Here is a 461,373-nt window from a genome sequence, read left to right as displayed (position 1 = left end):
TTGTTGTACTCACTGGTGTACTGATTGTATTGGTTGTTGGTGCAGTTGTCTGTACTGGCGTTGGTGTCGGTGTTGTTACTACCGGCGTTGGTGTAGTCTGCACTGGTACTGGCGTTGGTGTCGGTGTTGTTACTACCGGCGTTGGTGTAGTCTGCACTGGTACTGGTGTCGGCGTTGTTGCCACTGGCTCCGGTGTCGGTGTTGTTACTACCGGCGTTGGTGTTGGTGTAGTCTGTACTGGTGCTGGTGTCGGCGTTGTTGCTACTGGCTCTGGTGTTGGTGTTGTTACTACCGGCGTTGGTGTTGGTGTAGTCTGCGCTGGCACTGGTGTTGGCGTCTGTCCTGTAACATTACCTACTGTGGTTAATACGGGCTTAACCATCGTTGCAGGCGGCGCATATATACCTGTTTTAATGATAGAAGGATCTGCTTTAGGTTTGGCACCTTGGTCTGCTACAGGATTCAATTGTCCGTAGACCGCTTCTACATATTTATCATATGCATTTTTGCTAATTTCCATTTTCATCTGATGCACTTTAGAAGTCAGCGTCATTTTATCTTCAGTGGAATCCACTTTGAATCCTTTGTTAAACAAATTCTTCATCGTTTCGTCCATATTTTCTTTAGTCAGTGCCATTCCATTTTGAGCACCTAATTGGTAAAAGCTATTATTGGATAGAGCTTCATGAACTTGTTTGTGTATTTCTTGTTTACGCTCTTGTTGGTTATCAAAAAGTTCATCCAATTCTTTATCTTTTGTTTCTTTTTGGTGTAATTCTTTTTTGTATTCTTTGTTACTTTCTATCTTTTGCTCTGCTGGCGTTTTATCCGGACGATTGTTATCTGTTGTTGTAGCAGAATTAGTAGTAACAGGACTTTTCACAGTGCTAGCTGTAGCTCTAGTTGTAGAATCATTAGAGGACGAGGAGTAGTATGAATTCTGGCTAGCCGTCGAAGAGTAACTCGCATTAGATGTAATATTCATAAGGCAGTCTCCTTCACATATTGATATTTATGAACCAGCGAGCGGCGAGTATTTTCTTTCCATTCCAAAAACATAATAGTAATATTTATCCAAATTAGTATAGTAATAATTTACTGTTTAACGACTTAGTTAGCAAGGGTAATTTGAACTATAATTTTTAAAAAATTCCATAATTTGTAATCGAATTTTGTCGAATATTAATCGTTCTACAAAAAAAGATCTTATTCGACATGACTATTCGAATAAGATCTTTTACATTATTTTATTTCACTAATCCACCAGGCAAAATAGCTCCAATGGTATTTCCATTGTTAGTGGACGATGAAGGACCTGATGATGTTGTATGACTTCCAGACGATCCGTTTGCGGAAGTACTAGAATGACTATTATTAGAGCTGTTGGTGGTTCCCGTTGTAGAACTATTGTTGTTATTGGTTACAGGTGTTGGATCTGAGGAAGAAACAGGATCTGGTGTAACTGTGCTGTTGGTAGTAGTTGATGAAGTGGATTGAGAAGTTGAGTGTTCGGTCTGTGTTGTCGGTGAAGGAGATGAATGACTTGGTTCGGATGGTGTTGATGTAGCTTTAGTTTCGGCTACCGAGTTCTCTGGATAGACAGGAGCTGGCGAATCTTCGATATCGGTATACGCTTCTGCTATTTCTTTGCCGTATACTGTTTTGACATATTGATTATACGATTCTTTGCTAATCTCGAGTTTGAGTTGATGGAGTTGAGAGCTAATCGTTAATTTTTGCTCATCGGTTTCTATTTGAAAACCTTTAGCGACAAGATGTTTGACCGTATCTTCATAATTGTCTTTATTCAATGCTAGCTGATTATCAATGCCGATCTGTGCAATCCCCTGATTGGCTAACATCTCATAAGCCATTTTGTTGATTTCTTCTTGTTTCTTTTGTTGCTTTTCAAAAAATTGATCAGCTTCCTGTTTTTTTAATTCTTTTTGCTGATCTTCTTTTTTGTATTGCTTGGTTTCTTCTAATTGCTGTTCTTGGAGACTTTTTTCGCTGGTTGGTAAGGCTGTAGTTTTGACATCATGATCTGTTTTGGGTAACGATCCAGAGGGCTTGTTAACCGAGTCTTGGCTAGCTGATGCATTGTATCCGGGATTGCTAGCTCCCGCATAGCCTGTAGATGAAGAAATATTCATAATTCGTACTCCTTTTTTTAAAATAATTCCTTTTTTCCATCAAGTTAGTTAGCATTATTAATAGTTCAAATTTACTATTAATTACACTTTTCGACAAGGGTATTAAGACCCAAACGCAAAAAGATACCTTCCTTTTGGAAAGTATCTTTTTGGATTCTATTTATGTTGTAAAATAATCATTCTGCGTTTTGCCTAGCCAATGCTCGATACGAAGCAATACTTGTTGCATTTCCAGTGGCTTACTCATGTAATCTGAAGCTCCGGCTTGAATTGCTTTTTCACGATCTTCTTTCATTGCTTTGGCAGTGAGTACAATAATCGGCACCTGCGCATATCCATACAGATTACGAATCGTACGCATCGTCTCATACCCATCTAATTGTGGCATCATAATATCCATCAGAATGAGATCTATATCCTGTGTCATATGCAAAATTTCCAGAGCATCTCGACCATTTTGGGAAATCAGGATATTAACACTATGACGCTCTAACAGACTTGTTAAAGCATACACATTCCGAATATCATCATCAACGATTAGAATTTTCTTACCATCTAGACCTTCATATTGTTCTGTATTGAGATCAGTTGGAGTCAGGTTAATCGTATTTTCATTATCGTGCAAAGCTAAGCGGTCTGTTTCAGCATACGATGCAGCTAGACGTGCTGACTGAATCGGTAGATTGAGATCCGAATCAGTATCCATAACATTCAGCGACTCTTTTTCAAAAAAGACGGTGTGACTGACCGGCTCTGCTACTGTAAACAATTCACTCTCATCATTAGGATCCGACTCCAAACAAGGAATATAGAACGTAAAGGTACTACCTTCACCCACCTGACTTTCCAATGTAATCTCTCCGCCTAACAAATGAGCCAATTGTGAGGAAATCGACAATCCTAATCCTGTACCACCGTATTTGCGAGCGGTAGCTCCATCAGCTTGTCTAAAGGCTTCAAAGATTAATCGGCTATTTTCAGGTGAAATGCCTATACCTGTATCACGAACAACAAAAGCAATCATTGGTTGATCCGATTGATATTCCTGCGTCTGTACACGATCTAACTTCTCAATCGTTAACGTGACACCGCCCACTTCAGTAAATTTGAAAGCATTGGATAATAAGTTACGAAGCACTTGCTGTAGACGCATATCATCGGAGTAGATCAGATCAGGCACATTATCTTTCACATCAATATCGAAGTAAAGATCACGCAATGCTGCACCTTCTTTGAAATAACGCTCCATTTGTTCAGGAATCGCTTGAGTGCTGACTGGATCGATCTCAATATGCATTTTACCGGCTTCCACTTTGGATAGATCAAGAATATCGTTGATCAGATTAAGCAAGTCTTTACCTGAATGATGAATAATCGAAGCATATTCTTGCTCTTTCTCTGTTAACGTATTCGCGCTATTTTCAGACAGAATTTGTGAAAGAATTAGCATACTATTAAGCGGTGTGCGTAATTCATGAGACATATTTGCCAGAAATTCTGATTTGTACCGTGAGCTCACTTGTAGCTGTTGTGCATATTTATCCAGTTCAATCGCTGTACTTTCCGCAGCCATTTTACCTTGTTCCAAACGTTCATTTAGCATTTGCAATTCTTCGGTCTGCATATGCAGTTCATCCGCTTGGGTCTGAAGTTCTTCGGATTGGACTTGTAATTCTTCCGATTGAACTTGTAGTTCATAGTTCATATTCTGAGAATCATGATACATCTGCTCAATCTTTTTACGAATCAATAATGAATTCATCGTTACTGCAAAAATATTGAGTAAATGTTCAAATAAATCGGATTGTTCGATCGTCATTGGCTCGATAAAAGCAATTTCAACAACCGCTAGTACTTTACCTTCAAACATAATCGGAGCGGCTACTAAAGCTTTGGCTTCGGTACTACCCAGACCTGAATTAATCTGAACATAACCTTTAGGAAGCGGACTATACGTTAACATTCTTTTCTCAACAATACATTGCCCTGCTAATCCTTCGCCTTCTGTAATATAAGCTGCGCCTAATTCAATATCTGTATGATGTGCGGCAAATGAAGCTGTTTTGACCCAGCCTTCTTCTTCATTTTCGCTATCATAATAGACCACTCCATATGAAGCATCGAACCATTTATTCATTTTGGTTAGTAATGCAGAAGATAGCGACTCTATACGATCAGATTCTTGAAAACGAGTTGATGCAATCGCAATCTGGTCTTTGATCCAATTCTCATGCTGGACATGATCCAATAATTGATTGGTCGCTGTGCCCAGTTCTGCAATCTCATCCCGGGTACGAATAGTGATCCGTTTGTTCAGATCGCCACCTTCACCAATATCATGAATCGTATCGGTGACATCGCGTAATGTTCGTACAATCTGGCGAGCAATCACCCATGCTGTTATCAACGATACAATCGCAACTACAATCCACAAGGTCACCATCGCTACAAATAAACGTTGATTGCTAGCAGCAATACTTTCAATACGTGCATCTGTGAGTGCTTTTTCAGTTGTCCGAAAAGCTTCTAACTCACTACGTAATCGATCAATCTGTTGCTTACCCGGATCGACTTTGAAAAATTGCGTAATTCCAGCTTCATCGTTATTACGTCTCATCTGTAGAACAGGATCGCCGGCATCTTCAATCCATTTCTCTATACCTGACTTGATCGTTGTCAAATTGCTACGTTGCAATTCGTTATCTTCCACTAGAGTGACTAACTTGTTATAATCAGATTCCCATTGCAGAACCCCATTATTGTAGGGATCCAGATAACTATCATCACCAGTCAAAGCAAAGCCGCGCTGTCCTGTCTCCATATCAAGCACATGCTTTTCGATCAGATTGGTTAAGTTATGAACTTCCAGATCATGATCATTTATATATCTATTTTCCTGTTCTAATTGATTCACACGTCCAGACATCATCAATAACACAACGCCTACGCATAAAATAATCACAACATACCCAGAAATAATTTTGGTGCGAATACTCCAATTTGCACGCTTGGGCAACCGTAAAACCTCCAATACCTACTTCATATTCCGCAATCTAATCGGTTCTCGCCTCATTATTTTACTGCAAACTTTAATGAAAAGGAATCTATTTCTTGCATATGCAATTATTTTTTATTATCGGCTTTCTAAATTAGATCAATGAACGCAAATTCATCTTTGACCGATATTCTTGAGGGGTGATTCCTTCGAGCTCTCGGAATACTTTGGAGAAGTGTCGACTGCTCTCGAATCCGACCTGTTGACTGATTTCGTTTAATCGACAAGAGCTCTCGATCAGTAACAATTTTGCTTTGGCAATACGTACTTTTTTCAAATAAACGACAAAGCTTTCTCCGGTGTATGCTTTGAATGCTTCACTAAAATAAGAATAATTCAGCGACACATGATTGCTTACAATCGCCATATTTAGTGGACGATCATAATGCGCATGAATAAATTGGACAGCTTCTTTGAGATGTTGAGGTTGAGTATGGATTAAGCGTAATTGCCGGATATAATCATCCAGACAGATCAATACATTTTCCAGATCGTGAAAATAATCCTGAAAGTAACGATAATGATTCAGATTGCCTACACGCCGATAAAGACGCAATACTTCTACTGAAGCTTCTCCATAGTGTCTGAAAATCTCATCTAAGACTTGCTCATTGATCTGCTGAGCCACTTGTTCAATATAAGCTAAAGGAAGATAGATAAGTTCATGAATCCGAAAAATCTGATACAGTCGTTGCTCAATCTCTGGATCACGATCACTCCCCAGCGTATTACCTAACAAACGGATCTCTTCTTCAGGAACACTCCATGTCGAAAAAGTCTGCTGAATCAATGAATAACGGATCAAATAAACACCGGGATGAAGAAATCCATAATTAAGTGCCTGACAGGCTTGATCATAATAATGAGGAATATGTTGCAATAGACTGCCTTGTTTACTTACACCGATCAATAATCCTTCCACTTCCCGTTGTGCAGCAAGTTCAGCCAATTGTTCTAACGCATGTACTTCAGTGGTTGGAATCATCCAGACTAAGCGATCTTCACGATCATATAACTGGGCAACATACTGAATGGATGAACTGGAGCACAATCGACTGACCAGTACACCTAGCTCCTCTCGAGAAATAGAGGTACCTTCTTTATTTTTATACTGAAATACACATACAAGATAATGCTCTGGTAATACAAGACCTTCTGCTACTTCAGAAAGAAGAGTTAGATCATTTTCAGAGGTGTACAACAGACGTTGTAATCGTTCTTGCTCTTTTTGCAAATGATACTGTTCCACTTCAGCCAGACGAAGAGACACTAGATCACGCTTCTCTAACTCTTCTTCCAGTCGGTGCAACGCATCAAATAAGTCTTCACGCCGAATCGGCTTCAGTAAATATTCGCTAACCTGATACCGAATAGCGGCTTTGGCATACTCAAAATCATCATATCCACTCAGTACAATAACATACGGTTGAGTCGCTACAATCGATCTATCCAGACCACGCATTTGTTCCAAAAATTGCACACCATCCATGACAGGCATCCGAATATCAGTAATCACAATATCAATAGACATCTGCATCACTTTATCCAATGCTTCTTGACCCTGACGGGCATGAATACACTCATAGTGGTTAGGGAACTCCCGTTCAATCATCACTTGTAGTCCTTGTCTAATATTCCGTTCGTCATCTACGATTAATAGCTGTATCATATTATGATTCTCCTCCTGTCAGCAGTACTTTGGGAAATCGTAAAGTGACTCTTGTCCCTTCCCCTATCGTACTTGTAATCTGTAATCCATAATCTTCTCCATAAAATAAAGCCAGTCGTCTCTGAACATTGCGTAGACCAATTCCGCCTTTGCGTAATTGCTGTTCTTTGGGCGCATTGGTTGGATAACTGTTGCTAATATGATGATGGTCCGGTTCGTCTGGAACATAGATCCATTGTTGCAACGCTTCTAATTGTGGAGCATCCATGCCACTACCATTATCTTGAACAATCACTGTAATGACTCGATCAGGTGTGGCAGCAACTTCGATCAATAAGCAACGTTCCATATCCTCTTCTTCATTCCATGCATGTTTGAATGCATTTTCGACTAATGGTTGTAACGACATTTTTAAGATTTCCAGTTCTAATAAGACTTCTGGAATATTTAATTCCAATCGTACCGGTTCTTCAAATCGTATATTCATCACTTCGATATAATTGCGAATATGCCGTACTTCTTCACTCAACTTCACATATTCACCTGACCATTTGAAGTTATAGCGCATCATACCGCCAAGAGAGGTTAACGCATCTGAGATTTGGCGTTGATCTTCAATTTCAGCTAACATTTTGATATTTTCAAGCGTATTGTACAAAAAATGAGCATCAATCTGACTGTACAATGTGCGTAACTCTGCTTCTTTCATTAAGGCTTGCTTACTGACAGCTTGCGCGATCAATTCATTGATTGTGAGAGTCATTCGATTGAAATGGTAGGCTAATTCGCCAATCTCTCCACCGCCATCTACTTCCACTCCATGATGCAATTCGCCACGACGTACCTTTTTCATCGCTGCTGTTAATAAACGTAGATTTTTGAGAATAAAGGTGTTGGCTAGATACGTAATCAGAGATACCAGTAAAATAAATCCGATATTAAGGAGGACAATTCCGTTACGTGCACGTCTTGTGTCTTGCAATACTTTTTCTAACGATACAATATGCACCAACTGAGCCCCCAACCGATCAATGCTAGTTGATGTGGCTAAATAAGCGGTTCCTTGATACGTATACCGTATCGAAGATAATTCCTGATCTTCTATAGCTGCCGCATCGGCTTGATAAGAACGAGTCTCATTCTGCTCTGTATGATTAGCTGTTAACCATTGTTGTAAAGGAAAGGTATATTGCTGATCTTTACTCGAAGGAGGAATATACCCGCCACCTGCATCCAGTAATAACATTTGCGATTCATCTTCTTGTAATGCACCAAATGTACGTGGAGCAAAATTAGCTAACAACATATCAATCTGTACAATACCCGCATGATGCCCTTTCGGGACTTGAATTTCTCGTAAAAGAGAGACCTTAGGTGGGTCCAGTTCAGGCACCATAAAGCGAGTCGAACGGGGTAACAAATTCTGGCGTTGTACATACCAACCTTCTCGATCTCCGAGTGTTCGAGCCAGCTTATACCACGGCTCATCCCAGACCCTTTTCTCTTTAAAAAAGATCGGCCACATTTCATACGTATGATCATTATCGCTATACAATCGCAGATGCAAAATAGACGGATTATTGATCCCAATCTGTGCTAGATTAGCATACGAACTGTTATTAAATTCGATCAATTCAGCGGTAGGTGTATCATGATTACTTGCCAGATATTGAATCACTTCCTGATCGGATAACGCTAATTGTGCTGCCCGTTCCATCGTCTCAATCTGTGTAAGCAATACTTGCTTTTCATTTTGCAATGCATCTATACTTTTGAGCCGTGTATCTTGAATATAGGTCTCATTCACTTGATTATAGAAATAAAGGGATACCGCTGTAGTCGGTAATAAAATGACAATAATATATGTGCCGATTAATCGACTCTGCAAAGAAAGATTATTGATCCAGCGCAAAAAAGGCTGTAGCATCTGACGAAACGTAAGCTATTCCTCCCTATCCCTTGAGCTCCAAAAATATGTCTCTTTATCAAAAAATGTAAGCGGTTAAACTATGTATTCTATTGTACCCGAATTGACTGGAAAATTGTGTAGAAAAAGGGACTTTCACAGAAGATGCTCTGCTCAAGTCCCTTGGTTTATAATTCTATTCGCTGTTCATGTTGGAAATATAAGTTACTGCGCTTCTAGTTTAGCTTTATTTTTCTCATATTCGGTTTGTTGATACGCTTGAACTTTCGCTAATCCATCTGCTTCACGTTTGCTTAGATACTCATTAAACAACTGGTCAAATTCACTGTCTGAAGAAGCCAATAGTAATTTAGGTAATGTTTTACCCCACAGTTGCGAGATTTTGGTATTGATAATTCCTTCAGGTGAATTACCGGTTGGATTCAATTGATCGAACTCAGAGGAACTGACCGTTTTGCCTTTTGTCCAGTCTTCCATTTGTTTGAATGGAGCTACACTTTCCGGTTTCCATTGATCTGTAATATTCGTATTCATTTGCATCCAGTATTTATGAGAAGCACCATACTTGGTATCAAATTCTGAACGATCGGTATTTAGTGATTTCAGCACTTCAGGCTTAAATTGATCTTTGCCATCGACTGTATCGTATGTGACTCCTTTTTCACCTAAATACAAATCTTTCTGTCCTTCTTCACTGATCATGTATTCAAGGAAACGGATAGCACGTGCTTTATCTTTTACATTTTTGGAGATTAGGGTTACTGTCCATCCTGAAATAACAGGCCCTGATAAAATTGGTTGATCTAATTTGGAATCAGAAGGTCCATCGACTGCAATATAGACTGAATTTGGATCTTTGGCATATAACGCATTTTGTTGTGTATTGAAATCACTACGTTGATACAGCATTGCAAAGTAACGCCCTTGCGCAATTTTTTCTTCCATTTGAGAACGTTTGTCGATAAAGATATCTTTGGATAGTAATCCATCTTGATTCGCTTGACGGAATGTTTTGAGCCAGCGTAAATATTCAGGATCGGTGGTACGATCATACAACTTGCCGTCTTTTTCCATAGGGATGGCTAAGAAATTCTGCAAATATCCTTCTAACGAGTAATTTCCATTTTCGGTAAACTCATGTAAGCCTAGTGGAATCAGTGGCTGTCCATTCACTTCTGGGAACTTTTCTTTTGCCATATTGAGCGCTTTCAAAAAGCCTTCTGGTGTACGCATATCTGGCTTGCCAAGTGCTTCATACATATCTTTACGTACGACAAACACTTGATTTGATAGATAGTTTTTGCCGTATTTCGCAAAATCCGCCGGAGAAGAAGACGCATTCGGATAACCATACACATTACCATCTGGCTGTGTATACCATGCTAATTTGGCTGGATCGGTTACTTTGTAGAAGTATGGATCATACTGGTCTGCTAACTCATTGAGTGGCAATACCAATTTACCTTCGATCATTTTTTTAACAGCATCTTCACCCCAACCCAATGTAATAAAGTCAGGCAATTTACCAGAAGCAATCATTGTATTCAGCTTTTCATTTTCATTACCCGCAGGCACAATAAATTTCAAGCTTACTCCTGTTTTCTTGGTTACATATTGGCTGGTAGGATCGGTTCCCCAGTCACTTCCTGTGTACCAGGAGAAGTTCATATACCAATCAAATGTTATTGGTGATGTATCCACTTTCCAGCCCGGTTCGTTGGCTGAAGCGGCTTTGACCGGTGTATTGCTTTGTTCCGATGCACTTTTACTTCCGCCACCAAAGTAAGAACAAGCTGTAGTGAACATCATCATGCTTGCTAGGGTTAACATTAGTGCCGGTTTGTACCATTTGCGATGATTTGTATTTTCTTTCATCCGAGATATACCCCTTTTCTTTTTTTAGAATGTACTATTTATGCTTCATACAGTGAATACAAAATATGGGATTGCAGATGGAGTTGTTTACTTGGTATACAAGTGAACTCAACCTTTGATCGAGCCAATCATCATCCCTTTAACAAAATATTTTTGTAAAAATGGATAAACGAATACGATTGGCATCGTTGTTACTACCATGGTCGCCAGCTTAATCGACTGTGAAGTGACTGAACGCGTAATCCCTCCCGGTACAGCCGCTAGCATCTGATTCGAACTGGATTCGGCTACCACACGATACAGATACGTCTGAATAGGTTGCAGATTAGTATCATTCATATAGATCATCCCTGTGAAATAGTCATTCCATTGGAATACTCCATGAAACAAAGCGATCGTTGCAATAACAGGCATGGATACAGGTAACACGACCCGTAAAAAGATCGACCAATCGTTCGCACCATCGATCCGTGCAGCTTCTTCCAATCCTTCTGGTATTTCACGGAAAAAGGTCATAAAGATAATAAGATCGAAAAAGCTAAACATCGCTGGAATAATATAGACGAGAAAATTATCTAACAACTGTAGATCTTTCATTAACAAAAAGGTAGGAATCAATCCACCGCTAAAAAATAAAGTAATGGTTCCGATCCAGATATAAATTTTGCCTCCAATCAATCCTTTTCGAGACAAAGCGTATGCCACCATTGCTGTGAAAAACACATGAATTGCTGTACCGATCAATGTTTTGGCGACGGTAATCCACATCGCTTGCATAATACCGGGACTTTGGAATACAGCTTTGAAACTTTCAAGACTAAAGATCCGTGGCCACCAGTAAATCCCACCACGCATGGCATCGGTTCCTTCATTCAATGCATTCACTAACACATACCAGATCGGATACAACGTGACAAAACAAATCAACACCATCAACACTGTATTCAATGTATCAAAAACCGCTTCACCACGCGTTTTACGATCTGCTTTTAGACTAATCATCATCATTCTCCTTCATCATTAGAGTGAGGGGTCTTTCAGGCGCACTTTCTTTTAAACCATTTTTGAGATTAGTGATTAGAGATTAAATACAAGAATTTAAAGGCAATAGATCAAATTCGTTAGATCAAGAAATTATTCTTCTTGCAAAAGCTTAGGTTAGGGGATTAGCAACTTAAAAACTCATAGCTAAATTATTGCAGCAGTGAAGGCAGTTAAACTAACTAATCTTTCCTGCCGCCCCCCACTCAGGGTAGCTTTAGCGGCGAGAATAGGGTGTTCTGAAAGAGTGAAACGATCGCCTTTAAGAATGAATATTTACTGCTAAAGCAGGGATCAAAATATTCATTCTTAACAGCGACGACAAGAACACCCTATTCTCAAAGCGCCTAACGCTCACCCCACCACCCTTTTAAAAGAGTGAAGTGTTGTTTAGTTTCTTGGTCACCTGATTGGCAATTACAAGTAGAATCAAGGCGATAATGGATTTGATAAGACCGATCGCTGTTGAGTAGGAGAAGCGTCCAGATAGTAGACCAGTTTGATAGACATAGATATCGATAACGTTACTGGCGCTTTCGTTGAGCGAGTTACGTAAGACGAGAATTTGGTCAAAGTTAGAATTCAGTACGCCACTGACGGCTAGTATGAATAGAATAGCAATCGTCGCTTGGATACCTGGCAAAGTGATGTACCACATTTTCTGGAAGCGTCCTGCGCCATCAATTGTAGCAGCTTCATACATTTCTGGAGATACACCTGCCATAGCTGCTAGGTAGATAATTGCTGACCAGCCCAGTTCTTTCCAAATATCTGAAGTGATCACGATTGTCCAGAAGTATTGCGGTTCAGCTAAGTAAGAGATCGGTTCTTGGATCAGATGAAGTGCCATTAGTACATTATTGATAATACCGACATCCGCTAACCATGTAGTCAAAATACCGCCAAGAATAACCCATGATAGAAAATGCGGTAGATACGAAATGGTTTGAACTGCTTTTTTGAAACGTACTGAACGTAATTCATTGAGAAACAGAGCAAATATAATAGGCAGTGGGAAACCGATAAATAGCTTGATTAAGCTGATTCCGAGTGTATTTCGAATCACATCGGGTAGATTTTCATCATCCATAAATGCTTTGAAATGTTCCCATCCGACCCACGGTGCATCGGCAATACTTTCAACAATATTAAATTCTTTAAATGCAATAATGATGCCATACATAGGAATATAGTTAAAAATCAACATCCATACCACACCAAGTAATGCCATCACCTGCAAGTGTCGCTGTGTATACAATCGGCGAAACCAGCGTTTGGTCGGTGAAGTGGTAATTTTATCTTTAGTTTTTCGAGTGGCTTTGGATTCTCTTTTGAGATCTGTGTCCATACATAAATCCTCCTTTGCGTTCTCTGTCGATGTCTGTATTGCTGTTGCGTCTTATCCTCCATTTGGTGAACAGCCTGTATCATTCTTTTTGCTTTTATGTAAGCGATTACATTTATTAAATTAATTATATCCTGCTGATGTCAGATCGGTAATGCTTCATTTTTCGTATTAGGTGTCTCATTTTTCGGGTGAACATCAATAAAAACCGCCAGAACGTATTTTCCTGACGGTTTTTAGCATTATTATAGTATGAAAAATTCATTTTTTCTAAAGTAATCATTGTATTCAGATCTTATATTATCGAAAACATTTTCTTATACAGATGATGTACCTTTGTTTTTGTTGTAAATATCGAAAGCAACTGCAAGTAGTAATACTAGACCTTTGATGCCTTGTTGCCAGTCGATACCCAGTCCTACAAGAGACATACCGTTATTCAGTACTCCCATAACTAGACCACCGATAATTGCTCCGAATACTGTTCCGATACCACCTGAAGCGGAAGCACCACCGATAAAACAAGCTGCAATAGCATCTAGCTCAAAGTTTGTTCCTGCTCTTGGTGTTGCTGCATTGAGGCGTGCTGCGAAGATCAAGCCAGATACAGCAGCCAATACGCCCATATTCACAAATACCCAGAATGTTACTTTTTTCGTTTTGACACCGGATAATCCAGCTGCTTTTTCATTACCACCGATTGCATATACATGACGACCCATAACCGTTTTGTTCATCACGAAGGAGTAGATAATAATAAGCAAGAATAACAATACAAGAATCGTTGGAATCCCTGCATAGCTTGCAAGTACAATCGTAAATGCGTTAATTACAGCGACCACTAGAACCATTTTGGTGAAAAAGAGGGCTTGTGATCCTGTATCAAAGTTATATCGACGCTGTGCTGCACGGTTACGTAGTTCTGTAATAATATACAGAATAGATAATGCAATCCCGGCAAGAACAGCTACAATATTAGTTGCCATATTAGAAAAGTCAGGGATAAAGCCTGAACTGATCTTCTGGAAACCATTCGGGAATGGCGAGATCGATTGACCTTCCAATACGATCATCGTTAATCCACGGAATAATAACATCCCTGCGAGGGTCACAATAAAGGCGGGTATTCGGACATAAGCCACCCAGAATCCTTGCCATGCTCCAATCAATCCACCGATTACGATAGATAGAATAACAGCTACGATTGGATTCATCTGCCATTGCACCATAAAGATTGCAGATACAGCACCCACAAATGCTGCGATCGATCCAACAGACAAGTCAATATGACCTGTAATAATAACAAGTACCATCCCGATCGCGAGTACCAGTATGTAACTATTTTGCAAAATCAGGTTAGTAATATTAATTGGTTTAAGTAGCAAACCTCCTGTTAAAACTTCAAACAACAGCATGATAAATAGTAATGCGATAATCATGCCGTACTGACGAATATTTCCTTTAAACATTTTGCCAAGTGTCGATTCTTTTTTTCCCTCTGGCTTGGTTAATGTAGACATACGTTATGCTAACCCCTTTCGTTTGTTAAATAGATTGAATGTAACGTTTTAGTGCAGAGCCATACGATTAAGAAGAACTGCGTGTCATATACGTCATTAGTTTTTCCTGAGTGGCTTCTTCACGGCTCACTTCACCGGTAATCCGTCCTGCATTCATCACATAAATGCGATCACAGATGCCTAAAATCTCTGGCAATTCGGATGAAATCACCAATACTGTTTTGCCTTCATCTGCAAGGCGATTAATGATCGTATAGATTTCGTATTTGGCACCTACATCAATACCACGTGTCGGTTCATCTAGGATCAAGATATCTGGACCAGAAAAAATCCATTTCCCCAGTACCACTTTCTGCTGATTCCCACCGCTAAGATTGCCTGTTTTCTGCAAAATATTTGGTGTTTTAATTTTCATTTGTCCACGCATATCTTCAGCAACCATGACTTCTTCTTGCTCATTGACCACTGTATTTTTGGTGATTTTACCAAGCCCTGTTAATGAAATATTGCGCTTGATATCGTCCATTAGGATTAGACCGTAGTTTTTGCGATCTTCGGTTACATAAGCAAATCCATTATCGATTGCTTGTGTGACGGTATTGTTGGTAATAGGTTTACCATTTTTGATCAATGTACCAGTGATTTTTTTGCCATACGATTTGCCGAAAATACTCATCACAAGCTCTGTACGACCTGAACCCATCAATCCAGCAATCCCTACTATCTCACCACGGCGTAGATTAAAGTTAGCGTTATGAATCATCTGACGGTCGGCATGTTGCTCATGGAATACGTTCCAATCTTTCACTTCAAGCACGACTTCACCGATCTTCGATTCATGGTGTGGATAACGATTGGTTAGATCACGTCCTACCATTCCACTAATGATCCGATCTTCAGTAATCTCGTCTTTGTGCATATCGAGTGTCTCAATCGTCTGTCCATCTCGCAAAATAGTTACGGAGTCAGCCACTTTAGAGATTTCGTTGAGCTTATGAGAGATCAGAATACAGGAGATGCCTTGACGTTTAAATTCAAGCATTAATTGCAGCAAGTTTTCACTATCGTTCTCGTTAAGAGCTGCTGTCGGTTCGTCCAAAATTAGCAATTTCACTTCTTTGGATAAGGCTTTGGCGATCTCAACCAATTGCTGTTTACCGACTCCAATATTAGTGATTAATGTATTCGGTGATTCGTTTAAGCCTACTTTGGTCAGCAATTCTTGGGTGCGTTGAAGTGTCTCATTCCAGTCGATAATGCCGCCTTTTTTACGCTCATTACCGAGAAAGATATTTTCAGCAATCGACAGATAAGGAATTAAGGCGAGTTCTTGATGAATAATAACGATCCCTAGTTCTTCACTTTGCTTGATATCGCGAAATTCACAGGTTTTGCCTTGAAAAATAATATCGCCTTCGTAGGTTCCATATCCGTACACGCCACTGAGTACTTTCATTAGCGTTGATTTACCAGCGCCATTTTCACCACACAGCGCATGGATTTCACCTTGTTTGACTTGTAGGTTTACATTTTCCAATGCTTTTACGCCGGGGAATGTTTTGGTGATATTTTTCATTTCTAAAATGATGTTGTTGGACATGGTGGTGCTCCTTTCATTAGATGGTGGGAGTGGAAAATACACTCTTGAGTTGGTGATGGTTTGCGTGTGCTGGGAGACGCTACGGGAGGGGAATCTTCTTGCAGTCGCGGTAAGGATAAATCCTTACAAGGCGACTTTCAGAATGATTCCTCTCCCTTCGCTCCGTTGGCACGTACGCTTTCCTTTTAAAGATTTAGAGATTTAGAGATTAAGAATTAGAGATTAAGGGCATGTTTTGTCCACTTTTGAGGTGAGTGGTGGCAGTTTTTTTAAGGACAACCATTGGTTTGTTTTAGAGATTGTTATGAATTGCCTTTCACTTCTGCTTCTGTATAGTATCCACTGTCGATGATGATTTTTTGGACGTTAGATTTGTCGACGGAGACTGGGTCTAGTAGGTAAGCTGGAACGACCATGATGTTATTGTTATATGATTTGATGTCGTTGACTTCGGCTTTTTTACCTTGCAAGATACTGTCTACCATGTCGGCTGTTTTTTCAGCAAGTTGGCGTGTATCTTTGAAAATAGTTTGCGTTTGTTCGCCAGCTACGATTGATTTGATCGATGCTAATTCGCCATCTTGTCCGGTGATAACAGGTAACGGTTTCTCTGCTGATCCGTAACCTACACCTTTTAATGATGAAATGATTCCGATACTGATACCATCGTACGGAGACAGAACAGCATCTAGATTGGCATCAGCGTAATAAGCACTGACCAAGTTATCCATACGAGATTGGGCTAAAGCGCCATCCCAGCGTAGTGTGGAAATCTGTGCCATCGTTTTCTGATTGCTTCGAACGACTAATTTGCCTGAATCGATATACGGTTGCAAAACAGACATCGCTCCGTTAAAGAAGAAGTAGGCATTGTTATCATCCGGTGAACCACCGAATAGCTCGATATTGAAAGGGCCTTTGCCTTTTTTCAGTCCCAATTTGTCTTCAATGTACGATGCTTGTAGCACCCCGACTTTGAAATTATCGAAAGTCGCGTAGTAACTTAAGTATCCTGTGTTCATAATCAGTCGATCATAAGCGATGACTTGAATGCCTTGTGCATGCGCTTTGCTGATTACATCGGTCAGTGTATTGCCATCTACCGAAGCGATAACAATCACATCAACTTGTTTGGTGATCATATTTTCAATCTGGGAAATTTGGTTTTCGACCACGTCTTCTGCATATTGCAGATCGGTTTTGTATCCTTTGGATTGGAACAGCTTCACCATATTGCTACCATCTGCTACCCAGCGTGCAGACGATTTGGTAGGCATGGAGATGCCGATATACCCTTTTTCTTTACTTCCTGCACTGCTCTCTGCAAGATTACAGGCAGATAAGGTAAACATCATGAGGATGATCAAGGTTAATAACGATCCTCTTTTCATCAGTTATTCTCCTTTCGAGTAGGTGTTCAATGAACGTCTTTTATTTTTGGTAACGCTTTCTTTTATGTATAATAGCATGGTAAAGATTGGGAGTCTTTTTGATAAACCGACCTTTTTTATAAAAATCGGACATAGTTTGGTGAGGAAGGTGAAATGAGGTGCTTCGCTACGGGGAGAGAATCTTCTTGCAGTCGCGGTAAGGATAAATCCTTACAAGGCGACTTTCAGAATGATTCTCTTCCCTCCGCTTGATGCACCTGCATTTCATTGGGTGGAGTGAGCAGGGAAAGATTAGATATTAAACAATGAATATAACCCGTGGTGCTAGTTGAAAAATAAAAATAGCCTTTGCCCAGAAAAACCATGCTCGGTACAAAGTCAATTTGTCGCTATTTCGAAAAAATTTCAGCAGGAATGGCAAGCTTTTGCTCCTTTTCTTAAACGAAAAAACCATCATCTGCTTCAGCAAAACGATGTCCATATCCTGACGCTTCATCTGCTAGGAAAAGGGCTAGGATTCACCTCCGAACGTGCCTGGCATCGCTTTATTCAAGGGAATTTAGTTCCTATCGTCGAAAGTTCTCGGTACCATCGGCGATGTTGAGATCTTCGCTTCGCGCTCAAGTGGTTACGCAAGCGACTCTCTTCACCGGAGTTCGGCAGCACATACTCGATCATCGACAGTCTTACGCTTCCCTTGTGCCACCCCCCGTTCGTTAAAAAAGGGCGCGATGCTTTCGAGGGCTAGCTGACGTTGGCTATTGCGCTTCCAAAAAGAGTCATTACTATGGATTCAAGCTACACGTGCAAATCGATTCATTCGGTTTCGTCCAAAGTTACGTCTTATCGGCCGCTTCGGTTCACGATGTACAGATGGTAGAAGAATTGCTTCGCGAGGAGCCTTCTGCCTTTGTTCTTGGAGATGAAGGGTACCTCAGTCAATCTTTACACGTTCGTTTGGAAAAGAACTTCGGTACCCTTCTTTGTGTGCCAATGCGTTCGAACAGCAAAAAAGAACGGTGGACGCCAGCCTTTACACGCCAGATGCGACGAAAACTCAAGCAAATCGAAACGTTATTTTCCATCTTAGTGACTCGTTTTGCTCTTTCTTCGATCCGTTCGAAGAGTCCATTCGGATTCGAAACGAATTTAGATGGGATTTTGCTAGCCTACACGCTTTGGAAAACAGGAGCAATTCAAGATTAATTTTAACTAGCACCACGGGTGAATATAATTTTTTGTATAATAGTTTGTTGTTTTAAATCTATGTACTTAACAAAAAAGAGATTGTCTAGTGACAATCCCTTACTTAATCCATTATTATTTTAAATTTAATGTTTGATAAGTTCTTTATTTGTATCTTTCTCTTCAGCATATATCGCCTGAAGATTTACTATTTCTAACACATGAAATACTTTATTTAATACCTCACTCGTTATATTACTATCTCCTGATTCAATCATTGATATTCGGGCTTGAGTGGTCTGAGCAAGCTTTGCTAATTTCGATTGTGAATAGCCCAGTTGTAATCGTCGGGATAGTACCAAGTGACCAATAGTTACAGAAAAACTATCTAAATAATCTTTCACTTCTGGAATCTCTCTAGCACTATTCTTCAACTCTGCAAAACTCTGTCCTAATTTTTTACGAGGACTCATTAGTTCCAACCTCCTCTAGATGAATATATTTATGAGGATTCTCTAAGAAATTGGAGTACAATAATTCCGACTGCTGTACTATTTCTTCAAATTCTTGAGAATATGTAGATTTCTTTATGATAGATTTTGTAAAAATAAGAATTTGAGTATTAGAATAATAATATTCAAAAAATATGGCTCTAAATGCTCCTAACCCTTTCCAATTCACTCTAAATTCTAATAATGGAACATGATTTCTTAATTCTTTAACGAGTTGTATAGTATAAGGTCTGCCATCTTCTCTCATATCCACAAAGTATTTTTGTGCAGCAATAGGTATTCCATGCTTCTCTAAAAATTCTAGTCCATTCATAATAAATTTAAACATTTGCATTTGATCTACGCTTTGTGAAGCCTCTTGTCTAACCTTATTAATGAGTTCATATACTTCTTGTTGTCCTGTTTCAGGATTCTCAATAAATTCAATTATAGTTTTCATTATATCGTATACGATATAAATTGTAAATTAAAATTAACCATTTATATACTCTCCTTTATCATTTTTAAATAAATAGTATCGTAAATAAGTATAAACTATACACGTTAAAATGCCACTATTTAAAAGCAAAAAAAAGACTGACCTGATAATATCAGCGCCAGCCTATCTTACTTCTTTATTTACACTTCTCCTCTTACTTTCTCGATCAACTCCAAATACTGGCGATCACCAAGTCCATAGCGTTGGAATAACTTCAGCATGGTTTGCATCACTTCTTCTTTGCTTTCTTTGGGATGGCTTGCAATGTAGCGGGTGAGCTCATTATCAGCTTGGTGCAAGTCCAGATACAAAGAAACTCCTTGGTACATCACAGGCATTAACGGACTGTCTGGCATCTTTTTCTCTAATATGACTTCACGATACAATGACGTATATCCGCCTAATGTAATTTCAGTTTGTTGTACATCATAAGTCTGCTCTTGTACAGCATTGAAATAGACGATGCCATCGTACCCGGATTGCTCCAGATAAGACAGTATGGTGAGTAGATTAATCTGGCAGAACATGTCTTCGCCAAACCAGAGAACGATACAGCGATATGAATGAGTAAATAGATGCTCCAAAGGTTCAATAACCACTTTCTCATAACCTGTTACTGAACTATGATGTCCCTCGGCACGTACTTGATTGAACGATGGGCTGAAAATATCTCCTGTTGCCGCGTGTACACACATCGCTTCATTAAAAGGAACATAATCGCTTTGCCCCATTAATTCCTGTGTACGGAATTGCTCATACATTACCTGTCCATTTAATACATTTAGAATGTCTTGATCGGCAAAAGCAGTTAATTGATTTTGTAATTCGGTAATGACTAATTTTTGGGAAATGTCTAACATGGTGATATCCTCTCCTTGTTCGATATTGAGTTTGAAATACGATTGCCACGGCTTCGGGTGCTTGCGAAAAACCATAGGCGTTACGCCAAATACCTCTTTGAATGCTCTAGCAAATGCTTCTTGAGAAGAATAACCATGCTCGATCGCAATATCGAGTATCCGTTCATGTGTCTCAGCAAGCAAGATCGATGCTAAAAATAATCGGCGAAGGGTACGATAGCTTTTGATACTTACTCCGGTATGATGCCGAAATTTGAATGAACAATAATATGGAGAATAGCCCATCTTTTCGCTTAATCGAAGCAATGAAAAATCTTCAAACAGATGGGCTTCAATCCAATCGATCATCTCTTGAATCCAATCGTTCATGATCACTTCTCCTTTCTGATTTTATTATGTAAGAAAACTTGCATCGCTTTTTGATGCTGGTTGTGTTTTCAATCTACTAGCTAATGATCCTTCGTTATACAAATAAAAAAGCCTACAGCATGATGATACTGTAGGCTATATCGAAGTGAACTATATAACGCTAAAACAAATCCATACTCAAATACCGCTCTCCATTATCCGGTGCGATACATAATACTTTTTTGCCTGCACCGAGACGCTTAGCTTCCTGCAATGCAGTCCATACAGTTGCCGCAGATGAAGGCCCCACGAGAATCCCTTCATATCTCGCAAGATCACGCATCGTCTGAATCGCATTCTCATCAGATACCTGTACAATCTCATCGTAAATAGAGGTATTCAAAATCGCTGGCACAAATCCCGGGCTGGTGCCGACTAGCTTATGCGGTCCTGGCTGTCCACCAGACAATACAGGCGATCCTTGAGGTTCGACGACCAGAATACGCACATCTGGTAAATGCTCTCTTAAGGTCTCACCTGTGCCTGTAATCGTTCCACCTGTCCCTGCGGAAGCAACAAAGGTATCCAGTGTATATTCCATTTGCTCTAAGATTTCGATAGCGGTTGTCTGCCGATGGGCATCTGCATTGGCTGGATTATCGAATTGTCTGGGCATATAACTGTTGGGAATTTCAGTCAGCAGTTGTTCAGCTTTACGAATCGCACCCGGCATTTTTTCAACAGCCGGTGTCAGAATCACTTCTGCTCCATAAGCTTGCAAAATCTGAATGCGCTCACGTGACATATTATCAGGCATAATCATTATCGCTTTATACCCTTTTGCCGCTGCATTCATCGCTAGTCCAATCCCTGTGTTCCCGCTGGTCGGTTCAATAATCGTACTACCTGGATGAAGAAGCCCCTCTTGTTCAGCACGTACAATCAGATTAAGTGCCGCACGATCTTTTACACTGCCACTCGGATTAAAATATTCTAACTTTACATACACTGCCGCATGATCAGCATCTGTCAGCTGATGCAAACGTACCACTGGCGTATCGCCGACTAATTCCGATATATTTTGAACGACTTTTATACTCATGAGGAATAATCTCCTTTAGCAATCTATTGAAAAAGCTAACTTTGTTTTGCTTGCTCTTCTAATGTTGCATAATACTGTACTTTGTCCACAATCTTAGCTAGATGGTGTTGCTGTTGTCTAATCTGAGATTGTACATATTGATAATGATGTTCCAACAGTTCCTTCCTTAAGGATACCGTAGTCTCTCCTTCACTGCGTAAATCTGCAAATTTTTTCATTTCTCGTATAGGCATACCCGTTTCCTTAAGTCTCATCAAGAAATCCAACCATAATATATCTGTTTCTGTATATTGACGATACCCTTTAGCATCTCTATAAATATCTTGTACTAAGCCGATTTTTTCATAATAACGTAGCGTATGTGCAGATAATCCTGTAATCTCAGTGATCTGCTGAATCGAATATAATGTGTCCATACCTCTAATTATACTATGATTGGCACCTTTTCTTGTACTTTTATAGCTAATTGATACGTCGAATAAAAAAAAGATTTGCCTTAGAGCGCGCTCTAACGTGTAATGTTGCACTTGTACTTCATATCGAATCATAAAGGAGCAATCTATATGTCTAATGAACGCTTTACTCAAGGGTGGAACAAATTGTTGGAAGTGGATGGTGAAGCAGGGCAACGAGTGATCGATTCTTTGGCTTCTATTGCACCTGATCTTGGCAACTATATTATAGAGTTTGCTTTTGGTGATATTTATTCCCGTCCTACCCTTACATTGCAACAACGCGAACTGATTACAATCTCTTCACTGATCACTCAAGGAAATTGTGAATCCCAATTAAATGTTCACCTGCATGGCAGTCTTAATGTAGGGATTACACCTGTTGAAATTATAGAAACGATGATTCATTGCTCGCCTTATATCGGTTTTCCCCGAGTATTAAATGCGATTGCTGTGGCTAAAGATGTATTCGCACAACGAGGAATAGAGATAACTCAAGCTTAAGTAGCTACGATATTCGGTCTATCTTCCGTTGTCTCTTCACTATACTTAGATGATCTTTTCGTATAATCGCTTTACAATAACTTAAAAAACCCTCACCTTGAGATTATTGATCAGGTGGGGGTTTTTTAGGTTGTAGAAATATATTTTATAACTGTATTTCATATCGTATTCATACGAAGCTATTTTGAATACTTAATTCAAAGGTTCTTTTTTCGCTTTTTCGCGATCAATTCCTTTTTCTTTCAAGGCTGGTTTTAATTCATCTTTTTCTAGCTTCCATAAAGGGACACCTGTCCGATAAGCCGCTCTAGCATTCAAATGACCTGCCACAGGAGCAGTGATAAATACGAACACAATCCCTAACAACACACGAGCACTTATATAATGATCGTATATCCAGAAAAATAGAAACGCACTCGAAAGTACACATAGTACGCCTAACGTTGCACTTTTGGTAGCCGCATGAGAGCGCAAGTACACATCAGGGAAGCGAATAATACCAAATGCACTCAGTACACTCAATATAGCACCGATCAGAACAAGAACCGATACTACAGGCTCACCGATCCACTGAATCATCTCGATCATCTCTATCTTCGTCTTCATGTTCGATAACCACTCCCCTTTCAATATACTTGGCAAATGCAACAGTTCCCAAAAACGCTAAAATTCCGACTAACAGCATCACTTCAAGATAGGCTTGTGTATCCATCATCATCGACAATACTGCAATAATGGCGATCAAGTTCACTCCGATGGTATCCAGTGCTGTAATTCGGTCAGCCATCGAAGGCCCTTTAAGAACTCGATACATACAACCCGCAATAGCAATAGATAACAGAATCAGTGCGATCAATAATGAGACTTGTAACATTACCGAGTCACCTCCTTGATCGCTTTTTCAAATGTTCCACGAATATGAGCAGATAACTCATCGGCATCTTGAATATCCATCGCATGAATATAGACCAGATGCTGATCACGTGAAATTTCAATCAAAATCGTTCCCGGCGTTAACGTCACCAGTGTCGACAATAAAGTCAGTTCCCAATCCGAAGTCAGTTCAGTCTGATATGTCAGAATACCTGGTTTGAATTTGAGACGTGGACTGATAATATGCTTGAGTACGACTACACTCGATACGATCAATTCTTTGATAAAAAGGACTAACAATTTGATAACCGCCCATATTTTCTGCCCATAAAATTCTCTGGGAAAAAAGCGGCGCATCACGTAGATTAACAATAACCCGATCAGATAGCCAATCACGAAGTTTAAAGTATCCCAAGTCGTATGCAAGGACATCCAGATCAAAGCTATCAACAGATTAAGTATAATTTGAAAAGCCATAGCTTCACCTACTCCTTCAATACGGCTTGGATATACAGTGTTGGATGAACCAATACATCGGCTGCTTGTGCAACAAACGTCTGAATCCACCCTGCTCCAAGTCCTATCAGAATAACAAACGCAAACAATACAGAAGATGCAGCCATCAAGCGACGAGGACGGAAAGGCGACCATTCATGGTACACTTCTCGCTTCACTTCAGGGCTATCTTGAAATACAGCACGATCATCAATTAATGGACGATCTTTGCCCCAAAAGGCTAGCATAAAGATTCGCATCACTGAATAAAGCATTAACAAACTTGCGATAAGACTGATAATCGTCATCGTATACCAACCGCGCTCCATACCGCCTTGCACGATCAATAATTTTCCGATAAATCCGCTCAGTGGAGGTACACCTGCTAATGCTAGACCGGTGATAAAGAACATCCAACCTGTAAATGGATATCGCTTAATTAAGCCGCTCATGTCTTTCAAATTCGTTGTCCCTAGTGCTCCAATCATAATCCCTGCCAATAAGAACAATAAAGCTTTGACGATCATATCATGTAGCATATAAAAGACAGCGCCTTCGATCCCAGCTACATTCGCAGTCGCTAATCCAAAAGCGATCAAGCCTACACCTGCGACAACATTATAAACAAGAATCTTATTCACATCCCGATAAGCGACCGCACCAATCACACCCAGTACCATCGAGGCGATCCCCATCCAACCAATCAATGTATATAAAAACCCGGTATCATGGTAAAAGATCAATGTAAATGTACGAATAATCGCATATAATCCGACCTTAGTTAATAAGCCTGCAAAAATCGCTGTAATGACTGAAGGTGGAGCAGCATACGAACCCGGTAACCAGAAGAATAAGAATAATCCTGCTTTGAGCCCGAACACAATTAGAAATAGAAACGCAATCACGCCGATAATCCCATCTTGCCCTGCTTCAGCTACACGCTGGGATAAATGAGCCATATTCAGTGTACCGACAGCGGCATACAGATAAGCCATCGAAGCGACAAATAAGGAAGAAGATACAATATTGATTAGAATATATTTTAACGTCACTTGTAGTTGACGCTTCGTTCCACCCAATACAATCAGAGCATAAGAAGATACCAACATCACTTCAAAACAAACAAATAAGTTAAACAAATCGCCTGTTAAAAATGAACCGTAGACTCCTACTAATAAAAATTGGAAAAACGGATAAAAGTGATGCTTTTCACGTTCTTCTCCGATACTGGCAAAGGCGTAAAATAAACATACTGCTCCTAATATCGAAGTGGTTAGCACCAGCAAAGCAGCGAACATATCAGCTACAAATACAATGCCATAAGGCGCTGCCCAACCACCCATTGCTAGAGTCTGAATACCTTCCATCCGCACGGTAATCACAATCCATACTGCCACACCTACATTGACAATTACAGCAATTCCACCTAGCCAGCGTTGGATCGGTACATGACGCATCCCGAATATCTGAAGTACAGCGGCAATCAAAGGAATCAATAGTGGCATAATTAATAAATTATTCGTCACTTTCCATCTTCACCTCCTCCATATCATCGGTCTTCAGCTTAAGATACGAACGATAAGCGAGGACAAAGAAAAACGCTGTGACACCAAAATTAATCACGATTGATGTCAAAATCAAAGCTTGTGGCAGTGGATCAACATAAGAACCTGATTCTTCGCCTAATAACGGTGGCGCACCTGACTTGAGTCTTGACATCGTTAGCAACAATAAATGCACACCATGTGTCAAAATGGAAGTTCCCAAAATAATGCGTAGTAGACTTCTCGACAAGATCAGGTATACCGCGACTGCGAATAATATCCCAACAGCAATGGACATCCATACTTCCATATCAGCGATCCTCCCCAATCTGTAAAATAATTGTCATTGTCACACCAAGCACCGTTAAGAACACACCTAGATCAAATAGTGTTGCTGTCGCTAATTCGGTTTTTCCCAAGAAAGGTAATTCGAAATAACCAAACGTCTGACTGAGAAAAGGAGCATCAAAGAAAAATGAGCCTATTCCAGTGGCATACGCAATACTTAAGCCTACAGCTGTCACTGTCCGATAATCGACAGGTAATATCCGTCTAACCGTCTCTGCATTAAAAGCCAAAGCAAGTAAAATCAATGCTGAAGCGGTCATCAATCCACCGACAAATCCGCCACCTGGATTGTTATGACCTGCAAAGAATAGATACAGTGCAAACGTCAAAATAATAAATACGATTACTTTAGTGCTTGTTTCCAAAATGACATCGTTACTTTTGAATTGCGTCATATTTCGTTGAACGGTTGATGTCTCACGGCGAGTACGACCTACATCGACACGATGCGTCTGTACATCTTTATTACGTAGATAATGAATACGTGCGCCTGCATCATTTCCTTTGACTTGCAGTTGAATCAAAGAGTAAATTCCGAGTGAAGCAATCGCCAATACGGTAATTTCTAACATCGTATCGAATCCACGGAAGTCGACCAGAATAACGTTAACGATATTATCGCCACCGCCTAGATCATGACTACCTTCCACAAAGAATGTAGCAATCGAAGCAAAGGTACTACTACCACTTGCCGCTAAAGCAACAAAGGTCATTACAACACCTACGCCTACAGCTACAATAATATTTATGATCCGATAACGATTCGATACAATTTCACGCCGCAATTCAGGCATATGATAAAAGCACAGTAAAAATAAAGAGACGGAGACCGTTTCGACAATCATTTGGGTCAACGCTAGATCCGGTGCGCGGAAAAGAACAAAAAACAAGGTCACCAGATATCCAACAGCACCGGTCATAATAATAGCGGTTAATCGTTTACCTGCAAATGGAACAGCTACAGCAGTTGCTACCAAACCGATCAACAGTATAATTTCATAAATACTGATCGGTGCAGCTCCTTGCGTTAGTAGAGACAATCCATCTGCTCGAATAAATACAGTTCCTATCAATACAATCATAAAAACAAAAATGTAGACGAGATAACTATGAACGGAACCGTTCATATATTTTTCAGTGAGCGCATTGGAACCTTTTTCGCCCCATTTTAAAGTACCGTCATATAGATTATTCCATGTTAAAGCTTGCGGATATTTGCTATATATCCCTTTCCAGCGTTTTAACAACAGATACATAATCGTTCCCAGTGCAATAATACCAATCGTCATTAAAAAGGCAGGTGTAATGCCATGCCAGAAGGAGATATGTACTTCAAAATGTTCTCCTGATGCGACCAGACTTGGTAATACTGCACGCATTGTTGGTTCGATAATGCTATACGACAACACATTCGGAAACAGTCCTAACCCTACAACACATAATCCTAAGACAATCGGTGAAATCAACATACCGATCGGTGCTTCATGAGGTGTACCGCCTAATTTATCCGGTTGAAGCGGTCCTCTGAATGTCTTGAACACCAGAATCATACTGTATACAAATGTAAATACACTACCGACAAAAGCCAGAATAGGGAACAAAATGCCCCATGTTTCTAAGCGGAACATTTCCATATGGCTTAGTTCTACCATCGCTTCTAGAAATAATTCTTTACTCAAAAATCCATTGAACGGTGGTATACCAGCCATAGCAAAAGCACTCACTCCTGCTACAGTAAAGGTAATCGGCATCACATTCATCAATCCACCCAGACGACGCAGATCGCGTGTACCTGTTTCATGATCGACAATACCGGCTACCATAAATAGAGCGCCTTTGAAGGTGGCATGATTAATCAGATGGAAAATAGCCGCCATTGTGGCAGTCGTATATAACAAAGACTCATTGCCGTATCCATAATAAACAGCCGCTGAACCTGCTCCAAAAAGGGACATAATAAGTCCCAATTGCGAAATTGTCGAATACGCAAGCAACGCTTTGAGATCAGTCTGCTTGACAGCCAGTATGGATCCGTAACACATCGTGACTATACCTACCGTCGATACAATCCAGAACCATTCAGCTTGTCCTGCAAAAATAGGACTAAAGCGTGCCACTAGATAAATTCCTGCTTTTACCATCGTAGCGGAATGTAGATAAGCACTTACTGGAGTCGGTGCTTCCATCGCATCCGGTAACCAGATATGGAAAGGAAATTGTGCAGATTTGGTAAATGCACCAAGCAGAATCAACAACATCGCTGGCAAAAATAAAGATTGCCCTTGAATATCGCCTAATACAGCAATCGTCTCACGAATACTAAATGTACCTGTCATGGAATGTAGCAAAATGAAACCAGCTAACATCGCAAATCCACCAAGTACCGTGATGAGCATCGACTTGAGCGCTCCATAACGCGAACGATCTCGTTCATACCAGAAAGCAATCAGTAAGAATGAAGAGATACTGGTCAATTCCCAGAAGGTATACAATACGATCATATTGTCTGAAAGAACGATCCCGAGCATTGCGCCCATAAAGATCATCAGATATAAATAAAATCGATGAATCGCTTCTTTGGCAGGATCGAGATAGAAGATAGAATACAGAACAACTAAAGCTCCAATCCCTGTAATCAACAGTGCAAATAATAGACTTAATCCATCCAAATACACCGTAAAATTAATTCCTAATGAAGGAACCCAAGGTAGGCTGACTGATTGACTGGTATCTGACTGAATCACTGGTAAATAACGCAAAAAATTTGCAAAGAGTAAGGTTGGGATGGCTAAAACGATCCAACCTGTATGTACACGTGGCAATCCTTTACGGATCAGAGGCACGAAGATTGCAAATAAAAACGGAATGATAATAGCAGCATGCAATACATACACTCTTGTTGACACCCCCAATTTCTTTATCTATTTCTTTTATATTACCCAAAAACAATACCTTCTGCCCTTAAATTCATCATTTTAGGCTAAATTAGCTCAAAATAACCAAAAAAACAGCAAAAAGGAGCCTTGGTGACAGGCTCCTCCGTTTTTGTTGCGCTATAGTATGGATTGCTAATCCAATAAGATATGTTTATGAGAACATAGGGAAAATATACTTCACTAAGAACCATAACACAATTGCCAAAATAATAATATATGCAGCATATTTAATAAATGTCGACGCGACCATACTTGAATCCGATTTACGTTCTACACGTACCTCTTTTTTATCCACATCTACATTACGATTTTCGTCCATTGTCCGTGATCTCCTTTGAGCGCCCTGTACGGTACGCATTATCATCTTGTGAGCATTATTACACGGATATGTGATCGGTGAATCGCTATTTACTTGCACTCTTTAAAATTTTAGGCAACCGAATAGACGACCTCTAATAAAGGACTACTCATACTGAGCTAATATGTTTTGGACATATTGCTGATACGAAGTTCGTAATAGAGATGGAGAAAGAATTTCAATATGTTGACCAAACCCTAAAAAATACTCGACCAAAAAAGAAATCTCACTTTCGCCAAACGTTCCAACGATATAATGCTCTGTTGGTTCTAAATCATTTTCAGGATGAACCTGTTGCAAAGACATATTAGAATAGCTTTTTTTGTGGAAGTGTTCGATACCGCTCGCATTCACTTTAACTTTAAAATTGAGCGGACGTTGGACGTTAAACTGCTCTGTCGCTAGGGTGTGAATCTGTTCTGCTGTCCAATCGATAGCTTGCTTCTCGGTGATATGTAGCTTTTGAATATAATCACATCTAAAATTCCGAAAAGCATGTTTATTCAGATCCCAGCTCAAACAATACCAGTGCCCATCCCATATGGATAACCGTAGCGGTTGAATAACACGAATATCTTGCTGATACCGATGATAATCCACTTCAATCACCTGTCTGGCAATAATCGAAGCAAATAATTCTACAATCAACGGTACTTCTTGTTGCTGATCTACACCTACCCACTGAATCCATTGTTCGGCTTCGGTCATCTGCTCTTTTTGCTTGTCAGGTAAAGTCGCTAATAATTTGCTTTTGATTTCTTGGTAATCATATTGAAAAGGCGTTTTGACTAATCCTTTCAATAGTTGTAGCGAAAAGAAAATCGAATGTAATTCGTTAGTATTAAAATAAATCGGTGGTAATAGGGAATTGGATAATACGCGGTAACCGCCATGACTTCCTTTCTCCGAATACAATGGCACACCTAACTCTTCTAAAGAAGCAATATCCCGTAACGCTGTACTTCTTGATATCTCAAATGTTTCGATAAGATCGCTAAGATTAAATTGCTTTTTAGCATTAATATAGATCATTTGCTGGATCAAACGTTCATTTTTATTCATAAATGACTCCTTTCATTTTTAATGGTGTCATGTTTTGACACTATTCTACCATACACTAAAGATATTCAAATAAAGGAGTGAAACCTATGTCTCAATTAAAAGTAAGTACGTTTTTATCTCTACATGGCAAAGCCAAAGAAGCTATCTCTTTTTACCAAAATCATCTTCAAGCACAAGTTGTATTCTGCATTACCAATCAAGAAATTACAGAAAGGCTAGACCCTACGTATACGTATCCAGCAAGCGAGAACGATTGGATCGCTCATTCTGTATTAAATATTGGAGACAGTCAGTTGATGATCGCAGATGAATTAATGAGTGATGCCAAGCAATTAGTCTTAGGTACCAACTTTTCATTATGTATTACTTCTGCTTCCCAAGAAGAGATCAGTACATTGTACAATCGACTTATTGAGCATCCGCAGACTCGTATTATTGTTCCACTTGCGCCGAACTTATTTTCCACAGCGTATGCTATTGTCGAAGATCCGTATGGAGTGGTTATTCAACTGGTGAAAGAAAAATAAAAACTTTACCATTATCCGAAAACTAGAAAAAGCCAAAAGACCTTCAACGCATATACAGAAGGTCTTTTGGCTTACTATGATTGAGTAGCTCTTTCATTGATTCTCTACTTTTTCACGTCGATACTGATTAGGCGATACGCCGATCATTTTTTTAAAAGCGGTACTGAAATAATGTTGTGAATCATAACCTACTTGGAGCGCAATATCTAAAATAGAGTGATCGGTTTCTTTGAGTAAATGGACTGCTTTTTGTATGCGAACTTGTACCAGTACATGGATAAAAGAATGACCTAGTTCACGCTTCATCAGACGGCTTAGATATGTGGGAGATACTTGCAATACTTCTGCTAACTTTTCCAAGGTTAACTCGGGATTATGATAATGAGATTGAATATAGTCTCTTGCGCGTCTCACCAATGGAGATAAACGAGATTGACCATCCAATTGTAATTTGGCATGTCGGTAAGCATGTGTCATCACTTGACTGTAATCTACAGATGGTTCTGAATAGACAGAAAGATCGGTTAGCCTATCTTCGATATGAATCTCTTGCTCTATTTTAGCTACAGGTTGTAGATGTACCTGAACATGTAGACCGATATAGTCTTTCACCGCAGTCATCATCTCATCGGCTTGTTGCTCATACTGATGGATCGATGGGGAATCATCATGTTCTTGCTCCATATTCCATGTACAGATCACCAGTAATCCTGATGATTCTCTACAAATGACAAGCGGAGCAGGCTGTAACAGTTCAGCAGCAATATTGCCAATCGCAAACAGCATTAATTGTTTATCTTGTTCTTTGAGCATCGGTCTTCCTTCGGCATGACCAGACCAGCGAATTAATGTCAATGTGTCTGGTAATCTTACGGGTAAATGCAAAAAGGATAACTGTTGCTTGATCTCATCATGATGAAGTCTGCCACTTAACCAATCCAGACAAAACTGTTCTTGCAACAATGACGTATTTTTCTGTATTTGATCGGTCGCTAATTTCAAATATTGTTCTTGATGTAAAGAGCCGTTCATTTCTGTGCGTATATGGTGAAGCACATCATACAGATGAAGAGGATCCACAGGCTTGAGAATATAATCTTTGACCCCTAACCGAATCGCTTCTTGCGCATACTTGAATTCATCATGTCCGGTAATAATCACAAATCGGCAATGTGGTCGTTCAGTACGTAATCGCTTCATCAGCGAAATCCCATCTAAAAAAGGCATGTTCATATCCACAAGCAAAATATCAATATGCTGTTCCATCGCCATTTCTAATGCTTCTTCTCCATCTTCTGCTTCTGCGGTAACGATCATCCCCAGACTGTTCCAATCGACGCAATCTCGAATCCCTTCACGAATAATCGGCTCATCATCAGCGATCAATACGTTATATACCGCACTCATTTATGCTCGTCTCCTTTACTTTCTATTTTGCTTTGCAAAAATCACTTTTTATTGGACTTGGTCGCGCTTATGATGCCAAGCGCTGACTGTAAGATATTTTGCTTTGCAAAAATCATTTTTTTATTAGACTTTGTCGCGCTTATGATGCCAAGCGCTGACTGTAAGATATTTTGCTTTGCAAAAATCACTTTTTATTGGACTTGGTCGCGCTTATGATGCCAAGCGCTGACTGTAAGATATTTTGCTTTGCAAAAATCATTTTTTCATTGGACTTGGTCGCGCTTTTGGTGCCAAGCGCTGGGCATATTCCATAACAGTGGTTGGGTGACTTGGATGGTTGTGCCGCCTTCTGGGCGTGGACAGATTTGGACACCGTAGCTTGTTCCATAGGCGAGGTGGATACGGGCTTGAATATTTAATAGTCCGTAGCTACCTGTCGGTTCTGGGCCTTGTTGTCCGATCCATGCGAGCGGTTCAGCCAGTTGGTGCTGTATCTGAATCAATCGTTCTTCACTAAATCCTGCACCATCATCGCTGATTGTATAGACTAATTTATCTTCTTGTTGTTCAGCAGAAATATGAATTTTTCCAGGGCCACGTCTGGCTTTGATGCCGTGGTAGATTGCATTTTCTACAATTGGTTGTAGCAATAATTTCATCACATATACGTTATGAACAGATTCTTGTATATCGATATCATATTGCAGTCGATCACGATAACGAGTTTTCTGAATTTGGAGATAGCTGACGATGTGCTGTTCTTCTTCTGCAAGGGTGATCATATCACTACCACGACTTAGTCCAATACGGAAAAGTTTGGATAGTGCATCGACCATACTTGATACATCATCTGCACCTTTCTTTTGCGCCATCCAATGGATAGTGTCTAATGTATTGTATAGAAAATGTGGACGAATATGAGCTTGTAGACTACGTAATTCAGCTTCTCGTTTTTGTTGCTCTTTTTGCTGATTGAGTGAGATAAGATTACGAATCTCATTCATCATCCGGTTGAAGCTACGACCCAGCATTCCAACTTCATCTCGCCGATTACTGATATAACGAGACGTCATATCGCCTGATTCCGCTTTTTGCATTAACGAAGACAGGCGATAGATCGGTCTAGAAATTGAGCTCGCTAATCCATAGGAAGCAGTAAGCCCTGTAAAGCACACACAAAATAGAAAAATAACGATATAAAAGCGAATCGTGCGCGCTTCGGCAACGGATTCACTAAATTGAAAAACGCCTACTGTTTTCCAACCGGTATATGATGATGTCCGATAAATAAATTGCAATTGCTGTCCTTGTATTTCTTCTGTAAATACATTCTCAGACTGGCGCAAGGAAGCAGCCAACTTCGCAGGAATACTTTGCATAAAAGTATCTGATGGTGCATAGATAACATGTCCACTCGGATCGGTTACCATCAGATACCCTGTTTTGCCCAGAGTGACATCTTTGGCAGCTTGAGCAATGACTCTTAATTTGAGATCAATCAAAATAACCCCTTTCACTTTACCTGTTGTGGGGTCATTGATTGAACGTACGACTGTGACTACTTCATCCTCACCATAATTAGCATGACTGGTAATATTACGACCGGATGGATGCCCTATAATGGTGAAAATCCCTTTTTGCTTGATCGCTTGTTGATACCATTCTTCTTGCGTCAGACTTCGATTATATCTAGCGTACAGTTCATTACTAATATAATCGCCTTTGGTATTTACAATTAAGATCCCTGCAATCTCAGAATAAACAGTAGTAAATCCTTGCAAAAACTGCCGAATCTGATAGGTCGATGTATCGGAAGCATCATTTTTGTTTAACGATTGACCAGCTAGAAATTGATCGACATTACGGTCAAAGCTAATCAGATAAGTGATACTTTGCATATTTTCCATATAAGTATCTAAGGTTTGGTTGACTTTGTTAATTAATTGCATCGTATTGGCAGTTACCTGACGCTCAATAATTTGATTGGATGTCCAGTTCACCATGATACCTAGTAAAATAGCAGGCAAAATACCTACCATCAGAAACAAAACGATTAATTGATGGCGCAAAGGTAAATTTTCAGGATGCCAGTACCGCCAATCTTTTTGTAACCATCGACGTATCCATTTATTTCGCATAATAATCAGCCACATTTTCTTGAGTAACCACAGAGATTCCGGTATCTACACGAACAGGTACAGGGGATACAATTCCACTTAGTGAGCGAGCAGGAACCGTTAATCCATGATGCAAATGAAATAAATATTGTAGCGACCAGTACCCCATATTCCATGTTCCTTGCGCAATCGTGGCATTGATTGTACCTGACTTGATCATATCTAATGTTTCTTTATTGGTATCAAAGCTAATAATGACAGGCTTACTTGAACCTGTACGTCCAGACTGTTCTACCGCTCGTCCTACCCCATAACTTCCGGTCGCTTCGGTAATAAATATACCTTTGAGATCAGGATATTGACGTAGCAATTGGGTCGTAATCTGTTCTGCTTTGACGGCATCTCCTTCATGATTTTCTACTGCAATAATCTTCATCTGAGGATAGCGATTTTTTATTTCTTGTTCAAATCCTTGTGTACGCTCTTTATGATTTTGTTGATTGGTTAACGTAATAATTGCTATTTTACCTTGATGCTTCGTTAATTTTGCCATTTGATCAGCGGCTGTCGTGCCTGCATTGGTATTGTCTGTCGCCAGAAAAGAGTACGCTTTACTGCCCGAAGCTTCTGCATCGAACATCACGACAGGAATACCTGCATCTACCGCTTTATTAACTGACTTTACAAGAGCTGGTGAATCGATAGCTGAGATAGCAATTCCTGCGGGCTTTTTGGCGATAATCTGATCCAACACAAGTGCTTGCTCACGAGCATCATATTGAGTCGCTCCACGGTATTCAACCGATACATTTAGCGCTTCAGCGGCATCCTCAAATCCTTTGAGTCCACTTTTCCAGTATTCCATGCCTGATTGGAAAGTAACCATGACATAATTTTCGTCAATATTTCCCTTTAATCCCTGCTCTGTCCAAGCCGCAGATTTCTCGTCTAATCGATATTGCATAATATAAATAATCAGAGCGCCGATCAAAATCATATAGATCAACAGCATTTTACGCATAATTCGATATTCCCTCCAGATCCATTCCCTGAACAATCTTCATATGATCTAATATAACTCAAATCAATTATTAAGAAAACGCTTTAATTAGAAGTGCTTGCAACGATTAACTTTGTGTTCTCCCTATCATTCTTTATTTAAAAAAAGAGGCCACTCTTTCGCAATCATAACGAAAAAGTGACCTCTTCTATCTATATTCATTCTGTACTCTTTATTGCTGATTGATCTTTCTTACACTTGATGGTCAAATACAATACGCTCTGACGGATGTTCAGGCAAAATCGCAGCGATTAACTTTTGCACAGCCGGATGATTCGATTGCATCATGGATTGGTGCATATCATCTTGATAGACCAGTTCACCTTGATCGATTACCATCACACGATCACAGATTGTCATCGCTGCTCGAATATCATGAGTCACAAATAAGTAAGATAATTGATGCGTTTTTTTCAATTCAGCTAATAAAGATAAAATCTGCATTTGATTGACCATATCTAGACTGCTCACCGACTCGTCTAACACAATTAACTTGGGATTCAGTGCAATGGCTCGAGCAATATTGATTCTTTGCAACTGCCCTCCACTAAACTGATGAGGACGCTTGTTGCCATCTTCAGCGCGAAGTCCAACCTGTTCCAGCAGTTGCGTCACCCGTTGCTTATGTTGCACAGATGTCAGCTTTTCGTAATTATCTAGCGGTTCACCAATAATCTGTGCAGCTGTCATCAATGGGTTCACCGCAGAATAACAGTCTTGAAAAACAACCTGTAAGTCCCGTCGTATGCGGTGACGTGTGGGTGTATTCACACGATATAGATCCTGACCTTCAAATAAAATCTGTCCTTGTGTCGGCTTTTCCAGACCCAGTATAATGTTGCCCAGTGTACTTTTACCTGCTCCACTCATCCCAAGCAGACCCAGACAACAGCCTTTTTCTAAAGTAAAAGAGATGTTATTTAATACGGGAGTAGGTGGTGTTCGGCGCAACCAATGACTACGATTCGCATACTGATGGCTGATATTGGCTACTTCTAACAAGTCATCCCCTCCTTTATCGTCTACAATTCAATAGGTGTTGAAGAAGACAAACGATCTATAATCGCTGTTGGACGTGACCGAAGCAACATCTGTGTGTACTCATGTTGAGGTTGGTCAAAGATCTGAGTCACTTCTCCTTGCTCTACAATCTGTCCTTTGTACATCACAACCACTTCATCAGCCAATTGAGAAATAACACCAAGATCATGAGATACCAGTACTATTGAAGTTCCACATTCATAACGAAGTCGATCCAGTTCACGCAGAACTTGCAACTGATTCACAACATCAAGCGCTGTAGTCGGTTCATCCGCAATAAGCAATGACGGTTTGAGACACATTGAGATAGCGATCATCACTCGTTGCAACATTCCTCCACTTAGCTGAAATGGATACTTTTTCAACAACTTATACGGATCAGGAAGATTCATACTGGCTAACGCTTCGATAGCTTGCTGTATCGCCTGTTGCTTGGATATGCGAGTGTGAGTACGTAATGTTTCTACAAATTGCGATCCAATCGTATAGACAGGGGTAAAAGCATTCATAGGATTTTGCATAATAGATCCTATTTCTTTACCACGTATCGTTCGCATTTCTTTATCTGACAGAGTTCCCAGATCACGTCCATTGAGCCGAACCGTACCTGAACATTCCATCTGGCGTGGTTGAAGTAAGCGTAAAATAGCATGACAAGTTAACGATTTACCACTACCACTTTCACCAACAATCCCAAGAATACGTCCTTTTTGAAGTTTAAAGTGAAGCGGCTCCAGTAAAGGGATAAGACCTGCATTTGACTTCAGTTGTACTTGTAAATGTTCCACTTCTAATACATGATCTGCCCCAGCTGTCATATGTGCCTCCTTCTGTATACCGTTATGCACGATTAACGTCTTTTGACCCCATATTTTTCTGACAAAGCTTCACCGAGAATATTAAAAGTCACCACGACTGCAAGAATAAACATACCGGGATAGATCATTAATTCAGGATGACTACGAATATAGCTGGTTCCTTCATGAATCATAGCGCCCCATTCTGCATGAGGAGGTTGTATACCCAGCCCTAGAAAAGAAAGAGCAGAGATATCCATAATCGCCCAGCCCATTTCCAATGTACCGATTACAATAATAGGTCGCTGTATATTAGGAATAATGTGTTTGTAAATGATTTTCCATGAAGAAGATCCACTAATACGTGCCGCTGTTATAAAGTTTTGTTGCTTCAAACTAACGACCATATTTCGGCAAACCCTTGCATAATATACCCACTGTACTAACATCAGTGCCAGCAATACTTGCATCAGTCCGGGGCCGAAGATTCCGACCACTCCGAGCACAAGTACCAGATTGGGAAAAGCCATAATCCCTTCACACAGACGCATCAATATACTGTCGATCCAACCACCCATATAACCAGCCAATGCGCCTATAATAAGGCCAATGCCTAAAGAAGATATGAAGATCACTGTTGCAAATCCAAGAGAGATACGTGCACCGTACAACAGTCTGGATAAGGTATCTCGTCCTAAATGATCGGTACCTAGCAGATGTTCTGCTGAAGGATCTTTGAGCTTTTGCAATAAATTTACTTTTATCGGATCATGAGGAGCAATCCATGGCGCTAACAATGCAGATCCAAAAAAAATAATAATCAGTATAGAGCAGATCATAATTGCTTTTTGCCCTAAAAATATAGCTTTCCATCTTTTAATCAACGTTTCGCCCGTCCTTTCAATGAAATTCGCGGGTCCATATACAATTGCACTAGATCAACCAACAAATTGCATAGAATAAACAAACAAGCGGCAAAAAAGATATAACATTGAATAACCGGAATATCCCGATTAAAGATCGCTTCTACAAAGTAACGACCGAATCCAGGCCATGAAAATACCTGCTCTACAATAATGGTTCCAGTTAACAACTTGCCTAAATTGATGCCCATTCCGCTAATCAGAGGCATGATTGCCATTTTGAGAACATGTTTTAACATAATGACTTGTTCTCGCAATCCTCTCATCCGTGCGTATTGTACATATGTTTCTTGAAGCTGATCGAGCATACTCGCACGTAACAACCTTGTGTATACTGCGATTAGCACCATAGATAATGTCATTGTTGGCAATACTAGATTTCTCCAATCGCCACGTCCCTCTACAGGTAACCAGTCTAACTTTACCGCGAAGAAGAAGATCAATAGATAACCCAGCCAGAATTGCGGAATCGACGCACCGAGATAAGCAATAATACGACTTAACATATCGATCCAACTGTTCTTGTAGACAGCGGCTAATACTCCTAGTGGAATACTGACTAATGCTGAAAATAACATACTCCAAAAGGCTAATTCAGCAGTAGCAGGAAGCTTGGAGACCACTTCATTCCAGACAGGCTGATTGGTTAGATATGATTTGCCAAAATCAAGGGTAGCGATATTCCCTAAGGTATGGACATATTGCACAAGTAACGGACGATCCAGTCCAAATTCATGCCTTTTCTGCTGTAACAATTCATCTGTCGGATAGATATGAGCGGCTGTCAAATAAGCTTCGGCTGGATCAATAGGCGAAATATGAATTAAAGCAAATGTAATCAGTGTAGCGATAAAAACGATCGGTACAATAGCGACGATTCGTCTACCGATATAACCAATCATTGGGCATTCAATGTAATCCCGGAGAATGGATTCTCATCACGGTTAGCCGGGAATACGAATTGGGCAATATTTTTATGATAAACTGCTGTTTTCTTAATATACGAAATAGGTACGATCGCTGATTGTTCTTGTAATGTTGTCAAAATCGAACGATACAATTCTTGACGCTTGGTCTCATCTGTTGAAGATAATGTGGCACGAATCTGCTGATCCAATTCTTTTTTATTCGGTATAGCACTAAGCGTCTCCGAAATACCAAACCCGGGACTTGCTACCACATTAATAAATGAATGAGGATCATAAGGTGCACCATAGTTATACCAGAAATACAAATCAAAATCATTCGCTTTTAAGCGCTTGATCTGTACCGTCAGTTCTAGACCGGAAAGATTGACTTTAGCGCCTAATGCTCCCCATTCCGCTTGAATCGTTTCTGCCATTGCTTTTTGAATAGGGTCTGTTTTGTCATAAATCAATTCAAATTCTAGGGGTTCCCCATTTTTCTCACGTACGGTTCCACCTGCTGGCAATTTCCAACCAGCTTCATCCAGTAAAGCTTGAGATGATGCTACATTATATGTGACCGGTTTGAGTTCAATATTGGTATACGGATAGTTTTTGGACAATATCGAATCCGCAGGTTCTTCTAGACCAGAAGTGATGCCTTCGACCATATCTTTTTTATTGAATCCTTGATTAAGCGCTGTACGTACTCTGATATCTGCTAATTTGGGATTAGATGAATTTAACAATAGACTACGTGTACCTACAGGTTCAGATAACTGAGTGGTATACTCTTGATTTTCACGAAGTTGATTGAATGCATCCAGACTGATTACACCTTCACCATAGATCAGATCAAGATCACCTTTTTCAAAAGCAGCGACCCGTGTCTCCGCATCAGGAATGATTTTGATAGTAACTTGTTGGACGTCAGGAAGCGTTCCCCAGTAATTCGGATTCTGCTTAAACACAGCATATTCATCTTGCTTATATTCTGAAAGTAACCACGGTCCTGTTCCAACAGGTTCTTTGATGCCTTCAGCAGTATCACCGTTATCAGGGAATCCAGCTGCACCTAAGAAACGGAATGGACGTACAACCGATAAATCTTGCAGTACAGGATAATAAGGTTCAGTTAATGTTAAGCGGAACGTATGGTCATCCACCACTTCTGTCTGGTCAATCACACCTACAATTCCTAACCAGCTATGTGTATCTTTATGCTTTAAGACTGCATCAAAGTTTTTCTTTACGATGTCAGCATTAAACGGAGTCCCGTCTGAGAACTTCACATTTGGACGCAAATGAAATGTATAGACTTTACCGTCTTTGGAAATATCCCACGACTTCGCTAATGCCGGTGTTAGCTTCCCATTGGATTGATAGCTGACCAACGGCTCATACAGCATGGATTGGGCGAATAATTGAGAAGGATTATATGTATGCGGATTCATTGTTCCGATATCACGAGGCCATGACATGGTGATTGATTTGGGAACCGCTTTGTTATCCGTTGCAGTTGTACTGTTCTGATTGCTACTGCATCCAGCTACGACCAGAAGAATAGCAACCAATACGATCATGATCGGTGTAACTGATTTTTTAGAATAAAATGACTTCAATAATAAAACCCCTTTTCTCTCTTATCTATCAAACATGATAATGATTATCATATTCATTTAATAAGAATAGGGATGGTTAAATGTTTTGTCAATCTAATTGTTAGCGTATGTACAACGATTGACAATTTAACCCTAAATAATACCAAAAAAACCTGCACTCGTTATACGAGATACAGGTTTTCTTCATACTATATTGACATATTCTACGAATAATCATTCATCATTTATGCACGTTTTGCTAATTGTACGGTTGCTTGAATCGCCGCTTCAATTTCACGTTGAACAGCATTTGCAACTGTATCTGTATTAGGATCATATTCTTCAGCTAGATCGGCATCGGCATAACCATCTAGAGCTACAATCGCTCCTGCACGAATACCACGTAGTGAGGCGATAATGTATAGTGCTGAAATTTCCATTTCAACAGCTAAAGCGCCTGCTTGTTTATACTTTTTATGTGGAAATTCTTCGACTCCGTTGAAAAAGACATCCAGTGTAACTGTAATTCCCTTTTGTACAATGCCCTCACTTTGACGTGCCGCTTGATATAGAGCTTCGGTAACTTCACTATCTGCTACAGCCGGGAACGCTTCAGGAACGAGCTGACGAGTTAAGCCGTCTGTACGGACTGCCGCTGTACTGACAATCAAGCTACCTGCTGGATGATCCGCAGAATATGAACCTGCTGTCCCTACACGAATAATGGTTTTGACACCCGCACGAATCAATTCTTCAAAACAAACCGCTGCCCCAGGAGAACCTACACCATGACTTACAACAGCAAGTTCGATCCCATCACGTGTACCGACAAAACTACGATATTCACGACTAAATGCTAATTCCCGTGTATTGTCTAACAATGAAGCGATATGAGCAGCACGCTTAGGATCACCACAGACAATGGCGTATTCAGGTACATCTTCACTATTGATTTGCAAAATAGGCATTAACATTGAATTAATCAAACTCCTTTTTTGTCCATTCATCTTCCGGTATCGGCAAAGCTTCACCAGAGAAACGTTGTTCGGCAAACGGATCAGCTTCATTATGAAAACCATTTTGCTCCCAGAATCCGGGGCGGTCTTCTTTCATAAATTCAAGTCCTGTTATCCATTTGGCGCTTTTCCAAAAATACAAATGCGGCACCACTAGACGTACAGGATATCCATGCTTGGGTGTCAGTGGCTTATGATCATAATGATACGCTAGCAATACATGTTCAGACAATAGGTCAGCCAGTGGAACATTGGTCTCGTAATCGTTACCGCCATGTACCATGACATATTTTGCTTCTGGCTTGACTTGCAATACCTCTAACAGATCACGAAAACGCACCCCTTCCCACAGCGTATCAAATTTCGACCAACGGGTCACACAATGAATATCGCTCGTCATCTGTGACTTGGGCAAAGCTTGCAAATCAGCATACGACAATATCTGTTCTTGCTCCACTTCGCCAAATATTTTCAACTGCCATGTGTCTGTATCCACATTCGGTACGTCACCTTCATGAAGAATCGGAAACGTTTCTGTTAAAAACTGTCCGGGTGGCAAGCGATCGGCTTGTTCTGCTAATAGATTTTTGGAAAAAGGAACTTTAGCATTTTTGATCCGTTCTGCTTTATTTTTCAAACCATTCTCTCCTTTTCAATTCAAATTAACGCGAGCTTCCGTTGGCTCGTTGAGCATCTTTGAGATAACTACGATCTTTGAAAAAGAACATCGCGACCAGTGTCACAATATACGGTAACATTTGTGTAAATTGAGCAGGTAAAGCAAAACCTTGTAGACGAATACTAAATGCATCCATAAAGCCAAACAGTAGACTTGATGCAACTACACCAATTGGATTGGATTGACCTAACATCGTCGCCACCAACGCAATAAATCCACGTCCTGCGGTCATGCCTTCTGTAAACATAGTTACCTGTCCGAGCGATAATTGTGCTCCAGCTAGACCGCATAATACACCTGACATTAATACGGCTCCATATTGAATACGACGCACAGGAATACCCAGACTTTGAGCAGCAACAGGATTTTCACCTGCGGCACGTAAGCGGAATCCACTAACCGTTTTGAATAGATAAATTTGCATAAGAATAGCGGCAAAAAAAGCTAAATATACAAGTGGTGAATGACCGGATATAATGCCACCTAATACCGGAATGTCTTTGATCACCGGAATATCCCATTTCGGCAAGCCCATCATATTTTTATCGTAATAAGCGCCTTTCACATCGAAGATCGCTCGTAGACAGAATGTTGTTAATCCTGCGGCTAAAAAGTTCATTGAGATCCCGACTACAATTACATTTGCCCTCAGATTAATACTGATATAAGCAAAGATCAGCGAGAATAACATGACACATAAAATCGCAAAAATAATAGCCAACCACACATTGCCAAGCAAATGATTACCCAGTATTGCAGAAAAGGCTCCAACCAGTACCAGACCTTCCAAACCTACATTAAACAGTCCAACCCGAGCACAGATGGCTCCACCCAGAGCAGCGAGAAGAATTGGCGTCACAATACGCAACATGGAATTAAATAGAGACACATCGAATAACTGATCCATTATTTCTTCTCCTTTCTGCGTTTGAGGAACGCATAGCCAAACCGAGCCGATACAAATAGCGTCAATACCGCTTGAATAACGCTAGCTACTTCTAAAGGTACATTGGTATTACGTTCTACACCCATCGCACCTGTCTGTAATGCCGCCAGTAAGATACCTGCTACCGCTGTTCCTAACGGATTAGAAGAAGCTAACAGTGTCGCCATAATTCCGCTCCATCCATAATCTGCGGAAGCAAGTGCACCATCTAGATAGCGATGCTGGGTACCGAGTACTTCGCCTGCGCCTGCTAGTCCAGCCAGTGCTCCACTGGTTAACATCGCTACGACCATCATCCGCCCTCTTTTCACTCCACCATAAGCTGCAAAAAAAGGATTGTTTCCAAGCATCCGAATCTCATAACCGGATACACTTTTTTGTATAAAGATGTACAATGCTATTGCTGCTACTATCGCTAGAATAAAGCCAGCATGTAGACTCATACCGGAAAATAATTTGGGTAACCAGACACTTTTGTCGATCATAGGTGTCTGTGCCATCGCTGCTGACCCACTTTGATCTTTCAAAGGAAAAGCGACCATATAGCCAGCAAATAATGAAGCGATATAGTTCAATAACAAGGTAGAGATCAACAAGTTAATACCGAATTTGGCATCCATATAACCTGCAAATAGTGACCATAATCCACCGATTGCCATCCCTACAACGAGAGATACCACCAATACCATCCAACCCGGTCCGGGTAGATATAGAGCGGTAATCGCTGCGGCGAGTCCACCCAGTACCATCTGTCCGGTAGAACCCATATTGAAAAATCCCGCTCGAAAAGCAAGCGCAACACCCAATCCTGTTAAAATAATCGGTGTTGCCCGGGTTAATGTATTGGTTAAAAAGTAAAAACTTCCGAACGCACCATTCCACATTTCAGCATAAGTATCAATTACGGAATCGCCTAGTAAGACTATGGCTATCGCTCCTGCAAGCAAACCGATAATCACAGCGATAATCGGTTGTAGAAGCGCAAATAGATTTCGTTTGAGTCTGGTCATAGTTGGCGCTTCCCTCCTGCCATTAATAGACTGATCTGCTCTTCGGTGGCTTCTGCGGCAGATAATTCTCCTGCAATCGCACCTTCATACATCACCAGCACACGATCAGATAATTTAAGAATCTCGGTTAACTCGGAAGAGACTAACAAAATACCATCGCCTGCTTTGCACTTAGCAAGCAGTTCACCATGGATCGTTTCCATTGCGCCTACATCAACCCCTCGTGTAGGTTCCGCTGCAATCAAAAATGGTTTATTTTGGGCAAATTCACGGGCGGCAATTAACTTCTGTAGATTACCACCGGATAGAAATTGAGCTTGAGTATCCAGTGATCCTGTTTTGATTGCAAAACGTTCTACCCATCCACTAACTACTTTACGAAGTTTGTGACTCTGAATAAGACCGCCTTTTTTGTAATGATGTTGATGCCCCATTAAGCCATTATCTAGTACAGTTGCTTCACGCGAAGCTCCCCACATATACCGATCTTCTGGAATATGAGCCATGCCTTGCTCTCTGATCGCCCGCACTGAATCTCCGGTGACATCTTTCCCATTAAGCTCTACAATTCCGCTATCTGGCTGAACAAGCCCTGATATAACCTGCAACAATTCAGATTGTCCGTTACCTGAAATGCCTGCAATCCCTACAATTTCACCCTGACGTACAGTTAGCGTGACATTATCTAGTAAGGGCTTAGCGCCTTTGGCTCCAGCAAGTGTTACATTTTGCACATGCATGACAGACGCACCCGGTTCATTCGCTACTCTACTCATTGGAATCAGATCACGTCCAACCATAAGACGAGAAATCTGCTCTTCATCGGTTGTATTGGATTCCATATGTCCGGTGATCACACCATCACGTAGCACTGTAATCCGGTCTGCCGCTTCCATGACTTCATGTAGTTTGTGAGTAATTAGAATAAAGCTTTTCCCTTGCGCAGCCAGACGTTTAATCGACTGCAATAATTCTTTCACTTCACTAGGCGTTAGCACACCTGTAGGTTCATCCAGAATAATCACATCTGCGCCTTGATATAATACTTTCAAAATTTCAGTTCGTTGTTGCACGCCAAGAGGACAATCTCCTGCTTTGCGCCACGGATCAACAGGCATGCCATACATTTGTCCGAGTTCATTCACTTTATCTGCCGCCGCTTTGCGGTCGAATAATCCACTACGCTTCGGTTCTCCACCGATCACGATATTTTCAGCCAGTGTAAAACTTGGAAATAACATAAAATGCTGATGTACCATGCCAATCCCTTGCCGAATCGCTTCAGATGGATCATGAAAATGAACTTCTTTACCATTGATCATAATGCTACCAGAAGTCGGTTCTTCCATACCGTATAACATACGCATTAAGGTGGTTTTACCTGCACCATTTTCACCCACGAGGGCATGAATTTCACCTTTACGGACATCGAAATTGATATTGTGATTAGCGGTAAAATCGCCGTATTTTTTAGTTATATTTTTCATTTCTAATAACAACGTCATCGGTGTAAACCTCCATTCCAGATTACAAAGTACCTCAGATAACAACAAAACCGGCTGCTCGGTATAGCAGCCGGTTAGATCAACTTGCCGTGCTTATCATATCTACTATTTTTGTGCTAACGGATCTTTAACAACGATCTTACCTGCGATAATATCATCACTGATTTTTTTAACTTTAGTGATCACATCTTCACCGATAAAAGGACTCAGCTTCGATGTACTGTCTGTTGTGACAAAAGTAAGACCTACACCTTTTTCTTTCAATCCATAAGCAGTAGAACCAAATTTAAAGTTACCATCGACAAAGTCTTTTACAGTTTCGTAAGCGACTGCATCTGTTCCTTTTAATTGAGACAATACCACATGGTCTGGATCTTCAACCGTACGGTCAGTATCTTGACCGGATGTGTATAAGTTTTTCTCTTTTGCGGCTTCAAATACACCTAGATCACTTGTTGCTGATGCACCAGCTACAAAGTCAGCGCCTTGACCGTATTGTACTAATGCTAATTCTTTGGCTTTGGCTGGATCGTTAAAGCTACCTACATAACCGATTAAGAATTTGGCTTTCGGATTTACAGAAGCCAATCCTTCTTTGAAACCTTCACTATATTTTTTAAGCAATGGAACATCTTGCGCTGCTACCATACCTACTACATTTGTTTTTGTTGCTAGTCCTGCTGCTGCTCCTAATAGATAAGAAGCTTCATATTCACGGAATCCTACGCTACGTACGTTAGGAAGATCTACACTTGTATCAATGATAGCAAATGATTTGTCAGGATTTTCTTCAGCTACTTGTTTCAACACATCTTCTGCTTGGAAAGTCGCTGTAATGATCAGATCATAATCTTCTGCTACAGTTGCACGCATATTTTGTTCAAAAGCAGTAGGGTCAGAAGATTGGATGGTTTTAGTCTCTACACCAAACTCTTTTCCTGCTTTTTGGAAACCTTCATCCATTTGAACAAAAAACTGGTTAACCCCTATTTCTTCAGGAAGAACAAGAGCAATTTTCATCTTTTTACCTGTGCCTTCAGCACTGCTACCGTTGGACGCTGATTGTTCGGAATTAGACCCACCAGAACTACATGCTGCTAATAATGCGAACACCATAACCATAGTAATTACGAACATTAAACGCTTCTTCATTCTTTTTTATTCCCCATTCCATCCAAATTTAACGTATGTTTTCACTAATCCTAAGAAATTTGTCGCCTTTTGTCAAACCTTTTTTAGGTAATATGCGGAATAAACAATCATTTTATAACAAACTAATCTCTTATTCCGCCAAATCCGTTCTCAAACTTTTATATTACTTTAATATGGTTAAGACTGTTACACAAGGGTTTTCACTGATTTTTGACTTAAAATCAAATATAAAAAAAGCCCTGAACAATGATGTTCAAGACTTTACGTATCTATAAAATAATTTTTCGTATGTTTTTAAACGATTACTGTTTACACAGACTCATGATCCTGCTTCGGGTAGCCAGCTATCTTCTCCTGCTAAAATACGTGCTACTGTATATTCTTCTACTTCGGTTCGATCTAATAGCGAACTCCAAGATACTCTTTGCTCTCTAGAAGCTCCTGCACCTTGATTACCATATTCTTTATAGATGACAGAAGATTCGGCTTCAGTCTTATTCCAGTTATGCCAACCTTCAGGATGAATATGCCCACCTATATCACATCGTACAAATGCTACTTTGGCATAATTGCGCCACGGTCTTCCTAAATAAAAGCTATGTGCTGGTGCATCGCTTGTTAACTGACAATCGATAAATACATATCCATACTTTACATCTTCCGGCGTAGAAGCCGCTGTTAACCATCCATGAATAGATGACTGCTCTGTAGCTTCTGGATTAGCAGAGACTTGAGACAGAAGCGCTCGCTTTCTAGCAAAAATCTCACACTGCTCAAACACAGCTGTTGCTGATCCAAAAATAAAATCGACATTTCCTTCTATATAACAGTGCTTATAATATTGACGTTGCTTACGGCGAGGCGCTCCTTCACGAGGTCCTCCGAAGGTACCACGATCTATCGGTTGAGGCGGTAACGGCCCGGTGAACAACGTATCTTGCTGTCCAATAAATCGACAATGACGAAAAACAGCTCTATCACTATCCACATACACCGCTAATGCTTGCCCTACTTGTTCCCCTGCACCAGCAGTATTGATAAAAGTTACATGTTCTGCACTAAAATCATCACTACCTACAAATACGGTATACGAATAAAAGGTATGATACAACGATCCATCAGGAAACGTTTTGCGTGCATAATCATTATACGTAATAACAGTAGGTTGATCAGAATCCCCAATCAATCGAACATAAGGCTTTTCAATATGAAGTTTCTCATTATAGACACCTGCTTGAATATAAATAGTCGTCGGATATTCTCGATCAGGTGGTATCGCATCAATAGCACTCTGGATGCTAGTATAATCACCACTTCCATCTGACGATACTGTTATTTCCAATAATGAAGCTGGAATATACTGCACAGTGTACCCTCCTCACTTAAGTGGCTTGGTATAAAGCAACCGATTGACGATGATATAATTGCGGTTGGATTACTACAGGATATTGCACCTGTTCTCCCCGAATTAAAGCAACAATCAATTCAGCAGCTTGAATAGCGAGTTCATCTAATGGCGGTCCAATCGTAGTCAAAGCCACTTCTGCATATTGCATATCCGGCAGATCATCATAACCGATTAACGAAATATCGGAAGGCACTTTGTACCCTGCTTCCAATAAAGCTCGTAAAGCTCCACGTGTCACCATATTATTCAATCCGATAAAAGCAGTCGGTGCATGTGCAGTCCATTCATAATTGCGGATAGCAAAATAACCATCTTCCCATGAAGAATATGCAGGTAAAATATAATCTTCATTCCATTCCAATCCTGTGCGCTGTAGAGCTTCACGATATCCCTCTAGCTTGATCGGTTGAGAATTGCCGATAAATCCAATCTGTGTATGACCGTTGTTTTTGAGATGCTCTACTGCTTTGTAAATGCCTTCTTTACGATCAATTTTGATGTATGGAGAATTAGGTGAATCATCTGTTCCTAGTACAAAACAAGGAATCTGAATATTAGCAAATCGTTGCCAGAATGCGGCTCGATCAGTCATTTCATAATCCCAAAAAATACATCCATCTACTCGTAAATGATCTAAAACGTCCATGCCTTCATCGGCAACTACCAGAATCATCTGATATCCTAACTTTTTCAATTCGGCATGTAGATTACCCGATATATTAGCAAACAGTGGATTATTCAGTTCGTCCAGTACAAATCCGATAATATTACTTCTGCCTGAAGATAGCTGTTGTGCCATAATATTTTTGCGATAATGATGTTTTTCAGCTACAGCCAGTACTTTCTCACGTGTAGCTGGTTTGATTCGTGGATCATGATTTAATGCTTTGGACACCGTGCTATAGCTAACGCCCGCTAGCTTCGCAATGTCTTTGATCGTAATCATATAACACCTTCTTTTTCTTAAACGATGGGTGACTATTCTATTATATAGGGTTGAGGAACCATTTTCTAAGTCGATAGCGCACAATAAGCATGGGTTACTTTTTCTGAGCAGCTAGATAACGATCGTATTGAGCTTGTTTGTTAGCAATCACTTGATCGATATTCATACTTTTGAGCGTATTGATATAATCATCGAATTGATCCAATCCTAGACTACCACTCACAAATTTGAAATTCATTTCTTCAACATAAGTCGTGATATCAGGCATCGACATGCTATCTGTACTTGCTTCTTCCGGTAAAGCATAGACAAACGGGAACGGAGGATGAATATACGATTCTAACTTTTTATCTAATGCTGAATGCCATGCAGGCACTAACGCATCTGCGGATTCAGCCGATTGAATATTAGGTAAATTGACAGGACCTATGCCTAGCTTCTGAATATAGTCATTGTCTTGTCCTTTGGTTGTAAATTGTTTTTTACCATCTTTTTCTGTATACGTATCGTCTTTGATTCCCCAAGTATAATACGTTTGTGCTTCTTCACTAACTGCATAATCTAGAAATTTAAATGCTAACGCAGGATTTTTACTATCTCTTGAAATACCGAAAATACCACTTACCGGTGTGCGTCCGACATAAAATTGATCTCCGTTGGGTCCTTTAAGCGGAAGAATACCTTTGAAGATCGGCTCTTTCGGATTGTAATCTTTGAATAATGGGCTATAGACCATCGACATATACCAGCTAAAATTAAACGTAGCTCCTGTTACATTCTGCGAAATTCTTGAAGTCACCTGATCGCTGGTTGTACTTGCATAATCGACCCCTAACAATCCTTCTTTGTATAGACTATTAAGGTAGGTTAAGTATTGCTTGTAAGCAGGTTCATTATAACTAAAATGCACTTTTCCTTGATCATCCGCATAAAATTGGTTCGACAAATCTAATCCAAATACAGGGCCAAATGCCATTTCTAAAAACTTAGGTTCCATCGACATTGGAATTTCATCTGCTTTGCCATTTCCATTCGGATCTTTTGCTTTAAATTGGCGCAACATCTCGGTAAATTCATCCAGTGTAGTCGGTTCTTGTAACCCTAATGTTTGGAGCCATCGTTCATTCACCATAAACACAGGCATATAGTTTTTAGTAAGCGTCTGCTGCGGAACATAATACATTTTCCCGCTTGGTGTAGTTAGACTTGCTTTGACATCTGGTGATTGTTCATAGATTTTTTTCAAATTCACACCATATTTTTCGTACAATTCATCAATCGGAATCACAATACCACTATTGATATATTTCATCAATTGATCTTGATCAGGCATATAAATAATATCAGGTAAGTCTACACCTGCGGCAAGTCTTGGATTTACTGCATCAGCATAGTTTTGAGGCGGAATAAGATCCCAATTGGCTTTGATACCAGCATTATCAGTAATTTTTTGTACGATTTGGGCATGAGCTAGATCGACATTGGTTGTCCACGCATTGGTGGCAAGTATCGATAACTCTGCATCCTTTATCGCTGTAACAGGTCCTTTCCCTGTATATGTAAAGTTCGGTTCTGCTTCCATTGGGGCACTGGTCTGTGCTCCATTCCCTGCGCTATTACAACCTGCTATCCCTGCTGCTAATACAGTCACCAGTACTAATTTGCCTACTTTTTTAGCCTTCATCCTTCTTGCCCCCTTTATGATCATCCACCTGTAGTGCATTCCACTTCATAACACATTGCTCATCTATTTATCCTTTGACTGCACCCAATGTAATCCCTTTAACAAAATAACGTTGAATAAATGGATAGATCGTTACAATAGGTAAAATACTGACCACGATAGACACATAACGTACTTGCAATGTCGATACTGCTAATGCACTAGTAGACATAGATCCGCCCATTTTCTGCATCACTTCAGGTGAAGCCATAATTAATACTCTGCGCAAAAACATCTGTAACGGTTGTAAATCCTGTTTGCCCAGATATAACAGAGCCGAGAAAAAGTTGTTCCAGTGATAGACTGCATAATATAGCGTCAATACTGCCAGTGTAGGCTTAATGATCGGAATCGCTAATTTGAATAACATCGTAATATCGTTCGCTCCATCAATGTTAGCGCTCTCAAATATTTCATTCGGTATACCTTCAAAAGCAGATCGACAAATCATGACATTGAATGTGATCACCAGTACAGGTAGCACCATTGCCCAGCGTGTATTATAGAGCCCTAATGAAGTAATCAACATATAGACTGGGATCAATCCACCGGAAAAGTACATTGTAAAAGCGATAAAGAAGTTCAATTTGCGGCGTAAAAAGAATCGAGGTCTGGATAAAGGAAAAGCCGCCAAACAGGTAAACAAAATATTCAGCACCGTCCCTACAACCGTATACCAGAGCGTATTATAAAACGACACCCATAACTCTTGGTACTGCAATACCATTTTGTAGCCCGATAACGTGAACCCTACTGGAAACAAAATCACTTTCTGTTGATCTATCGCTTCGACCGAACTAAATGAAATACTCAACACATACAAGAACGGATACAAAGTCACAATAATTGCGACAATCGTCATCAAGTAAATCAACCCGTAAAAGGTGCGATCACTTAATGATTTTCTAGTCGTAAAGGTGTTGCTGTTGATATTCACATACGGACGATGTGGACTGTCGAGCATAGACTTTTTCATGGGCGTCTCCTTTTGTCTATCTGGTGGCTAACCTGTATCAAAATCTACCAGAGAGACATATTGGTCATACGTCTTGTGATCCGGTTCACTGTGAATACAAGTACAAAAGTAATAATTGAATTAAACAAACCTACCGCTGTGGCAAATCCATAATTCTGTCCTTCTATTCCCATTCGATACACATAGGTGGATAATACATCTGCCGTCTCATACGTTGCACCGTTGTACAATAAATATACTTTTTCAAAACCTACACTCATAATGCCACCCAGAGATAACAGCAACAAAATAACAATCGTAGGCTTAATACTAGGTAACGTCAGATGCCACAATTCTTGAAATTTACTAACGCCATCAATCTTACCCGAATCATACATTTCAGGATCAATACTCATAATCGCAGCGATATAGATAATGGAACTGAATCCAAAACTTTGCCAGATTTCAGAACTGGTGAAAATCGTTCGAAACCAACCTGCTTCCATCATAAAATTAACTTTTTCCATACCGAATCTTGCTAACAATGTATTCACAATTCCATCAGCTGGGGATAAAAAATTAATTAACATACCTGCAACGACAACTGTGGATATAAAATGAGGTAAATACGTAATCGTTTGTGCGAATCGTTTGAAGACTTGATTTTTGATCTCGACGATACATACAGCGAACAAAATAGGAATACCAAAGCCAAACAGTAGAGGTAAAAAAGCGAGTAAAAAGGTATTGCGTAACAACCGCCAGAAGTAGATCGAATGTACAAATTGAGCAAACCACTGTAGCCCTACCCAATCTCCACCGAAAATGCCATGTCCTGGGGTAAAGTTTTTGAAAGCAATCAGTACACCGGGCATAGGAATATACATAAAGATCACATAGTACACAAAAACAGGTGCAAACATAATCAATAAGTACTTATCACGCTTGATAAATTTCATCAGTGAGATTGATTTTTTACCCACTATATACCACTCCCTTTCACTACTTCAACCATCATACTTTCTGATATTCAACTTAATTACAACGTTGTAATTTTAGTATAAAAGATAAGAGTATAAACAAAATATAAACGGATTATCAATTTATCATGTATAAATATAATGACTCTCTTTTATCTTGTATATCTCTTTCACCTTTTAATTACAACGTTGTAATTTTAGCCTTTATGAATACGCTTACATTCTTTTTTGTTTATTCTAGCAGACTCTTTGTTTTTTGACAATCATTCTCTTTGAAATACATATTTATTATTTAGGACCTGCATTCGCTTGAACGATATTTGGTACATTAGCTGCTGGATCTAGTGAATAACTATACGGGAATGAAGTGCCACCCGGGAAGGCTGCTCCAGTAGCTGATGTGCCTGTGACTGCATTATACACATTATTGCGTTCATAAAATTTATAAGCATCTCCGTTGCTATCTAGACCGATCTGATTACTGTTATTCGTTTTGTAGAAATAGTTATTTTCCGAAAAAATATTACCGCCACTACCGATCTGTGCTGCATTGTATTGTTGCTGTGAATAACCTTGTGCATTGTTGCCCGATGGTGTTGTACTGTTATCAAAATAGTTATCATACATATGCACATATCCACGTAACAACGGGCGTCCTTTCATATTCGGCCCGAACCAGTTATGATGCATAGTCACATGTAATTTGCCACCACCGTAAGTATAGGAATCATTTTTGTTCGAACCGATAATCAGTGCTAAACGTTCAGAAGCCAGATCTTGATTGCTTCCTACCCAGTTCCAGATCGGATTCGGATTCATATTCAACCAGCTGTCTGTAAAATAAAAGTGACTGTTCGACAAGGTAGCGTAATCTGAACCCTGTGAGATCACAAATAGATCATCACTGATATTATACATAGTGACATGATCGACTAAAATATTACTCGTGCGACGGAAAGAGACGCCCAAATAGTTAGTACCAATCCCGCCAGGCTGTGTATCTGCTCCGCTCAAATTTTGTAAATCTTTGATATTCCCATAAAACGTAATATTTTTGATGACTACATTTTCAATATTGGTTCCTGCCGGAAGATTTTCCCCACTAAATTTCAACTGAATATTTTGCAATACTGCACCACCACCGCTTGCGCCTTCAATCGTGGTATTATTCCAATTGGTTGTAGCAAACGTCAGTGTTAATGGTTTGGCTCCACCATAAATATTGCCTTTAATCACAATATGATGTTTACCTGCGTTAAACGCATTTTTCAATTCAGCAAGTGTAGTTACTGTAACAGCGGCTTCGTTCGATCCTGTTGTTGTTGCATAACCACCAGTCGATGCTGCATGTGTATAACTCATTGTGAATCCTGGAAATAACAATGTGGATAACATGATGACACTGAGTACGGACATCGTCATACCTGCGAAAGATTTTTTACTTCTTTTGGTCATTGTATACCCTCCTGAATGATGTATAGTGTTGCAGTTATACCCTGTCTGCTGAAATTTGTTCTATACCATTTCGCTACTTATCGGCTCCTTTCTATCGCTGATCCCATATTACTCTTTTGCGATGTATCCAATTATATATTTCTATGTATGTTTATTCCATATACGATTAACGATGTATTTTATGGTTCTATTTTCATATTCGATCTAATAAGAAATAGATTATTTAATCCAATAATTACATATAAGAATAGCGAAAATAATATTCTATCTTTATTTTTTAGTAAACGGTCAAATAAACCCGATGAAATTACAAAAAGAAAACGAGTTATCCACAATCTTAAAAACGTGTTTTATAGAGTTCAAATTAAACTTTTACCCGCTTGTGGATATGAAAAACGAATCCTAAATATCTTTATCTGTCTGATCGTCAACAGTTACCAACGCACAAAAAAAGGATCAGAAAAGTATAGTTACATACTTTTCCAATCCTCTGGATCACACTATATTTACGGATGCTAGATTTACCTGTTCAACGCTATTAGAAATGAAAGCCGACCCGACCTTCACTGTTTTGAAGCCAGACACCTTTACGACTCTTATCTAGCTCTCCACGTAGCCCTTGAATCAATTCTTTCATATCCAATTGACCATCTTCATGCCAGTGTAATGCTGCTGAGATATATAATTCGCCCAGTTGAGCAAAGGTAAATCCTTCGGTTAATTTGGCTGTTTCCTGTACAATCTCTTCTCCTGCAAATTCATGCAGACGTTTGCGATAGAAAAATTCAGAACGCAATTTCTCATCAGGTAGCACAATCTCATAAGCACGATCAAATCGTCCTGCACGATTCATCAAACCTGGATCGATTTTTTCAGGATAATTGGTTGTTCCGATTAGAAATACACCTTCTTTGGAAGTAGCTCCATCCAGTGTATTTAAGAAGAACGACCGTGCGTCTTTGGGCATCGAGTCGATATCTTCGATCACCAGTACCATCGGTGTCATCCGAACAGCGGCATCGAACACTTCTTCGATCGATTCACTGCTTGTATACTCGGTAATCTGCCAGTATGCTACAGGTCCCGGCACGCTACCAGCGATTGATTTCACAAGGGTTGTTTTACCATTACCCGGATGCCCGTATAGTAAAATACCACGTTTATACGGAATATCATATGTTTTGTAAAAGGAACGATCTTCTGCAAAAAAGCGATCCAGCGAACGATAAATATCTTGTTTGATCTCTGGAGCCATAATCACATCATCACGAGAAACCGCACGACTCACCGGCTCCATTTGGCGATTAATGCCATGACGTGTGTCTGTAAACACTGTCACACGGCGCAAACTTTGTTCACGTTGACGCACACGGACATCACCTAGAAATTTCAATAATGATTCATCACTTGTGGCGAAAACAAGATCTTCACTACTCACGCCATGTGGACGAAATACAGGCATACGTGCTAATGCTACGCCTGCTTGCGCATACGCAAATACATTATTCATCACAGATGGATGTACACAATAATCTGGCTCTGTACGATCTCCATCATAAACAAAAGTACGTTCTTCCAAACGATCGTAAATACGAATCACATGTTCTACATCAGTACTGCTATGACGTAAATCTTCATCAAGCAACTCCCAATATTCGGTATTCGGATCACTGCTTGAATATAATTTATAAGTCACTCCATAACGCGATGTTAACGATTCTTCGATGCCTTTAATAACCCGTGCATAATCTGCATATTCGGTAGGTAATTTTTGTTCATCGGTTGTATAAATTACAATCGCTTCAGGAGTGTTTTCACTTTCAATCGGTTCTACATTTGTATGACTTGTCTGAAAAAGTGAATCCATTCATTTGGCCCCCTTGATTGCCGCAAGCGGCTTACATTTTGCCACGACAGAAGCAAGTCCTGCTCCTGTGACACTTTCAATAATTTGATCGACATCTTTATAGGCTTGTGGTGATTCATCTAATATTGATTCCAGTGAACGCTGATTGACGACGATCTCATCCGCTGTTCCTACTTTGAGTGAACTAGCAAATTGATCGACAGTCACTAATTTTTTGGTGGCTGAGCGAGAGCGGGCTCGTCCTGCTCCATGACAGATCGAATAATAGTTGTCATATCCACCGGGTTGACCCACCATAATATACGATGAGGTTCCCATCGAGCCGGGAATCAATGCTGGATGCCCTGTTGCTAGATATGGCTTCGGATTGCCAGCATGACCAGCTGGCAGTGCACGAGTGGCACCTTTACGATGGATAAATACAGCTCCTTCATCCCGTTCTTCTGCCCAAGCGTAATTGTGCATCAGATCATACAATGTACGCATCTCACATCCATTACCAAATACATCACGGAATGCTTCACGGATACTGTAAGCGATCAGATGACGATTCACTGTCGCATAATTAAGCGCAGAATACATCATATTGACGTAATACTGACCTTCTGGATGAGCTAACGGTAGAAAAGCCAGTCTAGGATCAGCAGTCCCTAGTCCCAAGCGTTGCATCTGCGACAGCATCACTTGATTGCTTTCCTGACTGATACTTCCTCCCCATGAACGAGAGCCTGAATGAATCATGACAACGATTTGTCCATCACTCATGCCCCATGCTTCAGCAATATGGCGATGTTCTTCATCAATCTCAAGCGCTTGAATCTCTGCAAAGTGATTGCCACCACCAAGTGTACCCAGTTGACGATGCGCTCTACCCCATGTTTGATCACGCACACCATTTAACACTTCTTCATTAAAAGAAAAACGACTTTCTTCTACATGCGTCAGTGATGTGGATTTTTTCGGTGTATAACTGTCAGGTATATATTTGTTAGGTAGACCTTGTAACCCTTTACGTACCACATGTTCCAATCTCAAATCTGCAAAATGTCCACGCTGTTGTGATTCCATCGGCAGATACTTTTCGATGGTTTTGACTAATTTACGACGCAACTTCACGTCTTGTAGATCATCACGATGCAGGTTGGTCAAATGCACACGCATCCCGCAGCCTATATCGCTTCCTACAATCGAAGGCGATACATAACCAGCACTTGCATCCCAGACCGCGGTTGTGCCAATACAGGTGCCGATGCCTACATGAACATCAGGTGTATACCCCATATACTGAATACCCGGGATTTGTAAATTGTTATTGGCCATATTAAATACTTTATAGTCCAATCCTGCAAATAATTCTGGATTGGCGTAAACATGTACACTTCCCGCAGGAAGCTTCACTTCATGAATATAAGAAGATGATATTGGAGTACTCATAATCGGTAAAACCTCTTTCAAGTCAGCCCCTCTAGTTCTAAAGGGGCTTCTTTATTATTGTAAACGAGTCTGCTTACAAAAGCGAAACTTCGTTTGGATAGGCATATTGCAATGCTTCGCGGAACAACTGATCCAGTAGATCATCTTGTAATTGTTCCGAAGTGGACATATGCACGACCTGTTGTTCTAAAATATCGATCATATCGGTTAAAAAATACTGGATCGACGGAATTTGCTGCTCTAGATTAAGCTCTTCGCCTGCTTTTTTGCGAGTCAATAACTGATCGATATCACTACGTAATTGCCCCGGTGGCAACATCTCTTCAATCAACTCATCAAAGCTTACAGGTGGCATTGTTCCTTTTTGATCTATCCATAAGCAAGCTAAGATCGGACGCAATACATAAAAGTATTTTTTGATCTTAACAGTATCCCCTTGCAAATACCCACGGAAGTTCCCTTTTGCCATGTGCAGGTAATGATACATGCAAGAACGAGGAGAAAAATGAGTCGGCGAAACGTTTCGAATTCGCTCAGCAAGTGAACCATTTTCAGCATATTGAATAGGAGAATGCAACCATTCCATCAATGGTGGATTGGATTTGCGGAACAGATTCAGTGCTTTGCGCAAGTCCCAACCGTTGATATCTAACTGCTCACTGATTGGATATTCGATAACATCTCGCCTGTTGAAAATCGACAAATACCATTCTGGAGGATGCACATAAATAAAGCGCACATCATAATCGCTATCTTGAGAAGGGAACCCCCATGCACGGCTACCGGATTCACAAGCATATAAAATACGAACTTGTTGTTCTTGTTCAATACGTTTTAATTCAGTCTGAATGATAGAAGTCATGGCTTGAGTTACGGACATGATCGATCACTCCTTTCATATGAAGGGGATGGGTGAAAATTCACTTACAATTGGCGGTTGGTGATGAAGACCGCTAGATGGTACTTTTCCGCTTGTGTAGAAACGATTGAGTTAGAGCGTTATTTATTTTCTCCTTTTGGGGGAGATAGCCGCTTTTAAGAATAGTTGATTATTTGTTAGTATTTCTTGGTTATGATTGGGTTGATGATAGAATTTAGTAATAGTCTAAATTTGGTATTGGTTCTATGCGTTGAAAAAGTTCAGTTTATTTTGAGATGTTGGATATTTTTATTGTTTATGAATAAGACAGTTGGGTTACCTGTTATGGATGATAGCTGAATGGTGTCATATCTTAACTTTATGTTTTAGATGTTATTTAAATCCTTTTTATAAACTTTATGGATGTTTATGACACAAAAAAACCGCGACCTCTGTAACGGTCTGCGGCTGGTGGTTTATAGGCAAATAGGTGTAACGGCACTATTTGCGATCGAATAAACCCTGCATATTTAATTAGATGCCTATTGAGATTAGGGGCACTGATTGAATAAGGAAATAGGTAGCTAGTTAGCATTGAATATACACAATATGCGTATAAGTAACTGGTTCAATATAGACTACGCTTAATGATTTCCGTATTGCAGTTTATGTCGTCCGTAAGAGATTGATGAACATGAAGCAAGAGTATGAAGTTTTCAAGCAGCGATTAATATGACGTTCATCCTGTGTTAACCCTAGATCATAATGCTGACCCGGTTGATAGGTATTCTGCATATTCATATCTTTACGTAAGATCATGTTCCTCAACCTCCTTCCTGTTTATAATATAGCCATCATACTCGGTATATTTTGAAATTGTCAATTCCATATTTGGAAAATAGGTCTATAGACATAACCTTTTTGGAATAGATGAAAGTTCTATTTTCGGGTAATTGTCCATATTGATCATAGTGAAAAATGATAGTTTGTATGTAATTTACAATAAAAACATATATTGATGATTGATAAGTAGATGAGCAATATAATTCATCTTCTATTAACAAATGTCTGATATAATGCTTTATTAGTGTAAAGAATTGTTAGGGATAATTGGGGTGAATACATGTCTAAAGAACGGATCAATGAGTGGGCATTGCTACGTGGTTTTGCCTTTTTGGCGGTGGTGATGCAACATTCGATTGGTGAATATATTTATCGAAGTGGCATTATCCAAGCCGATTCAATCATGCTAGGTATGCTTTATCATTTTACACGGTTTGGTACGTTAACGTTTGTATTTTTAGCAGGTGCGATTTTGTTTTATCAATATGGAGATGGACGACCTTACCGTTCGGTGATCTTTCGGCGCATTGGTGATATCTATATTCCATTTGTTGTATGGACAATTATTTACTGGATTGTAATGCAATGGATATTCAAAGTTCCATTGTTACGAGCAGACAGTGTACAAGATATTGTAGGGCAGTTATTTGCTCCGACCAATGGATATCATCTGTGGTTTGTTATTATGATTTTTCAATTTTATCTGTTATTTCCGTTGTTCCGCTGGCTAGGTAAGCAATTTGGAACTCATGTACTCGCTCATCGTTCGTCAAAACAGCAACAACAGCGTATTATCATAATGTTAGTGGTGATCGGAATTGTGTACGGATGGATCATGTGGTTATGCTATTATGCTATGCCTACATGGACAGTTGAAGGCATTTGGAAAATTGCTTTAGAACATCGTACCAGTGAATTTATATTTTACTTTTTTTATTTTGTACTTGGTGGGATCTGTGGTTCAGCGATTCAGCGCTGGAGAGCTGTTATGCTCAAAATATTGCCATGGACAGCTCTTGCTTTTGGAATCATGTATATCTGGTTAGGCTACGATCTGTTACGTTTTGATCCTGTAGCTATCAATCTTAATGTTTCTACGTATCTTAAACCAACTACTTTTATAGCTGTAGTCAGTCATATGTTGTTGATGTATGGATTAGCGTTAATACTGGTGGAACGAAAAGGCGTGATCGTACGCTTTTTACAGTGGTGTGGTCGTTACTCGTTCGGAGGTTATTTATCTCATGCACTGATTCTGATGGGCGTGTCTTATTTTACACGTCAGATGACAATGCCCGGGCTGAATCTAATCATGACGATACTGACTTTTATGGTTGTCGCTCCTACAGCGATAGCGTTAACGAGCTTTCTGTCACGCTTACCGGGAGGGCAATGGTTAACCGGATCAGCTGGCAAAAAAAGCAAACCGGCTATCCCTTCTCATGCCACCAGACCTTCATCCACATTACCTCAAGACTCCTAAAAAAACTAAAACCGCTATGCTCTCTATACTCAGAGAACATAGCGGTTTTTTTAGTTATACCATGGTAGTGATACGACACAATGCCATCACTATTTCATGCCGAAAACGGTGTTCAACTTCATCATTTCAAGCACAGGATAAGTCCCTATTAAAGGGGCAAACGAACAGAGAATTCTGTCCATTCTTCATCACTTTCAACCCGAATAATACCACGATGTTTGGCTAAAATTTTCTGCACAATCGCTAGACCTAACCCTGAATTTTTGCGGTTAAGCGGCTTCGTACTGAACCCTGCTTCAAAAATTTGCTGTTTTAATTTTTCGGGAATCGGATTGCCATTATTTCCGACTGTAAATGTTAGTTGTTCTCCACGAACACGTCCGGTCACTTTAACCATTTTCTCAGGACGGTCTGTTTCACTTACAGCATCAAAAGCATTATCGATCAAATTACTCACAATTTTGACCAGTTCGGTGGACTTCACTGTTCCAAATTGTACCGATTTGAGATTACTGATATCATATTCGAACTTAATACGGCGATCATAGGCTTGTGTCGTCTTCGCTTGAATCAATGCCGATAATGCCGGCAGATTAATATTGATAATCTGATTCATGGCGATTGATTCGCCGACCAATTCAGCTGTATACGTAGATAGATCATCATACTTTTTCATTTTGACCAATAATTGAATCGTATTCACATGATTATTGAAATCATGACGTTGTTCTTTGATCGAGTTAAATAGCGCATCTATATTTTCCAAATAGACGTTTTGTACACTTTGCGCCGCTGCTTCTGTACGACGATTCAGAATCGTAATCAATCCTAATACCAAAGCAATAATCGCAACCGAACAAGCAGAAATAGTCAGGGTTAACCTGATTAATTGCTCATTCAGTGTCTGTTGTACTTCAGTCAGATCAGACACTACTGTGATAATCGCCGGGTACGTCAGCTCCACAGGAATAAAGGTTTTGAGCACCGGAACATTATCAAATTCGTCGGTAATCGATATCGTATTTCCTGATTTATTAACTTGCTTAATATTTGTTTTGTCAGTTGCACTCTTATACGAATAATCGTTATATAATGTCTCATTGTCTGAATACCAGATGACACCGCGCGAATTGAATTGATTGGCTTGATCGAGAAAGATAGGTGGATTAAAAATAGCGATCCCCAATGTCTGTCGACTGCGCTCTCCATTCAATATTTCACGAATAATCGCTTCTACACCTGTATTTTCCTGATATTGCCGGACCGATTTGTCATTGGTATAGACGTTAATAACATAATTAGTAGATCCATCATAATAATAGCCCCACTTCTCACCCGCCGAGTTCGCGCTATCTACTTTGGAGATCATCGGTGCTCCCCAATAATCAGGAAGCTTCTGCCCGATCTCAACCGTAGGTATTTTGCCAGCCAGCAATTCTTGAACCGCTTTGAGCCAATCGGCTCGCCATTCTTCTTTGACAGCTAGTTCACTAGGATCAGAAGATCGTACAGGTACAATATTATTACCAGAAGGAGCTAAAAGCGTAATTCGATCCACACCCACTTGTTTACTCACTTCAGCCAATTGCTTATTGGTAATATTGTTCATGTCTGTCCCAATTTTAGATTGTGCAGCCTGCGCTGCCATTCTCAAGTTCTCCCCGATCAAATCCTCTACAAAAGCTTCGCCACTTTGAGATAACTTGATAGACGATCTAATTTGATCTGTGATTGCACGCATATTTTGTTCCTGAACCGAAATTAATGCTTTTCGCGTTGTTACGTAATAGGTAGTATTCACAATAATCAAGACAACTGTCATAACAGCCAAAATATATACAGTCACCGGAAAAGGTTTGGGTAACAGGCTCTTACGTTGTTTCATTTTAGCAAATTAACCCCCATCTATATCAGCACTTACTCCATGCCTTTTAGCCATATTAAAATCTCAAATGTCCGAATATCGACAAATTTCGATTCTTTTTTTAGTATCATACCATGAACAGCATAGGACTACACCTAATTTTCACAAAACTATACTATTAATTTATGGAAAAGATACCTTTATTTATTGTAACTGAGTGAACTAAATAAATCCATAAATAAAGGTCCTGTAAGCACTATTAATGCTATTCAGGACCTTTGTGGATAGAACCCAATCTATATTTTATGGTTAAGACTGATCTTTTTGCTGTTTGCGTTCAGCCCACCATTCCATATACTGATTTTCAAGCATATGGTATTCCTGTTGTTCGTACTGCTGACGCTCAGATAAAGAGATGACACTATCTTCATCATCGTAAATACGCCATAAATCTGAAAATAAATAGTCTTGGATCGCAACACATTGTCCTTGTTGTCTACCATTGACCCAAATGATACCTTTTGTTGTACGCCTAATGATACGTACTTCGTCTATTGTACTTGCTTTTTGCCCCAAACGAATCATAGCTATCATTTGTCCAAACGTATACCATTGCATAGATAGATCGTCCTAGCGTTGAATTAATTTGAAATCATCATAATGGAATCCTGGTGCTACCACGCAAGATACAAATACAGGATCATTACCTAGTGGACGTGCCATTTGCCATTCTCCTGCTGGAATTAACACTTGTGGTGTCTGCCCGGCTTCAATATCCATACCCAGAATCATTTTCTTGCCTTCTACGGGTTGATCGCCTTTTCCACCTAATGTTAATTCAAGCGGACTACCGGAGTGAATCAACCACAATTCGTCTGAATGCACAACATGCCAATCCGAGATTTCATCGCCATGCAGGATAAAATAGATCGATGTTGCTGAGAAACGTGGCCCTGAATATTGTTCAGGCAAAATATCTTTTGGAATTTCAAAAGAAGCTTTCCACATTTCTTTGTACCAACCGCCTTCACGGTGTTCGTTCATATCGAGTAATTTCACTAATGGAGATAAAGGTAATTTCGTTCCCATGTGCAATAACCTTCTTTCATCAAAGTTTGGAGTGTGGTGTTAATCGGCAATACTAATCAGAGGTTGCGTTGTAATCGTTACATTGCCTGTAATAGCGCGTGAGATCATACACGATTGCTCTGCTTTATGTGCCAGTACAGTCGCTTTCTCTACCTGATCGGCTGACTCTGCGTGGAGTACAATTTCCGGGCGATGAATAATCTGTTCATACGTAAAGATATTATTGGTTACATCTACAATACCTTCAGATTTCATCGTTAACTGTGCAACCGTAATACTCGAACGTTCAAGCATCGCTGCAAGTGTAATAATATAACAGGTTGCTGCTGCACCCAAAAGCATCTCATCCGGATTGGTTCCTGTACCCGGTCCACCCATAGGTTGGGGGATAGAAATCGCAGTTTTGAGATTGCCTGACTCAATCGTACCTTCACTGTTCCGTCCGCCATACCAATTCGCATCCAGTACAAATTGATGTTTCATTATGCGTTCATCTCCTTGCTTTGCTTACACACTTGATCTTGAACATTTTACCATATTCTATCGTATGTATCATTTCCAAAATAAAAACGTTCTTTCAATAAGCGTATTTGCATATTGAAGAACGTTCTATAGATATTATAAAATAGAGCGTCTGCTGCTTGATCATTCAAAAGTCTTTTTTGTAAAAGCGACGCATTCCCCAGAAGAATAAAATAATCGTATAAATACCAGCATAAAAAATAAATGTAGCAGACGGTGCTTGTCCAATTCCCATACCCCCACGCATCTGCTGATCAATATTAAACATCCCTGCTAATTGATCTACATTTAACATTACAGCTAACATTTTGCGTTGGATGGCGTCTGCTGGCATCACCAATGAAATCATTCCTGTAATATTGTACAGAGAACGAGCCATTTCGGGCTTCATATCAGCTCCAGCAGATAATTTTTCCACCATACCCCCTAACCAACCTGCTCCATATAACATCGTCATAAATACACCATTTCCAAGTGCTGAAAATAATGTAGCGCCCAGTAAAGTCACAGTAACTAGTAGAGGTACGGTAAGCGCAAATAATAAAAACGATTGTATATGTAAAACAAGACTTTGCGGTACAGTCGCATAGGTGTTTGCAACAGCAACGATAGCAATATACAAAACTAAAGCATACACGATGCCAAATAAAGTGTATCCGAGCCAGCGTCCCAGATACCATTTCCAACGCTGAATTGGACGGGTTAACATCGATTGCATCATGCTAATCTCGGCTTCCCCAGATATCGAAGAAAAAGAACTAAAAATAATTAAAAAAGCTAAAATAAAACTTCCAAAAAAGAAACCTAACGTCAAAATAGAAGCTCCATTTATAAACTGCATCACTAACTGTTGACTTGGATCTATACCCGATGATTCCCCGAGAATTCGGGCAATAAATGAAAAAACAATAATAAATAACACAGTCATAATCAGTGTCATCATTACCACTTTTTTGCGCATTAATTCTTTCCAGGTCATAGCAATCACTGTTGTCATTATTGCTCCCCCCTGTGACTTAGACCGGATACAGCATCCATAAACCACTCTTCTAATCGTTCTTTCACTGGTTCTACATTGTATAAGGTCATCCCTTGATTTACGATCAATGTATTCAACCAACCAATCTGTTCTTCATTATCTATCGTTGCTTCTAACCAAACAGTCTCTTGTCCTACAGGCAATACCGAAGTAGCCGATGTTATAGATGGATTCATATATCGCTTTATCGCAATACCGCTCGTCTCGCTTAACCACGGTAGAATCTCCGGTGTGAATCCGCCAACTTTAAAACGCCATTTGGTCTGTGTGTATAACACCTGACTGACTTGTCCATGACGCAAAATCTGTCCATTATTCAGTAAGGCGATGCGTTCACATAGACTTTCTACTTCTTCTAATAAATGTGAATTTAAAAAGATCGTTTTACCTTCATTTTTTAAATTTTTAAGCAGTTCACGTACCTCTGAGCGACCTATCGGATCTAATGCAGAAGAAGGTTCATCGAGAAATAAAATAGGTGGATCATTGACTAATGCGCAAGCCATACCTAGGCGTTGTTGCATCCCTTTAGAGTAATGTTTGACTCTGTCTATTCCACGCTTACCGATACCGACTTGATCTAACAATTGCTTAATCCGTGGCTTAATCGTACTCTGATCCATACCACACAGACGACTATGCAATCGAACCACTTCTTCACCGGTTAACCATTCTTGGTAACGATACAGCTCAGGCAAATAACCGACATGTTGCTTAGCGGCTAAAGAACCAATCGGTTCTCCAAATAATGTAGCTCTTCCTGAAGTCGGTGCTGTTAATCCAACTAGCATTTTGACCAACGTACTTTTGCCTGCACCATTGGGACCGAGGAAGCCAAAGGCTTCCCCTTTTCCCACACTAATCGTTACATTGCGACAACCTCGACCATTATCATATTCTTTGGTTAATTGCTGAATATCGATCGCTACTGTATTCATGATTGGATCAACTTCTCAATTTCTTTTGTAAATGTTTCTTTGGTGTTAGATTTGTCTGCACTATTCAATTCAAACGTAAATAATTCTCCATTGTGAATCCATGTTGCACCATAAGCTGCTGTTGTATCATCGTGATAATTGTATGTTGTAACTAAAACAGGTACTCCTGCTATGGTTACACGTTCATTTGTGCCATCTGATACTACAGGTAATGGCAATGAACCATCAATAATTTTATCACTTTGCAATCCATCTTTAAGGGATTGCGGTAAGAAAGGTAAATTAGCAATAGCTTTAAACACTTCCTCTGTTGAAACAGAAGCATCAAATTGTACAGTTGGAACTTTAGTTTGAGTTAACATTGCAAATCGATCTTCTGTAGTCATAGTGTATTCAATAGTCTCTGGAAAATGCATTGTAATCGGAGTATTGTTCAACGATTGAGGTAACAAATCTGTACCTCCTAGACTTTGGATCGCTTTGTTAATCTCATCAACATTCATATTTAATGTCTCTGTTCTTGAGCTTCGTACGTAAGCCGTGCTTTCATCATTTTTAGAAGCTTCTTTGATTAATGTGTAATTTAATAGCGTAGCTGCTTTTGAAGGATTAAAGTCTCCCTCTACTTTGCCATATGTTGAAGTGAATGTTCCAAAACGATTTTCACTTTCTCCTAAGTCACCTTTGCTTCTGTATTGATCAAACATATCAGACAATTGCTGGTCATCTACAGTCGTTAATGTCTGTACACGGAATTGATCTAACAGTGCAGCCATTGCATTATTTCCAAATGGAGTGGATATGACTGCTCCAGCAATCACACAAGCAGCAACACCTGTAGTCCATCTTTTGCGAGCAGAACTCATTTTACGGCGACGCTTAACTGTTGGTTCTGTTGACGAAATATGAGATTGTTCTTCATTCGGTTTTTTCATAGTATTTACACTCCTTTGAGATTGTTGTGGTTGTGATGGATCATCTATTTGAAATAATTGCGGTTCATTTGCCCATTGTTGCCATTTCGGATGTGGTGTCTCCGTGACAAGGCGACGTTGTAGTTTTTTCCAGGCTTCATCCGTCGCATGAGATGAATCTGTGGGTTCTGTAGGCTGAATGACACTCGGTTCATGCGGAAATTTGCTCACGTCTATTCCTCCTTTTGTGATTGATTTACGTAGACCGTAACATCTTTTTACGTAATTTATTGGTCGCTCGATGTAGTAGTGTACCGACAAGCAGTGGTTTGAGTTGAAGCTCTTCCGCAATCTCTGCGTAACTGTAACCTGAGTATTTCATCAGTAAAGCTTGTCGATCTCGTAGCGGTAATTGTTCTAACCATTCTTGTACTTCCGCTTGTTCCATTTGTTGAATGACCACATCTTCACCAGAAGGTGGAGAATGTTGAAGATCATAGTATTGTTCTTGTTTATTTTGCAGTCGGCGTTCTCTAGCCTTTTTATCCATATAATCATAAGCAATCCGTGTTAATACGCGGTGTAACCATGCCCCTATCGCTTGAGGGTCATCGGGTGGATTGCGATATAAACGTAGAAAGACTTCTTGTGCCAGATCGTCTGCTATCGCTTCATCCCGTAGTAAAGCATAAAGCTTGCGTTTGACGATCGGATAATGTTCATAAAATATCTGTTGAAATTGTTCCGGTTCCGGAATGTCCATGTTTTGCATGCTCCTTTCCGCTGCAGCTATAAGAAAGACGAGCTGTGTTTGATTTTTGTATCTATTCTGTATTTATTTATTTTTTGAAATGATTGAATCCGTCTATTTACGTAGTCTATTGGCATGATTTTCGACAATATCATACATAAATAAAAAAGGAATTTGTTAGTCAACATGTACAAAGTTCGATATAATAGCAAATAATCATCCAATATATTCAAATCATGTCGTATACTACCTATAATGAAAAGTATTTGGGATCTAAACGAATTTGAGGAGCGGACGCTAATGCTTTGGTTACAACCATTTGAACTTCAATTAGATGCTGTTTTTGAGGAAGCGAAGCAAAAAGTAGCCCATTTTCCAAAGCCATTAAATGAATTAGGATTAACCTATTTAGCCAAATTCGATATTCGTCAAAAACATAGCACCAAAAATTATGTCTGCTATTTGTTACCTTTCTGGATTGCAGACACTCTTCAAGCCCATCCAGCTTCAAATCTACATTCTACGACTGTACCTGTCTCCAGATCTGTATCTTCCCTTCAATCATTGCCTGAATTATCTCATCGTATGGGCGTAGCCAATATATTTTGTATGCTTCATTTTTTTATTCAAGATGATCTGATGGATACGCCCAATCTACCTGCTGATCAATTACATGATCTTATCCCGCTCAGTCAATTATTTTGGAATGAGTTTGTTAGTATCTGTGGCGAAAATCTAGGGGATCATTCTTTATTCTGGTCATATTACAAGCAATTTTTAGCACAATGGGCAAGCGCTGTCTACAATGAAGCAGAGTCAGATTATTTGTTCCAACAACCTGAAATGATTGCTGGTAAAGTCAGTCCGCTCAAAATTTCGCTTATTGCTATGTTGCTTCAGTCGGATCGTATGGATATGTTACCTGATCTATTACATCAACTGGATCAAGCACTTATCGTTCTGCAAATGAATGATGATCTTACGGATTGGGAAGAAGATATGGTCGAACGCAATTATAATTGTCTACTTGCTTTTATTCGTCATGAGGCTGTTGAACAGAAGCAAGCTTTATTTACAGATAAAGTGACTCCTACTCAAGTGCAGCAAGCGATCTATGATCAAGATGTGCTTCAGCGGTATGCTCAGTATGCTGAATCTTCTTTTACCGAGGAGCCTTCATCCTTTGGTTCAGAGTCTTTAATCGCCTTTCGCAACTATTTAATTACACAACTATACCAAGCAGCATCTTCGGTGAATGACGCTCGAAATACCCTTTTACAGGGTAGCCTACTTTACTATATCCAAAAAGACCTGACATCTTCATAGATTTTTATAATTAGACATGATACACTTATTAGGTAATTATAACCATTTGAGGGAGGAAGATTAATATGTCCAGCCAAGCTATTTTTCAAGCACAGGTTATTCAAAAGGCATGGGAAGACCCTAGTTTTATGGAGATGTTAAAAACCGATCCAAAAACAGCATTAAAAGATGTATTAGGTATTTCTTTCCCGGATCATGTGCAACTGAAAACGGTTGAAGAAAAAAGCGATGAGTTCTATTTGGTCATTCCTCCGAAGCCTTCATCTATGATGGCTGATGCTAAAGTGAAAGTTGATGCTGGTTGGTAATATTCCTCTTTGATACTTGTATGTTCTTTTATACTTAAAACACATAGGCTATTTCACACAAAAAAAACTGTTAAACTCTTCTAACAGCGAACCCCTTAATCTTGCGGGTTCGCTGCTGGAAGATGAATAACAGCCTCTGTTCCTATATTCTTTTGACTTTTAAACTCTAACACTCCCCCGAGCGCTTCTATAATCCGGAAAGTCACCATAAGCCCCAAGCCTGTTCCTTTGGTTTTATTCGAAAAGTAAGGTTCTCCTAATCGTTTTAACTCTTCTTCTGTCATTCCACTTCCGTTATCTTGAATATGAATTTCAATTTCTTGATCTTGCTGTTCTGCCCAGATATGAATTTTGCCTTCTTCCGGTAAAGCTTCAATACTGTTTTTGACGATATTAATCAACGCTTGCTTAAACTTGGACGAGTTCCCTCGAATCTCAATATCTTCCGGTATATTGATACTGATCGTTCCGCCTGCTAATGTAGCCAGTGGTCGCATAATCCCTTCGATATGTTGGAATTCTTGCGATAAATTCAGTGTGTTTATTTTATCAAATTCAGGCTTCGCAAAGGTAAGAAAATCTGTAATAATCGCTGATGCCCGATCCAGTTCTTCTAAAGCGATTTTTAAATGTTCACGGCCTTTATCATCGGTATTCATCTGTAGCAATTGCAAAAATCCTCGTGTGACTTGTAATGGATTACGTACCTCATGGGCGACAGAAGCAGCCAGTTCGCTAATAATATCCATTTTCTCTGAGCGTTGTAATTCGTTATTGAATAGTTCTAATCGGCTAGAGTAAAGCACCATTTGTTGATGATTTTGTGCAAATCGTCTTGCCATTACAGAGATCAACGATATCACAAAAATCATAACTCCCCATTTCCACAGGGTCACACTATAGGCGCCTCCTTGAATATAAAACCATGTTAATTCTCCACCGCTAATCAAAGCAAAAATAGAAAATCCAGAAGCAAACAAAATCGCATCTTTATTTTTACGGAAAGCATAAGTGATTGCGACTACCATCAAAATTAACAATTGCACAATCAGTAAAATGCCTAATATTTTGACAGAAACAAAGTAATAAATAGAGAAATAGCGTTCACTGGTCAAAATATTAAAAACCATTGCCATCACACAGATAAAAGAATACGCATATTGTATCTTTTTCATTTTGGTAATGATCCCTTTGTATCCACTACCAAAAACACATTCAAAGAAATAAAGTAATGCAGGTAATAATATAAATAAGCTTAAATCCAGTAAAACCGAATACAATTTATAATACGTTGGATAAAAAGTAAACAAAAATGGCGAGTAAGTTACCACTAATATGCCCAAAGAAAGAATGATGGCTGCTAGACTAAGCCACATGCGTAATTGATCACGGCGCAAGAATACAGAACAGATCACCATGACCAACGATATAAAGATACAAGCACTGCCCAGTACCACATCAATCAGATCCGAACTAACATACTGGATTAACATATCCTGATAATCGCCGACCATAATACCTTGCTTGAGACTAATCTGCTCACGAGCGGACTCAACCCAGATATACAGCATCTTATAAGAATCTTGCTTCATCAGTGGAAGCAACAATTGATTTTGTTCATACGCATAACTTCGCTTAGATTCAAAAATCTTATCTTTATCCAAATAGACGATAATATGTTTACCATTTAATTCAGGAATCAATACACCAGCTGTGTTCCATGTAAGTTCAGGCAATGGTATACGAATCCATGCTGAGGAACTATTAACCGGTTTGCCATCTTTCATAATTTCGGAAGAGATCCATGAGCTATCTTGTTCACTTTCCCATGGTTTGGATGTGAGTGTATTTTGAGATTGCCATTTGATTTGCCAGTAATTAATAGACTGACCTGTTCGTTTTTCACTTTGAGTTGAAAATAAAGATAACGCCAGTACGACTACTATAACTGCGATTAAAACCCCTATTAAGGCTTTGGACAGAATCTTCATTTCAGCACCTCATTATAAATAAACTATCGAATACGTATTTCTTGGAAAATATACCCACCTCTATGTATTATACTTGCTCTCTCACTTCAGAGATACCATTAATTTCATAACCAGAAAAGGTCTACAAAACATGGCAAAAAGCCTGTTATATCGACTGTTTTTTCATTTGTTTAAGCTTTATTTGATGAAGTGGTGATTACGCTTTCGGAAACATGAACTATACTAGATACCTTATCAATAAATAACAAAAAAAGACAATACTATTCATAAAAATAAGCAGTTATCGTTTGGTTATAGGCAGACTAGGGTAAGCACTACTCATATACGGACGTATTGGAGGGAATTAATAATGACAGACAAAGAACATTACGACGACGTATTTTGGAAAACACGCAACACTCTTTTAAATGATGAAGATTCACAAACTAACATCGATGATGAATTACCTGAAGATGCTAAAAAAGCAGTGATTTTACCTGAAAAGATGGATACACCTCTTTTTGGAGAACTTGCTGATGAAGAAGATGCAGGCCCACATCCTAGCGCTGACCCCGAAGATCCTGAATCTGATGCTGCTCATCTTAACCATGAGCCCAAAGATAAAGAATAATGTGATATTTTATATGAATTAAAATATCACTTATTAAAAGAAACCTGTTCTCACGTAAATAGTGAAAACAGGTTTCTTTTTGTATTTTAAAATAGCAATATCGCCGGGATGATCATTATTTGCGACCATAATCGGCTTTGATTTCGCCCCAACTTTTCGTTTCCCATTTTAGAATTTTATTTTCATACTTGTGTGTCCGTAGCCATTGTTCAGCACGATCGACTAGATCCCAGATTTCAGCTGTAGAAGTATCACGAACCAATGTTGAAACTGCTTTTTTCTGTTTCACCCATTTTAGAGCGTTGGCAGAATCACTATAGATCGTTCGGTTACTTCCTTGACGGTGAAGATACGCCAGCGCATGCACAATTGCCAGAAATTCACCTAAATTATTAGTTCCTTTGGCGATTGGGCCGCAACTAAAGATCACTTTGCCTGTCTGTGTATCGACCCCTTGATACTCTACAGGCCCTGGATTGCCACGTGTGCCTACATCTACTGAGATGCTGTCATACTCTATTTGATCTTTGGAAATCGTAGAGGAAGACGAAGTGCGTTTGCTATAGCTATTCCCGCTACTGGAAGAACTGGAAGAAGAACTACTTTTTCCTTGTCCCCAATGCTTTTTCCATCCTTCTGCATATACTTTTTCAGCTTCAGCTAACGTTTCATACGATTTATATTTTGCATCTTTGTATCCATTGGTATGTTGCTGACAATCTGCCCAAGAGCTGTATATCCCCGGACGGTGCCCTTCCCAGACTACATAATATTTTGACTTTGCCATACAGACCTCCGTATTTGTATTACATGTTTAATTTGAATGAGATGACTTTTCAAGAACAGGAATCTCCCAACTGCGCCGTTTGACGAAAATCGCACAGACCAACAACATCAGTCCATTGATTACAAATACCCAGCGAATATCGATCCAATGTCCAAGTAGACCACCGATAATGGGCCCTGCCATCGTTGCGATCTGGGAAGCGGATTGATTTAAGCCAAAAGCTCTACCGCGAAAATCAGACGGTGTGACTTTGACAATCATAGCGTTGATCGAAGGTAAGACTGCCGCATAAAATAAACCATATGCAAATCGCAATATACCAAATCCCCAAATATTCGTAAAGAAAAATTGCAGAAGATTACCAATCCCACTTCCTAATAAACCAATAAATAAAATTTTGCCATATCCTATTTTACCACCTATTTTACCCCAGCGTGGAGCCATAATTAATGTGGCTACACCTACCGCAGAGAAGACAATTCCTGAACTTAAAGAAGCATTATTGCTGGATACGCCTATACTTTGCACATAGATAGTAATCAACGGTTCCAAAATCATAATCGAGAAGGTGCTAATCCCTGCAAGAGTGAGCAAAGCGACAAATATCGGATTACCAGCGGCTTGCTTGAGATCATCACGTACATGAGAACGTTTAGCAGAACGATTAAAGTTATGTTCTTTCGCCCAGAATGTAGCGATAAGAGCTGCAATCAATACAATACCTGCTGAAAATAAAAATGTATTTCGATTACCAAAATAGTAACTGACGACTCCACCGATCAGTGGACCTATGATCGTTCCTGTCGCTCCTGATGTTGCCATCACACCAAGCGCATAACCGGTTTTGTTCTCTGGTGTATTTGTTCCAACAAGAGCGATCGATGCAGGAACGAATCCAGCAAGCAATCCTTGAAAAATACGTACCACTAGAAATAAATACGGATCGGTCACAAAATAATTAATCAAATATAAAGCCGCTAGACTAAAGCCTGAACGAATCAACATCGGTTTCCGTCCATATTTATCCGATAATGATCCCCAAAACGGTGAAATCAAAGCACTGGCTAAAAAGGTAATGCCGAATGCGACCCCTGACCATATTTCCAAATTGCTTGTCACGCCCAAATCTGCTTTTAGAAAAATAGGTAAAAATGGGATCGAGATCGAATACGCTGTACTACAAAAAAATACACCTAACCACAGTACAACTAAATTTCGTTTCCATGAAAAGTCTTCGATAGCTACCACGTATGTCTGCACGCCCTTTCCAGTAGACAAGTCAAATATCTTACATTCTACTCTTGTTTAACCCAATATCCAAATTCATGATCTACAAATAAACAAAGTGATACCAATTTATAAGAGAGCGATTGCAATATTATAAATTCGGGTAAAGTACATGTAAGCCAAATCCATGATTAACGAAATCAAAATAGATGTACTTATAACCTAAGGGAGATGAATGATAATGAACAAACCATTTGACGATAATAGAGATGCTGCGGCACAAGAATATAACAGATACCGGACAACAGAACCAGTCACTTCCGATATAGAGGATGAATTACGTACGATTCCTGAAAATGATCTTGATATTATCAATCCTACTGCACGTGATGAAGAAGGTATTCAACCAATCACAGGTGAAGATGTAGCTGTACGTGAAGCAAATGCAGAACTTGAAAATGAACATGATGTGACTCCGTACAGTATTGATCTAGATGTGGCAGAGACACCGATTGATACAGGTAATGATCTAAATAGTGATCCATTGACCGATTTGGAAGATGTAACACTGGATGATGAATTCCCTGATATTCCAGATGCAGATGTATTAGATGGTGAGACGCCTGTCGATCCAGCCGCTGTACCTTTAGAAGATCAAGATGCGCATGGAACCGATATATTAAACGGATCAACAGGTGAAGACGAACCCGATCGTTTTAGACGTTAATAAGGAGGAATAGATATGAGTACTCATGATAAAGATCAGGACAAAGAAAAGAAAAACTTGGTCACTGAACGCGATAATGATGATGAATTTGGATTGTTCAAAGAAGACTCTTTTCCCGATTCTGCTCCTGATGAGATTCAAAAAAGAGTGATCGATAATGAACTTCCTCACGATAACGAGTTACCACGTCATGAGAAAGATAAAGACAAACCTGAAATCGAATAGAATGTGATTAAATAAAAAGAACCTTTTCCTTATTCATCTTTAGGAAAGGTTCTTTTTATTTTATATTAAATGTTATTCTATTCTCTACATATTCTACTTACGTCTTTTCAATAACGATAATACAAGTACTATCCGGTAAAGGAACCGATTCGCCCCATTCATCCATCATTTTGACTTTATCTTGCAAAGCTTCGGTATATCCTGCTTGTAAAAAAGATTCTGCATGAACTATATTTGCCGATGTTCCTAAAGTCTGTTCGATAAATGCACGATATTCAGATGGTGTTAAGTAGCCGAATTGTTCCTGTACTTCATGTACATATGCTTCTTCTCCCCATGTGTACGTATATAGAAATTCCATTGCATCGTTCACAGGCATCAATACTTCTTGTTCTCCGATCACTTCAAACTGAATCGAACGCCCGGCAAAATCTTGAGCATATCGTTGTAATGTCGGTAGACCATCTTCTTGTAAAAATTGAATACGTCGCTTCTGCCCTGTCGGTTCTGTCATAATGCCATCTCGAATAATAATCCGTCCACCTGTGGATAACACATCATACGCACTGGATAGTGCTGCTGCTACGGTTTCCAGATTGAACTTTTTGCCCTGAAATGGAATATACGAATATAACTCATGTAGAATCGACGAAAATAATACACTATCTACACTTCCAGGTTCGACGATATCTCGTAATGCTAGCGCATCGCCCTTTTTCACTTCCCACGAACGACCTTCTAACTGCTTTTTACGCTGTAACGCTTCGATCACATTTTCAGAAATATCTATTCCGATTGCTCGCTTATCCGACCATTCTTCTTCGATCAAGTCTAGCATCACACCGCCACCCGGGCCGATATCAATAATCGTCTGACCGACAATATACTGAAGTAAGATTCGTTTGTAATCGACGGTCTGATTCATCATTTCCAGATAACTTTCTTCATTATGAAAACGATCATACGCATCCCGCCGTAATCCAAATAGATCGAATAATAACAATACTGCTTTTTCATATAATGGAGATTTCTCTGCTTCGATACAGAATTCGATTAACTTCTCTGCCGCTGGTGAAAAAACAAAGTTAAAAAAGACAGTATCCGCAATATGAGGTTCTTGTACACATTCATACTCCAAATGCGGACTATCTTGTACCCATTTACCGGAAGACAACTGATCCCATGACCAATCACCAAGTACTTTTTCGATGATTCGCTTTTTGTAGACATTCACTTTTTTGATCCCTTTATAATCGTAATACATCGTATTCATCAGTCGTTCAAAACTAATATGTCGTACCCCTTCAGGAATCATTCGACTGATCCATGTGAATATTTTGGCAAACTCTTCAAATGAAAAGTCTTGCAACGCTGCTTCTACATACCAGAATGTCTGATCGTGAAGACGTTCAAAAGAGGATACTACCGGAAAATCAGTATTCAACTGATGTAGACTTTCGGCGGTATTTTCCCCTTTGTTGATACTGGCAGTACGCAAACGCAGGATACGATCTTCTGTTGTCCATCCTACCGGTTGCTCGTGATACACGATCGGTTGAATTAAAGAAAGCACATCATCTTGTACCTTTTGCCATAACTCTGGAGATACAGCTTCTATAATACAGCGATTCAGAATAAGCAATGTGCTTTTCATTTCTTCAGGAGACAAGATGCCATGACTGACTTGATCGGTAAGCGGAAGATTTTCTGCAAAAGGCACTTCTCCACGCAGACATTGACCTACCAGCCCATGCGTACGAATCAATGTAGCTACCAGTTGTGTACGTTCTTGCTCTGGATCGGCTGAAGCATGTAGATACAGTTCTGCTGAGCCCTCATTATGTACAAATAAATTAATCCCTTGTTCTTGCCAGCGTATCCGCTCACGTACTGTTCCACCTTTGGCTGTTTCCGACCAGATCAGTACTTCTTCGATCAGTTCTTTTTGCCAGAACGATACTCGTAATTGATCTAATATACGTAAAGTACGCTCTACATAATCAAGCACCGGATTCGCATGGCTTAATTCTTGTAAAGTCGTTACACGTTCCAGATTCACAATACGTTCTTCTGCGGATACCAAATATGTTAACCAGAGCTGTGGCTGTTCTACCGTCGGATATCCAAGTTCTCGGTAATGTTCTATTGCGGTTAATGAATGTAGCATCGGTTCACATCCTTATTTTCTCCAGAGTATAGGGTTTAGGGTTATTGTTAGTTTACCCGTTTTGACATCTATTGATCATAAAAAAAGCGTTGAACATGATGTTCAGCGCTCTTTATTTTATTTGCCCATAGGTGATTCGACGAATTCTTTACCTACCGAATATCGTTTATCTTTGTTAATAATATCTCCCAACCAACGGCTTAACTTCACACCACTCTCTTCTGCGGTATAGAAAACACGTGATGGGGATAACGTATGCGGAGTACTTCGCCTTTTGGTACCCACTCCATAGTCGGTTACAAAGTAATAATAATTTTCTAATTCTTGATCCAATTGACCCGCTGAATCGAGCATACCTTGAGACCAACTTTGAGTCATCGTGTCGTCCCCACTCACCAGTCCAATCGTCTGTTGATTCAGCACTGCTTCATAAGAAGGTAATACTTTATCATATAACGTATTCGATTGTAGCAAAATCGTATTGGCTGGCAATTTCTGTGCATTATAACGAAAAGCAGCAGCGATAATATCTTCTTCGATCGGATAACCGAAATGTTGTTCGAACTTGGATTGCCAGACCTCATCCATAATATGATGCCACTGATGAGAGGATAAATACGAACCGTCTGCATAATGATAAATCTGAGCATTAGGATACTGTTCAGCAATATGAGGTGCCCAGAAGGCTGATCCAAAACCGCCTGCACTGGCTCCTGCGATAAATAATTTGTCCGGCTCTGTCATATGATCGAATAACCAATCTAATCCTTTTAACGTATTCGGTCTGCCACTGTAATGAGCAGTAAAATGAATTTTACCTTTTCCTTTGTACTTCACTTTATTGTTGCCAATATGGAAGTCTCCTGTGGCATAAGGAATATAGACAATCGTCCAATCGTAAAAAGGATTATCTTCACGATGATTATCGAGCATACCGCCTAATAAGTCAGTTTTGTAAAAAGGAATATTGGCAAAATAATAACCTAATTCTCGATTATGCAACAATGTACGTAACCCAAATGGCTTGGAGGCTGTATTGCGATCCCAGCTAATCCCTCCACCTGAAAAATACACAACCACATTATTGCTTCTTCCTCGCTTGGTCAGCAAATAGTACGGTGATCCATCGCCTGCAACCACAATACCGCTTAGATCCACACGATTCCATTTGTATAATGGAGACTCTTCAAAGCTTACTACACGGGTAGGACGCTTAATTACAAATAAAATGACAACAACGACAACCGCTACAATAATCAACCATTCAATGGTGGTCAAAACCATGTTAATTCCTCTTTTCCCGCTTACTCTTCCTGTACGATAAACACTTTGGTTTTGCGCGGTGTACGATTCGCCTTTTTACCTTTGAGTAGCCATAGATCTGGTGTATCACTTACATCTTTCACTTCTAATTGAAAAGAAGTATTCGGTAACGTTCGATTAAAACGCAAAAATAAGCGATTACCATCTACAGCTGATTGACTGACTTTCAACTCATAAGATTTACCCAATCCTGTGGCTGGATATAACGTTACTGTACCGATCGAATGAGGATCAATGCGCTTATTGTAAATGATCATCACTTCATCAGGCGCTATACGTAGACCTGATGAAGGTAAAGGAGGCTCTGCATACATATACCCACCAATATGGTATTCATAAGCGGTCCAGTTCTGATATCCAAGTGAATATGCATGATGTTCCATCTCATCAATCCAGCGTCGTCCTTTGATCATACTGGATTTGGAACCGATATCGGCTTGAATCCCGAGTGGTAATTTGGGATGTAAAGCTCTTATAGGTGCAGCGATACTTTCATAATCTCGTATATAATTAGACGGTAGACCTCGCTTCATCCAATCTGGCCAGTGGGTCTGTAACATATGCATATCTGGCTTCACTAGATCGATCATCGCTAGTGCATCCAACCCTTGCCATTCACGTAGTTTCTTTGTTGCTTCTGCATCACGTACAGCTAGTGACCATGTAGCGACTTTGATATCCGGGCGCACATCTCTTGCTCCATGCTCACCATTAATAATTTCATGGATTAATCCATTGACTGCTTCTACACGCATCTCTACCCAGCGTTCGTAAATATAAGGAATCTTTGTATAATAATTGGCTGCTGAAGAATGGGTAAAGTTCGGCATGTCCATACCATATCTATCTTTAAAAGCCTGCTGTGCAAGCGGTCCTACATCTCCATAGACTCCACGCTCAATCCCATTCCATTCTGGAAAATAAGGTTCGGCAATCTCAATGCCATCAAAAGGAACATTTTCGACTAAATAAGCAATCACTTCTTTTTTCCATTGAATATAGTCGGTTGAAAAATGAGAAAAACGCTCAAATCCATCATTGATCGGCTTGATCAATTCCATACGCCAGGATGACCATGCTTCAGGAGCAAGTTCAACACTGAATGTACCGTTGCCTAGCACCAATGCCCAGACAGCGATTTCTCGCCGTTGCAAAGCTTCTACTAATAACACATCAACCTGCTGTTCATTAACAACAAAATAATGAACCGTTCGGTATCCGGCAAGTGCCAATTCATCTGCAATACTGTCTGGTGAACGGTTCGCATAATACGGAAATAACGGATCAATCTGTATACTTGCACCATGCATTGCCCATGGACGATTACGCTGTAGAGGTGTATTCATCGTCTTGCTCCTCCTGCTCGGTATACCGGTGGTTTTCGTTTACGCCAGAACAACTGAAGAGATCGGTGTGCACACCACAATGAAAAGCCGGTAAAGATCACACCCCATACCACAGCTGGAATCCCAAATTGTTGGGCTAATCCTGCTGCATCTCCTGCTCCCGAAGGGCTGGTAATACTAAGCCAAAGAATCGTAATCGAAGATAATACGGATTCTTCTAAGGTCAAAAATAAAATCACTAAATAATACCCATTACGTAACCATTCCGGTGCAATCATCATCACACCACTTACAATCACAAATCCGATTAACCAGTATAGACCGAACCCCTGATGCACATACAAGATCAGCATAATGAGTCCAATCATACCCGTTAGCAATATGCCTGCTTTTTGCTTGCGTTTGTGATACAGGTAAAATAAAACAATCACAAAAATCGAAGAACCCATATATCCTGCTAATCCGATCGGAAGTCCACTCCAGGTTGAACTTATGGTAGTATAAGTCACTCCACTATGGTCTGCATTGAGTTCTATACCACTTACTTGACCGGATGTAATCAACGTAATCATGGCATGCCCGAATTCATGAATCATCGTATTCAAATTACGAAATAACGAGGAAAATGGAATCAACCGCGTCAAAACAGCAGATGCGATTAACAGCAAAATCGTATTTAACCATTTATTCAAAAGGTCACACCCTTACTATATTAAGTTGCTATCTTAAATATATCGCTTTACGATCTTTAAATCCATCTTCAACCTTTACTCCTTATGGTATAATTTGTGAATCAAATCATTCCTAAAGGAGGCTCTATCACTGTGGAACATAATGATAAAGTGGAACAACTGGAACAGCGTATACGCAGGCTTGAGCATGAAGTTGCTGAATTGAAGCAATTTGAAATGCAGCGCAGACAGGCTTCAGCACCTCGTCCACCTGTTCCTCCCCAGCGAACAGCTCCACCATCTGGTTCACCTTTCACTCCGCCTCCGCCAGAACCTCACTGGCAAGGCGCTCATGTGAATGCACCACCACCTAATGCAAATTATGGCGTGAGACCACCACAGCCACCACAACAGGGGCAGTATGCAGGTGCACAACGTCCACCTGCACAAGCACAGCAACCGCCTTATACGCCTCCTGTTCCTAAGCCACCCAAAGACTGGGAACATCTGATTGCGCGTGTATGGTTACCACGTGTGTTTATCGTTGTCCTTATTCTCGGGATTGTGTGGGGATTTATTGCTGTTGTCAAAGCAGGCTATTTGTCTGAACCGATTCGTTGCATTTTAGGCGTACTTGTAGCGGCTGTGCTGTACTGGTTAGGAGAACGTGAGGTCAGCAAAGAACGACCCGCACTTGGCAAAGTCTTATTAGGCGGCTCAATCGCTATTCTGATTTTGTCTATTGTCGCATCATATCTATTATATGCTCTGCTTCCGTTTATTTTTGCGTTTTTACTTTATATAGGCGCACTCGTTTTTGCTGTCTATATTGCTCTTAGTCAACGATCACAATCGATTGTTGGGATTACATTGGTTGCAGGTTATCTTGCACCCGTCTTAATTGCACCTACTCATCCGAATCTATGGATATTGGCTGGATTTGAAACGATTTTCTCAGCGGTCATGTTAGTCGTAGCTATGAAATATTCATTCCGGGTCAGTTATATCCTGGCATTTGCATTACTACATATTACGCTTGGATTAAGTATGATCTGGTATGGCTTCTCTGTGCAAAATGTAGTAGCCGTTTTGGTTCAGCATGCTGTGATTTTAGCGATTTCTGTACTCTGGAAACAACGCAATACTAGCATGCAACTCGGTGTTCTATTTACCAGCTTCGCCTTTGTCGGTGGTTGGCTTACAATTTACTATCTGGATGGCAGTGAGACAGGCGCTCGCTGGATGATTGCTATTCTATCGCTCATGTACAGCATCTTGTATGCTTCAGGTATTCAAAAGCGTACTCCTGTCGGAATCGCTTATCCTGCAATGGCAATCTTTGGCTGGTTCTTATTATTAAATATGATTCCCAATTTCCCGGCTCGTATGGCTGTGATTTTGGTAGAAGGTACACTTGCGTTCTTACTCGCTCTTCGATTCCGTAACAAATTGCAATTGGTGCTGGCTTGCATTGTATATGCTTATGCCTTTTTGGCAACGTTCCTTGTTCCGATTGAACGATTCTGGTCTGCACATACATTCAACTGGTTAATTTTACTGATTACGATTGCTGTGATCTATCGTATTATCGGCAAATTTGTACGTTCAGATGATAAGAACTATGGTTCACTGTATCGCAAACGTTATATCTTGATGTGGGCAGAAGCGATATTAGGATTGGTCTATATCAGCCAACTGGTACAGGTCGCTTCAATGTCGCAAAATGCAGATGTTCGTCATCTTAGCCTTTCCAGTGCATGGATTATCTATGCGATTCTGATTATCGTGATCGGGATGGTTGTTCAGAAATCCAAACTGCGGATTATCGGAATACTGTTTATCTTTTTCACATTACTCAAAATTATTTTTATCGATCTTCCTGATATTTCGATTGGTGTACGTGCGATTCTGTTTATTATATTAGGTGTGGTTGGACTCGGATTATCGCGTCTATTCTACAAACGTCGGGATACGAATGGACAACCTCCATTACAACAGCAAGAAATATCGAATCCTGCCGAGCATCACGGTACAGATCAACAACATACTGAAGGCAACAAGGATGATCATCTGCTAAACGATCCAAAACCTAAAAACAATGATGATCTTTCATAAATGAAAAGATCCAAAATGAATGCCTAGAGAAAGAAGTGGAGAGATTGATTTTTACGATTTTGTACAGTGTGGTTCTACCGATTTTTGTTCTGATTGCGGTCGGGTCCATATTACAGCGTGTTTTTCAGTTGGATCTGTATACACTCGCCAAAATCAACTTTTACTGTATTACACCTGCGGCTGTTTTTATGAGTCTGTATCATTCCGATATGTCTGCTCAATTACTTGGAAGTGTTATCTTTTTTTACGCACTGTATGTGTTGATTCTGTATCTTTTGGGATCAGCAACATCCAAAATCATGGGATATACAAAAGGCAAAAAAGCCGCTTTTAACAACAGTATTATGCTCGATAATTCGGGCAACTATGGATTGCCTATTAATGATCTAGTGTTCAAAGGTGATCCACTGGCTGCTTCGATGCAGGCTTTGATTATGTCTTTGCAAAGTCTACTCACATTTACGTATGGTGTAATTTCAATTCAAGGTTCCAAGTTAAATGGTAATTACCGAACGGTCATTATCGGATTTCTGAAAATGCCTGTGCCGTATGCGTTGTTACTGGGTCTACTTATGCATGCTTTTGCTATTCCTTTGCCTGTGATTCTGTCTCAACCGTTAACCTATGCACAACAATCCATGGTAGCAATCGCCTTGATCACTCTTGGCGCACAGATAGTGAAGTACCCATTACGTCTCTATCGTAAAGATATTTATCTGAGTATGACATTACGCTTATTCGCAGGACCGGCTATCGGGCTTCTCCTGATCTATGTACTGGATATTCATGGCATACCTGCACAAGCGCTTTTGATTGCTTCTGCGATGCCTACAGGGGTGAATACATCGATCCTGGCGGAAGAGTATCGGAATGAACCTGACTTTGCTGCTCAAACAGTATTAGTATCGACTTTAGTCAATGTATTTACGATTACAGCAGTTATCGCTTTGTCTCATCATTTATAAGATAAAGAGGATGATCAGACATCAAGATTCAATGGATGACTCTGATACAAACTTGTATGTTGTTCTGTAGACGTTTTATACTAATGATTGCTGATTAAAAAGGATTCAAAATTACAATTGATAACCCCAAAGGAGATGAATCGTCAGATGTTGCGTCAATCACGTAAAAATGTAGCCTTTTTGCTTATCTTCACAGCGCTATTTTTGATTATTGCAGGCTGTGGTAATAACGGGACAAGCAGTTCTACTACTGGACAAACAGGCACTTCAGGTACAACAACGGAAAGTAGCTCCACAAGTACTTCAACCGATCAAGCCGATTCCACTACAGAATCGACAGGTACAGATAGCTCAGCTACAACAGGTACAACAGAAGAAGCTTCTGCAACTGATAATTCAGCAGATTTCAAACAAGCCAATGATCCAATCGTTACGATTGAAATGGACAATGGTAAAAAAGTTGAAATCGAACTGTTCCCTAAAGCAGCTCCAAATACAGTGAACAACTTTATCTCTTTGGTCAAATCAGGATTCTATGATGGTTTGACGTTCCACCGTGTTATTCCTGAATTTATGATTCAAGGTGGAGATCCTGATGGTGCAGGTACAGGTGGACCAGGATATAGTATTGCTGGTGAATTCAAATCCAACAATGTACAAAATGATCTAAAACATACACGTGGTATTCTTTCGATGGCACGTGCTGGCGACCCTAACTCGGGCGGTTCTCAATTCTTTATTATGGTTGCTGATTCTCCTCAATTGGATGGCGAATATGCTGCATTTGGTAAAGTGATCAGCGGTATGGATGCCGTAGATGAAGTGGTAAATCTACCAAGAGACGGACAAGATAAACCGAATACTCCTGCTGTAATGAAAAAAGTAACAGTAGATACAAAAGGCGTAACTTATCCGGAACCTGAAAAAGTAAAATAAGAGTACCTAAAAGCCATTATCTGATCCAAAGATAATGGCTTTTTTTATTGATTCACTTTTTTAGCTATTCATAAGTAACTTTTAGATTCCGATATCTATTGTGTGCAATCTTTTTTAGATTGTATAATACTTTACTATCTAATTTCATATTTAATCAGGCAAATTTACTGAAAAGTAAAGACGCAAAGCCAAAGGGTCTAACACATGAATTGTAGGACATGTCATGACAGCCGGTTACCGAGGAATACCTGATGCGGTATGAATCGAAGGAGTCCGATGGATCATGCACACTAAGATATTGTTCTACTCTAAAATAGGACTAATCAGTCTGACAATGTTTATTTGGCTAGGAGTTTGTGATATGAAATCGATTCATGCACAATCGATTCAAAAAGCAACATGGCTATGGAATACAGCACTTATTGTTGATTCAACAGCAGATATTTTACAGTTTGCTTCTTCACAACAGATCACTAAGATCTACCTGCAAATCAATAGAGATCTGGATATATCGCAATATCAACGTTTTATTACAGCTGCTTCTGCACAGCATATTACCGTTGAAGCTCTGGATGGTGCACCCTCTTGGGCATTAGATCAAGATCGCCACCAATTGCAAGATACTTTGCAATGGATCGTCTCTTATCAACATGCTTCTTCATCTACAGAGCAATTTAGTGGGATTCATATCGATATCGAACCTTATTTGCTTCCAAATTGGGCGAAAGAACAAGCGACTATTATTGCGCAATGGCAACGTAGTGTACAGATGATTACAGCAACTGCTCAATCGCTTCATCTATCATCCAGTGCAGATATTCCTTTCTGGTTGTATACCCTTCGTACCCCTGATGATCGTTCGACATTAAGTCAGTGGATGATTGAACACTATGATTCGCTAACCGTTATGGCTTATCGAGATTCGGGAACTGCTATCTATGATGTGGCGCAAGCTCAATTAAGTGAAGCTGATACAGCAGGTAAAGATATGTATATTGGCGTAGAAACGAATCGTTCTTCCGAAGGAGAGCATGTCAGCTTTTATGGAAAAGGAGCAACAACGCTCACAACAGCACTAGGTGAAGTATCTGCTCAAGCTTCTACTCATTCTTCTTTTGCAGGGGTAGCTGTGCATGATTATGTAGGCTGGAGTCAAATCGTACAGCATTAAATAAAGACAATTTCATTCGTATATCTCCTTGCTCATGCTTGATATCTACAAAGCAACTTAGAGATTTAGCCAAATTGCTGATATAATTGGATCAATACCTATTGTCAGCAAAGGGGCGAAATAAAGATGGAATCTTCACGAAATATCACCTGGCAGTCTTCTAATATTACACGTAAAGAAAGAGAACAGCGGTATGGACAACGTAGTGTCGTGATCTGGTTAACAGGGCTTTCCGGTTCAGGGAAATCGACAATCGCTTTTGCGCTAGAAAAAGAATTATTTGCACATGAGCGTGCTTGTTATGTACTGGATGGCGATAATATTCGTCATGGACTCAATCGTGATCTAGGATTTTCTGAACAAGATCGCAAAGAAAATCTACGTCGCATTGGTGAAGTCGCCAAGTTATTTATGGATGCAGGCACTATTGTCATTGCTGCTTTTATTTCTCCTCATGCGCAAGACCGTCAGATGGTTCGTGATTTATTTGAGGAAGGCGATTTTATCGAAGTCTATATCGACTGCTCGTTATCGGCTTGCGAAGAACGTGATCCCAAAGGATTATACAAAAAAGCTCGTGCAGGTGAGATTCCGAACTTTACTGGGGTGAGTGCTCCTTATGAAGCTCCGCAACAACCTGAATTGACGATAGACACTGAACATGAGTCTGTTGAACAGTGTGTTGCCAAAGTTATTGCTGAACTTGAGCGCCGAGCAGATCAGACTCTATAAAAGAAAAACGGCTGTGCAGTCACTTTGTATTCACTGTTCCAATCATGGAATGATGAATATTAAGCGTTCTGTACAGCCGTTTGTTTTGCTAATAATTGATGGAATGTCCCTTTGGTTTCACGAGACAATGCACCGAATTCACCTTGTTGTACAATCTGTCCTTGATCTAGCACAACGACTTGATCGGCATCACGAATCGTAGATAGACGGTGAGCAATCACAATCAACGTCATTTTTCCTTTAAGCTTTTCAATCGCTGCTTGAATTTTCGCTTCATTCTCACTATCGAGTGAGCTGGTCGCTTCATCCAAGATCAGTACTTCAGGTTGACGTAGAATCGCGCGTGCCAACACAATCCGTTGACGTTCTCCTCCAGATAGACGTACTCCTCGATCACCAATGATCGTATCTAATCCTTCAGGCAATTTACGTACAAAATCTTCACAAGCTGCAAAAGATAAGGCTTCCCACAACTGTTCTTCTTTTGCACGTGGATCAACCAGTAATAGATTCTCACGAATACTGCTATGGAATAAGAACGGTTCTTGTGAAACGTATCCTATCGAATTGCGCCATGTCTGTAGGCGTTCACCTGTTAAAGTTACACCATCTACAGTAACTTTGCCTTCTTGTGGTTCCATTAGTCCCATCAGTAGATCAATCAATGTACTTTTTCCTGCTCCTGAACGTCCAACAATCGCTGTCATTTTGCCTATCGGAATAAACAAATTGATGTTATGAAGCGCATTGCCTTGATCTTCTTGATACCGGAAAGATACATCTTCACAGCTAAGCCCTTTGGTCATTTGAACTCGTTCGACTTGACCGGGTGCAATCGCTTTGTATGATTCTTCAGCTTGATCACATTCTTGTTGTAATGCTGTCACCGCATGAAAAGCAGGTACCAGTGCTCCAATATACTCTAGCGAAGATTGAATGCCTCCGAACCTTGGCCATAGACGAGCAAAGATCAAAATAATCAATACTGAACGTTCTGGTTGTAATTTAAACACTTGCGCAGATAGCACAACAAATAAAATAATAAACACAACCGAAATAATTTTATAAATAAATTGAGTTCCTGAATTAAGGCGTACCAATTGAATCGCATTCTGCTCTAACTTGCCGCACATGCTTCGAAACCATTCAAAATGCGAAGCTTCTAACATATTGCTTTTGATATCTTTGATCCCACTTAAATGCTCTTGCATTCCCGAAAAGTACTCTTGAGATAAAAAAGTCGTACGATCGCCCATTCGTTTGGCACGTCGTACAAATTTACGAGAATACAGCGTCAGTAGTACGCCACCGACGATTACCAGTAACGTCATTTGTACCGACAGAAACATAGCAAAAGCAATCTGAATCACCATAAAAATCAGCGAAGTCGATAATTGCATCACTAGATTGGTTCCTTGACTGACACGTGCTAATTCAGAAGTCAGTACATGACTTAGATCCGATTTGCGTTTACGTAAAAAGAATGTCCAGTTCGCACGCAGTATCGAACGGTAGGTACGGATTCTCAAGTTGTTGACGAATCCCTGCTGAATTTCGGTTCCCATGACTGCCTGTCTACGCTGGATTAATCCTTGTACAATCATCAGAACACTATACATGCCGAGTACTACAAATAAAGTCATACTGGCTGGAATACGTTGTAACGGTTCAAACAACCATGCCATCGGCATCGATCCCTGTGTACCGAATAATCCGACCAGACTCAATAAAGGCACTAGCAAGTAAATGCTTAACCCATCCAGACAACTGATCATGAGCATAAGAAATACATAGATATAGAGACGCTTACCTGCAAAGTCATGCAGTTGTCTCATATAAGCACGAATCGCATTCACTGACCCACCTCCCGTTCTAGAGCAGACCGCCTTTGAATACGACGGTGTAATAATAAGAAAGGATGAAGTGGGTAATACAGAAAACGCAACGATTTGGGTAAAGGAAGCGTCTGTGTATCCCATGTATCCGGCACCATTTTACGAGCTAAGAAAATAGCTTTCTGTCCCGGCGTACGCAAAGAGAATAGGTAATTACGATAAATTTGTGCGAGTATTTCACTTTCCGGTTCAGGGCACAGACTGACTTTTTCACGGATAAAAATAAGCACTCGACGTGCCAAATCTTGCGGACGATCGGTACTCATCAATGAAGCCATTTCCCGAGAAACCGGTGTATTAAGCATAGCAGCAGACAAGATTAACGCCTGACCGACTAAATGTGTGCATTTATAACGACGCAGTAAAGCTGTTAGTTTGTCCCAGTCCAGTTCCATACGTGCCAGGCGATCAATATCCGCTAACCAGCGTAATCGAAACCATGCATGACGGGCACCATGTGCCGTAAGGTAAAACATCAAATCTTCATTGCTCAGCATATGAACATCTGTACCTGCAAATTCTAATGTTTGACGACGATTCCATAATTCATAAAAGCTTGGTTCTGCTCCAGCATCTCCATTTAAACGCCAGTGTAGTTCAACTTCTGTACCTGTATCTGCATGAGTGAAAGACTCATGATTTTGACGCCATTTCCAATCGCTAACGATCCGTGATACTTCTTGTGTTTTGGTATATCCTAATTGCTCTAATACTTCTTCCGCTTGTTCAATATGATCTGGATGCACTAAAATATCCAAATCTTTCGATGTACGGCGAGATAGACTACCATACAGCGCTTCAGCAAGTGCAGGGCCTTTTAATTGCAAAGCGTAAATCCCTTTGTTATCAAGAGCTTCACTTACTTGTTTCATTTTACCGCTTAATTGCAACATCATCAGTGCATTACGACTATAATCTACACTCAATTGTTGTACCATACCTTTGGGTAGACCGGATAATGGATGATGACTGAGTCGTTCGTGGATCGTTGGATATACCCGGTGATGCCTTGTCAGTGAGTAAAAGCTTTGCCAGTTGATCTGACGACCCGAAGATTCAATCATAGCTTGAGCTTCTGCATCTGTTTCTACGTCTATCAATTCAAGCAATAACTTTAATTCCACAGGAAAATCCTGTACATCTAAATCCCAATCTATATTCATACCGAACTCCTTTGGATATAAACTGATCTGGATTGAATCATTCAGTCTATAGCGTTCATTCAGTGATTTTCAGATCATTTTGCAGTTGGTGATTATACACCCTTTTGTAAAGCACAAAATATATTCATATCCCGTTGATGCTTGCTAGTTTTTAGCAAATTTCCCCACGACCGTATATTGTTCAATTTCTTCAGCACCTGTGACATAAAAAGCACCACTTCGTACCCATGCATGCGCAGCAACTTTACCTGCTGGGTTACGACGCATTCCTAAATACAACGTACTCGGCACTTTGCGTCTGGCTAACATTTTCATAGCCGCCATTCCCATCACCATACATTCCGTTTCCCAGAATACATGTCCGCTTACACGATGTAATGCTCTTGAGACTTGTACCCCTTGCCACTTCTGATCTCTGCTTAGGTCATTGTATGAAGTCTCTTCCATGTAAGTACCTAATGTTGGAGACACTTTAGCAAAAGGTAACATTTTCAAGAACCTTGCCCATGCTAAATATACACATGCTTCAAGCATTAATTTACGCATCGGCATCGGGGTATTACGGAATTTGGCGACCTTACTCCACACGAAGTCCGTCCTTTTCAGCGACTACTTCGATTAATCCTTCTTTAAACATTTGCCCAGCAAATTCACTCACTTGCTCCAGACAGACATCATAAGTTACATCATATTCAGCAACCAGTGTGTTGACGATATTTTCTAATGAAACCGGAGAAGAACTAAGCTCCCAGATCCGTCCACCGACCATCCCTAAATTATAATATTTGCCAGACTCTACATTCATCATGACCGTTTCGCCATTCATATCACTAGCAATATATTGCTCATTTTGTACAACAACCTGATCGGATCCGATTAAGCTTTTGTTCATCATTATTCTCTCCTTTATTGTTCTTTTCAGTTGAAATGTTCTGTAGAGTAGATCGTATCCCCCTGCATTTCTTCTTGATAAATTTTACGCATAATCTGATTCATTAATTCTGGCGCTGTAAAACCCGTGGTCGGGCGCAGGATTTGTAAAGCAAATAACTCTCCCGCTAGAGCAGCTGCACTTGAAAAATGCCATTGCTTCAATCCCAGTCTTGGAATCAAGGCTCCACGGTACGTGTGCAACATCATCGCATGTAATCTTTCCAAACGATTCATTTCACGCATCGCTACATATTCACTGTCCATTTTGACTAATTCAAATACACCTGCTAATGGAACAGTCTTATTATGAAAATGCTTGGTCACTGGAATCGCAAATTTGCTAACTTCATCATGAAGGGGCTTAAATTGATCTTCTGACATTCCAAACAAATCCAAGCTTTCCTTCCATAACTTTTGCTGTGGATAAGCAGGATGGACAACAGGCTCTCCATTTTCATAACTGACAGCAATAACATCATCACTTAACAATTGAAATCCAGATTGCACAAATGTAGACGCAAGTGTAGATTTACCTGCACCTGATTCTCCGACAAACGCATATGCTTTATTATTAATTACGACTGCACTGCCATGTAATGGTAAAATTCCTCGTTGTAACAACAATACACCCATACAAGTACCCAACACATACAGACGAATCTTGTCCATATCAGCATCAGGGAACGGATGAATACCGATCCGCTTGCCATCTTGAATACAAAACAAAGCTGTATTTGGAATTTCAAACATAAAGCCAATCGATTGCATCGTAAAATTATTTTCGCGTGTATTCACAACAGATCGCCATTCAGATAAATCCTGAATTTCGATGTTCACATCAGCCTCTTGAGTATCCTGGCGTTGTAACAATTCCGGTAGCAAAATTTCACTATCAAAATGTAATCCAAACGCTTGATAGATTGTTTTATTGATCGTCTTATTTACGGTAAAAATGGTCATTACCTCCCATAGAGCCTATGACTCTGCTTTCTCCGAATGATGTACAAAGAATTTATATATGAAAACAGAAAGCCCCTATACTAACTCGTATAAGGACTTTCTGAACTACTGCTTGCTGGTCTATCCCTTCGGTAGCTTCAATTACTCAGCTAGGGTTATATAGATCAGCGTCTTGTTCAGATACCCAGTCAATTTGCTTGTAACCAATACCTGCCATTGTTTCATTAACATCCAAAACTTCTAATGTTGGAGTCTGCCATTGCATTTTTTGTTCTTTCATTATAGTAGCCTCCTTATATTAGAATGATCGATCATTATGTTAAATGCTCAGCTAGGGTTGTACAAATCAGCATCTTGTTCAGATACCCAGTCAATTTGCTTGTAACCGATACCTGCCATTGTTTCATTGACATCTAAAACTTCCAATACTGGAGCTTGCCATTTCATTTTCTCTTGGTTCATTAATATAACCTCCTTTTGATCGTGGAATTGCAGTTAAAAAATGCCTCAGCTAGGATTGTACAAATCAGCGTCTTGTTCAGATACCCAGTCAATTTGTCTCCAACCAATACCTGCCATTGTTTCGTTAACATCTAAAACTTCCAATGTTGGAGCCTGCCATTGCATTTTTTCTTTGTTCATGTTTTCACCTCCTCTATAAAATAATAGTCGTTGCTATGCTAAGTTGCGGATGAATCGCCCAACAATAAGGCTTCTCATCAGCATACGGGTAGCCGGATGGGCTGCTGCATTGGCTTGTGGATGTTCGCCTACTTTTTCTAAAGCTTTCATAATCGTAGTCGTATTCATCCATGCTGCCACTTTAGGGTCTTTACACAAATCTCGAAGCTCTCCTGTAAAGGAAGACCACTGAGGTTGCATGCGTTGTACCCAATCAGCGGGTTGCATGCCTCTGACTTTCTGATTCAGTCTTACTTTATCAGGCAAATCACCAGCCGTAGCACGTCTAATTAATGCGCGATCCATACCCTCTTGTACATATTGTCCAACAGGAATCGAAAGGCAGAATCGAACCACACGAGCATCGCTTGTAGGATCACGTTCCCAGACACCATAGTGTTCAGAAATTTTGGAGGTCATCGCTCCATTTTTATTTGCAATCGCTAGATTTTTAAATTTTTCTAATCGAATATCAAACGCATTCTGAACTTCACGACCAACTAACCATTCTTCTTGTTGCTGTACACGTTCCACCATACCAGTCTGACGCGCTAGTTCTGAATTGATCCAGACTAATGGATTCGGTCGATCTTTAGAAGCAGCAGTCTGATTCCATTTCGGAAAAGCTTTACTATGAATAATTGGCAAAAGACGAGAACGTCCTACACCTGTTTTGTGACCATACAATTTCAGTTCACGATACAATTTAGTCCATTGAAATTTTTTGAGTAGCACTGCGTAGTAATCCAATGCAGGTCCCCACGAAATGGTAAAGTTCCCTCTAGCTCCTGTCAGTAGAACGCCTGCTCCTTGTTGTTGCGCTTGTTCAAATATCCCTCTAATCCAAAATGAATTTTCAAAATATTTGTACGGCATCTCCAAAAAGTCTAGCCATGAGTCTACTTCTGTTAAAGGATTCCGATCGGCAAAATCAAGATAGTTACCTTGAACATTACCGATGTACTTTAACGTCTCCTCAATATACGGACGTTCATCAGGCACTAGAGTCGAAGAAGTCCAATCATCGAAACCGGCAATAGGCACATAACTGTAAGTCTGTAATGACTTTCCTTGCTCTGCCAGAATCTTAGCTGCATAGCTCACCACAGCACCGGAATCTAATCCTCCACTTAACGTTGAGGCAACTCCTAGACGAGTACGAACTTTCGATTTGACAGCTTGGGTGAACACATCACGAAAAGCTTCTTCATATTCTCCGTTTGAACGAAGATGAAGTGGTTCCTCCGGTAATAACGTACCATATTGGAATATATGACTATGCTGCTCTGTGAGGATAATAGCGTGTGCAGGAGGCAACTGTAGAATGTCTTCATATACGGTACCTTTAATATCCAAAGATTCTGTCATACCAGCCATTGTCAGAAATTCGGCCATCCAGGGAGTACTCATTTTTTTCTGAATATCACCTGTCTGAAATAAAGGCTCCATCAATGTCGAAAATGCAAATTGAGAAGAGGTGTAATAATAATATAGAGTTCGATTGCCTGACCAGTCTCGCGCACCATAGAGCTGATGCTTTTTGGTATCCCAGATCATAAAAGCAAAATCGCCAACCAAATGTTGAGGAGTATGTTCCTCCCATTTCTGATATGCTCTCAAAATTAGCAATACATCGGACAATGTACTACCTTCTGCGCGGCTGATCCCCAACGCTTCGAATAGTTCTTCTCGATTATCAATAATGGCGTCTGCGGTGATCACAAGGCCACTGATAGGATCATGATAAGGAACAGTCTGATTCACCGATTCTTCTGTAATCCACCGATCATGACAACCTAGGAAGATATCTTCATCTTGCCAAACCGCTGAAGCATCTGAAGGATACATTCGCAGATTATTCATTAATTGTTGCCCTTGTAGAGCTAACGCTTCTGAACTCTGACGTTGAAAATTCCAAACACCTACAATCGTACTCATTTTTCGACGCCTTTACGAACAAGATAAGCGTTAAATACACGACCTAATGAACGATTAAATGGAATTAACGATTTGATTCTATTCATTTTTTGCTTCATATCTTTGACTTCTTTACGAAGACGTTCACTTTCCTGATGAAGACGATCGCGTTCTGCATAATGCTGTTCCATTCTTTTTTCTAAAGATCGCAACGTCATTCGCATTCTTAGCAATTCATCTGCTTCAGCTTTATCTTTGTATTCTTGAGACAGCGCATTCGCAACTTCTGGTGAAGTTTCAGGTAGAACAGCCGATTGCATCTTGTACTCTGGCTCCCAGCGACAGCCGGTAGCCTCGGCGAACTGCTTCGTTTTGGCTTCAATCCACTTCATGTCTGGCTCCTCCTCAAACACGACGCCTGTAAGACGCTGTGCTTCTTCAAGCTCTGCTTCGTACCCTAACTCACGAAATAGTCTTGCACCTAGGATACGGCAGTAAGCTTCCACTTCCCGACGGTCTAGCATGGTACGCCAGTTACCGATAGACTTCATATGTGGTGTACGGTGTTCACTGAGATATGGATCACCTACACCCATGCTATAGAACAGTTCCGACTTGGCAGAATCCATATAATCGCCGTATTTTTCGATTCCTTCTTCGTACGAAATATCTAGAAAGCGACATACGTTCTGCATCTGTTCTTCTGGGTGCGCAGCCATTTCTTCATACTTCAACCAGAAAGCATTTTCGTTCTTTTGAGCAAAATATTGTTGATAACGGAATAATCCGACGGTGATATCGACCATCTTCATATTCAACGACGGGTCACTCAGCTGATCTGCCAAATTAAAATTGGGTGCAGAACGCTGATTTACTTTTTTATAAGAAGCCGCTACATCCAACGGGTTACGGAACAATCCGATCCGCTTGGACTGCGGGAATAAACGATCCAAAAATTCAAGAATATAATAGTAGCGTGGAGATTTATCTACGACCATATCTGCTTCACTTGTAGATAATAGTCCGTTATACACATTGGCTCCAAAGCTACGACATGCCTCATCATACACACTTTCAGGTAGAACGCCGTCAAAGAATTGATTTAGAATAGCTGTTCCACCGTATGCTCGCTTCTCTGGTTTCTTCAAATCATATAGACTCATAAGAAACCACATTTCTTGTGCAGCATAGATACGCGTGTGATTTTGTAGCATCACTGTTGCGAGTGAGCTACCACTGCGTGGCACACAGAGAAGAAAGATGAGTTTGTTACCATTTCTTTCAATCATCCGGTTTCCCCTGCCTTCCAAAACCTCTTTCATACATGTACCCAAAAGTTATTCGTTTTGAATAACAATAATCAGCTAAGTACATTATATATTTAAAAAGAAGAATTTACATGATAAATTTTCCAATTTTGAAAAAAAGTTTAGATAATTAGCTAATATCAAATAATGTTGATACGATAAGGTTTTAAGTGATTCTTAATTTATATATTTCACATTTTGACTATTAGATAATGGAAAAACCTTGTCAGAACGCGAAAAAATCTGCATTCACACTTTTGCGAGGAATGCAGATTTTTTCATTTTTTTCTTTAATTAAATTTGCAAAAAAAGTAAAAAATAAAATATTACATTTTGGTTACAAAACCTATTTTTCTGTCATTATTTAGTATATTTATCCCATTAAAGGAACATTTGTTCCCTATTTTGAATCATTTAAATTTTATTTATCTCTATTTATTTTCTGCAATATGCGACTTAACGCTACAATGCTATCAGCACGTGTTAGATTTTCTTTTGGCTGAAATTGTTGGGACGGATTCCCTTTTAAAATACCTTCATTACTTATCCGTTGTATTGCAGAACGTGACCATGAAGAAGCTTGATCTCTATCTTTAAAAGCAATGACTGGATTTGAAGACGGCTCCGCTGGACTCTGACTGATAAATGATAAGGTTCTCTCCAAAATAACAGCTAGTTCTTCACGTGTCACTGCTGATTGTGGACGGAACGTACCTTTAGCATCACCCAACATCAATCCTGCTTTAACAGCTGTATTTACAGAATCAGAATACCAAGCTGTAGACTTCACATCAGTAAAGGGAGTTTGCGAAGTAGAAGTATTCATTTGGGCTAAACCCAGTGTTCTAGTTAATAATGTCGCCAGTTCAGCACGTGTAACCATACGTGCAGGTTCGAACTGATTATGCCCTGTGCCTGTGACAATCATCCGATCAACAAATGATTGAATATCGGCTTGTGCCCAGTGACCGGATATATCTTTTAATAAAGACTCACTTCGATTGAGAATCAGATACGTACTATTGCTACGGCTATAGATCGTTACTTCTCCATTAGCAATTGTAAATGGAACAGGGGTATATGAAATGTTTCCATTCACAGCTGATTCGGCGCGCACAACAGCGAGACGATTAGCGGCATTCACATTGGAACTGATGATCGAACGTTTGATATATTGATCAAATGATTGTATGGAACGTTTATTATTCTGCCCATCTAAAATATATCCTTCAAAATCAACAGCTGTACGTACATCATAACCAGCTTGTTTTGCTTGATTGACCGCCGGATTAGCATTAGATAGATCTAGAATAAACTTCTCATTTGGAGCTAATGTCTGTTGCTCAATCATCGAGACAGGTAATTCATACGTACCGATCGGTGTAGATAGGATAATCTGATCGATTGTCGTTTGAGTGGTTAACGATTGTTGTACAGCAGCTTCCCACTGCAATTGATACGTAGTAGCTGCCTGATCTCCTTTGAGCGAAAGACGTAATGTATTGGCTCCATCGGTACGATTTAGCATATCATTGAGCATCGTCGCTGTTAATGTTGTAGAAACTACCACTGTATTATTAGTGTTTGTATTCACTGTAGTAGGCATGGTCCAGCTGGCTATGGCTCGATTAGTAGATAGCCCTTCATATTCAGGTGCAGTCAGGATTGTCGGTAAAGTAGGATTATCAGTAGAAGGATTAGTTGTTCCTGATCCTCCGCTATTATTTCCACTGCTGTTATCGGATCCTGGTCTTGTTTTATCATCTTTGTCTGAATCTTTTTTGCCAAAATCAATTCTAGCTAATAATGGATCATGATCACTTACCCGTCCATCGGCTTCCATAAAATCAGAATTGATATGCACAATGTCTAATTGAGCACGGTTAGCGATCTTTGAAGTCATTAGAATATGATCCAGTGTCTGCGAATTGCCTTCATATACATAGGAGTAACGTTCATTAGCAGGTAATGTATCTACAAGGTTGGTTAACTCTTTTCCTTTTAACACATCAAGTGTATTGGAAAATTGAAAATCATTAAAATCCCCTAACAATACAATATTAGCTTGACTGTTTTGAGCCAGTGTCTGCTTTACAAATTGATTTAATAGACTTGCTTGCTTGGCACGTTGAATTTCACTACTACGTACAGGTGGCTGAATACTACCATATAATGCCTGATCTCCACCTTTAGAGTTGAAATGATTCGCAATAACAATGACTTGTTCTCCATTAAATACAAATTGAGCGGCTAATGATTTGCGTGAACTGGCAAAAGCTTCATCGCTCGGCGCAATCCGTACTGGATTATAGTTTAGTCCATTAGCTGTATAAGTGGCAGCTGTTACTGAATTACCTGCACCATTTGAAGCCAGAGGTAAGCTTACTCGTTCTGGATTATACAAAAATCCTACTCGAATATTCCCACCGGGTGCACCACCGTCTTGCTGATCTTGTGGAGATATACTGGCATATTGATAGGTCGGTCCACCTGCAAGTTGAATATCTTTGATCAATGCACCAAAGCTCTGACTTGCATCTGTTGTGCCATCATTGGTCTCTCCATTATTATCTTGAACTTCCATCAATCCCAGAATATCAGGATTACGAAGATGGTTGACAACATCATCTGCAATTCGTGCTGTTTTTTCTTGATCTTTAGGATTATTCCAAAAGTTCTCTACATTAAAAGAAGCGATCGTTAACTGTTTACTTCCACTTTGAAGAGTAGACACTTCACGTTGCAATCCATTATCGATCACAGGTGGTAATGCTCCTTCAGGTAATACTTTAAAATTGCTATAACTATAACTCATAATTCCGTTTAGGGCTCCAGCAAATTGATCACCTGTACTCACCGTTTGCGTAGGCTTCGCACTAATGAGCAATCGTTTGGCATTCCATTGATTGTTATCGATCACAAGTCCGCCTGCTGGCGTCACGAGCGGAGAAGATTTCAAATCTACAGTGACAGGAATCTCATACGTATATGGCCCTATAATAGATGCATCATTTAACTGAATCCGCATCCCTTCTAGACTCTCATAAAAATCAATACTATATTGCGTCGGATCATATGCTGTTAATCCGTTGCTAGCAGCAATTTGATTCGGAATACTTCGTCCTTGTTGACCTAGAATGATCGGAGCAGGTAACGGTTGATTAGAAGCTTGCAGACGAATAGCGGATGCAACAATTTCTGTTGTGGTAAGATCAGCTGCATCTGCGTAGCCTAATTCTTGATACTCTTTAATACTTCCATCTACACTCACTTTATCGCCTACTTTTAGCCCATGAGCGGAACGATAGACTAATATGCCTTCAGAAGTGCCTTCATTTGTATCAACGTGATCATCCAATTCTTGCAGATAAAAGCTTGTTTTGCCTTTGACCATGGTTACGATACCTTCAACCTGCTGTACCTCTTTGCCTTCATAAGGAGATCGCTGAGCAGCACCTTGAATATCATGAATACGTAATTGCAACGGAGGTTGAATAACCGGAGGTGTCCCTCCTTCAATATCTGCTGTAGAACGTGGTATCAATTCAAATGTATTATTGTAGCGAGACATCACGCCTGTAATACGGGTATAGACTTCACCTACTTCTAACCATGGATTAGCTGTATAGATAATAAATGTACCTGTAGCATCTTTTACCGTATAATTACTACCACTTTTGCTAACAATCGTCACATTAGGCACACTGATTAATTGAGCTTCATATGTATTTCCTGTTACAAAATCAGTACTCGCCACTGTTTGCGGAGCAGGTAACTGAATCGATGCATTCGTCATATTCACTGCGCTAGCAGACGCTTCGATTTGCAATAACGCTTTATAAGCCGTTAATTTACCACGAACTTCGATTTCTTGTCCTTCCGTACCCGGTAAATTCTGTCCACGTATCACAAGACCTGCTGTTCCATCTTGAAGATAGAGATTACTATACCCGCTACCCGTTTCTTCTCGATACGTAATCACTCCACGAGTAGATACAGTATCTCCTAAAGATTGAGTCCGCACCTCGTTAATCGGCATCACTGTATATACATTTTGACTCACAGTCTGACGAAGAACATTTGTAGATACTACATTGGGATGCATTTGTTGTTGAACTACAGTATCTGATACCTGTTCACTTTGATCGGCTGCTGATGCGACATTATGACCACCAACAGATATTCCAGACCACAATGATGTGACCAATACACTTGTAGATATCCCTATACTTATTTTCTTTTTCCACTGCAACATACACTATATTCCCCATTTCATTTGTTAAAATTCTATGTACTACACTAAATTATCATAAAAGGATAAAGAATAATTCATTTAAATGTAAAATCAATATATTTATAGCGTGCACTTCCTTATTTTTATTTGTCGGATCATTTGTAACCTTCTGGAATTTATAGTATATTTATTCATAAAGTAAACGATATCTATTATTAAAATTATATTTTATAGGTATCAAGGATACTTGAAGGAGGAATACAAATGAATGTGCCACGGACAACACGCAAATGGAGCACAGCCAGTCTGTTGATTGTACTCGGTCTATTAGTATTTGCTTTACCAGCTTCAGCAGCATGGAACGATACCTATAAAGGATATGCCACTTACACAGGATCAGGATATTCAGGTGGAGCTGTTTTACTTGACCCTATTCCTTCCACTGCCTACATTACGGCCCTTAATCCTACTCAAATGAATTATGGTGGGGTCAAAGCTGCATTAGCCGGTGCTTACTTAGAAGTGCAAGGACCACTCGGTAAAACAACCGTCTATGTGACTGATCTTTACCCTGAAGGACCTAGCGGAGCTTTAGATTTATCACACAATGCCTTTGCAGCAATCGGAGATATGTCTAAAGGCAAAATCGATATTCAATGGAAAGTAGTTAAAGCGCCAATTACAGGTAACTTTAGCTATCGGATCAAAGAAGGAAGTAGCCAGTGGTGGGCGGCTATTCAAGTTCGCAATCACAAATACCCTGTCATGAAATTTGAATATGAAAAAGCAGGTCAATGGATCAGCTTACCCAAAACAGATTACAACCATTTTGTCGGTGAGCAAATGGGGAATCAACCTCTAAACGTACGTATAACCGATATCCGTGGCAAAGTTGTAACTGATACCTTACAAGCATTGCCTAGCGAAGCGACATCTAGCCCTTATATCGTAGCGGGTAAAGCTCAATTTCCTGATTGATCTTTGGCAAAAAAATAAGCGCAGGAATGACCGCCTGTAAAGGAGATCATCACTGCGCTTAATAATAATTGAACCAAATTTAAGGTAATAATGTTCCGCGTGCACTTACATATAAAGTATACCATTCATCCCGTGTCATCAGGCTTGCTTGACGTTCTGCATCTGCACAAGCTTTGATGCGTTCTGGATTAGATGTACCAATAATCGGTTGAATCATAGCTGGATGATACATTAACCATCCTAATACTATCGCTTCTGCTGTCGTTTCTTTGTCTGCTGCCATTTGTTGTACCAATTGAGCTGTTTGTTGAATATGTTTAGGCTCATCTTTGATATCACGGCCAGAGAATTTACCTTGTGCTAATGGACTCCAAGCTTGCAATTGAATATCTTCTGTCCGGCAGTATTCCATTAATCCTTCAGCAAAGTTCACTTCTGTACCTGCTTGTTGATTCACATGAACCACATGATCCACAAAATGAAGATGATTTAGACTCATTTCCAATTGATTGATCGCGAAGGAATCAGGAATCGCTTGTTGCAAAAATTTGATCTGAGAAGCGCTCATGTTGGATACACCAAAATAACGTACTTTACCTGAAGATTTTAATTTGGCAAAAGCTTCTGCCACTTCTTCTGGTTCAACCAATGGATCAGGACGATGTAACAACAATACATCTAGATAATCAATGCCCAAGCGCTCCAAATTACCATCGACGGAATGAAGAATATGCTCTTTCGAAAAGTTAAATCGACCCGGTAGATCGCCTTCACCCAATTGAATACCACATTTAGATTGAATGACGATTTGTTCACGCAGATCAGGTCTAGCTTGCAGTACACGTCCAAAAACTTGCTCTGCTTTCCCTTTAGTATAGATATCAGCGTGATCGAACATCGTAATTCCGATCGATAAAGCCGCTTCAACTGCTGCTTCCGCTTCTTTCACATGTTGCTCTGTAAAAGGTTCTGCATCCCAGCCTCCACCAAACGGCATACACCCTAAGGCAAGACGGCTATTTGAAATTCCACGTTTAGCAAGTGGCATTACTTTAGTCATTTTTATGTTCCTCCTATCAAATGATAGCGCTTTTAACACATCTATACTCTCATACTTGTGATGCTAAATACAATAGCAATCTCTTCTGATCGTCCCTATGATATGCAAAGATATGCAAAAAAGAAGAGATTCTAAAAGCGAATCCCTTCTTTTGCTTACCATCTATGCTATTGTTATTTAATTTATTGGAATAATTCAAATTCACTTATAGCTACTGTAGAAGGTCCTGAATTACGATCAAAAATCACTTTGTACGTCTTGTAAGCTTTGGTATTGTCTATTTCGTAGACTTTTTTCTGACCGACTTCCCAGCGATAAGAAGATTTAACATCATGCAAGACTTCTTCCCACTGTTCACCATCGTTACTACCTACCAGTGTCCAAAACACAGGAGCAGTCGATTTGTTTGCCAGTGTTAATGAATACCCTTTAACAACTTGAGGAGCATCAAACGTATATTGAAGTGTTGCATCTATAAAGTTATCGTTGTCTGATTCCCAGTAACTATCTGATCCTGTATTATGATCAAATGCTTTCCATGCTGTATCTTCATTCACTGAAGCATATGCTCCACCTTCGACAGATACCATAGAGTTAGCGGCAGGTACCAGATTCGCATTATCTCCAAATTCGTATAATTCTAATTCGCTAACGGCTACAGATGATCCACCGTTGTTGGAAGAAATAAATAGAGCGTATGCTGTATAAGCTGTATCATTAGAAATCGTATACGACTTGGTCTGACCTGGTTGCCACTGAGTCTGATTCGACTGTTCGTCTAGCACAAGCCAGTTCTTACCGATCTTACCTGCTAACTGCCATTTTTTTGGTGCTTCAGATGTATCGTACGTATCTGCTTGCACTGTATATTGAGTGATTACTTTTTTAGTGTTAAATTGATAAATCAACTGAGAGGATGAACCAGCAGGAGCTTTCCATGTGCTTTCTGGAGTAGAATTATCGTCAAATGCTTTCCATGCTTCATGACCAACTTCTTCAGCACTTGCACTTGCTGTACCATTTGTTCCAGTATTTGAACTTAATACAGGTACTACATCATTGCTGTAATTTAGCGCATGTGCCGTTCCGCCTTGATATACAGTCCCCATCAATAATGCACCAAGTAATACCGCACCCGTTTTTTTCAATTTAAGCAATCCCATTGTTCAATCTCCCCTTTAAAATATTAGTCTTACGTGGGATAGCTAGACGTAGAAATGATCTATTCAGAATACTGGTAGTACACAGTTCTGCGGGCTGTGCATAGAGTACAATTATTGTTTAGAATCTACTTCTTTGTTTCCCCCAAAAAACGATCCGTTGGACATCTAATTAAGTTACATATTCATAAGTGGTTAATAACCGTTTTTCCAAACTTTGACACATTTATCATAAAAAAAGTTTTTATAGTTAAATTTTACTAGGTAATAAGTAATTAAAAAATAGTGTTATTGAATACAAATTTGTCTGTACTCCTCCTTTCTTACCCCATTTAGAATACAACTAATAAATAAGACATAGTACTTGTGGCGTCTATTATTATATTATGTAGTTTGTATATTACTACCAAATAACCACTATTTACTAATTAACTTATTAAGATGTTGACGCTTTATTCTATAGTCAGTGCGAACACTTTTGCAATACTTTTTTTGGAAAAAATAGGGATTTGATTCTTTTGACTCATATAAGAAGACCAAAAAAGGATATTCTACATAAGTAGAATATCCTTCTTCTGATAACTATTTATTGAGCAACTATTATTTACGTTCGACAACAACATAAGAAGATTCAGAAGTAACTTTAGCTCCCAAAATCTCAGCGACAGAACGTACTGGTACATAAGTAACGCCTTTAATTTTGACCACTTTATGTGTCATTGTTTTTGTAGTTCCATCAGTTACAGCTTTGTTGGAATTCAAGTGAAGTGTAGTCACAGCGCCAGTAATATCATCAGTCAGTGTGATTGTTTTGGTTGTCGGGTTCCATGTGAACTTAGCATCAAATTCTTCAGCTAACTGTTTAACTGACATTAGTAACACACGATCTTTAGTCACTACATCGTATGAAGAATAAGATGAATCTTTATCGATATAGATCGATTTGTTAGCAATCCCTGCGACATCATGTAATAACAAATAGACAGGTGAAGTCGTATCGAAGCTGCGCAATAACGCACCTGGTGTAAAATCTTTGGAAGTGACATCTAGAACACCATTAGGTGTTGCAATCGGATCAGCGACAATATTTCCATCTACATTCCAGTTCTCATTTTCGGTATGCAGATTAAACATACTGTAAGGCACATACTCTGAACTAGGCAAAGCGACTGTTAAGTCTACAATTTGCTTACGTGTATGCATATCTTTATCAAAATAAAGATCTAATGTAAGACGTGTATTTGTACCGAAAATCGTTTTGAATTCAGGCTCAGCAGAGACTTCTTTCAAATATTTATCATATTCAGACAATACATCTTTCAAAAACGATTGAACCTCAGCATACGATTCATTAACAAATTCAGCTTTTGTCTGATCCAAAGTGAAGTAAGATACAGAATCTTTTTCTTCATCACTCATTTGTGATTCTGCATACGTGATAAAGTCATACAACGTAGCTAACAGATCACGCCAGCCCGCTTCATCCGTAGAGATACTTGTTAAGAAAGGCTTAACCAATCCGATAAATTCTTCACCGGTAAGTTCAATATGCAAATGAGTCAAATCTACAAACTCTCCATACACTTCTTGAGTCACAGAATCAACAGTGACATTGGATGGGTTAGGAGCATGTTTGAAAAATAAGCTAGCTGATTTGGTAATCAACTCTTTCGCTTGATCTTCAATTTGTTTCATTGTTAGACTAGCAGGTAAAAAAGCCATTTGTTCTTCTGTAGTTAGAGGTATGTATAATGGCTTTTGCGCACCAGACAACGCAATCGTGACTCCTTTCGTATCCATAAACATTTGGAAAGGTAATGTCATTCCGCTGTAAGCGATACCACCTTCAACCGAAACATTTCCGTTTTCTTGAAGTTTGGCATGATTGATGTTCAATTGCATTCCGTTCAAAACGGTTGCTATTTTGCGCTCTTCTGCCGACGCTGTTGAAACAGGTGTTAATTGAACTGCAAGCGATTGTTTGGTTTCGATCGATTTTACATTAAGATCACCAACCATGGCACTATTGATGTCTAGATTACCTACAGCCTGACAACCTGACAACAGGACAAGGAGCAGTACTAGCGGCATGATAACCCATTTTCTATTTTTCATAATGTTCCCCTTTCGATAATATATTTCTTTTTCATTATCCCAGTTAAAGTTATATTTGTAAAACCTCAATATCGTCATCAAATGATGCTATTGTATACTAAGTAGGACGAATAAATATGGTTTTGGAGGATAAAAAAGTGATTAAAAATGAAAAAATTAAAGCAATTGAAGTGCAATTAACAGGAATCAATGGAGAAGACCTGGGGATTGTACCTACAGCTGAAGCTTTGCAAATGGCTAAACAACTAAAAGTTGATCTTGTCTGTACTTCTCTTTATAGTAGCCCACCTCCTTGTCAATTGATCTCAGCAGGTGCCGCTAAACAAAATAAACAACAATCCAAAAAAAGTGATAAACCCGTTAAAATCAAAGAAATTCGCTTAACTGCTAATATCGAAGATCACGATTATGAAACGAAAAAGAATCAGGCTGAACGTATCCTACAATCGCATAATGCTGTATTACTGGTTGTCAAAACACAAGGTAGTAAAGAATCGGCTAAAGCTAAAACGATTATTGAAGAATTATTGCGTGATCTTCAATCATCAGGTAAAGCCAAAACAGGGATTCAGGTCAGTGGTAAGCAATCTATGGTACAAATTGATCCTTTAAACGAATAAACAGATTTAAGAAATAACAAAAAAGCGTATTCCCCTGATGTATAGAAGGATTACGCTTTTTTATTAGCTTGAGTGTGCCTATTTTTATTCTTGATGATCTTTCTCAAACTGTAAAGAAGATTGAGAACGAGCAGCAAATGAATCTACACGATGATGAATATGCTGACTCCATTGAGATAAGACTCTTTGTAGATCCGCAGTGATAACCGGCTTACTGATAAAATCATTCATTCCTGCTGTCAGGCAACGTTCCCGATCTTCTTTTCTTGCAAAAGCAGTAACTCCAATAATGATCGGCATGTCTTGAGCTGTATAATAATTATGAATGTGCTGAGTCGCTTCTATTCCGTTCATATTCGGCATCTGCACATCCATAAAAATAAGATCATAATGGGATTCTGTGGCTTGCTGTACCGCTTGTTGTCCATCAGTTACCAGATCAGCTTCATAACCATATTTACTTAGCATGGCAAGTAATACTCTCTGATTCGCCACATAATCTTCTGCTACTAGAATACGCATAGGATAATATTCGGAAGTGACCTGTACATCTTCTAATAATCGAATCGGGTTAGAGTGTGATTCTATATCTAAAGGCAAAACAGCAAGATCGTTCAATTCAGCAGATACTTCTAATTTCAATACAAAGTAGAATGTAGCGCCCCTATTCTCGTCACTGGTTACATCGATACTTCCACCCATTAACTCAACTAGCTTTTTACAAATAGATAATCCTAAGCCTGTTCCTCCGTACTTCCGATTTAACACAGGATGCAATTGGGAGAACGGTTGAAATAACTGGGATTGCTGATGAATGGGAATCCCGATTCCTGTATCTTTAACTGAGAATTCTAACCATAACTCTTCACAAATTGCAGACTGTCCTTCTTCACGTTCTAATGGACGAACATGTACAGTAACTGAACCTGCCTCTGTAAATTTAATCGCATTTCCAACCAGATTCACAAGCACTTGTCGGATACGACCTGCATCTCCTACCATCCAGTGTGGTATCGACTCATCCATCTCAAATACCAAATCCAACTGCTTATCTTGTGCTTTAAATGTAAATAATTCTTGTACATTATCCAAAATCGATCGTAAATTAAAGGGCTCTGTATTCAGTGTCATTTTCCCAGCTTCAACTTTACTGAAATCCAGAATTTCGTTTAACAAATGCAATAATGTCTCGCTACTGTTGCAGACAATATCCAGATACCCTTGCTGTTGTTCATCCAATTCTGTATCTGCAAGCAGTCCACTCATACCTATGATGCCATTCATCGGTGTACGTAATTCATGACTCATCACAGACAAAAACTCAGACTTCGCTCGATCTGCGCGTTCTGCTGATTCTTTGGCTCGAATAATTTCTTTTTCCCCTGTAATATCGCGGAATACAATTACTGCACCCCGTTGTTCTCCATGATCTATAACAGGCGTCACCTGATAAGCAGCCAGAAAGCTAGACCCATCTTTTTTCCAAAAGACTGTTTCTTCTTCTTGATTGGGTTTACCTTGGCGGATTGCTTGAATAATAGAAGATTCTTCACCTAACACATCATCATCTTGAATACCCCAGTTACGAATTTGATTCGTACGTGTAGAATCGGATAAATGATCTTCAATATCCAGCCCTAGCATCATCGCACCAGCGTGGTTAATAAACATTCCTTCGCCTTCACTATTGATACTAAAAATACCTTCCGATACTGCATTTAAAATAAGAGAATGCTCATTACTTAAGCGTTCAATCTGATGAATATATTGCTTTAATTCTGTAATTTCAGTCACAATTCCGTATAATCCGATAACTTCCCCATGAGCTACAATCGGTACATTGGTAATGTTGGCAGGAAATAGTGAACCATCTTGACGATATACATTTAATTCATACGTCTGCGGGATTCCTTGTCTTGCTAATTTAGCATGATGGATGACACGCTCAATACTACTTTCTTCAAATAAAGACAATATCGGTTGCCCGATTAAGTGATACCGAGAATACCCTGTAATTTCTTCCAGACTACTATTTACCGAGATAAAATGCCCTTTGAGATCAACTGCACATACACCGGAAGGATTATTTTCAAATAAAGAACGGTAGCGATGTTCATTATCTTGAAGAACCATTTCTAAATGTTTGCGTTCGGTAATATCTCTGGAGACTGCTGTATATCCATAGGCATCTCCCTCTGGGCTGTACACATACCGGCTTGTCGTTTCTAACCAGACATAATGTCCTTTTTTGTGACGGCAACGAAAAACAACCGTTTCTTTTTCATTTTTTTGCTCTCGTACACCTTTAAGAAAATGAACAAATAACGGTAAATCTTCTTTGTGAATATGACTATACCCCGGGCCTCCGATCAATTCTTCTGCTTCATAGCCAAGAATCAATCGACATGCAGGAGAGACATATAGAAAAGTCGAGTGTTCATCATCAGCATGACGGGAGATCATATCTAATGAATGCTCGGTAATGATACGGTATTTCTGTTCGCTTTCACGCAATTGCTCGCTAATCAGGTAATGTTCGGTAATATCTTGAGCCAGTCCTATCAACTGCAATGGTTGCTGAGTCTCTTTATCAAGCGTCGCTTCCCAGTATCCATGAATCACTTTCTGTACATTGCCGGGTAACCGAATCCGGTAACGCATTTCTTCGCTTGTTTTTTGATGAATAGCCTTTTCTATACAATACTTCACCTGCTCCACATCTTTGGGATGTACAACTGCCAGATACGAATCAAGATTATCTTCAACCGCTTTTATACTTTTGGCATAGATTCGGCGAATATCTTTCGAAAAGTGAATCGTATTTCCTTGTAGATCCCAATTCCATGCACCCAGTAAAGCCATCCGATGCGCATGAGCAATAATATCTTCTTCCGACTTTTGCTTGGTGACATCTTGAGCGATAGCCAGTACTTTCTCTACTTCACCCTGATCATTTCGCATTAATTGTGTAAAAATTTCTAACCACATATAATGACCATCTTTATGTTTGACACGTCTTATAAATGTTCTGTCATCTGCATACATACTTCCAGGTTGGTACATTTCTTGTGCGTCTTCTTCATGGTAGTATTCCATTCTCATTCGAGAAACCATTTCAGACGGTTCATATCCCAAAATCTTTTTGACTGAAGGCGAGACATATTGAATATTGCCATCGGCTCCACTCACAGAAACAATACTGGAAGAATTACGTACAATCATCGAATATAAATCTTCGGCTTCCCGATCTTGCACGACTGTAATGTACATCATCATGTATTGTAACTGCTGTTCCTGATCTGAGAATACATAAGAAACATGTATAGATAACCACACAGGGACATGGTCAGCGTTCATCCAACGACGTTCTACTTTTTCTATGGTGGTGCTATGTTTTACTTGATCTGTTAGCCATTCATCAGCTACATTCCATATTGTTAAAAGATTCCGTAATTCGGACTCTTCGTATTTTAATATTCGGCATAATGCAGGATTGGCTTGTACGCATTGCCCTTGCGCAGAAAATATCGCAATACCTTCGGGGGTATTGGCATACATATGGGCTAGTACAGATTCTTCTGGGGTAGAAGCATTAAACACAAACCCATCCTCCTTTAATCATCACTATTCATACCGCCCTAAATTCGCAAATTTCACGAAAATTGCAGTCTTTACACTTTCGCTGTGAAGGCATCGGTGTAAAAAAGGATTCTGGCTTGGGACGATTGTAATAATCATCATCCAAACAAGACTTCATTTCTTCAATATATCGACCAATACTTTGTTCCACTTTAATAATATCTTCCGAAGTAATCCGATATTCTTTATATTCGCCTGTTACCAGATATTCAACACGAATCTGGATTTTCTCCAGTGGCATATTGTACTTTTCTTTTACATACGAAGCATACAGATACAATTGATCTGAGAAATCGTCTTCACGTCCTGTTTTCCAATCGACAATTACTACGGTACCATCCGGTTTGCGATACAATAAATCCATTTTCACATAGACTTTAGTATCGAATAATATCATCGTATCCCATTTTTCAATTTCTAAAATCTTCATATCCGACCGTGTGACTTCTTTCCAGGTTAACGTATCGTATAAATGCCGAATACATTCTTCTTGCCGCTGCTTAATCGTAGCTATTCGGCTATTCAATGTATCGTCACCGTAATATATTTCGGAAAGCATGGTATGGTATTTAGGATTATTCAACCAAGCTTCTACATCTTGAGATTGAATATATGCTTCATTCAATAATTTACGCATTTGCTCTAACAAAAATGCTTGTCTTGGAGCCGTTTGTGATTCTTCCCATTGGCGAAGTGCCGATTCACACATCCGATGGGCCAGATCACCAAATAATAGATAGAAGTTGCGTAATTGTTTTAAACGATAAGCATGGACTTGTTCTTCTGAGCCCAGCTTTTCACTCCAACCATTATGAGCAGCATAGTAGTGAAAATAATATTTGCGTAAACATTCATCGAACATATTTGCTCGAGATTGAGAATAAGACCATTGCGGGTATTTTGCCATGCCAGACAGCCTTTCTATGACTTTGAACTATAGATTGTCATCATAGTTTAAATTATAACAAATATTGAGCTAATAACGAGGCTATTCTAGTTATTTTATCAGAAGAATTATAGAGTTTTTCTAATGACAAAAAAATCGGTAGCACCTATAGGCACTACCGATTTGTGTAAGATATACATAGATCCTATCAAGGAAGGATATCGACTAATTTGGAGAGCACAGCTGCCATTTCTTCGCGGGTCACTTCCTGATTCGGACGGAATGTCTGATCTGGATAACCACTCATGAGCCCAAGTGTATTCACTTTTTGCACACCTTGTGTTGCCCATGCAGATACTTTTTTAGCATCTTTATAATCTACTGGCGATAAAGTAGTTGTCGTAGATTCTGGTAACATTCGACCAATCATTGTAGCTAATTGCTCGCGCGTAATCGAACGTGTTCCGTTAAATCCGTTGTTATCGCCAATCATGATTCCTTGTGCAGATACTGCTTGTACATAAGGTTCTGCCCATGCTGGCATTGCAGAATTATCCGTAGTTACCGAAGCCACAGATACTGTAGGAATATCCAAGCGTAGCACTTTGGCAAGCATAACTGCCATTTCATAGCGATTCACAGCTTGTTGTGGGTTATAGCTACCTGCTGCATCTCCTTGTACAATATCCAGACTCATTAATTTCAAAATATCTTTATTCGCCCAACTGTTGATTGTATCTTGAGGTTGCGCCATATTCGAGTTCGCAATCACTGAAGTCCATGCTCCTTGCGGAACAGAGGCTTTCAGATTATTATTCTCACGTGTTGTCGGCACAGCAATCCATTTATCCCAGTTATTATCATAGTAATAAACAAGTGCATTGGTAGACGGACTATTCGCTTGTAAGCTCACTGTGTCTGCTACAGCTTGTAGAGGTGCTACGATAACCAGTACATTTGGACTCGATGTAATCACAGGTGCAGTATTTCCAGACGATGGATTAGTCGTACTTGGAACAGATGACGTTCCATTATTAGACGAATTACTTGTTGTCCCTTGTGGTTGTGCTCCTCCACTAGCACCTGTTGCGGTCGGCATAGGTGTTGATGATACTGGATTTGTAGGCGCAAAGCTAACCGGTGTACTTGGTTGATTATTACCTGTTTTTTTATCTGAGTCGGATTTCTTAGAAGTCGATTTTTCTACTTCTAGTGAATATAATTTTTTTGTTCCAGAAGAAGGTGACCAAATATTTAGTTTCATCCCAGATGTGATGATACTTTCCTCATTTGAAACGGTTCCTGAAGTTGTTAGGACCTGTGCCTCTGCATTGAAGGTATACCTCAGATTAGCTAAGAACTTACCTACTGTCAGGTTATTTGGCAAATTACGAATTGTGGATCCTGCGATCGATCCATAGCCGCTAGAAATTAAGTCTGCTGATATCGGAGAATGAAACATAAAGCTCCAAATATTCTTATCATCTAGACCTTCAAATGCATTTCCTGCTACATCGACAAAAGTACCTTTATTGATTTGTACATAATATTTTGTATATTCATCTAAATGTTGAGCAAAATTAAAATTAAATGCATTTCCACTATGCGAATAAAAATCATTAGCTTTAGATCCCGAAAGAACGGGTATTTTTTCGATTAATTGATCATCATTACTTCGGTACAATGAAATACTGCCATTGCCTAATTTTATAGGTTCATTAAACTGTACACTTAATAAAGGATTAATCTGGTCAACTTCAACTCTAGGATCTATTTGTATCATATAAGGCGCTTCATGATCTGCAATACTGAAATTCCAATCTGAATTTCCATAAATCCCTGCATATGGATGTCCTACTTCATCGACAAACATACCTGAATCGACATTAATATAATACACTTCACCACTCTGTGCATCTGCCAAATTAAATTCAAACCCTGTACCGCTATAGACCGAGTACCCAGAAATATTAAAGCCAGATAACTGACCATCAACTGAAGACAGTCTACCCACTTCCTCATTATCGGAAGCTCTATAAATATGAATTTGTCCATATTTCAAACGAACCCGCTCGTTAAATTCTAATCGAAGAGATGGATTGACTAACTCATTGGTTCCATTCTGATAATCTGTAATAGTTTTAGCTGTCGGTGCTGTTAAGTCTGGCGTTTTGAATGTCCACCAATTGTCACTGACCAACCCTGAAAATCTATTTCCGGAACGATCGACTACGGTTCCTTCTTCAATGTTTACATAGTACTCGGTATTTTCTTCTAATGCTTCTGGTATTTCAAAACTCATCGCTAGGCCACTCAAAAAATGTTCTTCTGTTGAAGTGAATCCAGATAAAACTTGAATTTTTTCAACGAGTTGATGGTCATCACTACGGTAGATAGAGATGCTTCCATTTCCAAATTGCACACGCTCATTAAAATCAAGCAATAATCTAGGCTGTAATGTATTCATAAGTTCACCCGTTTGAGGTATTATTCGTGTTAAATATGGAGGTCGATCATCTTCTCCTGCAATACTGAAATTCCATTCGGTGTCATTATGAATACCACTATACGGTTGACCTATCATATCTACAAATACACCGGAATCGATCATGACGAAATAGGATTCGCTTTCTTCGCCATCTACAAATGCTATATCGATGGCACCACCACTCATTGTAGCTGTCGCTCCATACCCAGAAAGCATATATCCGCTCGTTTGGGAGAGATTAGCCATGGTTGTACCATCCCATTGTCTATGAATCGTGATGTGTCCCGGCTTCAATTGAACCGATTTACTAAAGTGCATCATGAGATGAGTGGTTGGACCCTCTTGATATTCGTAATGCTTCACTTCTAAGGGATGAATATTTGGTGTTGTAAAGTTCCATGTTTCTTTTGGATGATATATGGCATAGCCTGATGAATGATTCCACGACAAATCATAAATAGACTGTGGATCCACTTTAACATAATAGTTCGTATTCTCTTCTAAGTTAGAGGGTAACGGTAATTCAACAAGCGCCCCACTAATCCTTAGCTGTGCATTGGAAGTCACACCTGAATTCACTTGAAACTCTTCAACTAATTGATCATCATTACTTCGATAAATACCAATAGTTCCTTGACCAAATTGAACTGGTTCATTAAATTGCATACTTATATTTGGCGTTAACGTATCGATCTGCGCTTGTGGGGAGTAGTTGACTAGGTAAGGCGATTGCCAGTCCCTTTCTGCAATACTAAAGTTCCATTGGGATGTACCATGAATCCCTTCATATGGATGTCCTGCTTCATCGACAAACAGACCTGAATCAACATTGATATAATAAGAGTCGCTATTATATGCCCCTAATAGCATAAATTCAAAACCTGTTCCGCTATGAACCGAGTATCCGGAAATATTAAAACCAGATAACTGACCATCAACGGAGGATAACCGACCTACTTCCTCATTATCAGAAGCTCTGTACACATGAATTTGTCCGTATTTCAATCGAACCCGTTCACTAAATTGCAAACCTAAACGTAGATTAGATGCCTCTGTATTATTGTCTCGGTAATCTGTAATAGTTTTAGCTGTCGGTGCTGTTAAGTCTGGCGTTTTGAATGTCCACCAATTGTCACTGACCAATCCTGAAAATCTATTTCCGGAACGATCGACTACGGTTCCTTCTTCGATGTTTACATAGTACTCAGTATTTTCTTTTAATGCTTCTGGTATTTCAAAACTCATCGCTAGGCCACTCAAAAAATGTTCTTCTGTTGAAGTGAATCCAGATAAAACTTGAATTTTTTCAACGAGTTGATGGTCATCACTACGGTAGATAGAGATACTTCCATTCCCAAATTGCACACGCTCATTAAAGTCCAAGTGTAATCTAGGCTGTAATGTATTCATAAGTTCACCCGTTTGAGGTATTACTTGTGTTAAATATGGAGGTCGATCATCTTCTCCTGCAATACTGAAATTCCATTCGGTGTCATTATGAATACCACTATACGGTTGACCTATCATATCTACAAATACACCAGAATCGATCATGACGAAATAGGATTCGCTTTCTTCGCCATCTACAAATGCAATATTGATAGAAATACCACTCATTGTGGCTGTCGCTCCATACCCAGAAAGCATATACCCGCTCGTTTGGGAAAGATCCGCAATAGTTGTCCCATCCCATTGTCTATGAATCGTGATGTGTCCCGGCTTCAATTGAACCAATTCACTAAAGTGCATCACGATATGTGTTGTAGGGCCATCTTGGTATTCATAATGATTCGCTTCTAAAGGATGGATATCCGGTGTTGTAAAGTTCCATGTTTCTTTTGGATGATATATGGCATAGCCTGATGAATGATTCCACGACAAATCATAAATAGACTGTGGATCCATTTTGACATAATAGTTCGTATTCTCTTCTAAGTTAGAGGGTAACGGTAATTCAACAAGCGCCCCACTAATTCTTAGCTGTGCATTGGAAGTCACACCTGAATTCACTTGAAATTCTTCAACTAATTGATCATCATTACTTCGATAAATACCAATAGTTCCTTGACCAAATTGAACTGGTTCATTAAATTGCATACTTATATTTGGCGTTAACGTATCGATCTGCGCTTGTGGAGAGTAATTAACTAGGTAAGGCGATTGCCAGTCCCTTTCTGCAATACTAAAGTTCCATTGGGATGTACCATGAATCCCTTCATATGGATTCCCCACTTCATCGACAAACAGACCTGAATCAACATTGATATAATAAGAGTCGCTATTATATGCCCCTAATAGCATAAATTCAAAACCTGTTCCGCTATGAACCGAGTATCCTGAAATATTAAAACCAGATAACTGACCATCAACGGAGGATAACCGACCTACTTCCTCATTATCAGAAGCTCTGTACACATGAATTTGTCCGTATTTTAATCGAACCCGCTCATTAAATTGCAAACCTAAACGTAGATTAGATGCCTCTGTATTATTGTCTCGGTAATCTGTAATAGTTTTGGCTGTGGGTGCTGTAAAGTCTGGTGTACGTATCATCCATTCATATGGATTGATGACTCCTGAAAAATCATTACCATTTGTGTCTTCAAAAGTGCCTGGCGTTACTTTGATATAATAGTCTGTACTATCCGCCAGTTCTTGCTGGGTTGTAACCCGAATAGTATGCTCATTCACAAAAGAATAAGTAGCACCTTCCATATAACTTCCAGAAATCAAGATACTTTCAACCAATTGATCATCATTTGTACGATAAACTTGAATCGATCCTTGACCTAATTTGATATTTTTTGAAAACTCCATTTGAAGTACAGGTTCTAATGTCATTAATCCTGAGTAGCGAGGAGTATAATCAATCAGAGAAATACCAGAGTAACTATTAGCTTGAATCGATTGAAGCGAAAAATTCGAAGAATCTGACGCTCCATATACATCATGATTAACAGAAGCATTAGGATCTGATTCTGCATTGGATTCGGTGGTAGATTCTATCGCTGCACTTGCTTGAGCAATCATAGGTGAATACATATTTGTCATCTGAATAAGTGTAAGACTGATACCTATAACTTTTGTTGATTTTTCCCATTTTGTTTTCTGAACTTTTCTTTTTAATCTTCCCATGTTCTTGCTCCCCTTTTGTATACTAAGTAAATAACTTTTCTATATATTTAATGATCTATGTGGATATATGTTGGATATTGTTTCATTTTCATCTTTCTTGTTTTGATAAGTTTGATTTTTTGGTAATACTTCCTGATACTGTGGCATAAGCTGAGCATATTTCTGCTTAACCTGTTCAAAAAATGCTCCATAATGATTTAAAATGGCTTCTGCTTTAAGAATTAGTTGTTGTTCCTTACGCATATTTTCTACCTGCTGATATAAGATTTCATAAGAAACACGGCACATTGGAATCACAAATATTTTGGAGAATAGATTGTTATGCCACTGATTAAAAGCATGATCAAATTTGGAGAAACTTTCTATCAACAATTGGTGTTGATTGGAACGAATATATTGATTCATTTCTAGAAAAATACGCTGAATCTCAAATAAAGCATGATTCATATTTTGATGTTCTTGTTCCAATTGTTGAATAGCTGCCGGAATATGATCTTGATTGTATACAGGTTCTGGTGCTCTAAATGCATTTACATCTATCGAATAAGGTACTAATTGTTGAATGACTTCTTTTAATTCTCTAAAAGGAGCACCTGCAATTGCTGCCCCTCCTTTAGTGGTATTAATAACATCTTGTTTTTTGAACATACGAATATAGATAGACATTTCATCTCTCATCGACTTGAATGAAGGATTCGTGGCTACTGTTCCTCCGTATACATCTGGGATATGTTCAGAATGTTTAGGATCTATCGTTTTTTGAGGATTAATATAATCAATTCCACCTGCGTACTGATAACCATTACGATAAGCGAAGTTTTGTCCTACCAAAATAATAGGTCCACATTGCAATAAACAAAGTAATTGTAATGTAACGACTGCTATAGAAGAGGCATCTCGAATAACCGGATACCCTGTACGTTGAGACGGAAATAAATAAGAGCCTACAGTATCCTGAGTCGTAATCATGTGTAACTTTGTGCCATGATAATGAGTTAGAATATCTCCACCGATACACGATCCAAAAATAATAGGAATTTCAGCAATTTGTTGATCTATTACTTTAGAAAAAACCTTACCATTCTCAGGATGAGGATCATAACTACAAGCCGCATCTGGATACAGACCATGACTGATTAAAGTCGATAGTGCAGACCCTGCTGTAAAGATATAGGCAGATTGATCTTGCTTAATTTGTTTGAGATATGGAATCTCTTCTTCTAACGAAGGACCTGCGGATACAAGAACAACAGGTTTATTTTCAAAACTTTTTTTCTTTTGAAAAATGTTAGGGGTCTGACATATTTCTTTAAAATTATTCAAACTATTTTGTATCCAAAACTGACTAAACTTATGACTGACAATTCGATTACCTTTTTTATGTTTAAGTACCTGTTCAAATTCTTGCTTAAAGCGTGAAATTTCTTGCTCAAACAAATATTCATAACTAGGTAATATACATAAAGAGATTGTTCCCGGTGTTTTATCAATAAATTGGCGTAAAAAATAGCTCGAACTATTCGCTGAGGTTTCTATAGCTAAGTCTCGCCATTTGGGTGTATCGAGTGATTCAAAGCTTCTGTTTGTACAAAAGTAGTGCACTATTTCAAGTTTGGGTTCATAGACGGAATAAGGTACATTAGGAAATTGTTGTTGAAAATAATCAATATGATGTCCCAAACCAATACCGTAAAAAAGCATATGATCTATTTTTTCATTTTTTAATGAATCCAATAGGATTTTGATTTCATGGATTGGATGCTGTTGATGCAAGTAACTCTGTTTGTCTCCATATTTAATATGTACATTAGATAATTGATCTTGTTCTTGAGCAACTGGAGTCAGTGTTACCAAAGAATTTTCTTTTGGAGCCATACTGATCACTTTTTCAGTATGAGGAAATTTAGCTTTCAAAAATGACAGACCGGATAAAGAAGTCATTGTGCCCTCTTTTCTAAACATAATGTGTGTATACATTCAAACTGTATGCTTTGTTCGATAGATATCAGCTAAAAACATCCTTATTTCTCTGAAAAATAGAAAAAGTCGCCAATATTAGAGCTCTCCCCCTAATATCGGCAACTTACGACATTTTTTGAATATTATTCACTCATTTGGATAAACAATAATTTTGAGGCTGGCATTTTTGTGATGGATCGCTCGTTCCATAGCTTCTTGAGTTTGAGATAGTGGATATTTGTCTGTAATTATGATGTTGGCATCCACTTTACCTGAAGAGAGAAATTCAATTCCCATCGGGTATGTATTGGCATAACGGAACACACCATAAATATCGATCTCATTATCCGCAATCGCAGGCACATTAATAGGAATCTGATCTTGTGGAGGCAGTCCAACAATCACTAATTTCCCACCACGGCGAATAGATGATAACGCACTTTGTAATGCTTTGGGATTTCCTGCTGTTTCCCATGCGACATCGACGCCTCTGCCACCCGTTAACTCTCTGATCTTGGCAACAGCATCTTCTTCTCTGACATTAATCACTTCAGTCGCACCCATTTTGCGAGCAGCTTCTAGTCGTACTGGTTCTAGATCAGTGACGATAATACGTGTACCTCCAAAACATTTGGCAGCAGCCACAGCCATTAATCCAACAGGTCCCATTCCCATAATCGCTATTGTAGAACCGGGCTGTAGATGACAACGTCTAGCGGCATGAATTCCTACTGAAAAAGGTTCATTCATAGCGGCTTCTTCAAAAGAAAGATGGTCTGGAATAGGAAAAACAAAATCCTGACGCATCACAATATATTGAACAAATGCTCCATCAACAGGTGGTGTCGCCAAAAATTGTACCTCTGGACACAAATTATAACGTCCTTCTTTGCAATATTCACAATGCCCACACGTTACTCCCGGTTCGATAGCGACTCGATCTCCGACGTTAAAACGTGATACTTTTTCACCTGTACTCACTACTATTCCTGCACATTCATGTCCCAAAATAATAGGCTTTTCAACCACGTAAGGACCTATACGTCCATGCTCATAATAATGTACATCTGATCCGCATACGCCTACAGCAATCACTTGAATTAATACTTCATCTGGCTGAGGTATAGGAACCGGAATTTCTTCGATAATGATGTGACCTGGCTCTGTCATAACAGCTGCTTTCATCGTTTTGGGAATCTCAACATGTTTCGACATAAAATTTTTTCCTCCCTCTAGCAATCTGCAAAATTTCATGATATGATAGCGCTTACTTACAGATATAGTTTAACATTTAATAGCTGGAAGTTAAAATGATTGGCTATCCATCTCTTCGCTAATTTCAGGGAATGATTGACGAAAATGCAGGGATTCGTCAATATATGGTAAAGAGCGATTGTACTTTTTGATACAAATACTCTTACTTTTTTTCCAGTTGAGGGAGTTGGCGATATGACTGTCAAAATCAAAGATGTTGCAAAAAGAGCCGGCGTATCCGTCACCAGTGTATCCAGAGTATTGAACGGTGAGAAATATGTTAGCGAAGATGTACTGGCACGAGTAAATGAAGCAATTGAAGAACTCAAATATTCCCCTAGCCATATTGCTCGTAGTCTCAAAAAACAAAAAACAAATACGATTGGTGTTATCGTTCCCGATCTTACCTCCAACTTCTACTCGACCATTTTGAGTAGTATTGAAGAAAATGCAAGTAAATATGGTTATAACTTGATCGTCTGCAATATTGCAGAGAACCTGAGTAAAGAACTCAAGTACCTGTATATTTTTCAGGAAATGAGAGTAGAAGGCATTATTATTATGCATGAAAAAACAAATGATGATATTGTATCGTTTGTGCAAAATGCAACGATGCCGATTTTATTTTCCAGTGTGAAATCTCCTGATCCTACATTTATGTCTGTATTGATCGATGATTATCAGGCGGCTTTTGATGCTACAGAGTACTTAATTGATGCAGGTCACACAGCTATTTCTTATCTGGGTGGTGATCTACAGGATATTACTTCAGGGCAGAGTCGATACAATGGATTTCGTGACGCTTTGATCAAACATGAGATCGCTATCAATCCTGATTATATTAAGTTTGGTGATTATAAGCTTCCTAGCGGACAAGCATTGATGAAAGAACTACTTGCACTTCCAAATCGCCCCACAGTTGTGTTTGCAGCAAGTGATGATATGGCTGTAGGTGCTTTGAACTGTGCACTGGATCAAGGATTACATGTTCCTGATGATATTTCGATTATCGGATTTGATGGTAGTACAATCACTAATATTGTTCGTCCGGCAATCACGTCGATGCAACAACCCATTTATGAAATGGGACAGATTTCATTAGAAAGTCTACACAAATTAATTACACGTCCCAAAACACAACAAAAAACAGATATCGTTTTACAGCATGAACTGGTTGTAAGAGATAGTTGTAAAAAAATAAAATAAATTAAATTCATTTCAAATTTGTACTTGTTATTTGTAAAAGATACGTAATATAATGTCTCATATCAGAACGATTTCAACATAAATCTTCTTCTAAGACACTTCATAAGTTAGTTAACCTCACATTATTTATCAATTTAACAGCTTTATCTTCCTTTTCTCAGTCCCAAGTCATTCATTGTATATGTAAAGTTAGGTTCACAATGTGGTATCGATTCCAGATAACAGATATCACATTTCTTAACTTTCTGGAATCGATACCATATTATAGAAATTGTTGTTTGCTTCACTTGTTTCTCATTATAGTTGTTCTTATAAAATGGCTTAGATATCCGTATGGTATCGATTCCATAAAAGGAGGAATTCAGTTGAAAACAATTATTGTCGATGAAATAACCGTTTCACCCTTGATTATAGGCACAGGTGATTTATCGAAAATGAATGGTACATGGATTTTGGATGAATTTGTAGCTGCTGGCGGTACTACTATTGATATGGCATACCAATACACCAATAGCGAAGTCATTATTGGACAATGGATGAAAGAGAACAACAATCGTGATCAATTGGTGTTACTTAGCAAATGTGTTCATCCTCTCAAGGGTGAGACCACTGCCAGAGTCAATCCCGAATCGATCACCCATGATCTACTGATTAGTCTTGAGCGGTTGGGTACCGATTATATTGATCTGTATGCGCTACATCGAGATGATGAATCGGTTGCTGTCGAACCCATTATCGATATCCTTAACGAACATTTATCTCAAGGTCGGATTCGTACATTTGGTGCTTCGAACTGGAGTTATCAACGAATTCAACAAGCGAATGATTATGCAGAACGGCAAGGGTTAAAAGGATTCACATTCAACAGCCCTAACCTTTCTCTTGCTATTGCTTTAGAAGCACGTTGGCCGGGTTGCGTATCGGCGGATGAAAATACCACTTTATGGCATGATAACAACCAGTTACCACTACTCTCTTGGTCAGCACAAGCAGGTGGATTTTTCTCCGGTGCTTTTTCTCCAGAAGATCGATCTAATGAAGAAATGGTACGCGTGTATTACAGCGAACCGAATTGGGAACGCTATCGTCGCGCTGTGATCTTAGCAGATGAGAAAAAAGTTACCCCTACGCAAATTGCGCTTTATTTTGTTCTTCATCGTCCATTTCCAACTGCCGCCATTATCGGCCCTCGTACTTCGGATGAATTGGCTCAATCTTTTGCAGTGTTGTCGTTGGATATCAACGAATCTGATCTACAATGGCTTAATTTGGAAAGGGATGAACGATCATGATCCAACATAAATTAGCTGCTCAATTGTTTACAGTACGCAATGAACTCAAACAGGACTTTATTTACACGCTCAAAGAACTTCGCAAAATGGGTTGGACAGCCGTCCAGATTGATGGGCTACATGGTAATGATCCTGCCGAGATCGCCGCTGTTATGCAACAAATAGGTCTTCGCACTGCTGGGATGCATGTGGGTTTAGAACGAATGAAAAATGATTTGGATCAAGTCATCATTGAAGCTGATCTTTTTGGTACACCGGATATGATCTGTCACTCTCTACCTGATGAGCACAAAAATGAAGAAGGCTATCTCTATGTGAGACGCGAGCTACGCAAAGTATCTGCTATTGTATCGCCAAAAGGTTATCGAGTGGGATTTCATAATCATGATTGGGAATTTCATACGATGATGGAAGGTCAATATGCACTGCAATATTTACTTGAATATGATGAAGCGACACCTGTCTATGCAGAGATTGATACGTATTGGGTGAAAAAAGCTGATCTTGATCCGCTCACTATTATTCGTCAATATGCTCACCGTATGCCGATCTTACATTTTAAAGATATGACAAACGATGAACAGCGCTATTTCGCTGAAATAGGTAGCGGTACCATCGATTTTGCTCCTCTTTTACAATGGGGCGAACAGAATGGGGTCGAGTGGTACGCTGTTGAACAGGATTATTGCCCAGGTTCACCGATGGATAGTCTGGAATCCAGTCTGAATTATTTAAATACATTAATCAAAACGCTCTAATCTACCCGTATCATTTCGCTATACATGTGTATTCGCCAGTATGAAAGGAGTAGTGCCATGCAAGCCGAACTGGATTCCGTTCCGAAAAAATCAACGAAGAGCAAAAAAGCATCTTCGGCAGGACTATGGAAAACGATTGTTGTTAACCGCTACTTGTACCTGATGTTGCTACCGTGTCTTATCTTTTTTGTTATCTTCTCCTACCTTCCTATGGCAGGACTGGTGATGGCATTTAAAGAATTTCGATTCAATGCAGGAATGTTCGGTGGTCCGTGGGTAGGGCTTCGCTACTTCAAATTATTCTTCTCTTACCCGGATGCCACACAGCTAATTCTCAATACGTTTATTGTTGGATTCCTCAAAATTATTGTGTATTTCCCTTTCCCGATCTTACTTGCTTTAATGCTAAATGAAGTTCGCTCCAAACGTTTCAAATCGATCACCCAAACGATCTCCTATCTCCCTTACTTCCTCTCCTGGGTGGTTGTTGCCGCATTTACCAATAAAATTCTAGCTCCTGATGATGGCATTTTCAATCAATTTATGGCTGCTCTCGGTGGCGACGGTAGTATTTTCTACATGATGGATGGTCATTATTTCTATCTCATTATGTTTCTGACGTATCTTTGGAAAAATATCGGTTGGGGTTCTATTATCTATCTAGCTTCGATGGCTGGAATCGATCCTACCCTTTATGAAGCCGCTGAAATGGATGGCGCAAGCAAATGGCGTAAAATCTGGCATATTACACTCCCTTCTATTCGTCCTACCATTGCCATCCTGTTTATTTTGGATATTGGTAGTCTGTTAACTACAGGATATGAGCAAAACTATTTGCTTCGTACTGCGGGTAACTCGGATTATTCCGATATTCTAGACACCTATGTATTACGTGTAGGTATGATGCAAGGACAATATGGATATGGTGCAGCAGTTGGTCTTTTACAAGGTCTTGTCGGCTTAATCCTCGTTGTGGTAACCAACTATCTAGTCAAACGCTTTAGTAAAAATGAAGCCAGTCTCTGGTAGTCCTAACTCAATCGGTAACTCCCCTGTAATTCAATAAACCATTTGGAGTGATTTCATTGAAAACGATCAAACGCCAAACTTCACTTACACTTTGTCTCTTATTGTTCATGGTTGTGTTGTTGTCTGCTTGTTCTTCAGACAGTAGTGGTAGTGAAGCGACTAGCCAAGTAGCTGCGGATGGTCGCAAAAGCGGTGAAGGTGGATTTATCGCCAATCGTGATTTGACCGGACGTATTTTTCTTGAAGGTGATGGTGCACAATTACCTGATGATCAAGTGGGGAACCCGATAGCCCTCAAAATCAAAGAAAAAACAGGCATGACGATCAACTGGCAATCCAGCGGTGCAGCAGATGGACTCCAAGAATTAACAGTAGCACTAGCGACTGGAGATTTACCTGATGTGATTGAAGCTTATCTCGATCATGGTGGTCGCCCTGAAATGAATGTACTTCTCAAAGGTGCTCGTGAAGGTCTATTCACAGACTTAAGCCCTTACCTCAAAAATACCAAAGTGCTCAAAAACTATCTCGACCCAGATTTCTTACCTCGTGATACTAAAGAAAACGTGATGTTCCGCCCAGAGTTTGGTGGTAAAGTGTACTTTATTCATATGAATATTCCTGCCAAAAATACAACCGATGCTGACCGTATTCACTACCGTGGTGGATTATGGCTTCGCGCAGATATTGCGAAAGCATTAAATGTTGATCCTTCTACCATCAAAACACAAGATGATCTATACAATCTAGCAATCAAAATCAAAGCTGGAAACTTTAAAGATAATAATGGTAAACCAATCACTGTGATTGGCCCACGTAAATGGGGCGGTCAAGTCACCAGTACGCTGTTCAAAAACTTCGATTTCGGTAACGGTACACAATTTGATGTTGATAATGGACAAGTTAAACATGTAGCTGAGACCGATTACGCACTAAAAAGTATTGAATTTGTACAAAAATTGCTTAGAGAAGGTCTACTCGACAAAGAAGCTTTCAATATGGATGGTGTTCGTGCAGAAGAAGCTTACAATAATGGTTCTTACGCCATCTCTTCCTATATGAATATCGCTCCTGATTCATTAACGATGTTTGAAAAAACAAAATATTTACCAATGGATCAAATGGAAAATTACAAAGGCGAAACTGCTATTTATGAAAAAGAAAAATCAGGTAGCCAAGTGGTCGCTATCCCTTCCACTACCAAAAATCCAGAACAAATTATTCAATACATGGACTACCTAGCCAGTAAAGAAGGTAAAACGCTATGGAACTATGGTGTTGAAGGCGAAGATTACAAGGTCAATGACAAAGGGCAATATATCTATACAGACAAAGTACTTGATGTCATGAAAAATAATCCAGGTGAAGAACGCAATACGATCCCTTATTTCTGGGGAAGTCTACTTGGCAAAACCGATGTGAACAATAATAAAGATTTCGGTGAATTGATCCGTAGTGCGAATTCCCAACCGGATCGTTACAAACTGTATTTTGAATTGATGAATTATGGTAATCCGAAATACAAATACTGGGATGGTTATACCGCAGCTTCTTATTTAGCAGAAGTTCCTGATATTGAAGCATCACTCAAACCGGTACTGGATTCGTACAAAGATGTGCTTGTACAAGCCTTTTTCGCTAAAGATATGACTGAAGCTACAAAACTACTTGATGATTATCGTCAACAGCTCAAAGATGCTGGAGTCGAACAATACGAGAAATATTTACAAGAGAAATACAATGCCGATCCTTCTTCTGTCGTGTTCTATATTGATGCCTTTTTCTAAAAACAAGTCGTAAGTATCCTCAATGATCTGATCATGTTGTACCACTGAACTGCTCAGGGGATGTGATGTTCAAGCATCCCCTATCAAATTAAAACTGCGGAGGTTATGCAGATGGATAAAGCAGTAGGCAACGCACCGCTCAATGAGCGCATCGCTATTGTGATCAACTATATGTTATTGGTGGTATTGTGTCTGGTTATTCTGATGCCACTTGTTAATATTCTGGCGCTTTCTTTAAATGACGGTAAAGATGCTTCGCTCGGTGGTATTGCATTCTGGCCTCGTGTCTTCTCTGTCTCTAACTATATTGAAGTCTTCAAAAATCCAGCGGTATTGCAAGGTATGGAAGTCACTTTATTTCGTACGATTATAGGAACTTTTCTAAGTGTATTGCTTACATCGATGGCGGCTTTTGCACTTAAAAATAAAAACCTACCCGGTGTCGGTATAGCTAGTATTTTTATCGTCTTCACTATGTTGTTTAATGGCGGTATTATTCCTTACTTTATGGTTTTGAAAATGTTCAACTTGAACAATACCATCTGGGTATACATTATCCCTACCCTGTATAGCGCATGGAATCTAATACTGGTTCGTACCTTTTTCCAATCGATTGATCAAAGTATGGAAGAATCTGCGAAGATCGATGGTGCTCATGATTTTCAAGTGTTATTCCGTATCTATATTCCGCTTAGTATGCCGGTCTTATCCGTGATCTGTCTTTTTAATGGGGTTATGCACTGGAATGATTGGTTCTCTGGCGCATTCTATGTCACAGATGAGAAATTAAGACCTTTGCAGACGATATTACAACAAATGTTAACTGCTGCTGAGGCGATGCGTAAAAACTTATCCATGAATGCGATGATGAGCGCCGGTAACTCGGTCACTACCGAATCGATGAAGATGGCGATGGTGATGATCTCTGTTGTGCCGATTGCTACCGTTTATCCGTTTATTCAGAAGTATTTTGTCCAAGGGATTATGGTCGGATCGGTCAAAGGATAATTCCAATATCTCAACCGATGGGCGATTACCATTACCCTACAGAAATAGAGTACACAAATCGGGATGCGCTACGTCCTTAAATAAATGAGGGATTATCATTGAACGAAAAACAATACGATGTTGTCTCTATCGGTGATGCTAATATTGATCTGATTGTGGCAGGCAGTGATCAGATGCCACTTCCAGGTCAAGAAGTTTTCGTCAAAAATATGCTGATTCATATTGGCGGTGGTGCTGCTCTATTCTCGATGGCACTCGCTAAAATGGGACTCAAAGTCGCTTTTAATGGCGTTTTGGGAAGTGATTATTATGGTCGTTTTATTTTGGATGAGTTCAGTGAATTGAATATTGATACCTCTTATATTCGTCAAAGTGAACATAATAACACTGGAATTTCGATTGCGATTAACCCTGAACAAGATCGTTCTTTTATCACCTATATGGGTTCTAATGCTGAAGTTCGGATGGAAGACTTGAATGAAAACAGTATGCGATACGGTCGACATGTGCATTTAACCGGTTATCAAGGTAGTCGTAATCATGATGCGTATATTCAAATGATCAAAAAGATCAAATCTTTTGGCGCTACAATTTCTTTTGATGTGGGTTGGGACGATAGCGGTGAATGGTACAGCGGTATTTTTGAAATTATGAGTGAAGTTGATATTTTCTTTCTCAATGAACTGGAAGCATTACATTACACAGGTTGTAGCGAAATTCGTGAGTCGATTAACAAAATGTCGCAACACGCTGAACATTTGGTTGTTAAAATGGGCTCACGTGGTGCCGTTTCTGTACAGAATCATCAAATGGTCTACCGCTCTGCGTACACGATTACAGCAGTCGATACAACAGGTGCTGGAGATAGTTTTAATGCGGGGTACATGTATGGTGTATTAACCGGACACGATACAGGAGAATGTCTGCAATATGGCAATGCGTGCGGAGCCCTTTCAGTATCGGCTTATGGTGGCAATACAGGGATACCGGATCAAGCAGGAGTCGAAGATTTTATCGCCAAACAAGCTGGACATATTGCAGACGATTGGGAAGTTATTGTCTGATTAAGGGAGGCACACTATGTTTTTCACAGAAGATAAATTAAAAAAACGTCTTGAGCAACTTGAACCACTCCGTTATCGGGAGGCTTTTGAGGTATCCGAATACATCGCAATCGAAGATATCACAGGTGAAAATGGGATGCGCCCCCCAACAGCAACACTAGATCATCCGAATACAGTGATGCGTACAGGCGATTTTTGGAAAGGTAGAGACCGTTATCTATGGCTCTCTGCCTCTGTTAACGTTCCTGTGGCATGGTGTAACCATACTGTAGTTGGACTGTTCGACTTTGGTATCACCGAAGGCGGTAACAATGGTGGATTTGAATCATTAGCGTACTGGAACAATCAGCCTTATCAGGGTGTAGATAGCAATCATATCGAGATGATTCTTCCCGTGGGATACTCTGGTGAAGCCCGGCTTGATTTCCGCTTATGGTCAGGGCTTGAAGGTGGTGGCATTCCTCGTGAAATGAATCATCAGCTCAAACGCTCACAGATCGCATGGTTGGATCGACAAGTGGATACCTTTTTTTATACTGCTAAAGCCATCTTACAAGCGATCACGATTCTACCAGAAACGGTGTATGAACGTTCTGCTTTGATCACATGTCTGGATCAATCGTTCCAGCTGATCAATTGGTCGAAGCCCGGCTCAGACCTTTTCTATGAATCAGTCTACGCTGCTGCTAAGCAGTTAGATCAACAATTAGATACGATGAAGCAGACTCATCCTGTCACTGTGACCGCTCTTGGACATACACATATTGATGTCGCTTGGTTATGGCGCTTGAAGCATACCCGTGAAAAAGCAGCACGCTCCTTCTCCACTGTACTGCGCTTAATGGAACATGATCCTGATTATATTTTTCTTCAGACACAACCTCAATTGTACGACTATATTAAGCAAGATTATCCTGATATTTATGAAAAGATTAAAGCACGTATTGCCGAAGGTCGCTGGGAAGCTGGCGGTGGCATGTGGGTAGAAGCCGATTGTAATTTAACTTCTGGCGAATCGCTTGTACGACAATTTTTATTCGGAACGCGCTTTTTCGAACAAGAATTTGGTGTATCTAGTAGTTATTTGTGGTTACCCGACGTATTCGGTTACAGCTGGGCATTGCCACAAATTTTAAAAAAATCAGGTTTTGATACATTTATGACGACCAAAATCAGTTGGAATCAAGTCAATCGGATGCCGCATGATACGTTCCAATGGCGTGGTATTGATGGTTCAGAAGTACTGACTCATTTTATTACGACACCAGATGATTGGGAAGGCGGTAATTCTTTCTTTTATACGTATAATGGGTTGATTGAAGCTCAGACTGTTCAAGGCATCTGGAATAGTTATCAGAACAAGGAAGTCAATCAGAACTTACTCTTATCCTACGGATATGGAGATGGCGGCGGTGGCGTAAATCGTGAAATGTTAGAACTTCGTCGTCAATTGGATCGTATACCGGGTGTTCCTCATGTAACCACTGGACGGGCTGACGATTATTTCGAACAGTTGCATCAGTCGTTCGATCAGACGGATCGTTATGTGCATACATGGGATGGGGAATTGTATCTGGAATATCACCGTGGTACGTATACCAGTCAGGCATATAACAAAAAAATGAATCGTAAATTAGAGTTATTTTATCGGGAAACCGAATGGCTACAGACGATGAGTAGCATCCTTCAGTCCGACTGGTCAAACTACAATCAGCAAGAATTAAATGAAGGCTGGAAAATCATTTTGCGTAATCAATTCCATGATATTATTCCAGGCTCTTCGATTGCAGAAGTCTATGAAGATAGCACCAAAGAATATGCCCAAGCTCAGCAGATCGGTGAGCAAGCATGGACATCTGCTTCAACAGTATTAACAACAACAGATGATCACACCATCACTGTATTCAATAGTTCTTCATGGGCAGTCTCGTCTACGGTTCAGATTCCATTTGCATTATGTGGAGCCGATGCGTACACATGGACAGACGATCAGCAACATCCTTTACAAGTGCAACGTGCAAGCGATCACTGGATTGTTCACACACCTCTCCTTCCATCAATGGGAGTACGTACGATTCACTATCAGCCTGTTGTTGATTCCGACGATACGACAACAGTAGATTCTGTACCTTTCTTATATGAAGAAGGCAAATTAGTGACTCCTTATTATGAACTGCAATGGAATGAACAAGGACAACTGATTCAAATTATAGATTTGGAAAATTTACGTCAAGTACTTGCTCCAGAAGCTCGAGGCAATGTATTACAACTGTTTGAAGACAAACCGATGAACTTTGATTCATGGGATATCGATATTTTTTATCAAGAAAAGATGGAAGAAATCAATCATCTCATCTCTGTACGTTTACTGGAAACAGGAACGCTTCAGACCATAGTAGAATTTGTCTGGCAGTATGATGAGACTGTGATCACACAGCAATTAATCGTGTATGCTCATAGTCGCCGAATCGACTTCAAAACACATGTCGATTGGAAAGAACGTCAAAAATTACTCAAAGTCGCTTTCCCTGTGCAGATTCGTTCTACAGAAGCTACCTATGATATCCAGTTCGGTAATGTGAAGCGTCCTACTCACTGGAATACAAGCTGGGATTGGGCACGATTTGAAAGTGTAGGTCATCAATGGGCTGATTTGTCTGAGCGTAATTATGGTGTGAGTCTGCTGAACGATTGCAAATATGGATATGATATTAAAGACAATGTGATGCGTCTGTCGCTTCTCAAATCTGCGATCTACCCTGATCCGCAAGCAGATTACGGGCAACACGAGTTTACGTATTCACTTTACCCTCATGCTGGAGATTGGTTAGATGGGCATACCGTTCAAGAAGCATGGTTATTAAATCAACCTTTTCAGATCGCTTCAGGTACAGCGCGTGTCTTAAGTACACAGCCTTCTTCATTCTCTATGTTCACTCTGTCTGCTTCACATGTCATGATTGATGCAGTCAAAAAAGCAGAAGATCACGATCTGGTTGTACTTCGTGTTCATGAATATGGTGGTATCCGTTCAGCACTTCAGATCACTAGTGATCTAAAAATCACTAGCTGGCAAGAATGTAATCTGATGGAACAACCGATTGGTGAACAACATCATTCTCCATTGTCGATAGACATTGCACCTTATGAAATTCGTACATTCCTAATCTCTCTTCAAGAGGTGTAACCTATGACTTCTCAACCTTTGCAACTCACGACAGCTATGCATGATTATATTCAGCACGTTGAACAACAATTGGAACATTTCCCTGAACTTCAGGGGATGTTCCGGAATTGTTATGCCAATACGTATGAGACAACATTACAGGTATTAGAAGATGGTAGTACATTTGTGATTACAGGAGATATTCCAGCCATGTGGTTACGAGATTCTACTGCTCAAGTTCGTCATTACTTACCTGTGGCATCTAGTGATCCTGAAGTAGCTGATATCATTGCAGGTGTGATTCGTCGCCAGATTTTCTATATCGGTATTGATCCATATGGAAATGCTTTTAACTGTGAAGATAATGATAATCGCTACGATATCGATCTTACTGAATTGAATGCATGGGTATGGGAACGTAAGTATGAGATTGATTCGCTCTGTTACCCGATTCAACTGAGTTATTTATTTTGGAAAATGACAGGTCGTACTGACTTGTTTGATGAATCTTTTCGCATCGTGATGCATCGTATTATAGATCTCTGGCGTTGTGAACAATACCATGATGACCATTCTCCTTATACATTTATGCGTGAAGATTGTCCTCCTTCCGATACACTTCGTAATCAGGGAAAAGGTATGCCTACGTCGTATACAGGTATGACATGGTCAGGATTTCGCCCTAGTGATGATGCTTGTACATTTGGTTATCTGATTCCATCCAATATGTTTGCTTCTGTCGTGCTTGGTTATATGGCAGAAATAGCGATCGAGCTTTACAATGATGAGCGTCTCGCTTCTAAAGCACTGCGTTTACAAGAAGAAATCAATTTTGGTATCGAAAATTATGGAACAGTGATCCATCCTCAATATGGCAAAATCTATGCGTATGAAACAGATGGTCAAGGCAATCACAATCTAATGGACGATGCGAATGTGCCCAGTCTTTTATCAATTCCTTATTTGGGTTATCGCCCTGTCGATGATATCGTATATCAAAATACACGTGCATTTGTATTAAGCGAACACAATCCCTATTATTTCAGCGGTACAGCAGCCAGTGGAATCGGTAGCCCGCATACGCCGACCGATTATATCTGGCATATCGCATTGTGTATGCAAGGATTAACTTCTACCGATCCTGGCGAAATAGAATCTATCCTTCATGTGCTGTCTACTACCCATGCCAGTACAGGATTTATGCATGAAGGATTTCATAAAGACGACCCTACTCTATTTACTCGTCCATGGTTTGCATGGGCAAATAGTTTATTCGCTGAATTTGTTAGTCAGTACGCACTTCAATCCAGTAAGGAGCCATCTTCCCTATGAATACGATCATTCCTAGCTATTGGAAAGACCTGAATGTATTGCAAGTGAATCGTGAGCCTGCCCGAGCGTATTATATTCCATATGCAGATATGCCAAGCGCACGTACACGTCAACGTGGTAAATCTCCTTTTTATCAGTCGCTAAATGGAGGCTGGCAATTCCGTTATTATGATGCTGTACGTGATGTAGAACCTGCTTTTTTTATGCCTGAATATGATGTACAGACATGGGACTCTTTGCTTGTTCCTTCTTGCTGGCAGACAAATGGCTATGACCAACAACATTATACGAATCTAAGTTATCCATTTCCATGTGATCCGCCATTTATTCCTGATCAGAATCCAGCTGGCGCTTATGTCAAAGAAATACGATTACAGCATGGTTGGCAAGATCGAGAATCGTATCTTGTATTTGAAGGTGTTCAATCTTGTCTATATCTATGGGTAAATGGACAGTTTGTCGGTTACAGTCAGGGCAGTCGTGTCCCTGCTGAATTCTGTGTAAGCCCTTATTTGCAAGAAGGGATCAATCGTATCGCTGTGTTGGTTCTCAAATGGTGTGAAGGTTCTTATCTGGAAGATCAGGATATGTGGCGTTATAACGGTATCTTCCGTGATGTGTATCTACTTACTCGTGATCGTCAGCATATTCGAGATGTATTTATCCAGCAGTCTTTGGATTATGACCATGATCACTACCATCAAGCTAGACTGAATATCCAACTGGACTGCTCCACATCATCACAAGAGAACGAACATCTGGAAGTTCAAGCGATTCTATTATCACCTGACGGTACCGAACTGTTAACAACAACCGCTTTATTGGATCAAAGGGGATCTTTGGACATGGAGATTACCCATCCAATTCTTTGGAATGCAGAATCTCCTGCGCTATACAGCTTATATCTCAAAGCAGGCAGAGAAGTATTACGATTTGCAGTAGGTCTGCGTCAGATCGAAGTGACACCTGAAGGTGTATTTCAGATTAATAAAAAGCCTATTAAGCTTAAAGGTGTTAATCGTCATGATTCTCATCCAGAACTTGGACAGACGATTCCTGTACAACATATGCTGACTGATCTGCAATTAATGAAGCAACATAATATCAATACGATTCGTACTTCTCATTATCCGAATGATCCTAAATTTATGGAATATTGTGATGAATACGGATTTTATGTGATTGATGAAGTGGATCTGGAGTGTCATGGTATCGGTATACCTGAAGATTTTGCAGAAGGTGCTTTTCATCAACTATCTGTCAATCCAGACTGGCAAGAAGCTTTTGTTGAACGTGCTGTTCGCTTGGTGGAACGAGACAAAAATTTTGCATCAGTGATTATGTGGTCGATGGGAAATGAATCGGGTTACGATATCAATCATATTGCGATGGCACGATGGACAAGAGAACGTGATCCTTCTCGCCTTGTTCATTATGAAGGTGCGGCTCCTAGTTATAAAGGGCATGAAGATGTAAGTGTCTTAGATGTGGAAAGTCGTATGTATTCTTCTCCTGTGGATATTATTGCTTACGCGAATGATGATACTACTACCAAACCTTTATTTTTATGCGAATACAGTCATGCTATGGGTAACGGCCCGGGTGATCTCAAGTCATACTGGGACGCGATCTATGCTTATCCCAAATTAATGGGTGGTTGCGTGTGGGAATGGGTTGATCACGGAATAGCTCAAGTTAGTGCAACAGGTCAATCTTATTATGCGTATGGTGGAGATTTTGGAGATCAACCGAATGATAGCAATTTCTGTATCGATGGTCTAGTTTCACCAGATCGTAAGCCACATGCCGGGTTATTAGAATTGAAAGAAATCATGGCTCCTGTACGAATCGAAGCTTTAATTACAGTCGAAGGAAGAACAGATACTGCAATAGGGAATCAATTTAGCATTACTAATCTATACGATTTCACCGATGTATCTCACTTGATATTACACTGGAAAATCGAAGATGAAGGTCTACTTATCGAGCAAGGTACATTGTCGATGCCTACTATTGCTCCACAAGATTCAGCTACAATTACTTTGCCGAATTTAGCTTTGGAACATCATCATCCGCTTCGTTATCTTACCTTCTCTATACGGACGGCTACAGAAACAGTATGGGCTCCAATTGGTTATGAGATTGCTTTTACTCAATTCTATATTCCTGCTGATGCTATAGCGATAGACGAAATTTTAACAGAGCGTTACTCTTTAGATTCACTTCGATATCCACTACAGACTACTGAACATCAGGGGCGCTTAGTGATCGAAGGATTGGATTTCCGCTATGTCTATGATCTGGAACGTGGACAATTTACAGAATGGAGCAAATCGGGGGTTCCTTTACTTCAACAACCTACCGAATTTACAATCTGGAGAGCACCAATCGATAACGATATGCATATCAAAGAACAATGGTTAGATATTGGATATGATCATATATCGACCAAAGTATACAACAGCCACTGGTCATGTGCAGAAGAACAATCGGTGATCATTACGACTTCTTTCTCGCTTGCTCCGTATAGTAAATATCCTGTGCTGCGTGGTCAAGCATGGTGGACGATTCAGAGTGATGGAAAGATCGAATTGAAAGTAAAAGTGACTGTGTTAGATACCAGCCCATTTTTACCGAGATTTGGTCTAACGTTTGCAATGCCAGCAGGTACCGAATATATAGATTATTTTGGACGTGGACCGCATGAAAGTTATATTGATAAGCATCATAGTACACGTTTTGGTAAATATGAGAAAACGGTCGATGCCCTTTTTTACAATTATATTATGCCTCAAGAAAATGGATCTCGCTTTGAAACGCATTGGATGAGTGCTACACAAGCGATGGGTGCAGGGCTTCATTTCAAAGGTTCCCAACCGTTTTCATTTAATGCCTCTCATTACACTACAGCCAACTTGATGCATGCAACACACACGTATGAACTGGTGCGTCGCCCGGAAACGTTTATCCATCTGGATTACAAAATGAGCGGTGTTGGCTCGAATTCGTGTGGCCCTCAACTTGCTGAAAAGTATCAATTATATGAAAAAGAATTTGTTTTTGATATGGAGATTATGCCTTTTTTCAAAGAAGATTAGTTAGAGGGAGTTACAGCGCTACGTTCATCCTGTTGTTCTTGTCGTCGCTTGTTGTGGATGAATCCCTTGATTAACCGCTATGCGGTAGGGATTCATCCACAAAGGCGATCGCTTCGCTCTTTCAGAACAACAGGATGCCCTTCGCTACTGCAAGGGTGGTTATGGGGCAGGAAAGATGAACAACCTAGAGATAAACTCCTTGAATAGATTAAATCTTTTAGGCTGGTTAAACCCGTTGAACCTAACGATTTTGTGTATGGAAAAGGATTAAATCTTGTCTCTGTTGGTGGTACGCAGAGGGGTAAGATTTAATCCTTTTTGTATGGATAATGAAATTTGTGAGTCTTTAATTTCTATAGATGAGCTGATGCTATGGGGTGGGCTAAGGCTTCAGGTGTACGCAGTTTACCATCGCCTTTTTCCCATAACCAGAGAATTGACGTGACACCGCGTGGATAATATTTGCTACCGCTAGCAATGCCCGATATAATCTGGTCACTCCAGCACCAGTAAGAATATTCAGGGTGAGTCAGCCATTCGACATGAGCAGCATCGGCTGTTTGCCCTTGTTCATCCCAAGTTAGTCCCATAATTTCACGTGCGATAAATTGAGATAGATAGATTTTGCTTAACCATGAGTTGTTGCTTGTGGATGATAATTTCCAAGCTCCATTCTCAAATAAACAGATTCCTTTAACCAGTACTGTATTCAAATGTGTATGCAGAGCATTCAAGTAATCAGCGAATCGTCCATCACGTTCCAGTGCTTCAGAACAACCGGTAAAGTAAGGAAATACCAAGCCTTCGATCGCAGGAATAATCTGTGAATCATTGCCTTCGCCAATAACGGCCGGAATATATCCTTGATCATTCAACTGTGCAGTTACTGTAGCGGCGCAGCGATCTGCTTGTGCTCCTGCTTGTGCTGCGTATTCGGTCTGTCCTTCTTGGGAAAATAATTTCTCTAGTGCCAAATAGACAGCCCAGCATTTACCTGCTAGATAAATATTGTTACGAGATTGACCCAGAGACACATCCAGACTATCGTAGGTGGTAATCTCAGCCCCACCTTCTGTACGATGACTATCCAGTCCCATGAGACCGTTACGCTGTTCTGCTTCAGGATGATCACGATTGAGCATACTTTGTAGTCCATCTTGCAATATATTCATATATTTGTCTTTAAATTCATGGTCTTGTGTCTGCTCGATATAGGTTAATGCACAGCAGAGCCAGTTTACCAATTCTTCATGACTCATATATGAAAAGCAATCATCAATTCCTGCTCGCTCATAAGCCGAATATTGTGGACGGGAAAAATGATTGGCGATGCCCACATCATGTGTAAATGATAACCCACCTGGATATCTAGTCTGATCTTTAGGAAAACGAACTTCATCATAATAACTATACCGATTTACAAACAGTTCCAGTTCATTACGCACTGTCCACGGATTCATAATCAATTCGTAATACAATTGATCTGCTGTAAGATCGAGTGTATTCATCATTCGATATTCTCCTTCATTCACGATCCAAAGCGGTTGCTGATCCTCAGTCTGTAACAACTGCGTACTGCCGTAATAACTATGAATCGACTGTGCCACCATAAAATGCTGATCTTGATTCAATGCTTGATGATTACCAATCCAAGTATTCGCATCTTCACATGCTTGAGTTAAGGCATCCCAATGAGCTAACGCATATGTACCGACTTCTTCGATACGTTTGAAATAACGAGTGTAATAGTAAGACGTATCTATCCCTGTGGTGACAATGCCTTCTTTATAAAAGCAGATCGCAAAACGGAATGTACGTGTTTGTCCTGCGGGAACATCCATCAGTAACGCACCTACAATGCCCAAGCCAAAATACAAATTATTTGCATACTTTTCTTGTAATATTTTTTCGAGAGCAAATCCAAGTGCAGGTGTAACATCAGGGTCATCACATAAGATGGCTGTCTGTCTGCCTTGTCCAACGCCTGCGTAAGCATTGGATTGCATTTGCTCTACTGATTCATCTGCTTCTTTGATAATCCGCATCGAACGATAAGGATCGCTACCTTCATAACCGAAAAAGGCACGTCTACTCACTTTACCTGCTGTATTATCAATCGTCATTTCGGCAAATACAGCAGGCACAATCGCTGATTTGAGTTCTTCTTCATTAGCCTGTGCAGGATCAGGAACAGAGCGAACAGAAGAATAGATTTTGAATGTCAGATCACCTGCTGTCCATGTATCTGTAGCTACATCTAATGTACGCTCAATCTCATCATCCTGATAATAGACTATTTCTGTAGAAGTCTGGTCGGTCGGTTTCTCCTTTTCTACATCGTAACGAGAGCTTTCATCATTCAATGAAGTAAAAAAAGGAAGCGCTTCATACCGCTTGCCATCTCTCGATTGTAAGCCGATATAGATATTCTCATCTGCTGGTTTGCCCAGTTCTAACCCGAGTCCTCCTTTAGCTCCTTTGAATCCTAAGGTAAAGCTAGCAAATGCGCCAATTGGAGAATGTTGTACATTATAAAATGAATTTTTTTTCATTTCTTGTAACCCCTTTCATTTTGATAGGTATCCGTGTATGCTATCAGTAATTACCTTAATAGTTCAGATTTATCCTATCAAAGTATATTCTGTAAGACCATTTCCAAATCGCTCATCTATTTACCCAAATCAAGCATTATAGTGAGATTGGAGGTTGTCCATGTCTACTTCCTTTATTCCACCCGAATGGGGACAAAGTCTAGCTGAGACCATTTTTCCAGATGTGCAGACAACAATGAATTTGTTCGGTATTCATTTGCGTACAGTCAGTACAGATTGGCAATATCCGATTCACGATCATCCACAGTATGAGATTAATTATGTATTACAAGGGCAACAACTCATGACGGTTGGCTCGCAAAGTTATGTTCAGCAAGAAGGCGATCTGATGATCCTTTCACCCGGTACTTCTCATTCCAGTCGTACGATTGATGGACAGTCTTTTACGTATTTTTGTATCCATTTTGATATTGATGATCGATTGTTTTTATCATTATTGGAACGGCTGAATCAAGTGATTTTTAGACAATCCAGTGCAGTGGCTCAAGCGTTACGCCCTCATTTGCTCAAAATTGCCCAGCCGATCGATCATACCGATGAACATATTATTACCCGTCGAATGCGTCTGCAAGCTTCGGTATTTGAATTGTTTGGCGTGCTCTGGGAAGCGATATCCAATGAAGCTGCTGGTCTAGCGCCTGCAAGTTATGCCCATGTCGAAATGGCACATCAGATTGCTGCTCGATTGCAAGGCATCGCCAATCGCAATATTGTGCAACTGGAAGCCACGTCTGATTCCCATTATGGGATTGACGATATTGCAGCCGAACTAGGGATCAGCCCTTCTCATTGCAATCGAATTTTCCATCAAGTATTTGCGATTTCTCCGCGCAGTTACTTATCTAATCTAGTCCTTCACAAATCCAAATTATTATTGTCCGATCAACGCATGTCGATACAAGATATTGCTTCGATTCTAGGTTATCGTGATATTGCTCATTTTAGCAGGCAATTTAAGCGCTGGTCTGGCATATCGCCCAGTCATTATCGCAAAAATCAAATGGTGATGCCTTCCGAATGTAAAGCCTAATATCGAACTTGCTCTCCTACTGGCGGGCAAGTTCGTTGTTGTGTAATGAATATTCTTCCTTTATTGTTATAGTTATACTTATTTATGATTTGGGATGATGGAGGTGTTATGGTTGTGAAAATGGTATTCCGATGGTTTGGAGAACATAATGATACGGTCACATTAGAACAGATTCGGCAGATTCCCGGAGTTGAAGGGATCGTCTGGGCACTGCATGATGTACCTGTCGGCGAAGTATGGTCGCAAGAGCGAATCCATGAGATCCAAGCTACTGCTGATCGTTATGGTCTACATACGCACGTTGTTGAGAGCGTCAACATTCATGAAGATATTAAGCTAGGCTTACCTTCTCGTGATCAGTATATTGCCAATTATAAGCAGACGATTATCCATCTAGCAGAAATTGGTGTTCAAGTGATTTGTTATAATTTCATGCCTATTTTCGATTGGTTACGTACCGATCTGCACCGCCCTGCGTCAGACGGCTCTACTTCTCTTTTTTATGAAAAAAGCAAAATCGAGCATATTGATCCATTGGAATTAGTAGCTCAGATCAATGCCAATTCTGCATTAACAATGCCCGGCTGGGAGCCTGAACGGTTAGCTCATTTAACTGAATTATTCAAAGCTTATGAAGGATTCACTGAAGATCATTTATGGAGCAACTTGCAGTACTTTTTAGATGAAATTATTCCGGTTGCTGAAGCAAATGGTATCCAAATGGCGATCCATCCCGATGATCCACCTTGGTCGATTTTTGGTCTACCTCGTATTATTCGTAGCCAAGATAATATCAGACGCTTTTTGAATATGTATAACAGTCCAGCACATGGGATCACTTTGTGCAGTGGCTCATTAGGAGCGAATCCAGACAACGATATTGTCGCTATGGTACATGAATTTGCCGATCGGATTCCTTTTACTCATTTGCGTAATGTGAAAGTCGAAGAAAATGGCGATTTCGCTGAAACGTCTCATCGTACACAAGATGGAACTGTCAATCTAACTGGCATTGTACAAGCGTATCACGAAGAAGGATTCACTGGATATTGTCGACCGGATCATGGCAGACATATCTGGAATGAAGAATGTCGCCCGGGTTACGGGTTGTATGACCGTGCTTTGGGTATTATGTATCTATGGGGATTATGGGATTCATTTCAATATAAACGTACTTGAATATCCTCACACTCCAAAAAGCACTATTGTGAAAGGAAGGGATAACTTTGAGCCAATCTTTTACAGGAAAAGATGATCATCAACATCAGCATACAACCGAATTAGAAGCAGATCCATTATTAGTAGCAGATGTCCCTCCTACCGCACCCAAAGCCCCTTCAACAGGGAATGCACTGGTAGACAAAACATTACGTGAAGTGATCCGTTCTGCTGAAAAAACAGCGGGCGAACCACCTACCGAAACCGAAGAAAATGCACTTCCACTTCACTCTCATCTACGAGGTAAAGTCGTTGTAATTACAGGTGGAGCAGGTGTATTGTGCCGCTCGATGGCTTATGAATTAGGACGACAAGGTTGTAAAATCGCGATCTTAAATCGTACATTAGCCAAAGGTGAAATGGTGGCTGCCGAGATTCGTGATGCAGGTGGTGAAGCGATTGCTGTAGGCTGTGATGTGACCAAAGAAGATAGCGTGATTCTAGCCGAAGCTACGGTGATGGCTGAATTTGGTGCTTGCGATATTCTGATTAATGGTGCTGGTGGTAATCATCCCGATGCCAATACAACAGAAGAAGCTTTTCGTGAAGAACATCTGAATGATGTCTCCAAGCAGACTTTTTATGATATTGGACTCAATGGGTTCCGTGATGTATTCGACCTGAATATGATTGGTACATTGATTCCTACACAAATTTTTTCACGGAATATGATCCACCGTGAAGGTGCCACAGTCATCAATATTTCATCCATGAGTGCCTATTCTCCAATGACCAAAGTACCTGCTTATAGTGCTGCCAAAGCGGCAATCAATAACTTTACACAATGGTTAGCTGTTCATTTTGCCGATGCAGGCATTCGAATTAATGCGATCGCACCTGGATTTTTCTTAACCGATCAGAATGCCAAAATGCTCAAACACGAAGATGGTTCGTACAATGAACGTTCTGAGAAAATTATCGCTCATACCCCGATGCGTCGATTCGGCGAACCCAATGATCTACTAGGAACACTGTTATGGCTTGCTGATTCGCAGGCTTCTGGATTTGTGACCGGAATAACAGTTCCTGTAGATGGTGGATTTATGGCGTATTCAGGCGTTTAGTATTTAATTCTACTATTATTTAATGCATCCTATATATGTTCATCATATACAATCACTCAAAAAGCCTGTTCTTTATCCCTGTATGACCATGGGAAAAGAACAGGCTTTGATCATGTGCGTTAACATTTCACAAATCAGCACTTTGTATCATCTACTACTTTGAAGCCGCCAACTTTTTATCTTGTACATAACCTTCATAATCTTCGCGGAAAATAGCCCGACTGACAAAGCCCATAACAATAGCAGCAAGCGTTAACAAGCCTGCAAGTAAATACATATTACTCATCCCAAATGTATCGGCAAACCAGCTTAACAATAACATCGCTATCGCAAAAGTCAGATTACTAAGTACACTCCATGCAGACATCACATTCGGCGTTTCGGTAGGAGTTAGATTCTGCTGAATCAGTGTTCGGCGAATCACGCCTGCAATCTGTACAGGTAAGCCGGATAATCCAATCAAGATCAAGGCTATCCACGGCACTACATTGTATGCAAAAAATAAGGTAATAATTACATACGCGAGCAAGCTAATTAACATGACTGGAAAAGCATTTTTTTGTAGTTTTTTTACACGGGCGACTACAAATATTCCGCCTGCAATCGAACCTACAAAAAAGGAAGCATTCATAAATCCCCACCAGCGTGCATCTTGATGTAACACCTGTACCACAAAAGCCAGTACAAATGCACCGATCCAAGCTGCTCCGCCCAGTGTATCTATATTATCAATAATCGCTAACATTCGAATACGCCGATTGCGTCCCAGTACTTTCCAACCTTCCGATAATTGCTCCCAACGTGAAGCTGACTGTTGTGCTGGCGACTCAGAGACCACTTCTGTGGCAAGCGTATCCTCATCTGTAATAGCAACTACCGCAGGTTCTTTACGTGGAGAAGCATAAGGATCTCGGATAAAAGCAGTAAAGATCATCGCTAACAAATAACAAACAGCTGCAATCCACATCGTTGGAATCGCACCAATAATCGCCACGATAAGACCACTCAAAGCCCAACCTGCACATTTGATAATCTGATCGCTAATCGACATGAATCCATTTGCTTTCATTAATCCTTCATCATAAGCTAATCGTGGAATCAAAGCATTGCGCGCCGGATCTGTCCAACCATCTAGAAAAGACATACCGAACACAATAAGAAAAATAATCACATAAGCAGGAGTAGCTGTACTATTTAAATAAAAAATTAAACTTGCAAATAATACGAACTGCCCGAATTGCGATCCTATTAATATAGAAGTCAGACGATATTTCGATAACACCAATGGAGCAATCAACCCACTAACAATTTTGGATAACATGCGAAATAAAGGAATTAGTATGGTGGTCACAAGCGAACCTGTAGCGGTAAAAACCAGTGTAATCAGACTCAGTAAATAAACAATATCTGCGATATTAGAGACCGTCTGTGTCCCCCATAACATATAAAATGATTTTCTTATCAACAACTTCGCTTCCTTTCATATCATATTGTATGTATATTCAATTTTCATTATAAATAATGTATAAAATAAATTTAACTAATTGTAAAAATGTCCATTATTTAGTATATGATTTTCTTTTTTAATTTGTCAATTTTAAGTATCACAACCATGTGTTATATTATGCTACATTCATAAACGACTTACAAGAACATATTAGACTATTTTATACTTATTTTCTATATAAAAATAACGTAATTAAGTAATATAAAGAAATAAAAAAGACTTTTACTGCTCTGATGGCAGTAAAAGTCCTTTTTGGTATATCTTAATGATGGTTAAGCTAGGAATCAATCTTTATACGGATCAAATTCATTCGCACCTGCCATACAGACACCGATCGGTCGAAGTACATGCAGAATATCTAATGTCTCATGATGAGCATCCAGTACAGTTTGCAATTGACGGTAAGCAAACGGACTTTCATCTGTATCAGCTCCACGCAATTCGACGCCAAAATCATCGACAGCGGCTTTCATCTGTTCACGGCTAATTTGTCCACCTGAACGTGTACGTGTTTTCCAGTTCATTTTCCCTGCGGCTTGTGTACGACTCATGACTCGTCCAGCTCCATGAACTGTACTATAGAAGGAATCTTTATTTTCAAGACTATCTTTACCACGCACAATCACCGAGATATCCGCCATACTTCCACCGATAAATCCTAATTGACCTGGCGCTGAAGGCGTAGCACCTTTACGAATCACAATCGTTTCTTGATCGTTATGCACTTCTTTCCATGCAAAATTATGATGATTATGCACTTCAAAATCAGCTTCTGCACCCAACATATTCAGCACTTCTTGAATCACATAATCACGACCTGCATACGCATAACGCCCGGCAAGCTTCATCGTGCGGTAATACATATCTCCTAATTCATCATTCATATTCAGCAGTACAGGTGGTTGATCCATATGTTCACCTGGTGCTTTGGCTAGAAACTCTCGTCCTGCCGCTAAATTAAGAAATCCACTAGCCGTTTTGTGACCGAATCCACGACTTCCAAAATGATTCCCAATCCATAATTTTCCCGTTACCGGTTCAACAAATAGATCGACATAATGATTACCACTGCCTACCGTACCTAATTGATTACGAGCTAATTCTTTTAATAGATTATGGGTTTTAAGATCACCTGCTGTTTTGTACACATCCCAATTGGGATCATCGAACAGTTCATGATCGACTTTGTTCTTATTATTACGTCCGACTCCGAAAGAAATCGTGTTTGCGATGTGATCCATAATGTTGCTAATATTCGGTAAGACATCTGCCGCCATGAGATTGGTACGGACAGCTTTATTGCCACAGGCGATATCATAACCTACACCCGATGGAGAGATTTGCCCATCATAAGCAACGACTCCACCAATCGGTTGACTGTATCCTTTATGATGATCCGCCATTAATAATGCTTGAACAACTTGACCCGTTTGCGCACAAGTTACTGCCTGACTCAGTGCACCTGCATCGGGTTCACCCCACACTCGTACACCCTCTATCACTTGAAAAGCCATTGTATTCACTCTCCTTAACTACTTCATTTGAGATAATTTCAATCTATAATTTATGCCTACAAAAATCATCTATAATCGTGGATCAACCGCATCCGATTCTAACGATAATGCAGCTAATACACATTCATGGATCTGCTCCAGACGATCACGCCTTACAAAACGTTCTACCGATTCTATACTTAGCGCAAATTCCATCAAAGCATGACGTTCTTTTTTACGCGTTTTACGTTGTTTGAGACGACTTAAGTTATTCGGGTGCAAATAATCGATGCCATAGATCATATGCAGATATTTCTGTCCTCGCACTTTGATCGCTGGTTGAATTAGTTGTTTGCGATGATGCATTATCATCTTCTCTGGCTTGATCACAATACCTTCATGTCCGTCTTCTGTTAATTCTTGCCACCATTGTATAACGTCTTGTTCACTATTCTCATCGGTGATCATTTTATACTCTGTCGCCATAAACCAGTTACTATATTGAGCTAATTCTTCAGCATGCTTCATGTGCCACTCATGTGTCTGATCCATAAAAGCTCCTGTACTATGTGCCAAAATATGAAAAGGAGCGATCCGTATCCCTTCCATGCCGTCGGTATCCCAACAATACTGCTGGAATGTTTCTCGGAAAATAGTGGCATTTTGCTGTTTGACCGTCCATTCAGAAATCCAGTCACTCACTGTAGCACCAGTACTTTGAGCTTTGCGTAATTGATTAACGATATAATCTCGATCCATTGTAGCCGCTTCAGAGACATGTCCATATTGAGAAGCAATCAACTCACGAGCTTTCAGATTCCATGGCACAATCTCTGTATCCATAAGAACGAAATCGGTCTGATACTTTTCAAAATAACCGGCTTCTTGTAGTTGCTGTTGCAAAGTTAATAACACTTCACGTTCTAACTCCATCTGGAAAAATGCTCTGCCTGTCCGTGTATAAATCGTTCCATGCAGAGGTCTACCTATATAAGGAATAGCCGCTTGTTCATCACGGAATAGTAATACAATCGCACGACTGCCCATATGCTTTTTCTCAGCGATCATCGTACTCACTTCTTGCGCACGATAATAAGCGATCGCTTCGGCTGGATGTTCCAGATAATTCTCTGCGACTGCCGCCAATGGAGGTGGTGTCATCGTTGGTGGAATATAGATTAATTCTTCTAACGGAATCGTATAATGTGAAATTGTATCTAAAGCTGTTTTGACAAATTCACTGCGTACTTTTACTTCTCCATAAACCTTAGTCTGAACCGTATATCCGTCAATTAGACGTGATAACGAAGGCGGAGCAAATCGTCCTTCTTCCCAGCGAACTAGCGGGCTGTTCGGATCTTGTGCATAATCAGCATACGCTTTGACACTCATAAAAGTCTGCTCAGGATAACGATATCCTGTCAGCATGCCACCAAATACAGCACCTTGATCAATATTGATCGTCTGATTGACGGTTGTAGGCTGTGGACGAGGATCATGTCCCCATACAATCCATTCCCCTGATGTATGATCGGCAAACCAGTCTTTACGAATCGGTTTGCCAGCTTCATCTGTTCCATCAATATCACCATAACGGCAATAATCATCAATACGTTTGGAATCTTTACCGATGAAATCATCTCGAATCCCGGCATGAGCAACGACTAATCGTTGGACTCCATGTTGTGTAAAGACTAGATGCGAAGGTGTGGATAACAACATGTCTTTCAATTGTTCTTTTAATATCTTTGTATCTTCTATACCATGAATCGCTTCATATTGTTGGAATGCTTCAATAATCTGCTCATCTCCATGACTCATTGTTACCTGTCTACCTTCCAAATAACGAGCGATTTTCCAACCATGATTACTATCGACCATCCATGCCAACTTTTCGGTCAATTGATTATGCCAAAATATCATTGTCTCTAGCGACTTCGGTCCACGGCTCATAATATCGCCAACAGATACTAACTTGCGTCCTTCCGGATGACGATATAATCCTGCTGAATCGGCAATATATCCTAAGCGCTCGATCAATTCGATCATTTCATCATAACAACCATGAATATCGCCTATGATATCAATCCCTGTTGTCAGTTCGATCAGCATATGGTTAGCAGACCGTTTCCATTGTAAATCTGCATATTTATGCTCTTTGATAATATATACAGAGCTGAATCCTTCACTTCGCAATCCTTTGATACTTTTTCGGAATTGATGAGCTTGTTGCTTGACCCGTTGTCGTCCTCGTGGATGTTCACGATGTTGATCCCGTTCTATCAATGTCTGTTCAGAAATATCCAGTGCAATCAGTATCACAGGTACATGATATCGCTTGCCCAGTGTAATATAGACTGCTCGATCTTCAGGTTGTAAATGTGTAGCATCAACAATCGTTAATTTATTTAAGCGACAGCGCGCGATTAATAGATCTTGCATCACTTTAAAAGCTTGATCAGAAATGCGTTTATACTGCTGATACATCACTTCTCCTTCTTCACGAGAAGGTCGCCGCCAATCAATATAATCTGTATCGCCAACCATTTGCCTAAATTGATCAGAGGACAGACTTTCATGCTCTCCAATATATTGTTGTTGCTTGAGTTGCTCAATTAATGTACTTTTTCCACTGTTGGATGCACCCATTAAGAGCACAATCCCAGCATGAGGAATCGTAATCGTGCCGGAAGATGAATCACTACGTTCTTCTGTCATTTGCCTGTTCATAGGTGCTGTCCTCCTATTCTATGAAATACAACCATTTGGGTAGGTTGTCCATACTGTTCATGTTTTTCCCCAATACCTGAAAGGGTAAATGTATACGGTCTATCTTGAATCCACTGTGTGCAATATTGCTCCAATTCTGCTCGTGTCCATTCAAATCGGTGATCGGTATGACGAATCTCATCTTTGCCCATCTGATAGACTTCATTATATTCCCGATTCGGTGTCGTCATAATTAAGGTCTGTGGACGGTAATCTGTGAATAACGTGTGGATGACTTGTGGCAATCGGACTTCATTGATATGCTCGATCACTTCACATAAAATGATCACATCTTGATCGACCCAACGTTCATCACGATAAAATAAAGACCCTGTAGTTACCACCGGAATAACATAATCAGTACGTCCTTCTAATTTGGCAAATCGGTCAATCGCTCGTAATTGAGACTGCATCGAAGGCTCTACTGCCCAAATCTGCTCTACCCCTTCGATCTCTCCAAGACGAACAGATAACTTCCCTTCACCTGCGCCAAAATCAACAATTTGCTTATGCTGTGGCAATTGGCTAACTTGTTCGACGATTGCCCGATAACGTAATTCATTCAATCGAATCACAGGAGGTTCTGTCTGATTTGAATCGTATTGTTTGTCCTGATCTTCAGATAGTTCTGACTTCATTTCACTTGCTTCTGCTTGATGTGTGGATAATTCCGTTGATACATTGGTTATATCTTCATTTTTTGCTACTTTTTGCTCATATTCTTTAATTAACGGAGCAAATCGTAGACTGCGTTTGATAATGAGATCATGCTGTGGATGTGTGGATAACCAGCCTTCACCGTAACGTTGCAATCGCTCAATCTCATCGTCACTAATATAATAATGTTTATAATTATCAAGAACTGGAATCAAAATATATAATTGGCGTAGCATGTGCTGTAATGTCTGTTGCCCGCTAATCTGGATATGACGTACAGTACTTCGATTTTTGAGATCAAATGAATAATCGATCTCACCACGCTCCATCTGCACTTCATAACCAAGCGGTTGAAATAACGATTCAATCATAGAATCAGGCAAATCGGAAGCGACTGGACCCATACTCATGTGTAAAGTAAAAGGATGTTCCACCCAATCTATATAATCCGCTTTGGGCTTACCGTTAAGTGCTGTACCTAATGCTGGACGTATATAACTACAAAATAAGCTACTCACTACCAATTCACGATCGTTAATATATTGAGTAATATCATAATGATCGGGACTTCCTTTGACCAAATCAATCGGATCAGGGGTCACAAATAACAACACTTCGGTTTCTTCCGGCTGGAAAGACGTATACACCAGTCGTATTCTTGCACCTTTTTCGGTACGATCATAAAGATTGTTTGGATTTTTGGCTAATAAATGCGAGATCATACTTGCATGTGTTCCAGTAGCTTTGATTGTTAAATACATATGTATTCCCTCCTTCAAATTCAGCTTTGTGGTTGTCTGGCTACGATTTCTACATAAAAAAAGACCGCAGACTTATTCGTCTACGGTCTCGACAGTGCTATTTACACTGGAATCATTATACGGTAAGACACAACTTGATCCATCTGCCATGTATGAGCTGGCAAAAGGTACAAGCGGTAATCTATAAGCATATGTATTCAGCAAGAAAACAAATCTTGCGAGGTCCGATCAGAATGATAAGTCGTTATAATACGTATCCAATGATGCTGACTCTGATAACGTGGTTCGTCTGTATATAGATTCAATAGCGTCAAATTGGGATTATAACTCATCTTCTCGCGACCTCCTTTTCATGTATGGGTATTACCTATTTTTGTGGTGTATAGAATACATTCAGGTCTTCCTGCCTGAATTGTGAACATCATATAACGTTTTTCCAGACAATGTCAACATGATCTTTATTACGTTATCCTACAGCGTAAATAATAAAAACCAAAATATAAAATACAACAGCTACGCCAAAACTTCGAATCGCCCACTGAATTCTTTTCCTTTTGCGCTCCATATATGCTTGTATTTCAGCATCATCATTACGCCTTCTAACACCAATTTCTCCAAATCCTCGACTGCTTAATATAACAGACAATACCATAAACAATGTGCCAATCCATGCCAGTGTGTTAATTAACAAAATATCTCGTCCTTTTCGCAATTACGCTTTATTTGGTATACATTATTTCAATTCCCTGTTTAACATACGTAGATACTATTCACTTGGTAACCATTTTTTTAAAGTTGTGTTCGAATCGCTCGTTGTGCCAGTTGAGTGATCGTTACATCATCCATCGGCGGGTTATGCAGTCCAAAGCGTACATCGCGATATAATCGTTGCAATGGATGACTCATCGCTAGACTATGAGCGCCGACAATACGCATTGCTTGATCGGTTACAGAGATAGCGGCTTGAATCGCTACTGTTTTGACTGCTGCAAGATCAGGGCTAATCCAATTCTGGTAATCCGAAAATGATTCTTTTCCAGTTGATGCTGAATGCTCTTGTTCTCTATCCCAACGATTCGCTACAGCATACATAAAGTGACGTGCTGTGGTGAGTTCAAGCTCTAACTGCCCTAATTTCTGCTGGATATGAGGTAAATGAATAATCGGCTCGTTGACACTATTCGGTTGATATGTTGATGCAAAATCGAGCGCATGTTGTCTTGCCGCTATCGCTATTCCTAGATAACTGGCTGGAATATTCATCATATATGCACTTAATTCCCATTTACGCGGTTGATTGGGATTCACATTTGGACGTATACCCACACAAGCTTTAGCAGGTAATATAACGTTTTCTAATACTAGATTGTGACTAGCCGTTCCTCGCATTCCTACCATATCCCAGACAGGATCTATCGACACACCTTCTACAGTACGTGGAATCAGAAAATCAGCTACATTACCATCTGGTTCAAGCGTGGCTGAGATCAAAAAATAATCAAGCATCGGTGACATCGTTGTAAACGATTTTCTGCCATTCAATACATAATTCTCTCCTGAACGAGTCGCTTGGGTCTGGGGCTTACCTCCACGTGAAGGACTGCCTGTTGCCGCTTCCGAATCCGCTCGATTGATTAAAGCACCACGCTCAACCACATCACGGCATAAATCAGCAAAAACCTCTTCATCCCAAGCCCGACTTTGTGATAGATTAAACATCGAAATATGGTGCCAACCTATCGCAATCGCTGTCGGTGCATCCACTTGTGCGATTCGCTCCTGACATAACAAAAAGTCAGTCAGTGAAATGCTTTTCCCACCATACTCTGTAGGAACCGAAAATGTATGATACCCTGCATCTTTGAGCGCTTGGATCAATTCTGTATTTAACTGATTATGTTCATCCGCTTCTACTGCTCCATCTGCATACTGATCTGCTATATCTCCGATCCATTGAACCAATGCCTGTTGCTCCGCAGTCACAGCAAAATAATTCTGTATATTCATCATCCTATGCACCTCATGTTCAGATTGTATTATTCCACATTTGCAAATGATGCACGTATTTCAGTAGGTGAACCGTTGCGATATTTTTTAAACGTACGACTGAAATAAGAAATATCGTTATATCCTGAAGCCATCGCGATCTCGGCTACCGTCATACTGCTATTGAGCAATAAATATTCGGCTCGATTAATACGTACACGATTGATATATTCAGTCACTGTACGATTCGTTAATTCGTGAAAAAGACGGCTAAAATGAAAACGACTTAACCCTGCCATTTGAGCCAATAGTTCTACAGGAATCTCCTCTGCATAATGCTGTTCGATATGTTGCAAAATCGGCGTAAATCGTTCTAAATTCTTAATTCGGCTATGATGATTTTGCCAGTTCGAATCTTCAATTACATATTGACGTACAAGCATCGTAAGCAAGCGATACATATTAGATTTGATCGATAACTCATACCCCAAATGACGTGTTTTGAATTCATGTATAATCTCGGTCATACACTGATCAAGTGCAGGATCTTCTGTAATATAACTTTGAAAAAGTAAACGATTCTGCGTCATCGGTGTAATAAATTTGGTCTCGACCGCATCTTGAGAAAGACTTTGTAATGAAGACAGATCCGCAATAAGCGCATAATAAACCAGATGATTACATAGACTTATTCCATGATGCAGATCGTTACTATTCAGCACAATCATATCTCCTGCATGTACATGAATCGGTACCGAATTACATTCTATAATCGCTTCGCCTTCTTCAAAATAAAGAAACTCCATATGAGGATGCCAGTGATGCGGGAAAAGAATCTGCCCGTACTCTGAAGAATGGCAAAAATTCATTTTGATTGGAAAATAAGGATCAGGCATATTCATCGGTTCTTGCAAATCTACAGGCCAGTTCATTTCCCTACTCCTTTACCAGCAAAATGCACATTCACCTTGCTTTTCTTTCTTTATTGTATCATTTCAAATCGCACAATAGTACAAACAAACCGCACACCGCTTCATGACCACTGTGACGATCCATTATATAATTTCAACAAAGCAATATTTTTTACCAGAGAAATACATATTTCATACTATTTCAACCTAAAGGAGACTATCTATGACAGCCAAAATTGGAATCGGTGTAATCGGTGTAGGCAGTATCTCAGAATTTCATTTAAAGCCTTATCATAAGCATCCAGATGTACAGATTATCGGTGTCTGTGATCTCAATGCAGAACGTGCAGAGACAGTCGCTAGACAATATGAAGGCGCTACCGCTTATACAAACTATCAGGATCTGCTGGATAACCCGGCTATAGATGCTGTCAGTATCTGTACATGGAATAACAGTCATGCCGAAATTAGTATCGCTGCTCTACAAGCAGGCAAACATGTACTGGTCGAAAAGCCTCTTTGTCGTACGGTCGAAGAAGCAGAACAAGTACAAGCTGCGGTAAAGGCGTCAGGCAAATTACTACAAGTCGGATTTGTGCGTCGCTATGATGCTAATGCACAGATGTTGAACCAATTTAGTCAACAAGGAGACTTCGGCACTATTTATTATGCCAAAGCTTCTTATATTCGTCGTCTTGGCAATCCAGGCGGTTGGTTTAGTGATATTGAACGTTCCGGTGGAGGCCCTTTGATCGATATTGGTGTACATGCCATCGATCTCTGCTGGTATCTCATGGGGCGACCTGAACCGTTATCGGTGAGTGGGAATACGTATTACGAACTCGGTAATCGAGCCAATGTAGAACATCTATCCCGTTATCAAGCTGCGGATTACGATGCTACTCAGAACAATGTTGAAGATATGGCAAATGCAATGATCCGCTTTACCAATGGCGCTTCATTAATAGTAGATGTAAGCTTCAGCCTGCATGCCAAGCAAAATGAAGGCATGATCAAATTGTATGGCACTAAAGGTGGTTTTGAAGTCGATCCTGCGGTTCATATCACCACTGAAAAATACAATACAGTTCTCAATATAGAACCTCAGACCGATCATAAAGATTTTCAATTTGAACAAGCTTTTGATAATGAAATCAAGCATTTTATCGACTGTATTCAGACAGGTAAGCAACCACTAAGCCCTGTTGAAGATGGTGTACAGATGATGCGGATGCTTACAGCTATCTACGAATCTGCCAAGCTTGGCAAGGAGGTACGATTATGAAACTTGGACTGAGCACCTATAGTCTACACGGGCAATTAAGTTCGGGCGCAATGAATGTAGTGGATGTGATCGATTTTGCCGCAGATCATGGAGCTGTTCATGTGGAGATTGTACCTCTAAGCTATAATTTGACCGAACAGCCTGAACTGATCGAACACATTGTTCAGCGAGCCAAAGAGCGAGATATCGAAATTTCTAATTATGCTATTGGAGCTAACTTTCTAACCGATAGCGATGAAGCCTATGAGAAAGAAATACAGCGTGTGATGGATGAAGTCAATATCGCCCATCAATTAGGAGTCAAATTAATGCGTCATGATGTAGCTTCATCCACAGACGTATCGATTCAACACTTCAATCAACAATTAGATCGTCTCGCTTCAGCTTGTCGACGTATCGCAGATCATGCACAGCAGTATGGCATCACGACCAGTGTAGAAAATCATGGTTTTTTTATTCAACAAGCTGATCGTGTACAAGCACTTATCCAAGCTGTTGATCGTCCCAATTATAAAACAACACTCGATATCGGCAACTTTTTATGTGCCGATGAAAATCCAATCGCAGCTGTTCCTCAAAATTTGCCATATGCTTCGATGGTGCATGTGAAGGATTTCTATATTCGTCCTGCTTATCGTCATCCAGGTGAAGGTTGGTTTACCAGTACAGCCGGACAATATCTACGTGGAGCGATCATTGGTCAGGGTGATATTGATATGTGGGAAGTACTGCGGATTGTAAAGCATTCTGGATATGATGGATATGTTTCTGTGGAATTTGAAGGATTAGAAAATGACTTGCTTGGTGCTCGAATCGGACTTGAGAATGTACAAAGAATATGGGACGAGGTGTAATGGCATGGTCACAACATTAGGCAAGATTGGTGTTATCTCTGATAGCTTTGGTCTAGGACTCAAAGCCGATTTGCAAAAAGCAAAAGAAGTCGGCGCAGACGGTGTACAGATTTGGGCAACACAAGGTGAAATGGACCCTGATCACTTAGATGCACAAGCTCGTGTTGAACTCAAACAATATTTGGCTGAACTTGGACTGGAAGTGTCTGCTTTATGTGCAGATTATGGAGGTCACGGATTCCGTAATGAAGCAGATAATGTCTGGAAAATCGAAAAATCCAAAAAAGTCATGACGCTGGCACTTGAGCTAGGCAGTCCGATCGTAACCACTCATATCGGTATTGTGCCTGAAGATGAGAACGATCCTATGTATAAAGTGATGCAATCGGCGTGTAATGAACTGGCTGCTTTTGCTTCTGCTTTAGGCGGTTATTTTGCGATAGAGACTGGCCCTGAACCTGCATCACGTCTCAAATCTTTTCTCGATTCTTTAGAAAGTAAAGGCGTTGCAGTCAACTACGATCCAGCAAATATGGTGATGGTTACCGGTGATGATCCGGTGCAAGGTGTATATACATTACGTGACTATATCGTGCATACTCATGTCAAAGATGGCGTTCGTACACGTGAGGTCAATCCGCATGATGTGTATGGTGACCTGAGTCATGAACAGATCGCTGCGATGAATGATGGAAGTATTGGATTTAGCGAGGTTCCACTGGGTAAAGGAAGTGTTGATTTCCAAGCGTATTTTGCCGCCTTACAAGATATCGGGTATACCGGTTATCTGACGATCGAACGTGAAGTCGGTGACCAACCGGAGCAAGATATTCGGCAAGCCGTTTCGTTTATTCAACAATACAAATCAACTCAATAATTAAGCTTGATTAGGATAAATATGAAAGCCTTTAAATGATCGATTAATGATCTTTTGAAGGCTTTTTTCACCTTTTAGACGTTTAGATCAATTGTTGCAAATTCAGACTCACTTGTACCACTTTATGCTGTGGTTCATGATTGCCTTTGATCTGTGCATGCACTAACTCTACAGCTAATCTCGCTATCGTTCGTTCATCTTGCTTCAAGTACCCGATACCCGGCAATTCTGGATTATCAAAAGAAATCAATTCTACATCCTCTGTCTTTCCCAGTTCTACCAGTGAAGCATATGTTAATTTGGCTGCTTCTGCACTTAAAGCCAGTACAGCAGTCACCTGTGAATGGTGATTCATGAAATGGGTAATATATTCTTTTCCCTGCTCATTACGCAAAATATCCAACGGAATATGACACCATAGATTTTTGTCGATTGAGATATGATGATCGATATATGCTTTTTCAAAACCCGATGTACGATCTTCAATGACGGTATTCGTTCGATCCGGTGAAATTAACGCGATATGACGATGCTTTTTGCTCAATAAATAGACAATCGCTTCATAAGCCGCACTCAAATTATCTGAAGTGATTCGGAACGTCTCAATATTGCGTAAATAGCGATCCATAAACACAAATGGAAATTTATCCAGTGATAATCGCAATAACGACTCATTGTATTTCTCATCCTCTGTTGGAAATACTATCATCCCTTGCACTCCGATCGACAACAGCCGAACAATAGCTTCTGTCTCATTGCTCGACGATTCACGTGTAATATGAAGGATCAATTGATAACCCAATTGCCCTGCATAATATTCTGTATAATCAATCATTTTCTGGATGACACTGGTCTTCATTGTAGGAATAATCAGACCAATCAATGGTAAATGGGCAGTAGGTATACTGGATGATCCCCGTTGATGATGCCCGGAAAGATATTCTGATGGCGTATGATTACTCTCCTCTTGCTCATTCCAACATACAAATGTACCCTTTCCTTGAATACGGGTCACCCATCCTTCTTCAGCTAATCCAATCAACGCATTTTTCACTGTAATCTTACTCACTTGATATTCATCCATAATCTCTTGCTCGGAAGGCACACGATCTTTGTATCGTAATTCCCCTGAAATAATCTTATCTTTGATCTGCTGTTTGATCTGCTTATACAGTGGCATTTTCTTCATGTCTATTCTCACCTCCGTCATCAAATGTTTACATTTTTTATAGCATAGCACTTTTATTGTAAACGTATACATTTTTATTTGGAGCTGATTATAGCACATAAATATACTTTTTATATAAAACATATTTTTATTAAATTTATAACCAATTGAGTATATAAATTCTAAAATTTGAGCCGTATACTACAGGAATAAAGCGTTTACATTTTAAATTTGGAGGTCAATTATGAAAAAATCAGGTATCTTACTTTCTTCTTTGCTACTGGTGACGACCCTTTTATCTGCTTGTGGTAACTCTACTGATTCTTCTTCTGCTTCAGGTGGAAGCGGAGCCAATGACAAAGTAACGTTAACAGTTACCCACTATATGGTGGAGAAGCCCAAAGTCGATACATTTAAAAAATTAACCGACCGCTTTACGGAGTTGAATCCCAATATTACGTTCGATGTGCAAGTCATGCCTGTGGATAAATACAATGACAATATCAAAATGAAAGTGGCTGCAAGCGATGTACCTGATATCATTTTTGGTCGTCCGCAAGGTATGGTCGATATTACCAAAGCAGGTGCTTTTCTAGACCTGACCAATGAACCTTTTATTCAAAAAGTAAATAAAGATTATCTCCCCAACGTTTCCTACGATGGCAAAGTATACGGATTACCTACTGACCTAATGACCAACGCTGTCATCTACAACAAAGATTTATTCAAAAAAGCAGGCGTAGAAGTTCCTAAAACATACTCTGAATTAGTGAAAGTAGCACAAACGTTACAATCCAAAGATATCACTCCTTTTGCCGCTTCATGGAAAGATGGCGCTTCATATATGAGCTTTATGTGGCCTGATATGTGGGGTAATTTGCTTAAAGACAATCCTGATTATGCAGGCAAAATGATGGCAGGCGAGACTACTTTTGCAGCGATTCCAGGTTACAAAGATTTCTTGACTCGTGTGAATACACTTAGTTCTTTTGCTAACAAAGATGCTGCTGATATTGATTACGATCGTTCGCTTCAGTATTTTGCTCAAGGTAAAGCAGCAATGGATATTATGGGTAGCTTTGCTATTGGAACGATTCGTAGCTATAACCCTGAAGGCAATTTCGGTGTCTTTATGTATCCAGCAACAGATACGCCTGAGAACAATGTCATGACTTACTCTACAGATGATACATGGATGATCGGTGCTCAATCCAAAAATCTAGATGCCGCTAAAAAATTCTTAGAGTTTATGGCATCTGATGAAGGTGCTCAAATCTGGGCAGATGGCGTACAGACACTAAGCGCAATCTCAGCAGATATCAAACCAGCCAAACAAGATCCAATCTCTGAAGAATTTCAAACGATCTTCAAAACCGGCAAAGTTGTTAACAATCAGGTTAAACCTCTCTGGTACGGACAATATGATGATACATGGCAAAAAGATTTAACATTCTTCCTTGTCTCTGATCCTGCAACACGTAGCGTCGATGAATTGCTACAAAAATTAGATGCTGATTTCGCTCGAATCAACAAAATGAATTAATCGTAAGTATCCTATTCTAACTAATCTGGTGGTGATCTCGTGACCCGTAAGTACAAAGACGAACTGCTCAAGTTCACCTTTATCGTTCCTGCTTTACTTTTCTTTTGCCTTGTTGTTGTGTTCCCTTTCTTTCGTGGAGTCAATATTGCTTTTACTAACTGGAACGGGATTGATATGTCTTACGATTATGTAGGTTTGCACAATCTCAAATTATTATTTACCGATACAGAACTATTGAATCCGATTAAAAACACACTGTTTTTTGCGATTTTTACGACCGTATTTATCAATGTGATCGGACTTGGTCTGGCAGTTGCGCTAAATACTAAGTTCCCGGGCGTTAATTTGCTCAAAAGCTTTATATTTATGCCGATGGTGATCAGTCTGGTGCTAGCTGCTATTATCTGGCGTTATATTTACAGCGATATTTTCCCAACGATTTTCCATACCGATGGAGGATTATTGGGAAATCCGACTACTGTTATGTTAGGCATTTCGATTATTAGTGTCTGGAAAGAAGTCGGTCTGGCGATGGTCATCTATTACGCAGGACTACAGACCATTCCCAAAGATATGTACGAATCAGCGCATATTGATGGAGCTGGCAGTTGGATTCAATTTTCCAAAATTACAGTTCCTTTGTTAATGCCTGCTTTCACGTATTGTATTCCGCTCTGGATCGGTACAGGATTACGGCAATTTGATTATCCGATGGTCGCTACGAAAGGCGGCCCGGGTACATCATCCGAAACACTGGCTATGTATGTGTATAATTATGAGTTTCCTTATTTCAAAGCCGGTTACGGGCAGATGGCAGCCCTTATGTTATTCTTCTTTATTTTGATTGTGACTGTGTTTGTCACTAACTATTTCCGGAGAAGAGAGGTGGAATATTGAATACTTCGGTTCCGATTGCACGAGTCAAAGAAACGTCAAAACGTCGCTTTCCCAAGTTAATCCGAATTATTATGTTGTATATTATCGCGATTTTGTTTTTATTTCCTTTTTATATCGCTATCGTGTATTCGATTAAGACACCCATCGAAACAGCTCAAAGTCCACTGGCTTTTCCAACACATATTGCATGGTCCAATTACAGTGATGCGATCGCCGCTTCTAACTTCTTTCTTGCTTTACGCAACAGTGTGCTGACGACTATTGGCACCGTATTATTAACGATCACCGTCTGTTCGATGGCGGCTTATATGATCGCACGTAACAACAATCGCTTTTATAACTTTTTCTACTATCTGTTTATGTCTAGTATTATGTTGCCTTTTCAAGTATTAATGTTTCCTCTGTACAAAACGTGGACAGAACTGCATTTATTGAACACGATTCCCGGTCTAATTATTGCATTAACCGGTGTACAGATAGGCTATTTCGCTTTCTTGTATGTAGGTTTTATTAAGACAGTTCCACGCGAATTAGAAGAATCAGCAATGTTAGATGGCGCATCCAGATATCGGACATTTTTCAGTATTATTTTCCCGCTACTGAAGCCGATTAATTCAACGATTCTGGTATTAAGCGCGCTTGGAGCTTGGAATGATTTTGTCGTCTCGATGATTATTGTGCAGAAAAAAGAAGCTTCCACCTTACCATTAGTTCAGTTCCAATTTTTCGGAGAATACACATCAGAGATTAATATGGCATTTGCAGCCATTATTTTATCTATGATCCCGATTATGGTGTTCTATCTTTTCGCACAGAAATACATTATCGGTGGCGTCACCGCCGGTGCAGTCAAAGGATAATCAGTGCATATCAGTCCCAACACACTATAGATTATATAAAGGAGTCTTGAGATGGATACTCAATCTTCACCTACTTCTTCATCCACAACCACTTACCGCAATCCGATTATTGAACAACGTGCCGATCCGTGGGTGTATCGACATACCGATGATTATTATTATTTTACCGGCTCTGTGCCTTCTTTTGATTATATAGAGCTTCGGCGGGCTACCCGTATTCAAGATCTTGCCGATGCAGAACCTGTTATCGCATGGCGTAAGCCAGATACAGGGCCGATGAGTCATTTAATCTGGGCTCCTGAAATTCATTATATTCATCAGAAATGGTATATCTATTTTGCCGCAGCCGCTACAGACGAGATTGTCGATGGGCTTTTCCAGCATCGTATGTTTGTACTGGAAAATGATCATCCTAATCCGCTGGAAGGTACTTGGGTAGAAAAAGGACAAATCATTACACCTTGGGATACATTTGCTCTAGATGCGACTACATTTATACATCAAGATCAGCAATATCTATTATGGGCGCAAAAAGAACCTGAAATCGATGGTAACTCTAATCTCTATCTATCTGTAATGGATAATCCTTGGACGTTAAAAGGTACGCCGACCAGACTCAGTATTCCCGAACTATCATGGGAATGTATCGGATTCAAAGTCAATGAAGGCCCTGCTTTTTTACGCAAACAAGATCAATTATTTATCAGTTATTCTGCCAGCGCTACTGATCATCATTATTGTATGGGACTACTTACTGCTGATATTCATAGCGATATTCTAAATGCAGCATCATGGATCAAAAGTGATCAACCCGTTTTTGGTACAGCCGAAGCCCATTCTCAGTATGGCCCCGGACATAATTGCTTCACAGTATCAGAAGATGGACAACAGGATGTCATGATCTATCATGCTCGTAATTACAAAGAAATTTCAGGTAATCCATTATACGATCCGAACCGTCATATGCGTGCTCAGATCATTCATTGGAATGCAGACCATACCCCGAATTTTGGTGTACCTGTAGCCGATCACATCTCTACAGATCAAACAGCATCTGTAGATCACGCTAAAGAAAGCTAAATAAATATCATTCTTGTATTCTAAGTAAAACCAGTCTCCTCTATATTACTGAGAGTATGCAGTGATATAGAGGTTTTTGGTGATTTATTGGCACGCCTTGAATCTTCGATAGTAGTATCTCTGATCTAAAATGCTCCGAATACATAAGGATACAAAAGAAACAAAGCAATTCCCCAGATCATCAATGCTGAACATTTATTCAACAAAGGCAACCACTTCCCTGATTGATCCAGTCGACCTACCCAATGCCCACTAACTGCTAAACCTACAAACCATACCCATGACACGATAATACATGTGATTGTAAAAACAAATTTGTCGCTTCCTTCATAAGGTAGCGAGCTAATACCAATCACACCAATGGTATCTAATAACGCATGTGGATTAAGCAAAGACACTGATAAAGCAAAAACAATCTGTTTGCGGATGGATAAGGCATTCCGATTCCCTTGTTCAGCCTGAATACTACTCCTCCATGTGATATACCCCATATATAGAAGAAACACGATTCCACCGATCATTAATACATGCTTAATCCACGGCAGACCAAGCACTAATAAGGAGACTCCACCTACAGCCAGACTGATCAGCAATGTGTCACATATCCCTGCTGTAATCACCGCTGGTAAAGCACGCCAGAATCGACGTTGCACCATTCCTTGTTGAAAAATAAAAATATTTTGTACACCTAAAGGTAAAATAAGCCCCAATGCTAATAACAAAGCATGCATGATAATCCCAACCATATTTAATCTCCTTTCGCTTGCCAATTGAAGTTTACCAATGAGTAAGAAATATTTTATTATATTAACCCTGTTATTATCTCACTTACTTATTTACTGTGCCTACTATCAATGATACTATTAGCAGTAACTTCAATTTTTAATGATATCTATGGAAAAAAGCAAACCATTCGAAAGAATGGGACGCAAAGTGTGGAGTCTAACGGGTATAGATCACTATACTTCTATGATTGTCCTACCGCCCCGAACATATATCGGGGCTTTTTCTGCGTTTTATTATATACAACTAGAGATACGGAGTGATGATAATGAAAAAGTGGTCTTATGTATTCATTTTGCTAGGGATTATAATACTTGCTTATCCACAAGTGAATGAATGGTATTCGGATTGGCAACAAAGTCGCTTATTAGATGAAGCTGAAAATGAAGCTATGGCACAATCGACTGCTCAACCTACTAATTTACAAAGTGGATATGCCAAAGTCAATCACCTGCTCAATGAAGAAAGCGAATCTTCAACTACCGCTCCTCCACCGGTACAAGGAGAGATCCTCGGTATTATTACTATTGATAAGATTGATGTGAAATTACCGATAGTAGAAGGAGCAACTCGTGAGAATATGCGTAGTGCAGCTGTACACATTTCCGAAACCGATCAATTAGGTGAAAAAGGAAACTTCGCCATTGCAGCTCATCGTGCTCACAAATATGGACGATTATTTAACCGTTTAAATGAAATAAAAGTAGGCGATATTATAAAAATTGAGTCTAGGGGTACACTTTTCGAATATAAAACCGATAATATAAGTATAGTGGAACCTACTGACGTATCAGTATTAGAAAGTAATCCGAATCGTGAAGAAATCACGCTGGTCACTTGTGATCCTCTAGTCAATCCGACTCATAGACTTATTATCCATGCCGAGCGCATATCGACAAATATTTCTAGTTGATTTTTCTTGATTTAATGATATTATAGTAAATGTGAACCACAAGTAACTTTTAAGGTTTAGGATTTTTTAACACTAACCATAAAAGCTTCAGCACGATAATGGCAAACCTGTCGAAAGACTGGGACGCAAAGCTAAAGGGCCTTACCTCTTAGAGGTTGGCAGCCAGCCACCGAATGAAGAAGCTTTTTCTTATACTCTCAATATCCTTTTTATGTAATATATGCAAATTTAAACTAAAATTCAAACGATAACGGCAAACCTGTCGAAAGACTGGGACGCAAAGCTAAAGGGCCTTGTATACATGGCAGCCAGCTACCGAAAGGAATAATTCTTATGAAAAAACTTTTGCTAACTTGCTTGACAGCATTCACTCTTATCTCTTTCGCTCCGACGCATACTTATGCATCCACAACAACTACTACTGACTCTTGGTTAGACACTTCAACAGTAAGCGAAGGCTTTATCGCCGTTCACTATAATGCACCTTCTCACACTCGTACTAAATTAATGATCAGCAAAAACGATGTAAACTACACTTACGATCTTAATGCTTCTCAATCCGATTCTTCTTTCCCTTTACAACTAGGTAATGGAACATACAATGTAACGATCCTTGAGAACACATCAGGTAACAGCTACAAAAAAATCCAAGGTGATTCTCTTGAAATGAACCTTGACGACTCAAATGCTGTCTATCTTGCTTCCACTCAAAATGTAGACTGGAAAAATGCTCCTGCTTTAATCAGCAAAGCACAACAATTGACTAAAAACGCTACAACAGACGAGCAAAAAGCTCAAGCCATCTACAACTACATTACAACTAACGTAAAATATGATTATAAATTTGCTAGTGCATTACCTGCTGTATATGTACCTGATGCAGCAAACACATTAGTATCTAACACAGGCATCTGCTATGATTATGCTTCTCTAAATGCAGCAATGCTTCGTAGCGTAGGTGTTCCTACTAAATTGGTTATGGGTAACTCTACTAACGTTAAAGAATATCATGCTTGGAACGAAGTTTTCTTGAATGGTCAATGGGTAACAGTAGATACAACCATCGATGCAACACTTAAACAAAACGGTAAAACAACTACTTTGACTAAACCTGCTTCTCAATACAAAGCAGTTAAAACGTACTAATCTTACAAATACAATATTCATTCTAAATGAATATTCATACAGTATAAAAAAGAGGAACTGATCTCAACAATGATCAGTTCCTCTTTTTTTCTTGTGTTATTTACAGGTTTGTTTGCATTTATTTAACGATTATTGATGGATGAAAATTTATCCATTATGAGCTTTGAGGCGGTTCTTTTTTACTGAGTTCTCCACCCATCGCTTTAAGAAACTGTAATCCCATTGATAAAGAGGATCGAACATCAGGATCACGCATCATTCCGAGTAATCCTAGCATCCCTGGTGGATGATCATCTGAATGACTGTTCTTTTTGCCCACTTTAGAAGGTTTATCAGTCTCATAGATTTTTTGCGAAGGATCAGCTTGTAGGTCTCCAAGGTGATCTAATCCAGCCCCTAAAGCTTTGATCAGCTTCTCTAGTTCTTTTGGATCAAGCTTTCCTAATACTTGAACCAGTGTAAATGCATTTTTGATCAGTGGCGGTAAATTCATACCTTCAATCATATCGATACCTATAGCTCCAATAGGGACTCTATTTTTGAGTGCAGCATCTGCAATATCCAATACACCTGCTCGATCGAGTTCTTTGACAATCTCTAACATTTTCAAGATTGATTCTGTATTTTCAGTTAATGCTTTGATCAGTAGACCTAGTGATTGGGCTTGAATTTCGGCTTCTGTTGGAATATGACGTTCGATCTGCTTAATAGGTCTCGCCATGGGACTCACGCTCCTTCTGGATCGTTGTAGCAATCGGTTCGTAGTCTGATCGATTCCACTTATCTTCCACGCGTACACTAATCTGTGGACGCCGTGTAGCGAAGCGTGGATTCACCTGTGGTAAAGGCGACACCTGATGTTCCACTTGATCTGTCAGCACTTCCATCATCACATTAATTTCTTTATAACTTGGTGTATGGGTGACTTTATCTGTATAGCTACTGGTTAAGCGGTTGATCGCTTCCTCTTCATTCGAAGTGTTCATAGGCAAATACAATTCTTTCCCTTTGACACGATCTGTAACCAGTACTGACAATTTCACTTTACCAAATGGAGAAATTAAGCGAACTTTACTGCCATCTTGTATGCCTCTTTCGGCAGCTAGTTCTGGTGACACTTCAAGCCAAGTTCCGGATACTTTATGGCGAATTCCTTCTGATTTGTACGTCATATTGCCTTCATGGAAATGTTCTAATAGTCGTCCATTATTTAAATGAAGATCATACATCGCTTCCGGCTCATACGGCTGTGTCCATTCTACCGGATACAATTTTGCTTTGCCATTAGGAAAATGAAAAGACTCTTCATACAATAAATGTGTGCTTGTTCCATTAGGATGTACAGGCCACAATTGACTATTCCAACCTTCCAATAGATCATAATGAACACCTGCAAATAAAGGTGCTAGACTTGCGGCTTCTGCCATAATTTCACTTGGATGAGTGTAGTTCCAATTTGCACCCAGAGCATTCGCTACATCTTGAATAATACGCCAGTCTGGCTTGGAATCACCCAAAGGTGCGAGCACTTCATAAAATCGCTGAATACGGCGTTCTGTATTGGTAAATGTCCCGTCTTTTTCAAGACTTGGAGAAGCAGGCAAGATCACATCTGCATATTGAGCTGTATTGGAGAAGAAAATATCTTGGACTACGAAAAAGTCTAATTTGCCTAACATATCCGCTACAAAGTTGGAATTAGAATCGACCAATGCCATATCTTCGCCAAATAGATACATCGCTTTCAGTTTACCTTCTTCAATTGCATCAACCATCTGATGATTATCGTATCCAGGTTCTGATGGAAGTTCTACTCCCCACGCTTGCTCATAACGATGACGAACATCATCATCCGATACTTTTTCATACCCGGGGAAGAAATTCGGCATTGTTCCAAAATCACAAGCTCCCTGCACATTGTTATGACCACGCAAAGGATAAGCGCCTGTACCCGCACGACCAAAATTCCCTGTCGTCAACAATAGATTACATAGAGCAGTTGACGTATCGGTTCCGCCGCGATGTTGAGTCACACCCATCGCCCACAACACACATACTGATTTGGCTTGATGAATCATTTCAGCAGTTGCAATCAATTCAGCTTGAGAGATGCCAGATACTTGTTCTGCGTACTCTAGCGTATATTGATCTAGCGATTGACGGAACTCTTCATATCCATCTACACGTGCTGTTAAGAATCCATGGTCTTCCCAACCTTGATCAATAATATATTTGGTCACTGCCGATACCCAGACCAGATCAGAACCCGGACTTGGATGCAAATGAATATCCGCACGTTCAGCCATTTCATTTTTACGTAGATCAGATACGATTAATTTCTGCCCGTGAAGTTTATGTGCTCGTTTCACTCGTGTGGCTAATACAGGATGCGATTCCGCAGGATTAGCACCGACAATCATCACTAGATCGGCTTGCTGAATATCTTCGATTGTACCGCTATCTCCACCCATACCGACAGTACGCATCAATCCCGAAGTCGCTGGAGACTGACAATAACGTGAACAGTTATCTACATTGTTCGTTCCCATAATCGAACGAACGAATTTTTGAAAAATATAATTTTCTTCATTAGAACATTTGGATGAAGCGATATAACCGATCGAATCTGCACCATATTCTTCACGAATACTGCCTAATTTGCCAGCGATTAGGTTCAATGCTTCTTCCCAGCTTGATTCTACAAATCGATCACCTTTACGAATCAAAGGCTTGGTTAGACGTTCTTCGCTATTGACGAAATCCCAACCCCATTTGCCTTTGATACATGTCGAAATACCGTTCACTGGAGCATCTATAGACGGTTCGATTTTGAGAATATCACGTCCTTTGGTCCACACTTCAAAGCTACACCCAACTCCGCAATACGTACAGACCGTTTTGGTGCGTTGAATTCGAGAGTGACGCATAGAAGCTTCGATCTCAGACACTTTGAAAATCTCTCGGTAGCCCGGTTCGATTTCTTTGGTTAATTCAATCATTGGCTCCATTACTTGATTATCGATGCCTGTTAGGAATCCCGCTTCACCGACCATCGTGGTCTCCATCAACGCATTACAAGGACATACAGTGACACAATGACCACAAGATACGCAAGACGATTGATCGACAGGAACATCATCATCCCAGATCACACGGGGTTGATCACGACTCCAATCGATGGTTAACGTTTCATTGACCTGAAGATCCTGACAAGCTTCTACACAACGTCCACATAAGATACATTGATCAGGATCATATCTATAAAAAGGATTAGTATTATCGATTTGGTAAGGTTTCGGTTGGAAAGGATAATCTTGATGTTCAATTCCTAATTTTTCAGTAGTATTATGAACAACACAATTGCCGTTATTGTTATCACAGACCGTACAATACAATTCATGATTTTTAAGAATACGAGACATCGATTCTTGCTGAGCTGCTTTGACCAGTGAAGATTCAGTAGAAATTTGCATACCTGAACTGACTACAGTACTACAACCACGAACCAACTCTCCATTCACTTCGACCATACATGTATCACATGTTTCGATAGCACCTAGTTGTTCGTTATAACAAATTTGCGGAATGTAAAATTCATCTTGTCCTTTGGCGGCTTGTACAATAGTTATGCCCGGCTCTGTAACGACCGATTGTCCGTTAACTTCAATCACGATATGTTCTGTATGGTCTGTCTTCATCATGTTGTTCACCTCTACCTCAAAATTAATAACTCATTCTCTTATCCTTCTGATTCCACCGACTGCTTACTTTTACTTATTGTTGCTTGAGTGATATATCACAGAATCATGTATTATAAAATTGATGAATCATATTTACCCAATCCGTTTTTAAAGTAAGCATCTTTTTCCTTTATATGGTTATCTATTATTTCCGTTTAGACATAATTAATATTTATGTAATGACATATAGATATAAACGTTAAATGTATCCATTTGAGCTGACTTTACATTATGGTTTAATGAGAGTAACGTTAGGATGTAGCTTGTAATGATATGCTTGTAAACAAGTAAGGAGACTCAATGTATGAATACTTCGATTCATTCTCATTCGTCTTCTCGACGAATATTGATTATGACAGCCGTTGAAGCTGAACGTGAAGCGATTCTTCGAGGATTGCCAGCGCTTAGTGAAGATCGCTTTAGTGTACAATTAGCTGGTGTAGGTCCTGCTTCTGCAGCAGCACGAACAACAGCGATTCTAGCAAAAGAATCGTTTGATATGGTGATCAGTGCAGGTATTGGCGGTGGATTCGCAGGATATGCTGATATTGGATCTATTGTTCTTGCGAGCCAGATGATCGCAGCAGACTTGGGTTCAGAGACACCGGAGCATGGATTTATTTCTGTAGATGAATTGGGATTCGGCTCTTCAATGATCCAAGCCGATACCGTCTATAATGGAAGTCTTGCTTCAGCTATTCAACAGATTGGACTTGCTGTGCATATTGGCCCTGTTGTTACGGTATCTACAACTACAGGCTCAGCTGAATCAACAGCTATGCTTGCAGGACGTATTCCTGGTGCTTCAGCAGAAGGTATGGAAGGATACGGTGTTGCTTTGGCTGCTCATTATTTCCACTTACCTGTACTCGAAATTCGGGCGATCTCTAATCGGGTCGGGCCACGTGATCGAAGCAGTTGGCGTATTCCTGATGCTTTGCAAGCTTTAACCAAAGCAAGCTCCATATTACCGGAGGTGCTATAAAATGAAAATTGCTTTTTCCCCATGTCCTAATGACACATTTGTTTTTCATGCTTGGGTACACGGTCTTGTGCCAAATGCTCCTGAGCTTGAAGTGACTTATGCTGATATTGATATTACAAATAACTGGGCAGCTACAGGCGAAGGCCCGGAAGTCTTAAAAGTATCTTATGCCGCTTTACCGTGGTTGTTGGAAGAGTACGCATTAATCCCTTGTGGTGGCGCGCTTGGTCGTGGTTGTGGTCCATTGGTGCTTACCGCTGATCCTACCGATACCGATCCTGCTAGTCTATCTGGTAAAAGAGTAGCTGTTCCAAGTGAACGGTCTACGGCTTATATGCTTTTCCGTCTATGGGCAGCTCAAAATGTTCCCGGTGGTGTAGGCGAAATTGTGGTGATGCCATTTGATGAGATTATGCCTGCGGTAAGAGACGGCAAGATTGATGCTGGTCTGGTTATTCATGAAGCACGCTTTACGTATCCTAATTACGGGCTTACTCTTATGGAAGATATGGGTAGCTGGTGGGAAGAAGATACGGGATTGCCCATTCCTTTGGGGGCTATTATTGCTAAACGTTCATTAGATGCTAATCAGATTGCCGATTGGGTACGTTCTTCTGTCGAATATGCGTGGGAACATCCTGAAACTTCACGTCAATATGTACTGGAGCATGCTCAAGAAATGGACCCGAGTGTTGCTGATTCTCATATTAATCTATATGTAAATGAATTTACCCGTAATCTAGGTGAAGATGGTTATGGAGCGATCGAAGCTTTATTAGGACGTGCTGCCAAGGAAGGGCTTGTACCTGAATTCGATCTTTCATTGTTACGTAAATAAAGAATAATGATTGGTTTTCAACATAGGGATATTAAAAAAGCACAAACTCACTAAGATTTCATAGTGAATTTGTGCTTTTTGGTATGGATATATTAGTCTTTTTGATTTTTTTATAGATATTGCAGATATTTGTGAGCAAAATGTTTGCCAATTCGATTGCTTATCTGGTACACTGGCATTATCACTATAAGATTTATAGTGATAACACAAATAGCCCCTTTTCACAGAAGGAGCTGCTTATTTCTAATTCCTAATTATATACAATAGGAGGTGAATCACCATGGTACAAAACGTACTTTGCGAAGTAAATTCTTGCACACATTGGGCTCAAGAAAACAAATGTACTGCTGAATCTATTTTCATTATCAATCACGCTCATCAAAAAGCGACTGAATCTCAAGAAACAGATTGTCAAACGTTTGATAAAAAAGATTCTGTAAACTAATTTAAAATGTTTTACAACTGAGAAGGGACTTTGCCGAGTTCCTTCTTTCTTTTTATATTCTACCAACAATGATTATTATTATCAAGTAGATTTCAAAAAAAATTATATAAAAGCTCATTTTACCTGTCATTACACTGATCGCATTTCTCATTCTCAATACAATCAGCATAATGTCATGGTACAGTACTACTCCATCAATCATTTATTATATTTTGAATCTGGCTACAGATGTTAATAATTCATCAATCCCTTGTTTGGATAGATTCATACTTTCGATCACTTCATGCGTCTGTTCTACGATCGTCTCCGTTTTCTCTGCAATCGTCGAAGTTCCTTCTGCACTTTCATTTGAAGCTACTGCAATCTCATGAATCGATTTCACTTGATTCTCAATCGAAGATAACAATTCTTCAGATGTGGAACTCAGGTCTGTAGCTATATCATCGATCCCTTTTGCACTCTCTGCATATTGATCTGCTGAAGATAGCATCATATCGTAATCTTGCTTAATCTCATTAACAAATAATTGTAATAGATCATTGGAATTTGTTGATAGATTACTTACCGATTCGATCACTGTACGAGTAATTTGATCGATCTGGTCTGCTGCTTGTTTGGAATCTGCAGCAAGCTTACTGATTTCACTAGCTACGACAGCAAATCCTTTACCTGCTTCTCCTGCTCTTGCTGCTTCAATACTTGCATTTAAAGACAACAAATTAGTCTGAGCGGCAATCGTAATAATGGTAGATACCAGTCCGTTGATTTTGGATACCGATTGCGATTCAACCAATGCTTTTTGTAAACGTTCTTTAACATGAGTATAGATTTTCAAGCTCTTATGATAAGAAATTCGGAACTCTTGACTTAATTCTTGGGCGCGACGAGTCAGTTCATCTGCAGATGTAGCACTGTCTTGCGCTTTTGTAGCAACAGACTGTACGGCATGTTCTAATTCACGAGAAGTTACATTCATTTGTTCTGTAGAAGAAGCCGTCTCTTCTGTACTTGCAGACAGTTGTTCTGTTGTTGCAGAAATATCTTGAACACTATCTTCTAAATGAGACATATGATGATGAACCGTCTGAATATGATTTTGCAAATGAGAACTTTGAGCGATTACTTGTTCAAACACTTCTCTAAACTGCTTACGTGCTCCACCCATCGCAGCTATAATAAGCGCAAATTCATCTTTTTCTGTTAAATATTTTTCGTAACCTTTGCTATATTTCAGATCAAGTGCTGCTGTTTTATTAATAATTTCTAATGTAACTTGAGTACGGCGGCTCACATTGCGAGCGAATAATATACAGATCAATAAGGAAATCAGTAAGATGACAATCGTTGCGATAATCAACGTTTGGGCTAATTGATCTTGTAACTGTTGGCTTTCTAGTAAGACAGCTTGATTATAATCGTCTAGAATTTCTTCGGCCTGATTGATATCATCGCGTGCGGCGTCAAATCGGGCTGTGCTATCTGCAAGGTTGGCTACTGTATTGGTATTGATATCAAATCCTTGTTGCCATGCAGCGAAATTAGTATCAAAATCAGCAATCAATTCAAAAACGGTTTTATTCGAATCAGCGTGTTGATATTGAGCAAATTCGGCTTGATGTGCAGTGAAAATAGCTTCAGCTTTGTGCACACGGTCATAGGCTTGTTGTGCATTTTCAGTGTAATCAGCTTTGGCTGCTTCTAAAATGGCAGGATCATTCGAACTGGTCAATGTCATCTGAGCGACTAACGCTTGATAATAATCACGATCTGCATTTAATAACCAATAATTTGTCATATACGATTGATCATAAATTTTAGTCGTTAATGTTTGAGCAATAGACCTGGTATGGCTCAATGAGAAGATAGCGATTCCGATCAAAGCGATCATTACGAGTGCCATAGGCAAAAACATTTTCAGACGTAGATTCCAGTTGTTAATATTAAAGATGGTTTTCATAAAATGGTCTCCCTGCTACATTGTATTATTCGAATAAAGGGAATATAGAAAGGCTACTATTACCTATTATTTACATAATATTTATATCGGATTTGAACACTCTTTGTAATAGTATAAAAATCGACTTTGTGTATCATTTCTACAATCTGATATGGTACAAAAAAAGACTGCTGACGCATAAACGTCAACAGCCTTTGGAAATGGGTATTATGAATCTATGATTAGACTTTCTACAAATGATATCAATCTTATTTATTGTACATAATAAATATCAGGCACTGGAGGTTGCTTCATATCTACACCCAGATGAAATCCTGGATGTGGTGGTTGATTGTAACCAGCATTTTGCCAAGCGACAGATAGACGATAGACAGGATCATGCATCAGTGTACGTAAGCGATAATCGGTCATATCTGTTGTGGTATAAATACGTAATTCATTATTATCGCTTGAACGTAATACCACTTCTTCACGCCAGTCTCCATATAGATCTGCTTGTAGATTCGGTGTAGCTTTGGTTCCATTATTCGAACTACTTCCTGTAGCCGTTAACAAGTTAGTCGTCGTATTGTTCATATAATCCCATTTATCAATACGATTATCATCTAACAACTCGCGCAATAGATCACCATCCCACCAGATTCCAAAGTTCGTAGACGAAGGGATGTTTTTGCTAATGACTTCACCTGTAATACTGTATAATCCCGTAATTGGAACATGTTGAGCATTCGTAATCGTAGCTGCCCATACTTCTTCTCCGGGGAAACGTGGATCGATATCCGCAGACATTCCACGTCCTGTATCTAGCCCTGTGTATACGCCCCACAAGACTTGTCCTGTATTCGCATCATGTACTTCCATACCATAGGGAGAATCTTTATGTTCATGTACGCCGAATACTTCTAGTCCTGCTCGGTTCGGATTCAGATCGCCTAGATGTTGAGCATCTCCATGTCCCAGTCCTGTGGTATAACGTGGGGTGCCATTATCATCAATAGAAATAGAACCGAAATTAATCTCATCTTTGCCGTCTCCATCGACATCTGCTACATTGAGAGCATGATTACCTTGCGCAGTGTAGGTCGTCTGATTACCTACATTGGTATCGTACGTCCAACGCTTGGTGATTTTGCCATCACGGAAATCATAAGCGACAAGTACAGTACGTGTATAATATCCTCTGGTCATAACAAAGCTAGGACGTTGTCCGTCTAAATAAGCGACTCCTGCTAAAAAGCGATCGACTCGATTCCCGTAATTATCGCCCCATGAAGCAACTGTTCCGCGAGGTGGATCATAATTAATAGTGTCTAAGGCGGCTCCTGTTGTTCCTTTAAATACTGTCAAAAATTCAGGCCCTGTCAGCACATATCCAGCACTATTGCGATAGTCTGCTTTGGCATCCCCGATCACTTTACCTTGACCATCAATCGTACCATCTGCTGTACGCAAAGCCACTTCAGACTTCCCATCTCCATCTAGATCATAGACGACAAATGGAGAATAATGAGCGCCTGCACGGATATTAGGTCCCATATTAATGCGCCATAAGCGAGTGCCATTTAATTTGTATGCATCCAGATACACAATCCCTGTATATCCAGATTGAGAATTATCTTTGGCATTGGAAGGCGACCATAACAGCACAATTTCATACTCTCCATCCCCATCCAGATCACCTACACTCGCATCATTTGCACTATAGGTGTAAGCTACTCCGTCTTTGGTTACACCATCAGCAGGCTTTTGCAAAGGAACCGATTTGTATTGCTGTTGCCATACGGATACAGGTGTCGATACCGATGTTTCTTTACCATTCTGCACAGTAAATAAGGTATAAACAGAAGTCACTGTTCCTTTAGCATCTAATACATTGGTAGCTCCTGTTATCGGCTGACTGTTCACCAGTACACCGTCGCGATATAGATTAAATGCGATATTATTGGCATCCAATCCAAGCATTCTCCAACCTACATAAATACCATTTTTGCTTTTGACGGCTACCAGTCCACGATTTAATTTTTCCATTGCACGTTGACCGGAAGCAACCGCTGTATTTTCAGTGACTGTTAAATGTTCTACATGTTCAGACAAAGGAAGCTGTATATCTGCTATCCCTTGGGCTACCAGTCTTGCGATCTGGATCGCTCCATATTCCTGAAAATGAGTATTGTCTACAACTCCATCAGGAAAATTGGGATATACACCTGCTGGTACATGCAAAAATACTTTTTTAGATTCTTCTGCACCAATCGAATTGTAATAAGCTACACTACGAGCGCTGAGATCAATAAGCTTGGTGTTAGTCTGAGTGGCGACTTCTTTCATCGCTGTCACATAATTGGGGAAACTGATATTGAATTGCCCTGTAGTCGTATTAAAATCACGTCTACCGACCGGAGTCACTAGAATAGGAGTGGCTCCATGTGCACGAGCCCCATCGATATACTGCTTGAGGTATACTTTATAATCAGGTACAGGTGTGTATCGTTCGGGCTTCGTATCGGCATCATTATGACCAAATTGAATCATCAGATAATCACCTGGTTGAATCTGATTTAAGATCGTATCTAATCGGCCTTGTTCGATAAAAGAACGTGAACTGCGTCCACCAATCGCTTGATTGCTGATCTTTACCTTTTCATCCAAGTAACGGTCTATCATTTGCCCCCATCCTGCTTGTGGTTGTTTGGATGTTGCATAGGTCTGTACAGTTGAATCTCCTGCCAGATATACGGTGGGATTCGAGACCACCACAGACTCCTGTTCATACGTGTTATTGATGACACTTTGTACTTGTTCTACTTGCTCTGTCGTACTTGGAAAAGAAGTATGATTCTGCTCTGCTTGATCCTCTGCTGCTATTGATCTGTTCAAAGGTAATAACGTACACACCATAACCATAATAAGCACAAGCGATACCCATCGACGATACTCAAGCGAACGATTCAAACGTACCCCTTCTTTCTCCTTCAAATTTATAAAGCGCTTACATTATTATCGTACATGGAATATTTAGGTGTGAATATTCAATATACAGTGGTGTTTGTGTAATATTCCGACCTCCTCTAGAGTTGATTTCGATATGTTTATGTAAGGTAATACAAAAAGGACAGAGTCTAATGACTCTATCCTTTGAATGCATATATTTTATGTCTATATGGTACTCTTCTGCTTAGACTCGCTTGCGACGGAATCCTAATACAATACCTATCGCTAGCACCAAAATGCCTATACTAATCGCTGTGTATTTAGCTTGAGTCGCTGTATCGATTGTCGGCGTCATCGGTTCTCCGAAACCTCCACCTCCCGGGCCTCCACCCATACCCCCAGCTCCATCTGGAGGAGCCATCATTCCACCATTACCTCTACCTTGATCTGTTAGAGCACCTTCAGGACGTTGACCACGATCTCCGCCACCTCTACCCATGCCACCGCCCATTCCACCATTTCCAGAACCATCGCCTGACGAAGCAATTGTTCCATCGAGTTGGCCTTGTATATTGGTAACATTGGTCTGATTCCAAGCGATCAATGAGGTTACACCTGCTTGATATTCTTCATACGTGTAGAAAGCAGTAGGATCACTTTGAACATCCACTGCGATCATATCATTGAGTGCATTGACTTTAGCTGTGAAAAGATCATTGGCTAAAAATTGAGTAAGCACCTTTTGGATCATGGCATGATATTTTTCCTTATATTCATCAACTGCTAATAATTTGGCAACTAACGGACGCTCTGCTAATGCTCCAGATGTAGGCTCATCGATCATCAAAGAAGTAGAACTAATAGTGTTTTTTACATTTGCATTTGCATTTGCTGTTTTTGGAGTTGTATTATTTCCAGTTGCGTTATTAGTATTACCAGTTGCATTGTTGGTATTACCATTGGTTTGATCTGTTGCTGTTTGTGGATCTTTCGCATGGGCTGTATTGGACGGGGTCTGGTTGGTTGTTGTCTCTGTTGTGTTGGTATCTGTATTCTCACCACCACGCCCGCCGAAGCCACCGCCACCCATGCCCCTTCCCATACCACCCATTCCGCCAAATGCCATGTTGTAATCCCATGGAATCATTGAAAATATACCATCATGTTCATACAGATAATAATTCTGCTTATTCCCACCAATGTAGCTGTCTGTATTGTTAGTGACCACATTTAACGTTAGATATTCTAGAATACTATCAACATCAAGATAATCGGTGTATGGTGTGGTGCTATCATGATTGAGCTTATCCAGCATATTGATTAATGCATCTCTATCCTGAGTTTCTGACTTCACTTCAAGACCTGTATACGAGTCTGCATCATCATCAATCCATTGTAGATCACTACCACTACCGGTCATCAGCCCTTTATACAATGTACCTGTCGTATCTTCATAATGACTCTCTATAAATGAATCATCCACTTGCTCTACAGCAAGATACAACCCTTTGTATTTACCATTAACATAGATACGGACAAATGAATGTTTAGGTGTAGGCAACCCTAGCATTTCAGACATTTCATAGGTCAAAAATTCACGCATATACGAAGCATCGCTGTAGTTATTATTGAGATTAATTTTGTCCAAGCCATATAGATTCTGTCCAGAAATGTATTCGTCAAAGCTTAACTTGAAGCTATACCGATCCGAGTCATCCATCTGTACTACACTACGCAAAGACAGATTACCTTTGGTACGAATCCCGATATTTGTAATGGTTTTGCCATTATAATCTACACTGGCTGAATGATATTTTTCATCAGACGCATGGTCTATCATATCTTGAAAATCTGAATCAGAAATCGTTATTTTGACATCCACTACTTTATCTTCTACAAATACATTTGCATCCTGTGCACTTTGTTCTGTCACTGTTCCTGCATGAGCTTCTTGCGTGGATACCCACGGTATAGCAACAAGACATAGTATACCTGCGAAGATTGCTTTTAATATCCAATTCACTTCATCACCACCAATTTTGAAATAAAAAACCTTTGCATATATCGGTATATGGACTTGTGCAAAGGCTCTCTATGCGCTTTAATTTCGATAAACTTCAGCCATATATATTGGTTTCTATTATGAAACGTAATCACCGTTATAGCTGATGAGAACTGCATTTTTCACACCTGCGATTTTAGAGATTTCATTTACAAATGTAGGTTCATTGTTTTTGATACGTACTTCAAGTGTTAATTCGATATTGTCTGCTGTGATTGTTTTTTGTCTGACTGTATGACGTTTGACCAACGCATTAAGCTTGCTGTTCACCTGTTTCTCAGCATCATCCCCTTGAGCATTAACCACCAATAGATATGGCGTTTCAAAAGAAGATCCTTTGATAAATAAAAACATGACTAGACCTACAATTACAGAACCTGTAATCGCTAATGTATAAAAGCCTGCACCAGTTACAATCCCTGCCGCTGCTGCCCAGAATAAGAAAATCAAATCAGTCGGGTCTTTGATCGGTGTTCTAAAACGAACAATACTGAGTGCACCCACCATCCCTAGAGACAAGATTAAGTTCGAGTTAATCGCAATAATGACCATAGAAGTTACCAGAGTCATGCCGATCAGTGAAATATTGAAGCTTTTGGAATACAAGACACCACTGAATACACGTTTGTACAAGAAATAGATAAACAATCCAACGAGAAAAGCGATTCCCATACTCAGCAAAATATGTGTAATACTAATATCCGATGTGAAGCTTTCTAGTACTGAATTTTTGACGATATCTGAAAAGTTCGTTGTTGCGTCTGTCGTGGTTGCCATGTGTTATTGATCCTCCCAAGAATTTTCTTTACCGAGTTTACGGCAGATAACGTATTTTGAATTGGATTGACGAACGAGCCCTTCGAGTTGTAGCGCAGTCTTAATATAATCTGGCAAATACTCATCATATTTCACTTCAAGCACAAAAAATTTATGATCAATTGCATCGACCATCGTTAGATGAGGATCAAATATATCGTGGTTGTTCAGACCTGTTTTCATATATTTATCAAATGTAATCCGTACATTACCTAGCTTGGACGTGTAGGCTTCACGAACATAATCTACAATCACCTGCGGACGTAGTAAAACATTGTTAGCCGCATGATAAATCTCATACAATAACGGTTGATGAGGTAAGTTCAACACTTCATAATTGCCTTTTAAGATTTCATCATACATTTCACGCGTGATCGATTCTTTGACTTTGGCAATAACATCATTCATTTTTATTTTCTTCTCAAAATGAATGATGCTGTCTTCGCCATTGTAAATACGAATCCGGTATTTCACTCGATCTCGTACACCGCCTAATTTCTCATGTAGAGCGGTATTATTGATATCATCGAAATACAGACTACGAATCAGATACTCTCCTGCTTCATTGGCGTTGGTATCCTGTGTCATCAATGGACGTAGCCGTTGCCGAATCGTAAAATATTGATGATAATTCACATAATGCTTCAGCTCATGCCGGTATTTCAAATCCAGATTTGGATAATACATCGGTTTATCCCCTTTCTACTTAATCTGCTATCTATCGGGTTCATGTTTTACACTCCGCTAACATCCCGTTTACATTTTTGATTATATCTACGTATTTTGAACTTTATATGAACAGATCTTTAAAAAGAGATAAATTGATTAGCGTGACAAGTAAATGGAATAAAAAAAGCATCTACCTGATCGTAAATAGCAATCTTTCTGCTAAAAGCGATCAAGTAGATGCTTGGGATACATCTATTATTCAGGTAATACTTTACTTAGTTCAGATGTGACTTGTGAATTAGCTAAAGGACGATAGGTGATTGTACCATCTTTAAATTTGAGTTTTAAATAATAAGAAGTATTATTATAATCAAATACATTTTCACTAGCATCAAGCAATTTCCCCATCATTTTTTTATCATTTGCAACAAATTCTTTATCTGTCCTATACGAGTCTGTAAATAAACTCTGCTCACTTGTTGTATCTTTCTCAGTTTTTGTCCGATGATCTCTAACAACAATTATAGCATTTAAGTCTTCTGGTTTTGTAATAATCTGATCCCAGTATCCTTTCTTTTTAAGCCAATTAGCTAAAGGTTTGTAAGAAGAATTCCAATCATAGTATTGAGAAGTTTTATAACTGATTAGATCAGATTCAATAGAAAAATAAAGACTACTATAGGGTAAACTTGCATCTGGATTACCAATTGCCAATTTTTCTTTTTTTATTAATTGAATTAATTCTTTAATATCTTTTTTATCTGAAACTTGAATTTTATGCTCTTCTCGATCTCGGTTTACAATTTCAATCGGTTTACTTACATGATCTAAAGATGGAAGATTGTAAACTGCAACCTTATAAGATGGCGATTCTTGTATTTTTGTTAGATAATATTGATATTCAGGAGCATTAGAAGGTACTTGATAAGAACGTGTCATTAAGCTTCCGTCTTTTAGCTTATATCCAATGTCTACTGACTTATAATCTAATGTATATTGCTTCAGTTTATCAACTTTAGGACGTATTTGTTCAATTTGCATATGAAGATTACGAACAAGCTGAATATAATCAGGATCTGAAGAAAGAACTCCTGGACGTATGACTCTTGGAAACGTTACATATCCTTCATTTTCAAACAAATAATAAGAAAGATTACCCCCTTCATAGACTCCAGCAATCTCTTCTGCATTTGGTATCTCAGCTTCATAATGTACATAATTTGAAACTGGTATATATAACATTAAGGCAACAATAATACCATGACTTAAAAACCCTTTAACAAATTTTATATGGTATATATTCCAGCTTTTACGAATAAGCATTTCTGCTATAACGTAAGAGACAATAGCCCCTACAATATAAGCAATAGGTGTCCAATCATTCAGAAACGATACAGATAAAGCACCTGTAAACAAAGCACCACAAAACATAACTCCCACCCGAAATAACGGATTAAAATATGTGAATGTGACAGCATGAGTTGTCTTTTCAGTAGCACGTATTTTATAAAATAGATAACTTAATACGATCAATATAATAGCTATCAAAAGATATAAACATGTTTCTAATGTTGTAATTATTTTGGCAGATGCATTCATAATATTGAAAAGTGGAGACCAATCTTCATTCAAGTTCTGTTGATTCCGAGACGAATATCCAAATAAATAAATATCTAAATGTTTATTCCACACTTTAGGAATAGCTACAGTGAGTGTTAATAAAATAGCAACAACTATACCCTGTAATATCGTTTGTCCGATACAAATGCCTACAAATACAGTAAGGCTAAATAACAAAAGGCTAAGCACATTTGTAGCTATCGTCCATTCTAAAACTTGCATGGTTGTAAAATCAATATACTCAAACTGTCTGCTTAATATTGCTGCTATTATAGCTATGATCCATAGTGGAATCGTTAATGCTATAACTCCTACCGCAAAATGAGTTGTTAATAAATGAACTCTTTTTAAAGGAAGGCTATGAAAAAAATCGACTGAAGCTTTATTTTGCATATATCTTGTTAGCAATAGACCCATAAGGATGGATATAATAAGCATTGTCACATTGGGCCAACCAGCGCCTATTTCAGCAAAGTAACTAACAACAAAATGAAAACGTTGATTCTTATACGAATCATTCAGCATATTTAAAGAGATGAGTACAGATAACAAAAGAACTAACAAATATAATATACTAAGCCATGCGCTTTGCCTAAATGCTTGTATCCATAACCCTCGATTAAAGAAGAATCGGTTGAACATCATAACCGGCGTCCCCCATTTCATAAATAAAGATTTCTTCGAGCGTCATGGGTAAAATATCAAATACATAGGGTGTATAGACGCTAAATACTTCTTTGATTCGCTCAATCTCACCTTTGATAATATAAATACCTACACTGCCTCGTTCTTCCTTATACACTACATCCAGTAGACTAGAAATAGCATGTTCATGGCGTTCATCACGGAAAGCGACTTGTATTTTATGTGTATCGGCTTTGAGATCGTCCAGTTCTTTTTCAACTAACAATTTGCCTTTGTGCATGATGCCTACATGATCACATAGATCTTCGATTTCACGTAAGTTATGCGAAGAAATGATAACCGTCATTTCACGTTCAGCAGTCTCTTGAAAAAGAAGGTTTTTGACCTGTCGTCTCATCACTGGATCTAATCCATCAATCGGCTCATCCAAAATCAATACATCCGGTTTGCAACTCAATGCTAACCACATCGAAGCCTGTCGTTGCATCCCTTTGGAGAGGCGGTGTAATTTACGTTTCATATCAATACTTGCGAATGCTGGAGCTAACTGTTGAAATCGTTCTTCACTCCATTGCGGATAGACCGCACGATAAAAGGAAGCCATTTGCTTGACAGACGTTTGTGGAAAAAAGTACGGTTGATCGGCTAAAAAGATCATCCGATTTTTCACTTCTGGTTGCTCATACACCCCTTGCCCTTCTAAAGTAATCTCTCCCTGATCCGCACGGTAAATGCCTGCTATCGTTTTGAGCAATGTTGTTTTGCCTGCTCCGTTAGAGCCTAGTAATCCGAAAATAGAACCTTTATGTACGTGTAATGATAGATTGTCGACTGCTTTCTCACCATCAAAGTATTTGGTAAGTCCTTTGACTTCAATCATGATGATGCCCCCTTTCTTGTTCTTGTATCGCTTGTTCATACAACTTCTGCAAATCTTCTTTGGTAAATCCTAGATAGATCGCTTCAGCAAACAATTTGAGCAAGCGTTCACGCATATCTACCTGTTGTGCTTGAGTCGGTTGCTGTTGTTCAGGCGAGACAAAGCTTCCTTTACCCGGCTGAGAATAAATATAGCCTTCTCGTTCTAATTCTCGATATGCTTTCTGAATCGTATTCGGATTGACGGTTAATTGAGTAGAAAGTGAACGCACCGAAGGCAACTGTTCTTCCGGCTTCAATATGCCATACATAATCATTTCTTTAATTTTGTCCATCAACTGCTCATAGATTGGCTTGCGACTACGTACATCTAATTCGAACATAAAGAGCCTCCTTTCTGTATTAACTGTATTACTATTATTAGTACAGTTAATACAGATTGTCAATTGTTTTTTATGGTGGATATTGGTAAAAACATAAAAGAAGCTGTTACTCCCCAAGTCTATCAAAGGAATAACAGCTTCTTTTGTATTTCAATACACTATATATTTTGTAGCATATAGACCATCTCAAATTCGTATCGTTAAACAATCATAAAGACTAAACCATCCTGCTGAGTAAAAGCTTTTTCAAAAAGTTCAAATACGGATTCCAGATGAGGAAGTAAGTAACCATCGACCAATTCTTCATAGGTCTCATCGCTTTGCATTGGAAAAGCAAGCATAATCATTGCTCGTTCATCCAATTGCTCGATGTCCATCTCGGGAATGTTTTTCCACTTTTCAAAATCGATGCGTTTCGTGAGATTGTCAGTCTGCTTCAATTCAGGAATCTGTTCGGCAATCTCAGCTACTTTCTCAGCAGATAAATAAAAAGAACCGTATTCAGTCGCCTGACTGTCTACCTTATACTGCTCCCCTACTGGAACTAACGGAATATCTGGAAACATATCTACAATCAGACTCCACGTCTTATCAATATCTAACGCTGGCTCTTCTACACGCCCAGCCAAGATGTCTTCCAAATTACCATGTTCTTGATAATACACACCCGTAATACCCATATCCAACATCTCCTTTAACAAGCATTACCCGATTATAAGACTTACGATTGCAAAAACGCTTGATACCGATCCAATTGATCGGCTAATTCTTCAAATAAAATAAAACGAGCCACCCGATATACTTCTTTCCCTTCCATCATTAACAACAATACCGGCGAAGTAAAAATCATATACTCTCCTGCTAATTCAGGCACATCTTCCATATACACAAATGCACCTGCAATATGCTCATATCCTTCTAACAACGTAGTTACTTTCGGCTGAACGGCTTCACAAACACTGCAATTCTGCGTTTTGAGCATTAATAACGTTAATGGATGCTGACGAACAAAATCATCTACCTGCTCTTTCTCAAAAAGCCTTTCCATTTCTACTCCTTCTTTCCCACACTATTTATAGTATATATTTCTATCCTTCTACTCACTTCCACCATTATACCTAACCTCTACTGCATTACGGATGACACTTAAACAAAATTAGATCGTTATTGCAGAGTCTATAACTCCTTATATGTACTCAACGCATACCATTCCCAACCGAAAAAAGGCTGTTTTTCTGCTAAACTCCACAGAAAAACAACCTTTACTTCACCCTTTTGAACACATATATAATTTATCTTTATCTCTCTAACTATCTCTATTCTCTCTCTATTATCCCTTACATACTATATTTCCTTCACAATCCCAACCTACTACCACACTATATCTAATCTTTTAAAATCCTTGTTTTGTCACTCCCCCGCCTGAGCGAAGGGAAAGAAATCAATTCGAAAGGAGCGAAGCATTCGCCTTGTAAGACTCGGATTTTGACTGCAACGCAGTCGTTCAAAAAAATCCGATCTTACCAGCGACCGACAGAATGATTTCTTTCCCATAGCGGTCTCTCACAAAACCATTTTAAAAATCAAATTTAAAATCATCATCAGTCAAACGCTCAACGTTCATCGCACGCACATAACCATTACCTTTTTTCGAGAAAAAGTCATGTTGTTTCGTATGTGTACTGATACCGTTGAATACGATTGGATTCACTTCTTCTTCTGCAAATACAGGATCAAATCCCAAGTTCATAAATGCTTTATTTGCATTGTAACGAAGGAAGACTTTAACATCTTCAGTCAGACCGATTGGATCATAAATCTCTTCGGTATACTTCTCTTCATTTGCATGAAGGTATGTCAGTAGACCTTCTAAGATTTCATACACGTCTTTTTGCTCATCTTCTTCCAGATCATTGTAGATTTCTTGTGCAAGTACCCCTACATACACACCGTGAATACTTTCATCACGTAAAATCAAATCAATAATCTCACCGCTACACGTCATTTTACCTTGTCCTGCTAAATAAAGCGGATAGAAGAACCCACTGTAGAACAAATAACTTTCTAGCAATACAGAAGCCGCCATCGCTAAAAATAGCTCTTTTGGCGAATTAATATTCAAGTAGTACTGACGGATCGTTTCTGCTTTGGTTTGTAGACGTGGATTATCTTCAACCCATTGGAAAATCTTATCGATTTCTTCAGTGGAAGATAGTGTTGTGAAGATACTGCTGTATGATTTCGCATGAATCTGCTCCATCATCGCCATAAAGCCAAGTACCGCTTTACGTTGCATGCCTTCGACGTGCTCCAATACTTTAGGCATCCCTACGCCACCTTGAATCGTATCAAGTAACGTCAATCCTCCAAGCACTTTCATATAGGTGTCACGTTCAATATCGCTTAATTGAATCCATGACATTTTATCATCAGACAACGGAATCTCATCATCCGTCCAGAATTGCATAATATTTTGGTTCCAGAACATCATTGTGAAATCATCATCAGGACGGTTCCAGTTGACAGCTTTGATAGGTCCACTCATAAATCAAAATTCCTCCTTGGTAAACGTTTAAGGCATACAAAAAAGCCTAAAAAAACAGGCTTTCTTGTACAGTCCATTACAGTTATATTGCTATAGCATTAGATTAAAAAAAGATTACACCGAACAAGTAATACATTCTTCTACGCTAAGCAATTTAGTACGTGTATAGTAAAGTGATTTTAGACCTTTTTGAGCCGCATACAGGTAATAACGAGCCAATTGACGAGTCGTTACATCGCTACCTACATGAAGAACTGTTGAAATTCCTTGATCGACATGATTTTGAATTTCAGCAATCAGATCCAATACTTTAAATTGATTCATTTGGTAAGCTGATTTGTAGTAGAAATAGTTATCCTGTTGCATATATGGCATAGGATAGTAAGTCGTTGAGTTCGCATACGTACGTGTCTCAATTTGTTCTACAATCGGCATTACACTGGATGTTGCATTTTGGATATATGAAATACTTGCTGTTGGCGCGATTGCCAAACGGTAAGCATGATAAAGACCGTGTTTCATCACATCAGCTTTCAGGTTTTGCCAGTCTGCTGGTGTTGGGATATACATATCACCGAACAAGTCACTTGCACGCGTCGTTGCTGGGCGATAATCGATTTCTAAATAACGATCAAAGTACGTTCCTTTTGCATATTCGGATTTCTCAAAATCAGCAAAAGTCGTTTGACGCTCACGAGCAATCTCCATACTTTTCTCTAATGAATAGAAGTTCATCATCATAAAGAATGTACGTACAAAGTCTCTTGCTTCATCGCTCTCATACGCAATTTTGTTCTTCGCAAGATATCCATGCAAGTTCATTACGCCTAGACCGACTGAATGCATTTCACGGTTTGCTTTAGCTACACCTGGTGCATTTGCGATATCTGTCATATCACTTACAGAAGTTAGACCCATAATACCTTCATGAACCGATTCACGAATTTTGCCAAGTTCCATCACGTTAACCATATTCAGTGAACCCAAGTTACAGCTAATATCACGACGAATGATATCGTCTTGACCATAATCAGTAATCTCAGAAGTTTCTTGCAATTGGAAAATTTCAGTACACAAGTTAGACATACGAATAGAACCGATATCTTTTAGTGCATGACCGTTATTCGCATTACTTTTGTTCATAATGTACGGATAGCCAGATTCCAACTGTACACTTGCGATTTTGGTTAACATATCACGAGCGCTCATAATAGCTTTCTTTTTGATACGATCATCTGCAAGCAATGTATCGTACATTTCATCGATATCTAGATCATCCAGATATTTACCATAGGCTTTGTATACACTGTAAGGAGCGAATACATGCAATAGTTCGTTATCTGCTGCTAATTTGTAGAAGCGATTCGGTACAACAAGACCGATTGACAATGTTTTGAGACGTGTACGCTCATCGGCATTGATTTTTTTGCTATCCAAGAATTCCATAACGTCCCAGCCAAAAATATTGTAATATGCTGCGCCAGAACCTTTACGTTGACCCATCTGATCTGCATAGGAGAAAGCATCTTCCATCAGTTTCAATACAGGCATAATTCCTTTAGCCGCACCTTCAACACCTTTGATCGGTTCACCACGTCCACGAAGTTTGGACAAGTTAACCGCTACACCGCCACCGATTTTGGATAATTGCATACAAGTGTTCAATACATGGTTGATCGAGTTCAGTGAATCATCCATTTCAAGTAAGAAACAAGATACCATCTCACCACGACGACTTTTACCTGCATTCAGGAATGTAGGTGTTGCTGGTTGTAGACGTTGTTCCATCATCGACTTAGCAAGCGTCTTGGCATTCACTGCATCTCCGCGTCCCAAATGAAGAGCTACAACTGCAACACGATCTGCATAATGCTCTAAGTATTGACTACGGTCATTTGTTTTTACTGCGTAATCCGTATAGAACTTGGATGCCGCCATGTAAGATGGAAATTGGAAATCATAGCTATGTGTAATCGCATAGACTTCTTCCACATCTTGCGAAGTATAATTTTTGTACATATCTTCATAGTAGTCGTTATCAATCATATAACGTACTTTGGTTGCTGTATCCGGGAAGTTGATACTTTTACGAGCTACCTCTTCCATATATTCTACAACTGCTTCTTTATCTTTATCCAAACGGAAAAATCCACTCTCATCCCGTTGCATCAGTAAGTTGTTCAATTCAATATGCCGCAATTTTATCTACCTCCTGTTGAAATCGTTGTGCGTCTCCTGTTGTACCTGCTAATTCGAACTTGTACACCACCGGTACATTATAACGTTCAGAGATCAGATCAGCACTGCGAGCGAATTTGTCACCCCAATTACGATTGCCACTTGCTGCAACTCCAATCAAGCGATTGTGATTTCTCTCCAAAAAGTGAACTACCTTATCGGGAATCTGACCAAATCCAGTTGTGTACGTAACCAGTACAAAAGGTTCATTCAACGTCAGCGCCTCATCAATCTGTACAGCTTGTACAGCAGGTAATTTCAATTTGTTGATAAATCGTTTCACATTGCCTGTTTTGGAATCATAAGCAATTAGCATGGTGTGACATCTCCTTCTCGGTTCAATATGTAGTACCCTTCGTCCGTTCAATCACTATATAAATACAGATAACAATGCTCTAATATCATCTCTGTGTTATCTGCTCTAGTGCGTATAATTAGCTATAACCTATATATTCTCTGCTCAAACATCGCAACCGCAATATATAGAAGACTTTATCAAAGATATACGCTATATATAGTGTTGTCAATAGGAACTGAAGGTCTACACCGCCGTCCAAACATGCCTTAAAAACGGTCTAATTTTTCAAAAATCCAAGTACAACGGGGACTTATTCGAACACGTATTTTACATACATCTCGATAATCATTTATAAAAAAATAATTTTCTTGACATACTAGATATAGTGCATTCTGTTTTTCTTTTTCCCGAACATTTCCAGATTATGCAATGAACATAAATTCACTTTAAAATGAACATAAATTCCGGTCTATTTAGACGCTCAAGTATAAAACTTTAGCTGTTCTTGAACAAAAAAGCAAATAAAAGTTTCTTTAAATTAAGAAAGTTTGGCATAGAAATACACATGAGGATTACACATGGTTTTTGTCTTGTATTTATTACCATATATTGAAATAATTAAAAGCGTAATTGCAATCGCATACAATTTGAATAGGAGGATATACGTATGAAGAAAATGGTTTACTTCTTGCTTTTATCTGTACTTGTTCTGACAAGCAATCTCTTCTCTCCTGCATCATCATCTGTATCTGCGGCTGATTATACCCAAGGAGCCACCACTTCAGGCACAACAGCAACAATCTGGTTCTCTTCGAGTGTAAATACATCATGGGTAGATATCCATTACTCGGTGAACTCGGGTAATTTGCAAAATCTGCGTATGACGTATGATAGTGGATCTAAGCGGTATATTCAAAATGTATCCAATGTAGCAACCGGTCAAGTGATCAAATATTCATTTACGTACAATAATGGAACTTCTGCTTATGATACCCCTAGCTTTAGCTATACCGTCACATCCGGTTCAACTACACCCACTAATCCCGGAACAGGTTCTGATTCAATCTACAGTATACCTGCGGCTTCTATTCCTACAGCTACAGGCAATGGCGTACTATCGTTCAAAGTACTTAATGGTACCAAAGGTGCGTATGCAAATAATCAGATTTACTGGGGCATTCTCGGAATCAATCCTGCCACTAAACAATGGAGTTATCTCGATAATAGCGGTCAGCTCAAGCCTATCTCTACCGCACTCAACAATGCTACAGGGCATCTCACCAAAAATGGAGTCAATTACGCCAATATCTACAGTACGCTGGATCAGATCAATTGGGTGAATATGCCGAAGATCGATTCCGGTCGAATGTTCATCTGTGTAGGTTCACCTTGTTATATCAAAACATATGATGATGGATTTGCAGGCCCGGACATCAATAACCCTGCTGACCCTAACCGTAATATCTATTTTGATTTTGTAGAATTCACTGTCGATGGTACTGGATATCATGGAAATACGACACGTGTAGATGGTTTTGGTTTTCCTTTACAGCATCGCCTTGTGAATCGTGCAGGTAACTACGATCAGACGGTAGGCGAATTGGAATCAGAAACACGTTCAGGTCTATTTAGTAAGTATCGCAGTGAAGTACCTTCAGCGTTCCAATCTCTTGCCGACGTACAAGCGCCTTACCGGATCGTAGCACCCATTCATGGAGCATTCGGGGTAAATGGTACACAAGCGAATTATTTTGCTGGATACAGCAATTACAGCACGCAGGAGATCTTGTTATGTAATGGTAGACTTGCAGAGGATTCAGGTACATGTTCAGCAATCAATCGTCATGTCTATGACAATCAAGCGAACTGGAGTAATCCTGCTCAATATTACAAAGCTGCACCTGCTAATTACTATGCGAAGTTCTGGCATGATCATAGTATCAATCGCTTAGCGTACGGATTCGCTTATGATGATTACAATCAGCAAGCTTCGTATCTCGAAGTCGGTGATCCTAAAGGATTGATTATTCGGGTCGGCTGGTAAAACGATATACGATAATCATATACAAAAAAGCCTGCTTCTACGGTCAAAGTCATTTTGACAGTGTAGAAGCAGGCTTTTTTCTGTTCAATCATGATGCCTTGTATATGTTACAAAAATGTATTCTTTAATTTAAGTAGTTATTCAAACAGATCGATCCATGTTGACGTACATTGATAATATACGTAGATGTATTCAATGTTTTTTGAATAAGTGCTGTGTATTCGCTGACTAATTCTTTAGGTAAAATCGTCAAAATAACACCTGCAAATCCGCCACCATGTACACGACAAGCACCTGCTTGTTTTTGCTTCAAGAAGATCTCAGTAATCGCCAAAGCAATCGAGATACTTTGCTCACGGGTATGGGAATCTTGATATACGTTTTGGAGCCATTTCCATGATGAATTACCAGAACCAGTTATTAACTCTAGGAAATGATCCCATTCGTTGGCTTGTAGCGCTTTGACTTGCTCATCGACACGATCATTTTCTTCTAAGAAATGAAGTGCACGTAATACTGCACGATCTCCTGTCTGTTCGCGAAGACGTGCCAAATTGCTATACACTTCTTCCAGACTAATCTGACGACACACTTCATGACCTAATGCTTCCGCAACCGCCTTCATTTCTTCCGGTACAGCCGCATAATCAGCAGTTAGATCGGCATGGTTGCCTCCTGTGTTTACGATAACCATTTCATATCCTTGTGCATCAAAATCATAAGGAACGTGTTGAATCGCAGGTTCTTTGGGATTAATGAAATCGATTGCAATTAATCCACCGTGTGCGCAAGCCATTTGATCCAATAGTCCAGAAGGTTTATTCCAGAATTTATTTTCAGCATATTGTCCAATTCGAGCCATATTGACGATATCGACTTTGCTGTCATTGTAGAACGTATTTAAGATGCTTGTGATCAACATTTCGAACGAAGCAGAAGAGCTCAATCCAGAAGCTGCCAGTACATTTGTAGAGACATAAGCATTGAATCCGCCTACATGTAGTCCCCATTTCACAAAGCCCGCAACGATACCACGGATCAACGCGAGTGTACCGCCTTCGCCTTCAACAGGTTCTAATTCAGACGTATGGATTTTGTATACATCACTATAGCCTTCAGACACAATCGTAATATAAGGTTCATCTACAGGTACTGCTGCACTGATTGTATCTAGGTTGATACTGGTTGCAAGCACTTTACCGTAGTTATGGTCGGTATGATTACCACCAATTTCACTTCGACCTGGAGAACTGAATAATTGAATATTACCATCTCCAAATTGTTGGTGATAACTATTCATGAGTTGTTGGTAACGATCCAATTGGTGCTGTACTTGTTCTTGTCCGTACATATCTACAAGTAATTGTTGCATCTTGTCTGTATTGTATTGTTGCAAGTTTTCTGTAACCGTTCTCAATTGCATGTTAAATATCCCCTTTAATATTAAAAATAGTTTCTCCCATGTTGCTTATATCTGTTCCTATATTGATTGTACTGAAATTTTGCGGAATTGTCAGGGTATTGTTGCAATGATTCTGCACTTTTTGGAATAGAATCGTTTTTGATTTCCATTTATATAATCATCTTAACTTAATTTGTTAAATAATTAACTTGAATACGCAGCTGTCTTTCTAAAGCTAAGCCGTCATCATAACCGAATTCTTCTAATTTTAATCCATAGATTTGTCCATTTTGTACAGCAGGGAGTTGGCTCCAAATAGGATGTTGTTGCATCATCGATTCCATACCTTCCAACCAGTATGCCGGAGCAACAATAAACATATGATCTGCTGCGTACTGTGGCAAAAGATGTTCTGCAATCAATTTAAACCCTCCTGCTTCCAATATATCGTGACGAATAGGACAAGGCGGATTTAATTTGAGGGCTCGATACAAGTTATAACCCGCTCGTGTCGTTTCTCCCCAGATCGCAATCTGATGATCACCACACATCTCATACAAACCCACAGTCTGCTGAGTGACCTGTTCCAGTTCTAATTGTTGTCTAGCGACTTCGATCTGATATTGATACTGTATGACCCACTCTTCTGCTTGATGCTGACGATTAAGAATTTGCCCTATATACAACAATTCATCAATAGGACTGCGTACACCCCGTTCGATGATAAATAGCGGCGCAATCGATTTTAATTGTTCAAATAATTTGGGATGATCTAAGATACAATCAGCAATAATAATCAGATCCGGTTGCACATCGTCAACTGTACATTCAGGTAACTGTAGTTGCCATTCTGTTGGTAATTGATGAGCTCCTTTATCCAGATTCCATATCGGAACCGAAGATAATTCTTCTTCTAATAACTTAGAATGTTGATTAATCTCAAACACACTTGCTAATGGAGTAATGCCTAATGCTAATAATGTACCTGCAAATGGAAAAGCAGCAATACGTTGTGTTCCTTTGCGTGCTCGAAAAGCTCCGGGAGTCATGCCGGTAAATGAACGGAATTTTTTACTTAAATAAATACCATCACTATATCCTATTTCTTCTGCAATATGATGTAAGGTATTGTCTGTGCATAACAAATGTTCTTTCGCTTTATTAATCCGCCAGATCGCAAGATAATCGGAAAAGGTATACCCTATTTCTTTTTTAAACACTTCGGAAAAGTAATGTGGATGCAGATTGGTCTGCGCTGCCACACTTTCACGTGTTAACATCTGCTCTGAAGCATAACGAATATAACTGGCGATCTGATGCATAGAACGGGTTACATATTTATCATTAGACCCATCCGATGAACAATCGATCCGTTGCAATAATTTGTGCAATAAGACATGAATCTGCTCTGTGTCTTGATCGACGTATAATAACATTTGTTGAATTAGCTCAAACGAATAGGCGGTATTACGACTCACGATCGTTCCATGCTTAGGCAAGCTTTGATAACATAACTGGTAGCTCATCTGATTCATGCAATCTTGTACTAGATTATAACGCTCACAAGTGATGATATGTAGACATCCTTCTTCACCATAAGAGAGCTGTAGCTCTGTGTCCGGGTGTACAAATAATAGCTCCCCTGCTTGCAAATACCATGCTTCAGGTTGATCCTGTATTTCTATAGTTGCATTAGACTGAGGTCTAACGGTTACGGTTCCTTTTTCTAAAGCCAAAATTAGAAGATGCTCTGAGCGTAAAGGAGTCATACAAGCAGCACGGTTATTCATAACAGAATGCGTAGGAGTAAGATGAAAAGAGTAGATCGATTTGCATAGATCTAATATCGGATGCATGGCTGGCTGAATCATGAACGAATGATCACGCTGGCTACTCTGGTAAATATCCATACTGCAAACCTCCTCTGTAAATGATACCTTTTATCATTTATCTGTTAGCATTATATAATGTGAGAGAACTGTTTGTATAATGTAGTCATCATATCTATGCTAAAAAGCCTGCTACTTTTTAGGGATTATCTAAATTCTAATCCATAAAAGCAACAGGCAGTTAACAATTATTTAACTATTTGGACTTTACTTTCTTTTTCCAGCGGTATAAAAGTTCGGTAAAGGTACGGTCGACCAGTCAATATCAGAACCAAAATAAAAATCAGTATATGTCGGTTGATTATACGTTGTATTCTGACGAGCCACTCCTGTACGATACTGTGTATTATGCAATAATGTATACAATTTGTGGTTGGTGACTTCTGTACTCAGATAGATACGAATCGCTGAACTATCGGTTGTACGTACCAACATTTCTTCACGCCAATCGCCAAAAATATCCGCTACCAGTGAAGGTGTGCCTTTTGTATCATTATTGGTTAGCGTGCCTGTTGCTGTAAGCACTGTTCCTTTGCGCCAATCTTGAATGGTAGGTGTCACTTCACGAGCACCATCAATAATCTGAGTGGTTAGATCGGCGCCCCATTTAATATTCATATTGGTTCCGGGGATCTTGGTTCCGATCTGCTGACCATCGGCTGTACGCATATCTATTGACCATGCTTCAAGACCCGGGCGAGAAGGATCAATATCGCCAATCATGCCACGTCCTGTATCTTTACCACTATAGGCTCCAAAAATCACTTTGCCTGTTTGGGCATCACGCATACTATATCCATAAGGCGCATATGTTCCACCTTCATGCACCATATAGATTTCCATCCCCGAACGGTTCGGATCAATATCAGTGACATGCATCGCATCTCCATGTCCAAGCCTTGCTATCACTCCCGGTGTTGCGCTGTTAGCAGGCATTATATCCATTGAACTATAAAGTAAGCTACCATCATCATCTACTGTAGCAGAGCCGTATACAATCTCATCTTTGCCATCTCCATCTACATCTGCCATCGTCAATGAATGAGCACCTTGTGTAGTCAGTGTACCCAATTCAGGATCGGTTCCATTAACACCATGAGGGCCATCGTTAAATGGATTGCTCATCGGCGTCCATCCACTATCTGCATTCCACACTTTTTGCAAATGACGTCCATCCCAATTGTAGGATACAAGCACAGAGCGTGTATAATATCCACGTGCAAATACAGCCGAAGGTGTTTTACCATTGAGATAAGCTACACCTGCTAGAAAGCGATCTACACGGTTGCCCGGTTCGATTCGTGACATCGCATAATCGCCCCACATCAATCCATCATCATGTCGATCGGGTTCATAAGCTATCGTTTCAAGTTCTTTCCCTGATTCGCCTTCAAAAACAGACAAGTATTCTGGTCCGTCTAAAATAAATCCTTCAAACGTCCGCAGATCATTCCGTGCACTACGTGAAGGAGCATACACATCCATAAAGTAGTCGGTCAACGCTTCTGCATCAACCCGAGATAATGGATAATTGTATTTAGGCACAATCCCAAAACATTCTTCAAGCGTCTGTGGCCAGTGACCGTCCTTCACTTCTTCTTGATCACGCCATCCCATAAACATATCCACCACATGATCATAGTAGCCACTACTGCTTAAGCGATAATCATCGGTATTCGCATACCCTGCTTTTTTATCGGCTTTGGGTAATGTAATGTATTTCTCAGAAGAGACTTTACCGCGTGAATTATAACGAATAATCTTAGTGCCTGGCGCTGTTTTGAACATCATTTCGGCTTTGCCATCTCCGTCAAAGTCATACACCATAAATTGTGTATAATGTGCGCCCGAACGAATATTCACACCTAGATCAATACGATACAACAGTCGACCATCTAATTGATAAGCATCGATATACGTATTGCCTGTGTATCCTTTCTGCGAGACATCTTTGGCATTGGATGGGCTCCATTTCACAAAATATTCGTAAGCTCCATCTCCATCGACATCTCCTACGCTCATATCATTCGCAGTATACGTATAGGCTTCACCCGCAGGCGTCACCCCATCAGCTGGTTTTTGCAAAGGCAGATCATAATAGGTGTCGTTCCAGACTGTTGCAGGAGCACTTAATTTCTTTTTGTCAGGCTTACGTAGATCTTTAAGATCATAATGAGTGCTATACGTAGTTAGATTGGATTCTTCTATGTCGGTCGTCTGTGTAGATGATTCGTTATAAGCAGATTCTGTCACTGTCGCTACTGAATGATCGGTACGAGGCTTTTTCGGTTTGATTGGGGCTACCGTGTATTTAGCAGTTGTTGTTCCCTGACGATCCAGATAATTCGTGCTATCTGTCACCACTGTTAGAAATGTACCATTGCGATACAAAGCAAAATCAGTACCTGTTAGCCCTGTCTCTGAATAACCGTTGGCTTCGTCTCCAAGTAAGCGCCAGCTTAGAAAAATACCTTCTGCTGTTTTGGCTGCCACCAATCCTCGATCCAGATATTCCAATTGAACACCTTTATTGCCTTTACTTTTAGAAGATGCAATAGACATATCTGTAGAATCAGCTGCGAATAATCCACTTGTTGGTAATATCAGTACGATGCCTAAAGCGGCGGCTACGATTTTAGTTGTTAACGAATATTGCTTGTCTTTCATACCCCTTCACCATCCTTATCATTTTGGTAACGCTTACAAATGTGAATAAGTGAATATTACTATGCAGGTTATACCCTGCTGAACCGTACGCTACACTCCTCCTTTTCTATAACATTCGCCCCATGATCTTGTTCTATTATTTATTACAGGTAGCTCTTTTATTATAAATTTGTGATGTTCTCAAAGGTGTACACAAATCAGAGACATCTGTTTAAATAACAGTGCCGTTGTGTACGTTTATTTTTTGTATAATCGGTTCTGTTGGTATGTTTTATTGTACTGATCAGCTATATATCTTCTTTAATGTTATATTAACTTACATATAATTTATAAATGTGCATAAATTAAAGTCTTTAAATTATATTTCTGCACAAATACATATAATATCTATCGTCAAAATAGAGATACAAGCGATATTATTACGTTAATTCATTGATTTGTTAACGTGGTATGTCAAACTATATTCAAAAGGGGCGAATAGTATGGATAATAAACCAAGTGGTGGTAAAATTTTATCTTTAGGATTACAGCATGTACTGGCTATGTACGCAGGCGCTATCTTGGTACCTTTGTTAGTTGGACGAGCATTGAATCTGACAGCAGAACAATTGTCTTATCTGGTCGCTATTGATCTATTAACATGCGGGATAGCTACCCTGTTACAAGCGTGGAAAAACAAATATCTAGGTATCGGACTGCCTGTGATGTTAGGAAGTTCTTTTGTAGCGATCACACCTATGATCGGGATCGGCAATCAGTATGGACTTAATGCGATCTATGGTGCGATTATTGCTGCTGGATTATTCGTCTTTTTATTCGCTGGCTTTTTCGGCAAAATTATTCGCTTATTCCCTCCGGTTGTGACTGGAACGGTTGTAACTGTGATTGGTCTTTCCTTAATTCCCACAGGTATTCGCAATATGGCGGGTGGAGCTAATAGCCCTGAATTCGGTAGCCTCACCAACTTTCTTCTTTCATTCGGCGTACTATTACTCATTTTAATCATCAATCGCTTTTTCACCGGATTTATGCGTTCGTTATCGGTATTGATAGGCATTGTTGCAGGTACCGTTGTTGCTTTTATGATGGGCAAAGTCAATTTTGCCAGTGTAGGCGAAGCTTCTTGGTTTCATTTACCACAATTCTTCATGTTCGGCACTCCAGAATTCAAGCTTGCGCCGATCTTGACGATGATTATTGTATGTATGGTCATCGTTGTTGAATCCACAGGTGTTTTTCTAGCTTTAGGTAAAGTATGTGATCAGAAATTAACTCCGCAAGATATGACGCGTGGTTATCGTACCGAAGGACTAGCGATTGTACTGGGAGGAATGTTCAATGCTTTTCCATACAACACTTTCGCTCAAAATGTAGGGCTTGTAGAATTATCCCGTGTCAAAACACGTAATGTGATCGTTGCTGCGGCAAGTATTCTTATTGTGCTTGGCTTGGTTCCCAAAATTGCTGCACTGGCTACTGTTATTCCTGCTGCTGTTCTAGGTGGAGCTACAGTCGTATTATTCGGAATGGTTGTCGCTTCAGGTATTCGAATGCTAACCGAAGTGAACTTCAAAGATCAACGCAATCTGCTAGTCGTCGCTTGCTCGATCTCGCTCGGAATTGGAGCTACTGTCGTACCGGAGTTGTTCGCAGGGCTTCCTTCAGCACTACGTATTATTGTAAGTGATGGTACGATCACAGGTAGTCTATCCGCTATCCTATTGAATCTATTTTTCCATTTACCTATCCGATTCAAGCGTCCTTCTACTCTGCCTGCCAAAGTCGAAACGATTGAGCAACATTAATACCGTATGACTATCTATAAAAGAATGTGATATGCACTATAAAAAAGCTACTTTTTATGGGTTAAATCTATCCTAAAAAAGTAGCTTCTTTTTGCTTATTTTGCTAGTCATTCTCCTGAAAGGCAAGACATGGATCTAGTTTCACGGTTATAATAGAGTCATACTGTATATACCAAAAATAGATGAACACGATAGGAGCTGCTCATGTCTAATCAAAGTATTATCTTTTTCGATATTGATGGAACATTATTAGATTTTGATAAAAAGTTACCCGAAAGCACTAAAAAAGCGATATTCGATCTCAAAGCACGGGGTCACGAAGTTGCGATTGCTACAGGTCGTGCGCCTTTTATGTTTGACGATATTCGTGAGGAACTTGAGATTGATACGTATGTCAGTTATAACGGTCAATATGTAGTGTTACGTGGAGAAGTGATCTATACCAATCCGCTGGATAAAGACGCTTTACTTCAATTGACGCAGACGGCATTAGAACAGAATAATCCACTCGTCTACATGGATGCTGATGATATGAGAGCAAGTGTACCGGAAGAAGATGAAATGATCACAACCAGTATTCATACGCTCAAAGTCAATAAGTTCCCAACATATGATCCTTTATATCATCAAGGTAGAGAAATGTATCAATGTCTGCTGTTCTGTATTGGTGATGCTGAGAAGAAATATGAGCAAGAATTCAAATCATTTGATTTTATCCGCTGGCATCCGATGTCTGTCGATGTTCTACCCAAAGGTGGTTCCAAAGCACATGGTATCGCCAAAATCACCGAAAAGTTAGGCTTTCCTGAAGAAAGACAATATGCGTTCGGTGATGGACTTAACGATGTGGAAATGCTCAAACAAATCTATAACAGTGTAGCGATGGGTAATGCTGAACCTGAAGCCAAAGCGGTGGCTCGCCATATTACCAAATCTGTAGACGAAAATGGAATTTTACATGGACTACAAATGGTCGGGTTGTTAGACTAATCATTTAACTTTTATAGCAACTATCTTCATTTATTCCCCTTTTTCTCCGATATTTGAAAAGGATGTAATTTTACATCTTTGTCAGATCTATAGAGAAAAAGGGGATTTTTCACAATGAAAAAAGGATTGTTATGTCTGTTGAGCTGGATTATGGTATTTGTCGTCATTATGCCTAGCCATACCACTCATGCTGTCAATGTAAAAGGAAGTACATATCAAAGCGTATTTTTATTTGTAAATGGTACATTTCAGATCACCCAGCAATACACCCAGTTCGTGAACAACAACAAACTGTATATTCCGATTAAGATCATGGATCGGATTCCAGGTATCACAATTCAATATGGGAGTCCGCTTACGATTACTGGTAATAAAGGTAGTATTACGGTCAATGAATCCAATTCATTTGCTTATGCAGGTGTAACTTATGTGATGTACAAATCGTTGTTAGCGATTACCGATTTGGATGGAAAATATGCGTCTAGTGCTCAATCCTTATTTATTTGGAGTGATGATGAAGGCAAGCGTGCATCCAGTGAGATTTTGACCAACATTAGTCAGCTTCCTGCGAAGTACGGTTATTTTATCGGTCAAAAAATATATCCATTCTATTATCCGGGAGCCTACTGGATCACCAATATACGCTATGCTTCTTCCAGCTTGTCTCTAACGATTCAAAATAAATCAGGCGATACGTATGAGTTCAATAGTCCAGTATCTGATTTGGACTTTCTGTTAGATAGCGAACTGACATCATTTAACCAGAACTGGCACGGCAAATTTGTCTGGTTCGACAATCGTGCATATAATGGAAGCGGTCTTAACCATTTGGAGAAGTTAACATTTATCGCTGTGCGAGTAAATGATCAAAATGATGCTTTTGTTACGTTGCAAAAATCCAATGGTAAGCAAGTCCAGATCAAACTCAATCGGCAATATGATACAGGTATGATGCTAAGTGATATCTTATGGGCCAAAAATCCACGCACTGTGTACAATTGGAGCAATAGTGTCTGGACAGCTATTAGTAAAAATAAATTATTAAGCAATATGACCCGCGAACAGGTTACATTATCTTGGGGCGAACCTTCTGATAAAAATACGTATCAATCATCTTCTTTAACGTATGAGCAATGGATCTATTCTGGAGCCTATCTGTATTTCTGGAACGGTCGCCTCAGTTCAGCACAAAGTCGTTAAGTCAAAATATATGAAACCAGCTACTTCTTCCACAAGAATGAGCTGGTTTTTTGTTTGAATGAAATAAGCACTTTTATTGATGTTTATTTTAAGTTTAGTTGAAGTTTAAGAATGGACATTGTATGATAAAGATAGAGGTGAAAATTATGAGTACATTAACAGAACGAGAAATTGCTTTGGCAGAAGCCATTATAATTCCATCTTTAATTGCCCAACAATTGGATCAACAAGATCAGGTTCAATTATCTACTTTTCTCAAAGTATTACTTAAATATATCGAAAAGACGTCTCCTGTATCTGCTGAACACCTTGTGCAACAAATTCATTTAAAAGATGATTTAACTGTGCAACAATTACAACAATATTTTCAATTAATTCTTGTTCATCAAATCAATATAGCGACTGACCCTACGATTTCGAACAAAAAATATACTACTGGAGATATTGCACGCTTTTTTGGAGTCAGTGTAGCTACAATCAATAATTGGATCCATAAAGGTCGAATTGTAGGTGTAGAAAAAGGGGAACGTTTCAAACAAGCACGTATTCCAGAAGATGCTATTTATCTGTCCACTACTGGAGAAAATATCACGATTAAAGAAGCTTCTGAGTTATACCAAACTGAAGTAGAACGAACATCTCTTCGTCCTACAACAGCTATTGAAGAAATGAAAGAACTGATTGATGCGATTTATCATTATGAACAAAAGTACAAGGGTACTTATGAAGAAGTGACAGTTACATCTACTATAATGACATCACAACAACAACGCGATTTTACAGAATGGCAACAATTGTTGCGAACATTACAGGATTTTAAACGATGACTGTACGTTATCCTTCTAATATTACACTTATAGAAAAAGAATTTCGTCACATCATTACAGATCTGCGTGATGGAGACGGTTCGGGGCTTATGAGTAGCTTATCTTTTCAACGATATACTATTGTTTTTATAGATGGTGGTAAGCTTAGAATAACAGAACGAATCAGTAAAGGTATTATTGACTATTCCTATTATGATTGGGAACAATCAGAAGGTAGAATTATTAAATTTCATTCTGAACCGCATCCTGATGACCCCAAATATCAGACGTTGACTGAGCCCCATCATATTCATCCACCTGATGAAGCAAAATTGCATAATCTAACACGTTATTCTAACTTTTATCATCAAGAACTTCCTGCTATTCTCGAACTTATTTTTATTCATATGATGAGTAAAGAAACATTGTAATTCTATCGAAGTATGTACATACAACAAAAAGGAGAGCTATCTATAGGATAGCCCTCCTTTTTTAATCTCAGTATAATAATAATGAATTCTTCATTATGGAGTTGTGCCCCATACTAACGTACCTTTATTGTAAATACTTGCTTTGTTCCAATCGGTTAGCGTAGTCTGATTGGCTCCATAAGAGTAATCGTTAGCTTCATTATAATTACTCCAATCGGCTGGATGAATACGAGCTTGGATATCTCCGCTTTGTCCTCCAGCTGGAATAGAACCCGCTCCACTCCCAAAACTGAACTCGACATAGCGATTAGCTGTCGTTTTGGATGCTGTCGGTGTACCAAATGCACCGCTAATATGAGTTCCGCCTACACTCGCCCAGTCGATAAAAAATTGTTGCTTTTGCTGACTTTCGTCACTGTAATAGTAACGAATTTTGAGATCACTTAGATCTACAGCTGTACTGCCATTGTTTTTAATATTGAAAATAGGTCGAATGGCATTATCGGTCGGATTACTATCACCATTACGATATTGCAATACCAGTTTGCTTTTAGTATCTGTTGGTGTCGTTGTACCTGTATCTCCACTGCCTGTAGTCGGAGGCGTTGGGGTATCTGTATTTGGTTCTGTTGTACTCGTAGTTGTGGTTGCTCCTAGACGAATCTCATCACGTACAAATTTGCCTGAAGTCGTCAGATTATTCGCTGTCCATCCACCGCTAGAATTGGCTCCGGCTACAAGTGCTGCTGAAGCTTCATTTTTATCTGCGAGTGACCAGTTTGCCCAACTAATCTTACGATTGGCTAAGAAATTAGTCCATACTTTCGATTCGCTTAAGAAAGGTCCACCATTCCCTGAAGCGTCGCTAGTTCCCCACTCGGTGATAAACACAGGAGCTTTTTTGCTAAGTGCATAATCGATCCGATCTCGTAAAAATTGTCCGTGGGTCCCTGCATAAAAATGGACTGCATACATCGTATTTTTATCAGGTAACTGGTTGTCTGCCGCATCGTGTACATCCTGACTCCATGTACCTGTACCTACAATAATAATATTATCTGGATCTTTGGCACGAATGACCTGTGTGACTTCTTGCGCATATGGACGAATCTGCCCATTCCATGTCACTCCACCGTTTGGTTCATTAGCTAACTCATAGATCACGTTCGGTGAATCTTTGTATAGACCTGCCATTTCACTGAAAAAGGCTTTGGATTGCGTTTTGTAAATATTCGGATCGTTATCTGAAAGAATATGCCAATCGATAATCACATAGACACCAAGATCCTGCGCTGCTGCAACCGCTTCTTTCACTTTATTTTTAAGTGATGGATTTGAAATGTATCCATTTTCTGCGGTATACATCGCTACACGAAATACTGTAATTCCCCAGTCATCTCGTAACCATTTCATCGTATCTTTATTCACATAGTTGCCGAACCATTGAATACCGTGAGAACTCATTCCTTTTAATTGTACAGGCACGCCATTTTTATCGACCAATTGTCCGTTAGCAATTGATAATTGACCATACTTCTGCACTGGCGTTGTCGCTGCACTTGCTTGTGGTACCCAGACGGAAGTGGTTAGCGATAACGTCAATACAGCAGTTAATACCGAAGCGCTCCACTTCTTAAACATCGTCTTTTTCATTAATTATCAGCTCACCTTCTTAATTAATGTAAAATTATGTTATTTTTAGATATTCACCTATTATAGAGTAACTTTAGTCATAAACATAGTTTTTTGTGTAAAAGAGACTAATTAATACCATAATATAGGTGATAGTATGTATTACCTTATGCAGATGATCTGAATCTGTTTTAACGCCATTTTCCTTATTGTTATACTGTTGCTTTTTAAGTATTTCAAAACAATACAAAAAGCCAACTCACTTCAGAAAAATGCTCTGAACATAAGTTGGCTAAAAGCTGTTAAAGAATGATTTGTTATTTGATAGATCCTTCTGCATGTGCAAATTCATTCTGTTCGACCTGCATATTGGATTCTTTGGCATATAGTACATAAGTGATCAGACTCAATAATGCGACAATTGCCATCATCCATTGCACATACGAAGGAGAGACTGTATCTAGCATACGCCCTGCCACAACAGAGAACAATCCTCCGCCAATCGCACAACCTGCCATGACGATACTGGTATTACGGGCTATATTTTTGGGCATTAACTTTTTCATATAGACCAGTGTAACCACATAAAGACCGGATAACATTAACCCTAACAATACGATCAATATATAGCTCAGTACAGGATTGCGATTAAGAGCAAATAAAGACAGTAACACAATCATACTGCTCCAATGAATAAATAAGTAACGACGGTAGCCGATCCGTTCTGCTTCATAACCGGCAAACATTCGTCCTACAATCATCGCCGCCCAGAACACTGTGACACTGATCGGTGCTGTTCCTGCATCTGCCATACCTGTTTCTAACATCAAAGATGGCAAATAATTGACCAGCCCAATATCAGTCGCTCCATATAAGAAAAAGAGAAATACAAACGATGGTAATAACAGACTTCCACCTACCCACAATCGTTTAAGTCGAGCAGAAGGATGATTTGTTGCCGCTGCTGCAACTACAGCACCGACAGGCCCTGAAGAAGCGGCTGTTGCTGGAACGACATGAGGAAGATCGGTTAGATGACGTGGTAAAAATAACGACTCCACCCCTTCAAAACGACTGAATCGCACAAACAAAGATAAAAAGATACAATATACTGCTATACCTAATAAGGCATAATTCCATAATCCAGAACGAACTAACATTCCGATCGCTAATGGAAATAATAATGAACCTACACCAAAAGCAATTTCCAAACGACTCATGGCAATCGCCGCATTAGACTGTAACCCTTCCAAAATAACTGCGGCAATCACCGATTCAATAATGCCTCCAAGGAATCCTGCTATCGCAATACCTACAATTAAGATCGACCATGGAGGTAAGAAAGCAATCAAAATATAACAAGCTGCTACACCGATTGCTCCTATATGTAACATCGTTTTTTTCGATATCCGATTGGCTAACCATGGCTGAATCAACATCCCAATAATCGATGCTCCAAATTCAATAAATATCAATGCCCCTGCATCGGTATAATCCCGATCATAGAGCGGCAATAATACGGTGACAATCGCTGCCACGGTGACTTTGATTGCACCCATTAATAAATAAAATAAACTTCCCATCCAAATCAAACGTTTCAAAACTGCCTTCCCTCCTTCATCAGTCTGCTCCTACTCCATCAAGCGCACTGCTAACTGCAAGAATTATACTTCTTCTATAGTGCAGATGCATTCAATTTTCATCATTTTTTAAATTTTCATGAAAAATGTTGTTATACGCTATTCTGCTTACATATATAGACAATACAAAAGTCACCTGCACACTCTCATTCGGAGAGTATGCAAATGACTTTGATCTATTGTCCAAGTTAAAGAACGGTTCACTCTTCTTCTACGCTCACATCTAACACATGCTTCGCTAGATCCACATACGTGTTGTCTAGTTTCACTTTCACTTTGCCTAATCTGCGCTTTTCACGCCACTTGGTTAGATCAGCTTCAGAGTCTAATCGCAATTCAGCTAATTCTTCGGCACGATCGAACATGTATTTACTGGTGTACAGCAATGTATAAATACCTTGCCCTGCCAATGCAATAGGTTCTGTTCGTTCTTGCCAATCGGTAACTGTGAATTTTACATATAATAAATGAGCTTTCTGCGGTTCGGCAGGAATTTCGGTAATATTGGATCGCTTGACGATATCCCATCTGTCTACTTTGCCATAATAGCTTATACCCGTTCTACCTAAGGCTTCAAACTTTCGTCTGGATTCACACATCGCTACATACTCAATCTGTGTAATAACCTGTGTATCTACAAAGTTAGCTAACGGAACATGATAAAAGTGATGAGCAAGAGCCACCTGTATCTGCTCCGGTCCTCGCACCGATCCAATCAGCATATTTTTGTCGACTAATTTGTTTTGGTAATAGGCTTGAGTTCCCCGTGGTGAAGGAGAACGTTCATAGGCTTTTTCAGGGCTATCTTGAATTAGCTCATCTAAGAATTGTTCGACCAGACTTGTCGCATTAGGCAAAAAAGGAAAAGCTCCTACATTCAGCTTACGTATACTGCGGTAAAAGTGATGTTCACGGAATTGTTCTTCATCACCATAGGGAAATAATACATACGCTCCAAACATGCTACGCTCGTACTTCTCTGCTGTAGACGCATGGACAATCGCATCACGGTAACGGTGCATTGTATTAATATCTTCTTCTTGCGGTCCCGGCTTGAGATAAGCAGAAGCATACGGCGATCCTTCTACCGCGGCATTTAACTTGTATTTGGCATCAAAAATAAAACTGTATTCTTTCTTCTGCCCTGCATCTACCTTCATTAAAGACAGCACATTATCCGGTCGCTGTGGCAATGTAGGAGTGACCTCTTTGCTCGGTAGACTGTTGTAATAGAGCACAAACGTTTCATTATTACGTGGATTCAGATATTCCATACGAGATTGCTGTCCTCTGCCTAACGTCACAAATAATCCGCTATGGTTGAGCCTTATCAGATTTTGCTTAATCAATGGATATTTACGGCTAAGCAATTCATTTAACTTCAAAAAACACCAGTATTCATAGATTTCTGCAATATCTTTCATGGATAGACGCAATAGATCGCTTTGGATCGACAAACCTTTTAGTAGTAAAAGGTAATACCGATACATTTCCCGATACCCCGGTGCCATCTGGAGAACCAGACTGCTACTCATTTGTCGCATCGGTGAGATCGCTTGTAACCATTCTAGAGATAACAACTGTTCTAATCGGGAGATCATCTGGTCTACACGCTGTACAAATACCGGATCATACGCTCGACTACGGAAATTCTGCGGTTTTGTTAGCTGGTTATACTGATCTCGCAACTGTTGTAACTTGCTTGAAATGCGCTCTAACATCCAACGCAAAAACCGATTTTCTGCGGTATCATAAGAGATGTGCTTGACCGTATCCAGTAAATGAGTCGGCTGGTAACGCTCGGCTCCAATGGGTAACCATCCATGTACAGTATCTTGCTCTACATACTGCGGATGTCTGGCTAAATAAGCATTGTTGCGATTACTGCCCCGCTTGATCCTTGCTGCTGGTCTACGTTCTAGCGATTGATCCAGCTTATGATGAGGTTGTCGATTGATTCGCTCCATCGCCGTCTCCATCTGGTGAAATAGATGGGTAATCAATGCAAAAAACTCACTCAAACTCTGGTGCTCGGTCTCTCGAATACGCACAGATTGGTATGTTCGTTTGAGAAAATCGAACGACAGATTATAGACTTGCTCATTCACTTCACGAAGTAACTGGATATAATCTTGCTTATAATCCAGCTTCGAAGGAAAAATTTCCAGTTCGATCGACAACAATCGCTGTCCTCCACTGCGTAATTCCAATTCAGTAAAACCGACTTCATTTTTAAAATTCAATAGACCCGACAATACCTGTTCCCCTTTAGACGTGACAGCTTCACGAAGAGCTAAGCTATCATGGTGAAAAGTTATAGGTAAATGCATATCATTATCTGACTTAATCAACAAAAATTCATAGTTCTGTTGCTCATAAAAACAAGGAAAAGACGGTGTTGTCCCGTCCCATAGTATCAGTTTATTTTCAGTTGGTGAGAACACAGAGATTCTTTCAATAACCACATCAGGTGAAAGAGAACGACAGATCAGATGCGCATCGACCCATTCTCCTTCTTGGCGGTGCAATTGTAACGTTTCGACCACCGGATGATACGGCTTGCCTTTGATATAAATCGTTCCAATATTACATGTAACTTCTAATAGATCAGTACTATGATTAAGAAATCCAGTAGGATGTGAATCCATCTTCATCTAACCTCACAATCATATCTACCAGCTTATGTGCTGTCTGTGGATAGTTTGCTTGTGGTGGCGTATTCCCGCGATCCCACTGTCTCCAGAACGCATCATCATCTTCCATCGGTGAAGGAATACGGACACTGTCTTGTAAGCAAAAGCTTAATAATTTCACCAGCACACGTCGTACACCAGATTGGCTTCCTTGAATACGTGGCAAAATCTTCTGCATCACCTGTAGATCAAACGCTTCTTCTTCACGCATCAATTCAAAACGTTCATTATAGATCACATAAAAGCACACTGCATCCCGTATCCGAAAACCCACATGAGCATGAATATCTTCCAGTATTTCATTGACCGTCACCAGTCGCTCTGTAGTACGCGTAATCAGCTCTGCATAATGGTCATAAGCGTCAATCAACTGCAAATAATCGGCTCGTAAAAAAGACTGTTCTACCGGTACTGCTTCTACGATCTGTTGACTTTCTTCTCGTAACTTGGGTAACTGCATCAGATCAATAGTGTTAAATTCAAGCGTATTCGCCCGATCCAGTACTTTTTTGCTAAATGGATACGTTGTCTCATCCATATTTACGGTTCCGATCAGGTAGACATTTTCCGGTATTCCCAGATTTCCATATCGTTCTAAATCGCTTTCCAATTCTAACGTAGCTGCTGGAATCACCGGATCAGTCACAATATGTCGACCCTGCCACGATTGAGTCTCCAATAGACTTAAGATATCACTGAAATAATGTTCCACTCGCGCCAAATTCATCTCATCCAGACAGATAAAATACGGCTTATGGCGATTCTCCGGTTGAGACGCTTCTGCAATCACTAACGTAAGTGGCCCTGGCTTAAATGTGCCAGATAGATCTTTGTACCCGATCAGATCGGTCGGATCGCTCCAATCTGGACGTACAGGAATTAAGCGAAATTGTCCATTGAGCGCTGTAGCGCCGACCGCTTCAGCGAACAGACGAATAAGACGCGTTTTCCCTGTGCCAGAGATACCTGCGAGAATAACGAACGGGCGTGTTTTGAGAGACAGGTAGAAGTTGTCGATCAGGTGAGATGGAAAGTAGAATCCACGTTGGGTGATGTAGTCGCGGATATTCCCAAGTGTCTCCTGTACATCCCGATCTCGAATATGAGCGGATACTTCTTCTTCGCTTTCTTCATCTTGCACAATTGTAGTCCAGACCGTATTCGGTGTGATCGCCTGACTCTCAATATAGAACATATAACTATCCATCGCATCCCATAGATCGGTAATCAACTGCTCATTATCCGGCATATGTTCCCGTTCATAATGGAAATAAGCAATCGTCGACGTCTGGTAATCATCCCCCAGTCGTCCATCATTCAGTTCAATATCATCCGATCGGTTCATCCGATTCTCTGGTAACTGTGCACGTATTTCTTTGGTACGCTCTTGTAGATAGGTTGTACTGTCTGCTCTTCCCAAGTGGCTACGTGCTTCGCCCAATCCTTGATTGAGTGTCAGATACACATGCTGCATATCTGCTGAAAATAAATACGCCACATACACCCCACGCTGAATCGTATCTGTAATCTGCGGATACATTACTGCTAGCCAAGGAATCGTCGCCCAATTCCCCCGCCCTACCGATCCTTGTACTTTAAAGTGGTTATGGATAAATGGTAATGACTTCAGGTGTTCCGGTACCGTCTTGCGTACATATTCAGCAAGCGGATGCCCGGTAAGCGGTTGAGATTTGGCTTGAGTGTAAGATGACATGATGTTCAGCAAGTCTTCTCGCAGAGAAAAGTTCGATTGAGGTGGTGCATAATAAGAATCTAATTCATCTTGTGCATACTGGTACAATTCATCCAAAACAGACTGATCCCAACGATCATAATATTCTTGCTTGAAGCCTAAGGTGTAACTACCATTAGGATGATCCAGGATCGATGAGAGTGCTTCGATAGGCGAATCAATGACATACTGAACTCGCTTTAATGGTAAATCTGCCCAGCGAAAAGCCATACGAGAAGGCGGTGCATCTACAGGTAGATTATTAGCTTCACGCTCTTGAAAATAGGACAAAAAGCGTTCTTTAATTCTGGTTAAAGATACTTCTCTTAATTGGGTCACACGCATTTCTTCTAAAAGAACAAGAATGAGCACCATTTTATATGATTTTTGCTTGTGTATAAAAATGTCTTGGAGTTCTTGTGGCAAGGTCATGGTTATTCTCCTGTGAGTTGGATTTACTTTATTAGTCTCCTTACTATATTAAACTAAAATTTATTAAAGTACGGCATATATATTAATTGAACAAACTTATCTATTACAAAATAAACGTGCACGTAAAAAACGTACACGTTCAAATAGAAAATTTAAAGTTATTTTGTAGAAGACAATTCAGACAAAGATATCAATAATCCTTTGTGAAGATTTCTCCAGTTAAAAAGATGGATTTCATTTTCTGAATTGTATTCTCTTATACCAATTTTATTCCATGCTATTAATAACCCTTTTAATTTGTATCCTTTTTGGCTTACTCCTTCGAAATCTTTAATATAAGCCAATAATTTGTATGTTCCATCTACAAGATATTTAGGGTTACTTGATCTTTTGACCTCTATTATTAAAAATTTTTTAATGGTTCCATTATCAAACTCTAAAATAATATCGGGTCTACGTAATCTTTCACTCAATCCATAACCTTTAATAATTTCACCATAAATACTGCATTTAGACATTTCTATAGGAAGCTTTTGAAAATATAACTTCAGAGTCATATTCTCTTTTTTTAATATACTTACTGCTTTTGATTTTCCACCAATCAAACCTATTTCTTTTTCGTTCCAGCCAATCTCAACAGCAGTTTGAATTACTTTAAATAATACTGCTATTTCATAAAGTGTATCTTTATTAAGAGGTTCAAGGATATTACTGTTTAATTCTTCTTTAAGAAAATAAATAGGATGCTCTTTAGAAAACAATAATCGTTCTGCTAATATCCCTAATTCTTTATAGTGTAAAATTCTAGATTTTTTAGATAAACATATAGCTTCTGTAGATATTTTTTTTGTTTGAATAATTTGTTTGATATAAGAATTCTTTAAAAGTCTATTAATTTTCGTAGTAATGATACTAACTTTTTTTATCCATTTATCATTCACTTCTACTTCTGAATACCATGTTAAATAAAAATATTCTTCAGATGAAAATATATTTGATTTTTCATAAATATAATTCAGAATATAGAGAAAAAGTTGATTTTCAGGTAAATCAAAAGATTGTCTTTTTTTTGTATATACATAAATATTCTTATCGTATCCATTCATTGCTCTTTCGCTAATTGTCTTTTGCCAATGAATTTTCCCTCTAACCTGTCCTCTATCTATAACTTGATTATAATTAGAATTCTTTAATAGGCGATTAATAATTTCAGGTGCAACTCTATTAACAAAATTCTCTACATCTTTCGAAAGTAAAAATCGAATATCTGCAAGCATATCTAATTCTTTTCTATTAAGACCTGTTAAATTGAGAAAAGTATCTTCTGCTTCACTCTCTTTTGCATTTGGTTGAATAAAACGCCATAATAAACGACTCGAATACTCAATCATTTGTTTATGGATATTAATATTCCAGCAATCTTTCACTTCATTCATACTGATCGCCTAGTTCTATAGCTACTTGATCGTCTAATAAATCATCAGTAAATTTAATTTTGAGAAGATCACTCTCATTAATACCAAAAAATTCACATAAAAATTCTTTGAATGAATCTCTATCCTCACTAGTAAATAATGAACCAAAATCTTTAAATATTTTCTTTATTTCCTGTAAAGAAATACCTTCAAACTGTGGAATTAAAAGTGAACAAATACCTTCCATAACAGAATCATAACCTGCAATCTCAAGATATTGAATAAGATCTAAAAGAATTGCTGCACCCAATTTTTTGGGAGAAAAATTAATTATAGCTTTGAGAATATTTGCTTTTTGATCCTCTCCTACTGTTTTTTCATTTATTATTTTGTAAAGCTCTTCAATTGTAGGAGCGGGAATATATATAAAAGCAAAGCGACGCATAAATGCATATGACAACATAAAAAGACTATTTTTATCATATGTATTCATGGTAGCAATAATTCTCCAATTATCTCCAATAAAATAAGTAGCCAAAGCAGAATCATAATAACTTTCTTTAGAAGTTCCATAACATATACTAATATTCTTATATCCGTTATCAGTTTCAGTTTTATAATTAAGTATTACATCCTTACCTGATAATACGGTAAAAAGTTGGCCTAATGCTTTATCTAATTCTGAACGATTTATTTCATCAATAATAAGCCATTTATTTTCTCGTATACTTTTCAGAAAAATGCCTTCTTGAAACACTAAAATTCCTTGTTCATCAGGCATATATCCCCCCAATGTATCAAACGTACTCCAATCTGCTATAGCAGTTGTCATTATGTAGCCACTTATATATAAATTTGCTACAGCCTCTTTACAAGCTCTCTCAGCTAGAGTAGTTTTACCTGTACCTGGAGGTCCAATCATAATAGTATGTTTTTTCGAATTTATAAAATTTCTCATACTAATGACGGGCTTTTGAGACATTGAGAAATCATACAAAATATTCGTTAAATCAGGTTCATACAAATCTTTAAAATTGATCTCTTTTGGTAATTCCTCTATAACATCCTCATCAAGTTCTTCTTTTATATCCTCTCCGTAATCAACTTGAATAGGGACTAACTTTGTAATGTAACCTTTTACCCGCTCCATTAATTCTTCACTAATTATTCTTGATAATTCTTCTTCTATACTTGGATTAATTTCTAACATTGCACGTATAAGTGAAATTGCTTTATGTTCTGGAACTTTTGTGAGAGCTTGATTAGGTTCCCATTTCGTAATAGGTCCGATTCCTATAATATCGTAAGTATTTTTATAAGGTACTAAATCTTCTCTTTTGATAGGATTATCTAAAACAATTTTCATGTCTATTTTAATTTTATAATTATTCTTATAATAATTTTCATCATATGGTTCACTTGAAATAACTCCGATACCAATCAATCCTGTATCCCATTTAGGTTTATCTCCACCAAGTACTATAAAGATTAATTGATTAGTTCTCAAATCAGCTTTGTGCGTATTTAAACCTAATAACTCTATTGAACTTTCTTTCTCTTTAATTTTTTCTACTTGTTCAGATATTTTAGTCTTAATAGTAAAAAATGGCTTACCTTCTAATTCGATTTCTTCTAAAATTAAATTAATCAATTTCTGGTGATCATCAATTAGCATATTTTTATATGTTAAATAAATCTCATTAAGAAATTTATTAGCTTTAGCTAAGGGTCTTTGATAATATCCTTTCCTATCATTAGTATCAAAATTAGCATCAAAATGATCTTTCTGCTGTCTCAAAGAATTAAATTTAATATTATATCGATCTGATAGTCTTCTCAAAGCAGGAAAAACTTTTCCTTTATAACGTTCATCGCTACTTTTTAGACGAGCATAATACATACAAACAATAGCAATTTTTTCTTTTGAACTCATTTCTTTAATATCAATCATAAGTATCATTCTCCATTTCTAGTTTTCTTTAATCTCAGAATGATTTTCAATTAAAGATTTAAAGCTATCCCAATTCTGTCTCAACCATTTTATTGGATAGCCATAATTGTATTCGCAATCTAAAGGAAAACCTATATAAGACATTGAAGAGCTTGTTTCATTCAATTTAGATTTTAAAACTTTTTCAAACTCTTTTGGATCAAGTTTTTCTTTTTGAGGTTTCAAACTATTTATCAGAGAACCTTTGTATAGTTTTTCTCCTTTTCTAAAACCGATCCAAGGCAATTGTGTATCTTTATGAATGATGTCTTTATTATAAGCATATCCTAGAATATCTACATGCCACTCTTTATCTCGATAGTCGTATAATTTTTTTTCAAAATCTTTACCACTTGCGAAGTTAGTAATTTTACAAACAACATAAATTTTTGCCCAAAACTTATGCTTTTCAATTAATAACCATTGAGAATTAGAGGCTATTCCTTTAATATCTGTTTTAAAATTAAAACTATATTTTTCGCCTTTTATATAAACTGTTTCAAGATCATTTCCATCATCGTGATTGTGATGGCCATCATAAATTTTTAAATCCACTTCAAAATCAAGATTAAGATTATTCTTCATAAAGTTTTTGAAACCAAATTCTACAATTTTTCCTCTTACATGATCTGCTATATAATCTTCCTTTTTTCTTAATATTTTTGAACCAAATTGTTTTGTACTAGCCGCCTGATTATGGTACATTTTCTCAGCAAAATCATAACACTTATGAACATCGTTTATAGACACTTTAGATGTAATATTCATATTAAAATCCTTTCATATTTGAAATACATGTATTTTCACCATAAGTAGTATTTATATAGTTTATTGCTATTGTTAGAACTAGCATCTAAAATTAAATAAGAACAAATATTCTGATAAAAAATTATTATTGCTGCTTTTTTTCAGACAATAAGTTATAATTTTCTTTAGGAGGTGGCTACATGATTTTTAAAAAAGGTGAATTTTTCAATGGCCCAGGTGGTATTGCACAAGGGGCTAAGATGGCAAAAGTCATCGATAAGGATGGCGTAGAATATAAAGTCGAGCATGAATGGGCTAACGATATTGATGAATCAGCATGCCAAACATTCATACAAAATATATGTCCAGATCGTCCAGAATCAGTAATTCATCAAGATGTTAAAGAACTAGATATTGAAAAACTAACACCCGTCGATGCATTTACTTTTGGTTTTCCTTGCAACGATTATAGTATTGTAGGTGAAAAAAAAGGGCTCAATGGTGATTATGGACCTTTATATACTTATGGAATTAAGGTGTTAAGAAGGTTTCAGCCTAAGTGGTTTATTGCTGAAAATGTATCTGGTTTACAAAGTGCAAATGAAGGACAAGCTTTTAATGTTATTTTGCGCGATCTTAAAGATTCTGGATATAAGATCACTCCTCATTTATATAGATTCCAAGACTATGGTGTACCTCAAACCAGACACAGAATAATAATAGTTGGAATTAGAAATGATATAAATAAAGAATTCCGTGTACCTGCTCCTACTCATGGAATAGGTAAACTGCCTTATAAAACTGCATTAGAAGCTTTAACAATACCGCCTATTCCTATAGATGCTCTTAATGTGGAACCTACAAGGCATACATCTAAAGTGATTGAATTTTTAAATCATATTCCTGCTGGAAAAAATGCATGGTATGAAGGTATACCTTTGGAACTAAGGTTAAATGTAAAAGGTGCAAAAATGAGTCAGATCTATAGAAGACTTCATCCAGAACAACCTTCTTATACTGTAACTGGTAGTGGTGGCGGTGGAACACATATGTATCATTGGAGTGAACCGAGAGCACTAACTAACCGTGAACGTGCAAGATTACAAACTTTTCCAGATGACTATGAATTTAAAGGTGGTAAAGAAAAAGTAAGACAACAAATTGGAATGGCTGTTCCTCCTGAAGGCGCAAAAGTTATTATCGAAGCTATATTAAAAACATTCGCCGGTATTGAATATGAAAGTATTGATTCTAAATGGAATGATGGACATTTCGTTCTTGAACCAGAACTTGATTTTAGTACTGTATAACAAAAGGTAGAGTGCTCATAAGCGCTCTGCCTTTTTCATTTTTCTATAGCTGATAAGAATTTTCCAATTGTAGTATAACCAGTATTATTAATAGCTTTTAGAAATAATTCTACTCGTTCTTTTTCAGAAAGATTATTATCAATACAATAATCTAAAAATCCCAGAAGAACATTTGCACTAAGCATAAATCCTTCAATAGATCGATCTGCTATTACTCTTTTTGTTAATTGAGTAATCTTTTCAAGATTTTTTTCTCCTGATAAATTTGAAGCAGTTACATAACCAAAAAAACTAATCTTTCTTCCATCATATTCATCATAATTTGGTAGATATTCAGATGCCATATGTGAAACTAAATTTGCAGAAAGATTAAATTTAGTACGATAATTTTTAGCATCTACAATACCCATAATATTATCTCCATACTTTAGTAGAATCTCGATTTCAGTTTTTACATTAGCCATAGATTTAGGACGCATTTCCACCTCAAAGCCGATAGACTTAAATATTTCACCAGTTTTATCTTCAAAAGTTAAATTGTTTAATTCATTTAAATATTCTTCAACAAAATCAACATTTAATGTTTTATGTTCTACTTTTATGAATTCATCTGCAAGTTGTGTGGCTTCTTTCAATGAGAATTCATTCTCAAAAATTTCTATTAATTCTTCGTGACTTAATGCATCAATATTAGGATATGAAGAAAGTAAACTATTAGCTTTTTTATAACTTTTAATTTTATTAGTTGCTGGACGAATTTTTTCATAATTATTGACTTTATAACTTTCAATATCTAAACCGTTATTTTCTGCCATACGTTGAAGAGAAATAAGATATCGAGAATTAAAAGGAAAGCGATAATCATACTCATTTATTTTGCTAGTAACTTCATCAGACTTCTTCGGTTCAATACGAATGGCTTCTCCACGAATATATTCCACTAAACCTGTGTACTCACTAATAAGCATGAATGTGTGTGCTACATCTCCGTGTGCACTAGCAAAATCTCGTGCTCCTTTATCTGAGCGTTCTCGATGATCAAATTGGGTAGCTACTTCTTGTTTCATATTTTTCTTTACTACTGAATCAGCATTTCTAAAATCAAAAATCTTATTTGTGATTTCAACTATTTGATTATCTTTTTGAGCAGTCAAAGCGAAAAAAGTAATTTCTTCTTTGGTAAGATAATAATCTAGCTTTTCTTGATTTGTTAATTTAATAAGAAATCTGGCTGGACGAATTTTAAAACTAGACTCAAATTGTGGACGAAAACCGGATTCTAGAAAGTAAGCATTAGGAATTTGGAGAGTTAAGATCTGCTTCGTTACATTTTCTCTAATCTTTTTACCTTCTATTAACTTCTTTCCAACTTTCGTCAACTTTAAAAATCCCTGATCATCTGTATATATATACGAGAATGTTTTCAACATGGCAGCCCATGTTCTTCCGCCTGATCCATCATTACTTACATTCTCACGTTTGACACCGTGTCTATATAGAGAACGCTCATACTCAAGATGTGCTTCTCTATTAGCAGACCATTTAATATTAAAACTATTTGTTGCATCAGATAAAGCTAATAATGCTTCTCTATGAAATTTAGGATCTCTTTCAGGACGAGTAATAAACCAAATTTTACGTTCAGCCATTTTCATCCTCCTTATGATTTATTATTTTAATAATGCGATCGTAAGCATCAATTTCTTCTTTTGAAACAATGCTATCGAATCCTTGAATTGTATCAAAATAAAATTTTAAATTATTTAAAGATTCAGCTAGTTCCTTATCATGTTGAAGTAAATGATCTAGATCGTCTGAGTTTAAATCATTCAAAATCGAACTAATATCAAGTACATCATTACCAAGGATGTCTTCTAAATTGAATGGCTTCAACTGATTTTTAGTGTTACCTGATAATTTATTCATTGCAGATAACATTTTTAAGAATGAGGAAATTCGCATATCTTCTAAATCATTAAATGTACGATTAAACCAGTTATTATTTCTACCAGAATTCATACTAATTTCATGATGACTGATCTTATTATCATGAAGAATTTTATCTATGTTTCTTGTAAACCTATAAATTAAAATTTTTTTCATCAATGACTCTAATAATTCTTTATCGCCTTTAAATAAATCAGACATTCTAATCACCTTCTCGCAACTTATTCCTTACTTTATGATAACTATTTTTCTGGTCTCTCTAATATACTCATGAGTGTACATTTTCCTACACAATATTTTATTTTAATATTTAAAATTAAAAGCCTCTTTTCAGTTTTTACTGATAAGAGGCTTTTGGTTAATTTAATATATCTAATTTCTTTTTGATTATTTTCTCAAGATCGCTCTGTTCTAATGCATCTAATATGGTTACTCCACCTAATTGATTTAAATATTTCATTAAACTTCTAAACTGTTCTCTATTTATAGAATTATCATATATTTTTTTTTCTTCAAGTAAGACCGATAGAACTGCTTTAGTTACATTTTTATTTTTAGAAAATGTTCTTTCTAAAAGATTTTGTGCAATATCTGCCTTTGACAGCAAAAATCTAGTCAACTCAAAATGATCTTCACGAGTTTCATCATATGATACATATCCATACCACCATAAACGAGCTATTCCGTTACGAACTAAAGCTCTACTTTTATTACTCATAAAGAAGTAACGTTGTTTAATAGAATCTTCTGGTTTTTCATTACTTAAATAAGATTCTATAGGCCATCTTTTACGCATATAATTCCAAAATATCTCATGAGTTAAATAAACCCATAACCTTTCATCAATCGCTTGAATAATAGTAAGATGTTTTAATGCATCATATACTTTTATTGTATTCTCAATGTCAAAATGTAAAGTATCGCTTTGGGGCAAGTGCAAATCAATATCTCGGATATTGATTTTTGAATTAAAGCTCCAATTAGGTTCTCCTATGAAATTATCAATCCAAGGTGTATTAGATTTATACCTATTTAAATTACTTACAATATTTATTCTCATTTTTTCAAGTGTATTGTCATTTACATACTTTAAGTTCAAATTTATACCTCCTCCACAATAATTTTTAAAAAATTTAATGCTTCTTCTATGGGATTACCAATTAATTCTTGTGCTACTAGTATGCTAGAATTATTTTCTAAATCGCCCATTCTCATATCAATATTAATTTTCAAAAGATGTTTATTAATTACGTGGTACCATCTTAAATCCTCAAAATCAATGCTATCGTTACTTTTTATAGTTTCAAAAGTTTGTACTAATGCAGGAATTATAAATAATGAAGCTATTAATTTATTTGAATTATGATCCAATGAAATTAAGCTATAGTTTTTATAATTACTTTGTGAAAGTTTTATAATTATTTTTTCTCCTGAGGAATCAATATCGAAATGTGGAGCATCATCATTATAATCTGGTTGTACTGAAAATATAGAAGGTATTTTTTGTAAAGAATCTATATCTTTCTCTGCATGAAAAATTCTGTCCCGATCAATTGCAAGTATATCTCCTGCATTAACAGAAAAAACAGTTCCACTGTAATCCTCATGAAATTCTTCTAAAAAATAATTTTTCATATTTTCTGAAGCTAATACAAATGAGCAAATTTCTACTTTTCCTTCCAATTTTTCAGAAGGTATTTCAAAATTAAATTTAGGATCGTATGAACTAAATAATTTTCTAAATCTAGTAGAAGAACAATCAATTAAAAAAGCATATTTAGCTTTTTTTTCATTAATAATATTTGTAATACCTTTGCAATCTGTATCACAAATTGCTTCGAATGAATAATTTTCTAATGATTCGGAAGAATTAAGATTAGTGGAAAAATAACTATTAATAATATCATCTGAATAATAAGATAATACTGGATAAGGATATTGACGCTGACTAATTAACATACATTATTACCTCCAACGCATAACGATCAGTTTCTTTTAAACTTATCTCCAACTCGGTTTTACTACCTCTCATAAAAGGCACTGTAAGTATTCTCTTATGGTCATTACTCAAAGTTAACTCCTGCTTTGAATCAAATAAGATGGCTGATTTGATTTCGACTATCTCTCCATCCAATTCTCCTTTAATTCTAAAAGATAAATCTATTAGTCCCTTTCGATCAGCTCGAAGTGATACTTTATACAAACCTTGATTAGAGTCGACACAAAAAACTCTTTTTTGCGTAAGTTTGAGATTCTTACTTAATATATTTTCACTAGATTTATTTTTTGCGTTATTATTAACTTCACTATCATCAATAATAATATCTTTTGAATGACCATCATTATTAGACTTTCTTGCTCCAGGATCACTATCTTTTTTTTCTTTTCCATTAGCTTTATTGGAAGGCACAAGGGCATTCTCATAATGAGATTGATTTCCTTGATTATCAAGCCTTCCTTTATTTTCTTTTGCATTTTCTTTTTCGCTTTCCTCAAATGTTGGATTTTTTATTTTAAGAGGATTACTAATAATTTTTATTTCTTTTGGAATTGATTTTTCTCCATATTCACTATTAGATTGATTTAAAGTTCCATTCTCGTGGTCATCAGGAAGATATTCATTTAAACCTTCTACGTCTAACATTTCAGGAATACTATCTAAAGTAATTGATTTAATATTCTCGGACATCCATTTATATAGCTTTTTTATTATACTTTTTGCATATTTTGGATCTTCATGCCTTTCTGGTTCCCAGGCATCATGAGCAGGTGGTTCAATGAGTCTAAGAAATTCATTAATTTGATCGCCTTTAACAATTAATACACCCGCGAATTTAGAAACTGTTCTGAATGCACCCTTATCATATATTTTCATACCAGTACTTCTCATCATAGCTACTTTTTTTGGCATATCATTCCCTATCAAAACATGAAATTCTATTTCACCTAGATTTTCAAAGTTTTTTTCATAAAAACGTTTTACATTAGAAAGAGTATATGATTCGTAATATTTATATGAGAGGCATTCTTTATCATTTTTAGTATACTTCTCAAGGTACTCAGAAATTGTTTGATCATTAATTTCGTTTTCTCCTATTTTTGCTACTAACTTTTTATCTAAAATTGCAATAAAAAAATTTTCTAACACTGATTTTATTATCTTTGACTCCCAATCTTTGTCCATATCAAAACCGCTTACAAATACATCAGTACCTATTTCATCTCTTTTGAAGAATTCGTGAATTTGATTTGGATCTAATATAGGAGAATTTTTTCCACTTTCTCCATAATATCCTGTACCTTGAGTCTCAATTTCATCTAAACTTTCATGTGTAACTAACTTAGAAACTCCTTGAAAAGCTTGTATTCCTTTAATATCTTTGGTCCCATAGAATACTGTTCTTAAACTAGAACATGCAAAAGGAGCATTTTTTCCAATCCCAAAAGAACCTCCTGACCCTGCATCTTTGTTTGAAGAACCAACAGATTTAATAAGATTTTGCCATTCACCAATTCGATCTTGGCCTGCATTTTGTAATCCTGTAGTATTGTAGTCACTAATCTTTAAAATAAACAATTTGTCTCCATTAATTTTTTTTAAAGCTTCATTAAAAAAGTTAATTGTTTTTGTATCATTTTCCCAAAATTTTTTACATGCATTAAGTATATCAATATAATTGTTTTTATCTGGAAAATCAGAAGTATTAATAGTTTCTAGAGTAAAATGAACTTCTACTGGTTTATCAATTTGATGATTTTTAGCATCACAAGAATTTTGAATAATTTCTCTAGCTAATGAATTGAGTGGTGAGCTTTTAAAAGTTTCTATTCCAGCATCGTTTAATCCTGCTCTTTGACCATGATTGTTAGAAGGAAAGTTCCAATTGATCATATAATCCCCTTTTTCTTTTAGATTAAATATGTACATCCTAATTTATTATTTAATTGTATATAAAAGGATAAATTACATATATATTTATTAATCGGATAAAATACTAAATAATTTAGGATTATTTTTTGGTTCTTAATATTTCTTTTTAATTAAGTAACTTAAATTATTTCAAAAAGGTAGAATAATTATTTAGTTGATAGAGTACTTAAAAGATTGATTATTTACGTTTTGAATTTATTGTAAATTTATATACATGATATATTTTCAATCAGATCTAGATCGTCGTTAAAATTAATAGCGAATTTTATTTTTTGTATCATTGTTATGCTGGATTTCTATTTTTCTATAGGCATTGAGACAGGTGTCTAAATATTGAGATTGTTTTAAAACTTTGAGATCGGCCAGCCCGTATTTATTAACTAGTCGATGAAGCTTAACACGTTCTTTTTCGACTTTGATCATGAGACTATATTTTTGCATCCTTCTCACAACCTTCCTAAAATTTCATCCTTTTCTTTATTTTAGTATTAGATAATAAAAAATCTATTTTAGAATTTAAGGTAATTTAATAATATCAATAAAAAAGGACACCCTATCTTAGAATAGGATGTCCTTTTTTTATTTTTTAAGAGCCTTGCGGATGACAAATTGCTGATCTTTTCAAGGTAGCTGTGTAGTGAAAGTTCTGATACATTGGTGTTCCAGCTACTTCTACACCAGTACGCTGTGTTCCAGAATAAAATATTTTTGCTGTATATTTATCTGGACGAGATATTGTCACAGGATCTGGAATCCATTGAGTCATTGGTACAAACCCATTTAATTTTGAATATGCGCTAACATTTGTGATAGTGCATAGTTCTACTTTTACATCAGCATATCCAACGATAGAAAAAACTTTACCATCATAAATCATAATATCCCAATTTTCCAAAGCAGTAGGTGTTACTTTATCACTTATTTCTTCGCTTACTTCTTTACCACTTTGGTCTAATGAATAAAATACATATGCAGCATATTCATCAACAGAATTTATTTTCAAAAGAGATTGTGAAGTTATTTCTTTTTGCGGTGCTTTAGTTAAGCTACCTTCAATACCTGCTGCTTTTTGTACTTCTTCATACGTTTTATATTTCCCAGCATATTTTGTTAAATATGACGGATCGACGATATCTGCAACACTTAATGATTGAGCAGGACTTTTAATATCTTTGCTTTCGCTTGCTGAAGTTACCGAAATACAAGAAAAGAAAAAGACTAGTGTAAGTACTCCATAAATGAGTTTCTGCATAATTTTTCCTCCTGGCATCTTTGTGATATGGTATATATAGATCAAACAAAGGAGTGATTATTGTGGAATGGGGTACAATTTTGCCATTTGTATTGTTCGCATTCGGTATTGTATTATTTGGTCTTTTCCTTTATGGATTCATTACCTTTATAAGATATTTAAAAAGAAAACAGTAATTGAACTGGGAATGGCATATTTATAATTGTCATTCCTATTAATAAGTCTAGTCATTAATACACTCCAATGTATTCTCCTCAATAAAAGTTCAACTTCCCTCCTTCTCTTTAAGCAAAATTAATAGCCCCGCCTTACGTCCCCTTATTTTAGTATAAGTTAACAAAAATACCATTTTTAGATTCAAGGTGAATTTTTTACATATGCTAATTCAAAATAAAAAGCAGATAACCTTAAATGGTTATCTGCTTTTTGACTTAATTTCCGTATCCGTGTGATAAAGTTTGTATAATACTCATATTATCTAATAAAAATAACAGACTAATAAATAAAGATGTTGAAGTCCAGACCATAAGTCTCTGCTTCATTTTTGCACTCCTTTCTACAGATGTTATTAAATTGCTGAATTTGTTTACTGGAAGCAAATGCACGAAAAACTTCGAATAAACCCATTGACTTGCTAATACTTTCTTTACTTTGAATTTGTACTGCATCTTGCATACTATCTAACAATTTAGCTATTCCCCTAGAATATTCCTTCTTTCTAAAACAATAAATTGCATATTTCTGATTTAAATTAGAATAATCTAATATCTGAAATTCTTTTTTATAATGCCCTGTCATTCCTACATGTGTAGTTTTATCTTCTAAGTAATCACTAAAAGAACTTAATGTATTGTCTATATAATATTTGTACTTATTAGCTGACTCCAATAAAGCTGTTATTCCTTTAATAATCTCACTCTCATTCTCTCTTAGAAGCTTAACATACTCAGAAAGCACATCTTTATTTCCAGTTTTCACATCAATAGACAATAAATTTGCTTTAGCAAAAAAACTAAATTTTTTAACTTCTTTTTTCCCATCGTCGTCTAGATCGTCTAACCAACTTAAATCACTATACCCTGTTATCCATTTTCTCGATTCTTCATAATTCTCAGTAAGTTCATAGTAAGTTGCTTTAAGAAGATAGCTTTGTCCATAATAGTAGACAAATGGTCTTTCTGTTATAAAGCTTTCAACTTTCCAACTTTTATTTTCATAAATAGCATGAGATAGACTATATAATTCGTCTGCGTACTTTTCAACTTCTTCCAATTCTTCTCGTACTGCAAAAAAATGCGTTAGCATTAGTAGTCCATTTAAAGCCAAATGTTCCGGGATTCGGTGGCGATAAGGTATAAATTGCATAGCTGATTTGACGCCTAATTTATTATCAGAACGGTTCATTTGAAAAAGTCGATAATAGCTAATACCTAAGCGTTCCGATTGGTTAGATTTCTCCGTTTGAACAACACATTTATACATAACAGCTGCTGCTTCGTAATAGACTAATTGATACATTTCTTCACCAACATCAAAAATAAATCCGATCTGCTTGAGATCATCGGCTAATCGGTTAACTATGTCTTCTACACAATCTGTTCTTCCAATAGCTGCGCAACGTAATAAAAATGGCCTTAATCTACGTCCATGTGCCCCTTCACGAAAGCAATCCTCAATATAAATATGATAATAATATCCTTCAGGTAATTTCATATATTCAGTAAGTGTATCTAGCATTTTAATAGACAAAACTTTGGGTGGATTACCATTAATGACTCCACTTAAGATGCCACGGTTAATATCTGTTGCTATTGAAAGCTCAGTTATATTCATACTTTCTTCTATCAGGAATTGCTTTAGTTCGTGCTGGATAGTCTTAGCTTTTTCCACTAAAAGCCCTCCATCTATGTATAGTGAAAACATCCTTCTACTGTAAACTTTTAGATTATTGAAATTATATTCTTGATTCCTTGTATAGTCAATTTTGAATTAGTGTATTTTTGGTATCCCTATTGCCATATATAGTTAAACAGTAAAATTAAACTTAAATTATCATTTAATTGATCTTTCAGTATGTATAAATTATAAATTTGTGGAAACTTTAAAGGATTTAAAAGAACATATTATTTTCTTCACTTTATATAAAAAAATAGTATAAAATGGAATAAAAGATAAATGGATGATCTATAGAGGAGGGTATTTATGGCTTGGGGAGCGATTTTGCCGTTTGTGTTATGGATAGTCATGCTTGGGTTATTTGGACTGTTCTTATACGGGTTTATCGTGTTTATTTCTTATTTGAAACGGAAACAGTAAAGCTATACAAAAGGATATCTATGTACTTATTCTTTTAGCACAACATAATAGCAACTTTAAAAGCTTGCTTCTTGTCTCCTTCACCAGACAATCGAAGTAGGCTTTTTCATTTTAAAACTTTGCACTGTTGTATAAAAAGCGAGGACGATCACACCGACAATAAAAATAGCAAAACTATAGATTAATATGTCCATAGCAATACATTTCACATCCTTACTTACGGTATTTTTTCAGTTCTACAGATTAGATACTTATAGAAGATATACTGACACCTACTATATTGTGATTATTTTTTCCAATTGTATTTCATAAAACGTTCTTCTGGCTTAGTATATTTGGACATATGCTCTCAAAGACCGAAAGAGATGTTTGAGTAATATTCATTGTTTTTAGATACGGCTACTTGTATTTCAAATTTTAGACACTTTTGAATGAATAGATTGGGCTAATTTCACTTAAACAGCACTTTCATCCAGTACGATACACATGATAAAATAGATAGAATGAAAATGAGTACGCAAATGTGTTGCTTCTATAGAAGAAACCTAATTTCGTTATCCTCATTTTGTTGTATTCATCACATGCTTGTACTATACTTTAACTCCCCAGCGATCCAATTTTTTCTATTCGATCGATGTACGATAGTTCGTATTTTCTGGATGATACTAATCGTAAATATAGACATACCTTGTAATTCTATAACTTATTATTAAGTAACTTATTAATCAATATTAAGGTGAGATGATAAATGACAATTGAATTACTTGATCGCTTACGCAAAGATACGGCTGTATACCATGAACAAATAGAAGGTAATTTCTATGCCAAAGGTATTATGGCGAAATCGCTCACTTTGGATGAGTATCGCACTTATCTTGCGAAGTTCTATGGCTTTTTAAAACCTTTAGAACAACAAGCTGTCCAGCATATGGGTAAGCTTGGGTCTAATTCTGGTTTTGATATGAACGTACGTGCCAAATCTCCTTTGTTGGAGCAAGATTTGATTCACTTAGGTATGACTGTAGAAGAGATACACCAATTGCCTTTGTGCACAGACTTACCGGATATTTCAACGCCTGCACGAATGTATGGAGCTTTTTATGTGATCGAAGGGTCTACACTGGGTGGACAGATTATTACGAAGCAGTTAATGAAGTTCTTGCCTGTTGATCCTGAAGGTGGTCTGCATTACTTTAATGCGTATGGTGCAGAGACTCGTGCCCAATGGTCGGCTTTTCGTGATCTATTGTTGCAGACAGGCGTCACCGAAGAAGATAAAGAAAACATTATATCTACCGCTAAAGAAACTTTCCGATTACTTGATCTATGGTTAAGTACCCATCCTAACTAGCAAAAGAATAACATCATGATCTACAGGAGGCTAACCAATCCATGGCTGGTACAAATAATAATGAATATGATTTATTAAATCGTACACTTCTTACCGAAGGTAAATTTACAACTCAGGAACCGATCGATCTGACCAATTGTGATAAAGAACCGATTCATATTCCCGGGCAAATTCAACCTCATGGTGTCTTACTAGCCATCACCAAAGATGATGAGCATACCATTGTACAAGCTAGTCGCAATACGATGACTTTATTCGGTGTAGAAGCAGAAGAGTTATTAGGTCAACCTCTCGCTACACTGATCGGTGAAGAACAACTTATCGCTCTACTCCAATATGATCTCAGTACACAATCTACTTCTGATCTACAATATACACGTTTGAATATTAATGTTCAGGATACAATTACTGAATTTTTTGTGATTTTGCATGAAAGTGAAGGGCTGCTTATTTTAGAGTTCGAATTAGATACGATTGACGAACATACGGTAGCGAATGATTTTGAATGGATTCGTACCTTTTTTGGACGGGTCAAGCAGACTAAGAGTCGTAATGAAGCCAGTCAGGTTGCCGCAGAGCAAATTAAACAAATGCTTGGATATGACCGTGTGATGATCTATGAATTCGATGAGAACTGGAATGGTAAAGTCATTGCTGAAGCAAAAGAAGCGGAGTTAGAACCTTTTCTAGGACACAACTATCCGGCTTCTGATATTCCCAAACAAGCTCGTCAGTTATATCTACGCAATTGGTTACGTACCATTGTAGATGTCCATTATACGCCAGTAGAGATTATCCCTACAGTGCAACCGATAACGGGTAAGCCGCTCAACTTAAGTCTGTCTATTTTGCGTAGTGTCTCTCCTTTGCATATTGAATATCTGCATAATATGGGCGTTGGCGCAACGGTAACGATCTCGCTTATTCATGATAATCAGCTATGGGGATTAATTACCTGTCACCATTATTCACCTAAATATATTCCTCACCGTGTTCGTAACCTGTGTAATTTTCTAGGTTCGTTCTTCTCTAGCGAATTGTATCAACGACAACAGATTGATGATTATGAATCTGAAATAGCAATGCGCCGTCAGGCTGCTCGAATTGCAGATGTATTTATACGTAATACCAGCTTTGTACGTGTGATTGAGCAATTACAAGAAGAGGAAAAAACATTGCTTGATCTGATGAGTGCTTCTGGCGCAGCCATTAGCTATCAGGATAAATTATTGTTATATGGACAGACCCCTACTGCTGGACAAGTCCGCGAACTTGCCGGTTGGTTAGGTGGCAAAGCCAAAAATTACGTCTATGCTAATTCGCGTCTTAGTCTAGATTATGAACCTGCCAAAGCCTATAAAGAAAAAGCATCTGGAGCGCTCTATCTTGCTCTTTCTCCAGGGCAACAAAATTATATTATCTGGTTCCGCCCTGAAGTGCTTCAAATTGTAGAATGGGCAGGAGATCCAGTCAAAGCTGTGATTCAAGATAATGATGGTATGCGCCTTTCTCCACGTAAATCTTTTGAGAAATGGAGACAAGTGGTTCAGTCGACTTCATTCCCGTGGAAAACAAAAGAAATCAACATCTTGCCTGAACTCAAAACGATTGTTCATCGGCAAACAGAGAATCAATTGCAACAAGTAGAAGAATTAGCACTGCAAAATGCACGTATTTTACGTCAAAATGAGCAACGCTATTTGCAATTAATGGAACTGTCTCCTGTTGCTTTTCTGACGATTACCAATGGGCAAATTATCTATTCGAACAGTGAAGCTGTCGAGTTATTCGGAGCTAAAAGTACACAAGGTCTGATTGGCAAAGATTTCGCTCAATATATCAGTAAATCATCTCAAACAGATATGCAAAAAAGTTTGGAAGAATTGCAGGAAAATGTAGTACAGCTTATCTCAACCAATGGATTCTTTACCGATGTCGATCAGAATGTAATGCAACTGGAAGTAACATTAACTTCGATCACGTATGGTGGTCAACCTTCCGTCATGATGATTGCACGGTTGATGGCTTCCAATGTTGAGCAGACAGAAGCCTATACTACACTATCTGATCAACTGCATAGCTATCTCGCAACCGATCCATTAACGGATATCCCTAATCGACCTGCTTTTGAAAAAGCCTTAGAATTAAACTGGGCAAATGCAATAACCGAGCAAAAACCTCTTGCTTTACTATTGGTAGATCTGGACAGTCTACGTGCTTACAATGCGGTACATGGACTCAATGGTGGCGATCTATGCTTACAATGGGTAGCTGATGTACTCACGATGATTGGAAGTATCCATGAAGCGACGATTGCTCGATTTAGCGGTGGTGCATTTACAGTAATGTTAGTTGGAGCAGATCAAGAACAGGCAGGAAGTCTAGCTGAAGAAATCAGTCAAAGTGTGCTTGCTCTACAGATTCCACGTGACTCATCCAATTCAGGTGAATTTATGACCGTAACGATTGGTGGCGTATCTATGATTCCGAACGCTTCCCTACAACCTACAGACTTGATTGATCAAGTCGAAAGATCGTTAATGAAAGCCAAAAACAAAGGTAAAAATCAGATTTTCTGCTGTGAAGCTCAATATTAATTATTATATATAGACAAACCCCTTTATCTCTTTCCTTATTTATAAGATCGTAGATAAAGGGTTTTTTAGTCTTGCTTCATATCATTGTATCTTTTCTCATTTTCAGTCCATGAATAGATGCCTGCGATGATTCCCACGGTGACTATAATAATAACGATTGCGATCAACGTTGTTGGCGTAAATAAAGTGAGCCATTCACTCCATGTCGATCCATAACTAAATAATTGAAAGATTGCAATAATCGCCAATAATACCAATGCTGTGCGTATACTTTGCCAGATCATATTAAAAGCAAAGCCTCGTTTTCTTGCTTCATGCCATTTCTGATAAAACTTCTTCTCATACCGTTTGTATGTCACTTCTCTGTATATTGCGATACCGATAAGGATCATCAATCCGATATAGTACCAGATCGGATAATCAATCTTAGTGATGAGTGGAATCAACAATAATACCAGACTTGTGACTATCGTTCCTATAAGTTGTACCGCTCGTTCCCGGTTCATATGTATACTCCTTTCGTCTGCTCATTCTGTTCTGCTACCTTTTACATCTACTCCTATCTATTGTAGCATTACTACATTTGCCATCTCCACTCTATATGTTATTACCTACTTATTGATTATGTTTACAGTATCATATTGATCATAAAATTTCTTGTATCCTATGTTTGCAGACGTTATATTACAAAAAAAAAGCGTTTCGACTTTTGCTAAAACGTGTATTAATACAGGTTGAAAGGCTTGTCCAAACAACATACATAGAACAGATTAGGGGGCTATATCGAAGTGGCTGAACAACCAAAAAAAGAAAGTTTCATGTCTTTAGTCAAAAAAGGAAACAAATCTTCGGCTGTAGCGATGACAGGTAATGCGGTACTAGCAATTTGTAAAGGCGGAGCCTTTCTAGTCAGTGGTAGTGGAGCCATGTTCGCTTCTGCGATGCATTCACTAGCAGATGCGGTTAATCAAGGATTTGTTTTTGTCGGCAGTGTATTATCTGAGAAAAAGCCAACCCCTCGTTTCCCTACAGGGTTCGGGCGAGTGATTAATATTTTCTGTATGATTGCTGTTATTGTCGTTACGATTATGGCGTATGAGACGATTCATGAAGGTATTCACTTGTTGCAACATCCAGTCGCTCATTCTGGCGGTGTATGGATAAATATTGCAGTCCTTGTGCTTAATATTTTGATCGACGGAGCCATTCTAATCAAAGCGATGAAAGAGATTTTGAAAGAAGCACGTGCTCCTGAAGCCAAAGGCTTTGCACTGATGCCTGCGGCTTTCAAAAATGTAGGACGTGCGGCTCCACCTACACGCCTTGTATTTTATGAAGATATTGTAGCTGTACTTGGTGCTCTGTTTGCTTTGATTTCTGTCGTTGTGATTGCTTTGACTAACTTTGCACTTCTCGATGGTATCGTCACTACATTAATCGGGCTACTCATGATCGCTGTCGCTTTCCGTGTCGGTTATGACAATATGATCGGACTGATCGGTGTTGCGGCTCCGCAAGATATCGAAGACAAAGTATCACAAACGATTCTTGCTGATGAACAAGTTGCTGATATTCAAATGATGCGTATTATTCAAGAAGGACGCTACTATCATGTAGAAGGTCTGATTGAACTACACAAAGGATTAACTCTTGCTGATGCAGATGATATCAAGTTCCGTATTCAGCAGAACTTGATGACCAACCCTGATATTGCTGACGCTTCGATTTCAATTATTGAAGACGATGGTATTCATAGTTGGGACAAAAAACAAGCAGATGTATTGAAATAATCCATGTGCTATCGAGCCTCTAGTCCACTGGTTATCTTACAGTGAACTAGAGGCTTTTTGTATTGTGAGCAAAATGCTTTTGGATCAACTCTATAAACATCTGAGCAGCAACACTCATATAGCGATCGGTACGATGCAATAATTCGATACTGCGTACAGGAGCATCATTCACAATCGGGATCGCTATTAATTGATCATCCGGTAGATCTTCGAGCAAAGCATGAGGGTGAATACTGAACCCGATACCTGCTTTGACCAGTTGTAACTGTGAAGCGGCTGATCCGTTGTCCATCAATGTCTGTACTTTCCAACCTTTCGATTGAAAGCAATCATCTATTAATTTACGTCCAACAAAACCAACAGGATACAAGATCAACGGTAACTGTAACAATTCTTCTAATTCAATCTCCACACGTTGAGTTAATGCATGACCTGAAGGAACAAATAAACTATAGGTTTCGGTACTCAACGGAACCTGCACCATACGTCGATCCAGTACACCAGACAATCCTATTCCAATATCCACTTTATCTTCAATAACCATGTCATGAATTTCAATCGTAGGAACAATTTCTAAGCGCACATTAGGAAATAACTGATGAAAAGCAATCCAGATCGCTCCCATCCGATAATCCAGATCCGAAGGCAAAACAGCGATTCGTAGTGTTCCCCGTTGATTGACCTGTAACTCAGCAATCGACATTTTGGCATTTTGTAGATCACGTAACATTTGTGTGCTGTATTGTTGAAGTAATTTGCCAGCTTCAGTAATTCTTATTTTTTTGCCGATACGATCAAATAAAGGCGTGCTCAGTTCATCTTCTAACACTTTAATCTGCTGACTGAGTGTGGGTTGAGAAATCCCTAATCGGTCTGCCGCTTTGGTAAAATGTAACTCTTCGCATACCGTTATAAAATACTGCAATTGACGTAATTCCATCTTCGTCCTCCTCTTATCCTACTCTTTGCTAATAATAGTCTTGTACTATCATAATAATAGAAACAATAGTATGGTACAATTGTTATTCTTTTCTTATACTATACATAATTCATCAAATGATCTATAGAAAAGGAGCCTTAATATGCGTATACGATATTTAACGATGCTTTTACTATTAGCGGCACTGAACTTACGTCCTGCTATTACGTCGATTTCTCCTGTATTGGAAAATATACGGGCTGACCTTCATATTCAAGGTGTGACTGCTAGTCTATTGGTAACACTGCCGGTATTATGTATGGGACTGTTTGCTCCACTAGCGTTATCATGGAGTCAACGTTGGGGATTAGAAAAAGTAATTACGTTCTCTCTTCTATTAATCGGTGGTGCAACTTTACTACGTGTATTCGCTGATTCGACACTCATCTTAATGAGCAGTGCTTTACTTGCAGGCATAGGAATCGGATTGATTGGCCCGTTGTTATCTGGATTCATCAAGCAGTATTTTCCCAAGCCAGCGGCGATGGTCAGTGTATATTCCGTTGCTCTCGTGATCGGAGCGGCATTAGCAGCAGGTCTAGCTGTGCCTTTGCAACAAGGTTTAGGATCATGGCAGTATTCGTTAGCGTTCTGGGCGTTATTGGCACTGGTTGCCGGATTTAGCTGGTTACGATTGGCTCGATCTCCTCAGACTGTAACCACGACAACTGCGGTCTCTTTACCTTTACGTCAGAAAAAAGCATGGCTATTAACCGTCTTTTTCGGATTGATGGCAGCGATCTTCTATTCGTTAACCACATGGTTATCGCCTATGATGGCACATGCAGGATACAGTAAAATTGAAGCCGGTTATATGATGACTTTATTTACACTGATCCAGATTCCGATAAGTTTCTTAATCCCGATCGGGGTGAGCAAGTTCGGCAAACGGGCATGGTGGCTTGTTGGATGTAGTGTTATGGAAATGATCGGGCTACTGACGTTGCGTTTACCTGTATCTCCATGGTTAGCGATTGCGATTCTAGGTATAGGTGCAGGTGGATTATTCCCATTAGCTCTAATGCTACCGATTCAAGAAGCGAACAATGCAGGTGAAGCCAACGCATGGTCAGCGATGACACAAAGTGGCGGTTATACATTAGGAGCGATTGGTCCATTGATTGTTGGGTTATTATTCGATTATTCTGGAAACTTTGTCACTGCGCAATGGGGACTGGGTGTTATGATCGTGCTAATGGTCATTGTACAATGTTGGATTGGGAATGGCGCCAAAGCTGTCACTCAGCAGAAACCTCTCATCCCTGCGACTGAACAAAGTTCTTAACCCATCTTTATCCTTGCTATACTGCGGTTGTCAACCAGTAGCTTTATGTTAGGAACAGCATGCTTTACTTTATATCAGAACTATTTGCACGTTTTATAATGAACTTATTTCTTATGGATCTACACATAAAGGCTTCCTGCTCATCAGTTATATGATGATACAAGGAAGCCTTTTAGGTATGATTTGAATGTAACAATTATCGTGTAGATTACTGCTGTACAGAAAGTGGCTGAAGATTTATCCTCTATAGAAACTTCCTACAATCTTCAAGTGCTTGGAGCGCATAATGCGAAAAGGATAAATATAACCGTGATTACCTAACTTTAATGGACGTGGCCAGACATTGATACCGGATGTGAAAAGATACGCTTGATAAATAAATTTGGAACAGTAGCTCCGTTCGATCTGATCGAGATTCGTATTCAGGCGATACGCTTGCACTTGCTGATAATGCTCTTGCGCCCATAATGCGGCTGCTTGTCCTGCTTCTGCTGATTGAGGACGAAACACAATAAATCGATCTTGATCATAAAATCGCTTTACATACCATTCGACTGAATCTGAAAATACCGGTCCATACGGATGCACATGATACACTTTACCATCTTCGCCCAGTATGCCCATATGCCCGGCATAGTAAGTGGATTCAGAACTCGGTGTATACAAAATATCGCCTGCTTGTAGTGGCAATTGTCTAATTTGGGAAACAGGTAGATCGGCTTGTTGTTGACGGGTAGCTGTCCATTTGCGCGGTTGTTCTACGATCACACGATGGATCGCTCCTACAACCGCCAGATATACTTGTGCCCACTGGATTTTTTGGAACCACGATTTGGAAGCTGTATTTATTTTGTTAAGCTGTAATTTAGCATGTAAATTAATCAAAAGATTCCCACCTTTATCTCAAAGTTGCAGTCATCACTATCTATTGTATATACGTATGATTTGGCATTTGGTATCACATGAATCTATTTTGCAAATTCTTCAATCTACTATATGCTTGAAAGACCACGAAAGTAAAATTTGACCACCAAAGGATGTTAATAATGAATATTATCGATTTACATTGTGATGTGTTATATAAATTTGGAGAAGCTAAAGGGAAATTGAATTTTGCCGATTCGCCTGAGCTGGATACCAATCTAGAACGCCTTCTAACAGGTAAAGTGAAAGTACAGGGATTCGCTGTATTTGTAGAACCTGATCTGAAAGACCCTGAGAAATTCCAATCATGCCTCGATCAGATTCATTATTTCTATACCGAAGTGTTGGAAAAAAATCCACAGATGGTACATATTACGAAGTGGTCACAGATTGAGCAGTTGCAAGCACATCAGATCGGTGCTTTTCTTACGTTGGAAGGTGTCGATCCTATCGGTAATGATCTGCACAAAATGAATATTTTGTATCGACTGGGTATTCTATCGGTAGGGTTAACATGGAATTACGCCAATCTAGCGGCGGATGGTGCGTTAGAAGAACGAGGAGCGGGATTAACTGCTTTCGGAAGAGAGCTAATCTATTTTAATAATAAATATAAGATTCTCTCAGATGTCAGTCATCTCTGTGAACGTGCTTTCTGGGATGTGATCGAGATTGCCGATTACCCAATCGCTAGTCACTCGAATGCCAGTCAGATTTTCCAAAATCCACGTAATCTTAAAAACGATCAAGCTCAAGCTTTATTTGCTAAAAATGCAATGGTTCATGTAGTGTATTGTCCTTACTTTGTCAGCGACCATGAAACGGTAACGATCCCTGAACTGATCAAGCATATCGACCACTTCTGCTCATTAGGCGGAGAAAAGTTGATCGGACTGGGTTCGGACTTTGACGGGATTATGTATCATATTCAAGGATTAGAGCATGCCGGGCAAAGCCAGAATCTAATTAACGAGCTGTTGAAGCATTATAGTGAAGAGCAAGTACACGGATTTGCTTATCAAAATTTTATGAATTATGTATTGAGATAAAGAACCAATAAATACTTTATATACTAAAAAAACTCACCAGATTGCTATGATCGCAATGGTGAGTTTTTTGTCTATCTATTTAATTACTATATTAGATCATGTCATTCAAAAAGTACTCGTGTGGATATTCAATACGTTATTAATCTTCAAAAGAATACTTTAATCCCCATTGTCCACGGACTTGATCCAGTAGACGCATAATGTCTAATGATTCTTCCAGTGAAATGACTTCACTTTCCAGTTCTCCTGCTTGAATCAGGCGACCGACTTCTTCGGCTTCAAACGCATATCCTTCACTTGGACGATCGTCTTCGAATTTCTCGACTTCTTGATCGCTCACATGTAGAGAAGCTTCGCGGCTGAATAAGAATTGTGGAATATGAATATAACCTTCAGTTCCATGGATATAGGCTTCATTCGGTAAATCTACACGAATCGCACCATTGAGTGTTGCTGAGCGTCCGCCTTCATAAGCAAGCAAGATCGAGAACTGCTCATCGACTCCTGTCTCACCGATACTTGCTGTACTGTACACCTTCTCAGGCTTCGCGCCAAAGATCATCGAAGCGAAAGATACAGGATAGATCCCTGCATCTAGCAATGCGCCTCCACCTAATTCTGGATTTAACAGGCGGTGTTCAGGGTCCCAACCCATACGGAAACCAAATTCCGCTTTGACCAAGCGAACTTCACCGATCTTGCCATCGCGAATCCATTCACGCACACGACGAATCGGTGGTAAAAAGCGTGTCCACATGGCCTCCATCAAGAATAATTTTTTCTCACGAGCGACAGCGATCATCGCTTCCAGTTCAGCCGCATTCATGGTAAATGGTTTTTCGCATAATACATGTTTCCCTGCATTCAAAGCATCAATAACATTAATCTTATGTAAAGGATGCGGAGTCCCTACATAGATCACATCTACGTCAGGATCTTGCAATAATTTGTCATAACTATCATAAGCTTTGGGAATATTATATTTACCTGCAAATTCGTCAGCGCTTTCTTGATTACGTGAACCCACAGCATAAGCGATACCATTGGATGTGTGTCCCAGATCAGCGACAAATTTGTTAGAAATCATTCCTGTACCAATAATTCCCCACTTCAACTTACCTTCGTTCGATATAGACATGCGTTTATTCCTCCTATCAGTTGATGTTGCATAGTGCAGTATTTCGTTATTCTAATACTTCCCCAATAATGGGTTAGATTAAGCGTACAAGTTCATATTTGCGAAGTATAGCAGTATTCTGATCTTTTATAACAGATATTTGTTGTCACATAGATCATTCACCTATCAAAACTTAGAAAGTACATACCCATAGCATGGATAAAAGAAAAGGTGAAAAGACAGCAACAGCCTGCTTTTTCACCTTTGAAGGGTATATGATCTATTTCCGCAATAGAATAAGGATGAGATTTATTCTTATATAGATAGTCAATGTTGCTATTTTTTTACCTATTCTTGCTGAACCTTTTCTCGATCTTTACCTTTATCAGACTCGCCTGCATTTTTGTTAGCTGCATCCCGATCTTCTTGCATCTCAGCTACACTTTTCACTTTTAGACGGGCAGCTCCTGCATACTCCTGAGTCGGAATAAGGTTGCCCGAAGCAAGACGTTCTTTAGCAGCGACAATCGCATCTGTATATTGAGGTAACCATTCTTCGCCAGCAACTAGCATTTCATCGACCATTTGCCAGATTTCTTTGGGATTACAGACAGCCCCGACCAACGGGTCCATCATAAAGGCTTGACGAAGAAGGAAATCATCGCCCGTGATCGCCGCTTCTACAGCTAAACGTTGCACCGAAATACTCACATTACATACAGCAGCAGGACCGAGCGGTAGATCACCTACATGTGGCATTGAGATCCCGTTACGGTCGACATAACCCGGTGCTTCAATAATCGCATCATTCGGTAGATTAGAGATTACCCCATTATTCACCACATTAAAATGCCCCCGATAGACACGTCCTGTCTCCAACCCTTCGATAATGTAGGAACCGTGCTCTTCCCCACGCTTTTCAGGTACAAATCGCATAGGCTCGTCTTTCATCCAATTCGGAAAATCTGTTTCAAACCAATTGCGTCCTTCTGTACATACCCGTAGATATCCACCGGTCTCACCATTGATCCAGTTGTTAAGATCGATCCATTCGCCGATTTCTTGTGGACGCTTGCGATACCATGGCACATATTCACTCAGATGACCATTCGACTCTGTACTGTAATAACCGAAGCGGCGCATCATATCGATCCGTACTTTTTCAGTACGACTGTATTCTTCGTGATTTTCAAAAGCGTCTAATAAACCTGCTGTTAAGTCTTTGCCTTCATGAGACGCTTGGATATACCATGTCTGATGATTGATACCTGCGCACACGATATCGACATCTTTCTTTTCCAGACCATAGACTTCTGCAATCTGGTGATGTCCATGCTGTACACCATGACATAGACCGATCGTATTCACGCCACCGTAGACATTGCAAGCCCATGTCATCATCGCCATTGGATTCGAATAATTGAGCAATAATACATCTGGAGAAGATACTTCACGAATATCTTTGCAAATGTTTAACATTTCAGCAATTCCACGTTGTCCATACATAATGCCACCTGCACATAACGTGTCGCCTACACATTGATCGACTCCGTATTTCAAAGGAATATCGACATCGGTTGCAAAAGCTTCGAGTCCACCTACACGAATCGTACACAATACATACTTGGCATCTTGCAAGGCAGCTCGTCGATCAGTTGTGGCTTGAATCTGAATCGACAGTCCATTTTCTGTAATATCCCGCTGACATAACTGAGTCACCATATCGAGATTATGTTGACTGATATCGGTAAACGCAATCTCTATATGACGGAACTCTGGCACTGTGAGCAGATCACGCAACAATCCACGGGTAAATCCTATACTTCCTGCTCCAACAAAAGCTACTTTAAAAGACATATTATATCCTCCATTCTAAAATACGCTCTATTCGCGTCTGGTGATCAAAAGATTTTATATGCTTTTATTGTAGCGTGGTTAGACAAGGAAGCGTTACCAAGATCGTGACTACTTTGATGATTAGTTGTCTAATATCCTAACCTAAGCGCTTGGCAGTTAAAGCGCGATCTTACTCTTCTACATACTGTCGGTCATAACGAAACACATTTCCACGATATTCCGCAGGGGTCTGTCCAGTATGCTTTTTAAATAACAAATGGAAGTATTGCCGACTACTCACACCGATATAATCAGCAATCTCTTGAATCGGAATATCCGTCTGCCCTAGAAGCATCACTGCCTTTTCCATGCGTAAACGGGTTAAATAATCGGTCGGTGTGGTGTTCATATGTTTTTTGAAAATCCGATGGAGGTAGCCGGGATGTACATTGACGGCTGATGCGATATGTTCCACCCGAATCGGACGATCATAATTCTGATGAATATACTGAATACTACGCTTCACATACCATTCGGTCTGAGAAGTACTATGAATCTGGGTATCTTGCCAGAGTCTTGCGATCCGCACCAATAACTGAATAAATAGCAAATCAGCCATCGTACCTGTGCGGTGCTGTTGATCCAGCTCTAACACCAATGATTTCAGTACATAATAGACTTCTTCAGGATCAGAAAGCACAAAATAATGCTGCGGTTGAGATAACAGCTCAGCTAATGCTTCTTCTTCGCTTGCCATTTGAAATAATGAAGGAAGTTGCAACGACGATGGAGCAAAGCCAAATTCAACATTCAGCATACGGCAAGGCGATGATCCTTCAACAATCAAGCAATGAGGGACATTCGCATCGATCATAATAAACTGACCTTTTTTCAACTGCACTTGAACAGGAGCAGACCCATTAGATGCTTGAGCATCTTGCTGAATCTGTAGTTCGATCAGACAATGTCCAGAGATCATATACATAATCTCAGTCGATGGATGTTGGTGGTAAGCCATACTATAATCCTGCCATTGCTTATAATAATAGGCATAAAATTCAGGACGATACTGCTCTGCCATCAACTGTTGACCGAACAAACTTCCTGTTCCTTGTGCAGAAGAGCCTGCATCACGATAAGATTGAATCGGCTGAACTACAGCACTTGCAAAAGCTCGTTCTGACTTGTGCTCCATCGGTTGCATCATTTTCTTCCCTCCTACCCTAAGCAGAGATATCTTAACGGAATTCTGGTGGTGTACGGCGTGCTACACCGGTACGTATAGCTGCTTCTACAACACCTCGACGAACATACTCGACTACTTTTTCATTAAATACACCCGGAATAATGTAGAGTTCATTCAGCTCGTCTTCTTTAACTACTGAAGCGATAGCTTTAGCCGCCGCTACTTTCATTTCTTCATTAATGACTCGTGCACGACAATCCAGTGCCCCACGGAAAATACCCGGGAAACATAATACATTATTGATCTGGTTCGGATAATCACTTCGTCCTGTCGCTAGCACACGAACATGAGGTTCAGCCAGTTCAGGTTCAATCTCAGGATTCGGATTCGCCATCGCAAATACAATCCGATCTTCTGCCATCGTTTTAATATGTTCAACTGTTAGTAGACCCGGGCGAGATACACCGATAAATACATCTGCTCCTTGAATAACTTCAGTCAGTCCTCCACGTTCTTGATGAGGATTCGTATGTTCTGCGATCCAGTTCCACATATCATGTGGATATTCTTCGCCTTTGACCAAAGCGCCACATTGATCGACTGCAATCACATTATGTGCTCCTGCTGATAGTAGCATTTTGATACAAGCTGATCCTGCTGCGCCTACACCTAGTAGTACGATTTTGGCACTTTCAAGCGGTTTGTCGACGATCCGTAGAGCATTTAATAGCCCTGCAAGCACCACCACAGCTGTACCATGTTGATCATCATGGAAAACAGGAATATCCAGTTCTTCTGTTAAACGGCGTTCGATTTCAAAACAACGAGGTGAAGCAATATCTTCCAAGTTGATTCCTCCAAATGAAGGAGCCATCCATTTAATCGCATTAATAATTTCTTCGGTATCTTTGGTATCCAAGCAGATCGGAAAAGCATCGACTCCGCCTAACTGTTTGAACAACATCGCTTTACCTTCCATCACAGGCATTGCCGCTTCTGGCCCAATATCGCCAAGACCCAATACAGCTGTACCATCAGATACCACTGCAATCATATTCCGTTTGATCGTTAGTGAGAATGCTTTTTGCTTATCTTCATGGATTGCCATACATACTTTGGCAACACCCGGTGTATAGACATGGGATAAATCTTCACGGTTTTTAACAGGGAATTTCGGTTGTACTTCTATCTTACCGCCTAGATGGGCAAGGAATGTACGGTCAGAGACGTTAACTACTTTGACCCCGCTCAGTTCTCCAACCGATTTGAGAATACTTTCTCTTACTGTCTCGGGTAGATTCACTGTTAAATCTCGAGTTGTACTTTCAGGGCTAGCATGAATAACGTCAATCGCAACAACGTCTCCACCGGCATCACTAATCGCAGCAGCCACTTCACCAAATGTAACTTGTTTTTTATCCATTTCCAGACGAATGATCATACTTGTTCCGAGCGCCATAAGGATACCTCCTAATAATGTGGGTAAGATGATTTTTCACTATTCATTCTTTTTTAGATAACGCTTACATTATAAAGTTCGGACTTATTATAGCATAGTTTACAGGTAAAAAACTTCCAGTTTCTATAGCCCCTTATTCAGCTATGAGAAGTGCGTATATACTCCAAAAATCGTTTGGTAGCCGGTGATGCTTTTTTCAGTGAATGCACAGCTAATCCTAATGAACGATAGCTTGGATATTCCAGTTCGAGCATTTTGACGTTATGATCTCTTCCTTGTAATACAAGCTCTGGTAAAATGCTGATCCCTAGACTATTTTCGACCATCGCGATAATCGCATAATCATCTCCGACTGAAAATTTGATATCTGGTGTAATCGCAAATCGTGACAACAATCGTCTCACATCATAATCTGATCCTTCGCGTGGCATAATAAATGATTCAGTGGCAATACGTTCTAACGGAAAGCGATCCAGATGACTGAGCGGATGATCCAGCGGCACTATCGCTAACATCCGATCTTTTTTCAAAGGAATCACTTCGAATGAAGCTTGGCTAGGAATCGTAATAAATCCACAATCGATCTGTCCATTCGAGATCCAATCTTCAATCTCCTGATAATCGCCTTCGACTAATTTGAAATGGATATTCGGGTATTCTTGCTGAAAATACTTAATCATTGCAGGTAGCCAGTGTACCGATACACTTGTAAATGTACCGATTCGGATCGTTCCTGATTCCAATCCATTAATCGATGTTATCGTCTGCTTCAACTGTTCGTTCCAGTTCATAATCTCTGTGATGGGCTGAACTACCTGTTCTCCATTTACTGTTAATCGTACACCTGAACGATCTCGTAATAATAAAGGAAAGCCAAATTCAGTCTCCAAACTATGTATAATATGGCTTACTCCTGATTGAGTAAATCCCAGTGCTTCAGCCGCTTTGGTTAGACTGCCTAGCTCCACGACTTTTAACAGCACTTCGAATTTGTGAATACTCATGCGTGCGCCTTCTTCCCTTATGATCCGCTCTCTCGATGATCTCAAATAGCCATTAGTTTTACTCATGTGATTCATGACAAACATTCAGTGTACTTGAGAATATAATATTACTATACTGAATTTGGAACATTTTGTTAATACGTTATTTTAAAGGTGGGACATCGTGAAGCAGTCTAGAGCAGACTTGTTAATTTTAATGGTGACGTTATGCTGGGGATCCTCGTATTTATTTATGAAAATGGGGCTAGGGTCGCTATCTGAATATAATCTGATTGCGCTTCGCTTCGGGTTGGCATTTATATTAACAGGTATTTTATTTTTTAATCATTTACGCCGGATCGATTGGACAACACTTGGTTATAGTGCACTGATCGGACTTGCGTTATTCGCTGTGTTTGTGTTTATTATGTTCGGACTCAAAACAACCACCACTTCAAATGCTGGATTTCTTGTCAGCCTAACCGTTATTTTTGTACCGCTTATTCATTTTGTCGTATTTAAAAAGAAACTGCGTATGACTCAAACACTAGGGGTATTGTTAGCTATCGTAGGTATCGGGCTTCTGACATTAAGTGGCCCGCTGGGTATTCACTCTGGTGATCTGTTGTGCATTTTGGCATCAATCTGTTATGCCGTGTATATTTTACTCACCAGTGCAGCAGCCAAAATCGTTCGTAGTACACTGAATCTAGGGATATGTCAGCTTGGATTTGCTGGATTGTATGGATTGATCTTCTCCTTCATATTCGAGTCGCCCCATCTTCCGTATACCCTTAATGGTTGGATCGCTGTGTTGGCTTTGAGTGTGGTATGTAGTGCTTTTGGATTTATTATTCAGCCTGTTGCGCAGAAGTATACTACACCGACACGTACAGGATTGATCTTCTGTATGGAGCCTGTATTCGCCGCTTTGTTCGCGTTTCTATTTGAGCATGAAGTTCTATCGCTTCAAGGTTATATCGGTGCAGGGATAGTTCTACTGGGTGTCGTCGTATCTGAATGGAAATGGAAACCGCGCTGGACTCGCAATCAGCAACATCAAAAAGTTCAACCGCTAGATATCCAACAAAAAGAACCTGCACACCTCCCATAAAGGGTTGTATCAGGTTCTTTTTTTATGCTATTTTATTGTATTTCATTTAAAAAGCAGGTACAGCGATATCTGCATATTTATCTTGTAAAAATTGCTTCACTTCAGGGCCTGCCATCCGTGCTTTTAACTTCTGGATCGCTTCTGAATCTTTGTTATCTTCACGAGCGACTAGATTAATCGCAAATGTAGAATCTTCTTTTTCTGTAACCAGTGCATCTTTGACAGGTGTCAGATTCAATGGTTTCGCATACGCAGGCGTCATTGCGACAAGATCAGCTTCATCATACATACGTGCTAACATCAATAGATCGACTTCTTTAAATTCGAAGTTTTTGGGATTGGATGTAATATCGGCTTGAATCGCATTCATACCTACACCGTCTTTCAGTGTAATCATTCCTGCTTGTGCAAACATTTGTAAGGAACGACCGATATTGGAAGGATCATTTGCAATTGCAATCGTTGCTCCTTCAGGTAAAGCATTGATATCTTTATACTTTTTAGAGTAAGCACCATAGATAGCATTGTAGATCGGTTGAATAGCAACTAGATTTGCACCTTTACTTTCATTGTATTGCTTCATATAAGGGGCATGTTGGAAAAAATTCGCGTCTACTTCTTTATTTGCTAATGCATCATTGGGCTGAATATTATCAGATAATACGATCACATCTAGATTAATACCATCTTTTTTGAGTAAAGGTTTAACCACATCCAAAATTTCAGTCATTGGTGGAATCAATGTAGCAATTTTGAGTGTAGTTTCTGTAGATGCACCTTCTGTTGCTATAGCTGGATCATTAGATGTTGTTGTCGTTGTGTCTTGCTTCTGACCACATGCTGCTAATAAAAGCATCATAGCGAACATCAAGATCATAATAGATTTGCGAGTTGTTAAAATATTGTTCATTGTTAAAGTTAGCCTCCATTAAAATATAATATTTCAAACCATTATCTAGCGTTTATCAAGCACTCTAGCGACCGTACTACCGATCAATTGTACCGCTTGTACCAAAATAATCATCAAAATGATCATATACACCATTACATCGGTCTCAAATCGCTGATAACCGTATCGAATTGCAAAATCGCCAATTCCACCACCACCTACGATGCCAACAACGGTTGAATATGAAATAAAGCTAATCGTTGATGTGGTTAATCCAAGTACCAATCCAGATCGAGCTTCGACATATAAAAATTTGAAAATAATCTGCCATTTGGATGCTCCCATCGCTTGCGCAGATTCAACCACACCCCGGGGCACATCCAATAATGATTGTTCGACTAACCGTGAATAATAAGCAATTGCGATAATCGATAACGGTACCGAAGCCGCTTCGGTTCCTATCGCTGTGCCAACCACCAGACGTGTAAATGGAATCAGAAATACAACCAGTAACAAAAATGGAAAAGAGCGAATCACATTAACCAGTGTATTGAGCACAGCTGCCACATACGTATTCTCGTATAACTGACCTTTTTTGCATAAATAAAGCATGGTTCCAAGAGGCAATCCCACTATAATAGCTGCTAATAGTGAAATACCGACCATCGAGAACGTTTCACCTATGGCTGACCAAATCTGCGATTGATACAGATCAAGCATTTCGCTAAACGTACGATCTTGATCCATTATTCACCCTCCTTATAGCCAAGCAATTGCTCGCGATAAGACAAGGTATATGCAGGCGATGCTGTAAATCCATCTTGCGCTCGTGAAAAGCTTTCGGTGATCTTTCCTTGTTCCATCACAGATACGGTATCGCATAGACTACGCACCACATCCATCTCATGCGTGACAATCACAATGGTAACTCCTAATTGTTGATTAATCTGACGCAATACATCTAGAATACCGGCAGTGGTCTTAGGATCAAGCGCAGAGGTAGGTTCATCACATAATAACACTTGAGGATGGTTAGCGATTGCTCTAGCAATACCGACACGCTGTTTCTGTCCACCGCTGAGCTGTGCTGGATAATCATTGCCTTTATCCAGTAAGCCTACGAGCTCAAGACATTCTAGCACTCGTTGTTGCCGCTCAGACTTGGGTACTCCAGCCAATTCAAGCGGGATTTCAATATTTTTGCGAACTGTGCGATTATGAACCAGATTAAATTGCTGAAACACCATTCCAATCTGTTGTCTGGCTAAGCGAAGTTGATGATCTGATAATCCGGTTAAACGCTTACCATTTACAATGACTACACCTTGATCGGGACGTTCTAGAATATTCATCATCCGTAGTAATGTAGATTTACCTGCTCCACTACTGCCAATAATGCCATGAATCATACCCCGCTCAATATGCAGACTGACATCTTGCACAGCTGCATTCGTATTCCCCATCTTGCCAAAATATTTGCTCACGCTTTCCAGCGAAATCATTCCAGTTCCCTCCTCATCTCATAGCCGGTCTGATGAGAAACTTTTTATTTAATGTGTAATACAAATCTAGTGAAGCTGTTATACTCTATACTTCTGCTATATTATAAGGAATGTTATATGCTGTGTCACTACTTTTATTTATATCATCACTAAATATTCATTTGTTATGCTGTTCTGCTTTATTTAGACAAAAAAACATCTTCTCTATACGCAGAGAAGATGTTGATATATCGATTCATCTGATTGTATCACTTAAGCTATCTTTTATGAGTTTGGATGTTATTGTTGCTGTTCTTGTTTTTGCAAAAACTCACGTGTTTTGCGTAGATACTTCGGTGCATCCATCGGATCATCAATCATCATTTCGATCAAGCATAGCTTTTGATTTTGCTGTTGTTCAGCTTCTTGAATCGCTTGATCTAATTCTTGATTAGTATGCACTTGCATTGTATACGCATCTCCACCGAAGGCTTCGATTAATTTGGTATACTGCCATCTCGGAATATCGTTATACACTTGCTTATCAATATCTACTTTTACATTCAGATACTTTTCAATCGTATAACCTTTATTATTAAGAACGAAAATAATCGGTTTGCATCCTTGTTCTAACATAGAGCTGATCTCTTGCACAGTTAATTGTAAAGATCCATCTCCTGTAAATAACAGCACACGACGATCAGGAGCCGCTATACATGCACCAAAAGCAGCCGGTGTGGCATATCCGATACTTTGCCAGCCCGCTTGCCCGATATATGTTGCACCTTCAGGCAATTGAAGCTGAGAAATACCATATGTGAATGTACCCGTCTCTGCAATCACAATATCATTTGCTGCTAATAATTGTTGAAAACGTGGATAGTAATTGCCTGCGTGTAAAGGTTGGTCTTTTTCAGCAGATAATAGCTTCTCCGTATCATATGGGAATTCAGTTACTACAATCTCTGCCTGACTTCTCCAATCCAATTGAGCTAGCGCTTCTAACATGTCTTTGGCAAGAATATTAGGATAAACAGATTCACCAATTTTGACATGATCCGGTTGGATATTAATCACTTTTTGAAAATCTAATTCAGCTGTAAAATTGGCTGTATTCAGGTCAGACCAGATCAAGCCTGCCGCAATCACAAAGTCTGCATTTTCGACTGTATGACGTACTTCCTCACTACCAAAAGTCCCTCCGTACATTCCGATATAATGCGGATGACGTTCATCAAATCCACTTTTACCCATCATCATCGAAGCCGCTGGAATATTCAGATTCTCAGCCACTTGTTGAACAGGCATTTGTAGATCGTAACGAAGAACAGGATTATCTGATAAAAGAGCCCCGTTATTCGAGGATTGAATTAACTGATCTGCATGCTTCACTGCCGCTTGCAACGAATTGGAATGAGTAGATACTTGTAACGACGGTTCAATATGAGTCGTAATCGATTCTAATACCTGATCCAGAGCAAGCACTAGATAAACAGGCTTTTTAGTTGTCTTGGCAATATGAATCGCCTGTGGAATCTCTATCATTGCATTTTCTGGCGTTACGACTGCACTATAAGCTGTAATAGGCTCATACGCTTGACGGAACACATCATAATTTCCATCGAGTAAGCTATGATGCATCAACTGATGATCTTGCTGTGCTTGAGACTTGGGAGCACCTACAATATGAATAATCGGTACACTTTCACTATAAGCGCCTGCAATCGCATTACATGCGCTCATTTCTCCAACACCAAATGTCGTGATTAAAGCAGATAGCCCTTTGATTCGGGCATAACTATCTGCCGCATATCCAGCATTCAGCTCATTGCGTCCGGTTATAAATTCAATACCTTCGTATTCTTCTAACGTATCTAATAAAGTGAAATTATAATCACCAGGTATCCCAAAAACTTCAGTCAGTCCTTCACGCTTGAGACAATCGAGTAGATATTGACCTAACGTAATATTTGTTACAGACATTATTTTTTCCTCCTGTGTATTGCTAATGGTTAAGCTTTGTTATCGTTGTATTCTTGCCATAGTCCCTGTCTTGCTTTAAAGACATTACCCTATTTCAGAAGAATTATTGCCATTTTTTGATATTTTCTTTAACTGATCTTTAGTTTCGTAAGTATAATCAACACAAAAAAAGCGGTCTTCTAATAGATAGAGACCACTTTTTGTTGGATTATTTTGTTGAAAATCAGATTAGAGTTGTACCCATACTACGTCTGCTTCTAGTTTGGTTGGAAACACAGTCACCTGTCCTTCATCCGGTGCTTGCACAAGACCTGTTCGCAAATCAATCTGCCAATCGTATAGCGGATCATATAAGATATGCCCGGATACAATCCCTTCTGCAATAGGGCCACCTTTAGGATGAGGGCTTTTATTTTCTAATGCAAAGACTTCTTCATTGGAGGTACGGAAAATAGCCAATTCTATCTCTTTCAATTGCACCACACGTCCAATCTGTGGCAAAAATTGATCGATGGATCCGATCGGATAAAATGTTTGAGTATCATTCATTATGCTTTTTCTCCTTTAGACTTCCATTTTATGAAAAAGAGCTTCACGAGTTGGTGTATCGTTAATCACTTTTTGCCAAGGATCTTCGACTTGTGCCAGTGCAAGATCGACCCGTTCAATCAATTGTTGACGATTTTCTACATTGGTCACTACTGCTTCATAAATAGTTGGTAGCCCGATACGTTCTACCCATTCCGATGTTCTTTCCAAGTATTTACCTGTTTCGCGGTAGTATTGAATAATCGCTCCACAAAGATCAATCAGTTCTTGATCGGTTTTCACTTTGCATAACGAATCGGCTAGACGGGCTTTGATCCCTCCGTTGCCTCCGATAAAGATTTCCCAGCCGCCATCGTTACCAACGATTCCGATATCTTTAGTACACGATTCTGCACAGTTACGAGGACAACCGTTGACTGCCATTTTGAATTTGGCAGGGAAATCTAAGCGTTCAAAGCGACGTTCCAGATCAGCACCCATCCCCATCGAATCCTGTGTACCAAAACGGCAATATTGAGCACCTACACATGTTTTGACTGTTCGTAACGATTTGGCATACGCATAACCGGAAGGCATATCTAATTCTTCCCAGACTTTTGGCAAATCTTCTTTCACTACACCGATCAAGTCGATCCGTTGTCCACCCGTCATTTTTACTGCTTGTACATTATATTTGACGGATACATCAGCGATCCGTTTTAATTCTTCCGGTGTAGTTACCCCACCATACATCCGTGGAACAACAGTATACGTACCGTCTTTTTGAATATTAGCATTCATTCGTTCATTGACAAATCGGGATGATTTCTCATCTTGGTATTGTGCTGGATCAAGCATACCTAGATAATAGTTGATCGCTGGACGGCATTTCGAACAACCTTCAGGTTGCTTCCACTCTAGTACGTTCATTACTTCTTTAATGGTTTTAAGTCCTTTTTCTTTGATTCCAGCAACTACTTCATCACGACTAAGTGGTGTACAGCTACACATGCCCTGACTGGCTCCAATCGTGGCTCCGTCACCCAGTACATATTGCAAAATTTGTTCAACAACAGGCTTACATCCACCACATGAACGGCTTGCTCCGGTACATGCTTTGATCTCATCGACTGTTGTTAATCCTTTTTCTTGAATAGCACTGACAATATCAAGCTTGGTGACACCGTTACAACCACAAACAATCTCACTATCTGCCATCGTATCGACAGACGATTTCTTTTTGCTATGATCGCATCCGCCTGTACCCATCAATTCGGCATATAATTCATCGGTCATCGGTGCACCATCACGAATCAACTTTTGCAATGGAGCGGCATCCGTAATATCTCCAAAAAGAACAGCACCGACAATCGTTTGATCTTCTAAAATGATTTTTTTATACGTGCGTTTCCAATCATCACGCGCTGTAATCACTGATTGGTGTTCATTTTCAATAAATACGCCTGCTGAAAATACATCTACACCGGAAATTTTGAGTTTGGTCGAGACCACTGAACCTTCATACGGCTGAGTATCAATCTCGCATATATGTTTCGCCAAAATCATTCCTTGTTCAAACAGTGGAGCAACCAATCCATAACAACTTTCTCTATGTTGTACACATTCACCTACAGCGTAGATGTTATCTACAGAAGTCTGCAAATAGTCATTCACAATAATGCCTCGACCGGTCTCGATGTTGCTTTCTTTGGCGACTGCAATATTAGGCTTAATTCCTGCCGCCATAACGACGAATTGAGCAGGCAATGTCGTACCGTCTTTGAATACCAATTGCTCTACTCGTTCTCCACCTAGTAGTTCAACTGTCTGTGCACCCATCAAGAATTTGATACCTTGACGTTCTAATTCTTTACGTAACATCGATGCGGCTACAGAATCCAATTGACGCTCCATCAGATCATCCATTAAGTGGACGACTGTGACATCCATTCCTAGACTCACTAATCCTTTAGCGGCTTCTAGTCCTAACAATCCTCCACCAATAACAGCGGCTTGTGGATAATGGGCAGCAGCATCGATCATTTGATGGCAATCGGCGATATCACGGAAACCAACAACTCCTTGTTTGTCATGACCCGGTATCGGTAAAATAAACGATTGCGATCCTGTGGCGATAATCACTTTGTCGTATGGAACCATCATTCCATTATCCGTATGAATTATTTGTTGCCCGGCATCAATACGTGTCACGGTTGTACCTGTATGCAGTGTGATTTGATTTTGCTCATACCATTCATGACTATTCAAAATAATATCGTCTATTGTCTGCGTACCTTCCAAAACATAAGACAACATAATCCGGTTATAGTTCGGATGTGGCTCACTGCCAAATACCGTAATATCGTATTGTCCACCTAATTTAATAATTTGTTCTAACGTTGCGACCCCCGCCATACCATTACCTATTAGAACCAGTCGTTCTCTTGTTGCTGTCATATCAAAATCCCCCTTTTTTGATGTGAATCTATATGCGATTTGTTCCATGAGTATGTTATATATAAAACAATCTTTAATATCTAAAATTTATTGGTTTATATTCAGTATATCCATCTTACTTTCTATATGTAGTGATCTAAATCACAAGCTTTTCGAAATATAAAGACACAAAATAACCCTTTTTATCAAATTGGTCATTAGAATGTATCCATTTTGCAAGGGAAACCGTCTATTCGACACGATAGATGGGCTTATAGTGCCGTGTGCAAAAAAAGAAGCTATGACAAAATACAAATTAGCTTAGAAGATTAATCATAAAAGCAATGGAGGGTTATAATGACCAAAACATTTAAATACAGGCTTGAACAACAAACAGCCTATGAACATAGTGGTGGCCAAATGCGTGAGGTGTCTGTCGCAGACTTTCCTGTATCCACAGCGATGACCGGTGTATCGTTACGACTGGCTCCGGGAACATTAAGAGAATTACACTGGCATACCAATGCTTCTGAATGGGGTTATGTCGTTAGTGGAAGTTGTCGCACAACGATTCTACATCCTGATGGAACAACGTACATAGATAACTTTAATAGTGGAGATGTATGGTATTTTCCCAAAGGCTACGGTCATTCGATTCAAGGCATGGGACCGGATGAATGCCATATTATTCAGATTATGAATAACGGTTCGTTTACCGAAAAACATACCTTTAGTATTACCGACTTTATCGCCCAGACTCCGATCGAATTAGTCGCTCAGAATCTAGGTATTTCGATTGAAGATGCACAACGTTTGCCGAAAAAAGAATCTTATTTTGCTTACGGGCAGATACCGGATGATTCTACTTTGGGTGCTACAGCACGCAGTGCTACAGGGCTTACCAGTATGCATCGCTATCCACTGATGGCTCAAGATCCCAAGCGTGTTCCCGGCGGAGGCACAGAACGGGTTGCTTCTGCGCGCCTATTCCCGATTTCTACCAATATGACAGGAGCGATTATTGAGATTCAGCCGGGTGCACTACGAGAAATGCACTGGCATCCAAATACAGACGAATGGCAATATTATATAAGTGGTACAGCACGTATGGCTGTTTTTTTGGGTCAAGGAGAATTGATTGAAGATCAGTTTGAAGCTGGAGATGTGGGTTATGTTCCAGAAGGAGCAGGGCATTACATTTATAACAATGGAACTGAAGTGTGTCGTATCTTAGTAGGCTTTAACCACGGGCAACATGAGACGATTGATCTGACCAAATGGATCTCCAGTACACCAAACGATGTTCTAGCGACTAATCTAGAAATCAACCGTGAACAAGTGAGTCAATTGCCTCAACGTCACTGGTTTATCGCTCCTGCTGCTTTGCAGTAAACCGTTTAATATCGCATTTTATACCTACATCTACATCTACATCTACATCTACATCTACATCTACACATGATGCTATTTGAGAATGTGGATACTTATACAGTTTGTAGAAATAAGATTATTGATACTATTTATTGATATATACTGAACCTGAATATCATGCTAATGATAATTTTAGTTTGTCCCAAAGAGTGACTGCACTTATCCTATTTCTATAAAAAAGATCATGCAAATACACCATTATCTACATTAAGATATCCAAGTACGTACGGTACCTGGCGTAGAGTGTATCGCATGATCTTTTTTTATATGGATTTGTATATGGAAAGGAACATGATTGTTCGTTATTGATAAAATTATCGCTCTCTAGTATTACTCTATTAAAATAAGAAGGCAGTGACTCCTATTGTTCTAGCAAAAAATCACAGGTATGTTCATCGACAACTTGAATATGATTTTGCCGAAAAAGAGCGGCTGTTAAGCCAGAGCCAATGATCTTATTTCCGCTAAATGTACCATCATAGACCATCTGACTTCCGCAAGAAGGGCTGTTGGCTTTTAGTACTGCTACTGTAATCTTTGCTTGTTGCGCTTGTTCCAAAGCGACCAAAGCTCCTGCTTTGAATGATTCGGTGACATCTTCACCCGATACAGTCATCACTTTGGCTGTTCCAGACCAGACATCTTCGGCTGTTCCGCCTACAATTTCTGCCGGTTCGCGTGGTGTAGTCAGACCTCCTAACACTTCCGGGCAAAAAGCGATCGCTTTACCTTGCTGAATCAGTTGATCTAAAGGTTGCACTAAATTGCTTCTACCATCATACCTACAGGCTATTCCTGTCAGGCAGGCACTGATGCCAATCATGCTCCACTCCTCCTTTTTACCTACTTTTTTCCAAATCGATCAAATCTCTTCAAAAGGATCGTGATTAGGATGGGTTCCATCGATCATTTCAGTCGAAGATTCTGCAAACGATTCTTCTAATTGCTGATCGAGTTGCTGTTCATCAGCAATACTTTGAATATCTTCCGAGCTAATACTGATATAGATATAACCATCTGCTTGTTGCTTTTTCAACGCTTTTTCTTTAAAAAATCGAGGGCTTCCTTCGCCTCCGTCTTCATCATAAACTAGTAAAATACCGTCTGTTTTGCGAAATAACAAATCATCCCGAGCTGTAAATTGCCAGATTCCTTGATAGGGCTGCTTACTAACTAGACCGTAATAGTCGACACCTTTACAAATCTCTTCATAATATGTCTTTTTATCTTCACTCCATTTTTCTTCAGGATTCGCAAAAGCAGAAAGAATGGATAGTCGTAACTGAGGATATTGTTCTTTCAGCGCAATCACCACTTCACAAGCCCAGAGATCAACGCCATACTGCCCGGGCGTAATCACCCACTCTAATCCTTCTTCGATCAGTGGTATTAATTTGCTTCGTAGTGCCTGCTGAATAAAGGGAATCCCTTCATGCTTTTGCCCAAAAATATTCAATTCATGTGCACGATAACCGGTCACCAATAAATTCTTCATGCCTTGCTGTCCTCCGCTTCTGTTCATGCTCTTATTCCATCATAACATGAAGCGAAATAAAGCAAAAATCGATCGGTATGGAATACGAAGAATAGTCAATTTTGATACATGATAAAAAAATAAACCTACTCAGTATCAACACTGAATAGGTTTACTTCATAAGATTCGATTATTTTCTGTATACCATTATCTTTTATTGCATGTGGTCACACTGATATTACAAAGTGCTTAGGTTCCCATTTTCTTACGTTGATTATTTACTTTTTTGGTCATCTGGCTTTTCATCTTTTTACCGCCGCCATCAAATCCATTATTAGAGCCTTTACCTTGTTGGTTTGCTTGCTTTTTCATTGCTAGCAAACGTTTAGCCGCTTCAGCCTGGCTGACTTTTTGTGCTTGCTTGGATTCTTCTGTTACTTCATTGTGTTCTTGTTCTGTACTCATTGTGTTCACCTCAATTTCATCATAGCATAAGGGATGGTTCAACTCCACGAATACTTTATCTTCTTAAGCTATTTATACCTTTAAAGGATTGCCATATACGTTCCATATGAAGCAACTGATATTCATCATCAAATACCAATTGATACACATCTGGATTAGACAAAGCTTGCCAGTGTTCAAATTGAATCTGATCATTATAATATTTGAGTAAAAGCGATATTAAATTGCCATGCGAGACCACTGCAATCTGCTTGGCATCTGTACGTATAGCTTTATCAAGCACAGCGATCCCTCGATCCATCGCTTGCCGACTCGATTCTCCACCGGCATAACATAGATCCAAATCGTCAAATGTTAACTTTAACTTCTCCAACCAATCGGGTAGATTGTCCTGAGATAAGACTCGTTCTTGCAAATTGATATCGGTATGAATTGATAATGATTTTTTAACAGCAAGCGGTTCGATCGTGCGATAAGCCCTTTCATAAGGACTAGATACAATATAATCGATCGGAATATCATTGAAACAATCAGCTAACTGGAGTGACTGTTTTTGCCCGAGTGTAGTTAAGCGTGCATCAGGTGCTTGTCCTTCTGCCTGACAATGACGAATAAGAAAAATATGCTTCATCGGTCACGTCTCCTTGATCTTGCTTCATCTGTGCGATCCAAGGCTGATACATACATATATCAAGATTAATCGATAGCGATACCCAAACGCTTCACCAGATCAGTCAAATCTTGCCCTTTCAAAGCACCTTCTACTAATGCCGGTAATAGAGCTGGTGTACAAGCAAAGCTAGGGGTTCCATCACGAGTGAACTTTTGAGCTAATTGCTTATCATAAAAAGGCTTACCTTCATCGGACAAAGCGAGCAAACATAGTGTTTTGACACCTGCTTCTTTCAATTCACGCATCCGACGAATTAGACGGGCTTGACTACCACCTTCATAAAGATCAGAGATCAGAATAAACAGCGTTTTTTTCGGTTCTTCTATAAATTGTTCACAATAAGCGACTGACTTATCAATATTGGTTCCCCCACCTAGCTGTATCCCGAATAACATATCAACCGGATCGTTGTTACATTGTTCTGTCAGATCGACAACACTGGTATCAAAAGCCACCACTCTTGTATCCAGTGCAGGCATACTCGCAAAAATAGAAGCAGTCACCGACGCCCAAATAATCGAATCTGCCATCGAGCCACTCTGATCAATATCAATAATGACTTTCCATTCGTGACTACGACGTGCACGATCGAAATAATAGAATTTCTCAGGAATGATCTGACGGCGTTCTTGATTATAATGTTTGAGATTACGCTGAATCGTGCGTTTCCAGTCAATTCCACTTAACGAAGGCAATGGTGAATGTTGACGACGATTAAGTGCTCCTGTTACAGCACGACGTATATCTTGTTCTAATCGTTTGACCAGATCATCGACAACAGACTGGATCAGTAAGCGCGCGGTTTCTTTTGTTTTTTCAGGAATTTTACCTTTTAACGCCATTAATGTACCCACCAGCGTAATATCCGGCTTTACTTGAGATAATACTTCAGGTTCAAATAAAAGCTGTTTCCATCCTTTACGTTCCATCGCATCATTCTGGATAATAGATACCACATCTTCCGGAAAAAAAGTACGCACATCTCCCAACCAGCGTGTTAATGTTGGCGAAGAAGGACCTTTACCTGCTCCTTTTCCACCTTTATTACCGCCTCCGGAATTACCTCCCTGACCTGATGTATCATCATAAATAGCTGCCAATGCTTGATCCATAATCTTTTCTTCTTCTGTAAGTGTAATTCCTTCGATTGCACTTGAAGTCTGACGCTCCAATTGTTGCTCGGCATCAGCTCCTAGAATCAACCGCCAACGGGACAATCTTTGATGTTCATTATCAGTAGGATTCATCATCAAAAGTCTTCGAAATCAAAATCATTCAGGTCATCAATCATTTTGGCTTCTTCCTCCTTCAATTCTTCCGTCAGAATTTCAGCAGCTTGTTCGGTATTCACACCCCATAATTCGCCTAACAGTTCAGCAATCATATTTTTCTCAGATGGCGAAAAGGTACTAAATGCACGTCTTAAAAATACAAGAGCACGTACAAAATCATCATCTTCTAATGATTCAATATATTGATGAAGTTGCTCCCATAAGCTTGTACGTGACAATAACATATAGCGATTACGACTGGATAGTCCTTCGAACCAACCTGCTCCCAGATCAGCAGGTACACCTGGCGATAATCGTCTCGATACCTCTGCCGCTAGTTGTGTTGCCGACACCTGATTACGCTCAATCAATAACGAACAAGCGAACCCGGATAATTTGGCATTCAAATCGTCTCGTTCCATCACTTCAGTAAGTTGCTCTATCCATAATTGGTAATCCAGTTGCTCGATGTGATCCAGTCCTATCGTATGCAGTTCGCTAATCGACTTCATCATTTCATGGGCTACTTCATCATTACACTGACAGCTAGTCACCAGAAATAAAGAAGCACGCGTGAATAACTGCTCTAATAATGGAATCAAAGGCGTCGTATCTACGCGGCGAAGATCACCATACTGAATAATTTTGGATAAGCTTCTGGCGGCTAATGTAATCTGGATAACATCTTGATTATCGACAGCCAGTCGTTGTAGCGTCTGGCGACCATTTTCCAACTGCGTAACCATGCCACTTTCACAAGCGATTAAGATCAGGTCAGATGCTTCTGCAACCGTCAAACAATGATCTAGCTTTTGCTGTAATACATAAGCGGCGGCAATTTCTACCGTTTCACCTAGCAACGTCGATTCTACCACTTGAATTTCCACTTCAGGCGACCACTGAATAATCCAACGTTCTGCCCATGTGGCTTGATCTTGCTGAGTCTGTTGTTGTTGGACAAAATGGATATTTAATAGACGTAAGCGATGAAATAAAAAAGAGCGATTAAGATCCAAAAAAGCCGACTCTTTCGATTGCACACGCCGATTTTCACGTAAATCTAGCATCAGATCTTGGGCGACTGTGGTTTTGTATTTAGTTAATTTCAATTGTTGTAATAAGCGATTGAGATCATCTTGAATCGGAGTCTGACTGACCCCCTCAGCAAGCTGTCCAATCGTTGTTCCTACGTTGATCTGAGCTAACGATTCAGCGATCACAGATAGATCACCATGTCCGAGTAAAGTCTGTGCCGCATCTTGTAGATCACGCAACACAGGAATACTTCCTCCATGTAGAGCAGATAAAGATTGTGCCATCCGTACCGCTTCGATCACTTCTGCTGTAGAACGATGGGTACCTGCTTTACGCAATAATCGAGCTACAGAAGATAAATAAAGATGAGGCAATTCATCTAAAGCCTCACGGTTCATCTGTTGCCACATCATTTCATAATAATGAGGAGCATGATTCCCTGCACCATAGCCAGACATCGACGACAATTTATAGTAAGAATAAGGCATCAATGTTAGCTTGGTTGAAGATGAAGGCAGACTTTGTAATTCTTCATCTGTCATGATATCTGATACATGACTAAGTGCGGCGGCATGATAAGCTCCACAGACTACGAGAATGTCTTCTGGTTGATAACCACTTTCAATCGTTTGCTTAATCTGTCGACGCATATACGATTCTCGAATCGCATTATAAGCATGCTCGCTAGCGGAAGAATGTTGTTCTTCTGCTTCTGTTAATTCACGCATCTGCTCTGAAAACTGTAAAATAGCTTGTCGATACGCATGTTCATTTAAATTATGTTCATAATTGCGTTCCCAATACATATCATAGTCATCTTCACCAGACAATTGCGCAATCCGATCATACAGCGATTCATGCACAGTTTCATGTAAGACTTCTGCTTGAGGCGTGAATTGTTCGGGATCAGGTGTAGGCGATGATTCTGCTCGTTGCTGTTGTTCACGCTTACGCATATCTTGTAAAGCAATCATGACCGATGAAGGTAAATCGATAAATACAGATTGAGCTTTATGATCGGCTGCCCATTTCATCGCCTGATATTCAGGAGAGTATGACGCTAGCGGCCATAATGCAGTACGTACAGGCAATTCTTCGGTAAAAGCTAGAATCGCAATTGGCGGCTTCGTCTGGCGCTGTGTAATATGCCTAATCTCTGAACTGGCATCAGAAGGACCTTCGATCAAAATGATTTTGGGCTTGATTCGATTCAGATCATCAAGTAGATGCTTTGAGCCACCAGGGGAAAGGTGACGCACTCCGAAAATATGCACACCGATACCAAGCTCAAGCTGGCTACTCACTCGTTCATCTCCTTACATGCTTGATACAGACCACGCCACTGTTCTCCCCGCTTTTTCATGACATTATCCAAGTACTCTTTCCAGACAATACGATCTTTATCATCGTCTTTGACAATAGCCCCTTGTAAGCCTGCGGCAAGATCTTCATCGGTTAATTCTCCGTTACCAAAGCTTGCGGCTAACGCCATACTATTCGTTAATAAAGAGATCGCTTCTGCGGTCGAAATAACACCTGCCGGAGATTTTAATTTATCTTTGCGATCCAATGTCATTCCGCTACGTAATTCACGGAATATCGTCACTACTTTGAGCAATGCTTCATCTGCCGGTACAGCAGCTTGCAGATCATAGGCAAAAGCAATTTCACCTACTCGTTTGCGTACGATATCCATTTCATTCTCCAGACTCGATGGAGCTGGTAACACAATAATATTAAACCGTCGCTTGAGTGCCGCAGACATTTCATTAACTCCACGGTCACGTGTATTAGCGGTAGCAATAATTGAGAATCCTTTACGAGCATTCATTTCTTTACCTAATTCCGGTACAGCAATCGTTTTTTCGGACAAAATCGAAATTAACGCATCTTGCACTTCCGAAGCACAGCGTGATATCTCTTCAAAGCGAGCGATACCGCCAAGTTCCATCGCACGCATAATTGGGCTTTGTACCAATGCTTCTGGTGTAGGACCATTAGCCAGTAACATCGCGTAATTCCATGAATAGCGAACATGTTCTTCACTCGTTCCTGCTGTTCCCTGTACAACCAGATTAGAATGCCCATAGATAGCTGCCGCCAAATTTTCAGATAACCAAGACTTCGCTGTTCCGGGTTCACCAATTAATAAAAGGGCACGATCAGTAACCAGTGTTGCAATTGCCATTTCTACCAAGCGGCGATTACCAATATATTTAGGTGTAATCGGGACTTTGCCTGCTTGACCACCTGTAATAAACGTCAATACCGATTGCGGTGACATTTGCCAGCCCGCAGGAATTTTGCCACTATCATGTTGACGTAAAGCTTCTAACTCGTGCGCATACAATAATTCTGCCGACTGTCTCATCGTATCTTGTAAAGATTCAGGTATACTCATTATTTCATCCCTTTCAGTGTGTTGATTACGAACTCTAATTGTTCTGCTGCATATCCTCTGAATTTGGGAATAGTAGCTTCCCGATTTTCCGGTAATAAGGCTTCTAAGCGCTCTATATCTTCAACAGGGAATTCTAAAAGAGAATGAATAATATAAGGTTCAAACATATATGAATTTGAATTACGACGATCATCAATCGCTTGCCACATCAGTTCACGTTTATCTTCTTTGGATATGCCTAGGCGTTCTTCAAGAGCACGTAAAATCAGAGTAGCTGTGCGATTGCGGAATTCTGGATTATCCTTCAATTTTTGTCGTAAAAATTCGTCTACCCCTTTAACACCCGAACGAGCCAGACCGGCTACCAGTTCTACATCATCTTGTTTCATTGCAAATTCCAACCAGCGCTTGTCCCATTTTTGTTCAATTTCTGCTAATGGTAAAATCTTTTGCGTATACGCATGCTGTTCTTCATGACCTAATGAGAAACTTTCATACCCATTTTCGATTAGCATTGGTCGCATCGTAGCGATCACTTTGCCAAGACGTGCTTTGGCATCTTTATTGATTTTGGCTTTCATTTGAGACACGACTCCACCTACATACTGATCATAGACTTGTTGTGGAGACAAAATCTGGATCGATAAACGGAAAGCTGATGGAACAAAATTGGCATCTTTTTCAGATACTTCATATAACAATTCCAAGTCTTCTAAACTTCCTCTGTATTCAATATAACTAGCCGCATCCCATAATAGATTACGCCAATCTGTAATCTGATTCGAAGCACTTAGATTGTACAAATAAGTATAATGTTTTAGCAGATTCTGATAACTTTGATGAACGGTTTGATTGGGGCTATGTGTCCACATTTTGCCGAATAATAATAAGCGTTCAGCTAATTTTTCGAGTGCTTTGTGATCTATAGATTCTTGTTGTTCCGATTGGATCGCTTGTTCGACATCTTTGGCAAAAGCAACCGCCAACTGATCTTCTAAGGCTTGTGATACCTCTTGATAACGAACAGCATCAACAATATATTCCAAATCTTTACCATTTGAAGCTTCTAATAGGCAAGCAATCGCTTGATTCGAAGAACTACCCGCCAGCGCATAATAAGCAGATGCACGTACATTTTTCTTTTTCTCTTTGGTCCATTGGATCAATTCAGGTATATACTCTTCATGCCCTACTAGAAAACGAATCGCGGTCGCGCGTATATCATCTGAAGCAGACCGAGCCAGTTCACTATATACATCAAGTAGATCCAATTGATGTTCTTCCGCAATTGTATGAATCGCTGTGAGCTTACGTACTTCTTTCTTATCTCCTTGTGGATCAAAAATGTCTCTTAAATAAGGAAGAATAGCTAGTCCATATGCCGGTACAATCTTACGCGTCATAAGTTCTGCAATTTCAGCATAAGGATCATACAATCCTTGAATAGCCAGTGGCATTAACCGGGCATCTTGGAAAATGCCTTCTTTGAACGCTTGCTCAATCACTTCATGCCGCCCACCACCTGTAGTCGATAAAGCTTGTACGACAGGCGCTAATTTGCGATAAGAATACGATGTGATAGGCAGACTTGTATGCTCCTGTTGCTCCATTCCTAAAGGCTTAAGATTACCTGTTACCGTCGCATTTCCCTGTGTATGCAGTACAGAAGATAACAATAACGTGAGATTCTGTAGACGTTCCGAACTCGTGCTATCCTGTTTCTCATCAAGTAAGGTCTGAATACTATCTCCAAGACGCTTGAAAATCGGTGCTTTCTCCCCTAACTGCTCAAATCGAGGTAACAATTTGCGTAGCCGTATATCTTCTACTGCTAATTCACTCCCTGCAATATAAAGCCGTCTTGTTTCTTGATACAATTCTTGTAATAACGCTGTACTCATACGTATACCCTCCTAACCATCTATAGGTGCTTCTACACTTTTGCTACATGGGATGATTAACTTTGCAGTTGTTGAATCATATATTTCAGTTGCTCTACTGCTTGTTTGCCATATTTAGAGATCATTTTCCCAGTAAATACAAGCTCAGTCTTTGGATAAAAGGTCTGTACGATCTCTTCAACGGTAGAGTGTGCAATCTGTTGTAATCGCTCCCTATCATGAATCGTACAGCATTCTAATAGAGAACAAGAAAGATACGGAGACAATACTTCACAATCCCGACTACGCTCATCTTCTAACATCATAAGCATCAATTCTTTTTTCTGCTCTGCTTCAATACCGATTCGATCTAATCCCTGTAATAACCATCCACACGTTTGTTCACTCACATTGGGATGTTCTTTGCATTTTTGTATCAAAAACTTCTCTAATCTAGGTTCATGAGCATTGGCAAATGTAGCCGCTAGAGGAATACTGTTATACCGAATACTCCAGTCTAACCAGCGTTTATCCCAACAGGATTGAACTTCATGTACAGGTAAGCAATAGGATGTTTTGATTTTGTATTGAGAAAAAATAAGCGGTTGTGTCGACAGTATCGCATATTCATATTTAGAAGTGATAACCATTCTTTCTATCGTAGCGATTAATTTTTGCCGAATCGGCTTCTGATCAATAAGCTTGGATTGATCGCCTGTTTTCTCTATATACTGCTTGTACAATTGCTCGGATGTAAGTAGATGATAAGCCGCTACAAATGTATGTGGAATAACATAGTCCAGATATTTACCCTGATCTATTTGCAATAAAATATCCAGTGCACGCTTAGTAGGAAATTGACTGAAATAATGAGTCACATCATATAAAATGCGACAACCTTTTATTTTGCTAAAATAATCTGGTTGTTCTAATACTTGAATATAAGCTTCTTCTACTACAGGATGTGCATGAGTATCCAATATTGTCATTCGATCTCTAAGCGGTTGCAGTATTTCGATAGGCAGTTGATTATTTTGCAGTTCGATTGCTTGAGTAATATATATCTTCAAATCTTGCGCTAATCGATCTTGCATCGCTAATGGTAATGCCGTACATTGGTTAAGCGCTTCATAGACAAGTACAGCATCTTTACCTGATAAATCTGTATATAGCTTATTTATTACATCTGTATCTTCACTATATGCAAGTGCTATATAAGCAGATTGGCGTATTCCTTTTCGTTTATGTGTCGTCCAAGTCAATAGATCGTTTACATATTGTGGTTGTCCTTGTAAGCACTGAATCGCTATTTGACGTACCTCATCAGAACCAGATTGAGCCAGATCATAATACTGCTCTAGCTCTTGTTGTTCACTTTGCTGATAAATGAATTGCAATTTGTACGCTTCACTTTGTCCACCATAACGATCCAAGCTTGACCATAAATAAGGGACTATAGTAGCTCCGTAAAAAGGAATTAATTTCTCTACTGCCAAGTCAATAATAGCCGAATACGAATCATGTAATGCTCCAATAGCTAACGGTAATAACCGAATATCTTGAAAAAATCCAGCTTCATAAGCTTTTTCAATCACTTCATAGCGTCCGCCGCCTTTGGAGGTCAACGCTTTCTGTACTGGTGCTAGTAGAGTATATGACAAAAAAGGAAAATACGTTTGTTGAGAGCTATGAACTGTCGCTCCATGTATAGGCTCGATAGATACAGTAATCTTGCTTTGTCCTTGCGTACGAAGAGCCGATACCAATAACAATGTCAAAGATTGTAAATGCTTTGATACTTCTTCAGTATGCCTAGGGTCTAGAAGTAAAGATAATTGATCTGCTAATCTTTGCCATACCACTGACTGTTGTCTACGTTCAGTTAATGTATGCAGGATATGTTGCAAACGTGGAGCCGAAGTTGCTAGTGTACTTCCTGCTATATAGAGATATTTAACTTCCCGATACAATTCCTCTAGTAATGATGTACTCAATATAACCTCCTCCTAGCCATCTACTGGTTCATCAATACAACAAACGCATGATTCCATTGCCATTAATAATCGAAAGCGGTTGAGCAATTAATTGCCCTGTATCCATCTGATGTTCGAATACCAACAGTACTGTTACATCTTGCAGCGTTTCCTGTGGCAAATAAGGAAGTAAGCCTGTACTTGTTCCAATAGGCAGTGAGATATCTGTTAGTCCAATCGATTGACCTTCGCTATCCTTCATCACCAGTTGACCATCTTCACTCTGATAAAATTGACTGACTTGAAGTAAAAGTGCTGGATAAGGATCAGCTAATGGATTCTTTAATTGATTTTTGACCAATTTGATCCCTTCTGCAAAAGAAGTATAGGCTTGGGAATGAATAGATTGCACATCTTGTTCCGTCACAGCCCGCGTCGCTAGACTTTCCCAACGTACACGCGGATTAAGATCACCCGGATATACATACATTGGCTTCGGACAAGCAATTTCGGTAAACGTATCCTCTTCACGGATATGCTTGGCTGCTTTGTACGGACGATATTGTAATGTACGGCGAATATGGTGAGTACCTAGCTCTAACCAGTATCCCAAATCTATAAATTCCATTCTTCCCGGATCGTCATAACTGGTAAATGCCAACTGAATTAATTCTGCGCCTTCTGTCATGCGCTGATGTTGCTCTAATTCACTTAACTGCCATGCATGCCCTAACCATTCTTCAATCGTCGATTCAGCATCCAAAGCCAGTTCTGGATCTTCAAGCTTGGCCTGTAAATGTGCCCTTCCTTTACGAATCAACGCATGAATTAGCGTTAACTGTTCTACTGCATATGTATAGTTCGCTTCAGGATTATTTTTAGGAGATAACAATCCTGCCAGACGACGCAATTCCACTTGCGCTCCGGTGAGGTAATAATTGCCCATTTGTTTGACATGTTCTTGAATACGCTTGATCACTGTTGCATCGACTGTGCTTAGACCATTACGGATTAAAGACAATGTGAGCTTTTCCAAAATATCAAGTCCCTCTAACTGAGCTTGGACTTTCTTTTTCAGCGCATTTTTGTTGACTGTTTTCTTTTTTGGTACTGCTTTGAGCGTAGGATCAGCTTCTATAGCAGCCGCTTTTTCTTCACGCTTTTCAATTTTGTTTCGTTTGTCTGCGATATCTTCTGGAATGGTAGCTGTTGTAAATGTCTGTCCTGCTACATACGCATACATTAATGCCAATGCATGTTTGCAAGGGAACTGACGACTCGGGCAACTGCATCTCGACGTAGGTTCTTTGTCTGGTTGTATAAAATCTACCGAACATGCATAATTGCTTTTCCCACTACCTGCACACTCACCAAATAATAAGGTGCCATCTTCTGTTTGATGAAGTTGTACTAATTTATTTTTTTGAATTAATCCTTTAGCATTTTTGATTGCTGCTGCATTAGGTGCAAGTCCGTCTACATATCCTTCTGTCAGTTGAATTGCCATATAAATCCTCCTTTAATAGTCAAAACATAAGATGTATACGTCTCTATATTGTATCTAGTATATCCTGTTAGCAGAATTGTATACTTTATTATAGAACATTTGTTCTTATTTTTAAAGAGGAATAATTATTCAGGACTATCTTCATAAATATGATGCTGTAACAGTACGTCTAGTAGTTGTTCACTTGCCTCTTTATCATGATCTTCGTAACATAAGACTACTTCATAACCGTAAGCATAATTAAAGCGAGCATAGCCTTGAATCGAACGCCAGAATAACAGACAACTGTAAGGTGTCTCAATCTTCAAATCAGCGGGCAGTTGTAAATCAATCTGATGAGCGATCTGTGTTAACTGCTCTGCACTTGAACTGATTGACAGTAAATCGTTGCCTTCAGTCGGCGGATGAAATGTTAATGAACGATACCGTTGATCCTGATTCCATGATTCATAATACCGATTCTCCTGCATAATTTGAAAAGAATCGCCGTAAGATATCTTCAACCATTGATCCATCATTTCAATCCAAGAAGCATCAGTATCTAAAAGGCGCACCTCAATCCGTTCAGAATGTCTAGGTATCCATAATAGATCCTTGACTTGAGGATGAAGAGCAAGAAAGTCACCGTCGATCGTTGTAGCAATCACTACACATTCAGCCAACTGTTGATTATGGATAGGACTATCTTTATCATATTCCCATAACTCATATTCTACAAATTCTGTTAACTGTTGATGGTCTGGAAGTTGTACATTCAGTACTCCACAATAAGTACCCACTCCATATTGCTCTAGAAATTCACAATAAGCTTCTGGCAGTTGTATATGATGAGTATGTTGAAACTGAACCAGTGTCTCGTGATCTACATGCTGTATATGTTCATTCACCAGATACATAAAGTCACCTGCTTTCTGAAGTTCTTATAGGTTTATTGTACAGATAAATAACATGAGAATAAACATTTCCAGATTTAAGAATGCTTATTTTTGAAAATAAATATAGTATGCATTAGTTCCACATCCCCAATGTACTTATAAAATTAGATGGACATAGCGAATGACCTTTCTACAATACTCTTTTACGTTATATCAAAAAAGTCCCTCTAACCATTCAGAGGGACTTTACAAGATTTACTTATAAATTAGCATGTAATAAACTCAAAATACTACGCAAGTCAGACACAGGAACTTGTCCGGGAGCAGACGATTTTTGAATGGCACCGAATGTGATCGCTGATCCGAATAGTTCGCCTGTTAAACGGCTAATCATACCTTTGCCTGCCATCGACATCGTAATCATTGGTCGATCGGCATGCTGTTCTTTCATCGTATTGGTCGCATCGAGTAAAGTAATCACATCGCTACTGCTTTGAGGCATAACAGCGATTTTAGTGATATCTGCACCTAATTGTTGAGCACGCGATAAGCGGGAGATCAGTTCTTCTTTGGGTGGTGTTTGCTGAAAATCATGATTGGAAATAATCACAAACGTATTATGTTCGTGGGCTGTTGTTATCAATTGCTGAATAGCTGTTTCTTCATTAAAAAGTTCGACATCTATAAGATCGACTTCGCCTGTCGCAGCGATTGCTTGATTTAATTCGACATAGTAGTTGCTACTCAGCTCGCATTGTCCGCCTTCTTTGGCACTACGGAATGTGAAAATAAGCGGAGTCGATGGAAGAATATCACGGATACGTTCCAACGTATATGTCACCTGATCCAATTGCTCTACCTGTTCAAAAAAATCAACACGCCATTCGACCATATCAATATCTGCTAATTTGAGTGTATGCGCTTCTTCTATGATCTGCTCGGTTGTATGCCCTGTTAAAGATACACAAATTTTAGGCTTTCCTTCGCCTATTGTAAGGTGCTTCACTCGTACCGGTTTGAATGTATTTGTATTAGACATCTGATTCGAACTCCTTTGCGATACAAAATAGATTATCGTGTCTGTAACTACATTATATTATAGCCCAATTTAGAGCATGCTGACACAGAACGCCATTGAGATTCAACAGCAACCGATTAGACTTTGTTTATCAGACGAATATGAGTTTCTGGATCACAAATCACAAACAACTTGGCTTCTGCTGGCATAGGCTCAGACAATTTGCGATTAATGGTCATATCGTTACGATCACTGATTAATGTTGCACCTTCTACTAATAATGCTTGAAAAGCTTCTCCATACGTACGCCAGCCTGGTTCTGTAGGTACATGATAGATATCTTCTCCATATTGACGATTGAGCAGTTGAGCCAACACATCGTTATTGCCTTCATTTAATGCCGAGCGTACAGCCAAGCGTGAAATAGCATCATGAGACAATACGAATTCATTCACATGCACATGGTGGAAATTTTTAATATGGTTTTCTAACATGATTTCGACGGTGGTATGTACGTGAGAAGCTAACCGTTCCACACTGGAAGCGACCAGTAGTGATTTGCCATCGACTAACGAAGCATCATCAATACGTGAATCTGCAAAAATAATAGCAGAACGTGCTGTACTGATTTCTGCTTGTAGTAATGTTTCGTCTTTGGTCGGATCACCATTTACATAATGAACTTGTGGATGATCGTATGGATGCTTTTCCAGTTGATCAATAATAACAACATCAATTTCTGGATGACTGGCAAATAGTTCATCTATCGCATAATGTGCTTTTTTGCTCCAATTGATAATAATAATGTGATCTTGTCCTACGTATTTCAATTTACCTGCTCCTCTTCTCCGATTATATTCTCCCATCGAATCTACAATTTTACTAATAATTAAGCTCAGTAGACCAATGCCGAAAACATACAAAAATACTGTAAAGATTTTACCAGCTATACTTTTCATAAAATAATCGCCATACCCTACAGTTGCCATCGTAGTCAGTACCCAGTACAACGCGTTAAACCAGTGGGTAAACGTATCTGGTTCGATCATATAGGCTATCGTAGCTGACAATAATACAAATAATACCGTTGTTGTCGCTAATACTGATTTGCGCATTCTGACCATTTTGCGAGAAAGTCGAAGAAACATATGCATAATCCTTGGGTGTACTCCTTTATTCTATTGACATCAATTGGCTGAAAATAACTTGAATGTTAAATAATTCGACAACTGCGTGTATTTTGCCTTTTTTGTGGATGCATCCGTTATACTACATAGAGAAGATGTTGTGCTTATATTGCCAAGCGCTGATCGTAAGATATTTTGCTCAAGCAAAAATCACTTTTTATTGAACTGGGTCGCGCTTATAATACCAAGCGCTGGAAAGGATTTATATTTTTATGGATATTTCGCAGTGGTTATCTTATTTGACGGAAGAGAATTTGAAAAGTTGGATGGGTGAATATCGTTCACTGGGTCCGCTTGCTAGTATGTTATTGCCTTTTCTCAAATCCTTTATTCCTCCTTTGCCTACGATTGTGATTTTGGGGGTAAATGCGGCGGTGTATGGATTGTGGGTTGGATTTTTGTATTCATGGATTGGGATTACGGCAGGTTCGCTGACTGCTTTTTGGTTGGTACGTAAGTTGTCTGAACATCGATATTTATCACGCTTGGTACGTAATCCTAAAGTAGTCAGTACACGGCGTTGGATTCGGAATAATGGATTTAATTATATTTTTTTGTTGAGTCTTTTTCCTGTAGGTCCGTTTACGTTATTAAATGTAGCGGCTGGACTGAGCGGGATTCGATTTCGTTCGTTTCTGATTGCGATTATTTTCGGTAGAGGGATTATGGTATTTGCGGTTTCCTTTATTGGTGCAGACTTGTCTCGTTATCGTGAAAATCCGTGGAATCTGTTGTTAGTGTTACTGTTTGTGATTATTTGCTTTGTATGTAGCCGTAGTATTGAGGCTTGGTTTAGTCGCCGCGATTCACTTACTGAACAACCATAGTTGTTTTCTATTGTAAAAAATAACATAAAAGATACGTAGAATCGAGAATTTAAAGGCTTGATTGGGTAATGAAAGATATAGAATGATTTGAACGAAAGGAACGTGGCTATGGATATTGCACAATTTATGTCTTACCTCCAAGAAGGTGATATTGATCATCTGATGGATCAATACCGTGCTATCGGTCCGTGGCTTAGTATATTGCTTGCTTTTCTCCTATCTTTTATCCCGCCTTTGCCTACGATGGTTGTGATCGGACTGAATGTAGCGGCTTTTGGGTTATGGTCAGGTATATTGTACTCATGGATCGGTGTGATGAGTGGCGCTATCCTTGTATTCTGGTTAGTGCGTAAACTTTCACATTACAAATATATCGATCGTTTTTCTCATAACAAAGGTGTGCAAAAAAGTATACGTTGGATGAAAAAAAATGGGTTTATGTATATTTTTATGTTTAGTCTATTGCCGGTTGGTCTGTTTACGTTGCTTCATGTAGCGGCTGGACTAAGCGGAATCAAATTCCGTTCTTTTGCGATTGCCGCAGGGCTAGGACGAGGAATAATGATTTTTATCGTCTCGTTTATCGGAGCCGATTGGGCAAGTTATTTCCAACAGCCGTGGAAATTGTTTATTGTCGCCGCATTTGTTATTGTTGGATTTATTTTTATCCGCAAAGTGGAAGCTTGGTTTAGCAAACGGGAAGAATCAGAAGTATTGGATATCGAGCCTGAACCTCAAGCTTGTAAATCATCTTAAATCCAAAAAAAGCGTCTAATCTCAACCTATCGTTGGGAATAGACGCCTTTTTAATTACAATTATGTCGTTCATATCTAATCTATATTCCTGTAGACGATCTATTGGATTTATTTATAGATCAAAACTATCTGAAACCTATAATTTTAACTCGTATACCATTCTATATCCCTTCCATTTACCAAGCTGCTATCGTACCATCTGTTCTCCACTCTGTGCCACCGATCAATACACCTGTCTCGGGATCTCGTAAAATAATCTGTCCCCGACCAAATCCACCGACACTGTTAGCACGTACGATATGATGCCCTTTGCGGATCAGACTTTGAGCCAAATGTTCAGGAAAGTTCGGTTCAATCTCTATTGTTTTGCCTTCTACCCATTGCCAGCGTGGTGCATCCAGTGCCGCTTGTGGATGCAGATGGAAATCGATCATATTCATGACGACTTGTACATGGCCTTGAGGTTGCATAAATCCACCCATCACGCCAAAAGGACCGATAGGCTGACCGTTTTTGGTCAAAAAGCCCGGAATAATCGTATGATACGTCTTTTTCCCGGGTTCTAAGCGGTTATCATGCGTGGGATCAAGAGAAAAAGAATGTCCCCGATTTTGCAGTCCAATTCCTGTCCCCGGAATCACGATTCCTGAGCCAAAGCCCATATAGTTACTTTGGATATAGGACACCATATTGCCTTCTTGATCTGCGGTGGCTAGATATACCGTTCCACTGGTTGTAGGTTTTCCGGCTTCTGGTTGTAACGCCTGTTCACTGATCAATGCACGTCGTTCATCAGCGTAATGATCGGATAATAAATCCTCTAATTTCATCGTCATTTTATCATGTTGTGTAATATATTTGAGTCCATCGCTAAATGCTAACTTCATCGCTTCCATCTGCTTATGATGCGTATCTACCGTATCCCGACCTGCAAATTCATATCCTTTGAGTACATTAAGAGCGATCAATGCAATCAATCCTTGACCAGACGGCGGAATTTCCCACACATCATAGCCTTTATACTGGACTCCAATCGGATCGACCCATTCAGGATGGTATGCCGCAAGGTCTTCTTTACGTAAAAATCCGCCGTGCTGACGTGAGAATGTATCGATCTGGTCTGCTATTTCGCCACGATAAAAGGATTCTGCGCCTGTCTCGGCAATACTACATAATGTCTTGGCATGATCTGGGGAACGCCACATTTCACCGATACGCGGTGCTCTTCCTTGCGGAGCAAACGTTGCAAACCAGTGCTGGTACTGATCTGCCGTTAATATTTTAGCGAACCGTTCATACGCTAGATTCCAGTAATACCCTAACGTTGGCGATATCGGAAATCCTTGTTCTGCATAATCAATTGCTGGTTGAAGCACTTCAGTTAAAGGTAATTTCCCAAATTTCTGTGAGAGTTCTTGCCATGCGGAGGGCGCTCCCGGTACTGTTACTGGAATCCAGCCGTGGGTCGGAATCTTATCATGCCCTGCTTGCTGAACCGCTTCAATAGAGATACTTTGAGGTGCAGGTCCATTAGCATTCAGTCCGTGGAGCTTACCTTGTGTCCAGATGATAGCAAAAGCATCGCCTCCGATGCCATTAGACGTTGGTTCAACAACAGTCAAACAAGCAGCTGTCGCAATGGCAGCATCAATCGCGTTGCCCCCTTTTTTCAAAATATCCAATCCCGCTTGCGCTGCTAACGGTTGCGAAGTAGCGACCATACCATTGTGAGCATAGACCGGTTGTCGTTCTGAAGCATAAGGATGAGATAACGGATCAAAAGGAATCATAAGTACCTCCATAGGATGAATGATCAAAATAGTTATGTATTACTATAGTCTATTTGGAGTCATAATTACATTAGACCATATGCTAAATATCTCTACAAAAGGATAAATCGTATTTATTATTTATAAATAGGTATAATAGAAGAGTCGCTTAGATTACAAAATGATAATGGAGGTAAAAAATGAAAGGTAAAATGAACTATCGCTTAATACATAATAGTATGTTGTGGGTGACTATGGTTTTATTTATAGCAACATCAAGTGCCTTATTTAATCCAGATCATGCTTTGGCAGCAGATTCCAGTATTCGAACAACATTGAACGATTATACTATTCTTCGGCAAGATACCAATCAGATTGCTTATATTGCGTCTATTATGTCAGATCAAGGATTACAAGAAACGATGGTCAAAACATATGATCGCAAACAGAATCTTTCTAAAGTCTTATATACTGTCAAAAACGATAACAGAGATTCTCCTGATCTTTCTAATGTGCAATTCTCACCCGATGGTTCAGCCGTTACTTTCTTAGCCTCTTCAATGATCTGGCACAAAGGTAAAGGGCAACCTGATTTTGTTAGTAAAATTCAATCATTTGATCTCAACACAGGAAAGTTAAATACCCTTCTTACAAAGAAAGAAGAGATTCACAGTTTCGCATTTGCACCTGATGGTCGATCAATATTTATTACTATGGGGATCCAGTCCAAGCCTGCTCCTAAACAATGGTTTAATTTCAATAGTACTATTTTTGAGTATAATCTTGCTTCTAAGCAAACAATGCAACGAACTACAGTAAAAACACATGGTGGAAGTATGAGATTTTTAAAGATCAGTCGAAATGGGAAATTTATATATACTACGATGACAGATCCGCGCAAAGTTAAAGTTGAAAAAGGATCTTTAGATGTTCCGCAACAGATTTATCGTTTTCCTTTAAATAATGTACATTCCGATGGCGTTCAAATCAGTCCTACTCATCCAGAAGATATTAATAACTTCAGTTGGAATGATGATGAGACCATACTTTATTATTCAACAGTTACCAAACATATGGAGAGTACTGGCGATCTAGAGTTCGAAATTTTCGCTTATTATCCTAAAACCAAAACAAAAAAACAAATGACTTCTTTAGGTACAGATACTGAGAATCCAATAGCGATTGGAAAGCAATTATTTTTCACAGTAGATACTGCTGGTGATGTAATCTATCCTAATCCTCAGTTAACGGTTATGAATATCAACACAGGAAAAACTAAAAGTATTATCTTACCTGGATTAACTACAATGGAACAAACCAATCAACAAGTTAAACAAGAGATTGCAGAAGAACAAAAAAGACGCTTAAACTTATTTTAATCATAAGCCCAAATAAAAAAGCTACTACAAACAAGCATTCTTGTTTATAGTAGCTTTTTTTGTATGATAATTCCCTATAGGATATTTAAGGCGATGTATAATACGCAGTAAATGAAACATTCGCTGTCAAAATCGCACCTGATTTGCCGGGTGTATAGGGTTGTTGGAAACTAAAAGAATCGACAGTCATCAATCGAGGAAGCTTTTGTAATTGATTCATCCATTCCCGAATTTCCGTATATCCACCTTCTAATTCAGCATTCATCCGAATCTGTCCTACATTTACGCCTAGATTTTCAGCTGCAATCTCACCGCTAGTATTGCTATCAATATTAACGAATTCGACATCCGTGATACGAGCATAACTGTTCTGACTGACTTGTTGCAGCTGCAATAACAACTTTTCACTTGCTACTGCTGAAGGGATAGCCGCTTGGATCGCTTGCTGTGCATCGGTCGGCTGACCGCTTTTCAACTGGGCAATTTTCGTCTGAATCAGATTATACTCCTGTTGCATTTGGGTTAATTGATTATCATATTGTTGAGATTTTTGAGATAAGGGGTGAAGTACCCACATGTAAAAAGCCAATAAAATCACAAATAATAAAATAATACCTAGCAAGATCACATTACGATATTTATTGAGCTGTTCCATTTGGTACCCCCCCTCCCTCTGCTGGTGTAACGACAGAAGACGTTGCATACGTATCACCTGTTACACTTTGTGCTTGAAGATCAATCGTGTAGATCACTAGATATAAGGAAGGCTGTCCTTTGGTCGGTTTTACGGCTGAATCCACCGAGCTATCCCGAGTCGCTTTGTTCACAGTAGCTGATTCGACAAAAGGCATACTTCTTAACTGCACCAGATAATTAGCCGCATCACTAAAATTACGCATACTTGTCGTCAATAATAGATTCGAACTGCGATTGTAAGAGATATCTCGAATCATTCCGCTTTTCGGTAATTTTTGAGTCAGTGAATCGAGTATACTCACCACGTCTAACCGATAATTCATCACCGCATCAATCACAGTCTGGTTAGCCGTTGCTGAAGGACCACTACCATTCCATTTGGACAATTCTAGCTGTGCTAATGTATTCCGGTCGCTCCATTGCTGTATCGCACGCTCTTGTTCTGTCACTGTTCCACGCTCACTGATCATATAGAAAATAGCTCCACACATAGCAAGTACCCATAGAGCACTTAAGCCTACAGTCAAATAAGAAAATTGATTTTTTTCTCGCTTTTCTTGTGGTAACAGATTAATCGGTCGTGCATCTTCCCGGCGAAGAGCCGCACCGACAGCGACACGATAACTATTCAAATCAGGATCGGCTTGAAAAGCATGTTGAGTCGTTTCAAGTTCGACAGCTTCGACTTGGATATCAGGTAGAGATTGACTTAATTCATGGGCTAACAATTCTCGTTCTTCAGGCAATCCTGTTACAAAAATCTCTTCGATCTTAATCGAACCATCATGTAAGCTATATTGATAAAAGTTCAACATCCGTGAGATTTCAGGAATAATATCTTCAACCTGCTGACGAGTTAATGAAGTATTCAGATCATCGAGCACTGAACTCTCGTCGAGCACTCTAGTCGATTCTATACTGCGCATAAAGACAGGCTGTCCACTACGGAACATATAGATATCTAATAAATGATCGGTTAAATGAATTAGCATCGTATTAGCAAATGATCGTCCATGTTCAGTAATCACTGTTCTTGCTAGTGCGGTTGCAGATAGCTCTACAGCAACGACTTTGATACCTGCTTCTCCCAACAGACTGATATAATCTTTAATCAACTGACTAGGTGCAGCAAATACAAGCAAGTGTGTATGTTCTTCATCAATAGACGTTACAATATAATCGTATACAGGATTTTCAAAAGGTAAGTGTAGCCCTGTCTCTACTTCCAATTCCACCAATTGACTGACTTGCTTGGCATTGGTACTTGGAATACTCATCGCGCGAACGAGAATACGAGAAGGTGGAATCGATAGTGTGACCGATTGCCCTTTTAACCCTTCATCTGTCACCCATTTGCGTAGTAGCTGATTCATCTTTTCGGTATCTACGATTTGATTCTCAACAATAACGCCTGAAGGAATCGGTAAAAACTTTTTACTTTCCAGTTCCCACTGCTTTTTCTTTTTTAAAGAAACATAGCGAATCTCTGTCTGTTCCAGCGATAAGCCGATGTGAGGTAAATTTCGTTGAAACATAGGGGCTAACCTCCTCCTAACCAATAAGCGAAAGATATGCGTCTATTATCTGTGCTCCATACATAAAAGCAATTAAAGTGCCTGCTGCTAAAAAAGGCCCAAATGGAATCGGTTGTTGCTTTTGCACTTTACCGAGTAGTCTTAATCCCATTCCTACTAGTGTTCCAAGTAAACAGGCTATAAAAAGAGCAAGCAGAATATTTGAGAATCCGATCACCCATCCGTACAAAGCAAAAAGCTTTACATCGCCCATACCCATCCCACCACGACTGATAAAGGCAATGAGCAACAAAATACCCCCACCTGCAATCGCTCCACTCAGATGTGAAACGATACTAATCGTGCCAGGTAACCATACGACCATGATTAGAAAAATAGGAGCAAAAAAGAGTAACACTTTATTCGGAATCTTCATCACTTGTAGATCTGATAAAGTAATAATCACTGACAAGCTCACCAATAACCAACCGATTAGTGTATCGCCAGTCCATCCAAAATGAAGAAATACCCATAGAAATAGTAGACCTGTGATCGCTTCTCCGATTGGATATTGAATCGATATTCGTGTGTTACAATGCCGGCACCGCCCTTTTGTACTGATATAACTAAGCACAGGAATCATATCCAGCGCAGATAAACGGTGCTGACAATGTGAGCAGCTGGATGGTGGGTGAACAATCGACTGTCCTTCAGGTACACGCCATGCAACCACATGGAAAAAGGAACCCAATACCATACCCAGTACAACAATATAGATATTTATCCATAACATCATATCCATTGTGATGTAATCTACTTTCTTATTCATGATTTCAAAAAGACCGGAAACATGGTTCCGATCTTTTGTAGGTTTTTGATTCGTTTATGATTGAATGATTAGCTTTTAGCTATTGTTGTTTAGTTAGCTGCCGGAGTTGCGGGAGTTGCACTCAGAACTTGAGCCGCTGTGTATGCTCCATTTGTTGATCCCTGACCTACAGGTGCAAGAGTAACACTCACCAGCTCACCTTTTTCTGTAAATACTACAGTTGCAGCTGTTAATGTTTGTTTCGAACTTGGTAAGCTAGTATCAGCATTCAAATATCCAGTACTTGTCATGTTAGCCAATGTTACTGTTCTGTTTGCAACAGTAGTGAAATCGCCATTTTTCTCACCAATTACATACAGACGAGCTGAATTGTATACTTGCGAAGCTGTAGCTAAATCACCATTTGCTTTGGATTTATTAATAACATTACCGATCATTGGAATAGCGATAACAGCGATGATAGCCATAATAACGATAACAGCTAGCAACTCAATCAATGTAAACCCTTTTTCCTCTTTACCCATACGTTTCATCACTTTGCTCATCATTTTGAATTCCTCCAGTTAATTAAATGTAGTGTTGTTCTTGATGTGAATACTTACAGATTGTTATACAGACTGAACATCGGTAGCATAATAGCTGCCACAATAATCCCGACAATAGCAGATAAAAAAGTAATCAATAACGGTTCAAGCAATGATTTGAGTCGATCCACTGTATTGTCTACATCCATCTCGTAGAAATCAGCTACTTTACTCAGCATCTGATCCAGTGCACCTGTTTCTTCACCAATAGCAATCATTTGAGTCACCATCGGTGGGAATACCCATGCTTTTTTAAGTGGTTCTGATAATGGATTTCCTTTACGCAATGACTCTCCTGCCTGACGCAAATACCCTTCGATCACTTTATTGCCAGCTACTTCTTCTACAATAGTGAGCGCTTGTAGAATAGGTACTGAACTCGCATATAATGAGGAAAACGTACGAGCAAATTGAGCAATAGAGCCTTTTTGATTTAACTTTCCGAAAATAGGGACTTTGAGCTTGGCATAATCAATCCAATAGGCTCCCCGTTCCGAACGTTGAAGAATAATATATGAAATGATAAGAAGCAGAAGCACCAATACCCAGATATACCACTGCTTTTGTAAACTATTACTGAGTGACAATACAATCACTGTAATTGCAGGTAACTTTGCATTCATCGAAGCAAACATATTTACAAATTGCGGAATAATGGCTGCCAGTAGATATACGGTTACTGCTACTGCTAGAAGACCCACAGTGACAGGATACGTCAATGCTGATTTGATCTTTTCGCGTGTACCATGACGTTTTTCAAAATAAACAGCGAGACGATCTAACGTTCCTTCCAGATCGCCCGATTCTTCACCCGCTCGTAACATGCTGATAAATAGCGGTGGAAAGACTTTCCGATGTTCTTGCATCGATTGTGACAAAGCAATTCCGCGCATCAGACTGGCATATACATCTTGTAACGTTTTGCGTAATACTTTACTTTCCGTCTGGTCGGCAAGGATTCGAGTGGCATCCAGAATCGTAACTCCTGCACGAATCAACGTCGAGAACTGCCTACAGAAAATAATGAAATGAATCGTTTTGACCGGACTACCAATATAGATTTCTTTGGAAAAAAGGGTCATCCGTCGTTCATTCAATGAAAATACAGTTAATCCACGCTTACGCAATTCTTCCATAGCGGCTGTTTTGTCCGTTGCATTTAACGTACCTTTGAGCTGTTTGCCACTATTGGTTCGTACCTGATATTCAAATTGAGCCATTAAGCATTCACCTCAGCAAGATATGGCTTCCCTACCGCTGGCAAAATCTGTCCACGTTGCAACAGATCTCGGATATTCATATCCAGTGTATGCATGCCTAACATTCGTCCCGTCTGCATCAGACTTTTGATTTGATGTGTTTTTTCAGTACGAATCAGATTGGCGATTGCTGGCGTCTGCATCAGAATCTCAGTTGCACATACTCGACCTTGCCCATCAGCTAATGGTAATAACCGCTGTGAAATGATAGCTGTGAGTACCGAAGCTAATTGGATGCGTATCTGTCCTTGTTGATGAGCAGGAAACACATCAATAATCCGATCTACTGTCTGTGGTGCATCACTGGTATGCAAGGTTGCGAATACGAGGTGCCCTGTTTCCGCTGCGGTTACAGCGGCAGAGATCGTATCCAAATCTCGCATTTCCCCTACCAGTAATACATCAGGATCTTGCCGTAATGCTGCCCGAATTCCATTGGCAAAGCTTGCTGTATCATGTCCAACTTCCCTTTGATTCACTAATGAATATCCATGTTCATGTATATATTCAATTGGATCTTCTAACGTCACAATATGCTTGCGTTGATGGGTATTGATATATCCAATCATTGCCGCCAGTGTAGAAGATTTACCGCTACCTGTAGGTCCTGTGACAAGCACCAACCCTTGAGGCTTTTCAGTTAATCCTTTGAGCATCGGCGGTAATCCCAAAGACTCTAATGTAGGAATACGATCAGAAATCGATCTTGCTGCGATACTGATATGACCTTTTTGGCGAAAAACATTGATCCGATAACGCGATCCATTTTCAAGCATATACGCAAAATCCAATTCGCCTGCTTGCTGAAAAGTAGCCCATTGATCTTCCCGTAATAGCATTTGCGCCATTTCTTCTGTATCACTCGCTGTAAGAAGTTCCCCTTTACCTGTATGGAGCATCCCGTGAATCCGCATAATAGGTGCTGATCCGGTCGATACATGCAAATCAGAAGCTTCTGCATCTCGCATGTTACCAAGTAATTCCTTGATACCCAGACCGATATGAGCCATTCCTGTCTTTCCCCCTTTAACATTCAGATCATGTTCATTATTTCTAGAGTGATAGATAGCTGTTATTAATAAGCAACGGTTTCACGCATCACTTCTTGAATAGTAGTTACACCTTCTGTGACTTTATGCAATCCATCTACCATCAGTGTGACCATATCCTGCGCTTGGGCAGCTTCTCTAATCGCTTCGATCGCTGCACCTTCGGTAATAATTCGGCGTAAATTTTGATCGATCTTAAGCACTTCCTGAATCGCTACACGTCCACGATAACCGGTTTTATTACAGTTACCGCAACCTTTCCCCCGATGGAGTACTTGTACATCTAAGCCATGAGTCTGAAGTACAATCTGCTCTTGATCAGTCGGTGTATAAGATTCTTTACAATCCGAGCAAATGCGACGCACTAAGCGCTGAGCGACAATCCCGATCAATGAAGAAGCAATCAGATAAGGCTCGATGCCCATATCTCGCAAACGCATAACAGTACTGACCGCATCGTTGGTATGAATCGTCGATAACACGAGATGACCTGTTAATGAAGCACGGACAGCAATTTCTGCGGTCTCATCATCACGTATTTCACCTACCATCACGATATTAGGATCTTGTCTCAAAATCGAACGCAATCCGGCAGCAAATGTTAACCCTATCGAAGGATTCACCTGAACTTGATTGACACCTTCTAATTGATATTCCACCGGATCTTCAATCGTAATCACATTGGAACTTTCGGTATTCAATAGATTAAGTGCTGAATATAATGTTGTTGTTTTACCGCTACCTGTAGGGCCTGTGATTAACAAAATGCCGTAAGGCTGTTCAATCATTTCACGAAACCAGACTGCATTTTTACGATCAAATCCAAGTTGTTCTACCGGCTTCACTCCTGTACTTAAATCCAAAAGTCGAAGCACGATTTTCTCGCCATGCATGGTTGGTAATGAAGATACCCTAATATCGACCATTTTGAGATCAAACTGTAGCTTTATTCGTCCATCTTGTGGTAAACGACGTTCAGCAATATTTAATTTCGCCATAATTTTAAGACGAGCCGTGATAAATCCTTGCATTTGCTTGGGTATATGACGTTCTGTCCGTAGCACACCGTCAATACGATAACGAATCACCACATCATTTTCACCGGGATCGACATGAATATCAGAAGCTTTCAAATGAACCGCTTGCTGTATCATCTGATTGACCAGTCGAACAATAGGTGAAGCTTCATCGGTAATCTCGGTTTCTTCGATCTCATCTTGCGTAGGCAATTCGCCCATCATTAGACTCATCGAATCGCGCAGTCCATAGTAATGAGCAATCGCGCGCTGTAATTCATCCCGACTAGAGATCGCTGGCTCAATACGGAAGCCAGTGGTCATCCGCAAATCTTCGATCGCAAAGTAATCCAGTGGATCAACCATCGCTACCGTTAATTTACTGCCATCTTTCATAAAAGGAAGCACTTGATATCGCTTCGCCATACTTTCAGGAATGATCTGCGTAATCGCTGGATCAATCTGATATTTAAAAAGACTCACATGAGGAATACCTAATTGAAGTTCTAACACTTCAATCAACTGCTGCTCCGTGATGAATCCTTGAGCTATTAATACATCACCAAGCTTGCGTTTGGATTTATTTTGTTCGGTCAAAGCTTGTTGCAATTGTTCTTGCGAAATTAGACCACTTTCAAATAGAAGATCGCCTAATTTCTTTTTCAACATTTTCATTCATTTCAACTCCATAGCCATTATGATGACGTACTTATGGATCCATATATGCTTACTTATTCAATAGATAGAATGACAACTAATAAATTGAGTGAAATGACTTTTTGAAATACCCTTTGCAACCGATATATATATCATCTACTCCATTTTTATCGGATAGCTTTACAATATTTGTTATATAACGAACTAGAAATATTAAGGAGAACTGATACATGAATATCAGAAAGCGCTGGATCCCTCTTGTTATCGTACTTTTATGCCTAATAATCATACCGATTACCCATATGATGGTGGGTGCTGCTTCCGCATATCCAGTACGTATTTTAGAAATTAGTGATGATGGAACGTCGTCACTAAAAAGCCAGCTTGCAAATGTGTCTAATTTCACTGTACGTTCGATTCGAATGAAAGAATTTGTAGCCCAACGTGAAGAATTAGACGGCAAATATGATGCCATCTACATTGGCAAAGGAACGTATAGCACTACAGGCGTTCAAGGAAATAATCACAATACCACTCCCGTCATGAACGATATTACACATCTCAAAGCGGATGATATTGTGAATAGTTATATCAATAAAGGATTACCGGTTATTTTGCACAATTCGATTCTGAGTCAGACGGCTAACACGTCCAAAGTTCAGGCAGATCAGCGTATTTTGTATGATACATTTGCTAAATACAATCAGACCGCATCCAAAGTGAATAATGTATTTTTTGTCGATGATAGTGGATTAACTGCACTTGTAACACAGATGAAAAATTCAAGTTCTACGATTAGTGCCTTACTGATGCAGCGTCCTCAGTTCACAGTGACTTCAGCACCTATTGATTATTCTGTGAACAAGACCAATGCTTACAAACAAGGGGATACGATCAATTTTGCTTTTAATGTAGATCGTATTACGGATTTTAGTAGTGGAGGGGTAGAAGCGAATCTGTATCTGGGAATCGATAAAGTGATTACGATGGATAGAGATCAACTGGTAGCGACGACTTCGCTCACTCAATCCAATGGAACTCTACAATATAAGCTTCCCAAAGCGTATTCAGGTCTACTGTATTGGAAATTAGAAATTGTAGATCGTCAAAGTAGCGGACAACTCAAAAACTACACCACAGGGATTATTCGATATCAAGATGAAAAAACCGTCGTGCGTGTCCTTCAAGTATTACCTTCTGATGGAAATGCTAGTAGTCTGTTAAACACTGCTAATATGACACAAAGTTATCTCAATAGTGATAATTATAATTTGAATATTACTGTCAAATCGTTCAGTGAATTTAATACGCCTGCTGTCTATGGCACGTTAAATGGAACGTACGATATGCTTGTGTTTGGTTTTCGGGATGAATACAATCAGTTCGCTCCGTTAACCGATGCTTCTGCGACAGCGGTTCAGAAATTTATTGCGTCTGGTCAAGGGGTTATGTTTACCCATGATACGATTTATGACAAAAGTAATACTAACTCTAGCCGATGGCTAAGCTACTTCCAGCCAACTTCGGGTCAGATTGCACCCAAAACGAATATTGGTCTGAATGCAGTCTCTGCTTCTTCAAGTACAGCTGTAGTCAATGATGGCTTATTAACACAATATCCATTTGACCTCAGTCAAGCGCCTACAAATACCGGCGGTTATGTAGGTCAAATCAATCTTACGCATGACCAGTACTATACGCTGAATTTGGAAGATCCCGATGTCGTCTCCTGGTACAACATTATTGGTAGTAGTCGGGATGCCGCTGATAGCTGGAATCATTACTATACGTATTCCAAAGGAAATGTAACGTATTCAGGTACAGGTCATACCAATAATAAATTCCCTCAATGGGAGCAGAAATTATTTGTAAATACGTTATATCGAGCATTTATCGGATCGAATCATGCTCCGTATATCACAATCAATGCCCCAACCGATCAGAGCACTAAGCCTTCTTATCTGAAAGACCTTGTTCTAAGCTATATGCCGAATGACTTGGATCTTAAAGATCGTAACGTATATACTAGCGTCAAATTCAAATCAAATGGCGTGTATCTGCCTGATCTTGAAATTTCAGAAAAAACAGTCTTATCCGGTCAAAATGTAACCGAAACATTTACCAATCCTTTACCACAAGGCGGTAATCTTCAAATTGAAATTACAGTCCGTGATAAGCAAGGGGCTGTATCTAAGCAGATCACAACATTAAATATTCAACAAACGCGTGCCAATTTGTTAACCGATCGCAAAATTGTATCCGGTGTACAAAATGGAGAAATTCAGCGTAATGCACCACTTACAATGTTGTATTCAGTGACTCCGCAACCGATTGCTATTCAAACCGTCAATTCACAAGAACAAGGGTTTAGTAAGCTTCTTATTTCCAATATTCAATATACCGAGAAGTTGCCACCCAACTTAGAAATTGTTGGTAATTTACCTGAAGGCATGACCAAAGAAGGTACATTAGTTACAGGCTATACATTGAAAAAGACGTTAACTGATATTCCGTACACTCTAACGACCAAAAATAATGTTCAATCGTATACACCGGATAATCCAAATGCACTTACCTTCTCGGTAGCCGTAACGCCCGTCAGTAAGGGTACGTATAATTTGGTTAATGCCAAGCTAGATTACGCAGATATTCATAATGCTTTTGAAACTATAAGCGATCTTGGAACACCCGGAGATTACAATATCTTTATGCTAGGCGATATCAATATGAATGCTTCTGGATTTTCAACAGAAGGTCGTGTTGCAGGAGCTGGAACAGTGACGCTAGCCGGTGGATTCAATATCGGAACCAAGCTTACTTCTGCCGCAACAGGAACAGGCGTATTGGTAGCAGGTAAAAATCTGAATTTGAGTCTTGCAGGCGGGACGGTCAATTACGGGAATGCTGTTTATGGAGGAATTGCATTTAGTCCTTTCTATATCAAAACGGTAAAAGGCACTCCGATCGACTTCGATGCCGCAGGTGCACAGTTACTCAAAAAGACAGACCGATTAGCAACGGTTCCTGCTACAGGAACAACCAAAGTGGAAACGTCGGGTACGATCACATTAACAGGTACAGACCCTACCACTAATGTATTTAATGTGTCAGGTGCAGACGTCAGCAAAACCAATTCATTTAATATCAATGTACCCGCAGGCTCAACGGTACTGGTTAATATTGATGGAACAGTTGTAAATATGAGCGGTGGATTAACCGTAAGTAGTGGTGTTGATCCTAAGAAAGTATTGTTCAACTTTAGCGGAGCCACTGCGCTTAATCTAGGCAGTATCAATATTCCGGGTACAGTACTTGCTCCACGAGCAGCGGCTACCTTCGGCGGAGATATTCGAGGAACATTGATCGGAGGATCATTAACAGGGACAGGGCATAGCGCTTCACTTTATCCATTTGAAGGCGATATTCAAGTTGCTACGCCTGTACCTACCGAACGGGTCAATATTGTATTCCCAGATATTATCTTCTCATCTGTAGTGCGAATTACCAGTCTGCAATTGCCTAACGATACCTTATGGGTGGGCGATCAGAAAACATTAATTCCGATTGTTTTACCAGCAGATGCGAATAACAAAGTACTGCAATGGAAATCAGACAATCCGGCTGTTCTAACCGTAACACCTACAGGTGAAAATGGAACAATCACTGCTGTTGCACCGGGTACAGCTCGTATTACGATTACATCAACAGATGGTAGCAATATTTCTACAACAGCCACCGTTGTGGTGACGAATCCAGGGGTATCTATTGTGGGAGCAGATCAACTTAAAGTGGGCGACAGTACTACATTACAAGCGATTCTAGTACCCGCTAACCCTAAAGCAACTGTCACATGGACATTTAAAAATCCAGCAGACAAAGACAAAGCGACACTGACTCCAACCACTCTCGATCCATGGAAAGTTGTTGTTCGTGGCTATGATTCAGGAACAGTAACACTGGTAGCTACAGTGACGACCAATGGGGCGCCAAGTCGTACCTATACAGACGAACATCCGATTGTGATCACTAGACCGGTAGAGAAAATTACTATTCAAGGTCCAGATACAGTCGCTGTAGGTTCAACGATTAATCTGCAAGCGATCATTTCTCCTGCGAATGCAGATGTACCGAAGTATAGCTGGTCATTTGAGAGTCCAACCAACTCTACAATAGCTGGAATCACTTCCGGTACAGGCGATACCGCTACAATTACAGGAAAGCAAAAAGGAATAGTCACTGTAGTCGTAAATGCAGGTGGGATTGAAGTGAAAAAACAAGTACAGGTGGTTCAACCTGTGCAAGGACTATCGATTATCGGAGCCAACAAAGTCAATATTAGCGAAAGTATTAAATTACAAGCGATCTTAACACCAGCGGATGCGGATATACCTGATTTCAAATGGTCTTTCGCTGATCCTGCTCAAAGCAGTTATGCTACGATTATAGGCACAGGCAATACAGCAGTCGTCACCGGTATCCAAAAAGGAACAGTGACCGTAGTCGTTAGCGGAGGCGGTAAGCAAGCACAATTGGATGTGCAGGTTGTGCCTGTACTCACTGGGTTACGATTACCAAGTGAGATCCAGATTTGGGAAGGCGATTCGATGAATCTTAACTCGGTATTGTTCTTCACTCCTGCGAATGTCGACTTAACCGCTGCTCTACAAAATGCGCTTCAATGGAGCACGACTAACACAGGCAATATCACTTTAACCAAAGATGGTATTGTGAAAGGAATACGGAAAGGAACAGCTGAAGCCACTGTGATCTATACCGATCAAAATTCGATTCGGGCAACAGTTACGATTAAAGTACTCGCCAAAAATACAAACGGTGATCGCTATTAATTCATTTCCACAGTTGATCATTCAATAACCATAAACAATACCAAAAAAGGCACTTACGATCTGAACAAAGATCATAAGTGCCTTTTTATTGTGCAACTGTACGCTTGAGATTCGCTATACAGCCACTCTATTCCTTATTTAAGTTCTAACTTACCTACACGTACATTCACTTGTTGAATCCGTGGTAATCCTGCCTGTTGATCTGCATATACTCCTTCATTATAGGTTACCCGGAAACGACTTCCTACATTGGAAGAAGGATTGACTTCGATATCGCTTGCGCCTCCGACAGCATCCCCGACCACTGCATTAACAGTCAGATCGCCTTTAGCAAAAAAGCCTCCATCTAACCAGAATACCGATCCGACCCCATACAAATCTGCCGCAGCTTCGGTGTAAAAGAATCCTTTAATCGTTGTCGGTGTACTACTGAATGCTTCGATACGATTGAGTAAAATACCACCTTTGGACATTAAGACAACCTCTTTGCCATTTAACCCTTTGATTGTAGCGTCTTGAAGAACAGTTGTATAATCGGCTGGATTGCTTGGTTTCTTCATGACATAAATAGTTGCGTCCAAATCAGCTTCTCCCTGAATATTCACATTACCTGCGGTAAGCATATTGGCACGAATCTGAATCGAATTTTTCTGGTAATTATCAATCGTCAAATTCCCATTGAGCAAAAACCATTTTCCTGCTTTTTGTGCATAATTCAATTGATTAAAAGTAACGCCATCCAGTTCAAGATCACCGTTAAATAAAACAGATTGGTCTAGAGTAGCAAGTGTGACTTTAAGTTTAGCCATCTGTTCTTCATACGACTGCATAGCGGCAACCGCGGCATTGTATTGATCCCACTCGGTAGATGGAGCACCTATTGCAGGACGAACTGGAGTAGCTGGCTTGGTGGGTAATGTTAATTGCTTGATGCCATACCGTTTGGCAACATCGGTCATCAGTTGAGCTGGATTCTGTCCGGTATTGATGTACATCGTCTGGATATCATTTCGATTGACCGAGACCGCTTCAGCAATTTTGTCGATAAAGGTCTGATCCAGATTGACCTGTACGAATTTCTTTTTGTTTTTGATATTAACTTGTTCTAATGAAATGCCTAACACTCGTCCTAGACTATCATTAGCCAGTGTAGGGTCCATATTAATCGGCGTATACTGGTTACTGACTTTCTCCTCTTGAATCGCTTCTAACGATTGTACATAAGCATCTCCATTAAGATGTGGGTATTGAGTCGCTTTGGTATGACTGGCTGCTTTGTACGTATAGCGAGCCGTATGACTGGTCATCAGACCATCACCTGCGTAGATATTGCCTATAATATTGGGTGCTCCATTTAGAATCAGATTATGTTCTGAACCCAGTGCATAACTTAGAAATTCGGGAAACGTATCAATATTTACTTCTTGTACCAGCGTGCGAACTACACCATTTACATTGGCTTGCGCCGTTAAAGTAAGTGCATACCGGGTTAACTGGGCAGTTGTACCTTTCTCTGGTCCTTTATAAACAATAGACATCAGCTTAGACTGCGATTGCCCTGCTCCTGAGACTTGCAGATCGGTACTGGTCTTTACACCTGCATTGATCTGATTCTGAATCTGTTGCGTAATACTCAGAATATCTGTATTTAGACTAATCGGATCAATATTTTGCTTCTGATCCAATTGAGCCGTAATATAAGCTACCGTTTCATCCAATGACTTCTGCGCTAGATGTAGACTTTGTACATCATTTTCCCGTGTTTCGGTGCGCTTGGCTCCACCTACGGTTGCACTTAATACTGCCAGACCCAATACAGTCAAGATCAGAACGACAAACATCACCATGACCAATGCCGATCCTTGCTCTTGCTTATATGGAACAGATCTACCGTTAGTATAGGTATGACCTAGCCACAGCCGAATCTTGTGCGTCCACTTTCGAAATACAGACATGGATAACCTCCTTTTTCAACCTCTAGCCTTATCCTATGAGTATGGATTATCAAAATCCAAAATTACTTTCAAGCACTAGACTTTTACTCTGACCTTGTACTGTCTGAGCCAAAGCTAATTTGATCTGAATAATGCCGCTATTATAGACTGTTCGACCATCGGACTGAATCTGGATAAACGAACTATCTCCTAACTGAGACTGCACCGCTCTAACCTGATCTTTGGGAAGTACAATTGATGTTACTGTAGAAGAGCTACTAATACTCTGCAAATCACCGATATAGAGTGACCCTGCTTGCATATAAATATTCAAAGCTTCTATCGTACCTGTTCCACTCGTTATAGCAGGGTCACGTTCCAGACGGATGCCTATATTTTTGCCATTTACAGTTAACTGACGAACTCGATCCGGTGAAAAAGTGTATAGCTCTGTAATAATCGAAGACATCAAAATATCGCCTTCATCACGCAAAGAATTTTCAACTTTGATCTGGTTGTAACTACGCATTCCAAAATGAGCCACTCCATAGACCATCGTCATGACCATAGCTACCAACAGCAGTGTGGGAATCATTTCGACTAATGTAAATCCGTCCTGACGACGTAATCGATCAACGAATTTTCTCATCTGTGATATATCCCTCCACAATCGTTCCGACCTGACCTGCTTTTTCCTCAGGTCCATGTACACTGATCTGGATAGGAAGCAGATATGTTGATTCTTGGGCTTTGGCTGTACCTGTTGTACTGCTAGAAGTCGCTGTTGGAAGTAAGTTCTTCTGATATTGAATAGCGACTCGATATTGCACTCCATTAACAATCGGATTCAATACCGCAGCTAACACTTGAGGTTGTTCCACCAGCGTAGCGTATAGACTGCAATTACTGATCGACTCACACTTTCGGCTATCGACAGTAGAATTGGATTGAAAATACATTTTCCATGTATCAAAATCTTGCTTTTCAGTATAAACTAATGCGTTACGCGCCAGATTCACCATCACTGTTTTATTCGCATTCGTTTTGGCATAAGATAAAGAATCGCTAAAGTAAGACATCAATACTAATGAAACAATCGCCAGAATAACGATTGACGCCATCACTTCGATCAAGGTAAAGCCCTCTTCATATTTGCGATACTTTTTCATCGGTAGGCTCCTTTTTCTCTAGCTGTCATCATAGATGTAGCATCCGTTCATTAGAGATATGCTCTTATCTACTTCTTCGACCAATAACGCTCTTAACTTTATACATCCTTTTTCAATTTCAAATATAGACTCTTCCAGAAACGATAAAATGCCTGATGAATCGTCAAACCTTCCTAATTTTGTATACATCTATCTAGCCGAAATAAAGACAAAGAAAAAAAGCACCTTATAGGTGCTTTATAGATCATGGTTATTTAAATAGCATAATATCTGTACTTAATAGGCTCTTTCTAGTAAAGCATCACACTGCTGAATAATCTCTTGTTGCGACGATTTACCAGACATTTCATTAATCAGCAACTCTTCAGATAACCGTTGCACTTCTCGTGCTCTTGGATATCTTCGGTCATAATAAGCCGATAACGCTTCAGATAACGAGTGATGTTGATCTATTTCCTCAGCTAACACGATCGCATCTTCGATAGCCATAGCTGCACCTTGTGCCAGATTAGGAGCACTTGCATGAGCCGCATCTCCGCCGATCACAACACGTTGGCTATACCATTTTTCTTTTAGCACAACCTGACGAATCATATTAAATAAGATAGGGCTATCCGGTTGGAAACAGTTGTTCAGGAAATCTTTTTTCCATTGAAACGGTTCTAACATATTGCGTACCGTATCATAACGTTGTTCTTTCGGATCACGATAATCTTCGTCAACAGGCTTCAAAATAAACATATATCCATCGGTTGCAGTTAACGGAAAAATACCTACTTTGTTGTCTTCATTTAATAGCATATAACTTGTTGTCGTTAATGTACCGGCAGGAAACTCAATCGGTACACGCCATGAACCCATCCCTAGATAAGACGACTGAACCTCGCGTTGAAGCATCATATTGCGCACTTTCGAACGAATCCCGTCAAAGCCTACAAGCAGATCCGCTTCTAAGATCGTATCATCTTCAAAATAAACGGTGACCCCGTGTTCATTTTCTTCATATGTTTTCAGCTTTTTATTCCACTGCATCGTCACACCCAGTGACAAAGCTTTAGTGAGCAAAATATCATTTAGACTGGAGCGCCAGATTGAGTTACGACCCGGTAAATCTTCATTCAAAAACTTCTGATTAACCTCTAACAGTACACGTCCTTCTTTGTTCAGAATATGCATACTATCTAACTGTACCCCTTGCTCCAGACACTCTTCGTAGACACCCAAATCTTTTAATACTTTAAACGTGTTCTGAGGTTGTGTAATGCCTGTACCGGCAGGTGCATCATGAGCGCTACCTTCGCATAAAGTCACTTGAAGCCCTATTTTCCGCAAAGAAATCGCAGCCGATAATCCTCCGATTCCTGCTCCGATAATAATTACATTTTCTATAGTGTTCGACATAATGCAGCTCCTTCTGTGTAATAAAACAACTCGATGATTGAACAGCATTTTCAACTGCATCTAGAAGAATAGTTAAAAATAAGCTATATCTCATATTTTACATGTAAAATTTTTAATATGTAAGATTGCTATTTTTGCAAAAGTGTGGACAAAGAAGGATATTATTTCCTATTTTTAAAAGAAGAGCCTATACACAATTGGTTCTATTCTATTAAAGTTTATGTGCTTATCCTCTACCTTCAATATATGAAATTGATCAAAAAGGTAATATATCCAGCATTGAGTTCGTCTAACTAGAGGAGGTGTTCATCATGAATGCAAAAAATCAAAGTTTAACTATAGCTTCTGTATTATTGCTTACCCTCACTATGACAGCCTGTCAAAAGCAAACAACGGTTCCAGCTACAGATTCGCAAACCAAGCCAGCAGTATCTACGACCACAGAGGATCAACAGGTGGATAAAGATCAGGTAGCAGACAGTACAGAATCTTCAGAAGACGAAGCAACAGCTTCAATAGTAGAACGTGAATCTACGAAGTCTTTCGATATGGGAATGGGCGATAAACGAACAGCTACGCTTAACAAGAGCAATGATTATTCATTATATGTGTTTGATGGATACACATTAGATCCTGCAAACCATCGCCTTCAATTGACGAATAATCCTAAATACTATGCCGACATCGAAAAATTATCTTCTGATTTCAACCTAGACGAGTTACGCACAAAAGGAATAAAAGAATTGGCAGCGTATGGCGAAGCAAAAGAATATAAAGGCGACCAATTAGCTGAAGGTCCAATGGTACAGGCAAGTTTACTGTTACAAGTTTCGAATGAAAAAGGATTGTATGATTATATTGTCTGGGAAGATGAACAGAGTAAAGATGCTTATATTTTCCGTGTACAGTCTCCAGAAGGCAAAGAATCTGAGACTTTCTTAACACCAGCCCTCACATCGTTATCAAGTATTGCGTCTACCGAACATCAGAATTAATACTATAAAAAAAGCCATCGATCCTTATCTAGGAGTCGATGGCTTTTACTATATTAAGATAGTTGCTCAGAAGCTATTAATTCCAAGATCAACGTTTCTCGTTCAATTGAAAAGCCCATAGAAGGCTCTTGATTCATCATGACTTGTCGGTTATGAACAATAGCTTCATTCAGATTAATCCATAATGCAGACATTCCGTTCGTAATCTCATATTCTTCTAGCTGAGTGTCTCCCAGTTGCTCATCAATCGTACATATATAATAGTAAGATAACATACGAATCAAATCATATTCCGGTTTATAATAAGGACGGAACTCTTCAATATAGCCTAATTCTCGTACAATTTTAACATTGGTCGCTCCGGTTTCTTCTGCAAGTTCTCTGCATAGTCCCGTATACAAATCTTCATGCAGTTCAACCCCACCACCTGGAAAACTATAATCATTGTATCTTTGGGTATATAGCAGTAGAATCTTATCTCCTCGCATAATAATAGCCCGAGCAGCTTTACGTTCAAAACAATGTCCTTCAAGCGAAGTCAGATCATAATGAACCAATCTGTGAATCAACTCCATAAGTTGATATTCCTTTCTACGGCTTTGTTATATTTTTGAATACTCCGTTATTACTTAACGATCAGGACAGGGCAATGTGCTCGTTTCACCACTTTATGACTTACACTTCCCAGAACCAATTCTTGAAGCGTATTTAATCCACGACTGCCTATAACAATCAACTCTATCTGATGTTGCTCTGCATATTCAACAATCGTTGAACCAGGATCACCATTTGTAATCGTGAGACGATAAGAAATGTGTGCATTTTCAAATGGCTCTTGAATAGGCAAAAGTCTTTGTTTTCGCTTAAATTCAATATCTTCATGATTTTGAGAATGTAGTACTTCTTCTTTTACTTTAGATGGATCGACTACAAATAAAATTTGAACTGTAACATCAGACATAGAAGAAACTAATTTAACTACTTCGTTAGCCGCACGAATCGCATTATCTGAACCATCTGCTGCAAGTAAAATATGTTTATACATCGAAATCGCTCCTTTGTATTAGTGTACTTTTGATTTTGCATTTTCATCGTGATAGACACCTACTTTATTAATAATCTTTTCACTAGAAGTATTTAATCCTTTTACCACTACATGATTGCCGAGAGAACGGAGTCGAATAACCACTTTATCGACAGCACCTACACCCGAATCGTCCCATACATGAGCATCTGAAAAATCGAGAGTGATTTTAAAATCGCTAATTGTATAGTCAAAAGAATCGACAAAACTCTCAACAGAAGCAAAAAACAGCTGTCCTTCTACGCGATATACTATCGTCTGTTGTACATACTGAGAAACCACTTTAATGGTAGAGATTTTGGCTACAAATAAAATAGCACTTAACAAGATACCTGCCAATACACCAAGAGCCAGATTATGAGTAGCCACCACCACGATCACCGTCACTACCATCACAAGCGCATCACTTTTCGGTGCTTTACGCAGATAGCTAAATGAACTCCAATCAAATGTTCCAATCGCAACCATGATCATGATTCCCGCTAATACAGGCATGGGAATCTGAATCACTAATCCGCCTAGAACCAAAATCAAAAACATCAAGAAAACACCTGCTATCAATGTAGATAATCGGCTACGTCCTCCTGAATTGACGTTAATAATCGACTGCCCGATCATTGCACAGCCTGCCATCCCCCCAAAAAATCCAGTAACAATATTAGCTATACCTTGTCCACGTGCTTCTTTATTTTTGTTACTGCCAGTCCCTGTCATATCGTCTACAATCGATGCCGTCAAAAGTGACTCTACCAGACCCACTACTGCCAAAGAAATCGAGTACGGTAAAATAATCATCAATGTTTCTAGATTCAAAGGAATGTTAGGAAGAAGAAATGAAGGCAAAGATTGAGTAATCGTACCTAAATCCCCAACAGTTCCAATATGAATATTCCCCCAGATTGCTATGGCCGTTAACATGACAATTGCGATAAGGGGTGCTGGAATAGCTTTGAAAAAAAGAGGTAATACATACACAATTAATAACGTAATACCAACAAACAAATACGTTGTAGTAGAAATCCTCCAAAAATGCGGAATTTGAGCCATAAAAATAAGAATAGCTAAAGCATTCACAAAACCAATCATAACCGCTCTAGGGATAAACTTCATCAGCCTAGCTACTTTAAATACACCAAATAATATTTGAATAACACCCGTTAATACTGTAGCTGCAAGCAAATATTGTACCCCATGCTCACGCACTAGCGGAACAATCAGTAATGCCATTGCGCCTGTCGCTGCTGAGATCATACCGGGACGTCCACCAATAAAAGCAATAATAACCGCAATACAAAACGAAGCATATAAGCCTACCATTGGATCAACACCAGCAATAATCGAGAACGCTATCGCTTCTGGAATCAGAGCAAGCGCCACTACAATACCTGCCAATACATCTCCTTTCACATTAGAAAACCATTGTTCTTTGATCGTATTCATAAACGTCTATTCCTCTCCTATTCTTTGTATAATGACTTTTAACTCTCATAAAAGTCAGGATCCGTTATCTCACCCATCGATCTTAGCACAACAAGAACCAAAATGGAACCATTTTGGTTCTTTACTATGGTATAATTTAAGAAAGTCTTATTAGAGTAAGGAGCTTGTCGCATGTTAATCGGTTATCTACGACCTTATCAGGATGATCTTCATTGTCATCACCAGTTAGAACAATTACAGCAATACCCTTGTGACCAATATGTCACGGAAGAACATGCTTCCGCCAAAAAAAGAATAGCTTTGGAGCAAGTTATTCAAGCACTTCAGCCAGAAGATACTCTAGTAGTCACTAAGATTTTTGCTTTAGCTGACTCGACACGGCATCTTGCAGAACTACTTGATCAGATCACTAAACAACAGGCTTACTTGGTTTCTATACAAGAAGAGATTGATACACATACTGTAGAAGGCAAAGCTTTTTACAACAATGTCCATGCGCTACTACATTTTCAAAGTGATATTGTCAGTGAACATACGAAGAGAGGAATGTATGAAGCCAAAGAACGGGGAGTGAAAGTCGGACGACCTCGTAAGTTAGATGATAATGTGAGACGAGCGATTCAGATGTACGAAAGTCAGCAATATACTTTAGCTCAGATTCGGGATGAAACGGGCATTAGCAAATCGACATTATATCGGTATTTAGAAAATTAAATACTGTATTCATGTACCATCTAAATGTAACTGACATGATGTATAGGAGGCATTTCTATTATGATTCAATCTATCGTTCATATTGCATTAGTCGTCAAGGATTATGATGAAGCTATCGCATTTTATACGAATAAGCTTCATTTCAATGTAGTCGAAGATATTTATCAACCTGAACAAGATAAACGTTGGGTCGTCATTTCTCCGCCAGGTTCAGTAGGAACCACGATTCTTCTCGCAAGAGCATCCAAGTCTGAACAGGAACCGTTTATCGGGAATCAAACAGGGAATCGAGTATTCCTTTTTCTAAATACAGATGATTTTTGGAGAGACTATCATGATATGGTAGCCAATGGAATTGAGTTTGTTAGAGAACCTAAAGAGCAAGACTACGGCATGGTCGCTGTTTTCAAAGATTTATACGGCAACTTATGGGACTTATTAGAATTAAATAAAGATCATCCTATTGCAAAGCGTATCTCTTAAACAACAGATTTTTATGAAGCTGAAATGGGTTCAAATCGCATATTTGGCATCAAAAAAAGACTCTCGTTATGAGAGTCTTTCGTCTTTGCTAGGTGAGTTACCTCTATGTCTACTACGCTTGTTCCACTTGACTCAAATTCTTACTACGAGACAACTGAATTGCTTTACCTACTTCATGCAAAATAAAATCAACCGAAGCTGGATCATGAACATCGTATTGATCAATATTCAGACGTAACACCGGACATCCTGTAAATTCGTTAATCCACGTCGAATACCGCCCATGCATCTGCTCCCAGTAGGAACGCTCTGTCTCAATCTCCATCTGGCGACCACGTAGCTCAATTCGGCTCAAGATCGATGGCAGACTGCCTTCCAAGTAGACCAATACATCTGGATGCGGGAAATAAGGCGTCATGACCATCGCTTCGAATAAGCTTGTGTACGTCTCATAATCCGTAACAGACATGGTTCCTTTATCTGCATGCATTTTGGCAAAAATACCGGTATCTTCATAGATCGAACGATCTTGAACATAACCGCCACCTGCTTCAAAAATAGCTTTCTGCTCTTTAAATCGCTCTGCTAAAAAGTAGATCTGAAGATGAAAGCTCCACCGTTCGAAATCATGATAAAACTTTTCCAAATATGGATTGTGATCCACTTTTTCTAAAGATGTTTTGAAATTCAAGCGTTCTGCTAACACAGATGTTAATGTTGATTTACCTACACCTACAGTACCAGCGACAGTAATAAGTGCATTATCAGGTATGTTGTATTCGTTCATGTATAAGCTCCTTTAGATCAGAAGCAATCTGTGCGAAATGCTCCTTATTTTCCACAAAATCAATCAAATTACCATCAATCGTAATGATCTGAGTCGATGGTTCATTAATCGCAATCGAAGCCATCGCTTCTTCATAATCAAGAATCAATTGTTCCAAATACGCTGTATCCATCGATTGTTCAAAAGTACGTTCCCGCTTTTTGATGCGATATAATAACGTTTCTAGATCAGCACGGATATACAAAATAATATCAGGCTTAGGTAGATCATCGGTTAACAAATGGTAGATTTGACGGTATTTATCCCGTTGGACACCTTTCAGTGTACGTTCTGAAAAAATCAAATTCTTATAGATATGATAATCGGAAATAACAGGCTTATGATTGGCTATATATTGTAGTCCGGTATCTTCCAATTGCTTATAACGATTACAGAGAAAAAACATCTCTAGCTGAAAGCTCCATTCGTCGATATTCTCATAAAACTTACCGAGAAAAGGGTTTTCTTCTACAATTTCTTTGATAATCGAGATATTCATTTCCTGAGCTAACATCGTTGCAAGTGTTGTTTTACCAGCACCAATAGCGCCTTCTACAGCAATAAACGGGGTTTGTTTCATAGATGTGGATGTCCTTCCTGTTACAATAATCTTCAAACAGACTTATGTATTGTATCACAAGAAGAACGATTGTAGCTGTCTATGTTAAGAAGTTTTTTGCTCAATATAGGCTTCTAATAATTTGGCGAATCGTCCGATATGAATCGGCTTGGTAATATATTGTTCAAATCCAGCAGCTTTCCCTTTGCGAATATCTTCTTCCAGTACAAAAGCACTGATCGCCCATACGGGTATCGTCGATGTTCGAGAATCTGCTTTCAATTGAGTCAGACCTTCATATCCGTTCATGCCTAGAAAATGAATATCAGATAATATTAAAAAAGGTTGTGTTTGTATCGCCAATCCAATACCTTCTTGAATCGTAGATGCTTCTAACAACTCAACAGATGGCAATTTCTTTTTAATCAAATGACGCATCAGTAACATATTAACTCCATCATCTTCAATATATAGAATCTGGATTTTGGTAGGTTGCATGTAATCCTTCCTTTCTAAAAAAGAAAAAGCCGAAAAAGAGGTTGTTTCACCTCTTTTTCGGCTTAATTCCAGCGCATATATAATGTCTGTATCATTACCGTATATTTATATCGTTCAGTATTCTTTATTCTTCAAAAACATATACAACCATACTCTGATCACGTTCAAAGTTCCAATCCGCATACAGGTCGACTAATTTCTTTTGTAAAATACATTCCAGATCGACGTGTTGTTCTAACAACCGCTTTTCTAGTTTACGTTTGGTTGACTTCAATATATTTTCATAACCGAGATCAATTAATTCTTTTTCAAGTAATATGGTTATACCCTTTCGAAAGATAATTAACAATCTAGGATGAACCCACCAGGAGTCGATAAAAGCAGGTGTTTTCTGAACTTCAGCAGTTACTTTCATCACTTGATCATGGATTTCATTTTTCCCTTGATAATCTTCTGTCTCCATCCAGCTAGAACCGAACAAGCCAGCGATCACGCCGGAAGAATTGTGCAAACCCCAATCATAATACATATCTGTCACTTTCAGATCTAAATGGTCATTTAAAAACACTTTAAGCTCAGGTAACATAGATTTCATAATCAGTTCTCGTGTATAACGAAAAGCTTGTTCTTCCTCTTGGCTCAATAAAAATTCCTCTACCGGACTCAAAAAGTTCCGTAAATGAATCAAAATGCAGCGATCGGACAGAACAATATGTACTGATTCTGGTCCTTTACCAAAGCGTTTTCTTAGCATTTTACTAACAAAACTGGTTGCTTGGCTTACCAATTCATTGTATTGCATACCTTTGCCTCCATACGAATATACTCCATTTTGCTCTATCATTCACATGGAGTGTAAAGATCACAATACAATAAACTCAAATGTGCATATTCAATATAATGATATTCAAAAAGGAATTAAGATTCCCTTGCTAAAGTATTATAGCATTTTACGATGTTAACCACTAGCCCATTTCGTTATTCTTCAAACGTATACATAATCATACTATGATCGTTCTCAAAACTCCAATCCACATAAAGATCAGCTATTTTTTTGTTGAAAATAGGTTCGATCTGAATTTCCTGCTCTAATAACATTTTCTCGATTTTCCCTTTAGTCATCCGTAACATATTTTCATAACCCAGACCAATCAGTTCTTTTTCCAAAAGAATAGTGGTTCCTTTACGAAGAATAAACAATGTTTTGGAGTTGATCCACCAGGAGTCCATCCATGTCGGAGGTTTTTGCAATTCAGTCGTGGCTCTTATAATCTCACGATGTAATTCTTCTTTACCTTCATAGTCTTCTTGAGTAGCATTGAAATCATAATCCAGCAATCCTACAATCACTCCCGAAGCGTTATATATCCCCCAGTCATAGTACAGATCAACGACTTTTAATTCTAACTCTTCGGTCATAAAATTTCTAAGTTCAGGCAACATCGATTTCATAATCAATTCACGCGTATAACGAAAAGCTTGTTCTTCTTCCTGACTTAGCAAAAACTTTTCAACTGGACTTAAAAAGTTTTTGAGATGTAAAATGATACATTGTTCACATAAATACACAGATACCGCTTCAGGCCCCTTACCGAAACGATTTCTTAATAATTTTGTAGTATAACTTGTGGTTTGATTAATTAATTTTTTCCGATTCAATGATTACACTCCCAATATAATATCCCAGTTCCATTCCTAGATTTGGGTATGTTACATCATTTAGTATCTGTACAACGGCTATACAGATACTTGTACATCTGTTTAAAGTAAAAGATTTGGCTTGGCAAACATCATTCTTAGTTTACTAATTCGTATTTATAGTTCCAACCGTTACCGTATTTTTAATTAATTTCACTATTTTTTGTACATCATATGGCTTCGTAATATACTTTTCAAATCCTGCATTCAGCCCATTTTTGATATCCGATTCAAAAACACTTGCGCTAACTGCCCAGATCGGAGTAGGTTCTTGAACCATCCATGACTTAATTTCTTTCAAAGCTGTAAATCTATCTTGATCGGGTAATCCTATATCTAATAAAATTAACGATAATTTACGCTCTTTAGCAATCTCGATACCTTGTCTAGCCGTCGTGGCTTCAATTAATTTGAGCGAAGGTAACTTTTTCAAAAAGATATGACGCATCAAGGCTAGATTAATTTCATCATCCTCAATATAAAGAACCTCATTTTGTACTTGGTTCATATTCATCGATATGCCTCCTTTAAATAAAAATAGACCGAAGAAAAGGTAGTTTCACCTGTTCTTCGGCCTAATTTCAGCGCATAATCATGTCTGAATCATTACCGATCATATATTCTTTATCGTTATATTATTTAAACGTATACACAAACGTACTATGATCTAGATCAAAATCCCAATCAATATAAATATCCGCCAATTTTTTGTCAAACAATTGACCTAAGTTCGTATTTTTTTTAAGCAATCCTTTTTCTAACTTTCGTTTAGCGACTCTCAATTGCTGTTCATATCCCAATTTAAACAGTTCTTTCTCTAGAAGTATGGTTATACCCTTTCGAAAGATAACTAAAATTTTGGAGTTGACCCACCATGAATCAATATAAGAGCTTCTTTTTTGAACGATGGAAGTGACATCAAGTATCTGATCATGTGCTTCTTGTTTGCCATTATAATCTATAGGTTCTTCAAAATGAGCCGTATCCAAGCCAACAATAATTCCCGAAGCGTTATGAATACCCCAATCATAATATAACTCATCTACCGTTAGATTTAAATCCTCATTCAAAAAATTCTTTAATTCAGGCAACATTGATTTCATGATCAATTCACGAGTGTAACGGAAAGCTTGTTCTTCTTCTTGATTTAACAAAAATTTTTCGACAGGGCTAATAAAATTGTTGAGATGAAAAATAACGCATTTGCCTGTTACATAGACTGATATAGATTCTGGACCTTTTCCGAAGCGGCTTCTTAATAACTTGGTCGTATAGCTAGTTGCTAAACTAACCAGTTGCTGATCATTCACTAGACACGCTCCTACCTGATCCTATATCTATTCAGTTTCATTAATAAATATAGGTACTACCTTTATTTACAAACAACTTATTTTACAATTATAACCAACTTCTCTATCAAAAATATATTTATTAGAATAATTAGTTCTTTTGTACGCATAATATGAATAGTATGATCCACAACTTTTGCTCATCACTGTCTATGGTCTTATAAAGAATAGTTTAAATTGTAGGCATTACATTACCGCCAGTGACAGGAATATAAGCACCTGTAATATAACTGGCTAGATCAGAAGCAAGAAAAACTACAACATTGGCGATCTCTTGATCGGTTCCTCTGCGTTGCAAAGGTACCTGACGAATGTACGCACTATCTTGCCTTTCAGAAGGGTCTATGCCAAGATCACGCTCGCTTAATGTCCAACCAGGAGCGACTTGATTGACTGTAATCTGATGCTCGCCTATTTCTTTGGCAAGAATGCGATAAATCCCGTCCATACCACGTTTTCCAGCTACATATGCTGATTGCGTCGGTCCATTTTGCATCGCACATTCCGTATTAATCCCGATCATTCTACCGTATCGTTGCTCTATCATATGAGGAACGAATACTTTAGCTAGATGGACGGCTTGTAACACCGTTGTCTGGAATTGATCTATATAATCCTGCATATTTTGTTCTAAAATAGATGTCCATTCATACTGCGAAACAGCATTACCTACAACAATATCAGGCATAACGAAATTTGTCGATAATGTATGCTTCATTTGAACTACATCATCCATGTTCCCTATATCTGCTTGGACAATAAAAACAGAACGTCCTAGCTGCTGCAATTCTTGTTGTAACAACGAAGCTTGTTCTTGATTACGAAAATAATGAAGAATCAGATTAGCACCACTTTGAGCCAATGTACGTGCCATAACACGACCTAACTGACCTGTTGCTCCTGTGACTAATGCTGTTTTACCACTCAAATCGATCGCAATCATAACGTGCCTCCCTATACTTCTACTTTTAGCTTAATAGGTCTTAGCGTTGTGGCATAATTCATTATTTATACAGATGTTAGAAATTATAGTATAAAAATAGGATCAAGTCCAAAACCTATAGAAATGATGCTTAAACGATATAGTACGGAATTACTTTATTTGGTAAAATGATTAAGATTATCGTATTTTGCTTGGCAAAAATCATTTTTTTATTTTATGTTGCCAAACGCTTAGGTAAGATATTTTGCTTTGCAAAAATCATTTTTTTATTTGATTCGGTCGCGTTTATAGGGCCAAACGCTTAGGAGGAATGAAGTTGAATAGGATAGTTAAATTGGGGTTGTGTCATGCTTTGTTGATGGGTAGTCTTGTTATGCCTATATTGCCGTTTACCTCTTCGGTAGCTCAAGCTGCTACAAGTGGTGGGGTGAGCATTATGTTGGATGGGTATGCTTTACCTTTTCCTGTTCAGCCTGTCGCTATTAAAGGGACAACGATGGTTCCATTCCGTGCGATATCAGAAGCGCTAGGGATTAACATACAGTGGAATCAAGCTTCCAAAACGATTACAGCTACCAAAAAAGAAGCTTCTACTACTAAAAAAGTCGTTTTAACGATGGGCAGTACACAAGCTACAGTCGATGGCAGAACTGTTTCTTTAGCGTTAGCACCACAGACGATTAGTAACAATACAATGATTCCACTCAGCTTCTTCAGTCAGCAATTCGGAGCAGGTGTGCAATGGAACCAAGCTACGAAGACTGTCTCGATTACGTCTCCTCAAGAAGATCTGTATACGATGGGATTCTACGCATTATCTTCATATGATGAGCGTGCGATGATTCCTGATTTTGATACGATGGCATTTGGTTGGAGTCGTATTGATCTGAATGGGAAATTCACGATTGCTGATACAGGCAAAGAATATCGCTGGCCTCAATCCGCAGGTGCTGATACACCAGAGTCCATTATTCAGAATACCGCAACACAAGGCACTTCACCTTATCTGATGGTCTATGCTGTTGACGGACATGGCGAATTGACCAAGAATCTGGAAGATCTTACACTACAGCAACAAACGATCAAAGGTATTGTCGATACCGCTACACAAAAAGGATTTAAAGGAATTGTACTCGATTTCGAAGGCTTAGGATTAACCGGAGATAAGCTTCAAGCGCAGAAAGACTATAATGCATTTATCAAAAACATAGCTACTCAAGCTCATCAAAAAAATCTTAAATTAACCGTTGTGCTTCACCCACTTAATAGCTCTTATCAAGGATATGATTATCGCACTTTAGGTACGTTAGCAGATGATATTATTATTATGGCATATGCTTATGATAATGAAAAAAGCCCTGAACCCCTTGCCAAAGTCGATGAAGCCATCACATTAGCATTAAAACAGATCAATAAAAATAAGCTGATTCTAGGTATTTCTTTAGGTAGCGAAAATGCTGATTCGGTCAATTCCAAAATCGGTCTAGCCAAACGTTATGATCTCAAAGGCATCTCGATTTGGCGATTAGGTATTGTAGGTCAAGCTGCATGGAATACTATGCATGAATCTATCGAGTTTAATTGAGCTTAATATCTATTATTCAAAAAGCTTTTTCCTTATATTTAGGAGAAAGTTTTTTTATTTAAATGATTATAATACATCCATTCATTCTCACGTTGTTATATGTTATATTGATACCCGTACTTATTTTCAGATCAAATAAAAGGAGATGTTACAGTGAAAAGTATAGCTATATTTTGCGGATCAAATGATGGAGCATTATCCGCTTATCGAGAACATGCTATCGCTTTAGGACATGAGCTAGCTAATCGTGGCATTACACTGATCTATGGTGGGGCTAGTGTAGGATTGATGGGTGCAGTAGCTGATGCTGTTTTAGAAAAAGGAGGTAACGTGATCGGAATATTACCTCATTTTCTCCAGACTCGTGAAATCGCCCATAAACATCTGACTGAATTGATCGTTGTCGATTCTATGCATGAACGCAAAGCCAAAATGGCAGAAATGTCGGATGGATTTATCGTGTTACCCGGTGGTCCTGGTACGATGGAAGAATACTTCGAGATTTTTACATGGGCGCAATTAGGATTGCATGAGAAACCTTGTGGACTGATGAATATAGAGCATTATTATGATCCATTAGTTGCCCTTTTCAATCAGATGGCGAATCAACGATTTATGCAACAAAAGTATCGAGAAATGGTAATCGTCGATACCACTCCTGAAGGCATACTGGATCAATTTGCTCATTATAAGCATCCATCGGTCAAAACGTATCTGACTGAAGATCGTACATAAATAATGATGTATCTATAAAAATAAAGAAGCAGCATCGTCCCTATTCGGAATGATCTGCTTCTTTGTTAGATACCCTTATTGTTTTCTCCATCTCGCAATACTCCAGATGAGCAGTGACAACAGCATAAAGACTCCGCCGGATAGACTCACAGCACTCCAACCGCCGATTTTCCACATATAACTACTTACGGACGAGCCGATTGCTCCACCGAGAAATGTACTCACCATCAACACCGTATTCAGACGGCTACGTGCACTATCATTTAAAGCATAGATCCGAGCTTGGTTAGAAACTTGTGCTCCTTGCACGCCTAGATCCAGTAGGACGATTCCGATCATAAGACCAATTAAGCTACCACCCCACCAGCCGAAAAAGGCAAAGGAAATCAGCGTGATCGTTATCATACACCCTATAATCCATTTGGGTTGTATACGATCTGCGATACGTCCCACTACAGGAGCACCTAATGCACCGACCACGCCCACCAGTCCGAATAAGCCTGCAATCTGACTACTATAATGATAAGGCTCCCCTTCAAGGTAAAAGCTAAGCGATGTCCAGAACACACTAAATGAAGCAAAATTCAGCGCACCAATCAGTGCACCCTCACGTAGCACAGCATACTGGCGAATCAATCCACCCATGGATACGACCAGTTCGCGATATGTCGATTTCATCAATGGCTCTACATGAGGTAATTTACGTCGTAAAACGAGAAACAGGATGAACATTAAGATTGCTGCTATACCATACATCCAGCGCCATCCCCATGTGCCACCGATTAATCCTGAGATTGTTCGAGCTAGCAAGATGCCGAATAATAATCCACTCATCACGGTTCCGATTACTTTACCCCGCTGTTCTGGTGTAGCCAGTTGAGCTGAGAAAGGAACTAGAATCTGTGGAACAACAGTAGTCAGCCCTATCGCAAAGCTAGCAATATACATCCACACAATATGAGTAGAAACTGCCGCCGCTAACAGCGAGATCGTAACCAAAATCAACAAGGTTGAAATAAGCTTACGTCGTTCTCGAATATCACCTAAAGGTACAAATAGCAACATCCCTAACGCATATCCAATCTGTGTAAACGTAGAGATATATCCTGCTCGATCCCGACTAATACCGAATGAAGTCGCCATATCTGCAAGCAGTGGCTGATTATAGTATAAGTTAGCCACTGCTAACCCTGACGCAATCGCCATAATCCATAATAAACTTTGGCGGAGCACAAATGGTTGTGATTGTTCTGTATTCATAAGCGACCCCTTTATATTCATTTTCGCTTTATGATTATACCTTATAATTCAATTAATGATATTCAAAATTTGGTATATCCTTTTACAGTCCAAACAAAAAACTATATTCTACATAGCGCCATCTCAAACGCTATCTGAATATAGTTTTAATGATTCTATAATTTTGAATATGAAAATAATCGAGAATCAGGCTAGCACCTGAGCCACACTCACTTTGTCTCCTGCACGATCTGCTGACAACATCTCTGACTCAACCAATTGTAATGAATGAAGTGTACTTTCAGGTGTTGCTTGTGACATCGGTTGCCCCTCTATGAGACATTCTATAAAATAACGAAGTTGACGATAATATCCTCGATCTGATGATAATTCAGCAGTATAACCTGCACTATTATTCGGATTAACTTGCACCATATCGTTGATAAAGACAAGATTACCTTGTTCAAAATTGACCCGATAGCTCATCTCAAATCCATAATCCCCTTGTAGTGTCCAATCGACTTGGGCGTTAACGACTTTGCCATCTGCATAGATATAATTAGTCGATACCACATCATACCCACTACCCGGAACAACATTTCGTGCTATTGAAGAGACATGTTCGGGCAAGCCAAAAACCCACTGAATTATATCGACATCATGAATATGCATATCTAGCATCGCTCCACCACTACGCTCTTTCTCGACAAACCATCCTTTAGGTGTTGCTCCGCCACGGAAAAATGTAGCACTGATCACTTGCCCTAACAATTGCTCGGTCACCACTTTTTGTAAATATTCATAAGCAGGCCAGAAGCGCAGACATTGCCCGATCATCAACTGCTTCTGATGAGCATGAGCCGCATCTACCATTTGTTGACCAGCAGACGTATGAATCGCCATCGGCTTTTCACAGAATACATGGTATCCACGGGCAAGAAGATCGCAAGCAATCGGAGCATGCAGGTCTGTTGGTAAAGTCAGATCAATCACATCCAATGACTCATCAGCCAGCATTTTCTCCAGATCATCATATAAATGGTAAGCCGATAGATCCATTTCTGCGTGATCTGTATCTGTTGCTATATTACCTGTCACGTTCTCATACTTTAATTCTTCAATACGTATATCGCAAATGGCTACAAGCTGTACATCTACACCTTCTGCTGCGAGCCGAACATAATTTTCAAAATGCATATGTCCCATCATTCCAAAACCAACCAATCCTACTTTCACCATAATTGATTCCTCCTTTATGCTAAAATTGCATCCATTGAATAAGACGTATTGTAAATGATTTGATTCGAATGGTATTTGTAGGCAGGGATCATTTCAGCAGTCACGTAGTTGGTATAGCCTATTTTACGCAGAGCGGCAACAACAGCAGGATAATTAACATCACCGGCTAACAAATCAACAAACCCTGCAAGTCCACCCACTTCACGTCGATAGTCTTTGAAATGTACCTTTTTGATATATTGTCCTAGAATCGCTATCCAGTGTTCAGGATAACCTGAATAGACTACATTGCCGACATCGAAATAAGAGCCAACATAATTAGAATGAATCTCATCTAAAAAATTTTTCATTTCAAGCGGTGAAAGCAAAAACTTATTCCATACATTTTCAATACCGATCTGTACACCGACAGCTTGCGCTTCTTTGGACAATGTACTGATTGCTTCAAGTGCTCGTTCGTAGGCGATATCATAAGCAACAACAGCATAATCCGGGATAAAGTCTACTCCCACACCTCCGGGAATCACTAGAATCGTATCTACTTCTAGTGCAGCGGCTACTTCCAATTGCTTACGACAAATATCGATAGCTTGCTGACGAGTCGCTGGATCATCGCTAGTCATCGCATATTCCCAATATAGCCCTGTCGCTAATCCACTAATTTCTAAGCCTTCACTTGCCACTGTTTCACGAATCGCTGACAATTGTGAATCGGTAACATCTAGCCCTAGTTCTCCTTCAGCATTAAGTGACAATTCGATCCCTGCAAAGCCTGCATCTTTTGCGATATGTGCGCATTCTGCAATACTTAATTGATCCGAGAACGACCAGATATTAATTCCTTTTTTCACAATACCGCCTCCGATATATAGTTGTTAATTACGAAGTAGAAAGGCTATAGATTTATTGATATATCAAGTGATTAACGTTATTCTATCAACAATAAGAGCAAATAGATTTAGAAGAAGGAGAGGTTTTTGTGGACAATTCCGGTTTTTCGCATCCGACGTTTTATCGTAAACAGCGCCTTGCTCCAATAGAACAATGGTCACCGAATATTCATTATGCCCAGCATCAGAAGTTACCTACAGGAATATTAGATCAGCGCATCATTTATGATTTTGAACTGTTATATGTACGTAAAGGGGAAGCAGTTACTCATTTTGAAGATGATAGTATTGTGATCCCAGCAGGGCATTTGTTATTGATTCCAGCAGGTGTTGCTCATCGTAACGAAGTCAGGTCTACGCCGAATGCCCATTTTATCGGTATTCATTTTGACTTTTTTCATGAGCTTCAGATTATACGAGATGAAGATTTAATCGTGAATGAACATAAGATTATCGATACCAAATTTGCAACTGAAGCGATAGCTGAAGGATTCGAGCCTCTTTCCAGTCAGCGTCTATATCTGCCTTCTCCCTTATGTGTGCAATTGATCGAACAATTGGTTCAAGAATTTACGATGCGTCCACCGGGTTATCTACTGATCTGCAAAGCCTTATTACTACATATTCTCGGTCTACTTCTTCGATCTCAGAAATCGTATAATCATATGAATCCACCTGTGCAAGGAGATCGAATCTTAGATATCATGAATCAGATCGAACTTTATCCTGCGGATCATTGGAGTAATGCTAGACTTGCCCATGAACTTAATATGAATGAGGATCATATGATCAAAGTATTTAAAAAAGTGGCGGGTATGCCTCCTGGAGAGTATGTACAGATGTTACGTCATCGTGAAGCAAGGCGATTATTGCGAGAAACCAACGGGTCTATCGAAGAAATAGGACGACAAGTCGGTTATCACGATATTCATTATTTCAGCCGTATTTTTCGTAAAAGCGAAGGGATTCCTCCGCGGGCTTATCGTAATTTGTCACGGATATTGTAATGTCCTCTCGGATATTAATGCACTTTATAATTAAGACAACTATGATGAGCATACACATATCCAAATCAAGCAAAAAAACGGCTACCTTGTAAGATAGCCGTTCTCAGGTAAAGATTATATAGGATTCACACACTAATTTTATTAAACAGATACTTACAACTTAATAACCAATCTTAATGCTTTCATTCTCAACAGCTACGCCCTGCGATAACGTTAACGACAGACGTTGTTCTTCTGAGAAGCCAATCGTTTCCCCATGCTCTAAAGTCACATCGTAACTAATAATGTAATCGACAATCATCATCGTAAATTCAAAGACATCACTTAGTGGATGCTCGGAATGAATGATTTCGATTTCGTATTTTCCGAAATTTTGCAGACCTCTTGTATATGCAGAGCGACCTTGCTCATCTTGATATAATCCGATAAAGACCCATAATTGTACAGGTAATTCTTCGTCTTTCAACATTTGAGCACTTTCGACATAGCTCTCCGCAGACACGACCATTGGTTGCATATAGAACGCTAGAGCATCTTTCATCTGCATCAGACTGCTTACGATTTGTGTAAAGAGTAAATGCCCTGCAATCGGATTCGGTGCACCGGATACACTTACGATCACATGAGAACGATGAGTCGCTACCACTTGCTCTGCTTCTGGCCATAGCAGATTATACTGACAGCATTCTTCTACTTCACGGTTAGGAATCGGTGCTGGCATATGAGCAACCACCACTTGCATCCCTTCCACTTCAAAAACGATATTTTCTTCATTCGGCTGATTTTCAATCACGATTTCTGCATCTTTATGTAAATAACTTATAAAGGATTCCCAATCACAAGTCTCACTGCTGAGTAAGGCAAATCCAAGCAACATCGGTGTCTGCCACGAATCCGCTTGATCTGGCAATGCGGTCGGCATTGGAACGATATTATTATATTCTGAAGATGATGTTGTTTCTTCTTTATTTTTACGAAATTTATCAAAAATACCCATAGTGTGATACTCCTTCGCAGATCGTATAGTGGTTCGATTTCACAAAATATAAACCTGTGCATATTGTAGCAGGAATACGATTAATATTCACTTGTGTTCCTTTATTTGATATAGATGCACTCATAATGATATAAAAAAAGAAGAGCAATCTGCTCTTCTTTTAGCGTACGAATGAAAGTCTAATGATTGTGCTACAATTACTCAGCATTCTCAAAAGCAGCTTCAACTTGTGGAATAATATCATCCCAGCTCGCATCAGGTAATTTACTTATCGTTACAAAATCACGCATCCCAAAAATATTATCAACACCGTCGATACTGATCAATGCGCTTGCTAGTGGATGATCTGTGCTATCACCTGCTTTAAGCGAAGTGCTAGCTGGACCTTCAAAGATATGTTGATTGGCATTGATTTTGACCGCGTTCGGGTTAGGTGTGTTCTGGATACTCATTTCGATAGCCATAGGGTAATTCCTCCTGATAGTTGGATTAGGGAGTAGATGTTGGTACTAAACAGATCATCTTACTTGGTATCGTAAGATTCCCATTTTGCTTTTAACCAGTTGTCGAACTCTTCGCCTTTTTCGCCTTCATACGTGTTGTAGATATCTGCACGCATTTTTTGCAATTTCACTTTGAAATCTTCAAAGCTATGATCTTTAGGCAAGCTCTTTTTGATACGAATTAATGTTTTAGTTAATCCTTTGAACAATTCAGGCTTCGCTTTAGATGGTTGTTGTACATCTTGTCCTAGACCTCGCAATTGCTTATACGCTGCATCTTGCACAGCATATACTGGATCATTGTTCATCATATGCGTAAGCAGATCAATAATCGGCTGATGGTTGTATTGTCCTAATTCATTGACAGCGTTCAGACGCTCCTGCCAATCGGATTTGCGGTGAGCCGCTTTTTTTAATTCTTCATAATTTTCTGGTAATTCAAATGACGTACTTTCGAAATGTGATTCTTCTGTCAAAACATTCAATCCCCTTCTATTTTCAAATCCCGTTACTCTTTATTATAATTCAGCTTCTATCTCGATTGAAAGACATTTCGCTGAAAATAACAGTTAATCTGTACTTTTAGTGGTCGGTGTAGACTTGGAATTGCCTTTTTTATCTTTGTCTGCTCTTGTTGCATAAGGTTTAGGTGCACTTTTGGTTTTTTTAGCGCTAGCTTGCCAGCGATTCCAACCTTTTTTGCCCGTTCCGCGACCTGTTCCACCTTTGCTTTTTGCGTTAGCCAAAATATCACTCCGTTAGATGTAATACATAAATCTGCCTGTGCATACAGACATCCCTATGCTTCTTTAGTCTATTGTAACAAACCCTGCCACATATCACCAACTGGAAAAACAATAGTTACTTATGTTAAATTGGATATTGATATGTTAAGGTCGATATTACAGGCTACGGATAGGAGATATAAAGTAATGCGAAAAATAGGTTTGTTGATTTATTTAATTCCTTTAGTCGTGATCAGCATTATTGCGTGGAATGATTATGCAGGTGGAATAGAAGAAGCACGAAACAATCCGGCTGCTGTACATAACGTCTTTTATTTGGATAAAGGTCAAAAATTAATCAGTATTGCGGATGGCGAACAAGGTCTGCAAGGGATGATCTATAATACCAGCAATCATCAACTGGAAAATGATATTCCTCTTGCCTCCAATATATTCAAAGACATCGCTGCCGCTTATCAGAATAAGCAATTGATTGTTGCAACAAAAGATAATAATGATAGGTTATCTGTCCATGCGATCGATGCAACAGGCAATAGTAAAGAACTCAGCAATCATTCGATTATCATCAATGATTATTTGAGAAATAGTACATATATGTGGCGCAACCGTCTTGTCCTGGTCAATGATGGTTGGACAAAGCAGAGTAAAGCAGGGCTCTCAGAAATACAGAATGGACAACTACACTCGATAGACCTAAGTGACAGTTCTGTCTTACCTGCTAGACCGACGAATATAGATAATACTCATAATAACTTTGAAAGCGATGTAGCGATTCCGATGCTGGTGGCTACGCTGAAAGATGGGCGTTCTGCTTATATCAGTGGCATTTTGGATAAGCAACATCGCCCTGCTGTATATGTTCCTCAGGCTGATTTAGTTGGCTATGAAGCAGAAGAACAAGCTGAGCAACAATTTGTACAACATTTCCAAGCAGACCCTACCCGTTTGTTACAAGTAGAAAGCGATTATCCGAAGCAAGTACGGTTTTACAATCAAACAACAGATCAAGTAGGCGCATTACTTCCTACTCCCCAATCTGTCTATCAAGCTCAGATATTGTTGCTTAATGATGAGGAAGCACTGGTAACCGGTTCGACAACCAAAGATGAAGCAGATGGCAAATTAATCGGTTATATCTATAATGAAAAAACCAAACAATTTACAGATATCTCTCCACTGCTTACGAACAAAACATACGATCAGATTACGAATGATAATTTCACCTTTTATAAAGAAAATACAACTACACCACTGTACTATTCAGAGACCGATAATTCCGCAGGTTGGTTCAATCCACAAGATGGTTCTATCTCTCAGATCACCAACGCTGAAGTGGAGCAATGGCAAGCAAGTGATCCTGCTAAGCAAAAGTCATGGCAAGGATTTCTGGCGTATATTTTAGAAGGCGGGCCGATTGTATTCAATTTAATTATCTGGTTGATTATCCCTTTTCTTTTGTTAGTCATTCCGTTCGTAATTCACTTCATTTTGCGTAGACGCAAAACCAAACAGCTCCAAAAAGGAGTAGTGACTCAAGCGACTATTATAGCTCGTGCTGAAACGGGAACGTTTATTAATGAACAGCCTCAAGTGCGATTTACAGTACAATTTGAAGATGAAGGTGTATTGCGCAAAGTGAATATCAAAAAGGTCGTTTCTTATTTACAGATGCCTTCGATCGGTGACTCAGCTATGATCAGCTATGATCGTCGTAAGCAGACCGCTATTTTTTTAACAACCGAAGATGTTCCGGCGCAACCTCAACCTCACATATTGTACAATGCCGTCCTGCAAAAAATAGATACGTATGAGCAAGTCAATCGTGGACAAGCCTTACTGTTACATTTTGAGTTAGATGGTCAGACTTACTCTGTTCCGGTAGTACAACCAAATGGATTCCAATACCGTCTATGGGACAAAGCCAATCTGATCCAAATTGCAGGTATGACACGTCTACTCAGTTATGGCGTATTGACTGACCTCAACAAAAAAGACGAACTCACTTTACAAGGTGAAATTATATCGATTCAACCTTTTGCTGTACAAATTCATCAGCGTCAATTGATGCTCATGGAAGTACTGGTATCCCAAAACAATCAACGCATTCAGAAAGTGAGCAGTCAATTTGTACCGTCACAATTAGCATTGTCTGTCGGTAATCAGCTTCCTGTCACTGTAAAACAACATGAATTCCAGCGTGACCTCCGCCTGATGCAAGGCAAGCAAGGGAGCGCCAAAGTCATCGCTGTTGAATTTAACGGTACTACCGGAGAGCGTCCACTTGCACGTATTACTGTTCAGCGTGGTGATGCAGAGTATGTATTGGAACAATCGATCGAGCCTGTATACGGTGTCGAAGTAGGCGATGAATTATGGATTGCTTATGATGAACAGACACGCGAAGCGATGATTGTAAAGTATGCTTCGATGTAGATCAAATGTAGCTAGAGTTGAGGTAAATAGAGCATACACAACAAAAAACCTTCTCATCTGCATCGGCAGAGTGGGAAGGTTTTTTGTTTTTATATAATTTTAACTAAACGTAGCAAAATAAGCTCTGGACAAAAGCAATAATAAGAACATTATAATACTCCCTGCAATATAACCGGATAGTCCAGAAGCGCCTTCTTTTTTGAGAAAGATTCCGCCTACACTCATTATCAACAACCCAAGTGAAGGAATCCCTATAATAAAAGCTAAAATAACTCCATCGAAATACAGTCGACTTTGAAAATAGTCCGTGTGTATGGTAATCATAGCCACAAAACATACTATATTTATAATAGCAACGACTGCCCATATTCCTTTAAACCATTTCATCATAGTATACTCTGTTCATTGAAATAGGCTTTAGATAAAAACAACATAGCCACCATCACTAGACTACCTATCACATACCCGACTACTCCTTTAGCACCTTCTTTTTTCAGAAACAATCCACCTACTGTCGTTCCTAACAAAAGTATGGCAGGACTTGCGATGATCAATGCTAATAGAATTCCACTAATAGGAAAACCATGTGCGAAATAATGACTAACTTGAATAAACATAAATACAACAGATGCTACATGAAATAGCCCTACTGCTCCCCACAACCACTTAAACCACAGCATCATAGTGTATTTCTCCATTCTTTATTTACAAATTCATTCCATTTTAAAATATGTAAATCACTCATAATTGATTTCTTTCTCTTGTGCTATTAAGGTCGAAGTGGCTTGAGCTGTATCTATTAAAAAAGTATCTTTCGGAATGCTGAACACATCATTTATCGTCATAATATATCGATGAGGTTGATCTGTTGATTCCATATTGACCCATCCCTCATCACTCGATTGAATGCTATAAGCCGCACCAAGATCAATAGCAAGATCGATTTTGGATTCTTTACCTGTATGTATATGTTTGAGATACAATCTCACTTTTTCATTACTCTGGAATGTATTGACCAATTCTAATCGGTACTGATATTGCTGATCCGATGTTGTGACCAGTTCATGCGTTTCGATTCGTTCCGTTAGCCACCCAGCAGGTTCAATAGCTTTAAATTGACTTACACTCAAAGCTAATAAAACCACTGTGCACGAAATAAATACCGTATTACTAACCAGACCTTTGGAAAGAGTATTACTCACCAAAAAAATGATCGTAAACAATAATGTCATTATCGAAATAGTGCCATACATGACGACCACTACAGTCCCTATCAAATCCAGACCTCTTTGAAAATTAGCTGTTGCGGTGAGCACCAACCAAATGTATGAAGCAATATTACCTAATATCGCTATGATTACAATTCTTTTCAACCAATCGTTTATACCCATTTCACTGGATGGTATATCTCGCTCATCTTTCTGAAATAAATAGCGTATCTTCATTTGAAAGGTTCCACCTTCTCGATACCGACTTGCTTCACAATCTCGTTAATTCGCTTCATATATTCTGTACTTTCTTGCTCTACTTTCTCATCTGTATAAGGAGGTTGAGCGCCTAATTCTTTGATTTTGAAAAGCTTCATCACATACAATATCCGTTGCTCACATTCCATAGAGGTATCATTTTTCTTGATAGCTGCATCTATCGTTTGGGTACTTAGCGTTTCTCCTTTGACGAACCGGGCTTGCACATTATGCTTAACTTTTACTACCGCTTCTTCGCCAGTATTGAGCGCATCTTCTATCAATTGCATCGATTGATCATACAAACCTTGCTGTTCTTTTTCACGAGCGATACGGGCTTGAAGAACCAATGCATGCTCTACCCATGTCCAGTAATCATAATTTTCTTCAAAAGGAATCTGTGATAGCTCCCCCAGCAACTCTTTGATCTGTAGCTTCTGACCGCTTTGAGTGATATATAAGAGATAACTTAATTTCACCAATGCCGCCAGATACGCTTTTTGGGTCTTTTTATATTTGGCTGGAATCTGCTCTATGTATGAATGTAGTTCTGCTTTCTTTTCGATACGGGTAAATACTTCTTTTAATTGCATCGTAATCTCCTCCATCTGAAATATCACTTTATTATATTCTAGTTGCTTCCACTTCTTCATGATCTTAACATAAAGCCACAACCTTTTCTCGAAACAATGTGAGAAGGTTGTGGCTCTATTGGTTGTTATATTTGCTAATTACCGTTGTATGATATAAAGATAGTATACCTGATCTAGTCGAAAATTATACTTTGCAGAAAGCGATCAATTGTTGTAATTCTTCTGCTAACTGTGATAGATGACGAGCAGATGAAGCTACATCTTCCATTGTAGATAACTGTTCTTCACTAGCCGCATTCATTTCATCAATACCCGCAGAACCTTGCTGTGATAGTGCACTTAAATGTTCCATCGCTTCGGCAACTTTTTGAGTTTCTTGAGTGGCATTATTGATTAATGTATTTGTTGAATTAGTTTGTTGGACAGTTGTATTAATAGATTGCTGAATCGCTTCAAATGCAACTGTGACCCGTTGTCCTCCATCAATACTAGCTTGAACACTGTGTACAGAACCTTTTGCTTTATCGACAGCACTTTGACTTTCTTGTTGTACATCTTTGATCAAGCTAGTAATTGTAGTGGAAGAGCTCGCTGAACTTTCAGCCAGTTTACGGATTTCATCAGCAACTACGGCAAATCCTCGTCCAGCATCACCTGCACGCGCGGCTTCAATAGAAGCGTTAAGTGCTAATAGATTGGTTTGTTGAGCGATCTGCTGAATAGCGGAAGAAGCAAATCCAATCTGCTCTGATTTCGCATTTAGATTCGTAAGCACATTTAATGTAGAATGAATATCGCTTGATAATTGTTCAATACGATTTGTAATATCTCGTACTTCATCAATTCCTTTTTCAGCAGTTTGTTGCATGTTTTCGGTCATTTCGCCCACTTGTTGGCTCGTATGAGAGATTTGATCCATCTGACGTGCCATTCCATTTACCGAATCTGTCACTTGAATAACTGTTTGGGTCTGGGAGGTAAAGCCAGTTGCTAATTCGCCAGAAGACGTAGCAATATGAGAAGAAGCCTGTGCTGTTTGCTCTGCACTAGCGGTTAACTCTTCCGAAGATGCAGACAGCGTCATTGCACTTTCATCTACACTTTTAATAATTTTACGCATACTTGCTATAAGCGTATTAAAAGCGGTAGCCACCTGACCGATTTCATCTTTTGCCTGATAATCTGCTGCTGCTGTAAGATCCCCTTGAGCCGCTTGATTCATCAATTGTTGAACTTTACGTAATGGACGAGAAATAAGTAATGCAATCCATAAGCCGACCAACAAAGATACGAGCAATCCAATAATAATAAAAGTAACCATAACTATAGTAGACCGACTATACGTATTATCAGCCGTAACTTTACTTTGATTGGCTTCATTTACCATACTGGTACGCAAAGTATCTAAATATTTATTCAAAGTAATACGTGTATTTTCTAAATCAGTGTAATTTGACTGAGCAGTCGTAAGATCGCCTGCACCTACCGCATCTAAAATATTCTGCCGAGCGTCTGAAAATGCTATATTTGTTTCTGTAAGATTGGCTAAATTTTGCTGATTTTCAGGACTAAGAGTCGTTTGTTTAAGCAATGCGTATTGTTTGCCTGTATCCGAAGCTGTTGTAGCCACTTCTTTTATCAATGTTTCTCTTTCCGTCATATCTGTTGTACGCGTAAGTATTAATAGGCGTTTGGCATTGTTACTATAATTAATAATAATCTGATCCATAGCCATCACAGGTTTCATATTTTTCTCGTACATATCTGTTGCAATGTTAGACATTTGTTTTGTTGAAGTCGTACCGTTAAAGCCTAAAGCAAGCAATAATAGTAGATTAATAATAATTAAAATTACAATTTTGGTACGAACACTTAGATTCTTCATATTCAATAAACCCCTCTGAAAGTTTTTTAGTTTTTATTAGTAATGCCTGATTGTGTATTACTTCATATCACCAACCTCTATCTATGATGTTTATCTAATTAGAATTTTGAAGTATATCGTTATTCAAACTAATGACTTAGCAGCTTAAATTTTGATCAATTAAGACTTTAGCAATACATTAGCTTCAAATTTAACTATATTTATATGTCGGTAGTACTAATTTAAATATGTATAGCAAATCCACCATTTGTTGTAAAAAATATTATTTTGTCGTTTATTGACGAATAAAAGCACAAAAAAACTCCTTATGATTAAGGAGTTTTTTTGTGCTTTTATTTTTTATAGATTAACTATTGAATTTAAACCATCACTTTACAAATATCGTTCGTAAATTCTACTGGATCTTGTACCGGTAGACCTTCGATCAACAATGCTTGATTGTATAGTAAGTTCGTATACAAGTTCAACTTGTCTTTATCGTTTTCAAGCGCATTTTTAAGTGATTGGAATACATCATGGTTTACGTTGATTTCCAATACTTTATCAGCTTTCACACCGCCACCATCTGGCATTGCTTGAAGAATTTTTTCCATTTCAATCGATAGCTCGCCTTCTGTAGATAAGCAGACAGGGTGCGATCTTAGACGTTTGGATGCTTTGACATTGGATACTTTACCTGCCAAAGTCGCTTTCATCGCTTCAAATAGATCTTTATTTTCGTTTTCTTCTGCTTCTGTGGTTTGATCTTTCTCATCTGGTTCGATTCCAAGATCGCCACTAGATACAGATTTGAATGCTTTATCTTTGTACGTGTTGATCATTTTAATAGCAAATTCATCAATATCATCTGTAAAGTATAGAATTTCATACCCTTTATCAGATACCATTTCAGTTTGCGGTAATTTCTCAATACGTTCAATCGATTCACCTGCTGCATAGTAGATGAACTTCTGATCTTCTGGCATTCTGGATACATATTCGTCCAGTGTTACTAATTTCTTCTCATGGGAAGACGCAAACAACAGAATATCTTGCAAATCTTCTTTGTGCATACCATATTCGTTATAGACGCCGAATTTCAATTGTCTGCCGAACGATTGGTAGAACTTCTCATAGTTCTCACGCTCTTCTTTGAGCATCGATTGCAATTGACCTTTGATTTTGTTTTTGATATTTTTAGCGATTAATTTCAATTGACGATCATGTTGTAGCATTTCGCGTGAAATGTTAAGAGATAAGTCTTCCGAATCGACCATCCCTTTCACGAAGCTAAAGTAATCAGGCAATAGATCGCTACATTTATCCATAATCAATACGCCATTAGAGTATAGTTCTAAGCCTTTTTCATACTCTTTGGTGTAATAATCAAACGGTGTATTTTCTGGAATAAATAGAATCGCATTATAGACAACAGCTCCATCTGCGCTGATATGAACATGCTTCAGTGGTTTGTCAAAACCATAACGTTTTTCATTATAAAAGTTCTCGTAATCTGCGTCGGTTAGCTCGCTTTTGTTTTTGCGCCAGATCGGAATCATACTGTTAACCGTCTGTTCTTCTGTGTATTCTACATATTCTGGTTCAGCATTTTCGTCCGTGCTTTCTGTTTCTACAGGACGACTGCCGCTGATATCCATTTTGATCGGGTAACGGATAAAGTCAGAATATTTCTTAATGATCGCTTTTAGACGATATTCTTCCAAATATTCATCGTATTGATCATCTTCTGTATTTTCTTTGATTTTGAGCGTAATCACGGTTCCTACAGTATCTTTCTCTGTTGGTGTGATTGAATAGCCTTCTGTTCCTTCAGAATGCCACAGGAACGCTTGATCACTACCTAACGCTTTACTCGTTACAGTTACTTCATCTGCCACCATAAACGCCGCATAGAAGCCTACACCGAATTGACCAATAATATTGTGACCATCTTTTGCTTCATTTTCCTTTTTGAAAGCAAGCGATCCACTTTTGGCGATAATTCCTAGATTGTTCTCAAGGTCTTCTTCGGTCATACCAATGCCTGTATCAGCAATGGTTAACGTTCTAGACGCTTTATCCGCAGATACTTTGATATAATAATCTTCTTTGTGGAATGTCAAAGAATCATCGGTTAATGCTTTATAGTAAATTTTATCAATCGCATCACTTGCGTTAGAGATTAATTCGCGCAAAAAGATCTCCTTTTGCGTGTAAATAGAGTTAATCATCATTTCTAATAATCGTTTGGATTCCGCTTTAAATTGCTTGGTAGTCATGAAAAGTAAGTCTCCCTTCGATTCTGCTTTTTTTAGCACTCTGACAATACGAGTGCTAATCGCTACCTTTTATATACCATATACTGATTTTGAATGTCAATTCTTATCACTTAATTTGTTTCTTATATCTGGCAGTAGTATGATAACAACATACATAAGATGTTCTTACTATACACATATGAAGATAAGGAGCGAAATTATATATGTCTTCCTTTTCCAATTTGCTTGATTTGAAACCTTTATCTGGATTCGACTGGTCTTGTTTCAATGGGAATATTGCAACCGCTATCTCTTATTTTGGTAACGATTACTTACACGCTTTTCAGCAGTCATGGACGTTTTCACGATTCGATCAACATGATCTTCCTTATCATTCGCTAGGTCAAGAAACCTATACGTATGAAGATATTTTAAAATATGCCAATGTAGATTCTATGCTTCATCGTAATATTGCTTTACCAGATGCGCTCCACAAAATTCATCAAGAACTTGAAGCAGGTCGACCTGTATTGGTTAAATGTGATGCTTTCTCTTGCCCATGGTTTCCTGATAATTATCATACTCTGCATAACACACACTTTTTTATTATTGTTGATTATGATCCACAGACAGATGTATTCTCTTGCACAGATGTCTCTTATATGACTCATAACTATAAGCAAAGTGTAGCTGATTTTAGTCAGGGATTTCTTAATGAAGTGATGACATTCTCACCTACTACTCGTACTGCTCATACTGAAGAGATAGATATAGATATAGATTCATTATTACTGAATATTGCCAAAACCAATCTTGGACTCCAACCTCAAAGCTATTCTATTTTTAATTCGATGCGTATATTTGCCGATCGATTTGAAGAATGTTATCAGTTAGCGGTGACAGAAATGAACCAATTCGATCTAGGTGCTGCTAATAAGTTACATCTTGAGTTATTGTATATTATTCAAGCTCGTATGCAGTTTTTGAGATGGTTAGAACATTATGCGGATACTGAAAATGCAAATATACAACGTATACGAGCCGCTTTTGAACAATCTATCAAAAGTTGGTCGATTGTCCGTATGATGTATCTCAAATTATATGAACCCAAATCCAATAAAGAACATATCTTTAGTACATTGCCTGAAAAGATTAAAGCGATTGCCGCAATGGAAGAAGATATCGCTTATACTATTTTGCATATGGAACAGATGCGAGTACTCAACCTCAAGCTATCCCCAGCTCATACTTCTATCGGGTAGCAGGTCTGTCTCTCCCGTCAAAAAACACAAAAAAAGAACTGCCCTTTGCGGAGCAGTTCTTTTTTGACATATTATCGTTTATCGTAAATCTTCCCAATCGCTGAGTGCTTCTTCAATCACTCGTTTGCGTAAAGGTTTACTGATATAGGCGTTCATTTTAGATTCTGAAAGTAAATCTACATTCAGAAGATCAGTAGAACAAGCAATAATATAAGGCTGTTTCTCATTTTCTGAAATAGCGGATCGAATCTGTTGAACAGCTTCAATCCCACCCAATTCTGGCATACGCAAATCCATAAATATCATATCGTATGAATGTTGCGCAGCCAGTTGTACAGCTTCTTTACCATGCCTTGCACCTTTGACTTTATGCCCTAATTTCCTCAACATTTCCATTAACACATAACGGTTAATATCATTGTCATCAGCAATCAAGATCTCAAGGTTTTTTGTTGTCATATATTCGGAAGAATAGACCACCTCTCTAATAAACCTGGTGATACATCTATCCGATCGTTAACCTGCTTTTTGATGTTGTTTTTTGTTCTTCACTTTAAGTGAAGTATCAATATCTTTGAAGCCGATAAATTTCTTCGTATCTTCATTCCAAATACGGAAACGTAACGACTGCAAGCTAGTCAATAATGTAATTGTCTGTACATCTTGCAATACAGGACTTGTATTATGCGCGGACTCCAAGAAGTAATTGGGTACACGTGAGCTTAAATGATGAATATGGTGGAAACCGATGTTACCGGTAATCCAGTGCAATACTCTAGGAAGTTTGTAGAAAGAGCTACCATGCATAGCCGCTTTAACATAATTCCAGTTTTCTTCTTCTTCAAAGTAACTTTCTTCAAACTGATGCTGTACATAGAACAACCAGATACCGCCTACACCAGACATAAAGAAGATTGGACCTTGAATCATTAGAAATGCTTGCCAACCGATTCCCCAGCACAGCAAACCGATAATTACAACAAGCGCTACGTTAACCATATAGGTATTCATACGCTCTTTTTTCGGAGCGCCTTTACGGTTAAAACGGTAGATCAATAAAAATGTATAAATAGGACCGATCGTAAACATAATCATTGGATTACGATACATACGGTACACCCAACGACGTAATGGAGATAATGCTAAATATTCGTTCACAGTTAATGTCCAGATATCGCCTGTTCCGCGTTTATCTAAATTACCATTAGTTGCGTGATGCATAGAGTGGCTATAGCGCCATTGATCATAAGAACATAAAGTCATAATACCTGTAATATTACCTACAATAGTATTTGCTTTACGGTTTTTGAAAAAGGAACGATGACAGCAATCATGAAAAATAATAAAGGTGCGAACTAAGAATCCGCCAGCAAGTACCATAATAGGGATAGTCAACCAGTAGGATACTGATAAACTAAGGTATGCAAGATACCATAGACCGAAAAATGGAACAAGTGTATTAATCAGTTGCCATACACTGTATTTCGTGTTTGATTTCTCATAGGGAGCTAAACTTTTACGCCAATTGTCTTGATCTTTCGTCACACGCGCAGTGGACATATTTGGGTGCTTCCTCTCTTGGGATCGATTCGTAACCTACTTCACAATGATTCCACAGTAGTCACTCATGGAACCCCCGAGAAAGATTAAGTTATCACATAGGGCTTTTTGAACATTTTCGAAAAATTAGTACCTGCCTATATACTCTATTGTATTACGTTACATAGGTGCTTGTAAACCAAGCTAGCTCTTTTCACAGGATATCCATACAATATGTCTAAAAACCAAACTTTTACATATTCACATATATACATAACAAAAAAAGATTATTTAAAGAACAGCATTTTCTGCTGATTCTCTGAATAATCTTTTGGTCGATTGCTTCTTACACACGAAGCTATTTTGTGTACCATTACCCGGGAAATATAGAATTCATTATACGATCTGTCCATTACTTCTATACTACTTATACAAGTATTAGGAAGCTCAATAACTTACTCCTGTTTCTTTATTCATTTTATTACAAGTCTTTGTGCATATTGATTATGACAAATTAACTTTAGAGCTAACTAATCCTTACATCTTCAAAATAAATATAGTTCTTTTGTAGGGATAAATCGCCCAGCTAAAGTTATAAAGAGCCATAAAAAGGATAGAACAAACAAAAAGACCTCATAAAAATCAGGTCTTTTTTGTTTTGTTATTCCATTTTTACGTAATTTCAATTTTGAATCTATCTTCTGTTTCTAAAGTAGCATTTACAAAATAGAATAAAAATGATTTTAATTTTACTCATTTTATTCTTTAAAATGCTATGTCATTCTTCGCTTTCCTTATTTAATTTGAAATGAAGAACTTTACATATTATTGACTTGACTATTCAAATTTGAGACTCTATAGTTATTTATTGTAATTAAATACATAATTTTTACATTTTTATCTAAGTCATTTTTTCTGCTATTTGTTCTCTTTTTGAAGCGGTTCAATATGCAAATATTCGAACTCCACATGACAGCCATCTCCTTGTGGGCTACATGCATATACACCACATTGAAAAGGCGTTTGATCATTTTGATCATCAAACAAATGAGCGATCCGTATTTGATTCCATTTCAGTTCTGAAGCATCATCTTGTTCTTGTTCGGCATATTCAATTGTGTAATCACCCGCTTCACGGCGAATACGAAATAAAAGTTCGGTCTCGCCTGCAACAAAGTTTTGGGTAGACCAATCTGAATATCCATTGTTGGTAACAACGGCACCTAACTTGGCATGACCATCTGTTTCAAATTCTACAGAAGTCTTAAGCCAGCAATGTTCTGAAAAACGAATCATCAATCCAGCTTGATCATATTGGTGAACTGGATATGTACGCACTTTCGTTGTCATAATCATGTCACCTGTCATCTCGGCAAATAGAAAATGTCCGTTGTCTACTCGAAATCCATAATGTGTTTTTTGCCAGAAATCAGTTTTCGCTAATGGTTTGAAAGTAAGGACTTGTTTCTCTGAAGAGACTTCCCATTCTTCAGGTGGACAGTGCCATTGCAGTCGTTCATCCATAGCCTTACCTTGAAAATTTTCTAATAGTTGACTCATTCCCTATCACTCCTTATTCGATGAATACATAGATGGCAGTTTCTGTACAAGATCTGCCTTCATTCATTATGTTGATCATAGATGGAAATTTCAAGTGTATTTGATTATTTATGGAAGGGTGATGATGTTGAAAAGGATTTTTGGATTAAGTTGTGGCTTTTACTTTCTAATCGGAATTACCAGTGTTTTGTTAGGCGCTCTGCTGCCCGTCATTTTACCTCACTACGGTAAAGATTACAGCGATGGAGGCACATTGTTATTTTTACAATTCATGGGCTTTCTTGTGGGGGTAGTTGTTTCTCCTTCTTTATCTGCATGGGTCGGACGCAAACATATGTTACTGATTGCATTAGGGGCCATTACGATTGCTTATGCAATGATGGGTACTTTGCCAGTATGGGGTTGGATGGTCACGATGACGATTTTTGTAGGCTTTGGTTCAGGTATTATCGAATCTTCGATTGGAGCCTTTACGATCGAATTCGCTGAAGCGCAAAAAGCAGTCGCGATGACCAAGCTAGATGTTTATTTTGGAGTAGGTTCATTATTAATTCCTGCTTTAGCAAGTCTGTATATTTTCTTAAATGTATGGCAGTTGTCTTTCTACACTGTTGCATTAGCTACTCTTCTCTTACTGTTATTCTGGATCACCATGCCAGCAGATAGTTCTGCGCAACTTCGGCGTATTCAAGAACATGATGCCGATCATACCGGAGCTGTCGTGAAACGAAAATATAGCGGTAAACAATTACAATTTCTCAGTATTTTCATCTTATTCTTTTTTGTATACATGGGTCTTGAATTAGGAGTGATGAATTTTCTACCTTCTATTCTGATCGAAAGTATTTCGATTAGTGATTCAGCTGCTTCGCTTAGTGTCACTTTTTTCTGGGCAGCCATGACGATTGGTCGGTTATTCGTAGGTCGTATAGCAGAATCGATTCGTTATGTTCCTTTCTTGATTGGTAGTTCGCTTGGCATGATGCTGATGATTATTGGACTTGCTTTGGTTTCTCATCCTGTAGCGATGTATATTTTGATTTTTGCTATCGGCTTATTTATGTCAGGACTATTCTCTATCGCTTTAGTATTCGCTAATTCTCTTATTCCAGGAATGACCGAACGTACAACCAGTATTCTGATTGCTGCTGGTGGAATCGGTGGATCGGTCTTGCAGTATGTGATCGGTTGGAGTATGGCGAACTGGTCTGTCGGACCTACGTTATGGGTATTTGCTGGATTCTCATTAGTGCTGTTAATTAGTATTGCTTTTACTTCTCAATGGAGTACTTCACAAGCCAAATTAACATCAAGAGTGCAATCCTAGATCCATACTCTGTAAGGGAGGTGAGGAACAGCGATCCAAGAAACGATTGTAGTTGAGTGGTATCAATGACAGAGCATTTTAGCAGATCAAGTCTATTTGAACTTAAAATCAGGAGGCAAATCATGCAAACTTTAACTGAGAATCGGTTTCGTTATGGTAGAGGTATTAAATTAATTGACGATACAGGTACAGAATATATAGATGGTGTATCCGGTACATTTAATCTTTCTCTTGGATACAATCACCCGTATGTAGTGCAAAAAGTACAAGAGCAAGTTGGCAATCTGACGCATATGTCGTCTACGTTTACAGAACCTTATGTCGATGAAGTGTTATCTCATTTGTTAGAATATGCACCGAATGGGATTGATACAGGCTGGATGCGTGACATCACGGGTTCCACTGCAAACGAATGCGCAACTAAAATTGCTCAAAAATATACTGGTGATACCGATATTGTCAGCCTTTTCTACTCTCATCATGGACAGACACAATTTGCCACAGGTATTTCGGGTAATGCTTTCCGTCGTAAAGGATTTCCGAATTCCTCTGTTCCCAATTCTCTGCATGTCCCTGCACCTTATTGCTATCGTTGCCCGTTCGATGCCAAGCCGTCCAATTGTGGAATGAAATGTGTAGAAGCGCTAGCCGATCAGATTGAGTATGGCGGTTCTGGTTCTACAGCTTGTATGATTATCGAACCGATTCTAGGTAACGGTGGTAATATTATGCCTCCACCTGAGTATTTCAAAGGTATTCGTCAGTTGTGTGATGAGCAAAATATCATCTTGATCGCAGATGAAGTACAGACAGGTATTGGTCGTACTGGTTATATGTTTGCAAGTACATTATTCGATATTAAACCTGATATTATTACGCTGGCTAAAGGGCTTGGTGGTATCGGTGTCCCTGTTGCTGCGGTATTGATGCAGTCTCGTCTAAATGTCCTTGAAAAACATGAGCATTCCTTTACTTCAGGTAGTAATCTGATCTCTGTTACAGCAGCTAAATCAACATTGGAAGTTGTGTCTGAACCTGGATTCATGGAAGATGTACAACGCAAAGGAAAATTACTGGGCGATTTGCTTTTAAATTTGGAAGAGAAATATAACTGTATTGGTGAAGCTCGTGGCGTAGGTCTAATGTGGGGTCTAGAAATCGTAGATGAATATAATGCTCCAGATACCAACAAAATGAATGCGATTATCAATTTTGCTTTTGCTGATCAACAATTAATTCTACGTGGTTCTCGTTATGGATTCGGTAATGTCGTTAAAGTTCGTCCTTCTCTTACTGTAACAGATGAAGAGATTGTAGAGATTATCCGTCGGCTTGACCTCGTTTTGTCGTCTTTGGATTAAAGCGCTTTTACTTAATTACGTTAAAATTATGTATATACGTTGTTATCTGAATTGAAAAGAATACGCTTAGCTTTAATATGAGGAGGAATATTATGTTATCACTTGTCTACAAATCAGCTTGGGACGTTGCTCTGGAAGAAAGACCACAACCACAAATTACGCAGGAAAATCAAGTGCTGGTACGCATTCATGCAACAGGCGTATGCGGAACTGACCTTGGTATCGTAAGTGGCAAATACCATGCCAAATCGTCTATCATTTTGGGACATGAATCAGCTGGAGAAGTCGTACAAGTCGGTGATCGGGTGACGACGCTACAAGTTGGGGATCGCGTTGTGATTGACCCTACCTACTATTGCGGTCAGTGTAATATGTGTCGTACAGGAAGACAGAACCATTGTTTACATAAAAGCACCACGGAGACAGGAGTCAGTAGTGATGGTACATTTACCGATTACTATGTAACCGAAGATCGGTTCCTTTACAAATTAGCAGATCATGTTAGTTATGCAGAAGCGACGCTAACTGAACCTTTAAGTTGTATGCTGACAGGTATTAATCAGATTCAATTACTTCCTAACTTCCGCACAATTATTTTGGGAGCGGGTCCGATCGGGATGTTATACAGTTATGCTTTGGCTTCCAAAGGGGTATCCGGTAGTATTGTCGATATCTCACAGGATCGCTTGCATATTGCAGGTGCGATAGCGCCGGAACGTTGGGATACTCATAACTCTTTTGAAAGTGCATTAACGCATATTTCTCCATCCGATCATCAAGTGGATCTGATTGTGGATACAACAGGAGCTGTAGGGACAACTGTCCTTTCTAATCTAGCACATGGTGGATATCTGATGCTTGTAGGTCTGCGTGATGGAGTTAGCTCTTTCAACCCTAAAGAAGTTGTTGACCGTAGTCTCAAAATTATCGGTTCGATCGATTCTTTAGGTACATTTGCGACTGCTCATTATATGATCGAACGCAATCTGATTCCAGCAAGTAAGCTGATTACGCACACTTTTGCACTGCAAGATTATGAAGAAGCATTCCAGACGCTAGGTTGTAATATCAGCAGTGGTACATTGACACCATCTTCAAATGCTATTAAAGTCGTTTTACAATCTACTTAATTGGATCTGAAGAATGGAGGTCAATTCAATATGACATCAGAACATCTTAATCATCCTTCATCCCCATTGTGGCAAGACCCGCCGATTCAAGCGTTCATTTTTGATATGGATGGTGTGTTGATCGACAGTGAACCTATTTATTTTGAAATTGAAAAAAGTTCTTTTCAGCATCTAGGGGCTACCGTTGAAGAAACAGAACATCATACGTATGTAGGGGTGACGCTAGAATCGATGTTCCAGCAGGTACTGGATAAGCATCAGCTGGATCATGTCCTAGCTGAAGTGCTAGCATTTCATAAAGAAAATGTAATGAAGGTCATGCAAGGTCATGAAGAGCTACAAGCTTTTGATCATGTAGAACAATGGATTCAATGGTTGTCTAACTCGGGAATCAAGCTGGCAGTCGCTTCCTCTTCTCCACGTTCTTTAATCGAATTGATTTTGGAACGTACGGGATTACGTCCTTTCTTCACCGTGATGGTCAGTGGTGAAGAAGTAGCTCATGGTAAGCCTGCACCCGATATTTTCTTACATGCGGCAGAGCTATTACAGGTCGATCCGCAACATTGTGTAGTGATCGAAGATTCTCGCAATGGTGTTCAAGCAGCGAAAGATGCAGGTATGCGCTGTATCGGTCATCAGAATCCAGGTTCAGGCAATCAAGATTTGAGCAAAGCAGATATCATTATTCATAGTTATGCGGAGTTATTGGAATTACGTGATTCTCTGCATATCGGTGTACGTTCATAAGAAGAATCGACATCTTAGATGATCAAAAAGCCTTATTCCTTCTATTAGGAGTAAGGCTTTTTTGTATATCTCAGAATGATAAGCCCCGAGTATAATTTTTTCTATTTTATAAATCAAAATCTTGAGCTTCAGGACTTAGAAAATGAATATGATGCATATACGTACGAACCTTCTGATCTTGAACAGTATCATATTCAAAGTTCATTTGCTTGGCGACATCACAAGCCGTTTGCCGAAATAAATCCATCATTACATCTAATGCTTGCCAGATCTTCTCTTCATCCGCAGTAGGATAAGTCGCTAATAACTGTGTCCATACAGATGGTTCAAGAAAAGATTGTAGATACTTATGGTTTTTCCCGATGCTCACTTTGAATGCTGTATCGATCCCTACTTGCCATGTTAACATTTGCAATACCATCGGACGAATATAAAGATGGAGATGATCCAATACGTATATCATTTCCTGTCTCCATAACCCTTTAGCGGCATACGTGGATACCCACCAAAATTCATTACAACAATTCGCATACTGTTGTGCTGTTGGCGATGTAATATGATAATCCTCATCTGTCGGTGGCAAAAGTTCAGGCATCCGCTGATCTTTGTCTAGCAGTACGTCGATAAGCTTATCTTCATGAATATAAGTCGCTTGAAGAGACAGAGGAAATAATCTGAGATCAATTCGGTTCCCATCCGCCAGTAACATCAAATAAGCAAATCGTCCATCATTATCCTCAAGCGAATCTCCCATAGCATCTGGCATTTGTATTATAATCTTTTCACCGAAATAATCTGTCCAATCACAGTCTTCTATAAAAGATTGCACATCGGTCACCAGATACACGATATCGTAATCTTGAAAAATATCGACCGGTACTTTGGTATTCACACGCGACCCATTCATCGCTACTACCCGCACCCGTTCATCCTGCTCCGCAAATTGCATAATTAAATCCATCATCTGCTGTTGATTACGCATATGAGATCATCCTTTCTTTGGAAAAGAAACATGTCTTCGCACATATAGCAACTCTGTTGAGTGTCCACTACTTTTAATGGGATATCCAAAGGATGGGATTATTTATCTTTTATACTCTTGCTCATAGATTCTATGCACACGCTCGCTGATTATAGATGCACTCTGTTTAAACTTTAACCGAGTAGTCTTGCCTTTAACAATATAATCACCTGCTACCAATAACGAACGATTTTCTCCTAAAGCCGCGTCATATAATAAAGAGGCTCCATGCGTCGGAGCTGGAAAAAATAATCGCGTCAGGATTTGGATAAAAAACGGAATCCCTGATTTTTTACCCGAACGTAGCGTATTATTGCCACCTGGATCAACACTTAACAACTTAATTCCTTTGAGATGTTCAAATTCAGAAGCACGTTCAGAAGTCCACAGCGATAAAGCTAACTTTGCTGTTGCATAGGCACCAATTAGAGGCTTAAATGTTGTCGGATGTTCTAACTGATCAGGATCAAATGTTAACCGTGTAGCAAATACAGCGCTGGATGTATTAATCACCGTACGTAGATTTCCCTGCTGAAGTAGCTGCTCCAGTTCTTTCAAAATAATATAGGGAGCTACAGTCTGTGTATCAAAGTGAAGCTCCCGTCCTTGCGGGGAAAAGCTTAATTCAGGATAACTTCCACCTGCATTATTATATAATATATCAATATGGGCTTCTCGGGCTTGAATCTGTGTGAGTACTGTTCGTAACTGTTCAAAATCAGATACATCAGCCACATAAATACGTAAGCGCTGATCTTGGATAGCTTGTTGAATCTGTATATCATCCGTAGCAAAGGAAGATCGAATAATCGCAATCACCTGCCATTGTTCCTCTAATAATCGATGAGTCAAAGCAAGACCAATTCCATGATTGGCTCCAGTAATACAAGCAACCCGTGCTAAAGACTTAGTATCCATCTGTTTTCCTCCTATTAAAATGAACCATTTTCACCCTTTATGACAAAGGGTTGAGTTCACTCTACAACTTGGAGTCGAATCGAAGTCAACTTCACATAAATAGATTGACTTGGAGTCAACTCCAAGTTGTACACTAATCATATGATCTTAAAGGAGTGATCCAGCATGAATCGAACCGAAGCATTTTCAATCAAAGAAGCTGCCTATCAAAGTGGACTGTCCGAAGATACGATTCGTTATTATGAGAAGATTCAATTACTTCCACAACCGAATCGCAAATCTAACGGTCACCGTGTATACGATCATACTAATATTGAAAAAATGAAATTAATCCTATGTCTGAAAAAAACAGGTTTATCTTTGGAAGAAATGCGACCGTATGTCCAGTTATCTTTAGATAGTGATCTAACCGATTATCCTGAACTTTATCATATGCTACAACAGCATCAACATACCATTCAGGAACATATTCAATCGTTGCAACAGATATCTCATTTTATTGATATTGTGTTAGAACGTACACCTTCCTTACGCCCTCCTGCAACATCTTGCACAAGCGAATCTCAAGATCACCGTGTTCCTTTGAACAGACACAACCTTTTGAAAAGCTCAGTCTCTTAATCATCCTTAACCAAAAAAGAACAAGTCAAAGGCATTACGCCTAGACTTGTTCTTTTTTGGTTTACAGCCTATTTATATCCTTTTCAAAAAGAGATTAAAGCCTGATTTAGTTTTTCTAAAACAGCAATTTTTTCGTCTGTTGTCGAATGACTTGTTAATGCATTTTTATCATCTAAAGCTGTTTGTAATGCAGTGATATCTTGTCCAGCAGTAGCCGTATTGATCTTGGATTGAGCTTCTACCGAGGCTTGCTCGATCCATGTATCTATAGTAGGTAATTGAACTACAATAGTCGTTTCTATATCAGCATCTCTAAGAGTTAAATGTAATGTTACATTATAATTTGCTGTATAAGCACTTCCATTATATTGAGATAACATTATTGTATCTTCAAAATCAGAAGTTACTAAATACGTATCATCAGTAACGCTTATCGGGTGTCCATTAACTTGAGTTGGTAACAATTCAATATCAGATATATACATAGCAATATTATCATTCAAAGAATTTGATGATCGCAATGATATATCTTTATCAATCTGTGTATCATAAGCCAAGACTTGATTGGAAGAAATCAAATCCATTTCTCGTTCCAAATCAAGCATATCTATCTCTGCCTGATTAGGTAATTGATGATAAATAGAGGTGGGTGGTATATTAACTAATACATTTTGATCGAAGAAGCTAACTTGATCATTATCTACATTCATATCAAATACATGCCAGTAAGGTTCTTCTCCATCGCCTACAGGAATATGATAAGTTTTCATTGGAAGTCTGTATGCTCCATTATATACTTTTACAGTAGCTGATGATTTTCGCAATGTTGATGCTGCTCCATTATTAGCAGTCGCACTATAATTTTGTACATAAAATGTGTATATGCCATCTACACGTTTCTTAATAGTGATCACTTCTGGTCCGTAAGAACTCATATTATCTGTATCTAAAGATACATAATTCTGATTCTGGTAATTGTATTGTCTATTGTCGGTAGAAGTATGGAATCCATAGCCATCGGGTGTAGGTCCTAACAAATGAGCATCTTCATCGTAAGGTAATTCATCCCATGTTAACACAATACTAATTTTACCTTCTGTTGGCATCCTTGAAACAATAGCACTTTGATCATAATTATATTCTTCTGCCAAAGACGTCGCTATTAGATAAGAAGGAATAAAACCCTCTTTTATCAGTTCACCTGTGTATACTCCTGGTGGGAGCGTAACATTATAATCTCCATGTTCATTGGTTGTAACAGTCGCTGCGATTGGTCCTTCTGTTACATTCAACCCCCGCCGAAAATGAATCGTCATTCCTTCTACGGATTCACCCTGTTCTTCTCCTATAAAACCTGTAAATCCATTGATACGTAGATCACCTTTACTAATCGTTAAAAGACGACTTGAAGAAGACGATGGTGTAACTGTAATCTCTAATATTTTATTATATTTGGCTTTTAAGTTAAGCGGATCAAATTGGATTACACCTGTGACACTATCATAAATAATGTTCGTTAGTGTATACGGCTTACCATTTAATGTAGCTGTCACTTCCATATCACTAAGCAATAATTCATTGGTCGGTTGGTTCAAATGTAAGATCGCTTGACCATTTCTGACATCCAAACTTTGCACAGGTTGTTGTACAACGACAGGTGTCGAAGAGTCTTGATGTTTCTTATCTTCTTTGCGAATATTGGTCACTGCTTGCTCGCCACCAACGACACCGCCTTCAATCAGTGCGGTTACCCCTGCACTAGTTGTGGTCTGATTCACTCGTGGTGTAATCGTGGATCCAGCTACATTAATGTATGCTTTTTCAATCGTACCATTACCACTGACTTTAGCCGCACTATTCAACGTCAACGATTGGATTGATGATGAAGATGTGGTGCTAATCTTATTATCTGTTGTGCCTGAAGCCACTGCCAGATTATCGACAGAACCAGTAAGCAATTGAGTTAGCACAGAGGATGACGAAATATCCATACTATCTATACGTCCCTTTAATGAAACGGTCGATCCCGATGGAATCTGATTGGACAAGACGACATTTGTAAATCCTGCTCCTGTTGTTAATCCTTTTTCTTCAAGTAGACCTCCAGATTGAAGAATCATCTGCTGTACGGTTGTTGCACCTGTAGTCACTACACGTACATTACCATCTTTTTTATTGATAACAGCTGTTTGCAGTGTAGCATCTTGAAGATGGATACTGTTGATTCCACCACCATTAATAGTCGTTGTTCCTTTAACAGTCACATGATCTAAGATGGCATCCCCTTCGCCGATTCCTGCACCTAAAAGAAGATCGCCTTCGATCACCATATTGCGAAGCGTACTGCCAGCACTATTTAACTGCATATCACCTGCTATTTGTTGTTGACCGGATGCAGGCCCATAGACACCTGCTGTATTGTATATCGTTGTTGGAGAAGATGATTTGGATGAGTTATTCGTATCCGACGATTCTAAAGAACGCTCCAAGACAGTAACAGCTTCTGCACGAGTCGTTGTATCTTTAGGACGGAATCCCTTTTCATCACCTTTCATCAGTCCACTGTCGATCACTGCGCCAATCGAACCTTTACTCCATGAAGGACTATAGAGGGTATCTTTCATTTGAGCAGCAGAGTTAGATGACTTTAATTTTTTCAAAGAAGTCAAAATAACAGCTAATTCTTGACGTGTAACTTTTTGATCTGGATGGAAAGTGTTATTTTTGTATCCTTCCATATATCCTTGTGATTTGGCGATCGCAACATCATGGTAGAACCAGTCTGAAGATTGTACATCTTTGTACGCAATCGAACTTGTTTGAGTAAATCCAAATGCTTTGTTAATCATAGCCGCTAGCTGTGATCTGGTTACACTTTGATCTGGTTTTAAACTTCCATCTTGAAATCCACTAATGTACCCTTTACTTTGCCATTGTGTCATGACATCCTTAGCCCAGTGATTCTGAATATCACTTGCTTGAGCAGTTGGTGTTGCTGTGAATCCCCAAGTAGGCAAAACAATAGCGACACTCAGCAATAATGTGATCCACTGGTGACTTCTCTTTTTCATATTCCCCAACATGAATTCCCCCAATAAAATGTAAGCATTATTTGATTTTATAACTTTAGACGTAGGTATATAGACATATTCTTTCATATTACTACATATTTTTTATTTTGGGAATTGATTTTTCCTATATTGGAATTGTATGGATAAGGAATAGATATAATAAGATCCACTTGCCAAATTCAAAATTCTCTGTTAACATACTGAACAAACGTTCAGTATTATTTCTTCTATAATAATGTTATCCAGCACACTTAATGAATCGGAGTGAAAACTCGTGAATAAAAAGCAATTGCAAACCGAACAAACTAAAAAAAGAATGTTAGATGCGGCTCGTGCCTTATTTGTACAAAAAGGATTCAAAGCCACTTCGATTGAAGATATCGTAGCTGCTACAGGTAGTAGTAAAGGGAATATCTATTACCATTTCAAAAGTAAAGAAGGTCTGTTTCTTTATTTACTGGATGAGTGGAATCGGGATTGGGAAGAAAAATGGCAAGAAAAAGAACATCTGTATCCTACCACTGTCCAAAAAATATATGGGCTTGCTGAACATCTGGTACGTGATGATCTCAGTCATCCACTTACCAAAGCAGCAGATGAATTTTTTAATAGCGATGAAAAAGATAATGATGTTGAAGAACGCGTGTCTACCATGATGGCTTCTCATCTAAGCTTTAATCAGCAATTGATTCAACAAGGGATCGATAGTGGGGAATTCAAGGCGAACGATGCCGCTAAGTTAGCTATTATTATGGAAAGTCTGATTATTGGATTAGGTCAGATGTCTCGTCAAGCGAGTATTGAGGAAGCTTTGAATGTATATGAATTAGCTGTTACTGTGATGCTATATGGTATAGCCAGCCCTATGACTTCATAGCGATGTACAAGTAAATTAAGAACAAGCCAAAATAGAGTATGTTGATGTAGCTTCATCTATGATGATCAGTATCATAACTTATTCTATTATTAACATATTACAGACCGAACGTTCAGTATTATAAAATGATTAAATGAATAGATGGAGGATTTACTCATGTCGTTATTACTTCGTAACAGAGGTGCTATACTGCTTCTGATGATCAACATTTTTCTTATTTTTACAGGCGTAGGCTTAGTGATTCCAATCATGCCTACATATATGAATGAACTTCATATTAATGGTAGTATGGTCGGATTACTGGTGGCTGCTTTTTCATTCAGTCAATTAATCTGTTCCCCGATTGCTGGACGATTATCTGATACATGGGGACGTAAAAAAATGATCGTATCCGGTATGATTATTTTCGCTGTATCGGAATGGTTATTCGGGATTGCAAATGATCCTACATTATTGTTCGCTGCTCGGATGTTAGGCGGTATTGGTGCAGCCTTTATTATGCCTGCGGTTATGGCGTACACTGCTGATATCACATCCGATGAAGAACGTGGTAAAGGGATGGGTTATATTAATGCGGCGATTACGACTGGATTTATTATTGGTCCGGGTATCGGGGGATATATTGCTGAATTTGGTATTCGGGTGCCGTTCTATGCGGCAGGTATAGCCGCAGCGATTGCAGCTGTAATCACCTTATTGGTATTGCCTGAATCATTAACAGCAGAGAAGCGCAAAGCAACAATCGCTGAAGCCTCTCTTACCAAGCAACCAAATATGTTTTTACAATTGATTCATTCCTATCGTGAATCGTATTTTCTTAGTCTGGTAATCGTGTTCGTTATGTCTTTCGGATTAGCCAATTATGAGACGGTATTCGGATTGTTTGTCGATCATAAGTTTGGATTTACACCAAAAGATATCGCCTTTATTATTACCTTCGGTTCGATTGCCGGGGCTGTTGTACAGGTCAGTGCGTTTGGCTGGATCGTCAATACATTTGGTGAGAAGAAAGTCATTTCATGGTGTCTTGTGTTCGCATCACTATTCGTACTGTTAACGTTATTTGTCAATCAGTACTGGATGATATTAGTCGTTACTTTTATTGTATTCTTATCGATCGATATTCTAAGACCTGCGATCAGTACACAATTATCCAAAATTGCTCATAATCAGCAAGGTTATGTCGCTGGTCTGAACTCCGCGTATAGCAGTCTGGGTAATATTGCAGGGCCGATTGTCGCTGGATTATTATTTGATATCAATATTGGCTTCCCTTATATGGCGGCAGCGATTGTATTATTCTTATGCTTTATTCTATCGCGTAATACGAAGAAGCTTGATGTATAAACACCCTATTTAATCACCACCATATCTAATCATACCAAAAGAGTATCTATTCAGCAGATCGCTGTAGATACTCTTTTTTGCTTTCGTTATCGCCAATCTTCTGCTATAAAACAATAACGATCATCTTGCGGAGGATCGATCATCAGATGTACCAATGGTGTTAAATAAGGTTCTAATCGTTCTGCGGCAAATACACTGGTTTCTGTTACTTCTACAGGGTGTTCTAGATTCGTAATACTGAGCTTCACACGATCAGGATACATCCAAATAAAAGCTTTTACGCCTGCAATGATTACATGTTTGGGATGTTCTATTTGTGGATATGTCCACTTTGCTGTAGTAGAACTAGATGAATCCGGTGATATCCCTATCATCGGTAGATCTAACTGTTCAAACACTTCATGTAATTCTTCTTCTGACTGAATCCGAATCGCAATCAAAAGACAATCGCCATCTCCCACATGTCCTCCATAAGCTCGACAATATCGAAAATACTTCAATCGTTTAGACCATTTCAACAATGTATCCAATGAATGACGTTCAAAAAAGTAGCGTTCCCATAATTGCTGTTCTGATAGAGGTGTATGAAGAGGTTTGTTTTTCTTTTTCCTATTCCACATTGGCTACTCCTCCTTCTATTCAAAATGATGATCGATTCGCTTTGGCTAAAATTCCTTCTACAAAATCAGTCTTGAGTATTGTGTATTGTTCACGGTCTTCTGTTTGCTTAATAATCTGTTGCTTCAGTTGCCCGTAAGCGATAACTTCATCAGGATGCTGACGAAGATAATTGCGAAAAGTAAGGTGTCTATGTAATTCCAGATTATCTTGAGCACATACATATAAATGTTGATTCATCCAGACTTGTTGATCGGGTTGCCAGGGAACATAATCATCTATTCGTCCAAAAGCTTCTCTGCCTTCTACCCCTAAATCTCCTCGATAGTGATAGCCCAATAGACTCAATGCTGTAATAACCTCTGGCAATTGCTGTCTACTCGGGATTACGACGACGATATCTAAAATAGGCTTGGCTATTTGCCCTACAATCGAAGTACTACCGACATGTTCAATATGTAGCATTAATTCTTGTAACTGCTTCGTTAAAATGTGTTTAATCTGTTCAAACTGTTCTGCCCACTTGGGATTGTATACTTGAATGTCTATCATTGTTCGTACCTCCTTTATACTGTTCAAGTGTATATCATTCTATACTGATCTATTATCTGATAATAAAAAAATAACGCTTCAAACAGAATTATACCTGTTCAAAGCGCTATTAGACTACTGGCAATGATTCATTTCATCACTCTAATGAATTAACCTTTTTTATTCAAAACTCATTATTGCGAAACAGTGATCGGATTTTTATCTTCTAATAAAGCAAGATTATTTGTGATGACGGTATCTCCATCATTTAGACCACTATTGATAAATACTTGTGATCCTGTTGCTTTGCCTAAAGTCACTTGCTTACGAATGGCTATATTTTTTTGTACCACATAGACATACGATTTGCCATCAATCGTTTGGATCGCTTTGGAAGGAACAATAATTCCTTCTTTAGCACTTGCATCGACAAAGCTAATATCTGCTAACATACCAGATTTAAGCTTATTATCTGCATTGGATACAGCGATTTTGACAGGATATCCTTTACCACTATCATCCAATGGACTGATATTTTTCACTTTACCTGTTTTGAGAATATTGGATGAAGTGACTCGTACTTGTACAGGATCACCAATTTTAACATTATTGATTTGATCTGCTGGAACATAGATCAATGTATTCACTGTACTTAAATTGGCAATAACAAGTGCCGGTGAAGATGTAGATGCCATTTCGCCCACTTCTGCATTTTTAGTACCGATAATACCGTTGATCGGTGAAGTCACAACAGCATCATCTAGAGCATCTTGAGCAATATTTACATTCAATTCAGCTTGTTTTTGCTTTTGCTGACTGGCTTCAATACCTGAAGTGCTTTGTGACACTTCTAGTTGTTTCTGTGCATTGCTATAACCACTGTTAGCATTCTCATAACTGCTGGTTGCATTTTGATAAGCACTTTGAGCCGTACTCAAATTTTTCTTCGCAATAACTAATGCTTTTTGCGCTGCATTTAATTGTTCTTGCGCATTAACCTGTGCATTTTTAGCATTATCATTTGCCGTTTGCGCTGTTGCTTGAGCGGTCTGTGCTTGTTCCAATTGAGCTTGAGTAGCTAATCCATTTTGAAATAAAGACTGGGTACGTGTTAATGTCTTTTGCGCCGCAGATAATGTTTCTGTCGTTTGCTTAATATTGTTCGCTGCACTCGATACAGCTGTTTTGGCTTGCTCTACCGCTGTGGTTGCTTGATTGATTGCTCCATTGGCTTGGTTGATCGAACCTGTTGCTTGATCGATTGCACTTTTCGATGAAATAATTCCATTTTTGGAGCTAACTACACCAGAGTTGGCAGAGACCATACCTGATTGTTGAGAATCTTGAGCCGTTTTGACTGCTGCTCCTGCCGCGGCTACATCTGCTTGCGCTTTTGCTAGATTGTTGCGAAGATCATTGTCTTCGAGTTTGAGAAGCACTTGTCCTTTTTTAACTTCTGTTCCGATATCGACAGGTAGTGATACCACTTTCCCACCCATTTTTGGAATAATATTAACGGTCTCAGAAGGTGTCACGGTACCTGTATAAATTTCACCTTTACCGATTAACCCTTTTTGTGCCTGACTGACTTTGACGGTGACGTTCATCGCTTGTGTTGTTGCCGCTGCACTATTGGAAGAACAGCCTGATAACACAACGGTTCCAACCAGTAATGCTGCTAATGGTAATTCCCATTTTGTTCTTTTCATTCGTGTTCCCTTTCTTTCTATCTATATTGGATGAAAAGCTTTCTGATCTGAAAGCATCTATGGATATGATTATTCTTTGATCGCTTTGACACCTTTACGTCGACTAATAAATAAGAATATAAATGGAATCGAGCAAAATAGCGGAATTGATGATACTAAGAAGGTATCAGCTATCCCTCTAGAATAGGCATCAAGGGTAATCAACCCTGAGGTAATGGTCGCCCATGAGCTTCCCAATGTCGATTGAAGCGATTGTGCACCATCGAGTGTGATCGATTCTGAGATTTGTTGCGAATGTAGAGCAGTACGACTTTGCATTAAGAACGTCAAAATCGCAATTGCCATTGAACCTGCTATCGTACGGACTAGATTAGATGCCGTCGATGCTTTACCTACTTTTTCCGGTGCAACAGCATTCATCCCTACTGTTGATAAAGGCATCATACAGATCCCAATTCCCATACCACGGAACATCAATACCACTTGTAGCCATAGATGTGAAGTATCCGGAGTCAGTGTGTGTAGATGATATGTCATTAAGCTTGTTAGTGTTAAGCCAAATAATGCAATCGGTACAATCCCAATTTTATCAAATAATTTACCAGCAATCGGCATCATCACAGCCATAGCGATCGCTTGCGGTAATAAGATAATCCCTGTATGCACAGGCGAGACGGACTGAATATTTTGTAAAAATAATGGAGATAAGAATGTTCCTCCATACAGCCCCATCATGACAAAACTTGAAGTGATCACACTAATCGTAAATTTATAATTTTTAAATAAAGAAATATCGATAACTGGATTGTCTTTGCCACTTTCGACAAAAATCAAAAAGACCAATGACCAGAAAGCGACGAAAAATAATCCTACAATTTTGAAAGAACTCCAACCATCGCTTGAACCGCTAGATAGTGCGTAAAGCAATGTTCCTGCACAAGTAGCTGCTAGTAAAAATCCAGCTAAGTCGAACTTAACTCTAGCGCCTTTAGGCGGTTCTTTGATCAATACGATTACCATCAAAATAGCGAATAACGCGACAGGAATACAGACGATAAATAGGAACCGCCAGTTAAACCATTCAATCAAGTATCCACTCAGTGTAGGACCGATAGCAGGTGCAGCCATTGCAGCTACGCCCCAGATCCCAAGTGCCATACCGATCTGTTCACGTGGCATAATTTTATATACGATCGTCATACTTAGCGGCATAATTACACCGCCACCTAATCCTGCCAAAATACGTGCAGCGATTAACGACGAATCACTCCATGCAAAAATACAAAATGCTGTTCCTAATGTAAACACACTAAGTGCAGCGATCAAAAATTTCTTATAACCAATGCGCTGCTCCATAAATCCCGTGATCGGAACAATTATTCCTGATGCGAGAGTATAGCCGGTAATCACCCATTGAATCCGTGACGTTGTTGATCCTAAATCTGTGGTCAACTGAGGAATCGCTACATTGATCAGACTGTTATTCAAAATAGCGACAAAAGCTCCTAATATAATTGCGATAAAAGCAAGCCAGCGTTCTCTGGGCGAATCTGCGGGAGGAGCGGCGGCAACAACAGTGTCAGCCACATAAACCTCTCCTTACGATGTATGAATTTTCACAACCACATTTGTTCCAGGAATCAATTTCATGTCTTTCGGTACATTCAGAGCAATCTCTACAGGAATACGTTGTGTGACTTTGTTAAAATTACCACTTGTATTGGTTGCCGCAATATTAGCAAAGACCGAGTTAGACGCTTCACCAATTTTGCGAATTTTACCTTGAATCGTGTAGTCTCCATCTGCATCTAACGAGACATCAACCACTTGACCTGGTTTAATACGATTAATATCTGTTTCTTCAATATTGCTTGATACATATAGATCATTCATATCTGCCATAATCGCTACAGGAGAACTAGGTGTACCAATCTCATGTTCTTTGGAATAAATTTTGAGCACTGTGCCATCAATAGGAGCACGTAATACCGATTTGCTAATCATGCTAGAATCTAGACCAGATACATCTTGCTCTGCAATCGGTTCGTTTTGTTTCAGTACATCGCCTTCTTCAACATCAATATGATTGAGTTCAGCTGTAATCTGTGGCATTACTTTGTATTGTGTTGCTGAAATACGAGCATCTTCTGTTTTGACAAAATGAGTTCCTTGATACCAGTAATAATAACCTAACGTGCCACCGCTAATAACTAGTAACACGATGAGAATTGACAATACAATCTTCCTTCTCACTTACTCCACCCCTGTAGTTCAACTTTTTTTATTGTTACAACAAGCACTCTTAAACATACTTGTTATGAACGTCAATCTTACAGTCATTATGCCCTTCTTCTCCAAGCACACAAAGACAAGGAATAAGATGATTTCTAATTTAACAAGTCATCTCTATTCCTTATTTGTCGATACTCAAGCCTCGCTTCAATAAATCTAATTCCAACTCGTAGTAGCCAATAATTTCATCCAACGGTACTTCTTTTGCAAAAAAGCGGATAAAATTCTGAATCGTGATCGCTACAATAATTTTAGTCAAATGAAGAACTTCCTTTTCATCAGCTACGTTGAGACGACTTCGATTGATCGAGCGGATAAATTCATTGGTACGTTCTTTGGCCGCCGGTTCATTCACATTCAGTGCTAATCGATGTTCTACTTTATAACTCATATTCAAAAAGATATTTTGAGCAAAATAGCGATATTCGTGGTGCTGAAATCGTTCTAGCATCATTTTGAAAAATTCATTAAAAGCAATAAAAATATCACCGTCATTTTCTTTAAGTAGCAACAACACTTTCTCTCGATTGTGCTTGTTATACTCTTCCAAAATATAAAAGAAAATATCTGCTTTATCCTCAAAATATTGATAAAAACTTCCTCTAGGAATACAAGCTTCTTTGATAATGTTCGCAATAGAAGCATCTGCTAGCGAAGCTCTAGAAAATTCTTTGAACGCTGCATCGATTAACACTTTCCGTTTTTCCTTAGGCAAATTAAAAAAAGTCTGAGTAGGCATGGATTCACTCCAAATTGAGCATTTTGGTTCATATCATATTATTTCAAGTGTAAAAAATTACATAAACAATTATAATGTGACACAGTGTCACATGTCAATAGTGTTCTGCTCCATATCTTCATATTTTCTTTCCTTATCCTTATATTTACATTATTTGCAAGTTAGTTTTGCTATTTTAGCATCTTATTTTTCGCTCTAAAATAGGTAAAATCACTAATTTTTGTATGAATTTATTACCAATTTTTATGGTATTTTGTTTCTACAATCAATGCTATATTACACTTTAGAAAACGCTTTCATTACTAATTTAACAGGAGGTGGTATCGCTTACAACATTTCTTCTACCTATATAACCTGTTTCTGCAACGACTGTTTGTCAAAGAAAACGTTTGTTTGTTTTCAAGATGTACAGATCATTACGTTTACAGATTGTCCATAACTTTCACAAAGGAGACTTTATTAATGAAACGTAAATCCAAATCGTATCTTTCTTTAACTGTGATTGCGGCTATGTTCCTTTCTTTATTTTCTTCTTCAATGGCTTCAGCCGCTTCTGATGAAGAACAATCTTTATCTGCTGCGACAACAAGTATTCAATCATATGTCAGTGCGATGCAACCGGGTTGGAATTTAGGGAATTCCCTGGATGCTACAGGGGCAGATGAGACTTCATGGGGTAACCCTCGTGTCACCAAAGAATTGATTCAACAGATTGCCAATCAAGGATACAAAAGTATTCGTATTCCTGTGACCTGGGATCAACATACAGGCAGTGCACCTAACTATACAATTGATGCTGCTTACATGAATCGTGTACAAGAAGTAGTGAATTGGGCATTGGATGCGAATCTATATGTCATGATCAATATCCATCATGATTCCTGGTTATGGACAAGTTATATGGGACGAGATCATGATGCTGTACTTGCCCGTTACAATGCGGTATGGACACAGATTGCAGATCGCTTCAAAGCTTCTTCTAGTAAGTTGATGTTTGAAAGTATTAACGAACCTCGCTTTACAGAAGGCGGAACAACCGATCCTGCTACAGCTTACAAATTGCTAGATGAGCTAAATACTTCTTTCCACAAAATCGTAAGAGCATCCGGTGGAAATAATGCAACACGTGCAATTGTTCTTCCTACTCTAGCTACTTCTTCAACACAAGCAGATCTGGATGCACTATCCCAGACGATTGCTAAATTAAAAGATCCTAACATTATTGCTACGGTTCACTATTATGGCTTCTGGCCGTTCAGTGTAAATATTGCTGGCTATACCAAATTTGAAGCAGATACGCAAAAAGATATCACAGATACCTTTGATCGTGTCTACAACTCATTTGTTGCTAAAGGCATTCCAGTCGTTATTGGCGAATTCGGATTGCTCGGCTTCGACAAAAATACAGGCGTTATCGAACAAGGCGAAAAACTGAAATTCTTTGAATTCTTTTCTAACTATGTACGTCAAAAAAACATGACCACGATGCTATGGGATAACGGACAGCACTTTAGCCGTACAGCCTACAAATGGTCAGATCCTGAACTATATAATGTGATGAAAGCAGGTTGGACAGGACGTTCTTCTACTGCTGAGACTGACCTATTGTACTTCAAAAAAGGAGCAGCAATCCAAGACAAAACAGTGAAATTGAATCTCAATGGTAATACATTCAGTTCCCTTTCCAATGGTAGTACTACACTTGTTAAAGGTACCGATTATACGATCAGTGGAGATACCCTTGTTATCAAATCCAGTCTAGTGACCAAGTTGCTGGCTTCAGGTAAATTAGGAGTCAATGCTACACTAACAGCTAAATTTAACAAAGGTGCCAACTGGAACTTTAATGTGATCTCGTATGATACACCGAAAGTGAGTGCTACAACAGGCACAACCAGTTCATTTGCTATCCCTACGACTTTCAATGGTAATCAGCTAGCGACAATGGAAGCTACGTATACAAGTGGTGGAAATGCAGGTCCACAGAACTGGACATCTTATAAAGAATTCGCAACAGCTTTCAGCCCGGATTATAGTGCCAACGTGATCAAATTAACACCAGACTTTTTCAAAGAAACCAACGATGGCGAAGTTCTACTCAAATTCTACTTCTGGAATGGTGATGTTGTTAATTACAAAATCACGAAGAGTGGATCAAGCGTAGTCGGTAAAACATCTTAAAATAATAAAACAACAAAGGCAAGCTACGGTTAATATATCCGCAAGCTTGCCTTTGTTCTGTTTACAATTCTTCCAATTCTAATTCATCGATACTTGTCCAGATACCATCCACTTTCTTACCCAAATCCGCTAAAAAATGAGTATGATACCCTTCCACTCTCCAGATGATTCGACCAGATAATATAATTTCATGTTCACACTTTAAATGGTAATACACCGTCTGATGTTCATCTTTCCAATGATCGGTGACTGTCTCGATATAATATCCTCTACGAAACATATCTGCTAACAATTCCTCCGAGTTATGCTCTTTCAAAATATCGATATTCACCCCTACGACTTCATGGAGTTGCTTCAATACGTTGTACACACACTCTTGAAATTGGTTAGAAACCTGATCTATGTAAGTTTCCATCAGCTTTTCCAAATTCAACATCTCCCAGATATCATATTAGTATTACCTTTTATTATATACTAATTTTATCCATCAGAGTTTTTTAATTGAAATTAATATTCATATCATTTGTGAAGTGTATAGCTTTTCTTTAAAGTTATTTTTGTAAATCTTCTTCAATAATAGCGAGCGTGATATGATCTTGCCAGACGCCATCAATTTTCACATTTTTACGAGCAATGCCTTCTTTAGTAAATCCTGCTTTTAACAATACTTTGATCGATCCAATATTGTGAGGCATGACACCTGCTTCGATACGATGTAATCCCAATTCACTAAATGCGTGTTGCACGATCACTTTTACAGCTTCACTCATATATCCTTTACCATTGTAGGTTTGATCGAGAAAGTATCCGATCCAACCACTTTGTAGATTACCTCGTACCACTTCAGACAAAATCACTTCGCCGATTACAGTATCTGTATCTTTGAGAAAAATCAGAAAACAATAGCTTGTATCTTGTTCGCTAGATTCTAAAAAGCGGTGAACTCGTTCAGCTTGACCTTCGTATGTATAGAAGAATTCATTACGTGTGCCAGCGAAAGCTTTGAAAAATTCTCTATTGTTCACCTCTAAAGCAAGCAATGAAGCTATATCTTCTTTCACAAGTGGTTTAATCGTTAAATGTTCTGAATGTAATATCATGTTCCGACTCCTTTGATTTAAATGTACAGGTGAGATTACCCTTTTCAACTTAAAAAACTAAAGTGTCATATGCTGTCCATGTCTTGCTAGATACTCTTCTTTGTCTTTGTAATCTGGCATAATACTGCCTAATTTTCTCCAGAAAGAACGATCATGGTTCATATGAAGTAAATGACAAAGTTCGTGCACAATTACATAATCGATCACTTCTATCGGAGCCATAGCAAGGCGGTAATTAAACGTGATTTTTTTGCTCGAATGACAACTTCCCCATTTGGTGGTCGATTCTTCGATATCGATACTTTTTGGCTTTACCCGTAGTTGCTTCTGGTAGCCTTCAATACGTTCGAGAACAATTTTTTTACAACTGGTAAAATAAAACTTTTTCAGCTTCTGGCGTAATTCTTCTTCACTGGCATCGCCAACCTCAATAAGCTCATGCAAAAAATACTTTTTCCCTAAATATAAAAACTGCCCTTGTTCTTCATATTCTTTGGCTTGAGGAACCGCATTCGCTTTAGCTTCATCTAGCTTACTTGTATTATCCAACAGCCATTGCTTATTTCGCTCCATCACCCGCAAAATATCTTCTTCCGGGGTTCCATTAGGAGCTTTGACTGTAATAAGCCCAATCGTTTCAAGCTGAATCGATATCTTCGTACGCTTGCTATATTGCACATTAAATTCAATTGTGCGCTCATCGAATTGTATTTTCATAGACATTCTCTTTTCTACTATAAAATATAGGATTTTACTTCTTATCATATCATTCTATGATGCCAAAACAAAAAAAGAGAGGCTGTATGCCCCTCTTCGTATCTATAATATGGTTGTAGTTATGAGTATAGTCAACGAGTTATGGACTAACCATACCACCGTTAGCATTGATCGTCTCGCCACTCACATAGCTAGATTCTTGGCTAGCTAAGAATACATACGCTGGAGCCATTTCTACCGGCTGTCCTGCACGTCCAAGTGGTGTGTTAGAACCGAATTCTTTCAATGCTTCTGTTGGTTGTCCACCTGCCACTTGTAGCGGTGTCCATACTGGACCTGGTGCTACCACGTTGACACGGATACCTTTTTCACCAACTTGTTGTGCCAGTGCTTTACTGAATACATTGATTGAACCTTTAGTTGTTGCATAATCCAGCAATCCTGGTGAAGGAGAGTACGCTTGGATCGATGATGTATTAATAATTGAACTACCTGGTTGCATATGCTTAATCGCTGCTTTGCACAACCAGAATAGAGAATATACGTTTGTTTTGAATGTAGCATCAAATTGTTCTGTGGTTAGATCAGCAATCGATTCTACGAACTGCTGTTTACCTGCTACATTAGCTAGAATATCGATTCCACCTAATTTAGCTACAGTGTCTTCGATCAATTGTTCACAGTATTGCTCATCTTTAAGATCGCCAGGCATTGCATATGCTTTTTGACCTGCTTCTTCGATCAATTTCACGACTTCTTGAGCATCTGCTTCTTCTTCAGGTAGATAAGAAATTACAACGTCTGCACCTTCACGAGCAAAAGCGATTGCTGCTGCGCGTCCGATACCACTATCTGCTCCTGTGACTAAAGCTTTGCGTCCTGTTAAGCGACCTGTACCACGATAACTCGTTTCTCCAGAATCTGGAAGTGGAGTCATATCTTTTTGCAAACCAGGTTCTGGTTGTTTTTGTTGCCAGTCTTCATTTGCCTTAGGATGTTGAGTCGTTGGATCTTGCTTTTGATATTGGTCAGCCATGATTGAATTTCCTCCTCTGAGATGATGTTTATATTGGTCGTTCTGGAAATTAATGAGCTCTTTTTCTATGTAACCGTGATAGCTTATCTTCAAACATATTTCAGTATGATAATAAAATAAAGCCAATATAATTAGATATTGGCTTTATCCTATTTAATATTTAATTTTTGCGTGAATGATTAATAGTTCTTTTTGAAACTAAAAAAGTAGCAATTAGCAAAAATACTAAACCACCTATCCAACCTACTAATGGCGCGTATTGAAATATATGTTGCGCTGTAGTGCCTACTAAAATTAGGCAGACTCCTAAAACAGCAAATACTATAATCATATTTTTGTTAAACATTACGTTTACCTCCTATTCATATTTACTTTTGAGCTCAGTGAGTATCTTTTGATTTGTTTCATTCTTATCTTTTAACTCTCCGATAAACAATGCTTCCTGAATACATATCCCACAATTTTCCCCATGTTTAGAAGTAAAGCAATCGTAAAGATATTTATGATGTTCTTCTTTCATACAACCACAATAACAAGATGCTTCTTTAAAAATCTTAGGATATTTTTCAGCGTAATGGTAAGCTTTAACAACTTCTGGAATATCGCTATTTAACTGTGATGCTTTAAGAACTGGAACAGGTTTTACTAGAAAAAAAATAGATAATGCAACTACTGACACAATTAAAAATCCTAAAAATATATTCTTTTTACGCATATAAACCTCCAAAATCTTACAGAAAAAGTTCTAAGCAAATTTTAACTACACTGTGATGTGCAAAGTCCTACTACAGTTCCAGCGCCTATATCTGCAGCAGCTAAACATGCTAAACAACCTACTCCTGCTGTAGCAGCACATCCTCCTGCACAAATTATTCCTAAAGCAGTTATTGCCCAAGCTGCAACTCCTTTAGAAGCAAGACAATCATTTAAACAAGACCAAAACCCTAACGTACTTGACGAAGGAGTAGAAAGATCAATAACTTTTCCAGTACTTGTTACTTGAGATCCAGAAACAAAATCTCCTTGAAAGTTAATAATTCCATCTAATTTTTTTACTCCATTTACTAAATAAATAGCGTGTACTTTGCCTATAGTTTCATTTAATCCCATTAAAAGTTGTTCTTCGATTTTGTTACCTTCAGCATCCATAACAATTATATAATTGCTATCTTTAGCTTCTCCTAAAATAGGATAGTATACAAAATAGGCGGTACTTTTATTATTTTCTACTTTCATAATATGTTTGTTAGCATGATCAAATTTTAGTTTTGAAGAATAATTAAGTATTACTTTCTCAGTTTGTTTTAGATAACCGTTATTTTCTATCTTAGAATATAACATTTGTGCGATTTCAGTATCATTATTAACACGACTTAGTTCATTATCAGTTGCGCTTGTAGCCGCATTTACTTTGGCTTGATAAGATAAAATACTTATCACTAAAAGAATTGCTACCAACATACTAGCTATAATTTTCTTGTTTAAAATAAAATTATTTTTCAACATATTGAAACTCCTTATCGTGATTTTATTTATCGGCCGATAAGAAAACATTATCATATTCTTTTTATTTTTTCAAATTAATTACATTTTTGATTTATTAATGGATAATAAATTTCCATTTAAACTAATTTGGAAAGGTAGCTTTCGAACAATAAAAAGCACCTATCTTTTTCTAATACTATAGAAAAAGATAGGTGCTTTTATCATTTTATATGTTTACCTCAATCTATCCGCTGATCCGATTTCTTCCCAATTCGAAACACATAATAACTAACGATCACAATCGCAATAAACACAATGCCGACGATTAATGAATTGTGCGTATCCGGGTTAAACCACATGCCGATCAGCACCAGCGATAAGAAGATAATCACGATATAATTACTGACCGGGAAAAATAACGATTTAAATGGATGTTCGTGGATATCATTTTTCCATTTTTTGCGAAACTTGAACTGGCTGAATGCCATGGCTAACCACGGAACCATGCCTGGTAAAATACTGGCACTATAAATGTACAAAAATAATTTGGAATCTGGAAATAAGTAATTGAACAGAACGCCTACCAACAGTAAAGCGATTGTTGTCATAATACTGTTACGTGGTACACCGCTTTTCGAAATTTTAGCAAAAAATGGTGGCGCTTGTTTATTTTGCGCTAGTGTATACAGCATACGACCTGCACTATAGATCCCGCTATTACAACCAGACATCGCTGCGGTAAGCACTACAAAGTTAATAATACCTGCTGCCGCTACAATACCTACTTTGGCAAATGTCAAAACAAATGGGCTTCCTGTCGTACCTACTTCATTCCAAGGATAGATTGTGACAATAACGAAGATTGCACCTACATAGAAAATCAGTATCCGCCAGATAATATTTTTAATTGATTTTTTCAGTGTTACTTTAGGATTTTCTGCTTCCCCTGCGGTAATCCCGATCATCTCGATTCCCTGATATGCCGCTGTCACAATACATAAGGCGAATAAGAATCCTTTTAACCCGCCAGCAAAAAATCCGCCATGTACATACAGATTAGATAACCCGATTGGTACACCGCCATTGCCCAGTCCAAAAAAGATCATGCCTGTGCCGATCACAAGCATTGCACTAATCGCAACCACTTTAATCATCGCAAACCAGAATTCAAATTCTCCATAAAACTTAACAGCCGCTAGATTGGCTGCCGCAATAATGCCGACACCAGCTAATGCTGGAATCCACTGTGGAATCTCCGGGAACCAGTACCCTACATAAATACCTATAGCAGTAACTTCCGCCATCCCCACCGTTACCCATAAAAACCAGTAACTCCATGCCGTTAAAAATCCAGCCAATGGACTGATATATTTGTGAGCAAATGTTGCAAACGAACCTGTGACCGGTTCAACGATTAACATTTCACCCATCATTCGCATCACAAATAACATAATTACACCTGCTACCAAATACGCCAACAGCACAGAAGGCCCTGCCCATTGAATCGTACTGGCTGATCCCATAAATAGACCGACACCTATCGTTCCTCCGAGTGCAATCAGCTCAATATGGCGTGTTTTGAGACCTCTAGTTAATTGTTTCGTTTCCAAACAAAACGCTCCCTTTCAACTGTGTTCATTATGTACAACAATTATAATATGGCTGTAAATGTATTCGCTGTGACATACATTAACGCATTACAGAATTGCTTCAACAAATTGTAAGGGAATATGTAATGAAATACAACTACTATTATCACTAAAAGATAGATACCTTATTACGAAAAAAAGTAGACCTTTTCAAGTCTACTTCCTTATTGTTATATGATATTATTTCTGCATTGTTTTATACGATTTTGGCGGAATGTCATATAAAGAAACTGGGTGTGGTTTTTAAATATTTATCTATTCTGACTTGAATTGAATCTGCTCTAAATAAAGCCCTTCTGCATCTGCCATACCACCAGTTTGTAGCTTTTCTTTAGATAGCAAAATCGTCGGAATATCTGAAGCTTGCTTTTCTCCTAATCCTACTTCGATCAGTGTACCGACCATTTTGCGTACCATGTTGTATAGAAATCCATTTCCAGATACACGGAATTGTACAAATCCATCCACTACCTCGACATCTAATGTGTAGATGGTACGTAATGTATCTTTTTTCTTCGACTTGGCATTAGAATAGACTGCAAAATCATGTTCTCCCAGAAAATGAGCACAAGCCTCTTTCATTTTAGCAATATCTAGCTTTTTGGGAACATGCATACTGTACTTCCGCATAAAAGGATGGCTATACGCTTCGTTCCATATTTTATAAATATACGTTTTGTTAGTCGCATGATAACGTGCATGAAACCGATCGTCGACTTTAGATACTTCTGTAATGCTGATATCTGCTGGTAAATAATGATTCAAAAAGTTAAAAATTTTGGACTCTGGCAAATCTTCTTTGATTTTAAAATGTGCGACTTGATGTAGTGCATGTACCCCAGCATCGGTACGGCTAGAACCTATAATTTCAATCGGTTGATCGACCAGTACAGAGATGGCTTTTTCAATCTTACCTTGCACTGTATTGTCGCTATCTCCAAGCCGTTGCCACCCTTTATAACGCCCACCATCGTATTGGATGATTAATTTGTAATTGTTCATGTGTACTCCCTTTGTGTTGGATAAAATAAATACTTTGAAGATATCTACTGTATCATATTATGTGTATTTCGTTTGGGTTTTAAATAATTGATTTTTAGTCTTCTATTTTTGTAGGTTCCCATGCGTAACTACAAGTTTCACACCTAGAAGTCATGCCACTCTTTATTATTTTGATACATGTAAACAATGTTAATAGCCCGATTAAAATAATTATTCCTAGTGCAATAGGATGTTTCATTAACAGATTATCTATTGTGTAAGCTATAGGCTGTACCATTAAATTATTATCTGCTATGTAAGCTATCACAAAACAAATCATTGCACCAAAATAAAATAATATGCAAGCAATTCCCCATCCTGATCCTGTAGTAACTTTTGCCGAATCGCATCTTGGACAACGTTCCCATTCATAAGCCATACTTCATTCCCCTAACATTTTATAATAGCTCTCCATAAGATCTTAGTACTATAATGCGATCTAAAGTAATAAAAAAATAATTTTTTCAAAGCAAAATATCTTATATTTATGTATTACGACATATGTGGCTGAATATTTTACACTTCACAATTCCTTTCTGCCAAAAGTGGATTGTTAGCTATGACTTGCTTTATATTCTGCTGTGCTTGTGGCTGTACCGTAATCCCGCCCTGACGAGCAAGCAATATCCACCGGAGACAGGCAAGTGCTTCAAATATGTGTAATTCTTCTTCAGATATCGGGTGCTCTGCTAGATAAGCATCACGGAATACTTCAGCATATCGCTCTGAAATATAAATTTTCTGCAATGTCATCGACCAGACCGCATCATATCTCGCATCCCCTAATTGTCCATTCGTCCAATCGATTACGGTATAACGGTTTTCAGTAGTCAGAATATTTCCCAGATGAAAATCGCCATGAATCACACGATTCTGCTCTAGCGTAATCATAGGCATAACCTGATACAGTATGTCGCTAATATCGGTGTACATTGCTACGTCAGGAAAAAAGTAATCTATAAAACCGTATTTCGGAAGTAAAGCATATTCACTTTCTGTGATCTTAACATGATGAATAGCAGACAATAAGGTAGCAGTCTGAACAATTTTCTTTTTGTTCATGTTGGTAAGTGCTGTCCCGTCAAACGTTGTGAGTAATACTTGATCTTGATTATGAAGCATACCCCACCCTATCGGCTTAGATACAGCAATCCCTTTAGCCAAAAGAAACTGCAATAACTGATATTGTGCTTCTACATCTGGCTTTGCCTGTTGATTCCATATTTTCAAGACCAAATCACCTTGAGCACATGACAACTTGATGACTTCTGCTTCAAATCCTTGATCTAGCGAATGCTGAATTATATCGGATTTAGGATGTAATAACGTATGTAAAAGATCATCTTGCTCATTCCACTGTATGTTGTGAAGGATAGTAGGCAACAAGGTTCCTCTTTTCTGGCAATATGTACTACCCGTATTTTACATTTATCTTATCATTTCTACAGATAGGATACATCTCAGAATAGGTAGCAAAACAATTATAAAAAAAGAAGCGGAATTGCACACTATTATGCTTATTCCACCTCCACATGTTCGATTTAACGTAGTCCTTTTATATTTGTCAGACTATAGGTATATCTATGAGTTTGCTTTCAAATCGTCTATATCTTTTTCAAAAGCATCTTGATATTGTTCAAACAATCCTGTGTCAAAATTATAGTCTGAATCGTTCGCTTTAGGAGGATCTGTTTGTAATTGTTTGTAAAGTACATCGGTTTCACTAGAAAGCTTCGTCCATACTTTTTTCACATTAGCATATTTACTATCGTGTAATCCTTGTACATAAGTATTATATTCCGTTTTCTTATCCATTGCTGTACCTAAACGCTCTACTAAAAAGTCTATATCTAATTTGTCGCCTGTAGCACTGGTTCCCCTGTAAGTATACGAATTGATGTTTACAAATCCATCATTCCAAATGTCTGAAGTTACAAAATTTCTAATTTCGCTCAGCTTTGATTCTACAGTAGGTTGTTCTGCTTGAGTCGTAGCATCACTATTACTCGCAATCTGGTTACCTGCTGCTTCACGAATAGCATCAGCAATTTTTTCCTCATCTGTTTTTTCATTTCCACACCCTGCAAATACACTTAAAGATAAACAAGCTAGTCCAATCATTACTGTTTTTTTGCTCCAAATAGGCATCGTCTATTACTCCCTTTTTTCATTTTACATACCTTTATTATTATCGGATGATTTAGAAAAATTATGAATTTTTAGAGATACTATTCTATTTTGGATAAAATCTTTTTTAGCTAAAAGTCTATGTTTAGACACAAAAAAAGAGGAGCTTATGGCTCCCCTCTGTTGTTACCAATCATCTATTATGAATCCATCACACTGATTTTCTCCACCGTATTGGTATTATCTTTGTACCAGATCATCAGAATCTGCCCTGCTTTAAGATCAGATACTTTAAGTGTGGTTGCTGTATTATTTTTGTTGCTCTGTGGCATCATCGCTGTGATTTGAGAAATAGATACCTCTTCGCCGATCGTTATCGTTTTCTCTACACCAGTTTTGCTCATAGTAGACGTACTGTCGTCTGATCGATCGGTTGGTAAAGTACGATCTGTATCCGGTTTATGCGTATCCGGTGTACGTTTGGAGCTAGGTGTAGCCGTCTTAGATGGACTCGACAGGACTGCACTATGGTCATCCAACGCTGTAGAACGACGCTGTGCTTGCTCCATCACATCGATTGTCATTTTGCTCCCGTTCACAGCGACTATTTTGCCAATCAGATCAGCATTCATCATTCCGCGCAGAGCATTACGATTGTTCCCGCCACCCATTGTACTTGTACTGTTAAGAGGTATCTGTTGAGCTGTAATCGCACTACAAGATGTCAGCACCATCATTCCGCACAGTAATAAGAGGAGTAGCGAGACAGGATATCTTTTTTTACGCATTTTAAGACTCCTTTCTAGCAGAAGATCGTAATCGCAAAAAGTCCTGTTGGATCAACCATTCATACGTATCTTTGAATCCCATATACGACAAAATAATCAGCAATGGATAGACAGGATAGATATATCTAGACTTGATTTCCCACAAAATATAAAAACCGACAAATCCTAAAATCACCAGTACCAACGACACTTCATCGAACCGCTTCGCCCGTAGACTGCCGATCAAACGAATCAAAATAAAACCGTACATTAAGAAATTCATTGTATATAAGACCCAGAGTATCCCGCTACGATAAAGTGAATTGCCTGCAAATAGCTCGGTAGCTGCTGTCGGATAACTATAACCGCCCATAATAAAGCTAGCACGCTGACCACCAGAAGAGCCATCATTGCCAATACCGTATCTTTCGATCTGATACGTACCTTCTGTCCATGTCCAGATGATCTTTTTATAATACATGTGTACCAGATCGCCAAAGCTAGCTGTCGATAATTTCTGAGCAATCGATTCTTTAAATAGTTCAGTACTCACTGCTTTGTTGTAGTCCGCATCTCGCTGGTAAATATTATAACTTTCACGGTTATCCCAGAATCCAATAGTTTTCAGATTAATCCCCATATTCAGCCACATATAGATCGGTGCTGCATTGGTGGTCGTAGAAGTCTGCACTTTGCCTGTGGTCTGTAACATTGCATTTTGAGTCCAACTTGGAATATTGAACAAGACGGCAAATAAGCATACAGACAGTATTACTTTTTTCCAGCCTAATTGCTTGAAATGGAAAAACAATGAGATCACAATCGCAAGTAAGAAAATAATGCCTATACTTCTAAAATAGTTCCCGATTGTCACTAAAATAGCGGCGAGTATAATGTACTTGATCGACTTTTCTTTCATAAATCGAATTCCAAAATACAACGCTGACGTAAGCAATGTTGTTGCAATCACATCATTGTAGATAAAGTTGCTCATAAATAAAGACGGAATATACGTTGCTGCAAATACGAGTACACCGTAATCATTGTCTTTGGAGTTAGGATTCAGCTGTTTGTAGATTAGATAGATCATCAAGGTCGTAATAAGAGCAAAACCAATATTAGCTAACTTAATCGTGACATAATTATCTGGAAACATCGCTAATAGTGCTTCAATATACAACACGGTCGAGTAATTAAAAGGAAACATATGCAGATACCCTGTCGTACCAAATGTAGAATAATCGCCTTTATACAGCATATTCATTGCCAGAGAAACCACGGTCTGCGAGTCATCTGTTGGCAAGCGGGGAAATAGAAAAATAATCGCCACTTGAATAGCTAATGAACCTAAAAGAACCAGTGGAATCACAATTTTAGGGCGATATACATTCAGCTTCAAGCACAAACGATATAACATTACACTGAATACCAGTAGTGCGATGATAAGCAGTATAAATGTACCTACATGCTGTTGCTGTAGCATCGGTGTGTCTCCATATACCACATAATTGTACTCTGCTCGAATAAAAAACGAAGATGCGATAAACAAACTGACAAAGAAAATAAGAATCACATACAACGTTTTTTGGATACCTTTTAACATCGAAAAACTCCTTTGCGGTAACATAGTAGTAGGCACACTAAACATGCCAGCGATATTTTAAAAATTGAATGTAAACTGTTCCCGTTCCATTCGTATTCACCCATCGCAAGCAAGTCTCATTCCCACTGAAAAATAGAGATATCCGCAATATCGATCTACTATTTTAGGTTCATTTATACTATCTATAGCGTTCTTATTCTCTCTCTGTTGCTTCTGAAATCTCATTATAAAGGCTCAACCTGAATTATTGATTAAAATAGAAGGCAACTGTAAACAATTTTTGAGTGCTCCGTTATAGGTACTGTATATATTTCATCATTTAAGGAGGTTCTAATATGGATTACGAGCAATCTAAATATCATATTGTAGAACAAGCTAATCTATATATTGCAAATCACTGCCACTATACATGGTTCCAACATTCAGGTTCTGTCTATGAATTAGACACACTGAAATTATTAGATCTCAAAGGCATAACGACGTTTGCACCTCTACAAGAATTCCCCCATCTGAAAAGTCTCGAATTCGGTACAACCAACAGTACATTGACGATCCCGGATCTGGTCGGCTTAGATCAGGCGAGTCATCTGGAACGATTGGCTTTTGTCAGCAAAACCAAAATTAAGCGTAATATCGAAGTCATTGCCCGGCTCTCCAACTTGCAATCATTAGGATTATATAATGTACAACAAGCGTTGCCAGAAGATCTGCTATCTGCGCTGACTTCTCTACAATCGGTTAGCTTATCCAAACACAATTACAATAGTTCAGCTTCCCTCCCTGCTTGTCTGGAAGAGATCAGCATCACTGTAGATGTTCTAGCTACGTTACCGTCTATTCCTCCTGCAACCGGTGTGAAAAAGGTATCGCTACACGGCAATCGCTGTGAGATAGATACGCTTCATTCTTTTGCTATTTTTCCAAATGTGGAAGAAATCAAAATCAATGCTCCCAAAAAATTAACAGATCTTTCTTATGTATCACAGCTTCAGCGACTTAAAGTATTAGATATTAACTTCGCTCCTGTAATTGACCTAACCGCTCTAGATCAACATCCAGCGATAGAAGAACTACGTTTACGAGGATCATTAGTAGAGCAACTAGAACCGATTACCCTTTGCCCTGCGCTCAAAATATTATATTTAGAAAAATCGAAGCTACACTCAATCGCAAATATACGTACGCAATGCCCACAACTGCAACAGTTATGGATCTGGGGCACCAAAGTGAAAGACCTAAGCCCTTTAACAGACATGAATACTTTGCAAAATCTAGATGTAACCATGCTCAAACCCAAGTCGTGGGACTTCTTAGCAACATTGACCGGTTTAGAAGTGTTGGATTTATGCAAAACATCTTTTGCTGATCCTCATTTGTTAATGGAACTTCCGAATTTGAAAAAAGTACGGTTAGCAAATAGTGAGGTAGATGTAGCGTCGGATGAATATCAAAGGTTGGAGAACATTATTTTAGCGCGGGGTGGGGTGCTGAAATAATAGCGAATTAGATAGTTATTCTACTTATATCTAGGGGTATAAATATGTTCAATATCCATATCAATCACATAATGGACGTTTCTCTTTTCCACAAACGGAACAATGCTGAACTGATGTAATGTACAAAAGACTTCAATTTGCTCTTGCATCGTTTTTGTTTGTTGTAGAACTTGAGCATACATTTGTTTTAATTCATTCAGATTACAGTACTTACCGTAAATTATAGCTTGCTGAAAATATCCATCCATTTCTATAAATATCATCCAATCACGATTGAGTGCTAATCAATCTATATAGCTTAGAGTGGGTGAATCATGTGCTGAGATCGTTCTCTTCTATTTTAATTATAACTCTACCGTTTATCTACTCCTACTTATGTGTAATGGTTAGCAACGTTGTTTATACACATTTCAACGATTAGGAAAGGTGGGAAATGATATGTCTGAACATTTAACTACAGATCCAGAAGCGATTGAAACGGTCAGAGAACTGATTAAAGATATTGATACAGCTATGCTTACAACGATTTCGGGAGGACGTCTAGTATCCCGTCCAATGAAAACACAAGAAATCGAATTTGATGGCGACCTATGGTTCCTAACGAAAAAAGATACATCCAAATACGAAGATATTCTACAAGACCCTCGTGTTAACGTATCTTATGCAGGCAAATCCTATGTATCGATTAGCGGAACTGCTGAATTCGTCGATGATCCTGCTCGTAAAAAAGAAATGCTCAATAAAATCATCGAAAAAATCCTAGATACATCTCCAGACGATCCTAACTTGTTATTGATCAAAATCCATACCGAAACAGCCGAGTACTGGGAAAGCGGAAGTGCTACCAAAATGGTCACTCATTTGCTCAAAAAAGCAGTCGGCAAAACTTCTGATCCAAAATCCGAACCCGGATTGAATGAAAAAGTAGATTTGAGTCATGCGCCTAAAAGTTAAGGAATAAAAAAAGAGCCACTTTGCAGAAAGTATGCGAAGTGGCTCTTTTTACTGTGTTCAATCTACATGTTCAGCCTATACGTCAGCAAGTATTTGATCATTTATTTATGTACTTGGTTTATACTCTCCGATCCAAACATCTCCCAGTTGAACGCTATACAATAGATTCTCACTACTATTGGATTGGATAGTTTCTTGTTTATATGCTTTATTTTGAATGTTTTTAACCTCTTTCTCTGTTCTAAATCCTAGAACAATATCTTCATTCAGTTCAGATAATAAATAATAGTCTGCTTCTATGGCAAGTTTCCATTCAAACTTTTCGATATCTAATCCTTTTCCATATAGGTGTACAGGAAAACCTTTTTCAATAGGGCTTGGTTCAAAGGTATGATCATAAAAGTGTAGCTGATCTCGAAAAGCAACAACGATTTGTGAATAAATAAAGTTAGGATCATACACCTACATTTTCAAATCAAAAGGCTCATTTAATAACTTCAATTGCTCATGCCAAGATTCATATACTTCGATCATAGCTCCAAAGATTAATCTAGCATACCAGAGTGGTGGATTGCGTTTGGTTAGTCGATAAAAAGGATTGATCCATAACTTTACATAGTCTCTATCATATCGTTCTAATTGTTCGATATCCAAATGAATATAACGCTGTTTCCAATCTTCAATATGTTTAATTCTACGTTTCCATCCACGAATTTTCTTTTTGTTGCCATTCAAATGGGGCATAAAATCTCCTTTTTGATCTACTTTGGGTTAAAGAGCAAACATTTGAATATCATTTAAAGCAGAATCAGCATGCCCTCTTACAATTTCACTCTCATCTTGCAATCCAGCATATACAATAGGTAGCACTAATTCTTTGTCGATTGTTCCAAATCGTCTCGCTAGATGTCCAAAACCTAGTATGGCAATTCCTTTTACATTCTCATGCTTGTGCTGGCTGTATTCCAACATAGTATCCCGGATAAACTCTAGATCTTCTGCATATAATGCTAAAGAAACTAATCCCCTAACAATAGCATCGGGATCATCAGAATAAATTAAGGTAAGCACTTCTTTATTATTTTCTATAATATGACTATCGTACGTGCCATGTTTGTAAGAAATACAGGTTAGTTTTTGTTCAAGAATATTGATGTTGTCCCATATTTGTGAAGACACTTTATTATTTGCAGTTTTCAATTTTTCAAATTCATGAATTGCATTTTGTTTAATACAAAGCTTTTTCTGATTTTGAATTGAGTCAGAGTTGGTTTCTCTATACATTGTATAATGGTTTTTAAAATGATGTCTTGCTTCTGTTAGTGAATAATCTGCATTAGGACCGCCCCTTACCCGATCTGCATCCAAATCATTTTGACCATCATCTTCCCAATCGCATAACCAACAAATATCGTATCTTCCTTTTTCATCTAATGTAGGATAACCACAACAAGGACATTGAAATTTATTCATGTTACACCTACTTTTTGAGTATGTAATCTCTCTTCAAAAGCTACACCGTTTATGGTCTACTTCTAAAGAGAGATTTTGATATGTTAATCTGTATAAGCTTGTGTTCTGCTATTCGTTAGATCGTATTAATTTATTTCATTGTATCGCTCAATGGCTGTACTAAGCAGAGAATTGAAATTCTCTGGCGTCCCATCGGTTGTATCCAAAAACTGACCGCTTAGATCGGAATCGGATACAGGTTCTTTTTTATTGATACGTTCAATAATTTTTGAAGCGGCTGCTTTGGCTTCTGTGGCAGAATGAACATAATTTTCAATACTGAAGCTGTTCATGCCTTCTTTTTGTATCTGTTTCTGGTCTTTAGAAAGTGTTACAAGTGCATTCAAATCCGCAGTCATAAGATCGTATTTAGCTTTAAATTTCTTCATATCGAGTTCCAACACGTTACTGGCATTGATCCCTTGCTCACTCATTTCGATAGCTGTAGCTTCAGCATCAATCATGAATTTCAAAGCATTGTAACGGATCTGTTGGTCAGAATCTTTGAAATTTTGCAAATCAACTAGACGTTGCTCCGCATCCATTTTTTGTAGAGCTTTAAAGTAAGCTTTAGCTTCTTTCTCGTAAGCAAGATTAGTATTTATCAGCTTAGTGTGTAGCTGTTTACCTTTAGCAAAATCATCATCGACATAACCTTTACTATCATAATAAACTTTCATTTCATCGAGGACAGCTAACAAATCCTTGATCACTGGTGTCAGTTGGGTTACCGCAGAGTCAGCACTCGCAAAAGCAGGCTTACTTGTCGTATACCCTTGTGCTTGATCGATGACTTCCCGCTGCGATGCTGGGACATCAAGCATGATAAAGCTGAGGTTCTTCTCAATAACAGGCTTCTTCTCCGTTCCAAACTTCTCGAAGTAATGAAGTAACACCTCATTGATTCTACCTGTCATCAAATTGTTGAGCATGACATACGAATTGTATTTCTCGATTTTTTGGCTTTCACCTGTTTTCATGCCTACACCTGCCTGATTCATACTCGAACAAGCAGACAATACCGTAATAAGCAGGATACTGACCATAACAAAAGATAATTTTCTCAAAATAATGATTCCCCCGACGGATTATTTGACCTATTTATGTTTGTCTATACGTATAATGATGGTCTACTCTATATTAGAATGCTTTGGTGATCAGGTCTTGAGTCTAGAGTAGGGTAATTTATATACATCTATAGAAATAATATATTTTTTTACATTTTATATATTTAATGTTAAGTTAAATTATTATAAGCGAAGGAGGGCTAACAGTGATTTAAAAGTCACTACAAGTATAGACATTAACATTATTTACATCATTAGCTTTATAAAATCCAAAGTTCTTTATGATTGAAAGGGGTATTATGTTGAGCCAATCATCTGAACGTGTTATACGTCATTTTCAGCAGGAAGACCTGCCATTGCTCGGAGAATTATACGAATCAGTGCAAACGATAGAAGGTTCAACATTTTGGTGGGTGGGAGATAAAGATAATTGGAGTAACGTTTATTGTGCATTTGAAGATGGAAAAATAGTCGCCAAAGGGCAAGTCAGTATTATCAGCGTGATCTCTACAGGCTGTACAGAAAAGAATAAGCATTGTATCTACATAAATCTTAAAACCCTATCAGAGCGACAACAAGATTATATTTTGTTAGATGAACTATATAACCCTCTTTTCAAAAGAGCGATAGAATTAAAATCAACATTACCTCCAGAGTATAAAACGATCCTTTGTGTAGGTAATGATTCCAAAGAAACAGCGAACAATCAATTTTTTATTCAAAAAGGATATCGTCCCCTAAACAGCTTGTATCATATGACAAGAGAGTTGACTCAACCCATACCTGAATTAACGTTATCTGAAGAATTTGAATTCTCCCATTGGAGCATGAACACATCCAGTGAAGAAAAAGAGTATCTTGAAATAGATACTGAAATTTGGCCTGACGCTCCATTAGGATTAGCATCCCTGTCTGAACATAAAAGTAATGCTTTATGGACATCTATGATTGTCAAACAATCGTCAACTATCGTTGGTGGATTGATGGTATGGCAAGAAAAAGATCATGGTGTGATCGAAGATGTATTTGTACGTGAACCCTGGCGCAAAAAAGGAATCGCCAGATTTTTACTGACCCAAGCTTTGATCTATCTTCAAGATCATCAACTTCCTTTTGTCGATCTGACTGTTTTAACGACTAATCAATCGGCGTTAACTTTGTATGAGTCGGTGGGATTTGGCAGGGATGGAGAAGAAGTTAGATATTTTGTATCACTTGATTAATACATCTTCTCTCTGCTTTCTTGCTTTGTATGATATTTTTTTATCCATCTCAAGCGGAACGATTCGAATATGTATATAAAAGAGCCACTCTACGCTAAATGCGTAAAGTGGCTTTTTTAATATCGTTTATTTTCAGGTAATATCAAAAAAAGAATATCGTAATGTCTAAAGGCGCAACCCATGAAAATACTGCACAATAGGATGCTTTAATTTAACACTGTCTGACATGCTCAAAATCCGCTTTTTCCCTACTCTTCGATCCATCAAAGCCAAGATGTTCAGCAAGATATCCTGCCCTTCTAGACTTTCATCAATCGGTGTTGCTAAGAATTTGGTCGCAGTCGTTGTAAAGTTCGATTTGCTAAGTGCCGTCTGCGCAGATAACAGTTCTTTGGCAAGTCCGTTCATTTTGCGATTACGTGCCATCACTTTCAACCGATCTTCAGGAACCGCTCCATTGGTTTCTTTGCGAAGTGCTTCGATCTCGTCCATGCTGATCGGAATGCGAAGATTCGGATCGTTTTTAATTTCTATTTCACTCTGATACCAAGTGATCGGACTGGTTTTGTCATTCATATTAAAGATGTTCTTCTTATCTACTGTGATATAACAGTTGCCCGATTTGCCAGTCAGATAGCTATAACTGGTTGCCCGGTATTCCACTTTTCCTTGTAGTGCAGGAGCGAGGAAACCTTCTAAATTTTGCTTCAATTTACTCCAGGACATACTTCCTCCTATGTTGTGAAAGCCTGACGACCAGTTGAATGGCTGTCAGGCTGTATTTGTAAATCCTTATATAATTGATCTACCAGAGTATAACTATACATTTTGAACAAATATATCACTTATCATTATAGATCGTAGCTCTGGAAATAGCTTGTATCATTACATTTCGACCGTACTTTCCACACTATCTACTTGCTTCGCTGCAAACTCATCAAGCAACGCTCGTACTTCATTGGTATTCTTGGCACTCATCAGTTCATTTCTTAGCTCACTGGCTCCACGGAATCCACGAACGTAAATCTTGAAAAAGCGAGGAAGTGGTTTGAACGAACGAGGTTCGATTTCAGAATATTTGTCATGCAAGTCCATGTGTATCCTTAATAAATCCAGCAACTCTGTACTACTATGCTCTCTGGACTCTTGTTCAAACGCAAACGGGTTACTGAAAATCCCGCGTCCGATCATTACACCGTCTACACCATGCTGCTCCACTAACTTCAAACCCTCTTCCCGATCAGCAATATCGCCGTTGATCGTAAGTAGCGTATTCGGTGCGATTGCATCACGTAGCTTTTTGATCTCTGGAATCAGTTCCCAGTGTGCAGGCACTTTGCTCATTTCGTCTCTAGTACGCAAATGAATCGACAGATTCACAATATCTTGCTTGAAAATATGGGTAAGCCAATCTCGCCACTCATCCACTTCTGCAAAGCCAAGACGTGTTTTGACACTCACAGGCAGACCGCCTGCTTTGGCTGCTTGAATAATCTCTCCTGCCAGTTCAGGACGACAGATCAGCCCGCTCCCTTTGCCATTCTCAGCTACATTCGGTACAGGACAACCCATGTTGATGTCGATCCCTTTAAAGCCCTGCTCTGCCATACCAATACTCATTTGCCGAAAAAACTCAGGCTTATCTCCCCAAATATGAGCCACAATCGGCTGTTCATCTTCAGTAAACATCAACCGCCCACGCACACTATGATGCCCTTCAGGATGACAGTAACTTTCCGAATTCGCAAACTCAGTAAAAAACACATCCGGTCTAGCCGCCTCACTCACCACATGACGAAACACTACATCCGTCACATCCTCCATCGGAGCCAGTATAAAAAACGGCTTCGGTAAATCACGCCAAAAATTGTCTGTCATGTTAAAAATCCTTTCGTTCTATATGAAGAATCAGCTTTATCCTATATTTGATTAGGAATTCCACCTCAAAATTTCATGTGATAGTTAAATATAAATAGGTACGATATGAAATAAGTTTATAGAGAAAATTTGTTAATCTAAAAGTTATTATACTAGATTAAGCAAAAAAAGAGGTTATTTCTCTTTTTACTATTTTCGCAATATATCTTTAATTAATATAAAAAGACGCAAGCAAAGTCGCGTCCCCAACTCACGTATTCTCTTACTTCAAACCCTGCTGTACCAACACCGCCACACTCTCCACATGCACCGTATGCGGGAACATGTCCACTGGCTGGACTTCCACCGTCACATACCCGCCATCTTCCAACACACGCAAGTCTCTCGCTAGTGTCGCTGGATTACAAGACACATACACCACACGCTCCGGTTGCATTGCTAGAATCGTCTCCAACAACCTCGGATCGCATCCTTTTCTCGGTGGATCGACGACGATCACATCTGGTGTAATCCCATTGTCTTTCCAACGTGGAATAACATCTTCCGATGCACCGACTTCAAATTCTACATTCGTCATCCCATTCAATACCGCATTAGAACGTGCATCTTCGATCGCTTCTTTCACAATCTCCACGCCATACACTTGCTTCGCATGTTGTGCCAAAAATAGTGAAATCGTTCCTATTCCGCAGTACGCATCAATAACCGTTTCTTCCCCAGTCAGTCCAGCATATTCCACCGTCTTACTGTATAACACATCTGTCTGCAACGGATTCACTTGATAAAAAGAACGTGCAGATATCGCAAACTTCACATCACCGATATAATCGTGGATCACTTCGCGTCCCCATAGTACTTTGGTGGTATCGCCGAAGATGACATTCGTCGTCTTGGTATTTACATTCTGGCAAATACTGACCACTTGTGGCATTTCGAGACGAATACGATCAATCCATTCACTTGGACGTGGTAGGCGTTCTCCGTTGGTGACGAGGACAACCATCATCTCACCGGTACGGAAGCCGACTTTGACGACCACATGACGCAATAGACCTGTACCTGACTCTTCATTATATGCAGATACACCTAGCTCTTTGCCGATTTGTTTTACTTTAGCAATCAATTCATCGTTGCGGGTATCTTGAATAAGACAGGTATCCATATCGATAATACGGTGACTGCCACGCGCGTAGAAGCCAGCAACCAATTGACCATTGATTTCACTGATTGGAACCTGTGCTTTGTTCCGATAACGCCAAGGCTCAGCCATACCTAATGTTGGGAGTACCTTAATACCTGTTGTTGCTTGTTGATCTACTCCTACATTCAGCTTACCGATCCGTTGTAAATTATCTATCACATGCTGACGTTTCCATTCCAATTGAGCGTCATAACTCATATGTTGTACCTGACAGCCACCACATTGATTGTAGATCGGGCAAGGGGCTTCTACGCGATCTGGACTGGATTCTAGGATAGCGGTCATTTTGGCATAACCGTATTGTTTTTTCGTTTTGAGTACTTTGGCTTGAATCTTCTCACCGGGTAAAGCGCCTTGAACAAACAGTGTATATCCTTCTGCTCGACCTACGCCTTCTCCATCGTGATTCATACCGATAATGTCTAATTCCAACTCGTCATTTTTGGCAACGGGTAAGTTCGCTAGCGCAAGGGCTGTCGCTTGACTCGGTTGTTGCCGATTATTGCTATATTTTCTGCCGCCTCTGCGGTCTTTACTCATCTCATTTGGCTCCATTTCTTTATACACATGACTGCATTTCATTAATTATTCAGGTCTATCCAACATCTCACTTCACAAACACATTGTCCACTATGAATGGACATTCCGAAGAACAATTCCTCTAAAGATTGTATAGAAAAATACCTATACTTACAATAACTATCGTTATCTTTTCCATATATTATTACACATATCAAAAAGACATTGTTCTAAATGTGGTATAACCATCCCTTACTGACATCAGGCATACTGCACGCTAATGAAAATATGGAATAATACAACAACTTTTAGAACAACATCTTTAGAGTAACTTTTTCAACTATATATCTTACAATCTATCACTATCGATCTACTTGAGATCCGAGAACACTTGCAATTTCTGTGGCAAAATCTCAAAAATCCCCGGTAATGATCCACCGAGTTCACCGTCTAGATTAATTTGTACATTATTGCTAGGCGCTTCAATCTCTAAGCGATCGGTCTGGAAATAAATAATCTTCGGATCGTTAAGATGCTCACCACGAGCTGCAATAGAGATGAGGCGGATAAATTCAGCAATATTGCACTTTTTGACACCGATAAAATCTAATAGTCCATCGTCTATTCGTGCTCCAGGAGCCAGCTTTTCAAAACCACCTACTGAATTGGTATTCGCAACAAGGAAAATCATAAACTCCTCATGCAGTGGTTCTTGACCGTTCGCTGTAATCTTCAGCTCGGTAGGCGTTAAGTTGACGACTTTCTCGATGCCTTTCATATAATACGCCATCTGTCCGATCATCGTTTTGAGTCGACTGGGTACTTCGTATGTCAGCTCAGTCAGTGATCCTCCACCTGCTATATTGATAAAATACCGATCATTAAAGCGACCTACATCGATCGGTCTCGCATTTTGACGAATCACCAGATCACAATAGTCTTCCCAATTCTTGGGCACGCCTAATGCACGTGACAGATCGTTGGTTGTCCCCAGTGGAAATACGCCCAATGGTGGTGGGTTATCATATTCTGCCATACCATTAATCACTTCGTAAATCGTGCCATCGCCACCAGCAGCAATAATCAGATCATATCCATCTTCGATCGCTTTGGAAGCAGACAGGGTTGCATCGCCTTCACCTGTTGTCGCATGACAACTGGCTTCGATTCCACCTTTGTCTAACCGATCCAAAATATCCGGCAATCGGCGCTTCATTTCTTCCCGACCTGAAGAAGGATTATATATCAGTCTCGCTTTTTTCATTCCATCATGCCACCTAATATGAATTATGTTGTCATCAGTTGGTTCAACAGTGACTGAATCTGACGCTCCATCCAATGAGATAACAGTGGATGTGGCAATAATGCTGTACCTGCATATTCATAGCTTAACCCTTCTACACGCCCGGGAATCACTTGATTCAGGAATATCCCTTTACTTAGAAATAGAGGAGCAATCAGCACTTTGTAGCCGCGTGCTGTCCATTCTTCTGTTTTGGCACGCAGACTATCTGGATTGAGCAGTGCATAATCGGTATGTGCCACTTCACTCACCTGTCCTACTCGCTGAGCTAGAGAAGAGATCCCTTTCTCCCAGCGTTGTCTGAATCCGTCATGAATACTGCCGTGACCCACAACCAACACCACTTCATTCTCAGGGGCAACCGATAAATCTTTCACTTGATCCCAGACCATACGAGCGATATCTTCATCATCATCGGCTGGATAACCAAAGTGAACTTTCGCTTCAATCGTAAAAGGTTCCAGATCGGTCTCGCGATCAGGCGTTTCTTTGACACCCAAAGCATAAGCGATTTCGTCCATATGTGTACTACCAGAGGACACAAATAGCGGAACGACTAATAGATCTGTAACTCCTTGCGCTTCCAGTTCATTGATTCCATCCTGAATAAATCTTCCCGGAACATTGTCCAGGAAGACTGCATTGACAGGTAGATCGCTTGGCAGATGGATATGAGATACTGCTTCATCGATCTGCTCCATCCAAGATGGTTCCGGCGAGCCATGACTAATTATTAATACACCGGGCTTCATAGAGATTACCTCCCTAGACGTTCCAATGTCATTTTATAACCATCATTACCATAATTAAGGCAACGTTTTACACGGGAAATGGTAGCTGTACTTGCACCCGTTTCTGCTTCAATCTGGTTATAGGTTGAACCTTTGCCTAACATACGAGCCACTTCAAGACGCTGTGATAAAGACTGAATCTCATTCACAGTGCATAGATCGTCAAAAAAGACGTAACATTCTTCTAAATTTTTTAGTGTCAAAATCGCTTCGAATAATTGATCAACACTTTTATCATCAAGTTTTTTAAGTTGCACGATGTGATCATCCCCTACTACGGTTACTGTACCTACATTGTATATATTACTGGGTATTTTTTCAAGCATTAACGATGTACAGCATTACAGAGTACCAGATTTTGTTTGAGCAGAACAATTATTTAAACCATCCACGTCTTGTAAAAGCAGTCATCATCCCTGCTCCCAAAGCAAACATCAGCAATAGCACGCCAAAATAGCCATACTTCCATTTCAGTTCTGGCATATTTTCAAAATTCATGCCGTAGATACCTGCGATCAACGTTAACGGCATAAAAATAGTTGTGATCACCGTCAATGTTTTCATAATCGTATTCATTCGATTGGAATTAAGCGAAATATAACTATCCCGCAGATCTGAAGTCATTTCACGATTCGACTCAATCATATCCGACAACTTCAGTAAATGATCATAGATATCGCCAAAGTATGAATGATGCTGATCGACCTTCTGAATATGTTGTGAGTTAATAACCCGGTACATCAAGTCACGCATTGGAATAATCGTTCTCCGTAGTTTCAGTAGACGAGAACGCAGTACAAATACTTGCGCTAACAGATCATCCACCGGCTCATCTGGCCCTGTATTTTCAAGTTCATTCAATTCATCTTCAATCTCGTACACACAAGGGAAATATTCATCTACAATTTTGTCAGTAATGATATAAGCAGCGGCTATTGGTCCATTTGCCCAAGTGGGACGGGTTCCCTGTTGACCATAGCTAATAATACGTTGCCATGCCGTCTCAATCTCTCGCAGTTCCCCATGATGAAAGGAAACCAAAAATTTATCGCTGACAAATAAATCGACTTCTTCGACCAGTAATGTCTCTGGATGCATCGCATGAAGAACTAGAAACTGCACCTCGCCATAATAATCGATCTTGGGGCGTTGAAGCACATGCAGACAATCTTCTACCGCTAATGGATGAAAATGAAAAAAGGTACTTAACTTCTTGGATTCTTCAGCGGTTGGCTGATTGAAATCGACCCAATACCATAAGTAGTTACCCGACTCTATCTCTTCTAATTGAATATCCTGAATAATCTCATGTTCTTGCGTCACGCCAAGAATGCGAATCATGAAGCGAGTTCACTTCCTTTATATCAAATATAGACGGATTAGCGTCTGTCGTTATTTTCATAAGCATCTCTGTTCCACTTAGAATCGCACAAAAAACCGCCGTTCGCAAGAAACGGCGGTAGTGATCTATAATGATCCGATTTTATTTTAGAACAAATCGAATAGTACTTTGAAAATAAGTCCAGATAAGATCGCTGCAATTGGAATCGTAACGATCCATGCAATCACGATCCGTCCAGCAAGTCCCCATTTCACTTCACGGAAGCGCTTGGCAGAACCTACACCTAGAATAGCTGATGTAATCGCATGCGTTGTACTTACAGGCAAGTGAGTCAGTGTTGCTGTAAAAATAACCGATGCGGCTGAGATATCAGCTGCAAAACCGTTAATAGGCTCGATTTTGAAAATTTTGGTTCCCATTGTTTTGATGATTTTCCAACCACCCACAGATGTTCCCAGTGCCATCGCTGTTGCTGCTGAGATTTTAACCCAAAGCGGTACATCTAGATTATCCTGAACACCAGCTGCGACTAGAGCAAATGTAATAATACCCATCGCTTTTTGCGCATCATTCGTACCATGTGTAAATGATTGAATCGCTGCTGTCAAAATTTGCATTGTGCGGAACCCTTTATTGACACTATGCGGGCTACGTTTAGCAAAAATCCATTTCAGAATCGTCATGACGATATAACCGATTGCAAAAGCAATCAACGGTGACAAGATTAATCCTTCAACAATTTTGATAAACCCACTCCAGTTCACAGAACTTGAACCTGCTCCAACAAATACAGCTCCTGCTAGGGCACCGATCAAAGCATGTGAAGAAGAAGAAGGAATACCGAACCACCATGTTGCTAAGTTCCAGATAATTGCAGCTATTAGTGTTGCAATAACGATTTCTATACCGTTATCCAAAGTCGCCGGATCAGCAACACTACCGCCGATCGTTTTGGCTACGCCTGTGAACGTGATCGCTCCCAGAAAGTTCATTACTGCCGCCATCAGAATCGCTGTACGTGGCGGTAACGCTCGAGTAGAAACCGATGTAGCAATAGCATTTGCTGTATCATGGAATCCATTGATAAAATCGAACGCCAAAGCCAAAAACACGACGATAGCCAGTATCCATATTGAGGTTTCTACCATATCATTCATCGCCCAGATGGATCTCTTGCACTCCAATCAAGAGAATCTGCGCAATCCTACCTCCTTAGTTATCTGTTACAGATTATTGCATCTCTGCATATTACATCCATCTATACTCAGCAAAATGGATCATATGCTTATCTTGTAAGCAATCTTAGGAATTGCGCATAATAATAGATTCGAGTCTATTCGCTACATCTTCGCAAGCATCAGTCGTTGTTTCCAAACGCTCATATATTTCTTTTTTCTTAATTAGTTCAATCGGGTCTTTCACTGTGGCAAACAAATCTTTGATACAGTTACGTAATACATCATCACCCTGGTTTTCCAGATCGTTCAGACGAATCGTATGTTCACGAATAGCCAACAGCTTTTTATGAGACAACAAATGAATAGCTTTTTGAATTTCATAAGCAGATTCACGCAAAATTTCAGCAAATTGAACAATATAATTATCTGGCTCAGTCATATGATACATATCAAAACGAGAAGCACATGCTTCTAGACCGTCTAATACATCATCCATCGTTGTCGTCAAATCCATAATATCATCACGCTCAATGGGTGTGATAAATGTTTTGTTCAGTTCGGTAATAATGGTGTGCGTGTAATCATCACATTGATTCTCGTAAATCTTCATTTGCTTCGTAAACTCTGGAATATCCTTCAAGTTAGGTACTTGTTCCGCAAAGTAATCTGCAGCTTGCACAATTGCATCTGCCATGTTCTCCAGCGTTTGAAAAAAGATATCCTTTTTCTTAACACGCATTTCTATAACCCCTTTTCGAAATTTTGCCGAAAAATGTCGTAAATTAGAATTATGAAAACAAAATGATTTCATAACAACCTTTGTTATCTTATCAATCTGTACATAGGTTTGTAAAGATTCTGTTTACATTTATCATACAAAAATCATACAAAAATCGACTTTAATTCGATCATTACAGCATTTTTTACCTTTTTCATCCATTTTCGTTCAACTTTTTACCATCTATTGTCAAATGATTTTCGAATGATGGGCTGTTAGGAACAATATTGTAATACGTCACACCGGGTACAAAAGGCACTTCTTGACCATTACTGATAAAGCGAATCACATCTCCACTTTTCTTGCTCCACTGACCTTTGATCTGCTGACCTTGTTGAAATAAGATTGCTTCTCCACCGGCATTAAGATTTAAGCTTAATCTGCCAATATCGTCTAATACTTTGTAATCTCCGCCCAACACCATAACATTCGAAGCAGTTAAAGGCTTTCCACTATTCAGATCAATATGCGGTTCATTATTCATACTACGTGTGTAAAGTCCAGTGGTGGAATTATATTTATACCCGACTTTATAACTTTCTAGCAAAAATTGAAGTTCGATCAATGACGCTTTGGTTGCTGTTGTGGCAGAGGATGTTGAGCTTGAATCATTAGCACTAATACTATCTTTATTATCGGCAGAAACGGTATCTACTTTGAGTGAATTAGTGTCGGCTGGAAGTGAAGAATGTTCTGTATTTAGTGAATCGGTTGTTGTACTTGTTGAAGATTTAGCAGTTGTAGAGGGTAGAAAAGAATAGGTTGGAATCGTGATCTCTTGTTTGTAATTTTTTTGAAGTGCACCTTTACGTAATTTCTCTTCATTCGTATATAAATTATGAGGCGCTTTACGACTGGAATCTCGCCAGAATGGAGCACTTGCATTGGTGATCTCATCTAAATGCTCTTTCTTTCCTTGTTGCAATATACTGTACGCTTCCGGGCTACCTCCGGCATGAACAAGCAATGCGCCTACACTTTCCCCGATGCCGATCAAATACGGACGAATACTCCGCACAGGGCCGATCGTCACATCCCCATGATAACTCTGATATACAGCGATCAGACGAGTGATTCCTCCTTCGGCTAGCACTTCATAGACCATATCTGCTTGTGCTAATCCTGATTGTGGACGTGCCGCAGGTGCATTGTTAATCATGACCGCAATCGGTCTCGCTAGAGAAGGTTGCTTTAAAGGTAATCCGGTAAGTGGAGCGGTATAGGCTACTTCTGCTGGCTTTTCTGGTGCGATCGGTTCAGTTACTTTGGCAGGTTCAGGTTGTTGCTGTGGTGCAGGTGTAGCCACTTCAGCAGACCCGCAACCGATCAGACTAGCAGTGAGTACAAGTGGAATCGTCCATTTGCTTACTTTCCATAATCCAGATTGATTCATTACAATAGTATCCCCCTCAGTGATTAGCATCATTATGCAATGTAGCAGATCGTTGTCATCTGCATAGTAGGATACATTCCTACTATAGAACACACATATGAACTTCAAATGAATTAAAAATCGGCTAGCTGTTTATGTACAAACAGAAGATGTAAACCACGGTCTACTTCTTATTAAAACATAAGCTTCTTCTATATAGAATACATATGAAGTAATTAACGAATACCATCATCCAAACATCTACTTCATTTATATATACCATATTTTAACAGTTCAATAATAAAATATTAAAAATTTATCTAAGATTGTGATTTTTATCACATTTTAAAATTTAGTTGTGATTTAAAATAAAGACATGGAAGAGATGATCATCACCAACTCAACAAGTTAGCACAGACTTACAAAAATAAAACATTATTCAGGGGAGTGGCAATCATGAACAGATGGCTAAGAGAAAACAGTGTGGCAATGTGGTTATTAACTATACTACGGGTATATATCGGTTTTAAATGGATCGCTGGTGGATGGGAAAAATTAAGTGGTGGCGGATTCGATGCTACTGGATTCTTAACAGGTGCTATCGCCAATACAGGCGGAGAACATCCAAGTGTACAAGCAGGCTGGGGGGCATTTTTACAACATTTCGCTTTACCAAATGTAGCACTATTCAATGTTCTTGTTCCTATCGGTGAATTCCTTGTCGGACTTGGATTAATCTTAGGTGCATGTACTACACTTGCAGCACTAATGGGAATGGTAATGAACTTCGCATTCTTGTTCTCGGGCACTGTAAGCACCAACCCTTACTTGTTACTTGCTGAAATCTTCATTATCGTTGCCGGTGCAAATGCTGGTAAAATTGGTCTAGATCGCTGGATCGTTCCTTACTTACGCACTCGCTTCTTCAACCGTCGTAACAAACAACAAGATACCTTGCCTAATCAGCATAAAATCGCTTAACGATATAAATAACCAAATCAATTGGCTTCTATAGAATGATCGATGTTATTCGCAGTAACATACAGATCATCACAAGGAGAACAGAAAAAACCTACTGTACAATAGATAAAAAAAATAGAAATCCACTTGAAAAGTCATTCGCTACACCGTACTTTAAGCTACGGTATACAGAATGACTTTTTTGTACTTTATTTTGGATACGTTCTATTTGACTCTACTTGAAACGGTATATTATTGCTCTCTGTTTACCAGAAAGTGCTTGGTGAGTGTATTCAATCGCTCCGTAGCTTGCTCGACATTGTTTTGTCCTGCAATGGCAGATATCACTGCTATTCCATCGGCTCCTGCGGTTAAGATCGGCTCTGCATTATCTGCATGAATACCGCCAATACCTACTAATGGAATATGTATCTGATGGTTCTTAAGAGCTGTAATCGTACGTGTTCCTTGTACGGCTTCGGCATCAGCTTTGGAAGTGGTTGGATAGATTGGTCCTATGCCTAAGTAATCAGCTCCATCTTGAATAGCTTGTCTAGCTTCATCGACCGAATGAGCAGATACGCCAATCATCTTATTTTGTCCAAGACGTGCACGAATCTGATCGGCAGGTATATCTTCTTGCCCTACATGAATCCCATCGGCGTCTAGTGCAATCGCTAATTCAATATCATCATTCACTATAAACGGAATCTTATGCTCTCTACAGATCTGTTGAAGAGATTCAGCCAGTTGATAGTACGCTTGCCCTGTGAGTGCACCGACTCCTTTTTCACGGAATTGAAAAAGAGTAATCCCTCCTGCGATGGCAGATGTTAATACTTCTTCTGGTGCTTGTGTACAATTGACACTACCCATCACTAGATAAAGGCGTAAATACTGGCGCAATTGGTGTTGATCTGGCTTAGACATTATAGACCCGGCTCCTTTGTTGATACGCAAAATGATTAGTAGGCCCATGATCGGAACCAATTCCCAGTCCATCTTCAATCGCGGCTTGAATAAATTGCTTGGCGGTATCTACAGCTTCATGGATCGATTTACCTTGAGCTAATGTTGCCGTTAATGCCGCTGAAAAAGTACAGCCTGTCCCATGCGTATGCATTGTATCAATACGCTTGCTTTCAAAATATTCAAAATGTTGTCCATCATACAACAAATCCACAACGGTTGAAGTCAATGCATCATGTCCACCTTTAATCACTACATACGTTGCACCCATATCAATTAACTGTGTGGCGGCTTGTTCACGCTGTTGCATGTTGGTGATCGATATCCCTGTGAGTAGCTCTGCTTCTGGTAAATTCGGAGTGATGATCTCTGCTAACGGGATCAGATCCGAGACGAGCGCTTGTAATGCTTCTTGTTGCAAAAGCACAGAGCCGCCTTTGGCTACCATCACTGGATCAATCACTAGATGTTGCCACTGGTACTGTTTTACTTTTTGAGCGACATGACGAATAATCTCAGCGCTAAATAACATCCCTGTTTTGACAGCATGCGGTTGTAGATCTGTACCAATCGAATCCAATTGCTGAATAATACCTTCAATTTCTACCGGATAGACTCCTTGTACCCCTTTTGTATTTTGAGCCGTGACAGCAGTAAGAACAGACATACCATAAACTCCGAGTTCTTGAAATGTTTTGAGATCGGCTTGAATCCCTGCGCCTCCTCCACTATCTGAACCAGCAATCGTTAAAGCTTGATATACGCTCATTTTTTTCACTCCTTTGGATAGATTTGATTAGAAGATGTCGCGCTTATCTTGCCAAGCGCTAATCGTAAGATATTTTGTTACACAAAAATCACATTTTATTTAATTAGAAGATGTCGCGCTTATCTTGCCAAGCGCTAGACTTTTGCGATTTTTGAATGGGTGGATACGATATCGGGTGTGACTAGAGAGAGTTGATTGATAAATTCGATCTGAAAGCTACCTGTACCTTGTCCTGCGGTCTGTTGGTAAGCAATCTCTGCTGCGATGCCGTAAAACGCTAGTGCTTCAACTACAGCGTTTAAGCGTTCTTGTGCCTCTGTAGGATCAGCCACTGCGATAAATGCACCCACAACAGCACTGAGCAGGCAACCTCCGCCTGTGACCCGTGTTAAGATGCTGTGACTATTTGCAATGGTATAGGTGGTATTGCCATCAGTGACCACATCTTTTTCGCCTGTGATTGCTACGATACATTTCAATTGGCGAGCCGCTTGTTCAGCAATCTCGACCATATTTCCTTCGCCTGCTCCTGCATCTACGCCTTTGATATGCCATTGTTCGCCGATGACATTAGCGACTTCAGCCACATTGCCACGTAACACATCAATCTGGACATGCTCAGTAATCTGTATCGCTGACTGGGTACGATAAGGTGTCGCTCCTGCGCCTACCGGATCAAATACAACAGGTACACCTGCTTGATTGGCTGAGCGTCCTGCTTGGAGAATAGCTTCGACTGTATAAGGATCAAGCGTACCGATATTGAGCACCACAGCACTTGCCATTGCAGCCACATCTTTTACTTCTTCATGGGCATATGCCATAAAAGGAGAAGCGCCCAAAGCCAGCAATCCATTGGCTGTAAAATTAGTCACGACCATATTCGTAATATTATGAACAAGTGGATTTTGTGCTTGTACTTTTGCTAAAAAGCTCATTTAATTAGCCTCCTGTAATAAATAGATATTTTGCGATTACCCTATTCTATTTGGATTATATGTAGAAAAGGTTAGGCTTTATCTTATAAGGGCTGAACGCAATAAAGACCCATCCATCTCTAAAGAGACAAATGGGTCAAACATTCATTCAGGTAGACATAACTTGAGTGAAAATTTAGCCTCCACTTCCCTCCGCTAGTATAATCCAGATCAGGTTCCAAGGGTCCGAAAATCCATTTTCGTCTCAGCCAACAGGCTCCCCTAGTGAAATCAGTAACTATTCAATTGTTCTTTCTTACCATACCACTGGTGAATGATCTGGTAAAGAGTGAGAAATTGGTTAATATCTTACTATACAAGCGCTTGGCAGTATAAGCGCTACTTCTTCTAGTCCAATCGAACATGATTTTTGCGATAGCAAAATATCTTACGATATAAGTGTTTATATTGCCAAACGCTTATATCATCCAGTGTTGCCAATCGGTCTGAGCCACTTCACGTCCTGTAAGCCATTGACGGGTTTTGTCCAGCAATTCACGTCGGTGTGTGCCGTTAGAATACGTATGATCTGCTTGAAAAATGATCTCTTTATCACAGCGTCCTTCTGAACGTGTCCAGAATACTTTTTGATATAAAAAGGCATAATCGACAGGGATCACATCGTCGCCTGTTCCATGAATAACGAGCACATCGCCATTAAACTGCTTGGCTTCTTGAAACGGTTGATAATTGCCAAGTGAATCAAAGTATATCGGCGTAAATGAATACCCTAGATGATCGGCTTTGCCTTCGATCACTGCTTGATCGTATTTGTCACGTCCTGTTAATTTGACGATATCGTTAAATGGATGCCCTACTGCTGACCAGAGCACCAGACTTTTGACACGTTGATCGCGTACCGATGTCAGAATCGCTACAGCTCCGCCCAAGCTATGTCCAATTAAAGTGACCCGTATCGGATCAATATCACTGCAAGTCATCGCATAATCAAGTACAGTACGAGTCTGAGCAACCATTGATTCTAAACCTTCATTGCCATATTCGCCGCTGCTTTCACCGCAACCTGCATAATCAAAACGAACCACCATATAACCGTCAGCCGCCAATTCACGGGCTGTACTAACAAATAGGCGATCCACTCCAATGCGGCTGCCTACAAAACCATGGCAGATCACAATCAGCGGTGTACGGCTTTTGCCCCGTCCGGCTAATTGCGGTTCCTGTTCTGGATAATGAATACTAGCTGTCAGATCCAAGTCGTGATGTCGAATGACGATATTGCGTTCCATGATGATTCCTCCTTTTAAATAAACAATTCCGATCAGTTTAATGAGCTTTAATCTTGAAATCATATTATCATTAACGCTAGATCATTGTCAACGCAAGGAAAGTATGGCAAAATAATAGATTCGAACAATGAGAATGGAGGAATAAATAATGAGCACAATACGCCAGATGGTTAAAGATATTAATGTTGTACGAGATCAGTTAAAACCCGAAAATTTAGATTACTATGATGATGTGATTGTCCATGTACGGGATGCACGTATTGATCGTGAAGCTGGTGAAGAATTACTTTTAGAAATGGGTCATCATTTATTAGATGCACAGAAAAAAGGAAAAACCGCCAAACAGTTATTTGCTAAAGATTCGATGGAATATGGCAATATGTTAATTCGTAATTTACCCGAAAAGCGTCAATTGAGCAAGCCGATGTATTACTTGATGATTCCTTGGATAGCGCTCACATGGGTTTTTCTTATTCAAGCACTCATGGGTCTATTTCGAATCAGTATTAGCGATTCAGGAATTGTCGGGCAGATTAATGTAGCCACACTGATTATTGTCGCTGTCGGTTCGATTGCTTTAGTCGAAATGCTAACTCGATTTACCGATCAACCTGTTGAAAAAAGTGACACTACCAAACCCGGTATGCAAATCAATGCTCGCGCTATTTTGACGTACTTGGTAATTTTGATTTTGATTTTTGGTGTAGGTATCTTTTTACGTCAAGTGATGCCTGTGATTACGATTGTACCGTGGGTGAGTTTACTGTTATTTGTGATTGGAGTAGTTGGACAGAAATTTATTTTTATGCGCAAATAACATCGCTGATCTCTAGTAGATAAGATGAGTAGATTAATGTTCTATTTTGCTAATTCTATGATTATAAATTACAATAACGAAGAATTGATGAATATGTATAGCTGATAAACGAATCCTATTCATTAATGACGAATAAGTATAGTTATAGTTGAAGGAGGTTTATACATTGCCACCTCGTGCCGGTCTTAATCTCCAATCTATTGTAAAAGCAGCCACAGTCTTAGCAGATGAACACGGGCTACATGAAGTGACACTAACCGTATTAGCTAAAAAGCTAGGTATTCGTTCGCCTTCTCTTTATAATCATGTGAATGGACTACCAGGATTACGTCGTGAAATGGCATTAACTGGATTGGATCAGCTCAAAAATGTACTGATGCACGCTACTGTAGGCAGATCGGAAGATAAAGCGATTCGTGAGATGTCGCGTGCTTATCTTGAATTTACCCGTGCTCATCCCGGACTATATGAAGCGACGCTTTATCTTTCTGATACGGATGATGAAGAATTGGATACAATGAAGAATCAAGTGTTAGAGTTATTTACTCAAGTGCTCGCAGGGTTTGATCTAAATGACGATGCTCTTATTCATGCGATACGTGGACTACGCAGTGTTCTTCATGGATTCAGTTCTTTAGAAAGAACAGGTGGATTTGGTCTGAAGGTAGATGTGAATCAAAGCTTTGAACTGATTATTGATACCTTTTTACAAGGTTTGCATACTTCGCAATAACAATCATAAATCTATACATACACCATTTCTATTGAGATTCGGTACCTTTGTGTACACCAATCTATCTTTAGAATGGTGTATTTTTTTATGGTTATGTCTAAATTATCGTGTACTCATGAGTAGAAAAAAACAACTTTTAAGCTAAAGAAGATATATATTTATTTAAAATAATGAATATAGTTATTGATTAAACTAATATTATTAGTTTATAGTGTAATTAAGAGGTGATTAATATGAAAATAGTTAGTAAAAATAAATTACATCAACTTATTTTTTTACCCGGTGTTTTTCCGGTAAATTGTTATATAGTCGAAGAAGAATCCAGTCTGACGTTAATTGATGCAGGATTACCTAATAGTTACAAAGGGATTCAACAAGCGATTGCTCGGATTGGTAAGCCATTAGGTGCTATTATTTTGACCCATATTCATGATGATCATGTAGGATCGTTAGATACATTACATCAACGTTATCCAGATGTTCCTGTATACGTTTCGGAGCGAGATGCACGCTTGATGATCGGTGATATGACGTTAGACTCGCATGAACCGCAGACCAAAATTAAAGGGAGTGTTCCCAAAAAACTACAAACTCGTCCTTCTGTTTTGCTTCATGAAGGTGATCTGATCGGCTCTTTGCAAGTGATTGCTACTCCCGGTCACACACCTGGCTCTATAGCGCTGCTTGATACTAGAGATCGGTCGCTTATTGCTGGAGATTCTTTTCAGACAAGAGGCGGTGTTGCTGTCGCTGGTTCTGTACGATTGTTCTTCCCGTTCCCTGCATTAGCTACATGGAGCAAAGAGCTTTCTTTACAAAGCGCTAAACGATTGTTAGCTTTACAACCTAGTCTACTTGCTGTAGGACACGGTCATATGATCGATCATCCTTATGAAGCTATGCATACCGCTATTCAACAAGCAGAATCACAATTGAAAAAGTCTTCTTTATCGATCAAACAGTCTTTATAATCAACATCTATATCTTCCTGCTACTATCTCTCCACCTGTAAATAAACAGCAAAAAACCATGCAGATCAAGCATTAACCTGCACGGTTTTTACTTTTATATTCACGCCATAATAGAAATAGAAAATAAGGTGCTCCAATCACAGACGTTACCAATCCTACCGGAAATTCTAAAGGTGGAGCCAGTATCCGTCCAATCACATCTGCCAGTAACATCATGATAGCCCCTACCAATGCCGCTACAGGAACAGAATACCGATGCCCACCAGATACTAAGCGCCGAGCAATATGCGGACTCACCAGACCTACAAAACCGACCATTCCCACAACAGCTACTGAACCGCTAGCTAATATAACAGTCATGAGAAGCAAAATCGCCCGCATCCACTCGATACGTAATCCTAGCCCTTTAGAAGATTCTTCGCTCAGTCCAAAAATATCTAACGATTTGGCTAAAAGCCAGATGATAGGCACAACAATGATAATAATCGGTGCTAATTGCATAACCTGCTCCCAATGACGTCCCCAGAGCGAACCATTTAACCAGAGCAGAACGGTATTGGTATTCGTAGATGATTGGATGATAAGTAACTGGACTAATGTGCTTCCACAAGCGCTTACCGCTATGCCGACTAATGCCAGTCGAATAGGATCGACTCCATTGCGGTACGATAACCCATATACACAAGAGGCTCCGATCGCTCCGCCGACAAAAGCAGTCAATGATGTAAGCCATGTACTCTGCATCTCTACAGGTAAAAGTAGTACTGTAGAGACTGCTCCTAGTGCAGCTCCTGCGGAAATCCCTAATGTATCCGGTGCTGCCAAAGGATTACGCAAGATTTGTTGCGCCACCAGACCCGACACCGCAAGCCCACTTCCTACTAATATCGCCAGTATAATTCGAGGCAATCGATAATGAAGAATAATATAGGTAAGATCAGCATCTCCACGCTGGATAAATGCTTTGCCGATCTCTAACCAGCTGATACGTACTGCTCCAACTTGAATACTGATCATCATCAACAAGCAGGTTAGTGCACTAAGAATCAAGATGATGATTAGATTACGCTTTTGACCGATAAGATTATTCATGATGAACTCCTGCTCTGCCGTCTAGCTAAATAGACAAAATAAGGTGCACCGATAAGAGCTGTTATAATCCCTACAGGTGTCTCTGCTGGAAAATTCACAAAGCGTGAACCGATATCTGCTAGTGTTAACAATATTGCTCCGAATACTCCGGCAAAAGGAATCACAAGACGGTAATCGGTTCCTACCAGATAGCGTGTCATATGCGGTACGATTAACCCTACAAAACCGATCGGCCCAACAATAGAAACGGATATCCCTGCAAGCACAATAACGATCACACTGCCTACAATGCGCACTGTCCAGATTTTCTGACCGAGTCCACGCGCAATATCTTCACCTAAGTTTATTAAGGATAAGGATCGACTAAGACTGACAGCCATAACAAATCCGATGATGCTAAATAGAAGCAGTAATTGGATTTCATCCCATTTGACTCCTGCTGCTGATCCAGCGAGCCAGAATATGATTTTGCTAGCCGATTCTTCATTAAAGATCAATAATCCCTGTGTAAAAGAGGATAGCAGCGCTTGAATCACTACACCGATTAATGCCATACGTACTTCTACTTTGCCCCCACGAATCGCTAGACTCATTATCAGCACAATCAATACTGTGATAAGACCACCGGCAAATCCTGCTCCGGCAAGAACCAATCCATTTACTGTTGGCAAAATAATAGTACATAGTACGATCATAAAAGAAGCGCCTGCATTGATTCCAAATATACTTGGAGAAGCTAACGGATTACGGGTCAAAGCTTGCATAATACAGCCTGCAATACTGAGATTAGCGCCAATCAGCATCATCGCTATCGCTCGCGGCATCCGCAAAATATGCAAAATAATATGTTCTTTCACTGTAGTGGAATAGTGCAAAAGATAATCGATGACGGTGGCTAACGATATCCAAGACGAACCTATCATAAGCGAGCTGACAAATAGAATCAGCAAGATCGCTAGGCTAGTTACGGCTAAGAGCCATTTTGGGATCATTGAAAGTAAGTAGTCGCTTCACTCATGATATGAGTAAGTGCCGGAATACTGCGTTGTCTCGACCATTTAGCCAATTCAACTTCATGCGCTTTGCCTGTTTGTACGGCTTTTAGTTGATTCCAGAGTAGATTATCTTTTTGCCCTGCTAATACAGACGGATCGTCTTCATTAATTAAGATCAGCAGTTGATCTGGATCTATCGCTAACAATTGCTCTGTCGTCATCAGTTGACTGACTTCTTCTGTATCACTTAATGCGTAATTTAGCCCTACCGCTTGCAGGAATGATGAATGGAATGCTTGATCTGTGCGTACTTGAAACGATTGGCTTGCTTCTTCATCAGCCGCAATAATCAGCACGGATTGATTACTATTAATCGATTGCTTTAGCTTGGCCAATTGTTGTTGATGGTTGTCCAGCATAGCTGTTGTTTCTTCCGACTTGCCTAACGCTTCACCGATCGCTCGTGTAGAAGCCATAATATCTTCATAATTAGCAGTATCATTTTTGAAAACTATCGTAGGCGCAATAGCTGATAATTCTTCATATACATTGCTATGGCGACTCGTATCCGCAATAATCAAATCTGGCTTGAGTGTACGCATCACTTCTAGATTGGGTTCTGAACGTGCTCCAACGGATGTATATCCTTCTATATAAGCCAGTGTATCTTGTGGAAAACGTTCAGGCTTATCATCATCAGCTACACCGACAGGTTTGACATCCAATTCAGCAACCGTCTGAGTGAATCCTTGCTCTAACACAATAATACGCTTTGGCTCAGCAGGCACTTCAGTACTGCCTAGATCATGAGTGATCGTACGTGTAGATCCTTGAGTAGCATTGTCTCCACTTGCACTTTGCTTATTTGAATTGCCTTCACTTATCGGAGTCGTTGAAGATGTAGGTGTAGAACAAGCCCCTAACAATAATGTGAAGCTAAGAAGCAGCATTAACACTGCTGAACGTCTGATTGGATTATGCATCATAAAAGTACCTCCGCTTAAAGTGTGATTTTGAGAATCATTATCACTATAGCGGTGTACATCTGAGCCAACAATAGAGAAATCGGACATCGTGGATGTCATATTGGGACTCCATAGCTGTTGACGACGTTCTTGACGATAACGAATAGGCGATAATCCTTTATACTTTTTGAACATACGACTGAAATAATATCCATCTTGATAACCTACATTCATCGCAATATCTTGCAACGTTAGCTCTGTATGAATAAGCAGTTCACTGGCTTTTTGTATACGAAAACGAATCAGATAATCAGACGGACTCTGCCCAATATCACTGTTACGAAACAATCGAGCTAGATGACGTGGACTGCATTCTAATGTAGCTGCAAGTGAATCGATCGTTAGCGGAAGTTCGTAATGCTCATGAATATAACGAATCGCTTGAGTCACAAGGTCGGTTGTTGTGTTCTGAGCTTGATCTGTCTGCAATTGTTCCAATATGTCGTACAACATTTGCATAAAGGATGATCGTACTTGAAATTCTTGTAATGGATGGATATGTGTCCATGCTTGCTGTAATTGTTTGATTTTATTGTGTACGATCACGGGATGATGTGGTTTGAGTGCATAGGAAGTGTCTAATACATAATGATGATCTGTTAACGCATAGACATTAGAATTGGAAAGCAACCATTGTGGTCGGTATAGCACCAGATAGTATTCTAATAATTCATCCAAGACTTCAATCTGAAGAATACTTCCTTTACCGCTATGTATCATATGAAATCGCTCTGTAGGATAAGCGGTATGATCGACATGAATAAGCGCATGTCCACGCACTGTATATAGAAATCCATTTTCAGGTAAAGGATAAGGTGACACATACTGTTCGTATGGAATGAAGTGATGCTGAACATCCAACACGTGGATCGAAGCTTGATTCCACAGTTTTATATATTGATCTATATTCATCGCTAACCCCTTTTAACAAACGTACTGTATTGAAGTAAATGATCTCCTTTCTATTTTAATGATATTCATTCTCAATTACAATCGTTTTCATTTTTTTACATATTATCATAACTTCCCCCTATCACTGATCCATCAATGGTAAAATGAAGATTAGAGGTGATTACACACATGCGTGTACAACGCGAGAGCACATTACATCAAATGACATGGTTCGCTCATCTTTTTCCGGTGAACTGTTATCTTGTAGAAGAAAATGAAACATTAACATTAATAGATACCGGTCTGTCTAGCAGTTATAAAGGGATTGTACAGACGATCCATAGTCTGGAAAAGCCACTGACTCGCATCGTGCTTACTCATATTCATACCGATCATATGGGTGCATTAGATCGATTAAAACAGCATTACCCTGAAGCCAAAGTCTATATCCCCAGACGAGATGCTCGTATCATCAGTGGGGATAGGGCACTTGATTCTCATGAAGCACAGCGTCCGATTCGTGGCTCTATTCCTAAGCGAATCACCACTTCTCCTGATGTGTTAGTCGATAACGGTGATCAGATTGGCTCATTACTGTCTATTGCTGTGCCAGGTCATACACCGGGATCGATGGCTTATTTGGATACACGGAATCGTCATTTAATCGTAGGCGATGCTTTTCAGATCAAAGGTGGACTAGCTGTCGCTGGTCATATGCGGTGGGCATTTCCTTTTCCTGCATTCGCTACATGGGATAAACACACTGCATGGGCAAGTGCTCGCAAATTACTACATTACCAGCCGTCTCTGCTTGCAGTCGGTCATGGTTCTTTCCTTCGTCAACCTGAAGCTCCTATGCGTGCGGCAATCGAAGCCATGACTGTGAAATATAGCTTTACGTTGTCCAATTGATACGTTTATTGTACATAACGATGCTTTCAGACTATCTGACTAATGATGTAGAGAACATACACTAGAAATGACATTGTTTTTACTTTAGATTCAGTGCAGATTGACAAGGGTAGGGATAGGAATAAGGCTTTATATAGCGTGATTTCAATAGAGGGGGAATGATAACTTATGAAATTATTCAAACAAGTCGGTCTGTGTACGGTTACTGGTCTGCTAGTATTGCAAACAATCGGATGTAGTCAGCAAAGTGCGCCTACACTAACTACGATAACTTCTGCATCTGACAGTAGTACTATTCCTGTAACAAGCACAAGCAACAATATAGTTTTAGCATCGGCATCCACAACAACATCCCCATCTGCAACTATAGTTACCCGTTTCAAAAAAATGTTAACCAGCAGTGAAAAGCTTCCTCAAGCAACAGCTTATCTCAAAACGAATATCAAAAAAGTATCTCCGCAAACAGGTACTTCGTTGGTTCTAGCATTAGAAAATGCACAGAACAAATATATGGATGTGTGGACCAATAAATATACGGAATCGATTCAAAAAAAACTAATGAATATGTATACATCAGCTGAAGTCTATAGTGATGAAGATATGGACGATATGATCAAGCGCGCTCAAGAACCTGCGCTCAAAAAATTATTGTCTAACACCCAAAAAAGCGGTTATCGCATTGTGAATATCGAAGGCTATTATATGCCGATTATTGATTACGATCAGTACGATGCGTATGACGATTATGTCACCAAAGATATAGATGCCTATATTGATATTATGGCGGAAGAATCCGATCAGCCGGCAATGATAGATGCAGGGCTTGTGATCGGTTGGGATGATCTATTAGAACGTACTTTGGATTTGGAGCAATTTATAATGAAATATCCAACATCTCATCGTATAGCTGATATGAAGCAAAATTATCAGTATGCTGTGTATAGCGTATTTTATGGTGCAGATAATACTCAACTGTTCGACAGTCTTAGTAAAAAGATCGATCCTGACGCTAAAAAACAGTACCTAGCTGTGCTTAATGATGAAGATACCGCAGAAGATTATCCCTCTAGCACTCTTCTTAGCGATCTACATGGATTAATGGATTTGGCAGCACAATCGAATGATAAAATGACTGCTAAATTAGAAGCTTATCGGCAACAAGTGGCTCCGCTCGAATCGTAAAACTTGCCTAGAATGTGCAACTTAATATTCCATATGACCGTCTTTGCTAGTATAGGGAGACGGTTTTTGACTGTACTTGATCATTCGTGAAAGTTGTCGATTTTGTCATTTTAGGGATATGATAGTGAACTATGGGTAATAGAAAAAGGACACACTTCAAGCCCAATCCAAAAGTGAAGTTTGCTTCGCAGACGTTTTTTCACTATTTATAACAAAGGAGTTTTATGATGAAAAAAATCAGTTTGATCCTAACCAGCATTTTGTTAATGTCTGCTCTGGCAGCATGTACAAGCAATTCCAGTACGACAGAACAACCAGCCACTACACCTACTACTGAAAATACAGGTACAGGCAATCCGGCAGCAACGAACCCTGAAGCGACTACACCAACAGAAGGTGCTACTTCAACGGATCCGGCTAGCACAGAATCGGCTTCTGCTCAAAATGCCAAAATCGTAGCTAACAAAAAAGTTGTGGCTAGTATGTACCAAGATGTACTCAATGGACATCAGGCCGATAAAATAGATATGTATCTTGCAGATGATTACAAAGAACATGATCCGATGATCGCTACAGGTAAAGAAGCGTTCAAAACGTATATCGCTTCATTTATCAAAGCTAATCCTGACTACAAAGTAAATGTCAAAGGTATGATCGGTCAAAATGATCTTGTCGCTGTGATGAATTATCCGATGGCTAATCCTGATGATCCTGGTCAAGCAGCTGTTGATATTTTCCGTGTAACCGATGGTAAGATTGTAGAGCACTGGAAAACGGTTCAATCGGTAACAGGCGCTTCTAGTATGATCCAAAACTTATTACCAAGTGCATCCACAACCGCAGATGTAGCTGCAACAGATAAAGCGGTCGTTGCTTCGAATGCTCAATTTGTAAGTAACTTCTTTAACAGCTTTTTTGTAGAGCATAATACAGATGCAGCTTCAGGTGTTGTGAGTGAATCTTTAGTGCAGCATAATGTGAAAATGAAAGATGGCATTGAGCCATTGGTGAACAACTACCTTGCTCAATTCCGTGCCAATCCAGATAGCTCAGCAACAGTAGTCAATATGGTTGCAGAAGGCGATATGGTATTGATCCAAAGTCAGATGAAAAAGAATGCTGACGATGCAGGTCAATCTGTTGTCCAAATCTTCCGTGTTGAAAACAATGAGATTGCTGAAATGTGGATGCTTTCACAAGATGTCCCTGCCAAAACAGTAAATGAAAATGGTATGTTTTAAAACCAACAATAAACACCCCTCTTCTGCATACTAGAAGAGGGGTTATTTCTGTTACTTTATTATATTCATACATACACTACCTATTTATACTAAAAGATTTTCTGTTTGTAGAGAAGAAATCAACCCACTGAACTCAATCGGAGCAGACATCACTAGCAAAATCATATAATGTCCCCATAAATCGCATTGATTACCAAATTCTTCGATAGATGCAGTCGAATCACTGACTACTTTGAGCATGTAATTATATTCACCACTAATCCGATAGCATTCAATCACTTCTGGAGCAGAACGGCAAAACTCTAAAAAAGGTGTACATTTTTCTGTTTTAAATAAGATATATGCTGTTGCACTTTTTCCGATTTTCTCAGGAGAAATAATCGCTCGAAATTCTTTAATAACCCCTTTTTCTTCTAAACGTTTGACTCTTTCCGTCACTGCGGGTTGAGTTAATCCTACATATTTGCCTAATTGAGTCATCGATACTCTTGCATCCTGTTCCAAAATAGCAAGAATCTGCTGATCTGTGTGATCCATATACGTTCTCCTATACAATTAAATTTTTAGATATCAATTACTTGTAATTCATTAGTAACTACAATTAAATAACTTGTTTTTGATATGTAACCACATTTTCTTATTCATTATACTAAATATATACCTATGAAGTAGCAAGGTTTACATTAAAGGGGGAACCATAATGGATCAAAAGCAAAACATTTCAAAAGATACACCAATAGTAAAATCTTTGGTTCACTCTACCACCAAGTCTACTGATGCTTTAGAACAGCCTGTACCGTTAGATCGGTTGCCTTGGGCAGGCTTGCTTGCTCTAGCGATGACCTGTTTTATTGGTATTCTTACCGAAACACTTCCTGCGGGTTTGTTACCTCAGATTAGCTTCGGCTTAGGGATTTCAGAAGCTTCTGCCGGACAATTAGTTACATGGTATGCTCTAGGATCACTATTGGCAGCTATTCCGCTGACTGCGTTGACGCGTAACTGGCCTAGGCGATCATTGCTACTTGTCTGTATTGTAGCATTTCTTCTTTTCAATACGATTACAGCGATATCTTCTAGTTATTTGATCACCGTGATTGCCCGATTTGGTGCAGGTGTTGCCGCAGGGATTCTATGGGGAATGGTTGCAGGTTATGCAAGAAGACTGGTCTCGGATCGGTTAAAAGGACGAGCGATGGCGATCGCAATGTCAGGCACGCCTATTGCGCTTGCTCTGGGTGTTCCGCTGGGTACATTTCTAGGTAATTTTGTAGGTTGGCGATGGGTATTTGGCATGATGTCTCTACTTTCTTTTCTATTGATCTTTTGGATTTACTGGAAATTACCTAATGTAAAAGGGCAAACGACTTCTCAGCGTTATTCGTTAGCTACTATTTTTTGCCTACCAGGTGTACGTCCTATTTTAAGTGTCGTGTTTATCTGGGTATTGGCACATAATATATTGTATACCTATATCGCTCCTTATTTAAGTTTTACCAGTCTAGCTCAACGTACAGATGTTGTTTTGTTTGTATTTGGTGGCACTTCTATTATTGGAATCTGGATTACGGGAGCTTTAATTGATCGTTGGTTACGTAAATTAGTGCTTATAAGTATTGCTATTTTCACCTTAGCTGCTTTTATCTTGGGCATAGGCAGTCATTCCGCTATCCTTATTATGGTGGGTGTCGTATTATGGGGTGTTACTTTTGGAGGAGCGGCAACCTTGTTACAGACGGCTTTAGCTGAAACTACTGGTGAACAAGCCGATGTTGCACAATCTATGCTTGTCACCTCTTGGAATCTTGCGATAAGCGGTGGTGCAGCACTCGGTGGACTTCTACTTTTATCGGTAGGAAGTCTAGCCCTTCCTTGGGTATTAATGCTACTGGCTCTCGTGGCTTTCGTCATTTCATGGACTGCTAGTCGTTACAGCTTTGTTCCGAATTCTTCAGTTCATGATACTTAATCTAATGATAGTCACTTATTTATTCGTATCAAAAAAGAAGCCTTTACCTGTGTATTGAGGTAAGGCTTCTTTTTATTTAGATATACGTGTTGCATGTATTGTTAAAAGTACTCTTTATTTGTACGTTTGAGCGATTGCATTAGCAGCTACAATCGCATTGTAGACATCATCTGCGGTTACTGGGAAAGGCATATGACCCATTGTATCGTCCGGTGCACATGCAGATTCAGCTACTTGTCTCCATTCTGCTTCTACAAATTCAGTCATACCTAAATCTTCAAGTGTTAATGGTAGACCGACTGCTTTGATCAAATTAACTACGGTTTCGAACTCTTCTTTCGGAGAGTTTTCCAATACCAATTGAGCTAACAATCCGAATGTGACTTTCTCACCATGTTGAGCGCGGTGGATCGAAGGAACAGCAGTCATCCCGTTATGAATCGCATGTGCCGCGGCAAGTCCACCGGATTCAGCCCCTACACCACTCAAGTAAATCGTTGCTTCGATGGTATTTTCAACTGCTTTAGTCACAACTTTTTGTTGGACAGCTTTGGTTGCGCTCACTGCATTATCAAGCAACATTTCATAACATAATTTAGCCAATCCAAGTCCAGTCGCTGTTGGTTTCATCAGAGCAAGATTATCTCCATTAGAAGCATAACACGCACGAGCTTCAAAATAAGTGGCTAGAGCATCGCCCACACCCGCAGCGAAGAAACGAACAGGTGCGCCTGCAAGAATACCCATATCTGCAAGTACGGTATCTGGATTATTTGGTAAGAATAAGTACTCATCGAAAGAACCGTCTTTTTTATAAATCACAGCAAGTGCGGTACAAGGCGCATCTGTAGACGCAATCGTTGGGAAAATGACTACAGGAAGTTGCTCATAATAAGCAGTCGCTTTCGCTGTATCTAACGTTTTACCGCCACCAATACCTATAATAACGTTCGCACCGGATTGCTGTACTAATTCACGGTGACGCATCACTTCTTCTTTGGTACATTCATATTCGAATTTCTCAAAATGTACTTTATGATTAGCAGCTGTAAATGTAGGTGCTGCTTCTGTTTGCGCACGTTCTAATATAAATTCATCACAAATGACATAAGCATGATCACCATAACCACGAGTATAATCATTGAGTTTGGATAATAAGTGCTGACCTGTAATAAATTTTCTAGGTGAAGTTACTGATCTGACGAAATCTGCCATGATTCACACATCCTTTTGGATAATTACAGTCTACGATTCTATATTCCTGACCGACAGAGAGACCTTGCTTGATAGGTTCAACAATAAGCCTTTGACGTGATATTTTGCCATGTGATACTTATCACTACAGACAACTATACTCCTTCATCTCTCCAAACCAAGTGAATTATGTCACTGACAAACTTTTGAAAATGCGCTATGGTAAAGCGTTTGCAGAAGAAATTTCCTTTAATACCGGGATAGAACATAGAACCACAGCACCATAAAATTTTAGTTTGACGAAGCCGATATTAGATATAGAATGATCTCAGTGCTTATACTGCCAAGCGCTTAGAAAGGAGAAATAGTGATGCGAGCTCGATATTTATTTGTAATCATGCTCTATATTTCTATTGCATTTGTGATTACGTTTTACATACTTAGCTTAAAGTATCCACATGCTTCAGCTTTTTCTTATAAGACTTGCAAAGCTTCCTACGATACCAAGAATGACCTATTTGCTAACTTGCTCCATGCAGGCGAAGATAATGTAGCTTCTGCTTCTGAATCGATTAAGACGGCTCCTGAAGGCAAAGCTGCTCGTATTCCTGTGCTGATGTACCATTATGTAGTGCCTGAGAAATATAATGTAGAAAAGAAAAATAATGCTCGAATGAGCTTGGAGTCATTTAGCAAAGGAATGAAATATCTGCACGATCAAGGCTACAAAACAGCAACCTTGTCTGAATTGGAGCAATATGTGAATGGGGAGATCCAGTTACCTCAAAAAACAGTGGTTATTACATTTGACGATGGTTATCAGAACAATGTGGTCTATGCCTATCCTGTATTGAAGAAATACGGATTCCATGCTTCGATCTTTATCGTAGGTACCAAGCTCAAAAGCAAAACGCAAAAATTTCTACCTAAAGAAAAAACAACCATTTCACGCAAAGAAATGAAAGCGACCAAAGATGTATTTGAATATAATAGTCATACGTACAATCTTCATTACAAAAATACGATTCAATGTGGAGATACCGCTGCGGTGGGTCTAGAAAATGATCGTCTTAAAAATGATATTGAATTAATGAAAACCAAAACAAAGATTGATACCCCTTATTTTGCGTATCCATATGGAGAATATCAGGATCAAATGATCTATACGTTACGTGAAAATGGATATCGGATGGCGTTTACTGTCAGACCTGGATTTGTTCATCCTGGCGATGATCTGATGCATTTACCGCGTCTGAATGTGAATTCTCATACCGAACTCAAACATATTCTGAATTTAAAAGAATAACCAATACCTGATTGCCTCTATGCTTGAATCATCTGCATATGAAGCAATCGGGTATTTTTTTCATCATTAGCCTATTATCAAAAACAAGCGACAAGGGTAATATATTAAAAATAAGCGATGTAATTATCTGAAGGAGCACATACTTAATGACATTAGCCGAATGTTTGAGTCATTTACATCATGATCTATTACTTGTTAATATGCACAAGCCCGGTTATCTCACCCGTTCAGTTGCTGAATTGCAAAAAACGATTTCTCCAGACATACTGAATGAAGAAGGTTATGAACTGCGTACCCATGGTTTTAACTTTGGACGCACCCAGAAGAAAGCGATTGGCAAAGTGAATGGCCCTAATTTATGGAACGAATGGTAATCAGCCTTTACACAGCGTTAACAATTGCACGTTATAATGACTCTATATGAGTCGTTTTGACACTTTATGACAAAGGTATTCGTATGATTTGGAATTACACATACTGCAAGTTACACTAGATAAAGAATATAGTTGGATAACAAAGATTAAGCGGAGGCATTATGGAAAATAAACAAGTGAACCATCCTACTCACTCAAGCTATATTAACCGTGATCTAAGCTGGATCGAATTCAACAGCCGGGTACTGGAAGAAGCTCAAGATCCAGACGCTCCCCTGTTAGAACGTATCAAATTTTTGGGCATTGTATCCCGTAATCTAGACGAATTTATGAGTGTACGTGTTGCTGGTATTCGCAATCAAATTAAAGAAGGTTATCTCAAAAAAGACTTTACCGGCTATACTCCGTCTGGTCTATTCAAACGTCTGACCAAAAAAGTAGAAAAAATGGTTCATACTCAATATCGTACATACCGTGAACTGATGCGTCTACTTGGTAAACAGGGCATTACGGTGAATCGTTATACCGATCTTAGTATCGCTCAGCGCAAAGCAGCAGATACTTATTATGAAGATGTCATTTTCCCTGTATTGACACCGATGGCAGTCGATCAGAGTCGTCCATTCCCATTGGTACATGGATTGAATGTCTACCTTTCTGTCGTGCTAGAGCATGGCGGTCGTGAACCCATTACTGAGAATGAACATGATGCGTTCTATTTTGCTATCGTACAGATTCCTTCTAATCTTCCAAGATTGGTTTCTTTACCTCACCGTCAAAACAGTAAAAAACAACAGTATATTATGCTTGAAGAATTGATCTGTCATCATATTCATACGTTGTTTGGAGGCTATCAACCTGTAGGGGTAAATGCTTTCCGTTTGACTCGGAATACCGATCTGGATATTAACGAAGAAGAAGCGGAAGATTTGCTAGAAGAAATTGAAAATAAACTACGCAAACGTCGTCGTGGTGCACCTGTACGTCTCGAAGTTGAAAAAGATTTCCATCCTTTTGCACTTCGTATGTTACAGGAAGAATTCGATGTGTCTGAAGCCGTGTATGAAATCGATGGACCTTTGGATCTTGGATTTTTGCTACCATTCTCAGACTCTATACAAAATCATGAATCGTTACGCTATCCACCAGAGATTCCACGGTATGCCCCTGAATTTCCAGAAGGCAGTGATACCGACTTTTTCAGCGTCATTAAAGAGCGTGATGTATTGCTGTATCATCCGTATGAATCATTTGATGTAATCAGTGATTTTATTGAACAAGCGGCTGAAGATGATGATGTCATGGCAATCAAGATGACGTTGTATCGTGTAAGCGGACGTTCTTCGATTATTCAAGCGCTCGCCAAAGCTGCTGAATCGGGTAAACAGGTAACGGTTGTTGTTGAACTTAAAGCTAGATTTGATGAAGAACGTAATATTGCATGGGCACGTACTCTGGAAAAAGCAGGTTGTCATGTGGTCTATGGTCTAGTTGGACTCAAAACACATGCCAAATTAATTCTTGTGGTACGCCGTGAAGCCGATGGTCTCAAACGTTATATTCATATCGGTACAGGGAACTATAATGCGTCTACTGCTAAATCATATACCGATATTGGTCTGTTAACGGTAAATCCTCATATTGGTGAAGATGCATCAGAAGTGTTTAACCATATTACAGGCTATACTGAAAGTCATGAATGGCAAGCCGTAGCGGTTGCGCCGGATACGATGATGAATAAATTTATCGAATTGATTCAACGGGAAGCTGAACATGCACGCAAAGGTAGACCTGCACGCATTATTGCCAAAATGAACTCGTTATCCAATCAACAAATTATCGACGAGTTATATATCGCTTCTCAAGCAGGCGTGAATATCGATCTAATTATACGTGGAGTGTGCTGTTTACGTCCGGGTGTCGTTGGCTTGAGTGAACGCATTACCGTTCGCAGTGTAGTCGATCGATATCTGGAACATTCACGGATCTATTCTTTTGAAAATGGTGGCGATCTTGAAATCTGGCTATCCAGTGCAGACTGGATGACTCGTAATCTAACCCGTCGTGTAGAGCTGATGTGTCCATTGTTTGATAAAAACACAAAAGCCACTATGCAGCGCATTCTAGCTCTTATCCTTGAGGATAATATCAAAGCTAGATTGCTACTACCTAGTGGCAGTTATGAGCGATTTGATAACGGTAAACCTCCGTTACGCAGTCAATTTAAAGCGTGGGAAATTAATTCTTGGAAACCATATGTACCACCAGTCTCACTCTTACGTCCCACTCCTTCTCCAAATCTCTAACCGCTTCCGTAATTTCGTGTGTTTCCATAGAGGCTTCGGTATGACAGTGAACTGTCAGCTCGAAGTCTCTTCCTTTGCGTACAGCGACTAAGCGATCAACAGGTTGCGTTTCGCTCACATCCATAGCAGCAGCTAATTGAAGAACAGCGCCTAAGCGGCGAATACGTTCTTCGTCTTTAGGATGAAGAATATCGGCGTACTCGGTAGAGATTCTTCTTTTTTTAATTTTGCCTTTACTGCCGAAAATAGCGATAAATGCGACTAGCACCGTTTCCCGATGATTAAGTCCAGCTACAGCACGAGTCGTTAATAGATAACGAGTATGCTCTTCAAAGTCGTGATAGCCAATTTTCATACCTACCCGATACATTAAAGAAGCGGTACGTAGGATTTTGCGATTAGAGACGTCTCCTTGACCTTCTCCAAGTGCTTCGTATAGTTCGGAAGATAACTGTTGCACCCAGCGTAAATGGCGTTGACGGGGCAAGGGCTCTCCGTGTAAAGCTGCACCGATCTCATATTCCAACACATCTTCGACAATCGCATTGTCTTTGCCACGTTCCCATTCGAAGAACAATCCATCACGTAGACCTGTTCCACTAATCACATAATGAGAACAATGCATATAACGGAATAACGTATTTAAAATAATAACCCCGGGCACAATAATATCACTACGGGTTTTGGATAGACCGGCAATGCGTTTGCGCTGATCATTACTCATAGCTGGAAGCTGTTGATAATAATAGTCAGTATCTTCTGCTTCTAGCGTATAATGATGAATCTGCTCCAGAGAATATTTTAATTTACGTTGATGCATTTTACCTACAGCACGAATCGTTCCACCTAGACCGACCATAGGAAGATCAGGGTGCTCACTAATCCATTCATGCTTTTGCGCGGCATCTAGCACCAGTTGTCGAAGTTCTTCAACCGAAGACTCTTCCCAACGCCCAGTCGTTTCATTGCCGAATCGCACATTCATATTGACAGCTCCGAAAGGAAAAGACACACTGGAAACGCGAGCACGATCACGGAATAAAGTAATCTCTGTACTTCCGCCTCCAATATCAATAATATAACCGTCTTCGATATCAATCCTGTTAACTACGCCAATAAAGCCGTAATGCCCTTCCATTTCACCCGGTAACAGTTCTATCGTGAGTCCAGTTTCACGGTTCAAGTAGTCGATGACTTCTTCGCCATTACTCGCATTACGAATAGCCGCTGTAGCCACAGCACGAATCTCTTCTACTTCATACGCTACACTGACTTCAGCAAACTGTTTTAGAACAGGAACGATCACACTGACCGCTTCAAGTGGCATATCTCCTTCAGGTGTAACTATTGCACTTAGACGAGCAGATTCTCGACATTCTTTGAGAACCTGATATCCGCCTCCATCCCCTGTTTCATAAATAACCAGACGAATCGAGTTCGATCCTATATCCATAATCCCTACACGGCGACGTTCTTCCTGCTCTCTCATCGTAGCTCCTCCTGACCTGTACAAGCTTCTATTTACAAAATATGCATCGTATCTTGATTACAGTTAAAGTCAGTCTATCTTATTTGCATCATTGTCACAATCGTTTATCTATCTGCATACGTATATATTTACTTATACAATCTTTGAGATATCATCGATGTGATCGGTAAAAAGAAATCTGAAAAACAAAAAGCCTCTGAGGAAATCCAGAGGCTTGATGCTTTTTTAAATATATCTATAGATATAAAGGAGAAGTTAACAATTATAGCAATTCAAGCATCGCTTTCGCTGTGCTTTCACTAGAAGCAGGGTTTTGACCTGTTACTAATTTGCCATCAACGATAACATGGTCTGCAAAAGCAGAAGCGGCTACAAATGCTGCACCTTGCTCACGCAATTTGCTTTCTAATAGGAAAGGAACATATTTAGTCAATTTCACCATATCTTCTTCTTCATCTGTGAAACCTGTAATGTTTTTGCCTTGTACATAGTAAGTACCGTCTGCTTTTTTCACATCTACTAATGCACCAACGCCATGACATACAGCGCCAACAACACCATCATGTGATTCTGTATCATGAATCAATTGAGCGATCACAGGGTTGCTTGCGAAATCGACCATAGGACCGTGTCCACCTGCAAATAATACACCTGCAAAGTCGCTTACATTTACGTCTGCAAGAGCTTTAGTATCTTCAAGCATATCTGCTACCGATTGAAATTCAGCAGGAATACCGTCTGGAATAGAGTTTTTATCCAGTGTTACTTTACCGCCTTTAACCGATACGATCGTAGGTTCTACGCCTGCATCTTGAAATACATGATAAGGTGCAGCCAATTCTTCTAACCATAGTCCTGTTGGGTGTCCGTTCATTTCTGTAGCACTTGTCGCTACTAACAATACTTTTTTAGTCATATTAATCGACTCCTTCGAAGTTTTATATTTTTAAAAGATTAAGATGTATTACGTATATGAAACGAATGCAATCGTTAGTTATATACTCCACTCAATACATAGTATACAACTTTTTTGTGCACAATCAAATTTTTAGCAAAAAAATTTTGAGTATGAAACAATAAAGTACACTACTTTAGTATCGTCGCTCTCTATTACTTTAACCTTAAATCAAAGCTGTCAAACGATATACATAAAAATGATTACTTTCTTTGCTTGTTATTTTACCTTGGTTGCTACAATTCGCCCTATCTCCACCAGAAGAAAATATCTAATACAGTGTGCAAAAAAGATTCTAGCTTTTTCTCTTTGTTTCGTTTAGACCGCTTTGGTTTTCGTTGCATACTTCTTTGTCTCCTTATTCGCTTTATATTGCCTGTCTATTTAAAATGCCAATAGGGTAGCAAAAAATGAACAGATTAAAGGACATCCTTCTAATCTGTTCGATAATTTCATTATCCTTCACTGGATAGCTTCAACTTATTAAATGAGCTTGGTTGAATCACTCTGACGCAATCCATGTTGATACAAATCATAAAAATGGTGCGTAGGACCGGGACCTGAACCCAGATTCAACGAATGACGAATCGCTGTGGTTACATAAGCTTTGGCCTGCTTAACCGCTTCTTGTAAATTACCACTTAATGCAAGCCCTGCTGCAATAGCAGAAGAATACGTGCATCCTGTACCATGTGTATTCAAAGTAGGAATTCGTTTTTCTGTAAAATAATACATTTGCTGACCATCATATAATATATCTGTAGCTTCATCGCCAAGTGAGTGTCCACCTTTGATAAGTACATGACGTACGCCTTGATCGGCTATTCGCTTAGCAGCTTCTTCCATATCCTGCATCGATTCAATCGTGATCCCTGTAATCCGCTCTGCTTCTGGAATATTAGGTGTCAGGATATCGGCAAGTGGTAAAATGTCTCGAATCAATGTACCTACTGCCTCTTGTTTTATTAATGGGCTTCCATTTTTGGCATACATGACAGGATCGATCACAATATGTTCAGGACGATACTGCTTAAGCTTATAAGCAACAGCTTCCATACAATCACGATCCGATAACATACCAATCTTAACAGCATCTGTGCCGATATCTTCATAGATTGCATCAATCTGATCGCTGATTATTTCTGGCGTGATATTCTGAATACTGATTACACGAGCTGTATTCTCAGCCACTACAGATACAATCACACTCATACCGAATACACCATACGCTGAAAATGTTTTGAGATCTGCCTGTATGCCAGCGCCTCCGCTACAATCAGAGCCTGCAATCGTTAGTAATTTTTTCATCATTCGTCTCCTAATCTCAATAGAATAGAAGTAGCTTTGGTTACTGCACAGCCACTGTTGCTAAGCGATCTGTAATAGTGACTTTGGCTTGTTCGATCCAGTTTCTTGCATCTGGTCCCATTTTGAATATTTTGTTATCGGGATGAGTAGCAATCGGGATCAATTGGCTATAAATCGGGAATTGCTGTTGCATTTTTTGATATACACTATGTCTTGCAGGTAACAAATATTGAGGATACACTTTAGCATCATTTGGAGAAATAGCATCTACCATCGTTTGACTAGCTGTAATCACATTTGCTAATTTGATAGCAATGTCTTGCTTGGCAGGATCTGTAATAGCCGAATTCACACCAACCATATCTCCATAAAACACAGGAATATCTGTCTTATTGGACATGGAGATCGTTTTAAAATTCACATCATCTGCATAATCACCCATACTAGACATTGCTTCTGTATATCCAATAAATGCACGACCTATACCGCTACGGAACCAATCTGCTCGAATATAAGCATCGTTGTTGTCAGGCCAGTACTCAATTTGATCTTTACCGCCCATTTTTTGTAATTGTTTTAGACTTTTAAATGCTTTTGAATTTAATGTATTAGGGTCAGGTAAAACGGTATAATCGCTATATTCTTGACGAGTATCTAACAACGCATCAAGGTACATAGCTGCTTTGGTAGTACCGCCAGACATATCAATCAGCAACCCTTCATTATTGTCAGGAATAACGCCTGTCGATTGTCGTTCACCTAAAATGCGATATAAGTCGGGTACACTACGGACAGAGGCAAGGGCTGTATCATCTTCCCGATAAAATAATAAATTCGTACACACAATTTGTGGAATACAATATGCCGCTCCATTTACTGTGCATCCTTCCATCGCAAAATCAATAATATCTTGACGATCTTGAATTTTATTTTGTGGTATCGCTTTCAAATAACCCTTATCTACAAAATGAGATAAAAAAATCGCATCAAATACGAACACATCTATATTCGCATCTGGATCAGCTTCATATCCATCCCATTTGACAAAATTCAAGCGTACATTAGGCTCGACTTCTGCCCAATTTTTCACTACGGCTTGCTGAAAACGTTCTGGATCAGGAACATAATCGTATAATGCTACATTGATGACTGTTGGTTGATCTGTAGCCGCTGCATAACTGTAACTAGCATTGGGCAGGATACCAAACATCATTAGAAACGAAATAACAACCAAAAATCCTTTTTGGCGAACAGTACTATTCCTCATTATTATTACCCCATCTCTTTGTATCGATTGGTCTATCACATGCTTACGCCGATTTTATAGCTTTATAGATAACAAAAGGGGCTTGATACTGCTCATCACCCCATTTCGAGTGATCGTATTGCTCCTCATACTGACGCAACTTGCTGACCGAAATATCATCAATACATGGTTCCATGATCTGAATAGAATCAAAACCTGCTTGTTCTAACATCTCTTCATAAAAATGCTTGGACCAATAAAAATCATTTAAGATTAAATCTGAACTTTCAGGAATCTTGAGAAACTGTTGTTTGCGGTCTCCGTCTGTATATTTCTTTCCTTTTTCTCCATTGCGAAATGTAGTGAACTCATATCCGGTTGCATCTGGATTCGAATCCAATACTAATAACGGTTTGCCCGGCTTCATTACTCGGTAGATTTCTGTAAGCATATGACGAATATGATCTACACTAGAATTATTAATAATCACAAAACAGTTCACAGCGCAATCTATCGAATCCGACTCTAAAAAGTCTAATTGATTATTGTGAATCAATTGATAATTGATCTGCGGATGTGCTCGTTGATCTGTTGCTATTTTCAACATATTCTCTGACTCATCTACAGCAATGACTTGATAACGCTGGTGTTGATTTGCTATGCGTTCAGCTACTTTTCCAGGACCACAGCCATAATCAAGGATCGTATGAATAGTAGGATCTGAATCCAACACAGCAAACAAATAACGGAACCCTAAGATATCTTCTAACATATCGTTATACGCATTGAATTGAGTGGATACAGTATTTTCTTTCCAAGAAGTATGCATTACATCTCCTCCATTATGATCGAAAAGTAAGATTCCCACTTCTGCTGAACAAGCATCTGATAAAGGGGAATCAATTTTTGGTAAAGCGCATGGTCTATTACTTGCTTTTGTTGAATCGATTGATACACAGCGAATAGCAAAATCACCTGTTTCCAGTAATCATCTATATCCAAACGATCAATATCCACTGGCTCTAAAGTTATTGTTCCTTGTCTAAGTTGCTGTTCATACTCAAAAACAACTTGCAGATCTGATCGATTATCTTTTAGAGGCATAGGAGGAAAAGGATAGGCTGGTACAGTTCCGATCTGTTTAGCTTTGGAGAGTACTGTCTTCGTCTGGACATAATCTGTCTCGTAAATGTGGACAGAAGCTACATTATGATAGTATTTCCCCACCTCTAGTCCCAACTCGGTAGCCATAAGTTCTTGTAGAAAAGTAAACGAAAATACATCACTCAGCATGCCACGGTAAGCATCATTTGCACGCATATAACTACTCATATACAGTTGACCTTCACGGATAAAAAACTGCAATCCGATGGTACAAGACACATCAATATTTTCTAGTTGAAGTACTTCACTGGCATCAAAAATAGATAGAAATGCACGTTTGGAATCAGGATCTTCACGAAGCACTTCTTTAATACGCTCCCATTGGTTCAATCGCTTATCCCCATATGCAAATAATTTGGGTCCATAAGCTGTTCCTGTTAATGTGCGACCGTCTGCCGAATATTTGCTCATATTGCTAGCATAATAACGGATAAAGTCCAGATTATTACTACCTGATAGATACCATAAAGCTTCTGCAAAATTAAAAATAATATTGGTCTTCCGCTCGGGTACATAACAGATACGTTCAATAGGAGACTCAATTCCATACGTATAATTCAGAACTTCCCGGCTTCGGTTGCCACGTGGCTGATTATAGAATTGCGGCTTATGATATACCTCGGCAAGCGTATACAGATACGCATCATGAAAATGATTAAAGATCATAAGCAATAAGCCTTTCTTGCAATAGCTGTTCCAACTGCTGAATACAATCTTCTTCCGTATGATATGTTACATAATCAACAGGACATACTGTGTGTAAGCCTCTCACCAGATAAGCGTACTGTTCAAGATCATGATCTAACAGTAAAATCATATTTTTCTGCATAGCAGATGCCCAACCTATTTCGATATGAGTTCCTGGGGATGCTGGGATACCGGGCAAAGCTACAAATAAATCACATTTTTCAATCTCGTCAAAATCAATTTTGGTGCATTGTTCTGGAGGCATAAATTTCTGTCCCCATTGTTCTCTTTTATGCGCATTATGTACCTCATAACCTCGACTTTCAAAAAAATCGATCAATCTTATTAAGAAATTCTGCGTCCCTTTTTCCAAGGTAGCTGTTTCCATATTCATTAGATTTTTAAAAGGAGCTGCCAAAAATAATTTTTTATTCATATTCTACCCTCCAATGATATTTAATTTACAATATATACTAAATAATATCATTTAATGTTATTTTAGTAAATAAAGGGTATTAACTCAAAATGTTTTCTGATCTAAGGAAAGTGTATAATAGACTCAAAATCCAATGATTCTATTTCGTTTAGGAGGAAATACTTTGTCTGTCGTTATTGATGAACTTTATGCAGGGATTGCTGTCATTATTTTTAATGCCGAGGGTCATGTCTTTTTGCAACAGCGGCTTGATGTCGGACAATGGGGCATACCTTCAGGACATGTAGAAAAAGGAGAAACAGTCACGCAAGCAGTTGTACGAGAGCTGAAAGAAGAAACAGGATTAGATGTAGAAGTCACACGCTTAATTGGGGTCTATTCTGATCCAGATAGCCAGATTTTTGAATATCCTAATGGAAAAAATGTTCATTTTATTACCAATTGTTTTGAAGCAATTATTATCGGTGGCGAGCTTATCGTCGATCCTAAAGAATCGCTTGATTATCAATTTTTCCCTACCGATCAGTTACCCGCCAATCTACTTCGTATGCATCCTAGATGGTTAGCCGATGCGCTAGAGCAACGACCTCAAGCTTTTATTCGATAAATCTTCTCATATCGGTCAGTAAGCAAAAAGAAGGCAGACCTTTATTAAGGTTGCCTTCTTTTTGCTTACTCATTATTTCACTTAAGAAATGAAGCCTTTATTCAGATTTCCTTACCACCCTTTTTTTACCAACCATAAGCAAAAATATTGTTACTATTTCAAGAAGACGATGTAACTTTTTATATATTCATTTCGTTTAAAATAAAGTTCAGATGTTACATTTTATGTTGTGTCGATCTTAATTACTTGTTGTGTCCATTTAAAAAAAGTAGCATTTGTCCGATAATAAGATTTTACCACCTGGCTATGAAGGAGTACTTAAACACGAATGAAAAAGCATTGGAAAAAATATGCACTTGCCCTCATGGCAGTATTACTGGTTGTCTATGTTCTCGGGGTGAATTTCCCCAAATCTTCTATCCTTGCACATAAAATATGTAGCTCATGGGTCGCTGCTCAGAATGAAGTCTTTTATTATGAACATCGTGATGCACTTAATCAACGTAATGTTGCACTAGCCGCAGATTATGTTGCTCCTGAAGGTACAGCCGATAAGATCCCTGTACTGATGTATCATTATATTACCCCTAAAAAGGATAATACCGAGCCTACTAATAATTCGATTGTAAATTTAGAATCATTTGAAGCAGATATGAAATACTTACACGATAACGGTTACCATACGGCAACTCTCCAACAGTTAGAACAATATGTGGATGAAGAAATTTCGTTACCTGACAAAACAGTCGTGATCTCATTTGATGATGGGTATCAAAACAATATTATCTATGCGTATCCGATTCTCAAAAAATATGGATTCCATGCAACATTATTCGTGATTGGTTCACGGATTCAAGACAAAACGACAGCATTTGATCCCCACAAAACAAGCTATGTATCCAAAGAAGAAATGGAAGCTTCTAAAGATGTATTTGAATATAACAGTCATACGTATAATCTACATTACAAAACTTTACTTCACTGTGGCGATGATTATGCTGCTGGTATGAATGAAGCAAGCTTTATCGCTGATGATAAAATTATGCGTTCTGAAACAGGGATCAATACTCCTTACTTTGCTTATCCATTCGGGGATTTCCGTATGCAAATGGTCTATGCACTGAAAGAGTCTGGATATCGTATGGCATTTACAGTACACCAAGGATTTGTCCGACCTGGAGATGATCCACTGACCCTCAAGCGATTAACGGTGGTATCGAATACAAATATTGATGAGTTGCTTCATATGAATCATGATCCGGATGGTACTTCACCTGTTGCTCCTTAATGTAGATATTCACACCACCATAGAATAGATCACAAAAAAAGCTACTTCTCTATAGGTCATCAACCTATAAACAGAAGTAGCTTTTTTGTGGTCATCATTCGTACGTTTGTTTAATTCGCTGCTGGTAAAGCAGGCAGATCTGCTGGATTCGAAGCTTCTGTAGGACGATCAAGCAATCCGCCTACACCGTAATCTGCAAAGTTTTTGATAAATTGAAGGGCTTCTGCACGAGTTAATGCTTTGCTTCCTTTAAAAGAAGCGATCGACACTTGAGAAGCATCACTGCCGTTAGCTAGACCTAGAGCTAACATATATTGAATCGCATCATTGCCCGTATAATTCACACCTTCGGCAGAAGAGATCAATTGTGCAACCCCGGTACGAGTAAGAATCTGATTACGAGTAGTTGTATTGGTATAACTGCTCACTGGATAATTCAAAGCTTTGGCACGAGCATAATAAGGATTTGCCCAGTTCCCTGTTTTACTACTCGTCACTTCTGGTTCAAATGTGCGAATCAACATCGCTAGAAATTCAGCTTCGCTAACTGTTTTGTTTGGTTTGAACTGACCATCTTTGTATCCATTGACTAAGCCTGCTTCATATCCCCATTGAATCGTATCTTTTGCCCAGTAACTATTCGAAATATCTGAAAAAGGAAGCCCATCGGCGGCTTGTGCTTTGGTAGAAGAGATTGTGCCCCATAAAGAGAATGCCAGACATAGGGTAAGCCCTATTTGAAGCCATGATTTGATTTTCATTGGTATGCACCTTTCTTATCTATATTTTTAACGTGTTGTAAATTGTAAGATTAGTGGCGTGGTGGATGAGACTTGTTGATCACTTTTCGCTGTTGGCTTCGCTTTAATGCCTTTTTCGATAATGATATTGTACGTTTCGTTTTTGGCAAATCCACTTGCTGTTGGTGTGATAAAGATACGATTCCATTTCACCGAGACATTTACATTAGTTACTACTTCTCCATTACTGTTAAGCACTGTGACATGATCCGGTGTCATAGAAGAGGAATCGATATATTTGTATTGTTTATTTTTGAGTGCAACTTGCAAGCTGATACTTACCGGAATCGAAGGAGATAATTGCGCTTTACTTGGCAAGTCTTTGATTCCCATCGTTTGCTTAATCTGTGATAATTGCTTTTGGAAATTAGCATCACTTACATTTTTGCCATCAAATTTAGCTTTAAGCCAGTCTGCTGCTTTACCTGATGTTTTGGCTGTATTGAGTTGTTGTGTTGCTTTTTGAGTCGGTGTTGGTGTTGGAGCAACAGCTGGTGCTGTAACGGTTGTACTTGGTGTTGATGGTTGGCGTGGAATACCGCCGCCACCACCGCCTCCGCCCCCACCACCAGATGGAACAGCAGCGACTAGATTAGTTGGTGCTGGTGTGGTAACCACAGGTACAGTTACAGCTGGTGTTGGCGCGAATACAGGTGTTGGTGTTGGAATAACTGGTTTACTTTCCACTACAGGTGTAGCTTCAGTAGACGGTGATAATGTCTGACCTGAGATGGATTTCCCAGTGGATTCGTTGCCTGTTGTATCTACCGTTTTTAGTGTAAATGAGTATGTTGTCGATGGAGACAACCCTTCCGCTTGATATACATTTTTGGTTACAGAAGTTACTAATTTGCCTGTATCATTATAGACATTTACTTTTGCAAAATCTTTGTCGACCGGGTTCTGCCAGTTCAATGTTAAAGAGTTCGTTGTTGCTTGACTGACTGTTAATCCATTTACTTCTGCTGGGGCTGTTTTATCTACTTTAGGAGCGAAAGTAACGAATCCATATCCATATAAATTGTCTCTTCCTGATGCTCCTAGATCGACAATATAATCTTCCAAATCCGTACGTAAATTCGCAATCGATTCCGAAGGATGTTCTTGTTTTAAAATTGCTAGTATACCTGCAATATGAGGAGCCGCTTGAGAAGTTCCGCTAGCTACAGCATATTTACCATTTAAATACGTAGACACAATATCAACACCAGGTGCAGAGACTTCCACTTTAGGACCTGTAGAAGAAAAGTCGCCCCGATTCAAATTTTTGTCGACTGCGGCTACAGCGATCACGCTACTATATTGTGCAGGATAATTGACTGTATCTGTTCCTGCTCCACTATTTCCTGCAGAACAGACCACTAAAATACCATTGTTATACGCTTTATCGACCATATCGTGTAATGCTTGTGAATCATATTCAGTTCCTAACGACATATTGATAATATCCATACGATTTTGGATCGCCCAATCGATTCCTTCTAACACGTCTTGCAGATTTCCTTTGCCATCTGCACCTAATGCTTTGACACCATATAACTGCACGCCAGGAGCCGTTCCTGTTACAGCGCCATCGCCACTATGAGCAGCAATAATGCCACTTACATGTGTTCCATGCCCATTATCATCTGCGTATGAAGTTGTATAATCGACTGTGGATACACCACCAGCAATCGTAAGTTCACTATGAGCGGCTACTCCTGAATCGATAACAGCTACTTTGATACCTGATCCGTTGTATCCTTTATCCCACATTTGATTAGGTTGTACCGCTTGATAATTCCATTGCGATTGCTCTGTTGCATTGACAGTAGATCCTAATACTTGAAAATCAGAAGAATCGGTAACTTGAAACGGAACATTACGCTCGATATACGCAATATTGGGATCTTGCACCAAATCTTGCAATTCACCTGCACTGACGGTTGCGGATACCGCAGGTAATGTTTTGAATTCATGTTGTACTTCTACACTTTGCTCGATAGCAGCTTCTTTACCTGCTTGATTTTTATATACGATAACGACTTCTTGATCTGCTCCTGTGATAGAAGGAGCAGACTCTTCTCCATATACTAATCCGGTATGAACCAAAGATAATGTAAGCAGTGACGAGACTACGATAGCTATATATTTTTTCATTCAACTGATTCTCCTTTTTCTCTTATAAAGTAATGCCTTACCTACCACTTGCTATCTATAATACGTAGATTCTTTTGATTAAGATTACGTAAAATTAAATAGCGAAAAATATAATTTAAGACAGTAAATATTCTTTTTTGGTACTGATCAGATCCTGTCTACATTAGTCTTTCGAGTAATTTCGACATTTATCTTATAAGATTTATCGGACGACTTTACAGAATTATGTATACTAATTATAAAAAAAAGCCCTCTCCAATGGAAAGGGCTTGGTCTTACGTAAATTGATATATATGGAATTAACCTCTTGGTACTTCTGTTGCGTTGAACAGTTTCGCATCCAAAGGTGCACCTGCAAATTCTTTCATATCTTTAACGAATTTTTGGAAATGAGCACTTTGGTTGTGTTCTTGTACAGCTTGCTCATCTTTCCATTCTTCTACCATTGTGAAGAAGTTAGGTTGGTGAAGATCGCGCATCAATGTATAACGGATACAACCTGCTTCTGCTTGAGAAGCGCTAACCAAACCTTCTGCTTCTACTAAAAATTCTTCTACTCTGTCAGGTTTAATCGTGATATTAGCATGAATAACAAACATATAAGTAAACCTCCTATAAGTATATAATGTAATATGATTTTTTTAATGTTCTAAAAACCTCACTTACTAATTATAACCTATATGATGACAAAACCCAAATGATATTGCAAACCTACAATATCATCGTACAAAAAGCTACCTCTCGAAAGAAGTAGCTTTTGTGTGGGATAAGCTTATTTTACCTATTAAACAACAGGCAATTGCATAACTTCATATACTTTGACTTTCAAAGGTGCAGCTGCCATATCTTTTGTATCATTGATATGCTTGAGAAAATGAGCACTTTGTTCGTGAGCTGTAAGCGCTTCTTGGCTTTCCCATTCTTCGACCATCGTGAATAGGTTGGATTGATGTAAATCCACCATCAATGTATAACGAATATTGCCTTCTTCTGCTTGTGAAGCATTTACAAAAGGATCAGCAAGTTGTAGAAAATTTTCTACGTGTTCGGGTTGGATCAATATTTCGGCATGAATTACTAACATTGGGGTAAAGCCTCCTATAAATAATAAACTGGCACGACTTATTAATTATATAGTAATTCCGCTCAAAACCCAACTATAACTCTAAGAATACTCATCAGATCAGCAAATTAAACAAATTCAGATCACGATTAAGTTCGGTGTATTTAATACCATGTGCTTCCATTCGTTCCACTAATGCACCGTAATCTTCTGGTGTACTCAGTTCAATACCTACCAGTGCTGGGCCATTTTCTTTATTGTGTTTTTTGGTATATTCAAAGCGAGCGATATCATCATTCGGCCCTAATACTTTTTCCAAAAATTCACGCAAAGCTCCCGCACGTTGAGGGAAGTTGATCATAAAGTAATGCTTCAATCCTTCATAGATCAATGAACGTTCTTTAATCTCTTGCATCCGATCAATATCGTTATTGCCGCCGCTAATAATACAGACTACTGTTTTGCCTTTAATCTGCTCGCGATACATATCAAGCGCCGCAATAGGTAATGCGCCTGCTGGTTCAGCTACAATCGCATTTTCATTATACAGATCCAGAATAGCCGAACATACTTTACCTTCAGGCACTTTCACCACATCATTTAATACATCACGGCAAATATCAAAAGTAAGCTGACCGACACGTTTTACTGCTGCACCATCAATAAACTTATCAATTTCACCAAGTGTGACTACTTCATTACGAGCAATAGCTTCACTCATCGAAGCCGCACCTGCTGGTTCCACACCAATCAATTGTGTGGATGGACTCATCGTATGCATGTATTGACCAACACCAGCAGCTAGACCACCGCCACCAATCGTAAGGAAAATATAATCAGCAGGTACGTCTAGACTTTCCATAATTTCCATACCGATTGTACCATTACCTGCAATAATCTTCGGATCGTCAAATGGATGAATAAATGCCATCCCTTGTTCTTCACACGTTTTCATTGCTTCTTCATAAGCGTCATCAAATGTATCACCAACCAGAATCACTTCTACATTTTTGCCACCGAATTTTTTCACCATTTTCACTTTTTGATTCGGTGTGGTACTTGGCATATAGATTTTGCCATGAATATTCAGAGCATCACAAGAAAAAGCTACACCTTGCGCATGATTACCTGCACTGGCACATACAATCCCTTTGTCTAATTCTGCTTGGGAAAGACTACGAATACGGTTATACGACCCGCGGATTTTGAAAGAACGAACGACTTGCATATCTTCACGTTTCAAAAAGATATTACATTCGTATCTTTCAGATAATGTATTATCTCGTTGTAAAGGGGTACGTACGATTACTTCGCGTAATACATGATGGGCACGTACGATATCTTCCATGCCTACGATTTGCGGATTATATTCACCAGTTGCTGTCATTGATTCTCTCCTCACTCCAAACGCCTCATTGATCTCAACCATCTCTATACGGTTCTCAACGTTTTCTCATTTATCTAAAGTACTCCTAACGTACCCTATTTTCAAGCTTAACCGATGAATTTGTTGAAAATTAATCTAAAAACAGCAAAAGACTTACCTTTTCAAAGGGTACAAAAAAACCTTTTCCATAACGGAAAAGGCTTAATTGACTACTATAAGCGAATATGATGGCTACTCGACAACGATCACATCAACGCCCATATCTTGCAAATCTTGAATCGCTTCTTGCGGTAACTGATCATCGGTTACAAAACGATTCAAATCTTCCATACCCATTAGGCGCACCAAAGATTTACGACGAAACTTCGTACTATCGGTTAACAAAATGAGTTCATCGGAGATCTCAATAATCTTCTTCTTCAATTGTACATGTGCTTCAGAAGGTTCTGTTAATCCGCGTGTCAGATCAAATCCATGACAGGAAAATAGAAATTTATCCACATGATAACTTTCGACCATTTTCTCTGCATGAATCCCTGTGTTCGCCATAGAATCTCGATCTAGATACCCACCGATCAAAATGACATTGATCTCGGTTTTTTGCACCAGTTCATTGGCAATCGCTAGTGAATACGTCAGTACAGTTAGTGAACGATTCGGTAATTGCTTGACCAAATGTAAACAGGTTGTACTGGCATCTAATGCGATCACATCGCCAGGTTCAATTAAAGATAATGCGTATTCAACAATCGCTTTTTTCTCTTCTAGATTCTGTGTTTCACGTTGTACCGCAGGCGATTCATATTGTTCCCGATTCCGGTTAAATACGGCTCCACCATGGGTACGCACCACAGCACCTTCATTTTCCAAACGTTCCAAATCACGTCTTATCGTCTCTTCAGTCACTTGAAAACGGCGGCTTAGTCCGGATACCCGTACGGTTCCTTCCGCTTCCAAAATTCGCAACGTCTCCAGCTTGCGTTGTGCTGCGGATGTAGTATCTTGTCGCTTTGGATTCTTGCTGCTCATGGAATTACACCTGGCCTTACTATTGTATATTGTCAAACGTATATAGATCAGCATCTAGTACAATGCTCATTCGTGTCGAAACGATTCGTGTAAGCGTTTATCAATAGCTTTTAGCTACATATTTCAATGATACCGTATTTACCTTACAGTAACAATAAAAAATGAAAGAGAATGTCTACTTTAATCGGTATTTGTAACATTTTATGTATATTAATAAGATCTCATCATCTAAAGCCCACCCGTTATGCAAGACTACACTCATCTTACATTGAACAGATCGGCTCTGAATAATGATTACTTATAATAGAAAAGATTAGACGATTCGACTTAAAAAGTGTTTCAAAAAGCGAGAAGAATCTACATCTAATGCAACATCAATATGTGCCACAGCTGTATCGTGTTTGCCTGTCGTTTTGCCTAATGCGTCTGGATCGGTACATTCCACATGAATAGCATACGAAGTCGTGCGTACTATTGTAGGATCAATCGCTACGCCTACAGCTAATGGATCATGTAAAGCACAACCTTTGCCACCTGTTACAATCTCATTATAAGCACCCATGTAGAACTCCGTCATATCAGCTAAAAAGACAGATAACGCACTATTTTCCCGTCTCCATTCGTCCAAATGAACACCGGTGAGCAATGTTTTCATCGTGACATCCAGTCCTACCAATGTGATCGGCATTCCTGATGTAAGAACAAAAGCGGCTGCGTCAGGATCAGAGTAAATATTAGCTTCCGCATAAGGTGTAACATTACCCGGTACAGTAACCGCGCCACCCATCACCACTAATCGTTCAATCGTATTCACAATAGTAGGGTCTGTCTGAATAGCTTTGGCAATATTGGTCAACGGCCCTACTGCCACTACAGTGACTTTGCCTGGAGATGCTTGAATTTGCTGAACGATAAAGTCAGCTGCACTCATATGCTGCGCTTGACGTTCGGAAGGTTCCCGATACTGATTACCAATTCCATCTTCTCCATGAATATGACGGGCAAAAGGCTTCGTATATTCACGGCTCATCGGCTTACTTTCTCCTGCATAGACTGGAATTTCTTCACGCTCTAATTTATCTAATACGACCAGCGTATTACGCGTTGCTTCTTCGACTGTAATATTACCGAATACCGTCGTCACTCCCAAAATATCCAATTCCGGTGAATGAGCTGCATATGCCAGTGCTAACGAATCATCAATCCCTGTATCTACATCTAAAATAACTAATTTCATATATCCCGTTCCCTTCTTAATATGTTCATTGCATTTTATCATATGTGGTGGAAGTGTAAAGTGACAGGGTGTTTATGAGCATTTAAAAGTAGGGATTTTTAGTAAACTTGAATTCAATATATGAATGCTTTAACATATTAAAAGAAAAAATTACAACTTATGGAGGTACAGAAAATGAAAGAAGTTCCAAAGAAGTTATTTAGCGTAATTATGGCAGGCGTATTAACATTATCTTCAGTTAGCTTAGCTTCAGCCGCTGAACCAAATGGAATGCCTCAAGACGAAAGTATTCCAGAAGGTTACAAAGTTATCAAACAGTATGATACGAATGACGAAAGTACAAAAATTAGTAGTCCAGTAGAATTAAATACAATGACTGAATTAGAAAATAATCAAAGTTCTTTATCTACTAATTCAATAGAGAAAGAGAATGTATCTCAAAACACATACAACAAAGTTACCAATGAAGAAACTCACTTGTATAGAGAACTTCAAGATGTAAATACAGGAAATACTATGAACCAATATGTAACGGATCTTTCAGTTTCAGCACCCGGTTCTTATGAACGAAAAGGTACAGAAAAAGATTCCGTCAGTGGGTTAAGTCTTACTATTCGATTATTTTATCACACCAAGACTAAAGCTGATGGAAACACTTATCTTGGTCTAGACAAAATTTATTATCGATACGATAAACCAAATACTAAAGGTCCCCTTCTAAGTGTAAATGGTAGAGTTAATCAATCAGGACCGGGACTTGATGGTAAAGCCAAACTTCAAACTATGACTCTTCCTTCTCAATATTTAACATATAAAGTCGGAACAACAAAGTTAGTTAATTTACAAAATACTGGTTGGACAGAAGTACTAGATGGTGGTCTGGCTACACAACTTGGTATTCAACTCACTGCTAGATTTATAGGCGATAATGGCCAAAATCAATCTTTTCAGTGGCAACTATTTATAAATGGACAAGGAGTTTTTTAAATTTTTTATTTTCCCCTCAAGATAACAAGCTCTTGAGGGGTTTTTCATATTTAAATTTCTTCCTAATATAATACATAGCTTACAAAATAAATTTAAATTTTTGAAATACCTAACATGAATATTCGAATGATACCGTTTACGTGATACATAATTAACTGAAAAGTACAATGACCTATAGTCAATAGCTTGTTTTTTTTGTAGAATGGGAAGACATGTGATGTAAGATATCAATTTGAGATATCTATTGTAAGCAATATGAATCGTGAGCAGGTTGTTTCTCGCTCGATTCAAGTATAGGCATGACAATACTTGCTAATAGACATGAAGAAGTCAATGAAATGGAGGATTTTATGAAGAAATCTAGGGTAATGTGGTTAGTAATGGCTCTCCTTCTTTTCTTTGGAGTATCTACAGGAAGCTTTGCCACGACTGCAACTGCACAAGCACAGGAAGGCAAAACTTATCAAATTGCTACAGATATTACGTTTGCTCCTTTCGAATTTCAGAACTCAAAGGGACAATTTGTAGGAATTGATATGGATCTGATGGCAGCAATCGCCAAAGACCAGAACTTTAGTTATGAAATTAAACCTCTAGGATTTAATGCCGCTGTTCAAGCACTCCAATCTAATCAGGTTGATGGTGTTATCGCAGGAATGAGTATTACCGATGAGCGTAAACAAACATTTGATTTTTCTAAGCCTTACTTCGATTCTGGTGTAGTCATGGCTGTTAAACAAGATAATGATACTGTAAAAACGTATGAAGATTTACGTGGCAAACGTGTAGCTGTAAAAACAGGAACAGAAGGTTATACCTTTGCTGATTCAATCAAAGACAAATATGGATTTACTATGGTTCCATTTGATGACTCTTCACAGATGTATGATGATGTGAAAACTGGAAACTCTGTAGCTTGTTTTGATGATTATCCTGTACTGGCTTATGGTGTTACACAAAATACAGGACTAAAATTAGTTACTGAAAAAGAACCAGGTGGATCATATGGATTTGCGGTAAGTAAAGGGCAAAATCAAGAATTATTACAAAAGTTTAATGCTGGACTTGCAAATCTTCGTAGTAATGGTGAATATGATAAAATTTTAGAAACTTATTTAGGTAAAGATGGTAAAGGTGTAGTTACAGAAAAATTAAGCCGTTGGGAATTAATTCAACAATCTTTCCCTTATTTAGTAAATGGATTATTAAAAACATTACTTTATACTATTGTTTCTTTATTCTTTGCATTTATTTTAGGTCTAATTTTTGGGTTTATGAAAGTTAGTCATAATCGCATTTTAAGAGCTATTGCAACTATATTTGTTGATGTGTTCCGCGGAGTTCCATTACTTGTTCTAGCGTTCTTCATTTACTTCGGTATTCCAGGAGCCTTAGGATTCACAATGCCATTGTTCGTTGCTTCCATATTGGCATTAAGTCTGAATGCAGGTGCATATGTAACTGAGATTATTCGTGGTGGTATTCAATCGATTGATCGTGGACAAATGGAAGCTGCTCGTTCGCTTGGACTTCCTTATCGTACAGCAATGGTTAAAATTATTATTCCGCAAGCAGTTAAATTGATGATTCCTTCATTCATCAATCAATTAGTTATTACATTAAAAGATACATCCATTTTATCTGCAATCGGTCTAGTGGAATTAACACAATCCGGTAAAATCGTTATCGCTCGTACACTAGATTCATTTACAATCTGGTTAATGGTTGCTCTAATGTATCTAATTGTTATTACAATCCTTACTAAAATCTCTAACCACATCGAAAGGAAGGTCAGCAATGGATAAAATTAAAGTAACCGGTCTGAAAAAAAGCTTTGGTTCCAATCATGTACTGAAAGGTATTGATCTGGAAGTTAAAGAAGGCGAAGTGGTTTGTGTCATTGGTCCATCTGGTTCGGGTAAAAGTACCTTCCTTCGTTGTATTAACCGTCTGGAAGAGATTACAGCAGGTACAGTCATTGTCGATGATTACAACATCAACGATAAACAAACTGATATCAACAAAGTACGTGAAAATATCGGAATGGTATTCCAGCACTTTAATCTTTTCCCGCATATGAGCGTAATCAAAAATATTATGTTAGCTCCAACCGAACTCAAAAAATCGTCTCCAGCAGAAGCTCGTAATATCGCTCTCAAATTGCTAGATCGTGTTGGATTAGCAGATAAAGCCGATGCACTACCTAACCAATTATCAGGTGGTCAAAAGCAACGTGTAGCGATTGCACGCGCACTGGCTATGAATCCGGACGTTATGTTATTCGATGAACCGACTTCTGCACTTGATCCTGAAATGGTCGGTGAAGTACTAGGTGTTATGAACTCTCTTGCCAAAGAAGGCATGACCATGATGATCGTAACTCATGAAATGGGCTTTGCTCGTGAAGTGGCCGATCGTGTGATCTTTATGGATGGTGGTTATGTGGTAGAAGAAGGTACGCCTGAAGAGGTATTTGGTAATCCTCAACACGAACGTACGATTAGCTTTTTAGAAAAAGTACTCTAGTTATTCCAAAGTAATAACATCATAAATGATATAATACACAAAAGACTGCGAATATACATTCGACAGTCTTTTGTTTTATTCTAGTAGATTGTAGATACATAGCTGTTCCTATTACATAGTAGAAAGGTGAATACTCTTATGAAAAAAACAGGTTTGCTTTTAGGCTCAGGTGCTCTTTTTCTAGTTGTACTGTATTTTGTTCAATTTGTATTACCATATGAATTTGAACATATACTTCAAGTGGTTGCCGTGATATTAATTGTTATTACACTGGCTCTTTCAGGTACGTTAGTCAGTGGAGATCGGATGCGAGCGAATCAAGCGAGCGACCCTACTTCCAGAGACCGCGGTATGGTTAATTCATGGAGCATTATTTTGTTTAGTCTACCTGTTTATATGGTATTGATAATCTTATATTTGTGGGGTTAAAAAGAAATACTATTTTTCATTCTACATTGCTATGTTTAGCAAATACGTCATCATGTTGGACTTGTTGAAGTTGTCCATAGGCTAAGCATATTGCATCCAGTAAGACATGTGTACATTGATCAAATAATGATCCCAAAGGTTGAATACTTGCCGCTTCTCCTTCACGTCTATACTTGGTCGCTGCTGGGATATGCAAAATCATATCTGCTAGTATACCCAGTGGTGATGATTCGTCGGTAGTCACTGCCACAATAGAGCATCCTAACTCTTTAGCTTTGTCTGCTGTCCATATAGCGGATTTAGTTGTACCTGATCCAGACACAGCGATCAGTAGATCACCCGCAGCAAGTGCAGGCGTCACCGTTTCTCCGATCACATGAGAATCTGCACCTAGATGCATTAAGCGCATAGCAAATGATTTGGCCATAAATCCAGATCGTCCTTCACCGGTTACAAAAATACGCTGACTGTTAACAAGCAACGTGGCTAGCTTACTGATTGATTCTTGTGGTACATGGGCAATCACTTGGCTAATCTCAGCAATAATCTGCTCTGCTGTTGTCGATTGAATGTTATTCATAGATATCACTCCATTTTTAAAATGTATTATATTGAAGCTGTTGTATTTGTAGACTGTGAAAAGAATGTATGGATTAGTTCTCGAATCTGTTGAGCAGCTTCAGCAGGATCATGCGCTTGGGTAATTGCAGAACCTACTATGACAACAGTAGGCGATTGTTGTAATATCGTCGGCAACGTCTCTAACGTAATTCCACCAGCTACAGCAATCTTCGGTGTACTGTTATTGGCAATGGCATCAGTCGTAGTCTGTTGAATAGAAGATGATCCTGCTACTTGTCCGTGATGCTCCTGCTCATCTTTGCTCACATGATGGCATAATACAGCATCTGTATATTGCTTAAGTTGATGCCTTTTTTCTTGAGATACATTTAGCAGATCGATCATCGTCTGTCTCTGATATTTGCGAGCAGTCTGCATACATAATTCTAATGTAGCATCAGGCGCCGCACCCATAACTGTCGCTACATCTGCTCCAGCTTCAAAACAAAGTTCAAATTCGTATTTTGCATTATCGAACGTTTTGATATCCGCCACGATGATTTTATCAGGAAAAGCTTGCTTGATCTGACGTACACTTTCGATACCGAACTCTTTAATAAGCGATGTACCGACTTCGATCCAATCTACATACGGTTCGACTTGTTGTGCCATATGGATAGCTTCTTGAATCGTCATTCGATCTAGTGCAAGCTGTATACGCACTGGCTGTTGTTCAGTCATATTTATTCTGCTCCTTCACTAAATATAAATTATTTTTTACATCGTTTAGATATAAAAGAAATACACTGTTCTATTGTTGTGTGACGTTATTTTACACTTTCACTATTCTTTTATTTAAGTGGCACTGACTTTTGTTTTCCACTCTGGAGAAGTTTGAGGTTTCTGAGTCTGTGGTTTGCGTACCATCATAGTTAAGATCGCAGATAAAAGTAACGAGCCTGCCATAAACATATACGATGCATCGAACCCACCTGTGATATCGTTCAGATAACCTACAATATAAGAACCTGCAAATGAACCTAACGCCCCCATGCTGTTAATCAGCGCCATCGCTCCGCCTGCTACATTACGAGGTAATACTTCCGGTACGATAGCAAAAAATGGACCATACGGTGCATACATCGCCCCACCTGCAATCACCAGTAATACAAATGAAATCCAGAAGTGATTCGGGCCAATGAGATACGATCCGTAAAAGGCAAGTGCTCCAATTAATAAGAAGGGCCAGACAAAGTTTTTACGGCTTTGCATTTTATCAGAAAAGAATGAAGTCACTAACATCAGAATGACAGCGAGCACATAGGGAACAGCCGCTAACCAACCTGTCGATACCATCGTCATATTTGGGGCTTTGGCAATAATCGAAGGTAACCACATCACAAATCCATACACCCCAATACTCCAGAAAAAGTATTGTAGACTTAATTTGATAACAGTGGGTGAACGGAAAGCTTCACGGTAATTCTTCACTTGCTTCATACCTGCTTGTTCACGTTCCAATTCATCTTCTAAAGCTTGCTTCTCCGCATCAGTTAACCATTTAGCTTGAGAAGGCTTATCTTGTACCACTTTCCACCAGACAAATGCCCAGATAATAGCTGGCATTCCTTCTATAATAAACATCCACCGCCAACCTACAGCGGTCACTAGATACCCTGAAATAATCGACATCCACAATACAGTTGCTGGATTACCTAGAATCAAAAAGGTATTCGCACGTGAGCGTTCTTTATTCGTAAACCAGTGTGCATTAAAAACAAGCATGGCTGGCATGACCGCGCTTTCAACGACACCAAGTGCAAATCGGATCACGATCAATAGATTGACATTGGTAATCATCCCTGTTGCAGATGCCAGTGCACCCCACAGAATCAACGACCAGAAAATAAGCTTTTTCGCACTTTTTTTCTCCGCATAATGAGCGCCCGGAATTTGGAAAAAGAAATAACCTAGAAAGAAAAGGGCTCCCAGTAACGACGATATCGCTGCTGAAATATTCAGATCATGTGCCATTCCTGATGCCGCACCAAAGCTATAATTCGCACGATCCAGATAAGCCAGACTATACGTAATAAAAATAACTGGAATTAATCGTAACCAACGAGAAGCAGGTAAGGCTGTCTTTTCTTGCATGTTTATTTCACTCCTTCCAAAGATGGGTCTTGAATTGAAGTATGCTCAACTATTCCATCTGCTGGTGATACATATCTTGGCTGATGATCGATAAAATGCTGTAATTCATGTTCAGTAGGATATCCTTCATGATCGCCAATCGATTGGACTGCTAATGCACCGATCGCACACCCTCTGGTAATCGCTTGTTCGATGGTAAGTCCAGCTAACCAACCGCTAACCGTTCCAACAGCAAATCCATCGCCTGCACCAACTGTATCTATTACATGGTCTACCATAAATCCGGGTACAATACCTTCTTGCTCCTGACTGCGATAATAAGCACCAGATGGACCTAATTTGACGATAACCATTTTCACCCCTTGCTTCAGGTAAAAATCTGCAATCTCTTCCGGTACTACTGATCCTGTTAATATCTGCCCTTCTTCCATACCCGGTAACACGATGTCTGCTTGAATAGCAAACTGATTAATCGTCTGGATCATCTCTGCTTCACTATTCCACAATGTTGGACGCAAGTTAGGATCAAATGAGATGCTTCTATCGTTATCACGCATATGTTGAATAACATGCTGAGCAAATTCACGATTAGTATCTGATAATGCCAAAGGAATCCCTGTCATATGCAAATGGCGTGCTGATCTAAAATAAGAAAGATCGAGATTCTGGATACTCATCTGACTTGCTGCTGATCCACGACGAAAATATTGTACTTGCGGGTCACCGCTGATCACTTTGGATTTGAGCTGAAATCCTGTAGGGTGTTCTGAATCTACACGTACATGATCCAGATTGACATGCTCATTTGCCAATTGTTGTTGTACAAATGTGCCAAAAGCATCAGCTCCTACCTGACTTGCCCAACCCGAGCGAAGACCTAGACGAGCAAATCCGATCGCTGCATTGGCTTCTGCTCCAGCTAGTCGTTTACTAAATAAAGACACATTGTGCAGATCACCTACTTCTTCAGCTACAAACATCGTCATCGCTTCGCCAAAAGTAACGATATCCAGTGATGTGTTATCACTTTTGGTAGGTAAGGTCGATGATGTTAAAAGCTCATTTTTATCTACTTTAGCGGTATCTGTCGTAGTATCCATCGTATGATTGCTCCTTCCTGCTGTGCGTAGTACATGATTGTAATACTCAATCTGTGTATCATCTGATAATGTAAATTCTATCGCCCGCCATGCTTGATTCGGAAGAATTTCGATGACTTGACGCCACAATGCTTGTTCCTCTGTCGGTAAAGGAAGCGTTAGATATCTATTCTCTTGCTGAACCGAATGCTTAGCATGAATATATGTCACATAAGGTGCTAACTGCCGGGCAGCTTGAAGAGCATCATGTCCTGTATATAACCAGTTGCCAATATCAAAAGTCATCCCGATCGAATACAGTGGCGAATGCGCTTGCAAAATAGCTAATTGTTCAAAAAAGCAAAGCAACCGTGCAGGATCACCACCCTCTAGTGTCTGATCATTTTCGATCCATAATTGCAAACTAGAGGTTGAAGCTTGATTAGCAAAAAACTGATCAAGACTTGCAAGAAGTCCTTCTATAGACGACTGTGTAACTTCATAGTGACCGAGTGACAATTTCACTGCATCGGCTCCTAATTGCTGTGCTTCTCTCAAAGAACGATAGAGAATGTCTTGATCTAGCAAATGATTATCTTGCCATAACGATGCAGGTACCGAATAAACAGTATATGCAAGATTTGCTTGCTCAATCGCTTGTCTGCATTGATCTAAAGGCAATAACAGATCAGACTCTACAAACCATTCACGCCGAATCTCTATACCCTCCGCTCCAATCTCAGCAATACGTGTCGCCACTTGTGCTTGAGGTAATTTGCTATGAACAACATCTGCAAATACAGATGTGGGGATAATGGTAGTGGTCATCGATGTGTACTCCTTTCAGCTTTTCGTATTCGTATAATAAAGATGTCTATTATTTCACTATTCATCTGTAAGATATTCATCCGTTTCACTTGTAAAACGCTTTTAATAAATCGGTTTAGTAAATCGGTTTATGAAGTGAGTATAATCCAATCATTTTAGAAATACAAGCCTTTTTGTAAACGTTATCTGTATTTATATGGTAAAAGGTACTTTTGAACTAATCGTACTATCCCAGATGAGTTATTACATATTAATTTGTATATTTATACATAATAGTGTATATTAATCTCTTATACATAAAGGAGATGATTGTATTGGAATCTATACCTACTGTTATCCGTCAAGCAAAAAGTACAGATGTAGACGCATTGACCACTATTATGAATGAATATATCGGAGACTTTTATCAAAAGCCGAAGCCTGCTGTAGAAAAGCTTCACCATCTGATCCATACATTATTGGAACTGCAATCAGGGGTTCAATTTGTAGTCGAGCAAAATAATCAGACTGTAGGATTTGCAACATTGTACTTCTCATTTAGCTCAATCAAAGCAGAAAAAGTGACAATTATGAACGATCTATATCTGCAAGAACATTTACGAGATACGGAAGTTGAAGTTCAATTGTTCAAGCACTGTCACAAATATACTCAAGATCATGGATTTGCTCATATGAGCTGGGTAGCGGCTCCACATAATACACGTGCTCATCGCTTTTTTGATCAAATGGGATGTACACGAATCGATTGGGTCGATTATATGATAGTGTAATACAAAAAGAGACTGTTCAAGATCTGTAACTGTGATCTGAAGCAGTCTCTTTTACATCATTACAATATATATATTTAAAAAGTTATCAGAAGACTATTCATTTTATTGTATATTAATGACTTGAGCAGAAGACTCTCGAATCATCAATGTACAGGTAAATTGCTTTTCTTGTATCGCTGGAGGTTCTTGCCCAGTACTCTCTGCGGAGATCGAAGCAATCAACATTTCTGCGGCTTGTCTGCCCATATCATGAGAAGGCTGAACAATCGTAGATAATGTAGGGGTCAATAACTCTGCAAATGGAATATTATCAAACACAATCAAAGCCATATCTTGCGGAATCTGTAACTGATGTTCTTTGAGAAAAGCCAGTACTTCTAACAAGACTAGATCATTTCCAGCAATAATCGCAGTTGGTAATTGGTGCTGATCTGTCCATGCACTTAATTGGTGTCGTAGTTGCCCGACTTCATCCGAGATTATCATCGGTGTGATCTGTGGTAACTTTTCCTGCATCGCCCTTGTATATCCTTGAACCCGTTCTACCCGAGTCGAAATTGTTAAAGGTGCCGTTAGCATCGCAATCTGTTGGTGCCCGCTAGTAATCAAGTGCTCTGTTGCTGTATAGGCGGCTTGTTCATTATCGACCACTACACGATTGACCTGTACGCCTTCAAGCTTCCGATCTACAAATACCAATGGGAATCCTTCTTGAACTAACTTCTGGTACAACGGTTTTAACTGACCCGATGGAAAAGCAATCACACCATCGACTTGTTTGGAACGCAGTAATTCCAAATCTTCTCGTTCTCTTGCTTCATCTTCATCTGTATTGCAAAGGATCACACTAATGCCTTGTTCTCGACAATAACTCTCGATCCCCCGACAAACTTCTAATGAAAATTGATGCAACATATTCGCCACGATCACACCAATAGTAAATGTACGTTTTTGTTTCAAACTACGTGCTAGCACATTGGGACGATAATCCAATGCTTGAATCGCCGCAGCTATTTTGTCTTTGGTTGTACTGCTCATATATTCATAACGCCCGTTTAGATACTGGGAGACTGTACTTTTGGATACTCCTGCTTCACGAGCCACATCTGCCATTGTCATTTTCGCCATAGTTACTGCCCTTTCTCTATGATCCGAGTGTAGTTAAAGATGCACATACGGATAGGGTTAATCTGTGATTGAATATTATCATAGCGTAAGGATTTATTGTAGCACAACCATCTACATTTTAAGAATAAGATCACCCTGATTTATAGATAGGATATACAAGTAAAGATCATCATCATATTGACATCAACAAATATGTGTATATACTCATATTTATGACAAAACAACATTCAACTTCCGATTTTCCAGAGAAAATCGATTATACCACAATGTGTGCTTGCTTGAATTTTAGAAAAGCTTCGCGATTTATTACGAGTTTATACGATGAATATTTAAGACCTGTCGGGATCAGAGCTACACAGTTATCTTTGCTAATGGCACTTGAACAGACTGGCTCTGTTACTATTACTTCTCTAGCCGAAGTACTTCTTATGGATCGTACTACTTTACCACGCGATCTAAAGCCTCTTGAGAGAAACGGCTGGGTATCTATTACAGAGGGAAAGGATCGTCGAAAACGTTTTATTGCTTTAACACCTGAAGGTAAAGAACTTCTCGACCGTGCACTTCCATTATGGGAACAGGCACAGACCCGTGTTCAAGACTATATGGGTGAGACGCGTTATACAGGTTTACTTGGTCAATTGTCTGATATTGTTAAGCTAAATAGAGAAAATTAATTTTTTTTAATCAAAAAGGTGTATATACACCTAATTAAAAGGAGCAGATAAAAATGGCTGATATGAAAAAACATCCTACCGTTCTGCGTTACTATGAATCCGCCGCACAATCTGCAAATTTTGACAATGAAATACTTGATTATGATTGGATACGCGAATTATGTCTTGAAGCTGGAGCAGATGATGTGGGAGTGATCTCTATCGAACGCTCCGAATTGGATGATCAGCGTGAGGATATTCTATCTGTATTTCCGCATGCCAAAACGATGATCAGTTTCGTTTCCAGAATGAATCGAGAACCGATCCGTACCCCTGCACGCTCTCTTGCTAATATTGAATTTCATCACACTGGAGATAAGGTAGCCGACACATCCCATAACATCGTATCTGCCTTAGAAGCACGAGGAGTACGAGCTTTAAATGCAGCTATGGGTTTCCCGATGGAAATGGATAAGTTTCCTGGTAAAGCATGGGTTGTTTCACTCAAACCTGTTGCCGTTGCCGCAGGATTAGGTAAGATGGGCATTCATCGTAATGTGATTCATCCGAAGTTCGGAAATTTTATTCTTCTTGGTGCTATTATACTAGATGCTAAAGTCAACAAAGAAGATCGACCGATTGATTACAATCCATGTCTGGAATGCAAGCTTTGTGTGGCTGCCTGCCCTGTGGGTGCGATTGGTGCAGATGGACAATTTAACTTTTCATCATGCGCTACACACAATTATCGTGAGTTTATGGGCGGTTTTAGCGATTTTGTAGAAACGATTGTGGATAGCAAGAACACGAAAGAATTTCGGAATGAAGTTCCTGCAACAGAATCCGCTTCATGGTGGCAAAGTTTGAGTTTTGGCGCTAACTACAAAGCCGCTTATTGCTTATCCGTTTGTCCTGCTGGCGATGATGTCATCGGACCATTTCTACAAGATCGTAAAGGGTTTATGAACGATATTCTGAAGCCATTGCAAGCTAAAGAAGAGACGATATATGTTATTTCTGGCTCAGATGCAGAAGCACATGTTCAAAAACGTTTTCCCCATAAAACAGTCAAACGTGTTGGGAATGGACTTATACCGAATTCGATCAGTCTTTTGGTCACCCTGATGCCTCATGTATTTCAACCTAATCAAGCCACTGATGTAAACTGTACGTATCATTTCACATTCACCGGAAATGAAACGAGACAAACCACATTCGATATTCGCGATAAAAAGCTTCAGGTTACCGACGGTCTTCATGGCAAACCCGATATTCAGATTACAGTAGATAGCAAAACATGGCTTAAAATTGTGGCGAAAGAAAAAAATGTAGGGGTAGCATTACTAACAGGCAAACTCAGATTCAAAGGCAATCCCAAATTGTTAATCAAATTTGAGAAATGCTTTGCTTAATGAACGTATCTTATTCAAAGTTTCTTTTTGTTTGATTTGTTGGAGTGTTTTCGATATTCTTTTGCCAATATAGAGTACAGATAGGAATCATGAAATTCGCCTTTATAATACCAATGTTCACGCATCATGCCTTCACGTGTCATTCCGATCTTTTGCATAACTTTCTCAGAAGCTCTATTAGCCGGACGACAAGTAGCATAGATTCGATGTACATCCAATGTCTCAAATCCATAAGTGAGTATAGCTTGAGCCGCTTCTGTCACATAACCTTTGCCCTGATGATCAGGGTTCAGTACATAACCAATCTCAGCATTCGTCTGGTGAACATGAATACCAATCCCGCCGATTAACGTCCCTTCATGCTGGAGGCAAATGGCGAATTCATAATCTTGACGAGACGATTGCTGTTGTTGAGCGATCACTTCTTTCACATACGCTTGAGTATCTGCTTCAGTGTTAGGCCCCCATGCTGTGTGCTTTGTGACTTCAGGTAATTGAGTATAGGTATGTATCGCTTTCCAATCGGTATCTTGTATTTCTCGAATAACAAGTCGCTGTGTTTCTAAGTGCATAGGTGATTCCTCCAATCTGAGAATATATACTATTTAGAAATCATGGTTAAATTTTAATTTGTTTATATTAAAATAAATACTGATTATCACAAAAACAGCCCTTTAAGCATTATATCTGAAAGCTTAAAGGGCTATAACTATTAATATTTTTTAAAGTTATCTTAGTTTATGTTTCTGTATTTGTATACCAATTGGATTGAGCAAGATACATTTCATAATACATTCCTTTTTTACTCATAAGCTCATCAAATGAACCTTCTTCATGTATTTCTCCATTATTCATAACTATAATTCGATTAGCTAACCTTGTTGGTCCTAATCGATGTGATATTGTAATAATAGTTTTATTTTGTGCTAATTTATAAAAAACCTCAAAAATATTTAATTCACTTATTGGATCTAATGCTGCAGTAGGCTCATCTAAAATGATAAGGTCTGTATTTTTAAGAAAACCTCTAGCAATCGCTAATTTCTGCCATTCACCACCAGACAATTCACTTCCATTTGGCATTTCTTTTGTTAGATAAGTATCTAGCTTTTGATCAAAATTAATTATTTTATTATATAAATCAACTTTTTTCAAGTTATCAAATAGTTCTGAATCTTTATTAAATTTTTCTAAATCTCCAAAACTTAAATTTTCTCTAACCGTATACTTATATCTACCAAAATCTTGAAAAATAGCAGACATGATATTATATAAGTTAGCTCTATCTATTTCTTCGATGTTATGTTTATTTAATTTTATTTGTCCACCAGTAGCACTATATAATCCAAGTAAACAATTTAGTAAAGTTGTCTTGCCTGACCCATTATGACCTACTATAGCAATATTTTCTCCTTTTTTTATACGCATAGAAATATTTTTCAATACTTTTTTATCAGTTTGAGGATAAATAAACGTTAAATTATCAACATCAAGTTCTTCAAATTTATTAGATGCAATATGATTAACAAAGGGATTCTTCAAATTATAGTTTAATACTTTTAACAATGAGTTATTATAGATAGCAGTTTCAAATATTGATCCTAGACTTCCACCGATCATACCAAATATTCCTTGTACTGATGTTACAGCTCCTAATAAAGCAACATAATCGCCAACTGTCAATATATTAGAGGAGATTTGTTGTATTAAGATTAATGAAACTACTAAACTTGAAGCTTGTAATATAAAAACAGCCAAAGAAGTAGTCTTAAATTCCCAAAATGCTAATTTTAGGGTATGTATCTGGATATATTGAAAAAGAGTTTTCCATTTATTTAATAAATATTCACCAGTATTATAAATTTTAATTTCTTTTACAATACTTCTATTTAAAAAAAGATCAGATGTATAATCCAACTCTCTAGATTTCAAAGCAGTTTCTTTGCTAATATTATAACTTTTAGTTTTCACAGCAAAAAGCAAGATTATACCCGGCAAAGTCGATATAAATAAAGCTAAAGGCATGGTCCAATGTATAGTTAAAAGTATTCCTAACATACCTAATAGAGAAATTATACTTCCTATAATTGTTATTATATTTTGAATTACATTAATACCACTAGTAGAGATAGCAATATTAGATAAACTAATATCATCAAAAAACTTACTATCTTCATATTCCTCATATGGTATTTTTAATATTTTTTCGTAAAGTAATTTTTTTAAAACAAAATTTGCATCTCGAGAAATTTTAGTAAAAATATAATCACCAAAACTATTTACTAGCGATGATATATACTGAATTAAAAAAACAGCTATTACTAATTGAATAGTCAATGTTAATAAATAGGGTTGATCATGAATATTACTTATTGAATCTATAACTTTTTTATTAAGTAAAACTACTATAGGGGGTAGAACAGAAATAATAAGTTTACATATCATATACCAAATGAAACTACTTGGATTCTCTTTATAAGCTAGTATAAAAAAATACTTTTGACTTTTAATAAATGCTACGATATCCAGTTCTTTTAACATAAGTACCTCTTAATTCAATTAATATATTTAGTTATATTCTCTTCTGATATATATCCTTTAGACGTAATCTTACCATATACATCGTTTTTAAAAATAAAAGGAAAACCGTTCACTTTAAGTATATTAATTACATCTTCCATGTTTGCTGATAACACTTGATGTTGAAATGATTGATTAGATATTTTAGAATATCCATCTTCGGATCCTACAGTTAAAAATCTTATATTTCTTAAATATTCTGATTTAATAACTTTTAAAGTTTTTAAAACTTTTTCACATTGACTACAATTAAGATCTATCAAAATAAAAGTATCTATGTTTTGAGAATGAATCTCTTCTAATAAATTCACTTCTTGATTAAGATAATTATGAACTACTATATTTGGTAATCCCCCCCCTATTTCTATACCTTGATTAATTACTTTTGATACTTTAAATTTATTTATAACTAGTATAATGATAAATAAAACAACTAAAATCATGAGAATTAATGAAACAATAATTTGATATTCAGCATTCATATTTTTCTCCTTTAAATTTCATCTAATAATCTTCTAGATAACACTAAAATAAAGCCCCAGAAAAAAGCACTTATTAAAATGATATAGAATTTTATATTTAGATCTTCGCTCATTAATAAATACAAGCTAGAAGGTAAATATAATACACTAGGAATCAAGCTCAAAAGTAGAAGGATAGTCTGAATTAAACCTCCCAAACCATGCTTAGCACTTATCATGTTACCAAAACAAAAGCATTTCGTTTCTTTTTTATTTAGCATTGCATCAATATGTATAAAAACAAAGCTTAATAGCAACACGATGGCTAATATTTGCACATAAATAATATCTCCACGAAAAAGTAAAGATATCGCTAAAAGCACTTCAAAAATAGGCAATAAATAACTTAAAGGTACCAACAAATAATTAGGTATTATTTTTAAAATTTTTAACTCATTTTGATTTTCTTTAATAGAAAAAATTTTACTTATACCTGAAAACAATAAAACTAAACCTACACCAACATGAAATATCGTAGACAGAATTTCCATAATGTATTCCTCTATTCAATAATATCTAATTTTCAAACCATATAACAATATAATAATAAACAGAATTATAATATTATTTAGTACATTTTTAGCTGTTACTTTTCTGGGTGTTTGTAACGAAAAACAGCCGCAATTATTACTGAATATTTTATTCAAACTTTTTATATTTAGAAATATATAAAACAATTGTAAAAGTGCTGCTAATAAGACAATATAGGATAAAGAAAAACCGGCAATAAAATTTAAAGATACAAATAATTCGATTGTAATGAGTAAAGGTACAAGTATAATGACTAAATATTCATATTTGATAATTTTATAATCATTAATAGCTTCAAAAAATAAATATTTCTTTTTGAATTTAATAATACTATTTTTCAAAAAAAAACAACCTAATAAAAAAAACAGGACCTTAATTACTAAGATCATTAGAAGGCCTCCAAGTTAAATTTGATTCAATACCTTTTTTTCTGTTCATAAAAGATGTATCATATAAAAAATCATTATCAAAATCAAACAATTCGATTGACTTGTTATCCTCAATATAAAAGACCGCAGGAAATTGATTTATGTTTAATTTTTTCAATATTTCTAATACTTCAATATCATTATTCTCTTCAATATCTATCAATATAACGTTTTGTTTTTTTATAGCTACATGATATATTTCTTTAACAATTTCTATTTCATGCGATAACATATCATTAAATATTAAAATGGCATAACCAGTGTAATTTTGATTAATTTCTTGTTTAATATTTTTTTTATCTTTCAAAAAAGATCTATTACTATAGATTTTGAAAGTGATATACAGATATACCAGAATACAGAAGATTATTATTATTCCATAAATGTAATTACTCATAAGCCACTCCATATAATTAATTATAATTAAGATCGCATCACATTAAATATGATGCGATCATATAACAATATTATGCTATTTATAAGGTTTTTTAATGGTTATTTTTAAAAGATAACTTTAGATTCACACAATAAGTTAATTCATTTAAAAAAATCAATATTTATTCTAGTGAATTAACATTGATTAGAATCAGTACTACATACTAAATCTCTACTACAAATATTCCGACCTTGACCGTATGGTCCTTCAACTCTCCAATGAGTTCGATTTCTATAAGCTTTTGTAGCCCCTACTTGATCAAGAGTAGCATTTTCTTTTCCCCATCCACATTCCCCTTTGATAACTTCCATACTATTTCCGCATTCTACGAGTGTTGGACTAATATATTTCATTAATAATTCCTCCTATTTTTCACCTTATAAATAGCACAATAGTCTTATATCAATTATTGACTTTAGTATTGTATTTTGATATCCATAGTTCAATCGCTAGCATAAGCCAAAAGCTATCTGATACAGCAATTCCATTACGCCATTTCATAAGCTCTTTATTCCATTCTTCTAAAGAAATAAAGCCTAATTTAATAATTAATTGCGGTTGAGATAAAGTACTATAGATTTTTTCCCAATTTGTTCTTATACTTTTATATGTATAAGCTAAATGTGTTGTTTTATTTATACGATTTTTTATTCGTTCTGTTAAAATGTCTCCTAATGAATTTCTCAAAATCAATTTGCTATGGTAATCTGAGAATCTTAATTCGCCTGGTAAAGTATATACAAATTCAATCAATCTTCTGTCTAGCAATGGATGTTTTATATCCACTTTATGAATAGCACCTATTGTTCTATCCATATATAAATGAGCTTTTGCATTACTAATTTGATAATACAATTGTTTTTGATGAGAATATCTGATCTTCTTCATCTTTTTCTTCATTTTGGTATAGTAGCTACTTTCTTTATTTTTCACCTCCTCATCCAGAATATTAGAAGATAGTGTATACTTAAAGAAATTTTTAAATGCAGAGCTATTAGTGGCAATCGAATATTTTGTAACATAAGAAAGTGCTTTGCCTAACTTTCTTCTTTTGATGAAATCATTTGTAACATCTAAAGAACCTGTTAATAACTGATCTCCAGCAAATCCAGTTAACATCCGATTTATTCCATTTTCAGCTGCACCTTTAACTAATCTATTGGTGAACTCAAATGTCAAACCACTAACATGTGGCTCATATGAAAATGGAATATTCTCAGGAAAATTCTCATACATTAATTCATTGTCGAATTCTTTGTAATTTCCTTTATCTTTATATTTATCTAATAACTCATTAATATAAATTTGTTCATCCGATTCTTTAAGTTCATTAAATACAGCACTTATTGAAGATATTTGTTGTTTTTTTTCTTTATCTTCTTTTGATAATATTTTTGAAGCTGCATAGATTGAAGTAGAATCTAGTCCGCCGCTTAGCATAATCGAGGTTTCATCATTTTTTTTCAATCTAGACTTTACTGATTCGAAAAATATTTCTTTAAATTTCTCTTCGTATTCTTTTTCATTTAAGAATTTAATATTTCCATTTATATTACATAGATCCCAGTAATTATGTATTTGGTAATCTAACTTATCATTTAATTCTAAATAATAACCACTGCTTAATCTTTTTACTTCTTTATAAGGAGTTAATTCACTATCTACTATTCCATTACAATCTAAAAATTCTTTAAAATATTCCATCTCTAGATCTTTAATATTAAAATAATCTTGTAATATGAAAATATCATTTGCAAAAATATATTTATTATCTTTTTTGATCCAGTACAATGTTTTTATCCCTACATGATCTCTTACAGCATAAGTCAAATTCTTATCACTGTCATATAGTATAAATGAAAATTCTCCAACCAATTCATTCAAAAAATCTATTCCTAGATTCCTATATAAGTGAATTAATAAATCTTCTGTACATAATGCTTTACTAATTTCGTATTTTTCTTTTAACATTTCTTGATTGTGTATATCTACATCACCTAAAACTACTATTTGATTATTTTGTATTTCTGGTAAAGATTCACTATCACAACATGTAAATCTATTATTAAATCTTTCAACTTCTTTTTGATATACTTCTATATTAAATTCTTTTTTTATATACTCTTCAACTTTTTGCTTCTGACAGCTTATACTGTTAGTATTTATTTCTGCTAAAAACCAACGAATTGTAATCAACCTCCCATAAAATCATTTGAATTTAAAATGATTTTATATTTATTTGTTTCTTCTTCGTCACCAAAAAAATTTCTATCTTCTTCTATCAACCACGCATGCGCTTCGAAAGGAAATTTTCTAATTCCTACTACCATATCAACTTGGATATGATATTTTTTTCTGAGAATCTTATATCCTAAAAAAGTTTTATGTATACAATCTGCTTTTCTAGGATACCAGGTACATACCATATCTAGCATATCAAATTCAAAATTTATTCTTTCAGAGAATTTTTCATAGTCAACAATATTAATATTTTTACTTTTTTCCAAAAAATTCTTTTTTGAATACTGATCAAAAATATTTGTAAAACCTATTTTGTGTAATTTAAAATCAAACATTATCAATAATAAATATAAACGAATAAATGTTAAGACATTAAAAAATTTGCTATTCAGTTATAATCACTCCTGATTTCTTGAGATCTTTTAAAAAGATTTCAAGATCTTTTTGTACTTGTTCTTTTGTCACTTCGAATTGTTTACTTATGTAATCTACTATCTCTTTATTTTCTTTTTCTAAATTTATTTGCTTCCAAAAAATTGATGATATAAAGTCTAATGCAAAAAACTTATTATCTACTAAATTTAATAAAATTATTTCTTCATCTTCTTCATAAACTATTAAATGCTTATTAATTTTATTTTTCATTTCTATAATCACCTATATAAAACTATTTTTCTAATAACTACTAAAACTAACTAATTACTTATTTTTAGTATTTCTTCAAAAATCTATGCTAATTAAAATTTAATTTTTCTAATCATATAAGAAAAAAAAGGAAATGTCAATAAAAAACATAAATTTCTTTTAGAATCCATATTTAGTAGAAGTCTAGATTTAATTTTATAGACTTCTACTAAATTATAATTATTATCTTTTCAAAAGAGCTTTAGCAGCAATATCGCTACGCTGATGTTTACCTTCAAATGTAATCTTTTCAGCATGTTCATACGCTTTGGCACGTGCTGTTGCAATATCTGTTCCTAAGCCTACAACACCCAGTACACGTCCGCCATTGGTCACCACTTCACCATGTGTGCTTAATGCTGTACCTGCATGAAATACCAGTGCTTGCTCATCTGTATGTTCTAGCCCACTAATCGGCAATCCTTTAGCATAAGCAGCAGGATAACCTCCTGAAGCAAGGATTACACATACAGCGGCTTGCTCACTCCACTGGATCTCAATATCGGCAAGTGTACCATTTACCGTCGCTAGGAAAATCTCTAGCAGATCACTTTGTAGACGTGGTAAGACCACTTGCGTCTCAGGATCACCAAAGCGTGCATTGAATTCAATCGTTTTGGGCGTGCCATCTGGTGAGATCATCAATCCTGCAAATAATACTCCGCTAAATGAACGACCTTCGGCAACCATCGCTTTGGCAGTTGGAACAATAATCGTCTCTATTGCTTCATCAATAATACTTTGCTGGATATGTGGTAACGGCGAATAGGTTCCCATTCCACCTGTATTTGGTCCTAGATCGTTATCATATGCAGGCTTGTGATCTTGCGCCGCCGCCATAGGACGAACCGTTTCTCCATCAACAAAAGCTAAGATCGACATTTCTTGTCCAGCCAAAAATTCTTCGATTACTACTTTACTGCCTGCTTCACCAAATACTTTATCTTGCATAATCGACTGTAACGCATCGACCGCTTCGTCCATACTGTGCGCAACCGTTACCCCTTTACCTGCGGCAAGTCCGTCGGCTTTGATCACGATAGGCATCGATTGTTGTTGAAGATACTGAAGAGCAGACGGATAATCATCGAACTTTGCATAAGCGGCTGTTGGAATATTGTATTTATGAAGTAAGTCTTTCATAAAGGTTTTGCTACCTTCGATAAGTGCTGCATTTTTACGAGGACCGTATACTGGAATTTGACGATGTTCAAAAACATCTACAATCCCATCAGCTAGTGGATCATCTGGACCGATCACAACCAAGCCTACTTTTTTTTCTTCCGCAAAATCAGCTAATTTCTCAAATTCATTCACTTGAATCGGCACACATTCTGCTAGTTGTGCAATGCCTGCATTTCCAGGGGCACAGTAAATTTTATCTGCTTTTGTACTTTGGGCAAGCGACCAGATGATTGCATGCTCACGTCCTCCACCACCAACCACTAAAATATCCATCACGTCACGCTCCTTTACTATAGAGAAGGATTTTTCAAGCCAATAAAACAACAGACCGAACAAGAAAAATTCGGTCTGTTTTGTTGCGTATTGCAAGCGAATTTATAGGAGTACAAACATTGTTTTATAACTATCTACCATCTGATTCTGTAGTATTTCTCAGTAAATCTATTTCCATTTTTTCCAAATCATATTCCTATACGATTAATGTTTGAAATGACGTACGCCTGTGAATACCATAGCGATACCATATTCATTAGCCATTTTGATTGATTCTTCGTCTTTGATCGATCCACCCGGTTGAATAATCGCTTTGATGCCTGCTTTAGCTGCCAATTCGACCGTATCGCCCATTGGGAAAAAGGCATCTGAAGCAAGAATAGCTCCGTTCGCTTTTTCTCCTGCTTGTTCGATCGCAATTTTAGCGGCTCCTACACGATTCATCTGACCTGCACCTACGCCAACGGTCATATCATCGGCTGCTAATACGATCGCATTGGATTTCACATGCTTTACGACTTTCCATCCGAATAACAATTGCTTCAATTCTTCGCCAGAAGGAGAACGGTCAGTGACGACTTTTAGATCATCTGTCGTAATCGAATGTACATCACTTTCTTGTACGACCATACCGCCTTCAATCGTAGTCACCACATGTTGCGATGTACGTGCTTCCGATGAAGTCAATTCGCCCATTTTCAGCAAGCGAATATTTTTCTTTTTCGTCAAAATTTCTAATGCTTCTGGTGTAAAATCTGGGGCAAGTACGATTTCTAGGAAAATCTCACTGAGCGGTTGCGCTGTTTCTGCATCAATTGTACGATTAGCCGCTACAATCCCACCGAAAATCGAAGTTGGATCTGCATTGTATGCTTTGTTGTATGCTTCAGCGATCGTCTCGCCTACGCCTACTCCGCAAGGATTCATATGTTTGACAGCCACGACAGCAGGTTCTGTAAATTCTTTAACAATTTGTAGAGCCGCATTGGCATCATTGATATTGTTGTAAGATAACTCTTTGCCATGAAGTTGCTCCGCAGTCGTCAGTGTACCTGCTGGTGCCATCGGCTTACGGTAAAAAGCTGCTGCTTGATGTGGATTTTCGCCATAACGAAGATCTTGAATCTTCTCATATGTTACTGTGTAACGCTCTGGCAAAGGATCACCTAATACATTGCACAGATAATCAGAGATTAGAGCATCATATGCCGCAGTATGACGGAATACTTTAGCTGCTAGACGTTTACGTGTATCCAGAGTTGTATCCCCTTCTGCACGTACTTCTTCTAGCACTTGCGCATAATCGTTAGAATCGACCACTACACTAACAAATGCATGATTCTTCGCAGCACTACGCAACATCGTAGGTCCACCGATATCAATATTTTCTATTGCATCTTCATAAGCTACATCTGGTTTGGAGATCGTTTCTTGGAAAGGATACAAATTCACAACGACCAGATCAATATACCCCAATTCCAAATCTTTCATTTGCTGTTGGTGTTCCGCGCTATCTCGAACTGCCAACAGACCACTATGTACTGCCGGATGTAATGTTTTGACACGACCATCTAGAATCTCAGGAAATCCAGTTACTTCTGAAATACCAATCACCGGTACTCCTGCTTCAGCAAGCAGATTTTTAGTCCCACCTGTCGAAATAATTTCAACACCCAATTGAGACAACTCGCGGCAAAAATCAACCACACCTGCTTTGTCGGACACGCTCACTAGCGCTCTTTTGATACTCATGATGGATTTATTCCTCCTTTAATTTGAAAAAAGTTATGTTTCCACAATCACTTGTCGTCCTTCAAGCGTGACTTTACCTTGTGCAATCTGAGCCACCACTTGTGGATACAATTTCCGTTCAATCTCATGTATCCGTTCGGCTAGCGTCTCTGCTGTATCGTGTGGCTGTACTTCTATAGCTTGTTGCGCCACAATCGGCCCTGTATCCATGCCATTATCTACAAAATGAACCGTAATCCCTGTTAATTTCACACCGTATGCCAGTGCCTGACCTAATGCATCTTTTCCTGGAAAAGCAGGCAATAAAGACGGATGTACATTGATCATCCGACCCATATAAGGATTCACGATTGTCGGTGTAAGCAAACGCATATAGCCTGCCAACACAATCAGATCAATCCCCCGGCGTTCCAGTTCAGCTACAATCTCTATTTCATACTGTTCACGACTACTGTATTCTTTAGGGCGAAAAACATACGTATCTACACCCGCTTGTATCGCACGCTGAACCACGGGGGCTTGCGGTTTATCTGAAACTAACAATTCGATTGTTGTTGCTTCTGTTGCACCGAAATACCCCTTTTGCCATGCATCGACCATCGCTTGAAAATTAGTGCCTTCCCCTGAAGCAAAGACAGCAATTCGAAAAGGCTTCATTACACATCGACTCCGGTAAATGTCACAACTTTGGTTCCTTCATGCACACTTCCAAGTCTGTATGCGGTCTCGCCTTGTTCTTTGAGGACTGCTAATGCCTGTTCTGCTTGATCCGCAGCAACCACAATCACCATACCAATACCCATATTGAATGTCGTAAACATATCTTTGTGGCTAATACCGCCTTTAGCTTGCATCAATTGAAAAATAGGCAAGATCGGCCAGCTTCCGTATTCGATATCAACATTCACGTTTTCAGGCAACATCCGTGGAATATTTTCGATAAATCCGCCACCTGTAATATGTGCCATTCCTTTGACTTTAACCGCTTCTTGTAACGCAAGTGTTGATTTAACATATATTTTAGTAGGCTCTAGCAATACATCTCCAAGTACAGCACCATCAAGTTCTGCTACCGTATCTTTGAGATCATATCCACCGTCTTCAAGTAACAATTTACGTACCAGTGAGAAGCCATTACTGTGTATGCCACTAGAAGCTAAGCCTAGCACGACATCACCAGATGCAATCTCACTACCTGTGATCACTTTGGCTTTATCTACGATACCTACGGTAAATCCAGCAATATCATATTCACCTTCCGAGTACATTCCTGGCATTTCAGCCGTTTCGCCACCGATCAAGGCACATCCTGCTTGACGACATCCATCAGCAATACCGGATACAATCGCTTCGATCTTTTCAGGAATCACACGATCACATGCTAGATAATCAAGGAAAAACAACGGTTCTGCACCTTGTACCACGATATCATTCACACACATCGCAACAGCATCGATACCAATCGTGTCATGCTTATCCATCGCAAAAGCAAGCTTCAGCTTCGTGCCGACACCATCCGTACCGGATACGAGTACAGGCTCATCATATTTATCTTTATTCAGGCCAAACAATGCACCGAAACCACCAAGTTCTGTCATCACTTCCGGGCGAAACGTTGTTTTAACGTGCTTTTTCATCCGTTCTACTGCTTCATTCCCTGCCGCGATATCGACCCCGGCACTTTTATAGGCTTCTGACACTGTACATCGCACCTTTCGTTTGGGCTTAGGAAATAGGGTTGCGGGTAGAAGAGTTGGTGAGCTACAGCGCTGCGAGGAAAAGGTTGTTCTATCGTCGCGTTAAGATTGGATATCTTGATAGGACTGCTGGGCAGTCGATATCTAACCTTAGCTTATGCTTCCGATGTAGTTTTCTATCGAAAACTTGTAAGGCGAGCGCTTCGCTCTTTCGAACAATCCTTTTCCTCTCCGCTTGAGCGTGGTTCAACTTTTCTAAAGGCAGACCCTAATTCTCTAAGGTTGTTTTGGTAATGTAATGAGGCTCTACTTCGTAATCGCTGGTTGGATTGTATATAGGTTCGTAGTTGTTGCTTGTTGAACAAGTGTATATTTTTTAATTTAAATAGATATAAGTGATGTTTGAGAAATTGCTATTTATATTGAAAACTCAATTCATTTTTTTAGAAAGTCTAGCGCTATTCAACATAGACTCATAGTAGGTAAAAATATAATAAACATTTAGAGAACATGCATACTTTTCATAACTTCCAAAAAGCTTAGATTGCTTAAATTTTCTGTTCATACTTCAACAAATAATATTGAATATCATTCCATACAAAACCTCTAAAACCTAGTAATACTATACATATGATACAAATAGATATCTTTTTTAAATCCATCATTCTAAATGTTCAAGAAGTTCTAAAATCCCTACTGTGAGGACGACAGGACAATACAGTGCCTTACCATTCTTCCAACTTGCACCAAAAGAGTAGCATCAACATCCACTGCTTTAGATCATTCTGATCTACCCTGCCACCCCCACTAGATCGAACTTTGCATCACTCTGAAATGGTGGCTTTTGAGCATCGGAGCGACGGGACAGGAATGAATCTGTGAGAAGCGTAGCGTTCGCCTTTAAGATTTGGATATCAACCGCTTGGCGGTTAATCAAGATATCCAAGTCTTACCAGCGATCGGGAAGATCATTCCTGTCCCATAGCGGTCCCTAGCTCAAACGCCAGCTACCTTTCCAGATGTAAAGCCTTCGACTAACATCCACATCCGAATTGTTCTTCGCCGCCGAAGTCCGTTTGAGTTGGATAGTCGTTGTCGAAGCACGCCATGCACATGCCACCTTTGTAGTCTGTGCTGTTGTCGCCACCGACAGCTTTGATCAAGCCTTCAAAGCTCAAAAAGGTAAGTGAATCGGCATTCAGTTCTTTGCGCATTTCTTCAATCGACATCGTGGAAGCAATCAGTTCACGGCGATCCGGTGTATCAATACCATAGAAGCATGGATTTTTAAAAGGTGGGGAAGTGATACGTACATGCACTTCTGTAGCACCTGCATCACGTAGCATATTGACGATACGACGTGAAGTGGTTCCGCGTACAATCGAATCATCGATCATCACGACACGTTTACCTTCCACCACACGGCGTACAGCACTAAGCTTCATTTTGACACCTTGTTCACGTAATTCTTGACTTGGTTGGATAAATGTTCGTCCGGTGTACTTATTTTTGATCATCCCAAGTTCATAAGGGATACCCGTTTGTTCCGCGAATCCGATAGCGGCTGAAATACTGGAATCTGGTACACCTGTCACTAGATCAGCATCGATAAATGATTCCTGTGCCATCACAGAACCCATCCGTTTACGAGCGGCATGTAGATTCGCACCGTTCATATCACTATCCGGCCTTGCAAAATAAATATATTCCATCGAACATAGCGCTTTACGTTGCGGTTCGATATAACGATCTTCGATCAATCCATGTTGATCCAAAATCAGTAATTCGCCAGGTTGAACATCTCGTACTAACTCTGCACCAATCGTTTCAAGAGCACAGGTCTCCGAAGCAAAAATATATGCTTCACCCAGACGACCCATCGTGATTGGACGCAATCCGTTAGGATCAGAAGCAACAATTAATTGCTTATTGGTCATAATCATAAAAGCAAAACCGCCTACAATTTGTCGGAACGCATCTTTTGCCGCTTCGACCAGAGGCTTGTTGGAACGTGCGATTAAGTGAGCAACCACTTCTGTATCACTCGTCGTTTGAAAAATAGAACCCGCTTCTTCTAGCTCACGCCGAATCTGCGGAGCATTCACAATATTACCATTAGTGGCTAGTGCCAATTCACCTGCACGATAACGGAATACTAATGGTTGAGCGTTGGTAAGACGACTATCTCCACTGGTCGAATAACGGACATGACCAATCGAGATATCACCTGTTAATGAACCTAACGTATCTTTATCAAAGACTTCTTTAACCAGTCCCATACCACGATGATAATGAAATTGGTTACGATCACTTACACATAAGCCTGCGCTCTCTTCCCCGCGATGTTGAAGCGCATGTAATCCATAATAAGAAAGGGAAGCGGCTTCGGAATGTCCGTAGACTCCGAAAACACCGCATTCTTCTTTTAATGTATCAAAAATATCATTTGGACCGGTGCCTTGATTATAGTAATCACCTGTCCACAACGTCTGTTTGTTTAATTCATCAGACATGGAATCGCATCCTCCCAGACTTGACGCAGATTGTTCACCTGCTCTGCCAAGACTTGTTTGCCGTCCACTTGGATTTGAAGTTCTGTTCCTTGTACTTGACCGATACGACGTACAGGTACACCTTGAGATTGAATATGACTTTCTAGAGCATCTGCTTGTGCAGGTGTTGCTGATAACAAGATACGAGATTGACTTTCGCTGAATAACAGTAGATCATGACGCAAGTTGTCGCTGTTGAGTGCTACGCTTGCACCTAATTTGCCGCTAATGCAAGACTCTGCTAAAGCTACAGACAATCCACCTTCAGATAGATCATGTGCAGATTGAACCAGTCCGCTTTGAATCGCACTCAGTACGCTACCTAGCAATTTCTTTTCGATATCCAAATCTAATGCTGGTGGGCGACCTTCTGTCACCTGATGAATCACTTTCTGGAATTCACTACCGCCTAATTCTGCAAATGTATCTCCCAGTACAAAAATAACATCGCCTTCGTTTTTGAATCCTTGTGTAGTGATATGATCTGTATCATGAATCAATCCCACCATACCCACAACAGGCGTAGGGTAGATCGCTCCACGAGTATTTTCATTATAAAGGCTGACATTACCGCCGATGACTGGAGTATCCAGTACACGACAAGCTTCTGCCATACCGTCTACTGATTTTTCCATTTGCCAGAAAATATCTGGTTTTTCAGGACTACCGAAGTTGAGATTATCTGTAATGGCAAGCGGCTCCGCACCCGAGCAGACAATATTACGAGCCGCTTCGCTGACAGCGATTTTACCGCCTACTTCTGGATCAAGATACACATAACGTCCATTACAATCGGTTGTCATGGCGAGTGCTTTGCGTGTACCACGAATCGTGATGACGGCTGCATCTGATCCTGGACGAACGGCTGTGCTTGTACGCACCATATAATCATATTGATCATAGACCCAAGCTTTGCTTGCTACCGTTGGTGAAGCTAGAATTGATTTCAATGCACCACTGAGATCAGTCACTTCATCATAACGATTGGTATCCACATGTGCTTGTTGCTCATAATACGCTGGCACTGAAGAAGGCTTATCATAAATAGGGCACTCATCCACTAGAGCATGTACAGGCATATCGCCTACCACTTCGCCATGATGCAATAGTTTCAATCGTCCATCATCGGTTACTTTACCAACTTTGGCACAGATAACGCCCCAACGTTCAAAGATCTCCATCGCTTGTGCTTCGTCTTTCGGCTCCACCACGAACAACATCCGTTCTTGAGATTCAGAGAGCATCATTTCATAAGCTGTCATGCCATCTTCACGCTGTGGTACTTGATCCAGATACAATTCTAGACCATTCCCTGCTTTACTTGCCATTTCCGCACTTGAACATGTTAGACCTGCTGCACCCATATCTTGAATCCCTAGCACAATACCGGAATCAATCAATTCCAAGCAAGATTCCATGACCAGTTTCTCCATAAATGGATCACCGACTTGTACTGCGGTACGACGAGCTTCTGATTCTTCTGTCAATTCTTCAGAGGCAAACGTAGCTCCATGAATTCCATCACGTCCTGTAGGAGGCCCTACATAAAATACAGGGTTACCTACCCCTTTAGCGACACCACGTTGAATTTTGTCATGATCGATTAATCCTACACACATCGCATTCACAAGCGGATTACCATCATAACTTTCATCAAACATCACTTCGCCGCCAACCGTTGGAATCCCGATACAGTTACCATAACCTGCAATCCCGGATACCACATGCTCGAACAAATATTTCACACGTTCACTTTCGAGTTTACCGAAGCGCAAAGAGTTCAATACCGCTACAGGTCTTGCTCCCATAGAAAAAATATCACGAATGATTCCACCTACACCTGTTGCCGCTCCTTGAAAAGGTTCAACCGCAGAAGGGTGATTATGACTTTCGATTTTGAAAACAACAGCTTGATTGTCACCGATATCGACAATCCCTGCACCTTCACCCGGTCCCATCAATACACGAGGTCCAGTTGTAGGAAAGCGACGTAGTAACGGTTTGGAGTTTTTGTATGCGCAGTGTTCCGACCACATTACACTAAATACGCCGATTTCGGTGTAGTTCGGTTTCCGTCCGAGAAAACCGCAGATCAACTCATACTCGCTATCCGATACACCCATTTGTTTGTATATTTGCTGGTCTGCGACTTGCTCCGCCGTCGGTTCCTTAACGGATGTTTGCTGCGTCATGTTGATCCCTCCAAGCTTTCAAAATAGATGTAAACATTTTTTTACCATCTGCTGATCCTAACAATTCATCCACTGCACGTTCAGGGTGAGGCATCATGCCTACAACATTGCCACGTTCATTACAAATCCCTGCAATATCATGTAGCGATCCATTCGGATTATGTCCATATTGGAAAACGATCTGGTTATTATCTTTTAATTGTTTTAACGTCGCATCATCACAATAGTAGTTGCCTTCACCGTGAGCAATCGGAATCGTAATTTCTTCACCATCTGCATAATCACGAGTAAATGGAGTCTGGTTATTCACGACCGTTAGCAATGTATCATGACAACGGAATTTCATCGATTCATTACGAAGTAAAGCACCGGGTAACAGACGAGCTTCAGTCAAAATCTGGAATCCATTACAAATCCCAAGTACATATTTGCCTTGTTCTGCGGCTTTAGCCACTTCAGTCATCACCGGAGCAAATTGAGAAATCGCTCCACATCTTAAGTAATCTCCATACGAAAAGCCACCTGGAACCAAAATACAATCATACGCTGATAAGTCTGTCGCTGTGTGCCACACATATTCTACCGATTCCCCTAAAGTGTCTTCAACTGCTTTGAAGCAGTCAATATCACAGTTAGAGCCCGGAAATACCAAGACTGCAAATTTCATGGATTTAACCCTCCAGTTCGAAACGGTAATTTTCAACAACCGTATTAGCTAGCAACTTCTCGCACATCACTTTCAAGCGTTCTTCTGCTTCTTCACGATTATCTGTATCCAATTCAATCTCCATGTACTTCCCGATGCGAAGACTCTCGACTTCATCGAATCCTAAAGAATGAAGTGCACCTTGAACAGCAACACCTTGTGGATCAAGTACGCTTTGCTTAATGGTCACGTAGACAGTAGCTTTAATCATGTTATTTTTGTTCCTCCTTAGATTAGGTGATGCTGAGTTAATATTGCTAGGTGTATCAGGTAGTGATTACTTTAAATTGAGAACTTTGAAAATGAATGACTTGGTGATTCTATAGATACCTCGCTATGGTCACAGATGATTCTGGTCCCTTCGCTTGGAATGAAGAATCACTTTATTTGTACTTAGTGTGTAAATGCTTAGTTTAGAGCAAAGAGCTACAATTCTGGTTGATAGTTCAGATCGCGATCTCAATCAGATGGAGAAGTGAGCAGAAAATATCACTTGGTAGACTGCCTTGATATGGATAGTCTACATAGTGAACACCATGCTGTCCTTATCTTTTCTGCCCCACCCCTAACGAGCGCCAATTGATCTCGATCCGGGCGGAGCGGAGGAAAAGAAATCATCCATAAGAAGCGTAGCGTTCGCCTTTAAGAATGAATATCGACTGCCAAGCAGTCATTCCAGATATTCATTCTTAACAGCGATCGGCAGGATGATTCTTTCCCGCAACGGCCCCCCAAGGATCAAACCAATTTCGCCCCTGTCAACTTCTGATAGATGGCTAGGTAGCGGTCGGATGTGGCTTGGACGACGGATTCTGGTAAAGGAGCAGGTTGGCTGTTTTTATCCCAATCTGTGCCTGCCAGATACGTGCGTACCGGTTCTTTATCCATACTGTCGATTTCGATATCCAGTGCATAATTATTCTTCGCCCAGAAGCGTGAAGAATCTGGCGTGAAAATTTCGTCGATTAAGACGACTTTGCCATCAATCAATCCGAATTCGAATTTGCAATCTGCTAGAATAATATCGTGTTGATCACAATACTGACGGGCATATTCATAAAGTTGAATACTTTTGGTTTTCAATTCTTCAGCAAGTTCTGCACCAATTCGATTTTTCATGTCATCAAAAGAAATATCTTCATCATGACCAGTATCATTTTTGGCAGCCGGGGTGAACAACGGATTAGGGAATACACCATTTTTACGCAAGCCTTCAGGAAGGGTAATCCCATTCACTTGACCGGTTTCTTGATATTGTCTCCACCCACCGCCTGTAATATAACCACGTACTACACACTCCATATCGATACGTTCCGCTTTGCGTGTGACCATAATGCGGTTACGCAGTGCTTCCGGGTCACGCACGATATCGCCTAATTGATCGACATCGATATGTACGACATGGTTATCAATCAGGTTGTTGGTTTGTCCGAACCAGAAAGCACTTAAGCGGTTCAACACTTCCCCTTTGTGTGGTACAGGTGGATCAAGTACATAATCAAAAGCAGAAATGCGATCAGTAACGACTATCAGATAGTGCTCGCCCAGATCATACAATTCGCGTACTTTTCCTTTATAGATCAGCGGTGCATTAACCAGATCAACAGCTGTTGTGACGGCTTGCGATATCATGTGTAGTGTCCCCTCTTTCCTATTCCAGACCGAGTTTTTTGAAAATCGTATCGACATGTTTCAGATGCCATGATGGGTTGAATGCTTCTTCAATTTCTTCAGCATTCAATAGTTCTGTTATTGCAGGAGTTTCCAAAATAATATCTTTAAACGAACGTTGCTCTTCCCACGCTTGCATTGCACGAGGTTGAACTGTATCATACGCTTGCTCACGGCTAATACCTTTATCAATTAATTTAGTCATCACACGACCGGAGAAAGGAACACCGTACGTGCGTTGAATATTGCGTTGCATATTTTCAGGGAATACCGTTAAGTTTTTGATAATGTTACCAAAGCGATTCAACATGTAGTTCAACAACATCGTTGCATCTGGCAAAATAATACGTTCTACCGATGAATGTGAAATATCACGTTCATGCCACAACGTTACATTTTCATACGCAGATACCATATGACCACGGATTACACGAGAAAGACCCGAGATATTTTCAGAGCTAATTGGATTACGTTTGTGAGGCATGGCAGATGAACCTTTTTGACCTTTAGCAAAAGCTTCTTCGACTTCACGCACTTCACTCTTCTGTAGTGCCCGTACTTCAGTTGCAAATTTATCAAGCGATGTTGCTACCAAAGCCAGTGTTGCCATATATTCAGCATGACGATCACGTTGTAACGTTTGTGTAGAGATGGGAGCCGCTTTGGTACCTAACTTGTTACATACGAATTCTTCTACAAAAGGATCAATATTCGCATATGTTCCTACAGCACCAGACATTTTACCGTATTGAACGTTGTCGGCTGCATGACGGAAGCGCTCCAAGTTACGTTTCATTTCTTCATGCCATAATGCCATTTTCAAGCCAAATGTTGTCGGCTCTGCATGAACACCATGCGTACGTCCCATCATCGGTGTATCTTTATAAGCGATCGCTTTATCTTTCAAAATTTCGATAAAATTGATAATATCACGTTCTAAGATTTCATTGGCTTGGCGCAAAAGATAACCAAGTGCTGTATCCACCACATCTGTTGATGTTAAGCCGTAATGTACCCATTTGCGTTCTTCGCCTAAGCTTTCAGATACTGCACGGGTAAATGCAATCACATCATGACGTGTTTCTTTTTCGATCTCATAAATGCGATCCATATCAAAAGAAGCACCTGCACGTAATTTTTCTACGTCTTCTTTTGGAATAACGCCTAATTCCGCCCATGCTTCACAAGCGCAAATTTCTACTTCCAACCAAGCTTTAAATTTGTTCTCTTCACTCCAGATATTTCTCATTTCAGGTCTGCTATAACGTTCGATCATAAGTTTATTCGTGCCTCCATATATTCGTTTGGTCTATCCATGCCAGAGCATCTTCTATATTATGACACAGCACATTGATATGTCCCATCTTGCGCTTGTGTTTGGCTTCTTCTTTCCCATATAAATGGTACTTAGGGTTCACATGTAGTGATGTTGTTGAGAGATCGACCTGTATCATCTTTTCAGTAATTGCAGGAATATGTTCTCCCAGAATATTGACCATCACTACAGGTGAGCGCAATGCTGTACTTCCCAGAGGCAATCCGCAGATCGCTCTTACATGCTGTTCAAACTGTGACGTCTCGCAAGCTTCAATCGTATAGTGACCTGAATTGTGCGGACGAGGTGCTAATTCATTTACATATAACTGCCCATCTTCGGTACAAAATAATTCAACAGCCAGCAGTCCCACCGCATTCATAGACTCTGCAATAGCTGCTGCCATTTGTTCCGCACGTTGTTGTATTTCTGCCGATACACGCGCAGGTACAATCGAAAGATGAAGAATATTATCCACATGAACATTTTCAGATACAGGAAATGTCTTGATCTCTCCATTGGAGCTACGAGCAGCAATTACAGACAATTCACATTGGAAATGAATAAATTGCTCAACCACTAACTCTGTTCCTGCAACACTTAATTCGTCATAGGCTTGCTGGGCTTGCTCTTCATTCCGAATCACAAATTGCCCTTTGCCATCATAACCGCCTGTTGCTGTTTTGAGCACACAAGGTGTTCCGAATTGCTGTACCGCTTGTAACGTTTCTGCTGCACTGCGTACTTCCATATAAGGAGCTACGGTTGTGCCTGCCGCTTCAATCGCACGCTTTTCACGTAATCGGTGTTGAGTCGTGTATAACAATTGACTCCCCTGGGGTACATACGATTTCTGCTCTAACAATGCCGCTACATCAGCATCTACATTTTCAAATTCATACGTAATCACATCTGCTTGGCTCGCTAGCATTTCAGCAGCTTGTGGATCATCATAACGTCCTACGATTTGCTGACTGACCTGACCGCAAGGTGCATTGGTCGCTGGGTCCAGTGTAATAAATTGATACCCGAGCGGTGTTCCTTGCAGAACCATCATGCGTCCCAACTGTCCGCCGCCTAGAATCCCTATCGTAGAACCCGGTGGAATCAATTTAGAAGATTGAATATCACTCATAGCGTATCACTCGAAGCGATCACTTCTAGACGAATTCGTTCACGTCTAGCTTCTGCACGCTTCATAACTTCAGGGTCAAAAGCACCGATCATCTGTGCCGCTAACAATCCTGCATTCGTGGCTCCTGCTTTGCCAATCGCTACAGTAGCTACTGGAATCCCGCCGGGCATCTGGACGATTGATAATAAAGAATCCAGACCTTTCAATGCCGCCGATTGTACAGGTACACCGATAACAGGCAATAATGTTTTGGCTGCGATCATGCCCGGTAAGTGAGCGGCTCCACCTGCACCTGCAATAATCACTTTAATTCCACGCTCTTGCGCTTGCTCTGCAAATTCAAACATCAAATCCGGTGTACGGTGAGCAGAGACTACTTTTTTCTCATAAGCAATTTCGAGTTCATCGAGCATCTGACAAGCATGTTGCATCGTTTCCCAATCTGATTTGCTACCCATAACAACAGCGACCTGTACCGACATGTTATAACCTACTTTCCAGGATAAAATTAATCTATCGTGTTCGATAAGTAATCTGTAATTGTATTTAGCATAACATTCACTTGTTCTCACAATGTTAGCACCGCTTTACACGAAAAAAATCCGCAGATCCTGTTAGAAATATGTTCATTTCCAGGTTCTTCGGACTTCAGGGAGCTTAACAGATCATATATATTGCATCCACAGTATAGATAGCCCTATCCCTTTCAAAAAAAGTATAAGGTCTACCATCAAGACTGCAATGACATAGATCGATCTGTTTACTCTCGTAGTCCGAACATTTACGGTATTCGGGTAGAAACGTCCGGGCCATATTCCCGGTTTTATACGAGTCATTATTTCATACGTTTGATAAGCTTCATGTGTTAGTGTACCAATCTACAACACATCATGTCAACTTAAAGACGAACGTTTTATGATACTAATATTATATTGTTCGTATTTAAAGGCTTTCATCTTTGATTTCTTTCGTACTTGTTCCCTATCAAAATAAAAAAGACGCATAGAACCGTTGTCGCTTGGACAATCATTCTATACGTCTTCAGAGGGCTACAAGTGTAATGCATACCTTTTAGATCTACTGATAGCTTTGGTGTTACTTCACAATCAATACTGGGATTTTAGCGTGTTGTACAACATTATGACTCACACTACCCAATACAAATTCACGAATACTACCGAGTCCACGACTACCAATAATGATCACATCGCAGTGGTTCGCTTCTGCATACTCTAGTATGTTTTGTGCTGCTGCACCTTGAATCATTTCCACACTGATCGTATTGCTAATTCCAGCTGCTTCTAAGCGACGTTTAGCTTCTTTCGCTGTTTGTGTCGCTAATTCATACAATTCCTCGTTAGACGTTGTCGGTACAGGTACAATACCTTCTCCTACAAAATAACGTGGAAAATCAAACACATGAATTGCATGAATTTCAGCGTGTGGCGCTGCTGTTGCAAGTTCAACCGCACGATCTAGTGCTTTGTTAGATGCTTTGGAACCATCGTATGCTAATAAAATTTTGGAAAATAACATATTATCCATCTCCTCTATGCCAGTGGGTATCCATTGGTGGTGTGATTATGCTGCATCTGGATTTCTGAGATCAGGATTCTGTAGGATATCTGTTGTTATGTAAGACGGGTCAACAGAATGAAGATATCATCCATCCATAACACTTAGACCATGATCGTAAGCGTTATACTTTCAGTATACTCCTTTATTACCCGTTATGCTCATTTCATGAAACGAAACAAAGACCTGATAACGAATCATCAGGTCTTTGCTCTTCTAATGTTTACCGTATCCATGTCATCCAGATATAACCGTACACCACAATATTTAAAATCAATAACAATGGCACACCGATTACAAATGAACGATGTTTGGTTTTGTGGCGCTTGGTCATCATCGCAATCCAGATCCCCAAAGCTCCGCCGATAGCCGCCCAGATAAACAATGTTTTCTCTGGTATACGTTCACGAGTACGATGACGTTGTGCACGTTTTTTGTCTGTGACCATCACGATATAAGCAATAATATTGACAATCAGCAGCCAGACCCATAATACCTGTTCCATTTCTGTCTGCCTCCATTGATTCAATCTCTACAGTGTAAGTGTACTATTCCACCGCTTTGAATACAAACAAAGCACTATAGAAATCGGCTTGTGCATAAGGAGCAATCACCCCGTGATACATCAATTCATCACCAGCATAAGTGTTAGCATCTGTAACACCATTTACAGACATCGAGTAACGACGATGTGGATCAAGTCCTTTTAATTTCAGACGACGAAGCGGTCCATTAGGAACACTTAACACTTGGAAATAACCTGCAAAAGCTTCTTGTTGATCTTCTGAGACAAACATCCAAGAGGTAATATTACTTTCAAAAGGACTCAGCAAACGATAAAACTGACCGAATTGAATCAGCTCTCGTAACTCTTTATATTGAGCCACTTGCTCTTTCACTTCTTGTTTTTCTGTATCGGTAAGCTTCGTCAGATCAAGTTCATAACCAAAGTTACCGGACATGGCTACATGACCACGAGTCGTCAATGGAGCCATACGCCCTACTTGGTGATTCGGTATATCTGATACGTGAGCACCCATCGCACTTGCCGGGTAGACCATACTTGTACCGTATTGAATTTTCAGACGTTCTACTGCATCTGTATCATCACTTGTCCATGTTTGTGGCATATAATATAGCATTCCCGGGTCAAATCGACCTCCACCACCAGAGCAACTTTCGAATAGGATATGTGGGAATGTTGATGTTATCTTTTCTAAAACACTATACAGTCCAAGCATATACCGATGTGCTGTTTCCCGTTGACGATCCGCTGGTAACAGTGCCGAACCGATCTCGGACATATTACGGTTCATATCCCATTTCACATACGTAATTGGAGCAGAAGAAAGAACAGCGCTCACAGACTCTACAATATAATCGCATACATCTTGACGCGAAAGATCTAGAATCAATTGCTCCCGGCCCATCGTACGACTGCGATCAGGTACATGTAGACACCAATCAGGATGTGCACGATACAAGTCGCTATCTGGAGAAACCATTTCAGGTTCGAACCATAATCCGAATTGCATTCCAGTAGCTGTGATTTCTTTTGCCAGCTTACCTAGCCCTTCTGGTAATTTGCGACGATCTTCCACCCAATCACCAAGTGAAGTACGATCGTCATTACGATGACCGAACCAACCATCATCCAGTACAAATAATTCAATACCTAACTCTTTTCCAGCAGCTGCTATTGACTTGATCTTAGGAGCGTCAAAGTCAAAATAAGTCGCTTCCCAGTTGTTAATCAAAATAGGACGGACTTGATCACGATGTGTTCCGCGGCTTAGACGCGTACGATAAAGCTTGTGATAAGTACGAGACATACCACCTAATCCTTCAGAAGAATGAACCAGCACCGCTTCAGGTGTTTGGAACGTGTCACCTGCTTCTAATTTCCATTCAAAATCAAATGGCGATAATCCGATCTGCATACGTGTAGTATGGAATTGATCCACTTCAACTTGAGCGACAAAGTTACCGCTATACACAAGACTCATTCCATAGACTTGCCCTTGATCTTCATTTGCATCTTTACCGAGTAAAGCAATAAACGGATTTTGCTGATGGCTACTCGAACCACGTTTACTTTCGATCCGTTGTAATCCTGGAGTGAGTGGACGGTAATGCACATGACGTTCACGCGTCCATGCACCCGACAATTGCATCATACGATATTCATCATCTGCTAGATCGACACTACTACTAAGTGCACGCTGAATCTGAATCGTCTCTGCACCTTTATTATCAAATTTCACAGAACGTGTAATCGCATTCAATTCGTTGAACACCGTATAGCTTACAACAGCTTCAAGTCCAGTCAATGGATCACGCAAAGTAATTTCCAGTGTATCTGCTTCATTTTCCTGCTCTACATACGTAGCTGGTAATCCTTCAAGTGTTGGTTTGCCTGTTGTAATGGTATGACTCACATAATGAAGATCGTTAACCGTAGTTCCATTGCTATGTTTAGCTTCAAAAGCAGGCTCACGATAATCTCCGCGACCGTAACCAGGGTATTCTTGTGGCAACGTATCAAATGAGAAATCACGATCATCTGCATGATAGTTCGGGCTAAATGAAGCACGCTCGACTTGTTGCAATAGACTGCTGATCGATGTTCCTTGTAGACGAGGTCCCCAATATAAGTGAACTAAATGCGTAGATTTAAGTAGTTGAATCACATAACTCGTTGAACGAGATTGTAAATGGAATGTAGATTGATGAGTATCATAAAATATAGACATGGAATAATCCCTTTCTGATGGCTCGGCTCAGTACCGAATATCCAGTTATTCTATCGTGTTCGTTTTTATTCTAACGGTAAAATAATAAAAAGCACATAGCATAATTCCATTATTTGATGGCACAATCCTATAATATAGAGATCATTCTACAAACTATACTATAATAGAAAGAAATCAACTGTTCGATACTTACATAAATGCAATGTAAGATATTTTGCTAATGCAAAAATCATTTTTTATCGAAGCTGAGTTGCGCTTATACTGCCAAGCGCTTAATGTAAGATATTTTGCTAATGCAAAAATCATTTTTTATCGAAGCTGAGTTGCGCTTATGTTGCCAAGCGCTTAAGGAGGATTACAGATGGCTCTCAATGTACTGGATGAACTTCAATTACGATATCAACAATTATCGACCAAAGAAAAAGAAATTGCTGACTACATCATGCTCCATAAGAATTCAATTCATAATATCAATATCCGCGATCTCTCTCAGCGTACGCAAGCTTCAATGTCTACGATTACTCGCTTTTGTCGTAAAGCAGGATTTAGTAACTTTATAGATTTCAAGCTTAGTCTTAACCGAGAAGTCGATATTCCGCGAGATGAACTTAATTTCTTTGCACAGACAAGGCATTTATATAACGAGATTATTATGGCGACTGCGGATATGATCAAGCCACAAATGATTGAAGAAGTTGTTCAACAGATTAAGCAAGCACGACGTGTCTATGTGTATGGATTAGGAAGCTCAGGATTATCGGCTTTGGAATTTAAGTACCGCTTAATGCGGATGAACATCTTAATCGATGCTGTAACCGATTCGCATATGATGATGATGAATGCGTCTTTAATGGATGAACAAGATTTGGTAATTGGATTGTCCAACTCTGGTCATACTACTGAAGTAAACAGTGCGCTACGAATCGCCAAAGCTAATCAAGCTCAGATCGTCGGTATTACCAATTTTGATCATACTCCATTTACAGAAACGACCGATTTGTGTCTGTTTACACCTGGATTACAGCGAATGGGCGATATTCCTTTTATCAATAGTCAATTAGCGATTATCTATGTACTAGATATGATCTCCATGCTATTACTGCAAAATGAAGAACTACTATCAGCACGTCAACGTACACTCCATGCCCTATACAAACAAGATCCATCTTAAAGGGAACATAAGAAAAAGAACCGGATATCGATCATCTCCGGTTCTTTCTTTAGATTTGCTATCCATTTTTTGTTACATAAAATAAGGATCAAAGTCTATTTTGTACAATCGATGCCGAACGAACTTCTTTCATTTTTTCCATAAAGCGTGCTGTAATCTGTTGCGGACGCGTAATCGCTCCACCTACCACTACACTATACACACCAAGTTCCAGACAACGTGCTGCCATCTCTGGTGTCATAATATTACCTTCAGCTACAATAGGTGTTTTGATCTGGCGAATCATCTCTTTGAGAATAGCAAAATCATTCTCGTACACTTTCTGATGTGAAGTCTGCTCGGTATATCCTACCAGTGTAGCCGATATCAGATCAAATCCTAGCTGTTCCGCCATGATTCCTTCTTCGACAGTCGATACATCTGCCATCAATAACAATTCAGGATAAAGCAGACGAATCTGTTTGACCAAATCTGCAAGCGCCACACCATCCGGGCGAGGACGTGACGTTGCATCTAATGCGACAATCTCACAACCTGATTCTGCTAATTCATGAACTTCAGTGATCGTAGGTGTAATAAATACAGGATGATCTCCATAGTTACGTTTGACGATTCCGATCACAGGTAGAGGCACCTGTTGCTTAATTTCTTTGATATCTTGCACTGTATTAGCTCGAATACCGACAGCACCGCCTTCTTGCGCAGCCACTGCCATTTTCCCCATAATAAAAGAACTATGCAGAGGTTCATGTTCCAATGCCTGACAAGATACGATTAGCCCCAGCTGTAATCCCAATGAATCCAAATCCATACTATATTCACTCCGTTTCCATATATTCCTCAATCTCATTTTTTATTACACTCACTTGTGGGCCATAGATTACTTGCACCCCGTTACCATTAATGAGGACACCTTTAGCGCCTGAATGTTTCAACCGATCTTGAGAGACTTGATCCGGATGATAGACGGATATCCGTAGACGAGTCGCACAACAATCCAAGTCTTTAATATTGTCTTTTCCACCTAATGCATTCAAAATCACCGCAGGACGAGATGTATCCACTTCACCAGCATCTGTAGCGTCTGCATCGGTTAGAGTTGTTGTTTGCCCACTTCCACTGTCTGCACTTCCTTTAGCATCAGCGACAGTCTCATCTTCACGCCCCGGTGTTTTGAGGTTGAATTTGACGATCAAGAAGCGGAATGTCACATAGTACAGAGCGAACCAGACCACACCGATCATCGGTACATAGATCCAATTGGTTTTGGCATTTCCCTGTAAAATCCCAAACAGAATAAAGTCAATCAACCCACCTGAGAATGTTTGACCAATCGTAATCTGAAATATATGAGCGAGCATAAAAGCAAATCCGTCAAAAACAGCATGAATCACATACAAGAATGGAGCAACAAATAGAAAAGCAAATTCCAATGGCTCTGTAATACCTGTTAAAAATGAAGTCAACGCCGCTGATAACATCAAGCCACCAACAACCTTTTTACGTTCTGGACGTGCAGTATGATAGATCGCTAATGCAGCACCCAACAATCCAAACATCATCGTAATAAATCGACCTGACATAAAGCGTGATGTGCCTGAGAAATACTTTTCAGTCGAAGGATCACCTAATTGAGCAAAGAAAATATTCTGGGTTCCTTCCACTATCTTACCAGATACTTCCATTGTACCACCAAGTCCGGTTTGCCAGAAAGGGAGGTAAAAAATATGGTGCAGTCCGAGAGGGCCTAACATACGTAAAAAGAATCCATAGAATAATGTACCTACATATCCTGTAGCATCTACGATCCCACCTAGCTTTGTAATCCCTAATTGAATCGTTGGCCATACTAGAAATAAAGCCAATCCTACAAATATCGCTGCAAACGAAGAAGCAATTGGAATAAAACGTGAACCGCCAAAAAATCCTAAAAATTGAGGGAGTTCAATTTTGTTATATCGATTATGAAGGCTTGCAGTGACAAGACCGATAATAATCCCGCCCAGTACACCTGTCTGTAGAGATTGAATACCAAGAATCATACCTTGACCGGCTGCCGCCATATTTTCAGTCACAAGCTGGTTACTGTTAATCAGCATTGCATTGATCGAAGCATTCATGACCAGATAGGCAAGTGCCGCCGCCAGTCCTGCTGTTCCTTTGTCTGAACGTGCCAGTCCAACAGCTACACCAATCGCAAAGATCAACGCCAAGTTACTGAATGTAATATCTCCAGCACTGCTCATTACTTTGAAAATATACTGTAACCAGCTAATCTGTAATACAGGATATGTACTTACTGTATTGGGATTAGAAAGGGCACCCCCTATACCTAACAGTAATCCTGCTGCGGGTAATACGGCGATCGGAAGCATAAAAGATTTACCAAATCGTTGGGCCTTCTCGAAAAAAGTTTTCATTCGTCTGCACCACCTGAAAATATTTTCTTTTAAATATAGATTATGAAAACCATTTTCGTCAACGATTATTTTAATAAAATAATTTTCACTGCATAGCAAATAAGCTCTTTAGCATATGTAATCACTAAAGAGCTTATAACAATCGTATCGATTCATTTCTATTCCTTTTTATCTTCCAAAGCTGCTTTCAACAAATCGCCTAGACTTGAACCAAACGATTCTTTTTGCTCAAATTTCTTCACTAGCTTTTGTTGCTCTCGTTTATTCACTGGACGACCGCCGTCTTTATTCAACGTTTCGGTAATACCACAACCCAGACACTGCACATACTTCCCAGCTTTGCCGTCTTTAATTTCCATTTTTTTATGACATTGCGGACAACGACGATTGGATAATTGCTTTTCGGTTGATCGACGATAGCTACAATCTTCACTCGGACAGATCAAGAACGTGCCTCGCTTCGATTTTTTCTCTAGCATACGTGTTCCACATTCAGGGCAATGACTTGAAGATACATTGTGAGGTTTATAATTCACATCACTCTTTTTCACTCCATCGACCATAGACTGTGCCATTTGACGAATCTCTTGTAAAAACGGCTCAGGTTGACCTTGACCACGGGCAATTTTTTCTAATTGTTGTTCCCAACGGGCTGTTAATTCAGGTGTACGTAGTTCAGGAGACACCAGTTCAATTAATTGTGCTCCTTTACCAGTAGGGTGCAAATGATTTCCTTTACGTTCAATCGTATCTGACGACACTAATTTTTCAATAATGTCTGCTCGTGTAGCAGGAGTACCCAGACTGTGTTTTTCCATCTGAGATAATAAAGCCGCTTCAGTGTACCGTTTAGGAGGCATTGTACGACCTGCTTTGACCACGCAACGAGCAATCATTTTCGACTCACCTTGTTGGAGTTCTGGCAACTTTTGTGTGCTTTGACGATCAGATGAACGCTGAGAATCTTGAGTAGCATCTTCATCCTCATCTTCTTCACCCCACTGCTCACCGTATACCGTACGCCAACCGGAATCTTTAATTGTTACTCCTTTAGCATGGAACTGTTCTCCTGCCGCTTCGATGATCACTTGAACCGTATCATAAGTAGCAGGTGGATAAAATAAACTGATGAATCGACGTGCAATCAGATCATACAGCTTCCGTTCATCGCTAGTCAGTGCATTCAAAGAAACTATTTCCTCTGTAGGAATAATGGCATGATGATCACTAATTTTGCTGTCATCTACAATTCGTTTATCAATCTTAAGAGCATTACGTAACAAAGGACGTGCCAGTGGCGCATACGGACCTACAGCTACACTGGATAAACGTTCTTTGAAAGTATCTGTCATATCAGAGGACAAATAACGTGAATCGGTACGCGGATACGTAACGATTTTGTGTTGCTCATACAACTTTTGCAATACATTAGACGTATGCTTAGCAGAAAATCCGTATTTTTTATTTGCATCACGCTGTAACTCGGTCAGATCATAAGCCAGTGGATGAGGTTCTTGGCGCTCATTCTTTTTCACCGATACAATCTTCGCTTGCTTACCTGCCAAAGCCTGTTCCAACTGCTGTACTTGTTGCGATTCAAAAATACGTCCATCTCCTTGACCATGTCTCCATTCGGCTTGCAGATCCCCTAGATCAATATGCAAAGTATGATAATCTTGTGAGCGAAAATCTTTAATTTCATTTTCACGTTTCATCATCATTCCAAGTGAAGGGGTCTGCACACGTCCTGCTGATAATTGAGCATCAAATTTACAAGTAAGTGCACGTGTAATATTCAGTCCAACCATCCAATCTGCTTCTGCCCGGCAACGTGCAGATTCATATAACCGATCGAACTCTTTTCCCGGACGTAACTTGTTGAATCCTTCACGAATCGCTTTATCCGTCTGTGAAGATATCCATAATCGTTGAAATGGCTTTTTCCACTTCGCCATCTGAATAATCCAGCGTGCTAACAATTCCCCTTCACGCGCAGCATCTGTAGCCACAATCAACCCTTGTACATCATTACGGTTTAACAGATGTTGAACGATTTTATACTGATGACTGCTTTCACGCAGTACTTTTAACGTCATTTTCTCTGGTAAAATCGGCAAATCTTCCAAATTCCATTTCTGATAACGAGTATCATAATCCTCGGGCTCTGCTAGACCTACCAGATGACCTAATGCCCATGTGACTATATATTGAGGGCCTTCCATATATCCTTTATGCTTTTGATGACTTCCCATCACACGTGCGATTTCTCTTGCAACAGAAGGCTTTTCAGCCAGTACCACTTGTTTCATCGTGTTCCATCCTTTCACGTTCCTTTATATGTGTGTATATCCTATTTGGTATTCATATTATTTCTTTTACGATAAGTATTGATGCACATCTACATATTGTAACACTTTTCAAATCATCAGTTCTGCTCTTCTTCAACTGATCTAATATACACTCTAAATCATAGCAAAAAAGCTGATATCTATATCGTTCTATAGAATACCAGCTCTTGCTGTATAGGATTGATTTTAATATATTATTAAAATTCTTTATGAATAACAGTATCTTTTTCAGCTGCTTCAAAAATCGTTTCGATCAATACCAATACTCGATGCACTTCTTCATTCGGTACAGCTGATTTGGCTGACCCTTCGATCACCGATAAAAAGTTGATATAAAACTCTTCAGGCGGATGTTCGATCGTTTGAATCGGTTGGCGAATGGTAGATTCTTCAGAAGGTGGAGCCATCGTTTTTGTTAATCCACGACCTGCTTGAATCGGTTTGGGTTCTACTTTCTCTACTTCTGTATTACGGGTGACAATCTCTCCGCTTAGATCCCAATCTTGAATAATTGCAGTTCCTTCTGTACCTTTCACATACCAGCGTGGCAATTTAACATAATTGGTCGTACCCACTTCAACTACAGCCGTTAACCCATCTTTGAACCGAATCGATGTGGTAAATCCATCATCAACTTCTGTATCCAACACCGTACTCAATTGAGCATGCACACTCTCAATCTTACTATCTGTGAGCAACAACAACTGATCCAACAAATGAACTCCCCAATCCAACAACATACCGCCACCATAAGCTTTGAGCTGTCTCCAATCACCCGGGATACCATTTGCTCCTTGTACACGTGATTCTACATGGAAAACTTCTCCTACAGTACGTTTCTCAAACATCTCACGAATAATTAAGAAATCTTCATCCCAACGGCGATTTTGATGCACTGTAAAGACCTGACCTGTTTCTTCTGCCACTTTTACAATGTCTAACAAATCTGCGCTATTGATCGTGACTGGCTTTTCACAAATCACATGTTTGCCTGCTCGCAAAGCTTGAATCGATAATTCTTTATGTACATCATTCGGAGTCGCGATCAGCACAATATCTACAGTTTCATCTGATAAAACCGCTTCCATTGTATCGTACGTTTGATAACCGTGTTGTCCAGCAAGCTCCATACGGTAATCCACAATATCATACACACCTGTGACTTGGAGAGAAGGTACTTTCTCAATAAGTTGCCCATGATAACTTCCCATACCGCCATATCCTACAATAACCAAATGATATACCGACTTATTGTCCATTTCAGTTCCTCTTTCCCATGCTGGATTATAATTCCATTTTAACCATTACCATTTCATTCTATCAAACTTTTAGCTTTAATATAAAGTTTCTTTTTTACAAATATTCTTTTTATAGTTCTATTTTAATGTAACTGCTCACAAACTAAAAAACAGTTAAATATGTATCATTTTATTTCATTATTTTATTAAAATGTATGCAGATAATATAATTTATATTGACATGTAATCTTTATTAACACTAAAATACATAATTAATTACATGTATCGACAATAATTGAGTCTATTTTCTAAAGGAGTGAAGTTATTTGTCTAAGATCCAACCTATCAGAGCATATCGTAAAATGATTGTCATGTGGTTAACAGTTATGATGTTAGTTGTTGCTCCATTCAGTACATACGGTGTTACTTCTTCTGTTCAAGCAGCTGGTGCTCCCGGTACAAATGAACCTTTTGTGATTACAGAAGCAACGATTGCAGATATGCAAACAGCTATGAAAGAAGGTCGTCTCACTTCTGTTCAGCTTGTTCAACAATACTTAGATCGTATCGCTAAATATGATCATCAAGGTATTAAGCTTAATTCTATTCTCACCCTTAATCCCAAAGCTCTTGAGATTGCAGCCCAATTAGACAAAGAACGTGCAACCACAGGCGTTCGTGGACCTTTGCATGGTATCCCGATTATTGTCAAAGATAACTTTGATACTGCTGATATGCCGACCACAGCCGGTTGTGTCTGCTTGCAGAACTCTATTCCTGATCAAGATGCCGATCAGATCGCTATGCTCAAAGCAGCAGGTGCTATTATTTTAGCTAAGTCGAATCTACATGAATTTGCATTCGGGATTACCACTTCTAGCTCTCTTGGAGGACAGACGCTTAATCCGTATGCACTTGATCATTATCCAGGTGGCTCAAGCGGTGGAACAGGAGCCGCAATTGCTGCCAACTTTGCAGCAGCCGGGTTAGGCACAGATACCGGTGGTTCGATTCGGATACCATCTGCTTTTAACAGTCTAGTCGGTATTCGTCCTACAGTTGGCTTGAGTAGTCGTGATGGTATTATTCCACTCGCTCTCACGCAAGATGTAGGTGGGCCGATTGCACGCACAGTCGAAGATGCAGCAATATTATTGCAGACCACTGCTGGTTATGATCCAGATGATATGGCTACCGCTTATAGTGTTGGACATATTCCTGATAACTATACGGACTATTTACAAGTGGATGGTCTAAAAGGGGCTCGGATCGGAATCGCTACTGAATTGTTCAACAATACTACCGCTACCGAGAAATCAGTTACTCAAGTAGTCTATACCGCTGTAGATGATATTCAGAGGCTTGGCGCAACAGCCGTTCCGATTCAAATTCCTAACCTTCCACAGATTATGAAATATCCTAGCTTAAGTGGCTATGAGTTCAAATTTCAAATCAATGATTACTTGAATAGCTTAGGAGAAGATGCACCTTATCATAATCTGAATGATATTTTAGCCTCTAATCAGTTTGATCCCAAACAAGCAGAATCCATGAAAAAACGTGATGCTGTAACCACACTCGATACACCAGAATATAAAGATATTGTACTCAATCGTACCAAAGTCACACGCGAATCTCTTTTAAAAGTAATGGCAGATTATGATCTAGATGCTATTGTCTACCCGACGACAACACAGCCAGCAGCTACGATTGGTGAAGAACAGATATCAGGTGATAATAACCGTTTAAGCCCTTTCTCAGGCTTTCCAGCGATTACCGTGCCTGCTGGATTTGTGAATAACAAATTACCTGTTGGCATTGAGTTTTTAGGTCGTCCTTTTGATGAAAGTACATTGATCAAATTAGCATACAGCTACGAACAAGGTACTCATCATCGTCAAGCACCTACGTTAACACCTTAAATACCTTTTTTAAATCTTTTCTATACCCAATACCATATAAATATTCTATCTCAGTCATTCAGTCATTCAGTCATTCAGTCATTCAGTCATTCAGTCATTCAGTCATTCAGTCATTCAGTCATTCAGTCATTCAGTCATTCAGTCATTCAGTCATTCAGTCATTCAGTCATTCAGTCATTCAGTCATTCAGTCATTCAGTCATTCAGTCATTCAGTCATTCAGTCATTCAGTCATTCAGTCATTCAGTCATTCAGTCATCAAAAGTATACTTGGATAGTAAAAAAGCACCACTATATTAAAAAAGCTTATCTTCTACAAAGTGTATAATGCACTTCAATAGAGGATAAGCTTTTTTACTTCATTATCATTTTAAAGATTGTACTATTTAATATTTACGATTTCAGTTCTATTATTCTTTTACCCTATTAATATGAATATCTTTCCACACTCTATAAGAACTTCCACCAGTTAAAGCTTTCATTCTAAAACCTATTCTATCTTTACATCACTAATACATCACTCATTCACACTTGTTTAGAAAAAGTCCATCAAATGTGTAGTCGCTACAGGAATGCGTGATTCCAAAATATACACAGCTTCTAACTTCCCTGTCCATTTGCCCCAACTGCATAATTCTAATGGACGTTTATATCCTATAAGCGCCACCGTTAATGCCTGAATATCTGTATCAATATCACTATACTCCCATAGATCCTGTTGTAGCCCTTCTGGTAAAGCTTCACGTCGACTTACTTTGGCTTTACCTTCATCATTGATAAGCACATCCCAGATACCATTATTCCATTCGGCTACTGAATCATTAACACGAATAGATAACGACTCTACCTTCCCTACTGTAAATGGATATTGCTCAAGAAAATGCTTAACATTAACGATTCTCGCCATAAAATAAGGAACAACTTGTTGCTCTATTCGTGGATCATTCAATAAATACGGTAAAGCATCATTAATAGGCGCTTGCAAATTCACTTCAGTCACCATCGAATCATGATTAGCAATATAAGTCCATAATGCTTGACGTGAACGTTCATCCAGATACACTAATTCTTTAATATTCATTTTCTGATCTGCGATCTCATAAATGACGTAACCACAAGCCTGATCTTTAGGATTATAATACACTGCTGTAAATAGTTCGTCTCCTGATGGCAACTTGCGTTCCCAACGTTCTGTGTCTCGAACTAAAGTTCCGTTATAATGAGCCGCATACTTCTCATAGATCGCATTCAAAAGCTCCAAATCACGAATACCACGCTTGATCGTACCTTCGACATGAACTTTAGCAGGTAATTTGTTCGTTGGAATCGTATACTTGCGATATTCAATATACGTTTCCCAACCGAATTTGCGATAAAATGGGAAATGGAATGGATGTAAAAAGGATATCGATTGCCCTGCTTCATTCATCTGTTGCAACGTATGCTCCAACAACTTCGCCACTAGACCCTGTCTTCTTTTCTCAGGCCAGGTAGCAACTCCTGCAATTCCACCCATTTCAAAAACTTGCCCGTGTATGTACGTCTGCAATGGTAACAGTGTCAGTTGAGCACTCAATTGCTCTTCTTCAAAAAGACCCCATGTTCGTTCTGGTTTAAAATCTTGTTTTTCTTTTTCCAGTTCTTCTGTAGATTTACGATATTGAAAAGCATACATTCCTAACTCTGCTCGTGCATCAAAATCTTCTAGAGTTAATTGTCTAATATCCATTCCTATAGTCACCTCACTGAAAATGATAAGATCCTTTAATACTGAAAAGCTATTACTCTCGGCATTGTATCTCTTTATATGCACTTGGACGATAAAGCCATCTATTCAAGTACACTGAATAATACCAACATATAATGACTTGCTATATAATGACTACTTTATTGCAAAATATAATGACATCCTCTAACACAACAACCTTTAGCATAACAAAATAATACTAAACATCAAAATACGCTACCACTCAATCACAGCAAAAGTCATCAAATAAACACCCTACCAAGAAGCATCACTACGCATACCAACTCTTATATTACTTTTAAAACAACCTAAATTAAAAAATAAAAGTCTATGATTTAAAATATACTTATCGCTTATTTCGAACAATATGATTCTATATGGTATGATAACTTCATATGCCTACATTATAACATCTACAATTCCACCAAAACCAATAAGCGATTTACATTATCCTTCAAATACGTTATATTTAAAATTAATTAGTACCTGGTATTAGTATCAAGTATTAATTTTAAAATGTAAGAATGGATCGCTTACTATTCTCTTCAATTCACTACAACATCGTATTACACGTATCCTTAATCATCGCTTTTCTTTTCACAAGTATTATTACCAGCAAAAACTCAATAGAATTGAGTTCTTTTAGATCTCATTTTAGTTTTCAATAACAAATGCTATTTTTAACATTCTATCACGCCATAACACATGAATATTATCAACCAAATCTTTTCAAAATTAATCGATTAATCCGTAAACACCGAACTATTGCAAACCTATAACTTAAATCATATCAGAGGTGACTTTTATCAATCATTCAACAGCTCGTCTTACAGCATTAGGAACTTATGTCCCCGAAAAACGCTTAACTAATAACGATCTTGAAAAGCTAGTCGATACATCAGACGAATGGATTGTTCAACGTACAGGCATAAGAGAACGCCGTATCGCTAATGATCAACAATTTACATCTACATTAGGCATCGAAGCTGTCAAAAATCTTCAAAAAACATACCCGGGTACTTTAGAAGATGTAGAACTTATTATTGTAGCTACGACAACTTCAGATTATGTATTCCCAAGTACAGCTACTCAAATTCAGTCTTATTTTAAAATTAAACGTGCTGGTGCTCTTGATCTCAATGCTACTTGTGCAGGTTTTGTGTATGCGCTTCATGTAGCAAATAGCTTTATCACTTCCGGTCTTCATCGCAAAATCTTAGTTATTGCTAGTGAAACAATGAGCAAAATAACAGATTATACAGATCGTAGCACTTGCATTTTGTTTGGCGATGGTGCAGGTGCAGCCTTAGTCGAATACGATCCAGAACAACCTAGCTTTTTAGGAACTTTTATGGATAGCGATGGATCTGGGGGCGAGCACGTATACCGTACAGGAATAGCAGATCAGATCAATAACCAACCTATGCTGGGCAATGGCAAAATCGTACAAAATGGCCGTGAAGTTTACAAATGGGCAGTACGTACTGTACCGAAAGGAATTCAACATCTTTTAGATCAGACCAATCTATCACTGACCGATATTAACTGGTTTGTTCCTCATAGTGCTAATCTTAAAATGATTGATTCTATTTGTGAAAAAACTGGATTTGCTTTGGAAAACACGTTAACCAGTGCTGAATGGTACGGTAATACATCTTCAGCTTCTATTCCATTAGCTCTACAATTAGGCAGAGACAACCAAAAATTAAAAAACGGAGATACTGTATTACTGTATGGCTTTGGCGCTGGTCTCACTCAAATGGGTATGATTCTACGCTGGAACTTAAAATAATTCTTCTCTATTTTACATATGTATCAAAGAAACTATGTATGTAAAATAAAATGTACCTTAATAAAAAGAAACAGCAAAGAAAGAATTAATTTTCTCTGCTGTTTCTTTTTATTTTTTCTACAATCACTTTTTCACAATAGCAATAATTCTTTAAATCGTTTATTGCTATTGTAAACACTACTATGATTTTATATTTTATATTTCATTCTTCATTCTTCATTCTTCATTCTTCATTCTTCATTCTTCATTCTTCATTCTTCATTCTTCATTCTTCATTCTTCATTCTTCATTCTTCATTCTTCTAAGTATGTTGATGGAAGTCTTCAAAACATACAATACTATAAATAAATATTCTATTAGAAAAACTAAAAAGGATGTCTGCATATTGCAGACATCCTTTTTTATAAAGCGGGTGATGGGAATCGAACCCACGCTATCAGCTTGGAAGGCTGAAGTTCTACCATTGAACTACACCCGCGGATTAAGAGGATATGGTTGAAACAGGGACATTTTAACACCTGAATAACCATGTTAATCAAATCTCACACATGCTAACTATACACCAGTATAGTTGTTATATGAATTAAAGCGTAGAATAAAAACGTATATAATATATACGCTCTACACTGAATAAAGATTGGAGCGGACGATGGGAATCGAACCCACGACCCTCGCCTTGGCAAGGCGATGCTCTACCGCTGAGCCACGTCCGCAAAACCTATGCGCGTGGAGGGACTTGAACCCCCACGTCGTGAGACGCTAGATCCTAAGTCTAGTGCGTCTGCCAATTCCGCCACACGCGCATGTAATAAAATGGTGAGTCATGAAGGGCTCGAACCTTCGACACCCTGATTAAAAGTCAGGTGCTCTACCGACTGAGCTAATGACTCATAACAATTAGGCAGTAACAATATAGATTTAACATACATATTACATTTTACAACATTTTAATACTAATATCAAGCTAATTCTTTATTAAGATAATAAAGGGCGACCGATGGGACTTGAACCCACGAATGCCGGAGTCACAGTCCGGTGCGTTAACCCCTTCGCCACGACCGCCATAGCAATCAAATCAATATTAAAAATAAATGGTGCCGGCGAGAGGATTTGAACCCCCGACCTACTGATTACAAGTCAGTTGCTCTACCAACTGAGCTACACCGGCATAGTGTATATGTTAATGACCCGTAGGGGACTCGAACCCCTGTTACCTCCGTGAAAGGGAGGTGTCTTAACCACTTGACCAACGGGCCGCTAAAAAAGTAACAGCGTCAGCTTAGACGCTCAAACCTACTAAAATCAATCTTAACCTTTCGGCGAAAAAAAAACCCCGAAGGGATAAAACTATTCTGCTTGGCAACGTCCTACTCTCCCAGGACCCTGCGGTCCAAGTACCATCGGCGCTGGAGGGCTTAACGGTCGTGTTCGGGATGGGTACGTGTGGAACCCCTCCGCCATCATTACCAAACAGTCAGGCTCGTGTTGCTCCCTGAAAACTGAATCCGAAAACTGAAACATCGCATTTGTAGATTTTGGATAAGCCCTCGACCGATTAGTATTGGTCAGCTCCATGCCTTGCGGCACTTCCACCCCCAACCTATCAACCTCGTCGTCTACAAGGGGTCTTACATACTGGGAAATCTCATCTTGAGGGGGGCTTCACGCTTAGATGCTTTCAGCGCTTATCCCTTCCGCACGTAGCTACCCAGCGATGCTCCTGGCGGAACAACTGGTACACCAGCGGTGCGTCCATCCCGGTCCTCTCGTACTAAGGACAGCTCCTCTCAAATTTCCTACGCCCACGACAGATAGGGACCGAACTGTCTCACGACGTTCTGAACCCAGCTCGCGTACCGCTTTAATGGGCGAACAGCCCAACCCTTGGGACCTACTTCAGCCCCAGGATGCGATGAGCCGACATCGAGGTGCCAAACCTCCCCGTCGATGTGGACTCTTGGGGGAGATAAGCCTGTTATCCCCAGGGTAGCTTTTATCCGTTGAGCGATGGCCCTTCCATGCGGTACCACCGGATCACTAAGCCCGACTTTCGTCCCTGCTCGACGTGTCTGTCTCGCAGTCAAGCTCCCTTATGCCTTTACACTCTTCGAATGATTTCCAACCATTCTGAGGGAACCTTAGGGCGCCTCCGTTACACTTTAGGAGGCGACCGCCCCAGTCAAACTGCCCACCTGACACGGTCCCTGTACCGGATCACGGTACGAGGTTAGAACTCAAATGCGATCAGGGTGGTATCCCAACGGCGCCTCAACCGAAGCTTGCGCTCCGGTTTCTACGGCTCCCACCTATCCTGTACAAATCGCACCCCAGTTCAATATCAAGTTGCAGTAAAGCTCCATGGGGTCTTTCCGTCTTGTCGCGGGTAACCTGCATCTTCACAGGTATTAAAATTTCACCGGATCTCTCGTTGAGACAGCGCCCAAATCGTTACGCCATTCGTGCGGGTCAGAATTTACCTGACAAGGAATTTCGCTACCTTAGGACCGTTATAGTTACGGCCGCCGTTTACTGGGGCTTCGGTTCATAGCTTCGCTTGCGCTAACCACTCCCCTTAACCTTCCAGCACCGGGCAGGCGTCAGCCCGTATACTTCGCCTTGCGGCTTCGCACAGACCTGTGTTTTTGCTAAACAGTCGCTTGGGCCTTTTCACTGCGGCCCCCTCGTGCTATTCACACTACCGGGGCACCCCTTCTCCCGAAGTTACGGGGTCATTTTGCCGAGTTCCTTAACGAGAGTTCTTCCGCGCGCCTTAGAATTCTCTTCTCACCCACCTGTGTCGGTTTACGGTACGGGCACCTGCTTCCTGGCTAGAGACTTTTCTTGGCAGTGTGAAATCATGACCTTCGCTACTACAATTTTCGCTCCTCATCACAGCCTGGCCTTGTGATATGCGGATTTGCCTACATATCAGCCTCACTGCTTGAACGGACATCCATCAGTCCGCGTCACTATCCTCCTGCGTCATCCCATTGCTCATAACGGCTTTCGGTGGTACAGGAATTTCAACCTGTTGTCCGTCGACTACGCCTTTCGGCCTCGCCTTAGGTCCCGACTTACCCTGAGAGGACGAGCCTTCCTCAGGAATCCTTGGGTTTTCGGCGGATCAGATTCTCACTGATCTTTTCGTTACTCATACCGGCATTCTCACTTGAATGAGGTCCAGCGCTCCTTGCGGTACACCTTCAATCTTCATTCAACGCTCCCCTACCCCTGATACAAAGTATCAAGCCATAGCTTCGGTGGTGTGTTTAGCCCCGTTACATTTTCGGCGCAAAGTCACTCGACCAGTGAGCTATTACGCACTCTTTCAATGGTGGCTGCTTCTAAGCCAACATCCTGGTTGTCTGTGCAACTTCACATCCTTTCCCACTTAACACACACTTGGGGACCTTAGCTGATGGTCTGGGCTGTTTCCCTTTCGACAATGGATCTTAGCACTCACTGTCTGACTCCCGGAATAAAGTCTGTGGCATTCGGAGTTTGACTGAACTTGGTAACCCTTGCGGGCCCCGCATCCAATCAGTGCTCTACCTCCACGACTCAACTTCCGAGGCTAGCCCTAAAGCTATTTCGGGGAGAACCAGCTATCTCCAGGTTCGATTGGAATTTCTCCGCTACCCCCACCTCATCCCCGCACTTTTCAACGTGCGTGGGTTCGGGCCTCCAGTACGTGTTACCGTACCTTCACCCTGGACAGGGGTAGATCACCTGGTTTCGGGTCTACGTCCACGTACTCAGTCGCCCTATTCAGACTCGCTTTCGCTGCGGCTCCGGCTTTTCACCTTAACCTTGCACGGGAACGTAACTCGCCGGTTCATTCTACAAAAGGCACGCCATCACCCATTCATAGGGCTCTGACTTTTTGTAAGCACACGGTTTCAGGTTCTATTTCACTCCCCTTCCGGGGTCCTTTTCACCTTTCCCTCACGGTACTGCTTCACTATCGGTCGCTAGGGAGTATTTAGCCTTACCAGATGGTCCTGGCAGATTCATACGGGGTTTCACGTGCCCCGCACTACTCGGGATCCGTCTCGGAGAGAATGAGATTTAAGCTACAGGGCTTTCACCTTGTCTTGCGGGCCTTTCCAGACCTCTTCGCCTACCTCATTCCTTTGTAACTCCAAAGAGACGTCCCACAACCCCAAGAAGCAAGCTTCTTGGTTTGGGCTGTTCCGCGTTCGCTCGCCGCTACTGACGGAATCACTCTTGTTTTCTTTTCCTGAGGGTACTTAGATGTTTCAGTTCCCCTCGTCTGCCTCTGCACACCCTATGTATTCAGGTGTGAGTAACTGGAGATGAATCCAGTTAGGTTTC

The 461,373-nt window shown here is 39.1% G+C and carries 386 protein-coding genes, 7 tRNA genes, 2 rRNA genes, 1 pseudogene and 6 riboswitches (2 of these 402 running past the window's edge); of the genes and pseudogenes, 101 read left to right on the top strand and 295 right to left on the bottom strand.

From position 1 onward, the window contains the following. The 11 genes from PO903_RS10640 to chvE form a co-directional block, all read right to left on the bottom strand. A protein-coding gene (locus PO903_RS10640; RefSeq protein WP_273593391.1) for a hypothetical protein crosses the window boundary here: on the bottom strand, positions 1–985 show its 5' portion. 266 nt of this gene lie to the left of the window's left edge; the window shows 985 of its 1,251 coding nt (coding positions 1–985); its start codon is at positions 983–985; its stop codon lies off the left edge, out of view. 262 nt (positions 986–1,247) lie between these two features. Continuing rightward, positions 1,248–2,153: a hypothetical protein gene (locus PO903_RS10635; protein ID WP_273593390.1), complete on the bottom strand. Its 906-nt coding sequence runs from the start codon at positions 2,151–2,153 to the stop codon at positions 1,248–1,250. A gap of 160 nt (positions 2,154–2,313) precedes the next feature. Further along, positions 2,314–5,169, bottom strand: coding sequence for a CHASE3 domain-containing protein (locus PO903_RS10630; RefSeq protein WP_273593389.1), 2,856 nt, complete (start codon positions 5,167–5,169; stop codon positions 2,314–2,316). 133 nt (positions 5,170–5,302) lie between these two features. Then, positions 5,303–6,877 carry a response regulator gene (locus PO903_RS10625; protein ID WP_273593388.1) on the bottom strand — a complete coding sequence of 525 codons (1,575 nt, stop codon included), beginning with the start codon at positions 6,875–6,877 and terminating at the stop codon, positions 5,303–5,305. Between the two features lies 1 nt (position 6,878). Further along, entirely contained in the window at positions 6,879–8,804 is a 1,926-nt protein-coding gene (locus PO903_RS10620; protein WP_285097495.1) for a sensor histidine kinase, read from the bottom strand. Positions 8,805–9,008: 204 nt separating this feature from the next. Continuing rightward, on the bottom strand, positions 9,009–10,679 hold the full coding sequence (locus PO903_RS10615; protein ID WP_069326622.1) for a type 2 periplasmic-binding domain-containing protein: 1,671 nt from the start codon (positions 10,677–10,679) through the stop codon (positions 9,009–9,011). A 108-nt stretch (positions 10,680–10,787) separates the two neighbouring features. Next, on the bottom strand, positions 10,788–11,681 hold the full coding sequence (locus PO903_RS10610) for a carbohydrate ABC transporter permease (RefSeq protein WP_137221071.1): 894 nt from the start codon (positions 11,679–11,681) through the stop codon (positions 10,788–10,790). 409 nt (positions 11,682–12,090) lie between these two features. Further along, positions 12,091–13,068 carry an ABC transporter permease gene (locus PO903_RS10605; RefSeq protein ID WP_273593386.1) on the bottom strand — a complete coding sequence of 326 codons (978 nt, stop codon included), beginning with the start codon at positions 13,066–13,068 and terminating at the stop codon, positions 12,091–12,093. Between the two features lie 314 nt (positions 13,069–13,382). Then, entirely contained in the window at positions 13,383–14,585 is a 1,203-nt protein-coding gene (gene mmsB, locus PO903_RS10600; protein WP_069326625.1) for a multiple monosaccharide ABC transporter permease, read from the bottom strand. A 67-nt stretch (positions 14,586–14,652) separates the two neighbouring features. Then, the gene (gene mmsA, locus PO903_RS10595) at positions 14,653–16,185 is read right to left on the bottom strand and encodes a multiple monosaccharide ABC transporter ATP-binding protein (protein WP_069326626.1); all 1,533 of its coding nucleotides are present in this window, start codon (positions 16,183–16,185) and stop codon (positions 14,653–14,655) included. 302 nt (positions 16,186–16,487) lie between these two features. Further along, positions 16,488–17,576: a multiple monosaccharide ABC transporter substrate-binding protein gene (gene chvE / locus PO903_RS10590; RefSeq protein ID WP_273593385.1), complete on the bottom strand. Its 1,089-nt coding sequence runs from the start codon at positions 17,574–17,576 to the stop codon at positions 16,488–16,490. 732 nt (positions 17,577–18,308) lie between these two features. Between chvE and PO903_RS10585 the strand changes: the two are divergent. Beyond that, positions 18,309–18,782: pseudogene (locus PO903_RS10585) on the top strand (IS982 family transposase); the annotation flags it as partial. A 125-nt stretch (positions 18,783–18,907) separates the two neighbouring features. On the opposite strand, the gene PO903_RS10580 reads toward PO903_RS10585, so the two are convergent. The 5 genes from PO903_RS10580 to PO903_RS10560 all read right to left on the bottom strand — a co-directional run bounded on the left by PO903_RS10580 (position 18,908) and on the right by PO903_RS10560 (position 22,477). Further along, complete coding sequence (locus tag PO903_RS10580) at positions 18,908–19,234, bottom strand: helix-turn-helix domain-containing protein (protein ID WP_273593384.1); 327 nt, start codon at positions 19,232–19,234, stop codon at positions 18,908–18,910. Further along, positions 19,221–19,712: a hypothetical protein gene (locus tag PO903_RS10575; protein ID WP_137221084.1), complete on the bottom strand. Its 492-nt coding sequence runs from the start codon at positions 19,710–19,712 to the stop codon at positions 19,221–19,223. The genes PO903_RS10580 and PO903_RS10575 overlap by 14 nt, the downstream gene beginning before the upstream one ends. 179 nt (positions 19,713–19,891) lie before the next feature. Continuing rightward, a complete protein-coding gene (locus PO903_RS10570) occupies positions 19,892–20,980 on the bottom strand; it encodes a helix-turn-helix transcriptional regulator (protein WP_273593383.1) in 1,089 nt (362 codons plus the stop codon). Positions 20,981–21,140: 160 nt separating this feature from the next. After that, complete coding sequence (gene cysK, locus PO903_RS10565) at positions 21,141–22,061, bottom strand: cysteine synthase A (RefSeq protein WP_273593382.1); 921 nt, start codon at positions 22,059–22,061, stop codon at positions 21,141–21,143. A 35-nt stretch (positions 22,062–22,096) separates the two neighbouring features. Beyond that, positions 22,097–22,477, bottom strand: coding sequence for a MerR family transcriptional regulator (locus PO903_RS10560; RefSeq protein WP_273593381.1), 381 nt, complete (start codon positions 22,475–22,477; stop codon positions 22,097–22,099). A gap of 147 nt (positions 22,478–22,624) precedes the next feature. Here PO903_RS10560 and PO903_RS10555 point away from each other — a divergent pair, with 147 nt between their 5' ends. Continuing rightward, positions 22,625–23,017 (top strand): carboxymuconolactone decarboxylase family protein, encoded by a 393-nt coding sequence (locus tag PO903_RS10555; RefSeq protein WP_273593380.1) that lies wholly within the window; start codon positions 22,625–22,627, stop codon positions 23,015–23,017. Positions 23,018–23,209: 192 nt separating this feature from the next. Here the strand turns inward: PO903_RS10555 and mnhG are convergent, their stop codons facing one another. The 8 genes from mnhG to PO903_RS10515 form a co-directional block, all read right to left on the bottom strand. After that, positions 23,210–23,623, bottom strand: a complete 414-nt coding sequence (gene mnhG / locus PO903_RS10550; protein ID WP_502921677.1) for a monovalent cation/H(+) antiporter subunit G — start codon at positions 23,621–23,623, stop codon at positions 23,210–23,212. Continuing rightward, positions 23,577–23,891 (bottom strand): Na(+)/H(+) antiporter subunit F1, encoded by a 315-nt coding sequence (locus tag PO903_RS10545; RefSeq protein ID WP_069326637.1) that lies wholly within the window; start codon positions 23,889–23,891, stop codon positions 23,577–23,579. Before PO903_RS10545 ends, mnhG begins: the two co-directional genes overlap by 47 nt. Beyond that, entirely contained in the window at positions 23,891–24,367 is a 477-nt protein-coding gene (locus PO903_RS10540; RefSeq protein ID WP_069326638.1) for a Na+/H+ antiporter subunit E, read from the bottom strand. Before PO903_RS10540 ends, PO903_RS10545 begins: the two co-directional genes overlap by 1 nt. 8 nt (positions 24,368–24,375) lie before the next feature. Then, positions 24,376–25,890: a Na+/H+ antiporter subunit D gene (locus PO903_RS10535; protein ID WP_273594643.1), complete on the bottom strand. Its 1,515-nt coding sequence runs from the start codon at positions 25,888–25,890 to the stop codon at positions 24,376–24,378. Between the two features lie 10 nt (positions 25,891–25,900). Beyond that, positions 25,901–26,239, bottom strand: a complete 339-nt coding sequence (locus PO903_RS10530; RefSeq protein WP_069326639.1) for a Na(+)/H(+) antiporter subunit C — start codon at positions 26,237–26,239, stop codon at positions 25,901–25,903. A gap of 1 nt (position 26,240) precedes the next feature. Further along, positions 26,241–29,171: a Na+/H+ antiporter subunit A gene (locus PO903_RS10525; RefSeq protein WP_273593379.1), complete on the bottom strand. Its 2,931-nt coding sequence runs from the start codon at positions 29,169–29,171 to the stop codon at positions 26,241–26,243. Between the two features lie 193 nt (positions 29,172–29,364). Then, on the bottom strand, positions 29,365–29,532 hold the full coding sequence (locus PO903_RS10520) for a hypothetical protein (RefSeq protein ID WP_175425127.1): 168 nt from the start codon (positions 29,530–29,532) through the stop codon (positions 29,365–29,367). A 144-nt stretch (positions 29,533–29,676) separates the two neighbouring features. Further along, positions 29,677–30,633 (bottom strand): helix-turn-helix transcriptional regulator, encoded by a 957-nt coding sequence (locus PO903_RS10515; RefSeq protein ID WP_273593378.1) that lies wholly within the window; start codon positions 30,631–30,633, stop codon positions 29,677–29,679. A gap of 86 nt (positions 30,634–30,719) precedes the next feature. On the opposite strand from PO903_RS10515, the gene PO903_RS10510 reads away from it, so the two are divergent. Beyond that, on the top strand, positions 30,720–31,160 hold the full coding sequence (locus PO903_RS10510) for a VOC family protein (RefSeq protein ID WP_273593377.1): 441 nt from the start codon (positions 30,720–30,722) through the stop codon (positions 31,158–31,160). Between the two features lie 93 nt (positions 31,161–31,253). Here the strand turns inward: PO903_RS10510 and PO903_RS10505 are convergent, their stop codons facing one another. The 24 genes from PO903_RS10505 to PO903_RS10390 all read right to left on the bottom strand — a co-directional run bounded on the left by PO903_RS10505 (position 31,254) and on the right by PO903_RS10390 (position 59,765). After that, the gene (locus PO903_RS10505) at positions 31,254–32,567 is read right to left on the bottom strand and encodes a response regulator transcription factor (protein ID WP_273593376.1); all 1,314 of its coding nucleotides are present in this window, start codon (positions 32,565–32,567) and stop codon (positions 31,254–31,256) included. Positions 32,568–32,830: 263 nt separating this feature from the next. Next, the gene (locus PO903_RS10500; protein WP_273593375.1) at positions 32,831–34,705 is read right to left on the bottom strand and encodes a cache domain-containing sensor histidine kinase; all 1,875 of its coding nucleotides are present in this window, start codon (positions 34,703–34,705) and stop codon (positions 32,831–32,833) included. After that, positions 34,695–35,705: a substrate-binding domain-containing protein gene (locus PO903_RS10495; protein ID WP_069326645.1), complete on the bottom strand. Its 1,011-nt coding sequence runs from the start codon at positions 35,703–35,705 to the stop codon at positions 34,695–34,697. The genes PO903_RS10500 and PO903_RS10495 overlap by 11 nt, the downstream gene beginning before the upstream one ends. Before the next feature lie 231 nt (positions 35,706–35,936). Further along, the gene (gene nikE, locus PO903_RS10490; RefSeq protein WP_273593374.1) at positions 35,937–36,746 is read right to left on the bottom strand and encodes a nickel import ATP-binding protein NikE; all 810 of its coding nucleotides are present in this window, start codon (positions 36,744–36,746) and stop codon (positions 35,937–35,939) included. Positions 36,747–36,766: 20 nt separating this feature from the next. Next, positions 36,767–37,603 (bottom strand): ABC transporter ATP-binding protein, encoded by an 837-nt coding sequence (locus tag PO903_RS10485; protein WP_273593373.1) that lies wholly within the window; start codon positions 37,601–37,603, stop codon positions 36,767–36,769. 32 nt (positions 37,604–37,635) lie between these two features. Further along, the gene (gene nikC, locus PO903_RS10480) at positions 37,636–38,466 is read right to left on the bottom strand and encodes a nickel ABC transporter permease subunit NikC (RefSeq protein ID WP_273593372.1); all 831 of its coding nucleotides are present in this window, start codon (positions 38,464–38,466) and stop codon (positions 37,636–37,638) included. Next, the gene (nikB, locus tag PO903_RS10475; RefSeq protein WP_273593371.1) at positions 38,463–39,407 is read right to left on the bottom strand and encodes a nickel ABC transporter permease subunit NikB; all 945 of its coding nucleotides are present in this window, start codon (positions 39,405–39,407) and stop codon (positions 38,463–38,465) included. The genes nikC and nikB overlap by 4 nt, the downstream gene beginning before the upstream one ends. Beyond that, positions 39,404–40,993 (bottom strand): nickel ABC transporter substrate-binding protein, encoded by a 1,590-nt coding sequence (nikA, locus tag PO903_RS10470; protein WP_273594642.1) that lies wholly within the window; start codon positions 40,991–40,993, stop codon positions 39,404–39,406. The genes nikB and nikA overlap by 4 nt, the downstream gene beginning before the upstream one ends. Positions 40,994–41,256: 263 nt before the next feature. After that, positions 41,257–41,985, bottom strand: a complete 729-nt coding sequence (locus PO903_RS10465; RefSeq protein ID WP_069326650.1) for a nucleoside phosphorylase — start codon at positions 41,983–41,985, stop codon at positions 41,257–41,259. 4 nt (positions 41,986–41,989) lie between these two features. Next, the gene (locus PO903_RS10460; protein WP_273593370.1) at positions 41,990–42,664 is read right to left on the bottom strand and encodes a sulfite oxidase-like oxidoreductase; all 675 of its coding nucleotides are present in this window, start codon (positions 42,662–42,664) and stop codon (positions 41,990–41,992) included. Between the two features lie 25 nt (positions 42,665–42,689). Further along, positions 42,690–43,613 carry an ABC transporter permease gene (locus PO903_RS10455; RefSeq protein ID WP_137221115.1) on the bottom strand — a complete coding sequence of 308 codons (924 nt, stop codon included), beginning with the start codon at positions 43,611–43,613 and terminating at the stop codon, positions 42,690–42,692. Continuing rightward, entirely contained in the window at positions 43,613–44,662 is a 1,050-nt protein-coding gene (locus PO903_RS10450) for an ABC transporter permease (protein ID WP_137221117.1), read from the bottom strand. Before PO903_RS10450 ends, PO903_RS10455 begins: the two co-directional genes overlap by 1 nt. Beyond that, entirely contained in the window at positions 44,659–46,167 is a 1,509-nt protein-coding gene (locus tag PO903_RS10445) for an ABC transporter ATP-binding protein (protein ID WP_273593369.1), read from the bottom strand. Before PO903_RS10445 ends, PO903_RS10450 begins: the two co-directional genes overlap by 4 nt. 105 nt (positions 46,168–46,272) lie before the next feature. Beyond that, complete coding sequence (locus tag PO903_RS10440) at positions 46,273–47,319, bottom strand: BMP family lipoprotein (protein WP_069326655.1); 1,047 nt, start codon at positions 47,317–47,319, stop codon at positions 46,273–46,275. A 319-nt stretch (positions 47,320–47,638) separates the two neighbouring features. Continuing rightward, the gene (locus PO903_RS10435; RefSeq protein WP_273593368.1) at positions 47,639–48,685 is read right to left on the bottom strand and encodes a pectinesterase family protein; all 1,047 of its coding nucleotides are present in this window, start codon (positions 48,683–48,685) and stop codon (positions 47,639–47,641) included. Between the two features lie 16 nt (positions 48,686–48,701). After that, positions 48,702–49,673 (bottom strand): LacI family DNA-binding transcriptional regulator, encoded by a 972-nt coding sequence (locus tag PO903_RS10430; protein ID WP_069326656.1) that lies wholly within the window; start codon positions 49,671–49,673, stop codon positions 48,702–48,704. Positions 49,674–49,767: 94 nt separating this feature from the next. Continuing rightward, positions 49,768–51,357: an extracellular solute-binding protein gene (locus tag PO903_RS10425; RefSeq protein ID WP_273593367.1), complete on the bottom strand. Its 1,590-nt coding sequence runs from the start codon at positions 51,355–51,357 to the stop codon at positions 49,768–49,770. A 67-nt stretch (positions 51,358–51,424) separates the two neighbouring features. After that, a complete protein-coding gene (locus tag PO903_RS10420; protein ID WP_241669256.1) occupies positions 51,425–52,372 on the bottom strand; it encodes a carbohydrate ABC transporter permease in 948 nt (315 codons plus the stop codon). Between the two features lie 44 nt (positions 52,373–52,416). Further along, positions 52,417–53,310, bottom strand: coding sequence for an ABC transporter permease (locus PO903_RS10415; protein WP_502921686.1), 894 nt, complete (start codon positions 53,308–53,310; stop codon positions 52,417–52,419). Between the two features lie 309 nt (positions 53,311–53,619). Beyond that, on the bottom strand, positions 53,620–54,786 hold the full coding sequence (locus PO903_RS10410) for a pectate lyase family protein (RefSeq protein WP_206665594.1): 1,167 nt from the start codon (positions 54,784–54,786) through the stop codon (positions 53,620–53,622). 538 nt (positions 54,787–55,324) lie between these two features. Beyond that, positions 55,325–56,611 (bottom strand): AAA family ATPase, encoded by a 1,287-nt coding sequence (locus PO903_RS10405; protein WP_069326858.1) that lies wholly within the window; start codon positions 56,609–56,611, stop codon positions 55,325–55,327. Positions 56,612–56,653: 42 nt separating this feature from the next. Beyond that, positions 56,654–58,087 carry an RtcB family protein gene (locus PO903_RS10400; RefSeq protein WP_273593365.1) on the bottom strand — a complete coding sequence of 478 codons (1,434 nt, stop codon included), beginning with the start codon at positions 58,085–58,087 and terminating at the stop codon, positions 56,654–56,656. A 73-nt stretch (positions 58,088–58,160) separates the two neighbouring features. Continuing rightward, the gene (locus PO903_RS10395; protein WP_069326658.1) at positions 58,161–58,967 is read right to left on the bottom strand and encodes a nucleotidyltransferase domain-containing protein; all 807 of its coding nucleotides are present in this window, start codon (positions 58,965–58,967) and stop codon (positions 58,161–58,163) included. 645 nt (positions 58,968–59,612) lie between these two features. Next, complete coding sequence (locus PO903_RS10390) at positions 59,613–59,765, bottom strand: hypothetical protein (protein WP_175425128.1); 153 nt, start codon at positions 59,763–59,765, stop codon at positions 59,613–59,615. 304 nt (positions 59,766–60,069) lie between these two features. Between PO903_RS10390 and PO903_RS10385 the strand changes: the two genes are divergently transcribed. After that, positions 60,070–61,272, top strand: a complete 1,203-nt coding sequence (locus PO903_RS10385; RefSeq protein WP_273593364.1) for an acyltransferase — start codon at positions 60,070–60,072, stop codon at positions 61,270–61,272. A 148-nt stretch (positions 61,273–61,420) separates the two neighbouring features. Here PO903_RS10385 and PO903_RS10380 read toward each other — a convergent pair whose 3' ends face one another. The 8 genes from PO903_RS10380 to PO903_RS10345 all read right to left on the bottom strand — a co-directional run bounded on the left by PO903_RS10380 (position 61,421) and on the right by PO903_RS10345 (position 68,401). Beyond that, a complete protein-coding gene (locus PO903_RS10380; protein WP_273593363.1) occupies positions 61,421–63,157 on the bottom strand; it encodes a sensor histidine kinase in 1,737 nt (578 codons plus the stop codon). A gap of 288 nt (positions 63,158–63,445) precedes the next feature. After that, the gene (locus PO903_RS10375; RefSeq protein ID WP_273593362.1) at positions 63,446–63,754 is read right to left on the bottom strand and encodes a hypothetical protein; all 309 of its coding nucleotides are present in this window, start codon (positions 63,752–63,754) and stop codon (positions 63,446–63,448) included. Between the two features lie 12 nt (positions 63,755–63,766). Further along, positions 63,767–64,225 (bottom strand): cupin domain-containing protein, encoded by a 459-nt coding sequence (locus PO903_RS10370; RefSeq protein ID WP_069326662.1) that lies wholly within the window; start codon positions 64,223–64,225, stop codon positions 63,767–63,769. A gap of 39 nt (positions 64,226–64,264) precedes the next feature. Beyond that, a complete protein-coding gene (locus PO903_RS10365; protein WP_069326663.1) occupies positions 64,265–64,708 on the bottom strand; it encodes an OsmC family protein in 444 nt (147 codons plus the stop codon). A gap of 166 nt (positions 64,709–64,874) precedes the next feature. Continuing rightward, on the bottom strand, positions 64,875–65,744 hold the full coding sequence (locus PO903_RS10360; RefSeq protein WP_273593361.1) for an ABC transporter permease subunit: 870 nt from the start codon (positions 65,742–65,744) through the stop codon (positions 64,875–64,877). Continuing rightward, a complete protein-coding gene (locus PO903_RS10355; RefSeq protein WP_273593360.1) occupies positions 65,744–66,724 on the bottom strand; it encodes an ABC transporter ATP-binding protein in 981 nt (326 codons plus the stop codon). Before PO903_RS10355 ends, PO903_RS10360 begins: the two co-directional genes overlap by 1 nt. Next, positions 66,721–67,869 (bottom strand): hypothetical protein, encoded by a 1,149-nt coding sequence (locus tag PO903_RS10350; protein WP_137221136.1) that lies wholly within the window; start codon positions 67,867–67,869, stop codon positions 66,721–66,723. Before PO903_RS10350 ends, PO903_RS10355 begins: the two co-directional genes overlap by 4 nt. A gap of 25 nt (positions 67,870–67,894) precedes the next feature. Next, entirely contained in the window at positions 67,895–68,401 is a 507-nt protein-coding gene (locus PO903_RS10345; RefSeq protein WP_069326666.1) for a sigma-70 family RNA polymerase sigma factor, read from the bottom strand. A 288-nt stretch (positions 68,402–68,689) separates the two neighbouring features. On the opposite strand from PO903_RS10345, the gene PO903_RS10340 reads away from it, so the two are divergent. Both PO903_RS10340 and PO903_RS10335 read left to right on the top strand, forming a co-directional pair. Next, positions 68,690–69,715, top strand: a complete 1,026-nt coding sequence (locus PO903_RS10340; protein ID WP_273593359.1) for a hypothetical protein — start codon at positions 68,690–68,692, stop codon at positions 69,713–69,715. A 65-nt stretch (positions 69,716–69,780) separates the two neighbouring features. Then, on the top strand, positions 69,781–70,023 hold the full coding sequence (locus tag PO903_RS10335; RefSeq protein WP_069326668.1) for an NHLP leader peptide family RiPP precursor: 243 nt from the start codon (positions 69,781–69,783) through the stop codon (positions 70,021–70,023). A gap of 95 nt (positions 70,024–70,118) precedes the next feature. Here PO903_RS10335 and PO903_RS10330 read toward each other — a convergent pair whose 3' ends face one another. Then, the gene (locus PO903_RS10330) at positions 70,119–72,014 is read right to left on the bottom strand and encodes an ATP-binding protein (protein ID WP_273593358.1); all 1,896 of its coding nucleotides are present in this window, start codon (positions 72,012–72,014) and stop codon (positions 70,119–70,121) included. A gap of 349 nt (positions 72,015–72,363) precedes the next feature. Here PO903_RS10330 and PO903_RS10325 point away from each other — a divergent pair, with 349 nt between their 5' ends. After that, positions 72,364–72,624, top strand: coding sequence for a hypothetical protein (locus PO903_RS10325; RefSeq protein ID WP_273593357.1), 261 nt, complete (start codon positions 72,364–72,366; stop codon positions 72,622–72,624). Between the two features lie 115 nt (positions 72,625–72,739). Here PO903_RS10325 and rnhA read toward each other — a convergent pair whose 3' ends face one another. After that, the gene (rnhA, locus tag PO903_RS10320) at positions 72,740–73,411 is read right to left on the bottom strand and encodes a ribonuclease H (RefSeq protein ID WP_273593356.1); all 672 of its coding nucleotides are present in this window, start codon (positions 73,409–73,411) and stop codon (positions 72,740–72,742) included. A 27-nt stretch (positions 73,412–73,438) separates the two neighbouring features. Next, a complete protein-coding gene (locus PO903_RS10315; RefSeq protein ID WP_273593355.1) occupies positions 73,439–74,689 on the bottom strand; it encodes an MFS transporter in 1,251 nt (416 codons plus the stop codon). Positions 74,690–74,879: 190 nt separating this feature from the next. On the opposite strand from PO903_RS10315, the gene PO903_RS10310 reads away from it, so the two are divergent. Both PO903_RS10310 and PO903_RS10305 read left to right on the top strand, forming a co-directional pair. Continuing rightward, positions 74,880–75,365: a hypothetical protein gene (locus PO903_RS10310; protein WP_273593354.1), complete on the top strand. Its 486-nt coding sequence runs from the start codon at positions 74,880–74,882 to the stop codon at positions 75,363–75,365. A gap of 15 nt (positions 75,366–75,380) precedes the next feature. After that, a complete protein-coding gene (locus PO903_RS10305; RefSeq protein ID WP_069326673.1) occupies positions 75,381–75,590 on the top strand; it encodes a hypothetical protein in 210 nt (69 codons plus the stop codon). Between the two features lie 97 nt (positions 75,591–75,687). On the opposite strand, the gene PO903_RS10300 is transcribed toward PO903_RS10305, so the two are convergent. From PO903_RS10300 to PO903_RS10285, 4 genes are all read right to left on the bottom strand, one after another. Then, positions 75,688–77,757, bottom strand: a complete 2,070-nt coding sequence (locus tag PO903_RS10300; protein WP_273593353.1) for a class I SAM-dependent methyltransferase — start codon at positions 77,755–77,757, stop codon at positions 75,688–75,690. Between the two features lie 117 nt (positions 77,758–77,874). Further along, a complete protein-coding gene (locus PO903_RS10295) occupies positions 77,875–79,041 on the bottom strand; it encodes a pectin acetylesterase-family hydrolase (RefSeq protein ID WP_273593352.1) in 1,167 nt (388 codons plus the stop codon). Positions 79,042–79,061: 20 nt separating this feature from the next. Further along, on the bottom strand, positions 79,062–80,426 hold the full coding sequence (locus PO903_RS10290; protein WP_069326676.1) for an N-acyl-D-glucosamine 2-epimerase: 1,365 nt from the start codon (positions 80,424–80,426) through the stop codon (positions 79,062–79,064). Next, entirely contained in the window at positions 80,423–81,118 is a 696-nt protein-coding gene (locus tag PO903_RS10285) for a M50 family metallopeptidase (protein WP_273593351.1), read from the bottom strand. Before PO903_RS10285 ends, PO903_RS10290 begins: the two co-directional genes overlap by 4 nt. Before the next feature lie 132 nt (positions 81,119–81,250). Here PO903_RS10285 and PO903_RS10280 point away from each other — a divergent pair, with 132 nt between their 5' ends. The 5 genes from PO903_RS10280 to cysC all read left to right on the top strand — a co-directional run bounded on the left by PO903_RS10280 (position 81,251) and on the right by cysC (position 87,016). Beyond that, positions 81,251–83,212 (top strand): DUF2339 domain-containing protein, encoded by a 1,962-nt coding sequence (locus tag PO903_RS10280; protein ID WP_273593350.1) that lies wholly within the window; start codon positions 81,251–81,253, stop codon positions 83,210–83,212. A 44-nt stretch (positions 83,213–83,256) separates the two neighbouring features. Then, a complete protein-coding gene (locus tag PO903_RS10275) occupies positions 83,257–84,177 on the top strand; it encodes an AEC family transporter (protein WP_273593349.1) in 921 nt (306 codons plus the stop codon). Between the two features lie 147 nt (positions 84,178–84,324). After that, on the top strand, positions 84,325–85,113 hold the full coding sequence (locus PO903_RS10270; protein ID WP_273593348.1) for a peptidylprolyl isomerase: 789 nt from the start codon (positions 84,325–84,327) through the stop codon (positions 85,111–85,113). A gap of 147 nt (positions 85,114–85,260) precedes the next feature. Beyond that, positions 85,261–85,355: riboswitch (cyclic di-GMP riboswitch) on the top strand. 119 nt (positions 85,356–85,474) lie between these two features. Continuing rightward, positions 85,475–86,284 (top strand): hypothetical protein, encoded by an 810-nt coding sequence (locus tag PO903_RS10265; RefSeq protein WP_273593347.1) that lies wholly within the window; start codon positions 85,475–85,477, stop codon positions 86,282–86,284. 126 nt (positions 86,285–86,410) lie between these two features. Beyond that, complete coding sequence (cysC, locus tag PO903_RS10260) at positions 86,411–87,016, top strand: adenylyl-sulfate kinase (protein WP_273593346.1); 606 nt, start codon at positions 86,411–86,413, stop codon at positions 87,014–87,016. Between the two features lie 59 nt (positions 87,017–87,075). Here the strand turns inward: cysC and PO903_RS10255 are convergent, their stop codons facing one another. The 11 genes from PO903_RS10255 to PO903_RS10205 all read right to left on the bottom strand — a co-directional run bounded on the left by PO903_RS10255 (position 87,076) and on the right by PO903_RS10205 (position 100,127). Then, the gene (locus tag PO903_RS10255) at positions 87,076–88,872 is read right to left on the bottom strand and encodes an ABC transporter ATP-binding protein (RefSeq protein WP_137221158.1); all 1,797 of its coding nucleotides are present in this window, start codon (positions 88,870–88,872) and stop codon (positions 87,076–87,078) included. Continuing rightward, complete coding sequence (locus PO903_RS10250; protein ID WP_137221160.1) at positions 88,869–90,074, bottom strand: nucleotidyltransferase domain-containing protein; 1,206 nt, start codon at positions 90,072–90,074, stop codon at positions 88,869–88,871. The genes PO903_RS10255 and PO903_RS10250 overlap by 4 nt, the downstream gene beginning before the upstream one ends. A gap of 144 nt (positions 90,075–90,218) precedes the next feature. Then, positions 90,219–90,662 (bottom strand): lasso peptide biosynthesis B2 protein, encoded by a 444-nt coding sequence (locus PO903_RS10245; RefSeq protein WP_342671968.1) that lies wholly within the window; start codon positions 90,660–90,662, stop codon positions 90,219–90,221. Then, on the bottom strand, positions 90,652–90,966 hold the full coding sequence (locus tag PO903_RS10240) for a lasso peptide biosynthesis PqqD family chaperone (protein ID WP_083243382.1): 315 nt from the start codon (positions 90,964–90,966) through the stop codon (positions 90,652–90,654). Before PO903_RS10240 ends, PO903_RS10245 begins: the two co-directional genes overlap by 11 nt. 26 nt (positions 90,967–90,992) lie before the next feature. Next, a complete protein-coding gene (locus PO903_RS10235; protein ID WP_069326685.1) occupies positions 90,993–91,967 on the bottom strand; it encodes a phosphoenolpyruvate carboxykinase (ATP) in 975 nt (324 codons plus the stop codon). Positions 91,968–92,112: 145 nt separating this feature from the next. After that, positions 92,113–92,247 carry a paeninodin family lasso peptide gene (locus tag PO903_RS10230; RefSeq protein ID WP_137221162.1) on the bottom strand — a complete coding sequence of 45 codons (135 nt, stop codon included), beginning with the start codon at positions 92,245–92,247 and terminating at the stop codon, positions 92,113–92,115. Between the two features lie 47 nt (positions 92,248–92,294). Beyond that, entirely contained in the window at positions 92,295–92,429 is a 135-nt protein-coding gene (locus PO903_RS10225) for a paeninodin family lasso peptide (protein WP_137221164.1), read from the bottom strand. A 45-nt stretch (positions 92,430–92,474) separates the two neighbouring features. Further along, a complete protein-coding gene (locus PO903_RS10220) occupies positions 92,475–92,609 on the bottom strand; it encodes a paeninodin family lasso peptide (protein ID WP_137221166.1) in 135 nt (44 codons plus the stop codon). A 33-nt stretch (positions 92,610–92,642) separates the two neighbouring features. Further along, complete coding sequence (locus PO903_RS10215; RefSeq protein WP_273593345.1) at positions 92,643–94,586, bottom strand: asparagine synthase-related protein; 1,944 nt, start codon at positions 94,584–94,586, stop codon at positions 92,643–92,645. After that, on the bottom strand, positions 94,583–95,854 hold the full coding sequence (locus PO903_RS10210) for a sulfotransferase family protein (protein WP_069326687.1): 1,272 nt from the start codon (positions 95,852–95,854) through the stop codon (positions 94,583–94,585). The genes PO903_RS10215 and PO903_RS10210 overlap by 4 nt, the downstream gene beginning before the upstream one ends. Before the next feature lie 439 nt (positions 95,855–96,293). Further along, positions 96,294–100,127: an S-layer homology domain-containing protein gene (locus PO903_RS10205; protein ID WP_273593344.1), complete on the bottom strand. Its 3,834-nt coding sequence runs from the start codon at positions 100,125–100,127 to the stop codon at positions 96,294–96,296. A gap of 243 nt (positions 100,128–100,370) precedes the next feature. On the opposite strand from PO903_RS10205, the gene PO903_RS10200 reads away from it, so the two are divergent. Then, positions 100,371–101,084, top strand: coding sequence for an expansin EXLX1 family cellulose-binding protein (locus PO903_RS10200; RefSeq protein WP_069326689.1), 714 nt, complete (start codon positions 100,371–100,373; stop codon positions 101,082–101,084). A gap of 79 nt (positions 101,085–101,163) precedes the next feature. On the opposite strand, the gene PO903_RS10195 is transcribed toward PO903_RS10200, so the two are convergent. The 3 genes from PO903_RS10195 to PO903_RS10185 form a co-directional block, all read right to left on the bottom strand. Beyond that, a complete protein-coding gene (locus PO903_RS10195; RefSeq protein WP_273593343.1) occupies positions 101,164–102,144 on the bottom strand; it encodes an aldo/keto reductase in 981 nt (326 codons plus the stop codon). Between the two features lie 182 nt (positions 102,145–102,326). Then, a complete protein-coding gene (locus tag PO903_RS10190) occupies positions 102,327–103,307 on the bottom strand; it encodes a hypothetical protein (protein ID WP_273593342.1) in 981 nt (326 codons plus the stop codon). Positions 103,308–103,904: 597 nt separating this feature from the next. Further along, on the bottom strand, positions 103,905–105,419 hold the full coding sequence (locus PO903_RS10185; RefSeq protein ID WP_273593341.1) for a copper amine oxidase N-terminal domain-containing protein: 1,515 nt from the start codon (positions 105,417–105,419) through the stop codon (positions 103,905–103,907). A gap of 137 nt (positions 105,420–105,556) precedes the next feature. On the opposite strand from PO903_RS10185, the gene infC reads away from it, so the two are divergent. Then, positions 105,557–106,039 carry a translation initiation factor IF-3 gene (gene infC, locus PO903_RS10180; protein ID WP_069326863.1) on the top strand — a complete coding sequence of 161 codons (483 nt, stop codon included), beginning with the start codon at positions 105,557–105,559 and terminating at the stop codon, positions 106,037–106,039. Between the two features lie 84 nt (positions 106,040–106,123). Here the strand turns inward: infC and PO903_RS10175 are convergent, their stop codons facing one another. From PO903_RS10175 to gutB, 5 genes are all read right to left on the bottom strand, one after another. Next, entirely contained in the window at positions 106,124–109,639 is a 3,516-nt protein-coding gene (locus PO903_RS10175) for a PAS domain S-box protein (protein WP_273593340.1), read from the bottom strand. Positions 109,640–109,667: 28 nt separating this feature from the next. Next, positions 109,668–110,585 carry a PD-(D/E)XK nuclease family protein gene (locus tag PO903_RS10170; RefSeq protein ID WP_069326694.1) on the bottom strand — a complete coding sequence of 306 codons (918 nt, stop codon included), beginning with the start codon at positions 110,583–110,585 and terminating at the stop codon, positions 109,668–109,670. A 187-nt stretch (positions 110,586–110,772) separates the two neighbouring features. Further along, positions 110,773–116,187, bottom strand: coding sequence for an Ig-like domain-containing protein (locus PO903_RS10165; protein WP_273593339.1), 5,415 nt, complete (start codon positions 116,185–116,187; stop codon positions 110,773–110,775). Between the two features lie 39 nt (positions 116,188–116,226). Then, entirely contained in the window at positions 116,227–118,128 is a 1,902-nt protein-coding gene (locus PO903_RS10160) for a motility associated factor glycosyltransferase family protein (RefSeq protein ID WP_273593338.1), read from the bottom strand. A gap of 165 nt (positions 118,129–118,293) precedes the next feature. Further along, a complete protein-coding gene (gutB, locus tag PO903_RS10155; protein ID WP_273593337.1) occupies positions 118,294–119,361 on the bottom strand; it encodes a sorbitol/xylitol/iditol dehydrogenase GutB in 1,068 nt (355 codons plus the stop codon). 234 nt (positions 119,362–119,595) lie between these two features. Between gutB and PO903_RS10150 the strand changes: the two genes are divergently transcribed. The 10 genes from PO903_RS10150 to PO903_RS10105 all read left to right on the top strand — a co-directional run bounded on the left by PO903_RS10150 (position 119,596) and on the right by PO903_RS10105 (position 135,140). Beyond that, positions 119,596–120,606, top strand: coding sequence for a LacI family DNA-binding transcriptional regulator (locus PO903_RS10150; protein ID WP_273593336.1), 1,011 nt, complete (start codon positions 119,596–119,598; stop codon positions 120,604–120,606). A gap of 365 nt (positions 120,607–120,971) precedes the next feature. Then, entirely contained in the window at positions 120,972–121,898 is a 927-nt protein-coding gene (locus tag PO903_RS10145; RefSeq protein ID WP_273593335.1) for an aldo/keto reductase, read from the top strand. After that, positions 121,895–122,656, top strand: coding sequence for a sugar phosphate isomerase/epimerase family protein (locus PO903_RS10140; protein WP_273593334.1), 762 nt, complete (start codon positions 121,895–121,897; stop codon positions 122,654–122,656). Before PO903_RS10145 ends, PO903_RS10140 begins: the two co-directional genes overlap by 4 nt. Before the next feature lie 57 nt (positions 122,657–122,713). After that, complete coding sequence (locus tag PO903_RS10135) at positions 122,714–123,685, top strand: ABC transporter permease (protein ID WP_069326700.1); 972 nt, start codon at positions 122,714–122,716, stop codon at positions 123,683–123,685. 56 nt (positions 123,686–123,741) lie between these two features. Further along, complete coding sequence (locus PO903_RS10130) at positions 123,742–125,472, top strand: extracellular solute-binding protein (RefSeq protein WP_083243386.1); 1,731 nt, start codon at positions 123,742–123,744, stop codon at positions 125,470–125,472. Positions 125,473–125,583: 111 nt separating this feature from the next. Next, on the top strand, positions 125,584–126,480 hold the full coding sequence (locus PO903_RS10125; RefSeq protein WP_137221186.1) for a carbohydrate ABC transporter permease: 897 nt from the start codon (positions 125,584–125,586) through the stop codon (positions 126,478–126,480). Positions 126,481–126,578: 98 nt separating this feature from the next. Beyond that, positions 126,579–127,544, top strand: a complete 966-nt coding sequence (locus PO903_RS10120) for a carbohydrate kinase family protein (protein WP_069326702.1) — start codon at positions 126,579–126,581, stop codon at positions 127,542–127,544. A 16-nt stretch (positions 127,545–127,560) separates the two neighbouring features. Further along, the gene (locus PO903_RS10115) at positions 127,561–130,731 is read left to right on the top strand and encodes an alpha-mannosidase (RefSeq protein ID WP_273593333.1); all 3,171 of its coding nucleotides are present in this window, start codon (positions 127,561–127,563) and stop codon (positions 130,729–130,731) included. Between the two features lie 3 nt (positions 130,732–130,734). After that, positions 130,735–132,042, top strand: a complete 1,308-nt coding sequence (locus PO903_RS10110) for a glycoside hydrolase family 125 protein (protein ID WP_502921676.1) — start codon at positions 130,735–130,737, stop codon at positions 132,040–132,042. Next, positions 132,039–135,140 (top strand): glycoside hydrolase family 2 TIM barrel-domain containing protein, encoded by a 3,102-nt coding sequence (locus PO903_RS10105; protein WP_273593332.1) that lies wholly within the window; start codon positions 132,039–132,041, stop codon positions 135,138–135,140. The genes PO903_RS10110 and PO903_RS10105 overlap by 4 nt, the downstream gene beginning before the upstream one ends. Positions 135,141–135,493: 353 nt before the next feature. Here the strand turns inward: PO903_RS10105 and PO903_RS10100 are convergent, their stop codons facing one another. Next, positions 135,494–137,692 (bottom strand): glycoside hydrolase family 52 protein, encoded by a 2,199-nt coding sequence (locus PO903_RS10100; protein ID WP_273593331.1) that lies wholly within the window; start codon positions 137,690–137,692, stop codon positions 135,494–135,496. Positions 137,693–137,852: 160 nt separating this feature from the next. Here PO903_RS10100 and PO903_RS10095 point away from each other — a divergent pair, with 160 nt between their 5' ends. The 3 genes from PO903_RS10095 (at position 137,853) to PO903_RS10085 (ending at position 141,064) form a co-directional block, all read left to right on the top strand. Next, positions 137,853–138,782 carry an AraC family transcriptional regulator gene (locus PO903_RS10095; protein WP_273593330.1) on the top strand — a complete coding sequence of 310 codons (930 nt, stop codon included), beginning with the start codon at positions 137,853–137,855 and terminating at the stop codon, positions 138,780–138,782. A 114-nt stretch (positions 138,783–138,896) separates the two neighbouring features. Next, positions 138,897–139,961 (top strand): mannonate dehydratase, encoded by a 1,065-nt coding sequence (gene uxuA / locus PO903_RS10090; RefSeq protein ID WP_069326867.1) that lies wholly within the window; start codon positions 138,897–138,899, stop codon positions 139,959–139,961. Between the two features lie 200 nt (positions 139,962–140,161). Continuing rightward, positions 140,162–141,064: an SDR family oxidoreductase gene (locus PO903_RS10085; RefSeq protein WP_069326868.1), complete on the top strand. Its 903-nt coding sequence runs from the start codon at positions 140,162–140,164 to the stop codon at positions 141,062–141,064. A gap of 154 nt (positions 141,065–141,218) precedes the next feature. Here the strand turns inward: PO903_RS10085 and PO903_RS10080 are convergent, their stop codons facing one another. From PO903_RS10080 to PO903_RS10050, 7 genes are all read right to left on the bottom strand, one after another. After that, positions 141,219–142,529 carry an MFS transporter gene (locus tag PO903_RS10080; RefSeq protein WP_273593329.1) on the bottom strand — a complete coding sequence of 437 codons (1,311 nt, stop codon included), beginning with the start codon at positions 142,527–142,529 and terminating at the stop codon, positions 141,219–141,221. 326 nt (positions 142,530–142,855) lie between these two features. Beyond that, positions 142,856–144,085, bottom strand: a complete 1,230-nt coding sequence (locus tag PO903_RS10075) for an RtcB family protein (RefSeq protein ID WP_273593328.1) — start codon at positions 144,083–144,085, stop codon at positions 142,856–142,858. Positions 144,086–144,154: 69 nt separating this feature from the next. Continuing rightward, positions 144,155–146,794, bottom strand: a complete 2,640-nt coding sequence (locus PO903_RS10070) for a polynucleotide kinase-phosphatase (protein ID WP_273593327.1) — start codon at positions 146,792–146,794, stop codon at positions 144,155–144,157. Beyond that, positions 146,791–148,251, bottom strand: coding sequence for a 3' terminal RNA ribose 2'-O-methyltransferase Hen1 (locus tag PO903_RS10065; protein WP_273593326.1), 1,461 nt, complete (start codon positions 148,249–148,251; stop codon positions 146,791–146,793). Before PO903_RS10065 ends, PO903_RS10070 begins: the two co-directional genes overlap by 4 nt. A 466-nt stretch (positions 148,252–148,717) precedes the next feature. Then, a complete protein-coding gene (locus PO903_RS10060; protein WP_069326710.1) occupies positions 148,718–148,942 on the bottom strand; it encodes a hypothetical protein in 225 nt (74 codons plus the stop codon). 98 nt (positions 148,943–149,040) lie between these two features. Further along, entirely contained in the window at positions 149,041–150,258 is a 1,218-nt protein-coding gene (locus PO903_RS10055) for an acyl-CoA dehydrogenase family protein (RefSeq protein WP_285097457.1), read from the bottom strand. A gap of 29 nt (positions 150,259–150,287) precedes the next feature. Beyond that, positions 150,288–151,169, bottom strand: a complete 882-nt coding sequence (locus PO903_RS10050; RefSeq protein WP_273593324.1) for an AraC family transcriptional regulator — start codon at positions 151,167–151,169, stop codon at positions 150,288–150,290. Positions 151,170–151,371: 202 nt separating this feature from the next. On the opposite strand from PO903_RS10050, the gene PO903_RS10045 reads away from it, so the two are divergent. The 3 genes from PO903_RS10045 to PO903_RS10035 are packed head-to-tail and all read left to right on the top strand — an operon-like array spanning position 151,372 to position 154,164. Continuing rightward, a complete protein-coding gene (locus PO903_RS10045; protein WP_137221206.1) occupies positions 151,372–152,433 on the top strand; it encodes a Gfo/Idh/MocA family protein in 1,062 nt (353 codons plus the stop codon). Further along, a complete protein-coding gene (locus tag PO903_RS10040; RefSeq protein ID WP_273593323.1) occupies positions 152,430–153,287 on the top strand; it encodes a sugar phosphate isomerase/epimerase family protein in 858 nt (285 codons plus the stop codon). Before PO903_RS10045 ends, PO903_RS10040 begins: the two co-directional genes overlap by 4 nt. Before the next feature lie 4 nt (positions 153,288–153,291). Further along, positions 153,292–154,164, top strand: a complete 873-nt coding sequence (locus PO903_RS10035; protein WP_273593322.1) for a sugar phosphate isomerase/epimerase family protein — start codon at positions 153,292–153,294, stop codon at positions 154,162–154,164. An 82-nt stretch (positions 154,165–154,246) separates the two neighbouring features. On the opposite strand, the gene PO903_RS10030 is transcribed toward PO903_RS10035, so the two are convergent. Next, entirely contained in the window at positions 154,247–155,353 is a 1,107-nt protein-coding gene (locus PO903_RS10030) for a GntR family transcriptional regulator (RefSeq protein ID WP_273593321.1), read from the bottom strand. Between the two features lie 223 nt (positions 155,354–155,576). On the opposite strand from PO903_RS10030, the gene PO903_RS10025 reads away from it, so the two are divergent. Genes PO903_RS10025 through PO903_RS10010 form a run of 4 tightly spaced genes read left to right on the top strand, consistent with a single transcriptional unit; the run spans position 155,577 to position 159,712 of the window. Further along, positions 155,577–156,875, top strand: a complete 1,299-nt coding sequence (locus PO903_RS10025; RefSeq protein WP_069326718.1) for an ABC transporter substrate-binding protein — start codon at positions 155,577–155,579, stop codon at positions 156,873–156,875. A 39-nt stretch (positions 156,876–156,914) separates the two neighbouring features. Further along, entirely contained in the window at positions 156,915–157,772 is an 858-nt protein-coding gene (locus PO903_RS10020) for a carbohydrate ABC transporter permease (protein ID WP_069326719.1), read from the top strand. After that, positions 157,769–158,632: a carbohydrate ABC transporter permease gene (locus tag PO903_RS10015; RefSeq protein ID WP_273593320.1), complete on the top strand. Its 864-nt coding sequence runs from the start codon at positions 157,769–157,771 to the stop codon at positions 158,630–158,632. Before PO903_RS10020 ends, PO903_RS10015 begins: the two co-directional genes overlap by 4 nt. Positions 158,633–158,683: 51 nt before the next feature. Continuing rightward, positions 158,684–159,712 carry a glycoside hydrolase family 43 protein gene (locus PO903_RS10010; RefSeq protein WP_273593319.1) on the top strand — a complete coding sequence of 343 codons (1,029 nt, stop codon included), beginning with the start codon at positions 158,684–158,686 and terminating at the stop codon, positions 159,710–159,712. Between the two features lie 125 nt (positions 159,713–159,837). On the opposite strand, the gene PO903_RS10005 is transcribed toward PO903_RS10010, so the two are convergent. Then, positions 159,838–160,458, bottom strand: a complete 621-nt coding sequence (locus PO903_RS10005; RefSeq protein ID WP_273593318.1) for a LysE/ArgO family amino acid transporter — start codon at positions 160,456–160,458, stop codon at positions 159,838–159,840. Positions 160,459–160,605: 147 nt separating this feature from the next. After that, positions 160,606–160,701: riboswitch (cyclic di-GMP riboswitch) on the top strand. 62 nt (positions 160,702–160,763) lie between these two features. Between PO903_RS10005 and PO903_RS10000 the strand changes: the two genes are divergently transcribed. Next, positions 160,764–161,408 (top strand): sortase, encoded by a 645-nt coding sequence (locus PO903_RS10000; protein ID WP_083243388.1) that lies wholly within the window; start codon positions 160,764–160,766, stop codon positions 161,406–161,408. 90 nt (positions 161,409–161,498) lie between these two features. Next, positions 161,499–161,582: riboswitch (cyclic di-GMP riboswitch) on the top strand. A gap of 68 nt (positions 161,583–161,650) precedes the next feature. Next, a riboswitch (cyclic di-GMP riboswitch) is annotated at positions 161,651–161,728 on the top strand. 13 nt (positions 161,729–161,741) lie between these two features. Then, positions 161,742–162,554: a transglutaminase-like domain-containing protein gene (locus PO903_RS09995; protein WP_069326723.1), complete on the top strand. Its 813-nt coding sequence runs from the start codon at positions 161,742–161,744 to the stop codon at positions 162,552–162,554. Positions 162,555–162,708: 154 nt separating this feature from the next. On the opposite strand, the gene PO903_RS09990 is transcribed toward PO903_RS09995, so the two are convergent. After that, on the bottom strand, positions 162,709–163,275 hold the full coding sequence (locus tag PO903_RS09990) for a helical membrane plugin domain-containing protein (RefSeq protein ID WP_273593317.1): 567 nt from the start codon (positions 163,273–163,275) through the stop codon (positions 162,709–162,711). After that, a complete protein-coding gene (gene fdhF / locus PO903_RS09985) occupies positions 163,259–166,255 on the bottom strand; it encodes a formate dehydrogenase subunit alpha (protein WP_502921675.1) in 2,997 nt (998 codons plus the stop codon). The genes PO903_RS09990 and fdhF overlap by 17 nt, the downstream gene beginning before the upstream one ends. Positions 166,256–166,598: 343 nt before the next feature. On the opposite strand from fdhF, the gene PO903_RS09980 reads away from it, so the two are divergent. The 3 genes from PO903_RS09980 to PO903_RS09970 all read left to right on the top strand — a co-directional run bounded on the left by PO903_RS09980 (position 166,599) and on the right by PO903_RS09970 (position 168,562). After that, positions 166,599–167,279: a futalosine hydrolase gene (locus tag PO903_RS09980; RefSeq protein ID WP_069326726.1), complete on the top strand. Its 681-nt coding sequence runs from the start codon at positions 166,599–166,601 to the stop codon at positions 167,277–167,279. A gap of 1 nt (position 167,280) precedes the next feature. Beyond that, positions 167,281–168,117 (top strand): 1,4-dihydroxy-6-naphtoate synthase, encoded by an 837-nt coding sequence (locus tag PO903_RS09975; RefSeq protein ID WP_273593316.1) that lies wholly within the window; start codon positions 167,281–167,283, stop codon positions 168,115–168,117. Between the two features lie 280 nt (positions 168,118–168,397). Beyond that, complete coding sequence (locus PO903_RS09970; RefSeq protein WP_273593315.1) at positions 168,398–168,562, top strand: DUF1540 domain-containing protein; 165 nt, start codon at positions 168,398–168,400, stop codon at positions 168,560–168,562. 205 nt (positions 168,563–168,767) lie between these two features. Here the strand turns inward: PO903_RS09970 and PO903_RS09965 are convergent, their stop codons facing one another. From PO903_RS09965 to nrdI, 13 genes are all read right to left on the bottom strand, one after another. Then, on the bottom strand, positions 168,768–170,519 hold the full coding sequence (locus PO903_RS09965) for a methyl-accepting chemotaxis protein (protein WP_273593314.1): 1,752 nt from the start codon (positions 170,517–170,519) through the stop codon (positions 168,768–168,770). Between the two features lie 252 nt (positions 170,520–170,771). Next, the gene (locus PO903_RS09960) at positions 170,772–173,471 is read right to left on the bottom strand and encodes a rhamnogalacturonan lyase family protein (protein ID WP_273593313.1); all 2,700 of its coding nucleotides are present in this window, start codon (positions 173,469–173,471) and stop codon (positions 170,772–170,774) included. A 223-nt stretch (positions 173,472–173,694) separates the two neighbouring features. After that, the gene (locus tag PO903_RS09955; RefSeq protein WP_273593312.1) at positions 173,695–175,473 is read right to left on the bottom strand and encodes a CotH kinase family protein; all 1,779 of its coding nucleotides are present in this window, start codon (positions 175,471–175,473) and stop codon (positions 173,695–173,697) included. Between the two features lie 117 nt (positions 175,474–175,590). Then, a complete protein-coding gene (locus PO903_RS09950; RefSeq protein WP_273593311.1) occupies positions 175,591–176,289 on the bottom strand; it encodes a DUF4956 domain-containing protein in 699 nt (232 codons plus the stop codon). 3 nt (positions 176,290–176,292) lie between these two features. Next, the gene (locus tag PO903_RS09945) at positions 176,293–177,015 is read right to left on the bottom strand and encodes a polyphosphate polymerase domain-containing protein (RefSeq protein WP_273593310.1); all 723 of its coding nucleotides are present in this window, start codon (positions 177,013–177,015) and stop codon (positions 176,293–176,295) included. Positions 177,016–177,252: 237 nt separating this feature from the next. Then, positions 177,253–179,262, bottom strand: coding sequence for a hypothetical protein (locus PO903_RS09940; protein ID WP_273593309.1), 2,010 nt, complete (start codon positions 179,260–179,262; stop codon positions 177,253–177,255). Beyond that, positions 179,237–180,142 carry an ABC transporter ATP-binding protein gene (locus PO903_RS09935; RefSeq protein ID WP_273593308.1) on the bottom strand — a complete coding sequence of 302 codons (906 nt, stop codon included), beginning with the start codon at positions 180,140–180,142 and terminating at the stop codon, positions 179,237–179,239. The genes PO903_RS09940 and PO903_RS09935 overlap by 26 nt, the downstream gene beginning before the upstream one ends. Next, a complete protein-coding gene (locus PO903_RS09930) occupies positions 180,135–180,524 on the bottom strand; it encodes a GntR family transcriptional regulator (protein ID WP_069326734.1) in 390 nt (129 codons plus the stop codon). Before PO903_RS09930 ends, PO903_RS09935 begins: the two co-directional genes overlap by 8 nt. A 200-nt stretch (positions 180,525–180,724) precedes the next feature. Next, positions 180,725–181,204, bottom strand: coding sequence for a hypothetical protein (locus PO903_RS09925; protein WP_273593307.1), 480 nt, complete (start codon positions 181,202–181,204; stop codon positions 180,725–180,727). Between the two features lie 41 nt (positions 181,205–181,245). After that, complete coding sequence (locus PO903_RS09920) at positions 181,246–181,572, bottom strand: thioredoxin family protein (RefSeq protein ID WP_273593306.1); 327 nt, start codon at positions 181,570–181,572, stop codon at positions 181,246–181,248. 528 nt (positions 181,573–182,100) lie between these two features. Then, positions 182,101–183,069: a class 1b ribonucleoside-diphosphate reductase subunit beta gene (nrdF, locus tag PO903_RS09915; protein ID WP_069326737.1), complete on the bottom strand. Its 969-nt coding sequence runs from the start codon at positions 183,067–183,069 to the stop codon at positions 182,101–182,103. Between the two features lie 114 nt (positions 183,070–183,183). Beyond that, on the bottom strand, positions 183,184–185,268 hold the full coding sequence (gene nrdE / locus PO903_RS09910) for a class 1b ribonucleoside-diphosphate reductase subunit alpha (RefSeq protein WP_273593305.1): 2,085 nt from the start codon (positions 185,266–185,268) through the stop codon (positions 183,184–183,186). Next, the gene (gene nrdI, locus PO903_RS09905; protein ID WP_069326739.1) at positions 185,255–185,623 is read right to left on the bottom strand and encodes a class Ib ribonucleoside-diphosphate reductase assembly flavoprotein NrdI; all 369 of its coding nucleotides are present in this window, start codon (positions 185,621–185,623) and stop codon (positions 185,255–185,257) included. The genes nrdE and nrdI overlap by 14 nt, the downstream gene beginning before the upstream one ends. Before the next feature lie 649 nt (positions 185,624–186,272). Between nrdI and PO903_RS09900 the strand changes: the two genes are divergently transcribed. Then, on the top strand, positions 186,273–187,649 hold the full coding sequence (locus PO903_RS09900) for a glycoside hydrolase family 64 protein (protein ID WP_137221235.1): 1,377 nt from the start codon (positions 186,273–186,275) through the stop codon (positions 187,647–187,649). 124 nt (positions 187,650–187,773) lie between these two features. Here PO903_RS09900 and PO903_RS09895 read toward each other — a convergent pair whose 3' ends face one another. The 3 genes from PO903_RS09895 to PO903_RS09885 form a co-directional block, all read right to left on the bottom strand. After that, a complete protein-coding gene (locus PO903_RS09895; RefSeq protein ID WP_069326741.1) occupies positions 187,774–189,072 on the bottom strand; it encodes a galactokinase in 1,299 nt (432 codons plus the stop codon). 167 nt (positions 189,073–189,239) lie between these two features. Further along, a complete protein-coding gene (locus tag PO903_RS09890; RefSeq protein ID WP_273593304.1) occupies positions 189,240–190,961 on the bottom strand; it encodes a helix-turn-helix domain-containing protein in 1,722 nt (573 codons plus the stop codon). Positions 190,962–191,147: 186 nt separating this feature from the next. Then, the gene (locus tag PO903_RS09885) at positions 191,148–193,607 is read right to left on the bottom strand and encodes a rhamnogalacturonan lyase (protein WP_273593303.1); all 2,460 of its coding nucleotides are present in this window, start codon (positions 193,605–193,607) and stop codon (positions 191,148–191,150) included. Between the two features lie 482 nt (positions 193,608–194,089). Here PO903_RS09885 and PO903_RS09880 point away from each other — a divergent pair, with 482 nt between their 5' ends. From PO903_RS09880 to PO903_RS09860, 5 genes are all read left to right on the top strand, one after another. Beyond that, positions 194,090–195,412, top strand: a complete 1,323-nt coding sequence (locus tag PO903_RS09880) for a nucleobase:cation symporter-2 family protein (protein WP_273593302.1) — start codon at positions 194,090–194,092, stop codon at positions 195,410–195,412. 204 nt (positions 195,413–195,616) lie between these two features. Then, on the top strand, positions 195,617–196,402 hold the full coding sequence (locus tag PO903_RS09875; RefSeq protein ID WP_069326745.1) for a Cof-type HAD-IIB family hydrolase: 786 nt from the start codon (positions 195,617–195,619) through the stop codon (positions 196,400–196,402). A gap of 114 nt (positions 196,403–196,516) precedes the next feature. Then, positions 196,517–197,602, top strand: coding sequence for a hypothetical protein (locus tag PO903_RS09870; RefSeq protein WP_273593301.1), 1,086 nt, complete (start codon positions 196,517–196,519; stop codon positions 197,600–197,602). Between the two features lie 146 nt (positions 197,603–197,748). Beyond that, complete coding sequence (locus PO903_RS09865) at positions 197,749–198,429, top strand: helix-turn-helix domain-containing protein (RefSeq protein WP_273593300.1); 681 nt, start codon at positions 197,749–197,751, stop codon at positions 198,427–198,429. Next, positions 198,426–198,839, top strand: a complete 414-nt coding sequence (locus PO903_RS09860) for a toxin-antitoxin system TumE family protein (RefSeq protein WP_273593299.1) — start codon at positions 198,426–198,428, stop codon at positions 198,837–198,839. The genes PO903_RS09865 and PO903_RS09860 overlap by 4 nt, the downstream gene beginning before the upstream one ends. A gap of 93 nt (positions 198,840–198,932) precedes the next feature. On the opposite strand, the gene PO903_RS09855 is transcribed toward PO903_RS09860, so the two are convergent. From PO903_RS09855 to PO903_RS09825, 7 genes are all read right to left on the bottom strand, one after another. Next, positions 198,933–200,492 carry a cellulase family glycosylhydrolase gene (locus PO903_RS09855; RefSeq protein ID WP_069326749.1) on the bottom strand — a complete coding sequence of 520 codons (1,560 nt, stop codon included), beginning with the start codon at positions 200,490–200,492 and terminating at the stop codon, positions 198,933–198,935. A gap of 296 nt (positions 200,493–200,788) precedes the next feature. Beyond that, on the bottom strand, positions 200,789–202,072 hold the full coding sequence (locus PO903_RS09850) for an MFS transporter (protein ID WP_137221249.1): 1,284 nt from the start codon (positions 202,070–202,072) through the stop codon (positions 200,789–200,791). 239 nt (positions 202,073–202,311) lie between these two features. Continuing rightward, positions 202,312–204,759 carry a restriction endonuclease-like protein gene (locus PO903_RS09845; RefSeq protein ID WP_273593298.1) on the bottom strand — a complete coding sequence of 816 codons (2,448 nt, stop codon included), beginning with the start codon at positions 204,757–204,759 and terminating at the stop codon, positions 202,312–202,314. Continuing rightward, entirely contained in the window at positions 204,731–206,968 is a 2,238-nt protein-coding gene (locus PO903_RS09840; protein ID WP_273593297.1) for an McrB family protein, read from the bottom strand. Before PO903_RS09840 ends, PO903_RS09845 begins: the two co-directional genes overlap by 29 nt. Before the next feature lie 158 nt (positions 206,969–207,126). Continuing rightward, the gene (locus PO903_RS09835; RefSeq protein ID WP_273593296.1) at positions 207,127–208,404 is read right to left on the bottom strand and encodes a hypothetical protein; all 1,278 of its coding nucleotides are present in this window, start codon (positions 208,402–208,404) and stop codon (positions 207,127–207,129) included. After that, positions 208,397–210,334: an AAA family ATPase gene (locus tag PO903_RS09830; protein ID WP_273593295.1), complete on the bottom strand. Its 1,938-nt coding sequence runs from the start codon at positions 210,332–210,334 to the stop codon at positions 208,397–208,399. Before PO903_RS09830 ends, PO903_RS09835 begins: the two co-directional genes overlap by 8 nt. A gap of 18 nt (positions 210,335–210,352) precedes the next feature. Beyond that, entirely contained in the window at positions 210,353–211,141 is a 789-nt protein-coding gene (locus PO903_RS09825) for a hypothetical protein (protein WP_273593294.1), read from the bottom strand. A 179-nt stretch (positions 211,142–211,320) separates the two neighbouring features. On the opposite strand from PO903_RS09825, the gene PO903_RS09820 reads away from it, so the two are divergent. Next, complete coding sequence (locus tag PO903_RS09820; protein WP_273593293.1) at positions 211,321–212,430, top strand: DNA cytosine methyltransferase; 1,110 nt, start codon at positions 211,321–211,323, stop codon at positions 212,428–212,430. A 35-nt stretch (positions 212,431–212,465) separates the two neighbouring features. Here PO903_RS09820 and PO903_RS09815 read toward each other — a convergent pair whose 3' ends face one another. From PO903_RS09815 to PO903_RS09785, 8 genes are all read right to left on the bottom strand, one after another. Beyond that, entirely contained in the window at positions 212,466–214,079 is a 1,614-nt protein-coding gene (locus PO903_RS09815; protein WP_273593292.1) for an AlwI family type II restriction endonuclease, read from the bottom strand. Next, complete coding sequence (locus PO903_RS09810) at positions 214,072–214,578, bottom strand: hypothetical protein (protein WP_273593291.1); 507 nt, start codon at positions 214,576–214,578, stop codon at positions 214,072–214,074. The genes PO903_RS09815 and PO903_RS09810 overlap by 8 nt, the downstream gene beginning before the upstream one ends. Positions 214,579–214,735: 157 nt before the next feature. Next, the gene (locus tag PO903_RS09805; protein WP_273593290.1) at positions 214,736–215,476 is read right to left on the bottom strand and encodes a DUF6339 family protein; all 741 of its coding nucleotides are present in this window, start codon (positions 215,474–215,476) and stop codon (positions 214,736–214,738) included. A 2-nt stretch (positions 215,477–215,478) separates the two neighbouring features. Continuing rightward, complete coding sequence (locus PO903_RS09800) at positions 215,479–216,336, bottom strand: hypothetical protein (RefSeq protein WP_273593289.1); 858 nt, start codon at positions 216,334–216,336, stop codon at positions 215,479–215,481. After that, a complete protein-coding gene (locus PO903_RS09795) occupies positions 216,326–218,269 on the bottom strand; it encodes a hypothetical protein (protein ID WP_273593288.1) in 1,944 nt (647 codons plus the stop codon). The genes PO903_RS09800 and PO903_RS09795 overlap by 11 nt, the downstream gene beginning before the upstream one ends. 291 nt (positions 218,270–218,560) lie before the next feature. Continuing rightward, complete coding sequence (locus tag PO903_RS22295; protein WP_350339087.1) at positions 218,561–218,731, bottom strand: aspartyl-phosphate phosphatase Spo0E family protein; 171 nt, start codon at positions 218,729–218,731, stop codon at positions 218,561–218,563. Positions 218,732–218,894: 163 nt separating this feature from the next. Next, positions 218,895–219,560: a hypothetical protein gene (locus PO903_RS09790; RefSeq protein ID WP_273593287.1), complete on the bottom strand. Its 666-nt coding sequence runs from the start codon at positions 219,558–219,560 to the stop codon at positions 218,895–218,897. A gap of 495 nt (positions 219,561–220,055) precedes the next feature. Continuing rightward, positions 220,056–221,450 carry an XRE family transcriptional regulator gene (locus PO903_RS09785; RefSeq protein WP_273593286.1) on the bottom strand — a complete coding sequence of 465 codons (1,395 nt, stop codon included), beginning with the start codon at positions 221,448–221,450 and terminating at the stop codon, positions 220,056–220,058. A 1,174-nt stretch (positions 221,451–222,624) separates the two neighbouring features. Between PO903_RS09785 and PO903_RS09780 the strand changes: the two genes are divergently transcribed. Continuing rightward, positions 222,625–223,227: a biliverdin-producing heme oxygenase gene (locus PO903_RS09780; protein WP_273593285.1), complete on the top strand. Its 603-nt coding sequence runs from the start codon at positions 222,625–222,627 to the stop codon at positions 223,225–223,227. Positions 223,228–223,268: 41 nt separating this feature from the next. Then, on the top strand, positions 223,269–225,824 hold the full coding sequence (locus PO903_RS09775) for a diguanylate cyclase domain-containing protein (protein ID WP_273593284.1): 2,556 nt from the start codon (positions 223,269–223,271) through the stop codon (positions 225,822–225,824). Positions 225,825–225,889: 65 nt separating this feature from the next. Here PO903_RS09775 and PO903_RS09770 read toward each other — a convergent pair whose 3' ends face one another. Beyond that, positions 225,890–226,330: a hypothetical protein gene (locus PO903_RS09770; RefSeq protein WP_273593283.1), complete on the bottom strand. Its 441-nt coding sequence runs from the start codon at positions 226,328–226,330 to the stop codon at positions 225,890–225,892. 282 nt (positions 226,331–226,612) lie between these two features. Here PO903_RS09770 and PO903_RS09765 point away from each other — a divergent pair, with 282 nt between their 5' ends. After that, the gene (locus PO903_RS09765; RefSeq protein ID WP_193555934.1) at positions 226,613–227,614 is read left to right on the top strand and encodes a cation diffusion facilitator family transporter; all 1,002 of its coding nucleotides are present in this window, start codon (positions 226,613–226,615) and stop codon (positions 227,612–227,614) included. 46 nt (positions 227,615–227,660) lie between these two features. Here PO903_RS09765 and PO903_RS09760 read toward each other — a convergent pair whose 3' ends face one another. Then, entirely contained in the window at positions 227,661–228,554 is an 894-nt protein-coding gene (locus PO903_RS09760; protein WP_273593282.1) for a LysR family transcriptional regulator, read from the bottom strand. 142 nt (positions 228,555–228,696) lie between these two features. On the opposite strand from PO903_RS09760, the gene PO903_RS09755 reads away from it, so the two are divergent. Further along, positions 228,697–229,878 carry an MFS transporter gene (locus tag PO903_RS09755; RefSeq protein WP_273593281.1) on the top strand — a complete coding sequence of 394 codons (1,182 nt, stop codon included), beginning with the start codon at positions 228,697–228,699 and terminating at the stop codon, positions 229,876–229,878. Between the two features lie 237 nt (positions 229,879–230,115). On the opposite strand, the gene PO903_RS09750 is transcribed toward PO903_RS09755, so the two are convergent. Next, on the bottom strand, positions 230,116–230,763 hold the full coding sequence (locus PO903_RS09750) for a hypothetical protein (protein WP_241669262.1): 648 nt from the start codon (positions 230,761–230,763) through the stop codon (positions 230,116–230,118). 161 nt (positions 230,764–230,924) lie between these two features. Between PO903_RS09750 and PO903_RS09745 the strand changes: the two genes are divergently transcribed. Next, complete coding sequence (locus PO903_RS09745; protein ID WP_273593280.1) at positions 230,925–231,851, top strand: dipeptidase; 927 nt, start codon at positions 230,925–230,927, stop codon at positions 231,849–231,851. Positions 231,852–231,990: 139 nt separating this feature from the next. Here PO903_RS09745 and PO903_RS09740 read toward each other — a convergent pair whose 3' ends face one another. The 5 genes from PO903_RS09740 to PO903_RS09720 all read right to left on the bottom strand — a co-directional run bounded on the left by PO903_RS09740 (position 231,991) and on the right by PO903_RS09720 (position 238,453). Then, complete coding sequence (locus tag PO903_RS09740) at positions 231,991–232,989, bottom strand: Gfo/Idh/MocA family protein (RefSeq protein ID WP_069326761.1); 999 nt, start codon at positions 232,987–232,989, stop codon at positions 231,991–231,993. Between the two features lie 327 nt (positions 232,990–233,316). Then, positions 233,317–234,825, bottom strand: a complete 1,509-nt coding sequence (locus PO903_RS09735) for an alpha-glucosidase/alpha-galactosidase (RefSeq protein WP_069326762.1) — start codon at positions 234,823–234,825, stop codon at positions 233,317–233,319. A gap of 169 nt (positions 234,826–234,994) precedes the next feature. Next, positions 234,995–235,885 (bottom strand): helix-turn-helix domain-containing protein, encoded by an 891-nt coding sequence (locus PO903_RS09730; protein WP_273594640.1) that lies wholly within the window; start codon positions 235,883–235,885, stop codon positions 234,995–234,997. A gap of 157 nt (positions 235,886–236,042) precedes the next feature. Then, positions 236,043–237,449 carry an NAD-dependent malic enzyme gene (locus tag PO903_RS09725; RefSeq protein ID WP_273593279.1) on the bottom strand — a complete coding sequence of 469 codons (1,407 nt, stop codon included), beginning with the start codon at positions 237,447–237,449 and terminating at the stop codon, positions 236,043–236,045. 137 nt (positions 237,450–237,586) lie between these two features. Next, positions 237,587–238,453, bottom strand: a complete 867-nt coding sequence (locus PO903_RS09720) for a LysR family transcriptional regulator (protein WP_273593278.1) — start codon at positions 238,451–238,453, stop codon at positions 237,587–237,589. Between the two features lie 163 nt (positions 238,454–238,616). Here PO903_RS09720 and PO903_RS09715 point away from each other — a divergent pair, with 163 nt between their 5' ends. Beyond that, on the top strand, positions 238,617–239,546 hold the full coding sequence (locus PO903_RS09715; RefSeq protein WP_273593277.1) for a DMT family transporter: 930 nt from the start codon (positions 238,617–238,619) through the stop codon (positions 239,544–239,546). Between the two features lie 46 nt (positions 239,547–239,592). Here the strand turns inward: PO903_RS09715 and PO903_RS09710 are convergent, their stop codons facing one another. The 6 genes from PO903_RS09710 to nirB form a co-directional block, all read right to left on the bottom strand. Beyond that, positions 239,593–240,456, bottom strand: a complete 864-nt coding sequence (locus PO903_RS09710) for a MetQ/NlpA family ABC transporter substrate-binding protein (protein ID WP_273593276.1) — start codon at positions 240,454–240,456, stop codon at positions 239,593–239,595. 45 nt (positions 240,457–240,501) lie between these two features. Continuing rightward, on the bottom strand, positions 240,502–241,182 hold the full coding sequence (locus PO903_RS09705; RefSeq protein WP_069326767.1) for a methionine ABC transporter permease: 681 nt from the start codon (positions 241,180–241,182) through the stop codon (positions 240,502–240,504). After that, positions 241,182–241,937, bottom strand: a complete 756-nt coding sequence (locus PO903_RS09700; RefSeq protein ID WP_273593275.1) for a methionine ABC transporter ATP-binding protein — start codon at positions 241,935–241,937, stop codon at positions 241,182–241,184. The genes PO903_RS09705 and PO903_RS09700 overlap by 1 nt, the downstream gene beginning before the upstream one ends. Positions 241,938–242,216: 279 nt before the next feature. Continuing rightward, positions 242,217–243,899, bottom strand: a complete 1,683-nt coding sequence (locus PO903_RS09695; RefSeq protein WP_069326769.1) for an alpha-keto acid decarboxylase family protein — start codon at positions 243,897–243,899, stop codon at positions 242,217–242,219. A gap of 228 nt (positions 243,900–244,127) precedes the next feature. Continuing rightward, entirely contained in the window at positions 244,128–244,448 is a 321-nt protein-coding gene (nirD, locus tag PO903_RS09690; protein ID WP_137221303.1) for a nitrite reductase small subunit NirD, read from the bottom strand. Positions 244,449–244,463: 15 nt separating this feature from the next. After that, entirely contained in the window at positions 244,464–246,884 is a 2,421-nt protein-coding gene (gene nirB / locus PO903_RS09685; RefSeq protein WP_273593274.1) for a nitrite reductase large subunit NirB, read from the bottom strand. Positions 246,885–247,220: 336 nt separating this feature from the next. On the opposite strand from nirB, the gene PO903_RS09680 reads away from it, so the two are divergent. After that, the gene (locus tag PO903_RS09680) at positions 247,221–248,255 is read left to right on the top strand and encodes a cupin domain-containing protein (protein ID WP_273593273.1); all 1,035 of its coding nucleotides are present in this window, start codon (positions 247,221–247,223) and stop codon (positions 248,253–248,255) included. Positions 248,256–248,655: 400 nt separating this feature from the next. On the opposite strand, the gene PO903_RS09675 is transcribed toward PO903_RS09680, so the two are convergent. From PO903_RS09675 to PO903_RS09615, 13 genes are all read right to left on the bottom strand, one after another. Continuing rightward, complete coding sequence (locus tag PO903_RS09675; RefSeq protein ID WP_137221307.1) at positions 248,656–249,117, bottom strand: 2-thiouracil desulfurase family protein; 462 nt, start codon at positions 249,115–249,117, stop codon at positions 248,656–248,658. Between the two features lie 39 nt (positions 249,118–249,156). After that, entirely contained in the window at positions 249,157–249,789 is a 633-nt protein-coding gene (locus PO903_RS09670; RefSeq protein ID WP_069326774.1) for an SLOG family protein, read from the bottom strand. Between the two features lie 228 nt (positions 249,790–250,017). Further along, complete coding sequence (locus tag PO903_RS09665) at positions 250,018–250,233, bottom strand: hypothetical protein (RefSeq protein ID WP_069326775.1); 216 nt, start codon at positions 250,231–250,233, stop codon at positions 250,018–250,020. Positions 250,234–250,288: 55 nt separating this feature from the next. Continuing rightward, positions 250,289–250,864, bottom strand: a complete 576-nt coding sequence (locus PO903_RS09660) for a histidine phosphatase family protein (protein WP_137221311.1) — start codon at positions 250,862–250,864, stop codon at positions 250,289–250,291. Between the two features lie 65 nt (positions 250,865–250,929). Continuing rightward, entirely contained in the window at positions 250,930–252,156 is a 1,227-nt protein-coding gene (locus tag PO903_RS09655) for a VWA domain-containing protein (protein WP_502921674.1), read from the bottom strand. Beyond that, entirely contained in the window at positions 252,156–254,516 is a 2,361-nt protein-coding gene (locus PO903_RS09650; RefSeq protein ID WP_273593272.1) for a DUF5682 family protein, read from the bottom strand. Before PO903_RS09650 ends, PO903_RS09655 begins: the two co-directional genes overlap by 1 nt. Next, positions 254,513–255,613, bottom strand: a complete 1,101-nt coding sequence (locus tag PO903_RS09645) for an AAA family ATPase (protein ID WP_273593271.1) — start codon at positions 255,611–255,613, stop codon at positions 254,513–254,515. Before PO903_RS09645 ends, PO903_RS09650 begins: the two co-directional genes overlap by 4 nt. Beyond that, on the bottom strand, positions 255,613–257,514 hold the full coding sequence (locus PO903_RS09640) for a HEAT repeat domain-containing protein (protein ID WP_273593270.1): 1,902 nt from the start codon (positions 257,512–257,514) through the stop codon (positions 255,613–255,615). The genes PO903_RS09645 and PO903_RS09640 overlap by 1 nt, the downstream gene beginning before the upstream one ends. 56 nt (positions 257,515–257,570) lie before the next feature. Beyond that, the gene (locus tag PO903_RS09635) at positions 257,571–259,487 is read right to left on the bottom strand and encodes a HEAT repeat domain-containing protein (RefSeq protein ID WP_273593269.1); all 1,917 of its coding nucleotides are present in this window, start codon (positions 259,485–259,487) and stop codon (positions 257,571–257,573) included. Between the two features lie 31 nt (positions 259,488–259,518). Beyond that, complete coding sequence (locus PO903_RS09630) at positions 259,519–260,973, bottom strand: SWIM zinc finger family protein (protein WP_273593268.1); 1,455 nt, start codon at positions 260,971–260,973, stop codon at positions 259,519–259,521. Positions 260,974–261,098: 125 nt separating this feature from the next. After that, positions 261,099–261,869 carry an SMI1/KNR4 family protein gene (locus PO903_RS09625; RefSeq protein ID WP_273593267.1) on the bottom strand — a complete coding sequence of 257 codons (771 nt, stop codon included), beginning with the start codon at positions 261,867–261,869 and terminating at the stop codon, positions 261,099–261,101. 238 nt (positions 261,870–262,107) lie between these two features. Then, positions 262,108–262,887, bottom strand: a complete 780-nt coding sequence (gene aroD / locus PO903_RS09620) for a type I 3-dehydroquinate dehydratase (RefSeq protein ID WP_273593266.1) — start codon at positions 262,885–262,887, stop codon at positions 262,108–262,110. 116 nt (positions 262,888–263,003) lie between these two features. After that, a complete protein-coding gene (locus PO903_RS09615) occupies positions 263,004–264,020 on the bottom strand; it encodes a potassium channel family protein (RefSeq protein WP_273593265.1) in 1,017 nt (338 codons plus the stop codon). Between the two features lie 245 nt (positions 264,021–264,265). On the opposite strand from PO903_RS09615, the gene PO903_RS09610 reads away from it, so the two are divergent. Both PO903_RS09610 and PO903_RS09605 read left to right on the top strand, forming a co-directional pair. Then, positions 264,266–264,880 carry a TVP38/TMEM64 family protein gene (locus PO903_RS09610; RefSeq protein WP_069326783.1) on the top strand — a complete coding sequence of 205 codons (615 nt, stop codon included), beginning with the start codon at positions 264,266–264,268 and terminating at the stop codon, positions 264,878–264,880. Positions 264,881–264,988: 108 nt separating this feature from the next. Beyond that, entirely contained in the window at positions 264,989–265,636 is a 648-nt protein-coding gene (locus PO903_RS09605) for a TVP38/TMEM64 family protein (RefSeq protein ID WP_273593264.1), read from the top strand. Positions 265,637–265,812: 176 nt separating this feature from the next. Here the strand turns inward: PO903_RS09605 and PO903_RS09600 are convergent, their stop codons facing one another. Continuing rightward, entirely contained in the window at positions 265,813–267,426 is a 1,614-nt protein-coding gene (locus PO903_RS09600) for a gamma-glutamyltransferase family protein (protein ID WP_273593263.1), read from the bottom strand. Between the two features lie 179 nt (positions 267,427–267,605). Between PO903_RS09600 and PO903_RS09595 the strand changes: the two genes are divergently transcribed. Next, a complete protein-coding gene (locus tag PO903_RS09595; RefSeq protein WP_273593262.1) occupies positions 267,606–268,784 on the top strand; it encodes a hypothetical protein in 1,179 nt (392 codons plus the stop codon). An 85-nt stretch (positions 268,785–268,869) separates the two neighbouring features. Here the strand turns inward: PO903_RS09595 and PO903_RS09590 are convergent, their stop codons facing one another. The 7 genes from PO903_RS09590 to PO903_RS09560 form a co-directional block, all read right to left on the bottom strand. Beyond that, positions 268,870–269,439: a type II secretion system protein M gene (locus tag PO903_RS09590; RefSeq protein ID WP_161594203.1), complete on the bottom strand. Its 570-nt coding sequence runs from the start codon at positions 269,437–269,439 to the stop codon at positions 268,870–268,872. After that, positions 269,423–271,015, bottom strand: coding sequence for a pilus assembly protein PilM (gene pilM, locus PO903_RS09585; RefSeq protein ID WP_273593261.1), 1,593 nt, complete (start codon positions 271,013–271,015; stop codon positions 269,423–269,425). The genes PO903_RS09590 and pilM overlap by 17 nt, the downstream gene beginning before the upstream one ends. A 16-nt stretch (positions 271,016–271,031) precedes the next feature. Continuing rightward, on the bottom strand, positions 271,032–271,796 hold the full coding sequence (locus PO903_RS09580; RefSeq protein WP_273593260.1) for a prepilin peptidase: 765 nt from the start codon (positions 271,794–271,796) through the stop codon (positions 271,032–271,034). A gap of 116 nt (positions 271,797–271,912) precedes the next feature. Next, complete coding sequence (locus tag PO903_RS09575; RefSeq protein WP_069326789.1) at positions 271,913–272,371, bottom strand: prepilin-type N-terminal cleavage/methylation domain-containing protein; 459 nt, start codon at positions 272,369–272,371, stop codon at positions 271,913–271,915. A gap of 50 nt (positions 272,372–272,421) precedes the next feature. Continuing rightward, on the bottom strand, positions 272,422–273,627 hold the full coding sequence (locus tag PO903_RS09570; RefSeq protein ID WP_137221333.1) for a type II secretion system F family protein: 1,206 nt from the start codon (positions 273,625–273,627) through the stop codon (positions 272,422–272,424). Then, positions 273,627–274,676, bottom strand: a complete 1,050-nt coding sequence (locus PO903_RS09565) for a type IV pilus twitching motility protein PilT (RefSeq protein ID WP_137221335.1) — start codon at positions 274,674–274,676, stop codon at positions 273,627–273,629. Before PO903_RS09565 ends, PO903_RS09570 begins: the two co-directional genes overlap by 1 nt. A 65-nt stretch (positions 274,677–274,741) precedes the next feature. After that, positions 274,742–276,406: a GspE/PulE family protein gene (locus tag PO903_RS09560; protein ID WP_069326792.1), complete on the bottom strand. Its 1,665-nt coding sequence runs from the start codon at positions 276,404–276,406 to the stop codon at positions 274,742–274,744. A gap of 212 nt (positions 276,407–276,618) precedes the next feature. Between PO903_RS09560 and PO903_RS09555 the strand changes: the two genes are divergently transcribed. Further along, positions 276,619–281,235, top strand: a complete 4,617-nt coding sequence (locus PO903_RS09555) for a DUF5057 domain-containing protein (RefSeq protein ID WP_273593259.1) — start codon at positions 276,619–276,621, stop codon at positions 281,233–281,235. A gap of 134 nt (positions 281,236–281,369) precedes the next feature. On the opposite strand, the gene PO903_RS09550 is transcribed toward PO903_RS09555, so the two are convergent. From PO903_RS09550 to PO903_RS09535, 4 genes are all read right to left on the bottom strand, one after another. Further along, positions 281,370–283,190 carry a hypothetical protein gene (locus tag PO903_RS09550; protein ID WP_273593258.1) on the bottom strand — a complete coding sequence of 607 codons (1,821 nt, stop codon included), beginning with the start codon at positions 283,188–283,190 and terminating at the stop codon, positions 281,370–281,372. A 49-nt stretch (positions 283,191–283,239) separates the two neighbouring features. Next, complete coding sequence (locus PO903_RS09545; protein ID WP_161594204.1) at positions 283,240–283,818, bottom strand: PulJ/GspJ family protein; 579 nt, start codon at positions 283,816–283,818, stop codon at positions 283,240–283,242. After that, a complete protein-coding gene (locus PO903_RS09540) occupies positions 283,802–284,338 on the bottom strand; it encodes a type IV pilus modification PilV family protein (protein ID WP_273593257.1) in 537 nt (178 codons plus the stop codon). Before PO903_RS09540 ends, PO903_RS09545 begins: the two co-directional genes overlap by 17 nt. A gap of 276 nt (positions 284,339–284,614) precedes the next feature. Beyond that, a complete protein-coding gene (locus PO903_RS09535; protein WP_273593256.1) occupies positions 284,615–285,739 on the bottom strand; it encodes an FAD-dependent monooxygenase in 1,125 nt (374 codons plus the stop codon). Between the two features lie 311 nt (positions 285,740–286,050). Between PO903_RS09535 and PO903_RS09530 the strand changes: the two genes are divergently transcribed. Further along, entirely contained in the window at positions 286,051–286,734 is a 684-nt protein-coding gene (locus PO903_RS09530) for a DUF8580 domain-containing lipoprotein (RefSeq protein ID WP_273593255.1), read from the top strand. A 53-nt stretch (positions 286,735–286,787) separates the two neighbouring features. On the opposite strand, the gene PO903_RS09525 is transcribed toward PO903_RS09530, so the two are convergent. The 3 genes from PO903_RS09525 to PO903_RS09515 are packed head-to-tail and all read right to left on the bottom strand — an operon-like array spanning position 286,788 to position 289,258. Then, positions 286,788–287,309 (bottom strand): NUDIX domain-containing protein, encoded by a 522-nt coding sequence (locus PO903_RS09525; protein ID WP_273593254.1) that lies wholly within the window; start codon positions 287,307–287,309, stop codon positions 286,788–286,790. Between the two features lie 50 nt (positions 287,310–287,359). Continuing rightward, positions 287,360–287,779 carry a universal stress protein gene (locus tag PO903_RS09520; protein WP_273593253.1) on the bottom strand — a complete coding sequence of 140 codons (420 nt, stop codon included), beginning with the start codon at positions 287,777–287,779 and terminating at the stop codon, positions 287,360–287,362. Positions 287,780–287,797: 18 nt separating this feature from the next. After that, on the bottom strand, positions 287,798–289,258 hold the full coding sequence (locus PO903_RS09515; protein WP_273593252.1) for a SulP family inorganic anion transporter: 1,461 nt from the start codon (positions 289,256–289,258) through the stop codon (positions 287,798–287,800). 171 nt (positions 289,259–289,429) lie between these two features. Between PO903_RS09515 and PO903_RS09510 the strand changes: the two genes are divergently transcribed. Both PO903_RS09510 and PO903_RS09505 read left to right on the top strand, forming a co-directional pair. Beyond that, entirely contained in the window at positions 289,430–289,972 is a 543-nt protein-coding gene (locus PO903_RS09510) for a recombinase family protein (RefSeq protein WP_273593251.1), read from the top strand. A gap of 60 nt (positions 289,973–290,032) precedes the next feature. Next, positions 290,033–290,455 carry a VOC family protein gene (locus PO903_RS09505; protein ID WP_137221342.1) on the top strand — a complete coding sequence of 141 codons (423 nt, stop codon included), beginning with the start codon at positions 290,033–290,035 and terminating at the stop codon, positions 290,453–290,455. Between the two features lie 112 nt (positions 290,456–290,567). On the opposite strand, the gene PO903_RS09500 is transcribed toward PO903_RS09505, so the two are convergent. The 8 genes from PO903_RS09500 to PO903_RS09465 all read right to left on the bottom strand — a co-directional run bounded on the left by PO903_RS09500 (position 290,568) and on the right by PO903_RS09465 (position 296,328). Next, positions 290,568–291,242 carry a deoxynucleoside kinase gene (locus PO903_RS09500; RefSeq protein ID WP_069326800.1) on the bottom strand — a complete coding sequence of 225 codons (675 nt, stop codon included), beginning with the start codon at positions 291,240–291,242 and terminating at the stop codon, positions 290,568–290,570. Further along, entirely contained in the window at positions 291,220–291,861 is a 642-nt protein-coding gene (locus tag PO903_RS09495) for a deoxynucleoside kinase (protein ID WP_069326801.1), read from the bottom strand. The genes PO903_RS09500 and PO903_RS09495 overlap by 23 nt, the downstream gene beginning before the upstream one ends. An 84-nt stretch (positions 291,862–291,945) precedes the next feature. Continuing rightward, positions 291,946–292,338: a response regulator gene (locus PO903_RS09490; RefSeq protein ID WP_069326802.1), complete on the bottom strand. Its 393-nt coding sequence runs from the start codon at positions 292,336–292,338 to the stop codon at positions 291,946–291,948. Positions 292,339–292,462: 124 nt separating this feature from the next. Continuing rightward, positions 292,463–293,140, bottom strand: a complete 678-nt coding sequence (locus PO903_RS09485; protein ID WP_069326803.1) for a Na-translocating system protein MpsC family protein — start codon at positions 293,138–293,140, stop codon at positions 292,463–292,465. Between the two features lie 176 nt (positions 293,141–293,316). After that, on the bottom strand, positions 293,317–293,997 hold the full coding sequence (locus PO903_RS09480; RefSeq protein ID WP_069326804.1) for a Na-translocating system protein MpsC family protein: 681 nt from the start codon (positions 293,995–293,997) through the stop codon (positions 293,317–293,319). A gap of 145 nt (positions 293,998–294,142) precedes the next feature. Then, complete coding sequence (locus PO903_RS09475) at positions 294,143–294,550, bottom strand: response regulator (protein ID WP_069326805.1); 408 nt, start codon at positions 294,548–294,550, stop codon at positions 294,143–294,145. Positions 294,551–294,671: 121 nt separating this feature from the next. After that, the gene (locus tag PO903_RS09470; RefSeq protein ID WP_069326806.1) at positions 294,672–295,346 is read right to left on the bottom strand and encodes a Na-translocating system protein MpsC family protein; all 675 of its coding nucleotides are present in this window, start codon (positions 295,344–295,346) and stop codon (positions 294,672–294,674) included. A 211-nt stretch (positions 295,347–295,557) separates the two neighbouring features. Beyond that, positions 295,558–296,328, bottom strand: coding sequence for an SDR family NAD(P)-dependent oxidoreductase (locus PO903_RS09465; protein WP_175425135.1), 771 nt, complete (start codon positions 296,326–296,328; stop codon positions 295,558–295,560). Between the two features lie 373 nt (positions 296,329–296,701). On the opposite strand from PO903_RS09465, the gene PO903_RS09460 reads away from it, so the two are divergent. Next, on the top strand, positions 296,702–297,913 hold the full coding sequence (locus PO903_RS09460; RefSeq protein ID WP_502921685.1) for a stalk domain-containing protein: 1,212 nt from the start codon (positions 296,702–296,704) through the stop codon (positions 297,911–297,913). A 153-nt stretch (positions 297,914–298,066) separates the two neighbouring features. Next, a complete protein-coding gene (locus PO903_RS09455; protein ID WP_273593249.1) occupies positions 298,067–298,648 on the top strand; it encodes an LOG family protein in 582 nt (193 codons plus the stop codon). A 75-nt stretch (positions 298,649–298,723) separates the two neighbouring features. Here the strand turns inward: PO903_RS09455 and PO903_RS09450 are convergent, their stop codons facing one another. The 3 genes from PO903_RS09450 to PO903_RS09440 form a co-directional block, all read right to left on the bottom strand. Continuing rightward, the gene (locus PO903_RS09450) at positions 298,724–299,908 is read right to left on the bottom strand and encodes an MFS transporter (RefSeq protein ID WP_139129221.1); all 1,185 of its coding nucleotides are present in this window, start codon (positions 299,906–299,908) and stop codon (positions 298,724–298,726) included. Positions 299,909–300,094: 186 nt separating this feature from the next. After that, positions 300,095–301,126 carry a Gfo/Idh/MocA family protein gene (locus PO903_RS09445; protein ID WP_273593248.1) on the bottom strand — a complete coding sequence of 344 codons (1,032 nt, stop codon included), beginning with the start codon at positions 301,124–301,126 and terminating at the stop codon, positions 300,095–300,097. Between the two features lie 14 nt (positions 301,127–301,140). Next, positions 301,141–301,977 carry a sugar phosphate isomerase/epimerase family protein gene (locus tag PO903_RS09440; protein ID WP_273593247.1) on the bottom strand — a complete coding sequence of 279 codons (837 nt, stop codon included), beginning with the start codon at positions 301,975–301,977 and terminating at the stop codon, positions 301,141–301,143. A gap of 128 nt (positions 301,978–302,105) precedes the next feature. Between PO903_RS09440 and PO903_RS09435 the strand changes: the two genes are divergently transcribed. Beyond that, positions 302,106–303,023, top strand: a complete 918-nt coding sequence (locus PO903_RS09435) for a helix-turn-helix transcriptional regulator (RefSeq protein WP_273593246.1) — start codon at positions 302,106–302,108, stop codon at positions 303,021–303,023. A gap of 160 nt (positions 303,024–303,183) precedes the next feature. Here PO903_RS09435 and PO903_RS09430 read toward each other — a convergent pair whose 3' ends face one another. From PO903_RS09430 to PO903_RS09415, 4 genes are all read right to left on the bottom strand, one after another. Further along, positions 303,184–304,020 carry a DUF4261 domain-containing protein gene (locus PO903_RS09430; RefSeq protein WP_083243394.1) on the bottom strand — a complete coding sequence of 279 codons (837 nt, stop codon included), beginning with the start codon at positions 304,018–304,020 and terminating at the stop codon, positions 303,184–303,186. A gap of 197 nt (positions 304,021–304,217) precedes the next feature. Further along, a complete protein-coding gene (locus PO903_RS09425) occupies positions 304,218–304,484 on the bottom strand; it encodes a NifU N-terminal domain-containing protein (RefSeq protein WP_069326812.1) in 267 nt (88 codons plus the stop codon). 59 nt (positions 304,485–304,543) lie between these two features. Then, a complete protein-coding gene (locus PO903_RS09420; RefSeq protein ID WP_069326813.1) occupies positions 304,544–304,999 on the bottom strand; it encodes a HEAT repeat domain-containing protein in 456 nt (151 codons plus the stop codon). 93 nt (positions 305,000–305,092) lie between these two features. After that, positions 305,093–305,269: a DUF3934 family protein gene (locus PO903_RS09415; RefSeq protein ID WP_069326814.1), complete on the bottom strand. Its 177-nt coding sequence runs from the start codon at positions 305,267–305,269 to the stop codon at positions 305,093–305,095. A gap of 186 nt (positions 305,270–305,455) precedes the next feature. Between PO903_RS09415 and PO903_RS09410 the strand changes: the two genes are divergently transcribed. Continuing rightward, entirely contained in the window at positions 305,456–307,702 is a 2,247-nt protein-coding gene (locus tag PO903_RS09410) for a hypothetical protein (RefSeq protein WP_273593245.1), read from the top strand. Between the two features lie 99 nt (positions 307,703–307,801). Here PO903_RS09410 and PO903_RS09405 read toward each other — a convergent pair whose 3' ends face one another. The 6 genes from PO903_RS09405 to htpG all read right to left on the bottom strand — a co-directional run bounded on the left by PO903_RS09405 (position 307,802) and on the right by htpG (position 313,904). Further along, positions 307,802–308,089, bottom strand: coding sequence for a hypothetical protein (locus PO903_RS09405; RefSeq protein WP_273593244.1), 288 nt, complete (start codon positions 308,087–308,089; stop codon positions 307,802–307,804). Further along, the gene (locus PO903_RS09400; protein WP_273593243.1) at positions 308,089–308,385 is read right to left on the bottom strand and encodes a hypothetical protein; all 297 of its coding nucleotides are present in this window, start codon (positions 308,383–308,385) and stop codon (positions 308,089–308,091) included. The genes PO903_RS09405 and PO903_RS09400 overlap by 1 nt, the downstream gene beginning before the upstream one ends. Before the next feature lie 54 nt (positions 308,386–308,439). Further along, complete coding sequence (locus PO903_RS09395) at positions 308,440–309,147, bottom strand: hypothetical protein (RefSeq protein WP_273593242.1); 708 nt, start codon at positions 309,145–309,147, stop codon at positions 308,440–308,442. Further along, a complete protein-coding gene (locus PO903_RS09390; RefSeq protein WP_273593241.1) occupies positions 309,144–309,761 on the bottom strand; it encodes a DUF6707 family protein in 618 nt (205 codons plus the stop codon). Before PO903_RS09390 ends, PO903_RS09395 begins: the two co-directional genes overlap by 4 nt. Positions 309,762–309,945: 184 nt before the next feature. Beyond that, positions 309,946–311,646, bottom strand: coding sequence for a methyl-accepting chemotaxis protein (locus PO903_RS09385; protein ID WP_273593240.1), 1,701 nt, complete (start codon positions 311,644–311,646; stop codon positions 309,946–309,948). Between the two features lie 359 nt (positions 311,647–312,005). Then, positions 312,006–313,904, bottom strand: coding sequence for a molecular chaperone HtpG (gene htpG / locus PO903_RS09380; RefSeq protein ID WP_069326819.1), 1,899 nt, complete (start codon positions 313,902–313,904; stop codon positions 312,006–312,008). Between the two features lie 203 nt (positions 313,905–314,107). Between htpG and PO903_RS09375 the strand changes: the two genes are divergently transcribed. Next, positions 314,108–315,145 carry a BtrH N-terminal domain-containing protein gene (locus PO903_RS09375; protein WP_273593239.1) on the top strand — a complete coding sequence of 346 codons (1,038 nt, stop codon included), beginning with the start codon at positions 314,108–314,110 and terminating at the stop codon, positions 315,143–315,145. Between the two features lie 78 nt (positions 315,146–315,223). Here PO903_RS09375 and PO903_RS09370 read toward each other — a convergent pair whose 3' ends face one another. The 3 genes from PO903_RS09370 to PO903_RS09360 all read right to left on the bottom strand — a co-directional run bounded on the left by PO903_RS09370 (position 315,224) and on the right by PO903_RS09360 (position 318,244). Further along, the gene (locus PO903_RS09370; RefSeq protein WP_273593238.1) at positions 315,224–315,625 is read right to left on the bottom strand and encodes a response regulator; all 402 of its coding nucleotides are present in this window, start codon (positions 315,623–315,625) and stop codon (positions 315,224–315,226) included. Between the two features lie 36 nt (positions 315,626–315,661). Beyond that, positions 315,662–316,705: a Delta(5) desaturase DesA gene (gene desA, locus PO903_RS09365; protein ID WP_069326822.1), complete on the bottom strand. Its 1,044-nt coding sequence runs from the start codon at positions 316,703–316,705 to the stop codon at positions 315,662–315,664. A gap of 897 nt (positions 316,706–317,602) precedes the next feature. After that, positions 317,603–318,244: a DUF1349 domain-containing protein gene (locus PO903_RS09360; protein ID WP_069326823.1), complete on the bottom strand. Its 642-nt coding sequence runs from the start codon at positions 318,242–318,244 to the stop codon at positions 317,603–317,605. Between the two features lie 127 nt (positions 318,245–318,371). Here PO903_RS09360 and PO903_RS09355 point away from each other — a divergent pair, with 127 nt between their 5' ends. From PO903_RS09355 to PO903_RS09340, 4 genes are all read left to right on the top strand, one after another. Then, positions 318,372–319,571 (top strand): MFS transporter, encoded by a 1,200-nt coding sequence (locus PO903_RS09355; RefSeq protein WP_069326882.1) that lies wholly within the window; start codon positions 318,372–318,374, stop codon positions 319,569–319,571. 122 nt (positions 319,572–319,693) lie between these two features. After that, the gene (locus PO903_RS09350) at positions 319,694–320,932 is read left to right on the top strand and encodes an aspartate aminotransferase family protein (RefSeq protein ID WP_069326824.1); all 1,239 of its coding nucleotides are present in this window, start codon (positions 319,694–319,696) and stop codon (positions 320,930–320,932) included. A gap of 92 nt (positions 320,933–321,024) precedes the next feature. Continuing rightward, on the top strand, positions 321,025–322,062 hold the full coding sequence (locus PO903_RS09345; RefSeq protein ID WP_069326825.1) for a zinc-dependent alcohol dehydrogenase: 1,038 nt from the start codon (positions 321,025–321,027) through the stop codon (positions 322,060–322,062). A 30-nt stretch (positions 322,063–322,092) separates the two neighbouring features. After that, a complete protein-coding gene (locus PO903_RS09340; protein ID WP_273593237.1) occupies positions 322,093–322,812 on the top strand; it encodes an HAD family hydrolase in 720 nt (239 codons plus the stop codon). Positions 322,813–322,918: 106 nt separating this feature from the next. On the opposite strand, the gene PO903_RS09335 is transcribed toward PO903_RS09340, so the two are convergent. Both PO903_RS09335 and PO903_RS09330 read right to left on the bottom strand, forming a co-directional pair. Then, a complete protein-coding gene (locus PO903_RS09335; protein ID WP_273593236.1) occupies positions 322,919–323,794 on the bottom strand; it encodes an aminoglycoside 6-adenylyltransferase in 876 nt (291 codons plus the stop codon). A 102-nt stretch (positions 323,795–323,896) separates the two neighbouring features. Further along, entirely contained in the window at positions 323,897–324,751 is an 855-nt protein-coding gene (locus PO903_RS09330) for an SDR family NAD(P)-dependent oxidoreductase (RefSeq protein ID WP_273593235.1), read from the bottom strand. 165 nt (positions 324,752–324,916) lie between these two features. On the opposite strand from PO903_RS09330, the gene PO903_RS09325 reads away from it, so the two are divergent. After that, positions 324,917–325,372: a MerR family transcriptional regulator gene (locus PO903_RS09325; RefSeq protein ID WP_069326829.1), complete on the top strand. Its 456-nt coding sequence runs from the start codon at positions 324,917–324,919 to the stop codon at positions 325,370–325,372. Between the two features lie 83 nt (positions 325,373–325,455). Here the strand turns inward: PO903_RS09325 and PO903_RS09320 are convergent, their stop codons facing one another. Beyond that, positions 325,456–328,455: an S-layer homology domain-containing protein gene (locus PO903_RS09320; RefSeq protein WP_273593234.1), complete on the bottom strand. Its 3,000-nt coding sequence runs from the start codon at positions 328,453–328,455 to the stop codon at positions 325,456–325,458. Between the two features lie 262 nt (positions 328,456–328,717). On the opposite strand from PO903_RS09320, the gene PO903_RS09315 reads away from it, so the two are divergent. Both PO903_RS09315 and PO903_RS09310 read left to right on the top strand, forming a co-directional pair. Further along, positions 328,718–329,320, top strand: coding sequence for a TetR/AcrR family transcriptional regulator (locus PO903_RS09315; protein ID WP_069326831.1), 603 nt, complete (start codon positions 328,718–328,720; stop codon positions 329,318–329,320). Between the two features lie 156 nt (positions 329,321–329,476). Next, the gene (locus PO903_RS09310) at positions 329,477–330,667 is read left to right on the top strand and encodes an MFS transporter (protein ID WP_069326832.1); all 1,191 of its coding nucleotides are present in this window, start codon (positions 329,477–329,479) and stop codon (positions 330,665–330,667) included. Between the two features lie 86 nt (positions 330,668–330,753). Here the strand turns inward: PO903_RS09310 and PO903_RS09305 are convergent, their stop codons facing one another. The 6 genes from PO903_RS09305 to PO903_RS09280 all read right to left on the bottom strand — a co-directional run bounded on the left by PO903_RS09305 (position 330,754) and on the right by PO903_RS09280 (position 336,556). Further along, positions 330,754–331,287, bottom strand: coding sequence for a hypothetical protein (locus PO903_RS09305; RefSeq protein WP_273593233.1), 534 nt, complete (start codon positions 331,285–331,287; stop codon positions 330,754–330,756). Positions 331,288–331,306: 19 nt separating this feature from the next. Next, positions 331,307–331,837 (bottom strand): GrpB family protein, encoded by a 531-nt coding sequence (locus PO903_RS09300; protein ID WP_137221376.1) that lies wholly within the window; start codon positions 331,835–331,837, stop codon positions 331,307–331,309. Between the two features lie 173 nt (positions 331,838–332,010). Then, a complete protein-coding gene (locus tag PO903_RS09295; protein WP_273593232.1) occupies positions 332,011–333,525 on the bottom strand; it encodes an efflux RND transporter periplasmic adaptor subunit in 1,515 nt (504 codons plus the stop codon). Positions 333,526–333,594: 69 nt separating this feature from the next. Further along, complete coding sequence (locus tag PO903_RS09290) at positions 333,595–335,112, bottom strand: DHA2 family efflux MFS transporter permease subunit (RefSeq protein WP_069326836.1); 1,518 nt, start codon at positions 335,110–335,112, stop codon at positions 333,595–333,597. Between the two features lie 12 nt (positions 335,113–335,124). After that, positions 335,125–335,778 (bottom strand): HlyD family secretion protein, encoded by a 654-nt coding sequence (locus PO903_RS09285; protein ID WP_069326837.1) that lies wholly within the window; start codon positions 335,776–335,778, stop codon positions 335,125–335,127. Between the two features lie 160 nt (positions 335,779–335,938). Beyond that, complete coding sequence (locus PO903_RS09280; RefSeq protein WP_069326838.1) at positions 335,939–336,556, bottom strand: TetR/AcrR family transcriptional regulator; 618 nt, start codon at positions 336,554–336,556, stop codon at positions 335,939–335,941. A 462-nt stretch (positions 336,557–337,018) separates the two neighbouring features. On the opposite strand from PO903_RS09280, the gene PO903_RS09275 reads away from it, so the two are divergent. Next, a complete protein-coding gene (locus tag PO903_RS09275) occupies positions 337,019–338,737 on the top strand; it encodes a cellulase family glycosylhydrolase (protein WP_273593231.1) in 1,719 nt (572 codons plus the stop codon). Positions 338,738–338,798: 61 nt separating this feature from the next. Here the strand turns inward: PO903_RS09275 and PO903_RS09270 are convergent, their stop codons facing one another. The 14 genes from PO903_RS09270 to PO903_RS09205 all read right to left on the bottom strand — a co-directional run bounded on the left by PO903_RS09270 (position 338,799) and on the right by PO903_RS09205 (position 350,262). Further along, positions 338,799–339,164, bottom strand: coding sequence for a hypothetical protein (locus tag PO903_RS09270; protein ID WP_273593230.1), 366 nt, complete (start codon positions 339,162–339,164; stop codon positions 338,799–338,801). Positions 339,165–339,288: 124 nt separating this feature from the next. Then, complete coding sequence (locus tag PO903_RS09265) at positions 339,289–339,837, bottom strand: GNAT family N-acetyltransferase (RefSeq protein WP_137221383.1); 549 nt, start codon at positions 339,835–339,837, stop codon at positions 339,289–339,291. A 57-nt stretch (positions 339,838–339,894) separates the two neighbouring features. Further along, complete coding sequence (locus PO903_RS09260) at positions 339,895–340,554, bottom strand: M48 family metallopeptidase (protein ID WP_273593229.1); 660 nt, start codon at positions 340,552–340,554, stop codon at positions 339,895–339,897. Positions 340,555–340,693: 139 nt separating this feature from the next. After that, complete coding sequence (locus tag PO903_RS09255) at positions 340,694–341,590, bottom strand: SDR family oxidoreductase (protein ID WP_273593228.1); 897 nt, start codon at positions 341,588–341,590, stop codon at positions 340,694–340,696. A 160-nt stretch (positions 341,591–341,750) separates the two neighbouring features. Beyond that, positions 341,751–341,936 carry a hypothetical protein gene (locus PO903_RS09250; RefSeq protein ID WP_273593227.1) on the bottom strand — a complete coding sequence of 62 codons (186 nt, stop codon included), beginning with the start codon at positions 341,934–341,936 and terminating at the stop codon, positions 341,751–341,753. Between the two features lie 12 nt (positions 341,937–341,948). After that, positions 341,949–342,305 (bottom strand): PCYCGC motif-containing (lipo)protein, encoded by a 357-nt coding sequence (locus PO903_RS09245; protein WP_273593226.1) that lies wholly within the window; start codon positions 342,303–342,305, stop codon positions 341,949–341,951. A gap of 41 nt (positions 342,306–342,346) precedes the next feature. Then, positions 342,347–343,096: a hypothetical protein gene (locus PO903_RS09240; protein ID WP_273593225.1), complete on the bottom strand. Its 750-nt coding sequence runs from the start codon at positions 343,094–343,096 to the stop codon at positions 342,347–342,349. Positions 343,097–343,314: 218 nt separating this feature from the next. Further along, the gene (locus PO903_RS09235; protein WP_137221393.1) at positions 343,315–344,685 is read right to left on the bottom strand and encodes an amino acid permease; all 1,371 of its coding nucleotides are present in this window, start codon (positions 344,683–344,685) and stop codon (positions 343,315–343,317) included. Between the two features lie 294 nt (positions 344,686–344,979). Next, the gene (truA, locus tag PO903_RS09230; RefSeq protein ID WP_273593224.1) at positions 344,980–345,726 is read right to left on the bottom strand and encodes a tRNA pseudouridine(38-40) synthase TruA; all 747 of its coding nucleotides are present in this window, start codon (positions 345,724–345,726) and stop codon (positions 344,980–344,982) included. 94 nt (positions 345,727–345,820) lie between these two features. Next, the gene (locus PO903_RS09225) at positions 345,821–346,144 is read right to left on the bottom strand and encodes a hypothetical protein (protein WP_273593223.1); all 324 of its coding nucleotides are present in this window, start codon (positions 346,142–346,144) and stop codon (positions 345,821–345,823) included. A gap of 137 nt (positions 346,145–346,281) precedes the next feature. Continuing rightward, positions 346,282–347,148 (bottom strand): phosphotransferase, encoded by an 867-nt coding sequence (locus PO903_RS09220; protein ID WP_069326847.1) that lies wholly within the window; start codon positions 347,146–347,148, stop codon positions 346,282–346,284. Positions 347,149–347,346: 198 nt separating this feature from the next. Further along, a complete protein-coding gene (locus PO903_RS09215) occupies positions 347,347–347,913 on the bottom strand; it encodes a hypothetical protein (RefSeq protein WP_273593222.1) in 567 nt (188 codons plus the stop codon). Positions 347,914–348,092: 179 nt separating this feature from the next. Continuing rightward, a complete protein-coding gene (locus PO903_RS09210) occupies positions 348,093–348,680 on the bottom strand; it encodes a hypothetical protein (RefSeq protein WP_273593221.1) in 588 nt (195 codons plus the stop codon). Position 348,681: 1 nt separating this feature from the next. Further along, a complete protein-coding gene (locus tag PO903_RS09205; protein WP_273593220.1) occupies positions 348,682–350,262 on the bottom strand; it encodes a glycosyltransferase family 39 protein in 1,581 nt (526 codons plus the stop codon). A gap of 335 nt (positions 350,263–350,597) precedes the next feature. Between PO903_RS09205 and PO903_RS09200 the strand changes: the two genes are divergently transcribed. Together PO903_RS09200 and PO903_RS09195 are read left to right on the top strand one after the other, a co-directional pair. Beyond that, positions 350,598–351,758, top strand: a complete 1,161-nt coding sequence (locus tag PO903_RS09200; protein WP_273593219.1) for a leucine-rich repeat domain-containing protein — start codon at positions 350,598–350,600, stop codon at positions 351,756–351,758. 438 nt (positions 351,759–352,196) lie between these two features. Further along, positions 352,197–352,712 (top strand): pyridoxamine 5'-phosphate oxidase family protein, encoded by a 516-nt coding sequence (locus PO903_RS09195; protein WP_273593218.1) that lies wholly within the window; start codon positions 352,197–352,199, stop codon positions 352,710–352,712. A gap of 105 nt (positions 352,713–352,817) precedes the next feature. Here the strand turns inward: PO903_RS09195 and PO903_RS09190 are convergent, their stop codons facing one another. The 4 genes from PO903_RS09190 to PO903_RS09175 all read right to left on the bottom strand — a co-directional run bounded on the left by PO903_RS09190 (position 352,818) and on the right by PO903_RS09175 (position 355,291). Continuing rightward, the gene (locus PO903_RS09190; RefSeq protein WP_273593217.1) at positions 352,818–353,174 is read right to left on the bottom strand and encodes a hypothetical protein; all 357 of its coding nucleotides are present in this window, start codon (positions 353,172–353,174) and stop codon (positions 352,818–352,820) included. After that, complete coding sequence (locus PO903_RS09185) at positions 353,175–353,456, bottom strand: hypothetical protein (protein WP_273593216.1); 282 nt, start codon at positions 353,454–353,456, stop codon at positions 353,175–353,177. It abuts the gene before it with no gap. A 27-nt stretch (positions 353,457–353,483) separates the two neighbouring features. Further along, positions 353,484–354,185: a CPCC family cysteine-rich protein gene (locus PO903_RS09180; protein WP_273593215.1), complete on the bottom strand. Its 702-nt coding sequence runs from the start codon at positions 354,183–354,185 to the stop codon at positions 353,484–353,486. Between the two features lie 125 nt (positions 354,186–354,310). After that, a complete protein-coding gene (locus PO903_RS09175; protein ID WP_273593214.1) occupies positions 354,311–355,291 on the bottom strand; it encodes a YiiG family protein in 981 nt (326 codons plus the stop codon). A gap of 299 nt (positions 355,292–355,590) precedes the next feature. On the opposite strand from PO903_RS09175, the gene PO903_RS09170 reads away from it, so the two are divergent. Then, the gene (locus tag PO903_RS09170; protein ID WP_273593213.1) at positions 355,591–356,514 is read left to right on the top strand and encodes a GNAT family N-acetyltransferase; all 924 of its coding nucleotides are present in this window, start codon (positions 355,591–355,593) and stop codon (positions 356,512–356,514) included. A 165-nt stretch (positions 356,515–356,679) separates the two neighbouring features. Here PO903_RS09170 and PO903_RS09165 read toward each other — a convergent pair whose 3' ends face one another. The 10 genes from PO903_RS09165 to PO903_RS09120 form a co-directional block, all read right to left on the bottom strand. Further along, positions 356,680–357,240, bottom strand: coding sequence for an SF0329 family protein (locus tag PO903_RS09165; protein ID WP_273593212.1), 561 nt, complete (start codon positions 357,238–357,240; stop codon positions 356,680–356,682). A 159-nt stretch (positions 357,241–357,399) separates the two neighbouring features. Further along, positions 357,400–358,392, bottom strand: coding sequence for a tRNA dihydrouridine synthase (locus tag PO903_RS09160; protein ID WP_273593211.1), 993 nt, complete (start codon positions 358,390–358,392; stop codon positions 357,400–357,402). A gap of 262 nt (positions 358,393–358,654) precedes the next feature. Beyond that, on the bottom strand, positions 358,655–360,133 hold the full coding sequence (gene rlmD, locus PO903_RS09155) for a 23S rRNA (uracil(1939)-C(5))-methyltransferase RlmD (RefSeq protein ID WP_273593210.1): 1,479 nt from the start codon (positions 360,131–360,133) through the stop codon (positions 358,655–358,657). 349 nt (positions 360,134–360,482) lie between these two features. After that, a complete protein-coding gene (locus tag PO903_RS09150; protein ID WP_069327486.1) occupies positions 360,483–361,376 on the bottom strand; it encodes a diacylglycerol kinase in 894 nt (297 codons plus the stop codon). 23 nt (positions 361,377–361,399) lie between these two features. After that, positions 361,400–362,167, bottom strand: a complete 768-nt coding sequence (locus tag PO903_RS09145; RefSeq protein WP_137225420.1) for a sirohydrochlorin chelatase — start codon at positions 362,165–362,167, stop codon at positions 361,400–361,402. Between the two features lie 5 nt (positions 362,168–362,172). Then, positions 362,173–362,463, bottom strand: a complete 291-nt coding sequence (locus PO903_RS09140) for a YerC/YecD family TrpR-related protein (RefSeq protein WP_069327488.1) — start codon at positions 362,461–362,463, stop codon at positions 362,173–362,175. A 118-nt stretch (positions 362,464–362,581) separates the two neighbouring features. Next, complete coding sequence (gene corA / locus PO903_RS09135) at positions 362,582–363,547, bottom strand: magnesium/cobalt transporter CorA (protein ID WP_069327489.1); 966 nt, start codon at positions 363,545–363,547, stop codon at positions 362,582–362,584. Between the two features lie 147 nt (positions 363,548–363,694). Then, a complete protein-coding gene (locus tag PO903_RS09130) occupies positions 363,695–364,696 on the bottom strand; it encodes an inorganic phosphate transporter (RefSeq protein ID WP_069327541.1) in 1,002 nt (333 codons plus the stop codon). Positions 364,697–364,850: 154 nt separating this feature from the next. After that, complete coding sequence (locus PO903_RS09125) at positions 364,851–365,465, bottom strand: DUF47 domain-containing protein (RefSeq protein ID WP_069327490.1); 615 nt, start codon at positions 365,463–365,465, stop codon at positions 364,851–364,853. A 193-nt stretch (positions 365,466–365,658) separates the two neighbouring features. Then, entirely contained in the window at positions 365,659–366,897 is a 1,239-nt protein-coding gene (locus tag PO903_RS09120) for a DUF3048 domain-containing protein (RefSeq protein WP_273593209.1), read from the bottom strand. A 432-nt stretch (positions 366,898–367,329) separates the two neighbouring features. Between PO903_RS09120 and PO903_RS09115 the strand changes: the two genes are divergently transcribed. Beyond that, positions 367,330–367,857 carry a DoxX family protein gene (locus PO903_RS09115; protein WP_069327542.1) on the top strand — a complete coding sequence of 176 codons (528 nt, stop codon included), beginning with the start codon at positions 367,330–367,332 and terminating at the stop codon, positions 367,855–367,857. 231 nt (positions 367,858–368,088) lie between these two features. Here the strand turns inward: PO903_RS09115 and thiE are convergent, their stop codons facing one another. The 4 genes from thiE to PO903_RS09095 all read right to left on the bottom strand — a co-directional run bounded on the left by thiE (position 368,089) and on the right by PO903_RS09095 (position 371,801). Further along, positions 368,089–368,766, bottom strand: coding sequence for a thiamine phosphate synthase (gene thiE / locus PO903_RS09110; RefSeq protein ID WP_273593208.1), 678 nt, complete (start codon positions 368,764–368,766; stop codon positions 368,089–368,091). Continuing rightward, positions 368,759–369,574 (bottom strand): bifunctional hydroxymethylpyrimidine kinase/phosphomethylpyrimidine kinase, encoded by an 816-nt coding sequence (gene thiD / locus PO903_RS09105; protein ID WP_273593207.1) that lies wholly within the window; start codon positions 369,572–369,574, stop codon positions 368,759–368,761. Before thiD (PO903_RS09105) ends, thiE begins: the two co-directional genes overlap by 8 nt. 134 nt (positions 369,575–369,708) lie before the next feature. After that, positions 369,709–370,512 carry a hydroxyethylthiazole kinase gene (gene thiM, locus PO903_RS09100; protein ID WP_273593206.1) on the bottom strand — a complete coding sequence of 268 codons (804 nt, stop codon included), beginning with the start codon at positions 370,510–370,512 and terminating at the stop codon, positions 369,709–369,711. Between the two features lie 170 nt (positions 370,513–370,682). Continuing rightward, positions 370,683–370,785, bottom strand: a riboswitch (TPP riboswitch). 185 nt (positions 370,786–370,970) lie between these two features. Next, on the bottom strand, positions 370,971–371,801 hold the full coding sequence (locus PO903_RS09095) for an alpha/beta hydrolase (RefSeq protein WP_273593205.1): 831 nt from the start codon (positions 371,799–371,801) through the stop codon (positions 370,971–370,973). 148 nt (positions 371,802–371,949) lie between these two features. Between PO903_RS09095 and PO903_RS09090 the strand changes: the two genes are divergently transcribed. The 3 genes from PO903_RS09090 (at position 371,950) to PO903_RS09080 (ending at position 374,322) form a co-directional block, all read left to right on the top strand. Next, entirely contained in the window at positions 371,950–372,618 is a 669-nt protein-coding gene (locus PO903_RS09090) for a DUF1129 family protein (protein WP_069327496.1), read from the top strand. A gap of 166 nt (positions 372,619–372,784) precedes the next feature. After that, complete coding sequence (locus PO903_RS09085) at positions 372,785–373,351, top strand: TetR/AcrR family transcriptional regulator (protein WP_273593204.1); 567 nt, start codon at positions 372,785–372,787, stop codon at positions 373,349–373,351. A 233-nt stretch (positions 373,352–373,584) separates the two neighbouring features. Continuing rightward, on the top strand, positions 373,585–374,322 hold the full coding sequence (locus PO903_RS09080) for an MBL fold metallo-hydrolase (protein ID WP_273593203.1): 738 nt from the start codon (positions 373,585–373,587) through the stop codon (positions 374,320–374,322). A gap of 72 nt (positions 374,323–374,394) precedes the next feature. Here PO903_RS09080 and PO903_RS09075 read toward each other — a convergent pair whose 3' ends face one another. The 3 genes from PO903_RS09075 to PO903_RS09065 are packed head-to-tail and all read right to left on the bottom strand — an operon-like array spanning position 374,395 to position 378,346. Continuing rightward, positions 374,395–375,414 (bottom strand): FecCD family ABC transporter permease, encoded by a 1,020-nt coding sequence (locus PO903_RS09075; protein WP_273593202.1) that lies wholly within the window; start codon positions 375,412–375,414, stop codon positions 374,395–374,397. Beyond that, entirely contained in the window at positions 375,411–376,406 is a 996-nt protein-coding gene (locus tag PO903_RS09070; protein WP_273593201.1) for a FecCD family ABC transporter permease, read from the bottom strand. Before PO903_RS09070 ends, PO903_RS09075 begins: the two co-directional genes overlap by 4 nt. Beyond that, positions 376,403–378,346, bottom strand: a complete 1,944-nt coding sequence (locus tag PO903_RS09065) for an ABC transporter substrate-binding protein (RefSeq protein WP_273593200.1) — start codon at positions 378,344–378,346, stop codon at positions 376,403–376,405. Before PO903_RS09065 ends, PO903_RS09070 begins: the two co-directional genes overlap by 4 nt. A 168-nt stretch (positions 378,347–378,514) precedes the next feature. Between PO903_RS09065 and PO903_RS09060 the strand changes: the two genes are divergently transcribed. The 3 genes from PO903_RS09060 to PO903_RS09050 all read left to right on the top strand — a co-directional run bounded on the left by PO903_RS09060 (position 378,515) and on the right by PO903_RS09050 (position 381,660). Beyond that, positions 378,515–379,237, top strand: a complete 723-nt coding sequence (locus tag PO903_RS09060) for an MBL fold metallo-hydrolase (RefSeq protein ID WP_273593199.1) — start codon at positions 378,515–378,517, stop codon at positions 379,235–379,237. Between the two features lie 168 nt (positions 379,238–379,405). Next, positions 379,406–380,419, top strand: a complete 1,014-nt coding sequence (locus tag PO903_RS09055) for a hypothetical protein (protein WP_273593198.1) — start codon at positions 379,406–379,408, stop codon at positions 380,417–380,419. A 227-nt stretch (positions 380,420–380,646) separates the two neighbouring features. Then, positions 380,647–381,660, top strand: coding sequence for an ester cyclase (locus PO903_RS09050; RefSeq protein WP_273593197.1), 1,014 nt, complete (start codon positions 380,647–380,649; stop codon positions 381,658–381,660). Between the two features lie 84 nt (positions 381,661–381,744). On the opposite strand, the gene PO903_RS09045 is transcribed toward PO903_RS09050, so the two are convergent. Continuing rightward, a complete protein-coding gene (locus tag PO903_RS09045; protein ID WP_069327505.1) occupies positions 381,745–382,197 on the bottom strand; it encodes an Lrp/AsnC family transcriptional regulator in 453 nt (150 codons plus the stop codon). Positions 382,198–382,360: 163 nt separating this feature from the next. Here PO903_RS09045 and PO903_RS09040 point away from each other — a divergent pair, with 163 nt between their 5' ends. Beyond that, positions 382,361–383,629 (top strand): MFS transporter, encoded by a 1,269-nt coding sequence (locus tag PO903_RS09040; protein ID WP_502921673.1) that lies wholly within the window; start codon positions 382,361–382,363, stop codon positions 383,627–383,629. A gap of 114 nt (positions 383,630–383,743) precedes the next feature. Here PO903_RS09040 and PO903_RS09035 read toward each other — a convergent pair whose 3' ends face one another. Further along, the gene (locus PO903_RS09035; protein WP_069327506.1) at positions 383,744–384,844 is read right to left on the bottom strand and encodes a glycerol dehydrogenase; all 1,101 of its coding nucleotides are present in this window, start codon (positions 384,842–384,844) and stop codon (positions 383,744–383,746) included. A 349-nt stretch (positions 384,845–385,193) separates the two neighbouring features. Here PO903_RS09035 and PO903_RS09030 point away from each other — a divergent pair, with 349 nt between their 5' ends. The 3 genes from PO903_RS09030 (at position 385,194) to ppk1 (ending at position 388,809) form a co-directional block, all read left to right on the top strand. After that, a complete protein-coding gene (locus tag PO903_RS09030; RefSeq protein ID WP_069327507.1) occupies positions 385,194–386,129 on the top strand; it encodes a polysaccharide deacetylase family protein in 936 nt (311 codons plus the stop codon). 146 nt (positions 386,130–386,275) lie between these two features. Further along, positions 386,276–386,503 carry a hypothetical protein gene (locus PO903_RS09025; protein WP_069327508.1) on the top strand — a complete coding sequence of 76 codons (228 nt, stop codon included), beginning with the start codon at positions 386,276–386,278 and terminating at the stop codon, positions 386,501–386,503. A gap of 161 nt (positions 386,504–386,664) precedes the next feature. Then, positions 386,665–388,809, top strand: coding sequence for a polyphosphate kinase 1 (gene ppk1, locus PO903_RS09020; RefSeq protein ID WP_069327509.1), 2,145 nt, complete (start codon positions 386,665–386,667; stop codon positions 388,807–388,809). Here the strand turns inward: ppk1 and PO903_RS09015 are convergent. The 7 genes from PO903_RS09015 to PO903_RS08985 all read right to left on the bottom strand — a co-directional run bounded on the left by PO903_RS09015 (position 388,742) and on the right by PO903_RS08985 (position 396,094). After that, the gene (locus PO903_RS09015; protein ID WP_137225453.1) at positions 388,742–390,298 is read right to left on the bottom strand and encodes a Ppx/GppA family phosphatase; all 1,557 of its coding nucleotides are present in this window, start codon (positions 390,296–390,298) and stop codon (positions 388,742–388,744) included. The genes ppk1 and PO903_RS09015 overlap by 68 nt on opposite strands. A gap of 262 nt (positions 390,299–390,560) precedes the next feature. Then, a complete protein-coding gene (locus PO903_RS09010; RefSeq protein WP_069327511.1) occupies positions 390,561–391,214 on the bottom strand; it encodes a type 1 glutamine amidotransferase domain-containing protein in 654 nt (217 codons plus the stop codon). Between the two features lie 522 nt (positions 391,215–391,736). Beyond that, complete coding sequence (gene thiD, locus PO903_RS09005) at positions 391,737–392,561, bottom strand: bifunctional hydroxymethylpyrimidine kinase/phosphomethylpyrimidine kinase (protein ID WP_273593196.1); 825 nt, start codon at positions 392,559–392,561, stop codon at positions 391,737–391,739. A gap of 40 nt (positions 392,562–392,601) precedes the next feature. Next, on the bottom strand, positions 392,602–393,828 hold the full coding sequence (gene bcmE / locus PO903_RS09000) for a thiamine pyridinylase (RefSeq protein ID WP_137225459.1): 1,227 nt from the start codon (positions 393,826–393,828) through the stop codon (positions 392,602–392,604). Between the two features lie 43 nt (positions 393,829–393,871). After that, positions 393,872–394,636, bottom strand: coding sequence for a class I SAM-dependent methyltransferase (locus tag PO903_RS08995; RefSeq protein WP_273593195.1), 765 nt, complete (start codon positions 394,634–394,636; stop codon positions 393,872–393,874). Beyond that, entirely contained in the window at positions 394,636–395,637 is a 1,002-nt protein-coding gene (locus PO903_RS08990) for a thymidylate synthase (RefSeq protein WP_273593194.1), read from the bottom strand. Before PO903_RS08990 ends, PO903_RS08995 begins: the two co-directional genes overlap by 1 nt. Further along, complete coding sequence (locus PO903_RS08985) at positions 395,627–396,094, bottom strand: nucleoside 2-deoxyribosyltransferase (RefSeq protein WP_273593193.1); 468 nt, start codon at positions 396,092–396,094, stop codon at positions 395,627–395,629. Before PO903_RS08985 ends, PO903_RS08990 begins: the two co-directional genes overlap by 11 nt. 163 nt (positions 396,095–396,257) lie before the next feature. Between PO903_RS08985 and PO903_RS08980 the strand changes: the two genes are divergently transcribed. Together PO903_RS08980 and PO903_RS08975 are read left to right on the top strand one after the other, a co-directional pair. Then, positions 396,258–396,701 (top strand): NUDIX domain-containing protein, encoded by a 444-nt coding sequence (locus tag PO903_RS08980; RefSeq protein WP_241669436.1) that lies wholly within the window; start codon positions 396,258–396,260, stop codon positions 396,699–396,701. A 328-nt stretch (positions 396,702–397,029) separates the two neighbouring features. Beyond that, complete coding sequence (locus tag PO903_RS08975) at positions 397,030–397,989, top strand: polysaccharide deacetylase family protein (RefSeq protein WP_273593192.1); 960 nt, start codon at positions 397,030–397,032, stop codon at positions 397,987–397,989. A 110-nt stretch (positions 397,990–398,099) separates the two neighbouring features. Here PO903_RS08975 and PO903_RS08970 read toward each other — a convergent pair whose 3' ends face one another. The 7 genes from PO903_RS08970 to PO903_RS08940 form a co-directional block, all read right to left on the bottom strand. After that, on the bottom strand, positions 398,100–398,750 hold the full coding sequence (locus PO903_RS08970; RefSeq protein WP_273593191.1) for an S-layer homology domain-containing protein: 651 nt from the start codon (positions 398,748–398,750) through the stop codon (positions 398,100–398,102). 27 nt (positions 398,751–398,777) lie between these two features. After that, positions 398,778–400,928, bottom strand: coding sequence for a S8 family serine peptidase (locus tag PO903_RS08965; protein WP_273593190.1), 2,151 nt, complete (start codon positions 400,926–400,928; stop codon positions 398,778–398,780). A gap of 299 nt (positions 400,929–401,227) precedes the next feature. Next, positions 401,228–401,527: a putative quinol monooxygenase gene (locus tag PO903_RS08960; RefSeq protein ID WP_069327521.1), complete on the bottom strand. Its 300-nt coding sequence runs from the start codon at positions 401,525–401,527 to the stop codon at positions 401,228–401,230. A 185-nt stretch (positions 401,528–401,712) separates the two neighbouring features. Next, entirely contained in the window at positions 401,713–402,012 is a 300-nt protein-coding gene (locus PO903_RS08955; protein ID WP_273593189.1) for a putative quinol monooxygenase, read from the bottom strand. A 94-nt stretch (positions 402,013–402,106) separates the two neighbouring features. Beyond that, on the bottom strand, positions 402,107–403,378 hold the full coding sequence (gene ilvA / locus PO903_RS08950) for a threonine ammonia-lyase IlvA (RefSeq protein ID WP_137225473.1): 1,272 nt from the start codon (positions 403,376–403,378) through the stop codon (positions 402,107–402,109). Positions 403,379–403,609: 231 nt separating this feature from the next. Beyond that, positions 403,610–404,407: a DeoR/GlpR family DNA-binding transcription regulator gene (locus PO903_RS08945; protein WP_069327524.1), complete on the bottom strand. Its 798-nt coding sequence runs from the start codon at positions 404,405–404,407 to the stop codon at positions 403,610–403,612. Positions 404,408–404,720: 313 nt separating this feature from the next. Continuing rightward, positions 404,721–405,644, bottom strand: a complete 924-nt coding sequence (locus PO903_RS08940; RefSeq protein ID WP_069327525.1) for a nucleoside hydrolase — start codon at positions 405,642–405,644, stop codon at positions 404,721–404,723. A 174-nt stretch (positions 405,645–405,818) separates the two neighbouring features. Between PO903_RS08940 and PO903_RS08935 the strand changes: the two genes are divergently transcribed. The 4 genes from PO903_RS08935 (at position 405,819) to PO903_RS08920 (ending at position 409,586) form a co-directional block, all read left to right on the top strand. Then, on the top strand, positions 405,819–406,631 hold the full coding sequence (locus PO903_RS08935) for a hypothetical protein (protein WP_273593188.1): 813 nt from the start codon (positions 405,819–405,821) through the stop codon (positions 406,629–406,631). Positions 406,632–406,981: 350 nt separating this feature from the next. Then, the gene (locus PO903_RS08930; protein WP_273593187.1) at positions 406,982–408,436 is read left to right on the top strand and encodes an amino acid ABC transporter substrate-binding protein/permease; all 1,455 of its coding nucleotides are present in this window, start codon (positions 406,982–406,984) and stop codon (positions 408,434–408,436) included. Then, positions 408,429–409,157 carry an amino acid ABC transporter ATP-binding protein gene (locus tag PO903_RS08925; protein ID WP_069327527.1) on the top strand — a complete coding sequence of 243 codons (729 nt, stop codon included), beginning with the start codon at positions 408,429–408,431 and terminating at the stop codon, positions 409,155–409,157. The genes PO903_RS08930 and PO903_RS08925 overlap by 8 nt, the downstream gene beginning before the upstream one ends. A 138-nt stretch (positions 409,158–409,295) precedes the next feature. After that, positions 409,296–409,586 (top strand): DUF5316 family protein, encoded by a 291-nt coding sequence (locus tag PO903_RS08920; protein ID WP_273593186.1) that lies wholly within the window; start codon positions 409,296–409,298, stop codon positions 409,584–409,586. 16 nt (positions 409,587–409,602) lie between these two features. Here PO903_RS08920 and hxlB read toward each other — a convergent pair whose 3' ends face one another. From hxlB to PO903_RS08900, 4 genes are all read right to left on the bottom strand, one after another. Beyond that, complete coding sequence (gene hxlB / locus PO903_RS08915) at positions 409,603–410,166, bottom strand: 6-phospho-3-hexuloisomerase (RefSeq protein WP_273593185.1); 564 nt, start codon at positions 410,164–410,166, stop codon at positions 409,603–409,605. Positions 410,167–410,192: 26 nt separating this feature from the next. After that, complete coding sequence (hxlA, locus tag PO903_RS08910) at positions 410,193–410,888, bottom strand: 3-hexulose-6-phosphate synthase (protein WP_342671994.1); 696 nt, start codon at positions 410,886–410,888, stop codon at positions 410,193–410,195. A 114-nt stretch (positions 410,889–411,002) separates the two neighbouring features. After that, positions 411,003–412,301: an MFS transporter gene (locus tag PO903_RS08905; protein WP_273593184.1), complete on the bottom strand. Its 1,299-nt coding sequence runs from the start codon at positions 412,299–412,301 to the stop codon at positions 411,003–411,005. 2 nt (positions 412,302–412,303) lie between these two features. After that, positions 412,304–414,208, bottom strand: coding sequence for a PfkB family carbohydrate kinase (locus tag PO903_RS08900; RefSeq protein ID WP_273593183.1), 1,905 nt, complete (start codon positions 414,206–414,208; stop codon positions 412,304–412,306). Between the two features lie 314 nt (positions 414,209–414,522). Here PO903_RS08900 and PO903_RS08895 point away from each other — a divergent pair, with 314 nt between their 5' ends. Beyond that, entirely contained in the window at positions 414,523–414,978 is a 456-nt protein-coding gene (locus PO903_RS08895; RefSeq protein ID WP_350339080.1) for a GNAT family N-acetyltransferase, read from the top strand. Between the two features lie 102 nt (positions 414,979–415,080). Here PO903_RS08895 and PO903_RS08890 read toward each other — a convergent pair whose 3' ends face one another. Next, positions 415,081–416,106: a LacI family DNA-binding transcriptional regulator gene (locus tag PO903_RS08890; RefSeq protein ID WP_273593182.1), complete on the bottom strand. Its 1,026-nt coding sequence runs from the start codon at positions 416,104–416,106 to the stop codon at positions 415,081–415,083. A 212-nt stretch (positions 416,107–416,318) separates the two neighbouring features. On the opposite strand from PO903_RS08890, the gene PO903_RS08885 reads away from it, so the two are divergent. Both PO903_RS08885 and PO903_RS08880 read left to right on the top strand, forming a co-directional pair. Continuing rightward, positions 416,319–416,783, top strand: a complete 465-nt coding sequence (locus PO903_RS08885; protein WP_137225487.1) for a MarR family winged helix-turn-helix transcriptional regulator — start codon at positions 416,319–416,321, stop codon at positions 416,781–416,783. A 53-nt stretch (positions 416,784–416,836) separates the two neighbouring features. After that, complete coding sequence (locus PO903_RS08880) at positions 416,837–418,174, top strand: SCP2 sterol-binding domain-containing protein (protein WP_273593181.1); 1,338 nt, start codon at positions 416,837–416,839, stop codon at positions 418,172–418,174. 14 nt (positions 418,175–418,188) lie between these two features. On the opposite strand, the gene PO903_RS08875 is transcribed toward PO903_RS08880, so the two are convergent. From PO903_RS08875 to PO903_RS08760, 25 genes are all read right to left on the bottom strand, one after another. After that, a complete protein-coding gene (locus tag PO903_RS08875) occupies positions 418,189–418,746 on the bottom strand; it encodes a GNAT family N-acetyltransferase (RefSeq protein WP_273593180.1) in 558 nt (185 codons plus the stop codon). A gap of 166 nt (positions 418,747–418,912) precedes the next feature. Further along, positions 418,913–420,715, bottom strand: a complete 1,803-nt coding sequence (locus PO903_RS08870; RefSeq protein WP_273593179.1) for an ABC transporter ATP-binding protein — start codon at positions 420,713–420,715, stop codon at positions 418,913–418,915. Positions 420,716–420,729: 14 nt separating this feature from the next. Next, positions 420,730–421,236, bottom strand: coding sequence for a hypothetical protein (locus PO903_RS08865; protein WP_273593178.1), 507 nt, complete (start codon positions 421,234–421,236; stop codon positions 420,730–420,732). 11 nt (positions 421,237–421,247) lie between these two features. Beyond that, a complete protein-coding gene (locus PO903_RS08860) occupies positions 421,248–421,766 on the bottom strand; it encodes a MauE/DoxX family redox-associated membrane protein (protein ID WP_273593177.1) in 519 nt (172 codons plus the stop codon). A gap of 15 nt (positions 421,767–421,781) precedes the next feature. Further along, positions 421,782–422,195 carry a MauE/DoxX family redox-associated membrane protein gene (locus PO903_RS22290; RefSeq protein ID WP_350339079.1) on the bottom strand — a complete coding sequence of 138 codons (414 nt, stop codon included), beginning with the start codon at positions 422,193–422,195 and terminating at the stop codon, positions 421,782–421,784. Beyond that, complete coding sequence (locus tag PO903_RS08855) at positions 422,179–422,541, bottom strand: hypothetical protein (protein WP_273593176.1); 363 nt, start codon at positions 422,539–422,541, stop codon at positions 422,179–422,181. Before PO903_RS08855 ends, PO903_RS22290 begins: the two co-directional genes overlap by 17 nt. Positions 422,542–422,804: 263 nt before the next feature. Next, the gene (locus PO903_RS08850; RefSeq protein WP_273593175.1) at positions 422,805–423,023 is read right to left on the bottom strand and encodes a hypothetical protein; all 219 of its coding nucleotides are present in this window, start codon (positions 423,021–423,023) and stop codon (positions 422,805–422,807) included. A gap of 49 nt (positions 423,024–423,072) precedes the next feature. Beyond that, complete coding sequence (locus PO903_RS08845) at positions 423,073–424,866, bottom strand: asparagine synthase-related protein (RefSeq protein ID WP_273593174.1); 1,794 nt, start codon at positions 424,864–424,866, stop codon at positions 423,073–423,075. Beyond that, a complete protein-coding gene (locus PO903_RS08840) occupies positions 424,863–425,177 on the bottom strand; it encodes a lasso peptide biosynthesis B2 protein (protein ID WP_273593173.1) in 315 nt (104 codons plus the stop codon). The genes PO903_RS08845 and PO903_RS08840 overlap by 4 nt, the downstream gene beginning before the upstream one ends. Positions 425,178–425,295: 118 nt before the next feature. Further along, positions 425,296–425,556, bottom strand: a complete 261-nt coding sequence (locus tag PO903_RS08835) for a PqqD family protein (protein WP_273593172.1) — start codon at positions 425,554–425,556, stop codon at positions 425,296–425,298. A gap of 222 nt (positions 425,557–425,778) precedes the next feature. Then, the gene (purD, locus tag PO903_RS08830; RefSeq protein ID WP_273593171.1) at positions 425,779–427,053 is read right to left on the bottom strand and encodes a phosphoribosylamine--glycine ligase; all 1,275 of its coding nucleotides are present in this window, start codon (positions 427,051–427,053) and stop codon (positions 425,779–425,781) included. A 204-nt stretch (positions 427,054–427,257) separates the two neighbouring features. Then, a complete protein-coding gene (purH, locus tag PO903_RS08825) occupies positions 427,258–428,805 on the bottom strand; it encodes a bifunctional phosphoribosylaminoimidazolecarboxamide formyltransferase/IMP cyclohydrolase (protein ID WP_137225856.1) in 1,548 nt (515 codons plus the stop codon). A 33-nt stretch (positions 428,806–428,838) separates the two neighbouring features. Further along, entirely contained in the window at positions 428,839–429,462 is a 624-nt protein-coding gene (gene purN / locus PO903_RS08820) for a phosphoribosylglycinamide formyltransferase (RefSeq protein WP_069328597.1), read from the bottom strand. Then, entirely contained in the window at positions 429,462–430,505 is a 1,044-nt protein-coding gene (gene purM / locus PO903_RS08815; protein ID WP_273593170.1) for a phosphoribosylformylglycinamidine cyclo-ligase, read from the bottom strand. Before purM ends, purN begins: the two co-directional genes overlap by 1 nt. 1,031 nt (positions 430,506–431,536) lie before the next feature. Beyond that, entirely contained in the window at positions 431,537–433,015 is a 1,479-nt protein-coding gene (gene purF, locus PO903_RS08810; protein ID WP_273593169.1) for an amidophosphoribosyltransferase, read from the bottom strand. Continuing rightward, entirely contained in the window at positions 433,000–435,246 is a 2,247-nt protein-coding gene (purL, locus tag PO903_RS08805; RefSeq protein ID WP_069328923.1) for a phosphoribosylformylglycinamidine synthase subunit PurL, read from the bottom strand. Before purL ends, purF begins: the two co-directional genes overlap by 16 nt. Beyond that, positions 435,224–435,913 (bottom strand): phosphoribosylformylglycinamidine synthase subunit PurQ, encoded by a 690-nt coding sequence (gene purQ, locus PO903_RS08800; RefSeq protein WP_069328922.1) that lies wholly within the window; start codon positions 435,911–435,913, stop codon positions 435,224–435,226. The genes purL and purQ overlap by 23 nt, the downstream gene beginning before the upstream one ends. Before the next feature lie 4 nt (positions 435,914–435,917). Further along, entirely contained in the window at positions 435,918–436,163 is a 246-nt protein-coding gene (gene purS, locus PO903_RS08795) for a phosphoribosylformylglycinamidine synthase subunit PurS (protein ID WP_273593168.1), read from the bottom strand. A 527-nt stretch (positions 436,164–436,690) separates the two neighbouring features. Then, positions 436,691–437,584, bottom strand: coding sequence for a phosphoribosylaminoimidazolesuccinocarboxamide synthase (locus tag PO903_RS08790; protein ID WP_273593167.1), 894 nt, complete (start codon positions 437,582–437,584; stop codon positions 436,691–436,693). A 19-nt stretch (positions 437,585–437,603) separates the two neighbouring features. Next, positions 437,604–438,899 (bottom strand): adenylosuccinate lyase, encoded by a 1,296-nt coding sequence (purB, locus tag PO903_RS08785; RefSeq protein WP_137225845.1) that lies wholly within the window; start codon positions 438,897–438,899, stop codon positions 437,604–437,606. Between the two features lie 4 nt (positions 438,900–438,903). After that, positions 438,904–440,073 (bottom strand): 5-(carboxyamino)imidazole ribonucleotide synthase, encoded by a 1,170-nt coding sequence (gene purK / locus PO903_RS08780; protein ID WP_273593166.1) that lies wholly within the window; start codon positions 440,071–440,073, stop codon positions 438,904–438,906. Beyond that, positions 440,070–440,555, bottom strand: coding sequence for a 5-(carboxyamino)imidazole ribonucleotide mutase (gene purE / locus PO903_RS08775; RefSeq protein WP_204825659.1), 486 nt, complete (start codon positions 440,553–440,555; stop codon positions 440,070–440,072). The genes purK and purE overlap by 4 nt, the downstream gene beginning before the upstream one ends. Before the next feature lie 267 nt (positions 440,556–440,822). Then, a riboswitch (purine riboswitch) is annotated at positions 440,823–440,924 on the bottom strand. A 244-nt stretch (positions 440,925–441,168) separates the two neighbouring features. Next, positions 441,169–441,609 (bottom strand): universal stress protein, encoded by a 441-nt coding sequence (locus PO903_RS08770; RefSeq protein WP_069328916.1) that lies wholly within the window; start codon positions 441,607–441,609, stop codon positions 441,169–441,171. A 262-nt stretch (positions 441,610–441,871) separates the two neighbouring features. Further along, a complete protein-coding gene (locus tag PO903_RS08765; RefSeq protein WP_069328915.1) occupies positions 441,872–442,153 on the bottom strand; it encodes a DUF1294 domain-containing protein in 282 nt (93 codons plus the stop codon). Positions 442,154–442,196: 43 nt separating this feature from the next. Further along, positions 442,197–444,401, bottom strand: a complete 2,205-nt coding sequence (locus tag PO903_RS08760; protein WP_273593165.1) for an alpha-galactosidase — start codon at positions 444,399–444,401, stop codon at positions 442,197–442,199. Between the two features lie 361 nt (positions 444,402–444,762). Between PO903_RS08760 and PO903_RS08755 the strand changes: the two genes are divergently transcribed. Next, positions 444,763–445,572, top strand: a complete 810-nt coding sequence (locus PO903_RS08755) for a MurR/RpiR family transcriptional regulator (RefSeq protein WP_137225839.1) — start codon at positions 444,763–444,765, stop codon at positions 445,570–445,572. Positions 445,573–445,660: 88 nt separating this feature from the next. Here the strand turns inward: PO903_RS08755 and PO903_RS08750 are convergent, their stop codons facing one another. From PO903_RS08750 to PO903_RS08735, 4 genes are all read right to left on the bottom strand, one after another. Continuing rightward, positions 445,661–446,383 (bottom strand): N-acetylmannosamine-6-phosphate 2-epimerase, encoded by a 723-nt coding sequence (locus PO903_RS08750; RefSeq protein ID WP_273593164.1) that lies wholly within the window; start codon positions 446,381–446,383, stop codon positions 445,661–445,663. Positions 446,384–446,390: 7 nt separating this feature from the next. Beyond that, on the bottom strand, positions 446,391–447,992 hold the full coding sequence (locus tag PO903_RS08745) for a maltose/glucose-specific PTS transporter subunit IIC (RefSeq protein ID WP_273593163.1): 1,602 nt from the start codon (positions 447,990–447,992) through the stop codon (positions 446,391–446,393). A gap of 158 nt (positions 447,993–448,150) precedes the next feature. Next, positions 448,151–450,301, bottom strand: a complete 2,151-nt coding sequence (locus PO903_RS08740; RefSeq protein ID WP_273593162.1) for a DNA topoisomerase III — start codon at positions 450,299–450,301, stop codon at positions 448,151–448,153. Positions 450,302–450,537: 236 nt separating this feature from the next. Beyond that, a complete protein-coding gene (locus PO903_RS08735; protein ID WP_273593161.1) occupies positions 450,538–451,599 on the bottom strand; it encodes a Gfo/Idh/MocA family protein in 1,062 nt (353 codons plus the stop codon). Positions 451,600–451,964: 365 nt separating this feature from the next. Between PO903_RS08735 and PO903_RS08730 the strand changes: the two genes are divergently transcribed. Further along, on the top strand, positions 451,965–453,500 hold the full coding sequence (locus tag PO903_RS08730) for an amidase family protein (protein ID WP_502921684.1): 1,536 nt from the start codon (positions 451,965–451,967) through the stop codon (positions 453,498–453,500). A 534-nt stretch (positions 453,501–454,034) separates the two neighbouring features. On the opposite strand, the gene PO903_RS08725 is transcribed toward PO903_RS08730, so the two are convergent. Continuing rightward, positions 454,035–455,228, bottom strand: a complete 1,194-nt coding sequence (locus PO903_RS08725) for a GNAT family N-acetyltransferase (RefSeq protein ID WP_273593159.1) — start codon at positions 455,226–455,228, stop codon at positions 454,035–454,037. Positions 455,229–456,051: 823 nt separating this feature from the next. Here PO903_RS08725 and PO903_RS08720 point away from each other — a divergent pair. After that, positions 456,052–457,038 (top strand): ketoacyl-ACP synthase III, encoded by a 987-nt coding sequence (locus PO903_RS08720; RefSeq protein ID WP_137225878.1) that lies wholly within the window; start codon positions 456,052–456,054, stop codon positions 457,036–457,038. Between the two features lie 407 nt (positions 457,039–457,445). Here the strand turns inward: PO903_RS08720 and PO903_RS08715 are convergent. The 9 genes from PO903_RS08715 to PO903_RS08675 form a co-directional block, all read right to left on the bottom strand. Next, positions 457,446–457,516 (bottom strand) — tRNA-Gly (locus PO903_RS08715). Positions 457,517–457,676: 160 nt separating this feature from the next. Next, a tRNA-Gly gene (locus PO903_RS08710) sits at positions 457,677–457,751 on the bottom strand. An 8-nt stretch (positions 457,752–457,759) separates the two neighbouring features. After that, positions 457,760–457,841 (bottom strand) — tRNA-Leu (locus PO903_RS08705). Positions 457,842–457,852: 11 nt separating this feature from the next. After that, positions 457,853–457,928: transfer RNA gene (locus PO903_RS08700), tRNA-Lys, on the bottom strand. Between the two features lie 99 nt (positions 457,929–458,027). Next, positions 458,028–458,100, bottom strand: a tRNA-His gene (locus tag PO903_RS08695). 30 nt (positions 458,101–458,130) lie between these two features. Beyond that, a tRNA-Thr gene (locus PO903_RS08690) sits at positions 458,131–458,206 on the bottom strand. Positions 458,207–458,222: 16 nt separating this feature from the next. Beyond that, a tRNA-Glu gene (locus tag PO903_RS08685) sits at positions 458,223–458,294 on the bottom strand. Positions 458,295–458,392: 98 nt separating this feature from the next. Further along, positions 458,393–458,509: ribosomal RNA gene (gene rrf / locus PO903_RS08680) — 5S ribosomal RNA — on the bottom strand. 64 nt (positions 458,510–458,573) lie between these two features. Beyond that, positions 458,574–461,373 (bottom strand): 23S ribosomal RNA (locus PO903_RS08675) (it continues 123 nt past the right edge of the window).

Source organism: Paenibacillus sp. PK4536 (assembly GCF_028594455.2).
GTDB classification, from domain to species: Bacteria; Bacillota; Bacilli; order Paenibacillales; family Paenibacillaceae; genus Saccharibacillus; species Saccharibacillus nuruki.
Note: the sequence above shows the minus strand (reverse complement) of the source record. Positions and strands in the feature narration are given on the sequence as shown.

Excerpts from the sequence above, each read along its gene's own strand:
- PO903_RS10635 (WP_273593390.1), bottom strand. The coding sequence starts at position 2,153 with ATGAATATTTCTTCATCTACAGGCTATGCGGGAGCTAGCAATCCCGGA.
- PO903_RS10625 (WP_273593388.1), bottom strand. The coding sequence starts at position 6,877 with ATGATACAGCTATTAATCGTAGATGACGAACGGAATATTAGACAAGGA.
- PO903_RS10620 (WP_285097495.1), bottom strand. The coding sequence starts at position 8,804 with ATGCTACAGCCTTTTTTGCGCTGGATCAATAATCTTTCTTTGCAGAGT.
- PO903_RS10615 (WP_069326622.1), bottom strand. The coding sequence starts at position 10,679 with ATGAAAGAAAATACAAATCATCGCAAATGGTACAAACCGGCACTAATG.
- PO903_RS10610 (WP_137221071.1), bottom strand. The coding sequence starts at position 11,681 with ATGATTAGTCTAAAAGCAGATCGTAAAACGCGTGGTGAAGCGGTTTTT.
- PO903_RS10605 (WP_273593386.1), bottom strand. The coding sequence starts at position 13,068 with ATGGACACAGATCTCAAAAGAGAATCCAAAGCCACTCGAAAAACTAAA.
- mmsB (WP_069326625.1), bottom strand. The coding sequence starts at position 14,585 with ATGTCTACATTAACCAAGCCAGAGGGAAAAAAAGAATCGACACTTGGC.
- mmsA (WP_069326626.1), bottom strand. The coding sequence starts at position 16,185 with ATGTCCAACAACATCATTTTAGAAATGAAAAATATCACCAAAACATTC.
- chvE (WP_273593385.1), bottom strand. The coding sequence starts at position 17,576 with ATGAAAAGAGGATCGTTATTAACCTTGATCATCCTCATGATGTTTACC.
- PO903_RS10580 (WP_273593384.1), bottom strand. The coding sequence starts at position 19,234 with ATGAGTCCTCGTAAAAAATTAGGACAGAGTTTTGCAGAGTTGAAGAAT.
- PO903_RS10575 (WP_137221084.1), bottom strand. The coding sequence starts at position 19,712 with ATGAAAACTATAATTGAATTTATTGAGAATCCTGAAACAGGACAACAA.
- PO903_RS10570 (WP_273593383.1), bottom strand. The coding sequence starts at position 20,980 with ATGAACGATTGGATTCAAGAGATGATCGATTGGATTGAAGCCCATCTG.
- cysK (WP_273593382.1), bottom strand. The coding sequence starts at position 22,061 with ATGAGTATAAAAGTCGTTCAAAATATATCGGAATTAGTCGGCGATACG.
- PO903_RS10560 (WP_273593381.1), bottom strand. The coding sequence starts at position 22,477 with ATGGACACATTATATTCGATTCAGCAGATCACTGAGATTACAGGATTA.
- PO903_RS10555 (WP_273593380.1), top strand. The coding sequence starts at position 22,625 with ATGTCTAATGAACGCTTTACTCAAGGGTGGAACAAATTGTTGGAAGTG.
- mnhG (WP_502921677.1), bottom strand. The coding sequence starts at position 23,623 with ATGAAGACGAAGATAGAGATGATCGAGATGATTCAGTGGATCGGTGAG.
- PO903_RS10545 (WP_069326637.1), bottom strand. The coding sequence starts at position 23,891 with ATGTTACAAGTCTCATTATTGATCGCACTGATTCTGTTATCTATTGCT.
- PO903_RS10540 (WP_069326638.1), bottom strand. The coding sequence starts at position 24,367 with ATGGCTTTTCAAATTATACTTAATCTGTTGATAGCTTTGATCTGGATG.
- PO903_RS10535 (WP_273594643.1), bottom strand. The coding sequence starts at position 25,890 with ATGCCACTATTGATTCCTTTGATTGCCGCTGTACTTCAGATATTCGGG.
- PO903_RS10530 (WP_069326639.1), bottom strand. The coding sequence starts at position 26,239 with ATGGAAGTATGGATGTCCATTGCTGTTGGGATATTATTCGCAGTCGCG.
- PO903_RS10520 (WP_175425127.1), bottom strand. The coding sequence starts at position 29,532 with ATGGACGAAAATCGTAATGTAGATGTGGATAAAAAAGAGGTACGTGTA.
- PO903_RS10515 (WP_273593378.1), bottom strand. The coding sequence starts at position 30,633 with ATGAATAAAAATGAACGTTTGATCCAGCAAATGATCTATATTAATGCT.
- PO903_RS10510 (WP_273593377.1), top strand. The coding sequence starts at position 30,720 with ATGTCTCAATTAAAAGTAAGTACGTTTTTATCTCTACATGGCAAAGCC.
- PO903_RS10505 (WP_273593376.1), bottom strand. The coding sequence starts at position 32,567 with ATGAGTGCGGTATATAACGTATTGATCGCTGATGATGAGCCGATTATT.
- PO903_RS10500 (WP_273593375.1), bottom strand. The coding sequence starts at position 34,705 with ATGCGAAATAAATGGATACGTCGATGGTTACAAAAAGATTGGCGGTAC.
- PO903_RS10495 (WP_069326645.1), bottom strand. The coding sequence starts at position 35,705 with ATGCGTAAAATGCTGTTGATCTATATGATTTTGATCGGCGCTCTGATT.
- PO903_RS10485 (WP_273593373.1), bottom strand. The coding sequence starts at position 37,603 with ATGACAGCTGGGGCAGATCATGTATTAGAAGTGGAACATTTACAAGTA.
- nikB (WP_273593371.1), bottom strand. The coding sequence starts at position 39,407 with ATGATTGGTTATATCGGTAGACGAATCGTCGCTATTGTACCGATCGTT.
- nikA (WP_273594642.1), bottom strand. The coding sequence starts at position 40,993 with ATGATCGTATTGGTTGCTATTCTTCTGGTCGTAGCTGGATGCAGTAGC.
- PO903_RS10465 (WP_069326650.1), bottom strand. The coding sequence starts at position 41,985 with ATGTTAATGCCTATTTTGCAAATCAATAGTGAAGATGTACCTGAATAC.
- PO903_RS10455 (WP_137221115.1), bottom strand. The coding sequence starts at position 43,613 with ATGGATCAGTTATTCGATGTGTCTCTATTTAATTCCATGTTGCGTATT.
- PO903_RS10450 (WP_137221117.1), bottom strand. The coding sequence starts at position 44,662 with ATGACCAGACTCAAACGAAATCTATTTGCGCTTCTACAACCGATTATC.
- PO903_RS10445 (WP_273593369.1), bottom strand. The coding sequence starts at position 46,167 with ATGACGTTGTTATTAGAAATGAAAAATATAACTAAAAAATACGGCGAT.
- PO903_RS10440 (WP_069326655.1), bottom strand. The coding sequence starts at position 47,319 with ATGAAGAAGCGTTTAATGTTCGTAATTACTATGGTTATGGTGTTCGCA.
- PO903_RS10430 (WP_069326656.1), bottom strand. The coding sequence starts at position 49,673 with ATGATTACGATCAAAGACATTGCGAAGCTAGCGGGCGTTAGCTATAGC.
- PO903_RS10425 (WP_273593367.1), bottom strand. The coding sequence starts at position 51,357 with ATGAAGGCTAAAAAAGTAGGCAAATTAGTACTGGTGACTGTATTAGCA.
- PO903_RS10420 (WP_241669256.1), bottom strand. The coding sequence starts at position 52,372 with ATGAAAAAGTCTATGCTCGACAGTCCACATCGTCCGTATGTGAATATC.
- PO903_RS10415 (WP_502921686.1), bottom strand. The coding sequence starts at position 53,310 with ATGAAATTTATCAAGCGTGATAAGTACTTATTGATTATGTTTGCACCT.
- PO903_RS10410 (WP_206665594.1), bottom strand. The coding sequence starts at position 54,786 with ATGACCAAAAGAAGTAAAAAATCTTTCGCAGGTATGACGATGTCCGTA.
- PO903_RS10400 (WP_273593365.1), bottom strand. The coding sequence starts at position 58,087 with ATGAGTACTCCAATATCATCTTCTTATATTCATGAAGTGAAGCTTCCT.
- PO903_RS10395 (WP_069326658.1), bottom strand. The coding sequence starts at position 58,967 with ATGTCCGTAACTCAAGCCATGACTTCTATCATTCAGACTGAATTAAAA.
- PO903_RS10390 (WP_175425128.1), bottom strand. The coding sequence starts at position 59,765 with ATGATCTTACGTAAAGATATGAATATGCAGAATACCTATCAACCGGGT.
- PO903_RS10385 (WP_273593364.1), top strand. The coding sequence starts at position 60,070 with ATGTCTAAAGAACGGATCAATGAGTGGGCATTGCTACGTGGTTTTGCC.
- PO903_RS10380 (WP_273593363.1), bottom strand. The coding sequence starts at position 63,157 with ATGAAACAACGTAAGAGCCTGTTACCCAAACCTTTTCCGGTGACTGTA.
- PO903_RS10375 (WP_273593362.1), bottom strand. The coding sequence starts at position 63,754 with ATGCAATGGTATACGTTTGGACAAATGATAGCTATGATTCGTTTGGGG.
- PO903_RS10370 (WP_069326662.1), bottom strand. The coding sequence starts at position 64,225 with ATGGGAACGAAATTACCTTTATCTCCATTAGTGAAATTACTCGATATG.
- PO903_RS10365 (WP_069326663.1), bottom strand. The coding sequence starts at position 64,708 with ATGAAACATCAATTTGTACTGGATGCGAATTGGTATGGCGGACGGAAC.
- PO903_RS10360 (WP_273593361.1), bottom strand. The coding sequence starts at position 65,744 with ATGACAACAGTGATTGCTATGACCTGGAAAGAATTAATGCGCAAAAAA.
- PO903_RS10355 (WP_273593360.1), bottom strand. The coding sequence starts at position 66,724 with ATGAATACAGTAGCGATCGATATTCAGCAATTAACCAAAGAATATGAT.
- PO903_RS10345 (WP_069326666.1), bottom strand. The coding sequence starts at position 68,401 with ATGGACATTCCGGAACCGGAACAATTTCAACAGATATTTTATGAACAT.
- PO903_RS10340 (WP_273593359.1), top strand. The coding sequence starts at position 68,690 with ATGCTTTGGTTACAACCATTTGAACTTCAATTAGATGCTGTTTTTGAG.
- PO903_RS10335 (WP_069326668.1), top strand. The coding sequence starts at position 69,781 with ATGTCCAGCCAAGCTATTTTTCAAGCACAGGTTATTCAAAAGGCATGG.
- PO903_RS10330 (WP_273593358.1), bottom strand. The coding sequence starts at position 72,014 with ATGAAGATTCTGTCCAAAGCCTTAATAGGGGTTTTAATCGCAGTTATA.
- PO903_RS10325 (WP_273593357.1), top strand. The coding sequence starts at position 72,364 with ATGACAGACAAAGAACATTACGACGACGTATTTTGGAAAACACGCAAC.
- rnhA (WP_273593356.1), bottom strand. The coding sequence starts at position 73,411 with ATGGCAAAGTCAAAATATTATGTAGTCTGGGAAGGGCACCGTCCGGGG.
- PO903_RS10310 (WP_273593354.1), top strand. The coding sequence starts at position 74,880 with ATGAACAAACCATTTGACGATAATAGAGATGCTGCGGCACAAGAATAT.
- PO903_RS10305 (WP_069326673.1), top strand. The coding sequence starts at position 75,381 with ATGAGTACTCATGATAAAGATCAGGACAAAGAAAAGAAAAACTTGGTC.
- PO903_RS10300 (WP_273593353.1), bottom strand. The coding sequence starts at position 77,757 with ATGCTACATTCATTAACCGCAATAGAACATTACCGAGAACTTGGATAT.
- PO903_RS10295 (WP_273593352.1), bottom strand. The coding sequence starts at position 79,041 with ATGGTTTTGACCACCATTGAATGGTTGATTATTGTAGCGGTTGTCGTT.
- PO903_RS10290 (WP_069326676.1), bottom strand. The coding sequence starts at position 80,426 with ATGAATACACCTCTACAGCGTAATCGTCCATGGGCAATGCATGGTGCA.
- PO903_RS10270 (WP_273593348.1), top strand. The coding sequence starts at position 84,325 with ATGTTGCGTCAATCACGTAAAAATGTAGCCTTTTTGCTTATCTTCACA.
- PO903_RS10265 (WP_273593347.1), top strand. The coding sequence starts at position 85,475 with ATGAAATCGATTCATGCACAATCGATTCAAAAAGCAACATGGCTATGG.
- cysC (WP_273593346.1), top strand. The coding sequence starts at position 86,411 with ATGGAATCTTCACGAAATATCACCTGGCAGTCTTCTAATATTACACGT.
- PO903_RS10250 (WP_137221160.1), bottom strand. The coding sequence starts at position 90,074 with ATGAATATAGATTGGGATTTAGATGTACAGGATTTTCCTGTGGAATTA.
- PO903_RS10240 (WP_083243382.1), bottom strand. The coding sequence starts at position 90,966 with ATGAACAAAAGCTTAATCGGATCCGATCAGGTTGTTGTACAAAATGAG.
- PO903_RS10235 (WP_069326685.1), bottom strand. The coding sequence starts at position 91,967 with ATGACCATTTTTACCGTAAATAAGACGATCAATAAAACAATCTATCAA.
- PO903_RS10230 (WP_137221162.1), bottom strand. The coding sequence starts at position 92,247 with ATGAAAGAACAAAAAATGCAATGGCAGACTCCAACATTAGAAGTTTTG.
- PO903_RS10225 (WP_137221164.1), bottom strand. The coding sequence starts at position 92,429 with ATGAACCAAGAGAAAATGAAATGGCAAGCTCCAGTATTGGAAGTTTTA.
- PO903_RS10220 (WP_137221166.1), bottom strand. The coding sequence starts at position 92,609 with ATGAACAAAGAAAAAATGCAATGGCAGGCTCCAACATTGGAAGTTTTA.
- PO903_RS10215 (WP_273593345.1), bottom strand. The coding sequence starts at position 94,586 with ATGAGTACGATTGTAGGTGTTTGGAATTTTCAACGTCAGAGTTCAGAA.
- PO903_RS10210 (WP_069326687.1), bottom strand. The coding sequence starts at position 95,854 with ATGATTGAAAGAAATGGTAACAAACTCATCTTTCTTCTCTGTGTGCCA.
- PO903_RS10205 (WP_273593344.1), bottom strand. The coding sequence starts at position 100,127 with ATGTTGCAGTGGAAAAAGAAAATAAGTATAGGGATATCTACAAGTGTA.
- PO903_RS10200 (WP_069326689.1), top strand. The coding sequence starts at position 100,371 with ATGAATGTGCCACGGACAACACGCAAATGGAGCACAGCCAGTCTGTTG.
- PO903_RS10195 (WP_273593343.1), bottom strand. The coding sequence starts at position 102,144 with ATGACTAAAGTAATGCCACTTGCTAAACGTGGAATTTCAAATAGCCGT.
- PO903_RS10190 (WP_273593342.1), bottom strand. The coding sequence starts at position 103,307 with ATGGGATTGCTTAAATTGAAAAAAACGGGTGCGGTATTACTTGGTGCA.
- PO903_RS10185 (WP_273593341.1), bottom strand. The coding sequence starts at position 105,419 with ATGAAAAATAGAAAATGGGTTATCATGCCGCTAGTACTGCTCCTTGTC.
- PO903_RS10170 (WP_069326694.1), bottom strand. The coding sequence starts at position 110,585 with ATGGCAAAATACCCGCAATGGTCTTATTCTCAATCTCGAGCAAATATG.
- PO903_RS10165 (WP_273593339.1), bottom strand. The coding sequence starts at position 116,187 with ATGGGAAGATTAAAAAGAAAAGTTCAGAAAACAAAATGGGAAAAATCA.
- PO903_RS10160 (WP_273593338.1), bottom strand. The coding sequence starts at position 118,128 with ATGACTTCTTTATCCGGTCTGTCATTTTTGAAAGCTAAATTTCCTCAT.
- gutB (WP_273593337.1), bottom strand. The coding sequence starts at position 119,361 with ATGTCGAAACATGTTGAGATTCCCAAAACGATGAAAGCAGCTGTTATG.
- PO903_RS10150 (WP_273593336.1), top strand. The coding sequence starts at position 119,596 with ATGACTGTCAAAATCAAAGATGTTGCAAAAAGAGCCGGCGTATCCGTC.
- PO903_RS10140 (WP_273593334.1), top strand. The coding sequence starts at position 121,895 with ATGATCCAACATAAATTAGCTGCTCAATTGTTTACAGTACGCAATGAA.
- PO903_RS10135 (WP_069326700.1), top strand. The coding sequence starts at position 122,714 with ATGCAAGCCGAACTGGATTCCGTTCCGAAAAAATCAACGAAGAGCAAA.
- PO903_RS10125 (WP_137221186.1), top strand. The coding sequence starts at position 125,584 with ATGGATAAAGCAGTAGGCAACGCACCGCTCAATGAGCGCATCGCTATT.
- PO903_RS10115 (WP_273593333.1), top strand. The coding sequence starts at position 127,561 with ATGTTTTTCACAGAAGATAAATTAAAAAAACGTCTTGAGCAACTTGAA.
- PO903_RS10110 (WP_502921676.1), top strand. The coding sequence starts at position 130,735 with ATGACTTCTCAACCTTTGCAACTCACGACAGCTATGCATGATTATATT.
- PO903_RS10105 (WP_273593332.1), top strand. The coding sequence starts at position 132,039 with ATGAATACGATCATTCCTAGCTATTGGAAAGACCTGAATGTATTGCAA.
- PO903_RS10100 (WP_273593331.1), bottom strand. The coding sequence starts at position 137,692 with ATGAAAAAAAATTCATTTTATAATGTACAACATTCTCCAATTGGCGCA.
- PO903_RS10095 (WP_273593330.1), top strand. The coding sequence starts at position 137,853 with ATGTCTACTTCCTTTATTCCACCCGAATGGGGACAAAGTCTAGCTGAG.
- PO903_RS10075 (WP_273593328.1), bottom strand. The coding sequence starts at position 144,085 with ATGGCTTTTCAAGTGATAGAGGGTGTACGAGTGTGGGGTGAACCCGAT.
- PO903_RS10070 (WP_273593327.1), bottom strand. The coding sequence starts at position 146,794 with ATGAACAGGCAAATGACAGAAGAACGTAGTGATTCATCTTCCGGCACG.
- PO903_RS10065 (WP_273593326.1), bottom strand. The coding sequence starts at position 148,251 with ATGTATTTAACAATCAAAGCTACTGGAACACATGCAAGTATGATCTCG.
- PO903_RS10055 (WP_285097457.1), bottom strand. The coding sequence starts at position 150,258 with ATGAATATACAGAATTATTTTGCTGTGACTGCGGAGCAACAGGCATTG.
- PO903_RS10050 (WP_273593324.1), bottom strand. The coding sequence starts at position 151,169 with ATGAACTGGCCTGTAGATTTGCAAGAACCGATGAATATGCCTGATCCT.
- PO903_RS10045 (WP_137221206.1), top strand. The coding sequence starts at position 151,372 with ATGACAGCCAAAATTGGAATCGGTGTAATCGGTGTAGGCAGTATCTCA.
- PO903_RS10040 (WP_273593323.1), top strand. The coding sequence starts at position 152,430 with ATGAAACTTGGACTGAGCACCTATAGTCTACACGGGCAATTAAGTTCG.
- PO903_RS10035 (WP_273593322.1), top strand. The coding sequence starts at position 153,292 with ATGGTCACAACATTAGGCAAGATTGGTGTTATCTCTGATAGCTTTGGT.
- PO903_RS10030 (WP_273593321.1), bottom strand. The coding sequence starts at position 155,353 with ATGAAGAAAATGCCACTGTATAAGCAGATCAAACAGCAGATCAAAGAT.
- PO903_RS10025 (WP_069326718.1), top strand. The coding sequence starts at position 155,577 with ATGAAAAAATCAGGTATCTTACTTTCTTCTTTGCTACTGGTGACGACC.
- PO903_RS10010 (WP_273593319.1), top strand. The coding sequence starts at position 158,684 with ATGGATACTCAATCTTCACCTACTTCTTCATCCACAACCACTTACCGC.
- PO903_RS10005 (WP_273593318.1), bottom strand. The coding sequence starts at position 160,458 with ATGGTTGGGATTATCATGCATGCTTTGTTATTAGCATTGGGGCTTATT.
- PO903_RS10000 (WP_083243388.1), top strand. The coding sequence starts at position 160,764 with ATGAAAAAGTGGTCTTATGTATTCATTTTGCTAGGGATTATAATACTT.
- PO903_RS09995 (WP_069326723.1), top strand. The coding sequence starts at position 161,742 with ATGAAAAAACTTTTGCTAACTTGCTTGACAGCATTCACTCTTATCTCT.
- PO903_RS09990 (WP_273593317.1), bottom strand. The coding sequence starts at position 163,275 with ATGGCGAGACCTATTAAGCAGATCGAACGTCATATTCCAACAGAAGCC.
- fdhF (WP_502921675.1), bottom strand. The coding sequence starts at position 166,255 with ATGATGAAGACAGACCATACAGAACATATCGTGATTGAAGTTAACGGA.
- PO903_RS09980 (WP_069326726.1), top strand. The coding sequence starts at position 166,599 with ATGAATACTTCGATTCATTCTCATTCGTCTTCTCGACGAATATTGATT.
- PO903_RS09975 (WP_273593316.1), top strand. The coding sequence starts at position 167,281 with ATGAAAATTGCTTTTTCCCCATGTCCTAATGACACATTTGTTTTTCAT.
- PO903_RS09970 (WP_273593315.1), top strand. The coding sequence starts at position 168,398 with ATGGTACAAAACGTACTTTGCGAAGTAAATTCTTGCACACATTGGGCT.
- PO903_RS09965 (WP_273593314.1), bottom strand. The coding sequence starts at position 170,519 with ATGAAAACCATCTTTAATATTAACAACTGGAATCTACGTCTGAAAATG.
- PO903_RS09950 (WP_273593311.1), bottom strand. The coding sequence starts at position 176,289 with ATGGCAACCACGACAGACGCAACAACGAACTTTTCAGATATCGTCAAA.
- PO903_RS09945 (WP_273593310.1), bottom strand. The coding sequence starts at position 177,015 with ATGTATTATCCAAATCTGGATTTGAAATACCGGCATGAGCTGAAGCAT.
- PO903_RS09940 (WP_273593309.1), bottom strand. The coding sequence starts at position 179,262 with ATGATGTTCAACCGATTCTTCTTTAATCGAGGGTTATGGATACAAGCA.
- PO903_RS09935 (WP_273593308.1), bottom strand. The coding sequence starts at position 180,142 with ATGATTGAAGTCAAAGGACTTACCAAATACTTTGATGGTGAGAAAGCA.
- PO903_RS09930 (WP_069326734.1), bottom strand. The coding sequence starts at position 180,524 with ATGTTCGAATTAGATGTACGTAGTCGCAAGCCAATCTATGAGCAGTTG.
- PO903_RS09925 (WP_273593307.1), bottom strand. The coding sequence starts at position 181,204 with ATGGGTATTACGGGTGTGTATTATCAAGAACATGGTAATTTGGAAGAC.
- PO903_RS09920 (WP_273593306.1), bottom strand. The coding sequence starts at position 181,572 with ATGGAAAGGCTTTTTGAGAAAGAGCAGGTAGATGATTTTGTTCGTCAG.
- nrdF (WP_069326737.1), bottom strand. The coding sequence starts at position 183,069 with ATGAGTGGACCTATCAAAGCTGTCAACTGGAACCGTCCTGATGATGAT.
- nrdI (WP_069326739.1), bottom strand. The coding sequence starts at position 185,623 with ATGCTAATTGCTTATGATTCCAAAACAGGCAATGTGAAACGATTTATC.
- PO903_RS09900 (WP_137221235.1), top strand. The coding sequence starts at position 186,273 with ATGAAGAAAATGGTTTACTTCTTGCTTTTATCTGTACTTGTTCTGACA.
- PO903_RS09895 (WP_069326741.1), bottom strand. The coding sequence starts at position 189,072 with ATGCAATTGAGAACGGTTACAGAAAACTTGCAACAATACAATACAGAC.
- PO903_RS09890 (WP_273593304.1), bottom strand. The coding sequence starts at position 190,961 with ATGGATATTTACCAGAGTAGCCAGCGTGATCATTCGTTCATGATTCAG.
- PO903_RS09885 (WP_273593303.1), bottom strand. The coding sequence starts at position 193,607 with ATGAAAGACAAGCAATATTCGTTAACAACTAAAATCGTAGCCGCCGCT.
- PO903_RS09880 (WP_273593302.1), top strand. The coding sequence starts at position 194,090 with ATGGATAATAAACCAAGTGGTGGTAAAATTTTATCTTTAGGATTACAG.
- PO903_RS09875 (WP_069326745.1), top strand. The coding sequence starts at position 195,617 with ATGTCTAATCAAAGTATTATCTTTTTCGATATTGATGGAACATTATTA.
- PO903_RS09870 (WP_273593301.1), top strand. The coding sequence starts at position 196,517 with ATGAAAAAAGGATTGTTATGTCTGTTGAGCTGGATTATGGTATTTGTC.
- PO903_RS09865 (WP_273593300.1), top strand. The coding sequence starts at position 197,749 with ATGAGTACATTAACAGAACGAGAAATTGCTTTGGCAGAAGCCATTATA.
- PO903_RS09860 (WP_273593299.1), top strand. The coding sequence starts at position 198,426 with ATGACTGTACGTTATCCTTCTAATATTACACTTATAGAAAAAGAATTT.
- PO903_RS09855 (WP_069326749.1), bottom strand. The coding sequence starts at position 200,492 with ATGAAAAAGACGATGTTTAAGAAGTGGAGCGCTTCGGTATTAACTGCT.
- PO903_RS09845 (WP_273593298.1), bottom strand. The coding sequence starts at position 204,759 with ATGGATTCACATCCTACTGGATTTCTTAATCATAGTACTGATCTATTA.
- PO903_RS09840 (WP_273593297.1), bottom strand. The coding sequence starts at position 206,968 with ATGACCTTGCCACAAGAACTCCAAGACATTTTTATACACAAGCAAAAA.
- PO903_RS09835 (WP_273593296.1), bottom strand. The coding sequence starts at position 208,404 with ATGAATGAAGTGAAAGATTGCTGGAATATTAATATCCATAAACAAATG.
- PO903_RS09830 (WP_273593295.1), bottom strand. The coding sequence starts at position 210,334 with ATGATTGATATTAAAGAAATGAGTTCAAAAGAAAAAATTGCTATTGTT.
- PO903_RS09825 (WP_273593294.1), bottom strand. The coding sequence starts at position 211,141 with ATGAATATTACATCTAAAGTGTCTATAAACGATGTTCATAAGTGTTAT.
- PO903_RS09820 (WP_273593293.1), top strand. The coding sequence starts at position 211,321 with ATGATTTTTAAAAAAGGTGAATTTTTCAATGGCCCAGGTGGTATTGCA.
- PO903_RS09815 (WP_273593292.1), bottom strand. The coding sequence starts at position 214,079 with ATGGCTGAACGTAAAATTTGGTTTATTACTCGTCCTGAAAGAGATCCT.
- PO903_RS09810 (WP_273593291.1), bottom strand. The coding sequence starts at position 214,578 with ATGTCTGATTTATTTAAAGGCGATAAAGAATTATTAGAGTCATTGATG.
- PO903_RS09800 (WP_273593289.1), bottom strand. The coding sequence starts at position 216,336 with ATGTTAATTAGTCAGCGTCAATATCCTTATCCAGTATTATCTTATTAT.
- PO903_RS09795 (WP_273593288.1), bottom strand. The coding sequence starts at position 218,269 with ATGATCAATTGGAACTTTCCTTCTAACAATCATGGTCAAAGAGCAGGA.
- PO903_RS22295 (WP_350339087.1), bottom strand. The coding sequence starts at position 218,731 with ATGATCAAAGTCGAAAAAGAACGTGTTAAGCTTCATCGACTAGTTAAT.
- PO903_RS09790 (WP_273593287.1), bottom strand. The coding sequence starts at position 219,560 with ATGCAGAAACTCATTTATGGAGTACTTACACTAGTCTTTTTCTTTTCT.
- PO903_RS09780 (WP_273593285.1), top strand. The coding sequence starts at position 222,625 with ATGACAATTGAATTACTTGATCGCTTACGCAAAGATACGGCTGTATAC.
- PO903_RS09775 (WP_273593284.1), top strand. The coding sequence starts at position 223,269 with ATGGCTGGTACAAATAATAATGAATATGATTTATTAAATCGTACACTT.
- PO903_RS09770 (WP_273593283.1), bottom strand. The coding sequence starts at position 226,330 with ATGAACCGGGAACGAGCGGTACAACTTATAGGAACGATAGTCACAAGT.
- PO903_RS09760 (WP_273593282.1), bottom strand. The coding sequence starts at position 228,554 with ATGGAATTACGTCAATTGCAGTATTTTATAACGGTATGCGAAGAGTTA.
- PO903_RS09755 (WP_273593281.1), top strand. The coding sequence starts at position 228,697 with ATGCGTATACGATATTTAACGATGCTTTTACTATTAGCGGCACTGAAC.
- PO903_RS09745 (WP_273593280.1), top strand. The coding sequence starts at position 230,925 with ATGAATATTATCGATTTACATTGTGATGTGTTATATAAATTTGGAGAA.
- PO903_RS09740 (WP_069326761.1), bottom strand. The coding sequence starts at position 232,989 with ATGTCTATATCGAACGAAGGTAAGTTGAAGTGGGGAATTATTGGTACA.
- PO903_RS09735 (WP_069326762.1), bottom strand. The coding sequence starts at position 234,825 with ATGTCTTTTAAAGTAGCTTTTGTTGGAGCAGGAAGTATAGGATTTACC.
- PO903_RS09730 (WP_273594640.1), bottom strand. The coding sequence starts at position 235,885 with ATGGCAGAGCAGTATCGTCCTGAATTTTATGCCTATTATTATAAGCAA.
- PO903_RS09725 (WP_273593279.1), bottom strand. The coding sequence starts at position 237,449 with ATGGCGCTCGGAACAAGTATGATCATTCGTCTGGAAATGGATAAAAAA.
- PO903_RS09720 (WP_273593278.1), bottom strand. The coding sequence starts at position 238,453 with ATGAGTATTCACAAATTCGAAGTGCTGTTAAAAGTCGTGGAGCTAGGC.
- PO903_RS09710 (WP_273593276.1), bottom strand. The coding sequence starts at position 240,456 with ATGAACAATATTTTAACAACTCGCAAATCTATTATGATCTTGATGTTC.
- PO903_RS09705 (WP_069326767.1), bottom strand. The coding sequence starts at position 241,182 with ATGGATCAAGATCGTACGTTTAGCGAAATGCTTGATCTGTATCAATCG.
- PO903_RS09700 (WP_273593275.1), bottom strand. The coding sequence starts at position 241,937 with ATGATTTCGCTGGAAAGCGTGAGCAAATATTTTGGCAAGATGGGGAAT.
- PO903_RS09695 (WP_069326769.1), bottom strand. The coding sequence starts at position 243,899 with ATGTCTGTAACAAATATTACGTTAGGTCAATATCTACTCGATTGTCTC.
- nirD (WP_137221303.1), bottom strand. The coding sequence starts at position 244,448 with ATGAATGATACTCAAACATTTTATCCGATCGGATCCATCGATCAATTT.
- nirB (WP_273593274.1), bottom strand. The coding sequence starts at position 246,884 with ATGACAGCAACAAGAGAACGACTGGTTCTAATAGGTAATGGTATGGCG.
- PO903_RS09680 (WP_273593273.1), top strand. The coding sequence starts at position 247,221 with ATGACCAAAACATTTAAATACAGGCTTGAACAACAAACAGCCTATGAA.
- PO903_RS09675 (WP_137221307.1), bottom strand. The coding sequence starts at position 249,117 with ATGATTGGCATCAGTGCCTGCCTGACAGGAATAGCCTGTAGGTATGAT.
- PO903_RS09670 (WP_069326774.1), bottom strand. The coding sequence starts at position 249,789 with ATGAAGAATTTATTGGTGACCGGTTATCGTGCACATGAATTGAATATT.
- PO903_RS09665 (WP_069326775.1), bottom strand. The coding sequence starts at position 250,233 with ATGAGTACAGAACAAGAACACAATGAAGTAACAGAAGAATCCAAGCAA.
- PO903_RS09660 (WP_137221311.1), bottom strand. The coding sequence starts at position 250,864 with ATGAAGCATATTTTTCTTATTCGTCATTGTCAGGCAGAAGGACAAGCA.
- PO903_RS09655 (WP_502921674.1), bottom strand. The coding sequence starts at position 252,156 with ATGATGAATCCTACTGATAATGAACATCAAAGATTGTCCCGTTGGCGG.
- PO903_RS09645 (WP_273593271.1), bottom strand. The coding sequence starts at position 255,613 with ATGAGTATACCTGAATCTTTACAAGATACGATGAGACAGTCGGCAGAA.
- PO903_RS09640 (WP_273593270.1), bottom strand. The coding sequence starts at position 257,514 with ATGAGTACAGCGTTATTACAAGAATTGTATCAAGAAACAAGACGGCTT.
- PO903_RS09630 (WP_273593268.1), bottom strand. The coding sequence starts at position 260,973 with ATGGCAATTCAACTGACAGAAGGATATGTAGACGGACTTGCACCTAAT.
- PO903_RS09625 (WP_273593267.1), bottom strand. The coding sequence starts at position 261,869 with ATGTATCTGGTGAATGAACATATACAGCATGTAGATCACGAGACACTG.
- aroD (WP_273593266.1), bottom strand. The coding sequence starts at position 262,887 with ATGTCTAATACAAATACATTCAAACCGGTACGAGTGAAGCACCTTACA.
- PO903_RS09615 (WP_273593265.1), bottom strand. The coding sequence starts at position 264,020 with ATGCATATGTTTCTTCGACTTTCTCGCAAAATGGTCAGAATGCGCAAA.
- PO903_RS09610 (WP_069326783.1), top strand. The coding sequence starts at position 264,266 with ATGGATATTTCGCAGTGGTTATCTTATTTGACGGAAGAGAATTTGAAA.
- PO903_RS09605 (WP_273593264.1), top strand. The coding sequence starts at position 264,989 with ATGGATATTGCACAATTTATGTCTTACCTCCAAGAAGGTGATATTGAT.
- PO903_RS09600 (WP_273593263.1), bottom strand. The coding sequence starts at position 267,426 with ATGATTCCTTTTGATCCGTTATCTCATCCTTATGCTTCAGAACGACAA.
- PO903_RS09595 (WP_273593262.1), top strand. The coding sequence starts at position 267,606 with ATGAAAGGTAAAATGAACTATCGCTTAATACATAATAGTATGTTGTGG.
- PO903_RS09590 (WP_161594203.1), bottom strand. The coding sequence starts at position 269,439 with ATGGAACAGCTCAATAAATATCGTAATGTGATCTTGCTAGGTATTATT.
- pilM (WP_273593261.1), bottom strand. The coding sequence starts at position 271,015 with ATGTTTCAACGAAATTTACCTCACATCGGCTTATCGCTGGAACAGACA.
- PO903_RS09580 (WP_273593260.1), bottom strand. The coding sequence starts at position 271,796 with ATGGATATGATGTTATGGATAAATATCTATATTGTTGTACTGGGTATG.
- PO903_RS09575 (WP_069326789.1), bottom strand. The coding sequence starts at position 272,371 with ATGATGAGCAAAGTGATGAAACGTATGGGTAAAGAGGAAAAAGGGTTT.
- PO903_RS09570 (WP_137221333.1), bottom strand. The coding sequence starts at position 273,627 with ATGGCTCAATTTGAATATCAGGTACGAACCAATAGTGGCAAACAGCTC.
- PO903_RS09565 (WP_137221335.1), bottom strand. The coding sequence starts at position 274,676 with ATGGCTCATATCGGTCTGGGTATCAAGGAATTACTTGGTAACATGCGA.
- PO903_RS09560 (WP_069326792.1), bottom strand. The coding sequence starts at position 276,406 with ATGAAAATGTTGAAAAAGAAATTAGGCGATCTTCTATTTGAAAGTGGT.
- PO903_RS09555 (WP_273593259.1), top strand. The coding sequence starts at position 276,619 with ATGAATATCAGAAAGCGCTGGATCCCTCTTGTTATCGTACTTTTATGC.
- PO903_RS09550 (WP_273593258.1), bottom strand. The coding sequence starts at position 283,190 with ATGTCTGTATTTCGAAAGTGGACGCACAAGATTCGGCTGTGGCTAGGT.
- PO903_RS09545 (WP_161594204.1), bottom strand. The coding sequence starts at position 283,818 with ATGAGAAAATTCGTTGATCGATTACGTCGTCAGGACGGATTTACATTA.
- PO903_RS09540 (WP_273593257.1), bottom strand. The coding sequence starts at position 284,338 with ATGAAAAAGTATCGCAAATATGAAGAGGGCTTTACCTTGATCGAAGTG.
- PO903_RS09535 (WP_273593256.1), bottom strand. The coding sequence starts at position 285,739 with ATGTCGAACACTATAGAAAATGTAATTATTATCGGAGCAGGAATCGGA.
- PO903_RS09530 (WP_273593255.1), top strand. The coding sequence starts at position 286,051 with ATGAATGCAAAAAATCAAAGTTTAACTATAGCTTCTGTATTATTGCTT.
- PO903_RS09525 (WP_273593254.1), bottom strand. The coding sequence starts at position 287,309 with ATGGAGTTGATTCACAGATTGGTTCATTATGATCTGACTTCGCTTGAA.
- PO903_RS09520 (WP_273593253.1), bottom strand. The coding sequence starts at position 287,779 with ATGTATAAACATATTTTACTTGCAGCAGATGGTTCAGATAATGCGATT.
- PO903_RS09515 (WP_273593252.1), bottom strand. The coding sequence starts at position 289,258 with ATGAATACGATCAAAGAACAATGGTTTTCTAATGTGAAAGGAGATGTA.
- PO903_RS09510 (WP_273593251.1), top strand. The coding sequence starts at position 289,430 with ATGTTAATCGGTTATCTACGACCTTATCAGGATGATCTTCATTGTCAT.
- PO903_RS09505 (WP_137221342.1), top strand. The coding sequence starts at position 290,033 with ATGATTCAATCTATCGTTCATATTGCATTAGTCGTCAAGGATTATGAT.
- PO903_RS09500 (WP_069326800.1), bottom strand. The coding sequence starts at position 291,242 with ATGAACGAATACAACATACCTGATAATGCACTTATTACTGTCGCTGGT.
- PO903_RS09495 (WP_069326801.1), bottom strand. The coding sequence starts at position 291,861 with ATGAAACAAACCCCGTTTATTGCTGTAGAAGGCGCTATTGGTGCTGGT.
- PO903_RS09490 (WP_069326802.1), bottom strand. The coding sequence starts at position 292,338 with ATGCAACCTACCAAAATCCAGATTCTATATATTGAAGATGATGGAGTT.
- PO903_RS09485 (WP_069326803.1), bottom strand. The coding sequence starts at position 293,140 with ATGCAATACAATGAATTGGTAAGCCAAGCAACCAGTTTTGTTAGTAAA.
- PO903_RS09475 (WP_069326805.1), bottom strand. The coding sequence starts at position 294,550 with ATGAATATGAACCAAGTACAAAATGAGGTTCTTTATATTGAGGATGAT.
- PO903_RS09465 (WP_175425135.1), bottom strand. The coding sequence starts at position 296,328 with ATGATTGCGATCGATTTGAGTGGTAAAACAGCATTAGTCACAGGAGCA.
- PO903_RS09460 (WP_502921685.1), top strand. The coding sequence starts at position 296,702 with ATGCCTATATTGCCGTTTACCTCTTCGGTAGCTCAAGCTGCTACAAGT.
- PO903_RS09450 (WP_139129221.1), bottom strand. The coding sequence starts at position 299,908 with ATGAATACAGAACAATCACAACCATTTGTGCTCCGCCAAAGTTTATTA.
- PO903_RS09445 (WP_273593248.1), bottom strand. The coding sequence starts at position 301,126 with ATGGTGAAAGTAGGATTGGTTGGTTTTGGAATGATGGGACATATGCAT.
- PO903_RS09430 (WP_083243394.1), bottom strand. The coding sequence starts at position 304,020 with ATGGGTATTTTTGATAAATTTCGTAAAAATAAAGAAGAAACAACATCA.
- PO903_RS09425 (WP_069326812.1), bottom strand. The coding sequence starts at position 304,484 with ATGGCTATCGAAATGAGTATCCAGAACACACCTAACCCGAACGCGGTC.
- PO903_RS09410 (WP_273593245.1), top strand. The coding sequence starts at position 305,456 with ATGCGAAAAATAGGTTTGTTGATTTATTTAATTCCTTTAGTCGTGATC.
- PO903_RS09405 (WP_273593244.1), bottom strand. The coding sequence starts at position 308,089 with ATGAAATGGTTTAAAGGAATATGGGCAGTCGTTGCTATTATAAATATA.
- PO903_RS09400 (WP_273593243.1), bottom strand. The coding sequence starts at position 308,385 with ATGATGCTGTGGTTTAAGTGGTTGTGGGGAGCAGTAGGGCTATTTCAT.
- PO903_RS09395 (WP_273593242.1), bottom strand. The coding sequence starts at position 309,147 with ATGAAGATACGCTATTTATTTCAGAAAGATGAGCGAGATATACCATCC.
- PO903_RS09390 (WP_273593241.1), bottom strand. The coding sequence starts at position 309,761 with ATGCAATTAAAAGAAGTATTTACCCGTATCGAAAAGAAAGCAGAACTA.
- PO903_RS09385 (WP_273593240.1), bottom strand. The coding sequence starts at position 311,646 with ATGAAGAATCTAAGTGTTCGTACCAAAATTGTAATTTTAATTATTATT.
- htpG (WP_069326819.1), bottom strand. The coding sequence starts at position 313,904 with ATGACTACCAAGCAATTTAAAGCGGAATCCAAACGATTATTAGAAATG.
- PO903_RS09375 (WP_273593239.1), top strand. The coding sequence starts at position 314,108 with ATGTCTTCCTTTTCCAATTTGCTTGATTTGAAACCTTTATCTGGATTC.
- desA (WP_069326822.1), bottom strand. The coding sequence starts at position 316,705 with ATGTCCACTGCGCGTGTGACGAAAGATCAAGACAATTGGCGTAAAAGT.
- PO903_RS09360 (WP_069326823.1), bottom strand. The coding sequence starts at position 318,244 with ATGAGTCAACTATTAGAAAATTTTCAAGGTAAGGCTATGGATGAACGA.
- PO903_RS09350 (WP_069326824.1), top strand. The coding sequence starts at position 319,694 with ATGCAAACTTTAACTGAGAATCGGTTTCGTTATGGTAGAGGTATTAAA.
- PO903_RS09345 (WP_069326825.1), top strand. The coding sequence starts at position 321,025 with ATGTTATCACTTGTCTACAAATCAGCTTGGGACGTTGCTCTGGAAGAA.
- PO903_RS09340 (WP_273593237.1), top strand. The coding sequence starts at position 322,093 with ATGACATCAGAACATCTTAATCATCCTTCATCCCCATTGTGGCAAGAC.
- PO903_RS09335 (WP_273593236.1), bottom strand. The coding sequence starts at position 323,794 with ATGCGTAATCAACAGCAGATGATGGATTTAATTATGCAATTTGCGGAG.
- PO903_RS09330 (WP_273593235.1), bottom strand. The coding sequence starts at position 324,751 with ATGGATACTAAGTCTTTAGCACGGGTTGCTTGTATTACTGGAGCCAAT.
- PO903_RS09325 (WP_069326829.1), top strand. The coding sequence starts at position 324,917 with ATGAATCGAACCGAAGCATTTTCAATCAAAGAAGCTGCCTATCAAAGT.
- PO903_RS09320 (WP_273593234.1), bottom strand. The coding sequence starts at position 328,455 with ATGTTGGGGAATATGAAAAAGAGAAGTCACCAGTGGATCACATTATTG.
- PO903_RS09310 (WP_069326832.1), top strand. The coding sequence starts at position 329,477 with ATGTCGTTATTACTTCGTAACAGAGGTGCTATACTGCTTCTGATGATC.
- PO903_RS09305 (WP_273593233.1), bottom strand. The coding sequence starts at position 331,287 with ATGTGGAATAGGAAAAAGAAAAACAAACCTCTTCATACACCTCTATCA.
- PO903_RS09300 (WP_137221376.1), bottom strand. The coding sequence starts at position 331,837 with ATGATAGACATTCAAGTATACAATCCCAAGTGGGCAGAACAGTTTGAA.
- PO903_RS09295 (WP_273593232.1), bottom strand. The coding sequence starts at position 333,525 with ATGAAAAGAACAAAATGGGAATTACCATTAGCAGCATTACTGGTTGGA.
- PO903_RS09280 (WP_069326838.1), bottom strand. The coding sequence starts at position 336,556 with ATGCCTACTCAGACTTTTTTTAATTTGCCTAAGGAAAAACGGAAAGTG.
- PO903_RS09275 (WP_273593231.1), top strand. The coding sequence starts at position 337,019 with ATGAAACGTAAATCCAAATCGTATCTTTCTTTAACTGTGATTGCGGCT.
- PO903_RS09265 (WP_137221383.1), bottom strand. The coding sequence starts at position 339,837 with ATGATATTACATTCAGAACATTTAACGATTAAACCACTTGTGAAAGAA.
- PO903_RS09260 (WP_273593229.1), bottom strand. The coding sequence starts at position 340,554 with ATGAAAATACAATTCGATGAGCGCACAATTGAATTTAATGTGCAATAT.
- PO903_RS09255 (WP_273593228.1), bottom strand. The coding sequence starts at position 341,590 with ATGGCTGACCAATATCAAAAGCAAGATCCAACGACTCAACATCCTAAG.
- PO903_RS09250 (WP_273593227.1), bottom strand. The coding sequence starts at position 341,936 with ATGTTTAACAAAAATATGATTATAGTATTTGCTGTTTTAGGAGTCTGC.
- PO903_RS09245 (WP_273593226.1), bottom strand. The coding sequence starts at position 342,305 with ATGCGTAAAAAGAATATATTTTTAGGATTTTTAATTGTGTCAGTAGTT.
- PO903_RS09240 (WP_273593225.1), bottom strand. The coding sequence starts at position 343,096 with ATGTTGAAAAATAATTTTATTTTAAACAAGAAAATTATAGCTAGTATG.
- truA (WP_273593224.1), bottom strand. The coding sequence starts at position 345,726 with ATGAACAATTACAAATTAATCATCCAATACGATGGTGGGCGTTATAAA.
- PO903_RS09225 (WP_273593223.1), bottom strand. The coding sequence starts at position 346,144 with ATGGCTTATGAATGGGAACGTTGTCCAAGATGCGATTCGGCAAAAGTT.
- PO903_RS09215 (WP_273593222.1), bottom strand. The coding sequence starts at position 347,913 with ATGCCTATTTGGAGCAAAAAAACAGTAATGATTGGACTAGCTTGTTTA.
- PO903_RS09210 (WP_273593221.1), bottom strand. The coding sequence starts at position 348,680 with ATGCGTAAAAAAAGATATCCTGTCTCGCTACTCCTCTTATTACTGTGC.
- PO903_RS09205 (WP_273593220.1), bottom strand. The coding sequence starts at position 350,262 with ATGTTAAAAGGTATCCAAAAAACGTTGTATGTGATTCTTATTTTCTTT.
- PO903_RS09200 (WP_273593219.1), top strand. The coding sequence starts at position 350,598 with ATGGATTACGAGCAATCTAAATATCATATTGTAGAACAAGCTAATCTA.
- PO903_RS09195 (WP_273593218.1), top strand. The coding sequence starts at position 352,197 with ATGTCTGAACATTTAACTACAGATCCAGAAGCGATTGAAACGGTCAGA.
- PO903_RS09185 (WP_273593216.1), bottom strand. The coding sequence starts at position 353,456 with ATGCCCCATTTGAATGGCAACAAAAAGAAAATTCGTGGATGGAAACGT.
- PO903_RS09180 (WP_273593215.1), bottom strand. The coding sequence starts at position 354,185 with ATGAATAAATTTCAATGTCCTTGTTGTGGTTATCCTACATTAGATGAA.
- PO903_RS09170 (WP_273593213.1), top strand. The coding sequence starts at position 355,591 with ATGTTGAGCCAATCATCTGAACGTGTTATACGTCATTTTCAGCAGGAA.
- PO903_RS09165 (WP_273593212.1), bottom strand. The coding sequence starts at position 357,240 with ATGTCCTGGAGTAAATTGAAGCAAAATTTAGAAGGTTTCCTCGCTCCT.
- PO903_RS09160 (WP_273593211.1), bottom strand. The coding sequence starts at position 358,392 with ATGACAGACAATTTTTGGCGTGATTTACCGAAGCCGTTTTTTATACTG.
- rlmD (WP_273593210.1), bottom strand. The coding sequence starts at position 360,133 with ATGAGTAAAGACCGCAGAGGCGGCAGAAAATATAGCAATAATCGGCAA.
- PO903_RS09150 (WP_069327486.1), bottom strand. The coding sequence starts at position 361,376 with ATGAAAAAAGCGAGACTGATATATAATCCTTCTTCAGGTCGGGAAGAA.
- PO903_RS09145 (WP_137225420.1), bottom strand. The coding sequence starts at position 362,167 with ATGAAGCCCGGTGTATTAATAATTAGTCATGGCTCGCCGGAACCATCT.
- corA (WP_069327489.1), bottom strand. The coding sequence starts at position 363,547 with ATGATTCGCATTCTTGGCGTGACGCAAGAACATGAGATTATTCAGGAT.
- PO903_RS09130 (WP_069327541.1), bottom strand. The coding sequence starts at position 364,696 with ATGGTAGAAACCTCAATATGGATACTGGCTATCGTCGTGTTTTTGGCT.
- PO903_RS09125 (WP_069327490.1), bottom strand. The coding sequence starts at position 365,465 with ATGCGTGTTAAGAAAAAGGATATCTTTTTTCAAACGCTGGAGAACATG.
- PO903_RS09120 (WP_273593209.1), bottom strand. The coding sequence starts at position 366,897 with ATGAATCAATCTGGATTATGGAAAGTAAGCAAATGGACGATTCCACTT.
- thiE (WP_273593208.1), bottom strand. The coding sequence starts at position 368,766 with ATGTCTAAGCCAGATCAACACCAATTGCGCCAGTATTTACGCCTTTAT.
- thiD (WP_273593207.1), bottom strand. The coding sequence starts at position 369,574 with ATGAGCGTATATCAAGCTTTAACGATTGCTGGTTCAGATAGTGGAGGA.
- thiM (WP_273593206.1), bottom strand. The coding sequence starts at position 370,512 with ATGAGCTTTTTAGCAAAAGTACAAGCACAAAATCCACTTGTTCATAAT.
- PO903_RS09095 (WP_273593205.1), bottom strand. The coding sequence starts at position 371,801 with ATGGAACGCAATATCGTCATTCGACATCACGACTTGGATCTGACAGCT.
- PO903_RS09090 (WP_069327496.1), top strand. The coding sequence starts at position 371,950 with ATGAGCACAATACGCCAGATGGTTAAAGATATTAATGTTGTACGAGAT.
- PO903_RS09080 (WP_273593203.1), top strand. The coding sequence starts at position 373,585 with ATGAAAATAGTTAGTAAAAATAAATTACATCAACTTATTTTTTTACCC.
- PO903_RS09075 (WP_273593202.1), bottom strand. The coding sequence starts at position 375,414 with ATGAATAATCTTATCGGTCAAAAGCGTAATCTAATCATCATCTTGATT.
- PO903_RS09070 (WP_273593201.1), bottom strand. The coding sequence starts at position 376,406 with ATGATCCCAAAATGGCTCTTAGCCGTAACTAGCCTAGCGATCTTGCTG.
- PO903_RS09065 (WP_273593200.1), bottom strand. The coding sequence starts at position 378,346 with ATGAATATAGATCAATATATAAAACTGTGGAATCAAGCTTCGATCCAC.
- PO903_RS09060 (WP_273593199.1), top strand. The coding sequence starts at position 378,515 with ATGCGTGTACAACGCGAGAGCACATTACATCAAATGACATGGTTCGCT.
- PO903_RS09055 (WP_273593198.1), top strand. The coding sequence starts at position 379,406 with ATGAAATTATTCAAACAAGTCGGTCTGTGTACGGTTACTGGTCTGCTA.
- PO903_RS09050 (WP_273593197.1), top strand. The coding sequence starts at position 380,647 with ATGAAAAAAATCAGTTTGATCCTAACCAGCATTTTGTTAATGTCTGCT.
- PO903_RS09045 (WP_069327505.1), bottom strand. The coding sequence starts at position 382,197 with ATGGATCACACAGATCAGCAGATTCTTGCTATTTTGGAACAGGATGCA.
- PO903_RS09040 (WP_502921673.1), top strand. The coding sequence starts at position 382,361 with ATGGATCAAAAGCAAAACATTTCAAAAGATACACCAATAGTAAAATCT.
- PO903_RS09035 (WP_069327506.1), bottom strand. The coding sequence starts at position 384,844 with ATGGCAGATTTCGTCAGATCAGTAACTTCACCTAGAAAATTTATTACA.
- PO903_RS09030 (WP_069327507.1), top strand. The coding sequence starts at position 385,194 with ATGCGAGCTCGATATTTATTTGTAATCATGCTCTATATTTCTATTGCA.
- PO903_RS09025 (WP_069327508.1), top strand. The coding sequence starts at position 386,276 with ATGACATTAGCCGAATGTTTGAGTCATTTACATCATGATCTATTACTT.
- ppk1 (WP_069327509.1), top strand. The coding sequence starts at position 386,665 with ATGGAAAATAAACAAGTGAACCATCCTACTCACTCAAGCTATATTAAC.
- PO903_RS09015 (WP_137225453.1), bottom strand. The coding sequence starts at position 390,298 with ATGAGAGAGCAGGAAGAACGTCGCCGTGTAGGGATTATGGATATAGGA.
- PO903_RS09010 (WP_069327511.1), bottom strand. The coding sequence starts at position 391,214 with ATGACTAAAAAAGTATTGTTAGTAGCGACAAGTGCTACAGAAATGAAC.
- thiD (WP_273593196.1), bottom strand. The coding sequence starts at position 392,561 with ATGAAAAAATTACTAACGATTGCAGGCTCTGATTGTAGCGGAGGCGCT.
- bcmE (WP_137225459.1), bottom strand. The coding sequence starts at position 393,828 with ATGAGGAATAGTACTGTTCGCCAAAAAGGATTTTTGGTTGTTATTTCG.
- PO903_RS08995 (WP_273593195.1), bottom strand. The coding sequence starts at position 394,636 with ATGCATACTTCTTGGAAAGAAAATACTGTATCCACTCAATTCAATGCG.
- PO903_RS08990 (WP_273593194.1), bottom strand. The coding sequence starts at position 395,637 with ATGATCTTTAATCATTTTCATGATGCGTATCTGTATACGCTTGCCGAG.
- PO903_RS08985 (WP_273593193.1), bottom strand. The coding sequence starts at position 396,094 with ATGAATAAAAAATTATTTTTGGCAGCTCCTTTTAAAAATCTAATGAAT.
- PO903_RS08975 (WP_273593192.1), top strand. The coding sequence starts at position 397,030 with ATGAAAAAGCATTGGAAAAAATATGCACTTGCCCTCATGGCAGTATTA.
- PO903_RS08970 (WP_273593191.1), bottom strand. The coding sequence starts at position 398,750 with ATGAAAATCAAATCATGGCTTCAAATAGGGCTTACCCTATGTCTGGCA.
- PO903_RS08965 (WP_273593190.1), bottom strand. The coding sequence starts at position 400,928 with ATGAAAAAATATATAGCTATCGTAGTCTCGTCACTGCTTACATTATCT.
- PO903_RS08960 (WP_069327521.1), bottom strand. The coding sequence starts at position 401,527 with ATGTTTGTTATTCATGCTAATATCACGATTAAACCTGACAGAGTAGAA.
- PO903_RS08955 (WP_273593189.1), bottom strand. The coding sequence starts at position 402,012 with ATGTTAGTAATTCATGCCGAAATATTGATCCAACCCGAACACGTAGAA.
- ilvA (WP_137225473.1), bottom strand. The coding sequence starts at position 403,378 with ATGACAGCAACTGGTGAATATAATCCGCAAATCGTAGGCATGGAAGAT.
- PO903_RS08945 (WP_069327524.1), bottom strand. The coding sequence starts at position 404,407 with ATGAGCAGCAAGAATCCAAAGCGACAAGATACTACATCCGCAGCACAA.
- PO903_RS08940 (WP_069327525.1), bottom strand. The coding sequence starts at position 405,644 with ATGAAATTAGTTATTTTAGATGTAGATACAGGGATTGATGATTCGTTA.
- PO903_RS08935 (WP_273593188.1), top strand. The coding sequence starts at position 405,819 with ATGAAAGAAGTTCCAAAGAAGTTATTTAGCGTAATTATGGCAGGCGTA.
- PO903_RS08930 (WP_273593187.1), top strand. The coding sequence starts at position 406,982 with ATGAAGAAATCTAGGGTAATGTGGTTAGTAATGGCTCTCCTTCTTTTC.
- PO903_RS08925 (WP_069327527.1), top strand. The coding sequence starts at position 408,429 with ATGGATAAAATTAAAGTAACCGGTCTGAAAAAAAGCTTTGGTTCCAAT.
- PO903_RS08920 (WP_273593186.1), top strand. The coding sequence starts at position 409,296 with ATGAAAAAAACAGGTTTGCTTTTAGGCTCAGGTGCTCTTTTTCTAGTT.
- hxlB (WP_273593185.1), bottom strand. The coding sequence starts at position 410,166 with ATGAATAACATTCAATCGACAACAGCAGAGCAGATTATTGCTGAGATT.
- hxlA (WP_342671994.1), bottom strand. The coding sequence starts at position 410,888 with ATGACTGAACAACAGCCAGTGCGTATACAGCTTGCACTAGATCGAATG.
- PO903_RS08905 (WP_273593184.1), bottom strand. The coding sequence starts at position 412,301 with ATGCAAGAAAAGACAGCCTTACCTGCTTCTCGTTGGTTACGATTAATT.
- PO903_RS08900 (WP_273593183.1), bottom strand. The coding sequence starts at position 414,208 with ATGACCACTACCATTATCCCCACATCTGTATTTGCAGATGTTGTTCAT.
- PO903_RS08890 (WP_273593182.1), bottom strand. The coding sequence starts at position 416,106 with ATGGCGAAAATGACAATGGCAGATGTGGCTCGTGAAGCAGGAGTATCC.
- PO903_RS08885 (WP_137225487.1), top strand. The coding sequence starts at position 416,319 with ATGACAAAACAACATTCAACTTCCGATTTTCCAGAGAAAATCGATTAT.
- PO903_RS08880 (WP_273593181.1), top strand. The coding sequence starts at position 416,837 with ATGGCTGATATGAAAAAACATCCTACCGTTCTGCGTTACTATGAATCC.
- PO903_RS08875 (WP_273593180.1), bottom strand. The coding sequence starts at position 418,746 with ATGCACTTAGAAACACAGCGACTTGTTATTCGAGAAATACAAGATACC.
- PO903_RS08870 (WP_273593179.1), bottom strand. The coding sequence starts at position 420,715 with ATGTTAAAAGAACTGGATATCGTAGCATTTATTAAAAGTCAAAAGTAT.
- PO903_RS08865 (WP_273593178.1), bottom strand. The coding sequence starts at position 421,236 with ATGAATGCTGAATATCAAATTATTGTTTCATTAATTCTCATGATTTTA.
- PO903_RS08860 (WP_273593177.1), bottom strand. The coding sequence starts at position 421,766 with ATGGAAATTCTGTCTACGATATTTCATGTTGGTGTAGGTTTAGTTTTA.
- PO903_RS22290 (WP_350339079.1), bottom strand. The coding sequence starts at position 422,195 with ATGATCTTAGTAATTAAGGTCCTGTTTTTTTTATTAGGTTGTTTTTTT.
- PO903_RS08850 (WP_273593175.1), bottom strand. The coding sequence starts at position 423,023 with ATGAAATATATTAGTCCAACACTCGTAGAATGCGGAAATAGTATGGAA.
- PO903_RS08835 (WP_273593172.1), bottom strand. The coding sequence starts at position 425,556 with ATGAAAAATAAAATTAATAAGCATTTAATAGTTTATGAAGAAGATGAA.
- purD (WP_273593171.1), bottom strand. The coding sequence starts at position 427,053 with ATGGATATTTTAGTGGTTGGTGGTGGAGGACGTGAGCATGCAATCATC.
- purH (WP_137225856.1), bottom strand. The coding sequence starts at position 428,805 with ATGAGTATCAAAAGAGCGCTAGTGAGCGTGTCCGACAAAGCAGGTGTG.
- purN (WP_069328597.1), bottom strand. The coding sequence starts at position 429,462 with ATGAAGCCTTTTCGAATTGCTGTCTTTGCTTCAGGGGAAGGCACTAAT.
- purF (WP_273593169.1), bottom strand. The coding sequence starts at position 433,015 with ATGTCTGATGAATTAAACAAACAGACGTTGTGGACAGGTGATTACTAT.
- purL (WP_069328923.1), bottom strand. The coding sequence starts at position 435,246 with ATGACGCAGCAAACATCCGTTAAGGAACCGACGGCGGAGCAAGTCGCA.
- purQ (WP_069328922.1), bottom strand. The coding sequence starts at position 435,913 with ATGAAATTTGCAGTCTTGGTATTTCCGGGCTCTAACTGTGATATTGAC.
- purS (WP_273593168.1), bottom strand. The coding sequence starts at position 436,163 with ATGATTAAAGCTACTGTCTACGTGACCATTAAGCAAAGCGTACTTGAT.
- PO903_RS08790 (WP_273593167.1), bottom strand. The coding sequence starts at position 437,584 with ATGATATCGCAAGCCGTCACAACAGCTGTTGATCTGGTTAATGCACCG.
- purB (WP_137225845.1), bottom strand. The coding sequence starts at position 438,899 with ATGATCGAACGTTATAGCAGACCTGAAATGAGAAATATCTGGAGTGAA.
- purK (WP_273593166.1), bottom strand. The coding sequence starts at position 440,073 with ATGAGTGATATTCAATCTTCTAAATTGATTCCACCGGGTTCTACGATA.
- purE (WP_204825659.1), bottom strand. The coding sequence starts at position 440,555 with ATGTCGGTACAGGTCGCTGTTGTTATGGGTAGCAAATCAGATTGGGAA.
- PO903_RS08770 (WP_069328916.1), bottom strand. The coding sequence starts at position 441,609 with ATGTTATTTTCCAAAATTTTATTAGCATACGATGGTTCCAAAGCATCT.
- PO903_RS08765 (WP_069328915.1), bottom strand. The coding sequence starts at position 442,153 with ATGGAACAGGTATTATGGGTCTGGCTGCTGATTGTCAATATTATTGCT.
- PO903_RS08760 (WP_273593165.1), bottom strand. The coding sequence starts at position 444,401 with ATGTCTATATTTTATGATACTCATCAATCTACATTCCATTTACAATCT.
- PO903_RS08755 (WP_137225839.1), top strand. The coding sequence starts at position 444,763 with ATGGCTCTCAATGTACTGGATGAACTTCAATTACGATATCAACAATTA.
- PO903_RS08750 (WP_273593164.1), bottom strand. The coding sequence starts at position 446,383 with ATGGATTTGGATTCATTGGGATTACAGCTGGGGCTAATCGTATCTTGT.
- PO903_RS08745 (WP_273593163.1), bottom strand. The coding sequence starts at position 447,992 with ATGAAAACTTTTTTCGAGAAGGCCCAACGATTTGGTAAATCTTTTATG.
- PO903_RS08740 (WP_273593162.1), bottom strand. The coding sequence starts at position 450,301 with ATGAAACAAGTGGTACTGGCTGAAAAGCCTTCTGTTGCAAGAGAAATC.
- PO903_RS08735 (WP_273593161.1), bottom strand. The coding sequence starts at position 451,599 with ATGGACAATAAGTCGGTATATCATTTGGTTATTGTAGGATATGGCGGT.
- PO903_RS08730 (WP_502921684.1), top strand. The coding sequence starts at position 451,965 with ATGATGTTAGTTGTTGCTCCATTCAGTACATACGGTGTTACTTCTTCT.
- PO903_RS08725 (WP_273593159.1), bottom strand. The coding sequence starts at position 455,228 with ATGGATATTAGACAATTAACTCTAGAAGATTTTGATGCACGAGCAGAG.